Annotated in this window: 431 protein-coding genes, 6 tRNA genes and 3 pseudogenes (2 of these 440 running past the window's edge); 216 read left to right on the plus strand and 224 right to left on the minus strand. The window is 61.7% G+C overall.

Going from position 1 to position 459,078, the window contains the following annotated elements:
- A protein-coding gene (locus BLW50_RS08290; RefSeq protein ID WP_090700192.1) for an NAD(P)-dependent oxidoreductase crosses the window boundary here: on the plus strand, nt 1–913 show its 3' portion. 23 nt of this gene lie to the left of the window's left edge; 913 of the gene's 936 nt are visible here — the last part of the coding sequence; the start codon falls outside the window, past its left edge; its stop codon occupies nt 911–913.
- Nucleotides 914–921: 8 nt separating this feature from the next.
- Here the strand turns inward: BLW50_RS08290 and BLW50_RS08295 are convergent, their stop codons facing one another.
- Nucleotides 922–1,224 (minus strand): hypothetical protein, encoded by a 303-nt coding sequence (locus BLW50_RS08295; protein WP_090700194.1) that lies wholly within the window; start codon nt 1,222–1,224, stop codon nt 922–924.
- 1,121 nt (nt 1,225–2,345) lie between these two features.
- Between BLW50_RS08295 and BLW50_RS08305 the strand changes: the two genes are divergently transcribed.
- Complete coding sequence (locus BLW50_RS08305; protein WP_244544451.1) at nt 2,346–3,326, plus strand: MBL fold metallo-hydrolase; 981 nt, start codon at nt 2,346–2,348, stop codon at nt 3,324–3,326.
- Here BLW50_RS08305 and BLW50_RS08310 read toward each other — a convergent pair.
- Entirely contained in the window at nt 3,323–4,237 is a 915-nt protein-coding gene (locus BLW50_RS08310) for a LysR family transcriptional regulator (RefSeq protein WP_090700202.1), read from the minus strand. The genes BLW50_RS08305 and BLW50_RS08310 overlap by 4 nt on opposite strands.
- Before the next feature lie 136 nt (nt 4,238–4,373).
- Between BLW50_RS08310 and BLW50_RS08315 the strand changes: the two genes are divergently transcribed.
- Both BLW50_RS08315 and BLW50_RS08320 read left to right on the plus strand, forming a co-directional pair.
- A complete protein-coding gene (locus BLW50_RS08315; RefSeq protein ID WP_090700205.1) occupies nt 4,374–5,819 on the plus strand; it encodes an MFS transporter in 1,446 nt (481 codons plus the stop codon).
- A 124-nt stretch (nt 5,820–5,943) separates the two neighbouring features.
- Nucleotides 5,944–6,372 (plus strand): hypothetical protein, encoded by a 429-nt coding sequence (locus BLW50_RS08320; protein WP_090700208.1) that lies wholly within the window; start codon nt 5,944–5,946, stop codon nt 6,370–6,372.
- A 116-nt stretch (nt 6,373–6,488) separates the two neighbouring features.
- On the opposite strand, the gene BLW50_RS08325 is transcribed toward BLW50_RS08320, so the two are convergent.
- A tRNA-Cys gene (locus tag BLW50_RS08325) sits at nt 6,489–6,562 on the minus strand.
- Nucleotides 6,563–6,760: 198 nt separating this feature from the next.
- On the opposite strand from BLW50_RS08325, the gene BLW50_RS08330 reads away from it, so the two are divergent.
- Nucleotides 6,761–6,836, plus strand: a tRNA-Asn gene (locus BLW50_RS08330).
- Between the two features lie 283 nt (nt 6,837–7,119).
- On the opposite strand, the gene BLW50_RS08335 is transcribed toward BLW50_RS08330, so the two are convergent.
- Both BLW50_RS08335 and BLW50_RS08340 read right to left on the minus strand, forming a co-directional pair.
- Entirely contained in the window at nt 7,120–7,476 is a 357-nt protein-coding gene (locus BLW50_RS08335) for a GCG_CRPN prefix-to-repeats domain-containing protein (protein WP_210186056.1), read from the minus strand.
- Between the two features lie 491 nt (nt 7,477–7,967).
- Nucleotides 7,968–8,429 carry an IclR family transcriptional regulator gene (locus BLW50_RS08340; protein WP_244544175.1) on the minus strand — a complete coding sequence of 154 codons (462 nt, stop codon included), beginning with the start codon at nt 8,427–8,429 and terminating at the stop codon, nt 7,968–7,970.
- A 282-nt stretch (nt 8,430–8,711) separates the two neighbouring features.
- Between BLW50_RS08340 and BLW50_RS08345 the strand changes: the two genes are divergently transcribed.
- Complete coding sequence (locus BLW50_RS08345; RefSeq protein WP_090700213.1) at nt 8,712–10,148, plus strand: sulfatase family protein; 1,437 nt, start codon at nt 8,712–8,714, stop codon at nt 10,146–10,148.
- Between the two features lie 11 nt (nt 10,149–10,159).
- On the opposite strand, the gene BLW50_RS08350 is transcribed toward BLW50_RS08345, so the two are convergent.
- The 4 genes from BLW50_RS08350 to BLW50_RS08365 form a co-directional block, all read right to left on the minus strand.
- Nucleotides 10,160–11,755 carry an EAL domain-containing protein gene (locus BLW50_RS08350; RefSeq protein ID WP_090700216.1) on the minus strand — a complete coding sequence of 532 codons (1,596 nt, stop codon included), beginning with the start codon at nt 11,753–11,755 and terminating at the stop codon, nt 10,160–10,162.
- A gap of 118 nt (nt 11,756–11,873) precedes the next feature.
- Nucleotides 11,874–12,638 (minus strand): SAM-dependent methyltransferase, encoded by a 765-nt coding sequence (locus BLW50_RS08355; RefSeq protein ID WP_348272792.1) that lies wholly within the window; start codon nt 12,636–12,638, stop codon nt 11,874–11,876.
- A 65-nt stretch (nt 12,639–12,703) separates the two neighbouring features.
- On the minus strand, nt 12,704–12,970 hold the full coding sequence (locus BLW50_RS08360; protein WP_090700220.1) for a hypothetical protein: 267 nt from the start codon (nt 12,968–12,970) through the stop codon (nt 12,704–12,706).
- A gap of 79 nt (nt 12,971–13,049) precedes the next feature.
- Entirely contained in the window at nt 13,050–13,931 is an 882-nt protein-coding gene (locus tag BLW50_RS08365; RefSeq protein ID WP_090700224.1) for a polysaccharide deacetylase family protein, read from the minus strand.
- Nucleotides 13,932–14,063: 132 nt separating this feature from the next.
- On the opposite strand from BLW50_RS08365, the gene BLW50_RS08370 reads away from it, so the two are divergent.
- Both BLW50_RS08370 and BLW50_RS08375 read left to right on the plus strand, forming a co-directional pair.
- A complete protein-coding gene (locus tag BLW50_RS08370; RefSeq protein WP_090700228.1) occupies nt 14,064–14,954 on the plus strand; it encodes a LysR family transcriptional regulator in 891 nt (296 codons plus the stop codon).
- 215 nt (nt 14,955–15,169) lie between these two features.
- The gene (locus BLW50_RS08375) at nt 15,170–16,450 is read left to right on the plus strand and encodes a multidrug effflux MFS transporter (RefSeq protein ID WP_090700231.1); all 1,281 of its coding nucleotides are present in this window, start codon (nt 15,170–15,172) and stop codon (nt 16,448–16,450) included.
- Between the two features lie 4 nt (nt 16,451–16,454).
- On the opposite strand, the gene BLW50_RS08380 is transcribed toward BLW50_RS08375, so the two are convergent.
- From BLW50_RS08380 to BLW50_RS08395, 4 genes are all read right to left on the minus strand, one after another.
- Nucleotides 16,455–17,996, minus strand: a complete 1,542-nt coding sequence (locus BLW50_RS08380) for a sensor domain-containing diguanylate cyclase (RefSeq protein WP_170850058.1) — start codon at nt 17,994–17,996, stop codon at nt 16,455–16,457.
- A gap of 197 nt (nt 17,997–18,193) precedes the next feature.
- Entirely contained in the window at nt 18,194–19,819 is a 1,626-nt protein-coding gene (locus BLW50_RS08385; protein WP_090708881.1) for an acyl-CoA dehydrogenase family protein, read from the minus strand.
- A 77-nt stretch (nt 19,820–19,896) separates the two neighbouring features.
- Nucleotides 19,897–20,286: a nuclear transport factor 2 family protein gene (locus tag BLW50_RS08390; RefSeq protein WP_090700238.1), complete on the minus strand. Its 390-nt coding sequence runs from the start codon at nt 20,284–20,286 to the stop codon at nt 19,897–19,899.
- Nucleotides 20,287–20,306: 20 nt separating this feature from the next.
- Nucleotides 20,307–20,696: a DoxX family protein gene (locus tag BLW50_RS08395; RefSeq protein WP_090700241.1), complete on the minus strand. Its 390-nt coding sequence runs from the start codon at nt 20,694–20,696 to the stop codon at nt 20,307–20,309.
- A gap of 244 nt (nt 20,697–20,940) precedes the next feature.
- Here BLW50_RS08395 and BLW50_RS08400 point away from each other — a divergent pair, with 244 nt between their 5' ends.
- The 7 genes from BLW50_RS08400 to BLW50_RS30645 all read left to right on the plus strand — a co-directional run bounded on the left by BLW50_RS08400 (nt 20,941) and on the right by BLW50_RS30645 (nt 30,052).
- Nucleotides 20,941–22,407 (plus strand): alginate export family protein, encoded by a 1,467-nt coding sequence (locus BLW50_RS08400; RefSeq protein ID WP_244544176.1) that lies wholly within the window; start codon nt 20,941–20,943, stop codon nt 22,405–22,407.
- On the plus strand, nt 22,388–23,716 hold the full coding sequence (locus tag BLW50_RS08405; RefSeq protein WP_170850059.1) for a serine hydrolase domain-containing protein: 1,329 nt from the start codon (nt 22,388–22,390) through the stop codon (nt 23,714–23,716). The genes BLW50_RS08400 and BLW50_RS08405 overlap by 20 nt, the downstream gene beginning before the upstream one ends.
- Nucleotides 23,717–23,897: 181 nt before the next feature.
- Nucleotides 23,898–24,437 carry an NADPH-dependent FMN reductase gene (locus BLW50_RS08410; protein ID WP_090700247.1) on the plus strand — a complete coding sequence of 180 codons (540 nt, stop codon included), beginning with the start codon at nt 23,898–23,900 and terminating at the stop codon, nt 24,435–24,437.
- Between the two features lie 151 nt (nt 24,438–24,588).
- Nucleotides 24,589–27,411, plus strand: coding sequence for a xanthine dehydrogenase family protein molybdopterin-binding subunit (locus BLW50_RS08415; protein ID WP_090700249.1), 2,823 nt, complete (start codon nt 24,589–24,591; stop codon nt 27,409–27,411).
- 8 nt (nt 27,412–27,419) lie between these two features.
- Nucleotides 27,420–27,953, plus strand: a complete 534-nt coding sequence (locus BLW50_RS08420) for a (2Fe-2S)-binding protein (RefSeq protein WP_210186154.1) — start codon at nt 27,420–27,422, stop codon at nt 27,951–27,953.
- Between the two features lie 4 nt (nt 27,954–27,957).
- Complete coding sequence (locus BLW50_RS08425) at nt 27,958–29,250, plus strand: cytochrome c (protein WP_090700256.1); 1,293 nt, start codon at nt 27,958–27,960, stop codon at nt 29,248–29,250.
- Nucleotides 29,251–29,473: 223 nt separating this feature from the next.
- A complete protein-coding gene (locus BLW50_RS30645; RefSeq protein ID WP_170850060.1) occupies nt 29,474–30,052 on the plus strand; it encodes an EF-hand domain-containing protein in 579 nt (192 codons plus the stop codon).
- Nucleotides 30,053–30,068: 16 nt separating this feature from the next.
- Here BLW50_RS30645 and BLW50_RS08435 read toward each other — a convergent pair whose 3' ends face one another.
- Nucleotides 30,069–30,290 (minus strand): helix-turn-helix domain-containing protein, encoded by a 222-nt coding sequence (locus BLW50_RS08435; protein ID WP_090700259.1) that lies wholly within the window; start codon nt 30,288–30,290, stop codon nt 30,069–30,071.
- A 7-nt stretch (nt 30,291–30,297) separates the two neighbouring features.
- On the minus strand, nt 30,298–30,867 hold the full coding sequence (locus BLW50_RS08440) for a DUF2975 domain-containing protein (protein ID WP_090700262.1): 570 nt from the start codon (nt 30,865–30,867) through the stop codon (nt 30,298–30,300).
- A gap of 100 nt (nt 30,868–30,967) precedes the next feature.
- On the opposite strand from BLW50_RS08440, the gene BLW50_RS08445 reads away from it, so the two are divergent.
- Nucleotides 30,968–31,348 (plus strand): hypothetical protein, encoded by a 381-nt coding sequence (locus BLW50_RS08445; protein ID WP_090700265.1) that lies wholly within the window; start codon nt 30,968–30,970, stop codon nt 31,346–31,348.
- A gap of 7 nt (nt 31,349–31,355) precedes the next feature.
- Here BLW50_RS08445 and BLW50_RS08450 read toward each other — a convergent pair whose 3' ends face one another.
- Nucleotides 31,356–32,564 carry an MCT family MFS transporter gene (locus BLW50_RS08450; RefSeq protein WP_090700267.1) on the minus strand — a complete coding sequence of 403 codons (1,209 nt, stop codon included), beginning with the start codon at nt 32,562–32,564 and terminating at the stop codon, nt 31,356–31,358.
- A 163-nt stretch (nt 32,565–32,727) separates the two neighbouring features.
- Nucleotides 32,728–33,663, minus strand: a complete 936-nt coding sequence (locus tag BLW50_RS08455; RefSeq protein ID WP_090700271.1) for a MerR family transcriptional regulator — start codon at nt 33,661–33,663, stop codon at nt 32,728–32,730.
- Nucleotides 33,664–33,800: 137 nt separating this feature from the next.
- Between BLW50_RS08455 and BLW50_RS08460 the strand changes: the two genes are divergently transcribed.
- A complete protein-coding gene (locus BLW50_RS08460; protein WP_090700274.1) occupies nt 33,801–34,415 on the plus strand; it encodes a glutathione S-transferase family protein in 615 nt (204 codons plus the stop codon).
- Here BLW50_RS08460 and BLW50_RS08465 read toward each other — a convergent pair whose 3' ends face one another.
- The 3 genes from BLW50_RS08465 to gstA are packed head-to-tail and all read right to left on the minus strand — an operon-like array spanning nt 34,416 to nt 36,057.
- Complete coding sequence (locus tag BLW50_RS08465) at nt 34,416–34,745, minus strand: DMT family transporter (RefSeq protein WP_090700276.1); 330 nt, start codon at nt 34,743–34,745, stop codon at nt 34,416–34,418.
- A complete protein-coding gene (locus BLW50_RS08470) occupies nt 34,745–35,434 on the minus strand; it encodes a glutathione S-transferase family protein (protein ID WP_090700279.1) in 690 nt (229 codons plus the stop codon). The genes BLW50_RS08465 and BLW50_RS08470 overlap by 1 nt, the downstream gene beginning before the upstream one ends.
- Entirely contained in the window at nt 35,431–36,057 is a 627-nt protein-coding gene (gstA, locus tag BLW50_RS08475) for a glutathione transferase GstA (RefSeq protein WP_090708887.1), read from the minus strand. Before gstA ends, BLW50_RS08470 begins: the two co-directional genes overlap by 4 nt.
- A 149-nt stretch (nt 36,058–36,206) precedes the next feature.
- Here gstA and BLW50_RS08480 point away from each other — a divergent pair, with 149 nt between their 5' ends.
- Complete coding sequence (locus tag BLW50_RS08480) at nt 36,207–37,112, plus strand: LysR family transcriptional regulator (protein WP_090700282.1); 906 nt, start codon at nt 36,207–36,209, stop codon at nt 37,110–37,112.
- Here BLW50_RS08480 and BLW50_RS08485 read toward each other — a convergent pair.
- From BLW50_RS08485 to BLW50_RS08495, 3 genes are all read right to left on the minus strand, one after another.
- Nucleotides 37,107–37,490 carry a type II toxin-antitoxin system VapC family toxin gene (locus tag BLW50_RS08485; RefSeq protein ID WP_090700283.1) on the minus strand — a complete coding sequence of 128 codons (384 nt, stop codon included), beginning with the start codon at nt 37,488–37,490 and terminating at the stop codon, nt 37,107–37,109. The genes BLW50_RS08480 and BLW50_RS08485 overlap by 6 nt on opposite strands.
- On the minus strand, nt 37,487–37,738 hold the full coding sequence (locus BLW50_RS08490) for a type II toxin-antitoxin system Phd/YefM family antitoxin (protein ID WP_090708888.1): 252 nt from the start codon (nt 37,736–37,738) through the stop codon (nt 37,487–37,489). Before BLW50_RS08490 ends, BLW50_RS08485 begins: the two co-directional genes overlap by 4 nt.
- A 93-nt stretch (nt 37,739–37,831) precedes the next feature.
- Nucleotides 37,832–39,127, minus strand: coding sequence for an NAD(P)/FAD-dependent oxidoreductase (locus BLW50_RS08495; RefSeq protein WP_090700285.1), 1,296 nt, complete (start codon nt 39,125–39,127; stop codon nt 37,832–37,834).
- A gap of 112 nt (nt 39,128–39,239) precedes the next feature.
- On the opposite strand from BLW50_RS08495, the gene BLW50_RS08500 reads away from it, so the two are divergent.
- On the plus strand, nt 39,240–39,956 hold the full coding sequence (locus BLW50_RS08500; protein ID WP_090700287.1) for a riboflavin synthase subunit alpha: 717 nt from the start codon (nt 39,240–39,242) through the stop codon (nt 39,954–39,956).
- Here the strand turns inward: BLW50_RS08500 and BLW50_RS08505 are convergent.
- Nucleotides 39,949–40,647, minus strand: coding sequence for a glutamine amidotransferase (locus tag BLW50_RS08505; RefSeq protein WP_090700289.1), 699 nt, complete (start codon nt 40,645–40,647; stop codon nt 39,949–39,951). The genes BLW50_RS08500 and BLW50_RS08505 overlap by 8 nt on opposite strands.
- Nucleotides 40,648–40,729: 82 nt before the next feature.
- Nucleotides 40,730–40,885 (minus strand): hypothetical protein, encoded by a 156-nt coding sequence (locus tag BLW50_RS30650; protein ID WP_170850061.1) that lies wholly within the window; start codon nt 40,883–40,885, stop codon nt 40,730–40,732.
- 236 nt (nt 40,886–41,121) lie between these two features.
- Between BLW50_RS30650 and BLW50_RS08510 the strand changes: the two genes are divergently transcribed.
- Nucleotides 41,122–41,787 (plus strand): dihydrofolate reductase family protein, encoded by a 666-nt coding sequence (locus BLW50_RS08510; protein ID WP_090708889.1) that lies wholly within the window; start codon nt 41,122–41,124, stop codon nt 41,785–41,787.
- Here the strand turns inward: BLW50_RS08510 and BLW50_RS08515 are convergent.
- Complete coding sequence (locus BLW50_RS08515) at nt 41,784–42,614, minus strand: aminoglycoside phosphotransferase family protein (RefSeq protein WP_090708890.1); 831 nt, start codon at nt 42,612–42,614, stop codon at nt 41,784–41,786. The two genes, BLW50_RS08510 and BLW50_RS08515, sit on opposite strands and share 4 nt — an antisense overlap.
- 177 nt (nt 42,615–42,791) lie before the next feature.
- On the opposite strand from BLW50_RS08515, the gene BLW50_RS08520 reads away from it, so the two are divergent.
- The gene (locus BLW50_RS08520; RefSeq protein WP_170850062.1) at nt 42,792–44,495 is read left to right on the plus strand and encodes a vWA domain-containing protein; all 1,704 of its coding nucleotides are present in this window, start codon (nt 42,792–42,794) and stop codon (nt 44,493–44,495) included.
- Here BLW50_RS08520 and cueR read toward each other — a convergent pair.
- Nucleotides 44,488–44,898, minus strand: coding sequence for a Cu(I)-responsive transcriptional regulator (gene cueR, locus BLW50_RS08525; protein ID WP_170850063.1), 411 nt, complete (start codon nt 44,896–44,898; stop codon nt 44,488–44,490). The genes BLW50_RS08520 and cueR overlap by 8 nt on opposite strands.
- An 82-nt stretch (nt 44,899–44,980) precedes the next feature.
- Between cueR and BLW50_RS08530 the strand changes: the two genes are divergently transcribed.
- Complete coding sequence (locus BLW50_RS08530; RefSeq protein WP_090700298.1) at nt 44,981–47,389, plus strand: heavy metal translocating P-type ATPase; 2,409 nt, start codon at nt 44,981–44,983, stop codon at nt 47,387–47,389.
- 47 nt (nt 47,390–47,436) lie between these two features.
- On the opposite strand, the gene BLW50_RS08535 is transcribed toward BLW50_RS08530, so the two are convergent.
- Nucleotides 47,437–48,204, minus strand: coding sequence for a molybdate ABC transporter substrate-binding protein (locus tag BLW50_RS08535; protein WP_170850064.1), 768 nt, complete (start codon nt 48,202–48,204; stop codon nt 47,437–47,439).
- 214 nt (nt 48,205–48,418) lie between these two features.
- On the opposite strand from BLW50_RS08535, the pseudogene BLW50_RS08540 reads away from it, so the two are divergent.
- A pseudogene (locus BLW50_RS08540) lies at nt 48,419–48,544 on the plus strand (IS5/IS1182 family transposase); the annotation flags it as partial.
- A 1-nt stretch (nt 48,545) separates the two neighbouring features.
- On the opposite strand, the gene BLW50_RS08545 reads toward BLW50_RS08540, so the two are convergent.
- Entirely contained in the window at nt 48,546–49,787 is a 1,242-nt protein-coding gene (locus BLW50_RS08545) for a porin family protein (RefSeq protein ID WP_090700306.1), read from the minus strand.
- 157 nt (nt 49,788–49,944) lie between these two features.
- Between BLW50_RS08545 and BLW50_RS08550 the strand changes: the two genes are divergently transcribed.
- Nucleotides 49,945–50,265, plus strand: a complete 321-nt coding sequence (locus BLW50_RS08550; RefSeq protein ID WP_139267528.1) for a hypothetical protein — start codon at nt 49,945–49,947, stop codon at nt 50,263–50,265.
- 245 nt (nt 50,266–50,510) lie between these two features.
- Here BLW50_RS08550 and BLW50_RS08555 read toward each other — a convergent pair whose 3' ends face one another.
- Nucleotides 50,511–50,981: a PaaI family thioesterase gene (locus BLW50_RS08555; protein ID WP_244544177.1), complete on the minus strand. Its 471-nt coding sequence runs from the start codon at nt 50,979–50,981 to the stop codon at nt 50,511–50,513.
- A 152-nt stretch (nt 50,982–51,133) separates the two neighbouring features.
- On the opposite strand from BLW50_RS08555, the gene BLW50_RS08560 reads away from it, so the two are divergent.
- From BLW50_RS08560 to BLW50_RS08605, 10 genes are all read left to right on the plus strand, one after another.
- Complete coding sequence (locus BLW50_RS08560) at nt 51,134–51,967, plus strand: enoyl-CoA hydratase (RefSeq protein WP_090700312.1); 834 nt, start codon at nt 51,134–51,136, stop codon at nt 51,965–51,967.
- A gap of 11 nt (nt 51,968–51,978) precedes the next feature.
- The gene (locus BLW50_RS08565) at nt 51,979–52,788 is read left to right on the plus strand and encodes a hypothetical protein (RefSeq protein WP_139267531.1); all 810 of its coding nucleotides are present in this window, start codon (nt 51,979–51,981) and stop codon (nt 52,786–52,788) included.
- 102 nt (nt 52,789–52,890) lie between these two features.
- Complete coding sequence (locus tag BLW50_RS08570) at nt 52,891–53,412, plus strand: CoA-binding protein (protein WP_090700319.1); 522 nt, start codon at nt 52,891–52,893, stop codon at nt 53,410–53,412.
- Nucleotides 53,413–53,459: 47 nt separating this feature from the next.
- Nucleotides 53,460–54,710 carry an MFS transporter gene (locus BLW50_RS08575; RefSeq protein WP_090700323.1) on the plus strand — a complete coding sequence of 417 codons (1,251 nt, stop codon included), beginning with the start codon at nt 53,460–53,462 and terminating at the stop codon, nt 54,708–54,710.
- 126 nt (nt 54,711–54,836) lie between these two features.
- Nucleotides 54,837–56,384, plus strand: a complete 1,548-nt coding sequence (locus BLW50_RS08580; RefSeq protein ID WP_244544178.1) for an FAD-dependent oxidoreductase — start codon at nt 54,837–54,839, stop codon at nt 56,382–56,384.
- Nucleotides 56,381–56,719: a 4Fe-4S dicluster domain-containing protein gene (locus BLW50_RS08585; RefSeq protein ID WP_090700327.1), complete on the plus strand. Its 339-nt coding sequence runs from the start codon at nt 56,381–56,383 to the stop codon at nt 56,717–56,719. The genes BLW50_RS08580 and BLW50_RS08585 overlap by 4 nt, the downstream gene beginning before the upstream one ends.
- Nucleotides 56,720–56,737: 18 nt before the next feature.
- A complete protein-coding gene (locus BLW50_RS08590) occupies nt 56,738–57,799 on the plus strand; it encodes an ABC transporter substrate-binding protein (RefSeq protein WP_090700330.1) in 1,062 nt (353 codons plus the stop codon).
- A 22-nt stretch (nt 57,800–57,821) separates the two neighbouring features.
- Complete coding sequence (locus BLW50_RS08595; RefSeq protein WP_090700334.1) at nt 57,822–58,655, plus strand: ABC transporter permease; 834 nt, start codon at nt 57,822–57,824, stop codon at nt 58,653–58,655.
- Nucleotides 58,648–59,433 (plus strand): ABC transporter permease, encoded by a 786-nt coding sequence (locus tag BLW50_RS08600; protein WP_090700337.1) that lies wholly within the window; start codon nt 58,648–58,650, stop codon nt 59,431–59,433. Before BLW50_RS08595 ends, BLW50_RS08600 begins: the two co-directional genes overlap by 8 nt.
- Nucleotides 59,433–60,236: an ABC transporter ATP-binding protein gene (locus BLW50_RS08605; RefSeq protein ID WP_244544179.1), complete on the plus strand. Its 804-nt coding sequence runs from the start codon at nt 59,433–59,435 to the stop codon at nt 60,234–60,236. The genes BLW50_RS08600 and BLW50_RS08605 overlap by 1 nt, the downstream gene beginning before the upstream one ends.
- 4 nt (nt 60,237–60,240) lie before the next feature.
- On the opposite strand, the gene BLW50_RS08610 is transcribed toward BLW50_RS08605, so the two are convergent.
- The 9 genes from BLW50_RS08610 to eno form a co-directional block, all read right to left on the minus strand.
- Nucleotides 60,241–60,741 (minus strand): GNAT family N-acetyltransferase, encoded by a 501-nt coding sequence (locus BLW50_RS08610; RefSeq protein WP_090700341.1) that lies wholly within the window; start codon nt 60,739–60,741, stop codon nt 60,241–60,243.
- Between the two features lie 9 nt (nt 60,742–60,750).
- On the minus strand, nt 60,751–61,332 hold the full coding sequence (locus BLW50_RS08615; protein ID WP_090700345.1) for a TIGR00645 family protein: 582 nt from the start codon (nt 61,330–61,332) through the stop codon (nt 60,751–60,753).
- Between the two features lie 76 nt (nt 61,333–61,408).
- Nucleotides 61,409–62,290 (minus strand): AEC family transporter, encoded by an 882-nt coding sequence (locus tag BLW50_RS08620; protein ID WP_090700348.1) that lies wholly within the window; start codon nt 62,288–62,290, stop codon nt 61,409–61,411.
- An 81-nt stretch (nt 62,291–62,371) separates the two neighbouring features.
- A complete protein-coding gene (locus tag BLW50_RS08625; RefSeq protein ID WP_090700351.1) occupies nt 62,372–62,869 on the minus strand; it encodes a GFA family protein in 498 nt (165 codons plus the stop codon).
- Nucleotides 62,870–63,077: 208 nt separating this feature from the next.
- Nucleotides 63,078–63,437, minus strand: a complete 360-nt coding sequence (locus tag BLW50_RS08630) for a hypothetical protein (RefSeq protein WP_139267533.1) — start codon at nt 63,435–63,437, stop codon at nt 63,078–63,080.
- Between the two features lie 49 nt (nt 63,438–63,486).
- Nucleotides 63,487–63,780: a hypothetical protein gene (locus BLW50_RS08635; RefSeq protein ID WP_090700357.1), complete on the minus strand. Its 294-nt coding sequence runs from the start codon at nt 63,778–63,780 to the stop codon at nt 63,487–63,489.
- A 23-nt stretch (nt 63,781–63,803) separates the two neighbouring features.
- Complete coding sequence (locus BLW50_RS08640) at nt 63,804–64,118, minus strand: hypothetical protein (RefSeq protein WP_244544180.1); 315 nt, start codon at nt 64,116–64,118, stop codon at nt 63,804–63,806.
- Between the two features lie 99 nt (nt 64,119–64,217).
- A complete protein-coding gene (locus BLW50_RS08645; RefSeq protein WP_090700364.1) occupies nt 64,218–65,267 on the minus strand; it encodes an alkene reductase in 1,050 nt (349 codons plus the stop codon).
- A gap of 136 nt (nt 65,268–65,403) precedes the next feature.
- Nucleotides 65,404–66,687, minus strand: coding sequence for a phosphopyruvate hydratase (eno, locus tag BLW50_RS08650; protein WP_090700368.1), 1,284 nt, complete (start codon nt 66,685–66,687; stop codon nt 65,404–65,406).
- Nucleotides 66,688–66,915: 228 nt separating this feature from the next.
- Between eno and BLW50_RS08655 the strand changes: the two genes are divergently transcribed.
- The 3 genes from BLW50_RS08655 to BLW50_RS08665 all read left to right on the plus strand — a co-directional run bounded on the left by BLW50_RS08655 (nt 66,916) and on the right by BLW50_RS08665 (nt 71,872).
- Entirely contained in the window at nt 66,916–67,257 is a 342-nt protein-coding gene (locus BLW50_RS08655) for an ArsR/SmtB family transcription factor (protein ID WP_090700372.1), read from the plus strand.
- Entirely contained in the window at nt 67,254–67,730 is a 477-nt protein-coding gene (locus BLW50_RS08660; protein WP_090700375.1) for an SRPBCC family protein, read from the plus strand. The genes BLW50_RS08655 and BLW50_RS08660 overlap by 4 nt, the downstream gene beginning before the upstream one ends.
- A 236-nt stretch (nt 67,731–67,966) precedes the next feature.
- Nucleotides 67,967–71,872, plus strand: coding sequence for an autotransporter domain-containing protein (locus BLW50_RS08665; RefSeq protein WP_090700378.1), 3,906 nt, complete (start codon nt 67,967–67,969; stop codon nt 71,870–71,872).
- A gap of 183 nt (nt 71,873–72,055) precedes the next feature.
- Here BLW50_RS08665 and BLW50_RS08670 read toward each other — a convergent pair whose 3' ends face one another.
- From BLW50_RS08670 to BLW50_RS08685, 4 genes are all read right to left on the minus strand, one after another.
- A complete protein-coding gene (locus tag BLW50_RS08670) occupies nt 72,056–72,520 on the minus strand; it encodes an SRPBCC domain-containing protein (RefSeq protein WP_090700382.1) in 465 nt (154 codons plus the stop codon).
- A gap of 10 nt (nt 72,521–72,530) precedes the next feature.
- Nucleotides 72,531–72,854 (minus strand): ArsR/SmtB family transcription factor, encoded by a 324-nt coding sequence (locus BLW50_RS08675; protein ID WP_090700385.1) that lies wholly within the window; start codon nt 72,852–72,854, stop codon nt 72,531–72,533.
- Between the two features lie 238 nt (nt 72,855–73,092).
- Nucleotides 73,093–74,025, minus strand: coding sequence for a fumarylacetoacetate hydrolase family protein (locus BLW50_RS08680; protein ID WP_090700388.1), 933 nt, complete (start codon nt 74,023–74,025; stop codon nt 73,093–73,095).
- A gap of 95 nt (nt 74,026–74,120) precedes the next feature.
- On the minus strand, nt 74,121–75,131 hold the full coding sequence (locus BLW50_RS08685; RefSeq protein WP_090700391.1) for a zinc-dependent alcohol dehydrogenase family protein: 1,011 nt from the start codon (nt 75,129–75,131) through the stop codon (nt 74,121–74,123).
- A gap of 134 nt (nt 75,132–75,265) precedes the next feature.
- Here BLW50_RS08685 and BLW50_RS08690 point away from each other — a divergent pair, with 134 nt between their 5' ends.
- Together BLW50_RS08690 and BLW50_RS08695 are read left to right on the plus strand one after the other, a co-directional pair.
- Nucleotides 75,266–76,147, plus strand: coding sequence for an alpha/beta fold hydrolase (locus tag BLW50_RS08690; protein ID WP_170850065.1), 882 nt, complete (start codon nt 75,266–75,268; stop codon nt 76,145–76,147).
- A gap of 93 nt (nt 76,148–76,240) precedes the next feature.
- Nucleotides 76,241–76,945 (plus strand): alpha/beta fold hydrolase, encoded by a 705-nt coding sequence (locus BLW50_RS08695; protein ID WP_090700396.1) that lies wholly within the window; start codon nt 76,241–76,243, stop codon nt 76,943–76,945.
- 639 nt (nt 76,946–77,584) lie between these two features.
- Here the strand turns inward: BLW50_RS08695 and BLW50_RS08700 are convergent.
- Nucleotides 77,585–79,138: a hypothetical protein gene (locus BLW50_RS08700; RefSeq protein ID WP_139267535.1), complete on the minus strand. Its 1,554-nt coding sequence runs from the start codon at nt 79,136–79,138 to the stop codon at nt 77,585–77,587.
- A gap of 221 nt (nt 79,139–79,359) precedes the next feature.
- On the opposite strand from BLW50_RS08700, the gene BLW50_RS08705 reads away from it, so the two are divergent.
- The 8 genes from BLW50_RS08705 (at nt 79,360) to BLW50_RS08740 (ending at nt 87,629) form a co-directional block, all read left to right on the plus strand.
- Nucleotides 79,360–80,307: a VOC family protein gene (locus BLW50_RS08705; protein ID WP_090700403.1), complete on the plus strand. Its 948-nt coding sequence runs from the start codon at nt 79,360–79,362 to the stop codon at nt 80,305–80,307.
- 258 nt (nt 80,308–80,565) lie between these two features.
- Complete coding sequence (locus tag BLW50_RS08710) at nt 80,566–81,438, plus strand: outer membrane protein (protein WP_090700405.1); 873 nt, start codon at nt 80,566–80,568, stop codon at nt 81,436–81,438.
- Nucleotides 81,439–81,718: 280 nt separating this feature from the next.
- A complete protein-coding gene (locus BLW50_RS08715; RefSeq protein WP_090700409.1) occupies nt 81,719–82,405 on the plus strand; it encodes an outer membrane protein in 687 nt (228 codons plus the stop codon).
- Between the two features lie 309 nt (nt 82,406–82,714).
- Entirely contained in the window at nt 82,715–83,404 is a 690-nt protein-coding gene (locus tag BLW50_RS08720; protein WP_090700412.1) for an outer membrane protein, read from the plus strand.
- 306 nt (nt 83,405–83,710) lie between these two features.
- On the plus strand, nt 83,711–84,529 hold the full coding sequence (locus BLW50_RS08725) for an outer membrane protein (RefSeq protein WP_090700416.1): 819 nt from the start codon (nt 83,711–83,713) through the stop codon (nt 84,527–84,529).
- Nucleotides 84,530–84,786: 257 nt separating this feature from the next.
- Nucleotides 84,787–85,617: an outer membrane protein gene (locus tag BLW50_RS08730; protein WP_090700418.1), complete on the plus strand. Its 831-nt coding sequence runs from the start codon at nt 84,787–84,789 to the stop codon at nt 85,615–85,617.
- A 140-nt stretch (nt 85,618–85,757) separates the two neighbouring features.
- Nucleotides 85,758–87,089 carry a 30S ribosomal protein S12 methylthiotransferase RimO gene (gene rimO / locus BLW50_RS08735; protein WP_090700421.1) on the plus strand — a complete coding sequence of 444 codons (1,332 nt, stop codon included), beginning with the start codon at nt 85,758–85,760 and terminating at the stop codon, nt 87,087–87,089.
- A gap of 30 nt (nt 87,090–87,119) precedes the next feature.
- Complete coding sequence (locus BLW50_RS08740; RefSeq protein WP_090700423.1) at nt 87,120–87,629, plus strand: DUF1993 domain-containing protein; 510 nt, start codon at nt 87,120–87,122, stop codon at nt 87,627–87,629.
- A 61-nt stretch (nt 87,630–87,690) separates the two neighbouring features.
- On the opposite strand, the gene BLW50_RS08745 is transcribed toward BLW50_RS08740, so the two are convergent.
- Nucleotides 87,691–88,419, minus strand: a complete 729-nt coding sequence (locus tag BLW50_RS08745) for a substrate-binding periplasmic protein (protein ID WP_090700426.1) — start codon at nt 88,417–88,419, stop codon at nt 87,691–87,693.
- 74 nt (nt 88,420–88,493) lie between these two features.
- Nucleotides 88,494–89,468, minus strand: coding sequence for a quinone oxidoreductase family protein (locus BLW50_RS08750; RefSeq protein ID WP_090708894.1), 975 nt, complete (start codon nt 89,466–89,468; stop codon nt 88,494–88,496).
- A gap of 140 nt (nt 89,469–89,608) precedes the next feature.
- Here BLW50_RS08750 and BLW50_RS08755 point away from each other — a divergent pair, with 140 nt between their 5' ends.
- The gene (locus tag BLW50_RS08755; RefSeq protein ID WP_090700428.1) at nt 89,609–91,306 is read left to right on the plus strand and encodes a SulP family inorganic anion transporter; all 1,698 of its coding nucleotides are present in this window, start codon (nt 89,609–89,611) and stop codon (nt 91,304–91,306) included.
- Between the two features lie 8 nt (nt 91,307–91,314).
- Here BLW50_RS08755 and BLW50_RS08760 read toward each other — a convergent pair whose 3' ends face one another.
- Together BLW50_RS08760 and BLW50_RS08765 are read right to left on the minus strand one after the other, a co-directional pair.
- Nucleotides 91,315–93,006, minus strand: coding sequence for an FAD-dependent oxidoreductase (locus BLW50_RS08760; protein WP_090700431.1), 1,692 nt, complete (start codon nt 93,004–93,006; stop codon nt 91,315–91,317).
- 19 nt (nt 93,007–93,025) lie between these two features.
- Complete coding sequence (locus BLW50_RS08765; protein WP_090700433.1) at nt 93,026–93,739, minus strand: CDP-alcohol phosphatidyltransferase family protein; 714 nt, start codon at nt 93,737–93,739, stop codon at nt 93,026–93,028.
- A 92-nt stretch (nt 93,740–93,831) separates the two neighbouring features.
- Here BLW50_RS08765 and cynS point away from each other — a divergent pair, with 92 nt between their 5' ends.
- The 3 genes from cynS (at nt 93,832) to BLW50_RS08780 (ending at nt 96,220) form a co-directional block, all read left to right on the plus strand.
- On the plus strand, nt 93,832–94,320 hold the full coding sequence (cynS, locus tag BLW50_RS08770) for a cyanase (protein ID WP_090700435.1): 489 nt from the start codon (nt 93,832–93,834) through the stop codon (nt 94,318–94,320).
- A gap of 205 nt (nt 94,321–94,525) precedes the next feature.
- Nucleotides 94,526–94,873, plus strand: coding sequence for a PilZ domain-containing protein (locus BLW50_RS08775; RefSeq protein ID WP_170850066.1), 348 nt, complete (start codon nt 94,526–94,528; stop codon nt 94,871–94,873).
- 126 nt (nt 94,874–94,999) lie between these two features.
- A complete protein-coding gene (locus BLW50_RS08780) occupies nt 95,000–96,220 on the plus strand; it encodes a UbiH/UbiF family hydroxylase (protein ID WP_090700443.1) in 1,221 nt (406 codons plus the stop codon).
- Between the two features lie 238 nt (nt 96,221–96,458).
- On the opposite strand, the gene BLW50_RS08785 is transcribed toward BLW50_RS08780, so the two are convergent.
- Nucleotides 96,459–97,664 (minus strand): GGDEF domain-containing protein, encoded by a 1,206-nt coding sequence (locus BLW50_RS08785; RefSeq protein WP_244544181.1) that lies wholly within the window; start codon nt 97,662–97,664, stop codon nt 96,459–96,461.
- Between the two features lie 134 nt (nt 97,665–97,798).
- Between BLW50_RS08785 and BLW50_RS08790 the strand changes: the two genes are divergently transcribed.
- Nucleotides 97,799–98,152, plus strand: coding sequence for a GatB/YqeY domain-containing protein (locus BLW50_RS08790; RefSeq protein ID WP_090700448.1), 354 nt, complete (start codon nt 97,799–97,801; stop codon nt 98,150–98,152).
- A 36-nt stretch (nt 98,153–98,188) separates the two neighbouring features.
- On the opposite strand, the gene BLW50_RS08795 is transcribed toward BLW50_RS08790, so the two are convergent.
- On the minus strand, nt 98,189–99,235 hold the full coding sequence (locus BLW50_RS08795; protein ID WP_348272795.1) for an AEC family transporter: 1,047 nt from the start codon (nt 99,233–99,235) through the stop codon (nt 98,189–98,191).
- A 173-nt stretch (nt 99,236–99,408) separates the two neighbouring features.
- Between BLW50_RS08795 and BLW50_RS08800 the strand changes: the two genes are divergently transcribed.
- The 4 genes from BLW50_RS08800 (at nt 99,409) to chrA (ending at nt 104,666) form a co-directional block, all read left to right on the plus strand.
- The gene (locus BLW50_RS08800) at nt 99,409–100,242 is read left to right on the plus strand and encodes an LpxL/LpxP family acyltransferase (protein WP_139267537.1); all 834 of its coding nucleotides are present in this window, start codon (nt 99,409–99,411) and stop codon (nt 100,240–100,242) included.
- A 70-nt stretch (nt 100,243–100,312) separates the two neighbouring features.
- Nucleotides 100,313–101,089, plus strand: a complete 777-nt coding sequence (gene xth / locus BLW50_RS08805) for an exodeoxyribonuclease III (protein WP_090700453.1) — start codon at nt 100,313–100,315, stop codon at nt 101,087–101,089.
- Between the two features lie 8 nt (nt 101,090–101,097).
- Nucleotides 101,098–103,356: a CHASE2 domain-containing protein gene (locus BLW50_RS08810; RefSeq protein ID WP_090700455.1), complete on the plus strand. Its 2,259-nt coding sequence runs from the start codon at nt 101,098–101,100 to the stop codon at nt 103,354–103,356.
- 86 nt (nt 103,357–103,442) lie between these two features.
- Nucleotides 103,443–104,666, plus strand: coding sequence for a chromate efflux transporter (gene chrA / locus BLW50_RS08815; protein WP_090700458.1), 1,224 nt, complete (start codon nt 103,443–103,445; stop codon nt 104,664–104,666).
- Nucleotides 104,667–104,675: 9 nt separating this feature from the next.
- Here chrA and BLW50_RS08820 read toward each other — a convergent pair whose 3' ends face one another.
- Together BLW50_RS08820 and BLW50_RS08825 are read right to left on the minus strand one after the other, a co-directional pair.
- Entirely contained in the window at nt 104,676–105,521 is an 846-nt protein-coding gene (locus tag BLW50_RS08820; RefSeq protein ID WP_244544182.1) for a tetratricopeptide repeat protein, read from the minus strand.
- Between the two features lie 473 nt (nt 105,522–105,994).
- Nucleotides 105,995–106,921, minus strand: coding sequence for a LysR substrate-binding domain-containing protein (locus tag BLW50_RS08825; protein ID WP_090700460.1), 927 nt, complete (start codon nt 106,919–106,921; stop codon nt 105,995–105,997).
- A gap of 92 nt (nt 106,922–107,013) precedes the next feature.
- On the opposite strand from BLW50_RS08825, the gene BLW50_RS08830 reads away from it, so the two are divergent.
- The 3 genes from BLW50_RS08830 to BLW50_RS08840 all read left to right on the plus strand — a co-directional run bounded on the left by BLW50_RS08830 (nt 107,014) and on the right by BLW50_RS08840 (nt 110,984).
- A complete protein-coding gene (locus BLW50_RS08830) occupies nt 107,014–108,519 on the plus strand; it encodes an MFS transporter (protein WP_090700463.1) in 1,506 nt (501 codons plus the stop codon).
- Nucleotides 108,520–108,706: 187 nt separating this feature from the next.
- Nucleotides 108,707–110,047, plus strand: a complete 1,341-nt coding sequence (locus tag BLW50_RS08835) for an Nramp family divalent metal transporter (RefSeq protein WP_244544183.1) — start codon at nt 108,707–108,709, stop codon at nt 110,045–110,047.
- Nucleotides 110,048–110,129: 82 nt separating this feature from the next.
- Complete coding sequence (locus BLW50_RS08840; RefSeq protein ID WP_090700467.1) at nt 110,130–110,984, plus strand: hypothetical protein; 855 nt, start codon at nt 110,130–110,132, stop codon at nt 110,982–110,984.
- 246 nt (nt 110,985–111,230) lie between these two features.
- On the opposite strand, the gene pgeF is transcribed toward BLW50_RS08840, so the two are convergent.
- The 4 genes from pgeF to BLW50_RS08860 form a co-directional block, all read right to left on the minus strand.
- Nucleotides 111,231–112,004, minus strand: coding sequence for a peptidoglycan editing factor PgeF (pgeF, locus tag BLW50_RS08845; protein ID WP_090700471.1), 774 nt, complete (start codon nt 112,002–112,004; stop codon nt 111,231–111,233).
- The gene (locus BLW50_RS08850) at nt 112,001–113,113 is read right to left on the minus strand and encodes a class I SAM-dependent methyltransferase (RefSeq protein WP_090700475.1); all 1,113 of its coding nucleotides are present in this window, start codon (nt 113,111–113,113) and stop codon (nt 112,001–112,003) included. Before BLW50_RS08850 ends, pgeF begins: the two co-directional genes overlap by 4 nt.
- A complete protein-coding gene (gene lgt / locus BLW50_RS08855; protein ID WP_090700478.1) occupies nt 113,110–113,955 on the minus strand; it encodes a prolipoprotein diacylglyceryl transferase in 846 nt (281 codons plus the stop codon). Before lgt ends, BLW50_RS08850 begins: the two co-directional genes overlap by 4 nt.
- A 67-nt stretch (nt 113,956–114,022) precedes the next feature.
- Nucleotides 114,023–114,715 carry a class I SAM-dependent methyltransferase gene (locus tag BLW50_RS08860; protein ID WP_090700482.1) on the minus strand — a complete coding sequence of 231 codons (693 nt, stop codon included), beginning with the start codon at nt 114,713–114,715 and terminating at the stop codon, nt 114,023–114,025.
- Between the two features lie 335 nt (nt 114,716–115,050).
- Here BLW50_RS08860 and BLW50_RS08865 point away from each other — a divergent pair, with 335 nt between their 5' ends.
- Entirely contained in the window at nt 115,051–115,332 is a 282-nt protein-coding gene (locus BLW50_RS08865; protein ID WP_139267539.1) for a hypothetical protein, read from the plus strand.
- 246 nt (nt 115,333–115,578) lie between these two features.
- Here the strand turns inward: BLW50_RS08865 and BLW50_RS08870 are convergent, their stop codons facing one another.
- The 4 genes from BLW50_RS08870 to BLW50_RS08885 form a co-directional block, all read right to left on the minus strand.
- On the minus strand, nt 115,579–116,352 hold the full coding sequence (locus tag BLW50_RS08870) for an ABC transporter permease (RefSeq protein WP_090700490.1): 774 nt from the start codon (nt 116,350–116,352) through the stop codon (nt 115,579–115,581).
- Complete coding sequence (locus BLW50_RS08875; protein WP_090700494.1) at nt 116,349–117,128, minus strand: ABC transporter ATP-binding protein; 780 nt, start codon at nt 117,126–117,128, stop codon at nt 116,349–116,351. The genes BLW50_RS08870 and BLW50_RS08875 overlap by 4 nt, the downstream gene beginning before the upstream one ends.
- Before the next feature lie 39 nt (nt 117,129–117,167).
- Complete coding sequence (locus BLW50_RS08880) at nt 117,168–118,184, minus strand: ABC transporter substrate-binding protein (protein WP_090700498.1); 1,017 nt, start codon at nt 118,182–118,184, stop codon at nt 117,168–117,170.
- A gap of 223 nt (nt 118,185–118,407) precedes the next feature.
- On the minus strand, nt 118,408–118,908 hold the full coding sequence (locus BLW50_RS08885; RefSeq protein WP_244544184.1) for a CinA family protein: 501 nt from the start codon (nt 118,906–118,908) through the stop codon (nt 118,408–118,410).
- A 208-nt stretch (nt 118,909–119,116) separates the two neighbouring features.
- Here BLW50_RS08885 and BLW50_RS08890 point away from each other — a divergent pair, with 208 nt between their 5' ends.
- From BLW50_RS08890 to BLW50_RS31230, 3 genes are all read left to right on the plus strand, one after another.
- On the plus strand, nt 119,117–122,440 hold the full coding sequence (locus BLW50_RS08890) for an autotransporter outer membrane beta-barrel domain-containing protein (RefSeq protein WP_090700501.1): 3,324 nt from the start codon (nt 119,117–119,119) through the stop codon (nt 122,438–122,440).
- 57 nt (nt 122,441–122,497) lie between these two features.
- Nucleotides 122,498–127,081, plus strand: coding sequence for an autotransporter-associated beta strand repeat-containing protein (locus BLW50_RS30655; RefSeq protein ID WP_170850068.1), 4,584 nt, complete (start codon nt 122,498–122,500; stop codon nt 127,079–127,081).
- A 144-nt stretch (nt 127,082–127,225) separates the two neighbouring features.
- The gene (locus BLW50_RS31230) at nt 127,226–130,003 is read left to right on the plus strand and encodes an autotransporter outer membrane beta-barrel domain-containing protein (protein ID WP_280141455.1); all 2,778 of its coding nucleotides are present in this window, start codon (nt 127,226–127,228) and stop codon (nt 130,001–130,003) included.
- A 54-nt stretch (nt 130,004–130,057) separates the two neighbouring features.
- Here BLW50_RS31230 and BLW50_RS08920 read toward each other — a convergent pair whose 3' ends face one another.
- A complete protein-coding gene (locus tag BLW50_RS08920; RefSeq protein ID WP_090700515.1) occupies nt 130,058–130,471 on the minus strand; it encodes a hypothetical protein in 414 nt (137 codons plus the stop codon).
- Nucleotides 130,472–130,513: 42 nt separating this feature from the next.
- Nucleotides 130,514–130,873, minus strand: coding sequence for a nuclear transport factor 2 family protein (locus tag BLW50_RS08925; protein ID WP_090700519.1), 360 nt, complete (start codon nt 130,871–130,873; stop codon nt 130,514–130,516).
- A gap of 133 nt (nt 130,874–131,006) precedes the next feature.
- Here BLW50_RS08925 and BLW50_RS08930 point away from each other — a divergent pair, with 133 nt between their 5' ends.
- The 6 genes from BLW50_RS08930 (at nt 131,007) to BLW50_RS08955 (ending at nt 143,231) form a co-directional block, all read left to right on the plus strand.
- Nucleotides 131,007–131,834 (plus strand): helix-turn-helix domain-containing protein, encoded by an 828-nt coding sequence (locus BLW50_RS08930; RefSeq protein WP_090700523.1) that lies wholly within the window; start codon nt 131,007–131,009, stop codon nt 131,832–131,834.
- A gap of 315 nt (nt 131,835–132,149) precedes the next feature.
- A complete protein-coding gene (locus tag BLW50_RS08935; protein WP_090700525.1) occupies nt 132,150–133,121 on the plus strand; it encodes an AraC family transcriptional regulator in 972 nt (323 codons plus the stop codon).
- A gap of 162 nt (nt 133,122–133,283) precedes the next feature.
- Complete coding sequence (locus tag BLW50_RS08940; protein WP_090700530.1) at nt 133,284–136,343, plus strand: autotransporter outer membrane beta-barrel domain-containing protein; 3,060 nt, start codon at nt 133,284–133,286, stop codon at nt 136,341–136,343.
- Nucleotides 136,344–136,563: 220 nt separating this feature from the next.
- Entirely contained in the window at nt 136,564–139,563 is a 3,000-nt protein-coding gene (locus BLW50_RS08945) for an autotransporter outer membrane beta-barrel domain-containing protein (RefSeq protein WP_090700533.1), read from the plus strand.
- Nucleotides 139,564–139,710: 147 nt separating this feature from the next.
- Nucleotides 139,711–140,415 carry a LuxR family transcriptional regulator gene (locus BLW50_RS08950; protein WP_170850070.1) on the plus strand — a complete coding sequence of 235 codons (705 nt, stop codon included), beginning with the start codon at nt 139,711–139,713 and terminating at the stop codon, nt 140,413–140,415.
- Nucleotides 140,416–140,534: 119 nt separating this feature from the next.
- Nucleotides 140,535–143,231, plus strand: coding sequence for an autotransporter outer membrane beta-barrel domain-containing protein (locus tag BLW50_RS08955; protein ID WP_090700539.1), 2,697 nt, complete (start codon nt 140,535–140,537; stop codon nt 143,229–143,231).
- A 61-nt stretch (nt 143,232–143,292) separates the two neighbouring features.
- Here the strand turns inward: BLW50_RS08955 and BLW50_RS08960 are convergent, their stop codons facing one another.
- The 4 genes from BLW50_RS08960 to BLW50_RS08975 form a co-directional block, all read right to left on the minus strand.
- The gene (locus tag BLW50_RS08960; RefSeq protein ID WP_090700541.1) at nt 143,293–144,279 is read right to left on the minus strand and encodes a Bug family tripartite tricarboxylate transporter substrate binding protein; all 987 of its coding nucleotides are present in this window, start codon (nt 144,277–144,279) and stop codon (nt 143,293–143,295) included.
- A 191-nt stretch (nt 144,280–144,470) separates the two neighbouring features.
- Nucleotides 144,471–145,523 (minus strand): alpha/beta hydrolase, encoded by a 1,053-nt coding sequence (locus BLW50_RS08965; RefSeq protein ID WP_090700544.1) that lies wholly within the window; start codon nt 145,521–145,523, stop codon nt 144,471–144,473.
- A gap of 144 nt (nt 145,524–145,667) precedes the next feature.
- Nucleotides 145,668–146,882 carry an NAD(P)/FAD-dependent oxidoreductase gene (locus tag BLW50_RS08970; RefSeq protein WP_090700546.1) on the minus strand — a complete coding sequence of 405 codons (1,215 nt, stop codon included), beginning with the start codon at nt 146,880–146,882 and terminating at the stop codon, nt 145,668–145,670.
- Between the two features lie 71 nt (nt 146,883–146,953).
- Nucleotides 146,954–148,111: a Gfo/Idh/MocA family protein gene (locus BLW50_RS08975; RefSeq protein ID WP_090700549.1), complete on the minus strand. Its 1,158-nt coding sequence runs from the start codon at nt 148,109–148,111 to the stop codon at nt 146,954–146,956.
- A gap of 135 nt (nt 148,112–148,246) precedes the next feature.
- Here BLW50_RS08975 and BLW50_RS08980 point away from each other — a divergent pair, with 135 nt between their 5' ends.
- The 11 genes from BLW50_RS08980 (at nt 148,247) to BLW50_RS09030 (ending at nt 156,855) form a co-directional block, all read left to right on the plus strand.
- On the plus strand, nt 148,247–149,512 hold the full coding sequence (locus BLW50_RS08980; protein ID WP_090700552.1) for an aromatic ring-hydroxylating dioxygenase subunit alpha: 1,266 nt from the start codon (nt 148,247–148,249) through the stop codon (nt 149,510–149,512).
- A gap of 115 nt (nt 149,513–149,627) precedes the next feature.
- Nucleotides 149,628–150,068: a MarR family winged helix-turn-helix transcriptional regulator gene (locus tag BLW50_RS08985; protein WP_210186058.1), complete on the plus strand. Its 441-nt coding sequence runs from the start codon at nt 149,628–149,630 to the stop codon at nt 150,066–150,068.
- A 103-nt stretch (nt 150,069–150,171) separates the two neighbouring features.
- The gene (locus BLW50_RS08990) at nt 150,172–151,194 is read left to right on the plus strand and encodes a Bug family tripartite tricarboxylate transporter substrate binding protein (RefSeq protein ID WP_170850071.1); all 1,023 of its coding nucleotides are present in this window, start codon (nt 150,172–150,174) and stop codon (nt 151,192–151,194) included.
- Between the two features lie 223 nt (nt 151,195–151,417).
- Nucleotides 151,418–151,494: transfer RNA gene (locus BLW50_RS08995), tRNA-Pro, on the plus strand.
- A gap of 48 nt (nt 151,495–151,542) precedes the next feature.
- Nucleotides 151,543–151,848: an ETC complex I subunit gene (locus BLW50_RS09000; RefSeq protein WP_090708902.1), complete on the plus strand. Its 306-nt coding sequence runs from the start codon at nt 151,543–151,545 to the stop codon at nt 151,846–151,848.
- 61 nt (nt 151,849–151,909) lie between these two features.
- Nucleotides 151,910–151,986, plus strand: a tRNA-Arg gene (locus tag BLW50_RS09005).
- A gap of 483 nt (nt 151,987–152,469) precedes the next feature.
- A complete protein-coding gene (locus BLW50_RS09010) occupies nt 152,470–154,380 on the plus strand; it encodes a glycosyltransferase family 9 protein (protein WP_090700559.1) in 1,911 nt (636 codons plus the stop codon).
- Nucleotides 154,362–155,456: a hypothetical protein gene (locus BLW50_RS09015; protein ID WP_139267541.1), complete on the plus strand. Its 1,095-nt coding sequence runs from the start codon at nt 154,362–154,364 to the stop codon at nt 155,454–155,456. Before BLW50_RS09010 ends, BLW50_RS09015 begins: the two co-directional genes overlap by 19 nt.
- Before the next feature lie 261 nt (nt 155,457–155,717).
- Nucleotides 155,718–156,038 (plus strand): ArsR/SmtB family transcription factor, encoded by a 321-nt coding sequence (locus tag BLW50_RS09020; RefSeq protein WP_090700564.1) that lies wholly within the window; start codon nt 155,718–155,720, stop codon nt 156,036–156,038.
- Nucleotides 156,035–156,505 carry an SRPBCC family protein gene (locus BLW50_RS09025; protein ID WP_090700566.1) on the plus strand — a complete coding sequence of 157 codons (471 nt, stop codon included), beginning with the start codon at nt 156,035–156,037 and terminating at the stop codon, nt 156,503–156,505. Before BLW50_RS09020 ends, BLW50_RS09025 begins: the two co-directional genes overlap by 4 nt.
- The gene (locus BLW50_RS09030; RefSeq protein WP_090700569.1) at nt 156,502–156,855 is read left to right on the plus strand and encodes a TfoX/Sxy family protein; all 354 of its coding nucleotides are present in this window, start codon (nt 156,502–156,504) and stop codon (nt 156,853–156,855) included. Before BLW50_RS09025 ends, BLW50_RS09030 begins: the two co-directional genes overlap by 4 nt.
- Here BLW50_RS09030 and BLW50_RS09035 read toward each other — a convergent pair.
- From BLW50_RS09035 to BLW50_RS09045, 3 genes are all read right to left on the minus strand, one after another.
- Nucleotides 156,852–157,256: a DUF192 domain-containing protein gene (locus BLW50_RS09035; protein ID WP_090708904.1), complete on the minus strand. Its 405-nt coding sequence runs from the start codon at nt 157,254–157,256 to the stop codon at nt 156,852–156,854. The genes BLW50_RS09030 and BLW50_RS09035 overlap by 4 nt on opposite strands.
- Before the next feature lie 219 nt (nt 157,257–157,475).
- Nucleotides 157,476–157,976 carry a cold-shock protein gene (locus BLW50_RS09040; protein ID WP_090708907.1) on the minus strand — a complete coding sequence of 167 codons (501 nt, stop codon included), beginning with the start codon at nt 157,974–157,976 and terminating at the stop codon, nt 157,476–157,478.
- A gap of 295 nt (nt 157,977–158,271) precedes the next feature.
- Nucleotides 158,272–159,042: an SIR2 family NAD-dependent protein deacylase gene (locus tag BLW50_RS09045; RefSeq protein ID WP_090700571.1), complete on the minus strand. Its 771-nt coding sequence runs from the start codon at nt 159,040–159,042 to the stop codon at nt 158,272–158,274.
- Nucleotides 159,043–159,194: 152 nt separating this feature from the next.
- Between BLW50_RS09045 and BLW50_RS09050 the strand changes: the two genes are divergently transcribed.
- On the plus strand, nt 159,195–160,133 hold the full coding sequence (locus BLW50_RS09050; protein ID WP_090700573.1) for an aldo/keto reductase: 939 nt from the start codon (nt 159,195–159,197) through the stop codon (nt 160,131–160,133).
- 143 nt (nt 160,134–160,276) lie between these two features.
- On the opposite strand, the gene BLW50_RS09055 is transcribed toward BLW50_RS09050, so the two are convergent.
- From BLW50_RS09055 to BLW50_RS09075, 5 genes are all read right to left on the minus strand, one after another.
- A complete protein-coding gene (locus tag BLW50_RS09055) occupies nt 160,277–160,645 on the minus strand; it encodes a Rieske (2Fe-2S) protein (protein WP_090700575.1) in 369 nt (122 codons plus the stop codon).
- A 20-nt stretch (nt 160,646–160,665) separates the two neighbouring features.
- On the minus strand, nt 160,666–160,959 hold the full coding sequence (locus BLW50_RS09060) for a hypothetical protein (RefSeq protein ID WP_090700577.1): 294 nt from the start codon (nt 160,957–160,959) through the stop codon (nt 160,666–160,668).
- Between the two features lie 2 nt (nt 160,960–160,961).
- Nucleotides 160,962–162,245, minus strand: coding sequence for an amidohydrolase family protein (locus BLW50_RS09065; RefSeq protein ID WP_090700580.1), 1,284 nt, complete (start codon nt 162,243–162,245; stop codon nt 160,962–160,964).
- Between the two features lie 248 nt (nt 162,246–162,493).
- The gene (locus BLW50_RS09070; RefSeq protein ID WP_170850072.1) at nt 162,494–164,215 is read right to left on the minus strand and encodes a thiamine pyrophosphate-requiring protein; all 1,722 of its coding nucleotides are present in this window, start codon (nt 164,213–164,215) and stop codon (nt 162,494–162,496) included.
- Between the two features lie 254 nt (nt 164,216–164,469).
- Complete coding sequence (locus BLW50_RS09075) at nt 164,470–165,699, minus strand: alpha-hydroxy acid oxidase (RefSeq protein ID WP_210186059.1); 1,230 nt, start codon at nt 165,697–165,699, stop codon at nt 164,470–164,472.
- Nucleotides 165,700–165,920: 221 nt separating this feature from the next.
- Here BLW50_RS09075 and BLW50_RS09080 point away from each other — a divergent pair, with 221 nt between their 5' ends.
- Nucleotides 165,921–166,895 (plus strand): Bug family tripartite tricarboxylate transporter substrate binding protein, encoded by a 975-nt coding sequence (locus tag BLW50_RS09080; protein ID WP_170850073.1) that lies wholly within the window; start codon nt 165,921–165,923, stop codon nt 166,893–166,895.
- 57 nt (nt 166,896–166,952) lie between these two features.
- Nucleotides 166,953–168,503, plus strand: a complete 1,551-nt coding sequence (locus BLW50_RS09085; RefSeq protein ID WP_090700586.1) for an FAD-dependent monooxygenase — start codon at nt 166,953–166,955, stop codon at nt 168,501–168,503.
- Between the two features lie 105 nt (nt 168,504–168,608).
- Here the strand turns inward: BLW50_RS09085 and BLW50_RS09090 are convergent, their stop codons facing one another.
- From BLW50_RS09090 to BLW50_RS09100, 3 genes are all read right to left on the minus strand, one after another.
- The gene (locus BLW50_RS09090) at nt 168,609–169,460 is read right to left on the minus strand and encodes a fumarylacetoacetate hydrolase family protein (RefSeq protein ID WP_090700589.1); all 852 of its coding nucleotides are present in this window, start codon (nt 169,458–169,460) and stop codon (nt 168,609–168,611) included.
- A gap of 75 nt (nt 169,461–169,535) precedes the next feature.
- Entirely contained in the window at nt 169,536–170,666 is a 1,131-nt protein-coding gene (locus BLW50_RS09095) for a cupin domain-containing protein (RefSeq protein ID WP_090700592.1), read from the minus strand.
- A gap of 178 nt (nt 170,667–170,844) precedes the next feature.
- A complete protein-coding gene (locus BLW50_RS09100; RefSeq protein ID WP_090708911.1) occupies nt 170,845–172,266 on the minus strand; it encodes an MmgE/PrpD family protein in 1,422 nt (473 codons plus the stop codon).
- A 145-nt stretch (nt 172,267–172,411) separates the two neighbouring features.
- On the opposite strand from BLW50_RS09100, the gene BLW50_RS09105 reads away from it, so the two are divergent.
- The gene (locus BLW50_RS09105) at nt 172,412–173,389 is read left to right on the plus strand and encodes a Bug family tripartite tricarboxylate transporter substrate binding protein (RefSeq protein WP_090700593.1); all 978 of its coding nucleotides are present in this window, start codon (nt 172,412–172,414) and stop codon (nt 173,387–173,389) included.
- 177 nt (nt 173,390–173,566) lie between these two features.
- Here the strand turns inward: BLW50_RS09105 and BLW50_RS09110 are convergent, their stop codons facing one another.
- Complete coding sequence (locus BLW50_RS09110; protein WP_090700595.1) at nt 173,567–175,204, minus strand: acyl-CoA synthetase; 1,638 nt, start codon at nt 175,202–175,204, stop codon at nt 173,567–173,569.
- Nucleotides 175,205–175,402: 198 nt separating this feature from the next.
- Here BLW50_RS09110 and BLW50_RS09115 point away from each other — a divergent pair, with 198 nt between their 5' ends.
- The 4 genes from BLW50_RS09115 to BLW50_RS09130 all read left to right on the plus strand — a co-directional run bounded on the left by BLW50_RS09115 (nt 175,403) and on the right by BLW50_RS09130 (nt 179,104).
- Nucleotides 175,403–175,684, plus strand: a complete 282-nt coding sequence (locus tag BLW50_RS09115; protein WP_090700598.1) for a hypothetical protein — start codon at nt 175,403–175,405, stop codon at nt 175,682–175,684.
- A 348-nt stretch (nt 175,685–176,032) separates the two neighbouring features.
- Entirely contained in the window at nt 176,033–176,188 is a 156-nt protein-coding gene (locus BLW50_RS09120; protein WP_090708915.1) for a DUF1127 domain-containing protein, read from the plus strand.
- Nucleotides 176,189–176,343: 155 nt separating this feature from the next.
- Nucleotides 176,344–177,750 carry a methylenetetrahydrofolate--tRNA-(uracil(54)-C(5))-methyltransferase (FADH(2)-oxidizing) TrmFO gene (gene trmFO / locus BLW50_RS09125; RefSeq protein WP_090700600.1) on the plus strand — a complete coding sequence of 469 codons (1,407 nt, stop codon included), beginning with the start codon at nt 176,344–176,346 and terminating at the stop codon, nt 177,748–177,750.
- Between the two features lie 310 nt (nt 177,751–178,060).
- A complete protein-coding gene (locus BLW50_RS09130; RefSeq protein WP_090700602.1) occupies nt 178,061–179,104 on the plus strand; it encodes a class I SAM-dependent methyltransferase in 1,044 nt (347 codons plus the stop codon).
- On the opposite strand, the gene BLW50_RS09135 is transcribed toward BLW50_RS09130, so the two are convergent.
- From BLW50_RS09135 to yajC, 6 genes are all read right to left on the minus strand, one after another.
- Nucleotides 179,037–179,906, minus strand: coding sequence for a phytoene/squalene synthase family protein (locus BLW50_RS09135; RefSeq protein WP_090700605.1), 870 nt, complete (start codon nt 179,904–179,906; stop codon nt 179,037–179,039). The two genes, BLW50_RS09130 and BLW50_RS09135, sit on opposite strands and share 68 nt — an antisense overlap.
- Before the next feature lie 7 nt (nt 179,907–179,913).
- Nucleotides 179,914–180,300, minus strand: a complete 387-nt coding sequence (locus tag BLW50_RS09140; protein ID WP_090700607.1) for an Mth938-like domain-containing protein — start codon at nt 180,298–180,300, stop codon at nt 179,914–179,916.
- Nucleotides 180,301–180,364: 64 nt separating this feature from the next.
- Nucleotides 180,365–181,294: a protein translocase subunit SecF gene (secF, locus tag BLW50_RS09145; protein WP_090700611.1), complete on the minus strand. Its 930-nt coding sequence runs from the start codon at nt 181,292–181,294 to the stop codon at nt 180,365–180,367.
- Between the two features lie 17 nt (nt 181,295–181,311).
- Entirely contained in the window at nt 181,312–182,937 is a 1,626-nt protein-coding gene (gene secD, locus BLW50_RS09150) for a protein translocase subunit SecD (protein WP_090700614.1), read from the minus strand.
- A gap of 38 nt (nt 182,938–182,975) precedes the next feature.
- Nucleotides 182,976–183,947, minus strand: coding sequence for a SecDF P1 head subdomain-containing protein (locus BLW50_RS09155; RefSeq protein WP_139267544.1), 972 nt, complete (start codon nt 183,945–183,947; stop codon nt 182,976–182,978).
- A gap of 86 nt (nt 183,948–184,033) precedes the next feature.
- Nucleotides 184,034–184,366: a preprotein translocase subunit YajC gene (gene yajC, locus BLW50_RS09160; RefSeq protein ID WP_090700620.1), complete on the minus strand. Its 333-nt coding sequence runs from the start codon at nt 184,364–184,366 to the stop codon at nt 184,034–184,036.
- A 215-nt stretch (nt 184,367–184,581) separates the two neighbouring features.
- Here yajC and BLW50_RS09165 point away from each other — a divergent pair, with 215 nt between their 5' ends.
- Nucleotides 184,582–185,460, plus strand: coding sequence for an ATP-binding protein (locus BLW50_RS09165; RefSeq protein WP_090700623.1), 879 nt, complete (start codon nt 184,582–184,584; stop codon nt 185,458–185,460).
- On the opposite strand, the gene BLW50_RS09170 is transcribed toward BLW50_RS09165, so the two are convergent.
- Nucleotides 185,457–186,095 (minus strand): TetR/AcrR family transcriptional regulator, encoded by a 639-nt coding sequence (locus BLW50_RS09170; RefSeq protein ID WP_090700625.1) that lies wholly within the window; start codon nt 186,093–186,095, stop codon nt 185,457–185,459. The genes BLW50_RS09165 and BLW50_RS09170 overlap by 4 nt on opposite strands.
- Nucleotides 186,096–186,191: 96 nt before the next feature.
- Between BLW50_RS09170 and BLW50_RS09175 the strand changes: the two genes are divergently transcribed.
- From BLW50_RS09175 to BLW50_RS09185, 3 genes are all read left to right on the plus strand, one after another.
- A complete protein-coding gene (locus tag BLW50_RS09175) occupies nt 186,192–186,743 on the plus strand; it encodes a GFA family protein (protein ID WP_090700628.1) in 552 nt (183 codons plus the stop codon).
- 136 nt (nt 186,744–186,879) lie between these two features.
- Complete coding sequence (locus BLW50_RS09180) at nt 186,880–187,788, plus strand: helix-turn-helix domain-containing GNAT family N-acetyltransferase (protein WP_090708917.1); 909 nt, start codon at nt 186,880–186,882, stop codon at nt 187,786–187,788.
- Between the two features lie 32 nt (nt 187,789–187,820).
- Entirely contained in the window at nt 187,821–188,612 is a 792-nt protein-coding gene (locus BLW50_RS09185) for an SDR family NAD(P)-dependent oxidoreductase (RefSeq protein WP_090708919.1), read from the plus strand.
- Between the two features lies 1 nt (nt 188,613).
- Here BLW50_RS09185 and BLW50_RS09190 read toward each other — a convergent pair whose 3' ends face one another.
- From BLW50_RS09190 to BLW50_RS09230, 9 genes are all read right to left on the minus strand, one after another.
- Nucleotides 188,614–189,522 (minus strand): DMT family transporter, encoded by a 909-nt coding sequence (locus BLW50_RS09190; protein ID WP_090700630.1) that lies wholly within the window; start codon nt 189,520–189,522, stop codon nt 188,614–188,616.
- 168 nt (nt 189,523–189,690) lie between these two features.
- The gene (locus tag BLW50_RS31235) at nt 189,691–190,923 is read right to left on the minus strand and encodes a M23 family metallopeptidase (RefSeq protein WP_210186060.1); all 1,233 of its coding nucleotides are present in this window, start codon (nt 190,921–190,923) and stop codon (nt 189,691–189,693) included.
- A 192-nt stretch (nt 190,924–191,115) separates the two neighbouring features.
- Nucleotides 191,116–191,799, minus strand: a complete 684-nt coding sequence (locus BLW50_RS09200) for a protein-L-isoaspartate O-methyltransferase family protein (protein WP_090700633.1) — start codon at nt 191,797–191,799, stop codon at nt 191,116–191,118.
- 78 nt (nt 191,800–191,877) lie between these two features.
- Entirely contained in the window at nt 191,878–192,642 is a 765-nt protein-coding gene (gene surE, locus BLW50_RS09205; protein ID WP_090700636.1) for a 5'/3'-nucleotidase SurE, read from the minus strand.
- Nucleotides 192,643–192,881: 239 nt separating this feature from the next.
- Entirely contained in the window at nt 192,882–193,580 is a 699-nt protein-coding gene (locus BLW50_RS09210; protein ID WP_090708923.1) for an outer membrane protein, read from the minus strand.
- Nucleotides 193,581–194,011: 431 nt separating this feature from the next.
- Nucleotides 194,012–195,292, minus strand: coding sequence for a serine--tRNA ligase (gene serS, locus BLW50_RS09215; protein ID WP_090700639.1), 1,281 nt, complete (start codon nt 195,290–195,292; stop codon nt 194,012–194,014).
- 148 nt (nt 195,293–195,440) lie between these two features.
- Nucleotides 195,441–197,069: a CTP synthase gene (locus tag BLW50_RS09220; RefSeq protein ID WP_090700642.1), complete on the minus strand. Its 1,629-nt coding sequence runs from the start codon at nt 197,067–197,069 to the stop codon at nt 195,441–195,443.
- Between the two features lie 139 nt (nt 197,070–197,208).
- Nucleotides 197,209–197,604, minus strand: coding sequence for a preprotein translocase subunit SecG (gene secG, locus BLW50_RS09225; RefSeq protein ID WP_090700650.1), 396 nt, complete (start codon nt 197,602–197,604; stop codon nt 197,209–197,211).
- A 101-nt stretch (nt 197,605–197,705) separates the two neighbouring features.
- Entirely contained in the window at nt 197,706–198,695 is a 990-nt protein-coding gene (locus tag BLW50_RS09230; RefSeq protein WP_090700654.1) for a Bug family tripartite tricarboxylate transporter substrate binding protein, read from the minus strand.
- A 91-nt stretch (nt 198,696–198,786) separates the two neighbouring features.
- Here BLW50_RS09230 and BLW50_RS09235 point away from each other — a divergent pair, with 91 nt between their 5' ends.
- The gene (locus BLW50_RS09235; RefSeq protein ID WP_090700657.1) at nt 198,787–199,602 is read left to right on the plus strand and encodes a glutathione S-transferase family protein; all 816 of its coding nucleotides are present in this window, start codon (nt 198,787–198,789) and stop codon (nt 199,600–199,602) included.
- 46 nt (nt 199,603–199,648) lie between these two features.
- Here the strand turns inward: BLW50_RS09235 and BLW50_RS09240 are convergent, their stop codons facing one another.
- Together BLW50_RS09240 and BLW50_RS09245 are read right to left on the minus strand one after the other, a co-directional pair.
- A complete protein-coding gene (locus BLW50_RS09240; protein ID WP_139267545.1) occupies nt 199,649–200,506 on the minus strand; it encodes a glycosyltransferase family A protein in 858 nt (285 codons plus the stop codon).
- 138 nt (nt 200,507–200,644) lie between these two features.
- Nucleotides 200,645–201,610 (minus strand): LysR family transcriptional regulator, encoded by a 966-nt coding sequence (locus tag BLW50_RS09245; protein WP_090700665.1) that lies wholly within the window; start codon nt 201,608–201,610, stop codon nt 200,645–200,647.
- A 117-nt stretch (nt 201,611–201,727) separates the two neighbouring features.
- Between BLW50_RS09245 and BLW50_RS09250 the strand changes: the two genes are divergently transcribed.
- From BLW50_RS09250 to BLW50_RS09265, 4 genes are all read left to right on the plus strand, one after another.
- Nucleotides 201,728–203,068, plus strand: coding sequence for an MFS transporter (locus tag BLW50_RS09250; RefSeq protein WP_090700668.1), 1,341 nt, complete (start codon nt 201,728–201,730; stop codon nt 203,066–203,068).
- Nucleotides 203,069–203,108: 40 nt separating this feature from the next.
- Nucleotides 203,109–204,602: an FAD-dependent monooxygenase gene (locus BLW50_RS09255; protein WP_090700671.1), complete on the plus strand. Its 1,494-nt coding sequence runs from the start codon at nt 203,109–203,111 to the stop codon at nt 204,600–204,602.
- A 5-nt stretch (nt 204,603–204,607) separates the two neighbouring features.
- A complete protein-coding gene (locus tag BLW50_RS09260) occupies nt 204,608–205,972 on the plus strand; it encodes an amidohydrolase family protein (protein WP_090708925.1) in 1,365 nt (454 codons plus the stop codon).
- A gap of 121 nt (nt 205,973–206,093) precedes the next feature.
- Nucleotides 206,094–207,680 carry an FAD-dependent monooxygenase gene (locus tag BLW50_RS09265; RefSeq protein ID WP_210186061.1) on the plus strand — a complete coding sequence of 529 codons (1,587 nt, stop codon included), beginning with the start codon at nt 206,094–206,096 and terminating at the stop codon, nt 207,678–207,680.
- A 19-nt stretch (nt 207,681–207,699) separates the two neighbouring features.
- On the opposite strand, the gene BLW50_RS09270 is transcribed toward BLW50_RS09265, so the two are convergent.
- From BLW50_RS09270 to BLW50_RS09295, 6 genes are all read right to left on the minus strand, one after another.
- Nucleotides 207,700–208,698: a tripartite tricarboxylate transporter substrate-binding protein gene (locus BLW50_RS09270; RefSeq protein ID WP_170850074.1), complete on the minus strand. Its 999-nt coding sequence runs from the start codon at nt 208,696–208,698 to the stop codon at nt 207,700–207,702.
- 89 nt (nt 208,699–208,787) lie between these two features.
- Nucleotides 208,788–209,540: a 2-amino-5-chloromuconate deaminase CnbZ gene (locus BLW50_RS09275; RefSeq protein WP_090700678.1), complete on the minus strand. Its 753-nt coding sequence runs from the start codon at nt 209,538–209,540 to the stop codon at nt 208,788–208,790.
- Between the two features lie 116 nt (nt 209,541–209,656).
- Entirely contained in the window at nt 209,657–210,139 is a 483-nt protein-coding gene (locus BLW50_RS09280; protein WP_090700683.1) for a MarR family winged helix-turn-helix transcriptional regulator, read from the minus strand.
- 65 nt (nt 210,140–210,204) lie between these two features.
- Entirely contained in the window at nt 210,205–210,582 is a 378-nt protein-coding gene (locus tag BLW50_RS09285; RefSeq protein ID WP_090700685.1) for an SET domain-containing protein, read from the minus strand.
- 120 nt (nt 210,583–210,702) lie between these two features.
- Nucleotides 210,703–211,053 carry a VOC family protein gene (locus BLW50_RS09290; RefSeq protein ID WP_090700688.1) on the minus strand — a complete coding sequence of 117 codons (351 nt, stop codon included), beginning with the start codon at nt 211,051–211,053 and terminating at the stop codon, nt 210,703–210,705.
- A gap of 10 nt (nt 211,054–211,063) precedes the next feature.
- Nucleotides 211,064–213,421, minus strand: coding sequence for a xanthine dehydrogenase family protein molybdopterin-binding subunit (locus BLW50_RS09295; RefSeq protein ID WP_090700692.1), 2,358 nt, complete (start codon nt 213,419–213,421; stop codon nt 211,064–211,066).
- 286 nt (nt 213,422–213,707) lie between these two features.
- Between BLW50_RS09295 and xdhA the strand changes: the two genes are divergently transcribed.
- From xdhA to xdhC, 3 genes are read left to right on the plus strand one after another with little or no spacing between them, the layout of a single operon-like run.
- A complete protein-coding gene (gene xdhA / locus BLW50_RS09300) occupies nt 213,708–215,207 on the plus strand; it encodes a xanthine dehydrogenase small subunit (protein ID WP_244544185.1) in 1,500 nt (499 codons plus the stop codon).
- Complete coding sequence (gene xdhB, locus BLW50_RS09305) at nt 215,194–217,524, plus strand: xanthine dehydrogenase molybdopterin binding subunit (RefSeq protein ID WP_090700696.1); 2,331 nt, start codon at nt 215,194–215,196, stop codon at nt 217,522–217,524. Before xdhA ends, xdhB begins: the two co-directional genes overlap by 14 nt.
- Nucleotides 217,521–218,450: a xanthine dehydrogenase accessory protein XdhC gene (xdhC, locus tag BLW50_RS09310; protein ID WP_090700699.1), complete on the plus strand. Its 930-nt coding sequence runs from the start codon at nt 217,521–217,523 to the stop codon at nt 218,448–218,450. Before xdhB ends, xdhC begins: the two co-directional genes overlap by 4 nt.
- 44 nt (nt 218,451–218,494) lie before the next feature.
- Here the strand turns inward: xdhC and BLW50_RS09315 are convergent, their stop codons facing one another.
- Genes BLW50_RS09315 through BLW50_RS09330 form a run of 4 tightly spaced genes read right to left on the minus strand, consistent with a single transcriptional unit; the run spans nt 218,495 to nt 221,124 of the window.
- Nucleotides 218,495–219,136, minus strand: coding sequence for a CDP-alcohol phosphatidyltransferase family protein (locus tag BLW50_RS09315; protein WP_090700702.1), 642 nt, complete (start codon nt 219,134–219,136; stop codon nt 218,495–218,497).
- Nucleotides 219,120–219,524 (minus strand): hypothetical protein, encoded by a 405-nt coding sequence (locus BLW50_RS09320; protein ID WP_090700705.1) that lies wholly within the window; start codon nt 219,522–219,524, stop codon nt 219,120–219,122. Before BLW50_RS09320 ends, BLW50_RS09315 begins: the two co-directional genes overlap by 17 nt.
- Nucleotides 219,521–220,471, minus strand: a complete 951-nt coding sequence (locus BLW50_RS09325; protein WP_090700709.1) for a phosphatidate cytidylyltransferase — start codon at nt 220,469–220,471, stop codon at nt 219,521–219,523. Before BLW50_RS09325 ends, BLW50_RS09320 begins: the two co-directional genes overlap by 4 nt.
- Complete coding sequence (locus tag BLW50_RS09330) at nt 220,468–221,124, minus strand: lysophospholipid acyltransferase family protein (protein WP_090700713.1); 657 nt, start codon at nt 221,122–221,124, stop codon at nt 220,468–220,470. Before BLW50_RS09330 ends, BLW50_RS09325 begins: the two co-directional genes overlap by 4 nt.
- A 596-nt stretch (nt 221,125–221,720) precedes the next feature.
- Here BLW50_RS09330 and BLW50_RS09335 point away from each other — a divergent pair.
- Nucleotides 221,721–222,329: a superoxide dismutase gene (locus tag BLW50_RS09335; protein ID WP_090700719.1), complete on the plus strand. Its 609-nt coding sequence runs from the start codon at nt 221,721–221,723 to the stop codon at nt 222,327–222,329.
- 52 nt (nt 222,330–222,381) lie between these two features.
- Here BLW50_RS09335 and BLW50_RS09340 read toward each other — a convergent pair whose 3' ends face one another.
- Nucleotides 222,382–223,068 (minus strand): SDR family NAD(P)-dependent oxidoreductase, encoded by a 687-nt coding sequence (locus tag BLW50_RS09340; RefSeq protein ID WP_090700723.1) that lies wholly within the window; start codon nt 223,066–223,068, stop codon nt 222,382–222,384.
- Between the two features lie 131 nt (nt 223,069–223,199).
- Here BLW50_RS09340 and BLW50_RS09345 point away from each other — a divergent pair, with 131 nt between their 5' ends.
- Nucleotides 223,200–224,162, plus strand: a complete 963-nt coding sequence (locus BLW50_RS09345; protein WP_090700726.1) for a cupin domain-containing protein — start codon at nt 223,200–223,202, stop codon at nt 224,160–224,162.
- A 181-nt stretch (nt 224,163–224,343) separates the two neighbouring features.
- Here BLW50_RS09345 and BLW50_RS09350 read toward each other — a convergent pair whose 3' ends face one another.
- On the minus strand, nt 224,344–225,396 hold the full coding sequence (locus BLW50_RS09350) for an LLM class flavin-dependent oxidoreductase (RefSeq protein ID WP_090700729.1): 1,053 nt from the start codon (nt 225,394–225,396) through the stop codon (nt 224,344–224,346).
- Nucleotides 225,397–225,799: 403 nt separating this feature from the next.
- Between BLW50_RS09350 and ligA the strand changes: the two genes are divergently transcribed.
- From ligA to BLW50_RS09370, 3 genes are all read left to right on the plus strand, one after another.
- Nucleotides 225,800–226,228 (plus strand): protocatechuate 4,5-dioxygenase subunit alpha, encoded by a 429-nt coding sequence (ligA, locus tag BLW50_RS09360; protein WP_090700736.1) that lies wholly within the window; start codon nt 225,800–225,802, stop codon nt 226,226–226,228.
- On the plus strand, nt 226,221–227,321 hold the full coding sequence (locus tag BLW50_RS09365) for a class III extradiol dioxygenase subunit beta (RefSeq protein WP_090700739.1): 1,101 nt from the start codon (nt 226,221–226,223) through the stop codon (nt 227,319–227,321). Before ligA ends, BLW50_RS09365 begins: the two co-directional genes overlap by 8 nt.
- A gap of 107 nt (nt 227,322–227,428) precedes the next feature.
- On the plus strand, nt 227,429–228,397 hold the full coding sequence (locus BLW50_RS09370) for a Bug family tripartite tricarboxylate transporter substrate binding protein (RefSeq protein ID WP_090700742.1): 969 nt from the start codon (nt 227,429–227,431) through the stop codon (nt 228,395–228,397).
- Between the two features lie 63 nt (nt 228,398–228,460).
- On the opposite strand, the gene BLW50_RS09375 is transcribed toward BLW50_RS09370, so the two are convergent.
- Entirely contained in the window at nt 228,461–230,542 is a 2,082-nt protein-coding gene (locus BLW50_RS09375; protein ID WP_090708929.1) for an acetate--CoA ligase family protein, read from the minus strand.
- Nucleotides 230,543–230,837: 295 nt separating this feature from the next.
- Here BLW50_RS09375 and BLW50_RS09380 point away from each other — a divergent pair, with 295 nt between their 5' ends.
- The 3 genes from BLW50_RS09380 to BLW50_RS09390 are packed head-to-tail and all read left to right on the plus strand — an operon-like array spanning nt 230,838 to nt 233,319.
- Nucleotides 230,838–231,638, plus strand: a complete 801-nt coding sequence (locus BLW50_RS09380; protein ID WP_090708931.1) for a crotonase/enoyl-CoA hydratase family protein — start codon at nt 230,838–230,840, stop codon at nt 231,636–231,638.
- A gap of 60 nt (nt 231,639–231,698) precedes the next feature.
- Nucleotides 231,699–232,871, plus strand: coding sequence for a thiolase family protein (locus tag BLW50_RS09385; protein ID WP_090700745.1), 1,173 nt, complete (start codon nt 231,699–231,701; stop codon nt 232,869–232,871).
- Nucleotides 232,872–232,881: 10 nt separating this feature from the next.
- Entirely contained in the window at nt 232,882–233,319 is a 438-nt protein-coding gene (locus BLW50_RS09390; RefSeq protein ID WP_090700748.1) for a Zn-ribbon domain-containing OB-fold protein, read from the plus strand.
- Nucleotides 233,320–233,386: 67 nt separating this feature from the next.
- Here the strand turns inward: BLW50_RS09390 and BLW50_RS09395 are convergent, their stop codons facing one another.
- Both BLW50_RS09395 and BLW50_RS09400 read right to left on the minus strand, forming a co-directional pair.
- Nucleotides 233,387–234,514, minus strand: a complete 1,128-nt coding sequence (locus BLW50_RS09395) for an acyl-CoA dehydrogenase family protein (protein WP_090700750.1) — start codon at nt 234,512–234,514, stop codon at nt 233,387–233,389.
- A gap of 5 nt (nt 234,515–234,519) precedes the next feature.
- A complete protein-coding gene (locus BLW50_RS09400) occupies nt 234,520–235,704 on the minus strand; it encodes an acyl-CoA dehydrogenase family protein (RefSeq protein ID WP_090700754.1) in 1,185 nt (394 codons plus the stop codon).
- A gap of 237 nt (nt 235,705–235,941) precedes the next feature.
- Here BLW50_RS09400 and BLW50_RS09405 point away from each other — a divergent pair, with 237 nt between their 5' ends.
- Entirely contained in the window at nt 235,942–236,967 is a 1,026-nt protein-coding gene (locus tag BLW50_RS09405) for a Bug family tripartite tricarboxylate transporter substrate binding protein (protein ID WP_090700757.1), read from the plus strand.
- Nucleotides 236,968–237,050: 83 nt separating this feature from the next.
- On the opposite strand, the gene glpX is transcribed toward BLW50_RS09405, so the two are convergent.
- From glpX to BLW50_RS09425, 4 genes are all read right to left on the minus strand, one after another.
- Entirely contained in the window at nt 237,051–238,046 is a 996-nt protein-coding gene (gene glpX, locus BLW50_RS09410; protein WP_090700761.1) for a class II fructose-bisphosphatase, read from the minus strand.
- 41 nt (nt 238,047–238,087) lie between these two features.
- The gene (locus BLW50_RS09415) at nt 238,088–239,398 is read right to left on the minus strand and encodes a homoserine dehydrogenase (RefSeq protein WP_090708933.1); all 1,311 of its coding nucleotides are present in this window, start codon (nt 239,396–239,398) and stop codon (nt 238,088–238,090) included.
- 299 nt (nt 239,399–239,697) lie between these two features.
- Complete coding sequence (locus tag BLW50_RS09420; RefSeq protein WP_090700765.1) at nt 239,698–240,918, minus strand: LL-diaminopimelate aminotransferase; 1,221 nt, start codon at nt 240,916–240,918, stop codon at nt 239,698–239,700.
- 63 nt (nt 240,919–240,981) lie between these two features.
- Nucleotides 240,982–241,467 (minus strand): hypothetical protein, encoded by a 486-nt coding sequence (locus BLW50_RS09425; protein WP_139267546.1) that lies wholly within the window; start codon nt 241,465–241,467, stop codon nt 240,982–240,984.
- 309 nt (nt 241,468–241,776) lie between these two features.
- Between BLW50_RS09425 and phaC the strand changes: the two genes are divergently transcribed.
- Together phaC and BLW50_RS09435 are read left to right on the plus strand one after the other, a co-directional pair.
- Nucleotides 241,777–243,588 (plus strand): PHA/PHB synthase family protein, encoded by a 1,812-nt coding sequence (gene phaC / locus BLW50_RS09430; RefSeq protein WP_244544186.1) that lies wholly within the window; start codon nt 241,777–241,779, stop codon nt 243,586–243,588.
- Nucleotides 243,589–243,680: 92 nt separating this feature from the next.
- Nucleotides 243,681–244,226 (plus strand): sugar O-acetyltransferase, encoded by a 546-nt coding sequence (locus BLW50_RS09435; RefSeq protein WP_139267547.1) that lies wholly within the window; start codon nt 243,681–243,683, stop codon nt 244,224–244,226.
- Nucleotides 244,227–244,284: 58 nt separating this feature from the next.
- On the opposite strand, the gene BLW50_RS09440 is transcribed toward BLW50_RS09435, so the two are convergent.
- Nucleotides 244,285–245,559: an OmpP1/FadL family transporter gene (locus BLW50_RS09440; RefSeq protein ID WP_090700775.1), complete on the minus strand. Its 1,275-nt coding sequence runs from the start codon at nt 245,557–245,559 to the stop codon at nt 244,285–244,287.
- Nucleotides 245,560–245,834: 275 nt separating this feature from the next.
- Here BLW50_RS09440 and BLW50_RS09445 point away from each other — a divergent pair, with 275 nt between their 5' ends.
- Complete coding sequence (locus tag BLW50_RS09445; protein WP_090700778.1) at nt 245,835–246,683, plus strand: fumarylacetoacetate hydrolase family protein; 849 nt, start codon at nt 245,835–245,837, stop codon at nt 246,681–246,683.
- An 84-nt stretch (nt 246,684–246,767) separates the two neighbouring features.
- Here the strand turns inward: BLW50_RS09445 and argC are convergent, their stop codons facing one another.
- The 4 genes from argC to BLW50_RS09465 all read right to left on the minus strand — a co-directional run bounded on the left by argC (nt 246,768) and on the right by BLW50_RS09465 (nt 252,262).
- Entirely contained in the window at nt 246,768–247,694 is a 927-nt protein-coding gene (gene argC, locus BLW50_RS09450; protein WP_090700782.1) for an N-acetyl-gamma-glutamyl-phosphate reductase, read from the minus strand.
- Nucleotides 247,695–247,808: 114 nt separating this feature from the next.
- Complete coding sequence (locus tag BLW50_RS09455; RefSeq protein WP_139267548.1) at nt 247,809–249,047, minus strand: hypothetical protein; 1,239 nt, start codon at nt 249,045–249,047, stop codon at nt 247,809–247,811.
- A gap of 335 nt (nt 249,048–249,382) precedes the next feature.
- Nucleotides 249,383–250,606: an NAD(P)/FAD-dependent oxidoreductase gene (locus BLW50_RS09460; protein ID WP_090700790.1), complete on the minus strand. Its 1,224-nt coding sequence runs from the start codon at nt 250,604–250,606 to the stop codon at nt 249,383–249,385.
- A gap of 39 nt (nt 250,607–250,645) precedes the next feature.
- Nucleotides 250,646–252,262: an MFS transporter gene (locus BLW50_RS09465; protein ID WP_090700794.1), complete on the minus strand. Its 1,617-nt coding sequence runs from the start codon at nt 252,260–252,262 to the stop codon at nt 250,646–250,648.
- A 168-nt stretch (nt 252,263–252,430) separates the two neighbouring features.
- On the opposite strand from BLW50_RS09465, the gene sigJ reads away from it, so the two are divergent.
- Complete coding sequence (gene sigJ, locus BLW50_RS09470; protein ID WP_090700798.1) at nt 252,431–253,339, plus strand: RNA polymerase sigma factor SigJ; 909 nt, start codon at nt 252,431–252,433, stop codon at nt 253,337–253,339.
- An 83-nt stretch (nt 253,340–253,422) separates the two neighbouring features.
- Here sigJ and rpsI read toward each other — a convergent pair whose 3' ends face one another.
- A complete protein-coding gene (rpsI, locus tag BLW50_RS09475) occupies nt 253,423–253,899 on the minus strand; it encodes a 30S ribosomal protein S9 (RefSeq protein ID WP_090700802.1) in 477 nt (158 codons plus the stop codon).
- 2 nt (nt 253,900–253,901) lie between these two features.
- A complete protein-coding gene (rplM, locus tag BLW50_RS09480; protein WP_090700806.1) occupies nt 253,902–254,372 on the minus strand; it encodes a 50S ribosomal protein L13 in 471 nt (156 codons plus the stop codon).
- 254 nt (nt 254,373–254,626) lie between these two features.
- On the opposite strand from rplM, the gene BLW50_RS09485 reads away from it, so the two are divergent.
- A complete protein-coding gene (locus tag BLW50_RS09485) occupies nt 254,627–256,102 on the plus strand; it encodes an undecaprenyl-phosphate glucose phosphotransferase (RefSeq protein WP_090700810.1) in 1,476 nt (491 codons plus the stop codon).
- Between the two features lie 27 nt (nt 256,103–256,129).
- Here BLW50_RS09485 and tatC read toward each other — a convergent pair whose 3' ends face one another.
- From tatC to argS, 8 genes are all read right to left on the minus strand, one after another.
- On the minus strand, nt 256,130–256,882 hold the full coding sequence (tatC, locus tag BLW50_RS09490; RefSeq protein WP_244544456.1) for a twin-arginine translocase subunit TatC: 753 nt from the start codon (nt 256,880–256,882) through the stop codon (nt 256,130–256,132).
- Between the two features lie 242 nt (nt 256,883–257,124).
- Complete coding sequence (gene tatB / locus BLW50_RS09495) at nt 257,125–257,598, minus strand: Sec-independent protein translocase protein TatB (protein WP_090700813.1); 474 nt, start codon at nt 257,596–257,598, stop codon at nt 257,125–257,127.
- A 120-nt stretch (nt 257,599–257,718) separates the two neighbouring features.
- Nucleotides 257,719–258,006, minus strand: a complete 288-nt coding sequence (locus BLW50_RS09500) for a twin-arginine translocase TatA/TatE family subunit (protein WP_090700817.1) — start codon at nt 258,004–258,006, stop codon at nt 257,719–257,721.
- Between the two features lie 164 nt (nt 258,007–258,170).
- Nucleotides 258,171–259,301: an SMC-Scp complex subunit ScpB gene (gene scpB, locus BLW50_RS09505; protein WP_244544187.1), complete on the minus strand. Its 1,131-nt coding sequence runs from the start codon at nt 259,299–259,301 to the stop codon at nt 258,171–258,173.
- Nucleotides 259,302–259,351: 50 nt separating this feature from the next.
- Nucleotides 259,352–260,167, minus strand: a complete 816-nt coding sequence (locus tag BLW50_RS09510) for a segregation and condensation protein A (RefSeq protein ID WP_090700821.1) — start codon at nt 260,165–260,167, stop codon at nt 259,352–259,354.
- Between the two features lie 56 nt (nt 260,168–260,223).
- Complete coding sequence (nagZ, locus tag BLW50_RS09515; protein ID WP_090700825.1) at nt 260,224–261,246, minus strand: beta-N-acetylhexosaminidase; 1,023 nt, start codon at nt 261,244–261,246, stop codon at nt 260,224–260,226.
- Between the two features lie 110 nt (nt 261,247–261,356).
- Nucleotides 261,357–262,769: an SPOR domain-containing protein gene (locus tag BLW50_RS09520; protein WP_090700829.1), complete on the minus strand. Its 1,413-nt coding sequence runs from the start codon at nt 262,767–262,769 to the stop codon at nt 261,357–261,359.
- An 89-nt stretch (nt 262,770–262,858) separates the two neighbouring features.
- Entirely contained in the window at nt 262,859–264,619 is a 1,761-nt protein-coding gene (argS, locus tag BLW50_RS09525) for an arginine--tRNA ligase (RefSeq protein ID WP_090700833.1), read from the minus strand.
- A 184-nt stretch (nt 264,620–264,803) separates the two neighbouring features.
- On the opposite strand from argS, the gene BLW50_RS31240 reads away from it, so the two are divergent.
- Nucleotides 264,804–264,938, plus strand: coding sequence for a hypothetical protein (locus BLW50_RS31240; protein ID WP_280141456.1), 135 nt, complete (start codon nt 264,804–264,806; stop codon nt 264,936–264,938).
- Nucleotides 264,939–264,960: 22 nt separating this feature from the next.
- On the opposite strand, the gene BLW50_RS09530 is transcribed toward BLW50_RS31240, so the two are convergent.
- Nucleotides 264,961–266,085 (minus strand): YihY/virulence factor BrkB family protein, encoded by a 1,125-nt coding sequence (locus tag BLW50_RS09530; RefSeq protein ID WP_170850075.1) that lies wholly within the window; start codon nt 266,083–266,085, stop codon nt 264,961–264,963.
- Nucleotides 266,086–266,138: 53 nt separating this feature from the next.
- Entirely contained in the window at nt 266,139–267,371 is a 1,233-nt protein-coding gene (locus BLW50_RS09535; RefSeq protein ID WP_090700839.1) for a deoxyguanosinetriphosphate triphosphohydrolase, read from the minus strand.
- A 75-nt stretch (nt 267,372–267,446) separates the two neighbouring features.
- Between BLW50_RS09535 and erpA the strand changes: the two genes are divergently transcribed.
- Nucleotides 267,447–267,806: an iron-sulfur cluster insertion protein ErpA gene (gene erpA / locus BLW50_RS09540; protein WP_090700842.1), complete on the plus strand. Its 360-nt coding sequence runs from the start codon at nt 267,447–267,449 to the stop codon at nt 267,804–267,806.
- Nucleotides 267,807–267,828: 22 nt separating this feature from the next.
- On the opposite strand, the gene BLW50_RS09545 is transcribed toward erpA, so the two are convergent.
- The 7 genes from BLW50_RS09545 to BLW50_RS09575 form a co-directional block, all read right to left on the minus strand.
- Nucleotides 267,829–268,785, minus strand: coding sequence for an amidohydrolase family protein (locus BLW50_RS09545; protein WP_090700845.1), 957 nt, complete (start codon nt 268,783–268,785; stop codon nt 267,829–267,831).
- Nucleotides 268,786–269,045: 260 nt separating this feature from the next.
- A complete protein-coding gene (locus BLW50_RS09550; RefSeq protein WP_090700848.1) occupies nt 269,046–269,747 on the minus strand; it encodes a cysteine hydrolase family protein in 702 nt (233 codons plus the stop codon).
- 127 nt (nt 269,748–269,874) lie between these two features.
- Complete coding sequence (locus BLW50_RS09555) at nt 269,875–270,519, minus strand: glutathione S-transferase family protein (protein WP_090700851.1); 645 nt, start codon at nt 270,517–270,519, stop codon at nt 269,875–269,877.
- A gap of 74 nt (nt 270,520–270,593) precedes the next feature.
- Nucleotides 270,594–271,379, minus strand: a complete 786-nt coding sequence (locus BLW50_RS09560) for a glycosyltransferase family 2 protein (protein ID WP_090700853.1) — start codon at nt 271,377–271,379, stop codon at nt 270,594–270,596.
- A 3-nt stretch (nt 271,380–271,382) separates the two neighbouring features.
- Nucleotides 271,383–272,114 carry a class I SAM-dependent methyltransferase gene (locus BLW50_RS09565; protein ID WP_170850077.1) on the minus strand — a complete coding sequence of 244 codons (732 nt, stop codon included), beginning with the start codon at nt 272,112–272,114 and terminating at the stop codon, nt 271,383–271,385.
- 22 nt (nt 272,115–272,136) lie between these two features.
- The gene (gene aspS / locus BLW50_RS09570) at nt 272,137–273,924 is read right to left on the minus strand and encodes an aspartate--tRNA ligase (RefSeq protein ID WP_090700859.1); all 1,788 of its coding nucleotides are present in this window, start codon (nt 273,922–273,924) and stop codon (nt 272,137–272,139) included.
- Nucleotides 273,925–274,047: 123 nt separating this feature from the next.
- Nucleotides 274,048–275,076, minus strand: a complete 1,029-nt coding sequence (locus BLW50_RS09575) for an LLM class flavin-dependent oxidoreductase (protein ID WP_170850078.1) — start codon at nt 275,074–275,076, stop codon at nt 274,048–274,050.
- Between the two features lie 160 nt (nt 275,077–275,236).
- Here BLW50_RS09575 and dctA point away from each other — a divergent pair, with 160 nt between their 5' ends.
- Nucleotides 275,237–276,547, plus strand: coding sequence for a C4-dicarboxylate transporter DctA (gene dctA / locus BLW50_RS09580; RefSeq protein WP_090700862.1), 1,311 nt, complete (start codon nt 275,237–275,239; stop codon nt 276,545–276,547).
- A 72-nt stretch (nt 276,548–276,619) separates the two neighbouring features.
- Nucleotides 276,620–277,246: an outer membrane protein gene (locus BLW50_RS09585; protein ID WP_090708943.1), complete on the plus strand. Its 627-nt coding sequence runs from the start codon at nt 276,620–276,622 to the stop codon at nt 277,244–277,246.
- Here BLW50_RS09585 and BLW50_RS09590 read toward each other — a convergent pair.
- The gene (locus tag BLW50_RS09590) at nt 277,243–277,917 is read right to left on the minus strand and encodes a LysR substrate-binding domain-containing protein (RefSeq protein ID WP_244544457.1); all 675 of its coding nucleotides are present in this window, start codon (nt 277,915–277,917) and stop codon (nt 277,243–277,245) included. The genes BLW50_RS09585 and BLW50_RS09590 overlap by 4 nt on opposite strands.
- Between BLW50_RS09590 and BLW50_RS31030 the strand changes: the two genes are divergently transcribed.
- Genes BLW50_RS31030 through BLW50_RS09600 form a run of 3 tightly spaced genes read left to right on the plus strand, consistent with a single transcriptional unit; the run spans nt 277,804 to nt 281,007 of the window.
- Nucleotides 277,804–278,268 carry a hypothetical protein gene (locus BLW50_RS31030; protein WP_244544501.1) on the plus strand — a complete coding sequence of 155 codons (465 nt, stop codon included), beginning with the start codon at nt 277,804–277,806 and terminating at the stop codon, nt 278,266–278,268. The two genes, BLW50_RS09590 and BLW50_RS31030, sit on opposite strands and share 114 nt — an antisense overlap.
- Nucleotides 278,269–278,288: 20 nt before the next feature.
- Entirely contained in the window at nt 278,289–279,248 is a 960-nt protein-coding gene (locus BLW50_RS09595; RefSeq protein WP_090700866.1) for a Bug family tripartite tricarboxylate transporter substrate binding protein, read from the plus strand.
- 55 nt (nt 279,249–279,303) lie between these two features.
- The gene (locus BLW50_RS09600; protein ID WP_090700868.1) at nt 279,304–281,007 is read left to right on the plus strand and encodes a CocE/NonD family hydrolase; all 1,704 of its coding nucleotides are present in this window, start codon (nt 279,304–279,306) and stop codon (nt 281,005–281,007) included.
- A 53-nt stretch (nt 281,008–281,060) separates the two neighbouring features.
- On the opposite strand, the gene BLW50_RS09605 is transcribed toward BLW50_RS09600, so the two are convergent.
- Nucleotides 281,061–281,516, minus strand: a complete 456-nt coding sequence (locus BLW50_RS09605) for a hypothetical protein (RefSeq protein ID WP_090700869.1) — start codon at nt 281,514–281,516, stop codon at nt 281,061–281,063.
- Between the two features lie 261 nt (nt 281,517–281,777).
- Between BLW50_RS09605 and BLW50_RS09610 the strand changes: the two genes are divergently transcribed.
- Together BLW50_RS09610 and dps are read left to right on the plus strand one after the other, a co-directional pair.
- The gene (locus BLW50_RS09610) at nt 281,778–282,665 is read left to right on the plus strand and encodes a TauD/TfdA dioxygenase family protein (protein ID WP_170850079.1); all 888 of its coding nucleotides are present in this window, start codon (nt 281,778–281,780) and stop codon (nt 282,663–282,665) included.
- 125 nt (nt 282,666–282,790) lie between these two features.
- Nucleotides 282,791–283,270 carry a DNA starvation/stationary phase protection protein Dps gene (gene dps / locus BLW50_RS09615; RefSeq protein WP_090700874.1) on the plus strand — a complete coding sequence of 160 codons (480 nt, stop codon included), beginning with the start codon at nt 282,791–282,793 and terminating at the stop codon, nt 283,268–283,270.
- 74 nt (nt 283,271–283,344) lie between these two features.
- On the opposite strand, the gene BLW50_RS09620 is transcribed toward dps, so the two are convergent.
- Both BLW50_RS09620 and BLW50_RS09625 read right to left on the minus strand, forming a co-directional pair.
- Nucleotides 283,345–284,244 (minus strand): hypothetical protein, encoded by a 900-nt coding sequence (locus tag BLW50_RS09620; protein ID WP_090700876.1) that lies wholly within the window; start codon nt 284,242–284,244, stop codon nt 283,345–283,347.
- A 590-nt stretch (nt 284,245–284,834) separates the two neighbouring features.
- Nucleotides 284,835–285,128, minus strand: a complete 294-nt coding sequence (locus BLW50_RS09625) for a hypothetical protein (protein WP_090700878.1) — start codon at nt 285,126–285,128, stop codon at nt 284,835–284,837.
- A 248-nt stretch (nt 285,129–285,376) separates the two neighbouring features.
- Here BLW50_RS09625 and BLW50_RS09630 point away from each other — a divergent pair, with 248 nt between their 5' ends.
- The gene (locus tag BLW50_RS09630; protein WP_090700880.1) at nt 285,377–286,522 is read left to right on the plus strand and encodes an MFS transporter; all 1,146 of its coding nucleotides are present in this window, start codon (nt 285,377–285,379) and stop codon (nt 286,520–286,522) included.
- Between the two features lie 24 nt (nt 286,523–286,546).
- Nucleotides 286,547–286,849 carry a hypothetical protein gene (locus BLW50_RS09635; protein WP_090700882.1) on the plus strand — a complete coding sequence of 101 codons (303 nt, stop codon included), beginning with the start codon at nt 286,547–286,549 and terminating at the stop codon, nt 286,847–286,849.
- Nucleotides 286,850–286,859: 10 nt separating this feature from the next.
- Here the strand turns inward: BLW50_RS09635 and BLW50_RS09640 are convergent, their stop codons facing one another.
- Nucleotides 286,860–287,297, minus strand: a complete 438-nt coding sequence (locus BLW50_RS09640; protein WP_090700884.1) for an EVE domain-containing protein — start codon at nt 287,295–287,297, stop codon at nt 286,860–286,862.
- Between the two features lie 26 nt (nt 287,298–287,323).
- Nucleotides 287,324–288,073, minus strand: coding sequence for a DUF1194 domain-containing protein (locus tag BLW50_RS09645; protein WP_170850080.1), 750 nt, complete (start codon nt 288,071–288,073; stop codon nt 287,324–287,326).
- A gap of 151 nt (nt 288,074–288,224) precedes the next feature.
- On the opposite strand from BLW50_RS09645, the gene rnd reads away from it, so the two are divergent.
- Together rnd and aqpZ are read left to right on the plus strand one after the other, a co-directional pair.
- On the plus strand, nt 288,225–289,403 hold the full coding sequence (gene rnd, locus BLW50_RS09650) for a ribonuclease D (RefSeq protein WP_090700887.1): 1,179 nt from the start codon (nt 288,225–288,227) through the stop codon (nt 289,401–289,403).
- A gap of 193 nt (nt 289,404–289,596) precedes the next feature.
- Entirely contained in the window at nt 289,597–290,289 is a 693-nt protein-coding gene (aqpZ, locus tag BLW50_RS09655; protein ID WP_090700891.1) for an aquaporin Z, read from the plus strand.
- Between the two features lie 51 nt (nt 290,290–290,340).
- Here aqpZ and ppx read toward each other — a convergent pair whose 3' ends face one another.
- The 6 genes from ppx to BLW50_RS09685 form a co-directional block, all read right to left on the minus strand.
- Nucleotides 290,341–291,867 (minus strand): exopolyphosphatase, encoded by a 1,527-nt coding sequence (gene ppx / locus BLW50_RS09660; protein WP_090700894.1) that lies wholly within the window; start codon nt 291,865–291,867, stop codon nt 290,341–290,343.
- Nucleotides 291,851–294,043, minus strand: coding sequence for an RNA degradosome polyphosphate kinase (locus tag BLW50_RS09665; RefSeq protein WP_244544458.1), 2,193 nt, complete (start codon nt 294,041–294,043; stop codon nt 291,851–291,853). The genes ppx and BLW50_RS09665 overlap by 17 nt, the downstream gene beginning before the upstream one ends.
- A 123-nt stretch (nt 294,044–294,166) precedes the next feature.
- Nucleotides 294,167–294,850 (minus strand): P-loop NTPase family protein, encoded by a 684-nt coding sequence (locus tag BLW50_RS09670; protein WP_090700899.1) that lies wholly within the window; start codon nt 294,848–294,850, stop codon nt 294,167–294,169.
- On the minus strand, nt 294,847–295,953 hold the full coding sequence (locus tag BLW50_RS09675) for an AI-2E family transporter (protein ID WP_090700902.1): 1,107 nt from the start codon (nt 295,951–295,953) through the stop codon (nt 294,847–294,849). The genes BLW50_RS09670 and BLW50_RS09675 overlap by 4 nt, the downstream gene beginning before the upstream one ends.
- A gap of 18 nt (nt 295,954–295,971) precedes the next feature.
- Entirely contained in the window at nt 295,972–296,523 is a 552-nt protein-coding gene (locus BLW50_RS09680) for a CDP-alcohol phosphatidyltransferase family protein (RefSeq protein ID WP_090700907.1), read from the minus strand.
- A gap of 123 nt (nt 296,524–296,646) precedes the next feature.
- Nucleotides 296,647–297,648 carry a Bug family tripartite tricarboxylate transporter substrate binding protein gene (locus BLW50_RS09685; protein ID WP_090700911.1) on the minus strand — a complete coding sequence of 334 codons (1,002 nt, stop codon included), beginning with the start codon at nt 297,646–297,648 and terminating at the stop codon, nt 296,647–296,649.
- A gap of 176 nt (nt 297,649–297,824) precedes the next feature.
- On the opposite strand from BLW50_RS09685, the gene purM reads away from it, so the two are divergent.
- From purM to BLW50_RS09705, 4 genes are all read left to right on the plus strand, one after another.
- Nucleotides 297,825–298,895, plus strand: coding sequence for a phosphoribosylformylglycinamidine cyclo-ligase (gene purM, locus BLW50_RS09690; RefSeq protein WP_090700914.1), 1,071 nt, complete (start codon nt 297,825–297,827; stop codon nt 298,893–298,895).
- Nucleotides 298,892–299,560 (plus strand): phosphoribosylglycinamide formyltransferase, encoded by a 669-nt coding sequence (purN, locus tag BLW50_RS09695; protein ID WP_090700917.1) that lies wholly within the window; start codon nt 298,892–298,894, stop codon nt 299,558–299,560. The genes purM and purN overlap by 4 nt, the downstream gene beginning before the upstream one ends.
- Before the next feature lie 38 nt (nt 299,561–299,598).
- Nucleotides 299,599–300,465, plus strand: coding sequence for an AraC family transcriptional regulator (locus BLW50_RS09700; RefSeq protein ID WP_090700921.1), 867 nt, complete (start codon nt 299,599–299,601; stop codon nt 300,463–300,465).
- Between the two features lie 67 nt (nt 300,466–300,532).
- Nucleotides 300,533–300,961, plus strand: coding sequence for a VOC family protein (locus tag BLW50_RS09705; protein WP_090700925.1), 429 nt, complete (start codon nt 300,533–300,535; stop codon nt 300,959–300,961).
- 2 nt (nt 300,962–300,963) lie between these two features.
- On the opposite strand, the gene BLW50_RS09710 is transcribed toward BLW50_RS09705, so the two are convergent.
- On the minus strand, nt 300,964–301,656 hold the full coding sequence (locus BLW50_RS09710; RefSeq protein ID WP_090700927.1) for a helix-turn-helix transcriptional regulator: 693 nt from the start codon (nt 301,654–301,656) through the stop codon (nt 300,964–300,966).
- Between the two features lie 92 nt (nt 301,657–301,748).
- On the opposite strand from BLW50_RS09710, the gene BLW50_RS09715 reads away from it, so the two are divergent.
- The 4 genes from BLW50_RS09715 to BLW50_RS09730 all read left to right on the plus strand — a co-directional run bounded on the left by BLW50_RS09715 (nt 301,749) and on the right by BLW50_RS09730 (nt 305,136).
- A complete protein-coding gene (locus BLW50_RS09715; protein WP_090700930.1) occupies nt 301,749–302,465 on the plus strand; it encodes a glutathione S-transferase family protein in 717 nt (238 codons plus the stop codon).
- A gap of 239 nt (nt 302,466–302,704) precedes the next feature.
- Nucleotides 302,705–303,844: a DMP19 family protein gene (locus tag BLW50_RS09720; protein ID WP_170850082.1), complete on the plus strand. Its 1,140-nt coding sequence runs from the start codon at nt 302,705–302,707 to the stop codon at nt 303,842–303,844.
- Nucleotides 303,845–303,932: 88 nt separating this feature from the next.
- Nucleotides 303,933–304,583 (plus strand): glutathione S-transferase family protein, encoded by a 651-nt coding sequence (locus tag BLW50_RS09725; protein WP_090700936.1) that lies wholly within the window; start codon nt 303,933–303,935, stop codon nt 304,581–304,583.
- Between the two features lie 148 nt (nt 304,584–304,731).
- Nucleotides 304,732–305,136 carry a GFA family protein gene (locus BLW50_RS09730; protein WP_090700939.1) on the plus strand — a complete coding sequence of 135 codons (405 nt, stop codon included), beginning with the start codon at nt 304,732–304,734 and terminating at the stop codon, nt 305,134–305,136.
- 202 nt (nt 305,137–305,338) lie between these two features.
- Here the strand turns inward: BLW50_RS09730 and BLW50_RS09735 are convergent, their stop codons facing one another.
- The 3 genes from BLW50_RS09735 to ndk all read right to left on the minus strand — a co-directional run bounded on the left by BLW50_RS09735 (nt 305,339) and on the right by ndk (nt 309,509).
- Nucleotides 305,339–307,423, minus strand: coding sequence for a molybdopterin-dependent oxidoreductase (locus tag BLW50_RS09735; protein WP_090700943.1), 2,085 nt, complete (start codon nt 307,421–307,423; stop codon nt 305,339–305,341).
- Nucleotides 307,424–307,476: 53 nt separating this feature from the next.
- Entirely contained in the window at nt 307,477–308,832 is a 1,356-nt protein-coding gene (locus BLW50_RS09740) for a dicarboxylate/amino acid:cation symporter (RefSeq protein ID WP_090700947.1), read from the minus strand.
- A gap of 254 nt (nt 308,833–309,086) precedes the next feature.
- Complete coding sequence (gene ndk, locus BLW50_RS09745; RefSeq protein ID WP_090700949.1) at nt 309,087–309,509, minus strand: nucleoside-diphosphate kinase; 423 nt, start codon at nt 309,507–309,509, stop codon at nt 309,087–309,089.
- 162 nt (nt 309,510–309,671) lie between these two features.
- Between ndk and BLW50_RS09750 the strand changes: the two genes are divergently transcribed.
- The 5 genes from BLW50_RS09750 to BLW50_RS09770 all read left to right on the plus strand — a co-directional run bounded on the left by BLW50_RS09750 (nt 309,672) and on the right by BLW50_RS09770 (nt 315,417).
- Nucleotides 309,672–310,586, plus strand: coding sequence for a LysR substrate-binding domain-containing protein (locus tag BLW50_RS09750; RefSeq protein ID WP_090700953.1), 915 nt, complete (start codon nt 309,672–309,674; stop codon nt 310,584–310,586).
- Nucleotides 310,587–310,804: 218 nt separating this feature from the next.
- Entirely contained in the window at nt 310,805–311,221 is a 417-nt protein-coding gene (locus tag BLW50_RS09755) for a rubrerythrin family protein (protein ID WP_090700955.1), read from the plus strand.
- A gap of 141 nt (nt 311,222–311,362) precedes the next feature.
- Nucleotides 311,363–312,706: a heterodisulfide reductase-related iron-sulfur binding cluster gene (locus BLW50_RS09760; RefSeq protein WP_090700958.1), complete on the plus strand. Its 1,344-nt coding sequence runs from the start codon at nt 311,363–311,365 to the stop codon at nt 312,704–312,706.
- 110 nt (nt 312,707–312,816) lie between these two features.
- The gene (locus tag BLW50_RS09765) at nt 312,817–313,407 is read left to right on the plus strand and encodes a DUF3501 family protein (protein ID WP_090700961.1); all 591 of its coding nucleotides are present in this window, start codon (nt 312,817–312,819) and stop codon (nt 313,405–313,407) included.
- A gap of 138 nt (nt 313,408–313,545) precedes the next feature.
- Entirely contained in the window at nt 313,546–315,417 is a 1,872-nt protein-coding gene (locus BLW50_RS09770; RefSeq protein WP_090700966.1) for an ABC-F family ATP-binding cassette domain-containing protein, read from the plus strand.
- Nucleotides 315,418–315,425: 8 nt separating this feature from the next.
- On the opposite strand, the gene BLW50_RS09775 is transcribed toward BLW50_RS09770, so the two are convergent.
- The 4 genes from BLW50_RS09775 to BLW50_RS09790 form a co-directional block, all read right to left on the minus strand.
- Nucleotides 315,426–316,610, minus strand: a complete 1,185-nt coding sequence (locus BLW50_RS09775) for an MFS transporter (protein ID WP_090700970.1) — start codon at nt 316,608–316,610, stop codon at nt 315,426–315,428.
- 123 nt (nt 316,611–316,733) lie between these two features.
- Complete coding sequence (locus BLW50_RS09780; protein ID WP_090700973.1) at nt 316,734–317,192, minus strand: DNA polymerase III subunit chi; 459 nt, start codon at nt 317,190–317,192, stop codon at nt 316,734–316,736.
- Between the two features lie 8 nt (nt 317,193–317,200).
- Nucleotides 317,201–317,752: a hypothetical protein gene (locus BLW50_RS09785; protein WP_139267550.1), complete on the minus strand. Its 552-nt coding sequence runs from the start codon at nt 317,750–317,752 to the stop codon at nt 317,201–317,203.
- A gap of 4 nt (nt 317,753–317,756) precedes the next feature.
- A complete protein-coding gene (locus BLW50_RS09790; RefSeq protein WP_348272805.1) occupies nt 317,757–319,427 on the minus strand; it encodes a leucyl aminopeptidase in 1,671 nt (556 codons plus the stop codon).
- A 180-nt stretch (nt 319,428–319,607) separates the two neighbouring features.
- Between BLW50_RS09790 and BLW50_RS09795 the strand changes: the two genes are divergently transcribed.
- The 8 genes from BLW50_RS09795 to BLW50_RS09830 all read left to right on the plus strand — a co-directional run bounded on the left by BLW50_RS09795 (nt 319,608) and on the right by BLW50_RS09830 (nt 329,225).
- Entirely contained in the window at nt 319,608–320,507 is a 900-nt protein-coding gene (locus BLW50_RS09795; RefSeq protein ID WP_244544188.1) for an alpha/beta fold hydrolase, read from the plus strand.
- 302 nt (nt 320,508–320,809) lie between these two features.
- Entirely contained in the window at nt 320,810–321,958 is a 1,149-nt protein-coding gene (gene lptF / locus BLW50_RS09800; RefSeq protein WP_090700986.1) for an LPS export ABC transporter permease LptF, read from the plus strand.
- Nucleotides 321,955–323,040, plus strand: a complete 1,086-nt coding sequence (gene lptG, locus BLW50_RS09805) for an LPS export ABC transporter permease LptG (RefSeq protein ID WP_090700990.1) — start codon at nt 321,955–321,957, stop codon at nt 323,038–323,040. Before lptF ends, lptG begins: the two co-directional genes overlap by 4 nt.
- Nucleotides 323,040–325,673 (plus strand): LPS-assembly protein LptD, encoded by a 2,634-nt coding sequence (locus BLW50_RS09810; RefSeq protein WP_090700993.1) that lies wholly within the window; start codon nt 323,040–323,042, stop codon nt 325,671–325,673. The genes lptG and BLW50_RS09810 overlap by 1 nt, the downstream gene beginning before the upstream one ends.
- A 25-nt stretch (nt 325,674–325,698) precedes the next feature.
- Complete coding sequence (locus BLW50_RS09815) at nt 325,699–326,640, plus strand: hypothetical protein (protein ID WP_090700996.1); 942 nt, start codon at nt 325,699–325,701, stop codon at nt 326,638–326,640.
- Between the two features lie 53 nt (nt 326,641–326,693).
- Nucleotides 326,694–327,698, plus strand: a complete 1,005-nt coding sequence (gene pdxA, locus BLW50_RS09820; protein WP_090700998.1) for a 4-hydroxythreonine-4-phosphate dehydrogenase PdxA — start codon at nt 326,694–326,696, stop codon at nt 327,696–327,698.
- Entirely contained in the window at nt 327,695–328,567 is an 873-nt protein-coding gene (rsmA, locus tag BLW50_RS09825) for a 16S rRNA (adenine(1518)-N(6)/adenine(1519)-N(6))-dimethyltransferase RsmA (protein WP_090701001.1), read from the plus strand. The genes pdxA and rsmA overlap by 4 nt, the downstream gene beginning before the upstream one ends.
- A gap of 31 nt (nt 328,568–328,598) precedes the next feature.
- Entirely contained in the window at nt 328,599–329,225 is a 627-nt protein-coding gene (locus BLW50_RS09830; RefSeq protein WP_090708946.1) for a sterol desaturase family protein, read from the plus strand.
- Between the two features lie 63 nt (nt 329,226–329,288).
- On the opposite strand, the gene gmk is transcribed toward BLW50_RS09830, so the two are convergent.
- The 7 genes from gmk to fabD all read right to left on the minus strand — a co-directional run bounded on the left by gmk (nt 329,289) and on the right by fabD (nt 336,728).
- The gene (gmk, locus tag BLW50_RS09835; protein WP_244544190.1) at nt 329,289–329,960 is read right to left on the minus strand and encodes a guanylate kinase; all 672 of its coding nucleotides are present in this window, start codon (nt 329,958–329,960) and stop codon (nt 329,289–329,291) included.
- Between the two features lie 22 nt (nt 329,961–329,982).
- The gene (locus BLW50_RS09840; RefSeq protein ID WP_348272806.1) at nt 329,983–330,855 is read right to left on the minus strand and encodes a YicC/YloC family endoribonuclease; all 873 of its coding nucleotides are present in this window, start codon (nt 330,853–330,855) and stop codon (nt 329,983–329,985) included.
- Between the two features lie 183 nt (nt 330,856–331,038).
- Nucleotides 331,039–332,901: an endolytic transglycosylase MltG gene (gene mltG / locus BLW50_RS09845; RefSeq protein WP_090701007.1), complete on the minus strand. Its 1,863-nt coding sequence runs from the start codon at nt 332,899–332,901 to the stop codon at nt 331,039–331,041.
- Between the two features lie 148 nt (nt 332,902–333,049).
- Nucleotides 333,050–334,312: a beta-ketoacyl-ACP synthase II gene (fabF, locus tag BLW50_RS09850; RefSeq protein ID WP_090701010.1), complete on the minus strand. Its 1,263-nt coding sequence runs from the start codon at nt 334,310–334,312 to the stop codon at nt 333,050–333,052.
- A 153-nt stretch (nt 334,313–334,465) separates the two neighbouring features.
- Nucleotides 334,466–334,705 carry an acyl carrier protein gene (locus BLW50_RS09855; protein WP_090701016.1) on the minus strand — a complete coding sequence of 80 codons (240 nt, stop codon included), beginning with the start codon at nt 334,703–334,705 and terminating at the stop codon, nt 334,466–334,468.
- A 282-nt stretch (nt 334,706–334,987) separates the two neighbouring features.
- On the minus strand, nt 334,988–335,725 hold the full coding sequence (gene fabG, locus BLW50_RS09860) for a 3-oxoacyl-[acyl-carrier-protein] reductase (RefSeq protein ID WP_090701020.1): 738 nt from the start codon (nt 335,723–335,725) through the stop codon (nt 334,988–334,990).
- A gap of 55 nt (nt 335,726–335,780) precedes the next feature.
- Nucleotides 335,781–336,728: an ACP S-malonyltransferase gene (gene fabD, locus BLW50_RS09865; RefSeq protein ID WP_090701023.1), complete on the minus strand. Its 948-nt coding sequence runs from the start codon at nt 336,726–336,728 to the stop codon at nt 335,781–335,783.
- Nucleotides 336,729–336,893: 165 nt separating this feature from the next.
- On the opposite strand from fabD, the gene BLW50_RS09870 reads away from it, so the two are divergent.
- From BLW50_RS09870 to BLW50_RS09885, 4 genes are all read left to right on the plus strand, one after another.
- Nucleotides 336,894–337,877 carry a PDR/VanB family oxidoreductase gene (locus BLW50_RS09870; RefSeq protein ID WP_090701027.1) on the plus strand — a complete coding sequence of 328 codons (984 nt, stop codon included), beginning with the start codon at nt 336,894–336,896 and terminating at the stop codon, nt 337,875–337,877.
- Nucleotides 337,878–337,922: 45 nt separating this feature from the next.
- Complete coding sequence (locus tag BLW50_RS09875) at nt 337,923–338,426, plus strand: VOC family protein (RefSeq protein WP_090701033.1); 504 nt, start codon at nt 337,923–337,925, stop codon at nt 338,424–338,426.
- 38 nt (nt 338,427–338,464) lie between these two features.
- Nucleotides 338,465–338,908 (plus strand): VOC family protein, encoded by a 444-nt coding sequence (locus tag BLW50_RS09880; RefSeq protein WP_090701036.1) that lies wholly within the window; start codon nt 338,465–338,467, stop codon nt 338,906–338,908.
- Nucleotides 338,909–339,090: 182 nt separating this feature from the next.
- Nucleotides 339,091–339,510 (plus strand): hypothetical protein, encoded by a 420-nt coding sequence (locus BLW50_RS09885; protein WP_090701039.1) that lies wholly within the window; start codon nt 339,091–339,093, stop codon nt 339,508–339,510.
- Between the two features lie 122 nt (nt 339,511–339,632).
- Here BLW50_RS09885 and BLW50_RS09890 read toward each other — a convergent pair whose 3' ends face one another.
- Nucleotides 339,633–340,598, minus strand: coding sequence for a Bug family tripartite tricarboxylate transporter substrate binding protein (locus BLW50_RS09890; RefSeq protein ID WP_090701042.1), 966 nt, complete (start codon nt 340,596–340,598; stop codon nt 339,633–339,635).
- Between the two features lie 172 nt (nt 340,599–340,770).
- Entirely contained in the window at nt 340,771–341,145 is a 375-nt protein-coding gene (locus BLW50_RS09895; RefSeq protein ID WP_090701044.1) for a cupin domain-containing protein, read from the minus strand.
- A 116-nt stretch (nt 341,146–341,261) separates the two neighbouring features.
- Here BLW50_RS09895 and BLW50_RS09900 point away from each other — a divergent pair, with 116 nt between their 5' ends.
- The 8 genes from BLW50_RS09900 to BLW50_RS09935 all read left to right on the plus strand — a co-directional run bounded on the left by BLW50_RS09900 (nt 341,262) and on the right by BLW50_RS09935 (nt 349,401).
- A complete protein-coding gene (locus tag BLW50_RS09900; protein ID WP_090701047.1) occupies nt 341,262–341,717 on the plus strand; it encodes a MarR family winged helix-turn-helix transcriptional regulator in 456 nt (151 codons plus the stop codon).
- A 224-nt stretch (nt 341,718–341,941) separates the two neighbouring features.
- Complete coding sequence (gene rpsF / locus BLW50_RS09905; protein ID WP_090701050.1) at nt 341,942–342,370, plus strand: 30S ribosomal protein S6; 429 nt, start codon at nt 341,942–341,944, stop codon at nt 342,368–342,370.
- Complete coding sequence (gene rpsR / locus BLW50_RS09910) at nt 342,370–342,606, plus strand: 30S ribosomal protein S18 (protein WP_090701054.1); 237 nt, start codon at nt 342,370–342,372, stop codon at nt 342,604–342,606. The genes rpsF and rpsR overlap by 1 nt, the downstream gene beginning before the upstream one ends.
- 92 nt (nt 342,607–342,698) lie before the next feature.
- The gene (locus BLW50_RS09915; RefSeq protein ID WP_090701058.1) at nt 342,699–343,688 is read left to right on the plus strand and encodes a YybS family protein; all 990 of its coding nucleotides are present in this window, start codon (nt 342,699–342,701) and stop codon (nt 343,686–343,688) included.
- Nucleotides 343,689–343,700: 12 nt separating this feature from the next.
- Nucleotides 343,701–344,264: a 50S ribosomal protein L9 gene (gene rplI / locus BLW50_RS09920; protein WP_090701061.1), complete on the plus strand. Its 564-nt coding sequence runs from the start codon at nt 343,701–343,703 to the stop codon at nt 344,262–344,264.
- Nucleotides 344,265–344,526: 262 nt separating this feature from the next.
- Nucleotides 344,527–346,029, plus strand: coding sequence for a replicative DNA helicase (locus BLW50_RS09925; RefSeq protein WP_090701064.1), 1,503 nt, complete (start codon nt 344,527–344,529; stop codon nt 346,027–346,029).
- 1 nt (nt 346,030) lies between these two features.
- Nucleotides 346,031–347,200 carry an alanine racemase gene (gene alr / locus BLW50_RS09930; protein WP_090701067.1) on the plus strand — a complete coding sequence of 390 codons (1,170 nt, stop codon included), beginning with the start codon at nt 346,031–346,033 and terminating at the stop codon, nt 347,198–347,200.
- 86 nt (nt 347,201–347,286) lie between these two features.
- Entirely contained in the window at nt 347,287–349,401 is a 2,115-nt protein-coding gene (locus BLW50_RS09935; RefSeq protein WP_090701072.1) for a carboxypeptidase-like regulatory domain-containing protein, read from the plus strand.
- 216 nt (nt 349,402–349,617) lie between these two features.
- Here the strand turns inward: BLW50_RS09935 and BLW50_RS09940 are convergent, their stop codons facing one another.
- Together BLW50_RS09940 and BLW50_RS09945 are read right to left on the minus strand one after the other, a co-directional pair.
- Entirely contained in the window at nt 349,618–349,998 is a 381-nt protein-coding gene (locus BLW50_RS09940) for a RidA family protein (RefSeq protein WP_090701076.1), read from the minus strand.
- Nucleotides 349,998–350,687 (minus strand): GntR family transcriptional regulator, encoded by a 690-nt coding sequence (locus tag BLW50_RS09945; protein ID WP_090701079.1) that lies wholly within the window; start codon nt 350,685–350,687, stop codon nt 349,998–350,000. The genes BLW50_RS09940 and BLW50_RS09945 overlap by 1 nt, the downstream gene beginning before the upstream one ends.
- Nucleotides 350,688–350,769: 82 nt before the next feature.
- Between BLW50_RS09945 and dctP the strand changes: the two genes are divergently transcribed.
- The 9 genes from dctP to BLW50_RS09990 all read left to right on the plus strand — a co-directional run bounded on the left by dctP (nt 350,770) and on the right by BLW50_RS09990 (nt 358,258).
- The gene (gene dctP, locus BLW50_RS09950) at nt 350,770–351,765 is read left to right on the plus strand and encodes a TRAP transporter substrate-binding protein DctP (protein ID WP_170850084.1); all 996 of its coding nucleotides are present in this window, start codon (nt 350,770–350,772) and stop codon (nt 351,763–351,765) included.
- A gap of 107 nt (nt 351,766–351,872) precedes the next feature.
- Nucleotides 351,873–352,298 carry a TRAP transporter small permease gene (locus BLW50_RS09955; RefSeq protein ID WP_090701085.1) on the plus strand — a complete coding sequence of 142 codons (426 nt, stop codon included), beginning with the start codon at nt 351,873–351,875 and terminating at the stop codon, nt 352,296–352,298.
- A 9-nt stretch (nt 352,299–352,307) separates the two neighbouring features.
- On the plus strand, nt 352,308–353,606 hold the full coding sequence (locus tag BLW50_RS09960; RefSeq protein WP_090701089.1) for a TRAP transporter large permease: 1,299 nt from the start codon (nt 352,308–352,310) through the stop codon (nt 353,604–353,606).
- 8 nt (nt 353,607–353,614) lie between these two features.
- Nucleotides 353,615–354,490 (plus strand): alpha/beta hydrolase, encoded by an 876-nt coding sequence (locus BLW50_RS09965; RefSeq protein WP_170850085.1) that lies wholly within the window; start codon nt 353,615–353,617, stop codon nt 354,488–354,490.
- Nucleotides 354,491–354,582: 92 nt separating this feature from the next.
- Nucleotides 354,583–354,804, plus strand: coding sequence for a ParD-like family protein (locus BLW50_RS09970; RefSeq protein ID WP_090701096.1), 222 nt, complete (start codon nt 354,583–354,585; stop codon nt 354,802–354,804).
- A 1-nt stretch (nt 354,805) separates the two neighbouring features.
- Nucleotides 354,806–355,564, plus strand: a complete 759-nt coding sequence (map, locus tag BLW50_RS09975) for a type I methionyl aminopeptidase (RefSeq protein WP_090701104.1) — start codon at nt 354,806–354,808, stop codon at nt 355,562–355,564.
- Nucleotides 355,565–355,640: 76 nt separating this feature from the next.
- Complete coding sequence (locus BLW50_RS09980) at nt 355,641–356,405, plus strand: class I SAM-dependent methyltransferase (RefSeq protein WP_090701107.1); 765 nt, start codon at nt 355,641–355,643, stop codon at nt 356,403–356,405.
- A gap of 84 nt (nt 356,406–356,489) precedes the next feature.
- Complete coding sequence (locus tag BLW50_RS09985) at nt 356,490–357,311, plus strand: HD domain-containing protein (protein WP_210186063.1); 822 nt, start codon at nt 356,490–356,492, stop codon at nt 357,309–357,311.
- A 125-nt stretch (nt 357,312–357,436) separates the two neighbouring features.
- Nucleotides 357,437–358,258 carry a hypothetical protein gene (locus BLW50_RS09990; protein WP_090701110.1) on the plus strand — a complete coding sequence of 274 codons (822 nt, stop codon included), beginning with the start codon at nt 357,437–357,439 and terminating at the stop codon, nt 358,256–358,258.
- Between the two features lie 3 nt (nt 358,259–358,261).
- On the opposite strand, the gene BLW50_RS09995 is transcribed toward BLW50_RS09990, so the two are convergent.
- The gene (locus BLW50_RS09995; protein WP_170850086.1) at nt 358,262–358,795 is read right to left on the minus strand and encodes an AAA family ATPase; all 534 of its coding nucleotides are present in this window, start codon (nt 358,793–358,795) and stop codon (nt 358,262–358,264) included.
- A gap of 111 nt (nt 358,796–358,906) precedes the next feature.
- Between BLW50_RS09995 and BLW50_RS10000 the strand changes: the two genes are divergently transcribed.
- The 7 genes from BLW50_RS10000 to BLW50_RS10030 all read left to right on the plus strand — a co-directional run bounded on the left by BLW50_RS10000 (nt 358,907) and on the right by BLW50_RS10030 (nt 366,503).
- Nucleotides 358,907–359,101 (plus strand): hypothetical protein, encoded by a 195-nt coding sequence (locus tag BLW50_RS10000; RefSeq protein WP_090701118.1) that lies wholly within the window; start codon nt 358,907–358,909, stop codon nt 359,099–359,101.
- Between the two features lie 25 nt (nt 359,102–359,126).
- Nucleotides 359,127–360,536 carry a DNA repair protein RadA gene (gene radA, locus BLW50_RS10005; RefSeq protein ID WP_090701121.1) on the plus strand — a complete coding sequence of 470 codons (1,410 nt, stop codon included), beginning with the start codon at nt 359,127–359,129 and terminating at the stop codon, nt 360,534–360,536.
- 148 nt (nt 360,537–360,684) lie between these two features.
- A complete protein-coding gene (locus BLW50_RS10010) occupies nt 360,685–361,371 on the plus strand; it encodes a CvpA family protein (RefSeq protein ID WP_090701123.1) in 687 nt (228 codons plus the stop codon).
- A gap of 102 nt (nt 361,372–361,473) precedes the next feature.
- Nucleotides 361,474–363,024 (plus strand): amidophosphoribosyltransferase, encoded by a 1,551-nt coding sequence (gene purF, locus BLW50_RS10015; RefSeq protein WP_090701124.1) that lies wholly within the window; start codon nt 361,474–361,476, stop codon nt 363,022–363,024.
- A 31-nt stretch (nt 363,025–363,055) separates the two neighbouring features.
- Nucleotides 363,056–363,802: an SDR family NAD(P)-dependent oxidoreductase gene (locus BLW50_RS10020; RefSeq protein ID WP_090701128.1), complete on the plus strand. Its 747-nt coding sequence runs from the start codon at nt 363,056–363,058 to the stop codon at nt 363,800–363,802.
- 209 nt (nt 363,803–364,011) lie between these two features.
- Nucleotides 364,012–365,265: an SAM-dependent methyltransferase gene (locus BLW50_RS10025; RefSeq protein ID WP_090701131.1), complete on the plus strand. Its 1,254-nt coding sequence runs from the start codon at nt 364,012–364,014 to the stop codon at nt 365,263–365,265.
- Nucleotides 365,266–365,471: 206 nt separating this feature from the next.
- Nucleotides 365,472–366,503 (plus strand): cysteine synthase A, encoded by a 1,032-nt coding sequence (locus BLW50_RS10030; RefSeq protein ID WP_090701132.1) that lies wholly within the window; start codon nt 365,472–365,474, stop codon nt 366,501–366,503.
- A gap of 66 nt (nt 366,504–366,569) precedes the next feature.
- Here the strand turns inward: BLW50_RS10030 and BLW50_RS10035 are convergent, their stop codons facing one another.
- Entirely contained in the window at nt 366,570–367,337 is a 768-nt protein-coding gene (locus BLW50_RS10035; RefSeq protein WP_170850087.1) for an SDR family oxidoreductase, read from the minus strand.
- Between the two features lie 84 nt (nt 367,338–367,421).
- Nucleotides 367,422–367,805 (minus strand): PaaI family thioesterase, encoded by a 384-nt coding sequence (locus BLW50_RS10040; RefSeq protein WP_090701134.1) that lies wholly within the window; start codon nt 367,803–367,805, stop codon nt 367,422–367,424.
- A 351-nt stretch (nt 367,806–368,156) separates the two neighbouring features.
- Here BLW50_RS10040 and sseA point away from each other — a divergent pair, with 351 nt between their 5' ends.
- From sseA to glnA, 3 genes are all read left to right on the plus strand, one after another.
- A complete protein-coding gene (gene sseA / locus BLW50_RS10045; protein ID WP_090701139.1) occupies nt 368,157–369,017 on the plus strand; it encodes a 3-mercaptopyruvate sulfurtransferase in 861 nt (286 codons plus the stop codon).
- Nucleotides 369,018–369,255: 238 nt separating this feature from the next.
- Nucleotides 369,256–369,594, plus strand: a complete 339-nt coding sequence (locus BLW50_RS10050; protein ID WP_090701143.1) for a P-II family nitrogen regulator — start codon at nt 369,256–369,258, stop codon at nt 369,592–369,594.
- A gap of 63 nt (nt 369,595–369,657) precedes the next feature.
- The gene (gene glnA / locus BLW50_RS10055) at nt 369,658–371,067 is read left to right on the plus strand and encodes a type I glutamate--ammonia ligase (RefSeq protein WP_090701148.1); all 1,410 of its coding nucleotides are present in this window, start codon (nt 369,658–369,660) and stop codon (nt 371,065–371,067) included.
- Between the two features lie 129 nt (nt 371,068–371,196).
- Here glnA and BLW50_RS10060 read toward each other — a convergent pair whose 3' ends face one another.
- Entirely contained in the window at nt 371,197–371,886 is a 690-nt protein-coding gene (locus BLW50_RS10060; protein ID WP_090701151.1) for an alpha/beta hydrolase, read from the minus strand.
- A 317-nt stretch (nt 371,887–372,203) separates the two neighbouring features.
- Nucleotides 372,204–372,407, minus strand: a complete 204-nt coding sequence (locus tag BLW50_RS10065; RefSeq protein WP_090701155.1) for a hypothetical protein — start codon at nt 372,405–372,407, stop codon at nt 372,204–372,206.
- Nucleotides 372,408–372,614: 207 nt separating this feature from the next.
- On the opposite strand from BLW50_RS10065, the gene BLW50_RS10070 reads away from it, so the two are divergent.
- A complete protein-coding gene (locus tag BLW50_RS10070) occupies nt 372,615–374,594 on the plus strand; it encodes a PhoX family protein (protein WP_244544191.1) in 1,980 nt (659 codons plus the stop codon).
- Nucleotides 374,595–374,794: 200 nt separating this feature from the next.
- A complete protein-coding gene (gene parE, locus BLW50_RS10075; RefSeq protein ID WP_090701163.1) occupies nt 374,795–376,855 on the plus strand; it encodes a DNA topoisomerase IV subunit B in 2,061 nt (686 codons plus the stop codon).
- Nucleotides 376,856–376,940: 85 nt separating this feature from the next.
- On the opposite strand, the gene BLW50_RS10080 is transcribed toward parE, so the two are convergent.
- Both BLW50_RS10080 and BLW50_RS10085 read right to left on the minus strand, forming a co-directional pair.
- A complete protein-coding gene (locus tag BLW50_RS10080; RefSeq protein ID WP_090701167.1) occupies nt 376,941–377,453 on the minus strand; it encodes an SCO family protein in 513 nt (170 codons plus the stop codon).
- Nucleotides 377,441–379,012, minus strand: coding sequence for a linalool dehydratase/isomerase domain-containing protein (locus tag BLW50_RS10085; protein ID WP_139267552.1), 1,572 nt, complete (start codon nt 379,010–379,012; stop codon nt 377,441–377,443). Before BLW50_RS10085 ends, BLW50_RS10080 begins: the two co-directional genes overlap by 13 nt.
- A gap of 183 nt (nt 379,013–379,195) precedes the next feature.
- On the opposite strand from BLW50_RS10085, the gene BLW50_RS10090 reads away from it, so the two are divergent.
- A complete protein-coding gene (locus BLW50_RS10090) occupies nt 379,196–379,831 on the plus strand; it encodes a TetR/AcrR family transcriptional regulator (protein ID WP_244544192.1) in 636 nt (211 codons plus the stop codon).
- Nucleotides 379,832–380,080: 249 nt separating this feature from the next.
- Here BLW50_RS10090 and BLW50_RS10095 read toward each other — a convergent pair whose 3' ends face one another.
- Entirely contained in the window at nt 380,081–382,066 is a 1,986-nt protein-coding gene (locus tag BLW50_RS10095) for a TonB-dependent receptor (protein ID WP_244544459.1), read from the minus strand.
- 279 nt (nt 382,067–382,345) lie between these two features.
- On the opposite strand from BLW50_RS10095, the gene BLW50_RS10100 reads away from it, so the two are divergent.
- From BLW50_RS10100 to BLW50_RS10110, 3 genes are all read left to right on the plus strand, one after another.
- Complete coding sequence (locus BLW50_RS10100; RefSeq protein WP_090701183.1) at nt 382,346–382,642, plus strand: hypothetical protein; 297 nt, start codon at nt 382,346–382,348, stop codon at nt 382,640–382,642.
- Nucleotides 382,643–382,920: 278 nt separating this feature from the next.
- Nucleotides 382,921–384,564 carry a DEAD/DEAH box helicase gene (locus BLW50_RS10105; RefSeq protein ID WP_090701187.1) on the plus strand — a complete coding sequence of 548 codons (1,644 nt, stop codon included), beginning with the start codon at nt 382,921–382,923 and terminating at the stop codon, nt 384,562–384,564.
- Nucleotides 384,565–384,711: 147 nt separating this feature from the next.
- Nucleotides 384,712–385,116 (plus strand): hypothetical protein, encoded by a 405-nt coding sequence (locus tag BLW50_RS10110; protein ID WP_090701190.1) that lies wholly within the window; start codon nt 384,712–384,714, stop codon nt 385,114–385,116.
- A 90-nt stretch (nt 385,117–385,206) separates the two neighbouring features.
- Here the strand turns inward: BLW50_RS10110 and BLW50_RS10115 are convergent, their stop codons facing one another.
- Genes BLW50_RS10115 through BLW50_RS10125 form a run of 3 tightly spaced genes read right to left on the minus strand, consistent with a single transcriptional unit; the run spans nt 385,207 to nt 387,728 of the window.
- Nucleotides 385,207–386,265, minus strand: a complete 1,059-nt coding sequence (locus tag BLW50_RS10115) for a Bug family tripartite tricarboxylate transporter substrate binding protein (RefSeq protein WP_139267553.1) — start codon at nt 386,263–386,265, stop codon at nt 385,207–385,209.
- Nucleotides 386,266–386,286: 21 nt separating this feature from the next.
- On the minus strand, nt 386,287–387,213 hold the full coding sequence (locus tag BLW50_RS10120; protein ID WP_170850088.1) for an ABC transporter substrate-binding protein: 927 nt from the start codon (nt 387,211–387,213) through the stop codon (nt 386,287–386,289).
- A gap of 14 nt (nt 387,214–387,227) precedes the next feature.
- The gene (locus BLW50_RS10125; RefSeq protein WP_090701202.1) at nt 387,228–387,728 is read right to left on the minus strand and encodes a GlcG/HbpS family heme-binding protein; all 501 of its coding nucleotides are present in this window, start codon (nt 387,726–387,728) and stop codon (nt 387,228–387,230) included.
- Nucleotides 387,729–387,871: 143 nt separating this feature from the next.
- On the opposite strand from BLW50_RS10125, the gene BLW50_RS10130 reads away from it, so the two are divergent.
- A complete protein-coding gene (locus BLW50_RS10130) occupies nt 387,872–388,759 on the plus strand; it encodes a LysR family transcriptional regulator (RefSeq protein ID WP_170850089.1) in 888 nt (295 codons plus the stop codon).
- A 9-nt stretch (nt 388,760–388,768) separates the two neighbouring features.
- Here the strand turns inward: BLW50_RS10130 and BLW50_RS10135 are convergent, their stop codons facing one another.
- The 10 genes from BLW50_RS10135 to BLW50_RS10180 form a co-directional block, all read right to left on the minus strand.
- Entirely contained in the window at nt 388,769–390,826 is a 2,058-nt protein-coding gene (locus BLW50_RS10135; RefSeq protein WP_244544193.1) for a TonB-dependent receptor, read from the minus strand.
- 394 nt (nt 390,827–391,220) lie between these two features.
- Nucleotides 391,221–391,640, minus strand: a complete 420-nt coding sequence (locus BLW50_RS10140) for a TfoX/Sxy family protein (RefSeq protein ID WP_090701210.1) — start codon at nt 391,638–391,640, stop codon at nt 391,221–391,223.
- Nucleotides 391,641–391,642: 2 nt separating this feature from the next.
- Nucleotides 391,643–392,026 carry a HesB/IscA family protein gene (locus tag BLW50_RS10145; protein WP_244544194.1) on the minus strand — a complete coding sequence of 128 codons (384 nt, stop codon included), beginning with the start codon at nt 392,024–392,026 and terminating at the stop codon, nt 391,643–391,645.
- 115 nt (nt 392,027–392,141) lie between these two features.
- Complete coding sequence (locus BLW50_RS10150; protein WP_090701215.1) at nt 392,142–392,540, minus strand: SUF system Fe-S cluster assembly protein; 399 nt, start codon at nt 392,538–392,540, stop codon at nt 392,142–392,144.
- 50 nt (nt 392,541–392,590) lie between these two features.
- Nucleotides 392,591–393,826: a cysteine desulfurase gene (locus BLW50_RS10155; RefSeq protein ID WP_090701218.1), complete on the minus strand. Its 1,236-nt coding sequence runs from the start codon at nt 393,824–393,826 to the stop codon at nt 392,591–392,593.
- Nucleotides 393,823–395,094 (minus strand): Fe-S cluster assembly protein SufD, encoded by a 1,272-nt coding sequence (gene sufD, locus BLW50_RS10160; RefSeq protein WP_090701220.1) that lies wholly within the window; start codon nt 395,092–395,094, stop codon nt 393,823–393,825. The genes BLW50_RS10155 and sufD overlap by 4 nt, the downstream gene beginning before the upstream one ends.
- Before the next feature lie 7 nt (nt 395,095–395,101).
- Nucleotides 395,102–395,851 (minus strand): Fe-S cluster assembly ATPase SufC, encoded by a 750-nt coding sequence (sufC, locus tag BLW50_RS10165; protein ID WP_090701223.1) that lies wholly within the window; start codon nt 395,849–395,851, stop codon nt 395,102–395,104.
- A gap of 56 nt (nt 395,852–395,907) precedes the next feature.
- A complete protein-coding gene (locus BLW50_RS10170; RefSeq protein ID WP_139267555.1) occupies nt 395,908–396,351 on the minus strand; it encodes a hypothetical protein in 444 nt (147 codons plus the stop codon).
- A complete protein-coding gene (gene sufB / locus BLW50_RS10175; protein ID WP_090701227.1) occupies nt 396,351–397,820 on the minus strand; it encodes a Fe-S cluster assembly protein SufB in 1,470 nt (489 codons plus the stop codon). Before sufB ends, BLW50_RS10170 begins: the two co-directional genes overlap by 1 nt.
- 70 nt (nt 397,821–397,890) lie before the next feature.
- The gene (locus BLW50_RS10180; protein ID WP_090701230.1) at nt 397,891–399,063 is read right to left on the minus strand and encodes a cysteine desulfurase family protein; all 1,173 of its coding nucleotides are present in this window, start codon (nt 399,061–399,063) and stop codon (nt 397,891–397,893) included.
- Nucleotides 399,064–399,364: 301 nt separating this feature from the next.
- On the opposite strand from BLW50_RS10180, the gene BLW50_RS10185 reads away from it, so the two are divergent.
- The gene (locus tag BLW50_RS10185; RefSeq protein WP_090701233.1) at nt 399,365–400,060 is read left to right on the plus strand and encodes an alpha/beta hydrolase; all 696 of its coding nucleotides are present in this window, start codon (nt 399,365–399,367) and stop codon (nt 400,058–400,060) included.
- A gap of 80 nt (nt 400,061–400,140) precedes the next feature.
- Here BLW50_RS10185 and BLW50_RS10190 read toward each other — a convergent pair whose 3' ends face one another.
- The 5 genes from BLW50_RS10190 to BLW50_RS10210 all read right to left on the minus strand — a co-directional run bounded on the left by BLW50_RS10190 (nt 400,141) and on the right by BLW50_RS10210 (nt 405,865).
- The gene (locus BLW50_RS10190; RefSeq protein WP_090701236.1) at nt 400,141–401,247 is read right to left on the minus strand and encodes an anhydro-N-acetylmuramic acid kinase; all 1,107 of its coding nucleotides are present in this window, start codon (nt 401,245–401,247) and stop codon (nt 400,141–400,143) included.
- 181 nt (nt 401,248–401,428) lie between these two features.
- Complete coding sequence (locus BLW50_RS10195) at nt 401,429–403,222, minus strand: ABC transporter ATP-binding protein (RefSeq protein ID WP_090701239.1); 1,794 nt, start codon at nt 403,220–403,222, stop codon at nt 401,429–401,431.
- A gap of 283 nt (nt 403,223–403,505) precedes the next feature.
- Complete coding sequence (locus tag BLW50_RS10200; RefSeq protein WP_090701243.1) at nt 403,506–404,270, minus strand: RlmE family RNA methyltransferase; 765 nt, start codon at nt 404,268–404,270, stop codon at nt 403,506–403,508.
- Nucleotides 404,267–405,307: a Ppx/GppA phosphatase family protein gene (locus tag BLW50_RS10205; RefSeq protein WP_244544460.1), complete on the minus strand. Its 1,041-nt coding sequence runs from the start codon at nt 405,305–405,307 to the stop codon at nt 404,267–404,269. Before BLW50_RS10205 ends, BLW50_RS10200 begins: the two co-directional genes overlap by 4 nt.
- 183 nt (nt 405,308–405,490) lie before the next feature.
- A complete protein-coding gene (locus BLW50_RS10210; protein WP_090701250.1) occupies nt 405,491–405,865 on the minus strand; it encodes a hypothetical protein in 375 nt (124 codons plus the stop codon).
- A gap of 236 nt (nt 405,866–406,101) precedes the next feature.
- On the opposite strand from BLW50_RS10210, the gene BLW50_RS10215 reads away from it, so the two are divergent.
- From BLW50_RS10215 to BLW50_RS30315, 16 genes are all read left to right on the plus strand, one after another.
- A tRNA-Gln gene (locus tag BLW50_RS10215) sits at nt 406,102–406,175 on the plus strand.
- A gap of 159 nt (nt 406,176–406,334) precedes the next feature.
- Complete coding sequence (locus BLW50_RS10220; protein WP_090701254.1) at nt 406,335–407,573, plus strand: phage portal protein; 1,239 nt, start codon at nt 406,335–406,337, stop codon at nt 407,571–407,573.
- Entirely contained in the window at nt 407,566–407,982 is a 417-nt protein-coding gene (locus BLW50_RS10225; RefSeq protein ID WP_090701257.1) for a gene transfer agent family protein, read from the plus strand. Before BLW50_RS10220 ends, BLW50_RS10225 begins: the two co-directional genes overlap by 8 nt.
- A complete protein-coding gene (locus BLW50_RS10230) occupies nt 407,969–408,460 on the plus strand; it encodes an HK97 family phage prohead protease (RefSeq protein ID WP_090701261.1) in 492 nt (163 codons plus the stop codon). Before BLW50_RS10225 ends, BLW50_RS10230 begins: the two co-directional genes overlap by 14 nt.
- Before the next feature lie 14 nt (nt 408,461–408,474).
- Nucleotides 408,475–409,629 carry a phage major capsid protein gene (locus BLW50_RS10235; RefSeq protein WP_090701265.1) on the plus strand — a complete coding sequence of 385 codons (1,155 nt, stop codon included), beginning with the start codon at nt 408,475–408,477 and terminating at the stop codon, nt 409,627–409,629.
- A gap of 22 nt (nt 409,630–409,651) precedes the next feature.
- Nucleotides 409,652–410,221, plus strand: coding sequence for a hypothetical protein (locus BLW50_RS10240; protein WP_090701269.1), 570 nt, complete (start codon nt 409,652–409,654; stop codon nt 410,219–410,221).
- A gap of 355 nt (nt 410,222–410,576) precedes the next feature.
- The gene (locus tag BLW50_RS10250; protein WP_139267558.1) at nt 410,577–410,942 is read left to right on the plus strand and encodes a hypothetical protein; all 366 of its coding nucleotides are present in this window, start codon (nt 410,577–410,579) and stop codon (nt 410,940–410,942) included.
- Between the two features lie 45 nt (nt 410,943–410,987).
- Entirely contained in the window at nt 410,988–411,350 is a 363-nt protein-coding gene (locus BLW50_RS10255) for a head-tail connector protein (RefSeq protein WP_139267559.1), read from the plus strand.
- Complete coding sequence (locus tag BLW50_RS10260) at nt 411,350–411,658, plus strand: HK97-gp10 family putative phage morphogenesis protein (protein ID WP_170850090.1); 309 nt, start codon at nt 411,350–411,352, stop codon at nt 411,656–411,658. Before BLW50_RS10255 ends, BLW50_RS10260 begins: the two co-directional genes overlap by 1 nt.
- Nucleotides 411,655–412,056 (plus strand): DUF3168 domain-containing protein, encoded by a 402-nt coding sequence (locus tag BLW50_RS10265; RefSeq protein ID WP_090701286.1) that lies wholly within the window; start codon nt 411,655–411,657, stop codon nt 412,054–412,056. The genes BLW50_RS10260 and BLW50_RS10265 overlap by 4 nt, the downstream gene beginning before the upstream one ends.
- A complete protein-coding gene (locus BLW50_RS10270) occupies nt 412,053–412,379 on the plus strand; it encodes a phage head completion protein (RefSeq protein WP_090701289.1) in 327 nt (108 codons plus the stop codon). Before BLW50_RS10265 ends, BLW50_RS10270 begins: the two co-directional genes overlap by 4 nt.
- Nucleotides 412,379–412,774, plus strand: coding sequence for a phage terminase small subunit P27 family (locus tag BLW50_RS10275; RefSeq protein WP_090701293.1), 396 nt, complete (start codon nt 412,379–412,381; stop codon nt 412,772–412,774). The genes BLW50_RS10270 and BLW50_RS10275 overlap by 1 nt, the downstream gene beginning before the upstream one ends.
- Nucleotides 412,771–414,354 (plus strand): terminase large subunit, encoded by a 1,584-nt coding sequence (locus tag BLW50_RS10280; RefSeq protein WP_090701296.1) that lies wholly within the window; start codon nt 412,771–412,773, stop codon nt 414,352–414,354. The genes BLW50_RS10275 and BLW50_RS10280 overlap by 4 nt, the downstream gene beginning before the upstream one ends.
- A 1-nt stretch (nt 414,355) precedes the next feature.
- The gene (locus BLW50_RS10285; protein ID WP_090701302.1) at nt 414,356–416,620 is read left to right on the plus strand and encodes a hypothetical protein; all 2,265 of its coding nucleotides are present in this window, start codon (nt 414,356–414,358) and stop codon (nt 416,618–416,620) included.
- A gap of 156 nt (nt 416,621–416,776) precedes the next feature.
- Nucleotides 416,777–417,211, plus strand: a complete 435-nt coding sequence (locus BLW50_RS10290) for a hypothetical protein (RefSeq protein ID WP_090701306.1) — start codon at nt 416,777–416,779, stop codon at nt 417,209–417,211.
- A 19-nt stretch (nt 417,212–417,230) separates the two neighbouring features.
- Nucleotides 417,231–418,286 carry a hypothetical protein gene (locus tag BLW50_RS30315; protein ID WP_139267560.1) on the plus strand — a complete coding sequence of 352 codons (1,056 nt, stop codon included), beginning with the start codon at nt 417,231–417,233 and terminating at the stop codon, nt 418,284–418,286.
- Here BLW50_RS30315 and BLW50_RS10300 read toward each other — a convergent pair.
- The gene (locus BLW50_RS10300; RefSeq protein WP_139267561.1) at nt 418,202–418,846 is read right to left on the minus strand and encodes a hypothetical protein; all 645 of its coding nucleotides are present in this window, start codon (nt 418,844–418,846) and stop codon (nt 418,202–418,204) included. The two genes, BLW50_RS30315 and BLW50_RS10300, sit on opposite strands and share 85 nt — an antisense overlap.
- A gap of 151 nt (nt 418,847–418,997) precedes the next feature.
- Here BLW50_RS10300 and BLW50_RS10305 point away from each other — a divergent pair, with 151 nt between their 5' ends.
- From BLW50_RS10305 to BLW50_RS30320, 5 genes are all read left to right on the plus strand, one after another.
- A complete protein-coding gene (locus BLW50_RS10305; RefSeq protein WP_090701316.1) occupies nt 418,998–419,222 on the plus strand; it encodes a hypothetical protein in 225 nt (74 codons plus the stop codon).
- An 82-nt stretch (nt 419,223–419,304) separates the two neighbouring features.
- Nucleotides 419,305–419,475, plus strand: a complete 171-nt coding sequence (locus BLW50_RS30660) for a hypothetical protein (protein ID WP_170850091.1) — start codon at nt 419,305–419,307, stop codon at nt 419,473–419,475.
- Between the two features lie 307 nt (nt 419,476–419,782).
- Nucleotides 419,783–420,049: a hypothetical protein gene (locus BLW50_RS10310; protein WP_139267562.1), complete on the plus strand. Its 267-nt coding sequence runs from the start codon at nt 419,783–419,785 to the stop codon at nt 420,047–420,049.
- A 65-nt stretch (nt 420,050–420,114) separates the two neighbouring features.
- Nucleotides 420,115–420,912 (plus strand): hypothetical protein, encoded by a 798-nt coding sequence (locus BLW50_RS10315; RefSeq protein WP_090701322.1) that lies wholly within the window; start codon nt 420,115–420,117, stop codon nt 420,910–420,912.
- A gap of 30 nt (nt 420,913–420,942) precedes the next feature.
- Entirely contained in the window at nt 420,943–421,989 is a 1,047-nt protein-coding gene (locus BLW50_RS30320; RefSeq protein ID WP_139267563.1) for an SIR2 family protein, read from the plus strand.
- Between the two features lie 31 nt (nt 421,990–422,020).
- Here BLW50_RS30320 and BLW50_RS10325 read toward each other — a convergent pair whose 3' ends face one another.
- Entirely contained in the window at nt 422,021–423,742 is a 1,722-nt protein-coding gene (locus BLW50_RS10325; protein ID WP_090701329.1) for a site-specific integrase, read from the minus strand.
- A 513-nt stretch (nt 423,743–424,255) separates the two neighbouring features.
- Between BLW50_RS10325 and BLW50_RS10330 the strand changes: the two genes are divergently transcribed.
- The 3 genes and pseudogenes from BLW50_RS10330 to BLW50_RS10340 all read left to right on the plus strand — a co-directional run bounded on the left by BLW50_RS10330 (nt 424,256) and on the right by BLW50_RS10340 (nt 427,345).
- Nucleotides 424,256–424,402 carry a hypothetical protein gene (locus BLW50_RS10330; RefSeq protein WP_210186064.1) on the plus strand — a complete coding sequence of 49 codons (147 nt, stop codon included), beginning with the start codon at nt 424,256–424,258 and terminating at the stop codon, nt 424,400–424,402.
- Nucleotides 424,403–424,694: 292 nt separating this feature from the next.
- Nucleotides 424,695–426,236, plus strand: a pseudogene (tcuA, locus tag BLW50_RS10335) (FAD-dependent tricarballylate dehydrogenase TcuA); the annotation flags it as partial.
- 110 nt (nt 426,237–426,346) lie between these two features.
- Nucleotides 426,347–427,345: a Bug family tripartite tricarboxylate transporter substrate binding protein gene (locus BLW50_RS10340; RefSeq protein WP_170850092.1), complete on the plus strand. Its 999-nt coding sequence runs from the start codon at nt 426,347–426,349 to the stop codon at nt 427,343–427,345.
- On the opposite strand, the gene leuD is transcribed toward BLW50_RS10340, so the two are convergent.
- Complete coding sequence (gene leuD, locus BLW50_RS10345) at nt 427,338–427,943, minus strand: 3-isopropylmalate dehydratase small subunit (RefSeq protein WP_090701341.1); 606 nt, start codon at nt 427,941–427,943, stop codon at nt 427,338–427,340. The two genes, BLW50_RS10340 and leuD, sit on opposite strands and share 8 nt — an antisense overlap.
- Nucleotides 427,944–427,950: 7 nt before the next feature.
- A complete protein-coding gene (locus BLW50_RS10350) occupies nt 427,951–429,345 on the minus strand; it encodes a 3-isopropylmalate dehydratase large subunit (RefSeq protein WP_090701345.1) in 1,395 nt (464 codons plus the stop codon).
- Between the two features lie 113 nt (nt 429,346–429,458).
- Between BLW50_RS10350 and BLW50_RS10355 the strand changes: the two genes are divergently transcribed.
- Nucleotides 429,459–429,680 (plus strand): alkylphosphonate utilization protein, encoded by a 222-nt coding sequence (locus BLW50_RS10355; RefSeq protein WP_170850093.1) that lies wholly within the window; start codon nt 429,459–429,461, stop codon nt 429,678–429,680.
- 84 nt (nt 429,681–429,764) lie between these two features.
- On the opposite strand, the gene BLW50_RS10360 is transcribed toward BLW50_RS10355, so the two are convergent.
- Together BLW50_RS10360 and BLW50_RS10365 are read right to left on the minus strand one after the other, a co-directional pair.
- Nucleotides 429,765–430,811, minus strand: a complete 1,047-nt coding sequence (locus tag BLW50_RS10360) for a hypothetical protein (RefSeq protein ID WP_090701353.1) — start codon at nt 430,809–430,811, stop codon at nt 429,765–429,767.
- A 141-nt stretch (nt 430,812–430,952) separates the two neighbouring features.
- The gene (locus BLW50_RS10365) at nt 430,953–431,888 is read right to left on the minus strand and encodes a LysR family transcriptional regulator (protein ID WP_090701358.1); all 936 of its coding nucleotides are present in this window, start codon (nt 431,886–431,888) and stop codon (nt 430,953–430,955) included.
- A gap of 187 nt (nt 431,889–432,075) precedes the next feature.
- On the opposite strand from BLW50_RS10365, the gene BLW50_RS10370 reads away from it, so the two are divergent.
- Nucleotides 432,076–433,065, plus strand: coding sequence for a Bug family tripartite tricarboxylate transporter substrate binding protein (locus BLW50_RS10370; protein WP_090701361.1), 990 nt, complete (start codon nt 432,076–432,078; stop codon nt 433,063–433,065).
- A gap of 287 nt (nt 433,066–433,352) precedes the next feature.
- Here the strand turns inward: BLW50_RS10370 and BLW50_RS10375 are convergent, their stop codons facing one another.
- Nucleotides 433,353–433,979, minus strand: coding sequence for a ParB-like protein (locus BLW50_RS10375; RefSeq protein ID WP_090701364.1), 627 nt, complete (start codon nt 433,977–433,979; stop codon nt 433,353–433,355).
- Nucleotides 433,980–434,378: 399 nt separating this feature from the next.
- Between BLW50_RS10375 and BLW50_RS30665 the strand changes: the two genes are divergently transcribed.
- On the plus strand, nt 434,379–434,516 hold the full coding sequence (locus BLW50_RS30665) for a hypothetical protein (RefSeq protein ID WP_210186065.1): 138 nt from the start codon (nt 434,379–434,381) through the stop codon (nt 434,514–434,516).
- A gap of 217 nt (nt 434,517–434,733) precedes the next feature.
- On the opposite strand, the gene paoC is transcribed toward BLW50_RS30665, so the two are convergent.
- The 6 genes from paoC to BLW50_RS10405 all read right to left on the minus strand — a co-directional run bounded on the left by paoC (nt 434,734) and on the right by BLW50_RS10405 (nt 442,644).
- On the minus strand, nt 434,734–436,926 hold the full coding sequence (paoC, locus tag BLW50_RS10380) for an aldehyde oxidoreductase molybdenum-binding subunit PaoC (RefSeq protein ID WP_090701366.1): 2,193 nt from the start codon (nt 436,924–436,926) through the stop codon (nt 434,734–434,736).
- Between the two features lies 1 nt (nt 436,927).
- Nucleotides 436,928–437,878: an FAD binding domain-containing protein gene (locus BLW50_RS10385; protein WP_090701369.1), complete on the minus strand. Its 951-nt coding sequence runs from the start codon at nt 437,876–437,878 to the stop codon at nt 436,928–436,930.
- The gene (gene paoA / locus BLW50_RS10390; RefSeq protein WP_090701372.1) at nt 437,875–438,534 is read right to left on the minus strand and encodes an aldehyde dehydrogenase iron-sulfur subunit PaoA; all 660 of its coding nucleotides are present in this window, start codon (nt 438,532–438,534) and stop codon (nt 437,875–437,877) included. The genes BLW50_RS10385 and paoA overlap by 4 nt, the downstream gene beginning before the upstream one ends.
- A 108-nt stretch (nt 438,535–438,642) precedes the next feature.
- Nucleotides 438,643–439,869, minus strand: coding sequence for a (R)-mandelonitrile lyase (locus BLW50_RS10395; protein ID WP_090701374.1), 1,227 nt, complete (start codon nt 439,867–439,869; stop codon nt 438,643–438,645).
- A 218-nt stretch (nt 439,870–440,087) separates the two neighbouring features.
- Entirely contained in the window at nt 440,088–441,665 is a 1,578-nt protein-coding gene (locus BLW50_RS10400) for a sulfatase family protein (RefSeq protein ID WP_090701377.1), read from the minus strand.
- A gap of 4 nt (nt 441,666–441,669) precedes the next feature.
- Nucleotides 441,670–442,644 (minus strand): Bug family tripartite tricarboxylate transporter substrate binding protein, encoded by a 975-nt coding sequence (locus BLW50_RS10405; protein WP_090701380.1) that lies wholly within the window; start codon nt 442,642–442,644, stop codon nt 441,670–441,672.
- A gap of 99 nt (nt 442,645–442,743) precedes the next feature.
- Between BLW50_RS10405 and BLW50_RS10410 the strand changes: the two genes are divergently transcribed.
- Nucleotides 442,744–443,664, plus strand: coding sequence for a LysR family transcriptional regulator (locus BLW50_RS10410; protein ID WP_090701383.1), 921 nt, complete (start codon nt 442,744–442,746; stop codon nt 443,662–443,664).
- Between the two features lie 11 nt (nt 443,665–443,675).
- On the opposite strand, the gene BLW50_RS10415 is transcribed toward BLW50_RS10410, so the two are convergent.
- The 15 genes and pseudogenes from BLW50_RS10415 to fdnG all read right to left on the minus strand — a co-directional run bounded on the left by BLW50_RS10415 (nt 443,676) and on the right by fdnG (nt 458,123).
- Complete coding sequence (locus BLW50_RS10415) at nt 443,676–444,641, minus strand: Bug family tripartite tricarboxylate transporter substrate binding protein (protein WP_090701387.1); 966 nt, start codon at nt 444,639–444,641, stop codon at nt 443,676–443,678.
- A gap of 26 nt (nt 444,642–444,667) precedes the next feature.
- Entirely contained in the window at nt 444,668–445,441 is a 774-nt protein-coding gene (locus tag BLW50_RS10420) for an SDR family NAD(P)-dependent oxidoreductase (RefSeq protein WP_244544196.1), read from the minus strand.
- A gap of 110 nt (nt 445,442–445,551) precedes the next feature.
- Complete coding sequence (locus tag BLW50_RS10425) at nt 445,552–446,343, minus strand: helix-turn-helix transcriptional regulator (protein ID WP_090701390.1); 792 nt, start codon at nt 446,341–446,343, stop codon at nt 445,552–445,554.
- Nucleotides 446,344–446,457: 114 nt separating this feature from the next.
- Nucleotides 446,458–446,898, minus strand: a complete 441-nt coding sequence (locus BLW50_RS10430) for a biotin/lipoyl attachment domain-containing protein (RefSeq protein WP_170850095.1) — start codon at nt 446,896–446,898, stop codon at nt 446,458–446,460.
- A gap of 8 nt (nt 446,899–446,906) precedes the next feature.
- Entirely contained in the window at nt 446,907–447,284 is a 378-nt protein-coding gene (locus BLW50_RS10435; protein ID WP_090701398.1) for a DsrE family protein, read from the minus strand.
- A 22-nt stretch (nt 447,285–447,306) separates the two neighbouring features.
- Nucleotides 447,307–447,708 (minus strand): hypothetical protein, encoded by a 402-nt coding sequence (locus BLW50_RS10440; RefSeq protein WP_090701401.1) that lies wholly within the window; start codon nt 447,706–447,708, stop codon nt 447,307–447,309.
- The gene (locus BLW50_RS10445; RefSeq protein WP_139267565.1) at nt 447,695–448,150 is read right to left on the minus strand and encodes a hypothetical protein; all 456 of its coding nucleotides are present in this window, start codon (nt 448,148–448,150) and stop codon (nt 447,695–447,697) included. The genes BLW50_RS10440 and BLW50_RS10445 overlap by 14 nt, the downstream gene beginning before the upstream one ends.
- A gap of 17 nt (nt 448,151–448,167) precedes the next feature.
- Nucleotides 448,168–448,263: transfer RNA gene (locus tag BLW50_RS30670), tRNA-Sec, on the minus strand.
- 123 nt (nt 448,264–448,386) lie between these two features.
- Nucleotides 448,387–450,219 (minus strand): annotated as a pseudogene (gene selB, locus BLW50_RS10450) (selenocysteine-specific translation elongation factor); the annotation flags it as partial.
- Entirely contained in the window at nt 450,216–451,025 is an 810-nt protein-coding gene (locus tag BLW50_RS10455) for a tetratricopeptide repeat protein (protein WP_090701410.1), read from the minus strand. The pseudogene selB and the gene BLW50_RS10455, both read right to left, overlap by 4 nt.
- A complete protein-coding gene (gene selA / locus BLW50_RS10460; protein WP_090701414.1) occupies nt 451,012–452,424 on the minus strand; it encodes an L-seryl-tRNA(Sec) selenium transferase in 1,413 nt (470 codons plus the stop codon). Before selA ends, BLW50_RS10455 begins: the two co-directional genes overlap by 14 nt.
- Nucleotides 452,425–452,434: 10 nt before the next feature.
- Nucleotides 452,435–453,352, minus strand: a complete 918-nt coding sequence (gene fdhE / locus BLW50_RS10465; RefSeq protein WP_090701417.1) for a formate dehydrogenase accessory protein FdhE — start codon at nt 453,350–453,352, stop codon at nt 452,435–452,437.
- A 75-nt stretch (nt 453,353–453,427) separates the two neighbouring features.
- Nucleotides 453,428–454,093: a formate dehydrogenase subunit gamma gene (locus BLW50_RS10470; RefSeq protein WP_090701419.1), complete on the minus strand. Its 666-nt coding sequence runs from the start codon at nt 454,091–454,093 to the stop codon at nt 453,428–453,430.
- A complete protein-coding gene (gene fdxH / locus BLW50_RS10475) occupies nt 454,090–455,028 on the minus strand; it encodes a formate dehydrogenase subunit beta (protein WP_090701423.1) in 939 nt (312 codons plus the stop codon). The genes BLW50_RS10470 and fdxH overlap by 4 nt, the downstream gene beginning before the upstream one ends.
- A 14-nt stretch (nt 455,029–455,042) precedes the next feature.
- Nucleotides 455,043–458,123, minus strand: coding sequence for a formate dehydrogenase-N subunit alpha (gene fdnG, locus BLW50_RS10480; protein ID WP_090708954.1), 3,081 nt, complete (start codon nt 458,121–458,123; stop codon nt 455,043–455,045).
- 170 nt (nt 458,124–458,293) lie between these two features.
- On the opposite strand from fdnG, the gene BLW50_RS10485 reads away from it, so the two are divergent.
- Nucleotides 458,294–459,078, plus strand: partial view of a TlpA family protein disulfide reductase gene (locus tag BLW50_RS10485; RefSeq protein ID WP_139267566.1) — the 5' portion only. The gene runs 58 nt beyond the window's last position; the window shows 785 of its 843 coding nt (coding positions 1–785); it begins with the start codon at nt 458,294–458,296; its stop codon lies beyond the right edge, outside the window.

The raw sequence follows: 459,078 nt of genomic DNA on the forward strand, positions 1-459,078 counted from the left end.
TCTCGGCCCCGCCTCCGAGGCGATTTTCGCCAAGGCGCAGTTTCCTCGGATCGTCTCCGTCGGCGAAAACGACTGGGACCGGTTCTATCGCGAATTATCCGACACCGAGGTGCTCCTGCACAGCCTGGTGCCGGTGACTAAGGAAATCATCGCGGCGGCGCCGCGCTTGCGGCTGATCCAGAAGATCGGCATCGGCGTCAACACGATCGATCTCAATGCGGCGCGCGAGGCCGGCATCGCCGTCGCCAATATGCCGGGCACCAATACGCAGGCCGTGGCCGAACATGCGCTCGGCCTGATGCTGGCGGTGCTGCGCAAAGTTGGCGATCTCGACCGGGCGTTGCGCGCCGATGATTGGGTGTCATCGACGGCTGCAAAGGAAGGTGTCGGCGAAATTTCGGGCAGCACCGTCGGCCTTGTCGGCTATGGCGCGGTCGGACAGCGTCTCGCGCCGGTGCTCGCGGCCCTCGGCGCCAAGGTGCAGGTGTGGTCACGCTCGATGCAGGGTGATGGCCATGTGGAGGCTGTGGCGCTCGATCAACTGTTGGCGACGAGCCACATCATCTCGCTGCATGTGCCCTTCACGCCGCAGACCGATAAGTTCATCGGTCGCGATGCCTTCGCCGCCATGCGGCCCGATGCGATCCTTGTCAACACGGCGCGCGGCGAACTGGTGGATGAAGCCGCTTTAGTCGAGGCGCTGATGGAGAAGCGGATCGCTGGCGCCGGCCTAGACGTCTTCCACAACGAGCCGCGCCCGGCCTTGGCGGCGCTGCGCGCCTGCCCGAATGTGATCCTCACCCCGCATATGGCGTGGCTGACGCCGCAAACCTTGGCGCGCAGTTTCGATGTGATCGCCGAGAACTGCCGCCGGCTTAGCGCCGGCGAGCCGCTGTTGCATCGGGTGGTTTAGAAGGTGGGTTAGTCCCAAGCCGAGACGGAGGAGATCGTGTCCGCACGCGCTGTCACCTGATAGCGCAGATCTCCATCGCAGCGCGCGACCAACTCATTGCTGTCGCCGCTGGATTTGAGCATCCGGGTTTCGACCAGGCTGTCGCAGCGATATCCGTTCTGGCGAATGGCGCTGACGATCTCGCCCTGGCGGGCCGAAGTGACCGTGACTTTGACGCCATCGGACACGGGCGGCTGGATAACATTCGCGGTCAGAATGACCGCCGCCGTCGCCGCGAGGCCGACGATGCCGAAAATGGCCGTAAAACGCATGGAGCAACCTCCGCAAAAAGGCGCGCGGGTGCGCCGGACTCAGACCATGCCAACGGCAAGGGGCGAGACTGCGGCAAAAACGGGACGAAATGCGGCACGGGCATTAACCGCGCAAGATAAAAGTGTTGCTGGCTTTTCCTCGATTGCGAAAACGATCGAGCGGTTGGAAATCAGCCGCCGACTCGTTTTGTACAGATCGGACCGCCTTTGATCTGCGGAATACACGTCCACTCGGGACCAAACCCTGCGTTTGATCCTGGGTACGGAAAAAAGAAAAGATAGGCGCATACGATAGCCACTATTGCCAAGACCGCCACGGCGGAGGCCAGTGCCTTTAATCGGAGCATCGTCATCCGATCTTCCCTCGCCGCATTTCTTTCACAAGCTGTTCCCGGCAACGAAGCGTAACATAGGATTCTCTGATCGTAAGATCAGGATCCAAGGCACTTCCCGCCGAACACCAGAGGCAACGCCTCGCCAGTCATTTAGCGTTCAGGTTGGCAGGCGCTGGATGGTCCGCCAGCATGTTGCTGGGAGTGAGGTTCTTCCATGAAAAAGATTCTTCTCACCGCTTCCGCTCTCGCGGTCCTTTTCACCGCCCCCGTCTTTGCCCAGACAACCCCGATGACACCGACCCCGCCGGCCGGAACAGCCCCACCGCCTATGGCAGCGCCTTCTATGGCACCTGCGGCTCAGCCCGCCGCACCTGCATCTAATATGCGCGCCAAGCCGACGACGGCGGATAAGAGAGCAAGATCGGCAGCCTGTTCCAAACAAGCCGATGACCAGGGGCTACGCGGCAAGAAGCGCCATAAGTTCCGGGAAGCCTGCAAGAAAAACACAACCTAGAGCGAATGAATTAGATCGTTTCTCGATAAGATCATACGCGCATGGGGGGAGCCTTCGGGCTCCCTTCTGTTTTCAGGGCACACCACAAACATGAATCGAATCCACCGCTTGGCTGGCAAGTTTCATGTAAAGAATCTGGTTGAAGACGACGGGCGATATTCCGCCCTGTCATGTCCAGCGGACGAATTTTCCATTTCGGCGCGCCAGCGCGTGCGCCACCTTCCCCCGACATAATGACGATCCAAAAATGATCTTGGAGGGGCATGGTGAGCATGACATTCACGCGACGTGACGGACTGAAATTTCTTGTCGCTTCGGCCGTGGCGGCAAGTAGCGGCCCGGCGCTGGCGCAAAGCAAGACCACCCGCCTCATTCTGCTTGGCACCGGTGGCGGCCCCACCCCACTGCCAACACGCAACCAGCCAGCAAGCGTGCTGCTCGTCAATAACGAGCCCTATGTGATCGACGCCGGCAATGCTGTGGGACGGCAGTTGGAACTGGCTGGCGTCGGCCTGCAGCGAGTGGCCAAAATTTTCATCACCCATCATCACGACGATCACAACGCCGACCTCGGCACGCTGATGGGCCTCGCCTGGTCGAACGGCCGGTCGCAACCGATCGACGCCTATGGGCCGCCCGGCACCAAGGACATGATCGAAGCCTACAAGGTCTATTTCTCGCCCAATGCGACCGTGCGCATGAAATATGACGGGCGCAACGCCGACCCAGCCAAGCTCTTCACCGGCCATGACGTAACACCCGGCGCCATCTATGCCGACAAGAACGTGAAAGTGACCGCCGCCGAGAACACCCACTATCCCGACCACGGCCATGATGGCGCGCAACATCATTTCTCGCTGAGCTATCGCTTCGAGACGCCCGACAAAGTGGTGGTGTTCAGCGGCGATACAGCTATGAGCGACGAACTCGTGGCCCTGGCCAAGGGCGCCGACATCCTCGTCCATGAAATCATTCACGAAGAACGCACGCGCGAACTGTTCACGAAGAAATTCGCCGAACAGGGGCGCTCGCCTGAAGAAGCGCAACGGGTGCTGAAGGCGGTACTCGCCATCCATACGTCGGTGGAACAGGTCGGCAAGATTGCCGCGGCAGCCGGCGTGAAGACGGTCGTCCTCAATCATTTCGTGCCGGGCTTCGACCCGACGATGACCGACGAGATGTGGGCCGACGGCGTGCGCAAGAACTTTCCCGGCAAGGTGATCGTCGGCCGCGATCTGATGGAAGTGGATTAGCGCGGCGCGGCCTTCGCCACGGGTTCCACGCACACCTCCCGCACACAGCCGCGCAGCCAGCGATGGGCGGGATCGGCATCAAGCCGGGGGTGCCAGAGCAAGGAAATGGCCATCTCCGGCAGGTCGATCGGCAGCGCGAAATCAACCATGCCGGCCCGCAGGCTTTCCGTCTGCCGCTCGGGCACGGTGGCGACAAGATCGGTCGCCCGCGCCAATGCCAAGGCGGTGGGAAAGCCGCCGACGAACGTGGCAATCCGCCGTTCGAGCCCGACCTGTTGCAGCGCCTCGTCGATCGGCCCCTTGTCGAGCCGGCGTCGCGAGACAGCGATATGTCCGGCGGCGGCGTAGCGCGCCGGCGTCATCTTGCCTTTGCTCAAGGGATGGCCCGCCCGCACGACACCGATGAACCGATCCCGGAGCAAGGCCTGGGCGCGCACTTCGGGCCCGATTGAATCGCCGACAACGCCGGTTTCCAGATCAACCGTTCCCTCGCGCAGAGGTGTGCTGTCCTTGTCCGGCTTCGGCAGGAAATAGATCCGCACACCGGGGGCTTCCCGCGCGATGCGGGCGAGGAGCGCCGCCCCAAAGGTTTCGACAAAGCCTTCCCGGCTACGCAAGGTGAACGTGCGCACCAGGCTTCCAAGGTCGAGCTGTTCGGCCGGGCGTAGAACGGTCTCCCCATCCTGAACGAGTTGATGAACCTGTCCGCGTAATTCCAGCGCCCGTGGCGTCGGCACGAGGCCCCGCCCGGCCCGTACCAGAAGCGGATCGCCGGTGGTTTCGCGCAGCCGCGCCAGCGCCCGGCTCATGGCCGACGGGCTCAGCCGCAGACGGCGGGCGGCGCGCGCCACGCTGCCTTCCGCCAGCAGGACATCCAGGGTGACAAGCAGGTTGAGATCGGGCCTCGACATGGGCTGAGCGTAGCACGGGTTCACCCATATGTGGCGTCTGACGCACGAATAAAATGCAAATGATGCGCCTTCCGCCATATCTGGGCTGAGATTAGGTCCGTAACGGCGCCCTCGAGTGGTGCTGGAAAGGCCTCCCATGAACGCCCGCTTGAACGCCCGCTTGCAAGCTCCCTCGCATTCCCCCTCGGCCCGCTGGGCGCTCGTTGCCTTGTCGCTGTCCATGCTGCTGTCGTCGCTGGGCACCAGCATCGCCAATGTCGGCCTGCCGACCCTGTCGCAGGCTTTCGGCGCCAGCTTTCAGGAGGTGCAGTGGATCGTCCTGGCCTACCTCCTCACCATCACCAGTTTGATCGTCAGCGCCGGCCGGCTCGGCGACGTCATCGGCCGCCGTCGCTTGTTGCTGGGCGGGCTTTTCCTGTTCACGCTGGCATCGCTCCTTTGTGGTGTCGCGCCGACGCTGGGATGGCTGATCGGCGCACGGGCAGCACAAGGTCTCGGCGCGGCGGTCATGATGGCACTCACCATGGCGCTTGTCGGCGACGCCATGCCTAAAGACCGCACCGGCAGCGCCATGGGCCTGCTCGGCACCACCTCGGCGGTTGGCACGGCGCTCGGCCCCTCGCTTGGCGGCGTGTTGACCGCCACCTTCGGTTGGCCAGCCCTCTTTCTCGTCAATCTGCCCCTAGGCGCGGCCGCGTTCGTTCTCGCCTATCGCCACCTGCCCGCCGATCGCGCCGCTCCGAAGACAAGCCGCGCCGGCTTCGACGTGGCAGGCACCACCCTTTTGGCGCTGACGCTGGCGGCCTATGCGCTGGCGATGACACGGCACGGTCCTTTCGGCTTCATCACTGTCATCTTGCTGCTGGTCGCCGCGATCGGCACAGCCCTCTTCATCCGCGTCGAAGCGTCCGCGCCCGCACCCCTTGTCCGCTTGGCCTTCTTCCGAGATCCGGCTTTGCGCGCAGGCCTGATGATGAGCGGCCTCGTCGCGACCGTGATCATGGCGACGTTCGTGGTCGGGCCGTTCTACCTCGCCCAAGGACTGGGGCTGGATGCTGTCCATGTCGGACTGGTCATGTCGGTTGGTCCCTTCGTCGCCGCGCTGACGGGCGTGCCGGCGGGACGCATCGTCGATCGTTTCGGCGCGGGGCGCGTAACCATGATCGGTCTAAGCAGCTTGGCGGCTGGTTGCCTGCTTCTCTACCTGTTGCCAGCGCGCCTGGGCATTCCCGGCTATCTCGGCTCTCTCATCGTCTGCACCCTCGGCTATGCGCTGTTTCAGACCGCCAACAACACGGCCGTCATGACCGATCTCGCTCCAGATCGGCGCGGCGTCATCTCCGGTCTGCTCAGCCTGTCGCGCAATCTCGGTCTCGTCACCGGCGCGTCGGTCATGGGCGCGGTGTTCGCCTTCACATCAGCGACGGTTGACGTCACGACCGCCCGCCCCGAGACTGTCGCCACCGGCCTGCATGCCACCTTCGCGGTGGCCACGGTGCTGATCCTCATCGCCCTCGCCCTTGCGGGCGTGAGCCGTGCGCGCGCACCACGCCCGATGCCTGAAGCGGAGCCGGGAGAATAAGAATCGACACAGGCGGTTAGCGAAACATCCGGCTGCCGCATTTGATTCGCATTTCGATGGTAGCTTTAGGCCTTCGCCTAAGTGCGCTTGAGTACTGGGGGGCTGCACGGAAGGAGAAGATCCTATGTGCGATTACAGCCTTCATTCTGTAGACTCTCGTCCGGCCCAGGTTGGCGAGCGGCTGACCTCGACACGCTTCCCGAACACCACAACCCGCGGCTTTGCCGCCATCGGTGCTCCCGACACAGCTGTATGTCTGCTGCCGGGGACGGAACTGGCATTTGATAAGAATGTCGAATTCGAACGCGGGCTCTTCTCGACCAAAAAAACAGGCAGCGCCTCGGCCCGCTTCCGGACCATCAACCTCGAACAGCCGAACTGCCACCACGACGCGCTCGAACTGTCGGATGGGCAGATCGTCCTGGTGACGGAACTGCGCTGCGGACAATATGCGACCGTTTTGCAACTGCCTGTCGCGGCGGAAACCGACTCAGGCCAAGCGAAACAGCCGGAGATCGTGCGCGAGCGCGAGATTTTGGACGGTTTGCTTTAGCCATTCCGGCCAGAATCACCGACCACCTGCCCGTCCGATGCTTCGGCACCGGGCGGCAGCGGCTTTTGGCCGGATGAAAAGACCAAAAACCCATTAAAATCAATGATTGGAAGATTTGGAGGCCTCGGAGGGAATCGAACCCCCGTACAAGGATTTGCAGTCCTCTGCGTAGCCACTCCGCCACGAGGCCTCACCCGGGAGCCTTGAAAGCCGCGCCGGAGCCGCGCTCTTAGCAAAGGATTCGGTGTCACGGCAAGGCTTTATGGCGCTTTGCTCCGCGCGACGCGAAAATGACATCTGAATTTGGATAATCCCCACCTTACGAGCCAATTTGCGTTTGCATTTCGCGCGAGCCTTGCTATACGCAGCGGCGTCCGCAGGGACCTGTTCCCCGATAGCTCAGTTGGTAGAGCATTCGACTGTTAATCGAATTGTCGCTGGTTCGAGTCCAGCTCGGGGAGCCACTCGTCTTTTGTACGCAAGAGCGTAGAAAAACAGACGATTGGCAGCGGATTTAGACCTGCCTCAAGCGGTCATCGGTTTATCCCGCGCCATATCTTCCAGAGTGTCACACTCACATTTACCGCCGTCTCCGTCGGACCTTTCATGCGCCTGAGCGATGGCTCGGCCAGTATTGCCTGCTAAGCGGCGGGCGCTTGCCGATTCTTCTCGCAACGCTCAAGAGGCCGAACAAAAACCCCGCCTCCAGAGACCTGGAGACGGGGCTTTATCGTGCGTTGAAAACGCTTAGCGAAACTGGCGCGTGGTCGGACCACCAACGTTGGGACGCGTCACCGGGCCGCCGAAGCCCGGGCGAACCGGACGCGGACCGTATCCCGGCCGCGGGCCATATCCCGGGCGCGGGCCGTAGCCGTAACCCGGACGGGGGCCATATCCAGGGCCAAAGCCGGGGCGCACGACGGGCGGTCCGTAGCGGCGGAACGGCACACAACGGCCAAACCCGTCGCGCGCCCAGCCAGGGCCACAACCCATAGCGACGTTGGTGATCAGGGACGAGTCGGTCAACGGCGTCCCATTCGGCATCGCCTGGGCGGCCGAGGCCATGCCGAGACAAAGAATCGCAGCGCTAATAACAAACTTCATTTCGCAAGCTCCATAAAAAACAGCCCTTACAAGCCCTAGTAGACATGAACAGAGTCTGAAGCACCCAATACCCCGTGCTTCGCACAAGATATCATGGCTAACGCTATTCACGTGAGCAGCCGATCGGCCGAATGGGTCGCGCCGATGAGATTGCCGCCACGGTACTTGACTGTGCAGCCCTGGGGCCAGTCCGGTGCCCGGCGTCGCCCTGCCCGTCGGCGGCAGCTTCGTCGCGTCTGGATGGGGCGAGGCGCGCGCGAGCAATCTTAGTCAGAACCTTCGTCGGAGGTCTAAACGGCAATGCCTCGTACCGCGCTACCGGCCGTAGGCCTGGGTGCTTGCAACCGCGCCGAAATCGCAGCCGCGGCCTGCTGAAGCGTCTCCAGGTGCAGCTCGGAAAAGTGATCTTCGTCCATCAGCTGCTTGGACCACGCAACAGCGATCGCGCCGATGGGCCGCCCTTCACTGTGAACGGCGACGGCAATGGCCCGTCAATCAAATTTTCGCAATTGCGGGGCCATGCGCGTCGCGTAGCCGGTCTTGCGCACCAGATCCAACGTTGCGCCCAGACTTTTCAGCGTCACACCAAACCGTTCGGCACAGGCAAACTCGTCGTGGCGAACCGCGCTGACAATGTCGAGGACTTCGTCTTTCCCTAAACAGGCGAGATAAGCCAATCCGCTGGCGGCCACGAACATATTCAGTTCGACATCGACATCAGCTCCGTTCGGACGACCAAATGGGCTGCGCCCATGGGTCGACTCAATGACCCGCATGCGGCCATTGACGAAGAAATGTAGATTGACCGGCCACTGCACGTTTTGTGTGAGCTCCAATAGATGCGGGCGTGCCACCTCCACCAGCCGGCCGATGAGAACACTATCGCGCGGATTTACCGCCTGCAGCGTGGCGATATTGCTGCGATACATGCCGTCGGTGAGGCCGACACGCACGAACCGCCGCTCCACCAAAGTCGCCAGCAAGCGCCGCAGGGAACTTTTCGGCAGCCGCGTACCCAGATGAATCTGATGCAGACCGGAAGGCCCCGCCCCGCCCAGGAATTCCAGGATATCAAGCCCACGGGATAGAGCCCGAACCTGATCCGCCTCTGGCATGCGCATCCCTCCTCACGCCGTAGCTGCGTGCCGCCTGGCGGTACGCGACTGTATTATGTCTTGCGGAGTACGGCTTGTCGAAGCGAGCAATGTGACATCGATATTTCGAGGGAGGATGCCATGAGCCTGACCAAGCGGAAGATTTCACGTCGCGATGTCTTGAAAAGCGGCGCGGCTGGCTCGCTGGCCCTGGCGGTCGAAGGCGGACGCGCCGCGGCGCAAGACAGCCGCCCGCCCAACATCATCTTCATCATGGCCGATGACATGGGCTATGCAGATCTCTCCTGCTATGGCCGCACGGACTATCAGACACCGAATATCGATAGATTGGCGACAGGCGGCATGCGCTTCCTGCAAGCCTATGCCAATTCGGCGGTCTGTTCGGCGACGCGCACCGCTTTGATCACCGGCCGCTATCAATATCGTCTGCCGATCGGCCTTGAAGAGCCGCTGTCGAGCCTGGGCGACCGCCAGGTCGGCTTGCCGCCGCAACACCCCACCCTGCCCTCGCTGCTGCGCAAGGCGGGCTATGGCACGACGCTGATCGGCAAATGGCATCTCGGCAGGTTGCCCGACTTCGGCCCGCTGCAAAGCGGCTATGATCATTTCTATGGTTTCCGCAGTGGTGCGGTCGATTATTTCACCCATAAGAGCGGTGGCCCGGCCACCGACACGCACGATCTCTGGGAGAATGATGTCAAGGCGCAGGACGTCGGCTATCTGACCTCTTTGCTCGGCAAGCGCGCCGCATCCGTCATCGATGCTTATGCGAAGGTGCAGAAGCCGTTCTTCATCAGCCTGCATTTCAACGCACCGCATTGGCCATGGGAAGGCCCCGGCGACGAGGCGGAATCGCAACGCCTCCGCGGGCTCGCCCAATATGACGCGGGATCGCAGAAGACCTATGCCGAAATGGTGGTGGCGCTCGATGCGGAGGTCGGCCGTGTGCTGGCCGCGCTCGATGCCAACGGCATTGCCGACAATACGCTTGTTGTCTTCACCAGCGACAATGGCGGCGAACGTTTCGCCAAAACCTGGCCTTTCTCGGGCCGCAAGACCGAACTGCTGGAAGGCGGCTTGCGTATTCCAGCCGTCGTGCGCTGGCCACGCGGCATTCCCGCCGGCCAGACCAGCGAGCAGACCATCATCAGCATGGACTGGATGCCGACCTTCCTCGAACTGGCCAAGACCGCGCCCGATCCGCAATATCCGATGGACGGCATGAGCCTTGTGCGCACGCTGGCGGGAACGGCGCCGGTCACGGCGCGCAAGTTTTTCTGGCGTTACAAGAACCTGGAGCAGCAGGCGATGCGCGATGGCGACTGGAAATATCTCAAGATCAAGAACAACACATTTCTGTTCAATGTTGTTGACGATCCGATGGAGCGCGCCAACCACAAGACACGCAATCCGGCGCTGTTCGAGCGGATGGTCGCCGACTATGCGGCCTGGAATGCCACCATGCTGCCGGTCGATCCGAAATCCTTCACGGCCGGGTTCAGTGGCGCTGACATGGCCGATCACTTCGGCGTCGAGCCGCCGCCCCGGCCGCGCTAGGCAGCTCGCCTCTACACGGCCCCAACATGAATGACTTCCGGGGCGGCGCCGTATTTTTGTTTCCGGCTCCGATGATAGGCGATGAATTCGGCTGGTGACAGCGGCTTGGAGAACAACCAGCCCTGCCCGAAGTCGACGCCATGGGCTCTGAGATAATCCGCCTGATCCTCGCTCTCGATGCCTTCCGCCACGGTGAAGAGGCCGAGCGCCTTGGCCATGTCGATGATATGCGACGTGACCGAACTCGTCGCCGTGTTGCGGCCCACCGTATCGATGAAGGACTTGTCGATTTTCAACGCATCGAGCGGCAGGCCTTGCAGATGTTGCAGGTTCGAATAACCCGTACCGAAATCGTCGATCGCCACCGAATGGCCCAGCGCCCGCGCCTTGGCGAGCGTTACTTTCGCCGCCTCGATGTCGATGAAACCGCGCTCTGTCGCTTCCAGCCAGATTTGCGCGGTGCGAATGCCGGTCTGCGGTAGTTTCTCCGCCAGAGCATCAAGGACGCGCCCGGTCGTGATGTCGGCGGCGCAGAGGTTGACGGCGATATGCAGGGTCCGATCCTCGATCAGTATCCGGTTGAGATCGAAGATCACAGCGTCGAGCACCTGATCGGTAATCGGCAAGATCAATCCGCTCTCTTCCGCCAGGGGAATGAACAGGTCCGGCCGCACGAGCGTGCCGTCGGGCCGTCTCCACCGCACCAGGGCCTCCGCGCCCATGCAAATGCCGGTCTTCAATTCGATGATCGGCTGGTAATGGACGATGAACTCGCGCTTGCGCACCGCGATCTCAAGCTCGGCGAGCGGCGAGAGACGTTTCCGCGACAGCCAGATCACGGTGCCGACGATGAAGGCGGCGATGAACGCACCCATCGGCAGAAGGAGCAACCGCTCCCCACGCAAGCGATCGGCAAGCTGCGCGCGTGGCTCCATGGCGATGGCCATCAGCCCGTCGTGACGGGCAACGGCATAGATGGCCGTGTCCGTCATACCCTTCTTTGACGTGCCCACGAAGTCTTTCACAAGCGTGAGATCGGGCGCGTTGAGCGTGTTGATGACCATCCCTTGTTCGTTGGTGAGGGCGAGAGACACGCCATCCTCGACCATGATGTCGAGAAAGCGCGACGGCGCGACGAGCGCGTTGTATGACCCATAATTCAGCGCGGTCATCTGTTTGGCGCGGGTCACGCCCGGCTGTATCCGGATGTTGACCCCAATTCCATCGGGCGTCGTGTAATCAACCCGCGACTTAGGGATCATGCCCTCCGTCATGCCCCACGACGTGCATTTCAACAGACCGTTTTCGAAATAGCCGATCTCCTCCACCGGCTCGGTATTGAGGGTGATCATGCGCATGCGCATGATATGCGCGTCCGAACAGGGCGGCAGAGCAGCGGCCTCGATCGACTCCAGCGCCAGTTTGGCGTCTTTGAACGTTTCGGCCGCGCGCTGAATGGCGCGGTCGGCGAGCAGGTTTAACGCGTCCTGTTCTTTGCCGAGGGCAATCGCCCATGACGTATAGGCCATGGTGGCGATCGGAATAATCGCGCCAAGCAAGCCAAGAAGAATAGCCGCCGCGATGATGCGGAAGCGCCGCGCGTCCATGTCCAGCACCCTGCCCAGCGTGCATCAGAGGGGCTATGGTCTATGACTTATATTAAGAATTTCCGGCGCGCCTGTCTCGGACTATGGGTGATTAATCCAAATGATTGGGCTCGCAAACTCAGCGCCGGCGCGTCATCCAGGCACCCCAGAACAAGCTCGAGAAAAAGCGCAGCGGCTTTTCAAAGCCCGCCTCCGTCAGCAAGGTGGCGACGGCTTCTTCCGACTCCGGCGGATCGGCGCCTTGCAGGATTTTGCCCAGCTTGCTCTGGATCTCGTCGGCGCTTGCCCCATGCATGCGCCAGCGCTGCGCCCAAGCGGCCATCATCAAAGGCTGCGAGGCATAGGCATAATGATTGCCGGCCATGATGAAAGGCGCGCCCGGCTTCAGGCGCAAGGCGACGTCGCGCAGGATCGCCTGTTTGGCCTCGCCGCCGGGAAGATGATGCAGCACGCCGATCAATGTCGCCGCATCGAACAACCGATCCTGCGGCAGATCGGCGACGGTGCCGACAAAAACCTCGGTGCGCTCCGACAGTCCGGCGGCCTCGATACGCGCCACGGCCAGATCGAGCATCGGATGCGACGGATCGACGGCGACAAAACTCCAGCCTGGTTCGAGCCGAGCGGCCGTGACAATCTCATTGGCCGTGCCTCCGGCCCCGGCGACCAGCACGGTGGCGGTGGAGCCAGCACCCAGGGCGGCCGTGAGCATGCAAGCCGCCAGATCGTGACAGGCCTCATAGCCCGCCAGCGCGATGCGGCTTTGCTTTTCATATTCAGCGGCCCGGGCCGGATCGAATTTCGCTGCGGCATCGGCGGTCATGGTGCCTGTTCCTAAAATCGGCGGTGTGCCGATGGCCATACGGTTGATCAGGATGGCCAACAAACGATCTTCACGCCGTCACAGGTGCATTGTACGCCACGCATAGGTGCGCGTCAGGCCAAACGTTACCGCACCAGGCGCCATATGGCAGCGGCGGCGATCGCGGCCGGAATGACGAAGACAATCGCCAGGATCGGCAGTTCGTCGCGCACGGAATAACCCGCCTTGGTCACGCCGACCCACATGTTGACCAGCGACACGACGAGCCAGACGGGAATAAACACCTTGGCAGCGAAGGCGATGTTCACGCCGGTTTCGCCCCAAAGCTTTCCGAACAAAAGAAACAGGCCGAGCAGCACAATGCCGCCGCCGATCACCATCGCCATATGCATAAGTCAGCCCCCTACCGTACTGCTCATGATTGATAGCACCGTCCGGCCACTTCTGTCCCAGAGCAAAATGCGACAGCGATCAGGCCTTGGCCAGCGCAGGTCGTTGCGCCGTTGCCGCCGCATGGGCAGCGATCTCGTCGCTGGTGGTGAGCCAGACCCCGTCGTGCGAAGCGATATAGGCGAGCGCCTTGTCGAGATATTTGGCGCGGAAGGCCTGGCCCGTCACGAAGGGATGCAGCGCCAGCGCCATGACGCGGCCGGTCAATGCGCCATCGGCATAGAGCTGGTCGAACTGGTCGACGACGGTGCGATAAAAATCCTCGCCGGTCATGCCGCTACCGGTGAACAGCATCAGATCGTTCAGTTCCACCGAATAAGGCACCGACATCATGCCCGGCACATTGAGGGCAAAGGGCTGATCGTCGGCCGTCCAATCGAGCACATAGGAATAGCCGAGTTCCTTGAGAAGCTTCGGGGTCGCCAGGGTTTCGGTGAGCCCCGGCCCCATCCAGCCTTTCGGGTGTTGGCTGGTGGCCTGGGCGATCGTCTCCGTCACCGCTTTGAGAAAACGGCGCTCCTCGTCAGATTCCATGTTGGCGTGGAGCATGGAATTGGTTTTGCCATGGGCAAGCCAGGCCCAGCCGCGCTTGCGGCCGGCTTCGATGATCTGCGGATAGTGCGCGGCGACATCGGAATTCAGCAACACCGAGGGGCGGATGCCGTAGCGGTCAAAACTCTCGATCATCCGCCAGATGCCAACACGCGCGCCATAGTCGCGCCAACCGTGGTTCAGCGGATCGGGCACGAGATTGGCAGTGCCCTGCCAGATGCTGGTGGACGGTTTGCCGAGTTCGAAATGCTCGACATTGAGGCCGACATAGAAGGCCACACGAGCGCCGTTTGGCCAGACGAGCTTCGGCCGGTCGGTGATGGGCGAGTAGTCATAGAGAGCGTTTTCCATTCTGAACTCCGTCACGAATGCCCGAGTTGGGGGCCTGGCGTCGGAGTTCAAAATGCGGGTTTGCGCCCCTTATAACCATATGGATATAATTCCGATCATTTCGGACCTTTCTGTCCAATATCGAGATTGACCATGGATCATGTCGGCGCGCTCGGCGTCTTCGTTCAAGCAGCGGATGCCCGCAGTTTCACGACCGCTGGCCACCAGCTCGGCATTTCCTCATCGGCGGTCGGCAAAGCGATCACGCGGCTCGAGGAACGGCTCGGCACGCGCCTGTTCCACCGCTCGACCCGGACGATCACGCTGACGCCGGAAGGCGCCATGTTCCTTGAACGCTGCCGGCGCATCCTCGGCGAGATCGAGGCGGCCGAGATGGAACTGGCCCAGGCTCAGGGCGCGCCGCGCGGCACGCTACGCGTCAGCCTGCCGATCGTGAACGCGCTGATGATGCCGGCCTTCAACGCTTTCATGCGCGCTTACCCGGAGGTGCAGCTCGATCTCGATTTCAGCGATCAGCTGGTCGACGTGATCGACGGCGGTTTCGACGCCGTCATCCGCGCCGGCGAGGTTTCGGACTCGCGTCTGATGAGCCGCGTCCTGGGGGAGTTTCATCTCAAGCTCGTCGCTTCCCCGGCCTATCTGGCGCGCAAGGGCACGCCGCATCGTCCGGAAGACCTCCTGGCGCACGCCTGCCTGCTGCATAAATTCGCGACCAGCCGCAAGTTCGAGCGCTGGCCGCTGCGGCGCGCCGGCAGGGATCTGGACCTGGCGCTGCCGCCAGCCGCCATCGCCAACACGATCGAGCCGCTGCTGCAGATGGCCGAGGACGGGCTCGGCATCGCCTGCCTGCCCGACATGATGCTGCACCAACAGCTCAAACACGGGCGCCTGAAAACTGTGCTCGATGATTATGTTTCTCATGCCGGCACGATGCGGATCCTGTGGCCCTCCAGCCGCTATCTGGCGCCGAAGCTGCGGGTGTTCATCGATTTCATGAGCGAAACCCTGTTCCAGGAAACGTGAGCGGGCTTGCGACCTGAAGCAGCGTGATTTTGGCGGCGCCGCCCATCATGGCTGTTCCGCACTCACTCATGAGTGACGGTCATAGCCGCATGGCGATTTATGCGGCTAATACTCTCAAACGATAAGTCGTATCTCTCCGCCATTGCCAGGGGCGAAAGCCCATCAGGCAGGAGAGTTGAGATGTTGCAGGCATTTGAAAAGACTGGGCTTAAGCCATGAAACCCGTGCTCGCCCAAATTGGTCGCGATCTCACCGACAGCGACATTCCGACGGTCGCCGCTGTCGTCCCCCGCGCGGCGATCCCCAGCGGACCCATTGCCAACCGTGGCTGGCGCGTCCTCGCCGTCCTCAGCGCCCTGATGGGCTTCGCCTCGATCTCAACCGATCTCTACCTGCCAGCGATGCCGGCCATGGGCCAGGCGCTGGGCGCCACCACCGGCCTGATGGAACTGACGGTCTCGGGATATCTCGTCGGCTTCAGCCTCGGCCAACTGCTGTGGGGGCCGATCGGCGACCGCTATGGCCGCCGCGTGCCCGTGGCGATCGGGCTCGTCTTGTTCGTCATCGGCTCGGCCGGCTGCGCGCTGTCGGACAGCGCCTCGGCGATGATCTTCTGGCGCGTCGTGCAGGCGGTCGGCGCCTGCGCCGGCGTGGCGCTGGCCCGCGCCATGGTGCGTGACCTCTATGAAGGCCACCGCGCGGCGCAGATGCTGTCGACGTTGATGACCGTCATGGCCATCGCGCCCCTGCTCGGCCCTGTCATCGGTGGACAGATTTTGAGCCTCGCCGGCTGGCGCGCCATCTTCTGGACCTTGGTCGGCGTTGGCGTGTTGACGCTTGCTGCCCTGTTCACCATCCCCGAGACGCTGCCGGCCAAGCGGCGCAACCGCGAGCCGCTGCGCGGATCGCTGCTGCGTTACGGCCAATTGTTGAAGCAGCGCCAGCTGCTCGGCTATGCAGGCACCGGCGGTTTCTTCTATGGCGGCATCTATGCCTATGTCGCCGGTACGCCCTTCGCTTACATCTCCTATCACCACGTGCCACCGCAGTTTTACGGACTGCTGTTTGGTGTCGGCATCATCGGCATCATGGCGACGAACCTGATCAACTCGTGGATCGTGGCGCGTTTCGGCAGTGCCCGTCTCCTGGTTCACGGCACGAAGCTGGCAGCCGTTTCCGGCGTCGTGCTCGCGGCGACGGCCTGGACCGGATGGGGTGGGCTCTGGGACTTGGTGCTGCCGCTGTTCGTCTTCGTCTCGGCGACCGGGTTCATTGTCGCCAATTCGATCGCCGGCGCCCTCTCCGACTTTCCCGAACGTGCCGGCGCTGTCTCGGCCCTGGTCGGCGCCATCCATTACGGCAGCGGCATCATCGGCTCGGCGCTGGTCGGTGCTTTCGCCGACGGCACCCCCTGGCCGATGGCTTGGGTGATCGCGCTCGCCGGCCTTGGCAGCGTCTCATGCGCCTGGCTTATCAAGCCAACCGCGCGGGCCTAACCGCTTAGCCCGGCGATCCGACGGATCGGCCGGGCTGATCCGTAGAGGTCTCCGCCCGGCTTGCGTCTCCAGCCGCGACAATGACCACTTTGTTTCGTCCAGCAGCCTTGGCCTGGTAGAGCGCGTCGTCAGCCACCTTGAATGCCTCTTGGAAGGAGCTCGCGTGGGTTGGCATAACCATCGTGACACCAATGCTCACCGAGATGGGCTCGCTCACCTGATTTGAAAGATGCGCGAGGAGGACAGACTTGCGAATGTCCTCGGCGACCTTTTCCGCCCCTTCAAGCGCCGTTGAAGGCAGCAGCACCGCAAATTCTTCGCCACCATATCTGGTTGCGAAATCCGCCGGCCGTTTGATGTGTTTTTTGATGCACTGCGCCACGGCAGCCAAGGCCGCATCGCCGGACTGATGTCCATTCTGATCGTTGTAATGTTTGAAATGATCGACATCGATGACGAGTATGGAGAGAGACGTCCTCTCGCGTGCGCCACGCCGCCATTCGAGCGTGCTGCGCTCGTCGAAGGCTCGTCTGTTGGGAAGTTTTGTCAGCTGATCGATCCGCGACAGGGCCTTGAGGCGCACGGCCGCCGCGGCGATCTTGATTTCGAATCTGCGACGCAGCCTAAATTCCCGAATGAGAATAATGCCCAAGGCCGCAAGGGACCCACACAGGGTCAGCATCATGGCGCTCAAAGTCAGGGCTTTCTGCTTCCACGCCGTATAGATCCTTGCCTCTGGCAGAGCATAGGTCACGATCAGCGGAATGTTCGGCACTCGCGCCGCCGCGTATAACCGTTCAACGCCATCGATCGGAGACACCGCGGTAAACATGCCCAATTGCTTGTTGGCAACGGCATCCAACAGACCATTCTGACCAAAATTCTTTCCTATATCCATCAGACTGAACGGATATCGGTTGATCAGGATGCCATCGGAATTAAGGACAGCGAAAACATCATCCTTGTTGGCATTCAAGTTCATGAAAAGGGACTGAAAATAGGCCAGGCTGATACTGCCCGCGACAACGCCGTTGAACGAACCATCTTCTTTCAAGATGCGTCGGCTAATGACGATGATCCAGTCCTCATCTATCCGAGATTGAATCGGCTGGCTGACGTAGAGATTGTCATCCTTCGCTCGCTGCTGGAACTTGAAATAGTCCCGATCGGCAAAGCTTTCTTTCGACAGGGTCTCGCCTTGCGATTGCGCCGTCATCCGGCCGTTCGCATCGAGAATGACAATCCGATTTAGGTATCTTGCCTTGGATGCATAATCGAAAAGAGCCAGTTGCCGCAGTTCCGGAGACGCTTCTGCGATCGCCGGATTTTCGAGAGCGTGAATGACACCCTGTAGCGACAGACCATAGAGCTCGAAGTTTCTCGAGACATCCTGGGCAATGGCCGTTGTCAGGCTCGCCGCCGCATTCTGCGCGGCATGCTCCGCATCGCGCCTGGCGTCAAAGATCACATACGCAAAGGAGGAGATCAGCCCTGTCATCGCGATGACAGCCAAGAGCTTGATCGCCCTGATTTTACGCGGCAGCATTGGGTCGCCTAATAGGGACCGGGCATCATTCGACATTGTCATCAATCAAAACATTAAGAATGTCTCAGTTGACACCGAGTGTCTTAATTTAGCTATCTTGCTCACGATTTCATCAGCACGAACGCCGCGTCGAGGTTAACGTATCGTTGCCAAGCCGCATCGGTACACCGGGAAATTAACAGATCGCGACTTTGTATTCACACGACAGGGAATGCCCGATCGAGAATGGGGCGTGTGTCGATGCTGGCAGCGGATGCGCCGTAGGCCAATGACGGGTTCCCGAGCCGCAGTTGGCAGAAGGCATCCGCATTGGGATTATGGCTTACGAGCAGAACTGCGGCCTGCGCCAGAAGAGCAATGCGTTCAACACGATGACGGGCGGTGGCTTCGTCAAATCGGGTCTGATCCAGAGCCGGCAACGCAGCATCGTAAAGAGAGTTACGCCCGCGCGCCGATGTCAGCAGGGCCATCAGAGCAGCGACAGCTTCAGGCTCGCGTTCCATCGCGCGCCCGACATCGAGCGCTATGACATTGCCCGATCCCTCCCAGATCGCGTTCAACGGCGACTGACGGAACAATCGGGCCATGGGGCCGCTTTCGACATAACCAGCGCCGCCCAGGCACTCCATCGCCTCATAGACGAAGCCCGGCGTGCGTTTGCAGATCCAGTATTTGGCGATCGGCGTCAGCAAGCGAGCGAGCGGCTCGCGCGCATCGAAGGCCGCCGCTAAGCGAAAACCCAGGGCTGTCGCGGCTTCGCTTTCGACCGCGAGATCGGCGAGAACGCTCATCATCGCCGGCTGGTCGATCAACCGTTTCTGGAAGGCCGAACGATGAGCCGCGTGCCAGAGCGCTTGCGCCAGGGCCGCCCGCATGGTCGAGGCGGAACCGATGACGCAGTCGAGCCGCGTGTGTTGCACCATCTGCATGATCGCTGGAATGCCACGCCCCTCCTCGCCGATGCGCCAGGCGAAAGCGTGATGATATTCAACCTCGGAGGAGGCGTTGGAACGGTCGCCGAGCTTGTCCTTCAGCCGCATAAGGCGGAAGCCGGCATTGCGCTCCCCGTCCGGGCGCCAGCGCGGCACCAGGAAGCAGGTCAGGCCGCGCTCGCTATAGGCCAGCGTCAGAAAAGCGTCGGACATGGGCGCCGAGCAAAACCATTTATGCCCGGTCAGCCGAAAGGTGTCACGGTTGCCATCCATGGGTTCGGCGCGGGTCGTGTTGGCGCGCACGTCCGATCCGCCCTGCTTCTCAGTCATCGCCATGCCGATGGTGACGCCGGCCTTTTCCGAGGCCGGCCGGACGGACGGGTCATAATGGCCGGCGAGGACGCGCCGCGCCCATTCGTTGCCGATCGGAGCATCCGCCTGCAATGCTGCGACGGAAGCGCAGGTCATCGTCATCGGACAGATGACCCCGGCATCGGTTTGGCCGAGCATGAAGCTGAGCGCCGCATGCACCACATGGCCGGCCGGCGTGCCATCCCAGGCCGACGCGGCAATGCCATTGTCGAGCCCCAGCGCCATCAGCTGGTGATAGGCGGGATGAAATCTGACCTCGTCGATGCGCCGGCCATAATGATCGAAATTCTCCAGCACCGGGGCTGAGCGTTCCGCGTCGCGGGCCCAGGCGATCGCCTCAGCCGATCCGGCGCGGCCCCCGAACTCCGACAGCCGCGCGGCATGCTGCACGCCATCGGCCTTGGCCACCGCATCCACCAGCGCATAATCGCTGGTGAACAGGTCGATGCCTTCCAGCGGCGGCGGCTGGTTGGTCACCTCATGGGTATCGAGAACGGTGATCGGCTTGCGTGTCGCCACTTTCACGTCCCCCGCGATTGCGCCTCTCAGATGGGCGCCAGCATCAAGCTAAACCCATCGAGAAGCCCTGCCCTGCATCAATCGCCGGAAATTTCGGTCGATTGATAAGCGACATTCTGCCATCGACCATTTTGCTTCACCCAGACGGAGAGAAAGCGCGCCTGGTAATCAAAGTGCTCCGCACCGTTTTGTCCGGAGGCTTGCCATCGCCCGATGACGACGACCGTGCCATCGTACAGCCGAACATCGAGCTGATCCACACCTGCCTTGTCCCAGCGGCGCGTCCCCGTCCGGTAGGACGCCAGAACTTCGGCTTTGGCTTCGACACTTCCGCCAGGCTGAACGATCACATAATCGGGGTGAAGCAAGTCATCGATCACACCCAGGGCGAGGCTGAGATGAGCCTCGGCCAGCGCGCGCTCGGCCCGGACCACGGCCTCGCGGTCACCTGCTTCAACCACCGACATCAGCGCAGCCTCAAGCTGGGTTACTCTCTCCGTGTCGCCGCATCGACACTCCACGGGCCTGGACCGGCGGCGGTGATGTAGAGGAAGATGAAGCAGAAGAGCATCGCCGCTTCGCCCCCGTTGAGCACGGGGAAAAAGTTGCGCGAAAAGTGATAGACGAAGAAGGCGACGGCCATTTGGGCGGCGAGGATGAAAGCCACCGGTCGCGAGAACAGGCCGATGAGCAACAAGATGCCGCCGACGATTTCCAACACGCCAGCAATGTAGAAAGGCGCGGTCAGCTGCCCTGGAAAGGGTCCCGGCCAGCTGAAGTATTTCATCAGGCCATGGGTCAGGAAGGACGCGGCGGCGAAAATGCGCAGCAGGCTCAGGAGCTGCGGCGCCCAGGGGCGCAAAAAGGTGAATTCCATGTCATACCCTCTTCTTCAGATAGCCTTCGTCCGAAATAGCCCTCGCCTGCCAGTCTGCGCGACTTGCCAGCCCTCGACAATGGCCGGAAACACGACAATCCCCTATCATCCGCTCAAAATCGGGCGCTTCAACGGTCAAGCGTGAGGAATTCGCCGTTCGGACGTTCTCAGAAGGTCGCATACGCGACAGAATCGGTGCAGCTTGCCGGGAGCTCCAATCGCCAGGACCGCGAACAGACGATTAATGACGGAAGCGTCGCATGATACGGTTACGCGCCAGATGCGCTGTGGTCCCCTGGGCCGCTCCGTTGCATGGCTGACGGCCGCCTTGCTCGCTCCCGATCTGGCGCGCGCTGACGACCCCTTGCTTCTATACAACCAAGACGGCTTCCGCCTACAGGCGCATATCGAGGCTGGCCTGAACGGAGTGGTCGAACGCAATCTCTTTTGGGATCTCGCCAGGGTCACGGCGCCAGCGGCAAACATCAATCCCAAGAAGCAATGGTTCGAGAGCTATGTGAAGCCCGGGCTCAGCTTCTCCAAGGCTCTGGACAGCAATATCAGCATCTACGGCAAGCTCTCGGGCGTCGCCTCGAACACGCGCGGGATCGACGCCTTCATCACCGGCAACACCGGCCGCGTGACCTTGGAGGAAGGCTATCTGGGTCTGCGCGTCAATCCCGTCGCCGGCCCGAGCTTGGACATATCGGTTGGCCCGCGCGAATTCAAAGCCGGCACAGGCATGCTGCTCGCCAATGGCGGCACGAGCGGCTTCGAACGCGGCGCACTCAAACTCGGACCGCGCAAGGCATGGGAATTCGCCGCGCTGGGACGGCTCAGTTATGCTGGCTGGACAGGAACCGCATTTTATCTCAACCCCAATGAACTGCCGAGCAGCAACAGCTTCACCAAGATCATCGGCGCCGATCTGCGTTACGATGGTGACGCGGGCACTTATGCTGGCTTGACCTATGGCCACGTTCTGCATTCGCAATCGCCGTATCCGCAAGCAGCGCTTGGCGGCATCGGACCACCGAACATTATCAACAACGCACGCGATGGTCTAAACTTCGCCAATCTCTACTGGCGCGCCAACCCGCTTTCCACCGTGCCAAATCTGTTTGTCACCTTCGACGGCGCCTATGAATGGAACCGCGCCATCAACCTGCAGGCCTGGGCTGGCCGCGTGCAGATCGGCTACACCTTCGCAAGCCTGTCCTGGATGCCGGTTCTGACCTATTCGTATCAGACATTCTCAGGCGATAATCCTTCGACCACGAAGCTCGAACGGTTCGATCCGCTCTATTTTGAAGGCTCGCCGAGTGCTTGGTCGACAGGCTCGAAATCGTCGATGGTTTTCATCAATTCGAACGCCAATGCCCATCAAATCGCCTTGCGCGTCACGCCGACCGAGCGCGACACGTTGACGTTGCGCTACTCTTATATCGATGCGAACCAGCTCCACAGCCCCATCCAATTCGGGCAGGCCACACGTGTATACCCCACCGGCTCTTCAGAGAGTTTGGTCGCCGGCGTCACCAGCCGGCACCTCGCGGACGATTTCTTTCTTGAGTACACGCGCAAGCTGAGCTCCAATATCTATCTGACGGCCGGGTACAGCATTTCCTTTCCGGGAAAAGGGATCAGCTCGATCATCGGCTCCAAGGCACCGTGGACGGGAGGCTTCGTCAATGTCGTTGTCAGTTACTGACGTGAAGTCCTCAGGCCTTGCCATGAGCCTCGGTTTGGTTCTCGGTTTAGTGACGAGCGCCCATGCCCAACAGACGGCCCCGCTCTCCGCCAGCGAGTCCGACCCCAGCAGGCTTGGATGGATGGTCGGTTCGCCACCGCCCGAGGACAAGATCATCCGTGTTGACGGCGACTATTTCAGCTTCCCAAAATTGCGTTGGACGGTCTGCCATTTCCGCCAACTCATGCCGACGATAGGAGTCAGCCGCGGCCTTGGCGATCCCGTGCCCCTGGCGCGCAAGATCGACGGAGCGATCGATGCACTGACGTTCACGCCGCTTGGCGGCGACAAGCCGATGACGTGGGCGCAATCGCTCGCGGCCAATTATACCGATGGCATCGTCATCTTGCACAACGGCACCGTCGTTTACGAACGCTATTCCGGTTGCCTCGACCAAGCCGGCCAGCATGGCGCCATGTCGGTGACGAAATCCCTCACCGGGCTTTTGGGCGAGATGCTGGTGGCGGAAGGTAGGCTCGATGAAAAAGCGAAGGTTGGCACGATCGTGCCCGAACTCGCCGCCAGCGCTTTCGGCGACGCCACTGTGAGACAAGTCCTCAACATGACGACCGGCTTGCACTACAGCGAAGACTATGCCGATCCGAAAGCCGACGTCTGGATCTATTCGGCAGCAGGCAATCCCCTGCCCAAGCCAGCCGGCTATTCCGGCCCGCGCAGCTACTACGAATATCTCCAGACGGTGCGCAAGGAAGGCGAACACGGCGTTGCCTTCGGCTATAAAACCATCAACACCGACGCGCTGGGTTGGGTCATCGCGCGGGTGAGCGGAAAGTCTGTCGCCAATTTGCTGTCGGAACGTATCTGGAGCAAAATGGGCGCGGAACAGGACGCTTATTACACCGTCGATTCCATCGGCACGCCGTTTGCCGGCGGCGGTCTGAATGCTGGCCTGCGCGACATGGCGCGGATCGGCCAACTCCTCCTCAATGGCGGCGTCCTCAATGGCCAACGCCTGGTGCCGGAAGCCGCCATCGCGCGCATTCGCGCCGGGGGCGACAAGGCGGCCTTCGAAAAGGCGGGCTATTCACTTCTCAAGGGCTGGAGCTACGCCGGCATGTGGTGGGTGAGCCATAACAAGAACGGTGCCTTCATGGCACGCGGCGTCCATGGACAAGCCATTTATGTCGACCCGACCGCACATATGGTCATCGCGCGCTTTTCCTCGCATCCACAGGCAGGCAATGCCGCCAACGATCCCACCTCCCTGCCCGCCTATGAAGCCGTCGCCCAACATCTGATGCAGCGGTGACAGTGCTTTTTTGGCCTGGATCGCATCCCGACCAACCCGTGAAGCCATTCGCCTATAGTCGACCATGGATGGATCGCGGCGAGCTTCGACAAGGGACACGAGCGCTGTAAGATCGAAGCGCTGCACGATCATTGATGATCGCTTCTGCTCGCCGTCGCTTGGTTAATACCGGAGGGGTGTCATGAAAAAGATAGCCGTTCTTGTCGGCAGCTTTCGTCATGCATCGATTAATCAGCGCTTCGCCCACGCTCTGGAGCGGCTCGCCACCGGGCGACTCCAGTTCGAATATATAGATATCGGCGCCCTTCCCCACTATAATGAGGACCTGCTGGCGCAAAAGCCGATGCCGGCTGCGGCCTTCCGACAAGCGATCGCCGCGAGCGATGGCGTGTTGATCGTGACGCCGGAATATAACCGCTCGTTTCCCGGTGTGCTGAAGAATGCGCTCGACTGGGGCACGCGCCCCTATCCGGAGAATGTCTGGAAAGGCAAGCCCGCCGCCCTGACGGGCGCATCCGGTGGCGCTGCCGGAACGGCCGTCGCGCAATCGCAATTGCGCAGCCTTCTGCCGGTACTCGATCTGCACGTCATGCCGCAGCCGGAAGTCTATCTGCAATACAAGCCCGATCTGATCAGCGACGACTTTCATATCACCAACGATTCGACGCGCGCCTTTCTGCAGGGGTTCATCGACAAATTCGTCACCTGGATCGGTGCGTGAGCCCAAAACGCAATCATTCCTGCGTTTCTTGCCGACGTTTCTTGCCGACGTTTCTTCGATCCTTCATTGTACCTTTTCAAAAGACTGTCCTAAACTACAGCTCGGTCATATGGACCCATAGACAGCGGTAATCTTTCCAGGGGTGGAAACGATGAAGACGCATGTATCGCGCCGGGACGTTCTCAAAGCCGGCGTGGCGGCCGGTGTGGCGATCGAGGTGTCGTTCCTCTCCTCGGCGCAGGCGCAGCTCATCGAGACGCCGCCGCTTCCCGGACCCGATTGGCTCAAAGCTGACGGCCGACCGAAATACCGACTTGACGCGATCGCCAAAGTCACCGGCGAAAAGACCTTTTCCCGAGACTACCGCGCGCGCGATCTCGAAGGATGGCCGAAGGAGCAATCGCATGCCTTTCTGCTGCACGCGACCAAAGCCGATCGGATCTTCGAAGGTGTCGATCTCTCGCTGCTCGGCGACGATCTGAAACCTGACAAACTGATCCTGCATGAAGACCTTGCAGCCGACGGGATCGTCACGCCCGTGCCCGGTGGTTTTTATGGCGATGTCTTTCTCGTGCCCAAGGGGCAGACGGCGCGCCTGCTGGGACAGCCTGTAGCGCTGCTGATCTATCGCGATTTCGCCCGCTATGACGCTGCCAAGCGCCTGCTGCGCTTCAACGACAAAGTGGTCCGCTATGGGGCGCAGGCGCCCTATTCCCACCCCGCGCATTATGGCGCGGCGCGCTATGTGCGTATCGATGGCGGTAATCCGGATGCGGAAGATCGTTACTCCCCGTTCAAGGACACGGTGATCTTCGCCGGCTTCAATGGCGATGCGCCGGCCTGGCCAAAACCAGGCGATGGCGATGCCATGGCGCGCGGCATGGCGGCGGCCGACGAAATCAAGAAGGATATTGACAGCGCCGGCCCCGACACGCTGGTGCTGAAGCACGAATATTTCTCGCAGTCAGTCGATGCCTCGGCGATGGAGCCGGACAATGGCAATGTCTGGTACGAGGCTTCGACCGGCACCCTGCATGCCATGATCGCCACGCAATCGCCCTATGAAGTGGCGGAGGTGGCGGCGACCCTGGTGTCGAAATCGAAATTTCCGCTGAAGAAGGTCGATCTCAAGGTCGGCTATACGGTGGGCTACGGCACCAAGGATCATTCGATCTTTCCGTTCTTCTGCGTCGTCGCCGCGCTTTACGGCGACGGCCGGCCGGTGCGGCTTGCCAACGACCGTTACGAACAGTTCCAGATGGCGCTGAAGCGCCACGCCTTCTGGATGGACAATGCCTTGGTCATCGACCGCAAGACCGGCAAGTTCCGCGCCATGACTGGTCATTTCAAGATCGATGGCGGTGGTCGGATGAATTTCTCCCCTTCGGTTGCCTTCGTCGGCGCGACGGCGGCGCAGTCGATCTATTATCTGCCGAAGAGTGATTTCTCCGCCGCGGCGCTGGCCTCGCGTGCTGTCGATGCCGGATCGACGCGCGGCTATGGCACGCTGCAATCGATGTCAGCGACCGAAATGATGATTGATGAGGCGGCCGAACTGCTCGGCATCGACGCCATCGAGCTGCGTCTGCGCAATGTGTTCAAATCGGGCATGAAGAACACGCAAGGCGCCATCCCCGCGGGCGCGCTGCGTAATGAAGAGATTCTGGCCAAAGCGCGCCAGCACCCGCTGTGGACGGAAAAGGCGAAGAAGAAAGCCGCCTATGAAGCCGCCAACCCCGGCAAGAAATATGGCGTCGGCTACGGCCATGTGCAGAAGGACTATGGCACCGGCGCGGAAGCCGCACTTGCCACCGTGGAATTCGACGCCAAGGGCAAGCTGACCTTCGCCCATGTGGCGCACGAAATCGGCACCGGCACCACGACCTCGCAGGCAATCATGGTGCGCGACATTCTCGGCAAAGTTCCCGACAAGACCGAATACGGCAAGGTCGAATGGCCACAGATGCCGCTCGAAACCACCGACGAACCCTATACGATGTCGCAGGCGGACGAAGACAAGCGCAAGCAGAACCCGCGCTGGACGCCGACCTTCACCTCGCCGATGAGCGCCACCAACAGCGTCTATTATCTCGGCCATGCGACGCGCGAGGCGGCGCGCGCTTTGCTCGATCTCGCCATCTGGCCGGCGGCGCGATCGTTGTGGTCGCGCGGCATCGGCGGCGGCGTGATCGCGCCCTTCTCGGTGCGACGCGAGGAGCTGCGGCTCGATCGTGGTGTGATCAATGCCGGCGGCATGCCGCCGCTCACCTTCGAGCAGGTGGCGGCGGAAGCGCATCGCCTCGGCCTCGTCACCGGTGTCACCGTGCATACGTTCAACCGCTGGCAATGGGCGGAAGCGGAATTCGATATTGCCGGAAATCGTCACAAAATGCCGATCGACGCCCTGGCGTTGAAATATGGCGATGGCGCCAGCGCCGACAACAAAGCGCTGATGACGCTCTCCGGCTGGCAGTTCGTCGAACGCGCCTCGATCGATTATCCGCCAACGCAGCGCAATAACGCTGGCGTCACCTATTACGCGCCGATGGCGACATTGGCCGAGCTGGTGATCGACACCGGCACGGGCGATGTCACCCTGCTCTCGCATCACTCGATCATGGAATGCGGCACGCAGGTGGTGCCGGAACTGGTGTCGGGCCAGATCCAGGGCGGCATCGCCATGGGTATCGGCCACGCGCTGAAGGAATATCTGCCGCTCTACGAAGATGGGCCCGGCAACGGCACCTGGAACTGGAATCGCTATGAACTGCCGCACTCGGCCGACGTGGCGGTGTGGTCGCAGACATCGGAAATCCTGGCCCCACTGTCGTCAAGTGATCCGCCCAAGGGCATAGCGGAAGTGGTGATGATCGCCATCGTGCCGGCCATCGCCAACGGCATCGCCCATGCCATCGGCAAGCGCTTCTACGACCTGCCGATCACGTCCGACAAAATCAGGGGGGCGCTGTCATGACGCTCGCGATGCGCAAATTGTCTCTGACCGTCAACGGTAAGGCCATCGATCCCGTCGATGTGCCTGAAACGATGATGATGCAGGACTTCCTCTACGAATATCTCAACCTCACCGGCTCGCGCATGGGCTGCGGCCAAGGCATCTGCCATGCCTGCACGGTGATCGTCGATGGCGACGACGGGTCTTTAAGGGAAGTGCGGACCTGCATCACCGGCGCCCATTGGTTCGCCGGCAAAAAGGTGCGCACAGTTGAGGGACATGCGACGCGCGATGCTTCCGGCGCCATCACCGCTTTGTCGCCGGTGCAGCAGGCCTTCATCGAACATTTCTCGTTCCAATGCGGTTACTGTACGCCAGGCTTCGTCACAGGCGCCACGGTGCTGATGGACGAATTGAAGCGCAAGCCCGTGCGGCGCGCCGATCTCGAACGCACGATCAGCGACGCGCTCGACAAGCACATCTGCCGCTGCACCGGTTATGTCCGTTATTTCGACGCGGTGCGTGACGTCATCCTGAAAACTCCCGGCCTCGTGAAAGCTTAATGCCATGAGCGCAAGAAAACTGCTGTGGGCCGTGGTCCTGCTGGTCGTCTGTGGCGCTCTCGTCGCCGGCAGCATCTTTTTCGGTCTGTTTGGAAAAAGCGTGGTGGCCAAGGACATCGATCAGCCCTTGTCGCCCGAGCAGATGAAAACCTTGGCGCAACGCGGCGCCTATGTCGCCGTGGCGGCAGATTGCTATGCCTGCCACACCACGACGGGCGGCGCGCCCTGGGCCGGTGGCCTGCCGTTCAAGACGCCGTTCGGTACGATCTATTCGACCAATATTTCGTCGGATCCGGACCATGGCATCGGCAATTGGACCCGGGCGGAGTTCCATCGCGCCGTGCGCGACGGCGTCGGCAAGGGTGGCCGCCATCTCTATCCGGCCATGCCCTATGCCTCCTATCGCAAGATGACGCCCGACGATGTCGACGCGGTCTACGCCTATCTGATGAGCCGGCCGCCGATGAAGGTGGCCAATCCGGCCAATGAGCTCACCTTCCCCTTCAATATTCGCCAGGGCCTCACCTTCTGGAACCTTGTCAATCTGTCTGGCGACACCCAGACGAAGGATGCGGCCCGTTCGGACCTGTGGAATCGCGGCCGCTATCTCGTCGATGCGCTGGCCCATTGCGGCGAATGCCACACGCCGCGCAACATCACCCAGGGTGTGAGCCAGAGCCGCTACTTGCAAGGCGCCTTGCTCGAAGGCCTGGTCGCGCCCGATGTCACCAAGGACGGGCTGACGCGCATGGGGTTCACGCCACAGCTGCTGGCAAGCTTCATGAAGTCCGGCCTGTCGGCGCAGGGCGCGATGACCAACCAGATGTATGAGGTCGTCCATTTCTCGACCCAATACATGACCAAGGACGATCTCGACGCCATGTCGGCCTATCTGTTTGGCCTCGACGCCCTGCCGCAAGAAACGACGCCGCCCGCGCTACCGAAACCGATCGCGGTGGCCGCCGATGTGGCGACTTCGGCGCGCGGTACCTATCTCGGCCTTTGCGCCAGCTGCCATGGCGCTGAGGGCCAGGGCATTCCCCACGTGGTGGTGCCGCTCGCCACCAATGCCTCGCTGCGCCTGGCCAGCGCGCGCAACCTGATCCACACGACGCTGAACGGCATCCCGGCCCGCCGCTTCCCCGGCCTCGAGCGCATGCAGCCCATGCCCGCCTTCAAGGACGACCTCGACGACCGCCAGATGGCCGATCTCGCCAATTGGATGCGCGCCACCTGGGGCGGCGAGCCGCCAAATGTGAAGACGGAGGATGTGGCGGCGATCCGCAAGGGCGACTAGAGCAAATCACGTTTCGGTAGAAACGTGATTTGCTTAGATCTTCTCATTTGGACGCGTCTTCACGGCGCTCGACGATTCCGTCGAGCTGTGAAACGCTATAGTCGCCCCCCGCCTTAACGATCTGTCATGTGTTTCCTCGATCTTTTCGGGATAATGCCACAAGGCTGACGCGATTTTCGTCAAGCTCCGCGTTATGGGCCCGAAGTCGATCTGGAGACTGCAGATGAAAACGTTTCAAAAGGTGGCGATGCTTGCCGCGGCTGTGTCCACGCTCGTGCTGCCCGCCTTGGCAACAAGCGCCAGCGCGCAAGACCGGCGCGGCGGCAGCAGCTCCAGCGGGCTCGGCAGCGGTCCAAGCGACGTGGTCTTGACCACGGCCTCCGACTGGGGCGGACAAGGCGGCGTCTACACCTGCGATCAGTGGAAAGCCTATCTGACCCGCCTGTTCAACCAGGCCGATGTCAAACGTCACGGTTTCATCGAAGCGCGGGAGTTCGAGACCATCAAACGGTCGAGCCCCCTGTTTGAACGGGCCGAGTTCGGTTTTTTCGGTGCTGATGCGAAGGGCCGGCTCAATCGCCAGGCTTTCGTCAATCAACGCAGCCTGTTCTTTGCCCGCTACGATAAGAAAGGCAGCTGCAGCGTCAGCAGCGCCGAGCTGGCCACCGCCACGGCGGCGGAGCAGAAGAGCGCGCCTTCGGGCTTTAGCGGCGGTCGTGGCGGCCGAGGCGGTGGCGGCTCCGGTGGCGGCGGAGGCGGTTTCGGCGGCATGTCGCTGGGCGGCGTCGGCGGCCGGTTTTAACCTGGCCGAGACGACGTCAGGGCGCGCCCTCGCCGTCGTCTTCGTAGCGCAGGAGATCGCCTGGCTGGCAGTCGAGAAACTGACAGATGCGCTCCAGCGTCTCGAAGCGCACGCCTTTCACCTTGCCCTGTTTGAGCAATGACAGATTGGCCTCGGTGATGCCGACATATTCGGCGAGGTCCTTCGACTTGGCGTTGCGCTCCGCCAGCATGACATTGAGCCTGACCTTGATGGACATGACGGCCTCAGATGAACTGCGCGTTTTCGTCGGCGATGGTCATGGCCTCGCGCATCACCCAGGCGATCAGAGCCACGGTGCCGCCGAAAATCATGCCAAGCAACGTATCCGACCCGACGTTGAACACGAGCGACTTCGTGCCGGGCGAACCGTGCCAGCTCAGCAGGACTGAAAGCGCCGCTCCGGCAAAGGGCTTCAAGACCGCCGAGGCGATAATGGCGACAGCGAAGTTCCGCAGCCGGCCAGCCGTCTCGGCCGAAAAGATATGGCCGGCGGCGAAAGCGGCAAAGCACTGCCGCGCATTCATCAGCCCGTAGATCAGAGCAGAGAGCGGCACCATGGAAATGAGGAAAGCCAGCGCGCGGATGACAAAGCCAAGTTCAATCGTATCCGCACCGTTCACGCCTGCCTGAGCCCGCAGCAAGGCTGGCGTCGGCGTGGTGGCCCAATAGAACAGGAGCGCCAGAGTGAGCAGGACCGACGTGGCGGTACAGGCGGTGACGAGAAGGCGGCTCAAGCGGCGAATACGCGCCAGGCGTTGAGAACGGACAGTGTCGGAAACAGCTTCGGCAGACATGGCAACTCCGATCAGATTATTTCTGATTTATAACTAAAAATTATCGTTTGACAATAAAATTTTTTCGCCATACGTCTTCGCCGCCAATCGGAGACGACCAATGCCTTCTCGTATTTTCGCGACCGCCCTCCTCGCAGCCAGCGCCCTCACCTGCCTTGCCATCTTGCCGGCCAAAGCGGCGCCATCGACCTCGCGCGGCGAGATTTCCGTCGCGCAAGTAATGGAAATGCTCGACAAGGCGCCGCACGAAGCGACCGCCCGGCAAGTGCTTGTCGCCTATCTCGCCGGCGTCGGCGAAACCACCGGGGTTTTGATCAGAGCCGCCCGCACCACCTGCCAAGGACCGCTCGCGCTCACGGACCGGGCTGCCCATCAGGCGCTGAAGGCTGCGGCGCGCCAAGGCAATTCCGCCGAGACGGCTGCAACGCCCCTGCTCGTCGACGACATGATCAAACGCGCCGGCTGCTCCTTGAGCCGCTAAACGCCTGTCACGCTCGCCGCGACACCGACCAAGCGACCAATGCCGCGATCACATTGGCGGCGACGCTGGCGAGGATCGGCAACAGGTAGCTGTGGTTGATATCGAAGATGAAGCCAGCGGCACTGGGGCCGATCAAGGTACCGAAGGCAACGCTGGTGTAGAGAATGCCGATCAGGCCGCTGACATTGCGGCCGCCAAAATGATCCATCACCACCGCCGGCAGGATGGCGACCCAGCCGCCATAGGCCGCGCCGAACAAAAGCGCGAAGATCGCCAGGCCCCAGAAATCCGTCGCGAAGACCCAGATCGCCAGCGTCGCCGCCATGCCGATGAAGGTGGCCAGCAGAAAGGACTGACGGCCCATCCGATCGGCCAGGCCGCCGAGCAGAAAGCGCCCCGCCGTGCTACCGACGCCGATGGCGCCGATGAGCAACACCGCCGAAGACTGGCTGATGCCGTGATCGAGCGCATAGGGCACGAGATGGACGAAGGGCACGAAGACGCCGAAGGCGCAGATGAGACAGGCAGCGTAAAGACCGAGGAATTGCGGTGTGCGCACCGCATCCGCCACGGCGAAACCTTCAATGGTCTTGGCTGATCCGTTGCGCGGCGCGGCATCGCCATCGGGCGCCAAGCCGCGATCACTGGGATTATCGACAATGAACAGCGCCATGCCGACGCCGACAATCAGCGCGATGATGCCGAGAATAAGATAAGCCTCGCGCCAACCGAGCGAGCCGATCAGCCAAGCCGCGAGCGGCGGCATGACCAACGTGCCGACACCGATGCCGCTGACGGCCAGGCCCGAGGCAAAGCCGCGCCGGCGCACGAACCAGCGCTGCACCACGCCGACGGCCGGCACATAGGCCGCGCCGACGCCGACACCGACGCCAAGACTGTAAGCGGCGTAGACCTCGACAATGGTGCGCGCGAAGCTTGCCAGTATAAGCCCCAGACCAACCAGGACCATGCCAAAGACCGCCAGCCGGCGCGCGCCCCAGCGATCCGCCAATGGGCCACTGACGATGCCGAGCGCGAAATAGAGAAACCCCGCCAGAGAGAAGACGAGCGCGACCGATCCGCGCGAGGCGCCGAAATCTCGCTGCAGGGATTCCATGAAGGCGCTGAACGCATAGGCGCTGCCGAAACCGACGAAGGTGACGGCAAAGGCCGCCGCGACGACGAACCAGCCGTAGAAGACACGGGATGAGGTCATGAAAGAAAACGGGGTTCGCTGCGACTGAGGAAGGATAGCGCACCGTAAACCAGAAATCCGTCAGCAGGTGAGCGGCCGGCGCAGGGCAGCCCTGTGCAAGCCAGATTACCCTGCTCGATCAACCCGTCGCTGGATATGCCGTGACAACCTTCGCAGCCTGCCCTTAAGCGGAACGCTGCAACAACACGCCCATGGCGGAGTGAAGCCACATCCACTCGCTGCTGAAAGCGTCGGACGGATCGTCACCGCGCAGGATGGCCATCAGTTGCTGATAGCGCGTCGAGCGGCCGTAGTTCTTGCGATAATGATCCAGGTGCCATTGCATGAAGGCTTGATCGGGCGCGCGCCGCATTGCCTGCGCTGATCCAGAGAGCCAGTCGCGCGCGATCTTGAGGCCTACCTCGCCCTCAGGCCGATCGCCCCGCGCCATCGCGGCTTGCACGTCAGCGATCGTCGTGTCGGCCGCTTTGGCATAAGCGCCAGGGTCGAACCCTTTGGTCCACATCGCGGCTGTATCGCTCTTCATTTCGGCGATGAAGGCTTCATCCGAGAACATCGCTGTGATCTCGTTCCAGGCGTCGATCTGCGCGGTCGTCGGCTCGTCGGGCAACGCCGGCGTGGCCGCGTCGATCATCTGCCGTTTCCAGGCATCGTCCATATGAGCGCCAGCGGCGATCTTGTCGTAAAACTGCTCGATCGAGGCACGGAATTGTGCTTGCGAAAGATGGGTCATGGTCCAGAGTCTCCTGAGATCAGCTTCGGTGGGATCCGGCGTGCGCAAGGCGGCTCTCAAGGTAGCGGCAATGCGGCGCTGGGCGATGATTTCCGCTTCCAGCGTTTGCAGACGCATCTCGAGAACCTGCCGCAGCGGCAGCCGCCGGGCGAGCAGCTTGCGGATGACATCAAGACCGATGCCCGCCTGCCGCAGCGCCCGGATGAGATCGAGACGAGCCACATCGTCATCGGAATAGATCCGGTAATTATTCGGGGTCCGCAGACGCGGCGGCAGCAGGTCCCGGTCGGAATAGAACCGGATCTTGCGCACCGACACGCCGCTGAGCCTGGCCAACTCGCCGATGGTGTAGTTGTTCTCACTCATGGCGCTGTTCTAGGGTCTCCACCAGGTGGAGGGTCAAGCGCCTTTCGCGGCGCGCTCGACACAGTTCCCCAAGGCTGCTGACAAATCCTGACGTCAGCAGACTGCTAGGACCATCGCGGATCACGCAGGAGGGAGCCATGCTCAAATTCTATTTCATGCCATTCACACGATCGACTGGCGTCCACTGGCTGCTTGAGGAGATCGGCGCACCTTATGAGCCCGTGCTGATGGACATTCATCAAGCCGGCGGTATCCCCGAAAGCTATCGGGCGATCCAGCCCAACAAGAAAGTGCCGGCGATCGACCACAATGGCACCATCGTCACCGAACGCGCCGCGATCTGCCTGCATCTCACCGAGGCTTTTCCGCAAGCCGCGCTTGCGCCCAAGCCCGGCGATCCTCTGCGCAGCGCCTTCCTGACCTGGATCGTCTATTGCGATTCCGTTTTCGATCCCTGCATTGCCATGCACGCCCTGAACATCGCCTACCAGCCGGGCAGCTTCTCCTTCGGCTCGTTCGACGATATGACGGCCAATCTCGACAAACAGCTCTCGCGCCATCCCTTCGCGATCGGCGACACGTTCACCGCCGTCGACACACAATTGGCGAGCGGCATCTACTACGGCATCAACATCCTGAAGGCTCTGCCGTCAACGCCCGTGCTCGCCGACTATCTCGGTCGCTGCATCACCCGGCCGGCATTTCAGCGCGTGATGGAGAAGGAAAGCGCGTTGCTGCAGAAGCAGGAATGATCAGGCGGGCGACATTTTCAACGCGACGATTCCGGCGATGACCAGCGCGACACCGCCGAGGCGCAGCGGATGCAGCGCCTCGCCGAACAGCCAGACGCCCATCAGCACGGTGCCGACGGCGCCGATGCCGGTCCACACCGCATAGGCGGTGCCCACCGGCAACACGTCGAGCGTGCGGCCGAGGAGATAGACGAAAGCGGCGAGTAGCAGGAGCGAAACCACAGTCCAGCCCGGTCGCGTATAGCCCTGCGTATATTTTATTGAGATCGCCCAGGCGACATCACACAGACCCGCAACGACAAGCCAGAACCAGGCGGCATTCTGTGTCATCACGCCACCCGCGCCAGTTTGAGAAGATGGGCGTCATGATCGACGAGGAAGGCGCGCAGGTGCTGGGGATACTCGCTCGTCACCGCATCTTGAACACTCGCGCGCGCAGCCAGTGCAGCACGCCATTGTCCAGCACGCGGCAAGTCATCAAAAAGCTCGGTGCTGGCGATCTCGTCGAAGACATCGAAATAGCGGAAGATCGGCGCGAAGACCGCGTCGACCATGCTGAAAGCCGTGCCGGCGAAATAAGGACCGTTACCGAGCGCATTTTCGACGCTGGCGAATTTGTCCCGCAGCGCCTGCCGCTTCGCTTCATAGGTCGCCGCATCCTGCGCCGTCTCGAAGCCCCACAAGTCGGACAGAACGGACGAGCCGAATTCCATCCAGCCGCGATGGCGGGCGCGCTCCAGCGGGTCGACGGGATGCAAAACCCTGCCCGGCTGGGTCTCTTCGAGATATTCGCAGATGACCGTGCTTTCGAAGAGCACGGCCTGGCTGCCATCCGCCTGTTCGACGATCAGCAATGGCACTTTGCCAAGGGGCGAGAGCGCCAGGAACCACGCCGGCTTAGCGGCAAGATCGACCATGCGCCGTTCGAAAGGCACACCCTTCTCCGCCAGGACGATGGCGGCACGCTGCACGTAGGGGCACAGGTGATGGCTGACAAGGATGAGTTTCGCCCCGCTCATGCCGCCACCTTAAAACCCTGCGCCAGCATCGCGTCGCGCACCGATGGCCGCGCGGCGACGCGATCCATCAGGGCGCGCAGGTAGGGAAAGGCCGTGAGATCGACCTTGGTGAATTGCGACCAGCCAACGATGGTGAAGAGATAGGCGTCGGCCGGCGAGAAATTCAGGCCGAGCAAAAACGGCCCGTTCGTCGCCAGTTGTCCATCCACATAAGCGAGACGCTGGGCGATCTTGTCGCGCGCCACGGCCTGCGCCTGTGCACCATGTTCGGGATGGAAAAGCCACGGGCTGTACATCTTGTGCAGCTCAGTGCTGATGAAAACCAGCCATTGCTCCAGCCGAACGCGGGCCAGCGTGCCGGAGGGAGGCACGATTTTGCTCTCCGGCTCGTAGTCGGCCAGATATTGCATGATAGCGACGCCCTCGGTGATGATGGCGCCATCGTCGAGCCGCAACGCCGGGACGTAGAGGTTGGGATTGACCGTCGCGTAGTCGACGCCACCGTCGGTAAGGCGCGGCATCTTGCCGAGATCGACACGTTCGAGATCAAGCGTGATGTCCGCCTCATTAGCGACGATATGCGGGGCGAGCGAACAGGTTCCGGCGGCGTAGTAGAGCTTCATATTGGTGGTCCTTTTCCCGGTCCTTGCGATGGCGGCGCTGAGCAGCGCGGTTCGGAGGGAATATGGAACCGGCATTATCGCAATGCTTGTTGGTATTTTGCCAATCCTGCTTGCGTGACTGCAAACGACAGCTCTGCTAAAATTGGCGCATGGAGGACTGGAACGACCTTAAATTGGTGCTCGCGGTGCATCGCGCCGGCAGCCTCATAGCAGCGGCCCGGACGCTGGCTATCGACCATTCGACAGCTTTCCGGCGACTCAAGGCGCTGGAAGGCGGCCTTGATGTGCGCCTGTTCGAGCGCCTGCCTGGCGGGGTCTATCAGGCGACGCCGGCTGGCGCGCGCATGGCGGCGGGCGCCGAGCGGATGGAGGACGAGGCGCTGACGCTCGATCGCGACATCGTCGGCGGCGACCATCGCCTCTCCGGGCAATTGCGCATCACCTCGTCGGAAACGCTCGCCTATAGCCGGCTCACCGGCCATCTCGCCGCCTTCCGGCAGGCCCATCCGGGCATCGTCGTAGAGCTGCTGATCGAGAACCGGGTGCTCAGCCTGTCACGGCGCGAGGCCGACATCGCGCTGCGGCCGGTGCGACCGAAGGAAGGCGACCTCTGGGGCCGCAAGCTGGCCGATATGGCTTGGGCGCTCTACGCTGCGCCGGACTATCTCGAAACGCGAGGGCTGCTGCGCGACGCCGAGGATTTTGGCCACCATGCGGTCATCGGCTGGGAAACCGGCATGGTCGGGATCGCGGCGGCCGACTGGCTGGCCGCCAACGTGCCATCGGCCTCCGTCGTCTACCGCACCAACAGCCTGGTCAATCAATCGATTGCCGCCAAGGCCGGCATCGGTCTCGTCTTGCTGCCTTGCTATCTCGGCGACAGCCAGGACGGTCTTGCCCGGGCGATGGCGACACCGATCTCAGAGATCACCGGCGAGCTCTGGATCGTCACCCATGCCGACCTGAAGCAAACGGCACGGGTGCGGGCCTTTTTCGATCTTGTCGGCGAAGGCTTGGCGCGCGAGCGCGATCTCTTCGAGGGCCGGCGGTTATAAGACAGCATCGATATCTGTACGCGTGAAATCGTCACTGACGTACAGCAGTTTACAGTCGTGTTCCTTCGCAACTTCATAAGCGAAACAGTCGCCGAAGTTGAGCGATGCCTCGTGCACGCCTTTTCCCCACTTCTCATAAGCCTGGGCGATGCGTCGAGCAGAAGCAGGTGTTATGGAAACAACTTCAAAGCCGAGCCCATCTATCAAACGATCCATAGCATCGCCGACATCGCGTCTCGCTGCTACGATGAGCGTTTCCGCGACCGTGCCAGCAGAAATCAGCAAACGATCTTCGGTCGTTAATGCTGCGATACAAGCGTCTGCTTTCGACTCATTCAAAACGATCGCCATTAATGCGGATGTATCGACAGCGATCATTTTGGCAGACCACCATCGCCATAGAGGAAGTCTTGGCTGCGCGCAGCGCTCGGGCCGGCAATTGCCTTTGCAGAAGCACGCACAGCTTCAAGCAGTGCTCGCCGCGACTCTTTGTTCGGCACCGTCGTTACGGGAACGAGGCGCACCGCAGCATGGCCGTGCCGGGTCAAAATCACCTCGTCACCAGCCTCAGCTCGACGAACCAGTTCGGTCAACTGTCCCTTGGCGTCGCTTACGGATATCTGCATTGCCTGCTCCAGCGAAAACTCCAACGCCTCATAATTTAGACCATTAATTGGTCAATTTTAACAAGAGCGTAGGTGCGATGCGCGCCTGCCCCCTCAAGCTCCTGCGTCGGGCTGAGCCGGCGGTTTCGGCGCGGGCGCGCTCGCCCCTGAGGTAATCAGGCGGACGTTGCGGCCGAAGCTGAAATAGGACCAGGTCCAGTCGAACATCACCGACAACCGGTTGCGGAAGTCGATGAGAAAGAAAATGTGGACGAGGCCCCAGAAGAGCCACGCGAAGAAGCCCTTGAAGCGGAACCAGCCGAGATCGACCACAGCCTCGCCCCGCCCAATGGTGGCGAGGTTGCCGCGATCGACGTAGCGAAAGGCCGGCAATGTGCGTCCGTCCAGCCGCGCCGCAATCACGCTGGCAACATAGCCGCCCTGCTGTTTTGCGCCCGGCGCGATACCTGGCACCTGCTTGCCGTCGGGCCCCAGCACCCTGGCAGCATCGCCAATGACGAAGATGTCGGGATGGCCCGGCACCGACAAGTCGGCTGCGACCTCGACCCGACCGGCGCGATCGAGCGGCACGTCGCCCCCAAGCCAGACGCCGACTGGCGAAGCCCGGACGCCAGCGGCCCACACAATGGTGCGGCAAGGAATGGTTGTTTCACCCGCCTCGACCCGATCGGGGAAACAGCCCGTCACCGGCAGGTTCACCCGAACATCGACGCCGAGCCGTTCGAGCCCGGCTTGAGCCGCCTTAGCAAGATCCGGCGTCATGGCCGGCAGCACGCCCGCCCCGGCCTCGATCAGCACCACCCGCGCCGATTTCGGATCGATATTGCGGAAATCGTCGGCCAGAGTATGGCGCGCCAGTTCGGCGATCGCGCCGGCCATTTCGACGCCGGTTGGACCCGCGCCGATGACCACGAAGGTCAGGAAGGCCTCGCGGATCGCGGCATCGGTTGCCAGTTCCGCGTATTCAAAGGCCTCCAGAATGCGGCGGCGGATGGCGGTGGCATCATCGAGGGTTTTCAGGCCCGGCGCGACGTCGGCCCATTCGTCATGGCCGAAATAGGCATGGGTGGCGCCCGTCGCCAGGATCAGCGTGTCATAGGCGATCTCGCCAGCCTGGCGGCCCTGCACCACCTTGCGGGCCTTATCGATACCGGTGATCTCGTCGAGCAGCACGGTGGCATTGGCCTGGTGCCGGAGGATCGCCCGGATCGGCTGAGCGATCTGTCCGGGCGACAATGCCGCCGTCGCCACCTGATAGAGCAAGGGTTGGAACAGGTGATAGTTGCGCCGATCGATCAGAATGACGTCGACAGGCAGCTTGCGCAGCGCCTTGGCGGCCGCCAGACCGCCAAAACCACCGCCTGCGATGACGACACGTGGCCGCGTCATGAAGATCCTTCCACGATTGTCCCTCGGCCGTCATGCTAGCACGACCGGGTGCGTCGCGCGCCGGTTTGTGCTTTAAGGCGGCCCAGAGAGACTGAAACCGACAGGACACAGCGTGTTTACAGGCATTATTCAGGGCATGGCGACCATCGACGCCATCGACGATCACGACGGCATTCGGACCTTCAAGCTGCAATTCCCCGAGGGTTTTAGCGAGGGACTGGCCATCGGCGCGAGCGTGTCGGTGGACGGCGTCTGCCTGACGGTGACCAAGCTGCTCTCGGCCGATAGCGCCAGTTTCGACGTCATCCTGCAAAGCCTCAATGTCACCACCCTGGACGAGGTGGCGGCCGGCGCCCGCGTCAATATCGAGCGAGCCGCCAAGGACGGGGCCGAGATCGGTGGCCATCCGATGTCGGGCCATATCGATTTCTCGACGCCGATCGAGAGCGTCGCCACGGCCGAAGGCAACAAGCTGTTGCGCATCGCCATCCCACAGGCGTTCCGCCGCTACATTTTCCCGAAAGGCTATATCGCCATCAATGGCGCGAGCCTCACCGTGTCGGAAGTCAACAAGAACGAAGGCTGGTTCGAGGTCTGGCTCATTCCCGAAACGCGGCGCATGACCGTCTTCGAGGAAAAGAAGGCGGGCGATCACGTCAATATCGAGATCGAACGCAACACCCAGGTGGTCGTCGACACCATGCGCGATGCGGTGCAGGAAAGCCTTGGCAAACTGCAGCCGGTGCTCGAAGCGCTGCTCGCCGAAAAGGGCCTGAAGCTCGAAGACTTCATCCAGGCCCCGCCGCAGATCGAAGCGAAACCTAAGTAGCGGCCGCGAGCCATTCGGCGAACATGGCGCGCGCCGCATTGGCGAGCGCTGGTCCATAACGACGCGCATCCTCGCGGATTGCACGCGGATCGATCTTCGCGCCGGCGAGTTCGGCGGCGTGGCCAATGAGCCAAGGTTCGAGATCGTGCGTCGTGTCGGCTTCCGGATGGAATTGCAGGCCGAGCACGCTTGGTCCCAGCGCGAAGGCTTGCGTAGCGCACAGTGATGTCGAGGCGAAATGCACCGCGCCTGCGGGGATGGCGAATGCATCGCCATGCCAGTGCAGTACAGGCACGCCCTCTAGATGGCGCAGCGGGCTCAGCGCGCCCTGCTCCGTCAAAGTGAGCGGCGAAAAGCCGATCTCCTTGATGCCGGTCGCCGCCACCTTGGCGCCAAGCGCCGAGGCGATGAGCTGCGCGCCGAGGCAGATGCCGAGCAGTGGCTTGCCGCTGGCGAGACGGGCGCGGATCAACGCCAATTCGTCGAGCAGTACCGGATAAGTGTCGGTCTCGTAGACGCCAATCGGACCGCCGAGCATGACGAGAAGATCGGGGGCGGCCGCATCGATGGTCAGCGCATCCTTTCCTGCGTCCAGATAACTGACCTCATAGCCCGCTTCCGTCAGCACCGATTCAAAGGTGCCGAGCGTTTCGAAATGCACATGCCTGATTGCAACCGCCGTTTTACTCATCACATCCTCTTAAGCGCGACATGAGCAAAAATCATGACCGCAAAACAGCGCAGCCGGCCAGAATGGTAAATGGGCCGGCACGCTAGGCATTGAACCAAGTGTTTCTACGCGGCGCATTTACGCGGCGCGCAAAAACCGCTGGCGCACAGGCCGTCAGGATCGCTGATATACCTGTTGCAGCGATCACACAGCTTTCGGAATTATCGAGATAAAGCGCGATGTAAGCGGAATATTTCATGACGCCCTCCCCTTGTTTGAGGCGTCCTAGGAACACATGTGTCGATGATGTCCGGGGGCGTTGCCGGGGCTGACGGCTACTGCTGTCAGCTATTGGCAGGAGGTCGGGGTAGTCTGACAGGGATCGCAGAGAGCGAAAATTTTTCGCCCTGCGGTGGATTCGCCTGTCGGATCGCGGCGGTTTCGCGCGTCCTTGAAGCAGGCGTCTGCCTCCTCGGATTGGAAAGCGCGGAAACCATGAGAAAGATCATTGCCTGCACGTTGATCAGCCTGGATGGCGTGATGCAGGGTCCCGGCTGCCCGCATGAGGACCCGATCGGCGGGTTCGTTCATGGCGGCTGGTGTGCACCGCTTTATGACACCGATGTCGGGAACTTCATGGGCGAGATCTACGCCCGGCCCTTCGATCTGCTGCTCGGGCGTAAGACCTATGACATCTTCGCCGCCCATTGGCCCTATGTCGGCGCCGACAACGAGATCGGCGCCCTATTCACCCGCGTCACGAAGTATGTCGCGTCACGGTCGGAGCCACAAATGGCGTGGGCGAACAGCCGTTCGATCGGCTGCGACGTGGTCGCCAGCGTGCGGCAGCTGAAGAAGCAGGATGGCCCCGACCTTCTCGTGCAAGGATCGAGCGAATTGCTGCAGGCCCTGTTCGCTCATGGCTTCGTCGACGAGCTCGCCCTGCTGGTCTTCCCGATCGTGCTTGGCGACGGCAAGCGACTGTTTGGCGCGGGAACGACGCCGACGGGATTGCGGCTGGCATCGTCGCGCATCTCGTCCAACGGCGTGGTGATGATGACCTATCTGCCCGATGGCGCTGTTGAGACCGGCTCCTTCTCGCTCGAACGTCCCAGCGAAGCGGAATTGGCGCGGCGGCGCGGCCTGCGCGAGTTTGCTTAGTTCAGCTCGGCCAGCGCCAGTTGCATCACGCCCATGTCGATGTCGTCGGACTGGTGGTCCTCAAGAAACCAGACCGCCGACAGGCCAGTCCAGGCGATGAGCCAACGTAACATGCGTTGCCGCTCAATGCCTGATTGCGCGCAGACGCGGGCGAGGCGCGCTTTGAAGAGCTGCGGATCGGTCGCTGTCTCCAGATTGGGGTTGCAGAACAGATTGGCGTAATCGAAGGCGCTATCACCGATCAGCGGTTTGGGGTCAATCACCAACCAGCCGCGCGCGCCGAAATCGATGATGTTGTCGTGATGGATGTCGCCATGTAGCGGCACGATTTCCGTCTGCGTCGCAAGCAGCTCCTGGGCGATGGCCAACGAGCGGCCAAACGGCTCGCCATATTTTTCCGGCGCGGGCACGAGGTCCTTAAACCAGGGCTCGAGAGCCACCAATTGCGGGCGCAGCTGCTCCAGCCGCGCGGCGGGGCGCGGGCGATGCAGGACGGCGATGGCCTCGCAGATGATCTGCGTCGCCTCGTCGTCGCGCCCCTCTTGCACCAGTTGCGACAGCGGCCGCAACACGCCTTCGGGACGTTCGAGCAAGAGCGCGCCATCGTGAAAGCCGAGAACACGCGCCGTGCCCTCCCCATCCCAAAACTGCATCAGGATGCTGCCAGCCTTCTCGTATTTCTCGATCGGTAGTTTCAACATGGCGGGCCGGCCCTCGCTGTCGCGCACCGGCATCAGATCGCTGCTATGGGTCGAGAAGGCTTCGCCATCGGCGCGCAAGCGCCACAGGTCGAGATAGAAATCGTAATCAGCTTTCGGACGAATCATGTGGTCCTCAAGCCAATTGCCGGAGAAGAAGCGGCCGGCTGTGCGATGGCGCACATCGCGGGATCGAGGCGGCGTTCACGGGTGGATGGGTCATATGTGTCGGTCGCGCCTGTTCGTCAGCGGAGAAGTCCGGCTCGTCGATATAGGACAGCGCGCGACATTTCGCGAGGGGGCAACGTGCAGCGCATCATCCTGATACTGGCCATGATTGCCTTAGCCTTTTGCACGCCGGCCCAGGCACAACAGCAAGCACAACCAAAAGCCCCGCCCAAACCAGCTGGTGTCGGCGATACAGTCCTCATTCTCGACGCTTCGGGATCGATGTGGGGGATTGTCGAGGGGCAGTCGAAGATCGCGGCGGCGCGCCAAGCGGTCGGCTCGATCCTGTCGAAATGGAATCCGGCCGACCGGCTCGGCGTCATGGCCTATGGCCATCGCTCGAAAGGCGATTGTAACGATATCGAGATGATCCGCCCGGTTGAGGCGATCGATGCTGGCGAGATCAACGCCACCGTGGCGCGCCTCAATCCGAAGGGCAAGACGCCGCTTACGCAGGCGTTGCGACAAGCGGCGCAGACGCTGAAGTCGAGCGAGAACAAATCCACCGTCATCCTCGTCTCCGACGGCATCGAAACCTGCAATGCCGATCCGTGCGCGGCGGCGGCTGAATTGAAGAAAGCCGGCGTCGGCTTCGTTGCCCATGTCATCGGCCTGGACGTTGCTGATCCCCTTGCCAAGGCGCAACTGCAATGCATCGCCCGCAACACCGGTGGCGTGTATCTCGATGCCGCCAATGCCAGCGGCCTGCAACAGGCGCTCGGCCGCGCCATCGACGTGGCGCAAGGCAAGAAAGTGGTGAGCGAGGCCCCTGCCCGCGCCCCAACCGTCGACCCGTTTCGCGGCAAGCCGCTACGCGCCACAGCGCGCCTCGCCGAAGGTCTCGACCCGATCACCGATGGTGGACTTGTCTGGGCGCTCTACAAGCCCGGCGCCGACGGCGAGGAGAAAGGCGAATATCTCGCCACCGAATATGGCCCGCGTCTCGCCATGGCGGCGGAGCCCGGCGCCTATATGCTCGAAGTCACGCTCGAAGAGACGAAACGGCTGTTCCCGGTCGAAGTGAAGAAAGGCGCTCTTGCCACTTACGATTTCGTTCTCGATGCCGGCTATGTGACGAGCGAAGGCAATATCTCGGGCTCGGGCGCCAAGGCGCAGGATGTGACGTGGCAACTGCGCCAAAACGACGAGGCCGTGACCACCAAATATGACGCGGTGCCGAAATTCATCGTGCCCGCCGGCGCCTATGCGATGGTGCTCAGCAAGGGGTCGGCCAAGGCCGAGAAAGCCTTCACCGTCGCGCCGGGCGATGTCATCAATCTCGCCATGTCGCTTGATGCCGGACGACTACTCGCCGACGCGCTCTATGCACCTGGCGGCCCCAAGGTCGAGACGGGATTGACGGTCGAAGTGCGCCGGCCGCAGCAAGTCGAGAACGAGCCCGGCGAATGGGTGGCTGTGAGCTACGATCCGCTGGCGGTGTTCGATCTGCCCGCCGGCGCCTACGACCTCAAACTGTCGGTCGGCAAGGCCGAGAAGGTGCAGCGCATCGAGATGAAATCCGGCCAGCCGACGCGGCTCACTCTGTCGCTCGATGCAGGCGTGCTCGCCATCGACGCGACGGGCGCCGATAAGATCGAGATCGTCGCCCCCAAGAAAGACATCAACGGCGAACGCAAGGTGTTCGAAACATTCTACGACGCCAAGATCAACTTCGCCTTCAACGCGGGCGACTATGTCGTCATCGTCACGCGCGGCGACACCAGTAACGAACAGCCGGTGAAAGTGACGGCGGGCGAACGGACGGAAATCGCGATCAACTGAGCGCCTGCCGCGCGGGCGTGCCAGCGAGATCCTCGAGGATCGGACAATCGGGCCGCGCGTCACCGTGGCAGGCGTGGATGAGTTTGCGCAGGGTCGTCACCATGGCCTGCATTTCGGCGAGCTTGCCTTCGAGGTCGGAGAGATGGCGCGCCGCCACCTGGCGGACGTCGCCGCTCGGGCGCTCGCGATCGCGCCACAGGGACAGCAATTCGCCGATCTCCTTCATGGAAAAGCCGAGCGAACGGGCGCGGCCGATGAAGCGCAGCTCGTGGACCTCGGGCTCACCATATTGGCGGTAGGCGTTGTCCGAGCGGACGGCCGGTCGCAACAAACCGATCGACTCGTAATGGCGGATCATCTTGGCGCTGACGCCGGACTGTTCCGCGGCCTGGCCGATATTCACACGCATCTCCGCTATATAGCTGTTGACCTTCCTACGATGGGAAGGTGTAGCTTGGTTGGGACTCGTAATCAAGGATTCCCTGATGGCCACGGATAATCATCAAGAACATCAACATCATAACCATGACCACCACGGCCATTCGCACGCTGCGACCGCGCCCGCCTGTTCCCATTGTGGCCCGGCTCCGGCCAAGGTCGCGGACGGCCAGGTGAAAGATCCGGTCTGCGGCATGACCGTCGATCCCGCCACGGCCAAGCATCAGACGACCCATGCCGGCCAGCCGTATTTCTTCTGCTCAGCCGGCTGCAAGACCAAGTTCGAAGCCGACCCGCAGCACTATCTCGACCCCAAGCCTGCGAAGCCCGCAGGCAACGACACCGACATCTATACCTGCCCGATGCATCCCGAAGTGCGCCAGGTCGGCCCAGGCTCCTGCCCGATCTGCGGCATGGCGCTGGAACCGCTGATGGTCTCGTCGGAACCGGTCGAGAACCACGAATTGAAGGACATGACCCGCCGGTTCTGGATCGCCCTGGCGCTGACCCTGCCGGTATTCTTGCTGGAAATGGGCGGCCATCTGTTCGGCTGGACCCACGACATCGGCATGCAGCGATCGAACTGGTTTCAGCTGGCGCTCGCGACACCCGTGGTGCTGTGGGCCGGCTGGCCGTTCTTCGTGCGCGGCTGGCAGTCGGTGCGATCAGGCAATCTCAACATGTTCACCTTGATCGCCATGGGCACCGGCGTCGCCTGGGCCTACAGCATCGTCGCCACCGTGGCCCCGCAGATTTTCCCGCCGGCCTTCCGCGGCCACGACGGCGCGGTGGCGGTCTATTTCGAGGCGGCGGCTGTCATCACCGTGCTGGTGCTGCTCGGCCAGATCTTGGAACTGCGGGCCCGCGACGCGACGGGCGGCGCTATCCGTGCGCTGCTCGATCTGGCGCCGCGCACCGCGCGCCGCATCAAGGCCGATGGCAGCGACGAGGAAGTGACGCTTGACGCCATCGCCGTTGGCGATGTGCTGCTCGTGCGGCCGGGCGAGAAAGTGCCGGTTGACGGCGCGGTGCGCGAAGGCCGCAGCGCTGTCGATGAATCCATGGTCACGGGCGAATCCATGCCGGTGACGAAGGCCACAGGCGACAACGTCATCGGCGGCACGCTCAACCAGAGCGGCGCGCTGCATGTCGAGGCCCGCAAGGTCGGGCGCGACACCATGCTGTCGCAGATCGTGCAACTGGTGTCGGAAGCACAGCGCAGCCGCGCGCCGATCCAGCGTCTCGCCGATCAGGTGTCAGGCTGGTTCGTCCCGGCCGTCATCCTCTGCGCCGCCATTGCCTTCGCCGCCTGGTCGATCTGGGGGCCGGAGCCGCGCTTCTCCTACGGCCTGGTCGCCGCCGTCGCCGTGCTGATCATCGCCTGCCCCTGTGCGCTGGGTCTTGCCACGCCGATGTCGATCATGGTCGGGGTTGGTCGCGGTGCGCAGTCCGGCGTGCTGATCAAGAACGCCGAAGCGCTGGAACGGCTGCAGAAGGTCGACACGCTGGTCATCGACAAGACCGGCACGTTGACCGAGGGCAAGCCCGCCGTCACCGCCATCGTAACAGCGCAAGGTTTCGAGGAAAGCGAACTGCTGCGGCTTGCCGCCAGCGTCGAACGCTCCAGCGAACATCCCCTCGCCCTTGCCATCGTCAAGGCAGCGCAGGACCGTGGCATTACGCCTGCGAAGGTGACCGACTTCGACTCGCCCAATGGCAAGGGCGCCATCGGCACGGTCGAGGGCCATCGCATCGCGCTCGGCAATGCGCTTTTCTTTAAAGAACTGCGCGTCGGTATTGAGGGGCTGGCGGCTGAAGCTGAAAGGCTGCGCGGTGACGGCGCGACGGCGATCTTCGCCGCTGTCGACGACAAGCTCGCCGGCATTTTCGCCATCGCCGATCCGGTGAAAGCGTCGACGCCAGCGGCTCTCAAGGCGCTGCGTGACGCTGGCCTGAAGATCGTCATGCTCACCGGTGACAACCGCACCACCGCCAAGGCGGTCGCGGCGAAACTCGGCCTGACCGACGTGGAAGCGGAAGTGCTGCCGCAGGACAAGAGCCGTATCGTCGAACGCTATCGCAGCCAGGGCCGCATCGTCGCCATGGCCGGCGACGGCATCAACGACGCCCCTGCTCTCGCGGCGGCCGATGTTGGCGTCGCCATGGGCACCGGCACCGATGCCGCCATCCAGAGCGCCAGCGTGACCCTGCTCAACGGCGATCTCACTGGCCTGGTGCGCGCCCGCGCGCTGTCGCAGGCGACGATGAGCAACATCAAGCAGAACCTGTTCTTCGCCTTCGTCTACAATGCGTTCGGCGTGCCGATCGCGGCCGGCATTCTCTATCCGGCCTTCGGCATTCTGATCTCGCCAGTGATCGCGGCAGCCGCGATGGCGCTGTCGTCGGTCAGCGTGATCGTGAACGCGACACGGCTGCGGGCGACGAAGCTGCCGTAACGACAACCCTGCCCCGACGCCTGCACAGCGGGCGTCGGGCGAACTTATCAGCCCGGCTCCATACCCATTTTCTTGATAGCCGACGCGGCTGCTGGCGCTCTGAGGTGTTCGACCAGCGTCTTCGCAGCGTCGGCAGAAGTCGCAGCCGTGTGCAGTCCAACGGCGTATATCGTATAGTTTTGGATGCTGGCCGGGAGCGGCCCAAGTGCAACGAGACCCGAGACGTTCAGGAACTCACTGACCTGAGCAAAACCAAGATCCGCTTCGCCACGCGAAAGGATTGCCGCCACTTCGGCACCCGACGATGGTTGTTTGACCTTGGGCGCGACCTGCTCCGCGATGCCCAACTTATTGATGAGTTCGCCGACGTAGGCCCCACTCGGTCCAGCAGAGTAGATGACCGACTTGGCCGCGAGCACAGCGGACTTGACAGCCTCGCTCGTCGAAACATCTGGTTTCGCTAGGCCAGCCCGAACCGCAACGCCAATCCCAGTTTTTGCGAAATCGGCCCGACTGCCAGCCGCCAACTTCCCGCCCTTGATCAACTGGTCGATGTTGTCCGAGCCGACAATGACAAGGTCATACATCTCACCGTCATTGACTTTTTTCGTCGCATTCACCGTGCCTGCCCAAGTCGTGACGACCTTGTGCCCGCTCGACTTCTCGAAGGCTGAAACAAGTTCAGTATAGCCTTCCTTGACAGCGTTCGCTGCAATGACCGTGATCTCTGCCGATTGAGCGGTCTGCGAGCACAGCGAGGCGACGGGTGGAATCATCACCGCGCAAAGAGCGAATGAAAAAAGGTAAGATTTCATCTGAACTCTCCCCATTTTTACGCTTGTTAGGTGGCGCTCAACTCGTTTGCGTCATGCGCTCGAGCCCTGCTCTCGTTGAATGTGTGGCCCTTCGGCGTACGCGCCAAGTTGACCCCAATGGGCCTTTAATTGAACCATCAATGGACGCCTCAAGACAAGCAAAAGTCCATTGGGCTTATTGTGAAGGTTTGCATGGCAACCGGCGATGTCCGGTTTTCGTGCGCGCAACCCGATCGAACGGTTCTTCAACAAGATCAAGCGATGTCGGCGTGTAGAGACCCGATACGACGAACTCGCATCAATCCGAATTGGCTACGGGGCCAATGAGTCCACGCCCTAGGTCAAGAAGACGACGTGCTTGGCGGGCGCGTGTTGGTGAGCGCCGGCAGAGTGACCGAGGGCAGAATGGGCGACGTCGAAGTCGACGCTTGCTCCGGGGCGCCGATCATATCGAAGCGGCGTTGCAGACCAACCTGGACCTGGCCAGACCAGAAGCTCGGCTGGCCTTGATATTCGGTGTGGCGGGCGGCGACCGTCAGACTACCAACGATCCCCATCGGCAGGCGGTAGCCATATTCCACGCCGAAAAGATAAGCGGTCGTGGTCGCGAACAGTCCCAGATACTCATCCTTTTTCCAGCGCGCGAAAGCACCGACCGCGGTGGTGGGCGAGAACTTGTAGGTGCCGCGCAGGTCATAGGACGTGCTCAGCACAAGCGCCGAAAAGGGCAGCGTGGTGTCAGATATACTGCGGTAGGTGTTCGCTTCCAGCGAGAACGAGTCGCCGATCGGCAGTTTGGCGCGGCCCGTATAAAGCACCTTCTGGACGTTGTTAAAGTCGAGCTGATTTGAAAACCGCGCCGTGAAGTAAGACAGCGACCCATCCAGGCTGACCGGCCCCAACTGGTTGGAGAAGAAGAAATTCGGTTGGATGCGATTGTGCGTGCGCTGAAGGCCGATGTAATCGAGCTCGCCATAGCGAACGTGCGACAGCAGCAGCGACAAGCCGAACTCGCCATATTTGGTTTTGATCGCGCCGCCGGTCAGCGAGGTGAATGTGCCAAACACTTCCGCTTCAGGCAGAAAACCGCCCATCGCGAAGATGTTTCTCTCGTTCAACGAAGTGATCTTGGCTTCAAGGCTGGAGAAAGCGCGGAAATCTTTCGTGTCATAGTCCGCCCTGCCCCGCGTAAGCACATTGATGGCCTTGCGTGAATAGCTCGTCTCGGTGTTGGCGGACATCGTGCCGCGCAGCGCGAGATCATCCCTGAGCGCAACACGCCCTTCGACCGTCAAACTTTGCGCGGCTTGCGGTGGAGACACCGACGGCATGAAAACATTGGCGCCGGAATCCGCTTTGACCGTCAGCGTTGAATCGGAAGTGGCGCGCAGCATTTCAAAGGAAAACGTCTGGCCGCCGAAAGGGCTGCTACGTCCGTCCTGAATGTCGATGGGGTTTGTATCGAAGCCGCCGCGCAGCCCGACGGTTACGGCCGCAGCGATATCGGCATCGGCAGCGTTCTTCTTTTCCTCGGCGACGGCAGGAACGACAGCGATGAGGGGTAGGACCATCAGCCAGCGCATGCTTTCCCCAAGCAATTTATTCAACTATTCGCAGACTCAACAGTAGTCGTTTAAGGTTAATAATTTATTATTAAGAAGTGTTCCGTTTGAAATTAAAATATAGATCGTATTTAAAATAAAACGCCTCACGAGATGAGGTTTTGTGTGGGAGAATGTTATGAAAGCTATAGCATTGGTAACTGCCACGGCTCTTCTCGCAGCGTCTGCTGCTTCTCCGGCTTTTGCCGGCGGCCGGAGTGGTGGCGGTTTGCTCACCGGCGTCCTCGGTGGCGTCACTGGTGTCGTCGGCGGCGTCACATCCGTCGTGTCGGTGGGTAACCTGTCCAACACGCTTAACGGTGTTAAGGTGCTGAACAACTCCTCCGTCCTCAGCGGCACGACTGTTGCCATTCCGGTTTCGGTCAATCTGTCGAGGAACAGCATCTTGTCCCGAGGCCTTTTGGGTGGCGGCGGCGGGCATGGTTGCGGCTGCAACTAAATAATGCTCATCGATGCAAACTAGAAGGTGTGGGGGGACGACGGGGACACGCTGCCCCCCTACATAAGGCGCAAGCCGTCTATTTGACCGACCGACGATCGAAATGCCGCAGGAGTATTTCTCTCCGCCTATACTTTCCTTTACTTCAGATATTCAGGCAGCATGGAGCGAACGCGCGCTCTGCTGACCACGAGCGCCGCTCAGGCGGACCGACATCTCAAAAATCTTGAATGCGAAGTCAGCCTTTACCTCGGTGGCACCGAATAGGTCGCCGTCGCGTGGGCCACGGGCTCGCTTTCGCCCTCGCTCGTCATCCAGACCTCGCCAACGGCCAGGCGCTGGCCGAGCTTCATCAGACGGGCGGTGCCGATCAGGTCGCGCTGGGCCGGCTTGCGCAGGAAATTGATGTTGAGATTGGTGGTGACGGAGAGTGCGCCGGCGCTGAGGCCGGCCCGGGTCGGATCGTCGCCGACGCCGATTTCGCCCAAAATCGCGACATACATGGCCAAATCGGCCAAAGTGAACATGGCTGGGCCGGAAATCGTGCCGCCGGGGCGCAAATGCTGGTCGGAATAGAGCAGCCGCAGGGTGGCCGACATGGGCACCACCGCCTCGATGCGGAACCCGGTTCCCATTCCCGCCTGGGGAAAATGCTGCCGAATGAAGGCGTCGATCTGTTCTGCCGTCATTTTGCGCCGCGAGGCGACTTGATCCATGGCCGTATCCGCTACCTTGCTTAGACCGAGGCTCCGATTACATCGAAACTTCGGTCTAAATTTTTGGTTTGACGCATTTTCTTCACGCGAACCGGCATCCACTTCGCTTGAAAATGCTTTAGATTATGTCCCAACCAAACCTGGAATCGGCCATGGTCACAACCCTGACGAAGGATCAAGCCAACGCGCCAGCCGCCCCAGCGCCCTTGCGCCGGGAGGATGACGGCTCGGTCGCCCTCCTGACGTTGAATGATCCGCAGCGGCGCAATGCGCTGTCGCTGGCCACCATAGCAGCGCTCCAGCAGGCGTTTGATGCGATCGCTGCCGACGACAAGGTGCGGGTCGTCATCCTCGCCGCCGAAGGCCCCGCCTTCAGCGCCGGCCACGACCTGAAGGAGCTGACCGCCCATCGCGACGATGCCGATGGCGGGCGCGCCTTCTTCGAGCAGACGTTTGGCACCTGCGCGACGATGATGCAGGCGATCGTGGCGCTGCCGCAGCCGGTGATCGCCGCCATCGAAGGGGTCGCCACGGCCGCCGGCTGCCAGATGGTCGCCGCCTGCGATCTCGCCATCGCCAGCGACGACGCCCAGTTCGCCACGCCCGGCGTCAACATTGGCTTGTTCTGTTCGACGCCGATGGTGGCGTTGTCGCGCAACGTCTCGCGCAAACATGCGATGGAAATGCTGCTCACCGGCGAGCTGATCGACGCGAGTGAGGCAGCACGCATCGGCCTCGTCAACCGCATGGTGCCCAAGGGCGCGGCGCTGACCGAGGCGCTCGCATTGGCACATAAGATCGCCGAGAAGCCGCGCTCCACCATCACGCTTGGCAAGCGCGCCTTCGCCCGACAATTGGAAATGCCGCTGGCGGAAGCCTATGCCCACACCAGCCGTGTCATCGTCGAGAACATGCTGCATGCGGATGCGGCCGAAGGCGTCTGCGCCTTCATCGAAAAACGTGCGCCGAGATGGGGCAAAAGGTGAGGCAGCACGCGATGAGACGGTTCGCCCGACTGCTCGGCTTGGCCAAGATCGGCCTGGCATTGGCGCTACCTGGCGCGGCCTCTGCCCAAGCGCCCCGCGCCTATCCTCCAGTGCCGGTGACGTTCGATCATTCCGCCGCCACCGATCCGGATCTCACCGCGCTGATCGTCAACTTGAAACAGAGTGTCGGCAACAGCGATCTTACGCCACTGTTCGCGGCGCTCTCGACCAATGTCGCTGTGATTACCTGCCCCGTGGATCCGCTCGCGCCCTGCGCGCCGGGCAAGCGTGGTGTTCGGCAAACGCCGCAGTCTCTCAGCCCCATCGAGCGCCTCCGCCAAGGCCTGTGCTGCGCCGGCATGGCGAAGAACGAAATCACCGAAGATCTTCGCAAGGAGACAGTGACCGGCCTGCTCGCTGCGGCGCTGGAAGCAGAAAGTATCGGTGCTCAGCCGGACGTGCCCGGCCTCGCCTGCCTACCCGCCTGGCCGATCTTCGATCGCACCAAGGCGGAAGCCGCCGTGCGGGCGACGCGCATCGACAAGGAAAACCTGCGCGTCACCACCGAGGAAATCGTGCTGCGCGCCAAGCCCGCCGCCGATGCGCCGGAAGCAGCGCGGCTGTCCGCCGGGCAAATCGCCCCCTTTATGACCGATCTCGACCAGCCACCGCCGGACGGCTGGTACGCCATCGCCCTGCCCCAGGGCGGCATCGGCTATTCCGACCAGGTTGGCCTCAACGAATTGACGCCATCGGGCCTGTGTTTCGCCAAGGAAACAGGCGGTTGGAAGATCGCGCTTTTCGTCATGCGTGATCAGTGACAAGCATAGCGTTTTGCGGTTTGACGATCTTCGTCAAGCCAGTAAAGACGCGTTGAAAGAAAGGAAAAGGAGCGCGATAGCAACGCATCGTGCTCCAAGACTATGAACCACGACCGTTACGACGACGACTACATCCGCACCATTCTGAAAACCGTGAAAACGATCGCCATGGTCGGCGCCTCGGCCAATGACGCGCGCCCGTCCTATTTCGTTTTCAAATATCTGCTCGGGCGCGGCTACCGCATGATCGGCATCAATCCGGGCCTCGCCGGCAAAGAGCTTTTGGGCGCGCCCTGCTACGCCAGCCTGAAGGACGTGTCTGAACCCATCGACATGGTCGACATCTTCCGCAATTCGGAAACGGCGGGCGCGGTCGTCGATGAAGCGCTGCTGCTCGATCCCCTGCCCAAGGTGATCTGGATGCAGCTCACCGTGCGCAATGATGAAGCGGCGGCGCGCGCCGAAGCCAAGGGCATTCAAGTGGTGATGAACCGCTGTCCAAAGATCGAATACGGCCGGCTCTCCGGCGAAATCGGCTGGACCGGCGTCAACTCGCGCATTCTCTCCTCCAAGAAACCGGCGCTGGCGCGCGGCTTCCAGAAATTCACCATCGACCGACGATGACGGCACTCAATCAATAAAGAAAAACATCGAGGAAACGCGGGGGCACTATGTATCATCAGATTCCACCACTCATCCGCCGTAACACGGCTCTGTTCGCGCTGACGCAATCCTTCACCGGCGCGGGCATGCAGTTTGCTTACGGTTTCGGGCCGCTGATGGTGATGGAACTGACGGGATCGGCAAGCCTCGCCGGTCTTTCAGTGAGCCTCATCGGCCTCAGCCGCTTTCTCGTCGCCTATCCCGCCGGCAAGGTGACGGATGCTTACGGGCGCAAGCCCGGCATTCAGCTGGGTCTCATCCTGGCGCTCGTTGGTTGCCTGATCCTGTTCCTCGCCATGAGCAAGCAGAGCATCATCATCTTCACCGTCGGCCTGTTGATCTTCGGCATGGGGATGAACGCCTCGCAGCAATTGCGCGTCGCCGCCGCCGACATGTATCCGCCGCGCATGCGCGCACAGGCGCTCGGCTTCGTCGCGCTCGGCTCCCTCGTCGGCCTCGTCTTCGCGCCGATCCTGATCTCGATTTCCGACGCGGTGGCGCCGCGCGTGGGACAGGATCCGCTCGGCCTGCCCTGGCTGATGCTGCCGGTGATCATCATCGCCGGCATGATCATCGCCAATCTGGTGCGGCCCGATCCGAAAGAGATCGGCATGAACCTGCAACGCTATTATCCCGACTATGTGCCGCCGCCGCAGCTGGAGCGCGCCGCTTCACAGCCGTTCAACTCGCGCTTTCTGTTCACCAACCGGCGTCTGCTCATCGCCACGGTCGCCAACAGCGCCGCCAACGGCAATATGTCGATCGTCATGGTGCTGACGTCGCTGGTGCTGCACCACCATGGCCACTCGCTGCTCGCCATCGCCATTTCGCACATGTTTCATTCGGCCGGCATGTTCGGCTTCACCATTCCGCTCGGCCGCCTGGCCGATCGGTTCGGCCGCGAGCGCGTGATGTTTCCTGGTGTCGCGACCACCATTGTCGGCGCCTTGATGCTGGCGCTGACCTCGGCGTGGTGGAGCGTGACGGTCGGCACCTTCCTGGTCGGCATCGGCTGGGCGGCGGCCAATGTGGCGGCGACGGCTTTGATCGCCGACCATGCCCCGGCCGAACATCGCGGCCGCGCCATCGGCGTCAATGACAGCTGCGCCGGTGCGACCAGCGTGTTCGCGGCTCTGGTCACCGGCCCGCTGATCGACTGGAGCGGCCTGCCGGCCACGGGCTTTACCGCCGTGTTGCTGGCGGCGGTGCCGTTCCTGCTGTTGATGATGCCAAAACCAGCCGAGCAATCAAAAGCTTAGTTACAAGCCCCCGTTCCAGACCTGATTTCCGGCCGTTAAGCCCGCCCGCTTAAGGGCGCGATGGCGCTTGCCTTCTTTGGCTTTCTATATAGAATACTAATTCTGTATTCTTTATGGACAATTACCGTGGACCTGAATTTAAACGCCGACGTTCTCGTTATCGGCGGCGGACCAGCCGGCTGCTGGGCGGCGCTGACCGCCGCTGAAAACGGCGCCCGCGTGGTCCTCGCCGAAAAGGGCTATGTCGGCACCGCCGGCGCCACCGCCGCCGGCAATACGACGATCATTCACACCCCACCCGACAGCGTCCTGCGCCAGGAGGCCATCGGGCGGCGCGTCGCGCGCGGCCTTGGCCTGGTCGAGCCGGAACGGGTCGATGCGGTGCTGCAGGAAACCTATACCGGGCTGAACCAGCTGTCGGCCTGGGGCTACCGCTTTCCCAACGACGATCATGGCACGCCCTTCTTCGGCTCCATGCGCGGCGTCGATTATCTGCGCTTCATGCGCCAGCGCCTGATCAAGATGGGCGTTCAAATCCTCGATCAGAGCCCAGCGCTGGGCCTGCTGCAAAACGACGGCGTCGTCGCTGGCGCCCATGGCGAAAGCCGCCTTTCCGGCGAGGCCTGGCTGGTACAGGCCAAGGCCGTCGTCATCTCCACCGGCGGCTGCGCCTTTCTCAGCGGCGCGCTCGGCACCAACAATCTCACCGGCGACGGCTATCTTATGGCGGCTGAGGCCGGCGCCGCGCTCTCCAGCATGGAATTCACCGGCCAGTATGGCATCTCGCCGGCCCATTCCAGCGTCACCAAGGGCATCATCTATTTCTGGTCGTCCTTCTACGATGCCGATCATCGCCTGATCGAAACCAAGGGCGACCGCCAGGACATTGTCGCGCGCCATCTCGTCAAAGGCCCTGTCTATGCGGTGATCGACAAGGCCGATCCGCATCTGCGTGAAGGCATGCGGCGCGGACAGCCGAATATTTTCGTGCCGTTCGATCGCGCCGGCATCGATCCGTTCACGCAAAAATTCGAAGTAACTTTGCGGCATGAAGGCACCGTGCGCGGCACCGGCGGCCTTTCCATCGACGCACTGGGCGCCACCACAGTTCCCGGCCTCTATGCGGCCGGCGATGCGGCGGCGCGCGACCAGATGACGGGCGCAACAAGCGGTGGCGGCGGTCCCAATGCGTCTTGGGCACTGGCAACGGGTGTGTGGTCGGGCAAGTCCGCAGCCGCCTTCGCCAAGAGCATCGGCCTGCGTGGTTCCGCGCGCGCCCTCAAGGCGCCGCGCGAAGCCGTCTTCCGCCAACCGGGTAAGGCTGATGCGCCCGATGTTATCGCGCGCATTCAGGAACATATCCTGCCGCTCGATCGCGGCTTCTATCGCAGCGCCAGCCGTCTGATCGAAAGCGCCACGGCGCTTGATGGCTTGTGGTGCGATGCATCGCGCGCTGTCTCCGCCGGCGTTCGCGCCCGAGAAGCGACCGCCATGCTCGCCACCGCGCGCTGGATCACCGCCAGTGCGCGCGTGCGTTACGAAAGTCGCGGCATTCATCGCCGCATCGATGTTGCGGCCTCCCATCCCGCCTGGACTGTTCCCGTCACCTCCGGTGGCCTTGAGCGCGTCTGGGCCGGCCCGGATGCAACCTTCAAGGAAGCGGTCGGACAATGATCGAGCTTGTCAGCGAAAGCCGCTGCATCAATTGCGACCTGTGCGTCGCCGCCTGTCCCGACAATGTCTTCGACGCAGTGGCGGACGCGCCGCCTGTGATCGCGCGCCAGCAAGACTGCCAGACGTGCTTTCTCTGCGAATTGTATTGCCCGGCCGATGCGCTCTACGTCTCGCCCCTGTTGGTGCCGGACGCACAGGTGAACGAGGCCGAGCTCGTGGCCTCGGGCCTGCTGGGCAGCTTTCGCCGCGAAATGGGTTGGCGCAGCGCCAAGCCGCGCGGCACCCATCTCGATCTCACCCACCGCATGTTCGCCGACAACCGCGTTGCTCCCTGATCTTACGGACTCCACACCATGCTCATCAATCGTCGCCATTTCACCGCCGCCCTCGCCTCGCTATCGTCCTTGGCACTCGCCCGCCCCTCATCGGCGCAGGCCTTGCCGTCGCTCATCCGCTTCGGCGATGTCGGCTTTGGCCTCGGCACGCCGTTTGGCCAGGGCATTCTCTCGGTCGCTGACGCCAAGGGTTTCATCGCCAAGGAATTCGACGGCACGCCGGTGAAGGTGCAGTTCACCTATTTCACCGGTACCGGACCCGCGATCAACGAAGCGCTCGCCAACAGCCAGCTTGATTTCGCCTCCTATGGATCGGTGCCCAACGCCATCGGCAAAGCCAATGGCCTGCCGACCAAGCTGCTGTTGTCTTATGGCGGCACCAATATGTTCGCCGGCACGCGGCCCGACCTACCGATCCGCAGCATCGCCGATCTGAAGGGCAAACGCGTGACCTTGCAGAAGGCCACGATCCTGCATTGGGGCCTCATCCGCGCCTTGCAAGAAGCCGGCCTGTCGGAAAAGGATGTGACCATCGTCGATCTGAAGAACGCCGATCAGTTCGCCGCCATCGCGGCCAAAAGCGTCGACGCAATTTTCGGCGCCAGCTACATCCTGCCGCTGCGCGAGAAGGGCATCATCAATCTCTTCTACAACTCCCGCGATTTGGGACCGCGCGGCTCGGGCTTTGGCGCCATCCTGTCGACCGATGATTTCGCCAAGCAATATCCGGAAGCGACCACCGCCGTGTTGCGCGGCATTCTGCGCGCCGATGCCTATATCGCCGACGAGGCGAACCGCGACGAAGTGTTCAAGATCTGGAGCCGCACCGGCACGCCGTTTGAACTGTTCAAGACGGAATATGAAGGCCTGTCGCTCAAGGAGGCGTATAATCCGTTGATCGACGAGTTCTTCTACAACCGCTATCGCAGCGTTCTCACTTTCAACAAAGAGCAGAAGCTGATCCGCAACGATATCGACCTCAACGCCTGGGTCGATGACAGCTTCCTCACCAAAGCGCTGGAACAGACTGGCCTGCAAAATTTCTGGCCACAGCGACGCGACAACGGCTCAGTCATTTAAGAACGGCGAGGCGTAGAGCGCCGTGACCCTCAATCTGCAAACATCGACGGTGAGACCACGGCGCATCGAAGTGCCGCGACCTCTCCCCGTCGGCCTCAGGCAGATCGCCAGACCCTTTGCCGCTCTCCTCCTTCCAGCGGCAATCCTGGCGATATGGCAGACTGTGGCGGCATCGGGCTGGATGCCGCCACAGATTCTGCCAGCCCCGAGTGTTGTCGGCGCGACCTTGATCGACCTAATCCGCACCGGCGACATCGCCACCAATCTCGCCATCAGCGCGCGCCGCCTGCTCTGGGGCTTCGCTTTCGGTGCGGCCATCGGTCTGGCGCTCGGCATTCTGCTGGGCGTGTCGGAACGGGCTCGCGCCTATCTGGAACCAACGACACGGGCGCTCTTCGCCATTCCGACTCTCGGCTGGCTGCCGATCATGATCCTGATCTTCGGCATCGAGGAACCGCTGAAAATCCTGCTCATCAGCAAAGCGGTGCTGGTGCCGATCGTCGTCAACACCTCGCAGGGCATTCGCAACATTTCCGCCGAATACACCGAGGTCGCCCGCGTGCTGCGCCTGCGGCCGGCCACGCGTTTCTGGAAGCTGACCTTACCGGCGGCGCTGCCGACCATTTTCAGCGGCGTCCGGCTCGGACTAAGCCACGCCTTCATCGCTTTGGTCGTGGTCGAAATGCTCGCCGCCACGGAAGGTATCGGTTACATGATGGTGTGGGGGCGCACGCTGTTTCAGACCGACATCGTACTCGCCGGCATGATCGTCGTCGGCGTCATCGGCTTTGCTCTCGACACCGGCCTGCGCGCCATCGAGCGGCGGCTGAGCACCGGGAAGACAGCCGATGACTGACATCCTGCTGCCGCGCGACGCTCGCCCCAAGCTTCCTGATCTGCGCGGCCTCGTCGTTCCCGTGCTGTTTCTGGGTGCGTGGCTGGCGCTGGTCGATACCGGCCTCGTCGAACATCCGCTGCTCGTGCCGCTGACCAAGGTTCTCTCCGCGCCTTTCGTAGATCCCGATGGCCAGCAGATCTGGGTGGCGCTCGGCATCAGCCTTCTGCGCGGCACTATCGGTTTCGTTCTCGGTGCCAGCCTAGGCGTTACGCTTGGCATTCTGCTCGGTCTTTCACGCACCGCGACAACGACAGTGTCGCCGACCATTCATACCTTGCGACAGATCACGCTCTTTGCCTGGATTCCTTTGCTGACCGCCTGGTTCGGCACCGGCGAAGGCTCAAAGCTCGTCTTCATCGCGCTGTCGGCCTTCTTCCCCACATTCCTGAACACGGAGCTGGGCCTGCGCACGGTGCCGCTCAGCTATCGCGAGGTGGCGATCGTAACGCGCATGCCGGTACGCCGGCGCATTATCAGGCTGATGTTGCCCGGTGCCCTGCCCTCCATTCTCATCGGCCTGGAGATCGCGCTGCTGACCGCCTGGATCGGCACGATCGGCGCCGAATATGCCGTGGGTTCCGGGCGTGGCATCGGCGCTTATCTGGCTGCCGCGCGCGAACTGTTCCGCATGGACCTTGTTCTGATCGGCGTGCTCGTCCTCGCCATCGTCGGCTATGGGCTTAGCCTGGCCAGCCGCCAGCTCTTTCGATTTTGCGTGAAGTGGAAAACTCGCTGATGTCTCTCGCCAGCCCCCTTGCCAGCCCCGACGCCATCGTCTTTCAACCCATGGCTTTGCCGCCGACCTTGAGCCTACGCGGTGTCGGCAAGCAGTATCAGGTCGACGGCCGCGACCTGCCGGTGTTGCGGCAGATCGATATCGACCTGCGGCGCGGCGAATTTCTCAGCATCGTCGGCGCGTCCGGTTGCGGCAAATCCACGTTGCTGCGGCTCATCGTCGGGCTCGACGATCAGTTCGACGGCGATATTCTGATCGACGGCCAGGCGATTCAGGGACCGGGCGGCGAGCGCAGCATCGTCTTTCAGGATCATCGGCTGTTTCCCTGGCTGACGATTGCCGACAATGTCGCCCTCGGCTTGGACAGTTTCGACATCGCGGCCAAGGAGCGCGACCAGCGTGTCGCCGAACTCCTGGAACTCGTCGGCTTGTCTAACTTTGCTGGCGCCTATCCGCACCAGCTCTCCGGCGGCATGGCGCAGCGCGCGGCGATCGCCCGCGCTCTCGTGTCCGATCCCGAGATCCTGCTGATGGACGAACCTTTCGGCGCCTTGGATTCGCTCACCCGTTCCTATCTGCAAGAGGAACTGCTGCGCATCTGGGCCGCCCGCAAGGTCACCGCCATCGTCGTCACCCACGATGTTGAGGAAGCCTTGTTTCTGAGCGACACCGTCATTGTCATGGAACCCCGGCCGGGACGCATCCAGAACCTCATCCACGTCGATCTGCCGCGCCCCCGCGACCGAGCCTCGCCGGCATTCTCGGCTCTGAAAACGAAAATTCTGAGCACACTGCGGCGATAGCGCCTCAGACGTCGGCGACCATATATTTGGCGCTCTCGCCATAGCCCGCGAGTTTGCCGGCCAGCGCTTCCACCTTGCGCGTGCGAAAGCCGTAACGCGCCCACATCACGTGGGTGCCGTAGACTGAGACGCAGGCGAGCTTGCCCAGCGTGCGTTTCGCGGCAAGCGCGCGGAGATCGGCGATCAACAGGCCCGCCGCGCCCTGCCCGCGCGCCGCAGGGTCGATGGCGACGTCGTGCACGTAGAGACAATCGGCGGTCTGCGGCAGCGCGTCGAGAAACGTATCGAGCGCTGGAATGTCGTCCAGGCGCCAGGGATGGGCAATGCCATAGCCGACGAGGCGGTCGTGCTTGATCAGCTTGCGGCAGCCGTCCGGGAACAGGCCGATTTTCTCGGCGAAGACCGACTGGCGTTCCGGCAGCCCCGGATGCAGGGCCGCGGCGAGCCGGCCGACCTCATCGAGATCGGCCACCGTCAACGCCGCCCATTGCAGCTTGCCCACCATCCGCTCGGCTCAGTGCGGCTCGTGGTTCTTGGCGTAGGCATCCGCCGACAGGCGCTCCACATAGGCAATGCCAATGGCCGAGAGGATGAAGAGCGCGTGGATGATCGTCTGCCACATGATGCCGGCCTCGGTGTAATTCGTCGTCCGGCCAGCGGTGCCGAGATTGCCCGCCTCGATAAAGGTGCGCAGCAGGTGGATCGAGGAGATGCCGATGATCGCCATGGCCAGCTTGATCTTGAGCACGCCTGCATTGACGTGGCTGAGCCATTCCGGCTCATCGGGATGGCCGCTGAGGTTGAGACGCGAGACAAAGGTCTCGTAGCCGCCGACGATGACCATCACCAATAGGTTCGAGATCATCACCACATCGATCAGCGCCAGCACCACGAGCATGATCTCCTGCTCGCTGAAAGATGTAGCATGTGTAATGAGATGCCAGAGCTCCTTCATAAACAGAATCACGTAGACGACCTGGGCGGCGATCAGGCCGAGATACAGCGGCAGCTGCAACCAGCGAGAGCCGAAGATCATCCAGGGCAAGGGCGGGAGCGACTTTCGTACAACGGAAGGTGTCGGCGTGGGCGTGGCCATAGGGTCCTCTGGCTGATAGGCGGCGGAGCGATGGTGACGACGAGGCGTGTCATGCACACCTCGTAAAACTACTGAACTACATGACGGTCCACAGAAACACCGGTAGGAAAGCCACCGAGATCATGGTCGACAGAACGACAATGCCCGCCACCTCCTCCGGTTCATTGTCGTAGGTGGCCGCCCATAGGTAATTCAGCACCGCCGGCGGCATGGCCGACTGAATAACGACGACGCCGCGCGCCACGCCCTCGAGACCGAGCAGCGTCGCCACGCCCCAGCCGATGGCAAAGCCGCCGAGCAGGCGCGCCAAAGCGAAGATCGTGCTGCGCCGCCAGGAAGCGATGCGCAGGCTGGCCAGGGAATAGCCAAGCGACATCAGCATCAAGGGCACGGTGAGGCCGCCGAGCAGATTGAGCGAGCGCGCTACGATGGGCGGCAGCGACAGGCCGGTCCAGATCAGCACCAAGGCCACGATGATGGCCCAGATGATCGGCATGCGCACCAGATCGGCAAATTTCAGCCCGCCGGCGGCGATGGCGCGGCCAAAGGTGTAGTTGGTCATGCTCGACAGAGCGAAAAAGCCGATGGCGAGCGCCAGCCCCATGTCGCCGAAGGCGAACAGACTCATGGGCAGGCCCATGTTGCCGCCGTTCGACCAGATCATCGACGGCAGGAAGGCTTGGACCGAGGCGCCCATGGCGCGCACCAGCAGATAGCCAAGCGCCGCGGAGGTGAGCAGCGTCAATGTCGCCGCCAGCCCCACCGTGCCGAGGATGGAGAAGGTCAGCCCGGAACGGGTGAGCGTGTCGACGACCAGACAAGGGGTCGAGACGGTGTTGACCAGGACAGCCACGAAGGTGCCGTCGAGCGGCTTGCCGGCCCGTGCCCATAAATAACCGACGAAGGCGATCAGAAAGACCGGCCCGACGACGTCAAGGAGAATGGAGAATATCTGCATGCGAGGCCCTGCCCTAACGGGCGCCGGGCCTCTCGGCAAGGGGAGCTGGCCTCATGCCTGCCCTGTCTAGTCGACTACTTGCTAATCCACCCACATGCCAGTTCGCCGATGCCAATCGGCGATCGACTCTTCAGGATAGACATCGAACACTTTGTCAGCCGGACCGATGTCCGGCTCAACCCAGCTTGCCTTGTACTTCAGCATGATATGGACCCTTTCGGGCGGCTGAGGCAGCTCGCTGTCGATCGCCGAGGCGAACGGGTGGATGAGTTCCGGCCAGGTCGGGTCATAGAGCCAAAGGGCCGCGCCGCACTTCTTACAAAAATTGCGCTGCCCGGAAGAAACTTCGCAACCCTCGTGCTCGTCGTCCTCAATTTCGGCTTGGTACACGCCGAGATGTTTCTTGCCCGACACGCTCATCTTGCGAGAATCCGCGCCGAGATTGATGGCAAAACCGCCGCCACCCTGCTGCTTGCGACAGATCGAGCAATAGCAGAGCATGAAGGGCGCAGGCGTGTGGCTTTCAACTTCGAACGTAACGGCGCGACAGTGGCAGGCGCCTTTGAGCCGGACAGTCATCTCGAAATCTCCTTGGACACCTCGGTGTCATTCCCGACGCAGCGAAGGCGGAATCCAGGGGGCAAGCGCTTCCATGTCGGCAATGGGGATATTGATCAGACGCGGTTCGTTGACTGTACCGCTCGCGCTGGATCCCCGCTCAGCCGCTGTGCGGCTGACGGGGATGCCACTCAGGTGTCGCGACCGGCCAGAAATCCAACCAAGAAATCTACCACTCGTCGAAGCGCCAGTTGAAGCCACCGCCCGACGGCGGATCGGGATAGCGGCTGTCGGCGCAGCGGTAGCCTACAAAGCACTGGGCGTTGTCACGGGTGGAGATCCAGTCCGGCATCGTCACCTCTTCCTTGGTGCAATAGGCGCGGCTCGACACGAAACGGTCGGTCCGGCGCGAACGGGCGCTGGAGATGATGACCGAGCCATATTGCTGGACGGCGCCGGCCGCCTGAGCGCAGTTCATCGCGCCACCGTTGAGACGGGGCTGTTTGGCGTAGTCGAACTGCCAGCCCTGCGCCGATGCTGAAGCCAAAGGAGCCGATGCCAGAAGAAGAGCCGCAACTAACCTTTTCATTTTATTTGCTCCTTGGGCACCTGTTGGCCCCCGGCGGATTACTGTTCGTCTAACGGTTGAACTCGAGCGTCTGTTCCTTGCAGAGGTAACCGATATTGCAAGCCTGCACATCGCGAGTCGCCACCCAGGCTGGATCAATATACTGCATCGGCGTGCAATACGCCTTGGTGCTGACATAGCGGTCATACAGCCGTGGCCCCGTACCAACGACGGCAGCGCCGCTGCTGCGCACCAGACCTGCAGCCTGCGCGCAGGTCATCATCAGCGAATCCGGCCGTCCCTGCGCCATGAGCGTGGTTGAAGTCGCCAAAACTATGGCGGCGGTGAGCACGAGCTGTTTCATCCATCTCTCCTCTCGGGCATGCCTTAGAATCGGCGACCGCCGCGCGTGATCTCGACACATCTATAGCCGATGAAACAAGTTGGACTATCGCGGGTCGGTATGAAGTCCGGTTTGATGGTCTCGGTCGTCGTGCAGAAGCCGCGATGCTGGACGTAACGGTCGTAGGTGTAAGGCCCGGTGCTCATAACGACCGCGCCACGGGCATTCACCAGTCCCGCGGCCTGAGCGCAGGTCATGGCGGTCGATAGTGGGCGCCCCTGCGGGCGGCCTTGCGCCAAAGCCATGCCAGTGGGAACAGCTAGCAACCCGAGCACCAAGGCACATAAATATGTCTTCATGCCGTCCTCCTCGCGCCCCCGCTTATCTTACGCCATTCGCGGCCGGCTGGATCACCCGTCCCATCACAAGCACGCGATGGTTAAAGCTTAGCGCATCCATCAGATATGGGCGGGATAGTCGACATAGCCCTTGGCGCCGCCCCAATAGATGGTGCCCTGATCCGGCTGGGCCAGATCAAGCCCCTCGCGGTAGCGGCGCGGCAGATCGGGATTGGCGAGAAACGGCTTGCCGAACACCACCGCATCGGCGGCGCCCGAGACAATCGCGGCATTGGCCTTGTCCAGATCGAAACCGGAGCCGGCGAGATAGGCGCCCTTGAATAGATCGCGCAGGCCATGCACCTCATAGGCGCCCTGGCGCGCGCCATGCAGATAAGCGATGCCGCAGTCGGACAATTCGCGCGCGACGATTGGATAGACCTCTTCGGCATCCGGTTCGACAACGTCATTGAACTTGATGCGCGGCGAGATTTTCACCCCGACGCGATCCTTGCCGACGACACCGATGACGCTCTCCACCGCTTCGCGCAGGAAGCGCACGCGATTGGCGGCGCTGCCGCCGTAGCGGTCGGTGCGGGTGTTGATGGTCGCATCGAGGAATTGATGAATCAGATAGCCAGAGGCCGCATGGACCTCGATGCCGTCGAAGCCGGCTTCCATGGCGCGTTGCGCCGCCTGGCCGAATTCAGCGGCGACACTGGCGACCTCATCGGTCTCCAAAGCGCGCGGCAAGACGAACGGCTTCTTGCCGTCGTCGGTCTGGTTGGTGCCATTGATGGCAATGGCGGAAGGCGCGACAGGCGCAACACCGCCTGGCAGCCAATCCGGCAAGGCGACGCGGCCGGTATGATAGAGCTGCGCGAAAATGCGCCCGCCCTTGCCGTGCACCGCCTGCGTCACCTTCTTCCAGGCGGCGATCTGCTCAGGCGTGACGAGGCCCGGCGTGCGCACATAGCCCTTGGCCATGGCCGACACATAGATCGCCTCGCTGAGGATCAAACCGGCGGAGGCGCGCTGCGCATAATAATCCGCGACGATATCGAGCGGCACGCCATCGCTATCAGCGCGCGAGCGCGTCATCGGCGCCATGACAATGCGATTGGGGAGATCGAGCGCGCCAAGGCGCAGGGGATCAAACAGGTCGGCCATCAGTACTCCGCTGGATCACGGTGATCCTGGGCAAGGATCTTGAGCAAGCGCCCGGGATCGTTCGGCGTCAATGTTCGTCTTGTAACGCATGTCTTCACGCGAAGCGGTCACACTTCGCGTGAAGCTGTCTTTGCGCTCAGGCCAGGGCCTTCAACGCGGCGCGGCCAGCGTAGCGCGCCTGGTCGTCGAGCTCTTCCTCGATGCGGATGAGCTGGTTGTACTTCGCCGTGCGGTCGGAACGGGCGAGCGAGCCGGTCTTGATCTGTCCGCAATTGGTGGCGACGGCGAGATCGGCGATGGTCGAATCCTCGGTCTCGCCGGAGCGGTGCGACATCACCGCCGTATAGCCAGCGCGATGGGCCATATCGACCGCCGCCAGCGTCTCGGTGAGCGTGCCGATCTGGTTGACCTTGACGAGGATCGAATTGCCGACGCCCTGCTTGATGCCACGCGACAGGCGCGTGACATTGGTGACGAAGAGATCGTCGCCAACGAGCTGGCACTTCTTGCCGATGGCATCGGTGAGCTGCTTCCAGCCATCCCAATCGTCCTCGGACATGCCGTCTTCGATGCTGACGATCGGATAGTCGCCGACGAGCTTGGCGAGATAGGCCACCTGTTCGGCGATCGAGCGGGTCTTGCCCTCGCCTTCATAGTGATACCTGCCGTCCTTGAAGAACTCGGTCGAGGCGCAGTCGAGGCCGAGATAGATATCCTGGCCCGGCTTGAAACCGGCATCGGCGATGGCCTTCATGCAGAAGTCGAGCGCGGCTTCAGCGCTCGGCAGGTTCGGCGCGAAGCCGCCTTCGTCGCCGACATTGGTGTTGTGGCCGGCTTTCTTCAGGCCGCTTTTCAGCACCTGGAACACTTCCGCGCCCCAGCGCACCGCATCCTTGAAGGTCGGCGCGCCCACCGGCAGGATCATGAATTCCTGGAAGTCGATGGGGTTATCGGCATGGGCGCCGCCGTTGACGATGTTCATCATCGGCACAGGCAGGACGCGGGCCGACGGGCCACCGACGTAACGGTAGAGCGGCAGGCCAGCGGATTCCGCCGCCGCCTTGGCCACCGCAAGCGACACGCCGAGAATGGCATTGGCGCCGAGGTTCGCCTTGTTGGGCGTGCCGTCGAGGGCGATCATGGCCTCGTCGATCAGCACCTGGTCCTGGCCGTCGAGGCCCGAGATCGCCTGGTAGATCGTGTCGTTGACGTTTTCGACGGCCTTCAGCACGCCCTTGCCACTGTAACGGGCCTTGTCGCCATCGCGCAGTTCCACCGCCTCATGGGCGCCGGTGGAGGCACCCGACGGCACGGCGGCGCGGCCGAACGAGCCGTCTTCGAGGATCACATCGACTTCGATCGTCGGATTGCCACGGCTGTCGAGGATTTCACGGGCGGTCACATCAAGGATGGCGGTCATAGAGTCCTCTTGGGAGAATGGGTTCGGGCGGGACGTAGCGCGCTTCGCCCCCCGTGGGCAAGGGTGGTTAAGCCGAAGGGCATAACTGTTTGAAATCGGAGGGCTCCGGCATCGCACAGGAGCTTGCGAGCCCAGTAGCCTGCTGAATCGTCCAACTGATGACAAAGCAGTCGGAAAAAGCCGTTGGAAAAGACTTGCCAGCCGGCCGCTGGCTTGATACTTAAGTGAATGCTTCAGTATCAGGAAAAACTCGACGCTGTCTTCCACGCCCTCGCCGACCCGGCGCGGCGCGCGATGATCGAGCAGCTCAGTCGCGGCCCGGCCTCGGTCAGCCAATTGGCAGAACCACTCGCCATGACTTTGTCCGGCGTCGTGCAGCATCTGGCGGTGCTTGAAACCAGCGGGCTGGTGCGTTCGCAAAAGGTCGGGCGCACCCGCACCTGCACGCTCGACAGCGCCGCCATCCATCCTGCCGAACAATGGCTCACCCAGCGCCGCACCAGCTGGGAGCAACGCCTCGACAGGCTCGGTGCTTATCTCGACGCGACCAAAGAGGACGACCAACCATGACCACAGCAACGACCGGCATCTATCATTCGACCTTTGTCATCGAACGCATCTATGACGCCACGCCCGCGCGGGTGTTCCGAGCCTTTGCCGACGAGAAAGCCAAGGCTCTCTGGTTCGGCGGCCCGGACGATGTCATCCACTCCGGCAAATCCTTCGATTTTCGCCCCGGCGGCCACGAAACCCAGACCGGTCTGTGGCCAGATGGCCGCAAGACGGAATTCGACTGTCGCTATTATGACATCGAGCCGAACCAGCGCATCGTCTACACCTACGACATGAAGATCAACGGCGAGCGCATGTCCGTGTCGCTCGCGGCGATCGAAATCTCCGTTGAAGGCGGCAAGACCAAACTGAAGCTGACCGAACAAGGCGCCTATTTCGATGGGCCGGATGGAGCCAAGGGGCGCGAACACGGGACCAATTGGCTGATGGACAAACTCGGTGCTTCGCTGACCGAACGCCTGCCAGCGTAACAGTTATGGTCTTGGTTTCGACCGGAGCGAATTTTCCGCCAAGGACGCTCTCGCCCGGTCAGATCATGTAAGAACATACCTGTTAACGATGTATGTGCCTGAAAAAGCACAGGTTGCGGCAATTTCCAAACATGGGGGCCGCAGTGCTGGCGAAATCCCCTCGTGCTCCATAGTCTCCTGATAAGTCACGGTTTCAAGTGACGGAACCGCCGGGGCGGCGGACAGGGGCTATCAAAATGGTTGGGAATCGGACATGGGGCGCCTCGCTTGCGAGGCGCAGCGGTGACGTTCTTGGCTGCCTGTTGCAAAGCGGGCGTATCCAAAACGCTAAAGCGTCGAGTTCAGCCTTCACGTTGCTGTTGAGCACGCTCACCTTGGTCTTCGCGCTCATCGCCAACCCGGCATCGGCGCAATCGATCGTCAGCGTCACCGCCAACCCGACATCATTCAGCGGCGCGGGCCAAACGATCAACTTCACTTACGTGTTCGACTCCGGCGGCTACGTCATTACGGGCCTGACCGTCTCCGATCAATCGCTTACGCTTACTGGCGCCTCGTGCCCTGGTCCATTCGGCAGCCCCGGCCAAGTGACCTGTACTGCCTCTTACATTACCAAACCAACAGATATCGGCGTCCCTCTCATATCGGTCCCTCAGTTTAATCTGAATGCGCTCGGCACCCCGGTCCAGGTCACATACAACGGCTCCATCTCGATCCCTTATTCCGCTGGCCCGACGGCGACCACAACATCGCTCGTAGCCAACCCCACGCCATCGTCTTCTGGCCAGAACGTTACGTTCACCGCAACGGTTACCGGCAATGCCCCGACAGGCAGTGTCACCTTTAGCGATGGCGCGACCCCGCTTGGCACCGTCGCTCTCGCGGGCGGTTCCGCCGCGCTGACCACCAATACACTCTCGGTTGGTGGACATTCCATCAGCGCAGCCTACAGCGGCAATGCGCAAAACCTCGTCAGCAGCGCGACGATCTCGCATACTGTCTCGCAGGCTTCGCAGACAATCACCTTCACGACGCCGGCCAACACACCCTTTACCAGCGCACCGCCAGGACTGGGCGCCACGGCGAGTTCCGGACTTGGCGTCACCTACACCGCCTCCGGGGCCTGTACGGTCTCGGGCAGCACCATCGCCTTTTCATCGGCGGGCTCCTGCTCGATCACCGCATCGCAGGCTGGCAACGCCAATTTCGCCGCAGCTACCCCGGTGACGCGGACCTTCACCATCACGCCGGGCCTCAACACCATCACCTTCCCGGCGCTGACCAACACGCCCTACACCAGCGCACCGCCAACGCTCGCCGCGACGGCGAGCTCCACCCTTGCCGTCACTTACACCGCCTCCGGCACCTGCACGGTCTCGGGCAGCACCATCGCCTTTTCATCGGCGGGCGCCTGTTCGATCACCGCAGCACAAGCCGGCAACGCCAACTTTGCCGCCGCAACTCCGGTGACGCAGAGCTTCACGATCACCGCCGGCGCCAACAACATCACCTTCCCGGTGCTCGCCAACACGCCGTTCACCAGTCCGCCGCCGGCGCTTGCCGCGACGGCGAGCTCCGCCCTTGCCGTCACCTACACCGCCTCCGGCACCTGCACGGTCTCGGGCAGCACCATCGCCTTTTCAGCAGCGGGCTCCTGCTCGATCACCGCAGCACAAGCCGGCAACGCCAACTTTGCCGCCGCGACTCCAGTGACGCAGAGCTTCACCATCACCGCCGGCGCCAACACCATCACCTTCCCGGTGCTCGCCAACACGCCCTTTACCAGTCCGCCGCCGGCGCTGACCGCGACGGCCAGCTCCACTCTTGCCGTCACCTACACCGCCTCCGGCACCTGCACGGTCTCGGGCAGCACCATCGCCTTTTCAGCAGCGGGCTCCTGCTCGATCACCGCAACACAAGCCGGCAACGCCAACTTTGCCGCCGCGACTCCAGTGACGCAGACCTTCACGATCACCGCCGGCGTCAACACCATCACCTTCCCGGCGCTCACCAACACGCCCTTTACCAGTTCGCCGCCGGCGCTGACCGCAACTGCCAGCTCCACTCTTGCCGTCACCTACACGTCGATCACCACCGCAACGTGTACCGTTGCCGGCAGCGCGATTACTTTCGTCGCCGCAGGCTCCTGTTCGATCACCGCAGCACAAGCCGGCAACGGCAACTTTGCCGCCGCAACTCCGGTGACGCAGAGCTTCACGATCACCGCCGGCGTCAACACCATCACCTTCCCGGCGCTCGCCAACACGCCCTTCACCAGCCCGCCGCCGGCGCTGACCGCCTCCGCCAGCTCCGCACTTGCCATCATCTATTCGTCGACCACCTCGGCCGTCTGCACGGTATCAGGCAGCGCCATCGCCTTCGTGGCGGCCGGCTCCTGCTCAATCACAGCCTCACAGCCCGGCAACGGCAATTTCGCTGCAGCCACGCCGGTGACGCAGAGCTTCAGCGTCACGCCGGGCGTCAATACCATCACCTTCAACGCCCTGACCGATCGCGCCATCGGTTCCGGCGCCTTCACGGTGACGGCGACGGCCAGTTCCAGCCTCGTGGTCGCCTTCGCCTCGTCGACGCCGGCCATCTGTAGCGTCGCAGGATCAAGCGTATCCCTGCTTGCCGTGGGCGCCTGCACGATCGTCGCAACGCAGCCGGGCAACACCAGTTTCGCCGCCGCCAGTCCGGTCATGCAAAGCTTTACGATCACCAAGGCATCGACGACGGTGATGCTGAGCGCCTCGGCGACGAACATCATGTACGGCCTGCCCGTCACGCTGACGGCGACCGTCACCGGCGTCACGCCCACCGGCACCGTGGTGTTCCGCGATGGCGGCGCGGCGCTGGCCACCGTCGCCGTGGCGGGCGGCGTCGCTAGCTTCTCGACCAAGTCGCTAGCCAACGGCGCGCATACGTTCACCGCCGCCTACAGCGGTGACGTCAACAATGCGGCCACCACATCGGCTGGCGTGGTGATCACCGTCAACGCGCGGCCCGATCCGTCGCTCGATCCAAACGTGCGCGGTATCGTCAACGCGCAGGTGACATCGTCGCAGCGCTTCGCCGAAGCCCAGATCGACAACATCACCCAGCGCCTCGAACGGCTGCACGACGACGATGATCCGGAGCCTGTGAGCATGGGCGTCGGCTTCAGCGGCCCCGGCAACAACATGCCGCCCGGCACTTCGGCCTTCGCCGATACGGCGCGCGGCAACGGCGGCTATCTCGCCTATGCGGACGGCCAGCGCGGCATCAAATCCGCCTTCCCGACACCGCCCCCGGCCAAGCGCAAGGGATCTGACGTGCCCTTCCACATCTGGATGGGCGGCGCCGTCAGCTTCGGCACGCAGCTGCAGATGGGCGTCTACGAGAACAAGTTCACCACCGCCGGCGTGACGATGGGTATCGACACCAAACTGTTCGATGGACTGAAGGCCGGTATCGCCGTCGGCTTCGGCACCGATCAGACTCGCATCGGCACAGATGGCACGCGCACCGACGCGCGCAATGCCAACATCGCCTTCTACGCCAGCTACAAGCTGATGTCGGCGACCTTCATCGACATGATCGCCGGCTATGGTCGCGGCTCCATCGACTCGCAGCGCTTCGTGACACTCCCCGCCCTCTTCGTGAACGGCACCCGCAATTCGAAGCAATTGTTCGGCTCGATCGCCTTGGTGCGCGAGGAACGCTGGGGCGCCCTCAAGCTGGCCCCCTATCTGCGGCTCGACGCAACCCGCCTCGAACTCGATCCCTATACCGAAACCGGCTCGCCGATCTGGGCGCTGTCGTTCCAGCAATTGTCGACACAAACCCTGCGCGGCGTCGTCGGCCTGCGCACCAGCTACGATATCCCGATGACGTGGGGCATGCTGACCCTGCTCGGGCGCGTGGAATACCGCGCCCGCATGGGCGGCGCCTACACCCAGAACCTGACCTATGCCGATCTGCTGGCCGGCCCGGTCTATACGATCACCGAGCAAACCTTGGCCAACAGCCAGATGATGATGGCCGTCGGGCTCAGGGCGAAAACGGAAACGCTCGGCTTCGACCTCGAATATCAGCTCAGCGCCGCGAACAGCCGCATTCAATCCCATACGGTGCGCGGCGGCATACGGCTGGGTTTCTGACACCTGCCGTTGCTGCTGGACGCCCGACGCGCGAAGCCTCGCGCGCCGATCAGGCGCCCATGATCGAAGTCGAACTTGCGGTTGATCTCGACAAAGCGGTTTCAACCTTCTTTGCCAATTGCATTTCTGACGAAACGCAATTTGCCTGCCTCGATGGCGGCTTGGCGCACTTCACCTTTGCGATCAGATCAAGCTCTCGAGGCGGACGTAGCTGACCTCCATGCCGTGCTCCATGCCTGAAGCGAGCATCGCCGCGCGCGTCGCGGCATCGGGCAATGTCATCCGCATGGTCATCAGCGTGCCAGCGCCGTCCTTCTCGAAGGTCGTCTCCACATGATTGTCGGGCGTGGGATCCGGCAGGTGCATGCGCTCGACGTGAACAATGCGGCTGAACGGCACCAGTTCGAGAAATTCGCCGGTCAGATAGAAACCATTGCCCTTACCGTCGGACCATTCGTAACGGATTTTGCCGCCTGGCTTGGCCTCGTTGAGACAAACGGGCATCGACCATCCGTCCGGTCCCAGCATCCACTTCTGGACGAGATCGGCCTCGGTGTGGGCGCGATAGACCGCTTCGGGCGATGCCGCGAAACGTCGCGTGACGACAACATGATGCTCGCCTTCGGTCTTCAACGACAACTTGCTCATATTCTGCTCCCTATTTTTTGGGTTCCATCGCGGCGAGAACGCCATCCAGCCTGTCGTAGTTCGCGGCGAGCGCCTGCCGCAGCATGTCCAACCATTGATCGATCTCGGTAATGCCCGTCGAAACGAGACGGCACGGGCGCTTGGTGCCGTCGATCCGGCGGGCGATCAGCCCCGCCCCCTCCAGCACCTTGAGATGGCGGGAGATGGCGGGCTGGCTCATTTCAAACGGCTCGGCGAGATCCATGACCGTTGCCTCGCCGAGGGCCAGGCGCGCCAGAAGCGCCCGGCGCGTCGGGTCAGCCAGAGCTGAAAATGCGGCATCAAGGTTCATTATCGCGCCTCGTCATTATATAACTTAATTGCTATATAACTGAATGGTTGTCAAGAGGCCGCATGGGCTCACGCCCCGCCGACGATCATCGCAGCCATGAATGCGAGAATGCCTTGGCGACGCGCCGGGTGATGGCGCAGCGCGGAGCAGAATGCCGTGGGGTGTCGCCCAAACGATCAGCGCGCGGCTTGAGACCGCGCGCTGCACATCTTGTCAGTAAATCAATCGAAGGCGATCCGTATTAGCCGGTGATGCTTTTCACCCGGTTGGTCAGCGAACCGATGCCTTCGATCTCGACGCGCATCACATCGCCCGCCTTGAGGAACTTGTTTTCCTCGGCGCCGGTGCCGCTGGGCGTACCGGTCAACACGACGTCGCCAGGATAGAGCGTCATGCGCGAGGAAATCTGCGCCACCTGATCGGCGATGTTGAAGATCATTTCCTTGGTATTGGAATTCTGCTGCAGCTTGTCGTTGATATAGGTCTTGATGGCGAGGTTCATCGGATCCTTGATCTGCGATGCCGGCACGATCCAGGGACCGAGCGGGCAAGATCCGTCGAAACATTTCTGGCCGATCCAATCGAAGCTGAACGGCGTGCCCGCCGCCACTTTCTGACGCCGTGACAGATCGCGCGCCGACACATCGTTGGCGCAGGTATAGCCGGCGATGTGATCATAGACCTTGTCGAGCGGAATGTTCTTGCCACCCTTGCCGATGACGACGGCGAGTTCCGCTTCCCAGTCGAGCGACTTCGAAACCGTCGAAATCTCTTCGTTGTGACCGACGGCGGTGCGCGCCGGCTTGAGGAAATGCCAGGCGGTGGAACCGGCTTCCTTCGGATTGGGCTCCTGCGGCAGGCCGGAGCGCTCGGCCATGCGGCGCACGTGATCGGCATAGTTGGCGCCGGCGCAATAGATCGCGACCGGCCAATGCACGGCGGCGAGATAATGGACAGATGCGAGCGGCATGGTCTTGGCGCCACCACTGGCGACCTTGTCGGCCAGCGTCGCGAGACGGCCCTGCGCCGCCGTCCAATCCTCGAGAATACCGAGCATGCTGGCATCGGCCGCACGGCCTGTGCCCTCGGCCACATCGGCATAGACATCGCCAACGGTGATGCCGGCACGGGGCCCCTGGGCCGATTTGAATGTCAGCAGGCGGTAGTCAGTCATCGTATCCTCCCTAGTTTACATTGGCGGCGATAGTCCATGCGGCCCGCCGCGAGTCAAGCACCGCCGCCATGTGATACATATCCCGTTACATTTTTCTAACCGACGCGGATGACCACTTTGCCGAAATGCGCCGCTGACTGGAGATAGGTGAAGGCAGCTTTCGCCTCCTCGAAGCCGAAGACCTTGTCGATCACCGGCTTGAGACCGTTGACGGCGATGGCGGCGTTCATCGCCTCGAACATTTGCGTCGAGCCGACGCTGATGCCCTGAACGTTGGCGCGCTTGGCGAGGATCGCCATGGGATTGATTTCGGCCTTGCGCGTGAGGACGCCGATCAGGGAAATAGAACCGCCGGAGCGGATCGCCTTGAGCGAGCGGCTGAACGTATCCGCACCGCCAACTTCGACGACCTGATCGACGCCACGTCCGTCGGTACAGGCGAGCGCGGCTTCATCCCAAGCCTCATGGGTGCGGTAATTAATGCCGTCGCTGGCGCCAAGCGCCTTGGCGCGCGCCAGCTTGTCGTTGCTCGACGACGTGGCGATCACCCGCACGCCCATCATGCGGGCGAATTGCAAGGCGAAGATCGACACGCCGCCGGTGCCTTGCACCAAAATGCATTGGCCGGCTTTGAGGCGCGCATGTTCCACCATCGCATGCCAGGCCGTGACCGCCGCGCACGGCAAGGTCGCCGCTTCTTCATAAGACAGATGCGCTGGCATCAAGACCGCGCCTTCTTCTTCCAGCACCGCATATTCACGCAGCATGCCGTCGATGGGTCCGCCCAGAGCACTGCCCGCGCTGTTTGCATCGATACCGCCGCCGAACCAGCGCTGGAAGAAACATCCCGCCACCCGATCACCGACCTTGAAGCGTTGCACGCCGGGACCGACTTCGACCACTTCGCCGGCGCCATCGGACAGCGGCACCACATTCGGCGCGATGGCGCCGCGATAGCTGCCGGCGATGAGCGCCAGATCGCGAAAGTTCAGCGAGGTCGCGACCACTTTCACCAGAATTTGGCGATGGGCCGGCTTCGGCACCGCCTCCTCAACCAATGTGAGTGCGTCGATACCCTCAGTCTTTGGAAGGCGATAGGCACGCATGGACTGTTTGCTCCCTTGAAAAGCGACGATCTCTGCTTTTACGCGTCTTTGCACGCGTCTTTACTCTGTGCGAAACGCTATAGCAGAGGCCTATGGCCTCTGCCATGGTGGCTGAAGCAATTCCGGATCGGGATATGACGAACGAAACCTATGTACCGCGCCGGATCTCACGAACGCGGCATCTCGATGTGCGCGGCTTGCCGATCCAGTTGCGCGAATGGGATGGCGATGGGCCGCCGCTGCTCCTGCTGCACGGCTTTCTCGACGCATCCATCACATTCCAATTTCTTGTCGATGCGATGACGCAAAATCGGCGCGTCGTCGCGCCGGATTGGCGCGGTCATGGCGGCAGCGCCTGGCCACCACAGGGCTATTGGCTGCACGACTATCTCGCCGATCTCGACACGATCGTCGACGCGCTCTCGCCCGATCGCCCTGTCGACATCGTCGGCCACAGTCTCGGCGGCAATCTGGTGACGATCTTTGCCGGCATTCGGCCGCAGCGGGTGCGCCGCCTTGCTTCCATCGATGGCTTCGCCATGCGCGATACGCCGGCGCAGAGCGCGCCGGAGCGCATTGGCAAATGGCTCGACAGTTTGAAAGACACGCCGAAAGAACGTGTCTATGCCAGCGTCAACGAAATGGCCGACCGACTCCTGGCTGCCAACCGGCGCCTGATCCGCGACAAGGCACATTTTCTGGCGCAAAATCTGGCCCGACCTGTCGGCAGCGGCGTGGCTTTCGCCTTCGATCCCAAGCACCGTCGCCCCTTCCCGACCTTGCATCGGCTCGATGAATGGGCGGCGTGCTGGGAGAAGGTGGAGGCGCAAACGTTGTGGATCGCCGCCAGCGACCGTTTCGAAAAAACACCGCAGGAGAGCCGCGACAATTTTGATGGACGGCTGAAACACCTGCGCCATGGCCGCGGCACCGAAATCCCCAACACCGGCCACAATATCCATCACGATGCGCCGCAGGCGCTGGCACGCCTGCTGGAAGAGTTCCTCGACGGGTGAAGATGGGGCCATTGCCCATCATGTTGCGGGGATTGCCGCGGCGCTCGCGCATGCTAAAAGCCCCCAACCCATTCAGCGCCCTTCGAGAGTATTATGAGCAAACCCGTTCTCTATCTCCTGCCCGGCCTGCTGTGCGACGCCAGCATTTTCGCCCCGCAGATTGCCGATCTCGCCGACACCTGTGAAGTGAGATCGCTCGACTTCTTCGGTTTCGATTCCATTCCGGCGATGGCGAAACATGTGCTCGATCAAGCGCCGGAGCGTTTCTCCGTTGCCGGTTTCTCGATGGGCGGACGTGTTGCCTTCGAAGTGTTCCGGCAAACGCCGGAACAGATCGAACGCTTCTGCGCCTTCGACACCGCTCTGCCGCCGCTGGCACCGGGCGAATTGGAGAAGCGTGAAGCGATCATCAAACTCGCCTATGACAAGGGCATGGAAGGGCTCGCCGACTCCTGGCTGCCGCCGATGATCCATCCGTCGCGTCATGGCGATGCCGCCTTCATGCAGCCGCTGCGCGACATGGTGCTGAGCGTGACGCCGGAAATTCACGAAAAGCAGATCCGCGCGCTCATCAATAGGCCCGATGCCCGCCCGGTGCTGCAACAGATCCACTGCCCGGCCCTGTTCATGGCCGGACGCCAGGATGTCTGGAGCCCGCCGGAGCTGCATGAAGAGATGGCGGAAGCCGTCCCCGGATCACGCTTCGTGGTCATCGAGGACAGCGGCCATTTCGTCTCGGTCGAACAACCGGCGGCCTTCACCAAGGCGCTGCGCGACTGGATGGAGATCAAGGTTTAAGCGCGAGACGCAATCCCGGCTGGTTGCGAACACCGCTTCACCACTGGGATTGCAGGCTCTACCGGCTGCTCCTGGTTCTCGGATCGCGCCTTCGCGCATCCGAGATGACACCAAGGTCTTGGACTCTTCCCCGACGTCCGCCATTTTCTCGGAGCCTCAGTGTCATCCCTGACGCACGCAGCGTGATCTGGGATCCAGGAGCCAAGGGTGTGACGAAGGCAAGACCATAAATCCGCCGTCCTCCCTGCCTATTTTAAGCCGGATTGACCGCGGCGAGTTCCGCGGCGCAACGGGGGGAACGGCTCTTGGACCGGGGAACAGAAGATCATCCTCGCACATGTCCATTCGCAACCGGACGCGCCCGCGCGTGTGTCGTCTCTCTAGGGGGGGGGGCTCAGCGAAATTCTGAGGAACAACCCCATGCAGGTTCCTTGTCAAGGGTACGCCTGAGATCACTTCCCTTCGCGACAGGAAGGCGATCCAAGGCCCAGGGATGCCCGACAGGATTATGAAAAGTGATTGTGGCACAGGCCTGATTTATAACACACGGCATTCATGACACGCCCTTGGCTCTTGGATTACGTGCACTGCGAGTGTCCGAAATGACACGAAGGCGTCGGCCCTTGAAGCACAGAGCCATCACAGCCGCTTCGGATTACCCGGCAGGATCTCGTAGCGACGACCGGAGCCCTCGTCATCGGTGAACGTGGCGATCGTGCCATCCACCGTCACGTTGTAACAGGCTTCCTCATCCTCTTCGTCATCGGGAAACGTGAAACAGACCTTGTCGCCCTTGATGACCCATTTACCGGTGGCGGTCGCATCATCGACGAGCTGTTTCACAGTGCCGTCAGCCAGGTAATATTCGGTCAGCGGATTGCCGTCTTCATCCTTGCCGCTGATCGAATTGCCGATCAGTTTCTGCCAGGCGGTCGGGCCGCTCAGCGGCTGATCTGGCGCGGCAGCCGCGCCGGGTGATGCGGCTGGCGGCGTGGCATTATCCGCCACTTGATTAGCCGCCACTTGCACATCGGCCACGGCGAACAACGACGCGGGATCGCGGATGCTCAGCAGGTCAATGAAACCGAGCGAGCCGCTCTTGGCTGTCATAGAAACCGCAAGCTGCTTGGGATCGTCGACGAAACGCGCCAGCGCATCGGCGATCTTCAACCCATTGGCATTACCGCCCAACAACAAAGGAAGAACCGACGCGGCTTTGGCCAGATCGCCTTTTAAAGCGGCGACACTTTGGTTCTGTTGCCGCGCCGCCTCCTGCAAAACTTTTTCAGCGATGCCGCCGTTGGTGAAACGCATGTCGATGGCAGCGACACCGGCGCCCAGCAAGGCCAGAATGCGATCGCTCTGCAGACTGGAGAAAGCGCCCGGCTCGACGCCGGTGAAACGGCCCTTCATCGTCACGGCGCCAAGGCCAGCGCCGGCAACCGTGAGGTCGTCGAGCCCATAGGTCTGCTTCGTTGGATCATAGATACCGGCAAAGCCGAAGGACAGGTCGAGGCGATCGATGCCCATCTCCTTCAGCTTAATCGCCCCATCGGAAGACGGTGGCACTTCGACCACCACGTTGTCGGCTTTGGCGGCCAGGCGCAGAGGCAATCCGCCATTGAAGGTTGCGTCGGCGCTCACCACAGCGATTTTGACCTTGGTCAAATTACCGCCGATCGCATCGGCGGGCGTGTCCTTGTCCGGCCCTTCCCCTTCGACGTCGCGCACGGAGAAATGCGTGAATTGCGCCATGCCCTTCTGCAGATCCTTATCGCGGATCGCCTGCAACAGCCCGACGATATTGGCGCCGTCGAGCTGCAGCGGCCCGGATTTGAAGCGCAACGCGCCAGTAGGCTTGTCGAGAAAAGAAACGTCGAACGTGCCGATGGCCAGCTGTTTGACCTTGCCGGCATCCGCATCGACGTCGGTGGCAACGAAATCGGCCAACGTCATACGCGCCTCCGGACCGGTCAGCACCACGGAGGGAATGGCGATACGCGCGGCCTTAAGCCGGCGGGCGATCGCCGCCATGTCCTCACGCGACGTGGTGGCGCTGAACAGTTTCGCCACGTCGTCGCGGCTAAGATTGGTGTCGGTGAATTCGATCCGGCGGAAGGCGATGCTGCCTTTGCTGCCGTCGTCATAGGTGTGGTTTTCCAAGACCACATTCTGTTGCGCGAGAGCCGGCACGGAGAATCCGGCTACGGAAACGGAGGCGATCAACAGACCGGCGGATATGAGGCTGCGCCGCCCCCTCCAAACCCTGTACCACATCCTGCGCCTCTATCGTTTTCCGCCGGTTTCCGGCTACAAGACTACCGGCAATTGCGAACCGCCGATAGCGCGGCCAGGCGATTGGCGCTAACTTACACAGAGCTGGCGGGAAGCTGGGCACGACGAGGGAGAGATTGATGGCACAGCCAAGAGTGATGGGAATGCGCGGGCTCGAGATTGCCGTCTACGATCTCGAGGAAAGCGCCAAATATTATCGCGACGTCTGGGCCCTCGACGAAGTTTGTCGCGACGGCGGCAAGATGCATCTGCGCGCCACCGGCCCCGATCATCATGTCCTCACCCTGCACGAGCGCCCGAAAGCCGGCCTCGTCGCCTTGAATTTTGCCGCCGACAGCAAAGCCTCGGTGGACGACCTGCATGCGCGGGCGATCGCCAATGGCGTGACAATTCTGGCGGCGCCGCAGACGCTGGCGGCGCTGGATGGCGGCGGCTATGGTTTTGAGATGCGCTCGCGGGATGGCCACACCATTCGCGTTTCCAGCAATGTCGACAGCCATGCGGTGACAACGGTCGACCCTTCACGCCCCTGGCGCATCAATCACGTCGTCCTCAATTCGGAAGATATCCCGACCGAGATGGCCTTTTATCTCGACACGCTCGGCTTCCGTCACTCCGACACCACCGACATGATGAGCTTCATCCGCTGTTCGCGAAACCATCATTCGATCGCGCTTGCCAAGCACGGCGGCCCCTCGCTCAATCATATGGCTTATGAAATGTATGATTTCGATGGCCTGATGCGCGGCACCGGGCGGGTGCGGCTCGCCGGCCATGAACTGGGCTGGGGCGTTGGCCGCCATGCCGGACCGGGGCAAAACATCTTCGCCTATTTCGTCGACCCGAATGGCTTCGTCACCGAATATACGGCCGACGTCGATCAGGTGGATGAGGACTACGAGGAGCACTTCGCCGACTTCTGGCGCGCCAAGCCGCTGCGCCCCTGTGCCTGGCAGGGCAATAAAGTGGTGCCGACGCCTGCGGCGAACCACGCCATGTCCGGGAAGACGATCGCCGAACGCAATGCGCGTTGCGAGGATGTGATCGCCGAAAAACTGGCCAGCTGACCGCAAGCTGACGTGATGCGGGGATATTAACCCCGCATCAACGATAACGATTCAACACCCGCTAAAGTCGTTCACCGCTCGTTGAAACGATGAAAGACTTCAGGCTCTTGTTTTGACGCGTTTTCTTTACGCGTACCGCTGTCCGCTTCGCTTGAAAACGCTCTAACGCGGCAAGTATTCAGTAACCTTTACGATCCTAACTGACCCCGTAAACGAGTTGCGCCGGCAGCGTTTGGTCCGGCTTATGGGGTTAGTGTCATGCGTCATGCGTTCTTGGGTAGCGTTGCCCTTTCCATTCTCGGTCTTGCCGGCGCGAACGCCGCCGACTTGCCGCCGCGCGGTTCGCCTTATTCGCCCACCCCCATGTATGCGCCGGCCTCCGCCTTTAATTGGTCTGGCTTCTATGCGGGCGCGAATGCCGGCATCGCCTTCACCGGCGCCAACGGCAACGGCATTCTGCCTGCCGGCTCGTTCCTGACGCCTGGCGCCTATCCGCAAGCCGCGCTGCCGGCCGTTGGCAATTCAAACGGCGTTAAAGGCAGCAGCGGAACCCTGGGCCTTCAGGCCGGTTACAACTGGCAGCTGAACAATGGCGTGGTGATCGGCACGGAAGCCGACATCAATTGGCGCGGCCGCAACCGCAGCGGCAGTTTTGGCACTGGCTTCCTGCCGCTTGCCGGCGCCGGTCCGTTCACGGGGGCCAACAGCTTCGGCTATTTCGGCCAAAATCGCAGCGAGTGGTTCGCCACTCTGCGCCCGCGCGTCGGCATCGCACTCGACCGCGCCCTGCCCTATGTGACCGCAGGTCTGGCCTACAGCGGCACCGGCACGTCGAATTCGGCGATGTTCTCGACTGGCGGCGCCATGACGGGCGGCCCGTTCGTGACACAGAACGGCGGCAGCAATTTCGGCTGGGCCGCGGGCGCAGGCATCGAATACGCCTTCACCAACAACATCAGCATGAAAGCCGAATATCTCTACGTGAACGTCGATCACGGCACGCGCATGCTGGTGAACCCGACCAACCCTGGCTACTTGCTGGTCAACCGCAATGAAGACCGCATGCATATCCTGCGTGCCGGCCTGAATTATCGCTTCGGCGGAACCGGCACCGGCATCTTCACGCAATAACGGACGATCGGCCCGCCTTCCTTTCCGACGGTTTCGTGACAGTTCCAACACCGCGCTTTTAGCGCGGTGTTTTTACTATGCCGGCTTCCTCGCAATATACTGTTTTTTAAGGATTACTGGCATCTGTGACTTTACCGCAACACAGCCCTAAAAAGGACACTTCAGCGCCAAGTTTTGGTTTACGACACAACCGACTCTCACTAGGTTCCGGCCAGGTTTCGGGGTTTCGTTTTTGGGGCCACTTTTCCGATTCTCTTTGAACTCAGAGGTTATAATTACAATGCGTCATCTTCTTCTCGCTTCGGTTGCCGCGCTGGTTCTCGCTGGTGGCGCCCAGGCTGCTGACCTTCCGCGCCGCGCTGCTCCGCCGGCTCCGATCTATGTTGCTCCGATCTTCACCTGGACCGGCTTCTACGTCGGCGCGCAGCTCGGCGGCGGCTGGGGCCGTAGCGAACTCGGCGGCATCTCCTACAACGCCAACGGCGTCGTCGGCGGCCTGCATGCTGGCTACAACATGCAGTTCGGTTCGATCGTTGCCGGTCTCGAAGGCGACATCGAAGCCACCTCGCTCAAGGGCTCGACCGCTCTCGGCGGCGTTCTCCTGAAGACCCGCGCTCCGTGGCAGGGTTCGGTTCGCGCCCGCGTCGGCGTCGCGTTCGACCGCGCCTTGATCTACGCCACCGGCGGTGTCGCCGTCGCTCAGCTGAAGCACGACATCATCGTGCCGCCGTTCGCCTTCGGCACCAACACCACCCGCGCGGGCTGGACGGTTGGCGCTGGCGTCGAATACGCCATCAACAACAACTGGTCGGTTCGCGCTGAATATCGCTACACCGATTACGGCCGTTACAACACGACCTTCTTCCCGCTCGGCACCGCCCAGACGCGCTTCAAGGAAAACGCCGTGCGCGTTGGCGTGAGCTACCGCTTCGGCGGCGTCGCCGGCCCGGTCGTTGCCAAGTACTAATATCAAGTACTGATTTTATCAGTCAGGGCGCCTCTGGCGCCTGGATAGAGAAACCCGGCCTCGCGGCCGGGTTTCTTTTTGTCTCGATGCCGCCTATTCGTGTGGCATTTTGATCATATAAGCGGCACCCGGAACCCCTTGAGAGATCAATCAGATTGCACCTTGTGTCACATTGGCAACACAGCCTCGGAAATGACGCAGAGGCACCATGTAACGATTTACGCCCTGCCCGACTCTGTCTACCGTCGGCATTGAGTTTCAGGGCTGGTGGGGCCTTCTTCCGTTTCTCTATTTGGAGCGAGCAATACAATGCGTCATCTGCTTCTAGGTTCGGTTGCACTTATGGTTCTCGCCGTCAGCGGCGCTCAGGCTGCTGACCTTCCGCGCCGCGCTGCGCCGCCGGCTCCGATTTATGCAGCCCCTATCTTCACCTGGACCGGCTTCTACGTCGGTGCGCAGGTTGGTGGTGGCTGGGGCCGCAATGAATTCGCTGGCCTGACCTATAATCCCAACGGCGTCGTTGGCGGTCTCCATGCCGGTTACAACATGCAGTTCGGCTCGATCGTCGCCGGTGTCGAAGGCGACATCGAAGCCACTTCGCTGAAGGGCTCGACCACCCTCCTCTTCACGTCGCTCAAGACGACCGCTCCGTGGCAAGGTTCGTTGCGCGCCCGTCTCGGCGTCGCCTTCGACCGCGCTCTCATCTACGCCACTGGTGGTGTCGCCTTCGCTCAGCTGAAGCACGAGGTGTTCATCCCACCGTTCGCACTGTCGAACCAGACCACTCGCACGGGTTGGACGCTCGGCGCCGGCGTCGAATACGCCCTCTCGCCGAACTGGTCGATCCGCGCCGAATATCGCTACACCGATTACGGCCGCTATACCGCCAACTTCTTCCCCTTCGGCGCGGCGAGTACCCGCTTCAAGGAGAACGCAGCGCGCGTGGGCCTGAGCTATCGTTTCGGCGGCTACGCTGCCCCGGTCGTCGCCAAGTACTGAGACCTATTCGGCCGAATCGGCATTTGGACAGTTTGAAACCCGGCCTTCTGGCCGGGTTTCTTTTGTTGTGACGCCTTGCTTCCGTATTCACTAACGTAATTACATCGCACTTTAGTTTGTCTTCTTCTTGCAATCCATTGAGATGAAATAACAATTACTCGATGTTCTACATTGGCAACACTGTCATCAGAACGACATAGAGCCACCACAATCCAATTTACGGCGGACTCCGCTATGTCTAGACTTCCATAGAGCCTTGGAGGATTGAGAGGCTCAATTTTATTTCCCAGAGGGAGCGAGGGATACATGCGTCATCTGCTTCTCGGTTCGATTGCCCTACTCGGGCTTGTTGCCAGCGGTGCCCAAGCGGCGGACTTGCCGCGACGTGCTGCACCACCAGCTCCCGTTTACATGGCGCCTATTTTTACCTGGACCGGCTTCTATGTCGGCCTCAATGCCGGTTACGGCTTCAGCGGCGATCGCGGCGTCAGCATCTCCGGCAGCCCACTCATTACCGCGGCCCAGGCCGTCGGCACCGTGCCCTACTCCCTGACGCCGAAGCGCGATGGCTTCATCGGTGGCGCCCAAATCGGCTACAATGTCCAATCTGGCAATTTGGTCTACGGCGTCGAAGTCGACTTCCAGGGCGCCGATATCAAGGGCTCAGCCAGTGTCTGCGCTATCGCGGGCGGCTGCGGATCCGTCATCACAACAGCGACCAACAAGCTCGAATGGCTGGGCACCTTGCGTGGCCGCGTCGGTTTCGCGTTTGACCGCGCTTTGATCTACGCCACCGGCGGTCTCGCGGTCGGCGGCGTGCGCAATTCCGCTCATTCGAGCGAATTCGCCGGTCTCGGCCGTCAGTTCGATGTTCGCAACAACAACACCCGCGCCGGTTGGACCCTCGGTGCTGGCGTCGAATACGCCATCAGCGGCAACTGGTCAGCCAAGCTTGAATATCTCTACTACGATCTCGGACGGACCAGCGGCGTTGGGATTCAAACCAACCCGGTCTTCCCGGCTGAGTTCATGACCGCACGGTTCCGCAACAACGGCCATATCGTGCGCGCCGGCATCAACTATCGCTTCGGCGGCGCGGCTGGCCCGGTTGTGGCCAGCTACTAAGATTAATCCAAGATTAATTCGGCCGCTTCAGCGCCTGGATCGTTAAGAAACCCGGCCGAGCGGCCGGGTTTTTTGCCAATTTGGCAAGCATTTCATCGTATCTGGACCAAAAAGTGCGCTAAAAGAGGCACACTGCCTCGAAAACAACGCTGGTCTGCCAAGTTTCCATTTACGGCCTCCCTTCCTCCGTCTAGTTTAGCCGAGAGCTTCTGAGTGTTTTGGTGAATTCCCTATCTGTCCTTGAACGGAGGAATATCATGCGTCATTTGCTTCTTGGTTCGGTTGCGCTTCTGGGTCTTATTGCCGGCAGCGCCCAGGCTGCGGATCTCCCGCGCCGCGCTGCACCCGCAGCTCCCGTCTATTATGCCCCGATTTTCACGTGGACAGGCTTCTACGTCGGTCTCAACGCCGGCGGCGGCTTCTCGACGAATAACAATGGCGGCAACACATATGCTCTGCCGGCAGGCTCGGTGGTCGGTTCGCCCGGCACCAGCGGCGTCCTGACCGTCCCCAACGGCGGCAATAACCAGGGCAGCTTCATCGGCGGCGCCCAGATCGGTTATAACTACCAGTTCAACAGCAGCTTTGTTGGCGGTCTTGAAGCCGACATCCAGTACGCCAACCTGACCCGTCGCAATGGTCAAGTGACGCCCTTCCCGGGCTACCTGTTTACCGGCGCTCCGGGTCTCGCGTTTGCCGCTCCGCCGGCCACCGTTGTGTCCGGCAATGGTGCAAATCAAAACTACTTCGGTACGGTTCGTGCTCGCCTCGGCGTCGCCTTCGACCGGACCCTCGTGTACGCCACCGGCGGTCTCGCCTATGGTGGTGGCCAGTCGCGCGTCGGCTATGCCCTCGGCGGCGGTGTCGAATACGCGTTCTCGAACAACTGGAGCGCCAAGCTCGAAGCGCTCTATATCGGCATCAACCGGAACAACAACAACAACTTCGGCGCAGTGTTCAATCTGCCGACCAACACGCTGTTCCTGCCGAACAGCTCTGGCAGCCGCAACAACGGTTTCGTTGTCGTGCGCGCCGGTATCAACTACCGCTTCGGCGGCGCGGCCGGCCCGGTCGTCGCCAGCTACTAAGCCAATCCAGCGCTTCAGCGTCTGAACAATCTAGAAACCCGGCCTTTTGACCGGGTTTTTCTTTGTCAAAGCTTCGACAGCCCAGTTAAGCTGCTCAGCCGGCTTGTTTTGGCCATCAGGCCGTGGCAAGCGATGCCTCCATGACCGACGTCGCCCAACGCCCTGCCCCCAAAATCTCCTTCGTCTCGCTTGGCTGCCCCAAGGCCCTTGTCGATTCCGAGCGCATCATCACGCGCCTGCGCGCCGAAGGCTATGAACTGACCAAGTCCCACGCCGGGGCGGACGCGGTGATCGTCAACACCTGCGGCTTTCTTGATTCCGCCAAGGCGGAATCGCTGGAAGCCATTGGCCTGGCGCTCGCCGACAACGGCAAAGTCATCGTCACCGGCTGCATGGGCGCCGAGCCGGAGGCGATCTCCAGCCGCTTCCCCAATGTGCTGGCGATCACCGGACCGCAGGCTTATGAGAGCGTCGTCGAAGCCGTGCATACGGCCGCCCCGCCCGCCCATGATCCGTTCACCGATCTGGTGCCGCCGCAAGGCATCAAGCTGACGCCGCGCCACTATGCCTATCTGAAGATTTCCGAGGGCTGCAACAACACCTGCAGCTTCTGCATCATCCCGAAGTTGCGCGGCAAACTGGTGTCACGCTCGGCCGCCGACGTGCTGCGCGAAGCAGAGAAACTGGTCGCCGCCGGCGTCAAGGAACTGCTTGTCATCTCGCAGGACACGTCCGCTTACGGCGTCGACGTGAAATATGCCGAGAGCCGCTGGCGCGACCGCGACGTGCGCGCTCGCTTCCTCGATCTGTCACGCGAGCTCGGTAGCCTGGGCGCCTGGGTGCGCCTGCATTACGTCTATCCCTATCCGCATGTCGACGATGTCATCGAGCTGATGGCGGAAGGCTTGGTGCTGCCCTATCTCGACATCCCTTTCCAACATGCCTCGCCGCGTGTGCTGAAAGCGATGAAGCGGCCGGGCAATCAGGAACGCACCTTGGAGCGTATCCACAAGTGGCGCGAGATCTGCCCGGATCTCGCCATCCGCTCGACCTTCATCGTCGGCTTTCCCGGCGAGACGGAAGACGATTTCGAGATGATGCTCGACTGGCTCGGCGAAGCGAAACTTGATCGCGTCGGCGCCTTCAAATACGAGCCCGTCGCCGGCGCTCCTTCGAACGATCTCGGCCTGGCCGAAGTGCCCGACGAGGTGAAGGAACAGCGCTATCGTCGCTTCATGGAAAAGCAGCAGACGATCAGTGCCCGCATTCTGCGCAACAAGGTCGGCAAGCGCTTGCAGGTGATCATCGATCAAGCGGGGCCCAGCGTCGCCGTAGGCCGCTCGAAGTCCGACGCGCCGGAGATTGACGGCAAGGTCTATGTTGCCTCGCGCCGGCCGCTGCGTGTCGGCGACATCGTCAGCGTCAAGATTGAGCGCGCCGATGCCTACGATCTGCACGGCACCGCGAGTTAGCCAATCGCGAACACGTCTTCAGGGGGATAGATGCCAACCGACCTCTTCACCTTTGTCGACCTTTACACACGGGCTCTTGGAACCGCCGATCATCTCCTGTCCAAGGGTGTCGAGCGCGCCAACAGCCTCGGCATCAGCGAACAAGAGATGCTCGATTGGCGGCTTATCGGCGATATGCGGCCGTTACGATTTCAGATCATGGTGGTTTGCAACTTTGCGCAGCAATGGCCGGCCCGTGTCGCCGGCCTTCCGGTGCCGCAAGCCATCGATGATCAACACGACATTGAAGGCTTCAGGGCCGCCATCGCAACGTCACGGGCTTTTCTGGCAGGCCTGCGCGCCGAGCAGATTAACGGCCGTGGCGATGTTCCGATTACGTTTGCGATCGGACCAAACATGGAGCCGACCTTGCCGGCGGCGCGCTGGTTGACCGTCTTCGCGACCACCAACCTGTATTTCCATCTGTCGACGGCCTATGGAATTCTCCGCGCCAATGGCACACAGATTGGCAAAGTGGATCTGTTCGCAACAGGTCTTTAGCTTTGTAGCGAGGCCCGTCACAGAGCGAGGCGATCTCGACGGAATGCCATCGTCCTGGCCCTTACTCCACCCACTTCTTGTTCACGCGATCCCACGTTCCATCGGCGCGGATTGCTTCAAGACCCTTGTTCAATCTCGATAGAAAATCGCCGTTACGCCCTTTTAAAACAGCGGCAGCAAAAGGCAGTTCGAGGAACATCGAGCGCGGCTCGGTGATTTGAGCGGGATACAATCGGCGCGCCAGAATGGCGCCAGTCTGATAATTCAGCGCCGCTGCGGCAGCCTTACCGGCCACGAGTTGCGCCAGGCTCGTCTCGTAATCCTCCGTCACAACAAGCTGCACGCGTGGCGCGGCCTTCTGAATGTAGGCAGCCAGAGGTCCGGTGCGCGGTGTAACCACCGTTTGGTCTGCGAGAGCTTGCAAATCCTTCGGCGTTGTTTCAGGCGCGCGGACAAAGAGCGCGCCGCCGGTGTCGAGGAGCGAATGACTGAAATCAAGCCGCTCGCGGCGATCCGCACTCATCGCCAATGGAATTGCAGCTACGACGCGACCATCTTTGATCGCCTCTTCCATTTGGTCCAGCGGCACAGGCATGAATTGTACGTCATAGCCCGCGCGTTGTGCCGCCGCGCGAAAGATATCGACAACCAATCCGGTCGCCTGCCCGTTCTTCGTTTCAGAGAACGGTGGCAAGAGGTTGTTATAGGCAATCCGAATAGGTTCTTCGGACCGCCCCGGCGCTGCCATAGCAAGCGCGAAAAGAGCCATTGCGATCGATTGTTTGAACAACTCGCTCTCCCCGCCGTGCCATCAAACAGTCTCAGCGCAGCCGGGCCCAAAGGCCCGGCCGCGTCTTCGTTCGCTCACGGAATGAGAATCGTCGAGCCGGTGGTCTTGCGGCCTTGCAGCGCCTTATGCGCCTCGACCACATCCTGCATCTTGTAGCGCTTGTTGACCGGGATTTTTACCTTGCCACGGGCGACGACGCTGAACAGGTCGCGCGCCATGGCAGCGAGCCGGACCGGCGTGTCGGCATAATCATACAGTGTCGGGCGCGTCGCAAAGAGCGAGCCCTTTTGCACGAGCAGGCCAATGTTGAAGGCTTCGATCGGGCCCGAGGCCGAGCCGAAGGAGGCGAACATGCCGCGCTTCTTCAAGCAGTCGAGCGAAGCGGGAAACGTATCCTTGCCGACACCGTCATAGACCACGTCGCACAGCTTGCCCTTGGTGATCTCGCGCACGCGATCGACGAAGTTTTCCTGCTTGTAGTAGATAATGTGCTTGGCGCCAGCCTTCTTGGCGAGAGCACCCTTTTCTTTTGAGCCGACCGTGCCAATGACGGTGGCGCCCAAAGCCTTGCCCCATTGGCAGAGCAGAAGCCCAACGCCGCCAGCCGCCGCATGGACCAGGATGACGTGACCGCGTTTGACGCGGAATGTCTGGCGCAGCAGATATTGCGCGGTGAGGCCTTTCAGCATCATGCCCGCGGCCGTTTCATAGGAAATCTTTTTCGGCAGTTTGACAAGGATGCGCGCCTCGATCAGCCGCTCCTGAGCATAGCTGCCCAGTGATGAGACATAGCCGACACGATCGCCGACCTTGAAGCCGCGCACGCCCTTGCCGATTTCGGTGATCTCGCCGGCTGCTTCGTTACCGGCGATGAAAGGCAGCGTCGGTGCCTTGTAGAGGCCGCTGCGGAAATAGGTGTCGATGAAGTTGAGGCCGACCGCGCGATTGCGCACCTTCACCTGGCCGGGACCAGGCTTGCCGACTTCGACATCCTCGATCTTCATCACTTCCGGTCCACCATATTCGCGGACCACGACTGCCTTGACCATCCTGCTGCTCCCGCACCGCGCGACGCTCTGCCGCTTGCCGCCCATCTTAAACAATGGCGCGACCAATCCTACAATGGCATCCTTCTGGCTTCTCGATGGAATCAACCAGCCCAGGATTTTTACACCGGAACGACGCACCGATGACATTCGCCACCTTTTCTCCGCCCCGGGCCCCGATCGACAGTGCTGACTCGTTCACACCGAAACTGATCACGGTTTGGCGCGAGGGCTACGGGTTGGCCGGGCTGCGGGCCGATGCTATCGCCGGCCTGACGGTGGCGATCGTCGCCCTGCCCCTGTCGATGGCCATCGCCATCGGCTCGGGGGCCAAGCCGGAGCACGGTCTTTATGCTTCGATCGTCGCCGGTTTCATCATTTCGGCGCTGGGTGGCAGCCGTTTCCAGATCGGCGGGCCAGCCGGCGCCTTTATCGTGCTCGTCGCCACCACGATCGAGCGCTTTGGCTATCAGGGCCTGCTGGCCGCCACCATCATGGCCGGGGTGCTGCTGCTGGCGATCGGCTATCTGCGGCTCGGCTCCTATATCAAGTTCATTCCCCATCCCGTCACGGTCGGCTTCACCGCCGGTATCGCCATCATCATTGGCGCGGGGCAGCTCAAGGATTTTCTCGGCCTGTCGCTGGCACATGAACCGGCGGCGCTCGTTGCCAAAATACCGGCGTTGTTTTCAGCGTTGCCGACGATCAGCTGGCAGACCTTGTTGCTCGGCCTTGGCAGCTTCGGCGTGATCATAGGCCTCCGACGGCTGACGCCGCGCCTGCCCGGCCTGCTCGTTGCCGTCTTCCTGGCCTCGCTCATCACCTGGGCCTTCGGTCTGCCGGTCGAGACCATAGGCACCAAATTCGGCGGCGTGCCATCGAGCCTGCCGGCCCCTGCGCTGCCAGACGTCAGTCCCGGCCTGCTGCTAGAGCTTATGCCCTCGGCCATTGCCATTGCTATTCTCGGCGGCTTTGAATCGCTGCTCTCGGCGGTTGTCGCCGACGGCATGAGCGGCCGCCGGCACCGCTCCAATTGCGAATTGGTGGCGCAAGGCTGGGCCAATATCGCCAGCGCGCTGTTTGGCGGCTTGTGCGCCACCGGCACGATCGCCCGCACCGCCACCAATATCCGCGCCCATGCGCACGGGCCGGTCGCTGGCATTCTCCACGCCTTGTTCCTGCTGCTGTTCATCCTGTTCGCAGCACCGCTGGCCTATTACATTCCGCTGGCGGTGCTCGCCGCCGTGCTCCTCACCGTCGCCTGGAACATGATCGAATTCGATCAGTTCCGCGCCATCCTGCGCACCAGCCGGGGCGAGTCCGCTGTCCTGCTGGCGACCTTCCTGTTCACCTGCTTGCGCGACCTGACCGAGGGACTCGCCGTTGGCATCGTGCTTGGCGCCATTCTGTTCATGCATCGCATGGCGCAATTCGTCGAAGTGACGACCGAGGTGAAACTGCTCGGCGACGCCACGGCGGACGGTGAAGGCGCCAGCGCCGCGCATGAGGCTTTCCCCGCCGATGGAGTGCTGACCTTTCAGATCGCCGGGCCGTTCTTCTTCGGCGCCACCGGCACGGTGTCGGCCGTGTTGTCGCGATTGGGCGAGACACCGCGCGCGATCGTGCTCGACCTGTCGGCCGTGCCTTTCGCCGACAATTCCGGCGCGCATATCCTCGTTGCTTTCGCCGAGAAGAGCCACCGACGCGGCGCCCCTGTCTTCATCGCCGGCGCTTCACGGGCGGTGCGGCGTTCGCTACTCTCAGCCGGCCTGTCGCGACATCTGGTGCGCTATGCACCCGATGTCGCTACGGCCCACGCGCGGGCACTCAAACTCATCTAGGTCGAAACTCAGCGCACCGCGACAGCAACCGCGACATCGGCGACAGCCGGCTCGGGCTGCGCCAAATAGGCATGCAGCGCCGCCACCACTTGGGCGCCCTCACCCACGGCCGCCGCCACGCGCTTGACCGATCCCGATCGGACATCGCCGATGGCGAAGACACCGGCCTGGCTTGTCTCCAGAGGATGAAAGCCTTCAGCGCCCGTGAGGATGAAGCCCTTGTCATCGCGTTCGATGCCCGCATCGGCCAGCCAATCGGTGTTGGGTTGGGCACCGATGAACAGAAACAGGTGACGCAACGGGCATGTCTCCGTCTCGCCTGTCCGTCGATTGCGCCAGGTGATCGTCTCAAGATCGCCATTCTGCCCGGCGAGGCCGACCACCTCGGTCTGAACGTGAACCTCGATATTGGGCTGGGCCACGATGCGGTCGATGAGATAGCGCGACATGGTCGCTTCAAGCCCGTTGCCGCGCACCAAGAGCGAGACCTTTTTGACCTGACTGGCGAGGTAGACCGCCGCCTGCCCGGCGGAATTACCGGCGCCGACCAGCGCCACCTCCTGGTTGGCGCACAGCTTCGCCTCGATCGGCGAAGCCCAGTAATGCACGGACGATCCTTCGAACTCGGCGAGATTGGCGACATTGAGCCGACGATAGCTGGCGCCGCTCGCCACCACGACGGAGCGGGCGCGCACCATCTGGTCTTCGTCAACACCAAGAAGGAAATGTTGCTCGGCATCGCGCGCCAGGCTGAGCCTACAGGCTTCATCCGGGATCGCCATTTCGACACCGAATTTTTGGGCCTGATTGTAGGCGCGCGCCATCAGCGCCAAGCCCGAGATGCCGGTCGGAAAACCGAGATAGTTCTCGATCCGCGCCGAAGCACCGGCCTGACCGCCGAAGGCGCGGCAATCGAGCACGATCGACGACAGGCCTTCGGAGCCGGCATAAACAGCAGCGGCGAGGCCCGCTGGCCCAGCACCGACGATCGCCACGTCATAAAGCTTGGTCGCATCGATCGGGCGCACCAGGCCCAGGCAACGCGCCAGATCATTGTCGGCTGGATTACGCAGCAGGCGGCCGTCGGGACAGAGCACGATCGGCAGATGATGCTCGTCGACCTTGAAGCGATCGATCAACGTCGCGGCGCAGGAATCCTCCTCCGGATCGAAGACGCTATGGGGCTGGCCGCTGCGGGTCAAAAAGCCTTGCAGGCGCAACACGTCGCCGCTCTGGCGCCGGCCGACGATGATCGGACCGCTGCCGCCGCTTTCGAGCAGATTGACCCGACGCAGGATCAGCGCCCGCATGACGCGCTCGCCGAGATTGGCCTCCTGCACCATCAGATCGCGCAGCCGCCCCGAGACGATCAGGAGCGCATCGACATCGCTCTCCGCCGTCGCATTGACGAGCGAGGGCCGATCGGAGAGCTGGGCCAGTTCGCCCATGAATTCACCGGCGCCATGGGTGGTGATATGCGCGCCAGTCGCGCCAAACCGTGCCTGGCTGACAGCCAGCTCGCCGGAGAGAACGACGATCATGCCGGGCGACACCTGCCCGGCTTCGACCACGCGCTGGCCCGCCGTGTAGGAGACGGCCTCGCCGAAACGACGCAAACGTTCGATGTCCGCCGATGGCAGGACCGGAAACATTTGCGCGGAGCGTGGATGCGATGTCGTCACGGTGGTCGCTTGCGCCATCCCAAACCCCAATCCTGTTTTAAGATTTGCTCTGCGCCCAGACCGAACCCCGGGTCAGAGGCAGGAGGACGATATAGGCAGCCCCGGCCAGCAGTACCACCCGGCTCCACCAGGGACCTTCGAAGTTGGTCGCCAGCTCGACACCCGTGGCGACTGTCCCAGCCAGCAGCACCACGCCGGTCAGCCATTGCAGCCGTTTCACCCGCATCGGGTGAATGAAGACGACAGGCGCGAACATCAGGGCCACTGCCACAAGCACGATCACCACCGTCCACGGCGCGGCGGGTTGAAAGACCAGCAGGTAGAACACCAGCACGTTCCAGATGGCCGGAAAGCCGCGGAACCAATTATCCGGCGTCTTCATCCGTCCGTCGGCGAAATACAGCGCCGAGGCGGTGATGACGATGACGGCCAGCGTCAGCGCCCAGGGACGCGGCAAAAGCGGGCTGTGGACCAGAACCACCACTGGTACGACCACATAGGTCAGAAAGTCGACGACCAGATCGAGCGTATCGCCGTCGATGATCGGCAGGGTTTCGCGCACGCGGGCGGCGCGGGCGAAAGTGCCGTCGACCCCGTCGATGACGAGCGCCAGCGCCAGCCAGAGAAAGGTGCCGACGAAATCCTGCGCCACCGCGCGCTCCAGCGCCAGGAAACCGCAAGCAGCGCCCGAGGCTGTGAACAGATGGACAAGCCAGGCGGCGGCGCGGCGAGAGGGCGATGGATCAGGCATAAGTATCCGGCACGGCATTTGCTTTCTGGAAACGAGCGCAAAGTGAGGCGATTTCCGCATTTGCGCAAGCATCGGGACGGACGGGAGCAAAGATGAAGCGTGAAGATTTGACCGAGAAGATTCTCGACATCAAACGCGAAAAAGGCTGGACGTGGAAGTACATCACCACGGAAATCGGTGGCATGTCCGAAGTGCTGATCGTTGGCGCCCTGCTCGGCCAGATGAAACTGGTAAAGCCCCTGGCCGAGAAGGCCGCCGTCCTATTCGGCCTGAGCGAAAACGAAAAGCGCATGCTCAATGAGGTGCCCTATCGCGGCACCGGCACGCCGATGCCGCCAACCGACCCGCTGATCTACCGCTTCTACGAAATGGTGATGGTCAACGGGCCGGCCTGGAAAGCCTTGATCGAGGAAGAATTCGGCGACGGCATCATGTCGGCCATCGATTTCAACATCGAATTCGAACGTGAGCCCAATCCGAAGGGCGATCGGGTGAAAATCGGCATGTCCGGCAAGTTCCTGCCTTACAAATATTACGGCAACGAACAGGGCATTCCCGATTACGGGTTTAAGGAAGGCTGAGGCCAAGCCACCCCCTCGTCACATGCCCTGCGTGGGCGTTGAATAATTGGCGGCGTGATTATAGTTCTCGCCGCCCTTGCCGCTCCGGCATCCCATGCGTTCGCCCGAGCCAGGCCAACATCCTTAATAAATCGTGGCGCGATTGTTGCTCCCATCGCTTCGCAAGAACTAATCGCAACACGACCGTAACGAAATGGATCATGGGATGGGGGACAGAAGACAACGCCAACGCAGACGCACCTACCTTCGTGGCCTGATCGCATTCAACGATCGAAATTCCACCCTGGAATGCCTGGTGCGCAATTTGTCTCAGAATGGTGCATTGATCTCGATACCGAATACGTCGGATATTCCGGGTGCCTTCGAAATCGCAATTCACAAGCAGGGCGAAAGTCGTCCGGCACAAATGGTTTGGCTAACGGAAACCCATGCAGGCATTCGATTTGTCCCGCGCCCGTCGAATGTTGTCTCATTCGAGACCGCCCGCCACATCCAGACGCTGGATGACGAGCGACGGATGCTCAGAAGGAAGTTGGAAGATTGGTTTCTGTAGTCGCCGACGCGCCCTGGGCATGACGAGATCCTTCGGTCTCCATTAGCCGCAGGGCGCCGTCTCCAGCGGACATCCGCGACCTGATGCCGGCTCGCCAAAGCCTGCCCTAGGCTCTAAGTCTGGGGCATGGATGCGGATATTCTCATCGCCGGCGCGGGACCGGCCGGCCTCGTCGCTGGCCTGGCCTTGGCGCGGATCGGCAAACGGGTTGTGGTCGCCGGACCGGCCGACGACAGGCCGAGCGCGCGCACGGTGGCGCTGTTTGATGGCTCGGTGCGTTTTCTCGAGGCGCTTGGCGTCTGGGCAGCTCTTGCACCCCACGCGGCCGCGCTCGCCACCATGCGCATTGTCGACGACACGGGCTCGCTGTTCGCCCATCGCCCGGCGGAGTTCAAAGCCAGTGAAGCCAGCCTCGACCAGTTCGGCTTCAACATCGAGAATGCCGATCTGACCCGGGCGCTTGAAGCCGCGCTGGCGCAAGAGACCAACGCGCGGCGTGTGCATGATCTCGTCACCGATTACGAGTTCAACGCCGACAGCTGCCGCGCCCGTCTCGCCACTGGCGAGACGATCGAGGTGCAGCTTGTCGTTGCTGCCGACGGCCGCCATTCGCCAGCACGCGTGGCGGCGGGCATCGCTGTGCGCGAATGGGCCTATCCGCAGGTGGCGTTCACCGCCCTGCTCGATCACACCGTCGCTCACGGCGAGGCTTCGACGGAGTTTCACACCCGCGAAGGCCCCTGCACCTTCGTGCCCCTGCCCGCCAGCGCCACCGCGTCGCACCGCTCAAGCCTGGTCTGGATGATGCGGCCACCCCATGCCGAACAGCTGCGCGACCTCAGCGACAGCGAGCTGACGCGGGCGATCGAGAAGCAAAGCCATTATCTGCTCGGGCAGATCACGATCGCGCGGCGCGGCGCCTTCATTCCGATCCAAGGGCTGACGGCCCGCGCGATGACCGCACCACGCCTGGCGCTCGTCGGCGAAGCCGCGCATGTGTTTCCGCCGATCGGCGCGCAGGGCCTCAATCTCGGCCTGCGCGATGTCGCCCATCTCGCCGAATACATCGAACGCTTGCACCCCGAAGACGCCGGCGCACCGCATGTTCTCGATGCCTATGAACGCGCGCGCCACGGCGACGTGCTGTCACGCCAGATCGCCGTCGATCTGCTCGACCGCACTTTGCTGGCGGGCTTCCTGCCGGCGGATGTGATGCGCGCCGCCGGCATGGCAGCGCTCTCAGCCCTGGCACCACTGCGTCGTTTCGCCATGCGCGAAGGTGTGATGCCGGGTGTGGGGGCGCCGAGCGTGATGCGGAGGATTAGCCGGCGTGCGGAACGCTCGTAGGGAGGAGTTCGAATCTCTCTCGGCCCGCCACATTCACCGAAGATGCGATGCATGCGAACAAATTGTCGCCGACAACCGGCGATAACCGCATGACTTCTGCCTGAAGCAGCATCTCCGGCTAGTCGGCAAAGACATGCACGCGGCGGGAGTGGAGAGATGTTGGCGGCCGGATAGGAAATCGTCGCCATCTGCGGAACGTCATTTAAAATGCTGGAAACGCTCGACCGGCGGACCGAGCTTATCCGGCCTGTCGGATACAATCGCGCCCTTCTTCCTTTGCGCGGTAAAGTGCGCGGTCAGCCCGATCAATCAACGCCAGAAGGCCCTCGTCCTTGCGTGCAACTGCGATCCCGAAGCTCGCCGTTGGGGTGACCTCGTCCGAAACAACACTGGATGCCACGTCCTTGAATACGGACCGGGCAACCTCGGCAAAGTGGTGCGCAGCGGCAACCTGTCCCTGCGGAAGCAGTACCGCAAATTCCTCTCCGCCAAGGCGGGCGATGATCGCATCACGCGGAGCCTTGTCCTTGAGAATGTCGGAGAAGGTTCGAATGATCCTGTCACCGCTGCTATGTCCGAACCGATCGTTGATCGATTTGAAGTGGTCGAGGTCGCTCAGGATCATCATGACCTGTGCATCCGCCGTCTGTCGTGCCAGCGCATCGAGAGCGCGTGTTTCAAAACCGCGGCGATTGAGCAATCCCGACAATACATCGGTCTGCGCTTCCGACTTGATACCATCCGTGACGTCAACGGCGATGATCGCGAAAATCGCTACCGCCAGCGTCGAGCAGATGAGAGCATCCGAGATCGAGACAATCAGCCAGTAAGCTCCTTCGACCTGGTCGGTCACGATACCTGGAACCTGGAAAATCAGAGGGCGAAGAAGGAAACCGAGACATGTGATAGCGACAAGCCCGAAAAGCAGTTGTTCTACTGGGGAACGGCGAGGGAGTTTCGCAACGTCGACCAGCATCACAAGGCAAACTGCGGCGAGCCCCAGATTGAGGATAACAGCCCGCGCCATCAGGCTTGGTTCCACGAACTGATAGAAATAGAGAGCCACCAACGTTATCACGCCAATGGTCACCAAGATGCCATGTTGAGGCCGGGATCCAAGCCTGCTGGACAGCGCAATCGACAGCAAGGCCGTAGCCAACAGAACGAGCCCATTGGCCAGCAACCGTAGCGACGAATACTCCTGAGCAATGGCAATAGTGAGGATGCCAAAGCACAGAGTTCTTATCGCATATGAAAGCGCGAAAATCGCAACGTAGGTAAGATGACGTTGATGGCGCCAAAGCGTAAGCAACGACACGCAGAATATTGCTGACATCGCAGGGTTCAGCAACGCGACCACGCCCTCATGGCTCATACCTGAAAAATCAGAATTTTCTGCCTCCCCGACAAAAAATCGATGGTACAGGAGGGCGGTAAATCCCAAGTAAACTATCGCCTCTGGTGCCAGCCAAGGACATGACCACAGAGCCATGGCTGGAAAGGATTAGAGGGCTATAGCGTAGACGTAGTTCTCCGTTTCCTCGTTCTCTGCCCGCCACCGGGAAAGGATGTAATGTGATGCAAAGCGCCGGACACGATATGAAAATCCGCCTGCGCGCTGATCTGCGCGCCGCCATGAAGGATAGGCGCGCCGATGAAGCCAAGCTAATTCGAACGCTTGTTGCGGCGATCGATAACGCAGAAGCACCCCCACTTCGAGCCGATGAGAGGGCTGCGGATCAGCATCGCTTCAACGATGGAACAGCGGAAGTAGAACGGCTTTCTCTTGGACGTGCTCAGGTGCAAGCGATCCTGATGACGGAGATTCAGGAACGTGAGCGTGCGGCAGCCGAAATGGATCATCTCGAAAGAACGGATCGCGCCGATGCGTTGCGTGCCGAGGTGATGATCGCAAAGCGCTACGTCGAATGACGAAACTTGCGCCTTTCCGAAAACATTCCCGCCCGCTCACCGCGCGAACAGATTATACGGCACCCCGCCCACCGCGATCAGATAGAGCAGCCCCGTCACCGTCACCACCGAGACCATCGTGCCGGCCATGATCAGGCTTGAGGCGCGCTCGACGTAGACGTTGTATTGGCTCGCCATCACGAAGACGTTCAGCGCTGGCGGCAGCGCCGCCATCATCACAGCCGTAAACGTCCAGACGCGGCCGAAGTCGCCGAGTAGCGACAGCGCTACCCACACCAAAAGTGGATGTAGCAACAGTTTGCAGATGAGCAGCAGCGGCATTTCGCCGGAGATGCGATTGATTGGCCGCTGCGCCACCGTCACGCCCATGACGAAGAGCGCGCAGGGCGCGGCGGCGTTTTGCAAGAAGGTGAGCAGTTTCTCCACCGGCACCGGCGGATGGATTTGCGTTGCCGCCGAGAAGATGGCCAGTGCTGTCGCCACGTTGAACGGATGGGTGAGGACGCGCCGCGCGATGAGCCGCGCCGTCTCGCCCTTCGTCGCGTGACTGCCTGCCGACAGGCTCATCAGCAGCGGCACGATGGTGAAGAAGAACGTCGAGTCGAAGACGAAGATCAAAGCCGTCGGCACCACCGAGGCCGGTCCGAAGGCGGCGAGCGTCAGCCCCGGCCCCATGTAACCGACGTTGGAATAGCCCGACGCGACGCCCTGGATCGTCGCCTGTTCCAGGCGCCGGCCGCTGCCGAACCAGCCAACGCTAAAGCCAAAGGCATAGGCCAGCGCCGTGCAGGAGGTGGTGATGAGAATGAAGCGCCAATTGGCCAGTTCGGCGATCGGCGTGGCGGCAATCAGATTGTAGAACAGCGCCGGCAGCGCGACATAGACGATGAACGTGTTCATCCAGGCGAGGCCGGCTTCGGGAATATCCCACAATTTGCCGCAGACGTAGCCGATAACGATCAAACCGAAGAACGGCAGCGCCAAATTCAGCACGTCGGCAAGCTTGGGTGCGAAAAGCCCCACGCCCACCAAAGCCGCGAACCCGGCCAGCGGGACAAAAACGTGGATCAGGCGATCGCGCACGCGCTTGTTTCCAGTGTATTTACCCAGGCCGACACAAAAAGCGCAGGCAGCGCATTGTGCGCGATTCCGCTCACCGTTATGGATTTGACTAAATCGAGTCAACGCGGCACGCCGCGAAACTGGTGCCGCACTCTTTGTCCACGCCTTCGCCTCGCCCCCGCTTCAAGCATTATGTGGAATACGCCTGTTTCCGGGCGATGGGGGCGCTCGTGCGGGCGCTGCCGCTGGAAACGGCCTCCTGTGCCATGGGGCGCGGCTGGCGGCTGTTCGCGCCCTTTTCGAGCCGTCACGCACGCGCCCTCGCCAACCTCCAGGCCGCGATGCCGGAGAAAACAGCTGCCGAACGCCAGGCCATCGTGTTGGCGATGTGGGAGAATCTCGGACGGGTCTTCGCCGAGGAGTTCCATCTCAAGACCATCGTCGAGACAGGCCGACTTGAACTTGGCAGGGAATTCGCGGAACTGCTGCCCGCCGACGGGCGGTTTTTCGCCGGAGCGCCCCATCTGGGCAATTGGGAGCTGGCGTCGGCCACCCTCGCCCTGGTCGGCGTCAATACGGCAGGCATCTACCAGCGAATCAAGAATCCGCTCATCGACGCCTATGTTTTCAGCCTGCGCGCGCCGCTCTATCCCGGCGGCCTGATCGCCAAACACGACAATGCGGCGCGGCGCCTGCTTCAGCATCTGCGCCGGGACGGCGCGGTCGCCAGCATGGTCGATCTGCGGGACAATACCGGCCTGCCCGTCCCATTTTTCGGGCGGCCGGCGCCAAGTTCGCCGTTTCCGGCCATGGCCGCGCGCCGCTTTGGCGTGCCGCTGTTTGCTGGATGGGTCGTGCGGTTGGACGGCGTGCGGTTCCGCGGCAGCCTGACCGCGATCGAGGTGCCGCACACCGACGACATCGATGCCGACATCGCCGTGGCGACCGCCAATCTGCAACACGCCATCGAAGCGGCCGTCCGGGCCCATCCCGAACAATGGATGTGGGCGCACCGACGCTGGGGCTGAAAGCCGCCGCGCAACCAGCTACACTCGCTGGGATTAGAGAATCTCGACCTTAGAAATCGGAAACCCGCCTGTGCGCATAGCCACCTGGAACGTCAATTCGGTGCGTCAGCGCCTCGAACATCTTCTGCGTTATCTGAAAGAAGTCGAACCCGACGTCCTGTGCCTGCAGGAAATCAAATGCACCGACGACGCCTTCCCCAGGGCTGAGATCGAGAGTGCCGGCTATAATGCCGCCGTGCATGGCCAGAAGACGTTCAACGGCGTCGCCATCCTGTCGAAGGCGCCTGTCGAGGTAACGCGTGGCCTGCCCGGCGACGACGCTGACGAGCAGTCGCGCTATATCGAAGCGATCGTGCCGCATGGCACGGGCATCGTGCGCGTTGCCTCCATCTATCTGCCCAACGGCAATCCAGTCGGCACCGAAAAATACGCCTACAAGCTCGCCTGGATGGAGCGCCTCGCCCGCCACGCGCAAAACCTGATGGCCTATGAGGAGCCGCTGGTGCTTGCCGGCGACTACAATGTCATTCCCGAAGCCAAGGACGCCAAGACGCCGGAGGCCTGGGTTAATGATGCTCTGTTCCTGCCGCAGACCCATGCCGCCTTCCGCCGGCTGATCAACCTCGGCCTGACCGAAGCGGTGCGCGCGACCACCGACGAGGCCGGGCTCTATTCGTTCTGGGATTATCAGGCCGGCGCCTGGCAGCGGAACAATGGCATCCGCATCGACCATCTCTTGCTCTCGCCGCAGGCCGCCGACCGGCTCACCTCCGCCACCATCGACAAGGATGTGCGCAGCTGGGAGAAACCGTCCGACCACGTGCCGGTCCGCATCGAACTCGACTGAGGTTCTGATTGGCAAAGCCACAGCAAGCGCGCGCGACAGGGGCCATCGGCCGCAACACGGCGCGTCGCGGATTGCTGTGGTTCGCGGGGCTCGCGCCCGTCATCATCGGCCTCATCATCGGCGTGCTGCTCAACGGCACGCGCCCGGTCGAGCGCCTGCGCAACATCGTCTTCGATGAATTCCAGCAACTCGCGCCGCGCCCCTGGACACCAGATCTGCCGGTGCGCATCGTCGATATCGACGACGACTCCCTCGCCCGCCTGGGCCAATGGCCCTGGCCACGCCAACGCCTCGCCGAACTGACCAACAAGCTCATCGAGCAAGGTGCGGCTGTCGTTGCTTACGACAGCCTGTTCGCCGAGCCCGACCGGCTCGCCTCGCGCGAGGTGCTGTCGTTGCTGCCCGCCTCGCCCGAACGTGACGCCCTGGAGAAGACGCTGACCGACGGTGGCGCGCTGGACGCGGACCCCTTGGAAAAGGCGTTCCGCGACAATCCAGTGGTGATCGGCATGGCGTTGTCCAACCGCCCAACCGACACCAGCACGCCGATGAAGTCGCAATTCGTCCGGCTGGGGGATGATCCCACGGCGGCTTTGCCGTTCTTTCGCGGCATGATCCTGCCACTGCCGCATCTGCGCGAGGCCGCGGCCGGCATGGGGGCGATCAACTACATTCCCGATGTCGACTTGATCCTGCGCCGCGTGCCGCTGGTCTTTGCCGTTGGCGACGGGCCGACCAAAACCCTGGTGCCGGGCCTGGCGGGCGAAGCGCTGCGCGTCGCCTTCCGCACCGACACGCCGATCATCAAGGCGAGCAATGCGTCGGGCGAAACCAATTTCGGCAGCCGCACCTCCATTGTCGCCGTGAAAATCGGCGACGCCGAAATCCCGACCGAACGGGACGGTGAAGTGCGCATCCGCTTCGCCGGATCGCAGCCGGGCCGCATCCTACCGGTATGGAAGATTCTCGACGGCAGCGTCGATCGCAACGAAATCGACGGGCGCATCATGCTCGTTGGCTCGAGCGCCGCCGGCCTCTCCGATCTCAGGTCGACGCCGATCGACAGCGCCGTGCCTGGCGTCGAGGTGCATGCGGAACTGATCGAACATGCGCTGACCGGCTCGCGTCTGGCGCGGCCCGACTGGATGCTCGGCGCAGAAGCCGTGGCGCTGCTCATCGGCGGCCTGGCCGTCGCCTTTCTGGCGCGCCGCCTGCCCCCGACCTTGGCGGCGCTCGCCGCCTTCATTCTGGTCTGCGTCTGCGTCCTCGGCAGCTGGTATCTATTCCGCTATCAGGACCTGCTGTTTGATCCGGTCATTCCCAGCGCCTCCTGGCTCGCCACCTATCTCGGCGTCACCTTCGTCGTCTATCGCCAGAGCGAGCAGGAAAAGCGGTTCGTGCGCGGCGCCTTCCAACGCTACCTCAGCCCCAGCGTGGTCGAGCAACTGGCCGCCGACCCTTCCCGCCTGAAACTCGGTGGCGAGACGCGGGACGTGTCGATCCTGTTTTCCGACGCCCGCGATTTCACCACCCGGGCCGAGACCCTCGATGCCGAGGGCGTGGTCCGCTTCCTCAACGCCCTGCACACGCCGCTGACCGGCGCCGTGCTCGCCGAGGGCGGCACGATCGACAAGTATATCGGCGATGGACTGATGGCGTTTTGGAACGCGCCGCTGGTCATCGCCGGCCATGCCAACCACGCCTGCGCGGCGGCGCTGGCCATGCAGGCGGCCATCCCCGGCATCGACGCGGCCTTGCGAACGGCGGCCGAGGCCGACGGCCGGCCGCATACGCCGCTGGCCGTCGGCATCGGGCTCAATGCCGGATCGGTGTTCGTCGGCAATATGGGATCGAACCAGCGCTTCGACTATTCGATCGTCGGCGACCCGGTGAATATCGCCGCCCGCCTCGAAACGGCGACCAAGGAACTGGGCGTGCCGATCGTCGCTTCGGCGGCGATCCGGGCGGCGGCGCCGGCCTATGGCTTCGTCGAACTGGGCGCCTTTCCGCTCAAGGGCAAGAGTGAACCGCAGCCGCTCTACGCTCTGCACGGCCGGCGCGATCGGCTGGGGGCAGACTTCGCGCGGTTCGAGAAGCTTCACAAAGCGGTGCTAGAGGGTGTCTCCAACAGCGCGTCCAATGTCGCCGAGCGCATCGCCGCCGCCGCCGGCACGGCAGACGGCGCGCCTTACTTAACGTTCTACGAGAGGATCAGCGGCGCAAAAAAGATTGAGATCGAAGGTGAGAAGTCCCCTGGAGGCTCTTGATCAATATTCTCTTTTTACCCCTTAATCGAGCGCTCGACGATGCGCTGCGAGCCTAAAAACCCATTCAAGGAAATGACGAAGCACCCATGAGCGCCCCTGATCCCGCGCCACCGGCCCCTGCGGCCGCAGGCTCGCCTCTCGAAGTGTTTCGCGTCTTCCTCAAGCTCGGCCTGACCTCCTTCGGCGGACCGATCGCTCATCTCGGCTATTTCCGGGACGAGCTGGTGGTTCGGCGCAAATGGATCGACGAGGCTGGCTACGCCGACCTCGTGGCGCTGTGCCAGTTCTTACCGGGGCCGGCGTCCAGCCAGGTCGGCTTTTCGCTCGGCGTCCTGCGCGGAAACGGCCTTCTTGGCGGGCTCGCCGCCTGGTTTGCCTTCACCATGCCCTCGGCCGTGATCCTGCTCGCCTTCGCACTCGGCGCCGCCGCTTTTACGGGACCAGCTGCGGAGGGGTTCCTACACGGCCTGAAACTGGTCGCTGTCGCGGTCGTCGCGCAGGCGCTCTGGGGGATGGCGAAAAGCCTGACACCCGACCGGGCGCGGGCCGGTCTCGCGCTGGCGGCTGTCGCCATCGTGACCTTCATTGGTGGCTCGTTCGGGCAGATCGGCGCCATTGCGCTGGGCGCCCTCGCCGGGCTCTGGCTGTGCCAGGCAGACGGACCCGCCCCGACCGGCCATCTCAGCTTTCCGATCTCGCGCCAGGCTGGCGTGGTCGCGCTCATCCTCTTTGCCGCCTTATTTCTGATCCCGCCCCTGGTGGCGAGCGCGACCGGCCACCAGGCGATCACCCTGTTCGACGCTTTTTACCGTTCCGGCGCCCTGGTGTTCGGTGGCGGTCACGTCGTGCTGCCATTGCTCCAGGCCGAAGTGGTGACGCCCGGATGGGTGACGAACGAAGCTTTCCTCGCCGGCTACGGTCTGGCCCAAGCGGTGCCTGGACCGCTCTTCACGTTCGCCGCCTATCTGGGCGCGGCCATGGGGCCAGCCCCCAGTGGCCCCGTGGGCGCGATCATAGCGCTCGTCGCCGTCTTCCTGCCGGGCTTGCTGCTGGTCTACGGCATGCTGCCGTTCTGGGATGCGTTGCGGCTGCGATCGACTGCGCAGGCCGCTATGCGGGGCGCGAATGCGGCTGTCGTCGGCATCCTGGGTGCAGCGCTTTACAGTCCGGTCTGGACAAGCGCTGTCCTCTCACCAGCGGATTTCGCGCTGGCGCTTGCTGGCTTCCTGCTGCTTACGGTCTGGAAGGCGCCGCCATGGATCGTTGTCGTGCTGCTGGCGGTGGGCGGCACGCTTCTGCGTTTGGCGTGAGCCAATCAATCAGCGGGAGCGCTTGTTGAGCTGCCGGCTGAGTTCGATATGGGCGGCCTGCTTGTCGAAGTCGTCGGCAGTGCGAATCGCCGTGTCATAGAGATCGACGATCCAGCGGTTTTCCGGGCGGTCACCCGCCGCTTCGCGCGCCAAGGTCAGATACATGAGGCCGCGATGGCGCTGGCGCGGCAGGCCGTTGAGGCCTTGGAAGAGCATGTTGCCGAGCAGCGCCTGCGCTTCCATGTGGTTCTTTTCGGCGGCATTGCTGAGCCAGCGTGTCGCCTGACGCGGATCGGCGGGCACGCCCTCGCCGTCCAGATACATGCGCGCCAGGTTGTATTGAGCGTTGGCGTCGCTGAAATTGGTGGCGGCATAATGGAAGAGCTGGAAGGCGCGGCGCGGATTGCGCTTCAGCGATTGCAGGCCGTGCAGATTGTAATTGCCGACCGAGACAAAGGCGCTGGAGATGAAGGGGATTTCGCGCGGATCGGATGCGTCTTCATCATAGGAGGCGACGATCTGCGAGAAATACTGGAAGGCCTTGATGTCGTCGTGAGGTACGCCGTCGCCGGCGGCATACATTTGGCCGAGCTTCCATTGCGCCACCGACTGGCCGCCTTCGGCGGCATAGCGCAGGGCCTTGACCGAGGCGTCGAAATTGCCGGCCCGATAACCGGCCAGACCTTCGCGCAAGGCTGCGGTCGGGTCCTTGAACACCGGCAGGGCGGCAGTCGCCGTGCCCGGCGGGGTCGGCTCAGAGTCGAGCGCACGCGCCGGGGTCAACATGACCGAGGCACCGAAAATAGCTACGCCACAATAGAGGCGGATGGAGTGGTGAGTCGGAAAAGCCATCATGGCAGATCCCCGCATAGACAAGCGTTTTGGTCTTGCCCCAAGCCTGTTTGCCCCAAGCCTGTTTGCCCCAAGCTCGTCTGCCCCAAGCCCACCAGATTAGAATGAGAACGGCACGGCGCGGTGGCCGATCCTTCGACTCCCCGCCGGAAAGGAAGCTTCGTCTTGCTGAACCCAAACGCGTCCATCAACGCTGTCCCAATCTCAATAGATACACATCGCCGCGCAATTACGCGCTGAATGACACTTTCGTGGCCTCGACGATGCGTTCAACACCGCTCTCACTGCACCCTACTGATTAGCGAGCGGTTTATGGCACAAACGGGGCATAGATCAGGGCGTTTAGCGTCGTAATCTGAATCATTTTCAGGCTGTTGCATGGACGCAACAGGAATCCTGGCACCGTCAACGGTTCCTTCACCTCGTTTCGCATTGCCGCGACATTATCGTGGCTGCTGGGCGGTCCGCACCCGAAGCTAGGAATTATGCCGCTTCGCCAATAGGGGCGTCAGCCGTTCGGCCAAAAAGTCGGACAAAGCCCTGACGGCAGGGAGCTGGCCGCGCCGATGCGGGGTGAGCAAGGTCAACGTCGGACCACCCGGCTGCCACCCATCCAACAGCCGCGTGAGCTGACCGGCGGCAAGCGCCGGCGCACATAAACGGGCCGGTAAGGATGCTATGCCGAGCCCGGCGATGGCGGCGTTCAGGAGCGTCGTCGGATCATTAGAGACAAAGCGCCAGCACGGCATGGTCGCTTCCCCTTCAAAGACTCGGCCTTTGTCGTCGTAGAATCGCCAGGGCAAAGCCGTGCTTTTCACCGCGAACCAGATGCCCAGGTGTCCGGTAAGTTCCGCCGGCGAACGCGGGCGCGACCGCCCTTCGAGATAGGCCGGGGAGCAGACGAGATGATTGAACGAAACACCGAGGCGGCGCTGCACTAGACTTGAACTTGGCAGAGGCCCGTAATGAGTGCGCAGGGCGAGATCGACGCCGTCCTCGATGAGATCGACAAGACGGTCGGTAGCGTCGAGCTGGAGGAAGACCTTGGGATAGGCCTGGGCGAAATCCGGCAAGATGTCGGCCAGGAGGGTCTGGGCCTCGAGGGTCGATGCGGTGAGCCGCACCAACCCAGCCGGCTCGACGAGACGCCCCTGAATAAGAGACTCCGCCGCTTCGGCCTCAACCAGCATGGCCTGAGCCCGGTCATACAGCTCGCGGCCAATCTCGGTGAGCGCGAACAAACGGGCATGGCGCTGGAACAGGCGCAGGCCAAGCTGCGCCTCGAAGTCACCGATGCGCTTAGCCAGCGTCGAGCGCGGCATATCCAGGACGCGCCCCGCCGCCGCGAATCCACCGTGATCGGCCACTTGCACGAATAATCTCAAGTCGTTGAGGTCAAGCATGGCTTCGTCCAGATTTTAGGACATAAGGTTCTATTACTGCCAGTTCCTGTCCTTCCGTCCAAGTTTTACATCGACCGACGAAAGGACCACCCATGTCACACAGTTTTTCCGGCAGAAGCCTCACGGCCCTCCTCGCGGTCTGTCTCGGCGCCTTCATGTTCGGGCTTGAAATCTCCGCCGTGCCCGCCGCCCTGCCCGGCATCGAACACGCCCTGCAGACGTCCTTCACGGACATGCAGTGGATCATGAACGCCTACACCATCGCCGTGAACACCATGCTGATGGCCGCCGGCACGCTGGCCGACCGCTTCGGCCGTCGGCGGCTGTTTGTCATCGGCGCCGCCTTGTTTGGGCTGACCTCGCTGATATGCGGCCTCGCGCCCCAGACAGGCACGCTCATCGCAGCGCGCGCCCTTCAGGGTATCAGCGGCAGCACCATGCTCATTGCCACGCTGGCTGTGATCTCGCATCAATTCGAGAGCGCGCGCGAACGCGGCATCGCCTTCAGCGTCTGGGGCGTTGTCGCCGGCGCGGGGATCGGCTTTGGCCCGATGGTCGGATCGCTTCTGGTGGAGCTCACCAATTGGCGTTGGGTCTTTCTTGTGAATGTCCCGTTCGCGATCATTGCCATCGGTTTGGCTCTTGCAACCGTCCGCGAGTCCCGCGACCCCCATGCGGGCCGGCTTGATCTCGCCGGCATCGTGACCTTGTCGCTGGCTGTCCTTGGCCTTGCGTTCTACATCACCCAAGGTCCCAGCCTCGGCTTCGCCAGCGCCACGGCGCTCGCTATTCTCGCCGGTGCGGCCGTGGCTTTCGCGCTCTTCCTGTTCGTTGAAACGACGGTCGAGCGGCCAATGGTGGATTTTTCCGTGTTCCGGATTCGCGCCTTTTCCGGCGCGCTCTTTGGCTGCATGGGCATGAACTTCGCCTTCTGGCCGTTCATGATCTATCTGCCGCTCTATTTTAACTACGGCCTCGGCTATAGCGCGGTCACCTCGGGTCTGGCGCTCTTGGCCTATACGTTGCCGACGCTGATCTTTCCGCCGGTCGGTGAATGGCTGGCGCTGCGTTACCAGGCAGCGCGCGTCATTCCGGCAGGGCTTGCCATCATCGGCTTCGGCTTCCTCATCATGTTCTTCGGCCTCAACAGCAACGCTGTCCTTCTCCTTTGCGGCGCAGCACTCGCTGGTGCCGGGCTTGGCATCATCAATACGCCGGTGACGAACACCACCACCGGATCGGTGACGCGCGAACGTGCCGGCATGGCTTCAAGCATAGATCTGTCAGCGCGAATGATTACGCTTGCCATCAATATCGCCGTGATGGGCTTCATCCTGACGGAGGGCACGCTGGCCGCGCTGCGCGATAAGCTTGGCGGCACATTGACGGGGGCGCCCTTACGGGCGCTCGCCGAGCAAGTGGCGGCAGGCAAGCTGAACGGCGGCGCCCTGCCCGCGGCCAGCTTGCAAGCTGCACTCATCGACGGCTTTGCCTGGGTGATGCTCTATGGCGTTTTCGGCGCCTTCGCGATGGCAAGCCTGAGCCTGCTGGCCTTCGGCACAGGACCAAAGACGCAAAGCGCGCGAGCGGAGGCCTGACTTTCCGAAAACGGCGATCCGAGGACAGACGCCGCCCGCAGCGCGTCTGTCCTCATCCCGTGAGGGCCCCAAAACGCCCCGCAGCCCCGGGTGAATCTTTTGCCGTACCCTAGACTTTCAAGCCTTGCGCCCTATTTGTAGCCTATGCTACACCTTCGGTGAAGCTAGATTGAGGGTTTCTGGGCTTATGTCTTCGGCAGAAAGTTTTGGACCGGGTGCCGGTCAGCAGCGTCTCGGCATGCGGCCGTCCCTTTCCGAGTCCCACGGCAGCGTTGCGGTATCGGGCTCCGCTGTCCGGCGGTTCATGGCTTTCCTCGGCCCGGGCTATCTGGTCGCCACCGGCTATATGGACCCCGGCAATTGGGCGACAGCACTGGCTGGTGGCTCGAAATTCGGCACAGCCCTGCTCTTCATCGCCGTCTTGTCGAGCTTGATGGCCATCGTCCTGCAAGCCCTATCGGCCCGGCTCGCCATCGGCACCGGCATGGACCTTGCCCAGGCCTGCCGCCAGCGCTTTCCCCGCACCGCCTCCTTCGCACTCTGGCTGATCGCCGAGGCCGCCATTGTCGCGACCGACCTGGCCGAGGTGATCGGCACGGCCATCGGCCTGCAACTGCTGTTCGACATTCCCCTCGCCATCGGCGTCTTCCTGACGGCGCTCGACGTTTTCCTGGTGCTGGCGCTGCAACGGTTCGGCTTCCGCAAGCTTGAAGCCTTCGTCATCGCTCTCTTGATCATCATCGCGCTCGCCTTCGGCGGCCAGCTCGTGCTGGCGCAGCCGTCGATCGCCGCCATCGCGCATGGCCTGATCCCGACCGTCGACCTCGTCACCAATCCCGAGATGCTCTACATCGCGCTCGGCATCCTCGGCGCGACGGTAATGCCGCATAATCTCTATCTGCATTCCGGCGTGGTGCTGACCCGCAAGATCGGCCCGACCCTTCCCGAAAAACGTGAGGCAATTAAGTTCGCGGTCTGGGATTCGACCATCGCGCTTGGCTTCGCCCTGCTGATCAATGGCTCGATCCTGATCCTCGCCGCCGCCGCCTTCTACGCCAAGGGCCATCACGAGGTCGCTGAACTGCAGGATGCGCATCGGCTGATCGCCCCCTTGCTGGGCACGGCGCTCGCTGCTCATCTCTTCGGCATCGCCCTGCTCGCCTGCGGCCTCAACTCGACGGTGACGGCCACGCTTGCCGGCCAGATCGTCATGGAAGGCTTCATCGACTTCAAAGTGAGCCCGGTGACGCGGCGGTTGATCACGCGCGGCATCGCGCTGATCCCCGCCGCCGTTGTCACCGTCTGGGCGGGCGAAGCCTGGACCGGCAAACTGCTCGTGGCGAGCCAGGTCGTGCTTAGTCTGGCGCTACCATTCGCCGTCGTGCCACTGGTCTGGTTCACCGCGTCCCGGCGCATGCTCGGCGATCTCATCGCGCCGCGCCTGCTCTCCGGCATCGCCGCGCTGATCACGGTGCTCATCATCGCCCTCAATCTGAAACTTCTGCTCGATATTATGACGGGCAACTAATCCGCCACGACTTCTTCCTCTTCGTTTCAACTGTTCGCTCCGCTGGCTTGCGCCGGCGGGACGGGAAAGACGTGCCTAAACCATGCGTTCTCTGCGCGCCGCCTTCATCTCCACGCTCTGCCTGGGTGGCCTTCCCGCCCTCGCTTCCGATATCGACAGCGAACATATGTTCGGCTTCACAGAAGGCAGCGATTTCGGTGGCAAGGGCGAATTGGAGATCGAATATTCCGCCTTCGGCCGCATTGGCCGAGCGCGCGGCCGCTATTCCGCAATCTCGGGCGGCCTCTCGGCCAAATATTCTGTGACGGACGATTTTCGTATCGCGCCAGGCTTCTTCCTTGCTCGCCACGACATCTCCGGCGTTGCCGGCCTGCCCAACAGAGGCGCCTTTGCGCCGGAAGGCGTCGAACTCGAATTCAAATACCGGCTGTGGCGACGCGATCGGGATGGCTTCGGTCTCACCATCGGCGCCAAGCCGACCTTCGCGCGGATGGACGGCGTGACCGGGCTACGGGCGAGCGAATTCGCCACGTCTTTCTTCGCCCGTCTCGACAAGGAGATCGTGCCGAACACGGTTCTGGCGGCCATCAATATCGATTTCGAGACAGCCGTTGGCCGCACGCCCGGCATGAGGTCCTGGGATCGTGCGTCAGCACTCAGCCTTTCGGCCGGTGCGACCACGCGGATTATCGGGCGATTGTTCCTCGGCGGTGAAGCACGTTACGTGCGCGCCACCGATGGCGGTTTCCTCAATCGCTTCGCGGGCCATGCGCTCTTCATCGGCCCTAACCTGTTCTACAAGCCGACCGACCATTCCTTCATCTCGGCGGTGTGGAACCGGCAAGTGTCTGGCCGTGCCCATGGGCAACCCGGACGCTTCGATCTCGATAATTTCGAACGCAATGAAATGCGCATCGTCTATGGCGTGGCGTTTTGACTATGCGTTTTGCAATTGGATGGACCCATCGGTCCTAGGCAAAACCTCTCCGTTGGCATTCCCGACGCGCCGCAGCCTTCGTGTCTTCCCGGGCGCCGCAGGCGACCCGGGATCCAGGGGCCACGCAGTAGAATGTTGCGTTGCTGATCGCCGCAGCCAAACCACAAGCAACATCGCGCCCTTGGCCCCTGGATCCCGGATCACGCTGCGCGTGTCCGGGATGACACCGAGGTGTTCGCTACCCAGTTAAACGAGCGCGATCGCTGCGATCAGGCGGCCATAGTCGTTCTCGCCGCGATGGGTGGTGCGGCGATAGGAGAAGAAGCGCGCTTCGTCCGCATAGGTGTCGAGGCCGAGATTCTCGAAGGCACCAACGCCGGACTTTTCGAGCTGCGCGCCGATGAAGGCCGGCAGATCGAACATGGCGTGGTCCTCGCGCGACGACGACACAAAGAAGCGTTCGTTGCCTGCATCGGCGACGCGAAAGCGTGCGACGAATTCCGGCCCGACTTCATAGGAGGCCTGCGCGATCGTCGGCCCAAGCACGACGTTGATATGGGCGCGCTTCGCGCCAAGTTCCTCCATGCGCGTCAAGGTCGATTCGATCACGCCATCGAAAGCGCCCTTCCAGCCGGCGTGGGCGGCGGCGACCACCCCTGCCCGCGCATCAGCAAACAGCAAGATGCCACAGTCGGCACCGGTAACGCCAAGCCCGAGACCTTTCGCCGCCGTCGCGATGCCGTCGCAACGCGGCCGCTCGGTCTCGTTCCAGGGCGCGGCGATCGCCACCGCTTCGGCTGAATGAATCTGATACGGCACCATGAAGCGATCGGGCGCCACGCCCAGCGCGTCGGCCATGCGGCGCTTGTTCTCGGCCACCGCTGCAGCATCATCGCGCGAACCGGCGCCGCCGTTCAGCGAGGCATAGACGCCGGTGCTGACGCCACCCTGGCGGGTGAAGAACGCATGCGACACACCGGCTGTTTCCAGAAGGCGCGAGCGGATGACGAGCGTGCTCATTTCGGCGGGCTCTGCAAGCCCGGCGGTTGCGGCATGTCGGGATGCGTGACCGCCATCACTTTGAACAACGCCCCCATGCCGGGCACCATGGTGCCGGCGGCGCCGCGCTCTGGCGCGGTCGAGACAAGGCGTAGCAGTGCCCGGTCGACCTCGATCGCCTGACGCGCCGTCGCTTGGCGCTTGAGGCCATTGGCCCGTTCAAAAATGCCGAGCTTCGAGAGAAAGTCCGCCTGCCGCTGCGGTCCATAAACAGCCGCGCCCATGGCGCGCGCCGTGCGCGCCAAAGCGGCGAAATCGACATGGGCGGTGAGATCAGCCTCACCCGGTTCATCAAGCGGCGATACCGGCTGATGGCTTTTCAGCGCCTGCAAGGTTTCGCCGTATTGGGTTTCCACATGGCCGTAGTCGATAATCAGCGCCGCACCCTTGTCGGTGGCGACGCGCTTGGCCAGTTCAGCCATGACCCGATGCCCCAATCCTGAGACCTCGAACACGGCGTTTTCCTCGGCCCGGGCGCGGATCGAGGTCTCGGGATCATCCGCAAGGCCGAAATAGAGCGCGTCATCCTCGTCAAGGCCGATCACCTTCTCGTACCAGGCGCCATCCTGAAAGACGTAATGGCGCACAGGCAGAGCGTCGAAGAACTCATTGGCGAGGAAGATCGAGGGTCCATAGGGCACGGTGTCGAGAGATTGATGCCATTCGATCTTGAAATCGGAGCCAGCGAGGATCTCGCGCTGCTGCGCTTCCAGCACCGGGCTGGTCTCGACAAGATGCACGGTGAGCGCCTTGGCGAAATTGCCGGCGACCTGCAAGGCGCGCAGCGCGTCCGACATCAGGGTGCCACGACCGGGGCCAAGCTCAACCAGCTGGATTTTCTTCGGCGACCCCATCAGCGCCCAGACCTCGGCCGCCCATAAGCCGAGCAGTTCGCCGAACATCTGCGAAATTTCCGGCGCGGTGGTGAAGTCACCATCAGCGCCGAAGGGATCGCGCGTCATGTAATAACCGCGCTCGGGATCGCCGAGCGCCAGCGCCATGAACCGTTCGAGGGAGATGGTCTCGCCGTTGCGGATCAACTGACGGATATGCGCGCCGAGCGGCGTCATTCCTTGTCCCCCGCCTTGTTTCCTGTCCCCGCCGCTGTCACCGGGCGAGAGCGTGCGACCAGCCAGACGCCGAGCAGCACCAGAGGCACCGACAGGAGCATGCCCATTGTCGCATTTCCAAACAGAAATCCCAATTGCGGATCGGGCTCGCGGAAGAATTCACAGAAAATACGCGCCAGACCGTAGCCGATGCCGAAAACGCCGGTCAAAAAGCCCGGTCGGCGGAAGCCGCCACGGCGGACGAAGACATAGAGAATCAGCAGCAGCACCAGGCCTTCGAGCCCAGCCTCATAAAGCTGGCTCGGATGGCGCGGCAGTGGCCCGGCATCGGGAAAGACCATGGCCCAGGGCACATCGGTCGGTCGGCCCCACAATTCCGGCTTGATGAAATTGGCGATGCGGCCAAACAGCAGGCCGATCGGCACCACGGTCGAGCAGAGATCGGTGACGGTCAGCACCCCAAGCTTATAGCGCCGGGCAAACAGCCAGATCGCCAAAGCGGCGCCTGCAAGCCCACCGTGAAACGACATGCCGCCCTTCCACAGCGCAAATATCTCTTGCGGCTGCGCCATGTAATGCTCGGCATTGTAGAAGAGCACATAGCCCAGACGGCCGCCGAGAATGACGCCGAAGGCGCAATAGACCAACAGGTCGTCGAGGGACGCGACCGTGGGGCGCGGCACCACGCCCCAATGGGCGGGCTGCGCGACGAGGCGGCGGGCATAATACCAACCGCCGATCAGGCCGAAGATATAAGCCAGCGCATACCAGCGGATCGCGAACGGGCCGATCTCGAAGAGGATCGGATCGATGACGGGAAAGGCGATGACGGGCGCAAACATGCCTTCCTGCCTAACCGCTGCCTGCGCAAGGGGCAAGCCACCCCGCGAATGGCCGCTTAAACCGCTGTCAGACGGGCCTCGCCAGGAACAACATTCGGCCCTGATTGTGCCCGATGTTGCGCGCCGCCCGCTCGGCCGCGAATCCATGGCCACGCAGCAGTTCGATCATGGCGGTCTCGCTGTAGCGCGTCAGGCCGAGCTGTTCACGCAGCTTACGATAGTCGGAAAACACCGTCTTGACGATGCCCTTCAGGGCCGCCGTCAGAAAGCCGCCATGGGCGGCGAAGCCGAGCAGCGCCCCAGTATCGGACAGCGCATTGGCGTTTTCGGGGATAACATCGCCCAGCGCCAGCACGCCACCCGGCTTTAATTTCGTGCGCGCCAGATCAAGCAACGCGATGAGTTCGTCGCGCGACAGATATTGCAGCACCGAATTGACGACGATGAGATCGAGCGTGCCGGGCTCGAGGCCGGCCAGCGCCGTCTCGTCGAGCACGGTGATATTGGCTTCGTTGCGAACGCGCTGGGCGACCGCTCCCCGCACGGTCGGCGCGGTGTCGAAGAGATAGAGCCTGGCGCAGGCACGGGCGAGATCAACAGCCGTCCACGCCTCGCCGCAGCCATAGTCGAGCACGACGGCCGTGGGCGACGGAAACAGTTTGACGATGTCGCGGGCGATCAGGTCGAAATGCAGCTGACGGTGCCGCTTGCTGACATAGATCGGGTGCGGCCCATCCCAATATTCGCGCCAAGAGGTCATTGCTGCCTTTCCGTTGCCTGCGTGAGCCCCAGTCCTACAGGGGCGCGATGGCGAGGGAAAGGCATCCCTGTATCATCCCTGACGCTGAAGCCGACGCCCCCCATTCGTGATAAGCTCGCCCATCGGGACGGCGCAGCTCTCTAGCTGACGGATGATAGATGAAGTGGCAAGACCCTCAAGTAGTCAAATGTCCGATCTGTTCGCATTCGGCCCAGCAGTCCGTCTCTGTTCTCCTCTCGCGGTCCGCGACATGTCCCTCGTGCGGAGCTTCGCTCGACGCCGTATCAAATGACATGCATCGACTGCAGGAGGGCTGGGAGGAGTTTGGGATTATTATGAGCATCGCCGTCCAGATCGAATCTGCTGTTCCGCAAATCAAATTTGCCGACGATGACGTGGCATCAATCAAATCCCTCGCTGATTTTACCAAAGTGACGGAGCGATTGGTGGAAAGCGCGTCCCTCAAGCAGAATCAATTTGAGGCGAAGAAGATTGTGGCGTCAGCCGCCAAAGCCATATTTCCTACACTGGATTATCCGCAATTTGACATGCGGTTGATCGAGCTGTGCCGGCCTCACCGGAGTACATTCGATCCCTTCGCCCCACGGGGAGAATGACACGGCAGGGCGTTGGCCGAGATCGCGCCTGCGGCGTGCCGAGTACGACAAGCCGCAGCCTTGGTGTCATCCTGGACGCCTGCGCAGCAGGCGATCCGGGATCCAGAGCAAGCGGTAGAAAGCCGCATCAGCTCGCGACGGCACCATGTTCAGCATTCGTGCGGCTGCTCTGGATCCCCGCTCAGCCGCTGCGCGGCTGTCGGGGATGACACCGGGGTTTAGATCCGATGCCCTCCTCTGCTCCCCTTACGCCGCCGCACTGCCCTGAGAGCGGAAGGCCCAGCCGGTCATGCGCTGTTCGAGCCAGGCGGTGGCTGCGTACATCAAGATGCCCTCGACGGCGAGCGCGATCAGGCCAGCGAAGACCAGCGGCATCTGGAAGTTCGAGCCCGCCTGCGCCATCAGAAAGCCGATGCCGGCATTGGCGGCGATGGTCTCCGACACCACGGTGCCGACGAAGGCCAAGGTGATCGCCACTTTCAGCGAGCCGAAGAAATACGGCATGGCTCTGGGAATACCGACCTTGCGCATGACATCGAGCTTCGATGCGCCAAGCGCGCGCAGCACGTCCTCAAGCTCGGGCTCGATGGTGGCGAGCCCGGTGGCGACGTTGACGACGACAGGGAAGAACGAGATCAGAAAGGCCGTGAGGATCGCCGGCACTTCGCCGATGCCAAACCACAACACGAGGATCGGCACGACAGCGACTTTCGGAATCGAGTTGAAGCCGATCATCACCGGATAAAGGCCGCGATAGATGGTGCGCGACCAGCCAACGACGAGGCCAAGGAACAGCCCAAAGCCCACCGCCAGCGCGAAGCCGGCCAAGGTCGTCCACAAGGTGACGAAGGAGTTGCGCAACAGCGGCGACCAATAGCGCAGGATCGCCGCCCAGATGTCGGTGGGCGCCGGCAGGATGATGGTCGAGACACCGAACAGTTTGCAGACGAGTTCCCAGATGGCAAACAGGGCGACGACGAAAATCCACGGCGCGAGGGTTTCTATTTTGGAGGAGTTCATGATTTGCGCACCTGTGCAATCTTGTTGCGCAGATCGTGGACGAGATCGGTGAACGGCTTTTCGTAGCAGACGTCGAGATCGCGCGGCCGCGAGAACGAGACGTCGCGGGTTTCGATGATGCGGCCGGGCCGCGCGCTCATCACATGCACGGTGTCGGCTAAGAAAGCCGCCTCACGCAGATCGTGCGTCACCAGCACCACGGTGAATTTCAGCCGCTGCCAGACATCGCGCAGCACGCACCATAATTCCTCGCGGGTGAACGCATCGAGCGCGGCGAAGGGTTCGTCGAGCATCAATAGCGCCGGCTCGTGAATGAGCGAGCGGCACAGCGAGGCGCGTTGTTGCATGCCGCCCGACAATTCCCACGGGAAGCGATTGCCGAAGCCGGCGAGACCGACGGTTGCGAGCAAGTCCTCGACCTTGGCGACATATTCGGCACGGTGCGAACGGAACTTGCCGCGATAGGGCTCGACGATTTCGAGCGGCAGCAGAATGTTGTCGGTGACCGTGCGCCAGGGCAGCAGGTTGGCGTTTTGAAACGCCATACCCGCCATTTTCACCGGGCCGCGCACCGGGCTGCCAGCAACCGCGACCGAGCCCGCCGTCGGCTTCACCAAGCCGGTGACGAGTTTCATCAGGGTCGACTTGCCGCAACCGGAGGGGCCGACGACCGCGGCGAATTCGCCGCGAGCGACGTTGAGCGTCGTGCCTTCGAGGGCAAGCACAGGACCCGTGCGTCCCGCATAGGCGAGCGACACATTATCAAGAGCGATCAAGTCTTCTCTCCGCTCGGAGGTTGGATCAGACGTTGCCGCTCAAAGTTTGCGCTCGCTGGCCGCTGGCAGGTACTCGCTGGTGAAAATATCAGCGGCTGTCGGCCGGTTCTTGAACTCATAGGTATCAGCGATCTGGTCGATCGACTTGGCCATGCGTTCCATGTCGACACCGCCCACACCATTCGCCTTGACCCAGGGCGTGACCATGTTGTCGCGCAGCGCCATCTTCAGGCGCGCCAGCTCGATCGCGAGATCGCCGGTCTCATTGCGCTTCATCACCGACTTGATCGCCTCGTCGGGATTCTTCGCGGTCTCGATGACGCCCTTGATCGTCGCACGGACGAAGCCCGCGACCACTTTCGGATTGGCCTTGGCGAATTCCGGATTGACCATGATGGCGTTGCCGTAGAGCACCAAGCCATGGTCGGACATCAGCATGACGGAGATGTCTTCGGGTTTAATGTTGTTCTGCTGCAGATTGAAGAAGGACGAAAACGAGAAGCCGGCTATCACGTCGACTTTGCCCTGGGCCAGCATCGGCTCGCGCACCGGGAAGCCGACATTCTCGATCTTCACTTTCGAATCGTCGAACTTGTTCTCCTTGACGAAGGCTTTCCACTGGGCGAAGGCGCCGTCAGCCGCCGGCGCACCGAAAACTTTGCCTTCGAGATCCTTGGGCGTCTTGATGCCGGTCTTCGTCAGGCTGACGAGGGAAAACGGCGGGCGGTCATAGACCATCATCACCGACGTCACCTTCTGATCCGGATTCTGGTCGCGGAATTTCACCAGCGAGTTGATGTCGAAGAAGCCGAGCGGATAAGTGCCGGCGGCGACGCGGGCTATGCCCTGCACGGAGCCTGGACCGGTGTCGACAGTGACGTCGAGCCCTTCGGCCTTATAGAACCCCTTGTCGATCGCCACGAAGTAAGGCGCCGACGGCCCCTCGAACTTCCAGTCGAGCGCGAATTTGACCGCCGTCTGGGCAGCCGCCCCGTAGGCGCTGCACGAAATGACAGCAATCGCCGCAAAAGCCGCCTTGAAATTAAGCTTCGTCATTCCCCGTTCCCCTTCCTGCTGCCTCCCGAATGAGCGGAGGCTGAAACATCGTGAGGAATTACGCAAGCGATGTGCCAATTGGATCGATTTTTTTCGTCCAACGACAGATCCATTCGACGCAGCCGAACGTAAGAGAACTCGCAGGTACCGGGCTGGGTATTTTTAAGCACCTGTTTGTACTGTATTTGTAATACGCCCCGTCCAGTTGCTGGACGGGGCATTTTCATGCGCTCACCAGCGCCATCTCCAAAAGGTCGAGCGCCGCCACGCCGAAGGCGAACATATTGGCTTGACGATCCTCGCTCCCGGTTTCGACGGTCGTGGTCATGCTCATCTTGCCGGAGATGGCGAGGCAGCAATGGCCCGAAGCATCGCCATAGCGATTGCCCCCCGGCCCTGTCGCGCCACTTTCAGCCAGGCTCCAATCGGCGGCGAAGCGCTCGCGCACGGTTTGCGCCAACAGCGCCGCATAGGGCTCGGTGGAGGCGCGCATGCCCCGCGGCAGATCGCCGATGCCAAGCTGCAGCAACCGCGCCTTCTGGGTGTAGACGACGAGGCCGCCAAGAAAATAGGCCGAGGCGCCGGGCACCGACAGCAAAGCGGCGGCGATCAAGCCGCCGGCCGAGGATTCGGCGATGACGATGCTCTCGCCGCGTGTCTTCAAAAGCGCGGCGACCCGTTCCGCCCGCGCCGTCATATCGGAAAAATCCATCGCGTCCGCCATACTGCTCCCCGCTTTGCCCAAAACGACCTCGGCTCTTTATGGCAGAAGCTCGACCGTTGAGGAAACGGCATCCAAGTCAAAAATGAGCGCACGGGTAAACAGATAAGCTTCTGATTCATCTTGGCCCGGTGAAGCGATCAAGATACGGTTGCTAAAATTTAAGAGATCGCGGCCAGGGGCTGGCCATTACATCCGGGACTGGGGCTCAATGTTCGGATCACGGAAAGCAACGCATCGCGCCGCGCCGGTGCGGCATTGCTTTTGGCGCAACAGCGTGTCGCTGGGGGCGCTGATCGTTGCGACGGGACTTGGCATCACCCTGACGCCTGCCTCGGCGCAGCAGCAGGGCGGTGCCGGCGGAGCCGGCGACTTCGACAGCGGCGCCGCCGGAGGTACCGCAGACCAGCCCGGCCTGTCGACGTCCTATGTGGCGGGTGGCGCCGCCGGAGCTTCCCCCGGTGCAAATGGAGGCGATGGCCCGTCCAGTGCATTTGTAAGCGGGGGTGGCGGCGGGGGTGGTGCCTCGGGTACTGCGTTAGCTCCGGTCGGTGGTAATGGCGGTAATGGTGGCCCCACCGTGTATGGCGGGTCTGCGAGTTATGGTGGTGGCGGCGGCGGTGCCGGTGGGCATGGCTATGTCGCGTCAGGCCCTACAGTGAACTCTGCCGCGGCCCAGGGCGGCAACGGCGGCAACGGAAGCAATGGCCAGATCGGAGCCACCTTCGGTGGTGCAGGCGATGGCGGTGGCGGCGGTGACGGTGGTTATGGCCTGTTCGTCAATGCCACAGGTGTCATCGTCGAAAACACCTCGGCGGGTAGTTTGACGGGTGGCGATGGCGGCAATGGCGGTGTGGGACAAGGTGTGGCACTGCCCGGGGGCGCCCAGGGTAATGGCGGCAATGGTGGTAACGGCGGCGCTGGGTTTTCAGGCACCAATCTAACGGTCGTCAACGCAGGCATCATCGCCGGCGGCAACGGAGGCCTCGGCGGCGGTTCCACGGATGCGGTCGCCGGCCTTGCGGGTCTGGGCGGCTCAGGCATCACCGGCAGCAATCTGACCATCGTCAACAACGGCCTGATCGTGGGCGGCGTGAGCGGCGACGGGCTCACACAGGCCGATGGGATCACCTTCACCAGCGGCGCCAACCGGCTGACTATGGGCGCGGCGGGCGACATCTTTGGCAATATCGCCATCAATGGCGGCGGGTCGCTGACCTTGGACCAATCTGCCAACGACACGGCGATCTATAGCGATATCACCGGCAACGGCTCGGTGGAAAAGGTTGGCACGGCCACCGTTTTGCTGGCTGGCTTCAACACGTATTCGGGTGGCACGACTGTCACCGAAGGCACACTGGAACTCGATGGCCCGCAGCCCCTGGGTGTCGGCGTCGTGACGATGAACGGCGGCACGTTGCGCGTATCGAGTTGCGGATGCGGCGGCGGTGGCGTTGTCCTCTACAACGACATCGCCATCACCGCGCGCGGCGGCACGCTCGATGCGGCCTCGGGCATACTCGCCATCGGCGGCAATATCACCGGCGGCACCGACAACAGCGTGCTGACCATCACTGGCGACGGTGGCCCGTTCGGTGGCTTCGTGGTCTTCGGTGGCTACAACACCTATCGCGGCTGGACCCACATCACCGCAGACGGCATTTTGTGGGGCATCTCGCCCGACGGCCTGTCGCCGAACTCCCATTATATCGTCGACGGCATTCTCGACATGGGCGGTTACGACCGGACATTTCTCTCGCTTTCGGGCGCGAGTACCGGCCAGGTCGGCAGCACCGGCTTCGGGCCTGTGACGCTGACCATTGGAACTCCGAGTGGCACGAGCGTTTACGACGGCATCATTCTCGATGGCGGCCCCGATCCCGTTTCGGTGGTCAAGACCGGCGCCGGCAAACAGGTGCTCAACGGCATCAACTCCTATACGGGCAGCACGACCGTCAACGAAGGCGTTCTCTCCATCAACGGCTCCATCGCCTCGTCGTCGGAAGTGATCGTGAATTCCGGCGGCACGCTTTCCGGCAACGGCATCGTCAGCACGACGACAATCAATGCGGGTGGCACGCTCGCACCGGGCAATTCCATCGGCACGCTCACCGTGCAAGGTGATCTCACCTTCAAGCCCGGCTCGACCTATCAGGTCGAGGTCTCGCCCTCGAATGCCGATCGCGTCAATGTCACCGGCATCGCCGCTCTGAATGGCGCGACCTTGTCGGCTCTCTATGCGCCGGGTGCCTATGTCACCAAGCGCTATACGGTGCTGAATGCCGCTGGCGGCGTGAACGGCACGTTCTCCGGGCCGGTCAACACCAACCTGCCGACGAATTTCTCGGCGGCGCTGAACTATGACCCGAACAACGCTTATCTCGACCTCACCTTGAACTACATGCCGCCGAACTTCGGTGGCGGCCTGACGGTGAACCAGACCAATGTTGCCAATGCGCTGGTCAACTCGTTCAACACCGCCGGCGGAATTCCCTTGGTGTTTGGCGCCCTCGGGCCGAGCGGCCTGACGCAGGCCTCGGGCGAATCCGCCACGGGCGTGCAACAGAGCACGATCAACGTCATGGATCGCTTCCTCAACCTGATGACCGATCCTTATGCCAGCGGCCGCACCACGGACATGGTGCCGATGTCCTATGCGCCGCTGCCCAAGGGCACCCTGCCCTTGATGGTCACGCAACAGACGCGCTGGAGCGTCTGGGCGGCTGGCTATGGCGGCACGCAAACGACGCGCGGCAATAGCTTCGTCGGATCCAACACCTACACCGGCGGCATCTACGGTTTTGCGGCGGGTGCCGATTATCGCGTCTCGCCCGATACGATCATCGGCTTCGCGCTCGGCGGCGCCGGCACCAGCTATCACCTCGCCAATGGACTGGGCAGCGGTTCGTCCAATGTCTTCCAGGCTGGCCTTTATGGCCGCCAGAATTTTGGCGCGGCCTATCTGGCGGGTTCGCTCGCTTACGGTTGGCAGGACGTGACCACCGACCGACGCGTCATGTTCGATCAACTGCGTGCCCGCTTCACCGCCAACGCTTTCGCGGGTCGTCTCGAGGCTGGTTATCGCCTTGGCACTCCGTTTGGCGGCGTGACGCCTTATGCGGCCGGCCAGTTCACCAATATCGCTTTGCCGAATTACAGCGAGCAGGCGATCACCGGCCCTGGCCTCTTCGCTTTGAACTATGCGTCGAAGAACGTCACCGCCTGGCGCACGGAACTGGGTCTGCGCGGCGACACCTCTGTCGACATGGGCGACGCCACGCTGTGGCTGCGCGGTCGCCTCGCCTGGGCGCATAATTACAACCCGAACAGCTCGCTCTCGGCCTCCTTCCTCAACCTCCCCGCCTCCAGTTTCGTGGTGAATGGCGCCGCGCAGGCGCGTAACGCGGCGTTGGTTTCGGCCGGCGCGGAGATGAAGTGGCGGAGCGGCTGGTCGATCGCAGCGACGTTCGAAGGCGAATTCTCCGGCCGCAGCAACAGCTACGCCGGCAAGGGATCGCTGCGCTATCAGTGGTGAAAAGGCTGCATCACGGTAGTGGGGCAGACAGTTTAGGGACTTTGGGGGACGACGGGCATGACATCTCATCGCGGTACAAAAGCGCTCGCCAGTCTGGCGTTTGGCATCTGTTCGCTATTCGCAGTTTCTGCCCGGGCTGCAGGCGGGGCTGGCGGCTCGGGCGTTTTCTCTAACGGCGGCAACGGCGGCGACATCGGCCAAGCAGGCAGCGCCTCGTCTGCGGGGATACCAGCTGGCGGTTCCGCGGGTGTGGCGCCAGGCGGAGCTGGATCGCCAGGGGATGGGAACGGCCTCGGCAATGCCGGCGGCGGCGGCGGCGCGGACGGAACCATCGCAGCACCGACCGGCGGGGCCGGCGGCAATGGCGGAAGTCTCTCACCCTCATTTCATATTGGAGGCAGCATCGGCGGTGGCGGCGGCGGCGCTGGTGGCAATGGTATTTACGGACTGACGATCGATTTTAGCAATCCGGGAACGGTTCAAGGCGGTGCTGGCGGTGCGGGCGGCGCAGGGCACATCGGCAATGGCAACGGCGATGGAGCTAATGGTGGTGGCGGTGGCGACGGCGGCAACGGCATTGTCGTGACGGGCGGCGGCATCACCATAACTAACAGCGGCACGATCGCAGGGGGCAACGGTGGTGCAGGAGGTGCCGGGACGAGTGCGCCCGTCGGTTTGGCAGGGGCTGCAGGCGTCGGTGGCAGCGGCATTATCGGGCCGGCGGCCGGCAACCTGACGGTTATCAATTCTGGGACGATTAGTGGTGGACTGGCCGGCGACGGAACGACACAGGCCAACGCCATTTCGTTTTTTGGCAACGGCAATCGTTTGGAATTGCAGGCGGGCTCGACGATCGTCGGCAATGTGGTGGCAACGGCCGGCGGCAATGATGTGTTCGCCCTGGGCGGAACGACCAACGCGAGTTTCAATGTCGGCCAAATCGGCGCGAGCCAGCAATATCAAAACTTCGCTTCGTTCCAAAAGACCGGCGATAGCACTTGGACCCTGACCGGCACACCGGCCCAGGCGACAACATCCTGGACTATCGGCTCGGGCACACTGGCGATTTCGTCTGATGCGAGCCTTGGCACGGCCGGGGCGCTGACGTTCGACAACACGATCCCGAATGCTGGCGGGACAGGCCCAACCTTGATGACCACCGGCAGTTTCAGCACCAGCCGCGACATCGTCCTCAACACCAGTGGCACGTTCACGCAGGACGCCGCCGGCTCGGTCTTCACGGTGAACGGCGTCGTTTCAGGCAATGGCGGGCTGACGCAAGTCGGGCCAGGCAAACTGGTCCTAACCGGCAATAACACCTATATAGGCGGCACATCCATTTACGGCGGTGCGACTGTCGTCGCGGGCAGCGACACCGCTTTGGGCACTGGTCTGGTCACCGGATGGAACAATGCCACGCTGCAGATCATGGACGGCGTGACCATCAAGAATCAGTTCGATCTGGAAGGGCCTGCCACAAACTTCAGCGTTACATCGGGCACGGGCACCTATGCAGGCCAAATCACTGAGTTTGGCGACCCCGCGACGCTGGTGAAGATGGGCGCGGGAACTCTGGTCATCACTAATAATACGAACAACTTCTCAGCCGGCGCGCGGATCAATGAAGGCACGCTTCAGGTAACGGCCGATCACGCGCTCGGACTGGGAACGATCACCCTCAACGGCGGGACATTGCAGGCCGGCGCGAATGTCGACGTGAGCAATTTGACCATCGATCTAGCCGCACCGGTCAGCACGATCGACACCAATGGTTTCACTCTGACCTATGGCGGTATCATCCAGGACGCCGCGCCGGGCTCGGTTTTGGTAAAGACCGGCGCGGGTACGTTGTTGCTCACCGGTACTCAAAACACCTTTGCCAACGCGATAGTCAATCAAGGTGTGCTTCGTGGCGGCGCGACCAACGCCTTCAGCCCCAACAGCGCGATTTCCCTTGTGACCACCGGCACGCTCGATGTCGGCGGCTTCAACCAGAAGATTGGATCCCTTACGGGCGATAGTACGGGTGTGGTTACCAATTCCGGCCCCACGAATGCGACGCTGACAACGGGAAATGCAACATCGACGACCTTCGCCGGTATTCTGCAAGATGGCGCCGCGACGCTGGCACTGACCAAGACCGGCACGGGCGTCTTCACATTAACCGGCGCCAACACCTATACCGGCGGCACGACGATCGCGCTGGGCACGTTGCAGATCGGCGACGGGGGCACCAGCGGCTCGATCACTGGCGATGTCACCAATAACGGCACGCTGGCCTTCAACCGCTCGGACGTGGTCACCTTCGCGGGCGTCGTGTCGGGCAGCGGCAATCTACAGCAGGTCGGATCGGGCACCACGATTCTCACCGGGGCGAACACCTATGCCGGCGGCACGGTGATCACAGCCGGCACGCTGTCGGTCTCAACTGACGGTAATCTTGGCAACGCCAGCGGCGGCCTCACCTTTGGTGGTGGCACCTTGCGGACCACGGCCGATATCACAATGTCCCGCGCGACGACATTGAACGCGGGCGGTGGCACGTTCGAGGTCGCGACCGGCACGACTCTGAAGCAGAACGGTGTCATCGGTGGCGCTGGCGGCCTGATCAAGACCGATGCGGGCACGCTGACTCTCACCGGCGCCAACACCTATACCGGCGGCACGACGATCACGCAGGGCACGTTGCAGATCGGCGACGGGGGCACCAGCGGCTCGATCATCGGCAATGTCGCCAATAACGGCACGCTGGCCTTCAACCGCTCGGACGCTGTCACCTTCGCGGGCGTCGTGTCGGGTGGCGGCAATCTGCAGCAGATCGGATCGGGCACCACGATCCTCACCGGCGCCAACACCTATACCGGCGGCACAACGATCACGCAGGGCACGTTGCAGATCGGCAACGGGGGCACCAGCGGCTCGATCACCGGCAATGTCACCAATAACGGCACGCTGGCCTTCAATCGCGCCGACAGCTGGACTTTTGATGGGGTGATCTCCGGCGGCGGCGGTGTCAGGCAGATCGGCACAGGCCGTACGAACCTGACGGGCATCAGCACTTACACGGGCGCGACCATCATCGATGCCGGCACCTTGTCGGTGAACGGCTCCATCGCTTCGTCCTCGCTGACCACCGTCAACAGCGGCGGCACGCTCGGCGGCAATGGCATCGTTGGCAATACGATCATCAATGCCGGCGGCACATTGGCGCCCGGCAATTCTATCGGCCTGCTCACCGTGCAGGGCAATCTCACCTTCATGAGTGGAGCGACCTATCAAGTCGAGGTGTCGGCGACGAGTGCCGATCGTGTCAATGTGTCAGGCATCGCCACGCTTAACGGCGCAACCCTCTCGGCGATCTACGAACCGAGCGCCTATGTCACCAAGCGTCATACGGTGCTCAACGCGGCCGGCGGCGTGAACGGCACCTTCGCGGGAGCGGTGAACACCAATCTGCCCAATTTTGTGGCCACGGCAGCTTATGACGCCAACAATGTTTATCTCGATCTGGCGATGCAGTTCGGCAACGGCCTGACAGTGAACCAGACCAACGTCGCCAATGCGCTGACCAACTCGTTCAACACCGCCGACGGCATTCCGCTGGTGTTCGGTGCACTGGGTCCATCAGGCCTGACGCAGGCTTCGGGCGAATCCGCCACGGGCGTGCAGCAGAGCACGTTCAACGTCATGGATCGCTTCCTCAACCTGATGACCGATCCTTATGCCAACGGCCGCACCACGGCCATGGTGCCGATGTCCTATGCGCCGCTGCCCAAGGGCACGCCGCCTTTGATGGTCACGCAACAATCGCGCTGGAGCGTCTGGGCCGCCGGCTATGGTGGCACGCAAACGACACGAGGTATCGCCGCGATCGGCAGCAATACCTATTCTGGCGGCATCTACGGTTTCGCAGCCGGCGCCGATTATCGCGCCACGCCCGACACGATCATCGGCTTCGCGCTCGGCGGTGCCGGCACCAGCTATCACCTGGCCACCGGCATGGGTAGCGGTTCGTCCAACGTCTTCCAGGCCGGTCTCTATGGCCGCCAGAATTTTGGAGCGGCCTATGTGACGGGCTCGCTGGCCTATGGCTGGCAGGACGTGACCACCGATCGACGCGTCATGTTCGATCAACTGCGTGCCCGCTTCACGGCCAATGCCTTCTCGGGCCGGCTCGAAGGTGGCTATCGCTTTGGCACACCCTTCGGCGGCGTGACGCCCTATGCGGCCGGTCAGTTCACCAATATCGCGTTGCCAAACTACAGCGAGCAGGCGATCACCGGCCCCGGCCTCTTCGCGCTGAACTATAGCTCGAAGAGCGTCACCGCCTGGCGCTCGGAACTGGGCCTGCGCTCTGACACCGCCTTCGAGATGGGTGACGCCACACTCACCCTACGCGGCCGTCTCGCCTGGGCGCATAACTACAACCCGAACAGCTCAATCTCGGCTTCCTTCCTCAACCTCCCCGCCTCCGGCTTCACCGTCAATGGCGCGGCGCTGGCGCGCAATGCGGCGCTGGTCTCGGCCGGCGCGGAGATGAAATGGCAGGGCGGCCTGTCCATCGCCGCCACCTTCGAGGGCGAGTTCTCCGGCCGGAGCAACAGCTACGCCGGCAAGGGCGCCATCCGCTACCAATGGTGAGACAAAGCGGAGCTAAAAAAGCTCTGTTATGCAAGTAGATAAGCCTCAGCTTCGTCTTGGCGTGGCAGTATCGTCGGGCTACGATGGTCGAATCTCGATAGACGGCGACCAGCGGGCTGGCCGTCACATCCAAGCTGGGGCTCAATGTTCGGATCAGGGAAATCGACGCTCGGCGGCGCGCCGGCGCAGCATCGTTATTGGCTCAATGGCGTGTCGCTGGCCGCGCTGGTCGTGGCGGCGAGCCTAAGCGCGGCGGTAACCGCCTCGGCGCAACAGGGCGGCGCCGGCGGCAGCACCTTTCAACGGGTTGGCGGCCTGGCCGGCGCGCTGGGCCAGTCGGGCGGCAACGGCAGATACGAGGACATTTACACGGGCGGCGGCGGGGCCGGCGGCGGCGGCGGCGGCAGTAGCTTGACGAATACAACGGGCACATTTGGTGGGACCGGAGGCAACGGCTTTATCGGCGCTGCGGGCGGCGGCACCGGACAGAATGGCCAGGATGCTTCCGGATTTCTGAGCGGCGCTGGTGGTGGTGGCGGCGGCAGTGGTGGTCGTGCCAGCTTGGTCTTGTCATCCACTACGGGCTTAGGAGGCTCGTTTTCCGGCAGCGGAGGTGGTGACGGCGGGAACGGCGGTAGCGCCACTGATAGGGCCTATAGCGGCGGCGGTGGCGGTGGCGGCGGCGCCGGCGGCATTGGGGCGATTTTCACCGGTACGGGCATCTCAATCAACGTATACAGCACAAGCAACGTTGGGGGTGGCGCCGGTGGCAATGGTGGCAACGGCGGTAACGCCAACCCGGCGTCGGATAGTCCGAGTCTCAGTTATGGCGGCAATGGCGGCAGCGGCGGCGATGGCGGCAGCGGCGTTCTGCTCACCTCGCCCGGAATCACGCTCACCAACAACGGAACCATCATCGGCGGCAATGGCGGCGTTGGCGGAACTGGCGGCAGCACCCTCGCCAGTCCCGCCACGACCGGCCTGAACGGCCAGGCCGGCGCCGGTGGCGCGGGCGTTGTCGGCGGCGATCTGATCGTCATCAACAACGGCAGCATCACCGGCGGCATGGGCGGCGACGGCCTGACGCAAGCCAACGCCATCACCTTCACCGGTGGCGCCAATCAGCTGACAGTTGGCACAGCGGGCACGATCAGCGGCAATATCGCCCTCAATGGCGGCGGCTCCCTGGCTCTCGACCAATCGGCCAACAACGCGACGATCAGCAACATCATCACCGGCGACGGCGCGCTCATCAAGGACGGCAGCGCCACGGTCACTCTAACCGGCGTCAACACCTACACGGGCAAGACCACGGTCGATGCCGGCATCCTCTCGGTCAACGGCTCCATCGCCTCGTCATCGCTGGTGACGGTCAACGGCGGCGGCACGCTCGCCGGCACCGGCATCGTCGGCAATACGCTGATCAACGCCGGCGGCACCTTGGCGCCGGGCAATTCGATCGGCACGCTCGCCGTGCAAGGCGATCTGACCTTCATGGCGGGCTCGGCCTATCAGGTCGAGGTCTCGCCCTCGAACGCCGATCGCGTCAATGTTTCAGGGATCGCCACGCTGAACGGCGCGACGCTCTCGGCGTTCTATGGACCCGGTGCCTATGTCACCAAACGCTATACCGTGCTGAATGCCGCCGGAGGTGTGAACGGGACGTTCTCGGGGCCGGTCAACACCAACCTGCCGACGAATTTCTCGACGGCTTTGAATTACGATCAGAACAACGCCTATCTCGACCTTTCTTTGAATTATACGCCGCCGGATCCTGGTCCTGGCCCGACCCCACCGAACTTCGGCGGTGGCCTGACGGTAAACCAGTTGAGCGTCGCCAATGCCCTGGTCAATTCCTTCAACACCGCCGGTGGCATTCCGCTCGTCTTCGGCGCACTGGGGCCGTCCGGCCTGTCGCAGGCGTCGGGTGAAGCCGGCACCGGCGTCCAGCAGGCGACGCTGAGCATCATGGATCGCTTCCTCAATCTGATGAGCGATCCATATGCCAGCGGCCGCACCACGACCATGATGCCGATGTCCTACGCGCCATTGCCGCGTGGCACGGCTCCCCTCATGGTCACGCAACAATCACGCTGGAGTGTGTGGGGCGCGAGCTACGGCGGCACGCAGACGACGCGCGGCCAAGCCCTCACCGGCACCAGCACGGCGATCAACGGCATCTTCGGCGTCGTCGCCGGCGCCGACTATCGCGCCACGCCCGACACGGTGATTGGCTTCGCGCTCGGCGGTGGCGGCACCAGCTATCGCCTCGCCAGCGGCGCCGGCAGCGGTTCGGCCAATATGTTCCAGGCGGGTCTCTACGGCCGGCAGACGTTTGGTTCGGCCTATGTCGCCGGTTCGCTCGCCTACGGCTGGCAGGACGTCACCACCGACCGGCGCGTCATGTTCGACCAACTGCGCGCCCGCTTCAACGCGAGCGCCTTCTCGGGGCGACTTGAGGGCGGCTACCGCTTCGGCACGCCCTTCGGTGGCGTCACGCCTTATGCTGCCGGCCAATTCACCAACATCTCGCTGCCCAACTACAGCGAGCAGGCGATCACCGGCCCCGGCCTGTTCGCCCTCAACTATGGCTCGAAGAGCGTTACCGCCTGGCGCTCGGAACTGGGCCTGCGCTCCGACACGGCCTTCGAGATGGGCGATGCGACGCTCACTCTGCGCGGCCGCCTCGCCTGGGCGCATAACTACAACCCGAACAGCTCGATCTCGGCCTCCTTCCTCAACCTCCCCGCCTCCGGCTTCACCGTCACTGGCGCAGCGCTGGCGCGCAATGCGGCTCTGGTCTCGGCCGGGGCGGAGATGAAATGGCAGGGCGGCCTGTCCATCGCAGCTACCTTCGAAGGTGAGTTCTCCGGCCGCGGCAACAGCTACGCCGGCAAGGGCGCGATCCGCTATCAGTGGTAAACGACCAAGAGCCGGGCCAAGGCCCGGCTCTTTCAGGATCGCCAACAGTGAGGCTCAGGCGGTGCGCTGGGCCGGGCGACGGATAGCCATCATTTCCAATTCGGCGATGACGGCAACCGCGACGGCCTGAGCAACAACGAAGGTCACACCGAGCGCATTGGGCGCCAACCAGCCGACCGCCAGCGAGGCCACGCTTTCGACCGCCCACAGCAGGTTGAGGCCAACGATCGTCCACACCGCCCAGGCCGGTACCGCGCTGCGGCTCGCCGTCCAGAACACGAAGGCGGCGAAGGGCTGCAACACGGCGCCAGCGCCGCGCAGCACCAAACCATCAATGGCGAGCAGTTCGCTGAGCGCCTCGGCGCCGAGCAGCAGGGCTGCGCCCATGACGACACAGGTGGCGCCATCAAGCACCAGGATGCGGCGCAGGAAGGTTTCGGAGCGGATCATGGAGATGAGATTCGACATGATGAATTTCCTTTTCGATTGAATCGGTTGCGAAACGAACTTTTACTGACGGACGAAGTCGAAGAAGCCGATGACGGCGTTGACCTTGCCGGCCGCATCGAGGGTGGCGACATCGGTGCCCTTGACGACGGCGCCATCTCCGGCCGCCAGTTCCCAAGTGAAGCGCACACGGTCGTTGTAGCCGTCCGCCTCGCCCAGGCGCTTGAAGCTGTGGCCGGGGAAGCGCTCCTGCACCTGGCCGATCATCGCCGAAATGCCCGGCAGCCCCTCGCTCTGCATCACCGGATCGACGAAGCTGGCGTTGGCGGTGAACACGCCGGCGAGAGCTGTGTCGCGCTTGGCCGCATCGCGCTCGTTCCAGCTGGCGAGATAGCGGTCGGCGATCTGGTTGAAATCGGTCATCTGAGGTCTCCTGAGTTCGGACCGGCCGGGATGGCTTCGTCCGTGGTGACCCCACAATCGGCGCGGAACGGCGGCGGGTCGATTACCTGCCAGGTAATGGGATTACGATTTGCCTCGGGCTAGAGTGCTGGGCATGAACACGACATCCCTCTCTTCCCCCTCGCCCGCCCCGGTCAGCTTCGGCGACCATCTGCGCGTCTGGCGCCAACGCCGCCGCCTGAGCCAGCTCGACCTCGCCACCGAGGCCGAGATCTCGACGCGGCATCTGAGCTTCGTCGAGACCGGCCGCGCCAAGCCATCGCGCGAGATGGTGCTGGCCCTAGCGCACCAGCTCGAGGTGCCGCTGCGCGAGACCAATGTGATGCTGGCGGCGGCCGGCTTCGCGCCATCGTTCAGCGAGCGCGCCCTCGACGACCCGCAGCTCACCGCCGCCCGGCAAGCGGTCGATCTGGTGCTGAAAGGCCACGAGCCCTATCCGGCGCTGGCGGTCGACCGGCGCTGGAACCTGGTCGCCATGAATGCCGCCGTCGCGCCCCTCCTCGACGGGATCGCGCCGGCGCTACTGACGCCGCCCGTCAACGTGTTGCGGCTGAGCCTGCACCCCGAGGGACTGGCGCCGCGCATCCTCAACCTGCAGGAATGGCGGGCCCATATTTTCATGCGCCTGTCGCAACAGATCGACGCCACGGCCGATGCCGGGCTGGTCGATCTGTTGGAGGAGTTGCGCAACTATCCGGCGCCGCGCCGGCAGCCGCCGCGCATCGCGGACGGGCCCGTGATCGCGACGCCCTTGCGGCTCTCGTCGCCAGCGGGCGAATTGTCGTTCATCAGCACGACGACCGTGTTTGGTACGCCGCTGGAAGTGACCCTGTCGGAACTCGCTATCGAGGCGTTCTTTCCCGCTGATGCGCAGACAGCGCAAGCGCTGGCCAACGTCGCGCAGTCCGCCACTCAACCCTAGGGCAGGCGCCGCGCAGCCCAAGGAAAATGACATGTATCGGTGTAAGATACCGGCTTCCTGATCAGAGACGGATATCGAGGCCAGGTGGCAGAACGTTCTGACATCCACGTGTTTCCGCCCATCGGCCGCCTCGATCCAAATAAGTCGCAATCCGATAATTCAGACCCTCGCCGCAGCGCCCGCTTCCTGCGACGTTCCTTGCCATGTTCCTTGCAACGCCCGTTGCAAACTGCAGGCGCTTGTACCGTCATCACCGTTGGGCACGTCCCATGAAGGAACAACGAACCGATATCGCTTCGGGCGCAGGAGGCGTAAGTGACGATCGCTGATGCCGTGGGCCAACTCGCCATCACCAGTGCGCATTTTCCAGGCTCCGACTATATCGAAGCATTCCGAGAAACCTATGGCCGCACCGTCATGCAACTCGACATCGAACCGCTTCCCGGCCATCCGCTCGACCTGAATTTCAACATCACGGGCTTTGCCGACTTCGGCCTAGCCGTCGGACATATTTCGCCGACACGCAACCGCCACACCACGGCGATGATCGACAATGACGACATCGTCCTTGTCTTTTCTCCGCAAGGGCATGGCTCTTTGCATCAGATAGGGCGAGACGTCACCCTGCGCGACGGCGAAGCGGCCTTCGTCTCGAACGGCATCCCCGGCACATTCTATGGGCATGCTCATTCACGCATGTACAACCTGCGCTTCAACCGAAAGCGGCTCGACGTGCTGACTGGCGATGTCGAAGCGGCCTTGGTCAAATTGATCCAGCCCGACAATCCGACGCTCAAACTGCTCACGCGTTACACGCGGGTCGTCACCGAAGCCGAGACCCTGACTTCGCCAGACCTGCGCCGCGCCGTCTCCACCCACATGCATGACCTCGCCGCCTTGCTGCTGGGCGCCACGCGCGATGGCGCCATGGAGGCCAAACAACGCGGTGTGCGCGCAGCGCGCATGCGCGCCATCAAAGACGATATCGCCAGCCATCTTCTGGCGCGCGACCTGAGCGTCGATGCCCTGACGCGACGCCACGGCATTTCGCCGCGCAGCATTCGCGCTCTGTTCAACGAGGAGGGAACGACATTCACCGATTACGTTCTCAGCCAGCGCCTGGCGCGCGTGCATCGCCTGCTCTGCGATCCCGGGTGCACCGTGTGGACGATCAGCGCCATCGCCTATGACACAGGCTTCGGCGACCTCTCCTATTTCAATCATGCGTTCCGGCGTCGCTATGGCGCGACCCCGTCGGACATTCGCGCTGCGGCCCTGAAGCGCTGACCGCTCTGTGGCTCATCCGCAACAGACTGCGTCGCCCTGCCCGTTCTGCCGTCTAGCCCAAATCGCGGCAGCGCCGAGCCCAAGCAACATCACCGCCCCCTCCGGTAGCAGTCACAAGGGCTGCGCGTTTCGCAGTGACGCGCGCGATTCCTTGGGGGACAAATGGTTGCGATCAAACAGCGTGGCATCGTCGATAGGGCTCAGCGTGGCGCAGGCCAAAGTCGGCGACTGGCCCTGCTCGCCACGACCGCCCTGCTGTCGCTGGCGCCCTCGATCACCTTTGCGCAAGTAGTCATCGACGGCGGCGCGACCGAGACCGTGCCCGGCACACAAGCCTCGCCTTGGACCATCGGCAATACGTTGACCGTCGGCGCTTTCAGCAATGGCACGTTGAACATCGGTCCTGGCGGCGTCGTCAGCAACACCGACGCAATCGTCGGTGATCAGATCGGTTCGAGTGGAACAGTCGATGTGTCCGGCGCGGGGGCGATCTGGAACAGCTCCGGCGCCCTCATCATCGGATCGACCGGCAGCGGCTCTCTCACCGTCCGTAATGATGCAACCGCCACCGCCAATAACGTCACCGCCGGCGTCTATCCCGGCAGCAGCGGCGGCATCGTCGTCGACGGTGCGTCGTCAGTTCTGAGCGTCGCCAACCAGCTCATCGTCGGCGACCTCGGCTATGGCGCGCTTGAGGTGCGCAACGGCGGTTGGGTCGTCAACACCGAAGGATATATCGGTTACATGCCGAGCGGCTACGCCAACCAGGTCAGCGTGACCGGCGCGAATTCCCGATGGGACAATCTTGGACCGCTCTACGTCGGGTACAATGGCGATGGATCCCTCGCCATTTCTGGCGGTGGAACGGTGAATGCGATCGCCGTCGGCATCGGCAGCAATACGCCCGCCGCGACAGGCGCCGTGAACGTCGACGGCCCCGGCTCTTCTCTCAATGTCCTGTTCAATCTCTATGTCGGCTTTCAGGGCTCAGGCCAGCTCACATTGACCAACGGTGCGCAAGCAACGGCCTATGGCATCTTTGTCGGCGACCAAACGGATGCCATCGGCTCGATTCGCGTTTCGGGCGTCAACTCGATTCTGACCAGCGCCGTCGATACGATCATCGGCAACCTCGGCCGAGGCTCCCTGACGATCGAGAACGGCGGCGCGGTGATGACTGGCGGCAATGCCGCGGTGGGTGCGGAGACCGGTTCTTCGGGCGGCGTGCTGGTCACAGGCGCGGGTTCGCTCTGGGATATCGCGGGCAGCACGCTCTCTGTCGGTGGCGCTTCGGGCGCCGGCTATGGCCAGTTGACCGTCAATGACGGCGCCACCGTCACCGTCGGCAATGGCAACGGCCTGATCGAAGCGGGCTTGAGCTCCAATGGCTTTGGACGAATTGTCATCGGAGGCGCCATTACCTCGCCTGGAAACAACCCGCCCGCGGCTCCTGGCACGATCAATGCCGCCGAAGTGCAAGTTGGCGACCACGGAACAGGCAGCCTCGTTTTCAATCACACGAGCTCGAATTACACATTCACGCCAATCATCAGCGGCAATGGAAATGTCGATAACGTAGCCGGCACGACGATATTGACCGCCGATAGCAACGGCTTTGCGGGAATCACCACGGTTAGCGGCGGACATTTAGTCGTCAACGGCAAACTTGGAAGCACTGTCTACGTGCAAGCGGATCCGAGCCAAGAGCGTGCGATGCTCAGCGGCACCGGAACGATCGGTGCCCTTTACATGGGCACCAACAGCATCGTGGCGCCAGGCAATTTGATCGGCACGTTGAATGTCGTTGGCAATGTCATATTCAACGGCGGCTCAATCTATCAGGTCGAGCTCAATGCCGCCGGTCAATCCGACCGGATCGCCGCCGGCGGGACAGCAACGATCAGCGGTGGCAGCGTGCAAGTGCTGGCGGGTGCGGGCAATTACGCGCTATCGACCCAATACACCGTTCTCACCGCCACAGGCGGGCGTAGCGGCACCTTTGACTCGGTTTCCTCCAACCTCGCCTTTCTCGCGCCATCGCTCAGCTATGACGCCAACACCGTCTATCTGACGATGACCCGCAACAGCATCGACTTCGCGGCTGTTGGCGACACGCGCAACGAGCGCGCCGCAGGCGCCGGTGTCGAGAGCGCTGGCTGGAGCAGCCCGATCTACACTGCGGTTCTCAATCTCTCGGGACCTCAGGCCCGCGCTGCCTTCGATCAACTTTCCGGCGAGGTACATGCCTCGGTTCAGAACGTGATCATCCAGGACAGCCACTTCCTGCGCGACGCCAGCCTGGATCGTCTGCGGTCCGCCTTCGATGGTGTCGGCGCTGTGCAAACGCCGGTCATGTCCTATGCCTCCGGTGGCCCGGTGCTGGTGCCGGGTAAGACCGAACGCTTCGCCATCTGGGGCCGCGCCTTCGGTGCATGGGGCACGACCAATAGCGACGGCAATGCTGCTCGCCTGCGCCATGATGTGGGCGGCGCCTTCATCGGCGCCGACGGATTGGTCGGCGACAACTGGCGCTTCGGTCTCCTCGCCGGCTACAGCCGCTCCACCTTTCGTGTCAGCGATCGTTCCTCGTCAGGCGCCAGCGACACCTACCACCTGGGCGTCTATGGCGGTTCGCAGTTTGGCGCCCTCGCCTTCCGCTCGGGCGCCAGCCTCTCCTGGCATGACATCACCACCAACCGCGCCGTCAATTTCCCTGGCTTCACCAACAGTCTGCACGGTCGCCAGACGGCGCGCACCGCGCAGGTGTTCGGCGAACTGGGTTATGGCATCCGGGCCGGCAGTTTCGGCTTCGAGCCCTTCGCCAATCTCGCTTATGTCAATCTGACCACCGATGGCTTCAGCGAAACCGGTGGCCCGGCGGCGTTGGCCGTGCGTGGCAACAGCACTGGCATCACCTACTCCACGCTGGGCCTGCGGGCATCGCAGCAGATCACGTTCGGCTCTGTCAGCGTGACGGCGCGTGGCACCATCGGCTGGCGCCACGCCTTCGGCGATGTGACACCGATCTCGGCAGCCGCCTTCGCCGGCGGCACGCCCTTCACTGTCGCCGGCCTGCCGATCGCCAAGAACGCCGCTCTCATCGAAGCTGGTCTCGATTTCAACCTGACACCACAGGCGACGCTCGGTCTCTCCTACGGCGGCCAGTTTGGCTCGCGCTTTACCGATCAGAGCGTCAGAGGCAACTTTATATGGAAGTTTTGATACACGGCGTAGCAGCGGCCTGCATCAAAAACAGGCAATGAGCACGCCGATAGTGCTGCAGCACGCCTGCTCGCGCACTCTCCTTCATTAGACTGTCGTATTTAATCCACACGTGCCATCAAAGCCGTGAGAAAGGAAAGAAATATCCGCAGCTTGTCGCGATAATGTCATAGCACGATAGATACACCGCCCCTGCAGTGTGCAGTGGGGTTAAAAAAACATGCCATCCTTGTATAGCCGTGTCAGTCCGCTCTCTCTCATCATTCTCTCTTGTAGTTTTGGCATCACAAGCGCGATCGCCGCCGACATCACAATCCCGGCAGGCACCACATCCACGGGCGCGCGGAACTTTGGCGGTACGGATCAAATCACCATTGGCGCCGGCGCGACGCTGACGTCAGCGGCCAATCCGACCCTGAATCAAAACTCCGCCGCCACGGGCGTGGTGATCGACAACGCCGGGACGATCGAATCGACGGGCACCGGCACCCGCGCCATCCGTTTCAACAATGGCACGGCGATGACCTTCACGTTGACCAATCGCGCCGGCGCGACAATCCAGTCGCAGAACGACGCCGTGCAGGTGGGGCAGAACGTCAGCAGTGGCACGATCATCGTCAATAACTACGGCACGATCCAGGCCACCGGCGTCAACGGTAACAACGGTCAGTCGATCGATTTCGGCAATATCACCGCCGGCACCGCCAGCATCACCATTAACAACTACGCCGGCGGCCTGCTGCAGACCGCTGACGCGGACGGCATTCGTCCCGGCAATAATGCGACGGTGAACAATGCCGGCTCGATCATCGCCCATGATTATCTGAACAACACCGGCGCCGATGGTGTCGATTTCCAGAACAGCACCGGCGGCACGGTGGTCAACAGCGGCCTCATCTCCGGTGGCCGGCACGGCATCAATCACGGTTACGACGCCGCCTCGAACAGCCCTAGTTCCTACATCACCGTCATCAACGAAGCCGGCGGCGAGATCATCGGCCGTAACGGTTCGGGCTTTGGCTCGGATGTCGGCGGCAAAGTCATCAACTATGGCCTGATCTCCGGCCGGATCGATGACCGCGCTGGCGTTCCCAACGGCGATGGCGACGGCGTCGACATCGACTATATCGGCGACATCACCAATTATGGCATCATCGAAGGTATCGGCGCCAAGGGTGTCGGTTCCGATGGCCTGACCAATACCGCCCAGGGCATCGCCATCGGCGGCGGCGTCATCCGGAATATGGCTGGCGGCATCATCCGCAGCACCGGCGACGGCATCCTGGTCGACAACAGCTCGCAAGGGCCGGCCTTCGGGGCGATCGAGATCACCAATGCCGGCACGATCACCGGAGATCGCTACGGCATCTATATCAACAGCACGCTCGACAATGTGATCACCAACTCCGGCACGATCACCGGCGGCAACGGCCAGGCGATCGTTTTCGGCTCGGGCAATGACACTCTGAATATCCGCACGGGTTCGGTGATCAACGGCGCTGTCGACGGTGGCGGTGGCTATAATCGGATTTCGCTTGATGGCACCGGAACCTTCGCCGGCGCCATCAACTTCCAGACGATGAGCGTCGACAGCGGTTCCTGGACGCTGACCGGCACGCAATCCTATGCGGACGGCATTTCGATCGCTGGCGGAGCCGCGCTCAATGCAGCCGGCACGATCGGCGGCTTGATCACGGTGTCGAGCGGCGGTCTGATCTCGGGCACGGGCACAATCGGCGCCCTCCTCGTCTCGTCCGGCGCCACGGTGGCGCCGGGCAATTCGATCGGCACGCTAAACGTCGCCGGCAATATCACCTTCGCCAGCGGCTCGATCTATCAGGTCGAAGTCAACGCGACCGGACAGGCCGACAAGATCGCCGCCGGCACAGCCAACATCAACGGTGGCAACGTGCAGGTGCTGGCGGCTGCGGGCACCTATGCGCCCTTGACCCAGTATTCGATCCTCACCACCACCGGTGGCCGCACCGGCACGTTCAGCGGCGTTTCTTCCAACCTCGCCTTCCTGACGCCGTCGCTCAGCTATGACGCCAACAGCGTCTATCTGACGATGACCCGCAACAACATCAACTTCGCCGCGATCGGCGTCACCTCGAACCAGAGCAGCACGGGCGCTGGCGTCGAGAGCAGCGGCTGGGGCAATCCGGTTTATAACGCCGTTCTCAACCTCTCGGCGCCGCAGGCCCGCGCCGCCTTCGATCAGCTCTCGGGCGAAGTGAATGCCTCCTCCAAGACTGTCATCCTCCAGGACAGCCACTTCCTGCGTGACGCCAGCGTCGATCGGCTGCGCTCGGCCTTCGACGGTGTTGGCGCAACGCCGACACCGGTCATGTCCTATGCGCCAGGTGGTCCCGTGCTTTTGCCAGGTAAGACCGAACGCTTCGCGGTCTGGGGCCGCGCCTTTGGCGGCTGGGGTACGACCGCCAGCAACGGCACTGCCGCACGGATGAGGAATGATGTGGGCGGCGCCTTCATCGGTGCCGACGGCTTGGTCGGTGACAATTGGCGCGTCGGTCTGCTCGCCGGCTACAGCCGTTCAAGCTTCCGCGTCAACGACCGCTCCTCGTCAGGCGCCAGCGATAATTATCACCTGGGCATCTATGGCGGCTCGCAATTCGGTGCCTTCGTCTTCCGTTCCGGCGCCAGCATCTCTTGGCATGATCTGACGACCAATCGCGCCGTCAGCTTCGCGGGCTTGGCCACCAATAGCCTGCACGGCCGCCAGACGGCGCGCACCGCACAGGTGTTCGGTGAAGTCGGCTATGGCATCCGAGCTGGCAGCTTCGGCCTCGAGCCCTTCGCCAATCTCGCCTATGTCAATCTGACCACCGATGGCTTCAGCGAGACCGGCGGACCGGCGGCACTCAACGTGCGTGGCAACAGCACCGGCATCACCTTCACGACGCTGGGCCTGCGCGCCTCGCAGCAGTTCAACCTCGGTTCGGTCAGCTTGACGGCCCGTGGCACGCTCGGCTGGCGCTATGCCTTCGGCGATGTGACGCCGATCTCGGCAGCCGCCTTCGCCGGTGGCACGCCGTTCTCGGTCGCCGGTCTGCCGATTGCCAAGAACGCCGCGATCGTCGAAGCCGGTCTCGACTTCAACCTGACTTCGCAGGCGACGCTCGGCATCTCCTACGGCGGCCAGTTCGGCTCGCGTCTCACCGATCAGACCATCAAGGGCAACTTCGCTTGGAAGTTCTGATCTGGAAATTCTGATCAGCGTTATAAGCAAATGATCCGGCGCCGTCTCCCGATGACGGCGCCGTTTCTCATTCCAGTTGAAGCGGCTTCTGACGATCCCTACGATGCGCGCCATCTGTCGATGGCTTCAACGAGGATTTGTTTCGCAATGATCGGAGAATTCGCCGCAGCGCTCGAAAAGTGTGCAACGATCGATGAGGTCAAGGTTCTGTTCAGGGATCGCATCGCGGCCTATGGCTATAACGCGAGCGCCTGCGGCGCCTTCCTGTCGACCGACCGAGGGCCGGAAACGCATTTCTTCTTTCAGGATTGGCCGCCAGCCTGGATCGAGCTCTATATCAGCCGCAATTTTGTCGCCGCCGATTATAGCGTGGCGGAAGCGCGTCGGCGCATCGCGCCCTTCACTTGGTTGGAAGCGAAAGCGCAGCGAACCCTCTCACGCGCCGAGCAGGACATTTGGGACACCGCCGTCGCCTGGGGGTGGACGGACGGGCTTTCAGTGCCGATCCATGGGCCAGGTGGTTACTTCGGCCTCGTCGCCTTGGCGGGCAAGGAGCAGCCCATGCCGCCGCCCTTGCGCACCCTGTTGCATCAGATCTCGTTCCTGACTCATGAGCGTTGCCGCGCGCTGATGGGCCTCGCTCCGGTTGCCGATCCGCAAGCTGTTCTCACCCATCGCGAATTGGAATGCATTCGCTGGGTAGCCGCCGGCAAAACCGATTTGGAAATCGCCGCCATCATGGACCTGTCCCAGACGACGGTGAAGACTCACCTCGACCAGGTCCGGCGCAAGCTGGGCGCCAAGACGCGCTCGCAAGCGGTCGCGCGCCTGGTACTGAGTGGCCTGTCGTAACCTGTGGCAAAATAGTAACGGCGCCTGCTCTTCCCTTCGTCCCTCCTCTTTTTAGAGGAGAGACGCCGCGTCCCAAACCCGCGACTTTCGCAGCGGGTTGATTCTTGGCGGGGGCACGGATGCTGGCGAAGGCTGGGCGGGATGTCTATTGGCGTGCGGCGGAAACAGACAAGCGCGCTCACAACACGATGCGCATTGCACTGCTGATGAGTTCAGCCCTGCTGGCGGTGGTTCCCGTTCAGGCTGCCGACGTGGAAATCACCACCAATACACCGAGCGTCAATCTCGATAGTTTTTCCGGAACCACTGCGCATATCGCCAGCGGCGTCACCGTGGGATCGGCCAGTCCCGCCCTCCGCGCCTCCCTGCAAGCCTGGTCCGTGACCAACAATGGCAACATAACCGGCGGCAATACGGTTCAGCTTGACCAAGGTGGCACGTTTCTTAATGCGAATGGCGCCACCATCACCGGGACCTTGACCGCACTGACATTCGGCTACAAGCCATTTGGGCTGCCGCCCGCCGGCGGTCCTGGCACTTTGGACAATTACGGCACGATCACCGGCGGTGTCGAAGGCGTGACGATGTGGCTGGGCGGAACCGTCAACAACCACTTTGGCGGGACGATCGAGACACTGAACGGCACGAACGCTGTTTCCATCGGGCAAGGGACATCACGCACGCTTTTCAACAGTGGTACAATTCGCGCCACGAAGACCACCGGCTTCAGCACCGGCGTCCTGATGCAAGGCGGTCCCTCGACATTCACGAATACCAGCACGGGCGTGATCTTTGGCGACTATAACGGCGTCTACACCAGCGCCACGACGCCTTTCACCTCCTTCACCAACGCTGGCTCGATTACCTCCAGGCGCGGCCCGGCCGTCGAAGCGACCGGCGGCGGGACATTCGTCAACAGCGGCATGATCGGCTCGACGAACACCGATGGCATCCTGATCCGCAATAATGCGAATGCCGACATCACCAATAGCGGCACCATTAGCGGCGCGGTCAACGCCATCAATTTTGCCGCCGCCGGCGGCGTGGCAACGCCGACCATTCATACCCTGCGCCTGCAGACCGGTTCGGTGCTCAACGGCAATGTGCTGGGCGGCGCCAACACCGACAACCTCATTCTGGAAGGCACCGGCAGCGAAAGCATCGCGAAATTTCTGAACTTCGAGAATTTGACGATGAACGGCGGCGACTGGACGGTGACCGGCGCCGGGACTTTCTCCTCCGGCACGAACGTACAAGCTGGTACATTGCGGGTCGCGGGAGGCCTGACCACACCAGCACTCATGGTGCAGCCGGGCGGTACGCTCTCCGGCACTGGCACCGTCATCAGCAACGTCAATAACGGCGGCAGTGTCCGCGTCGATAGCGGCACCATGCTGACGATCAACGGCAACTACCTCCAACAATCGAGTGCCTTCCTGGTCATCGGCGCTACACCCTCCGCCGCTGGCCTTTTATCGATTTCCGGCACGGCAACACTCAGTGGCGGTGTTCAGGTTCTGGCCGGGTCCGGCACCTATGCCCTGTCGACGCAGTACACGATCCTCACGGCCACGGGCGGTCGCACGGGCACGTTCGGCTCGGTCTCGTCGGACCTCGCCTTCGTGGCCCCCTCGCTCAGCTATGACGCCAATAACGTTTATTTGACGCTCGTCCGCAACAGCATCGACTTCGCCGCTATCGGCAGCACGTTCAACCAGCGGGCGGCAGGCGCCGGGGTGGAAAGTCTTGGCTGGGGTGGCCCGATCTACAACGCCATTCTCAATCTGTCGGCGCCGCAAGCGCGCTTCGCCTTCGATCAGCTCTCGGGCGAAGTGCATGCTTCGGCCAAGACCGTCATCGTCGAGGACAGCCGTTTCCTGCGCGACGCCAGTATTGACCGGCTGCGCTCGGCTTTCGACGGTGTCGGCGCGACGCCGATGCCAGTCATGTCCTATGCACCGGGTGGTCCGGTGCTGGTGACCGGCAATACCGAGCGCTTCGCTGTCTGGGGCCGCGCCTTCGGCGGATGGGGCACCAGCGCCAGCAACGGCAACGCCGCGCGGATGCGTCACGATGCCGGCGGTGCCTTCGTCGGCGCCGATGGTCTTCTTGCCGATACATGGCGTGTCGGTCTGCTCGCCGGCTACAGCCGCTCGAGCTTCCGCGTCAGCGACCGCTCCTCCTCGGGTGCCAGCGACAATTATCATCTCGGCATCTATGGCGGCACACAGTTTGGCGCCCTCGCCTTCCGCTCCGGCGCTAGTCTCTCTTGGCATGACATCACCACCAACCGCTCAGTTACCTTCCCCGGCTTCACCAATAGCCTGCACGGCCGCCAGACGGCGCGCACCGCACAGGTGTTCGGTGAAGTTGGATATGGCATCCGAGCTGGTAGCTTCGGCCTCGAGCCCTTCGCCAATCTCGCCTATGTCAATCTGACCACCGATGGGTTCAGCGAGACCGGCGGACCAGCGGCGCTCAACGTGCGTGGCAACAGCACCGGCGTCACCTTCACGACGCTGGGCCTGCGCGCCTCGCAGCAGTTCAACCTCGGTTCGGTGAGCTTGACCGCGCGCGGCACGCTCGGCTGGCGCTATGCCTTCGGCGACGTGACGCCGATCTCAGCAGCCGCCTTCGCCGGTGGCACGCCATTCTCGGTCGCCGGTCTGCCGATCGCCAAGAACGCCGCGCTCGTCGAAGCCGGTCTCGACTTCAATCTGACTTCGCAGGCGACGTTGGGCCTCTCCTACGGCGGCCAGTTCGGCTCGCGCCTCACCGATCAGACCATCAAGGGCAACTTCGCTTGGAAGTTCTGATCTGGAAGTTCTGATCACAAAACAGCCCGGCCTCGTCACAACGATGCCGGGCTGTCGCGTCTTATTCTATCTTCACGGCAGCCGCTTCGACCATGCGCTTCCAATTGGGTGTTTCGCTGGCCAGGAAGCGCGCCAGATCATCCGGTGTTTTGATATCAGGATCGACATCGGCGCCCAGATTAGACAGCTTTTGGCGAACGTCCGTCTCCGCCAGAGCCGCATTGACCGCGTTGTTGATCTGGCTGGCCGTATCCTTCGTAATGCCGGCTGGCGCCAGAAAACAGAGCCACGTCGAAACCCTGACATCGCCAAAGCCCGCCTCAAGCGAGGTCGGCACATTGGGAAGTTGCGCCGCCCTGCGCCCGCCAGTCACGGCGAGCGCCCGCACGGTGCCAGCTTCAATAAAGCTGATGATGCCTGGCAGACTGTCGATCGTGAACTGAATGTTGCCGCCGATGAGATCCTGCAACATCGGCGCGCTGCCACGATAAGGCACGTGGCGTGCCTCCATCCCCGCGACCGTATTGAGCAAGGCGCCACCGAGATGGCCGGTCGATCCGTTGCCGGCACTGCCATAGTTGAACTGCTGCGGCCGCGCCTTGGCCTGGGTGACGAGTTCTACGACGGTCTTATAGTCCGCGCTGGCATTGACGATCAGAACGCTGGGGATTGAGGCGACGAAGGCGATCGGTGTGAATGCCGATGCCGTGTCATAGGGCATGCGCGCGTACATAAATTGGTTCATCGCGGCTGGGCCGGGCGTCGACATCAGCAGAACATGGGCGTCACCCGTGGCCTTGGCGACGGCTGCCGCGCCCAAATTTCCACCGGCTCCCGGAAGGTTTTCAACCAAAACGGTGGTCTTGAGCTGTGCCCCCAAGCGCTCACCCATGATGCGGGCAATCACGTCGGTCGTGCCGCCCGCCGCGAAGGGAACAATGATCTTGATGGGTTTATCCGGCCAGGCAAAGGCAGGTGTGATCACCGCGCTGGTTGAAGCCACAGTGGCCGCCAAGCCAAGCCGCGCTAAGATACGAGCGATATTCATATTTCCCCCCAACGCTCACCCAAAAATTCAATGAACTATATATATAATTTTTAAGAGTCAAAAGCGTCACGAAACGCTGATCCCAAAACAAACAGCCCGGCACCGTCGCCCCCTCCAGGGACGGTGCCGGGCTGTCACGCATTTTCAAGCGAAATGGTTCCAGTTCGCGTCGAGAAAATGCGGTAGGCGGCCTACTTGGTCAGCTTCTTCTTCTCCAGCCAATCCTGGATGAGCTGCGACACCTGCAGGTTGTTCTTGTCCATCATCATCATGTGCGAATTGCCCTTGATGCCGACGGCGGGAAGATTGACCACGTCGACCGAGCCGCCAGCAGCGGTGATCTTGTCGCCAAAGTCGGTGGCGTTCTTGCGGATCGTCGGCCAGCGCGAATCCTGCTCAATGAAATCACCAAAGACCATCAGCACGGGAATGCCCTTCAGCGCCGCCGCCTGGGCCGGATCGCCGATGCCGGCGGGCTCCACCGCGACGAGCGCCTTCACCTTGTCGGGGCGCGCCTGAGCCACCTTGAAACCGAACTGACCGGCCTGGCTGTGAAAGACGATGACACAGGGACAGATCTTGTCGACCTCGGCCAGATAGGCATCGATGATCATCTGGTCGGTCGAGGTCCAGCGCGGCACGATCTGCTTGACGAAATTGTCGTAGCCGTCGGGCGGGAACTGGTTGCCGGGCAGATATTTCCGTTTCGCCGGATCGCTGTTGTAGCTGTTGGCGCCATCGCCAATGCGGAAACGCTCAAAGGGATTGGCGGTGGTGAGGAACACCGGGCTGCCCGGAATGACATCTGGATACATCGCCCAGCTGGAACGACCGCGCTCGACCGCATCGGAATTGTAGACCGACCAGCCCTTGCGCAAGAAGAACTCAAGCCAACCCTGGCGTCCATCCGGCGTCGATTCATAGTTCACGCCGGTCATGCCGCCGCCATGCCAGAACAACACTGGGACCGTGCCCTTCTCGTTCTGCGGCAGGAAGTACTGCACATACATCTGGCCGGTCTGATAGGTGCCGTTGGGATCGACCTTGGCCGGCACGCCGCCTGGCGAGAAAACCGCTTCCGTCACCGGCCGCCCCGACAGCTCCACCTGCTTGCCGCCAATATGAAACGAGCCCATGCCGCGCAGACTGATCGGCTCCTGTGCCTGTTGTGCTTGCGCAGCGCCGAATCCACACGTCAGGCCAAAAGCCGCTGCCAGAATATGAAGCCTCAGAGTCCCGCTCATAATCCCTCCTGCCGTTTCCATTGATATTGATCAGCGGCCTGCGCGGGCCGAAGTCGGCCGTCCGGTAGAGCCCAAAGATTGGGCATTGTGAAATGCAAACGCCAGAGTCATTAATGCGTCACGCGCATCAAACTCTGATGCTGCTCAATCAGAGAATGCGTAAAGGTCGGCGTCAGGATCAGCGCGACCGGTCAGATGCGCACGCATGATCTCGCTCGCGATGCGGCTATATGTGATGCCGTTGCCGCCAAAGCCGAGGATGGCCCAACAATTTTTCAGGCCCGGGATGGCGCCGATCGAGGGAAGCCCCGTCGCGGTTGTCCCAAAAGATCCAGTCCAGGCATAGGCAGGCTGCATATCCAAGTCCGGAAACAAGCGGCCGACGCCTCGCGCGATGCGCGCCACTTTGGTCTGAAGAAGCGCGTCGCGCTTGGCCTCGTCGGCGAACTCTTCATCCTCGCCGCCGGCAATCACGCGCCCGTCCGGCGTCGTGCGCATATACAAATAGGGATCGCTCGCTTCCCAGATCAGACAGCGCTCAGGCCATAGCCGTCTTGTCTGCGGTTCGGTGGCCAGCGCAAAGGTCGAAATGATCTTGTGCCCCGCTGCGGGAACGACATAGGGAATTTCATAGCCGGTGGCATAGACGAGATGCCGGCAGCGAATGACAGGCCCCTGCTTCGTCTTCACAAGCACCAGACGCGCACTGGCCTCGATCTTCGTCACTTCTACCGGTGCATGGAGCGTGGCACCTGCCGCGATCGCAGCGCGTAGATAACCCAGCGTCAAGCGCCTTGGATCCACCGTCATATTGCCGAAGCTCAGCAAGCCCGCATCACGGCGAAGCGAAAAACGATCAAGCAAGGCGCGACGGCCGAGAAAAACACTCTCCAGGCCTGCCGCGCGACGGGCTTCTCCCTCAAGCCGCAGCGCCTCGCGCCCGAGGCGATCACCGGAAAGATAGAGACTGCTGCGGTCATCAAGCCCGCAATCGAAACCGAGTTCACGGGTGCGAGCGCGCAGATTGCCAAGCGCGAGCGCAGAGCGACGCCAGGCGCGAATGGCATTGTCGGGACCGATCTTCTTCGAGAGAAGCGTCAGAGGTTCGTCGATTTCATATTGAACCAGGGCCGTGCTGGCGGCCGTCGAACCTTTCGCCGCGCCCCGTCTATCGACAATCGCGACCCGCATGCCGGCATCGACAAGCGCTTCCGCCGTTAAAGCGCCGGATATGCCCGCCCCGACCACGAGGACGTCGACGCGCACATCGTGTTGTAGTCGATCGCCCTGGATGCCCCTGGCCGCTGTTCCCAGCCAGATTGGCGTTCCTGTTCGCAGATCGAGTTTCGATGTCGCCATAGCAGCGTCGCCTCTTTGGGGCATGACGCCGATTTAACCAAAACCGGAGCACGCCGTGCTAGAGGTCCAACTTATCGCGACGGCAGAGGTTCCTGAAAATGCAGTGCAAGCTCGCGGCCGAGTTTTGAGGACTCCATGGCCGCGAGGCAGATTTCAAGATTGGCGACGCCCCATTTCCCCGTATGCACCGGCGCTTTGCGCCCCTGAATGGCGTCGGCAAATTCCGCCAACACCAGATCGCGCGGTGTCTTGTCGGTGGCGACAATAATCTCTTCGCAGCCATTCTCATCATAAACGAGAATGCCGCCTGGTGATTGTCTGAGATCGCCGCGCTCGCAACTCACCACGGTCAAACCAAACGTCGGCTGATAAGGCGCGGCCGCTGGAATAGCCGTCTTGGCTCGCTTTTGTTTGGCCGCCAGTTCGGCGGCATTGACCGGCTCCCGCTTCAGTTTCGGTCTTTGATCCGGCGTTTCGACAAATCCCCATTCGGTGATGTCGCCGGTGAGCTCCATGGTCGAGAAATAGCCATAGCCATTGTAGACGGCCGTAGCCGAGGCGCCATCCTCAAACACCATGAAGACCGTGTGGGCGCCAATCGAAGGCCGGCGCGGATCCCAATCAAAGGTCTGAGCCCTGACGCTGCGGACGGCACCACCGCCGAGCAAGCGAATGATATCGAACTGGTGCGAGCCCTGGCGAAAGGTGACGCCGCCGCCCAGATTGACGTCGAACTCCTCGGCGCGCCGAGGGCGAAACATCCAATCGGTGAAGTCGCAAGTGTTGATCATGCGGACACGGCCGAGGCGACCGCTTTCAATAATGTCGCGCATCGCCTGAATGGGCGCGTCATAACTGTGGGAATGCCCGACCAAAAGCAGACGCCCCGCACGATCCGCCGCCACCACCATGGCCTGCGCATCCTCAAGCGACACCGCCATCGGCTTCTCGGTCAAAACATGCTTGCCAGCCTCAAAGGCAATCTGCGCATGGGCGCGATGCAGTTCCGTTGGGGTGGCGATATAAATCGCGTCGATGTCCGGATGAGCGACCAGAGCCTGCACGTCCGGATAGCCTTTAGCCCCCGTCTCCCGCTCGGCTTCCTGGCGCAGCGCGGCATTCGCCTCGACGAAGGCCGCGAGCTGAAAATCGTCGCTCTTTTCAATCGCCGGCAGAAAGGCGCGACCGGCGGCGCCCATGCCGACGATACCGATTTTCAGGGATGCCATCCTCCCTCCCCGTTTGTGTCTTTGTTGGCTGCACGTCGGCAGCTTGCCAAATTCCCAACTTAATGTTAGGTAACTAACATTATAACAAGACCCATTCAAGCCTGGGCTATTACGGAAAGCGTCTGGGAGAGAAACATGCTCACTGCCGAACAGAATGATTTGATCACCCGTATCGGGCCTGGAACACCGGCCGGCGATCTATTGCGGCGCTATTGGCAGCCGATCGCAGCGGTTTCAGAGTTGAGCGGGCGCTGGACGATGCGCGTGCGCCTCTTGGGCGAAGACCTGGTTCTCTATCGCAATCGCGAAGGCGGCTATGGCCTGGTGGCGGAGAAATGCCCGCACCGAGGCGCTTCGCTGGCCTATGGCATCCCGACCGAGAACGGCTTGCGCTGCCCCTATCATGGCTGGGAGTTTGGTGCGACGGGCCAATGCCTCAGCCAGCCCAATGAGCCCGAGCGCATGGGCTTCAAGGATAAAATCAAAACCGCTGGCTATCCGGTCGAAGAGCTGAACGGCATGCTGTTCGCCTATCTCGGACCAGCCCCCCGCCCGCTGCTGCCGCGCTGGGACGGCTTTGTCGTCGAAGGCGCCATCCGAATGCTGGGGCGCGCCCTCATTCCGGTGAACTGGCTGCAGGTGATGGAAAATTCGCTCGATCCCATTCACACTGAATGGCTGCACGGCCACACCTATGAATTCGTCAAGCAACAGGAAGGCGTGAAGGTCGCGATCTCGGCACGCCACGAAAAGATCGCCTTCAAGGAATTCGAATATGGCATGACCAAGCATCGCTTGCTTGAGGGCCATTCCGAAGACTCCGACGACTGGCGCGTCGGCCATCCGGTGGTGTTCCCGAACATGCTCTCGGTGGGCAATGGCGATGAAACCTCACGCTATTATGCCTTCCAGATCCGCGTGCCGGTGGACGACCAGCATACGATGCACATGTGGTACACGGCCTATATGCCGCCGAAGGATCGGCCGGTGCCATCGCATCTGCTTGAGAAGATCCACACCTATACGGTTCCCTGCAAGGACGAGAACGGCGAGTTCACTCTCGACAACGTCGACACCCAGGACATGATGGCCTGGATCACCCAAGGAGCAATCGCCGACCGGACGCAGGAAAATCTCGGTGTCTCCGACCAGGGCATCGCGCAATACCGCCGGATGGTCATGCGCGAGATCGAGAAGGTGCAAGCGGGCCAGGACCCGATCGCGCTTTTCCGCGATCCGGCCAAGAATGTGCGGCTCGATCTTCCCAACGAACGCAAGAAACATCACAACAGCGATGGCTTCGGCAGCTGGATCATGCGCACCCACGCCGCCTACTCGCCTATCGCCCGCGACGTGATCGAGGTTTTCGAACCAAAAAAACATTTGCAGCCCGCGGAATGATCATTTGTCTGGATGGCCTGGGCATGCCATCCAGACAAATCGTTGCAAATTGCGAGATCCTATGGCGCGCCAGCCAAGCAAACCCCAGGCAAGCAAATCCCAAGCAAGCAAATCTATGACGGTCGATCCTTCCGACCGCATGGCTCACCTGGTGAAGCTGGCCGGCAAAGCCCTGGTGCGCGCCTTGCAGATGCGCTTGGCGCAGATATCGGTTGCCCACGGCCACTGGACCTTTCTGCGCGTTCTCTGGCAGCAGGACGGGCTCAGCCAGGTCGAGCTCGGTGCGGTGGCTGGCGTCACGCGCCCTTCTACATCCGCCGCCGTCAAGGCCATGGAAGAATTGGGATATGTTGAGCTGCGTCAGCAAAAGGGCAATCGCAAGAACGTCTATGTTTTCCTGACAGCTGCCGGGCGTGCGCTTGAGCGCAAGCTTGTCCCGCTGGCTGTCGACGTCAACAAGATCGCCTTGGAGGGGTTTTCCGCGGCCGACGAAAAGCGGCTCCGGTCCATGCTCCTCAAGATCACCGAAAATTTGGCGGAAGATGAAGTTGTCTAGAGCCTGTTCGAAAATGCTTTAGAATAAATTGGGAGATCAGAGAGCTCAGCTCTTATGATGATAAGCCCTTGCTGAAAGCGAGGCAGTAATGGGAGGAACGATCATGGCGGGGACCAAGGTCCGTTGCATGCTGGGTGCTGTCGCGCTGTTGGCGGCAATGGGGACATCGCAAGCCCAAGATGCCGAGGTGCAATTCTACAAAGGCAAGACAGTGCGGATGATCGTCGGCTTCGGACCCGGCGGCGGATACGATGCTTATGCGCGCATGATCTCGCCCTATCTGTCCCAAGAGCTCGGCGCCAATGTGGTGGTCGAGAACCAACCCGGCGCCGGCAGCATCAGCGCAATGAATAATCTGAGCATTGCCCCGCCCGACGGGCTGCAACTGATGCTGGCCAATGGCACCGCAGCGGGCCTGGCGCAGATCATGGGCATGTCCGGCGTGCGCTACGATCTCGCCAAGCTGACGCAGCTCGGCACGGTCAGCGCTTCACCCTGGGTCTGGTTGGTGCCCGTGCAGTCGCCGCTGCGCAGCATCGACGATGTGCGCAAGATGGACCGGCCGCTGAACTGGTCGTCCAGCGGCCCGATCGACGGCCTGTCGGATGGCGCCCAGATCACCTGCGAAGCACTGAAGCTCAATTGCAAGATCGTGATGGGCTACAAAGGCAGCAGCGAGGCGGCCCTGGCGGTGGCACGCAATGAGATGGACGCCATCTATGTCTCCGACACCTCCGCCAACAATTATGTGAAGGCGGGCGATCTGCGGGCGCTGGTCAATATGGCGCGACGCAAATCGCGCTTCTTCCCCGATCTGCCGACGGTCTATGAGGCGGAGAAGCTGTCGCCGGAGGCGCAATGGCTGTTCGACTTTCACGGCACCGTGGAAGATCTCGGCCGCATCCTGATCATGCCCGCCAACATCCCGCCGGCGCGGCTGGCCTTCATCAACGCGGCGATCGCCCGTACCCTGAAGAACCCGACCCTGATCGCCGAGGGCGAGAGAACGCAGCGCTATGTCGACTTCATCGGCCCGGAGGAGACCCGCAAAGCAGTCAATTCCGCGATCGGCCAGCTGACGCCCGAACAGCGCAAGAGGGTGCAGGATGTGCTCACGGTAAAGTAGAGGGCTATTTTACCGCCGGCGGTCAGACAACTGTTCGTTCATTCAACGGGCTAGCTTGAACTGATTGCGGGCGGTGACAGGTCCGTGCTATCTCGCCGCAAGTTCCGCGGGACTTTCCGTGGGACTTTTCGCTCCAATCGGCTCCGTCCTAGTCCAATTTCGGTCTTTAGCCGGGGTTGAAGGCGCGAAAATAGATGTTTAGAAACAGATGCTTGGTTAAAATCGGGGTATAGCGCAGTCTGGTAGCGCGGAAGTTTTGGGTACTTCAGGTCGTAGGTTCGAATCCTGCTACCCCGACCATTCCCAGCATTTGAGTCTCGTCGTTCGAACAGCGAAATGGATCAGCCCATGACCGCCCGGATCTCCTGCCCCGCCAAGACCGCGACCCAGTCGGGTTTTGCCAAGTCGAGACGCTGGCTGCTGGAATTCGACCGGACCTCGGCGCGCGAGATCGATCCGCTGATGGGCTGGACGTCATCGAGTGACATGAATGCCCAGGTTAAGCTGTGGTTTCCGACCAAGGAAGAGGCCATCGCCTATGCCGAGCGTGAAGGCATTGCCTATGTGGTCGTCGAGCCTAATCCGGTGACGCGCAAGATCGTCTCCTATTCGGATAACTTCAAGACCAGCCGCATCGGTCAGTGGACCCACTGATTTTTTGACGCGTTTTGTAACGTTTTGCGCGTCCTTCAAGCTACACAACACGACAGTTTCAGGCTCCGTAGCTCAGCTGGATAGAGCAGCCGCCTTCTAAGCGGCAGGTCGTTGGTTCGAGCCCAACCGGAGTCGCCACTTTTCGATGATATCAATGACTTAGTCGGCAGGCCGAAAATGGTCATGCGACTGCTTTTCCGAACGCTCGGAATCCTGTTCACTTTTTCGACTTTACCGGATCGCCTACTGGCCCCTAACGCGGGCCTGATCGCCTGTCAGCGGATCCACGGGGAGATGCGTTTGGTCTGCCGGACCACTCATCAATGCAGATTTTGCAGATTTGCCACTTTTCAAATATCCACATCCGCGAAAGCTTAAGTATATTTCGCCGGCCTTTTTAGCGACTGAGAATAGGCATTCTCATCGCAGAAATCAGAGAACTGATATCAAATTTAACTTGGTGCCGTATCCCGTGATGTTTGCGAGACCACATGTCACGCAGTATACGAATAAGTTACTGAGAACCAATATTGTACGCTGCGAACCTATCTAGATCGAACGGTCAAAATCGAGATAGAAAAGGGTCCGAAAGCGCCTTGAAATTCAGGTAAGGTCAAGTTCATGCAACTTAACGAAACTGACCCTGCGGATTTAAATGAAATAACCACATCAAAACTGACATCTAAGATGGCGGAAGCAAATCTTCAGATCTTAAAGCTTCGAAAAGACCTTGAGTCAGTAATATATAATAGAGACTACTTACTCGGCAAATTAAAATTCTTACTTACCAGTTTAGACTCAAGAGATAGCGTCGGCTTCTCTGGATTTCATCCAGCGGAATCGGCTTCCAGCTTATTATTGAGTGCGACACAGCGCTTAGATATCTGGAATCAAATGTGCGAGGCGTTCGATCTCGATGCGCCTTGGCGCGCACTTGGCCCGCATGATGGTTATCCGGGCGCACGAAACATTCTCATCTGCGCGTCTGGGGGAATCGGAGACATCATCCTCGTCACCCCCTTGGCCGAAGCGCTACATGAACAATTTGGAGCGCGTATATTCGTTGTACATACCCATAAAGCAACAAAAGATATTTTGGATGACAATGTATACATAGCTGGGCATGCGGTATTAACCAACACTGAATCCGAAAGATTTACAGATCATCTTTCCAGATTGGATATATTTGATCTTTTAGTACTTCATAGATACGCAACATTATATCTTCCTCCGCCAAAATCCAGAATTCCCGCCGACTTTCTTCGTATAGCGCATATGCGAGGAGTGGAATGGAACCATTATGCTTTAACTGATTGGCCTCACGACAATAATACATTTGCGAAGAAGGCAACCGCAGGAGGATTTGGACTTTTAGATTTGACCGGATTCACCGGCAATCTCCCCGTCTCCCAGACCAGCAGCTTGTATATTATGCCGTCTCCCCCTGCCGAAACGGTCCTCGGCGACCTTCGAGGCCGCTACGTCACGGTCCATCATGGCGCGGACCCGCATGGGACCGAGAACGGACTGCAGACGAAAAATATGTCGATGAAGCAATGGGAGGAGATTGTTTCGCTACTCAAGCAGCAAGGGCAGAAAACGGTACAGATAGGAGCTAACACAGAGGACTTGATCAAAGGCGTTTCCATCGATCTTCGCGGCAAGCTCTCGCTGAGGGAAAGCGCATACGTCATAAAACATGCGGCCTGCCACATCGATACCGAAGGCGGATTGGTTCACATCGCCAGAGCTGTTCATCGCACCGCGATGGTCATTTTTGGCCCGACATCTGCGCCCTTCTTCGGATATCCGCAAAACGAGAACATCGCCCCGGCGAAATGCGGCGATTGCTGGTCGGTCACGCGTGACTGGATGAGCAACTGCCCGAGGTCGATGAGGCATCCTGAATGCATGGTTCACCATCAACCGGCGACCATCGTTGAAAAAGTGAGCCGGCTCGCTAGGCCTGTGGCGCCAGCCTATCTCGACACCATCACGAGAGCCGTTGATTGGACGTCAACCATCGACCGGTCGATCAAGCACAACCGCATCCTGCTGTTATCCACCGACTGGCACAAATCGGCAAACGCATCGCGGCTCTCGCCGGATGTGTACGATCGAGGCATTCATCTGAATGACTGGCCATCGGTGCCGGCATTCGACAACAAGCCCGCGATACCATTCTCCAACGCGCAAATTCATGCGGCGTCCGGCATCTATCCGATGGTCATCATCGAGTTCGTCAGAGCCATCGATATTTCCGCCGCCGACCTTCTACTCGATGCCCTTCGTGTCGTTTCCGATAAGGGGCGCGTTATCGCAGCCCTCGATGCTTCTCAGCGGGATGCGCTTTTTGACGTTCTCAAGGCTCTTGAAAACGCGGATAGACCGCTAGCCTGCCAACTTTACAAGCGAGCCTATGACGATCTCGCATCGATCCAAACGGATCAAATCATAATAACAATTTCGAAATCAGCACCAGAATTGGAACCGGAATCTAAGCGAGGGCTTCCGTGGTTCAAAAAACAATAGGATACCCTGCCTATGTCATAACCGGCGATCCGGGATGGATTGATCATTCTGTCGCCAAGAAGGCAATCGCGGATGAATGCGCCTCGCCTGCATTGCTGCATCAAATAGGCGCCGACTTCATTTATGCGCATAAGGACGATTTGCCAGCCGTCAAACTGCAAGGTGACTCGACGTTCTGGCGCATGCTTTCGAAGCGATCGCAGGCCTCCGCCTATGCGGGAACGGTCGAAGTCCCAACCAGTTTAGCGGCGGCTGCCTTCGGCAGAAAAGATCTCTTACCTCGTTTCGTTCGCAACGGTCGCGTGTTGTGGGAAAGCATATTGACGTGGTTGGTGCTCCACGGCATCGACGAGCACAAGCTCTGGAAATTGATCGATCCAGCTTTTCCCGAACAGTTACGCAGAAGATCAGTGGGCTCAGAACCTGGCTTAAGTGTGCTGGACGAAATTCTTTTAAAAGCTGAACCGCACCTTTGGGGGGCGGCGGACAATTATCAAACGCTATGCCAGGCGCTCGACAATTGGTTGATCAACCATGGAGTGCATCAACGTAAGCTATTCTGGGCCATGCGTTCTTCGGACGTCTCGCGACAAGGTCTCACACGCGGCAAATTCGATGTCGCCGCTCTGCGAGCCGCTCATCAAACCCCTCACTTGATCCGAGAAAAGTGGGGGCTGGATTTCATCATCGATACAACGCCCCCACGAAGACGGCGCGCGCCCGGTTACGGTCAATACGTTAGCGGCACGACATCGATTTGGAGCGGAAAACACACCGTCTTCACGCCCACGCCCGACACAGCGTTCGGCGGTGATGTGACGGTTCAATTCGATGGGCCGGCATCGGCGCTTTTCTTTTTCATCATAGAAATGACGCTGGAAGAGAAATCGATCGTATCGGCCCAGGTTGGAGATGATGGCTCCATCGACGCCATTCGTGCGGAGCGCTCGGGCAATGTCACTATGCGAATCCTGGTTCGTCGCGCGACGAGCAATATCTACCGCCTGAAGCTGCAAAATAGCGCGTCGGCTCATTCCGACTGGCTCAAGTCGGTTTCAGTTCATCCACTCGATTAAGGCATGGCTCTTAGCGGCGGATCGTTGGTTCCGGCCTGGCCCGCGTTTTTTTTCGGCCTTCCGTCTGAACGACGGAACTCTCGCGCCCGGACGCGATTGACAAACTGGGAACCTTTTTAAGCCCCCCAGCCCAGGTTCCCCATTTCGCCGCCGACAAGCGCCCGCTTGTCGGCGGTTTTATTTGATCCCGACTCCCCTGCGGCGCGACAAACTTGACACGTCGGCCACGCGCTCTAATATGTAACTTAAAGGTTACGGATTATGCAGCAGCCAGCCACGACCAATGCCGTCTTCCGCGCCATCGCCGACCCCACCCGGCGGGTGCTCCTCGACCGGTTGCGCGCCGGCCCGGCCAATGCCGGAGCCTTGGCTGCCGATTTCCGCACCAGCCGGCCGGCAATTTCCAAGCATCTGCGCGTACTCCGAGAGGCCAAGCTCGTTATCGACACTCAGGTCGGCCGCGAGCGGGTCTACACGGTCAATCCCATTCCCCTGCAAAGCGTCGCCGGCTGGTTGGAAGGCTATCGCGCCTTCTGGCAGACCAGTCTCGACCAGTTGAAGCGTAACCTGGAGGGAACATGAGCAGTGTCACAAGCCACCACGCCCGCGCTGTCGCCGACATCAGCGAAGGGCTCATCGTCGCCAGCGTCGAAATCGCGGCGCCGCCGGAACGGGTTTTCCAGGCTCTGACCACAAGCGAAGTCTGCCAATGGTGGGTCCGCCCCGGCGTCATGGACACCCGCGAATGGAGCGGCGACGTGCGCGTCGGCGGCCGCTGGCAGGCCTCGGGCATCGGCAATGGACGACCCTATGTGATCGAGGGCGAATATCTGGAAATCGGCCCGCCGCGCAAACTCGTCCACACTTGGCAGCCGGTGGGCGCACCGGGCCAGCCCTCGACGGTCACCTATCTGCTTGAACCGACGAGCCAGGGCACCAAGATCACCCTGCGCCATGCCGGCATCGCTGTTCCGGCGATCTGCACCAACACGGGCATCGCCTGGGAGACGAGCTTCGCCCGTCTCGCCGAAATCCTGGCCGCGAATTGAGTTACGACGAAGCTGCCGCCGCGCGAATCCGGCAAGCCCTACCGGCGGGGCGGCCGATCGCCGAGCGCAAGATGATGGGCACGCTTTGCTTCATGGTCGACGGCCATATGTGCTGCGGCGTCACCGGCGCGGCGCTGATGATCCGTGTCGGCCAAGAGGGCTACCAACAAACGCTCGCCCGGCCGCACGTGCGGCCGATGGATATCGGCGGACGGCAGCCTAAGGGCTTCGTGCTGGTGGATCCGGAGGGCTATCGCACCAAGGCAGCGCTGGAGAAATGGCTGGCCCAGGCGCTGGCTTTCACAGCGGCGCTTGAGCCGAAAAAGCTGGCGCGACGACGAAAGGCCTAGCGGAACAGCGAATTGGCGATCTTATCGCCAGCTTTCAGGCCGATCTTGCTGGCGACGCCAGCGTTTAGCTCCAGCACGGCGAAGGCCGGACGGGCCGAGGGAATGGTGCGTTCCGACAGCGGTTCGGTGTTTTCAGCGACATTGATGACCGTGCCGTTGCGGGCGATGAACACCATGTCGAGCGGCAGATAGGTATTCTTCATCCACATCATCACCGGCTGTTCGGATTTGAAATCAAACAGCATGCCCCGGTCGGCTGGCATGTAGCGGCGAAACATTAGGCCACGGGCCCGCTGCTCGTCCGAGCGCATCACCTCGACCGAGAACTTGTGGGCGCCGCTGGCGGTGGTGATGGTCAGCAGCTCAAGCGTCGCCTCATCCTGCGCCGCCGCCTGTGCCATGGCCGGCGCCGAGGGAACGACCAGAGGGGCCACAAGGACCGAAACGCCAATCACAGCCGCCAAAAGTGCGCGACGCGGGAGAAATGAGAAGGATTTGACCATCGAATATGTACTCCGCGCGAGTCTGTCGTCCGCGCCCAGCCAGATGCCCTGGCCCGATAGCACAGTTTGGCGGCAGCCGGAATCGGCGCCGCCATCAACCAGACGTGAACGTGAGATTTAGTGGGAACTCGGCAGCCGGGTGTCGAGCGGACGCACTTCGGCGGCCATCAGCCCCTTGTCGCCATTGCCGAACCGCACCAGCAGACCGTCGCCGGGCTTGAGATCGGCGATGCCGAAACGGCGCAGGGTCTCCATATGGATGAAAATGTCCTCGGTGCCCTCGCCGCGTGTGACGAAGCCGAAGCCGCGCACACGGTTGAACCACTTCACCACGACGATCTCGAAACCGCCGGCAGCGGCCACCTGCACATGGGTGCGCGGCGCTTGCAATTGGGCTGGATGCGTGGCGGTCGATTCATCGAGCGACAGCACTTTGAAAACCTGCAGGCCCTTGGCGCGCTTCTGCACTTCGCAGACGATGCGCGCACCTTCCGGCGCTGTCGAGAAACCATCGCGCTTGAGAACAGTAACGTGCAGCAGCACGTCGGAACCGCCATCATCTGGAAGGATGAAACCATAGCCTTTGGCGACATCGAACCATTTGATGTGGCCGGCCATCTCAACGAGATCGAGCGGACGTTCTTCGGACACAGCCTCTTGGCTGCTAACGCCGCTTCTGCCTTCAAGCTGATCCTTGCTGGTCAATGGACCCGCCCCCGCCTGATACTTTTATTGCCGCACCATGCACCCTGAATGAGGCCGAACTCGTTTCAACATCACCCAGAATCACCAACTCAGGATAGCATCGAGCAAATCCGCTCCAACTGATATTTGTGAAAACTCCTGTGGATGACTGAGCCCTCGCCTGTTGCCGCCTCAATCCAGTTAAAACGGCTGCCAGTTAAAACGGTTGCTAGCCAAAACGGTTGGCGCGCTCGAAGGGTTCCAGAATGGCGCCAATATCGCCGTGCAGGACCAGATCAGCGATCTCGTCGAAGGGCGTCGGGTCACGATTGATGATCACCAGAGCGGCGCCGTTCTCCTTGGCCAGCAAGGGAAAACTGGCCGCCGGATAGACCACGAGCGACGAACCGATCACCAGCATCAAATCGCAGTTTTCAGCCACGCGCTGGGCGCGCCGCATCGGTTCGACGGGCATCGCCTGCCCGAAAGCAATGGTCGCGCTCTTCACCGCACCCCCGCACAGGCATTTCGGCGCGCGGCCGTCCGCCTCGAATTTGCGCCTTATGGCCTCGAGTTCATAGCGCACGCCGCAGGCAAGACAGGTGGCGTAAGTGCCGTTGCCGTGCAGTTCGATGACCTGATCGGCGGCGAGGCCGGAAGCCTGGTGCAGACCGTCGATATTCTGCGTGATCACGGCACTCATCAGCCCATCGGCGATCAAGCGCGACAAGGCGCGATGCCCCCTGCTCGGCTGGGCGCCTGCATAGGAATCGTCCATGGCGAATTTGCGCTCCCAGGCGAGAATACGATTGTCCTCGCTCGCCAGAAAGGACTCGAACGGCATCGGCGGATGGCGATGCCAGGCGCTGTCCTTGGAACGGAAATCGGGAATGCCGGATTCGGTCGAAATGCCGGCCCCGGTGAAAGCGGCGGCGCTGCTGCTCTCAGCCAGAAAGGCCGCGAGGCGCTTGCGCCCGTCGTCCAGTTCATCCTGCGTCATGGCCGCATCCCGCCTCCATAAACCACATGGCTATCATGAGCGCCGCACGCACTCTTGGCCATTGCAAAATGCGGCCCGAACCGCTCCTATCGCCGGGACAAATCGTGAGAATAAACCGCGAGAACAATTCACGAATAAGTAGTGAGTGAAACATGCAAGACAAGAATCTGGGCACATCAGGATTACGGGTGTCGGTCGTCGGCCTCGGCTGCAACAATTTCGGCGCGCGGCTCGACCTCGCCGGGGCGAAAACAGTGGTCCACAAAGCGCTCGACGAAGGCGTGACCCTGTTCGACACCGCCGACATGTATGGCAATCGCGGCGGCTCCGAACTGGCGCTCGGCGAAATTCTCGGGAACCGGCGCAAGGACATCGTGCTGGCGACGAAATTCGGCTTTCCGATGGACGAGGCTGGCAAGCTCAAGGGCGGCTCGCGCCGCTACATCATGTCGGCCGTCGAGGCGAGCCTGCAGCGGCTCAAGACCGACTGGATCGATCTTTATCAATATCATCGCCCCGATCCGCTGACGCCGATCGAGGAGACCTTGCGCGCGCTCGACGATCTCGTGCACCAGGGCAAGGTGCGCTACGTCGGCTGCTCCAACCTCGCTGCCTGGGGCGTGGTGGAAGCGGCCTGGACGGCGAAGAGCGCCGGCCTCAACAGCTTCGCCTCGTGCCAGGACGAGTACAGCCTGCTCTATCGCAAGCCGGAAGCCGATCTCGTGCCCGTGACCCAGAAATACGGCCTCGGCATCCTGCCCTATTATCCCCTGGCCGCTGGCATGCTGACCGGAAAATACAAGCGTGGGGAGCACGGCGCCGCCGGCACGCGCTTCGCGCCCGGCTCGATGTATGTGAACCGCTACATGAACGATAAGAACTGGGATCGGGTCGAGCAGCTCGAAGCCTTCGTTGCGGCACGCGGGCGCACGTTGGTCGAGCTCGCCTTCTCCTGGCTCGCCAGCCGGCCGACGGTTTCAAGCGTCATCGCTGGCGCCATGACACCGGAACAGGTGGCGACAAATGTGAAGGCGGCGGCCTGGGTGTTGAGCGCGGAAGAGCTGGCCGAGATCGATAAGATCACGGCGTAGGACGAACGATCAAAGTACGAAGCGGTTGCCCCTGGATACCGGATCACGCTTCGCGTGTCCGGTATGACACCAAGATCGAGCCTGTCATGCCGGACACCTGCGCAGCAAGTGATCCGGGATCCAGGAGCGAGTGGTAGAACCCCTTAGCCCGGCAGCTTGAGCCAGATATCGCCGTCGCGCACATCGGCAGGAAAGCCCTTCAGGCGCGTGCTCTCATCGCCAGGATGGCGGCCGGTCTCGACGTCGAACTCAAAGCCGTGCCACGGACAGACGATGTGTTTCTGCCCGGTGTAGAACAGCCCGAGGCTGCGCTTGTCGTCGGTCAGTTCCTCGCCGATGCGCCCGAAGACGCGGCCCTGGCACACGGGACCGCCGGCATGCGGGCAATGGTTTTCCCAGGCATAGACCTTGGCGCCGACGCGAAACACACCGATCTCGCGGCCGGAGGTGGCGTAAACCCGGTGAGCGCCATCGGCGATGTCGTCGAACCTTCCCACTTTGACGTCAGCCATGTGTCTGCCCCGATGATCTGTTAGCGGTTGTGCGTTGGCCGGTTGAACCACAGCGCCACGTCGAACATGTTGAGATCGACGGCGCGGATCAGCGCGCAGGCAGTGACAACGGCCTCCGTTGCATTGACCAGGCGATTGTCGATGGGCGTAAACTCCTGCTCGGTCTTCTCCACCTTTGCCGCATAGGCTTTCACCACGGCGGTCATGGCGTTCTGCAAGACCTCATCGGGAATATTCGCCGCCTCGCCGCGCTTCAACGCATCGTTGAGCGCGTCGCTGAAAGCCGCACCCGCATCCTTTACCGATTGATCCATTATCAACGTCCTTTGGACAGGGCGACGCCCTGCGATGCCGCCGCCTGGCCCACCGGGCCGAGGCCTGGCTTTCCGAGCTTGTGGGGCGGCACTTCGAGATTGAACAATTTCGCGGCGTTAAGGCCGAGAATATTACGTTTCTGCTGTTCGTTGAGGAACGGCAATTGCGTGATCGAATTGGGCAGATCGAAATCCCAATGCGGCCAATCGGTGGCGAACAGAAGCTGCGTCTCGGCGTTGATCGCCTTGAACGTCGCTTCGAGCAGTTCGAGATTGTCGCGCTCCATCGGCTGCGTCGTGTAGTACATCTCGCGCATATATTCCGACGGCTTGCGCTTCAGCAGCGGCGCTTCCGACGTGCGCATCATATATTCGGAATCGAGCCGTTGCATGACGAAAGGCACCCAGGCAAGGCCGCTCTCCACCCACATGCTTTTCAGCTTGGGGAAGCGTTCGGGGATGCCGTTGATGACCCAATTGGTCATGTGGATGATGTTGTAATAGACGAAGGAGATGGCGTGCATCGATAGGAAGCGATTGCACTGCTTCATCGATTCATCGCCCCAGTGGAAACCGGAGTGGAAGCTGATCGGCTTGCCGCTCGCTTCGATCGCCGCATAGAGCTTCATATAGCAATCGTGATGCACCGGCCGATACCGCGTCGACGTCACCATATAGCCGACGACCTGCGGATTGGCGGCATGCTTCTCGACTTCGCGCAGCGCCGCTTCCGGATCGTTGAACGGCAGATAGATCATATTGATCATCCGCTTTTCCTGCGGCAGCATGTCTTCGCACATCCAGGCATTGAACGCCTGGCCGATGGCCGCTTCGATCTCCGGCTGCGGATGCATGCCGAGCACCAGCATCGGCGTCGGCAGTGTGACCATATAATCGAGGCCCATCGTGTCCATGGCGCGCTGCGTCAGTGTCACCATTTTGTGCGGCGTTTCGGGCGTCTTCTCGCCGAGGCGCTGCTGATGCGGAATGCGACCGAACATGTCCTGGTACAACATGCCGGGCGTCGCATTGCTGAGGCCGGGCGGTGAACCGGGGCGATCCTTGAAAGATTCCGCCATGTCCCGGTAAACCTTGTTGTCCATCCGGGCGATGATTTCCTGCCAGAACGGGAACTCGCTGAGATGGCCATCGGAGTCGACGACGAAATAATCCTGCAGCTTTTCGGCTTCCTTGGTCGCATGGGCCAGGAGGTCGCGCGTGTCGCTCAGCGTGTCGATGGTCGGGAGTTCGAAGACACCGGTGGGAACCGACGTGCGATCGTCCATGTGTTGTCCTCCGCACTGTCACGGCGATCCGCATCAGGAACGAAACGGACCGCGCCGCGATCGTTTTATTGAGAGCAGGTGCGCCCCGCTCCAAGCATACTGCAGTTTAGAATGCTTCTGTCGTGCGCATCGTTGGAGGGCGATCGTCGTCCTGTCAAGCACGACATCGCCCTCTCCCACTTGCTTCTAAGACAACGAAACGAAAGGTTTTTTGATCGTTTTATTGCCTCATACCGTCGTGGCCCCTCTCACGGGCCACGGCAGACAATGTTCAACAAGGCCTGGCGCTTCTCGGTGTCCATCACCTTGAACGTCCGTTCGATCGCCTTCGGCACCGCAGCAGGATCAACGACCTTCTCGCCATAGCCACCAGCGGTTTCAACCGTCTTTTCAAAGGCCAGCTCCTGATCGAAATAGGTCAAGGGCTCGCGATTGCTCTTGGCCGCATAGCCGCTGGGATAAACTTCGTGGGTGTTGCGCTTCACCGCGCCCCACATGGCATTGTTGAACACCATGGTCAGGGTCGGCCAGTTTTCCGCCGCCGAGACATAGTGGGCTGGGACCGGATTGCCGAACATATAAGCGCCATCGCCAACCGTGCAGATCACCCGCTTGTGCGGCGCCGCCGCCTTCATGCCAAGCGCCATGCCGAGGCCCCAGCCGAGCGCACCGGCCGCACCGGTGAAGAACAGCGTGCCCGGCTTCTTCAAGGTCAGATGTTCATAGGTGATCGGCCCTTCCTTGATGACAATGTCATCTTCGCCGCGCACCTGGTCGAGGCAATGGGTGACCCAGGCCGGATTGATCGGCGTTTCGTGCTTGGCCTTCTCCAGTGCCGCCTGCCAGCGTTGACGCTGGGCGGCGCGGCGCTCGGCGATACGCTTGCGTCGCGCTTCGATCCGATCTTTCGCGCCGGCGCGTCGCGTCTCCAGGGCCGCGGCCAGCGCGATCATCGAGGGGCCGGCTGCGCCCGTGATGGCGATGTCGCTGGCAAAGCTGCGCATCGGATAGGACGAGAACAGCGGATCGACGCCGATGTGAACGATCTTGGTGTCGCCGGCCGGCGACTTCTTGTTGGGGATCCACGGCACGTCGCATTCGATGACGATGACTGCATCGGCCTCGGTGATGAAGGCATCGGGTTCGTAACCCAGATGCATTGGGTGGTTGCTGTCCAGCGCGACATAACGCGGCTTGCGCTGGGTGACGGGGATGGCGAAGACATCGGCCAGAGCGGCAAGTGCTGCCGGCTCGCTCCAATCTCGGCCAACACTGGCGCAGACGATGACCGGATTTTCCGCCTTGGCGATGATATCGGCGGCGCGATCGATGGCATCGAGATCGGGGAACGGCGCGCTCGCCGGCTGGCGGCGCGACGGCGAGGCATAAGAGAAATTCTCGACCGGCGCGGCCAGAACCTCACGCGGCAGGGTCAGATAGACCGGCCCCTTCGGCTCGCTCATGGTGACGCTCAACGCGCGATCGACGGTCTGCTCCAGCACGTGGGCGTTGGGCAGCTCATAATCCCATTTAACGATCTCGCGGACGAGCGCGCCCTGGTCCCGCATTTCCTGCGGCCAATGGATTTCGCCGGTACGCGCACCGAGCACGCCGCCCTCTTCGCTATAGGGCGTGCGGCCCGAGGTGAACAGAACCGGCAGGTTGCCGCGCCAGGCGTTCATCAGACCGCAAATCGAATTGGCGGTGCCGACATTGACATGGACCATGACGAGCTGCGGCTTGCCGCTCTGCAAATAATGGCCAAGCGCCATGTGAATGGCGACATTTTCGTGCGGAACGATGACGGGCTTGGGCATTTTGCGCCCTTCCCCCTCGAATTTCGCCAGGGCTTCGATCAGCGGCGCGAAATCGGTGCCGGCGTTGGCAAAGAGGAAGTCGATGCCGCGATCGGCTAATAGTTCGATATAGGCTTCGGCGACGGTGCCGGAGGCGATTGTTTTGACAGACACGTTTCCACCCAGGGTTTTCGCGCGGCCTGTTCAGCTGGCCGCTTCACCCCTGCTTTAAAGCAGGATCGTGGAAGAAGAAACCCGGTAAGACACCTCTATCTCCCTGTCATCCCGTGCGCCGAAAGGCGGCCCCGGGAACCAGGGGCCAGTGCTAAAACGCTGGATCAACTCTGGTTGTTAACATCACTACCACGCGCCCCTCGGCCCCGGATCGCCTGCTACGCAGTCGTCCGGGGTGACACGCAGAGCCCGAACTACCTCTTCGGCTGCCACAGCACGTGCGAACCGATATCCTCATTGGTGCAGCAGCCGGTGAAACCCATGTCGGTTTCCAGTTCGTGGCGCAGCAGATGCAGGGCGTGATAGGCGCCCTCCTCGCCGCCGACGCAGGTACCGTAGAGCGTCGCCCGGCCGGTAAGCACCAGATCGGCGCCGAGCGCCCGCGCCTTGAGGATGTCGCCGCCCCGGCGGATGCCGCTGTCGATCATCACTTTGAGCTTGTCGCCGACCTCAGCCTTGATCTCCGGCAGCACGTCGAGCGAATTGACGGCAGTATCGAGATTGCGGCCGCCATGGTTGGAGATGATCACCGCATCGAGCCCTTCGGCTGCAGCGCGTGCGGCATCTTCCGCGCGGTGCAGCCCCTTGAGGATCATCGGGCCCTTCCACATGTCGCGCAGGCGCTTAATATCTTCCCAGGTGACATCGCTGCCGGAGAGCGAGGGCCGTTCGCCGCCCTTGCCGGGCTTTGGCCGATGCGCCAGGGCCGGCATGCCATATTTAAAGTAGTGCGGCGCGAAGGTGCCGACCGCCCAGCGCGGATGCAGCATCACATCCCACACCGCCCGGCCGTTGATGAAGAACGGCATGGTGAAGCCGTTGCGGCGGTTATATTCGCGCACCGGTGAGACCTGGGTGTCGACGGTAACGACCAGGGCTTCGAAGCCGGCATCCTTGGCGCGGCGCACCAATGCATAGGATTGCTCACGCTCCGGCCAGACATAGAGCTGGAACCATTGCCGCGCGCCCTGCCCGGCGGCGGCCACGGCCTCGATCGTGCTGAGCGACAGCACCGCCAAGGTGAACGGCACGCCAAAGCGCGCCGCCGCGCGGGCCAGCGCTAGTTCGCCCTCGAACCAGCAGACCCCAGCTGCACCCGTCGGCCCGACCGCTAAGGGCATGGACAAAGGCTTGCCGAATAAAGTGGTGGCGGTGCTACGCTTGGTGACGTCGATGCAGACTTTGTTGCGCAGTTTGACCGACTGAAACGCCGTGCGGTTGTAGCGCAGCGACAGCTCGTCCATCGTGCCGCGGTCGAAATATTCGAACACGCCCTTGGGCAGGCGGCGGCGCGCGGCCTGACGCAGCTCCTCGATGTTCTGATAGCGCTGCATGTGGTCGGCGGATGGCGGCGGACGCGTGATCGGCGCCGCGCCGGAAGCCGGCATGGCGGCGGAGGAATCGATCACGACAGGCTTATTCATGGACGTTTCGCCCCTTCAGGACTGTTTTGTTGCCGCATCATAGGAGCTTTGTCGCCCAAGGCCAAGGCGGCGGCACGTAGAGTGACATTCCGCGGCACGATATTCAAACCCAAGGCGATGACCTCTCCTTGGCATCGGCGGTTGTCAACGAAGGAGCGACGTGCCAGCTTGCGTCGGCGTGGATGGCGTTCGAAAATGCCCGCGCATCGAGGGAGAAGAGTATGAGGAGGATATCGCTTGCCGGTGTTTGCGCCGGATCGATGCTCATAGCCGCCGCAGCCGTCGCGCCCCTGTCGGCTCAGGATTTCCCCACACAAAGCATCAAGGTCGTCGTCGGCTTCGCCGCCGGCAGCGGTGCCGACGTCTATGTCCGCTATTTCGCAAACAAGCTGACACAGGTGTCCAAACGCACGGTGATTGTCGAGAACAGACCCGGCGCGGCAGCAAGCATCGCCGTCGAGTACGTGGCGCGATCGAAACCGGATGGCTACACCCTGCTGGCCGCTGGCGGCGCCACTTTGGCCTCCCAGCTCTATCTGTTCAAGAAACCGACCACCGATCCGCGCAAAGACTTCGTCTATATCTCGCCACTGCTCGGCCAGGGCTTCATCCTGATGGTAGACGAGCAGGCACCCTTCAAGACGATTTCTGACCTCACCGCCCATCTGAAAGCCCAAAAAGACAAGGGCTCATACGCCACCTCCAATAACCCGTCGACCATTCTCTCGGAAATCTACAAGGCCGCGGCAGGGCTCGAGACCTTGCAGGTGCAGTATCGCAACAGCGCCGACTACATCAACGACATGCTTGGCGGGCGGATTGATTTCGCCATGGCCGACCCGGTGTTCGCGCTGGCACAAATTAACCAAGGCAAATTCCGACCGCTCGGCATCAGCACTGGCCAAAGGATCAAATCGCTGCCAGATATTCCCACCTTGCAGGAGGCCGGCATTCCCAATGTCGACATGAATTTCTGGTGGACGGCGGCGGCGCCTGCGGGCACGCCGCAACCGATCGTCGACCAGCTCAACGACTGGTTCACCGAAATCGGCAAGATGGAGGAGACACGCGAATTCCTTGCCCGTTTCGGCTCCGAACCCTTTATCGCGACGCCGGCGCAGACGAAGGCGCTCATCGATAAGGACGTCGCCAACTGGGCCGAATATGTGAGATTGGCAAAGCTGGAGCCGCAATAGGGCGAAGCTTTTATCTGACTATCTTCATCCACGTGATCATCGAAATGGCAGTTTGAAATGACGATAACGCATTCCGCAACATCCGTGATCATCGCTGGCGCCGGCCCGGTGGGACTGGCTCTTGCCTGCGAGCTGGGGATGCGCGGCATCGCCTGCACGGTCGTAGAAAAGCGCGATGGCTCCATCAGCTTGCCAAGGATGAGCGCGGTCAGCGCGCGCAACATGGAGTTCTGCCGACGTTGGGGGATTGCGGAAGAGGTTCGCACGGCCGTGTGGCCCGAAAGCCATGCCATGGACTTCGTCTATCTGGATAACCTGCGTGGTCGCGAATTCGCACGCAACAAGCTGCCCCCCTCGGCGGCGCGCGGTTTGCTCGGCTTCACGCCCGAAGGCGGCTGTCATTGCCCTCAGATCTACTTCGATCCGATCCTCGCCAAGCAAGCCGCGAGCTATGACACGGTGACACTTCGCTACGGGGTGCGGTTGGATGACTTCGAGGAGACCGATGACGGCGTTTCAGCCTCTCTCACCGATCTTGCCACGGATCGCACGGAGACACTTGCCGGCCAATATCTGGTCGGATGCGATGGTCCCGGCGGGGTTGTACGCGAGAAACTCGCCATCAGCCTCGGCGAACTGCGTGTCGTCGCCCACAGCGTCAACATCTTCTTTCGCTCTCAAGCCCTCGCTTCCTTCCATGACAAGGGCTGGGCCAGGTTCTATCGCCTCATCGACGCGAACGGTTGCTGGGCCGAGCTGATCTCGATCGACGGGCGCGAGCTCTGGCGCCTGACGGTCTTCGACGACGAAACCTTCGTTCGCGATCCCGAGGCCGCGTTGGTGAAGATGGCGGGTGCACCCTTCCCCCACGAGATGCTGTCGGTGATGCCGTGGGAACGCCGCGACGTCGTCGCCGACACCTATGGGCAAGGCCGCGTCCTGATCGCCGGCGATGCCGCGCACCAATGTTCGCCAACCGGCGGGCTTGGCATGCATACAGGCCTTGAAGAGGCCGTCAATCTTGGTTGGAAACTCGCCGCGCTGATTGAAGGATGGGGTGGACCGCACCTGCTCCACTCTTACGAAGTCGAACGTCGGCCGATCGCGCTGCGCAATGTGGCTGTCGCAACGCGCATCTATGGCCATATTCGCAATATTCCTGGCCAGTCGACCGGCAATGAATCAAGCACCGCGCCGATCGACTGGCATAAAAATCTGGGCGCCTTCTCGATCAGCGAAGAAGAGAAGATGACCTATACCTACGAGAACTCTCCCATCGTGCAACGAGACGACAACAACGCGAGCGGCCGGGCGCGGGCGGGCATGCGGGCGCCTCACGCCTGGCTTGCCGATGGACGTTCAACTCTCGATCTGTTCGACACCGATCTGACCCTGCTTTACTTCGAGGCGACCCCCGAGACCGAAAGCCTGATCCGCGTGGCGGAGGAAGACGAGGTCCCGCTGAAAGCGATCATGATCGACGATCGCAATGTGGCGGAACTCTATGGGGAAGCCTGGGCTCTCGTTCGCCCCGATGGACATGTTGCCTGGCGCGGGGGCGCCGCCTTTGACGCCAAAGCGATCCTGTCACGGTGTCGAGGCTTGTAGCGCTCAACCTGGGGCCTTCACCGTTTTAATGAAACGGTGAAGGATCTCTGGCTTTTGTTTTGACGCGCTTTCTTACACGAACCGATATCCACTGCGCTCGAAACGCTATAGCACCCGAATTTCCATCGCGCCGATCCCCTCGATTTCAGCGCGCATGTGCTCTCCGGACTTGACTGGGCCCACGCCTTCAGGCGTTCCAGTCATGATGATGTCGCCAGGCAACAACGTGTAGAACGTCGAAGCGATCGCGATTTGTTGCGCCACATTATAGATCATGTGTTGGGTGTTCGAGGATTGTCGTTTCTCGCCATCGATCCACAATGTCATGTCGAGACAATCCGGATTGGCAATCTCGTCGCGGGTCACAAGCCAAGGTCCGACGGTGGCGTAGGTGTCGATCGATTTGCGTAGGCTGCGGTCTTCAGCGCCACGCAGCGTCATGTCGAGACCGATGGCATATCCGGCCACGTGATCGAGGGCTTCGGCTTCCGTGATGTTCTTCGCCTTCCGGCCGATCACCGCGACAAGCTCCAGCTCGTGATCGGTGCGGCGATCCGGGAAGTGAAGAACAAGTGGGTCGCCGCTGCCACACAGCGCCGTATTCGCCTTCAGAAACAGCCCCGCTTCCTTAAGCGTCTGCCGCGGTCGTCCCTGCCCGATCATGGGATCGCGCCCCGCTTCCTCAATGTGTTTTTTGTAGTTAGAGGGGACGCCGATCACCTTGCTGGGATTGGCAACAGGGTTCTCCAGTTTCACCTTGCTCAGTTCGATGCCAGGAGTGGTTGATGCCTTGGCGCCAAACGCCGGCAGCAGCTCATCGAGATGAGCGACAAGCTGATCCTCCTGTGGGAAGGGATAGCGCAACGCCGGAAGCCGATCGAGGCAGTCCGTCACATCGTGAATCTTATCGCCTTTGACCACGCCGATTCGGTTGGCATCAAACCTACAGATTCGCATCGTTTCCCCTCTGCTGACGTTTTGTGGTGCTGTAATTCTGGGCAAAATCGCATTTCGACCGAAACGCCGATGGCTTTAGGCCTCGGCGATCTGGTCCCGGTACATAGAGAGCGCGCGAATGGCGGGCTCGTCATGAACGCCGAACAGAATGGTCGGCTCGCTCTTCGACGTGTTGGCGAACGTGTGCCAAACCCAGTTCGGCAACGCGAAAGTATCGTGCTGTCCCCAGGATAGGCTCTTGCCATCCACGGTCAGGGTGCCCTGCCCCTGAATCGCGAAGTAGATGCTGCTGGTGGTACGGCGATAGCGGCGGGTCGTCTGCCCAGGATGCAGCCATTGCAGGGTACAGCTCATCGTCGGGAACAGCGATCCTCCGGTCACGGGATTGGTGTATTCGAGCATCACCCCGTTGGTCGGCGATCCCGGCCCCTGGCTCGCCAGTCGTTTCAACAGCGGATACGTCTCGGCCCAAGGAAAGCGGTACTGGCTCCAGTCCTGCGGCTCGCCCCATCGCGGGCGCAACCAGGCTGGTCCCTCGCCGAGCGTGACATTGCGATGAGCCTGACGAGGCTCATCGTGTGGGCTGAAGAACATCTGATTGAGCCGTCCATAGAGGGTGACGTCCAGGACATCGAGCCAGGAGACGTTGCCGTCTGATCCGTTGTAGTGGTCGTGCAGGCTGTATGACGGCGTCAGAATGAGATCATAGTTTTCCATGGGGCATGGAATGCCGTTGACCACTGTTTCCAGCTTTGAGGACCCTTCGATGACGAAACGGAGCGCGTTCATCGAATGATTGTGGGCCGGCGCGACTTCGCCGGGGCCGATCAGCTGGATGCCCGAGGACAGGGTATGGGTCGTGCCGCGGGGGAGCGCAGGGTTGAGAAACGTCAGCACCCGCCGCGCCCCTTCCGCATCGGGAAGAACGGTGAATGTTTGCAGCAGGTGGTCGCGAACGGTCTTCCAGTTCCAAAGATAAGGTGCGCATGCCGGCTTTGGACCATCGCCGAGCGACGCCAGGTGCGGCTCGACGATCCAGTTGCCGACCAAATGATCTTCCGCGACACGGGCATTGAACGCGGCAAGGGCAGTGTTTTCCTCTGTCACGATTGGCTTTCCTTGTCGTTTCGGAATTTTGGTGCGCGGCCGCTCTGCGTCAGTGTTCTGATGGCGCGGCCTGTGCTCGGCAGAAGGAGGCAGACGCATGATCGACGCTCAGCCGAAAGCCGGCCCGGTGCCCAGGCAGCAGTGGAATCGATCGCGGCAGGTCTATCCATAGACGTTTCGCCCCCCAGATTGCTTTGTTGCCCATCATAGGGGCTTTGGCAACTCAAGGCCAAGATGATTGGGACGGACCGGCGGCATTCCCACGCAAAATTCACGCTCAGTGCGGCTGGCGTCCGTCGAAAACCATCAACTCCGCCAGACGCGCGGCACTGGTGAGGTTTTCGACGCCATGGACGGCCTCAAGCAGTTTCGCCTGCGCGCCGGCGTCGAGCGCGCCTTCGGCGCACATGCGGAACTTGCCTTCCAGGTCGGCATCGGACAGCGGATTGAGAGGGCCGCCGCGATAGCGCTCGTCCGCCCATTGCACCAGCGTTCGACCATCCCTGGTGTCGACCTCGATCCGCGAGCGGATCAGGTCATATCCCAGCGCGTCGATCTGCGGATCGCCGAGCACTTGTGTGCGCTTTTGCAAATCCTGCATAGCTGGCGACGCCACGAACGAGTCCATGAATTCATGATGACTGGCGCGACGCTTGAGCAGGATCATGCACAACAGCGCCGGCATGGAGAATTTCGCCTGCAGGTGATTGGCTGCGACCGGATAGCGGATCGGCTCCAAAATATTCTTGCCGGCATAGAAGCGGATGCGCTCGACCTCGTCGGCTTTCAAATCATGATCGAGCACCAGTTTCAGCATGGCATCCATCGATTGATGGGTGAGAATGCCGGAGGGATAGGGTTTGATGCTGACGCCTGGATCGGTGATCGTCAGTTGCCGGCCGAAACCTTGAGCGATCTTCGTCGGATCAAAGCCCTCGCCCATCACCGAGAAGAAGCCCCAGGGGCCGTCGAGCACAGCGGGATCGGCGGTGAAGCCACGGGCGGCGAGCAACGCCGCGGTGACGCCATTCTCGGCGGCGCGACCAACATGCAGCGGCTTGGTCATGGTGCCGAAAGAGGCGCGGATACCGGCGGCGAAAGAGGCGGCAATGCCAAGTGCATGGGCGAGCTGTTCGCCCTTCAGGCCAAGCAGTTTGGCGGTCGCGGCCGCCGCGCCGAAGGTGCCCACCGTGCCCGATGAATGGTGGCCGCGCCGGTAGTGACGCGGCAACATCCATTCGGAAATCTTGCACTCGACCTCGAAGCCGGTCTGGAAGGCGAGCATGAAACGGCGGCCATCAACACCGCCGAGGCGCTGCGCCATGACCAGGGCGGCCGTTAGCGGCGGCACGGAGGGATGGGTCAAGAGACCATAGACGTGGGCTGGATCGTGGGAGACCTGCGTATCGTCCCAATCGTGGGCATGGCCTGCGGTGGCCAGAACGCGCGCCGCTATGGCCGCTGGCACGCGTTGCCAGCCAGCGGCCAGCAAAAACGCATCGGGCCGGCCGCCCTGCTCGGCCGCGTCGTCCATCAAGATATGCACCGCATGTTCAGACGTGCCCGCCAGCATCACACCGAATGTATCGACCATGCAGCGCCGGCCAATCCGTAGGGCTTCCGTGGGCAAATCGTCGAAACGAAGATTTTCGATAAAGGAAACGGCCTGTTCGGTGATGGCGGAGGACGGAATGGACATGAACAAGCGGGCCTTTCTGCGCGGCGCATAATGTGGCGGCACATTCACCGGGCTATCAGCCGATTGTCAATGAACGGCCGGCGTGCCAGCCTGCGGGCTTGCGGCTGCGCTGGAGGGTGCGTCCGCGCTTCGAGGGAGAAGAAGCATGAGGAGGATACCGCTTGCCGGCGCCTGCGCTGGATTGCTGACACTCATGGCCGCCACGGCCGCAGCGCCCGCCTGGGCGCAGGATTATCCCACGCAAGACATGAAGGTTGTCGTCGGCTTCCCAGCCGGGAGTGGCGCCGACGTCTATGCGCGCTATTTCGCCAATAAACTGTCGCAGCAAGCCAAGCGTACCGTGGTTGTGGAAAACCGTCCGGGCGCCGCCGCCAGTATCGCGACCGAATATGTCGCGCGTTCCAAGCCAGATGGCTACACACTGTTCATCGGCGGCTCGGATTCCTTCGCCTCGCCACTCTATCTGTTCAAGAAACCGACCACCGATCCGCGCAAGGATTTCATCTATATCTCGCCGCTGGTGAGCCAAGGCTTCATCTTGCTGGTCGATGAGCAGAAACCCTTCAAGACGGTGGCTGAGCTCACCGCCTATCTCAAGGAGAAGAAGGACCAAGCGTCCTACGCCACGGCGAACAACCCAGCGACCATTCTTGCCGAACTCTACAAGAACTACGCCGGTCTCGAGACCTTGCAGGTGCAGTACCGCACCAGCGTCGATTTCATCAACGACATGCTCGGCGGGCGGATCGATTTCGTCATGGGCGACCCGGTATTCGCGCTCGCACGCATCCGCGAAGGCAAGATGCGGCCGCTCGGCGTCAGCACGGGCAAGCGGATCAAGTCCCTGCCGGATATCCCGACCTTGCAGGAAGCGGGCATTCCCAAGGTCGATATGAATCTGTGGTGGGTCACCGCCGCGCCCGCCGGAACGCCAGCGCCCGTCATCGCCAAACTCAGCGGCTGGTTTACCGAGATCGGCAAGCAAGACGAGACGCGCGACTTCCTCGGCAAGTTCGGCGCCGAACCGTTCGTCGCTACGCCAGCGGAGACGAAGGCTCATATCGATAAGGAGATCGCCGATTGGGCTGAGTATGTGAGGCTGGCCAAGTTGGAGCCGCAATAGGAGGCTGCTGTGTCATGCCGGACACGCCGCTGGCGTGATCCGGTATCCAGGGGCAACCCCTTCAGCCTTTCAGCGTAGCGTCTTCACAAGTGCCCAATACAGAACATTTTACCGCGCGCCCCTGGTTCCCGGATCGCCTGCTGTGCAGGCGTCCGGGATGATACCAAGGTTATAGAGTTAGCTGGCGAAAGCCTTGACGCTGCCGACCTGGCTGCGCAGTTGAAACTTCTGGATCTTGCCGGTCGATGTCTTCGGGATGATGCCGAAGACAACCGCCTTGGGCACTTTGAAGCTGGCGAGCTGCGTCTTGCAGAAGGCGATGATCTCCGCCTCAGTGACTGTAGCGCCCTCCTTCACCTCGATAAAGGCGCAGGGCGTCTCGCCCCATTTCGGATCAGGCTTCGCCACGACGGCGGCGACCAAAACGGCGGGATGTTTATAGAGCACATCTTCCACTTCGACCGAAGAGATGTTCTCGCCACCGGAAATGATGATGTCCTTGGAACGGTCGCGGATCAGCACATAGCCGTCGGGGTCGATCACCGCGAGATCGCCGGTGTGGAACCAGCCGCCGGCGAAAGCCTCCTGCGTGGCCTTCTCGTTCTTCAGATAACCGCGCATGACGATATTGCCGCGAAACATGATCTCGCCCATGGTCTCGCCATCGTGCGGAACTTCTTCCATGGTCTGCGGATCGAGCACGGTCATCGCTTGTTGCAAATGATAGGGCACGCCCTGGCGCCGGGCGAGCTTGGCGCGTTCTTCCAGCGGCTGCGCCGCCCAGTCTGGCTGCGGCGAGCAGACGCCGGCCGGACCATAGACTTCGGTGAGACCATAGACATGGGTGAGCTTGATGCCGATGTTCTCGGCGCCAGCGATCACCGCCATCGGCGGCGACGCGCCAGCAACGCTGCCCTTCACCGCACGTGCCTCGCCCTTGCGCGCATCGCTGGCGTTGACCAGCGTGTTGTAGACGATCGGCGCGCCGCACATGTGGGTGACGCCATGGCGGGCCATCAGTTCGAAGATTTTCGCCGCTTCAACCTTGCGCAGGCAGACATTGACGCCAGCCACCGCCGCGATGGTCCAGGGATAGCACCAGCCGTTGCAGTGAAACATCGGCAAGGTCCACAGATAGACCGGATGCGCACCGAGATCCCAAGCGAGCACATTGGACACCGCGTTCAGATAAGCGCCGCGATGGTGATAGACGACGCCTTTCGGATTGCCCGTCGTGCCTGACGTATAGTTCAGCGCCAGCGCGTTCCATTCGTCATCTGGCAGATGCCAACCGAAAGCGGGATCGCCTGTGGCGATGAAATCCTCATAGTCCATTTCGCCAATGGTCTTGCCACCGGAGAAAGCCGGGTCGGCGACATCGATGACGAACGGCTTCACCTTGCTCAGCGCCAGCGCCTGTTCGATCACGGTTGCCAGTTCCGGATCGACGAACACCGCTTTGGCCTCGCCGTGATCGAGCATGAAGGCGATGGCCTCGGGATCAAGACGGGTGATGAGCGTATTGAGTACCGCGCCAATCATGGGCACGCCGAAATGCGCTTCATACATGGCCGGCACATTGGGCAGCATGGCCGCCACCGTATCGCCAGCACCAATGCCGCGCGCCGCCAGCGCCGAAGCGAGACGGCGACAGCGGGCATAGGTGTCACCCCAGGTGAAGGCGCGCGTCTCGTGGACGACGCTTGGTAAATGCGGATGCACCAACGCGGCGCGTTCGAGAAAGCTCAAGGGCGATAGGGGCACATAATTGGCCGGGTTACGATCCAACCCCTTGGAATAGACATGACCAACCATCGTACCGCTCCGCCCTCGATCCTTGCCTCACCAGTCACCAAGACAATGCGAAGTTGCGCGGCAAGTAGCAACAAGAGAGGGCGATGGGGAAAACGCGACGCGTGCTGGCGCGCACATTCTTCCGACCAGACTGTCCTTAAGGTCATTTCATCGCCGGTCGGGAATGTCCGCCGGCCCGGAACAGATCGGGAGAGCGTCATGATCACCAAGAAAACCTTCGCCGCCACCGTCGGCGCCCTGGCCCTGGCCGCGACCTTCGCGGTTTCCTCGACCCCGGCTTCGGCCGGCTGGAAACATCACGGTTATGGCGGCGGTCTCGCCGTCGGCCTGCTCGGCGCGGCTATCGTTGGTGGCGCCATCGCCGCCGCCCAGCCCGCCTATGCCGCTCCGGCCTATGATTGCGAGCTGCGCCAGCGCCCAATCTACAATTCCTGGGGCGAGGTCATCGGTTATCGCCGCCCGGTTCGGGTCTGCTACTGAAAAGACGGCTTAATTTCGACAAGAGCGGGCAACAGATACTTCTTTTGCCCGCTTCTTTTGCTTTCCGATGCCATTTTGACCAGTTTTGTCCCCTTTACGGGCATTTTGCGTCGCGGCAATGCATATAATGCATCTCTTGTTACTAAGTTTGGCCCATTTTAGGCCTGAAAAAAGCAATATGACGGGGTCATGTCACTATTTTTATATATGACAAAATCTAAATTCTGTAACATCATGCGTTAAACGCATATCAGGTAATCAATCTTAGCTATGGCATTGTGCACCGCATCATTCTACATAGAGCTCATGAACGACGGGCTGCAAGCCAGTCCGTCAAGTGAGGATAAGATGACTATCAAGAGCATTGTAGCCTGGGTTGACTCCTGGCGTCGGTATCGGGTCGCGGTGGCCGAGCTTTCGCAGCTCTCGGACCGTGAATTGCATGATCTGGGCATTACCCGCTCCGAAATCCACGCCGTTGCGCGTCAAAGCTCGGGCATCTGATTAGAATTTTGGAATAGCGTGGACGGGCTTCCCCTCCCTCAGCCCCCCACGTTTAAGCGCCCGCCGGACCCTCCCCCGGCGGGCGCATTATTTTTGCACTGCGCAAATCGCTGCAGCCATTGCCCCAGCCTGCCCTCGGCGGCATAACCCGCCCCATGCAAGCACCCCGGCACCCCATTCACATTATCGGCGGCGGTCTCGCCGGATCTGAAGCTGCCTGGCAGGTCGCCCGCCTGGGCGTACCGGTCGTCCTGCACGAAATGCGGCCCGTCCGCCCGACGGATGCCCATGCGACGGACGCTTTGGCGGAACTCGTCTGCTCCAATTCCTTTCGCTCGGACGATGCGGAAATGAACGCCGTCGGCCAGCTGCATTGGGAAATGCGCCAGATGGACTCGCTCGTCATGCGCGCCGCCGACGCCCATCAGGTGCCGGCAGGTGGCGCGCTTGCTGTCGACCGCGATGGCTTCGCCCAAGCGGTGACGCAAGCGATCGCCGCGCAGCCGTTGATTCAGCTGGTGCGCGAGGAAGTGCAGGACATTGCGGCCCAGGACTGGCCTTCGATCCTCATCTGCACCGGCCCGCTCACCTCCCAGGCGTTGGCGCGCAGCATCGGCAAATTGACTGGCGAAACCGAACTCGCCTTTTTCGATGCCATCGCGCCGATCGTGCACCGCGATTCGATCGACATGGGTAAAGCCTGGTTCCAGTCCCGCTACGACAAGGTCGGCCCGGGCGGCACGGGCGCCGACTACATCAACTGCCCGTTGTCGCGCGACGAATACGAAGCCTTCCTTGATGCGGTGATCGCCGGCGACAAAACCAGCTTCAAGGAATGGGAAGGCACGCCCTATTTCGACGGCTGCCTGCCGATCGAAGTGATGGCGGAGCGCGGCCGCGAGACCTTGCGCCATGGCCCGCTCAAGCCCGTCGGCCTGACCAATCCGCACAACCCGACCGTCAAAGCCTATGCCATCGTGCAGCTGCGCCAGGACAATGCGCTGGGTACGCTCTACAACATGGTCGGCTTCCAGACGAAGCTGAAGCATGGCGAGCAGACGCGCATCTTCCGCATGATTCCCGGCCTCGAACAGGCGGAGTTCGCCCGCCTCGGCGGCCTGCACCGCAATACTTTCCTCAATTCACCGAAAGTGCTCGACCCTCTGCTGCGGCTGCAAGCTGATCCCCGCATCCGTTTCGCCGGCCAGATCACCGGCTGCGAAGGTTATGTGGAAAGCGCGGCCATCGGCTTGATCGCTGGTCGCATGGCAGCCGCCGAAGCCCTTGGCCAGATGGCCAAGCTGCCGCCCCCCACCACAGCTATCGGCGCCCTGATCAACCACATCACTGGCGGCCATATCGAGACCATCGACGCGGGCCCGCCCTCCTTCCAGCCGATGAACGTTAATTTCGGACTGTTTCCGCCGATCGAAGCGGCGGTCAAAAGCGCTGATGGCAAGCGATTGCGGGGACCGGAGAAGTCACAGGCGCGCAAGCGCCTGTTGACCGAACGGGCCAAGCGCGATTTGGGAGCTTGGCTGGCGGAACCCGCCACCGTCTGAGGTCTTTCGGCTGTGACAAAGGTCATGTGAAGCGCCGCGGAGCGCCTGGCGTTCACATTAAGGTTAATTGTTTACTACATTTTTAGCGTTATGATTGCGCGCATTAAGACTAACGCCTATGGTTACCAAATAGCGAATTTACCTACTCAAACTTACTGACCATCACCTTGATCAATTGCGAGGCCAGCAATTCAGGTGATCGAAGCCGACGATAGCGGCGATCGTTATCAATCTTTACCCCTCCCCTCATGGGATGGGCCGACCATGTCACTGGACGAGCAGCGGCGCCCGGTACACGAGGAGAAGTTGCATGCCCGTTGCCCAGGCCAAAGACATTTATGCGCTTTTGCGCTGCCCAGGCTGCCATGGTGCCCTGATCACCACTGGCTCCAAATTGCGTTGCGCCGACACCCGTTGCCGGGCCGGCGGTGCCGGCTTCGTCAATGCTGCCCGCCAGCCAGTTCTGGTCGACTTCTCGCGCAGCCTATTCGACGAGCCCGAATTCACTGACGGCCACATACCCGACATCGGCAGCCACACCACGTCGACCTTCGGCATGCTGCGGATGAAACTGCGCGAAGGTCTGTTCGGCACCAATGAGGCCGCGAAGGCCAAGTGCAACGACCTGGTGGCGCGCCTGCGCGGCCGCAAGGATCCGGTGGTGCTCGTGGTTGGTGGCGGCACGGTCGGTTCGGGCATCCAAGCGCTTTATGAGCAGACCGATGTGCGCATCGTTTCAACCGACGTGTTTCCCTCGGCGGTGACGACTTTGATCGCCGATGCTCACCACCTGCCCTTCAAAGATGGCAGTTTCGACGCCATCTGGATTCAGGCCGTGCTCGAACACGTGCTTGAGCCGGAACTCGTCGTCGATGAACTGCATCGCGTGCTCAAGGCCGACGGCTTGGTTTACGCCGACACGCCGTTCATGCAGCAGGTGCATGCTGGCGCCTATGACTTCCAACGCTTCAGCCCGAGCGCGCATCGCTGGCTGTTTCGCCGCTTCAGCGAGATCGATGCCGGCGCTGTCGGCGGTGCTGGTGTATCGCTGCTGTGGTCCTATCGCTATTTCCTGCGCGCTCTCGGGCTCGGCAATAAGTTCGCGACGGCGCTGTCGCTGCCATTCTTCTGGCTGCGCTTCCTCGATCGCTTCACCCGGCGCCGGGAAAATCTCGATGCGGCGAACGGCGTTTATTTCTTCGGCATGAAATCGCAGGTGACCCTGCACCCGAAGGATATCATCGCCTATTATCGGACATCCGGAGAAGCGCCCCGCGCCCGCGCCGTCAACGCGGCAGCCGGCCCGGCCACCGTGCCAGCGCCCATTGCAACCGCCATTGCGGCGGATCAATAAGCGTGCGGAAGGGTTCGTAGCCGCGCTTCTCCATCGCCTTCAGCCAAGGCGAGACGAAAGCAAGCGGCGCGAACACCGGCCGAACTTCATCCGGCACCTGCACCAAACCGGCCCGCGCGGCGGCGAGATGAACGCGAATACGATCGCGCAAATCCGCCAGCGCCAGCCGTAGCGCCGGCGAATCGAGCCCCGCCGTCGCCGCTTCAACCAGCGCGCCATGGCGGCTCAACACGTCGCCTGGCAGATAGCACTGGCCACGAGAAACGTGCCACGGCAGCGCCCGCAACAAACCAGCCATCGCATAGGCGCAACCGGCATGGCCGGCGACTTCGCCGCCACCGGGGTCATGGCCCCCGGCACAGATGATCATGTTCAAGCGAAACAGCGCCGAACAGGTTTCGCCGCAATAGCCTTCCAGATCGTTCAGGCTCGGCATCGGGTCGTCATAGAGATCGAAACGCCGCGCCTCGATCAGATTGAGCAGCGCAGCTCTCGGCAAATTGAACTTCGTGATCGTATCGAGCAGCGCCCGCGACAGCGGATTGGCTTGCGCTTCCCCGTCACGCACACCTTCGATCACCTCGCGCCACCATTGCAGGCGGATTTCACCGAGACGCGGATCGGAGACCGCTTCGCGCGCCCGCGCCACTTCATGGGAGAAGGCATAAAGCGCGTGGATATGCGGCCGATGCTGCGCTGTCACGAAGAGCGACGCCAGCCAGCGGTCGCGATCGCCTGCGCGCAGAGCCTGTTCGCAGGTCGTATAGGCTTCCGCTAGCCCGCTCTCCGATAGTTCGCTCATGACGCACTCATGGCGCAGCGATAAGGGCGGCTGCCACTTTGCGGCGCTCGCCGAGCAAGATGTTGTAGGTCGAAACCGCATGGCCCGTCGCCATCGGATCGAAGCGCAGGCCGCGAGCGCGCAGCGCTTGGCGGATCGCCGGCGGCAGCGGCACCAGCGAACGGCCGGTGCCGATCAGCAGCAGTTCGACTGTCTCCTTCGGCGCGTCAAACACAGGCCGTAAACTGGCGATATCAAGCTCTGAGATGTCATTCACCGTCCAGGCGTGAATGCCTACAGGCGTCGCGATGATGGAGCCGCGATGCGACATGCCGGCGAACTGAAAGCCGCCGGCGCCATAGCCATCTATGATGGCCTCACCCGGGAAGAATCCTTCGTATCGCTGCGTATTCATGCAGACCTCCCGCAGCCGAACGCGCTCAAGCGCGCTCCGGACAAATCGCGTTCCGCAATTTGCCCTAGGGTGTGGTCGCCGGCTGCTTGATGTCGGCCGCGTGGCCCGGCGCGCCAAGATAGATCAGGATCGGCGAGCAGATGAAGATCGACGAATAGGTTGCCACCAGCACGCCCCACATCATGGCGAGCGAGAAGGACTGGATGACGTGACCGCCGAAGAACACCAGGGCGAGCAGCGCCAGCAAAGTGGTCGTCGCCGTCATGATCGTGCGCGACAGAACCGCGTTGATCGACATATCGATGATCTCGGCCATGGTGGAGCGGCGATATTTCTTCATTATCTCACGAATACGGTCGAGCACGACGACGGTTTCGTTGAGAGATAGACCGACCACCGTCAGAATCGCGGCGATAGAAGTGATGTTGAATTCAAGCCGCGTGACGGCGAAGAAGCCGACCGTCAGCAACAAATCGTGCATGGTCGCGATCACGGCCGCGACCGCGAGCTGCCATTCATAGCGGAACCAGAGATAGATCAGAACAGCAACGACGGACAGCACAACGCCAAGCGTTCCCGACTGAACGAGTTCACCGGACACGCGCGGGCCTACCACTTCCGTGCGGCGGAACTCATAAGCATCGCCAAGCGAGGCACGGACCTTGTCGACAGCGTCGCGCTGGCCCTGATCGCCGCCGGGCTGCAGGCGCAGACGCAAGGTCGCATCCTGGCCATCACCGAAGGCCTGAACCTCGACTTCGCCGAGGTTCAGCTTGTCGCCAAGCTGGCGCAACTGCGACAGGTCCATCTGCCCCGACTTGGCGCGCAGCTCCAGCATGGTGCCACCGGAGAAGTCGATGCCGAAGTTAAGGCCGACCGTGAGAAAGGCGACGACCGACAGGATCGACATCAGCGCGGAGAATGGATAGCTCAGGCGCCGCAGGCGCATGAAGCCAAAATGCATGTTGTCGGGGGCGAGACGGAATCGGAACATGTGCGCCTTCTAAAAAACTAGATCGGAATACTGGTCGGCCGTTTCCAGCGGTACCACAGCGCGATCATCATGCGGGTCATCGTCACGGCGGTGACGACGGACGTAATAATGCCGAGGCCGAGCGACACGGCGAAGCCGCGCACGGGTCCCGACCCCAGGAAGTACAGGATCACGGCGGCCACCATCATCGTCGAGTTGGAGTCGATGATCGTGGCGAAAGCGCGATTAAAGCCAGCATCAAGAGCCGAAATGATGGAACGGCCGGATCGCGATTCTTCGCGAATGCGCTCGTAGATGAGCACGTTGGCATCCACCGCCATGCCGATGGTGAGCACGATGCCGGCGATGCCGGGCAGCGTGAGCGTTGCCTGCAACAGGATCAGGCCGGCGAAAATCATGCCTATATGGATGGTCAGCGCCAGATCGGCGAAGATCCCGAACAGGCCATAGGTCATCAACATATAAACAATGACGAGGGCGGCGGCGACATAGGCGGCGCGCTTGCCGGCGTCGATCGAATCCTGACCGAGGCCCGGACCGACGGTGCGTTCTTCGACCACGGTGAGCTTGGCCGGCAGAGCGCCGGCCCGCAGCAGGATCGCCAGGTCGTTGGCCTGCTGCACGGTGAAGCGGCCGGAGATCTGGCCGGAACCACCGGTGATGGCGGTAAGAATGCGCGGCGCCGAGATCACCTTATTGTCGAGGACGATGGCGAACGGCTTGCCGACATTCTGGCTCGTCACCTCGCCGAAGCGCTGGCCGCCACGAATGTTGAAACGGAAGTTCACCACCGGCTCGCCATTGCGCGAGTCGAAGCCAGGCTGCGCGTCGGTGAGGTCTTCACCCTGCACCATGATGCGCTTTTCGACCGGATAGGTGGCGACAACCCGCTCGCTCTTACCGTCAGGCGTGCGCTCATATTCATTGAGCATGTCGACGTCGCCTGGATTGTAGCCAGGGTCGGCAACGAGACGGAATTCCAGCTTCGCCTGCGCCCCGAGCAAGCCGATCAGTCGGCTCGTATCCTGCAAGCCCGGCACCTGCACGAGCACACGGTCAGCGCCTTGACGCTGGATGTTCGGTTCGGTGGTGCCACCGAAGTCGACGCGGCGACGGATGACTTCGATCGTCTGGTCGACAGCGCGGCGAATGCGCTCCTGCGTGCCCGCTTCCGTCATCGACAGAACGATCTGGCCATCGGAATTATCGCGAACGTCGAAAGCCGGCGGCGTAGCCAGGCCCAGCGCGTTGACACCCGCCGGCTGCGCCTGCTGGCGCAGCTTCGTCAGAACGCGAGCGCGTTCGGCCGGGTCGTTGACGCGCAATTGAACCGTACGACCGGAAACGGCGACTGATCCGGCCAGGCTGCGCACGCGCTCCTCGCGGAGGATGCGGCGCACGTCATCGCGCAGATTTTCAAGCTGCGTCTTCAGGATGTCGTTCGAATCAACCTCGAATACGACATGCGCCCCGCCCTGCAGATCGAGGCCGAGCACGATGCCCTGGAACGGCACCCATTTGGGGAGGTGCTTGGCGTATTCGTCACGCGTCTCCTTGCTGAGGAAGCTCGGCGCGATGATGAGGAACGTCAGCACGGTCAACAGAATGACCGAAGCAACTTTCCAGCGGGAGAAGCGAAGCATATTTTCCTGTTCCGGTTAGATACGGGCCTGCGCCCCGGTCATTCCTCGACCACGGTAAGTTTAGCCGGCAAAGCTCCAGCACGCAGCAAGATCGCCAGATCGTTGGCCTGCTGCACGGTGAAGCGGCCGGAAATCTGGCCAGAGCCGCTTGTGATGGCAGTGAGAATGCGTGGGGCCGAAATTACCTTGTTGTCGAGCACCATAACAAAGGGCCTCCCGACATTCTGACTCGTCACTTCACTCAAGCGCTGACCGCCACGAGTGTTGAAACGAAAGTTCACCACCGGCTCGCCATTGCCTGAGTCGAAGCCCTGCTGCGCATCGACAAGGTCTTCGCCCTGCACCATCACAAGCTTCTCGACTGGATAGGTGGTGACGATACGCTCGCCCTTGCCGTCCGGCGTTCGCTCATACTCATTGAGCATGTCAACGTCGGCAGGCTTGTAACCGGGAGTGGCGACAAGGCGGAATTCGAGCTTCGCCTGCATGCCGAGCAGATCAATCAGACGCTTGGTGTCCGGCACGCCAGGCACCTGCACCAGGATGCGGTTAACGCCCTGACGTTCGATGTTCGGCTTCCGCATTTCGCCGGTGCCGGCACGAAGGTAGATGACTTCAATGCTCCGCTCGGCAGCGCGACGGATAAGTTCCTGAGTGCTCGCTTCGGTCACTGCCACAACGACCTGACCGTCGGCATCCTCTCGAACGTCAGGCGTCGGCAGCGCTTCAGCCTTCGCTTTGTCACCGTCGGTCGGCAATGGCTGCTGACTCAGCTTCGTCCGGACACGGGCCCGCTCACTTGGATCGTTGATGCGAAACTGAACCGTGCGGCCAGAAACCGTGAGCGGTCCGGCGAGACTGCGCACACGCTGCTCACGCAAAATCCGGCCTATGTCGCTTTTCAATTGCTCAAGTTGGCCGCGCAGCACATCGTTGGAATCAACTTCGAATACCACCCGTGCCCCCGCCTTCGGGTCGAGCCCGAGAGCGATTTGAGGAAGCGTCAGCACGGTCAGTAGAATGACCGAGGCGACCTTCCGGCGGGAGAAGCGAAGCATATTTTCCTGTTCCGGTTAGATACGGGCCTGCGCCTCGGTTATTCCTTAACCGGCTCGCCCTTGGCGCGCACTTCGGCAATCATCGAACGGACCATGCGGACGCGGGTGTCGGGCGCCAATTCGACTTCGATTTCACTGTCATCGATCACTTTCGTAACCTTGGTGATGAAACCGGCCGAGGTGATGACCGTGTCGCCGCGGCGCACATTCTTGATCATCTCCTGATGGGCCTTCTGGCGCTTCTGCTGCGGGCGCAGGATCAGGAAATACATGATGACCAGGATGATGGCGAAGGGCGCCAACTGGGCGATCATGTCGAACTGGCCGGAGCCGCCGAGAGCCTGGGCATAGGCCGGAGTGATAAAAGACATCGGAAACAAGGCTCCATCGAGCTAGGCGGGCACCGGCGCGAAGCGGCCGGTCATTCGGCGCGGAATATAGCGGCCATCGCCCGTAAAGCAATGCCGGCTCTGCGCTTTCCGAACCCCTCAAATGCCTGTTTCGGCATGGACCTGCCTCATTTCGCAAGCTAAACCGCGCCATCGCCAAAGAAGCTGACTTGCAGGCGCACCACCGGACGGGGCCAATGAGCAATTCTACTGATCGGGAAACACTGTTACCGCTATTGGAGCGGATCGCCGGGGCGCTGGAGCGCCTCGCCCCCAAATCGCAGGATCGGCCCGATCTCGACGCCGCCGACGCCTTTGTCTGGCATGCCTCCGGCCATGTGTTGCAGCCGGTTAAGAAGGTCAATCGGGTCGAAATGGCCCTGCTCAAGGGCGTCGATCGGGTTCGCGATCAGCTTTTCGAGAATACGCTACGTTTCGCCCAGGGCCTGCCGGCCAACAACGCCCTACTCTGGGGCGCTCGCGGCATGGGCAAATCGTCGCTGGTGAAAGCCATCCATGCGCAGATCAATCGCGAACGGCCCGCCGGCACCCACGCACTCAAGCTGGTGGAAATCCATCGCGAGGATATCGAGAGCCTGCCGGCGCTGATGAACATCGTGCGCCAGTCGCCGCAGCAGTTCATCGTCTTCTGCGACGACCTGTCGTTCGACACCGACGACACCTCTTACAAATCGCTGAAAGCGGTGCTCGAAGGCGGCATCGAAGGACGGCCGGACAATGTGGTGTTTTACGCCACCTCCAACCGCCGGCACCTTTTACCCCGCGACATGATGGAGAACGAGCGCTCGACCGCGATCAATCCGCATGAAGCGGTGGAAGAGAAAGTCTCGCTGTCGGATCGTTTCGGCCTGTGGCTCGGCTTTCACAAGTGCAGCCAAGACGACTATCTCGACATGGTGTTCGGCTATGCCAAATACTTCGAGCTTGATTATCCGGCCGAAACCATGCGCGCCGAGGCGCTGGAATGGGCGACGACGCGCGGCGCCCGCTCCGGCCGCACGGCCTGGCAATATATTCAGGATCTCGCTGGCCGCATGGGCAAGAAGACCAACTAAGACGGTTTGCGGGCGCCATAGGCGGACAGAAAAATGCGGACGGCTTCCTTCGCGTGGCCTTCCATCGCGTCCGCCTGTGGTATCGCATCGTCGCCCAGCAGCATGGCATCGTTGGTCATCGCTGCCATGACCAGCCAGTTGAAGAACGAAGCCGCCGCAGGGGCATCATCGATTTTGAGATCGCCGCTCGCCTGATAACGGGTGAAGGACTGTACGAGCCGATTGATGGAGCGCATCGGTCCGCGTTCGTGCAGTGCCCGGCCAAGCTCGGGAAAACGCCCCGCCTCCGCGATCACCAATCGTCGCAGTTGCAGCAGCCGGGGCGTTACGACGATCGAAAGCTGTCGGGTGGCGAAATCGAGAAGGAATTGCTCGATCGGGACGTCGGCGGCCGGATCAGAGACCTGTTCCTGTAATTCGTCGCCGGCCCGGCCGGTCATGCCGCGAACGATATCGAGAAACAGCGCCTCCTTGCTCTGGAAATGCGCATAGACGGTCTGTTTCGACACGTTCGCTGCCGCTGCGATCTCGTCCATGCTGGTGCCGAGGAAGCCTTGCCGGAGAAACAACTCAGCCGCTGCTGCGATGATCGCGCGATGCGTCCGCTCGATGCGTGAAATCGCAACTTTGTTCATGCTCGCCCTACTCTGTGGGCCTTGAGACTACACGCTGCCGATTGACTTATCAAACTGGACGGTCCAGTCTAATTCAAGAGCACCTCAGAGGACGAGATGGCTACTTATCAAACACGGCTTCGCACAGCGGCTTGCACCTGCGGTCAGGTCGCCTTTGAAACCAGCGGCGAGCCGATCGTCACCGCGACCTGCTATTGCACGAGCTGCCAGACCGCCGGCCAGCGTCTGGAAGCTCGTCCCAGCGCGCCTCCGCTTCTCGATGCTGATGGGGGCACCCCTTTCGTGTTGTTCCGCAAGGATCGGATCCGCTGTCTGCGCGGCCAAGCCCATTTGCGGGAACATCGGTTGGCCCCGACGTCCAAGACACGGCGCGTAATCGCCAGTTGCTGCAACACGCCGATGTTCCTGGAATTCAGCGGCGGCCATTGGCTGTCGATTTACAAAGACCGCTTTCCAAAGGCCGAACAGCCGGCGCTTGAAATGCGGACCATGACGCGGGATCGCCGGCCCGCCGTCGCGTTCACCGATGGGCTGCCCAGCTACAAAACCCATTCCGGCCGGTTCATGTGGAAGCTGCTTACGGCCTGGGCGGCCATGGGCTTCCGGGCGCCGAAGATCAACTATGTGAACGGCACGATCGATCCCTGATCCGCGGTGACGGCCTATAGATATAGTTGCGCAGCACAACCATATTGTTGTACAACACAACTATATTGAACAAGAGCCTCCGAACGTGAACACCGATCCATCCTTGGTTGAAGAAATCCGCGCCGTGTCCCGCGCGATGGTGCGCGAGCTGGGCTTCATGGGCGGCGGCAACTTCGCCGGCACAGATCTGTCGCCCTCCGCCGTGCATGCGCTGATCGAGATTGAGAAGGGCGGTGTCACCGCGCGAGATCTCGGCACCCGCCTTCGCCTGGAAAAATCGAGCGTCAGCCGCATGCTGCGCAAACTGGTCGAGTCCCGCGACGTGAAGGAGACGGCCGGAGAAGACGATGGCCGCGTCAAAATCCTGTCCCTGACTCCATCAGGCAAAAAGCAGGTCGCAGCGATTCATGCGTTCGCCCGCGCACAGGTCGCCGATGCGCTTGCGCGGCTCAAACCCGGCCAGGACCGTACCGTTCTGGAAGGACTGCGCCTTTATACCGATGCACTTGATACGCAAGCGAACGGTGGCACTGCCGCTGCGCCCATCGAAATCATAGCGGGTTATCGGCCGGGCCTCATCGCGCGCATCACGCAAATGCACGCGCTCTACTATGCGCGGGAAGTCGGTTTTGGGCAGCGTTTTGAATCGGTTGTGGCGAGTGGTTTAGCTGATTTCTGCAATCGCTCGGAGAGCCCCCGCAACGCGATCTGGACCGCCGTAAAAGAGGGCCAGATCATCGGCTCGATAGCGATCGATGGCGAAGACTTAAATAAAGAAGATCCGGATGCCAACATCGCGCATCTACGCTGGTTCATCGTCGACGACGCAGTGCGCGGCGGTGGCGGCGGCAGAAAGCTGCTCGCAGCCGCCTTGGCTTTCGTGGATGAAAAGGCTTTCGCCGAAACGCATTTATGGACCTTCAGCGGTCTTTCTGCCGCCCGGCGTCTCTACGAAGCGCATGGCTTTGTCTGCGCGGAAGAATGGACCGGCGAGCAATGGGGTAAGGCTGTCCAGGAGCAGCGCTTTGTCAGGCCCCGCCCATGACGAACGCTGCCTCGCCGAACGCCCCTTCCCTTATGGAGCTTGCCGGCCCCACTCCCGTCCGCGCGCCGGCCAGGCGGCTGAAAGGCCGCGTCTGCCTCGTCACCGGCGCCACCCGCGGCATCGGCCGCGCCACGGCCTTGTTGATGGCATCGGAAGGTGCGGCGGCCATCGTCGTCACCGGGCGACGGCGCGAGCTGGGCCAGGCTCTCGCCGAAGATATCCAACGATTGGGCGCGGACAGCCTCTTCGTCACCACGGACGTAAGGCGGGAATCAGACAGTGCCGACATGATCGCGCAGACGATGGCGCGGTTCGGCCGGCTCGATGCCGTATTCAACAACGCGGGTTTTCAGGAGCGGCGCGCGCCGCTCGTTGAGCAAACCGACGACGTCTACGCTGAGGTCTTCGATACGAACGTGCGCGCGGTCTTCCACGCCATGCGCCATGAGATCCCAGCACTGCTCGCCTCGGGCGGCGGCACGATCGTCAACAATACGAGCGTCAGCGGCATGAGGAACCCCAATCCAGGGCTGGCGCTCTACGGGGCGTCCAAGGCGGCGATCATATCCCTGACCCGTGCGGCCGCGATGGAATATGCGCCCTCACGCATTCGCATCAACGCGGTCGCGCCAGGTCGCGTCGTCACCGACATGATGCTGCGTTCAGGCATCGCCGACATGCGAACGGTTGCGGCTGGCCTGCCGCTGCGGCGGATGGGGCATCCGGAGGAAGTTGCCGCCGCCGCCGTCTGGCTGATGTCCGACGAGGCCAGCTACGTGGTCGGACATGTTCTGGCCACCGATGGCGGCTTTCTCGCCGGGTAGCCTATTTCACCACCGGCTTTGCCGCCTTGCGCGGCCAGCTCACCAGGAGCAGACCGGCGATCAGCAAAGCCACCGCCAGCGCGAATTGCGGTGGCAGCGGATCGCCCATGATGGCCCAGCCAGCGACAACGCCCAGCACCGGCGTCAAGAAGGTGAGCGCCGACAGCTCGGCGGCACGATAGTGCGAGACCAGCCACATCCAGCCCATGAAGGTGATCGCGGCGACCCAGATCGTCTGATAGGCCAGCGACGCATAGGCCAGAGCCGAGATGGAAAAGCTCGGCGTTTCACCTTTCAGTAAAGCTGCAAGAACCAGAAAAAATGACGACACTGCAAGCTGATAGAGCAAAATCTTCGAAGCTGGCGCGAATCTCAGTTTGGTCCCTTTGATGATCAGCGTGGTGATCGCCCAGCCAATTCCCGCCAGCAGACACAGCACATCGCCGATCAGCATTTCCTTTGAGACGCTGAACGAGACGCTCAGCGCCAAGGCGACACCGATGAAAGCCAGAGCCAGACCGACCCATTGCGACGGGCGCAGGCGCTCGTCGGGTGCGACCCAGATGATGCCAAGAGAGACGAAGAGCGGCGCCGTATAGATGAACAGGATGGCGTGGCTCGCCGTTGTCCATTGCAGGCCGAGAAACAGCAACAGGAATTCCAGGGCGAAGAACGCGCCAGCCACCAGGCCGCTGACAAGCGTGCCGTCACGGCGAAACACGTCCGGCTGCCGCAGCCACATCCAGGTGGCGACAACGATACAGGCGCCGACTGAGCGAACCGAGGCTTGCGTCAACGCCGGCACTTCCGGCATGGCCAGTTTGGCCGCCACCTGTTGCACCGACCAGGACAAACAAAAACCAAGGGTCAGCAACAGACCGAGGCGGTCGAGAGAGCGGGACGCGGACATGATTCTGATTCACCTCTGTCACCGGACGCTGCACGGCGACTAGAAATTAGGCAACATCAGATTCCGCAGGTCGCGAATGCAAAAAGGCGGCGAGGCCTTTCCTTGGACCCCGCCGCCCTTTTTGGCCCGGTGCACGTGTCTCGCGGCAGCCGGAACAAACGTTTTGCTTTACAGGCCCGCCAGATAACCCGACGGATCAACTGGCGTGGAGCCCTTACGCAATTCAAAGTGCAGTTGCGGCGACGAGACGTTGCCCGACTGGCCGGACGTGGCGATGGTCTGCCCACGCTTGACCGCTTCGCCGCGCTTCACGCTCAGCTGGCCATTGTGCGCATAGGCCGAGACGAAGCCGTTGGGATGGCGGATCAGAACCAGGTTGCCATAGCCCTTCAGCTCGCTGCCGGCATAGGCGACCACGCCGCCTTCCGCCGCTTTCACAGCGGTGCCTTCCGGCACGGCGATGTTAATGCCGTCGTTGCCACCAGCCTTGAAGCCCTGGATGACGCGGCCACGGGCCGGCCACCGGAATTCCGGCTTGCCGTCGTCGCTGCTGACGCTGGCGGTCGTTGTCGGCTTGGCCTCCTGGGCAGGCGGCACGCTGGCGGTCGGCGTCGCGTCAACCTTCGTCGGGCGCGCGGCCTCCAGCTTGGCGGCTTTCACCGCTTCAGCCGGCTTTTCGGCCACCTTCTCGGGCTTGCGGGCCGGCTCCGGCTTTTTCACTTCAGCCAGCTTCGGCTTTGCTGTCGGAGCCGGCTTGGCGGCTTCGGCAACCTTCGCCGGTGTGTGCTCGGGCTTGGCGGCCATGACCGGCTTATGCTCGGGCTTGGCTGCAGCAGCGGCCGGTGCCGAAGAGGACTGAGCCGACAGATTGTAGATCGGGATGACGACGCGCGTGCCCGGCTGGATCTGCGAGGCCGACGACAAACCGTTGACCTTCAGCAAGGCCTCCTGCGGCACGCCGTAGCGATTGGAGAGCGCGCTCGCCGTATCGCCCTGCCCGGCCGTGATGGCTGTGCCACCGGAAGCGGTCCACGGGCCAGACGAACGAACCCCTGCGGTCGCGGTCGTCGCGACATGCGCAGCGGGCGCGGCCGACAGTTGCGGGCTCGGGGTGGCTGGCGCGGTGTAGTTCGGCCGCGAAGGGATCGTCGGCGGCGGCAGTGGCGAGGACTGGATCGAAGCCGACCGCACCGGAGCGGAGGCTGCCTGGGCAACCGGATAACCGCCGTTCACCGGATCGGGCGGACGTGGCACCGAGCCCGTCGCGCTGCGATCAACGCCGCCCGTGAGATCGGCCAGCCTGGAGGAGTCGGAGCACCCAGCGATCAACAACGCGGTAGCGCTCATCAAGGCAAAGCGCATTGGCATGCGCATCGAGGAGAAATTGAACCTTGCACTCATTTGCTTACCCGCACACCACGCATCACTTATGCAAATTCAGTAATGACGCAGGCCGGTTAAGACGGGGTTTATGATGAATCTATTTGTCAGAATTTTCGAGAATTCTGCGCGCGGATTATAATATCCGACTGAAATAACTATGTTTTATAATGTAATAATGCGTGCATCAAAGTGGTCGAAAGCCGCTCTACCTTAAAGCCGGAGCGATTTTCCCGGCACCAGCGACGCCAAGCGGCAGGGTGCGATGATCGTCACTTCGTAACCATCCGGTGCGTCGGCGGCGCGTCGCAAACTGACCAGATTGACGTTCCCTTCCGCATCGGAACGTGCACAGACGATGAGGCCGGCCTGGTGAATGAGCCCGCCCACCTGCCGGGGAATCTCGTTCATCACCCCATGGACGAGAATGCGATCAAACTGCCCTGCCCCCTCGGGCGGGGCCAGACCATCGCGCCATTCGATCTGGGCATTCTCCAGCCCCAGCTGGCGCAGCCGCTCGGCCGACTGGCTCGCCAGGGTGCGATAGCGCTCACAGGACAGGACCTCGCTGGCGACATTGGCCAGGATCGCGGTGGTGTAACCGGAGCCGGTGCCGATCTCGTAGACGCGCATCGAAGGCTGCACCTTCAACGCCTCGAGCATACGGGCGACAAGGAAGGGCTCCGGCATGGTCTGACCGCAGGCGATCGGCAGGGCGATGTCGCGCCAGGCCAGGTCGACATGCCGGTGCGGCACGAACAGTTCACGCGGAATAGTTTCGAGCGCCCGCAATATCCTGAGGTCGGAAATGCCTCGCCCGCGCAGCCGCAGTACAAAGGCCATGCGGGCCTGATCGGTGGCCGATAGCGGCGTGGTCGCTGGAACGCCGCCGTTCACGGCGTCATTCCCGAATCTTTATTTTCACGCGTCTTTGTAGCGTTTGACGATTCCGTCAAAGCACAAAACGCTATGACATCAGGCAAAGGCACCGGCATATTTCTGCATAGCCTCCCGGTCGGTGAGATCGATGCGCAATGGCGTAATGGAAATACGATTGTCGGCAAGAGCTGCGAGATCCGAGCCCGCTGCCGGCGCTGATGTCTGGCGCTGAAAGCCAATCCAATAATAAGGACGGTGGCGGCCATCGAGCCGCTCCTCGACGCGCAGCAACGCCGCGTCGCGTTTGCCCTGGCTGCAAACCGAGATGCCGCGCACTTCGCTCGCCGAACAGCGCGGAAAGTTGACGTTGATCAACGTGCCCAGGGGGATACCGAGCTCGATCAGGCGGCGCAGCACGTCCGGGGCGTGGGTTTCGACATTGTCCCAGGGAATCATGTCGCGCGCGCCGGCCGGAAAGCTCTGCGACAAGGCGATGGCCGGAATGCCGAGAATGGCGGCTTCCATGGCGCCCGCGACCGTGCCGGAATAAGTGACGTCCTCGGCGACATTGTGCCCGGCATTGACGCCAGACAGGACCAGATCCGGCCGGGCGCCCTCCAATATCTTATGGATGGCCATAATGACGCAATCGGTCGGCGTGCCCTGGACGGCGAAATGACTGGGGGTGACCTCGCGCAGGCGCAGGGGATCGTTGAGTGACAGCGAATGGGCAACGCCGGACTGATCGGCCTCCGGGGCGACGACGGTGATCCGGCTGGCGCCGAGCTGGCCGGCAATGCCCTCGAGGACTTTGAGGCCCGGCGCATGGATGCCATCGTCATTGGTGATCAGAATATGCATGCGCGCGGCTGGCCTTCTCGGTTCTGGCCATCCCCAGTTTTGGCCTTTGTTCAGCGCTGTATCTATAGGGCATGGACGATTCTAGCCAAGACTAATTCCCCGAGCCCTATTCGCGCGCCCAGCCCCCGATCAGCCCCTTCCCGCTTGTCCATAAAAAAGCCGGCGGCCCGAAGGCCACCGGCTGAAGATCGTTCAGGTCGCCCTGCACAATCGCGTTTCTTACGAAACGCGATTTGCCTTTAGTAGCGGGCGAGGACCGGACCGGCGGCGCTGCCGAAGCGGTAAGACACGCCAACGCGAACGGTGTTTTCCTTGAACCGGGTGTTAGCCGAACCCAGCGGGAAGAAGCCGACGTTAAACCGGCCGAAGTCGGTGTAACGGTATTCGGCGCGAACCGACCAGTTGTTGTCGATGGCGTATTCGACGCCAGCGCCAACCGTCCAACCCGCGCGGGTCGTCGAGGTCGAGGAAGCGAACGGCGGCACGAAGACTTCGTTGCGGATGCTGGCGAAGGCGACACCACCGGTGGCGTAGATCAGGGCGCGGTCGAACGCGGCGACGCCGACGCGAGCGCGCAACGAACCCTGCCACGGAGCGCGTGTCTTGAACGTGCTGCCAAAGAAGTTCGAACCCGAGCCCTTCAGCGACGTGGCTTCGATGTCACCTTCGACACCGGCGACGATCATGCCGAACTGCTGGTTGTAACCGGCATGGAGACCACCGACGACGCCATTGGCGTTGTAGCCGAAGCCAGCGAGTTCGCTACGGCCCCAGCCGCCACCGATCTGACCACCGACGTAGAAACCGGTCCAGGTGAAGATCGGAGCAACGTAGATCGGAGCCGGAGCCGGCGCCGGGGCGCGGCGCGGAAGGTCGGCCGCCATGGCCGTGGAAGCCATCGCCGAAAGCGCGGCGGCGGTCAGGAGGATCTTGCGCATATTCATTTCCTTTTCACTCATCTCAAAACCAAGCGCCCCATGCAGTGTGTGCTGACACCAAATCGCCGCACATTGGCTTTGGTTCCCGCCGAAATGCGCTTTCCAGGTCTTCCAGAAGGCAAAGCACGGTAGGTGTCGCAGCCGAGGCACAGGTCCGTTTAACAAGACCAATGTGGCTGAGATGTGCCTTAAAAATGGCCTCCGTTTCGTTGTGATAAGCTGTTGCATCGAAGTAACATAACCATTGGCTAACCACTGATTTAGCTGAAACTATTAGATGTTTTAAAACGGGTTCCAAGAGGCTCACAACGAGCCACGGGACGAAGCGCCATGAAAGGCGACCAAACTCGTCGCATTATGGCGCGAATGTGGTCACGTTCATGACGCTGGATCGAAATGAGCCAATTATGGCAAGCGAATCTTCACCATGTTCACCGAACGGTGATGGTCGAAAGGCCGTTCATGTAGGGCCGCAGCGCCTCCGGCACCGTCACGGAACCATCCTCGTTCTGATAGTTCTCGAGAATCGCTACGAGCGCACGACCAACAGCAACGCCTGAACCGTTCAGCGTGTGGACGAATCGCGTTTGCTTGCCTTCGGCCTCACGGAACCGCGCATTCATGCGCCGGGCCTGGAAATCACCGCAGATCGAGCAGGATGAAATCTCGCGGAAGCGATCCTGTCCCGGCAGCCAGACTTCGATGTCGTAAGTCTTCTGCGACGCGAAACCCATATCCCCCGTGCAGAGCAGGACGACGCGGTAGTGCAGCCCCAGGCGCTTCAACACGGCTTCGGCGGATGCGGTCATGCGCTCATGTTCGTCGCGCGATTGTTCTGGTGTGGCGATCGACACCAGTTCGACTTTGCTGAACTGGTGCTGGCGAATCATGCCGCGCGTGTCGCGCCCCGCCGCCCCTGCTTCAGCGCGGAAGCAATAGGTGCCGGCGGTCATGCGCATCGGTAGTTGCTTGCCATCGACGATGCTCTCGCGCACCAGATTGGTGAGAGGAACTTCGGCGGTGGGAATGAGCCAAAAGCCATCGCCAGCAGCGAACTGATCGTCACGAAATTTCGGCAACTGCGCCGTGCCGAACATGGCGTCGTCGCGCACCAGCAGCGGCGGGTTCACTTCCTCGTAGCCATGCTCCTGCGTGTGCAGGTCGAGCATGAATTGCATCAAGGCGCGTTCGAGCCGCGCCAGCGCGCCCTTCAACACGACGAAGCGAGCGCCCGACAATTTGCCGGCCGTCTCGAAGTCCATCAGCCCAAGCTTTTCGCCGATGTCGAAATGTTCTTTCGGCACGAAGTTGAAGCGCGGCTTCTCGCCGACAACGCGCTGTTCGACGTTGTCGTGCTCGTCCTTGCCTTCAGGCACTTCGTCGAGCGGCGTGTTCGGGATGGCGCCGAGTTCGACGTTCAGCGCTTCGATGGCGCGCTTTTCCTCAGCCTCATAGCCGGCCATGCTGTCCTTCAGCGTGGCGACCTCGGCCTTCAGCGCGTCGGCGCGCGCCATGTCCTTGTCCTTCATCGCCGCGCCGATTTCCTTGGAGGCGGCGTTGCGACGTTCCTGCGCCTTCTGTGCCTGGGCGATGGCGGCGCGACGGGCATCGTCGAGCGTCAGCAGCGTCTGCCCTAGCGGCTCCAGGCCACGGCGACGGCGGCCGGCATCGAAAGCCTCGGTGTTCTCGCGGATCCAGCGAATGTCGTACATGGGATGTCCAATTGGCGTGCTTTGCCCCGCAACGTCGGGCGGTCGGCTGCTACATGCAACAAAAGCGGCGAGAGGCCAAGACGCGGGGGGAAGATGCGCGAGCGGACAGGGAGGAAAGACGGGCGCAAGGAGCGCCCGCCTGGATGTCTCAGACCAGCCGGCTCTGTTCCTTCGCCGCGGCAATGAAGCTGGCGAACAGTGGATGCGGCTCGAAGGGGCGCGATTTCAGTTCCGGATGGTACTGCACGCCGATGAACCAGGGATGGTCCTCGAACTCCACCGTCTCCGGCAGCAGGCCATCGGGCGACAGGCCGGCAAAGGTCAGGCCCTTGTCTTCCAGCCGCTGGCGATAGGCCGTGTTGACCTCATAGCGGTGCCGATGGCGCTCGGAGATATCCGTGGTGCCATAGATGCCGGCGATCTTCGAACCGGGCTTCAGGCTCGCCTTGAAAGCACCGAGGCGCATGGTGCCGCCCAGGTCGCCTTCCGCGTGGCGCTGCTCGAGCTCGTTGCCGCGCATCCATTCGGTCATCAGCCCAACCACCGGCTCGGATGACGGGCCGAATTCGGTCGAACTCGCCTTGTCGATACCAGCCAAGGCGCGCGCCGCCTCGATCACCGCCATCTGCATGCCAAAGCAAATGCCGAAATACGGCACCTTGCGTTCTCTGGCGAAACGCGCCGCCAGGATTTTGCCTTCGGAGCCACGCTCGCCAAAGCCGCCCGGCACGAGAATGCCATGGACGCCTTCGAGATAGGGCGCCGGATCTTCCTTCTCGAACACTTCCGATTCGATCCAGTCGAGTTTGACCTTGACGCGATTGGCCATGCCGCCATGGGCCAGCGCCTCGATCAGTGACTTATAGGCATCCTTGAGGCCGGTATATTTGCCGACGATGGCGATGGTGACTTCGCCCTCGGGATTGTGGATGCGCTCTTCTACCCCAGCCCAGCGACGCATGTCGGGCTTGGGCGCCGGCTCGATGCCAAAAGCAGCGAGCACTTCGCGGTCGAGCCCGGCTTCGTGATAGGCGCGCGGCACGTCGTAGATATTGCCGACATCGCGCGCCTCGATCACGGCGCTCTCGCGCACGTTGCAGAACAGGCCGAGCTTGCGGCGTTCCTCGCGCGGGATCTCGCGATCGGTGCGGCACAGAAGAATGTCGGGCTGAATGCCGATCGAGCGCAGCTCCTTCACCGAATGCTGAGTCGGCTTGGTCTTCAACTCGCCCGCCGAAGGGATGAAGGGCAGCAAGGTCAGATGGACATAGATGCAGTGATTACGCGGCAGATCGTTGCCGAGCTGGCGAATCGCCTCGAAGAACGGCAGGCCCTCGATGTCGCCGACGGTGCCGCCGATTTCGACCAGAACGAAATCGACGCCGTCATTCCCTTCCAGGACGAATTCCTTGATGTGATTGGTGACGTGCGGAATCACCTGGACGGTGCCGCCGAGATAGTCGCCGCGCCGCTCCTTGGCGATGATCTCCTGATAGATCCGGCCCGTCGTGATGTTGTCGGACTTGCGCGCCGGCGTGCCGGTGAAACGCTCGTAGTGACCGAGATCGAGATCGGTCTCAGCGCCGTCATCGGTGACGAAAACCTCGCCGTGCTGATACGGACTCATCGTGCCCGGATCGACGTTGAGATAGGGATCGAGCTTGCGCAGGCGGACCGTGTAGCCCCGCGCCTGCAGCAGCGACCCCAGGGCCGCCGATGCCAAACCTTTGCCGAGCGAGGAGACCACGCCGCCGGTGATGAAAACGTACCGCGCCATGGGAACCGAGACCTATCCTTTCGTGATCGATTCGGGGAGGACTTTCGTACCACCCCACGGGATATACACAGCCGTGTTCAGACGACCGTCCAAAAGCAAGGGGCCGGCGAACCGGCCCCTTCTTGAAATCTCGAACCGCTTACCGTCCCGGCTGGGGCGGCTGCGGCGCGGCCGGAGCAGCTGGCGGTGCCGCCGGCGTCTCCATCCGCTGCAACTGATCAAACAACGAGCCGCCGGGCGCCGGCGCCTGGCCGGGCTGGGCCGGAGCAGTTTGGCTGGCCGGCTGGGCGCCATCCAGAACAGAGCCCGGCGCGCGATGGATATTCGCCAGAATTGTCAAAGCCAAGCTAGTCAGAAAGAAAATCGTACCAAGAATGGCCGTCGCCTTGGTCAGCGCATTGGCCTGGCCGCGGCCCGTCATAAAGCCCGAGCCACCACCAAGCCCGAGCGCGCCGCCCTCGGAGCGCTGCAGCAGCACCACCACGACAAGCGCGATCACAACCATAAGGTGAATGACGATAAGTACCGTATCCATGAAAATTCCGGGGTCTGGCGGCAAAACACCGCCTGCAAGCCTGTCACTTGGTGCCGGCTCTTACACGATGCAAGGGCCAAGGGAAACCCTGTTGCGAAACCCTATTGCGGCTCGATCCCCGCTGCCTTGGCCGATTCAATGGCGTTGCGCGCCTCCCGGGCCATCAGAGCGGTAAAATCAGCTGTTGATGTGGGTGCCGGAACAAAACCGAACGGCTCCAGCCTGGCAGGTAATTCCGGCCGGCTGGTGAAGGCGAAAATTTCGTCGGACAGGGTTTTGACGATCTCCTTGGGCGTCGCCACCGGCGCCAGGAGGCCAAACCAGATCGATCCTGGCTGAAACCCCGTGGCGCCCGATTCGGCCACTGTCGGGGCATCTGACAGGGTTGGCGCGCGCTTCTGGCCCGTCACCGCGAGAATTCTCAGTTTCCCCTCCTTGGCGGGCGCGACGGTCGTCACCGCCGTGGCAATGCCAAGACCGACCTCCCCCGCCATCAAGGCCGCGGCCACCGCCGCCTCGCCCTTGTAGGACACCGTGACCATGTCGAGGCCGTAGCCACGCTTGAAGCTTTCGACCGTGAGGCGGTTGCCGGCGGCGAAGACCCCGGCGTTGAACTTGCCCGGATTGGCGCGCACCTGCGCCAGAAGCTCCGGCAGGGTCTTGACCGGGCTACTGGCCGGCACGGCGATGAAATACGGGCTCTCCACCACCTGCCCGATGGCCACGAGGTCCTTTTCCGGATCGGTCGCCGGATTTTTGAACAAGGCGCGGAAGGTCGGCAACGAGGGCGTCGTGAACAGCAACGTCAAACCGTCGGGCTTGGAGCGCGCCACATAGGTCGGCCCGATCAACGCATCCGCACCGGGCCGGTTCTCGACGATGACGGTCTGCTTGAAGCGCTGGTTCAGATGTTCGGCGAAATAGCGCGCGATCGTGTCGGCGCTGCCCCCTGGCGGGAGAGCGATGATGATCCGGATGGGACCGGCCGGATAATCCGCCGCCGAGACGGCGGACGAGGCGATCGCCGCACTCAGAAAGGCGATCGCGCGAAATGCAGACGCTAAAAAGCCTGTTTTTTTGACCTTGCTCATATTTCCCCCTGCCGGTCATTGCCGAGCAACTTTTGTTTGTTGAGACTGTCGTAGCGCCCCCGAAGGGCCGCAGCAAGTTGGCGAGGAAACGATGCTTAAACTCTACACGGCTCGCAATTCCATCTGCACCCAGAAGGTGTTCATCACTCTCGACGAGAAGGCGATCCCCTATGAGATGCAGAACGTCAATCTGTTCACCAACGAGCAGTACAGCCCGGAATATCTGAAGCTCAATCCCAAGGGCGTGGTCCCAACCCTGGTCGATGGCGGCAATGCGGTCGTCGAGTCGACGCTCATTTGCGAATATCTCGACGAGACCCATCCGCAAAAGCCGCTGATCCCCGCCGATGCCTTTTCACGCACGCGCATGCGACTGTGGTCGAAACTGATCGACGAGCAGATTTTCGAAGCGACGCGCGAGATCAGCTTCTCAGCGCATTTCCGTTACAAAATGCAGAACATGACCGAGGAACAACGGCAGGTGCGCTTCACCAATGTCGGTGATCCGGAGCGGCGCGCCAGATTTCTATCGACCTACGAACATGGCGTCGAAAGCCCCTATGTGTTTCAGGCCATCGGCCACTTCGAGAAAGCCTTCAAGGCGATGGACGTAGCGCTGGCGGAAGGCGGTCCATGGCTGGTCGGATCATCCTATACCCTGGGCGACATCAACATGGTGCCCTATGTCGCCCGCCTCGCCTATCTCGACCTACTCGACATCTGGATCGCCGAGCGACCGCGCGTACAGGATTGGTGGCAACGCGCCAAGACGCGGCCGAGCACCATCGAGGCGATCAACAATCGCCTGACGAAGGATGAGACTGAAGAGATGCAGGCCTATGGCCACAAACTGCGCGATGCGATCGCGCGGCGGCGTGCCGAATATCTGTCGACGGCGAAACTTTAAGTTATGGATTTGCCCGATAGAGCGGCCCGTCCATGTTCCTTTTGTCTCATCGATGTATCGACCAGGGAAATCGCCATGGCGATTTCTTGGCCGGCATGAGCTCGATAGGCAGATTGCCTTTACTGATATACGCCAATGCGCGCTCGTACCGCGACTTTGTCATCAACTTCTGGTCCTCAAGCACGGCGATAATTTCAAACACTTGTTCGTGACTGGCTGGTACGTCGTCAGTATTCCAAGTACTATCAAACAATCCGAGATGAACCGAACTATCAATACAAAGAAGTCTGCGGCCAGTTTTCGCTAAAGACCGTTCGTGCAAGATCGTCATCTGCCAATCGATATCGTATGGCGTGTGATGAGGGAGTGGTAAAAACTCCAGCAGCGTTTCCGTTCTCATCAGATAGAAGCAACCACGCTCAGCTTTCTTTGTCTTGCCGATAACCTTCTGGCTGCCGATATGGAAAACATGTCTTTCGGAAGCCGCGTGCTCCACGGAGTCATGCCCACTCAGAATAGCTACGCTTGGGTCCCCTGCAAGAATGTCTATCAATGACCTGAGCGAATGCTTGAAAAACATATCGCCATCGAAGATCGCGACATAATCCGGAGCGTTATGACAGGCGAAGGTAGAGGCTTGCGTGACCGCTGAACCGAATACGTTCAGCGCATACGGAATACCCATGTTTCTTGGAAATGCGATCTTGAAAATACTGTGGCGGTCCCACGAAACGTTCTCGATCACGCGCTTGGTTTCACGGTCGCTCCCGTTGTCAAAGATCCATATACCTGCTTCGACGCCCTCAAGGCGAGGCAACAACGAAGCTAGGCTTACAGAGAACAAATCGCCACGATTCCAGACGGTATAGAATACGGCCAGCGAAGGAAGAGATGTGTCCGGCATTGACCTATCAGCGATTGACGACACGTACCTCCATATATTCATGGCTTCATCACAGTAGCAACTCCGATCAGACCCACGGCAGCAAGCTGCGCGACGCGATCGTACGGCGTCGTGCCGAATATCTATCGATGGCGAACTTTAGGCCGCGACCTTCCGGCGACGCGTGCTGGTGGCAGGAGGCTTCGGCGCTTCCATCGGCGGCATGGCGTCGGCCACTTCGCGAAACAGTGAGCGCAGCCAGGCGATAGCCGGATCGCGCTCCTGATATTTGTGCCATTGCAGCTTTTCGGCGAAGGGCGGAATCTCGACCGGGCATGGCAGCACGCGTACCGGCACGCGTTGCGCCAATTGCCGCGCCAGCCGCGTTGGCAGGGTCGCGATCCGCGATGTGCCAATGACGAACTCCGGCACCAGCGTGAAGCTTGGCGCGATGATATCCTGGCGGCGCGTCCGCTTGCCAATGGACAGCAGTTGCGCATCGATGGTGACACGGCGTCCCCCGCCCCACTCGACCGCGACGTGAGAAGCCTCGAAATAGTGATCGGCGGTGAGCGCGCCACCGGCGGGCTTATAATCGGCACAGACCACGCAGGAGAATGAATCCTCGAACAGTGTTTCGGTTGGATGGCCTGGCACGGTTGAGAACTCCGGCGTGATCAGCAATTCCACCTCGCCGCTCTCCAGCCGCTCCGGCGACTGCGCCGACTTCACACGCAGATCGAACTGCACCAGTGGCGCGATCCGCGCCGCGCGGCGCGTCACTTCAGAGAGAAACACGCCCATGACGTAGTCCGACGACTCGATGACGAAGCGCCGCTCCGATGTCGCTGGATCGAAAGAAGGCCGCACCTGCGTGATCGTCTGGATTTGCATCAGCACGTCACGTACCGGCTTGGTCAATTCCAAAGCCAGGGGCGTTAGTACCTGCGTCTTGCCGACAGGCACCAACAGCTGGTCTTCGAAATAATCGCGCAGGCGGGCGAGCGCGCAACTCGTCGCCGGCTGGCTCAAGAACAGCTGTTCGGCGGCACGGCCGACACTGCGCGTGGCCAGCAAGGTGTCGAGTACGACGAGCTGGTTGAGGTCGAGCTTGTTGAAACGCACGAGGCAGCTCCATTTATTTGTTAAATGTAGAATATTGAAACAATTAATTTTGTAAATACTGAGCTGTCGCCAATAGTCCGCCGCATAACGGCCGGGAGGCCTATCGGAGGGGCGGCTATGAGGGATACCGGCAGCGCTTACTCGCCTTGGTCACAATGGGGCCTCGTCGCCACATTGACCGTGGTGACCATGCTGGCGCAGATCGACAAGAACATTCTGGTGCTGATGGTCGGGCCGATCCGCGCCGATCTGGGCATCAGCGACGTGCAGATCAGCTTTCTGATCGGCGCCGCTTTCGCCATCGCCAACATCCTGGTGGGGCTGCCAGCCGGCTGGCTGGCCGATCGCTTCGATCGCCGCCTCATCATCGTGGTGGGCGTCCTGATCTGGTCGTTGGCGCTCGCCGCCAATGCGGCAGCCTCCGTCTTCCTCGCACTCGTCGTCGCACGCATCGTCGTCGGTGCCGCCGAAGCGCTGATCCCACCCGCCTCCTATTCGCTGATCCGCGATGGCGTCGAGGAAAGCCGCCGGGCACGCGCCCTCTCCGTCTATACGATGGCGATCATGCTCGGCACCGGCCTGTCGCTGGTTCTCGGCGGGCCATTGATGAGCGCCATCGAAGCGGCCGGCATCAATTCCTTGCCGATCATCGGCAAGGTTTCGCACTGGCAGGCGACGCTCTTCATCATCGGTCTCGCCGGCCTGCCGATTGCTCTGCTGATATTCCTCAACAAGGACCCGGGCCGCCCGAGCAACACCGGCAAGAGCGACAAGCCCGCCGTCTCGGCCGTCGCCAACTATCTCATGGCGCGCAAGGGCATTTTCATTCCGTTGCTCGTCTTTTCGGTCATGAACGCCATGATCAATTTTGCCCTGGCGACATGGATCCCCACGGTGGTCACCCGCCAGTTTCATCTCGGCATAAAAGAGATCGGCCTCATCCAAGGCGGCATGCTGTTGACCATCGGCCCGCTCGGTCTGTGGTTGGCGGGACTGGCCATGGATCGTAAGGCGACCGGCAGGCGCGCCTCGTCGGCCGCTCTCGTCGGCATCATCGTCACCATCACTTTGACCGCCTTCACCATCTCCCTGTGTCTTTCCAACACGATCAGCTGGTTCTGGTTCTTCGATGCTTTGGTGGTGCTGTGCTCGACGACCTATCTCGCCGTCGGCTCGACCATCGTTGCCCGGACAGTGCCGGCGCATTCGGTGGGGCTCGTGATGGCGCTAGTGCTCGTGCTCAATGGTTTGATGGGTCAGGGTCTTGGCCCCACCCTCATCGCCTTCGTTGCGCAGCAGCTCTACGGCACCGGTCCCAACGCCTTGGCGAGCGCCATGGTGCTGGTCTTCGCCTGCGCCGGGGCGATCGCTTTGATCGCAGCCATCTGGCTCTACACCGCGCTGCTGCGGCAGGAGCAAGCCTCGGCCCCTGCGCTCGCGCAGACACCGGCGGCCTGAGCGAAGACCAAGGAGCAAGGCCAAGGCCAAGGAGATGCAGATGGAGTGGGATGTGATCGTCGTCGGCGGCGGGCCTTCGGGCCTGACCATGGCGGCGGAACTGGCGGCATCGGGCGTCAAAACCCTTGTTCTCGAGCGACGGGTGGAAGGCGTGCAATCACGCGCCGGCACGATCCTGCCCCGCATGTTGGAACTGTTCGATGCGCGCGGCATCGCCGAGCGCTTCATCGAACGAGCCCGCCAGATCACCGACTTCCCCTTCCGCAAGTCGCACATCTGGGCCGGCTTCGATCCAATCGAATGGAAATATCTGGAAACACGGTTCGGCTTCGGGCTCGGCCTGCCGCAGAATATCACCGAGGAGATATTGCAAGGCTGGGCGCTTGAAAGCGGCGCGGAGCTACGCTGGGGCGCTGAAGTGCGCACGCTTCGGCAGCAAAGCGACAGCGTCGAAGTGGATGTCGCGGATACGTCCGGCGCGATCTCCACCTTGAAGGCGCGTTATCTGATTGGTGCCGATGGCGGCCGCAGCGTGGTGCGCGCGCAGCTGGGCCTTCCCTTCGAAGGCACATCGGGCACGTTTCGCGGCATTGTCATTGATGCGGAACTGCAAGCGCCATGGCCAGGGCCGATCGGCAACGACAACGAAATGGGTTGGGCGCGCGGCTATGCCTTTGGCGATGGCATCACCCGCTTCAACATCGTCCATCGCGACCGCCGCCACGCGGCAAAAGACGAGCCGGTGACGCTGGAAGAAGCCCTGCAATGCCTGCGCGACGTGCTTGGCAGCGACTTTGGTATCAAGGGCTTTCGCTGGGCGTCGCGCTTCGACGATCAGTTGCGGGCCGTACCGCGCCTACGCGAGGGCCGCGTCTTCCTGGTCGGTGAATCCGCCCGCATCCACTATCCCGCCAGCGGCGTTGGCATGAATTTCTGCCTGCAGGATGCCTTCAATCTCGGCTGGAAGCTCGCCCATGTGGTCAAGGGCCTCGCTGATGAAAGCACGCTCGACAGCTACGATACCGAGCGCCTGCCGGTCATGCACGCCTTGCTCGAAAGCGTGAAGACGCAATGCGTGCTACAATTCAATTTCGGGCCGGAGGGCGTGGCGATGAAGCGACGCTTCAGCGAACATCTGCTGCCGCTGCCTGACGTACAGCGCAAGCTGGTGCTGGAACTCTCCGGGCTCGAAGCGCCCTATCCGAGCGCCTCCGGCAGCCATCCGCTAACCGGCGCGCGCTGCCCCGACGTAGATGTGATGACGCGCGATGGCCGCTCGACGCGCATCACCGAAATGCTGCGCGATCGCCAGTTCGTGCTGCTCGATCTCGAAGGCTACGGCCGACAGTTCGACGCCCTGCCCGTCGCCGGGCGGCCGATCGCCGTTCATCGCGTCTGCCTTGGACGCGTACCCCAGGCCCTGGATGAGGTCAAAGGCCTGTTGGTGCGGCCCGACGGCTATGTGGCCTGGGCCAGTACACAGGCCAACCAGCTCGCTGCTGTTGAAGCGCAGCTCAATACATGGCTGAGGTAATGAGCATGGAGAAACAACCCACTCTGTTGAGCGGCGGCTGGATCCTGAGCATGGATCCTTCGATCGGTGATCTGCGCAAAGGCGACATCCTGATCGAGGGCGAACGCATCACAGCCGTCGCGCCGCAGATCGACGCGCCGCAGGCTGAGCGTATTGACGCCAGCGGCATGATCATAGTGCCCGGCTTCGTCGATACCCATCGCCACACCTGGCAGACCTGCGTCCGCCATCGCTATGCGGAGATCGATCCGCAGATCTATTTCCGCGAAATGCTCGGCGCCAAGGGCGCTGCCTATCGGCCGGAAGACGTCTATGTCGGCACGCTGCTCGGCGCCGTCGCGGCATTGGAGAGCGGCATCACCACCATGCTCGACTGGTCGCATGTGCAAAACAGCCCGGAGCATTCCGACGCCGCCATCTTCGGCCTGCGCGACGCCGGCATTCGCGGCGTCTTTGGCCATGGCTGGCCGCTGGTAGAGGGCGACTCATGGATGTTCAGCAGCCAGCGGACGCACCCCTCGGACATCCGCCGGCTGCGGCAGCAATATTTCTCGTCCGACGATCAGCTGCTGACGCTCGCCATGGCGGGGCGCGGGCCGGAAATGGCGCAGCGCGAGGTCTGGCTCGATGACCTCCGTGTCGCGCGTGACCTCGCCATTCGCTCGACCATCCACATGGGCGCCTATGCGCGCAATGGCGGCGTGCGTGCCATCGCGCAGATGCACGAAGCCGGCGTGCTCGGCGACGATATGACCTTCGTGCATTGCTGTTTTTGCGGCGACGACGAAATCAAAATGATGGCCGACGCCGGCGTCAGCGCTTCGCTCGGTGTCCATTGCGAGATGAATTCGCAGGGCATCGGCGACATTCCCTTCGACCGCTTGCTCGCTGCCGGCATCAAGCCCAGCCTCAGCGGCGACACGGAAACGAAATGCGCCGGCGACATGTTTACCCAGATGCGCCACACCTTCGCCTACTACCGATCCTGGGTCGGCGGCCAGCACTCGCGCGTTGCCCAAGTCCCGGCCCTGTCGCTGCGCGATGTGCTCAGTTTTGCCACCATGGCGGGGGCACAAGCCAATGGGCTGGCGCACAAGGTCGGTTCGCTGACCCCGGGCAAACAGGCCGATATCGTCATGATCCGCGCCGACGACCTCAATCTCGCGCCGGTCTCCGATGCCATCGCCGCCGTGGTCCTGGCTGCCCATCCGGGCAATGTCGACACGGTCTTCGTTGCCGGACAGGCGGTGAAGCGCGGCGGAAGCATGCTGAATATCGATCTGGACGCACTGCGGCAGCGGGCGCTGGCCTCGCAAATCTATGTGCTGGGCGACGCCGGGGCGCAGCATGCGCACGGACACCAACACTGAGGCACCCGCACTGAAGGGTTAAACCCGTTCCCATAAAAGCAATGGCAAAGCTCTCGCTCTGCGCGCCTTGAACCGCTAAAACCATCCTCGCCGATAAATAAAACAAGGCTCGGGGATGGAAATGAACAAGCGGTTTCAAGTGGCTATCGTTGGCGGTGGCCCAGTTGGCCTGGGTCTCGCGCTCGATCTGGGCGCCCGGGGGATCACCTGCGTCCTGATTGAACGGCGCACCCGCCACCATCGCATTCCGCGTGGGCAGAACCTGACCCAGCGGACGCTCGAGCATTTCTACTTCTGGGGCATTGTCGATCAATTGCGCGCCGCGCGCGTCATGCCGCCGGGCTATCCCATCGGTAACGTCAATGCCTATCGCAGCCTGACGAGCGAATACTGGCACGCCCACGAAGGTCGCGAGACCGTGCGGCGCTATTTCTTCCAGGACAACGAGCGGCTGCCGCAATATCAGACCGAAGACGTGCTGCGCAGCAAGCTCGCCACCATTCCTGCCGCCGAACAACGGTTCGGTTGGACCGCCGGCAAGCTCGAACAGGACGACAAAAGCGTCCGCCTCGAGATCGCCGACGAAAACGGCGCCACGGAAACCATCGAGGCCGACTATCTCGTCGGCTGCGATGGCGCCCATTCGACGATCCGCGCCCAGGTTGGCATCGAGCGCGGCGGCACCGATTTCGACCAGGTGATGATGCTCGCCGTGTTCCGTTCGCCGGAACTACATGAAAGACTGAAGCGTTTTCCGGAACGCTCGACCTATCGCGTCATGGATCCGGCGCTGAATGGCTATTGGCAGTTCTTCGGTCGTATCGATGTCGGCAATGGCTTCTTCTTCCACTCGCCGGTGCCGGCCGAAGCCGCCCAGAAGAAAGATTTCGACTTCCAGGGCGTGTTGGAGAAGGCGACCGGCTTCAAGTTCAAGGCCGAGTTCGATCATATGGGCTTCTGGGACCTGCGTGTCGCCGTCGCCGACAAGTATCAGGTCGGGCGCGTGCTCATTGCCGGCGATGCGGCCCATAGCCATCCGCCTTATGGCGGCTTCGGCCTCAACAACGGGCTGGAGGATGCGCGCAATCTCGGCTGGAAGCTGTGGGGCGCTTTGCAAGGGTGGGGCGGCGCTGGTCTTGTCCCCTCCTACAGCGAGGAACGGCGGCCGGTGTTCAAGGAAACCGGCGAGGATTTCATCGCTTCTCGCATCGAGGCGGAAGGCAAGTTCCTGCACACCTATGATCCGGCCGTCGATCGCGAGGCGTTCGAAGCCGCCTGGAAGCAGAAGGAACGGGAAGACGGCCTGATGGCCTCCCGCTACGAACCGAACTTCGAGGGGTCGTCGATCATCTTCGGGCCGCCAGGCGGCAAGTGCAGCGCCCATGGCGCACATATGCTGAAAGCCCGCCCCGGCCATCATCTGACACCGCAACCGCTCTCCAATGGCCGCGATGTCTATGAGGAACTCTGCGACGGCTTCACCTTGCTCGCCTTCGACGTGGACGACAAAACCGTCGCTGATTTCGAGACGGCGGCCAAGACACTCGGCATTCCCTTCAAAGCCATTCGCGACACCTATGCGAACGGCCGACAGGAATATGAGAGCAAGCTCGTGCTGGTGCGGCCTGATCAATATGTGGTCTGGACGGCGGACGCAGCACCAGCCAACGCTGAAGCGGTGCTGCGCAAGGTGGTCGGCAAGAGCTGAATGCTCTTGCCTGTCCTCTTTACTGCTTGACCCAGCCGGAGGCCTCGACCAGAGGCCCCCAATATTTCATGTCGGCGCTGATTTCTTCGGTCATGCCGGCCGGTGGCTTGGGACGCGGTTCGAAGGCCAGCGCCTTCATCCGCTCGATCACCATCGGCTGCGCCAGGGCCTTCATCATCGCCGCCGACAGAGCCGACATGACCGCGTCAGGAGTCTTTGCCGGCGCGAACATGCCGAGCCAGAAATTCAGCTTCATCGGATAGCCCTGCTCCAAGGCGGTCGGCACGGTGGGCAGCTGCGGCACACGCTTCTCATCGGTGATCGCGATGATGCGCAGCTGGCCACCCGCATGCTGTTCGAGGAAATCGCCCAGTGCCGTGATTCCCGCCGGCAGATGGCCGCCGACGAGATCCTGCACCATCGGCACCGAGCCGCGATACGGCACCGGATTGAGCGACACTTTCTTTTCGCGCGAAATCGCCAGCAGCGCGAACTGCGGCTTGCTGCCGGCTGCGGCGATGCCGACGCTGCCCAGTTTCGGATCGCCCTGGACCTTCTTGATGAAGCCGTCGAGATCTTTGACGTCGCTGCCGGCGCCCACCGCCATCGCGCCGGAATAATCGGCGATCTGGCCAACGGCGGCGAAATCAACGAGCGGATCAAAGCCGGGATTGGCCATGGTCAGGGGGACCACGACCATGGTGTGATCGGGCGCCACCATCAGCGTGTGACCGTCGGGCGTCGCGCGCTTCAGCGCCTGCGCCGCGATCTGACCGCCGGCGCCCGTGGTGTTTTCAACCAGGATCTGCGTGCCGAGATCGCCGCGCATCTGCTCGGCCAGCAGCCGCGCCACCACGTCGATCGTGCCGCCAGCCGGAAAGCCGACCAGCAGGCGAATGGGGTTGCCGGAGAAGGACGGCGTCTGCGCCGCGACCGGACTTACGGTCGGACTTGCAGCGAGCAACAGACCAGCGATCAAGCCGGCCATGCGCATGGGCATTTTGATCAGACTCGGCATGCGTATTCCCTTTCGTCGTTCGGGCGAAAAACAGAATGAACCGAGGGGACCCGCGCAACGCCCTGCGTCGCCTATGCGGGCGCCCGATGTCATGGAACCAGCACGATGTCGCGGCGCACGGCGCGCGCGTCGACTTCGATCTCGAGGTCCTGCACGGGCGGCCGGACGAAATGCCAGTTAAGCCCGCCAGCCAAGGCACCGCGCTGGCCGAATTCGTCGGCCAAAGCGTGATGCAAGTCGTGAACGGTATAGAGACGCGTATCGAGCACATCGGCCCAAGAGACGCCCATCGGATCGAAACGCGCTTCGAGATCGCCTAAGGCGAAGCGCAGCTTGTCGCGCAATGCATCGGGCGATGTTTCGCCGAGGCGGACAATGCTGTCGCGATAGTTCGGCCGGTCCGGACATTCGGCAGCGCCCGAGGTGACGAAACTGACGGCGCTGGATGACGACGGCACCGTGTAGCTGAACGCATAGAAGCTCGGCCCCGAGACGCCACCCAGTTCCGGACAGAGATTACAGCGCGCCACCGGGTTGGCATCGTTGCGGAACAAGCCCCAGCGCTCCAACGGCTGCACATAGCTGCGATTAAAGGCGATGAAATCCGCTTCGCTCAACGGTTTGGGCGAGCGTAGCTCGCAAGCGCAGAGCGCCACCGGCGGCCGGCCGATCGACGCCAGATGCGCCTCGATGCGGGCGAAACCTTCGACCAACGACACCGGCTTGGCAAAGCGCGCCCGCTCGATCTCCCAGCCGGGATTGGCGATGACGGCGGCGGAATATTGGAACCCACCGGGCAAATAACGATAGCTGCCGGGATCAAAAGCTATCAAACCACTCATCGCTCGCCTGCCCTTCCGATCGTCATCCGATTAATTACTACGTATTCGTAGTTAATCTGACAAAAGCCCCGGAGGCTGTCAATCGACGCGCTGCTGGAATTGGCGGCAAACGCTGCCTAAAGTTTCGAGCTTTCCAGCCCAAGAAGGCGGCGCAACAGCGCCACGAGCCGTTCGTGTTCAGCCGGCGAGAGCCGCCGCGCCACCGATTGGCGATAGTCCGGGGCGCGCTGCACGCCCTCTTCGAACACAGGCAGGCCCTTCGGGGCCAGATAGAGCGCGTAGGTGCGCCCATCGACCTGCGAGCGCTCGCGACGCAGCAGCTTTTTGGCGACGAGACGGGCGACGAGATCGCTGCAGGTGTTGAGATCGATGCCGATCTGCTGGGCGACGGCGCTTTGCGACAGGCCGGGGCGCTGACCAACGACGGTCAGCAGGGCCAGCTGGCGGGACGTGACCTGATCGCCATAAACCAGCGGGAAAAGCGCTTCGGCTTCGAAATGGGCGCGCCGCAGCAGATGCGGCAAGTGGCGGAACAGTTCGAAGTCGCCAGGCGCAAGCTCGCCGACGCGATCAGATTCAGGGTCCTCGCGTCGCGCCATGGCTCAATCTCATTCGCCGCTTCCGCCCAATCCATAGGCAGGATCGCGGCGATGCTCAATATAGATTAAGTAAATTTCTTCGGACGTTCGGGCTTGAAGCCGTAGTCGAAGAGCAGCTCCTCATCCGGCTTGATGTCCCGCAAGGTTTCGAAAGAGATCGTCGACCGGAGGGCATAGGCAGCCATGTTGGGGCGTTTCGAGTGGTTGATATAGATCGACTCGTTACCACCGACCAAGGCGTCGATGTCGTACTTCTCATTGAAGTTGAAAAGCGGACAATAGCCGATCGAGTCATAGAAGCGGGCGCGGCGGGCGCCTTCCTTCTTGGAAATCTTCTGACCAGCGTAATGAATGACGGCGGTGCCCTTTGGGATATGTTCGTCCGCGAAAAGTCCTCTGCCGTGCTTCTTCGACTTACGTACACTCACCTTTGCCCGAGACATCTGCCCCTCAAATATAAGAATCAATCGAGGGGTCTTACGCTGATGCTCGTCAAGGTTCAATGTCGCAATCAGCGCTCTACACGTTGAAAACCATCGTATCGAGAGGCTCTGGCGTGCCGGTTATCGATGGGCAAGGATGTTGATCAGCGTTCCCACGGGGTCACGTACATAGAAGCGGCGCACGCCCCAGGGCTCGTCAACAGGGCCATATTCGATCGCGATCCCCGCCTCGCCCATGCGCCGATGCGCCTCTTCGAGATCATCGACTTCGATCGATAAAGCCGGCACTTGTGTGCCGGAACCACCCTGGGTCGCCAGGCTGATCTGTGTCTGCATGGCCTCGCCCGAGGCAAGCGTCACGATCCAGCCGTGATCCATTGCGACGGTCAGGCCAAGCAGCGTCTCATAGAAATGCCGGACGGCGGCCACGTCGGGCACCGCGACATTGCTGATGATCCGCTTGACCCGCATATGAAACCCTTCAGCTCGCCAGCCGCTGTTTGGCCGCCTGAATCGCCTGCCAGATGCGCTGTGGCGTCGCCGGCATTTCGATATGGGTGACGCCGAAATCGGCCAGCGCATCGACAATGGCGTTGATCGTCAACCCGAGCGCCGGCGTCGTGCCCCCTTCCCCGCCCGGGCGCATGCCGTGGGGATGGCTGGTCGCCGCCACCTCGCTCAGATCAGTGATGAAGCTCGGCAGGTCGCTGGCGCGCAGCATGGCGTAGTCCATGAAGGAAGCAGAGAGGTTTTGGCCATCCTGGGCATCATACCAGCATTGTTCCATCAGCGCCTGCCCGACGCCCTGGGCGATGCCGCCATGGGTCTGGCCGTGCAGGATCATCGGATTGACCGCGACGCCGACATCATCGACCGAGGTATAGCGCGCGAAGCTCAACGAGCCCGTCTCCGGATCGACATCGAGTTCGCAGACCGCCGTGCCATAGGGAAAGGCCAACCCTGGCGTCACCCGGTCGCAGGCGCCTTTCAGGGGCCCGCGCAAATCCTCGGGCAGCGCGGCGGTGTGGATAGCGAAACTCGTCATTTCTACAAGGGTGACAGTACGATCCGTGCCTTTCACCCGGCAGGCGCCCTCGGCGAACTCGATGTCCTCGACCTGGCCCTGGAACATGATCGCAGCGAGACGGCGTGCCTTCTCAGCAATCTGTTTCACCGACTCGCCGATGACGATGCTGGCATGGCGCATGGAGCGGCCGGAATGGGAGCCCCCGCCGGCCAACACGAAATCCGTATCGCCGGAGCGCACGCGCACCTTCTCAAACGGGACACCAAGCCATTCAGCGGCAACCTGGCTGAAACTGGTCTCGTGGCCCTGTCCTGAAGCCTGGGTGCCGATGATCACATCGACCGTGCCATCCTCCAAGATCGTCACCTCGGCGCGTTCGCGCGGCGCGCCACTGGTCGTCTCGATGTAATTGGCGATGGCGATACCGCGATAGAGACCGCGCTTGCGCGCCTCGCGCCGGCGCTTCTCAAACCCCTTCCAGTCGGCCAGTTCAAGGGCGCGGCGCATGACGCCGAGATAGTCGCCATTGTCGTAGACCACGCCAAAGGGATTGCGATAGGGCTGCTGGCTCGGCGGAATGAGATTGCGCCGGCGCAGTTCCACCCGGTCGAAGCCACATTGGCGCGCCGCAAGATCGATGATGCGCTCAACCGCATACATGGCCTCCGGCCGGCCGGCGCTGCGATAGGGGATCGTCGAGGGCGTATTGCTGATGGCAGCGCGGGCGCGGACATAGGCGGCCGGCACCCGATACAGGCTCGTCATCAGTTGCGAGCCCTTGTTGAGCGGCACGAAAGAAGCGGTGTGCGCGCCAAGGTTGCTCGTATTGACCGAACGGACCGCCAGGAAGTTGCCCTTCGCGTCGAGCGCCAGCTCCATGTCGATATCGAGATCGCGCCCTTGAAAATCCGACAGCAGCGCATCCTGCCGCTCGGCCACATATTTGACCGGACGGCCAATGAGGCGCGCCGCCCAGGCGACCAGCACGAATTCCGGATAAGTCGCGTTGCGCGTGCCGAAATTGCCGCCGACGTCGCCGGGCGCGATCACCCGGATCTGCTCAAGCGCGACATCCAAAGCATGGGCGATATCGGCGCGCATCTGGACGACGCCAATGCCATGGGAGGCATGGACCGTATATTTCTTGGCCTTCGGATCCCATTCGCCAATACAAGCACGCGGCTCCATATGGACGCCGGTGACGCGCTGGATCGCCGATTTGAACGACACCCGATGCGCCGCCTTGGCGAAGGCGGCGTCGGTCGCCGCCTTGTCGCCGATCTCGGCGTCGAGCGGCAGATTGGAGGGCACATCGTCCCACAGGCGTGGCGCATCGGCGCCGACCGCCTGGGTGCCACGCACCACGGCCGGCAGCACCTCCCAGTCGATCTCGATCGCCTCGGCAGCGTCGCGGGCGGCCAGCAGGGTTTCTGCGACCACGATCGCCACCGCCTCGCCGGCATAGCGGGCGCGGTCGGCCGGCAGCGGCATCTGCCGGGTGATCAGCCTTTCGGAGCCATCGAGATTGCGCAGCGGTACGTCAAAACCAACCCGCGATCCGCCGGTGCCGTGGGGGATGAATTTCAACCCCTGTTCGAGCACGTCGGCGCCGGTGAGCACGGCAAGGACGCCGGGCATGGCGCGCGCCGTGGTGGTGTCGATCCTGCGGATCGCGGCATGAGCGTGGGGCGACCGCAAGACATGGGCGTGCGCCAGCTTGGGGAATGTAATGTCGTCGGCAAACTGCCCTCGGCCGGTGATCAGCCGTTCGTCTTCCTTGCGGAGCGCCGGCTCACCGATGTGCTTCACCATGGCGTATTCCTCGACCTTTTCCGCGCGACCTTCGATCCGCTTTCCACGTCGCGGCGGGTCGCGTCTGCCTCAATTCGGTTGCGTTGTTTCAGGGAGCCAGACAAATTTCAATAGAGGATTGTGGTTTGGGACGCCGCGACCCCAGGCCGCAACCAGGTCTGGGCCTCTGCGTTTCAACTGGAATCCAATTTGCTCCGCTCTTACAGTGGGCAGGTTTGGGCAGCAGTCCGCAGCCGTGGCCTATGCCGACCGTTCGTGAGACAGTTCCAGAGAACAGGATGAGGCGGTGAACGTGCTGAGTAGTCCGAGTGAAAGCCAGAGCCAGCTCCGCCAAGCGATCCGCTTCGTGTTTCGCGGCGCGCCGGTGGAGATTTCCGACTTCGCGCCACATACGACCCTGCTCGACTGGTTGCGGCTCGAAGCCTTGGCCACGGGCACCAAGGAAGGCTGCGGCGAAGGCGATTGCGGCGCCTGCACCGTCGCCCTGGCGCGACAGCACAACGGCAAGACCGAGTATCTGCCGGTCAACGCCTGCATTTTCCTGCTCGGACAGGCTGATGGTGCGGAGATCGTCACCATCGAGGATCTTGCGGTCGATGGCGCGCTGCATCCCGTGCAGCAGGCGATGGTAACGCATCATGGCTCGCAATGCGGCTTCTGCACGCCCGGCATCGTCATGAGCCTGTTCACGCTCTATCGTCAGAGTGAACAGCCGGTGACACGCGACAGCATCTGTGATGCGCTGGCCGGCAATCTCTGCCGCTGCACCGGCTATCGGCCGATCATCGACGCGATGCTCGACGCTTGTGCCACGACTGAGCGTTCCGCCCTGCCCGCCGCATCGGGCCATCTCACGGCCACCGGCGACGAGGATATTTTCATCGGCGACGAGAGCAGCTTTTTTGCCGCGCCGGCAACAGAGACTACTCTGGCGAAACTCTATGCCAAACACCCCGACGCCCATCTCGTCGGCGGCGCCACCGATTTTGGCCTGACCATCACCAAGGGCCTGGCGGCGCCCAAGAAGGTGATCTGGCTCGGCCGCGTGCGCGGCTTCGACGACGTGCGAAGCTCGGCAACCGAAGTGTCGCTCGGCGCTGGCGCGCGTCTCGCCGACGCCGCGCCTTTGCTGCGGGAGCTGCATCCCGATCTCGGCGAGGTCATGCGCCGCTTCGGCTCGGCGCAGGTGCGCGCCTCCGGCACGGTCGGCGGCAATATCGCCAATGGCTCGCCGATCGGCGATCTGGCGCCGAGCCTCATCGCGCTCGGCGCGACCATCGAGCTGCAACGCCGCGACATTCGACGTACCTTGCCACTGGAAGACTTTTTCCTGGCCTATAAGAAGCAAGACCGGCAGGTCGGCGAATTTGTCCGCCGGATCATCGTCAAGCGGCCGGCCGCCACCGACAGCGTGCACATCTACAAGGTCAGCAAGCGCTTCGACGAAGATATTTCCGCCGTGCTCGCCGCGTTCAAATTCACGCTCGAGGGCCGTCGCATCGTCGCCGCGCGCACGGGCTTTGGTGGCATGGCCGCCATTCCGTCGCGCGCCCGCAAGACCGAAGCCGCGTGCCTGCGCGTCACGCTCGACGACGAACGGACCTGGACAGCGGCGCTCAACGCGCTGGCCGATGATCTACAACCGATCGACGACATGCGCGCCAGCGCCGCCTATCGCCAACGCGTCGCGCGCAACCTGTTGCGCAAAGCCTTCATCGAAGCCGGCGGCGGCAGCGCCACACGGCTCACCGCGCATTCTCTGGAGTTGACCGATGCCGCCGAATGAACAATTCGCCTCAGAGGCTTCCGGCGAGCGCCTGTCCGTCGTGCGCAAATCCTCGCCGCACGATTCCGCGCGCCTGCATGTGCGCGGCGTGGCGCCCTATATCGACGACATTCTCGAGCCGAACGGCACCCTGCATGTGGCGCCGGGCCTGGCAAGCGTCGCTTGTGGCACGATCACCAAGCTCGATCTCGACGCGGTGCGGACCGCGCCTGGCGTCGTCGCCGTGCTCACCACCGCCGACATTCCCGGCAAGAACGATGTCGCGCCGGCCTTTGGCGACGATCCTCTGTTCGCCGAGACGGAGATCATCTTCGCCGGCCAGGTGATGTTCGCGGTGGTCGCCAAGACCCGCGACGAAGCGCGCCGCGCCGTGAAGCTGGCGCGTATCGAGATCACGCCTGGCAAACCACTGCTGACCATCGAGGATGCACTTGCGGCCGATGCGAAAGTGCTGCCTGACTACGATTTCACCCGGGGCGATCCGGCGGCAGTAATCAAGGCCACGCCGCACAAGCTCGAAGGCCGGTTGCAGATCGGCGGACAGGAACATTTCTATCTGGAGGGACAAGCCGCCTTCGCCATTCCCGGCGAGGCCGGCGACATGCTCGTCCATTCCTCGACGCAGGACCCGACTGAGGTGCAGCATGTGGTCGGGCGCGTGCTTGCCATGCCCGATGCCTTCATCACCATCGAAACACGCCGCATGGGCGGCGGTTTCGGCGGCAAGGAAAGCCAGGCAGCGCAGACAGCTGTGCTCGCGGCGCTGGCGGCGCGCGTCACCGGAAAGCCCTGCAAACTACGGCTCGATCGCGACGATGATTTCGCCATGACCGGCAAGCGGCACGATTTTCGCGCCGATTGGGCGGTGGGGTTCGATGCGCAGGGTCGCGTCAGCGCCTATGACGTGACCTTGCATGCGCGTTGCGGCTGTTCGGTCGATCTGTCGCCAGGTGTCTGCGACCGCGCCATGTTCCATGCTGGCAATTGCTATTGGCTGCCGCAGGTCAAAATCCTGTCGACGCGGCTGCGCACCAACACCGTGTCGAACACCGCCTTTCGCGGCTTCGGCGGCCCGCAGGGCATGCTGGCGATCGAGCGGGTGATGGATGGCATAGCGCACGCGACGGGCCTCGATCCGCTCAACGTGCGCAAGGCCAATCTCCTGGGGCCTGGCGGCGACCAGACACCCTATGGCCAGAAGGCCGAGGATGCCGCCGTTCTCGTCGCGCTCATCGAGAAACTCGAAGTCTCAAGCGGCTATCGCCAGCGCAAAGCCGATATCAGCGCCTTCAATGCGAAATCGCGGATCATCAAGAAGGGCATCGCGCTGACGCCGGTGCAGTTCGGCATTTCCTTCACCTTGATCGCCATGAACCAGGCAGGCGCGCTGGTGCATGTCTATCAAGATGGTTCGGTGCATCTGAACCACGGCGGCACGGAAATGGGCCAAGGCCTGTTCACCAAAGTGGCGCAGGTGGTGGCGGAGGAATTCGGCATTCCGCTCGACTGGGTCCGCGTTACCGCGACCAATACGGCGAAAGTACCCAATACCTCGCCAACGGCCGCAAGCTCTGGCTCCGATCTCAATGGCATGGCGGCGCAGGTCGCCGCCGGCGCGATCAAGGCGCGGATGATCGCCCATGCGGTTGAGGCCTATGGCGTGCCTGAGAATAGCGTCACCTTCCGCGACGGCATTGTCTACATCGGCAATGCAACGATCCCCTTCCCTGATTACGCCAAGCAATGCCGGCAGGCGCGCGTACAGCTGTCCCATGCCGGTTTCTACAAGACGCCGAAGATCGAGTGGGATCGCGAGGCCCGCAAAGGCCGACCGTTTCTCTATTACGCCTATGGCGCTGCCTGTTCCGAGGTCGCCATCGACACGCTCACCGGCGAGATGAAGGTGACGCGCGTTGATGTGTTGCACGATGTCGGCAATTCGCTGAATCCGGCACTGGATAAGGGCCAGATCGAAGGCGGTTTCGTGCAGGGCATGGGCTGGCTGACGACGGAAGAACTGGTCTTCAACGACAAGGGCATTCTGACAACCCACGCGCCTTCGACCTATAAAATCCCGGTGGCCTCCGATGTGCCGAAGGATTTCCGCGTCGACCTGCTCGACCATCCCAATCGCGAGGCGACGATCTATCGTTCGAAAGCGGTCGGCGAACCGCCGCTGATGCTGGCGATCTCGGTGTTTTCGGCCATCCTCGACGCTCTGCACAGCACTGCGCCGGGGCGGCAAGTGCCGCTCGATGCGCCGGCGACGCCCGAACGCATCCTGATGGCGGCCGACGCGCTCGCCAAACGATCATGACGCCGTTCAGGCTGCTGCTTGACGCGATCGCCAGCGAAGGCAGCGCGGCGCTTGTCAGCCTGCCCCGCACCGCCGGTTCAAGCCCGCGCGACACAGGCGCCTGGATGGTGGTGCGCCCGTCCGGTGGCTTCAATGGCACGATCGGCGGCGGCGCGCTGGAATATGAAGCGATCGCCCATGCGCGGGAGGCGCTGGCACGCGCCAAAGAGCCGGTCATCGAACGCTCGCAAGCCTTGGGGCCGGATCTCGGCCAATGCTGCGGCGGTCGCGTCTGGGTGCGGATCGAGACATTCGATCGACACCATGCCGAAGAAATCCGCGCGCTCGCTGAGGTAACGCCCCGGCACTATATCGTGGCGAGCCCCGGCGCCGACGGCCGCATGGCACGGCGCATCGCGCCGATCGGCGAAGACAGCGCCATGGGCGTCGGCGAATATGTCGAGACCTTCGACGAGGTGCCAACGAGCCTGCTGCTGTTTGGCGCCGGTCATGTCGGCCGCGCGCTGGTGCTGGCGCTGGCGCCCCTGCCCTTCGTCGTGCGCTGGATAGACCCCCGCCGAGACATGTTTCCCGCCATGCCAGCCAATGTCACGCCGGTCGCCAGCCTCAATCCGGTGGAGGAGATCGATGCCGCTGACAAGGATGCGTTCATTCTTGTCATGACCCATTCGCATGCGCTCGATTTCGACATCGTCGCGCGGGCGCTGGCGGCACGGCGCTTCCCATACGTGGGGCTGATCGGATCGGCGACGAAGCGCGCGCGCTTCGAGCATCGCCTTGCCGATCTCGGCCTCGGTCCGCAGGCGATCGCCGCACTCGTCTGCCCAATCGGCATCGAGGCGATCGAAGGCAAGCTACCCGCCGTCATTGCGGCATCGACAGTGGCACAACTGCTGATCGTTCGCGAGCATGCCCGCAGCGCTTGACGACCCGTCATTGCAATGACGGTGAGATGTTCGCGCGGCGACGATCAGGCCGCCCGCAACGCACGCACAATACGGATCGCGCGGCGAAGCGTTGTCACGATGGCACCGATGACGATGATCCAGAGCGCCACGGTGAGGACTTGGTTGTGTCCGCCCCAGAACGGTTCGAACAGAGACAGAAGCGCCGCCGCACTGATCGTTGCCATGCGATGCTGTTTGGCCATCGGGCCGGAGAAGTCGGGCGGCAAGCCGGAGGCGCGGCCCAGTTCGCGCGTGTAAGCCGTCAGGATCGCAAAGCTGGCCGCGGCCCAACCAAGGGCCGGCTCGCCAATGCCGTAACCTACGCCAACGAAGATCAGCAGATCCGCGACACGATCGGGAAATTCGTTCCAGAAAGCGCCATCGGTGCTGCGTTTGCCGCCCTCTATGGCCACCATGCCATCGAAAAGATTGCAGAGCAGCCGCAGCTGACAGAACAACACCGCCACGATGAGAAGAACCACGCGCGGATCAGAGTCCGCCACGCCAGCGCGCCAGAACGCGATGCCAGCCAGTGCCGCCATCGCCATGCTAGCCATCGAGATTTGATTGGGCGAGATGCCCGTCTTCGTCAGGAAGCGGGCGATCGCATGCGCCCATCCGGTATCGCGGCTCGAGAGCGGGCGACGGTTAGGATCGTTTGTCATCGGATTTTCTGGCCCGCCAAAGAGAGAGATTGTAGAAAGCCGCATAGCTGGTCGCGACGGTTAATGGCACGGCGATCGTCCTGGCGATCTCAGGTGTGTCGGCAACCATATGGATAGCGGTCAGTAGGCTTGCCGAAATCAATCCAGCGATCACGGGCGGAAGGATAAGTCCTGCCAATCCTTCGAAACGCGTGGCGAGATATTCTATGCCGCGTTTCAGAACCAAGGTGATGCAGGCGGAGATCGCCCCCTGGATCAGCCCGGCGTAAAGCGGCGCCGGCATCGGGTGCGTATGGTTGGCGAAGGCGGCCCAGCTCCCCATGGCCAGGAACGCGACGGCGACATGCGTAACGCTGCTGCGCGCCAGGCGCGTGAACAGCGCGCTCACGTGGCCGACCAGCCATAGCGCACCAGATGGAAGAAGATCGGCGCCGAAAAGATCACTGAATCGAGGCGGTCGATAAAGCCACCATGGCCAGCGATCAAATGGCCCCAGTCCTTGACGCCCCGATCGCGCTTGATCGCCGACATGACCAGGCCGCCAAAGAAACCCATTACGACAATCACGAATGACAGGAATGCGGCCTGAAGCGGCGTGAAGGGCGTGATCCAGGACAGGCCGGCGCCGACAGCCATGGCGGAGAGCGCGCCGCCAACAAAGCCTTCGACCGTCTTGGAGGGCGACAATCTCGGCGCGATCTTGGTGCGGCCGATGAGCTTGCCCCAAACATATTGCAGGACGTCGCTTGCCTGCACGACGATGACGAGAAAGGCGATCAGCAGAACGTTACGTCCTTGATAGTCCGCGATATCGAGACTGAGCAAAGCCGGCACATAAGAGACGCAAAAGACGCAGATCATCAGTGCCCACTGCACCTCGGCGATACGGACCAGGAAATGATCCGTGTCGCCGCGCAAGGCTGCGATGATCGGCATCAGCAGGAAGGCGTAGACGGGAATGAAGATCGAATAGAGCCCGTACCAGTCAATCCAGATGAGATAGTACTGCACCGGCAGGACGACGAAAAACGCAGCCGCCAGCGCCCAATGATCGGCCCGCCGCGTATTGATGAGCGTGATGAATTCACGCAAGGCAGCGAAGGAGCAGAAGGCAAAGAGGAGCGTCACGCCCGTTTTGCCGCCGATCAGCGCGAGCCCCATCAACACGACCATCACCCACCAGGCGCGGATCCGATCGTTCAGATTCTCGATCACCGGATTCGACCCGTCGGGTGAGAGCTTAAGTTGCAGCCCGTAGCCTATTCCGGAGGCGATGATCAGGATCACGAGCAGGCCGCTCAGAACGATCACCAGGTTGGGCGGCGGAAGGGTCATGACGTCGCAGCCTTCGGAGAGAGAACCAGCAGGGCCGCTTCGGCCCTGGCTAGAAAGTCAAATTTTGTCTCGGTATCGTTCAGACGGAGGGCCGCGCCAAAGGTGACGGTGCAGATCAGCGGGATCGGCACGAATTCGCCCTTCGGCATGACGCGGTTGAGATTGTCGATCCACACCGGGACCAAGGCGACGTTCGGCCGGGCCTTGGCCAGATGATAGAGCCCGCTCTTGAACGGCAAGAGCCGCGACTCAGTCATGTTGCGCGTGCCTTCAGGAAACACGATCAGAGAGTCACCCGCATCGAGCGCGTCGCGCATCTGAATAATCGGATCCTGCGTCCGGGCATCCTTGTTGCGATCTATGAGAACGGCGTTGAAGACATCGCGGCCGATGAAACGCCGAATGCCACTCGTCAACCAATAGTCGGCCCCGGCAACAGGGCGTGTTTGGTGTCTCAGACGCCGTGGCAGGGTCGTCCAGATCAGAACGAAATCACCGTGGCTGACATGATTGGCGAAATAGATGCGCTGCTCGTCAATGGGCGCAACCCCCTCCCATCGCCCGCGCGCGGCGGTGATGAAGCGGGCGAAGACAATGACGATTGTCCCGACTATTCGCCCCGCGAAATGCCTGGAGGTTCGTGGTTCACTCATTTGGCCACCGTTTGTATCTCTCGACGATATTTCATTTCGCCGCTTTGAGTGATCCGCTTTACGTTCGTCCGTCGTCGACGCCGAAACAAGCTCTCTTTCGAGAGACGAGCTGCCGATGCGACGGTGGGGCCATAACATGCACCACCTTGGGTCACACCATTGTGCGTAAGCGCACATTGAGGGCCAAGTGCTTCACGGAGGGCCAAGTATTTCACGGAGAGCAAGTGTTTCACGGCGACGGAACGTGAAACTTTTACGACGTTTTGAGCTGAATACTCGTCCCGACGTTTTCCGCGCCGCTCGGGCAGCAGGCGATCCGGGAACCGAAGGAAACGATCGGCGTTGTTTGGAAAGTGCTCGCCCTTGGATATCCGATGGCGTCCCGGCCCGATCATCTTAATAGGCTCCGCCGATGGCCTTCCGGGAAATAGCAACGCTTTGCACCACCTCCCCATGGAGGCTCACGAGCATTCCTTGACGGGAACTTGCTTCCTTTCTAACTAGTAGGCCTCGCTTACCCGCCTCGGCCTTCGCGAGGATCTGTCGCAATCGCCTGAATTGGCAGGAAAACCGATTTAACGCTGGAGAAAACGACAATGGCATTCGAACTTCCCTCCCTGCCCTATTCCCAGAGCGCCCTCGCCGACAAGGGCATGTGCCAGGAAACTCTCGAACTCCACCACGGCAAGCATCACCAGGCTTACGTGACCGCCCTCAACGGTTTCGTCGAAAAGAACGACGCGCTGAAGGGCAAGTCGCTCGAAGAGATCGTCAAGCTGTCATTCGGCAAGGACGACATGGCCCCGGTGTTTAACAATGCCGGCCAGCATTGGAACCACATCCTGTTCTGGAAGGCGCTTTCGCCGAAGGGCGGCGCCATCCCGACAGCACTCGAAGCGAAGATCAAGGCGGATCTCGGCAGCGTCGAAGCGTTCAAGGAAGCTTTCAAGGCCGCCGCCACCAGCCAGTTCGGCTCGGGCTGGGCTTGGCTCGTCCTCGGCAAGGACGGCAAGCTGAAGGTCACCAAGACGCCGAACGGCTCCAACCCGCTCGCCACCGGCGAAGGCAAGGCCATTCTCGGCCTCGACGTGTGGGAACACAGCTACTATCTCGACTTCCGCAATCGTCGCCCCGACTATGTGACGAACTTCCTCGACAAGCTCGCCAACTACGAGTTCGCCGAAGCGGAACTGAAGTCCGCCTAAGTCGGATTTCGCAGACAGGTTTCGAGCCCCGGACGAAAGTCCGGGGTTTCTTTTATGTGAGACCGCGCACAGGAATAGCGGCGCCGTGCAGGGCGCGGGCCCGATCGGAAACCAGGAAGGCGCAGACATCGGCGACATCTTCCAGCGGCACCATCGACGCCTGCCCCATGGTGGCGCGGTTCTGCGGTGTCGCCATGGCCGAGGGCATGATGCAATTGACGTTGACGCCCTGGTGGCGCACCTCGTCCGACATCGCCTCCGTCAGCCGCGCCACCGCGCTCTTGGCCGCCACATAGGCGCCCATGCGGGCGACACCATGACCGGCGGCAAGCGCGGATACGAAGACGATCTTGCCTCGTCCCGCCGCGATCATCGGTGGCGTCAGGGCATGAGCTGTCGCCAACACTGACTTCACATTCATGCCGATCATCTTGTCGAGATCCACATCGGTCGTCTCATAGACCGTCGGCCCCATGGCGAAGCCGCCGACCGTGTGCACCAAAGCGTCGATGCGACCGAAGCGCTGCATGACCGTGTCGGCCACCTGGGCCATCGACGCGGCATCCGTCGCATCGCCCTGGATGTAGGAATAAGAGGTCGGTGACACCGGCTTGGCCGGCGGTGCCGATCCGCCGATGCCGATGATTTCGAAACCATCCTCGATCAGCCGCAGCGACACGGCGCGGCCCAGATTGCCGGTGGCTCCAGTGACTATGGCGACGGGCTTTGTTTCAGGCATGCGAAAACTCCTGACCAGGGATAGCAATTGATGTGTTGCCACAGACTGCCGGTGCGCTCACAATCGCGCGGATCGGACAATTGATAAAGCCTATTGGTCATATTCTTGGGCCACATTCCTGGGAGGGGATCATGCCGCTCGATACCTTAGACAAAGTGCAGACCCTCGACGATCTGACGAGCGCTGCCGCCGAACGTAATTTGACACCTGGCTGGATCAAGCGGTCGACCCCTATTCTGTGGCGCGAGCCGCGATCGGCCTTCGTGCCGTATCAATGGACCTGGCATGACGCCAAGGCCGGGCTCGACAGCGCCGCGCGCCTGATCGGCACGGATTTGGCCGAGCGCCGCAATCTGGTGATGCGCAATCCGATCGACAGCAATGATTTCGCCACCCTGCGCACGCTGGTCTGCGCCTATCAGACCATTCTGCCTGGCGAAGTCGCCAGTTCGCATCGTCATGCACCGCATGCCTTCCGGGTCATCCTCGATTCCCACGGCGCCTGGTCGATCGTCGATGGCGAGAAACATCCGATGGAAACCGGCGATGTGGTGTTGACGCCGGGCTGGAGCTGGCACGGCCATGGCCACGACGGCAGCGCCCAGGCCTATTGGTTCGACGGGCTCGACGTGCCGCTGGTCCATCTGCTCGAACCGATGTTCTTCGAGGAACATCCCGAAGGTCTCGAACCGGTGAAGGCGGTGACACCGGACTCGCCGTTCCGCTTCACTTGGGCCGCCACGCAAAAGGCGCTTGATGCGACGCGGCCCGACAATGAAGGCCATTTCGGCCGCCGCATCGTGCTCGATACGCAGACGATGCCGACCATCACCATCCATATGCAACGCTGGGACAGCGGTTTTCACAGCAAGCCCTATCGCTGCACGGCCAATCAGATCTTCATCGTCATGCAGGGCAAGGGCTCGTCGAAGATCGGCGGCAAGACATTCAACTGGAGTTTTGGCGATACGATCGCCGCGCCGTGCTGGTCAACGATCGAGCATCAGGTGAGCGAGGATGCGGTACTCGTCAGCATGAGCGACGAAGCGTTGCAACGCTGGAGCCGTATGTGGCGCTTCGAGGAGCTCTCATAGGTGTTGAGAAGCTCTCGGTTGTCATTCCCGACGCGCGAAGCGCGAGCGGGAATCCAGAGCGAGTGGTAAAGCGCAGCGCTATTGCCGCGAACGACATTCTACAACTTGCTCTGGATCCCCGCTCAGCCGCTGCGCGGCTGTCGGGGATGACACCAAGAGCCAAGCCTTTCAAACCCTCGCCTCACTTCACGAAGGGCATCACTTCCTTGCTGAACAGACGCGCCGAGGCGATGGCCTGCTCGTAAGGCAGGTTGTGGAAATTCACCTGCAGTGAAGCGATCTCGAAACCGCCGACTTCCTCGTTGTAATTGGCGATCATCTCGCGCAGGGTCTTGGGGTCGCCGACCCAGATGGCGCTCTTCTCCACCTGTGTCTCGAAGGTTTCCGCACGCAGGCTGGCGATGATCTTGCCGTAGTTGGGATAGTCCTTGGAATCGAGTTCGCCATCCCACTCGCTGGCGGAATCGACCACCGCCTTGAGATATTTATTGATCGGGTCGCGGGCGATCTCATAGGCTGCCGCTTTCGATTCATGGCAGTACATGTGGAAGGCCAGCATCACCTTGCCTTTGCCCGGATGCCCGGCGGCTTTCCAGGCGGCGCGATAGCGCGCCAGCAACGGGCGCAACGTCTCGCCGACCAGCGGGATCGCCATGATGCTGTAGCCCATGCGGCCGGCAAAATCGAAACTCTCAGGCGTCGCCAGCGCGGCAATCCAGAACGGCGGACGCGGCGTCTGGGTCGGACGCGGCAGCGAGCTCACGCGATCGAGCTTGTGGAACTTGCCGTCGTGGCTGACGGTCTCCTGCTCCAAGAGCAGGCGGATCTGTTCGATGCCCTCATCGAAGCGACCACGGCTCTCGTTGACCGAGATGCCGAAGCGGGCGAACTCATGCGGCAGAAAGGCGCGGGCAAAGCCGACTTCCATGCGGCCGCCCGAAATGGCGTCGAGCATGCCGATCTCGCCGGCGAGCTTCATCGGATTGTTGAATACCGGCAGCACGGCGCCGGTGAGCAGCCGCGCCTTTTTGCTGCGCATCGCCGCCGCCGACAGGAAGACGATCGGATTGGGGCTGTAGCCGCCGTAGGGGCGGAAATAATGCTCGACGATGCGGATCGAGGTGAAATTCAGCGCATCGGCCTCGTCAACGATGCGCAGGCTTTCGCCGAAATAGTCAGCAGCACTTTTTTCATCCGGCCCAATGCTCGGAAAAAACTGCAATCCAAATTCCATGGCGCTCTCCCTCCCCCAGTCGCCTCCCCCGAGCCGACAATTAATCCGTGTACGGATGAATGAGCTTCCTCCCCGCCCACACGTTTGTCAAGCGACTGGATTGGGCAAGCGACTGGATCAGGAAAATCCCACCCAGGAGCTTTTCCGGTTCCGATCACAGCGGAGGCGAGCCTCGTTTTGCTCTGTCGCTTTTTCTTCACACGAAGCGCTATTCTTCACGACAATCGCGCCCCGCACGAAAAAGCGCCAATTCGCGAAATCGGTTTGAGCGGTTTTGATGTGGGTCAAAACCGCCATAAAGTTAGTGTGTCTAGGTCGGAATCTGTTATCTGCGTCAGCAGACATTCCAGTCCGCTCGCCGGCATGAGCTTTTCAGGCGACCGGACAGCACGGGAGAGCTGTCATGAAGGGTGCGGCGAAAGCCAGCAAGGCCAAGAAGGAAAAGGAATACGCTGACATTCCTGGCACGATCGTTTTCGATGCCGATCAGTCACGCATGGGCTACAGCATCAACATGTTCTGCATGTCCTTGCTGAAAGCCGAGAACCGCGAAGCGTTCAAGGCGGACGAGAACAAATATCTCGACGGCTACAAGCTGACCGCCGACCAGCGTGAGGCGATCCTCAACCGGCAGTGGAACCGCATGCTGGAACTTGGTGGCAACATCTATTTCACCTCCAAGCTGGGCGCGACCGATGGGCTGTCGTTCCAGCAGGTGGCGGCGAAAATGACCGGCTCCACCCAGCAGGAATATGCCGACATGATGCTCGCCGGCGGCCGCTCGGTGAAGGGCAATCGCAGGAAATCGGAGTGGGAAAAGAAAAATGGCTAAGATTGTAGCAGGCGTCTGCACATCGCACGTGCCGGCCATTGGCGCGGCGCTCGATCTCGGCAAGACCGAGGAAACCTATTGGAAGCGCGTCTTCTCAGGCTACGAGCACTCCAAGCGCTGGATCGAAGAGGTCAAGCCGGACGTCTGCATCGTCGTCTTCAACGACCATGCGACGGCGTTCTCGGTCGATGTCGTCCCGACCTTCGCGCTCGGCTGCGCCGAAGAATTCATCCCCGCCGATGAAGGCTGGGGTCCGCGCCCGGTGCCAGTGGTCAAGGGCCATCCGGAGCTCGCCGCCCATATCGCCCAGTCGGTCATCCTCGACGAATTCGACCTCACCGTCGTCAACAAGATGGATGTCGATCACGGCCTGACCGTGCCGCTGAGCCTGATGTTCGGCCAGCCGGAAGAATGGCCGTGCAAGATCATTCCGCTGGCGGTCAATGTCGTGCTGTTCCCGCCGCCGACCGGCAATCGCTGCTTCCACCTGGGTGAAGCGATCCGCAAGGCCGTCGAATCCTACCCTGAAGACCTCAAGGTCGTGGTGTTTGGCACCGGCGGCATGTCGCATCAGATCTCCGGCCCGCGCGCCGGCCTGATCAACAGCAAGTTCGACAAGAACTTCATGGACAACTTCTCCGATCATCCGGAAAAGCTGACGGCGCTGCGCCACGTTGAATATATGCGCGAGGCCGGTGCCGAAGGCATCGAAATGGTGATGTGGCTCGTCGCCCGCGGCGCGCTCAACAAGAACGTCGAGGAAGTCTACCGTTTCTACACGGTGCCGGCCTCCAACACCGCTGTCGGCCATCTCATCCTTGAGAACCGGCCCGAAAAGCGCAAGACCGCAGCCAAGGCCAAAACGGCAAAGACCAAGTCCGCCAAGGCGAAGTCGGCCAAGGCCAAGTCTGCAACGAAGTCTTCGGCGCGGGCCAAGCCAGCCAAAGCCAGCCGCACCAAGAAGGTGCTGGCGGTGCGCGCCAAGGCCGTAGCTCCGGCCAAGAAGGTCAAGAAGGCTGCAGTCAAGAAGCCCGCGGTAAAGAAGGCCGCGAAAAAGGTAGCGAAGAAGGCGGCGAAAAAAGCCCGTCGCTAAGCTGAATCTTTAAACGACATTCTGCGCCGGCCGCCCCTCGCGGCCGGCGCATTGCTTTGAGGCGCTTGAAACGACATGCTGCCCCTTTGGCACTGGGGGGGAGCGCCATGAAACAGTGGATTACCAGCATTGCTGTGGCCATCGGCGCAGTGGTTTCGACCACGGGCTTCGGCCAAGCTCAGGATTTTCCAACCCGCGAGATCCGTGTCGTTTGCGGCTTTCCAGCTGGCGGCGGCGCGGACATCATGTGCCGCTTCATTGCCAAACAGCTTCAGGCCATCTCCGGCAAGACCTTCATCGTCGAAAATCAGCCAGGCGCCGCCGGCAATCTGGCCCATGGCTATGTGGCGCGGCAGAGGCCGGATGGCCATGTGATTTATCCCGTTGGCGGCAGCACGCTGGCCGCCAGCCTATCCTTGTTCAAACAGCCACAGGCCGATCCGCTAAAGGATTTCGACTATCTCGGCTCGCTGTTCAAACAGGCCTGGTTCGTCACGGTCGATGCCAAGAGCCCCTACAAGACGCTGCCGGAGCTGACCGCCGCCCTCAAGCAGAAAGGCAGCAAGGCCTCGTTCGCGACATCGACCACCATCGGCAATGTGATGGGCGAAATGTACAAGCAGATCGCCGGCCTCGATGCGGTTCAGGTGCAGTACAAGACCATGGGCGACAGCCTGAACGACCTGCTCGGCGGCAATATCGATTACATGGTCGCCGATGCGCCCTATCTGATCGGACAGATGAAGGCCGGGCGGCTACGGGCGCTGGCCATCGGCAGCGGCGAACGCATGAAGTCCGTCCCTGATGTGCCGACGATGACCGAAGGCGGCGTGCCCGGCATCGACCTTTTGACCTGGTGGGTCGTGGCGGTGCCAGCCGGGACACCCCAGCCGGTCAAAGACAAGCTCTCCGGCTGGGTCAATGAAATGGTGCGGATGAAGGAGACGGAGGATTTTTTCGCCGCGACCGGCTCCGACACCTTCGTGCTGACACCGAAGGAGATCGACGCTTTTCTGCGCATCGAGATCAAGAACTGGGCCGATTACATCAAACGCGCCCGTATCGAACCCATGTAGCGGATGTAGCGAAGGGAGCGCCGTTGCCAGCGCTCCCTCTTCTTCTTCTTATTCCTTAGCCTATTAGTCCTTGGTGACGATCAGCGCGTCGAGCGCGGTGACGCCCTGCCCGCGCGGATGCGCGAACACCGGGTTGATGTCGATCTCCATGATCTCGGGCACGGTGCGCATCAGATTGCCCACCTTGACCGCGACTTCCGCCACAGCCTCGACATCGACGGCCGGCGCGCCACGGAAACCGTCGAGTAGCTTGGCGGTCTTGAGCTTGTAGAGCTCCTGGACGATCGCTTCCTTGGAGAGATCGGGCGGCAGCAGGCGCACGTCGCCGATGGCCTCGATCAGGATGCCACCGATACCGACGACGACCACCGGGCCCCAGACCGGGTCCCGGCGTGAGCCGACGATGAACTCGAGCCCCTTGGACGACATTTTCTCGACCAGCACGCCATCGAGCTTCAGGCCGGGCTGATAGCGCTCGACATTCTCGTGCAGGGTCTGCCAGGCTTTGCGCACGCCCGCCTCGTCGGCGATGTTGAGGAGCACGCCACCGGCTTCGGTCTTGTGCGCCAGCTTCGCCGCCTGGGCCTTCATCACCACCGGATAGCCGATGCGCGCGGCAACCTTCACCGCGTCATCGGCGGTGCGCGCCAGATCGCCGTCGGGAATACGGATCCCGGCAGCTTTCAGCGCCAGCTTGCCGACCCACTCGGCCTGCGTGCCCTTATCGAAGGTCGGCAGACCGCTGACCGGCTTGGCTTCAACGGTCATCTTGGAGCGAGCGACCGCGCGACCGTGGAAGGTCACCTGCGCCATGGCGCGCATGGAACGCTCCGCCGAGCGGGAGATGATGATCTTCTTCTGCTTGGCCTTTTCGATGAACTCCGGCGGCAAGGGCGAACGCTCGCCAAGGATGGAGAACACCACCGGCTTGCTGCTGCTCTCAACCGCGGTAACGATGCCGTTGAGATATTTTTCCGCCAGCACCGGCGGGCCGATCGGGATCGAAATGACCATGCTGCCCATGGCTGGATCGTCGAGCAGCGCCTGGGCGCCCTGGCCGACCAGCTCCGGCTGCCACACTGGCTGGGTCGTCAGATCGAGCGGATTGCGCGGCGTGGCGAAGGACGGCATCACCTTGCGCAACTCCGCTTCCTGCGGCGCCGACAGCGGCGGAATGTCGAGGTCGAGCTTCTCCAGGAAGTCGTGCGCAAGGGCGCAGAAGGCGCCGGAGAAGGTGAGGAAGCCAGGCCCCTTGACCGGCGACGTCGGATAGCGCGTGGCGATCTCGGCCGCGTCAATCAGCTCGTCGATCGTATCGACGAACATGATACCGGCATGGGTGACGAGCGTGCGCATGACCGCATGGTTGCCTGCCAGAGCGCCGGTGTGGGAATTGACGGCGTCACGACCTTTGTCGCTTGAGCCCGGATGCACCATCAGCACCGGCTTGCCGGCCGCCATGGCGCGGCGCGCGGCGGCCAGAAAGGCTTCCGGCTGACGCACTTCCTCGACATAGATGATGATCGAAGCGGTGGTTTCGTCCTCGACGAAGAAGTCGACGAAATCGGCCAGGCCAACGCCGGCCTCATTGCCCGACGACAGATTGTAGCTGACCGGAATATCGCGCTGATCCAGTGCCTGCCGGATATGCGCCATCAATCCGCCGCTCTGCGATATGACGGCGGCGGCGGAGCGCGGCTTGGCTTCGATCTTCTGAACGAGCGTCGCCGAGACGAAGAAGGCGTTGAAACCGGTGATGAAGTTGGAATAGCCAAGGCAGTTCGGGCCGAGCAGTGCGACATTGCCGTCACGCGCGATCTTGGCCAGCTCGTCCTGCTTCTCGCGCTCGCCGACTTCGGCGAAGCCGGAGGCGAAGATCACCGTGGCCTTGACCTTGCGGCGGACGCAGCCTTCCATGGCCTCCTTCACGCCAACGGCCGGCAAGGTGAAGATCGCCAGGTCGACGCCTTCGGGCAATTCGTCGATTTCCGTGAAGACCTTGCGGCCATCGATCTCGCCGCCGCTGCGGCCGACCAGATAGATATCCCCCGCAAAATTGTTGGTCGTCAGATTGGTCAGGGCATTCATGCCTGCTGAGCCTGGTTTCGACGAAACACCGATGATCACCACCGATTTCGGGCGCATGAAATATTCCATGACCGCGGCGCCGCTTACTGCTGTCCCGTTACCCAAAGCCGTTTCTCCCATCTGAGGTCGACCACCGGTTCATCGGCGGCCAGATGCCTGAAATTATTGGCGAAGCTCGCACCCCGAGGTGAGACAGACGGTCCGTAATCGGCCGGCTTTCGCCCCTCGCAGCCTGAAACTCGTCGAAACCGGTTTCCATTTGCCGGGCCTCGGGCTCCGAGTCAACTATATCAGCCTCCTTGCGATTGTCTTCGACTTGCGCAATTGTGCCGCCCACGGCCAAGGAGGAAATATGACCGACCAACTCGTCACCTATGAACTCGAAGACGATATCGCGCTGATTGGTTTGAACCGTCCCGACAAGCGCAATGCGATCAACGACGAGACAAACCGCCAGCTGCGCGCGGCCCTGACCCAGGCGAATGAAGAGGCCAAGGCTGGCGTCATTTTCGGTCATGGCGACAATTTTTCCGCCGGCCTCGACCTGGCCGAAGCACTCTCATGGATCAACGCCGATCCGTCGGCCAAGCGGCGGCGCCGTGGCCATTGGCACCCCACGCTCGACATCATGGCGCGCGGCGGCGTGCCGTTCGTGGCGGCGCTCAAGGGCGCCTGCATCGGCGGCGGCTTGGAAGTGGCTTCGGCCGCGCATATCCGCGTGGCCGACGAGACGACCTTTTTCGCTCTGCCTGAGGGACAGCGCGGCATTTTCGTCGGCGGCGGTGGCTCCGTGCGCATTCAGCGCCTGATGGGCTATGCGCGCATGGCCGACCTGATGCTGACCGGCCGCGTGCTGACCGCCGAGGAAGGCGAGAAGTACAACCTCTGCCAGTACGTGACGCCCAAGGGTGAATCGCTGGAGCGCGCCAAGTCGCTCGCCAAGCGCATCGCCAAGAACGCGCCGCTGACCAATTGGGCGATCTGCGCCTGCCTGCCGCGCGTCAACGACGCCGCGCATGAAGACGGCCTGTTCATGGAAACCCTCATCAGCCAGGCGGTGAGCAGCACGCGCAGCGAGGAAGGCCTGAAGGCTTTCGTCGAAAAGCGCGCGGCGCGCCTTGTCGAGCCGGGCAAGTCCGGCGACGAAGGCTAAACCGACCATTGGCGACGGGCCGGCATAGGTCCGTCGCAAAAGTGTTTGAGGGAGTGAACCATGGGAATGCAGGACACTGCGATCGTCGGCTTTGCCGAAACCAAGATCGTCGAAAAGTCCGATCGCGACGTCTGGGAGCTGGGCGCCGAAATCCTCGAAGAGCTACTGAACCGCACGGGTTTTGAAAAACAGGAAATCGACGGGCTGATCCTGTCGTCTTCGATCACCGGCTCGGGCAATTGCTTCTGGTCGCAGACCACCGCCGACCAACTCGCGCTGGAAGTGGACTTCTGCCAGACCGTCGACATCGGCGGCTGTTCGCCGACAGCGGCCCTCGCCCGCGCCGCCATCGCCATCGATGCCGGCCTTTGCACCACGGTGCTCTGCCTTTACGCCGATACGCAAGCGGCGGAAAACAACGCGCGTCCACGCGGCTTCCAGCAGGAATGGCAGGTGCCGCAAGGGCTGCTCGGGCCGCCGACCTCCTTCGGTTTCATCAGCAACCGCTATGATCACCAGTTCGGCCTCGACCTCAGCGCGCTCGGCAAGCTCGCCGTGGCGCAGCGTGACGGCGCCCTGCTCAACGATCTCGCCTGCGAGAAGCTGCGCAAGCCGATCACCGTCGACGACTACATCAATTCGCGGTTGATCGCCGATCCGGTGCGTCTGCTCGACAGCGTCATGGTTTGCGATGGGGCGAGCGGCCTGCTCGTCACCAGCAAGAAGAATGCGGCGCGCAAGGGGCTGACCAAGATCGTCACGCCGATCGGCTATGGCGAGCGCAGCACCTATCGCGCCAGCGAAAGCATTGTCGATGTCACCGACACCGGCCATCGCGTTGCCGGCGCGCGGGCGTTCAAACAGGCAGGCCTGGCGGCGAAGGACATCGCCTCGATCCATCCCTATGACGACTTCATCATCGCCATCATGCTGCAGTTCGAAATGCTCGGCTTCTGCAAACAGGGCGAAGGCGCGGCGTTCATTCGCGAACATGAGTTCAACCACCTCGGCGATCTACCGCTAAACACCGGCGGCGGCCAGATTTCCGCCGGCCAGTGCGGCCTTGCCGGCGGCGGCACCAATCTCATCGAGGCGGTACGTCAGCTCTTCGGCGAAGGCGACAAGCGCCAGGTGAAAAATACCAAGAACGCGCTCGTCACTGGAATTGGCGGCATTCCCTATGCCCGCAACTGGAGTTCCAGCGTCGTCATGATCTTGACGCCCAACGGTTGAGGAAAGCCTGATGAACACAATCAACCAGACGATCAACGACACCCTCCACATCGTGCGCGATCCGCCCAAGTGGCGCTCGTTCTCGAAGCCGTTCTGGGACGCGACGCGCGAGAAGAAGCTCGTCATCCAATACGATAAGGAAGTCGGCAAATATCAGTTCTTCCCGCGCCCGACCTCGATCTACACGGGCAAGAAGAGCAATCTCGAATGGCACGAGGTCAAGGGCCATGGCGAGGTCTATTCCTATACGATCGCGCGACGCGCTCGCCCGCCCTTCCAGGGCCATGAACCGTTCTTCATCGCAGTGGTGAGCCTGCCCGAGAACGTCAATGTCATGGGCAATATGGTCAATTGCTCGATCGGGCAGATGAAGATCGGCCTGAAGGTGAAACCCTATTGGGCGCCGCTTTCCAACGGCACGCATCTTCTGATGTTCGAGCCGGAATGAACTCAATAAAACCAAAAAATAAAGCGGGCCAATGGCCCGCTTTTTTATTCTCGGCGTATGTCGCCGGCTAGATCGCGAACCGCTGCAGATGATAGTCCCGGTCGCCCATCATCTTTTCAAGAGCGGTCAGTCGGCGAAAGAAATGGCCGGCGATATATTCCATCGTCATGGCGATGCCGCCATGGAGCTGGATCGCGCCGCGACCGACCACCTGACCACAAGCATCGATCTGCGCCTTGGCGGCTGAAATCGCCTGGGCTCGCGCCGCCGGATCTTTCGCATCGGCCTGTTCAATGGCGAGGAACAGCATGGATCTGGCCTGCTGTTCAGCCATCACCATGTCGGCCATGCGGTGTTGCAACACCTGGAACTTGCCGATCGGCCGACCAAACTGCATGCGCGTCTTAAGATAATCCAGCGTCAAAGCATTGAGCGCGCCCATGGCGCCGAGCGCCTCGCAACCGACAGCGGCGGCGCCCCGATCGATGGCGGCTTCCAGCGGCGCAAGACCATCGTCTTCAGCACCGACAAGCGCGCTGGCTTCAACCTTCACACCATCGAAGGTCACTTCCGCCGCGCGCCGGTCATCGACATTGCGATAGGAACGAATGCTGACGCCTTCAGCCTTGGGATCGACCAAAAATAGGGAAATACCTGTCTTGTCGGCAGTCTCACCGGATGTGCGGGCGCTGACGATCAGCTTGTCGGCGGTATCGGCACCGAGCACCACCGCCTTGTGACCATCGATCACATAACCGGCGCCATCCTTACGGGCTTTCGTCGCCACATAGTTCAGCGCGTAACGGGACTGCGACTCGGTGTAAGCCAGCGTCAGCAGCATGTCGCCACTCGCCACCTTCGGCAGGATGTCGTGCTTCTGCACTTCCCAGCCCACCGCCGCGATCAGGCCGGCGCCGAGAACCACCGTCGAGAGATAGGGTTCGACGACGAGGCCTTTGCCAAAGCTTTCAAGGACGACAGCGACATCGGCGAACGTACCGCCGCTGCCGCCCTGCTCTTCGGGAATCTCGACACCGAGCAGGCCGAGATCGGCCAGCTCTTTCCACATCTTACGCGAGAAGCCATCTTCCGAAGCGACGATCTTCTGCCGCTCTTCGAAGCCATAGCGGTCGCGCACCAGCCGGTCGGCCATGTCACGCAACATCGTTTGCGTTTCTGTCGCAACAAAGTCCATGCCGCTCAAAGCCCCAATGATTTTGCGATGATGTTGCGCTGGATTTCGTTCGATCCGCCATAGATCGTCACGACGCGCGTCGAAAGATAGGTCGGCACCAAAGCCGCCGCTTCATCCGGCCCGATGTAATCCATATTGCCGAGGCCAACGCCGCGGTTGGGATCAAACGGCAGGGCATAGGGACCAACGGCATCGATCAGCAGTTCCGTCAGGGTCTGCTGAATTTCCGAGCCCTTGATCTTGAGCAGATTGGCTTCGACGCCGGGCGAACCCTGCTGCGCCAGAACGCGCAGAGCCGTGATTTCCAGCGCCAGCAGGTCCATTTCGACCTCCGCCACCTTGGTGCGGAACGCCGCATTGTCGAGCAGCGAGCCACCGCCTGTCGCCTGTTCAACCGCCAGCGTCTTCAGCATGCGCAATTCGCGCTTTGACTGACCGATGCGGGCAATGCTGGTACGCTCGTGGCCGAGCAGCAGTTTGGCATAGGTCCAGCCCTTGTTGACCTCGCCAACAAGGCTTGAAGCCGGCACGCGGACATTGTCGAAGAAGGTCTCGTTGACCGAGTGGCCGCCATCCATGGTGATGATCGGACGCACGGTGATGCCGGGCAGCGACATCGGGAAGACCATCATGCTGATGCCTTCCTGCGCCTTGGCCTCTGGATCGGTGCGCACCAGGCAGAACATCATGTTGGCGAACTGGGCATAGCTGGTCCAGGTCTTCTGGCCGTTGATGACCCATTCGTCGCCGTCGCGCATCGCCCGCGTCTTCAGCGAGGCGAGATCGGAACCGGCGCCGGGCTCGGAAAAGCCCTGGCAGAACCAATATTCGAGGGTGCGAATGCGCGGCAGGATTTCCGCCTTCTGCGCATCGGAGCCGACATGAAAGAGAACCGGCGCGATCATGCTCTCGCCAAACGGCACCGCGGGCGGCGCGCCCTCTTCCGACATCACGTTATCGAAGACATGCCGTTGCAAGGGCGTGAAGCCCGGGCCGCCATATTGCTTCGGCCATGCCGGACAGGCCCAGCCGCGCTCGCACAATTTACGCTGCCAATAGATCTGGGCGTCAGGAGACATCTTGGCGTGGCGGACAACCTTGTCCTTGATCTCCGGTGGCAATTCGGCGCGGGCGAACTCCCGTACCTCCTCCGCAAACTTCTGCGCTTCGTCCGGATATTTCAGGTCCATCCTCGTCCCCGTTCCCGTGAATGTTTTTCAAATAGACGCTGCCGAAGTTTTGCCTTCAATGCAAGTGTCCCTGACATATGTTTTCGCGTCTTTTTGCAAGGCCGCTATGCAAGCCCGATAGACCGCCCACAGCGACTGGTCTTATCGCCATGATCTTGCGTCTTGCCCCGCTCTGTTGCACCTTCGCCGCACAATGACCGACCGACCCCACGGTTCGGCAAGGGAAGGAAACGTACAATGCGCACAGCCGCCATCGGCTTAATCGTCGTTGCTCTCGCAGCTGGCACAGCCAAAGCTCAGTCACCAGAAGACTTCTACCGTAACAAGACGATCGACTTCATCGTTCCCACATCGCCTGGCGGCGATTACGATCTGCGCTCGCGTCTGGTCGCGCGTCATTATCCGCGTCTCATGCCCGGCAATCCGAATGTGGTCGTGCGCAACATGCCCGGCGGCCTTGGCGTCGCAGCGGCGAACTGGGTGGCGAAAGTGGCGCCGCGCGACGGCACCGTCCTGCACATGATCTTCCAGAACATGCCGACCCTTCAGGCCATCGGCGCCAAGGAAGTTCAATTCGACGTGCGCCAGTTCGGCTGGATCGGCAATACGACGAACACACCCAATGTCATCAACTCCTGGCATTCGACCGGCATCAACAAGATCGAAGATGTTTATAACAAGGAACTCGTCGTCGGCGCGCCGGGCGCGGCTTCAAGCTCCTATGTTTATCCCGCAGCTATGAACGCGCTGCTCGGCACGAAGTTCCGTATCGTCACCGGTTATCCCGGCGGCAATGACGTGAACCTCGCTATGGAAAAAGGCGAGGTCGGTGGGCGCGGTTCCAACTCCTGGGCGTCGTGGAAGAGCGGCCATCCGCATTGGCTGGCGGAGAGGAAGATTAATATCCTTGTGCAGATCGGTCTCGAACGCGCGCCTGACCTGCCCAACGTGCCGCTGATCTGGGAACTGGCGAAGAACGATGAAGATCGCGCCGTGCTGAAATTCATCTCCTCCGACATCGGCATGTCACGCTCGGTCATCACCACGCCGGGCGTACCGGCGGAACGGCTGGCGGCATTGCGCGCCACCTTCGACAAGATGATGAAAGATCCGGAATTCCTGGCCGAGGCCGCGAAGACCAAGATGGACATCAGTCCGTCAACAGCGGCACAGACCCAGGCCGCGGCGGAATCCATGCTCGACGCGCCGCCGCAAGTGATCGCGCGCGCCAAGGCGTTGATCGAGGGGCCGGCGACGAGATAAAGCGCTCCGGTGTCATTCCCGACGCGGCGAAGGCGCGAGCGGGGATGACACCGAGATTTTCAATAGCCTGCAACGCTCTGCCATCAAACCCGCGCGAACTTACCCATCGCGCGATGCTCGGAGGTGATCTTGCGCACCGTGCCAGTGGCAGAGCGATAGATCACCGTCTCCGTCTCGACGATGTCGCCGGTCCATTTGACGCCGCGCAGCAAAGCACCGTCGGTGACACCCGTGGCGCAAACGATGACATTGCCTGATGCAAGCTCGGTCATGTCGTATTTCTTCTTCGGATCCTTGACGCCCATCTTGTAGGCGCGCTGGCGCTTCTCTTCGGTGTCGATGACGAGACGGCCCTGCATCTGGCCGCCGACACAACGCAAGGCGCCCGCCGCCAGCACGCCTTCGGGCGCGCCGCCGGTGCCGATATACATATCGATACCCGTGCTCGCCGCCTGAGCGGTGAAGATGACGCCCGCCACATCACCATCGGTGATCATGCGGATGCTCGCGCCAGCCTTACGGCAGGCGGCGATAAGGGCGGCGTGGCGCGGACGATCGAGGATGAGCACGGTGATGTCGCCTGGCTTCACGCCCTTGGCTTTGGCGAGTGCCCGTACATTCTCTTCCGGCGTCTTGTCGAGATCGACGACGCCCGTGGGATAGCCAGGCCCGATGGCGATCTTTTCCATATAGACGTCGGGTGCGTTGAGCAGCGAGCCGGCATTGGCGATGGCCATCACGGCGATGGAGCCTGGCATGTCCTTGGCGCACAGGGTCGTGCCCTCAAGCGGATCGACGGCAATGTCGACGGCCGGACCTGTACCGGTGCCGACCTTCTCGCCGATGAACAGCATCGGCGCTTCATCGCGCTCGCCTTCGCCGATGACGATGGTGCCGTTGATCGGCAGGCGATTGAGTTCGCGGCGCATGGCGTCGACCGCCGCCTGGTCCGCCGCCTTCTCGTCGCCGCGACCGCGCCATTCCGCCGCCGCGACAGCCGCTCGTTCAGTCACCCGGACAAACTCGAACGCCAGCATGCGATCGATAATGTCCTGCTCCTTGATGACCAATTCCACCATTGAACGCTCCTTGTGAACGCTCCGTGCTGGATCAGACAGAGCTATTTACGCTCGATGCGAATGACTTGCGGATGGCCGACAATGTAACCGTCGCTCAATGCCGCATCCAGAGCCGCGCGGATATTCGCTTCGGTAGTGGCATAGGTCAGCAGTACCACCGTGACAGGATCGCCGCTTGACGCGCCGTCCCTGCCACCGCGCGGCTTCTGCATGATGCTTTCGAGCGAAATCTTGCGTTCGGCCATGCGCGTGGCAATCGCCGCCGCCGCGCCGGTGAGGTCGGCGACCGACAGGCGGATGTAATAACCGCCCTCGTGACGCTGCATCTCGCGCCGCGGCGCTTTCTGCAATTGCGCCACCGGCAGGCCGAACGGCGCCGAGCGAATGCCGCGCGCCACATCGGCGATATCGGCAACAACCGCCGAAGCCGTGGCATCGCCGCCAGCACCAGGACCAACCAGCGTAAGTTCCTTCACCGCGTCGGCGTCGATCGTCACCGCATTGGTGACGCCCATCACCTGGGCAATCGCCGAGGTCTTCGGCACCATGGTCGGATGAACGCGCTGCTCGATACCTTCGGCTGTGCGCTGCGCCACGCCGAGCAATTTGATGCGATAACCGAGATCATCGGCGGCGGTCAGATCCTCGAGCGTGATCTGCTCGATGCCCTCGACATGGATCGCTTCGGAATCGACAGCGACGCCGAAGGCCAGCGAGGTGAGAATGGCGAGCTTATGCGCGGTGTCGAAGCCGCCGATGTCGAAGGTCGGATCGGCTTCGGCATAACCGAGGCGTTGCGCGTCCTTCAGGCAGGCGTCGAAGGAGAGCTTCTCGAGCTCCATCCGCGACAGGATGTAATTGCAGGTGCCATTGAGAATGCCATAGACGCGGCTGATCTCGTTGCCGGCCAGGCCCTCGCGCAAGGTCTTGACGATGGGGATGCCACCCGCGACGGAAGCCTCGAAGGCGAGCGCCACTTTCTTGGCTTCCGCCAACTGCGCCAATGCCACGCCGTGCTTAGCAAGCAGCGCCTTGTTGGCGGTAACGACAGGCTTGCCGGCCCGAAGCGCCGCTTCGACTGCCAGGCGCGCCGGGCCCTCATCGCCACCGATCAGTTCGACGAACAGATCGATGTCCGGCGATGTGGCGAGCGCCACCGGATCATCAAACCATTTGGCGCCGTTGAGATGGATGCCGCGATCGCGCGTCCGGTCCCGGGCCGCGACGGCCACCGGCGTGATCGTGCGTCCCGTGCTGGCGGCCAGAGAATTCGCCTGCCGTTCCAGCAGTCGGACGACGGAAGCGCCCACGGTACCCAGGCCAGCAATGCCAACACGCAAGGGAGTGCTCATGAAACTATGATCCAGACAGACAGCAGGCCAAACAGCCAGGAAAAGCGAAAGCCAAGAAGCGAACAGCCAAGCGGCGCTTGTGCCCCATTTCCCCCCGCCGATCAAGGAAGCGGCGTAGCCGTGGAACGGACAAATCCCAGACTAGGCCGAGCCCCTGGCCCAGCTTTTCCACCCGCGCCTATCCGACTGATATTGAAACCATTTCAAAACACAGCGGCCGGAAACGAAAAAAGCGCAGACGTCGGATCGACGCCTGCGCTTTGAATGTCATCGGAGCGCCCCGAGGAGGCGCTGACCAATCAGGCGGGTTTGCGCAACTGCACGACGTTGTGCAGCGTCTGGTCGGCAGAGTCGAAGAAACGGCGAATGCCGCGCGCCGCCTGGCGGATGCGCTGCTCGTTCTCAACCACGGCAAGGCGCAGATACTTGTCGCCATGCTCGCCGAAGCCAATGCCCGGCGCGACGGCCACGTCGGCCTTTTCGATGAGCAGTTTCGAGAATTCGAGCGAGCCGAGATGGGCGAAGCGTTCCGGGATCGGCACCCAGGCGAACATCGATGCGGTCGGCGGCTCGAAGTGCCAGCCGGCCTGGCCGAAGCTCTCCACCATCACGTCGCGGCGGCGCTTATAGGTCTGGCGCATTTCCTCGATGCAATCGTCGGGGCCATTGAGGGCCGCAGCCGCCGCCACCTGGATCGGCGTATAAGCGCCGTAATCGAGATAGGACTTCACGCGCGCCAAGGCGGCGAGCAGACGCTCGTTGCCAACGGCGAAGCCCATGCGCCAGCCGGCCATGGAATAGGTCTTCGACATCGAGGTGAACTCGACCGTCACATCATTGGCGCCCGGCACCTGCAGCACGGACGGCGGCGGATTGCCGTCGAAATAGACTTCCGCATAGGCGAGATCGGACAGAATGAAGATCTCGTGCTTCTTGGCGAAGGCGACGAGGTCTTTGTAAAAATCCAGGCTTGCGACCATCGCCGTCGGGTTGGACGGGTAGCAAACGACCACCGCGATCGGCTTCGGCGTCGAATGCTGGATCGCCTTTTCGAGCGCCACGAAATAATCCGGCGTCGGCTCGGCAGGAACCGAGCGGACGACACCGCCCGCGATCAGGAAGCCGAAGGCGTGGATCGGATAAGACGGGTTCGGGCACAAAACCACATCGCCCGGAGCGGTGATCGCTTGGGCCATGTTGGCGAAGCCTTCCTTGGACCCCAGAGTCGCGATGATCTGGGTGTCGGGGTTCAGCTTCACGCCGAAACGGCGCTCGTAGTAACCGGCCTGGGCCCGGCGCAAGCCGGGTATGCCCTTGGATGCGGAATAACGGTCGGTCCGCGGCTTACCCGCGGTTTCGACCAGTTTTTCGATGACATGCTTGGGAGCCGGCAAGTCCGGGTTGCCCATGCCGAGGTCGATGATATCGGCGCCGGCGTTGCGGGCCTGTGCCTTCAGGCGATTCACCTGTTCGAAGACATAGGGCGGCAGCCGGCGTACGCGATAAAAATCCTCAGACATCAGAGTGTTCCCGATTGGTGTGAACCCGACGACGAGCAAATCATCGCCGGATCGTCTTAAATATCACTTTCTTGTAGGCGTGCCGAGACCCGTATCGCAGGTCAGCACACAGGGCATCTTTTTCGGCTGGGCCTTCTTGATCGGCGGCGCCGAAGCCGTGCCGATCTGGCCCTGGAAGCCCTTGCGGCGCGCGATCTGGTCATGGCGGCGGCGGATGGAATCGAGGTCCGCTTCCTTGGCCCTGATCTGCTCGGGGGTCAGCACCGTGCGCTTGGGCTGGTCCGGCGGGGGGCCGACCGGCACGAAATACTGCTCCCGGCCGGTCCGGCGCTCCTTCATCCAGTCCGGCGCCTCAAGCGGGGTGGTGGTCAGGCGTGGCCCTTCCATCAGCGAGTCCAGCAGGCTGGTGCTTTTTTGCGGATGGGCGGGCGCCGGTTGGCCAGCGGCTTGCTGCGCATAAGCGCCGACGCTCGCGCCGGCCAGCAGCGCCAGCGCCAGAAGGATCGATTGCGGTCTACGGTGGTTGTTCATGTCGCGAAGCTGTAGCACTGTATCTATCCATTGGGGCTTGTATGCGTACCCAACCTATTGAGAATTGACTAAAGCATTCAATATTTCCGTATTGTGGTACAATGACGGCCTCGCCCGTCGCCTTTTTCCGGTCATGACATGACGACGCGGTCCAAAAATAAGCATTCAGGGAAGAAAAATACCGAATCCCCTCTTTTGGCGGTGACGCCGGAACCGGCGAGCCTGCCCTCAGCGGCTTCCCCGGCAACGTCGCTCGTCATCGAGGCGCAGCCCCAGCCTCCTACGGTCAAGCCCGAGGCGAATCAAGCCTTACCGGTGAAGCAAGCCTTGCAGAAGCAGGACTCGAAAGCCGGCGACGCGAACGATTTTCCGGTTCCGGACTTCGAGGCCCTGTCGCTCAACCTGGCGCGCGCCACTGAACAGACCGGCAAGGCCCTGGCCGCCTGGCTGAAGCCGTTCGAACAGGGCGAGACCGCCCCTGACACGTCCGGACAGGTGGCCGAGGCCGTGCGCACCTTTGGCGCCATCGCCGATTACTGGATGGCCGATCCGCAGAAGGCGATGAATGCACAGCAGGCACTCACCGGCTCGCTGTTCGAATTGTGGGGCTCGACCTGGAAGCGCATGTCCGGGGAACAATCCGTGCCCGTCGCGACACCCGACCCGGGCGACAAACGTTTCGCCGATCCGTCCTGGCAGGCCATGCCGGTGTTCGATTTCCTGCGGCAAGCCTATCTGATCTCGACCCGCTGGGCGAACGACATGATCGACCAGGCAGACACCATTGATCCGGCGACCAAGGAAAAAGCCGCCTTCTATCTCCGGCAGATCTCGGGCGCCTTGTCGCCTTCGAACTTTTTGGCCACCAATCCCGAGTTGATGCGCAAGACGTTGGCGGAGAATGGCGCCAATCTGGTGCGTGGCCTGCAGATGTTCGCCGAGGACATCGAGGCTGGCAAAGGCAATCTGCGCATCCGCCAGGCCGATGCCTCGAAGTTCGAACTCGGTCGCGACATGGCGACGACACCGGGCAAGGTGGTCTTTCAGAACGAGCTGATCGAGCTGATCCAGTACGCGCCGGTGACGCCGACCGTGTACAAGCGGCCACTGCTCATCGTGCCACCGTGGATCAACAAGTTCTACGTGCTCGACCTCAACCCCGAGAAGAGCTTCGTGCGCTATTGCGTTCAACAGGGGCTGACGGTGTTCGTCATCTCCTGGGTCAATCCGGACGAGCGGCACGCCAGCAAAGGCTTCTCGGCCTATATCCACGAAGGCATATTCGCCGCGCTCGACGCGGTGGAGAAAGCCACCGGCGAACGTCAGGTGACGACGATCGGCTATTGCGTCGGCGGCACGCTGCTCGCCATTGCGCTCGCCCTGATGGCGCAGCTGCGCGACAACCGCGTCAGCAGCACCACGTTCTTCACGACGCAGGTGGACTTCACCGATGCCGGCGATCTCAAATGGTTCGCCGGCGCCGAGAATATCGCCGCCATCGAAAAGAAGATGATGGAACGCGGCTATCTCGACAGCGCGCAGATGGCGACCGCGTTCAACATGCTGCGGCCGAACGAATTGATCTGGCAATATGTGGTCAACAACTACATCAAGGGCGTCGATCCGGCGGCCTTCGATCTGCTCGCGTGGAATGCCGATTCCACGCGCATGCCGGCGGCCAATCATTCCTACTATCTGCGCAATTGCTATCTCGAAAACAATCTGACGCGCGGCAAGCTGGAGCTCGATGGGCGTCATCTCGATCTCAAGGACGTGAAGATCCCCGTCTACAATCTGGCGGCGAAGGAAGATCACATCGCACCGGCACGATCGGTGTTCACCGGCGCCAAATTCTTCGGCGGCCCGATGCGCTATGTGATGGCGGGCTCCGGCCATATCGCCGGCGTGGTCAATCCGCCCAACAAGCCGAAATATCAGTTCTGGACCGGTGGCCCCGTGCAGGGCGCCTTCGAGGATTGGATCGCCCAGGCGACCGAAACCGCCGGTTCCTGGTGGCCCGACTGGATCAACTGGATCACCACCCAAGCGCCGGAAAAAGTCGAAGCGCGCGAACCAGGACAAGGCGCCCTGCCCGCGCTGCGCGAAGCGCCGGGCGAATATGTGCGGGTGAAATCCTAGGCGATCGCGTTCCCGCGATTTCGCCTGGGGTCTTTATTTCGACGCGTCTTTGTGGCGTTTGACGATTCCATCAAACTGCACGGCGCTGGGAAATGAACGAAAAAGATAAGATGCTGGCGGGCGCGCTTTACGATGCGTCCGCACCCGAGATTCAAGCCGATCAAGCAGCGACGCGCGCCTGGCTCGCGCGCTACAATGCGGCTGCGGCGCTCACCTCGGCCGAACGCCGACCGTTGTTGCGCGAGCGCTTCGGACAGGTTGGCAACAACGTCAACATTCGCCCGCCCTTCCATTGCGACTATGGCTACAACATCACCGTCGCCGATGATGTCTTCCTCAATTTCAATTGCATCATCCTCGATGTCGTCGCGGTGACGATTGGTCAGGGCACGCAGATCGGCCCTTCGGTGCAAATCCTCACCGCCGATCATCCGCGCGACCCTGCACTACGTCAGCAAGGATTGGAATTCGGACGGCCGATTCATATCGGCGCCAATGTGTGGATCGGCGGCGGCGCGATCATTCTGCCCGGCGTCACCATTGGCGACGATGCGATCATCGGCGCCGGCAGCATCGTTACACGCGATGTTCCCGCCGGCGCGACAGTCATCGGCAATCCAGCGCGGATCAAAGCCTGATCAAACAAAAGAGCCGGGCAATGCCCGGCTCTTGAGTTCGTCAGTCGCTTCGTCGCTATCAGTATTTGGCGACGACCGCTGCAGCCGGCGTATCCCAGCGATACTTCACGCCGACCGAGAGAATGTCGACATGGGCGCGCGTGTTCGCGGTGAACAGCAGCGGCGCGATGAAGCTCGGATTGCCCGGCCCGAGGAAGATATTGTCCGGCGTGCCGAAGATGTGGGTGTAGCCAACATCGAAGCTGATCCGCTCGTTCCACTTATAGCTGAAGCCGAGCGAAGCCCAGATGCGGTTGGTGTCAGGCAGGCGCACGGAGCGAACGGCCGTTGTGACCGGCGACCATTCGTAAGCGACGCCACCGCGGAACGTCCATTGCGGGCTGTAGTGATATTCGAGGCCGCCCGAAAGGAACCAGCCGTCGCGCCACATGTAGTTCTGCTTGGCGGCCGGAATGATGGTGCCGTTGAGGGCAAACACATCCGACGTCTTGAGACGCGACCAGTTGGTCCATTCGAGGCCGAGGTTGGCCGTCCACGGACCGTAGTCCTGCGAGACACCAAGGGTGACGGTTTCAGGCAGAGTCACCTTGGTGCGGATGGGGATGACGGCGGGGCCGCCCGCTTGCAAGCCACCTTCCAGCGCATGCGAAATCGCCGAGCGGAAGCCCAGACCGATCCGGGTGCCCTGCCACGGCGTCAGCATGATACCGGCGGTGACGCCAGCGCCGATGTTGTTGCCGGCGAGAATGTTCGAGCCACCCGGGCCGAAAGCAGCGGTGGAGCCACGCAGGCGCACTTCGAAATATTGAATCTGCGGACCGACGGCAATCGCCAGCCAATCATTGACCTTCCAGCCGACGACCGGATTGACGTTGAAGCTGACCACTTTCGACGTGGTGCCGTAAGCCTGGGCGCCCCAGATTTCCGAGGAACGGGTGGCGAGCCCGAACGGCGCGCTCGTGCTCAAGCCGAGATACCAGCGATCGTTGATCTGGTAGTTGGTGTAGCCCGACGCCAGGAAAGCAGGCTCGCCCACTTGGGCTCCGACCAGCGGCGTGACGTTCGGCAAGGTCGGGCTGATCGAGGCATAAGGCAGAATGCCGGTCGCGACCCACTCGCTGTTCCAGCCCGGTGTCTGCGTGACGGCAGCCGGGTTCCAGAACATGGACGACAGGCCGCCCGCGCCCGCACCAACACCCGCGAAAGACATGCCCTGCCCAGCGGCGCTCTGCTCGCGCAAGGCGAAACCGCCAGCCTGCGCAACCGACGCGGCCCCCAAAAGCGCGCCCGCTGCAACCGAAATCTGTAGAGCCTTCCGGTACCAATTGATCATCAACGTCCCTCCAAGGTCCGCAGCCGCCGCCGCAAAAACCTGACCGTCACACATATGGCAGAAATCACAATTATGACGCATTTTAGCGCCGGCTTTTGAGGGGAGGCAATGCAAACGGCTCGGGATTGGGCAAAGCGCTCGTTAGAACGGCGCTAATTCGATCCGCAGTTGCTTTTCGGCAACATTTCCGTATCCCAAAGGCAGGCGATAGACGCCGCTTATTGCCATGATCATGGCTGAGGAAACCGCCCCTACGAATCAACCAAGGAGAGGCTATGAAACTCGTTCGCTACGGCCAGCCCGGCAAGGAAAAGCCCGGCCTGATCGACGCCGCCGGCAAGATCCGCGACCTCAGCGGCATTGTCCCCGATCTGAGCGGAGCCCATCTCGGCCCGGACTCCCTGGCCAAGATCGCCGCCGCCAAAGCTGATCAGCTGCCGCTGGTGGAAGGCAATCCGCGTCTTGGCCCCTGCGTCGCCAAGCCTGGCAATTTCATCGCCATCGGCCTGAACTATTCCGACCATGCGGCCGAGGCCGGCGCGAAGGTTCCTCCCGAGCCAGTCCTTTTCAACAAGGCGCCGAACTGCATCGTCGGCGCCAACGACGACATCATGTTCCCGCGCGATTCCGTGAAGCTCGACTGGGAAGCGGAGATCGCTTTCGTCATCGGCAAGACGGCCTCCTACGTGAACGAAGCCGACGCCGGCAAACACATCGCCGGCTATTTCATCTGCAATGACGTGTCGGAGCGCGAATTCCAGATCGAGCGTTCGGGCCAGTGGACCAAGGGCAAGAGCGCGCCGACCTTCGGCCCGATCGGCCCGTGGCTGGTGACGGCGGACGAGATCAAGGATGTCGGCAATCTGGCGATCTGGCTCGACGTCAACGGCCAACGGCAGCAATCCAGCAACACCAAGAATCTCGTGTTCAACGTCAACTCAATCGTCAGCTGGGTCAGCCGTTACATGACACTCGATCCCGGCGACATCATCACCACCGGCACGCCGGCGGGCGTCGCGCTCGGCCGCAAGCCGCCGAACTGGCTGAAGGCTGGCGACGTGGTCACCCTCGGCATCGAAGGCCTTGGCGAACAGAAGAGCAAAGTGGTGGCGTTCAAGGGCTGAGGCCCTACCCCACAAACAAGACGGCCGGGCAATGCCCGGCCGTTTTAGATTCAAGAAACGACTGTGCAGCTGCCGTAAACAGGATCAAAGCCCCAGCATCAAGTCCATATTCTGGACCGCGGCACGCGAGGCGCCCTTGCCGAGATTGTCGAGCTTGGCCACCAGCACCACTTGGCCATGCTGTTCATTGGCGATGACGCGCAATTCCATATTGTTGGTGTCATTGAGCGACTCCGCCTCAAGCTTGCCGCCCTCTTTGGCGATCGCCGTCCCCGGCACCACTTTGACGAACTGCGCGCTGGCGTAATGCTTGGCCAAAGCCGCTTCGAGATCGGCCGCCTTCGGCTTGCCCGGCAGGGTGTCGAGATGCAGCGGGACCGACACCAGCATGCCCTGGCGGAAGTCCGCCACCGACGGCACGAAGATGGCGCGCCGCGACAGGCGGCTATAGGCCTGAATCTCGGGTATGTGCTTGTGCTGCAGGCCAAGGCCATACAGTTCGAAATCCGGTGCGGTGCGCGCCTCATAGTCGGCGATCATCGACTTGCCGCCGCCGCTGTAGCCGGAGACCGCATTGATGGTGATCGGATAGTCAGCCGGCACCAGTTGCGCATCGACCAGCGGCCGCAGCAGCGCGATGGCGCCGGTGGCGTAGCAGCCGGGATTGGCGACGAGGCGGCCATTGGCGATCGCCGCCTCCTGCCCTTCTGCCAATTCGGCAAAGCCATAGACCCAATTGGGCGCCACCCGATGCGCCGTCGAGGCGTCGAGAACCTTGGGGCCGTTGCCGCCGAGCGAAGTGGCGAGCGCTACCGACTCCTTGGCTGCGTCATCGGGCAGGCACAGGATGGTCAGGTCAACGCCTTCGAGCAGCTTGCGCTTGGCGTCCGCGTCCTTGCGCTTGGCTGGATCAATGGAGACGATTTCCACGTCACGGCGCGCGCCGAGCAGGTCCCGGATCAGGAGCCCCGTCGTTCCAGCTTCGCCGTCGATGAAAACCTTCGCCGCCATGGCGCTCAATCCTTTTGCCTTTACACGCCCAGATAGGCGCGGCGCAGCCATCAGCCAAGAGGACCGGCGTGTCAAGAAAATCGACACGCCGGTCCTCGTTGGATTGGCAACAGCCTATTGATTGGCCGTCGCGGTCACGCCCACCTTCTGCATGAAGGTGGCGGGATCCTTGATCTGCGTCGCTTCCATGAAGCTCACCGGGCCATTCTTGCCCTTTAATGTGACAGTCAGACTTTTCGGATCGCGCAGGAAGACATTGACCGCTTCGGCCAGCTTGAGCGCCGAGGGGTCGCCCCCGAGCAGCATCGGCAGCATGCCGGTCGCCGCCGACGCCCATTCAGCCTTGATGTCGGCCGGCGCCCGGTTCACCGTGGTGGCATAATAGCTCAGCGCCTTATCGAAGAGGCCCTGATTGGCGAAGCGAACGGTGAATTCGCTGACGTTACCCTGCATGAGGCCGCTGAGGCGCGCCATGCGATCACCGACCAAAGCGGTGCGGTCGATATTGCCGAACAGCCCGGTCAAGGTCAGCTGGCCGGCATTGACACCCGACAGCGTATAATCGCTCAACGTAAAGGCCTTCTTGGCCAAATCGTAAGCGCCAGCGACCGTCATGCCCATGTCGATCTTATCGTAGCCGAATTGAGCGAAGCTCTGCGCCATCTCGCTGCCTTTGGCCGGCTCGAAAGTGGCATTCTTGATTTCAGCCTTCATGGTCACGGGCAGGCCGTCGTCATAGGTGTTGCCGCCGACCATCGAGGCCATGCCAAACTTCATCTGCGCGCCCGGCACTTTCGTATCCGGCACGACGAGTTCGAAGCCGGTCCAGGAGAATTTGCCGAGCTGAGCAACACCATTGGTGAAGTCGCCGTCCTTGACCGCGGTGATGATGCGGCCGAAGTCGCCCTGCTCCAAGACGATCGGCCCCGATTTGATCGTGCCCGCGCCGGCCTTGTCGGTTGCCGAGCCATCGATGGAGGCAAGCGACACTTTGGCGAAGCGACCGCGATCGAGATCGTTCACCTCATAGGTGCGCAAGGTGATCAGGCCGGTGCGTTCGCCCTTCGGCTCGACGACGATTTCCGGCGCGAAGATGCGCTTGGCCTGCGCCTTCGTCACAATCGCCGTCTGCTCACCCCGGTCGGCGTCAAGGCTGAACAGTTTCTGCGCCTCCTCGCGCGTCAGATTCGTATCGACGAATTCGACACGCTTGAGCAGGATTGAGGTCTTGTTCGTCGGCGTCTCGAGACGGACGTTTTCCAGCACGAAGCTTTCGAGGGCAAAGGCGCTGAGGGGCGCGGCCAGCACGATCGCGAAAGACAAGACGACGGGCCGCAAGTTGGGTCGGATCACGATCAGCTCCTTTGAAAAATGACAGCATGTCGATGGCACGACCAACCGGCCAAAATTGTGGTGCTCAAGCCATCATCCAGAAGATTTGTCAGATATGGACAGCCAACCGTGTGCGACAGCGCACAAGCGTCAGCCCCCAGCGGGGGAGGATTAGCATATCCGATATGACAGACGCGAGAACCCGTTCGTGGCCAGTTCGCCACCCGCGCGCGCTTTGAGAATCACTCCAAGCACCTCTGCCGGGAGGGGGCTCCCGGCAGACGTGCTCAATATACAGCTTTCGCCCGCCTCGCCTATTGCGGCTCCGCAACCAAGGATTCGGCTTTTGCGAACCCCTAACGGCTCGCGCCAGCGAATTTTGGCGGATCGTCCACGGTAGGCTTCGCCGCGTTGAAGATGTCCGCCTTCCGGCCGGTGCGGGGCGGATAAATCCGCTCGCCGTTAATGCGCTGTTTGACGCGCTTCGCGGTCATGCCCTCGGCCGCCAGCCGCCGATCCCAGCCGTGGGTGTAGACAGCACCCCAGGGACCGAGATCGAGAACGGTTGTGTACCAATCGATCTGCAATGGCAGCATCTCCAATCCCAGGAGATCACAAACGACATTGTGGCCGGCGAAACGCCCCATCGGCCTGCCGTGCTGGCAGGACATCATCGTGTCATGGCGGCCATCGATCAACAGACTGGCAGCATCGCCGGCCGCGAAGACGTTGGCTGCGCCTTTGACGCGCAGCAGGGAATCGACCGGAAGACGCCCCAGCTTATCGTGCGCGACGGAAAAGAGATCGGTCATCGGATGCGCCTGCATGCCGCCGCACCAGATCACGGTAGAAGCGAAGATGCGCTCTCCAGACGTGAGCATCGCGCCCTGCTCATCAATCTCTCGCACAAAGAACGACGGCCTGAGCTCAACCCCAAGCGCCGCCATTGCGTGCTCAATAACCGGCTGCGCCTCCCCCATCTCCTGACCGATGCGTGGCGCTCTGTCGGCGAGAATCACTTTGACGTCAGCCGCGTCGGATCGGGCGCGCTTACGCAGCCGCCCGGGCAGTTCCGCCGCAATCTCGATCCCCGTCAGTCCAGCGCCGACGACAAGAGCTGTAGAGCGGCCCGGAGCATGGTTTGACCTGAGCCCGGCCAGATGCGCTTCCAGCCGTTTGGCGCCGTGATAGGTGTCGACATCAAAAGCGTAGCTGCCCAATCCCTTGATGGCCGGGCGAACCAGCTTGCTCCCCAAGGCAAATACCAGACGGTCGAAGGACAGCCACGTCGACCCGCCGTGCGTCTCGACCGTGACCACTTTGGCATCGACGTCGATGTTGGAGACCTCGCCTTCGATCCAACGCACGCCGATCGGATCGAGCACTTCGGACAGAGGCACGATCGTCTCTTCCAACTGCGCCTCGTAGTTGCGAACGCGGATGCTGTGAAACGCCGTCTTGTTGATGACGACGACTTCCACCTCGTCGCGCGCGATACCAAGCTCATCGAGCTTGCGCGCCGCACCGACCGCACTCCATAGACCGGCAAATCCGGCGCCCAGGACAACAATTCGCTTCATGGATCTCTCTCCATTTCTTGGTTCGATGTGATCTGCGGATTAGTCGATGGAGTTCTGCCTGGTTTCGCGGATGAACAACGCCCCGACGATGAAAGAGACCAGCAGGATGATCACCGGATACCAGAGACCCGCATAGATGCTGCCGTAAGAGGCGTTGATACTGGTCAGCACAAAGGGCAGCATGCCGCCGAACCAGCCCGAACCGATGTGAAACGGTAGCGACAGTGACGTGTACCGCAGATGAGCTGGAAACAGCTCGACCATGAAGGAGACGATCGGGCCATAGACCATGGTCAGCAGAACGACGAGATACCAAAGCAGCAGAACCACAACTGGTCTATTAACCTGCGACAGGTCGGCGGCCTCTGGCCAGCCGGCTTGTTTCATCGCGCCTTTGATCGCAGCCGGATCAAAACCGTTGATCCGCGATCCCGCTACCTCGACGCTGACCGGACTGCCCGCCGGCGTTTCTTTGAAGGCATAAGTGACGCCGAGGCCGTTGAGGAAGTTTCTGGCCTTGTCGCAAGGCGTCAGTGCCGGAGAGAACAAACGAAAGCTGCAGTCGCTGCCCTCGACAACGATAGCATTCTCGCTCTGAAACCGCTCCAAGACCGGATTGGCGAAATGCGTGAGTGCCTTGAAGACGGGCTGCGTGGTCACAGCGGCCAGAAGACAAGCCGACACCATGATCCATTTGCGGCCGATCTTGTCCGACAGCCAACCAAAGAGCACATAGAACGGCGTGGCCAGGATCAGCGCGCACGACATCAAAATGTTGGCCGTCGTCGGTTCAACCTTCAGCGTGTTGGCGAGGAAATAAGCCGAATAGAAATGGCCAACGCCGTAGAGAACGCCAACGCCTGAGGCGACGCTGAACAGGAGGATAAACATGTTCCTGACGTTGCGGCCGTTCGACAAGCTTGCAGTAATAGGATTATCGGACACCTGTCCCTTCGACTTCATGCGCGCGAAGACCGGGGACTCCGACAATCCGCGTCGCAGATAGACCGACACCGCCAGAAGGATCACGGACAGAACGAACGGAATGCGCCAGCCCCAGGCGCTGAAGGACGCGCTGTCCATGGACAGGCGGACCACTGTGACGACTACGATGGACAGCAGCAGGCCGATCGTTGCCGTCGTCTGCAACCAGCTTGTCGCCAAGCCGCGCCGCCCCGGCGCGGCATTCTCAGTGAGATAGGTGGCCGCTCCGCCGACTTCACCGCCCAGCGCCAGCCCTTGCGCGAGACGCAGCGTCACCAGAAGCACGGGCGCCAGCAGGCCGATCTGCGAATAGGTCGGCAGCAAGCCGATGCCGACGGTGGCGACGCCCATGAGCCAGATGGTGGCGAGGAAGGTGCGTTTGCGACCATAACGATCGCCGAAATAGCCGAACACCAAAGCACCGATGGGCCGCAGAATGAAAGCTGCGCCGAAGATGGCGAGGCTGGCAAGAGTGGCCGCGACTTCATTGCCCGGCGGAAAGAACAGTTCAGCGAAGGTCGCGGTCAGAGCGGCGTAGATATAGAGATCATACCATTCCAGCAGCGCACCGAACGAGGACGCGATAATCGTCCGCTTCTCGTAGGACCTGCTTGGCGTGATCGGCGTGACGTCCAGACCAGCGTTCTCGCCGGTTTCGACCAGGTTTGACATAGCCCCCTCCTTGTATCGAGCTGACCGGCATCAAAACCAGTCGCTCTATAGACGGGCGGCTCCGCGCTTCGTGACAGAACCGGGCTATTCAAGGCCAGAAAAATAAAGTGACATGGGCGTGTCACAAAGGGCTGGCCCGGCCGTCTTAGATGGGAGGGAGAAACCGAGATGCCGGATCTGGTGGCGATTTTCGCGCAATACCGCAGCCATGTGAGAGGCCTGGCTTATCGCATGCTCGGCACACTCACAGAGGCCGAAGATGTCGTGCAGGATGTGTTTCTGCGCTGGCTGCAATCTGATGTAGCCGAAATCAGGTCACCCAAGGCGTGGCTGACCTCGGTGACCACCCGGATCTGTATCGACCGGTTGCGGCATCTGGAAGTCGAGCGCGCCGCCTATCCTGGCGTCTGGCTGCCGGAGCCCATCGTTGAGCCCGCCGATCGCGATGTCGAGCGCCGTATGGATCTTTCTTCGGATCTGTCGCTCGCCTTCATGATCGTCCTGGAACGGCTCTCACCCGACGAACGGACGGTGTTCGTGCTGCGCGATGTTTTCGATGCCGGCTTTCCCGAGATCGCCGCGATCCTCAACAAGAGCGAGGTCGCCTGCCGGCAGATCGCCAGCCGTGCCCGCACGAAAGTTCGGGAGGGGCGACCGAAGTTTCAGGTCACGGCCCATATGCAGCAGAGCCTTGTGCGTCGCTTTCTGCTGGCCATCGAGGCCGGCGACAAGACCGCGTTGCTGTCGCTTCTGGCTGACGATGCGGTGTTGAAATCCGATGGCGGCGGAAAGGTCAGGGTCTCAACCGCGGGCATTTTCGGCGCCGACAAGATCGTCCGGTTGATCCTGTCGCGCGGGCTCATTCCACGCGGGTCGGTTACCGAAGAGACCATCGTCAAACGTCGTCTCGGCGTGATCAACGGCGAGTCCGGCATCCTCACCTTTCTCGACGATGCCTTGATCGCGACGCTGTCGTTCGAGACACGTGGGGAGCGGATCAAGGCCATCTATCAGGTCTACAATCCCGACAAACTCAGCCACGTCACGCTGCTCGATCCACCCGCTCCCATCGCCTAGCCCGTCGGAAACTAGCGAGCGGGCAAAGAAAAACCCGACCGGCGGAGCCGGTCGGGCTGAAAGCTTGTCGCTTGAAGGCTGGATTAGCGCTTCGAGAACTGGAAGCTCTTACGCGCTTTCTTATGGCCGTATTTCTTACGTTCGACCGTGCGCGAGTCGCGGGTCAGGAAGCCGGCCTTCTTGAGCGCGGGACGCAGTTCCGGCTCGTAATAGGTCAGCGCCTTCGACACGCCGTTACGCACGGCACCCGCCTGGCCCGACAGACCGCCACCCGCACAGGTGATGACCATGTCGTACTGGTCGACGCGGTTGGCGACGCCCATCGGCTGGTTGACGATCATGCGCAGCACGGGACGCGCGAAGTAAACTTCGAACTCGCGACCGTTGACGGTGATCTTGCCGGAGCCCGGCTTGATCCAGACGCGGGCGACCGCGTCCTTACGCTTGCCGGTGGCATAGGCGCGGCCATACTTGTCGAGCTTCTGGACATGCACGGGCGCATCGGACGGAACGCCAGTGGCGCTCTTGAGGTCCTGGAGCGATGAAAGGGTCTCGGCCATGTTCAGGCGCTCCTTGCGTTCTTGCGGTTCAGGCTGGCGATGTCGAGGGTCGCCGGGGTCTGGGCGGCATGCGGATGCTCTTCGCCCTTATAGACACGCAGGTTGCTGAGCTGCTGACGCGCGAGCGGGCCGCGCGGAAGCATGCGCTCCACGGCCTTCTCGACGATGCGCTCCGGGAAGCGGCCTTCGAGGATGAAGCGCGCCGAGCGCTCCTTGATGCCACCGATGTAACCGGTGTGATGGTAGTACATCTTCTGGTCGCGCTTGCGGCCGGTCAGCACCACCTTGTCGGCGTTGATGACGATGACATTGTCGCCATCATCGACGTGAGGCGTGAAAGATGGCTTGTGCTTACCGCGGAGACGCATGGCGATCAGCGACGCAAGACGGCCCACAACGAGGCCCTTGGCGTCGATCAACACCCATTTCTTCTCGACTTCGGCCACCTTGGTCGTGGTCGTTTTTGCGAACATGTGACTTGATCCGTAAATTGGCGGCACAACGGCATAAACCGATGCATCTGCGCCGGATGGATGCGGGCTTATAAGAAAGCGGCGACGCCCCGTCAATCGTTAATCACCAAAAAACCTTATGCAGCAATGGCTTTTATGATCTGGTATTATGATACCTGATTACCGCCCATTAACGGATTTTGTCGGCTTTTCCGGCCGCCTTTATTTACCCCTGCAACGCCAGTGTCCGCCTTAGTGCAGAACTGGACCCCTTGATGAGCTCCCCTCTTCGTAATCTGGCCGAAACGCAAACGCGCCTGCGGGCCGCGCCGGTGGTCTCCCCGGACCAAATCATCTCCCAACCGACGGTTATCGCCACCGTTCTGGCGCTTGACGCCGCCGTCATCATTGGCACCGGCCTTGCCGCCTCCGAGGTCGCGGTTGAACCGCTGCACTCGCCCCTGCAGCTGGCCTTGGTCCTGAGCGCCGTGGCTCTCCTGGCCATTCTCATCATCCGCAAACGCTGGGGCTACACGATTCCGGCGCTCCTGCGGCCTCTGAGACAGACGGCGAACTGCGCTCTCGCCCTCTTTCTCGCCCTTGCCGCCCTCCTGGTCGCCTGCGTCATCGTCGACACGCCGATCGCACCGGTGCGCGACTTCGCCGGATACTGGCTGCTGTCGAGCTGGCTCGGCTGTACCCTGGTGCGCGTCGGCGCCAGCCTGGTCCTTTCGACCTGGCGCAAGGCCGGCCGGCTGGCGCGCCGCACCGTCATTGTCGGTGGCGGCGACGCGGCCGAAACCCTCATCGCCCGGCTCGACCGGTCGGCTGGCGACGCCGTCCAGATCCTCGGCCTGTTCGACGATCGCGACAAAGAGCGCTCGCCCGAGCGCATTGGCGCTTACGTTAAGCTTGGCCGTTTTGACGATCTCGTCAGCTTCTGCCGTGAACAGCGGGTCGACCTGCTGATCATCGCGCTGCCGCTGACCGCTGAAGCCCGCATTCTGCAATTGCTGAAGATGCTTTGGGTGCTGCCCGTCGACGTGCGCATCAGCGCACTGAGCAGCCAGCTGAAGCTGCGCGGCCGTGCCTATAACTATGTCGGCGACGTGCCGCTCCTGCCGCTGTTCGACAAACCGATGTCGGATGTGGCGGTGGCCATGAAAGTGATCGAAGACCGGGTGATCTCGGCCCTGGCGCTAATCGTTCTGTCGCCGCTGCTGGCGCTGATCGCGCTGGCGGTGAAACTCGATTCACGCGGGCCGGTGTTCTTTCGCCAGGTGCGCTACGGGTTCAACAACGAGCGGATCGACGTTTATAAGTTCCGTTCGATGTATGTCGACATGGGCGATGCGTCAGGCGTGAAACAGGCGACGCGCGACGATCCGCGCGTCACCCGCGTCGGTCGTTTTCTGCGCCGCTCGTCGCTCGACGAGCTGCCGCAATTGCTCAATGTCCTGTGTGGCGAACTGTCCCTCGTCGGCCCACGCCCGCATGCGTTGCAGGCCGCGGCCAATGGACAGATCTACGATCAGGTGGTCGAAGGCTATTTCGCCCGCCACAAGGTCAAGCCCGGCATCACCGGCTGGGCGCAGATCAGCGGCTGGCGCGGCGAGACCGATACGGTGGAAAAGATCGAACAGCGCGTCGCGCACGATCTGTTCTACATCGAGAACTGGTCGTTGATGTTCGACCTGCGCATTCTGCTGCAGACGCCGCTGTCGTTGGTCACGACCAAGAACGCATACTGAGAGCGGCCGGTTAGAAGAGCGTCCGCCTCAGGCGGCGCTCTTCTCGTCGGCCTCCGCATCTTCCGTGCGCCGCTTCTCGATCATCTGCACCGAATAGATCGACAGCTCGTAGAGCAAGCAGCCCGGGATCGCCAAAGCCAGCATGCTGAACACGTCCGGCGGGGTGAGCACCGCGGCGAGAACGAAGACCAGGAACCAGGCGATGCGGCGCTTGTCGCGCAGGAAGCCTGAGGTGACGATGCCGATGCGCCCGAGCAAGGTGAGGACCACCGGCATCTGGAAGGTGATGCCGAAGGCGAAGATCAGCGTCATGATCAGCGACAGATATTCGCTGACGCGCGGCAGCAATTCGATCTGCGCCCTGCCCGGTTCCTTCGCCTGCTGCATGGCCAGGAAGAAATGCAGCAAGTTCGGCATGACGAGGAAATAGACGAGGAGCGTGCCGAGCAGAAAGAAGATCGGCGTGGCGACGAGATAAGGCGCGAAGGCCATGCGCTCGTGGCGATAGAGTCCTGGCGCGACGAAGGCGTAGATCTGGGCGAAGATCACCGGACAGGCGGCGAAGGCGGCGGCGAACATCGCCACTTTGATCTGGGTGAAGAAGAATTCCTGCGGCGCCGTGTAGATCAGCTTGACGCCCTCGGGCCCGGCCGCGTGTTCGAACGGGATGACGAGCAGGTTGTAGATGTCCTTGGCGAAATAGAAGAACACCACGAACATCACGAGAAAGGCGAGCAACGCCTTGATGATGCGCGAACGCAACTCGATGAGATGATCCATCAACGGCGCTTTGGTCGCCTCGATGGCAGCCTCGTCCGGCGTGAGCGCTGTCTTGTCTTCGTGCGCGACGACTTGCGTATCCGTCATAGTTCCTGCGCTACCTTCTGCGGCGGCCGCTTCATTCGAGCTCCGCGCTTCGTTCTCGTGCGCGTTGACCTGCGCGTCAGGCGTGATCTCTGGGCCACCCTCTGCGGCGGCGGCTTTGTCCGGGCGCCGCGCCTCGTCCTCCGGGCGCGGGTCGGTCATGAACCTTGCGCCACCTTCTGCGGCTGAACTTCAACGGCGGCCTTATCGGCGACTTGATCGGTCCCTTCGGCCGTCGCCACCGATTTGGCGACATCGGGCGTCTCCGGCGGCGGAGGGATATCGACATGGAAGGCGGGGCTGTCGGGATCGATCGGAGCCTGAATCGCCGGCTGCGGCCCCTCCGGCTTCTTCTCCAGCGCCTCGCGCAATTCGCGCTCGGTGTCGCGGGGATCGAAGGAGATGTCAGCTTTCGCCTGCTGGGCGATTTTCTGCATGTCCTTCTTCAATTCGTCCATCTCGGACTCTTTCATCGCGTCCATGAACTGGCCCTGAAACTCAGAGGCCATCCGGCGCATTTTCGCGACGAAGCCGCCGACCTGGCGCAGAACGCGCGGCAGGTCCTTCGGGCCGATGAAGATCAGCGCGGCTATACCGATGATGATAAGCTTAGTGGCGTCGAAGTCGAGCATGGCGTCCGCCGGGGAGTTGCTGGAGCGGCCTTACGATCACGCGTTGGCAAACGCAAGATCGCATCAGACGATTGCCGCCCCGGGACACGATCGCCCGGGGTGAGTCATTCAGCGAATGGCTCAGCCCACCTTGGCGGGCTCGTTATTGGCCGAGGTCGAACTCGGCTGAGCGGTGGCGGCGGGCTGCGCCGTCGTCGCACTCGGCGCCGGCTGAGCCGGAGCGTGGTCGATGGTGCGTGACTGTTCCGTCGCCGGTTTCTCAGCGTCTTCCTCAGCCATGCCCTTCTTGAAGGACTTAATGCCCTTAGCGACATCACCCATCAGGTCGGAAATCTTGCCCTTACCGCCGAACAGCAGCAGAGCGAGAGCACCGACGACAAGCCAATGCCAGAGAGACATGCTTCCCATAATTGCCTCCAGTTGACGACGAACCGTATGGTCCGCCGCCGGATTGGCCGAAGTTAGGCAAGGCGGCCTCCAAATACAAGGATTTAGCCCCACCCATCTTCAATATGGTGAGTGGAACCGGCCTGCACAGCACTATTTCCGGCCGTGATGCGATTAATTTTCGGTTATATTTTGTCGGACGACGGATTTTCCTCGTCCTTGTCCGAATCCGAGGCGGTATCCTGCGGCTCATCCGCCTCTTCGTCGGTGGACTCTTCAGCCGCTGGCTCTTCGGAAACGGACTCTTCGAGCAGCGCTTCGCTGGAAGATTCTTCCTCCACCTCGGCAATCGGCTCTTCAAGCTCAGCCTCGGCAGCTGGCTCCTCGAGCACGGCCTCAGCTTCGGCAGCCTCTTCCTCAGTCTCGGCTTCCTCGACCTCGACCACTTCGCCAGTCTCCGCCACTTCGGCGATAGCACCAGCTTCGATCGTGGTTTCGGTTTCGGTTTCAGCTTCAACTTCGGCGAGGGGGTCGGACTGGATTTCAGCCTGAGTTTCAGCACGGGCTTCGACTTCAGCTTGCGCCTCTGCTTCGGTCCCGGCTTCCGCTTCAGCTTCCCCGTTAGCGGGCTCGGTGAAGAGGTCGGTAGTTTCACCACCTTCCAGCGGATCTTCGTCCTCGGTGAGCGCGCTATCGTCGCTCGGCTTCGGTATGCCAAAGCCCTGCGGCAGGCGACCATCGAACAGACCAGCCGAACGCAGATCCTCAAGGCCCGGCAGATCGGTGATCTGTTCGAGACCGAATTGGAGCAGGAACGCCTCGGTCGTACCGTAGGTCACAGGCCGGCCTGGCGCCTTACGGCGGCCGCGCAAGCGCACCCAACCGGTCTCCAGCAGCACGTCGAGCGTACCCTTGGAAATGGCGACGCCGCGAATGTCTTCCACCTCGGCGCGTGTCACCGGCTGGTGATAGGCAACGATCGCAAGGGTTTCGAGCGCGGCCTTCGAAAGTTTCTTCTGCTCGCTGACGTCGCGCGACAACAGCCAGCCCAGATCGGTGGCGGTGCGGAACAGCCATTTGCGCGCGACACGCACGAGATTGACGCCCCGATGGGCGTATTCCTCGCGCAATTGCAGCATCACTTCGCCAACGTCGGTGCCCTCAGGCAGGCGACGGCCAATCTCCGCCTCCTCCATCGGCTCGGTGGCGGCGAACAGTATCGCCTCCGCGATACGCATGGCTTCCCGGTGCGCTTCCGCAGCGGCGTTCATGGCGTCCTCGCCTTCAAAAGGCAGTTGTTCGGCAGCTTCTCCCACGACAATCCTCTTGAATGCTTCAACTCGGCTACGAATTCAATTTTCCGAACTTAATTTTCAACCACGCTCAGGGCCGGAGCGAGCGGATCATTGGAGCAGGATCTGACCCAGATCGGGGCAAAAGCGCGATCCTGGCGCAACTCAAGCTTTCCCTCGCGCACCAGTTCCAGCGACGCTGAAAACGTCGACGCCCGAACGGTGCGCCGGGTTTCGGGCGTGGTGAAATATTCGCCCAAATAGGTGTCCATGGCGGTCCAATCGATGGCCCGCCCAGCCAGCCGCTGCAGCGCCTCGCGCGCTTCCGCCAGCGACCAGACGACTCGCTGTTTCAGGGTCACGCGCGACAGAACGTGTTTTTGGCGCTGGCGGGCGTAAGCCGACAGCAGATCGAAGAGATTGGCGTGGAATTCTGACGTTTTGAGGATCGTCACCCCTTCCGGGGCGCCACGCAGGAACAGGTCGCGCCCGACGCGCGGGCGATTCACCAGCTTTTCGGCCGCATCGCGGATCGCTTCGAGGCGCTTCAGGCGATAGGCCAGCGCGGCGGCGAGATCGGCGGCGGCCGGCTCCTCGCCCTTCGGCTGTTCAGGCAGCAACAGGCGCGATTTGAGGTAGGCGAGCCAGGCGGCCATGACCAAATAATCGGCCGCAAGCTCGAGCCTGACTTTGCGCGCTTCGTCAATGAATTCAAGATATTGCTCGGCCAGGGCCAGGACCGAAATTTTGGCAAGGTCGACCTTCTGGCGGCGCGCCAGTTCAAGCAACAGATCGAGCGGTCCCTCGAACCCGTCCACGTCGACGAGGAACGATGGTTCTGTAACGCCCTTATCCAGCTCTACGCCGTCTTCGAATGGCAGGTCGGCCACTGCGAATCACTCCATTTCGGCCGCAAAACAACCGGCCGGCGCGGAATTTGATCGCTCTAGGCAGTCATCGCAAGCCCGGATTGGACCCGCGCCCATGCGTCCACAGGATCAAACGGCCTGGGAGGCCCTGCGATCGCCGCCAGGGCCTTTTCCGCCCGCTCCAGCCTAACACCATCGAGGATCGGCGAGGCATTAGCCACCGCGTAGCCATCGGCGATCTCGCCCTGGCAATGCAGCGCCAGATCGAGCCCAGCGGCGAAAAGGGCCTCGGTTTTCTCGGTAAACGAGCCTTTCAGCGCCTTCATCGACAGATCATCGCTCATGATCAGCCCCTGAAAGCCGATGTGACCGCGCATGACCTGCGACACGACCTTGGCCGAGACAGTGGCCGGCCACTCCGAATCAATGGCGGTGTAGACGACATGGGCTGACATCGCCAACGGCATGTCGGCCAGGGCGCGGAACGGGACGAAGTCGGATCCTTCCAAGTCGGCCAGGGAGGCCTCGACCACCGGCAGCTCCAAGTGGCTATCGGCCCGGGCGCGGCCATGCCCCGGCATATGCTTGATGACCGGCAGGACGCCGGCGGCGAGCACACCCTCGCAGGCGGCACGGCCATAGGCGGCCACGGTGTCGGGATCGGCCGCATAGGCGCGGTCGCCGATGATGTTATGCGCGCCCTGCCCCGGTACATCGACGACAGGCAGGCAATCGACCGTAATGCCGACATCCTTGAGATCGGCGGCCAGCACCTGCGCGCTGGTGCGGATCAGATCAGCGGTGGCGGCGGCATCATGGCCGGCCGCGGCGAAGGCGCCAGCCGGCGGATATTTGCGCCACAGCGGCGGCCCCATGCGCTGGACCCGGCCGCCTTCCTGGTCGATCAACACGGGCGCATCGGCGCGGCCAACGATTTCGCGGAATTGCTGAGTCAGTCGAATCAGTTGCGCGCGGTCTTCAACGTTGCGCTTGAACAGAATGAGACCCCAGGGCCGCGTCTTCGCGAACAAGGCCCGCTCGTCCACCGTCAATTCCGTGCCGGCGCAACCGCAAATGAAGGCGCGTGCCTCGTTGCTCATTCGATCCTCTTCATCCAACGCTTGAGCTTGATCAAACGAAAGCGCGCGGAAAACGAATCCCGCGCGCTTGAGAGTTTACCTGAAATTCTTGGTCGTCAGTTTTTAGCCAATCAGTTTTTAGCAACGAAGCAGTTGCCGCCCTTGGCCTGCAGCTTGGTGCACAAGCTGGTGGCGTTCTCACGCGACAGGCCGGAGATGCGGACGCGGTAGACCGACTTGTCCCCCACCGCGGCCTTCTTGAACGTCAGCTTGCGACCGCCGAGTTCGCTGCCGAAGCGCTGCGCCAGCCGGGTCATCACCTGGCGGGCCTCGGCTTCCGAACCGGGCGCGGCAAGCTGAACGGCAAAGTCGCCACTGGCATTGGTCGAAGCAGTACGGTCCACCGGCGGCTTCGCGGCCTCAGCCTGCGGCTGCGCGGCCGGAGCCGCAGTAGCAGTAGCAGGTGTCGCGGCTGCGACGGATGCTGCTGCCGTGGCGCGTGCCGTTGTCTTCGGCGCAGCCGGCGTTGGAGCCGGCGCGGCGGTCGGGCGTGCGACGGGAACCGGCGGCGGATTGGTGGTCATCGACGGCGTCAAAGATGCGACAGGCGCGACCGGGGTTCTGGGAGCCGACAGATCACCGCCAGTGATGACGCTGCCGTCGGGACGGACGGACACGGTCTTGACCGGGCGCGGATCGGGGAACAGGCCATTGCCATTGGTCGCGCCCGACGAAGGCGCGGCCGGCATGGCGATCACGCCCGACGCAGTGCCGTTGACGCGCGCCTGGGCGCGGATGTCGACGGGCTGTTCTTCGCGCGTGACGACGCGGCTGGCGGCGAGCCGTTCGGTATTCGCCTTGTCGAGCACCGAGACCTGCTGCGCCTGGTCGGGCGTATCGGATGCGGCGGGAGCAACTTTGACAGGCGTGTTGGACGCCTGAATGGTCGGCGTGCCGCTCGGCCCATGGCTGCGGTTGACGACGACGGCGCCGATGCCACCGATCAGAACAACCAAAGCGGCGCCCATCAACAGCAGCGGACGGCGCGACTTCCGCGGTTCGTCATAGCCGGAACGATAGCCCGGCTCACCGACGGACGGCTCGTCATAGCCTTCAGCGAAAGGCGGCATAGGCTCGTTGTAATGATCCTGCGCGGCTGGCGCGGCCAACGGTGCTGCAGCGGCAAAGCGCGCGGCGGCATCGGGAAACTGATTGAGCAGCGCCGAAATATCGGCGGGGTCTTCAAACGGAGCCTTGGGCTGTGACACGGGCTGACCGGCGGGACGGAACAGGCGCTCGTCGATATGCGCGACGTCGATACGCGGGGCCACGCCAGACATGGCGACAGAATTAGAGGCAGACGCAGCGGGCGCCTTCGCCTCAGCGAAGAGTTGGTCAAGCGGATCCTTCTGGACCCCGATGAGGCGAGACAGCTCCTGCAGCGGATCGCCGCCCTGCTTGGGATCGGGCGCCGCGCTTCTGAGCTTGCGCTCAAACTCTTCGAGATCGACAGGGTCGCGAAGTCGGACAGCAGCTTGACTCATAGGCACACCTCACACGTCAACACGGACGGACGCCTCGACGATTCAACACTCGCCGAAAAGCGTTCGCCGCATCGAACGGACGGTGCCTTTCAGCGCATCTCCTGCGGAGCACTCACGCCGAGAAGAGCGAGCCCCGCTGCGATGACACCGGTTAACGACGCAACCAGCGCAACGCGTGCATGGGACAAATCTCGCGTTTCTTCATTAACAAAGCGTAATTGCGGCTTATCTTTGCCGCTGTTCCAGTGCGAATGGAACGCTGACGCTAAGTCATGGAGATAAAAAGCGATGCGGTGCGGCTCATGCGCCACCGCCGCCGCCTCGACCTGACGCGGGAACTGGGCGATCAGGCGCATCAGCCCCTGCTCGCCCTCATCCTGCAGCAAAGCCAAAGGCGCCTGCGCCAGAGATGCCCCATCAAACGCCATGTCCGGGAAAGTGGCCTTGGCCTGGCGCAGCACCGACGATCCGCGCGCATGGGCATATTGGACGTAGAAGACCGGGTTGTCCTTCGACTGTTCCAGCACTTTGGCCAGATCGAATTCGAGCGGCGCGTCGTTCTTGCGGAACAGCATCATGAAGCGCACCGCATCGACGCCAACTTCGTCGACCACCTCGCGCAGGGTGACGAATGTCCCTGCCCGCTTCGACATAGTCACCGGCTGGCCGTCGCGCATCAGCTTGACGAGCTGGCACAGGCGCACGTCGAGCACGGCCTTGCCCTGCGAGACCGCTTTCACGGCCGCCTGCATGCGTTTGACGTAGCCGCCATGATCGGCGCCCCAGACGTCGATCATATCGAGGAAGCCGCGATCGAACTTCGACTTGTGATAGGCGATGTCGGCGGCGAAATAGGTATAGGATCCGTCCGACTTGACCAGCGGACGATCGACATCGTCGCCAAACTCGGTGGCGCGGAACAAGGTCTGTTCGCGATCCTCCCAATCCTCTGGCAACTGCCCCTTCGGCGGCGGCAGGCGTCCTTCATAAATCAGGCCGCGCGCGCGCAGATCGGCCACCGCCTTAGCGATGGGGGAATCCGCACCGCCATGCAGCGTGCGCTCCGAGAAGAAGACATCATGGCTGATGTTCATCGCGGCGAGATCGGTGCGGATCATCTCCATCATGCCGTCGATCGCCGCCTGACGCACCTGCGGCAGCCACTCGCTCTCGGCCTTGCCCAGGAGCGTGTTGCCGAACTGCTGCTTCAGCTTCTCGCCGACAGGCTTGAGATAATCGCCGGGATAGAGACCTTCGGGAATTTCGCCGATCGTCTCGCCCAGCGCTTCGCGGTAGCGCAGATGGGCCGAGCGCGCGAGCACATCGACCTGAGCGCCGGCATCGTTGATGTAATATTCGCGGGCAACGTCACGGCCGGAGAAGGCCAGCAGGTTGGCAAGCGCGTCGCCAAACACGGCGCCACGGCCATGACCGACATGCATCGGCCCGGTCGGATTGGCCGAGACATATTCGACATTGACCTTACCAGAGGCATTGCCACGACCGTAATTCTTGTCGGTGAGGGCGACGCGCAGCACGTCGGCGAAGATCGCCGGATCGAGGCGGATGTTGATGAAACCGGGCCCGGCAATCTCGACCGCCGCCACGCCCGGCATGGCGCCGATGGCCTCGGCCAAGGCCGTCGCCAGGGCACGTGGATTGCCGAAATGCTCCTTGGCCTCGCGGGCGTAGACCATGGCGGCATTGGTCGCCAGATCGCCGTGGGAGGCATCGCGCGGCGGCTCGACCACGAAACGGGTGAGGTCAAGGTCCTGGGGCAACCGCCCCTGTCCGACCAGCGTCCGCAACGCATCGGCGACCCGCGCCTGGAATTCAGCAAAAATGTTCATCAATTCAATCCGGATATATCTCTGGCCGCGCGGCCTATCGCAAATCACAGGCAGGGTCAAAAAAGGCAGGATCTAGAAGCCCATCGCAACCACTGCGCTGGTGGCCCCTACTTGTGGTCCCTACTTGCGCTCCGGCAATGGATTAGTCTAACAGGGGACAAACACATATAGGGAGGTCCCGTTCATGCCGCAGTTTGATCTTTATCGTGAAATGACGTTCGTCGGCTTCGCCATTGTCGCCACGCTGGGCTTTGCGGGCATCTATGCCGTCCTCGAGAACGTCGTTCCGTTCCTGCGCGGCGGCCTCGGCCGGGTCTAGTCCCCGGAGTCAGATCCCCGGCTCATTTTTCTTTTTTGGTCTCTTTTCTCGACCGCATCAGTTCTTGACGCCGCCGCATGGCCTCCTGGGTCGCGGCGGCGTATTCGCGTTCGCTTTCCCAGCGCGAGGTGCGTTTCTCCAGCTCGGCATTCAATTCGATGCCGATGAGCACCACCAGGGCCGACAGCCACAGCCACATCATCAGGCCGGCGATGGTCGCCAGCGACCCATAGGTCGCGGCGTAATTGCCGAAATGGCCAAGGTAGTAGGAAAACAGGATCGACATGGCGATCCAGGCGGCGGCGCCGAACACACTGCCCCAGATCGCCCAGCGGGCCGCCTCGGGCACCCGGCTCGGGCCATAGCGGTTGAGCAGGGTCAGGAAGACCGCCGTCACCACGAAGAGCGCCGGCCAGCGCAGAATCCGAAAGCCCGATGGGAACTTGTCCTGCAACTCGACAAAGCTGAGCAGGAACGGCACCACCAGCAGAATAGCAATGGTGGCGACGAAGATGCCAAGGCCGCCGAGCGTAAAGAAAAAGGATTGCAGGTTGAGCTGCAGGAAGCTGCGCTTCTCGTCTTCGCCATAGATCAGGTTCATGGCGTCGAACATCGACTTCATGCCGGCGTTGGCGCTCCACAGCGCAATCAGCAGGGAGACGATGGCCAACACGCTGAGGCTGCTGCTTGAGCCGCTGGCGATGGCTTCGGCCTGGCCCCGGATGATGTCGACCGCGCCCGGCGGCAGGATGAAGGCCAGTTCACCCATCTGGTCGACAATGGTCTTGGCATCGGCGAACAAGCCGTAGATCGACACGAGCGCCGAGACCGCCGGAAAGATCGACAACAGCGCATAGAAGGCGACGCCCGCCGCGATCAGGAACAGCCGGTCGCGGCCGATGTCGGCATAGATGACCTGGACCACTTCGAACCAGCCGCGCCGGGTCAAAAGCTGCGGCCGTTCGGCCACGTACAAGCGCTCCGGATCGGGCGGAAGCGGCGCCGGCAGCGGTATGGTGTCGGGATCAGGCGTGTCGTCGCTGCGCCAGCGAGAGGTGATCGCCCGGCCACCAGCCAAGGCGACCACGCCGACCGCGGCCGCCGCCCCCGCTACACCTGCCAGCGCCCTCTTCAGACCCAGCGCCAAATCCGCTCTCCGTCGTCGCCCGGACGGCGACTCGTCGCAATCTAGCGCCAAATCTAGCGCAATGTCGGCGCGTGTCCGAACAATCGCATATGTTCGGACACGGCGTAGCGGTCCGTCATGCCCGCGATATAGTCACAGACCAGCCGCGCCCGCCGCTCCTCGCTGACACCCTGCGCCGCCTGCGCCCATTCCGGCGGCATGTCGGCTGGCGCGGTGAAGAAGCGCAGGAACAGCGCCAGCACGACCGAGGTCGCCTCGTCACGCACCTTCATCACCTTGGGGTGGCGATACATATGCGCGAACAGAAACTTCTTCAGCGCCCGCTCGGTTTCAGCCATGGCGGCGGAGAAGCGCACCAGGGTGCGGCCCTGCCGGCGCACGTCCGCGCTGCTCGCGGCATGGGACGCTTCGAGCAGGCTGGCGCTTTCGGTGATCACGTCTTCGATGAAACGGGTGATCACGCGGCGCACCAACTCATGCACGACCCGCGTCTGTTCGAGACCCGGATAGAGCGCGTTGATCTCGGCCAGCAGTTCGCCGATGAACGGCACCTGCGCCAAGGCCGCCAGATCGAACAGACCGGCGCGCAGGCCATCATCGATATCATGGGCGTTGTAGGCGATGTCGTCGGCAACCGCCGCCGCCTGCGCTTCGGCGGAGGCATATTGCGACAGGTCGAGCGGGAACTGTCGATCGAATTCCAAAATCGCCAGGGGCACACCACGCTTGGCATAGCGCGCCAGCGGAGCGCCGCTGCCATCGAGCAGCGGGCCATTGTGCTTGACCAGCCCCTCCAGCGTTTCCCACGTGAGATTGAGACCGTCGTGAGCGGCGTAGCGATGCTCCAGGCGCGTCACCAGGCGCAACGCCTGGGCGTTGTGGTCGAAGCCACCGTAATCAGCCATCGCCGCTTCCAGCGCATCCTCGCCGGTGTGGCCAAAGGGCGTGTGGCCGAGATCGTGCGCCAGGGCCAGCGCCTCGGCGAGATCGTCATCGAGACCAAGGGCTCGCGCCAAAGCGCGGGCGATCTGCGCCACCTCGATCGTATGGGTCAGCCGGGTGCGATAGTGATCGCCTTCGTGCGGCACGAAGACTTGCGTCTTATGCGCCAGACGGCGGAAGCCCGTCGAGTGAATGATCCGGTCCCGGTCGCGCTGGAACTCGCTGCGCGTCGGAGAGGATTTTTCGGGGAAAAGCCGGCCACGGCTGCGGCTGGACAGAGCCGCCCAGGGCGCCCGATCCCGCTCCACATCCGCTATCCGGTCCGCTGTCCATTGAATCGCCATCAGTCTGGACCTATATCTTGTGTCCGATCAAGCGCAAGGGGCGGTAAGACCGCCTAACGTGCTGAAAGCAGGACCATGTCTGAAAACGCCGAATCAACCCTAGCCGACGCCGCACTCCCGATTGTGACGGACCGCGCGGCCAAACGCGTCTCGCAGATCCTGAGCAAGGAACCCGACGGCGCCATGCTGCGGGTGGCGGTCAAGGGTGGCGGCTGCTCGGGCTTTCAATATGCCTTCGAGATCGAGACGGCCAAAGCCGACGACGACCTGGTCATCGAGAAGAATGGCGTGCGCGTGCTGGTCGACCCGGTGTCGGTCGATTTCCTGAAAGGCGCGCGGATCGATTTCGTCGACGATCTGATCGGCCAGTCTTTCAAGATCGACAACCCCAACGTCAGCGCCAGCTGCGGCTGCGGCGTCAGCTTCTCGGTCTAGAGCAAATACGGACGCCGCCCGATCAGCGGGAGGCGTCCAAGCCCAGCAACGTTTTCGCTGTTCCTCCGAGGACCGCCGGCACGAGGGCATTATCCAAGGCCTTGCAATCGCGCACGACCGCTACGGGATCCTCATCGCCCACCGGATAGTCCGAACCCATCACCAGGCGATCTGCGCCAACAATCTCAACAAGGTGCTCCAACGTCGCCTTGTCGTAGACGCACGTGTCGTAATAGAGCATGCGGAGATAATCGATCGGCGGCTTGGACATGTTGATGCGCGTCGCCGGCTTCTCCAGATAATTCCTTGCAATGCGGCCGATATAATACGGCATGTATCCGCCGCCATGGGAGACAACGATTTTCAGTTTCGGATAAGCGTCAAGAATCCCCTCGTAAAACAACGAGCCGATGGCCATTGCTTCCTCAAAGGACTGGCCGATTGAATTCCAGAGCGCGTATTTGCGGAATCGTTGATCATGATTTCCGGCGGGATGGATGTAGATGACCGCGCCCAGCGCCTCCGCCGCCTCCCAAAACGGGCGTAACGAAACATCGCCAATCTCAAGAGCTCCGACGGACGTCGAAATCGTAACGCCTTTCAGTCCGAGCTCCTCCATGCAGCGCCGCAACTCTTGAACGGCAAGATCGGGCGCTTGCAACGGGACACTTCCAACGCCACAAAATCGTTCAGGCCTCGACGCAATGGCTTCAGCAATGCGATCGTTCATGCGGCGGTCGAGCCGAAGGCCGTCAGCGGGAGGCGCGTTGTACGTACCTTGATGAACAAGGCTCGAGGAAAGAACCTGCATGTCCACGCCCATACGATCCATCGCCGCGACGCGGTCGTCGATGTCGGCGAGGCGCTTGTTTACCGATGCCTCGCGGGCAGGATCCTGCGTCATCGCAAAGATGCTCCAAGCCCGAGTCTCCGCATAGACCGCTGGATCGATCAAGTGTGCGTGGAAATCTATCACCATGCCTGCGGCCCTCCCCGACCATGTTCGCTCGCTCTGAGCTTTTTTACTTCCGGCGATCGCCAAGAGAACAACAACTAAGATGAATGTCAAAAACTTAGGGCCGCTCTCAAATTGTAGGTTTGGGTCCTTTCGATAAATCGGCCCGCGCTCTGCCAGATCGCGTCTTGACGAAATTTGGCGACGCAGCCGAAATCCGGCCGGTCCGCTTTGTGCACGCGGACTAGCCTTTCACTGCCTCATCAGGTCAGGTCCACTGCCCGCTATTCAGCGGCAAGCCTGTGCGAGCTGGCGACGAGATCGACGGTTGCCTTGGTGTCGATCACTTCCGCAAACAGCATCGCCATGTTCGACAGGGTGCCGTTGTGCGCCGCGTCGGTGAGCGCGGCATTGCCGTCAGCCACGAAAACCAATTTGTAATTCATCTGCATGGCGTCGCGCGCGGTCGACTCGCAACAGCAATTGGTCAGCGTGCCAGTGATGATCAGAGTGTCGACGCCCTGCTTCTGCAACACCTCGTGCAGATCCGACGCGCCGGGCACAAAGGCACCGAAGCGCGTCTTGTTGACCTTGAGATCTTGCGGCACCACGTCGAGCTTTGGCCACAACTCCCAAAAATGCGCGCCCGGCGCGAAGGCCTGCCCCATTCCTGGCCCGCTAGCCTTGCTATTCAAATAAGACCAGTTCGACCACGATTGCCGCGACTCGGGCGTCATGGTCATCTGCAGGAACACATTGATGCCACCACCGGCGCGCACGGCACGGCTGATGGCATTGATGTTGTCGACGATCTCGCGTGCGGTCGGCACTTCCACCGGCGCGCCGGGCTCGACGAAGCCGTTCTGCATGTCGACGATGATATGGGCGGTGCGCTGCAGGTCGAGGCTGTCGAACACCCGTTCGCGACCATCACGCAGCGTCCTCCCATAGGCCAATGCGTCGGCATCGATAGCAATTTTATGCATTCGACTGGCTCCCTGTTGCTCGGGCTCTACACGTGCGAGCACGAGCATAGGCGTGAGAAACAGCGGAAGCCAAGGGCGTAATCAAAAGATTTGGCGGACGGGCCAAGGCCCATCCGCCACTTAGATCCTACGAGGCGGATTTCGCAGCAGCTTCCTGCTGGGCCGCGAGTTCATTGTCGGCGGCGGTGGCACGCTGCACCGCGGGCCGGGAAGCGATGCGCTCGATATAAGACATGACGACGGGAGTCTCAGGTATGAGTTTGAAGGACGTCGTCCATTGCAGCGCCGTGCCCCACAACAGATCGGCCGCCGTGATCTTTTCGCCTAGCAGATAAGACCCCTTGGCCAATTGGTCGGTCACGGTCTTTATCGTCGTGTCATAGTCGCCATAGGGGCACATGGAGGGCCGTGCCGGCTCACGCTGCATGGCGCGGTCGACCAACGCCGGCTCAAAACAGGAACCGTAAAAGAAGAGCCAGCGCAGATAAGGCCCGCGCAACGGGTCGCCCATAGCCGGCGCAAGGCCCGCTTCCGGATAGAGATCAGCGAGATAGAGGTAGACGGCGCCCTGCTCCGTCACCAGCGCGCCATTGTGCGCGATGGCCGGCACCTTCCCCATCGGATTGATCGAGAGATAATCGGCCTGCCGCTGTTCGCCGGCGCGCAGGCTCAACACATGCATGTCGTAGTCCGCGCCGAGTTCCTCGAGGAGGACCCGCGTGCCGCCTGAGCGGGTATGCGGCGAATGATAGAAGATTATCTTGCGATCCATGGCGTACTCCTCCGGGGGCTGCGGAACACCCTGCTTCTAGCCCATGGCAATTGCCAATTTATGGCAGCAGAGGATCAATAGCCCAGCAAAACCAGGATGCGTGTCCAGCGCATGAAGGCAACGGCCACCGACAGGATGAAGCCGTAGAAGCCGCCGAAGATGTGGCCACGGATGAAATAGAATTTGCAGAACTGCCAGGGAATCTCGGTGAAGACCCGCAGAACCAGGAGCGCCTTGTTCTTGGTCTTCTCGCGTTTCTGCAATTCGTAATAACCGATCTCCTTGCGCACCAGATGGGCGATGGAGCGGAACGACTGGTGGTAGGCCGGCGCCTTGAGCTGGATGACATCAGCTGTCGGCTCGACCGTGTCATGCACCATGGACGCCGCAAAACGTGTCTTGGTGCGATCATATAGGCGGATGTAGTTATGGCTGTCGGCCATGATGTGCGGCCGCTCGTGATGCGGATAGACCATGGTCATGCGCATGCGAAACGACGCGGCCGGCATGCGCTCCTGCACGAGGATGGCGCGCAGCTCGGCGCGCAGCTCTTCCGACAGCCATTCGTCGGCATCAAGATTCAAAACGAAATCGTTGCGCGCCTGCTCTTCGGCAAAACGCTTCTGCGGCCCGTAGCCTTCCCAATCGCGATGCACCACGCGCGCGCCAAAACCTTCGGCCAGCGCCTGCGTGCCATCGGTCGAGCCGGAGTCGACGACAATGACTTCATCGACGAGGCCACGCACGGACTCGATGGTGCGCGCGATGCGATCAGCCTCGTTGAACGCGATGATGCAGCAGGACACCCGCGTCCGAATTGAAGCATCGGGCGGGGACCAAGATGGAGGCGATCCCGCCATGGGTCAGGCCGGCTTGGTGGCGATGTGGATGGCGTCGTCAAAGCCGAGCGACATCCGCATCTCATCCAGCGGTTCGGGTCGATAGGTCTCAACCGCAAAACCAGCGAGACGCAGCTTGTCGGCGAAGTCGCGGCCGTAATAGCGCAGATGATCGATCGCGCCATAGGCGGCGGCGCGTTCGCGACGGCCGGTGATCGAGGGCTCCTGCACCGTCGTCTCACGGGCCCAGTTCTGCGGCACCGACAGGATAGCGCGCCCGCCCGGCTTCAGCACGCGGCGGATTTCCGAAAACGCTTTGGCATCATCGGGCACGTGTTCGAGCACGTGATGGGCGATGACGAGATCGAAAGCCTCATCGCCGAAGGAAATCGCCTGGATGTCCTCGTTCAGCTTGGCATAGGCCATTTTCGGATCGCTGGTCACATAGCCCGGATCATTCTTCATGCGTTCGATCATGAAGACTTCCGGCGCGAAATGCAGGACAGCGAGATTCTGGCCGGGTCCGATGCCGAGCTTCTGATAAAGCAGATGCGCCAGGCGATGGCGCTCGCGGCTATCGCAAGACGGGCAGCGGCTGTTCCAGCGCGGCGGCCGCGCGGCGGCGACGAAGATGCCGTGGAAGCCGCAGATCGGGCAATCGCGTTCCAGCTGGCGCGAGCCAAACTGGCGGTAGTCGCGCAAGGCCGCGATCGCATAACGCGTCGCGACCTTCATCGACATTGGCTTCGCGCTCATGCGCCTACTCCGGGCTTCGCGCTCACGCGCCCTTCTCCGGCAGGTTGAGGCGGACATGCAGCTCGCGCAATTGCTTGGTCGTTGCTTCCGACGGCGCGCCCATGAGGATGTCCTCGGCACGCTGGTTCATCGGGAACAGCGCCACTTCGCGCAGGTTCTGTTCGCCAGCCAGCAGCATGATGATGCGGTCGACACCAGCGGCCATGCCACCATGCGGCGGCGCGCCATATTGGAAGGCGCGATACATGCCGCCGAAGCGGTCGATCACCGTCTGCTCGCTGTAGCCGGCGATCTCGAACGCCTTCACCATCGCTTCGGGGCGATGGTTGCGGATGCCGCCTGAGGCCAGCTCATAGCCGTTGCAGGCGATGTCGTACTGGAACGCCTTGATGGTCAGCGGGTCCTGGCTTTGCAGCGTCTCGAGACCGCCCTGCGGCATGGAGAACGGATTGTGCGAGAAGTCGACCTTCTTGTCGTCCTCGTTCCACTCATACATCGGGAAGTCGACGATCCATGCCAGCTCGAAGCGGTTCTCATCGATCAGGTTGAGGTCCTTGCCGACGCGCGTGCGCGCATTGCCTGAAAAGGTCGCGAACTTCTGGGGGTCACCGGCGACGAAGAAGGCCGCGTCGCCCGCCTTCAGGTTCAGCTGCTGGCGGATCGCTTCGGTACGCTCGGGGCCGATGTTGTTGGCGATCGGGCCGGCCGCTTCGGTCTTGCCCTCGTTGTCGCGCCAGAAGATGTAGCCCAAGCCCGGTTGGCCTTCGCTCTGCGCCCAGGAGTTCATGCGATCGCAGAAGGTGCGCTGACCACCGCCAGGCGCGGGAATGGCGCGCACTTCGTTCTTCGCGTCTTCGAGCATGCGCGCGAACACTTTGAAGTTCGAGCCGCGGAAATGCTCGCTGACGCTCTGCATGATGATCGGGTTGCGCAGATCCGGCTTGTCGGAGCCGTATTTCTGCATCGCCTCGGCGAAGGGAATGCGCGGGAATTTCTGCGTGACAGCCTTGCCCTCGCCGAACTGCTCGAACACGCCCCGGATCACCGGCTCCATCGCCTCGAACACGTCTTCCTGGGTGACGAAGCTCATTTCGATATCGAGCTGATAGAACTCACCCGGCAGCCGATCGGCGCGCGGATCCTCGTCGCGGAAGCAGGGCGCGATCTGGAAGTAGCGGTCGAAGCCGGCCATCATCAGCAATTGCTTGTACTGCTGCGGCGCCTGCGGCAGCGCGTAGAACTTGCCGGGATGAATGCGCGACGGCACGAGGAAGTCGCGCGCGCCTTCCGGCGAGGACGCGGTCAGGATCGGCGTCTGGAATTCGTTGAAGCCCTGCCCCTTCATGCGCTGGCGGATGCTGTCGACCACCTGACCGCGCAGCATGATGTTGCGATGCAGGCGCTCGCGGCGCAGATCGAGGAAGCGGTATTTCAGCCGCGTCTCTTCCGGATAATCGACATCGCCGAACACCGGCAGCGGCAGTTCCGCCGCCGTGCCCAAAACCTCGGCATCGGTCACGTAAAGCTCGACCAGACCCGTCGGCATGTCGTTGTTTTCGGTGCCGGCGGGGCGCTTGCGCACCTTGCCATCGAGACGCACGACCCATTCCGCGCGGAAGGTTTCGACCTGCTTGAAAACTGGCGAATCCGGGTCAACCACGCATTGGGTGATGCCGTAATGGTCGCGCAGATCGACAAACAGCACGCCGCCATGGTCGCGGATGCGGTGGCACCAGCCAGAAACGCGGGCCTCGGCACCGTCGTCGGTAACGCGGAGTTGGCCGCAGGTATGCGTGCGATAACGATGCATTTTCAAGGATCTCGAACGTAAAGGAGCACCCGGCGGCTGCCGGGCGGCAAATCAGCGGGCTGTTTAGGGGAAAAAGCCTGCCGGGGAAAGGGCATCGGCGGAAACCGGGGCCCGCCCCCACAGCTAGGCGGAGGCCGGCACGGTGGCCAGAGTGCGCAAATGCGGCATGATTTCGGCCCGGAACAGCTCGATCGTCGCCGCCACCTCGGTAAATGTCTGGTCCCCGAAGGCCGGCTGGAGCACGCAGTAATTGCTGCCCGTCGCCTGTAATTCCTCACTCAGATAGGCCCGCACCGTCTCCGGCGCGCCGGCCATGCCCCGGCCCTGCTCGACTAGCCCATCCCAAGTCGGCGGGCGGGCGTGGGTCATGCTGCGGCCGAGCTTGCGGAACAGGAAGGTGAAACCGTCATGCCAGCGCAGGTAGGCGCGCCGGGCGATGGCGAGCGCCTGATCGTCGGTCTCAGCGACGACGACGAAACGGCCGAGCCCCATCAGCGGCAGCGGCTTGCCGGCCTGTTCGCGGGCCCAGACTTCACGGAAGATGCGGTTGCAGGTCTGGATATCGGCCTTCACGTCGAGATTGAGGATGGTCCAGCCATTGCGGGCGGCGCGCTCGGCGCTGGCCTCGGTGTGGACGCCGTACCAGACGGGCGGATGCGGCTTCTGCAGCGACAACACCCTTAGATCGATGTCACGGTATTCCGGATCAAGCTCGGGCACATGCATGCGGCCGGTGGCGAGCGCTTCCAGCACGCGCGGCAGGTTGCGCCGATAAATAGCTTCCGTCTCCTGCGCCGGCACGCCGAAATATTCGATCTCGACCGGCGACGAGCCGCGCCCAAACCCCATGTCGAGACGGCCACCCGACAATTGGTCGAGCATGGCGATCTCCTCGGCCAGGCGCAGCGGATGATAAAGCGGCAGCGCATAGACCATGGGCCCAAAGCGCAAACGCTTCGTGCGCTGCGAGGCCGCGGCCAAAAACAGATTTGGCGAGGGCGCCATGCCGAGCGCCGTGGCGTGATGTTCGGCCACATGCCAGCAATAGAAGCCGGCACGGTCATAAAGTTCGAGCAGGCGCAGGCGCTCCTCGTAAAAGGCGCCGACCGGCAGATGGTCGTTGTCGAGATGATCGAATATGCCGAACTGCATGATGGTTCGTTTCCTCTCGTTTGGAGCCATCATGCCACAGCCGGCAAGGGCTAGGCGAGCCCCCGATTTGCCCTTGCCGTGCCCTTCGGCAGCGTAGAGATTGCTGTAGAAGCAACGGCGCATCATCTTGCGGAGCGCCGATGAAGATGGGTGTCGGAAGATGGATGCTGGATCGACACACGAGGTTCCTTCTGTCCGTCGCGTGCGCCCCTGGTACGCCCAGCTTTGGGTTCAGGTGCTCTTGGCCACGATCGCCGGCGTGGCGCTCGGCTACTGGCAGCCGGAGCTGGGCGCCAAAATGGAACCGCTGGGCGACGCTTTCATCAAGGCGATCCGCGTCATCATCGCCCCGGTGATTTTCTGCACCGTCGTGCATGGGATCGCGCGCATGTCGGACATGGCGCGGGTCGGGCGCGTTGCCATCAAGGCCCTGCTCTATTTCGAGGTGATGACGACGGTGGCGCTCATCATCGCGCTCGTCACCGTCAACCTGCTCAAACCCGGCGTTGGCATGAATGTCGATCTGTCGAAGATCGACACATCAACGGTCGATCACTACATCGTGCAAACGCACAATACGGACATTACCAGCTTCCTTCTCAACATTATCCCGAACTCGTTTGTCAGCGCTTTCGTGGAGGGACAAGTCCTTCAAGTGCTTTACATCGCGGTTCTGTGTGGCTTTGCCCTGGCCTGGATGGGGCAGCGCGCACAACCGATTATCGATCTGATCGATACGGCGTCGCAGATGTTTTTCGGCATCGTCAAAATCGTCATGTGGGCGGCACCCTTGGGCGCGTTCGGCGCCATCGCCTTCACGGTCGGGCGCTTTGGTCTCGGGTCGCTGCAATCACTCGGCTGGCTGCTCGGCAGTTTTTATCTCACCTGCCTGATCTTCATATTCGGCGCACTCGGGCCGATCGCCTATTTCTGCGGCTTCAGCCTGCTCAAACTGCTTCGCTACATCTGGGAAGAAATATTGATCGTCCTGGCGACCACGTCATCGGAAGTGGTGCTGCCGCGCCTCATCAAGAAGATGGAAGCGGCGGGCTGCGAGAAAAGCGTCGTCGGCCTCGTGGTGCCAACCGGTTATTCCTTCAATCTCGACGGCACCTGTCTCTATCTCGCCATGACGACCGTGTTCCTGGCGCAGGCGACGAATACGTCCCTCGATCTTTCGCAGCAGATCGGATTGCTGCTGATCCTGCTTCTTACCTCCAAAGGCGCGGCCGGCGTTGCCGGCGCGGCCTTTGTCGTGTTGGCGGCGACGCTGGCCTCGTCCAGCACCATTCCTGTCACGAGCGTCGCGCTGGTCCTGGGCATTCATCGTTTCATGTCCGAAGGGCTCACCCCGACGAATCTCATTGGCAATGCGGTCGCCACAATTGTCGTGGCGAAATGGGAAAACGCTCTCGACACGAAGCAACTGGAGAACGCGCTGTCCGGTCACGCATTGCTCGACGACATTTGAGCCGTGCTGCGACCTTTTGGCATCAAAACGGCCGCGCTTTCCCCGTTTCCTTCGGTGCGCTATAATGGGCCTATGAGCGCACTCGCAAATTCGCGTCTATCCGCCGCTGTGCTGAGTCCGGCAGCGTTTCTCATCCTTTTCAGCCTCTTGGCGGCTCCGCCCGCCCATGCGCAGACCTTCACAGGTTTCAACGCCCTGCCCGTCTTCGCCTGGCCGAGATACGACCCAGCCGAAGTCAGCCCCTTCGAGGGCTCCTATGGGCGCATGTCGATGGGCTATCAGGTGTCTTCCTCAAAGCGCTTCGGCACCTACTCGGGACCGACAATCGGCCTTGAGGGCGGCAAGATGTGGCGCGATGGTCAGTTCGTTTACGGGGTGGTCGGAGCCGTCGACTATATGCCGCCGGTGGGTGGCTATGGCACGCCCAGCTTCGGCATGGCGGCCTACACGCGCGACTTCGCCGGCGCGGTGCAGTTCAAGGCCGGCTTCCTGGCGGCGAACAATGTCCTCGTCTACACCAAGATCGGCGCAGCCGCGATCAACGAGACGCTGCATTTCGGCGCCACCAATTTCTCGTCGCCCTTTAACCGCAACACATTCACGGTGCGACCTGATGCGCGCGTCGGTGTCGAATGGGCGGTCACCGACAAGCTGACCATTGGGGTCGAAGCAGGCGTCACCGGCTCCCCGCTCCGCTAGCTAGCGCGGAAACGGCGGAAGACATCTGGCTGGGAAGAGATCAGGCGTGAAACCTCGTCGTGAATCAGGCCGGTCAAAGCCGTGCTGGCTCGGGTTGGCGGCCGATCACGGTGGCGGAATAGACTTCGCGTGATCGCAAAGCCGTCGATGGGAGCGCCAACAAGTTCCTTCTTCTGCAGTTCGCGATCAACCGAAGAAAAGGGAACGACGAGGAATCCTGCGCCGGCGCGCAGGGCGCCGATCGCCGTCGTGAGGGAATCAACCTCCGCGACGACGCGGAGTTGAAAGTTCGAACGCGCCTGAAGCCGTTCCAACAGCAACCGCGTAAAACTGCCAATCACGATCGGCAAGCGATCGAGCTTGTCGAGGCCGAGCCGCCGCCCCTTAATGGGCCAATCCTCGGGCCGACCGATGAGCCACATGGATTCGGTGAAAAGCGGTTCGCCGACGAGATCGGGATGTTGAGCCTCGGAACTCATGATGCCGATGTCAATGCGGCCAGACAGTAACGCATCGCGAACAGCGGGAGAAAAATCTTCCTGAAGGAAGAGCTTGAGATGCGGATAACGCGCAATGCAATCGGACAAAATCTTGCCGACGAAAAGAATGCCTATCGATGGCGGAAAGCCAAGTCCTACCTGCCCAATCAGTTCCGCGGCTTGCGATCGCACTTCGGCTTCAAGCTGCTCGGATATGCGCAGCATGAGCTCCGCCCGCTCGAGAACCAGAAGACCGGTTTCCGTCGGCTCGACGCCGCGTCGATGCCGCATCAAAAGTTCCGCGCCGAGTTGCTCCTCCAGAAGCTTGATCCGCCGCGTGAGGGCTGGCTGAACGAGGCCGAGCGATATGGCGGCTTTCGAAAGGCTGCGTTGCCGAACGATTTCGACAAAATAACGAAGAGAGAGGAGGTCCATGCCACCCAGCTATCATTTTCTGCTATATCATATATCAAAAATGAACATTTTCAATATATTAGAAATGGTGATCATGTCCCCCGGCTTGCGGGTTCCCGCTTCGCATAGAACCGATTGGGAGGGATGTGATGTTTCACCGGATTGCCACCGCGGCCTTTCTCTGGGCGATCGCCGCCTCCTGCTCGGCGCAGGACTATCCGACGCGAACGATCACCATCGTGGCGCCCAGCGCCCCCGGCGCTCTCTCCGACGTTCTCGCGCGCCTCATCGGCAAGAAGGTGGCCGATACGCTTAGCGGCACGGTCATCGTCGAAGACAAGCCGGGCGCCAGCGGTGCGATCGGTAGCACCTATGTCATGCGCGCTCAGCCGGACGGCTACACCATTCTCCTAGCGAACGGCGCGTCTCACGGCGCGCTGACGGCTCTGAGCAAAACGCCGGCCTACGATCCGATCAAAGACTTTGTTCCGATCGCGCGCGTAGGAGAAACACAACTCGCTCTCGTCGTATCCGACAAATTGCCCGTCAAGAACGCACAAGATTTCCTGACTTATGCGCGCGCCCATCCCGGTAAATTAAGCTACGGATCATTCGGTCACGGATCGGCCGGGCATTTGTTCGGCGAGATCATGAAGAAGCGCAATGGCATCGACATGGTCCACGTCCCCTTTAAAAGCGAGGCCGATGCCGTCCAGGCCATTCTGGCCGGACAGATCGAGTTGGCGATGCTCGTATCGGCCAAGCCTTATGTCGACCAAGGCCAGGTGAAGCTCATCGGAACAACCAGCCCTGGCGCGAATGAAGCTTATCCCGGCTGGCCGACGCTAACATCCCAAGGCGTGGAGGGCTTTTCCCAAGCCCGCGGCTTCCAGGCTTTCTTGGCGCCGGCCGGCACGCCCCAAATCGTGGTCAACAAACTCGCCGATGCCATTTCCGGGGCTGTCGCCGATCCCGAGATTCGCCGTCAACTCCTGAATCTCGGCGTCACGCCGGCGAATGAGACGCCAAAGGATTTTCCGGCGCTGTATCGCGCCCTTGTCGAGCAATGGCGGTCGATCGTTCGAGAATCTGGCATCTCGACGGACTGAAATGGCGGCCCTCACGGCCCGACACGCACCTGCCCCCTGAATTGGAAGCAAAGCCATGATCATCGAACGCGACGTCGCCATTGCGATGGACGACGGCTTGGAACTGCGCGCCGACATTTATCGTCCAGACAATCCAGCCCGCGTGCCTGCCGTCATGACCGTGGGTCCCTACGGCAAAGGCGTCAGATATCAGGATCACTACAAGCACAGTTGGGACTGGATGATTCAGGCCCACCCAGGCTTGCTGACTGGCTCAAATCATCAATGGCTGACATGGGAAACAGTCGACCCGGAGATTTGGGTCGCGTGGGGCTACGCGGTCGTGCGCGTCGATTCACGAGGTACAGGCCGTTCCCCCGGTTTTCTCGATATTCTGTCGAAGCGTGAAACGCTCGATTATTACCATGCGATCGAGTGGGCTGGGACGCGCGACTGGTGCAACGGCAAGGTCGGCCTCAACGGCATCTCCTATTATGCGATCAATCAATGGCATGTTGCGGCTCTGCAACCGCCGCATCTTGCCGCCATGATTCCATGGGAAGGCGCGGCGGATTGCTATCGCGACTTCTTTCGGCACGGCGGCATTCTCTCCAACAAATTCCTGGAGACGTGGTATCCGCGCCAAATTCTCTCCGTACAGCACGGCAATGGCGCCGGACCGCACGATCCGTGGTTGGATGAATCCGCCACAGGCCCGGAAAACCTCTCGGAAAAGGAGCGCGAAGCCAATCGCCTGGCCACGCTCGCCAACGTCAGCGCGCGCGAGATGGACGATCGCTGGTATCAAGAGCGGTCGCCTGACTGGTCAAAGGTGATCACGCCTTTCCTCAGCGCCGCCAACTGGGCCGGCTATGGTCTCCATCCGCGCGGTAATTTTTCGGCATTCACGCTCGCCGCCTCGAAGCAGAAATGGCTTGAAGGACACCCTGGCCGTCATGAGGAATGGTTCTATCTCGACTATGGGCTGCAATTGCAAAAGCGGTTCTTCGATTATTTCCTCAAGGGTGAAGAAAACGGCTGGAATAGTGAGCCGCGCGTATGGCTCAATCTGCGCCGGCCGCTCACGGATGACGTGGAGCTGCGCAAGGAGAACGAATGGCCGCTGTCGGGAACACAATGGACGAGGCTTTTCCTCGACGCCAACAGTGGCTCGCTGAGCTGGAATGCCTCATCCCGAGACGGAACGAAGAAATTCATCGCGGCCCATGAAAGCACACTCTGGCTGTCGCCGCCGTTGGACCAGGAGACAGAGATAACTGGGCCGTTGTCTCTGAAACTGTTCATCTCCTCATCGACATCGGATGCCGACTTTTTCGTCACGCTTCAAGCTTTCTCCGCTGATGGACGCGAGGTCGAATTTCAAGGGACCGTCGATCCACACACACCATTGGCGCAAGGCTGGTTGCGTGCCTCCCATCGAAAACTCTGTGCCGAGCGCTCCCTGCCCTATCAGCCCTATCATACGCATGATGAAAAGCAGCCTCTGGTTCCCGGTGACCTCTACGAGATCAACGTCGAAATCTGGCCAACTTGTATCGTGTTACCGGCTGGATATCGCCTTGCCCTCGACATCCGCGGCAAAGATTTCATGCGCCCTTCGCCTAGCGGAGATCCGCTGCGCAGCGGCTCGGGCCCCTGGCTTCACGACGATGCGCTTGATCGGCCGATCAGCATTTTCGGCGGAGATGTGACTATCCATACGGGACCGGACAGGCCGTCCCATCTGCTCCTGCCGATCATTCCCAAGCGCGAGACCTGATGAGAGGATACGCCAACGCCAGGGCTTAGCCTGGCGTTGGATCGATCACAGCCTCAATATTCAGAAATATCCGGATTGCTGTCGAAGAAGCTGCGCTTCATCTTTTCCATCCGCTTCTGCTGCATGGCGCGTTCGACCAGCAGTTCGTAATTGCGCTCCCATTGCAGGCGCAGTTTAGCTTGCAGCGAAAAGCTCTTCATCGCCGCGATGTCGGGATCAAGTGTGCGGCTGCGCTTGGCATCGATGCGCATATCCTGCTCTTTCCAGTCCGGCACGCCCATGTCCATGATCGCATCCCAAAGGCTGCGCTGGGGCGCCGACACATGGGACGAAGCGATGCCGGTATAGATCGTGTCGGAATAGGTAGACATGCCGGCAGCCTGCATCGCGGCCGCCTGCATTTTGGCGGCTTCCTCGATGACGCTCTTGGCGGCTTCCTTGGCAGCGAACGGCGACGCGGCGGCGGCGGCAAAGAAGCCACGCCGATTCAGATTGATTTTCATGGTCATCAACAAATCCCCACGGTCACGAGCATCCAGCCGCAATGGCGGCGGACGGTTTCGCACCCCGGGGGACGGTTCGCCTCGAAGGCTGTCGATTCCCGCCCCGGAACGACTGGGCTATATTTAGGTCTGCGCCGCTGAATGGCAAGTGAATGGCAAGTGAATGGCAAGTGAATGTGGCTGATGCTTTTAGGGCGCGCTTGAGGGAATGCCTGGGAGCGCTATATTCGCGCCCTAAGAAAAGACAGGAAACGCCAGGAGCCCGCCGTGACTCTCTCCGTTCACCGCCTCTCAGCCCATATCGGCGCTGAAATCCGTGGCCTCGACCTCTCCGCTCCGCTCGCTCCCGAGACAGTGGCGCAACTGCGCCGGGCCTGGTTCGACCACATCGTCCTCCACTATCGCGGCCAAACCCTCGACCCGGAGCAGCAACGCACCTTTGTCTCCCTGTGGGGTGAAATCGGCGGTCGCGCCAACCGCCTGCCCGCCAAGAACCCACGGCAGCAGAATGGCCCCGACTACAACGCGGCGGCGATGCTGGTGTCCAACATTCGCGAGAACGGCAAACCGATCGGCGTCCTGCCCGATGGCGAACTGTGGTTTCACCACGACATGTGCTACGCGGCCGAGCCGAACCGGGCGAGCTTTCTCTATGCGATCAAAGTGCCAAGCGAAGGCGGCAACACCAAGTTCGCCAATATGTATCAGGCTTATGACAACCTGCCGCAACGCTTGAAGGACAGGATCGAAGGCCGCACCGTTCTCCAAGCCTTCGATGAAGTCCAGGACTCCCGCCTCGATCTGAGTTCGATAGATATCGCCGATATAAAACACTGGCATCAGCCTATGGTTCTGCGACATCCGGAGACCGGTCGCCGCGCGCTTTATGTCAATCGCTTGATGAGCCATCGGGTGCAGGGACTGACCGATGCCGAAAGCGATGCGCTGCTGGAAGAGCTCTACAGCTTCACCGAAGATCCGTCGCTGATCTACGAACACGTCTGGAAACAAGGCGATCTTTTAATGTGGGACAATCTCTGCTCGATCCATGCGCGCACGGATTTCCCCAAAGATCAGCATCGCCTGATGCGCCGCATGACCATCGCCGGCAGCACCGTCATCCCCGCCTGGCAGGATCGATCCGCGGCCGAATAGCGCGCATGGGTTGCATGCGCCGCAGCCCGCTCTAATATCTTTGCACGCAGCTGGCCGAGAACCCTGCAAGGAACCCGGCGCCTGCCAAGGCATTAACCACATGTTTCACAAGACGGGGTGAGCTCATGAGTACCAACAACATCGTTACGGACATCAAGAGTAACGTTCGCAATCAGATGATCGAGCTCCTCAACGCCAGGCTCGCCGACGCGATCGATCTCAAGCTTGCGGTCAAGCAGGCGCATTGGAACGTCAAGGGCGAGAATTTCATCGGCCTGCACGAACTGTTCGACCAGATCGCCACTCGCGTCGACGACCATGTCGACACGATCGCCGAACGCGCCGTACAGCTCGGCGGCATGGCGCTCGGCACGACGCAGGTGGTGGCCGAAGCAACCAACCTCGCGGCCTATCCGGTCAAGGCTGTCGCCTCGGCCGACCATGTCAAAGCTTTGAGCGAGCGGCTCTCGGCCTTTGGCGCTTCGGTCCGCAAGGCCATCGACGATGCGGACGAGGCGGGCGATGCCGACACAGCCGATATTTTCACGGGCATTTCACGCGCGGTCGATAAAGACCTTTGGTTCGTCGCCGCCCATAAGGGGTGAGTGACTGCCTGAGATAAAATAAGGGCGGCCCGCAAGGAGCCGCCCTTATTTTGTGCCCGTGAAGTGGCGCCGCTTTAACGCTGCACGTTGGCCAACAGCGATGGCAATGGCGCATAGGCCGACAGACCCGTCGGCAGGATCGGCGCGGCGCCGATGATGACGGCCGGCAGTTCGATCGGCCGCGTATAGGTGCCGAGCGCCACGTGCATCGGGCGGCGTGGCGGTGTCGGAACATCGGCCACTTGCACACTGGCCATCTGCACGTTTTGCAGTTCGCCGGCGGCGTCAGGCGCAGCAGCATCTGCAAGCATTTCGTCCGGCACCTGCAGGCCCGTCGGGCGACGCGGCGGCAGCGGCACGTCATCCACCGGCTTGACCGAAGCCACCTGCACCTGCGGCCATTGCTGCTGCTGCTGCGCAGCTGTCGCCGAAGGCTGCTGCTCGGAACCAAAGAGCGACGCGACGCTCTGCACCAGACCCGACAATGGATTGACGCCCTGCCCCGCCGCAGCGCTCTGTTGCGGGGCTGGCTGTACGTTCGACGCGACGGCCACGGGCTGGACTTGCGGCTGCGTCCGGCGGGCGATCTGCACGTCCGGACCCTTGCGGCAATCGCGAACGCCGAGGTCGATCAATTCGCCGCCGCTCAGATTGCGATAGTTGCGGGTGAGATAGCCCAGACGCTCACGCACCGGCTGCGGATAGGCATTGAACAGTTCGGCGGTGATGCCCTGGTCGATTTCCTTGGTGTTCTGATTATAGGCGGTGTGGAACTTGAGAACGCTCCACGGATAGACGCAGACATTCGGCAGGCTCAACGCCAATGTGCACGCAGACCTGCATTCGAGCAGCCGCACTTCACGACCCTCGGCCCGATAGACGGCCGTCTGCGCACGATAGTCCGACACCAATCCGCCGACGTCTTTGACGACGACGACCGGTGCTGGCGCCGGAGGCGGAAGCAAGTAACCCAAACGCAACCCTCGTAAACGATCGGAATATCTAGGCGGATCGGAGCGCCACCCCATCATTTCAGCCGCTTATGGTTAAGCAACCCCTAACACCGGTCGCCTGTAAAAGCGGCGATTTTGCGCCTGACGGGCATGGCGGCTTGTTGAGCCCCTCGCCCTTTCCGGCCTGAAACCCTTCAAAACAAGGCGCTTGGCAAAGTCGCGTTTCAGTTGAGGCGCGATGGAAAAGCACCCTTGCATGGGGTTGTTCCTCAGAATCTCGTGGCACCCCCTCCCCGACGCGCTCCTGCGGGCGCAGAAGTCGTAGCTTCGCGGCCGCTGCCGCGCCGCCTGCTGCAATGTTCCTGTCCCTCGATCCAAGGGCCGTTCTCCTCTCTCAGGACCGCGGCACCCGCCGCGTTCAAATCGGGCCCAAAATACGAAGGGAGGGCGGCGGAATTTTGTTCTCTGTTTGTTCGATTTTAATTTCCGCTCGGCAAGCTTCCGCTGAGTTCGAATTTCCAGCCCTGGAACCGACCTTCGAAATCGCGATCTCCGGCCGTGCGCGCGCTTCTCTCATTTCTCAAAAACTTCGAGCGCCCGTTGCTTGCCAATCACGCGTTCTTTTCGAGATAGCTGGCGATCTTGTTTTTGATATCGGCGATCGGCCCATGGAGGTGGCCATTGCGTTCCAGGACATCGATCATCTGAAAGCGCGTAAATGGATTCTGTGAGTTGATGGCTTCACCCAAGCGACTGTAGTGGGAGCGAATGAGTTTTTCGCGCGTTTCAGAGAGAATAGCCCAATCAGCCTCATTCCACTGATCACGCTTGTATCTGCGCATGTTTTGCGAGGCGGCATTTTGCGCGGTTCGGCGGATGTAGGATGGCAAAGGATTGTCGTGCATCGTCAGCCCTCACCCTATCGACGACGTGTCACATATCGAGCTTGCCCGCTCTGGTGAGGCTATCTCCGCAAATTTGCGAAGATAAATCCAGATCATCTGCGAAGATTTGAAGGGCTGCGCGCATGAATTTCCGCAAGAATTTCGTTTTTCTCGTCTTATCAATGGATTGATTGACAAATCGGGATTAAGCGCTTGCGCAGCCCGATAGGCCTGCCCACGTCGCGAGATTGAGAAGCATTCCTTACGCCATGGCCACCTTCGCCAACCGCAATATCAACCGGCTCAACCTGCATAGCGGGCTGGTACAGCTTTCGTTCCAGATCGGCGGCGCCTTCACCGGGGCCTTCTTCCTGAAGAACGGCCTCGGCCTGCCGCATGTATTCCTGGTGCTCGGCGCCGTGCTCGCCCTGCGCTTCGTGCTACGGCCGATCCTGCTGGCGGTCAGCCCGGCGATCGGGCTGAAATTCACGCTGGTGATCGGCACGGCTCTGGTCGCCATGCAATATCTGGCCTTGGCTGAGGTGCGCGGGCTCGATGTGGCGCTGGCGCTCTACATCCTGATTTCGGGCATCGGCAATGTGTTCTACTGGACCGCCTATCACGCGGTCTTTGCGACCCTGGGCGATGCCCATGCACGCGGACGGCAAGTTGCCTTTCGGCAAATTCTGAGTGCCGTCGCCAGCATCGTTGGTCCGCTGGCTGGCGGCTTGATGCTGACCTTGATCGGCCCGTGGGCGGCCTTCGGCACGGCGGCCTTGGCGGCCACTGTTTCCATCCTGCCGCTGCTCTCCATCAGCAACGATCCCGTGGCGCGCATCGCGCCGCCTGGTGCTTATGCCGCCGCGCGCAAGGGCACCGTGATCTTTCTCGTCGACGGCTGGATCATCTCCGCCGCCAATACGGCCTGGGCCCTGGTGATCTTCCTGGCGCTTGGCCAAGTCTACGATGTCTATGGCTCCGTGCTCGCCTTCGCCGCGCTCGCAGGGGCTGCCGGCGGCTTCGTGCTCGGCCGTTTCATCGACGCCGGCAATGGCCGTAAGGCGGCGGCCCTCTTTGGCATCGTCACCAGCATCGTGTTCTTGGCGCAGGCGCTGGCCGGTTTCGATCCGCTGCGCGTGGTCATCGTCGCCGTTCTGGGCGCGGCCTTGGGAGGCCTCTACATTCCCGCGATGATGACGGCGATCTATAACGACGCCAAACAGGCGCCCTGCCCGCTGCGCTATCAGATCGCCGCTGAAGGCGGCTGGGATGTCGGCGGCATTTCCGCGAATGTCGCTGCGGCAGCCTTGCTCTGGTCAGGCCTGCCGCTGCAAGCGGTGCTGCTGATCGCCATTCCCGCCGTCATCGTGCAGGCGTTGCTGCTGCGGGCTCGTTACGCGCGTGTCGCCTCTTGACGTTCGGTTGACGAACCAGATTGAATGACGATGGGGCAAATTAAGGTAGAAACAGTGACCGCTCGTAACATCAAGGAAACGCGCCGTCGCGGGCTCTTCGGCGAACTGATCAAAGCACTTTTCATAACTTTCAACATCATCATGCTTATGTGGCTCATCGCCTACTGGATCAAGGTCGGCCCCATGATGTTTAATGGCGAATTTTCTACGGTTATCGTCACAGCAATTATGTTCACGTTTTGGGTCATAGGAGCCGGCATTCTTGGAGCACTTACTCTAGCAACGCGTGGTAAGAAAATCCCTATTGAGAATATCAGCGAAAGCTAAGGCAGAACGATCAAGCCGCCACGCGATCCGTCTCGATAACGCCCATCGCCGCTGCGATCGCCACATAGTCGTCAGCGGTGATCTGGAAATAACCGCGCCGAAACGCATAGCCCCAATTGCGTTGGCCGCGTGTGAACGACAGCGTGTTCAACAGCGGCGCGATCGGTGCGATGCCGCTTGGCAGAAAGCGCGTGTTGCGCCGATACGGCGTGAAGCCGCCGCCCATGTCGTAGAGATAAGCCAGCTCCGGCAGCATCTCGCACAGCGCCGTGAAAGCCTGCAGCGATGCGCCGGCGTTCATGCTCTGGCGCGGGGAGTAAAAGATGATCCGATCACCAGCGGCGATCCGGCGCAACGGCGCTTCCTTGCCGTGACAGAGCTGAATGAAACCGCCGGCACGGCCGGTCTCGATATGGTCGCGCGATACGACGCCAATCCAATATTTCATGCTCGCCTCCTGTGAACGACAGAAGACTAACCGCGTCGATTGTCAGCTTGTGGCAGGAGGCCCGCGATCTCGGCGACCAGTTTGCGCACGATGGCTTCGGCGAACTGGTCATAGTCGCTGATGGCGATCAGGAAGGCGCCGGGGCCGCCGATCACCTCGTCGCGATAATGCTGGTCGAGCAGCGGCTCGACGGACAGGATCGGCAGGCCGTTGATGGTGATGCCCTGCGCCAGGGCCTGGTCGCGCGCCTGGGTGACCGGGCGGCCGCTGGTGTTGGCCCCGTCACCAGAAATATCGATGACCCGCCGGGGCCCCTTATAGGCCCCCCGTCCGAACCGGCCGGCGGCATAGTCGATGGCGCCGCTGATCGAGGTGCCACCGCCATAAAGCTTGCGCGGCACGGCGGCGATGGCGTCGGCGAAAGCGGCCGCGGAGGCCTCGTCGGAGACCGCCGTCCAGGGCGTGACCTCGGCCTGCATGTGCGGTCCGGTCCATTGAAACATCGACACGGCTATCCGCGCGCTGACGCCGGAGCGCACCGCCCGGAGCACGCGCGGATCGCGAAACGCCTGCTCATACCCTTGTTTTTGCAACATAAATCTTTGCTGACTGACCGAACCGGAGGCATCCACCGCCAGCAGAAGTTCCAGATCGACATCGACCACGTCGGCCGAAGCGGACGGCCCCATCGCGGCCCACGCAAGGCCCGCGATGCCAGCGAACAGCGTACCACGCCTCGATACAGCCGCAGCAAGCGGCTCCCCTTTTGGCGACATTTCCCCTCCTTGGCTTTTTATTTTTAGCCGTTGCGCCATTGTGCGCCGGCGGGGGCTTCCGGCACAAGCTGAACCAAAGCAGGAAATTTCCGTCATAATTCCGGCCAACACCCGCTCGCCTCCTGACACTGTTTCGGCTATAGCGCGCCTAATGACCCTTATCACGACGTCCAACGAACTCGCCCAAACCTGTGCCCGCCTTGCCACGCATCCGTTCGTGACGGTCGACACTGAATTCCTGCGAGAGACGACATTCTGGCCGAAAGTCTGCGTCATCCAGCTTGCGAGCGATGACGAGGCGGTGGCTGTCGACGCCCTCGCCGAGGGGCTCGACCTCACGCCCTTCCTCGACCTGATGGCCAACCCGAACGTCGTGAAGGTTTTCCACGCCGCCCGGCAGGATCTCGAAATCGTCTGGAATCTCGGCAAGATGGTGCCCGCGCCGCTGTTCGACACCCAGGTCGCCGCCATGGTCTGCGGCTTCGGCGATCAGGTCGCCTATGGCGAGCTGGCGCAGGCCATCTGCAAGGTCTCGATCGACAAGTCATCGCGCTTCACCGATTGGTCGCGCCGCCCGCTCACCGATGCGCAGGTCCAATATGCCCTCGCCGACGTGACCCATCTGCGCGACATCTATCGCGCGCTCTGCGACAAGCTTGAGCGCTCCGGCCGCATGGCCTGGCTCGCCGACGAAATGCAGTCCCTGACCAATCCAGCCACCTATGCGCAGGATCCGGCCAATGCCTGGGAACGCTTCCGCCACCGTGCCCGCAAGCCTCGCGACATCGGCGTGCTGATGGATGTCGCCGCCTGGCGCGAACGCGAAGCGCAGACGCGCGACGTGCCGCGCTCACGGGTTCTCAAGGACGACGCCATGGTCGAAGTGGCGCTGGCGGCGCCGCGCACGGCGGAAGCCCTGGGCAATCTGCGAGCCTTTCCACGCGGCATGGAACGTTCGCGCGGCGGCGTCGAATTGCTGGCGGCCATCGAGCGCGGCCTGGCGCGTGACGCGAAGTCCTTGCCCAAGGTCGAGCGCGAACGGCGTAGCGGCGGCAACGGTGCGACCGTCGAGCTGCTGAAAGTGCTGCTGCGCCAGGTCAGCGAACGCCATGGCGTGGCGCCCAAGATGATCGCCACCGTCGACGACCTGGAAGCGATTTCCGCCGACGACAATGCAGAAGTCGCCGCCCTCACCGGCTGGCGCCTCGAATTGTTCGGCGCGCGCGCCCTGGAGCTCAAGCACGGCAAACTGGCCCTGACCATCGAACGTGGCCGGGTGATCACGCTGGCCTGGCAGGAAGCTCCGTCCGCCGAAGTGGCGGTTGCCTGATTCCTAGGCAAAAACTTGAAAGTGACGAAGGTCACTTTGACGAATCGTGCCGAATAAATAAGCTTGGCAGATCGTCCAGTGTACTTTCGAGCGAAACCGACATCGGGTCGCGTGAAGAAAGTGCGTCTGGACCTAAACTAGAGTTCGATTCTGAATCGATCAGAACCGAAAAACCTAGAGCCTGGGGGCACTGATGCAGAAGAAACTCGCAGCTGAATTTTTTGGAACCTTTTGGCTAGTGCTCGGCGGCTGCGGCAGCGCCGTGCTGGCCGCAGCCTTTCCGCAACTCGGCATCGCTTTTGCCGGCGTCGCACTCGCCTTCGGCCTCACGGTTCTGACCATGGCTTATGCCGTCGGTCCGATCTCCGGCGGCCATTTCAATCCGGCGGTCTCCGTCGGCCTCGCCGTGGCGGGACGTTTCTCCTGGGGTGAACTGATCCCCTACATCGTCGCCCAGGTGCTCGGCGCCACCGCCGCTGCCGCTGTGCTCTATCTCATCGCTTCCGGCAAATCCGACTTCTCGCTCGCTGGTGGCTTCGCCGCCAACGGCTATGACGATCATTCGCCGGGCAAATATACGATGGTCTCGGCGCTCATCTGCGAAGTCGTGATGACCGCCATGTTCCTGCTCGTCATCCTCGGCGCCACCGGCAAGAAAGCCCCTCCGGGTTTCGCGCCGATCGCCATCGGCCTCTGCCTGACCTTGATCCACCTGATCTCGATCCCGGTCACCAACACCTCGGTCAACCCGGCCCGCTCGACCGGCCAGGCGCTGTTCGTCGGTGGCTGGGCGCTGCAGCAGCTCTGGCTGTTCTGGCTCGCACCGATCGTCGGCGCCGCCATCGGTGGCATCATCCACACGACGCTGCTGTCGCACGACGACTGATAGCAACGTAGAAGAAATCAGACGCCGTCGCTTCCCTGAAGCGGCGGCGTTTTATTTTGCGCTTTCTTCGAAGATGATTTCGGGCTCGCGGCCAATCAGGCGGCCGAGCTGACGTAAACGGTTCCAAAGCCGCTCGCTGGCGAGCGGCGCGAACTCCTGCGGCAGCTTCAAGATCACCTTACCACGCCGACAGACCAGCGGCGTCTTTATCAGAACGTCGGGCATGGCGGCGGAGATCGCATAGCCGACGCGCATGGCGGCGCCGAGAAGCTGCGCCCTGTCGAGCAAGCGCGGTGACGCGAGCATGCGCAGTTGCGGGCTGACATCGTGTTCGAAGCCCATATGCCGAAAGGAGGTCGCAAGCGCCAGATAGGCGCGACCGCTATGATCGATGGAGACGAAGGCCGCATTGGCGATGATGTTGAACGCCTGCTCGCCACGGTAGTCGGGATGCGCGCGCCAGCCGATATCGGCGAGCAAGCAAGCCGCGTGGCGCAAGCGTTTCTCGTTCTTGGTCTCGTCGAAATGGGTCGACCGCATGAACACGTCGGTCCAGGCACACAAATCCCAACCGTGACGTGGCGCGCGCGAGCGCAGCATGTTGAGATCGCTCGCCGCCTGGATCAGCGGATCGGTCTTGCGTTCCTCGGCATCGAGCCGCTCGTAGAGCAAGCCCTCGCGCAGCCCGAGCGCCGAGACGATGATCTGGTTCGGTCGCGCCCGGCGGATAATCTCCTCCAGCACGACGGCGCCATAGGCGAGCAACGGACGACGGGCGGCGGCGACGCTTTCGATCGCCACCAGGGCCTCGGCATTGACCCGCTCGACCAGCGCCACGAAATCCTCAGCGTCACGGCGCGGAATGACATAGCCATGCATGACGTTGAGCGGATAGTTGCGCTGATGCATGTGCAGACGCGCCAAGGCGCGCCAGGTGCCGCCGACGGCGTAGAAGGTGCGGCCTTTCAGATAGTCGAGGGCTTTGACTTGGGCGATCGCATCGCGCACGAGCTTGCTCGCCTTTTTCGGCGAGCGGCCGGTCATGTCCATCAGTGACAGGCCGCCGAGGGGCAGCGAAATGCCCTTGCCCAGGCGTCCGCCGCGAATCTCGTTCAATTCAAGCGAACCGCCGCCGAGATCGCCCACGACGCCGTCGGGTTCATAGAAACCGGAAACGACGCCCAAAGCGGCGAGCCGCGATTCGCGCGCGCCCGACAGCAATTCCACAGGCGCGCCAAGGGTCTTCTCGGCCGCGGCGAGGAATTCCCCGCCGTTCTTGGCGTCCCGCGCCGCGGCGGTCGCCAGCACGTGGACATCTTTGATCTTGAGCAGGTCGCACAAGACGCGAAAGCGTGACAAGGCCGACAGCGCCCGCTCGACGCCCTCCTCGTTAAGCTTACCCGTGGTGGCTACACCGCGTCCGATGCCGCACAGCACTTTGTCGTTGTAGATCGGCGTCAGCGCGCGCGTCAGCCCTTCGTAGGCGACAAGCCTGACCGAGTTAGAACCGATATCAACGACCGCGAGGGGCTTAAGCGCTTCAAGCCGGCCGGGAGCCTTATTACCGGGTGGAACCATTCGACTTGCGCGTGTCCTTGCGACGGGAAAGCGAACGCGGGCTGGACTCCCTCAACGACTTTCCACGACCCGACAGTGATGGGTTGGTCATGAAATAATTGTGAGCGTTGAATGGCTCCTCGCCAGCGCGCGGGACTATGCGCTCGCTCGATCCATCGGGCAAGACCCGGTAGCTCTGCTGATTGTCGATAAGGTTAGCCACGAGAATTTGGTCGAGAACCTGCTCGTGCACCGTCGGATTGGTCATCGGCGTCATAACCTCGACGCGGCGGTCCAGATTGCGCGGCATCAGGTCGGCCGAGGAAATATAGACATGGGCGTTCTTGTGCGGCAGGCCGTGGCCATTGCCGAAGGCATAGATGCGCGCATGTTCGAGAAAACGCCCGATGATCGACTTGACGCGGATATTGTCGGACAGCCCAGGCACGCCCGGCCGCAGGCAGCAGATGCCGCGCACGACCAGATCGATCGAAACACCGGCCTGACTGGCGCGATAGAAAGCGTCGATGATGATCGGATCGACGAGCGCGTTGCACTTGGCCCAGATCGCCGCCGGGCGACCATTCTTGGCGTGTTCGATCTCTTCGTCGATATGCGTGAGCAGCCGCCGCTTCAAGCTGATCGGCGACACCGCCATGCGCTCCAGATCGTCGGGCTCGGCGTAGCCGGTGATGAAATTGAAGATACGCCCGACATCGCGGCCAATCACCGGATCGGCGGTGAAATAGGAGACGTCGGTATAGATGCGCGCGGTCTGCGGATGATAGTTGCCCGTGCCGACATGGCAATAGGTGGTCAGGCCCGCGCCTTCGCGGCGAACGACCATCGACAGCTTGCCGTGTGTCTTCAACTCGATGAAGCCGAACACGACCTGCGCGCCGGCACGCTCGAGATCGCGCGCCCAGCGGATATTGGCCTCTTCGTCGAAGCGCGCCTTCAGTTCGACCAGCGCGGTCACCGATTTGCCAGCCTCGGCCGCTTCGACCAGGGCCCGCACGATCGGGCTGTCAGCCGACGTGCGATAGAGCGTCTGCTTGATGGCGATGACATTGGGGTCGCGCGCCGCCTGCGAGACGAACTGCACCACCACGTCGAAGGATTCATAGGGGTGGTGAACGACAAGGTCTTTCTGCTTGATCGCAGCGAAACAATCGCCGCCGTTCTCGCGCACGCGCTCGGGGAAGCGCGGATTATAAGGCGAGAATTTCAGCTCTGGCCGATCCAGCGAGACGACTTCGCTGAGTTCGTTCAAGGCCAGCAAGCCTGAATTGGTGAAGACCTCATCTGCCGCCGCATCCAGTTCGTCGACGACGAATTGCCTGAGATCGTCGGGCATCATCGCATCGAATTCGATCCTGATGACACGGCCACGACGGCGGCGTTTCAGCGCCGTCTCGAAGAAGCGCACGAGATCCTCGGCCTCTTCCTCGATTTCGATATCGCTGTCGCGGATGACCCGGAAATAGCCGCGTCCGATGACCTTATAACCGGGGAACAGCCGCCCCGACTGGGCCGCAATGACGCTTTCAAGCGGCACGAACTTCGTCTCGCTGCCGCCAAGCGCGGCTGGAATGCGGACAAAGCGTTCGACTTTGTTGGGCAGGCGCACCAGCGCATTGAGGCGATTGCCTTCGCGCACGCCCGTGAGTTGCAGCGCGACGCTGAAACCAAAGTTGGGAATGAACGGAAACGGATGCGCCGGATCGACCGCCAGCGGCGTCAGCACGGGAAAGATATGCAGCTTGAAATGATCGTCGAGCCATTGCGCCTCGGCCGTGTCGAGCTCGCCTGGCTCGACGATGCGGATGCCAACGCCCGCCAGCTCGGCGCGCAATTCGATCCACCGCCCCTGCTGCGCCTCGGTGAGTTTTTTCACCCGCTCGAACAGTTTCACCAGTTGTTCTGCCGGCTGCATGCCGTCGTCGGAACGGGTGGTGACGCCGGAGCGCACCTGGCCGTGCAGGCCCGCCACGCGGACCATGAAAAACTCGTCGAGATTATTGGCCGAGATCGACAGGAAGCGGAGCTGTTCAAGCAGCGGATGGTTGTGGTTCGACGCTTCCGCCAGGACCCGGTTGTTGAATTCGAGCCAGGATAGTTCGCGGTTAATGAACCGGCTCTCGCCTTCGGGGAACTCGACCGGCAGCGGGCTGAGGTGCTGGGTTTCCGCGGCAATCTGCTCTTGAATGGCGTTTGTCAGGCTCGCGGTGATTTCACTCGGCACTGGAAAGGCCCTTTCTGGCGTGATGGAAATGTTGGTCCTCAGCGAAACAGACGACAGTACGATGACAGAATTGAGTCAATGGTCGTCTTCCAGCCGTTTCAACACCTCGCTGGCCATCGGGCGGGTCACCGCCCTGCCCCGCGCCAGGGCCTCCCGGTCGAGAAGGGTAACGACGGAACGGGCGGCGGCCAGCGAGCGCTCGATCCGGGCGGCGAGAAATTCGATCACCGTCGCCTCGACCTGCAATTGCCGATCCATGAACAGTTTGACCAGAACCGCCCGCACCAGGCCATCGTCCGGCTCGCCGATTTCGACCGCCGGGGCGCGGCGCAGGCGCGACAGCAAGTCCTTGGTCTGCAATCCCCAGGAATCTGGCCAAAGGCGAGCGGTCACCGCCAGGTAAGCGCCGCTTTCGGTCACCAGATTGATCAGGTGGAAAAGCTCTTTTTCGACCCCGCCGCGGTCCGCATCCTCGACCAGGATGGCAGGGCTCTGGGCCAACTCCTGCAAGTCGGCCGTCACCAGCGCCGCCGCGGGCACGATCTTGGCGCGCGCGGTCTCGGCCCAGATGGCACCGAGATGGCTTTTGCCAGCCCCAGTCGGCCCCAGCAGCAAGAGCGTCCGCCCCGGCCAGTTCGGCCAGGCGTCGAACTGGGCCCAGGCCGCCTCGTTGGACGGAGACACCAGGAAATTCTCGCGGCTGAAGCTGGGCGCGAGCGGCAGGTCAAAGGCCAGTTGGCCGGCGGCACGCGCACTCATGCGCCGGTGCCGCGATAGAGCGCGCTCTCACGATAGCGCTCGATGCCGAAGCGGATCAGCACGCCGATGGCCGCCGCCAGGGGCACCGCGACGAGTAGGCCGGTGAAACCGAACAGCGAGCCGAAGGCGAGCAGCGCGAACATCAACCAGACCGGATGGACGCCGACCGAGGCGCCGACGAGGCGCGGCGTCAGCACATTGCCTTCCAGGAACTGGCCCGTGCCGACAACGGCCAGGACCATGACCAGAAGCCACAGGCTCGGCCAGCCCTGGACGATCGCCAGAATGGACGAGATCACCAGCACCGCGAGCGAGCCGACAAACGGGATGAAGCTCAAGAGGCCGCCGGTCAGGCCGATGACGAAGCCGAAATTGAGGCCGATCAGCAGCAGGCCGAAACCATACCAGGCACCAAGGAACAGGCAGACCAGCGACTGGCCGCGCAGAAATCCGCCAATGGCCCGATCGATCTCGTGCGCCAGCCGGCGCACGGTCTCGCGATGTTCGACCGGCACCAGGCCGTCAAGGGTGCGCATCATCCGCTCCCAGTCGACCAGCATGTAGAAGGCGACCACCGGAGTGATGACCAGAAGCGAGGCGAGGCCGATCAAGGTCGAGCCGCCGGAAATGATCGAACCGACCAATCCGCTGAGCCAGCTCATGCCCTTGCCGACGAGATTGCCCAACGGGCCAGCCACATCGGTCGGCTTGCCTTCGCCCAGGCCGAGTTTCTCGAAAATGTCGATGCCGAGCCATTTCGACAGCGTATCGCCCTGTTCGGCGGCAAGGGTGCGGGCGAGTTCCTGGAAGCGGGTGATATAGCCCGGCACGTTGTCGGCCAGGTGCGACAATTGCGTGACCAGCAGCGGCACCACCGCCACGAGCAATACGAAGAAGAGAACGACGGCGACGCCGAGAATGACGATGCAGGCGACCAGGCGGTTGATGCCCATGCGCTGCAGGCGGTTGGCCACCGGATTAAGAAGATAGGCGAGCGCCATGCCGGCGACGAAAGGCATCAGCACGCTGCTCAGCAGCCACAGCAGCAACACTGTGACGAGGAGCGCCGCCAGCCAGAAGGCCACTTGCCGTTCGATACGCATGCCGGTAACCCGCACCCTTCACACTTCCATATGCCGCAGCCATTGCCGGACATAGGCGCCAGCGGAAAGGACCGTCAGCGCCGCCACGATCCAAACCGACCCTTCAAACCACAGACTGAGCGGCAGGTCGAAGGCTTTCGCCGCCAGCACGGCGCTGGCGAAGGAGATCTGCACCGTCGTGTTGATCTTGGAGACCAGCAACGGCTTGATCGGGAACGGCTGGTCGAGCAGCAAAGCGACAAGGACGCCAGCGATGATCATGATATCGCGTGAGACCACCAGGATGGCGATAAAGGCCGGGATAACGCCGGTAATCGCCAGTGCGATATAGATCGACACCAGCAACGCCTTGTCGGCGAGCGGATCGAGCCAGGCCCCCAGCTCCGTGCGCAGATCGAGGCGCTTGGCGAGCCAGCCGTCGACGGCGTCAGAAACGCCGGCGATGACGAACAACACGAAGGCCAGCCCCCATTTCGGCTGCACGATCAGGCTGATCACCACGGGAACAAGCGCCAGGCGCATCAGGGTTATGAGATTTGGCAGATTCGCCAGAAGTGTTTGGGCGCTCATTGAGTGAAGATTAGCACGCTGAAACGAGGTCCGGACAGGCCGGGTGTGGAAAATCGGGCCCTTTTAGCATGGTACACCCCACCTTTTCGAGAGCCGGCGCCGGGTTTGGCGCCGTTCCCGGAACTACTGTGTTCCCGCGAGACCCAGATGACGCACCAGCGCACCCCACTTTTCGCGCTCGCTGCGCATATAGGCGCGCATGCCCGCCTCGTCGGGCGTGTCGAAGGGAATGAGACCCAGGGCGGCGATGCGGCTCTTGACCTCGGGATCGGCCATGATCGTCTTCATCGTGCCGTGCAGGCGCGTCGTGATCTCCTTTGGCGTTGCCGCCGGCGCCAACAGCATGTGCCAGGAGACGGCCTCGAAATCCTTGACGCCGGACGCTTCGGCAAAGGTCGGGGTGTCGCTGAGCGCATCAAGCCGCTGCGCCGAGGACACGGCGAGCGCCCGAAGCTTGCCGTCCTTGACCAAAGGCACCGAGGCGCCGGCTTCGGCGAAGCCGAGATTCACATGGCCCGAAACAATGTCCATGATCGATTGCGGCGTGTTGCGATAAGGCACGTGGGTGCCCACCAGGCCGAAACGTTGTTTCAGATATTCCATCGCCAGATGCTGTGATGTGCCGATGCCGGGCGAGGAATAGTTCAACGGCGGCTCGGTCTTCTTCATGAAGGCGATGAGATCCGGCGTTGTCTTGGGCGCAAGCGACGGGTCGATCACCAATACGAAGGGTGATTTCGCGTAGAGCGCCAGCGGCACGAAATCCTTTTCCGGGTCGTAGGGCATCTGCTTGAACAGCATCGGATTGACCGCGATCGGCGTCGCCGTCACCACGCCCAATGTGTGGCCGTCGGGCACAGCCGAGGCGACGGCGCCTGCCGCCAGCATGAAGGAGGCGCCCGGCCGATTGTCGACGACGACGGGGCGGCCCAGCGCCTGCTGCAGCTTTTCGCCATAGAGACGCACGATCGTGTCCATGCCGGTGCCGGCCGCCAGGGGCAGGACGATGGTGATCGTTTTGGAGGGCCAGTTTGGCGTCGGCGTCGTCTGAGCTTTGGCCGTGGTGGCCGCCGCCAGGCTAGCCAATGTCGCGCACGCGACCGCGAATGCCCGCAATGCTTGCATCGTCCCCTCCCCCCGATAGGCTCGTGCTGCCGAAAGTCTAACGGGGGGCTTCCTGAACGCAAGATGGGCCAAAGTAGCGCTCCCTGGCCAAGCTTTCCCCAGATCTGCCCCCTGTTCTGCCCCTGGTGTGCCGGCAAAGCCTTGCCTCCGGCGGCGGCTGGCGCTAACCCCCGTATATGAGCCAGCCCCCCCAAAACGGCCTGACCTATGCGCAGGCAGGCGTCGACATCGACGCCGGCAATTCGATGGTAGACAAGATCAAGCCGCTGGTGCGCGCCACGCGCCGCCGCGGCGCCGACGCCGAAATCGGCGGCTTTGGCGGCCTTTTCGATCTGAAAGCGGCCGGTTTCACCGATCCGATCCTGGTCGCCGCCAATGACGGCGTCGGCACCAAGGTGAAAATCGCCATCGAGAGCGGCATTCACGACACGGTCGGCATCGATCTCGTCGCCATGTGCGTCAACGATCTGATTGTTCAGGGCGCCGAACCGCTGTTCTTCCTCGATTATTACGCCACCGGGAAACTCGACCCCGAAGCGGGCGCGGCCGTGGTCAAAGGCATTGCCGAGGGCTGTATCGAAGCCGGCTGCGCGCTGATCGGCGGCGAGACCGCCGAAATGCCCGGCCTCTATGCCAAGGGCGATTATGATCTCGCCGGCTTTTCCGTCGGCGCGGCCGAGCGCGGCGCGCTGCTGCCGAAAGCCGGCGTCACCGCCGGCGACGTGCTGTTTGGCCTGCCCTCCTCGGGCGTCCATTCCAACGGCTTCTCGCTGGTGCGCCGCATCGTCGAGCACGCCGGCCTGAGCTGGACCGACGACGCACCGTTCAAGCCCGGCACGCAACTGGCGCAGGCGCTGCTGACGCCGACACGCATCTATGTGAAACCGTTGCTCAAGGCGCTGAAGGCGACCGACGGCATCAAGGCCTTGGCCCATATCACCGGCGGCGGCTTCCCCGACAATATTCCCCGCGTGCTGCCTGATGGCACCGGCGTGATGCTCGACCTCGATGCCATTCCCGTCCTGCCGGTCTTCCAATGGCTGGCGCGGGCCGGCAGCGTCGCCGAAGCGGAAATGCTACGCACGTTCAACTGCGGCATCGGCATGATCGTCGTGGCCGAAGCAGCGAAGGCCGCCGAGGTTCACAGCGCCTTGCGCGCAGCCGGCGAAGCGCCGGTACGCATCGGCGAAATCACCACGCAGGGTGACGGCGAACGGGTCGCGACACGCGGACGGCTGACGCTATGACCATGCGCCGGCGCACCGCGATCCTCATTTCGGGCCGCGGCTCCAACATGGTGTCGCTGATCGAGGCGGCTCGTGCGCCGGAATATCCTGCCGACATTTCGCTTGTGCTGTCGAACCGGCCGGATGCGCCGGGCCTTGCCACCGCCAAGGCGCGCGGCATCGCCACCGCCGCCGTCGATCACAAGATTTATGCTGGCCGCGAAGCTTTCGAAGCCTCGCTACAGCAGGTGCTCGATATCAATCGCATCGAGTTCATCTGCCTCGCCGGCTTCATGCGGCTGCTGACGCCCTCTTTCACGGCGCATTGGACCGGACGGATGCTGAACATCCACCCGGCCCTGCTGCCGTCCTACAAAGGCCTGCACACGCACGAGCGGGCGCTGGCGGATGGCGTGAAGATCCACGGCTGCACGGTGCATTTCGTCGTGCCGGAAATGGATGCCGGGCCGATCGTCGCGCAAGCGGCTGTGCCGGTTCTCGACACGGACACGCCCGAGACGCTTGGCGCCCGCGTGCTGGCGCAGGAACATGTGATCTATCCACGCGCGCTGGAACTGGCGGCCTCCGACCGGCTGCGGATCGAGAACAATCGCGTGCTCGGCGCCTGCTGGAACGTCAATCACACGGCCCTGGTCGTGCCCGAGCATGAAGACGAAGACGGCTGAGGCCTGACGTATTGGCCTGACTGCGCTATCATGGCGCCATGAGCGCGCTGCGACCGAGCACAGTTCGACAGTTCGATGACGGTGTCGACCGCTGGTCCATCGTCTCCGCACCCGCCGCGAAACCGCTCTCCAGCCTCGTCAATGGCTACGGCAGCTATACGGAAAAAACCCAATCCTTCGCGGCGCGACGGGAACTCGCCTCCACCTGCGGCGTGCTGATCTTCGCACTGGATGAACCTCTGTCGATCGTCGGGGCCGACGGCGTCGAGATCGTGCTGAAGGCAGGGGAAGCTTTCGTCGGCGGCGCGGCCGATGCCACCTCGATTTCACGCGCGCTGGGACCGCAACGCGGCCTGCATGTGTTTCTTTCAGCCGCAGGACTGGCGGGTATTTGCAACGCGCCGCTGGCCGAGATCGCCAACCGTGTGGCGCCCTTGAGCGCTTTCCGGGGCGCCGATGCCCGGGAGCTGGGCGCGCGGCTCGGCGAGGCGCGCACGGCCGAGGAACAGTTCGATCTGGCCGATCAGGCTTTCACGCGCTGGTTCGCCGATAGCAGGTCGTTCGACAAGACAGTGCAATGGGCGATGGCGCAATTCTGCGACGCCGAGCCGGCCGCTGTCGCGGATGTCGCGCGGGAGATCGGCTGGAGCCGCAAACATCTGACGCAGCGTTTCACCACACTCACCGGCCATTCACCGCAAACCTATCGCCGCCTCGCCCGGTTCGCGCGCTTCACCGCACGGCTGATGAGAAGGCCCGGCGACAGCCTGGCCGAACTCGCCGCCGAGACCGGCTATTACGATCAATCACATCTGTCGCGCGACGTGCAGGCGCTGAGCGCCATGACGCCCGGTGAATTGCGCGCCAGCCTGCTGCCAGGACTGGGCGGCTTTCGCGAGGATTAGGTTACATCCGTACAAGACGCCGCGCTGACGGCGCGCCACACTGAGGATGAAACAGCAAGGAGCCCCCATGGTCCGCCCCGCTCTCATCCCCTGCCTACGCTATAAGGACGCCCCGGCCGCCATCGATTTCCTTTGCCGCGCCTTCGGCTTCCAGGAACATGCGGTCTATCGTGACGAGGCCGATCCGAAGATCGTGGTCCACGCGCAGCTGACGCTCGATGGCAATATGATCATGCTCGGCAGCGATCGCCCCGGCGAGACCACGGATCTCTACCGTTGGAAAACCGCCCAGGACGCCGGCTGCATCACCATGTGCATTTGTGCAGTGGTCAACGATCCCGATGCCCACGCGGCAAACGCCAAGGCGCAGGGCGCCCGTATTCTCAGAGGGCCTTTTGACAATCCCGGCTATCCCGGTCGCGCCTATGACGTCGCCGACACGGAAGGCAATGTGTGGAATTTCGGTAGCTACGATCCGTTCGCCGCGCACACGTGAGCTTACACTTGCAGGGTATGACCGCTGAGCACCTTCCAGCGCTTCAACAGATCGGCGCGGCGTGCCGGATATTTTTGGCCGATCACATAAGCGCCAATGCGATCGGTCCGGAAAGACCGAAAATCCTGCCGCCATTCGCACCAGGCCAATACGACGCGTACGGAATCAAAATAAGCCAAGCCGAACGGCCAGATCGTGCGGCTCGTCTTCGCACCTACCGCATCGGCATAATCGATGGTGACGCGCAGACCTTTGCGGATCGCCTCGCGCACCGGCGCGACATCGATATGCTCAGCGACAATGCGCTCCTCCATCGCCGGCGCGAACAGGGAGGACTCCATCAGCACGGGCTTCAGCGCATCGGGCAGAATGGTGGCGATCTTGGCTTCGACATCGTCGGCGGCGCGCGCCAGCGAGGCATCCGCCCGCGCCCGCAGCCAGCGTAGGCCAACGAGGATCGCTTCAACCTCGTCGGCGGTGAACATCACCGGCGGCAGGTCATAGCCCGGCTCCAGTACATAGCCGACGCCCGCCTCGCCCCGGATCGGCACCCGGTTGGCCTGGAGCGTGGCGATGTCGCGGTAAACGGTGCGCAGCGAGACTTCGAGCTCCTGCGCCACCGATTCAGCCGTCACCGGCCGGCGGTGCCGCCGAAGCAGCTGGACGATATCGAGAAGGCGAGACGATCTGGTCATGGGACGAGAATGCCAGCGCACTGCTGACAGGGTTTGTCAGGAGCGTGTCAGTAGCCCTGGCGGCGTCGGAACGCAAATCGAGGGGAACAGCAATGGTCAAACTTCACGTCTTCGGGCCGGGTTTCGGGTTGGTCGACCCAAGCCCATTTGTCATGAAAGCCCATATGTTACTGCGGCTTGCGGGTATCCCCTATGAGCCCGTGCGGGGCGATGTGCGCAAGGCACCGAAGGGCAAATTTCCGGTGCTGAACGACGATGACGAGACGATCGCCGACTCCACCTTCATCCGCCAGCATATCGAGAAGAAATACGGTTTTGACTTCGACGCCGGCCTGACACCGGAGCAGCGCGGCTGCGCCTGGGCCATCGAAAAGATGCTTGAGGATCACGTCTACTGGACAGTGCTGCACGAACGCTGGCTGGAGCCGCAAAACTTCGCGCGCGGCCCGGCGCATTTCTTCGACGGCATGCCGGCGCCGCTCCGCCCCGTCATCCGCCATATGGTGGTGAAAGAAGTGCGCAAGAATGCCCATGGCCATGGCATGGGGCGCCACAGCAAGGACGAGCGCACTTATCTCGCTAGCCGGGCGATGACGGCGGTGGCGCAAGTGCTCGGCGACAAGCCTTATCTGATGGGCGATAAGCCGTGCGGCGCCGACGCGACGGTCTATGCTTTTATCACTGCATCGCTGTGCGACCTCTTCGACAGCGACATTCGCGGCGAGGTGCAGAAACACGCCAATCTCATCGCTTATGTGCAGCGGCTGAAAGCGCAGTATTTTCCGGAAAGCGAGAAGCGCGCCGCCTGACGCGCTATCGCGGATTCAAGGCGTTTTCACGATCAACACAAGTGCGTCGCTTGAAACACAAGAACATCACCCCGCGCAAATTGCGTTTCGACAGAAACGCAATTTTGCCGGGGCGCTTTGTTTTGATGTGTCTTTATGGCGTTTGACTGAACCACACCGCAAAACGTTCCAGCATTGATTGTCGGCCGTCGGAGTGATCAAATAAAGGCGTTGTGGGGTCACGCGCGGGAACGATGTCCTTGAGGATCGCGACGTTCTTTCATTCATCGTTGTTGCGGGCTTGCGTCTTTGTCTCTGCATTTTTGAACGCGGGCATGCTTGCCCCGGGTCTCGTTCCCAGTCTGGCCCAGGACGCGTCCCCATCCCGTCACGCGCCCTATCAATTTCGAGAAACCGCCCTGCGCCAAATTCCCGACTACGACGTGCTGTCGCTCGCCTTCCCGCCCAATCTATGGCTTCTCAGCATCGAGCCGCGCAACGCGTACCTTGCCAAGATCAGTCAGGATCCTCTGCCGCTTCAACATCTCCGACTGCTGCTTGGTCTCGGCGAATACATACACGAGACCTCGACGGAGAATCTCCATGCCTATTTTGACAGCCCGCCCGGCGCCTTGGCGCCTGACGTGCTGATTGCCCTCAACGCAGCGGGATTTTCGAACCGTGCGCGCGTGATGACCGCGGCGATCGCCGCATTCGGTCCGGACTATCCCGTCGAGAACAGGAAGCGCGCCGACTTCTTCTCCAAGAGCTTCCTGCGTATTCAGGAAGGCATTGTGCCTGATCTATCCAAGCCACCAACCGCCCTTGAGATCGAACTGCAGGAGCTGGGAAAACAGTTTCTCGGCAAAGTGCAGTTTCGGGCGGATGTGGAAGCTTATGCCGCGCGCGATCCCGTGATCGCGGCGGCTCTTCAGCAAGCGCGAGAACAACTGCCCGACGATCAGCGCCTCTCCTTTCTGCAAGACAGACTGCTGCCTGGACCTTCCGGCTTTGGCGCCGCAGCCGTCATCCAGCAGCAGATCGAACAGATGCCGCCGAGCTATCGCACCGTATATGTCCTGACGCTGCTGGTGGGCGAATTGTTCAACGGCGGCATGCACCAGTTCTTTTCCAATTCCAGCGGCGCCTTCGCCCCCTATGCCGCCAAGGCTTTGCGCGACGTGGGCAAGGACGACGCCGCCACGACGGTCGACCAGGCCATAGGCCTGTTCCCCACCCCCTATCCAATCTCCACGGAAGAACGCCGGCGCGTTGCCTTCGCGCATGACTGGAATGCGTGGGACGATAAACTCGATGCACTGACCAATGCTATCGACGGCGAGGATATTCAAAAAGCACTCACCGTCTATGCGCGGCAGCAGGATATTCTGCCACGTTAGCGGAACCGCTGGGATTATTTTGAGCGTGGGATGTAGGAATCTCGTTTAGCCAGTCGTCTTCAAGGCAGACCAGCTATGGAGGCCCTCCATGACTATTACCATTACCGCCTTTGAACGGTCGCCTGATCGCGGCAGGGGTCTGGCGCGTGACATGCGTATTCGCTGGGCGCTCGAAGAAGTTGGCCAGCCTTACGACGTTCGTCTGCTTTCGTTCGAAGCGATGAAAAAGCCGGCGCATCTGGCGCTTCACCCTTTCGGGCAGATTCCAACCTATGAAGAAGGCGACCTCGCACTGTTCGAGTCCGGGGCCATCGTGTTCCATATCGCCGAGCGTCATGGGGGCTTACTACCAGACGATGCCAATGCCCGGGCGCGCGCGATCACATGGATGTTTGCCGCGCTCAATACGGTGGAGCCGCCGATCTTCGACCGCACCCTCGCCCATATCCTCGAGCGCGAAGAGCCCTGGTACGCGCAGCGCCTGCGTGTTCTCGATGACAGCATCCGAAATCGGCTGCACGCCCTTTCCCGTCGTCTTGGCGGCGCCGATTGGCTCGATGGTGCATTCAGCGCCGGAGACCTGCTGATGGTGACGGTGCTGCGTAGGTTACATGGATCAGGCATTTTGGAGGAATATCCGAACCTGTCCGCCTATGTCGCCCGCGGTGAAACGCGACCCGCTTACAAACGTGCGTTCGACGCCCAACGAGCGGTTTTCACCGCCGCATCGACCGACTGACAGCGGCCTGCTCCGGGTCTTTGTTGTGATGCGCCTTCATCGCGTTTGATGCGTCCATCAACTGCAAAATACGATCGTCCTTTCTGTTGGCGCGCACCGGGCGCGCTGTTAAACTGCCGCTCGATCCTGATCAAGAGGTTGCTGTTCGATGAAACTCGAAGGTGGTTGTTATTGCGGCAAGGTCCGCTATGTCGCCGAAGGCACGCCGCGGCTGCAAGCCGAATGCTATTGCCGTGCCTGCCAGCATATCAGCGGCGGCGCGCCCCACATGTTCATGCTCATGCCGCCCGATGGCTTCCGCTATGTCAGCGGCCACCCCAAAAGCTTCGCGCGAAGCGACTTGGAAAAGCCGGTGACGCGCGAATTCTGCGAAGAATGCGGAACGCATATGGTCACGCGGCGTCCGGATCTGCCCTTCGTCATCTTGAAGATCGGCACCCTGGACGACCCAACGGCGTTCGCACCACAGATGGCTATTCACACGGCGGAGAAGCAGTCGTTCCATTGCCTTGCGGAGGGCCTACCAGCTTTTCCGGGTATGCCGCCGCGTTGACATCAATTCTGGCGAGCGCTCGCAGCTGTGTCATCCCGGACGCCGCAGGCGATCCGGGAACCAGGGGCATGTGATAGAGCGCCAGACATTGCGTCCATCGAACATGGCACGCATAGCGCCCATGATGCCGGCCCTTGACTCCTGGATCCCGGATCACCTGCTGCGCAGGTGTCCGGGATGACACCGCTGGTCTTACAGGACATCAGGCCCGCTTGATCCAAACGTGATTGTCGTGGAAAGCAGCGCCGCCAAAAGGCGCCGGCGCTTCGGCGCGGGTCAGCGTGTTGATGCCCCTGCCATCCTCGAACGCGTGGTTCGGCCAGATGCCTTCAGAAATCAGCACGCCGCGCTGCACGCCGGCAAAGAGCTTCGCGTGCAGCCGCACCTCGCCGCGCTCGTTGCCGAGCACGACCTTGTCGCCATCGGCGATGGCAAGCGCCGCCGCGTCGTCTGGATGAACCAGCACGCTCGGCCTCCCCTCTCGCGCCAGCGAAGATGGCGTCTCGTTGAAGGACGAATTGAGGAAGGAGCGTGACGGGCTGGTCGCCAGTTTGAACGGGCGCGCCGCATCGACCTTTTCGTTCACATCCCAATGATCGGGCAGCACCGGCATCTGCCGCCAGCCCTCCGACAATTCGCCGCCGAAAGGTACGCGCGCCCAGTCGGCCTTGAAGCGATATTTGCCGTCGGGCCAAGCAAAGCCTTTGAGGAAATGCGCGGTGTCGAAATCCGGCTGCACGTCGCGCCAATTGGTCTTTTCGAGATCTTCGATCGAGCCCCAGCCGGACGTGCGCAAGCCGGCATCGATATGTTGGCGCGGCGTCATCGCAAAGCCCGGATGCTCGGCACCGACGCGCGCGGCAATGGCGCAGACCACATCGTGATTGTTGCGGCATTCACCAGGGGGATCGACGAGCTTCTTGGCCAGTTCGATATATTGATGGCCGCCACCGGTATAGATGTCGTCATGTTCAAGAAACATGGTCGCCGGCAGAACGATGTCGGCCATCAAAGCCGTCTCGGTCATGAACTGCTCATGCACCACCAGAAACAGATCCTCGCGCGCGAAGCCTTGTTTGACGCGCGTCTGGTCTGGCGCGACAGACACCGGGTTGGTGTTCTGGATCAACATGGCTTTGACGGAAGGGCCGCCTTTCAGCGCGTCTTCGTCGCCGCACAGAATGGCGCCGACGCGTGACTGGTCGAGCCAACGGGTCGCGGGGTCCATCACGTCGGCGCCAGTGACCAGCGGCAGCTTCAGCCGGAAAATGCCGCCGTTGTTGTGAAAGGCGCCGCCCCCCTCATATTGCCATGAGCCGGCCACGGCCGCGATGCTTGCCGCCGCATGCATATTGGACGCACCATTGCGCTGGCGCGAGAAGCCGTAGCCCAGACGAAAGTAGGTTTTCTTGGTCGTGCCAATGAGCCGGGCAAAAGCCTCGATCTCCGCCACCGACAGGCCGGTGATGGCCGACGCCCATTCAGGCCCGCGCGTCGCCAGATGCGCCTCAAGTTCGTCCGGTACATCGGTGTATTTTTCCAGATAGGCACGATCGGCGAGCCCATCGCGAAACAGAACGTGCATGACGGCGCAGGCGAGCGCGCCGTCGCTGCCTGGCCGCAGGCAGAGCGCCATGTCGGCCTGTTTCATCGTGTCGTTGTGATAGATATCGATGACGACGATCTTCGCCTGGCGCTCCTTGCGGGCGCGCAAGGCATGGGTCATCACATTGACCTGCGTCGCCACCGCATTGGTGCCCCAGATGACGATGCAGTCGGACTTCGCCATCTCGCGCGGATCAGGCCCCGCCATGAAGCCGGTGCCGGCAAGATATCCGGGCCAAGCCAGGTTGACGCAGATGGTGCCATTGTGGCGCGAATATTTCTTGGCATGGGCAAGACGGTTGATGCCGTCCTTCATCACCTTGCCCATGGTGCCGGCGTAATAATTGAGCCAGATGCTTTCCGCGCCGAACGCATGCTCGGCCTGGTTGAAGCGGCTGCCTATTTCATCCAGCGCCTCGTCCCAGGAGATGCGCTCAAAACGCCCCTCGCCTTTCGCGCCGATGCGCCTCAGCGGATGAAGCAGCCGCTCGGCATGATGGATGCGCTCGGCATAGCGCGCCACCTTGGCGCAGATGACGCCGGCCGTATAACTTTGATCCTTGGCGCCATGAATGCGACCGATGCGCTGGCCGTCAATCACTTCCACATCGAGCGCGCAGGCCGACGGGCAATCGTGCGGACAGACCGACGGGCGACGTTCGATTTTGGCGGGCGCGTTCATGCGGAAGTTTTAGACGCAGCCGGGTTGATTGGCCAGTAGCCCCTTGGGAACCTTCACGCCACCATGGACTCCGGATTGTCGGCCTCCGCCTCCGTCTCGAACGACAGGACGCGGTTCATCCGCTCGACATCAAGCGCGCCCTCCAATTTCGACACGACGATGGTGGCAACGCCATTACCGACCAGATTGGTCAGCGCCCGGCATTCGGACATGAACTTGTCGATGCCTTGAATGGTGGTGATGCCAACCACGGGGATCGTCGGGATCACCGACAAGGTGGCGACAAGCGTGGTGAAACCAGCGCCCGTCACACCCGCCGCGCCCTTCGAAGTGAGGATCAGCACGGCCATGATGGCAAGCTGATCGCCGATCGTCAGCGAGGTATTGGTCGCCTGGGCAACGAAGATGGCGGAGAGCGCCAGATAAAGCGTCGTGCCATCGAGATTGAAGGAATAGCCGGTGGGAACGACGAGGCCGACAACGGACTTCTCACAACCGAGATTCTCCAGCTTCGCCATCAAGCGCGGCAACGCCGATTCAGAAGAGGATGTGCCGAGCACCAGCAGCAACTCTTCCTTGATGTAGCGCACGAAGGCGATGATGCTGAAGCCGGCCCAGCGTGCAACCAGGCCGAAGATCACGAGCACGAAGAGGATCGAGGTGACATAGAAGATGATGAGCAGATAGATCGGATACCATAGGCTGCCGATGCCGAATTTGGAGACCACATAGGCCATCGCGCCGAATGCGCCGATCGGTGCTGCCCGCATGATTACGCCGACAATGCCAAACATCACTTTGCCGGTCCGGTCGATCAGATCGAGCACGGGCTTGCCCGTTTCGCCGAGGCGGAACAAGGCGAAGCCAAACAGCACGGCCAGAAACAGCACGGGCAGAATATCGCCTTTGGCAAAAGCGCCGACGAAACTCTCGGGGATGATGTCGAGGAGAAATTGAGTTGTCGTGCTGTGTGCAGCAGCGGCCGTGAAGGTCGCGATCTGGTGCGGATCGATCGTCTTCGGATCGATATTGGCGCCTATGCCCGGATGCAGCACGTTGATGACCACGAGGCCGACGATCAGCGCGATCGTCGTCATGACCTCGAAATAGATGATGGCGGTGAGACCGACGCGCCCCACCTTCTTCATGCTCTCCATCCCGGCGATGCCAACGACGACGGTGCAGAAGATGATCGGGGCGATGATCATGCGGATCAGTTTGACGAAGCCGTCGCCGAGCGCTTTGACGGCGTCAGAGCTTGCGATGTCTGGCCTGAAATAGCCAAGGGCGACACCCAGCGCGATGGCGATCAACACCTGCACATAAAGATGCGACCACCAGGCCTTGCGTGGTGATGCCGATCCGCTCGTTGCTGGAATGGCTGGAGATGACAAGACCGGAGATGACATGGCTCTCGCCTCACTCGTTCGCGAGACAGTTCGTCTTCGCAATCGCCGAGGCGGACCGTCACCTGATCTTTATCTGGCGTTGCCGGTGGCGAGGCAAATCACGAGATGTTGCTCTGAAGCTTGATTTTGGCGTGTCTGGGTGACGTTTGATTCAGTCAAACCGCAGCACGATAGAACCGGCCATTGACAGTGCGCTGCAACAAGTCCGGCTGGGATCCAGGTCACGGCGAACCGTGACCTGGTTATTCAAAACGTCAGCCGACGATTTCGTTGCCGGCGAAGAACTGGGCGATTTCGATCGCCGCCGTCTCCGGGGCGTCGGAACCATGCGCGGTGTTCTCGCCGACGGACTCAGCGAATTCCTTGCGGATCGTGCCCGGCGCGGCGTTGGCCGGGTTGGTCGCGCCCATCACTTCGCGATACTTGGCGATGGCGTTCTCGGCTTCGAGCACCTGCACGACGACCGGGCCGGATGTCATGAACTCAACCAGCTCGCCGAAGAAGGGGCGTTCCTTGTGAACGGCGTAGAAGGTTTCAGCCTGCGCGCGGGTCATCTGAATGCGCTTCTGAGCGACGATGCGCAGTCCCGCCTTTTCGACCAAAGCGTTCACGGCGCCCGTCAGATTGCGGCGCGTCGCATCGGGCTTGAGGATCGAAAAAGTACGTTCGAGGGCCATCTGGCTGGGCTTTCCTGAAAATCAGTGGAAGGAGCGGCGCTTATAGACGGTGGAGTTGTCAGGTACAAGAAACGCCGGACGGTGGTTTCGCCTCAGGATTGATATTGATATCTCCGATCAAATGCCGTAGACGCATCGGCAATATCAATTAAAGACGAGATCATGAATCTTCGCGACCTGCAATACATCATCGCCCTGTCCGAGCACGGCCATTTCGGCAAGGCGGCCGCCGCCTGCAACGTCAGCCAGCCGACCTTGAGCGGCCAGATCGCCAAGCTCGAAGAGGAGCTGGGCATTACGGTGTTCCACCGCGTCGGGCGATCGGTGCGGCCAACCGAGGCCGGCGAGGAAATCATCGAACATGCGCGGCGCGCCGTCTCAGCCTCCCAGGACATTGTCGATATCGCCCGCGCCAATCGTGATCCCCTGTCGGGCCGTCTGCGGCTGGGCGTCATTCCGACGCTCGGGCCCTATCTGATGCCCTATGTGCTGCCGGCGGCCGCCGAGAAACTGCCGAACGCGCCGCTCGTCATCGTCGAGGATCTCACCGGCAATCTCGTGCCGCTTGTCGCCCAGGGCAAACTCGACGCGGCGATCATCGCCACGCCGCCCGAGCCGCCGGAAATCACCTCGATGGATCTGTTCGAGGAGCCGTTCTCGGTGGCGACACCGGCCAACCATCCCCTGCTCGCCCTCAAGGTCGTCAAGCCGAGCGATATCGATCCAAAGTCGCTGCTGCTGCTCTCCGACGGACATTGCCTGCGCGACCAGGTGGTCGATCTGTGCCGCCAGCAGGAAGCCAACATCGCCGGCCATGCCGACATTCGCGCCACATCGCTGGAAACCCTCCTGCATCTGGTCGGCGCCGGTTTCGGCGTGACCTTGGTGCCGCAAATGGCGATCGAAAGCGGCCGCGCCGCCGGCGTTCAGATCGCCATCCGGCCCCTGGCTGGCGACGCCAATCGGCATATTCGCCTGATTTACCGCCGCAACAGCCCCCGCCTGAAGGCGCTCGTCGAGCTGGCGCGGCTGATCCGGGCTTCCCTGCCCGAGCCCCTGCGCAAGCTGCAAAAATAACGACATATGATTGGCTAAGCCGATGGCATTAATCGGCACCGCCGATCTGACAAGGTCAGGCTGCCACAATTCATGCGGCTCTTCGTCCCATACCGACGGCCCGCGTTGACACTTAAGCTAGAATAATTCCAAGAATAATTCCAATCCGGAACGGCAGGCTGTTCGCGCCTCCGAGACCCTCCGGATAATCCCGGCAACCGATTTGCGTTGGAGAAAAAATGTCTCTCAAGGGCAGCAAAACCGAAAATAATCTCAAGGAAGCGTTCTCTGGCGAGTCCCAAGCTAATCGCCGCTATCTGTATTTCGCTCAAAAGGCTGACGTTGAAGGCTACAACGATGTCGCCGCCGTGTTCCGCTCGACCGCGGAAGGCGAAACCGGCCACGCCCATGGCCATCTCGAATTCCTGGAAGCCTGCGGCGACCCGGCCACCGGCCTGCCGATCGGCGCGACCAACCTGAACCTCGCCGCCGCCGTCGCTGGCGAAACGCACGAATACACCGACATGTATCCGGGCATGGCGCGCACGGCGCGCGAAGAAGGCCACGAGGAAATCGCCGACTGGTTCGAAACGCTGGCCAAGGCCGAGCGTTCGCATGCCGGCCGCTTCCAGCGCGCCCTCGACGAACTCAAGTAAACCGCCGCAAAATTGAATTGATCCGCGCCCGTCACAGCGGGCCTTTCCAGATCGAATTCAGCGACAGTTGCATTGTGGCGGCCGGAGTCATCACTCCGGCCGTTTTCGTCTCACATCTTCAAAAACACAGAGAAAGTTGCCATGAGCGAGGGAAGTCTCGAAGCGCCGACCCGACACCCAATCGACTGGCAAAATCCCGAGTTCTATGACGAAGCGAAGCTCGACGCCGAACTGCGGCGCGTCTTCGACATCTGTCACGGCTGCCGGCGCTGCTTCAATCTTTGTGATTCTTTCCCACGCCTGTTCGATCTGGTCGATGCGGCTCCCTCGGAAGAGCTGGACACCGTCGCCAGCAGCGATTTCAAATCGGTCGTCGATGCCTGCACGCTCTGCGACATGTGCTTCATGTCGAAGTGCCCCTATGTGCCGCCGCACTCTTTCGATCTCGATTTCCCGCATCTGATGCTGCGCTATCGCGCCGTCGAAGCCAAGAAGGGCAACGCCTCCTTCATCGACAAGCAGCTCGCTGAGACCGATCGCAACGGCAAGCTCATCGGCATCGTGGCGCCGATCGCCAATGCCGTGACCGCGACCAACAGCAAGTTCTCGCGCGCCGTTCTGGAGAAGGTCACCGGCATCGACGCCCGCGCCGAACTGCCGACCTATACCACCTCGCCGCTGACCAGCCAGGCGCGTGCGACGACGCCCGAAATCAACCGCGAAGCGCCGGGCTTTGGCCGCAAGGCCGTGCTCTACGCCACCTGCTTCAACAATTACAACGACCCTTCAGTCGGCCTTGCCGCGCGTGGCGTGCTGGCGCGCAACGGTGTCGAGACCGAAGTGGTGCATCCCCATTGCTGCGGCATGCCGATGCTCGAACAGGGCCACATCGCCGAAGTGGCGAAGGCGGCTGAGATCGTCGCTAAAGCCCTGAATGAGTGGATCGACAAGGGCTATGACGTGATCGCGCTGGTGCCCTCCTGCGCGCTGATGCTGAAATTCGAATGGCCCCTGATCCTGCCCGACAACGCAGCGGTGAAGAAGCTTTCGCAAGCGACCTTCGATCTCAGCGAATATGTCGTCGACATCGCTAAGAAGAACGGCATGGCGCCCGGTATGGAGCCGATCGCTGGTGGCGTGTCGCTGCACATCTCCTGCCATTCGCGCGCCCAGAACATGGGCCAGAAGGCCAATGAGATGCTGAAACTGCTGCCGCAGGCCGACGTTCAGGTGATCGAGCGCTGCTCGGGCCATGGCGGCGCCTGGGGCTTCAAGAAGGGTAATTTCGACACCGCGAAAAAGGTCGGCCGGCCGGTGGCGCGCACGACGCGCGACGGCGGCAAGGCGTTCGTGACCTCGGAATGCCCGCTGGCTGGCGTGCACATCACCCAGGGCATCGATGCGCTGGGCACCGACAAGCCAAAGCCGCAACTGGTGAAACATCCGATCCAGCTGCTCGCCCGCAGCTATGGACTCGATTTCTGAAGCCAAGCGGGTACAACCCGCTTGGTTTTTAATTCCTCGCATTTTCTCCGCGCGAGCCGGTATCCACCTCGCTTGAAAATGCTACCTATTAAACGGAAACGAGCAGAGCCATGGCCGCCAAACACCAGATCACCGCCGCCGATATCGTGCCCTGGGCTGACTATGCCAAGGGCCGGATAGAAACCCGCAAGCGCATCACGCAGACCAAGCGCAATCGCCGTGTCGACGTCGGCCCCAACATCACCTTCTATTTCGAAAATTTCGAGACCATGTGGCTGCAGGTGCAGGAGATGCTGCACATCGAACGCGGCGGCGAGGAACAGCTCAAGGACGAACTGGCGGCCTATAACCCGCTGATCCCGCAAGGCCAGGAACTGGTCGCGACGTTCATGATCGAGATCGACGAACCGGAGCGGCGCAAGCGCATCCTCGGCCGCCTCGGCGGCATCGAGGAAACCGCCTTCGTGATGATCAACGGCGAAAAGATCACCGGCAAGCCGGAGGAAGACCAGGACCGTACCACCGAAGCCGGCAAGGCCTCGTCGGTGCAGTTTGTCCACTTCCCGTTCAGCGCGGCGCAGATCGAGGCGTTCAAGAAGCCCGGCGCGCAGGTGATCCTCGGCCTCGGCCACGAGAACTACAACCATATGGCGGTGCTGACCGAAGTAACCCGCGCCGAATTGGCCAAGGATTTCGACTAAGCGCTCTCTCTGTCATCCCCGGCGCCGACGGCGCGCCGGGAATGACATCAGGGATCAGCGACAACCTGCCCCAGGGCTTGAGCCCTCAGGACTTGGCCAGGACTTGCATCCCCGCCCAAGTCTGCGCATGACAGCGCCATGTTGCAGATCAACGATCTCACCTACCGTCTCGGGCCGCGGCTTTTGTTCGACGGCGCCAGCGCGTTCCTGCCGGAACGGGCGCGGATCGGCTTTGTCGGCCGCAATGGCGCCGGCAAGACGACGCTGTTCCGGCTGATCGCCGACGAGATCGCCCCCGAAAGCGGCACGATCAGCCTGCCCAGCCGGGCGCGCCTCGGCCGTGTCGAGCAGGAAGCCCCCGGCGGCCCGCAAAGCCTGATCTCCTTCGTGCTCGATGCCGACAAGGAGCGCGCCGCGCTGCTCGTGGAAGCCGAGACCGCCACCGACGCCCATCGCATCGCCGACATCCACACGCGGCTCGTCGATATCGAGGCCCATGCGGCCCCGGCGCGGGCGGCGGAAATCCTCTCCGGCCTCGGCTTCGACCACGACGCGCAGCAGCGGCCGCTGTCGGAATTTTCCGGCGGCTGGCGCATGCGCGTGGCCTTGGCGGCCGTCCTGTTCTCGCGGCCCGACCTGTTGCTGCTCGATGAGCCGACAAACTATCTCGATCTCGAAGGCACGCTCTGGCTGGTCGATTATCTCGGCCGCTATCCAGCGACCATCATCGTCATCAGCCATGATCGCGACCTGCTCGATGCGGTGGCCGATCACATTCTGCATCTCGAGCGCGCCAAGCTCACGATCTGGCGTGGCAATTACAGCAGCTTCGAGCGGCAGCGCCGCGAACAGATGGCGATCCAGGCCAAGCACATCAAGAAGCAGGACGACAAGCGCAAACATCTGCAATCCTTCGTCGACCGCTTCCGCGCCAAGGCCACCAAGGCGCGACAGGCCCAATCGCGCCTGAAGATGCTGGAAAAGATGGAGCCGATGTCGGCCATCGTCGATGACGACGTGCTGCCCTTCAACTTTCCCTCGCCGGAAAAGCCGCTGTCGCCGCCTATCGTCGCCATGGACAATGTCAGCGCCGGCTATGACGAACGCGTCGTGCTGTCGCGCCTGAGCCTGTCGATCTCCAACGACGATCGCATTGGCCTGCTCGGCGCCAACGGCAACGGCAAATCGACCTTCGCCAAACTGGTGGCCGGACGGCTCGACGCGATGAAGGGCGAGATCAGGCGGTCTTCACGGCTCGATGTTGGTTTCTTCGCCCAACATCAGATCGACGATCTCGATTCCACCGGCACGCCCTACTCCCACCTCGCCCAGCTGATGCCCGGCGCGACGCAGGCCCAGATCCGGGCGCGCTGCGCCCGTGCCGGCTTCTCCGGCGGCAAGGCCGATACGCGCATCACCGAACTTTCGGGTGGCGAGAAGGCGCGTCTCCTGATGGCGCTCGCCACCTTCGGTGGTCCGCATCTGATCATCATGGACGAGCCGACCAACCATCTCGACATCGACAGCCGCGCGGCGCTGATCGAAGCGATCAACGAATACGAGGGTACGATCATTCTCGTCTCGCATGATCGTTATCTGCTCGAAGCCTGCGCCGACCGGCTGTGGCTGGTCGACGGCGGCACCGTCAGGCCCTTCGACGGCGATATGGACGACTATGTCCGCTATGTCCTTGGCAAGGCCGGTGCGGAAACGTCGAGCCGCGAGACACCTAAGTCGGATACGCTGGCGGAAAAGCGCGAAGCGCCGCTCAGCCGCAAGGATGCGTCGCAATTGCGCAAGCGCATCGATGCGGCCGAGCAGAAGATGCGCAAGTTCGAGGATTTGTTGCAGCGGATCGATGCCCTGCTGGCCCATCCGGAAACCTTTGCCCGCGACCCGGCCAAGGCCGGCGAGCTGGCACGCCAGCGCAGCGAACTCGAAGGCGCGCTCATGGGCGCTGAAGAGGAATGGCTTGTCCTGTCGGGTGAACTTGAATCAGCGCAGGGCTGACGATTGCTTCAAGCCCCAGCGCGCGCTGGGCGCATGACAAAGGCCAGCACGACCGCCATCATCGCGACGGCGATGGCCGCGATCACCCATTCGGTTGTGACATAGCCGACGGCGCCGATGAGATGGGCGATCGGCCAAGGCGTCGCGTAAAGGCCGAAATAGAAGAATGAAATATTGACCGCCTGCGGGCCTGAACGGTCCTGCGGCTCGAGTCCTTCGACCACCCAGGCGGCAACGACCGGCAGCATGATGCTGTTGCCGATGCCATAAGCCAGCGCACCTGCGATCATGACCAGCGGTCCACTCGCCAGCGCTATCAAGGCGAAGCCCAACGCGTAAGTGCCGAGGCTCGCCGCCACCAGGATCGGCAGCGCCACAGCCGCCAGCACGCGCATGGCGGCGAAACGCATCGCCACGAGCGAGATGGATGACGGCACGAAGAAAGCCGCCAGCGCGATCGTCCGCTCATGCAGATCGGCGGCCAGATAGCTGGTCGAATAGCCATAGAGCAGGCCACCGATCATCACCGTCGCATAAGGCAATAGAAGGCGTCGCTGCAGGCCAGCGCCAAGATTGAGACCGCCGGTGTTGTTTGGCCGTTGCGCCATCCGCAGCGCATAGGTGAGCGCGATGGCCAGGGCCGAGGGCAGCGCCGCTTCCGCAAACAGGGACGCAAAGCCATAACGTTCCAACGTCCAGGCGCCGATCGGCGGCGCGATGGCGGCCAAGGGCACGACCGCCGAGAAGACCGTGATGAAATAGACAAAGCGTTTGCGGTTGATCCGGCTCTGCGAATAGACCATGGCGGCTGGCAGAAACAGGCCGACGCCGGCGCCCTGCACCAGGCGCGACAGCAGCGACAGCCAGAAGCTTTCGCGCGTGAAGGCGAAACTGCCCATGCCGATCATGGTCAGGAAGATCGCCACGCGTATGGTCGGCAACACGCCGATGCGCGCGCAGGCGGCGCTCGACAGAAGCGCGGCCAGGATCGCGGGGATCGCGAACAGGCTCAGCAGCAGACCCGCATCCGGCAGCGAATGGCCGGAGCGTTCGAAGACAATCGCCAAGAGCGACGAGTAATTGTTGGTGAAGGAGAAGAAGAAGCCAACGAGGCAGATCGCGATGAATTCTACACGGGCGCGCGCATCGATAAAGCCAGCCGCCACCGCGGCCTCGTCCTTTTGACCTCCCACTCTGCTTCGCTCCGCTTACGTCTGGAGTTCAGTTCCGATCGAATCAGAAACGAACTCTCGCTTTTCTGTTTTGACGCATTTTCTTCAGCGAACCGCCATCGCGATTCGCCGCAAATGCTTTCGTTAGGCCTTCTTATCCCAGCCGCCGGTATCGGTCTGCTGCCAATAGGAAATCGCCAGGCCTGCATCCTTCAGCCGCTTCCAATTGGCGCGCGCCGCCGTCAATTGCTCGTCGTCGTTACCGTCGAACAGGATCAGCACGCGCTCATACGTGCTGTCGGCACCGATCGCCGAAACATCGGCGCCGTCTACCATGAAGCGCGCCTGGGCGCCGTTGGGATTGCTGGCCTCGGTGGTGAGGAACACCGGCATCATCTCGACGTCGCCATCGCGCGCCGTGCCATGGGCGAGAAAGCTCGCGTCCGAATAAGTCCACAAAAGATCGTCGAGGGCGCCAATCCGCTCTTCGCTGCCCGTTTGCACCACGGCCCGCCAACCCCGCTGCAAGGTCTTTTCCAGCAATGCCGGCAAGACCCGCTCCAGCGGCTGGCGGGTGAGATGGTAGAACCAGACCTCGGTCATGGCGATGACTAGTCGTACGCGAGAACGATGAAGGTGCGATCCGTCTTCGTCCACATCGCAGCCAGATCCCCTGCCGCTCCGGCGTGCCGCTCGACCCTGCCGGAGATGGCGACATCGCCCCGCTCCTCGGAGGCGCGCAGATAGTCCGCCGCCTCGCTACTCATGCCGATGATGTTCTGCGTGGCGCGATTGCGGTTCCATTTCAGCCCGGCAATCGCGCCCGCCAGCTGAACGCGGAAGAAAGCGTCGCGGCCGGCCGGATTCGACGGCATCTGCAACTGCGCTTCGAAACGCACGAAGCGCGTCCCGTCGCAGGTCAACCGACCTTCCACCGGCGATGATGTGGAGAGCTCGCGGGTGTCGCCGCGCGTGCCGCGCGAGATCACCACCGAGCGGCCGAACTGCGGCGCCAGTTCCGGCACCGCATGCACGAACGCATCCTGAAATTCAGCACAGGTCAGCGCAGCGGCGGAAGCCGGCGCGACGGCGGCGAGGCTCGTTGTGAGACTTGCCGCCAACATCGCTAGACCAGCAAACTGCACTCTCATCGTCCCAGACATGATGTCATGCCTCGTAATGACTGGCGACGAGATGATTGAGCAGGCGCACGCCCCAGCCCGATCCCCAGCTCTGGTTGATGTCATTGGCCGGCGAAGCCATGCCGGTTCCCGCTATATCAAGATGCGCCCATGGCACTTTGTTGACAAAGCGCTGCAGAAACTGCGCCGCCGTGATAGAACCGGCGTAACGGCCGCCGACATTCTTCATATCGGCGAATTTCGAATCGATCAGCTTGTCATAGGCCGGGCCAATCGGCATGCGCCAGACGCGCTCGCCGGTCTCGGTGCCGGAGGCCGTAAGGCGCGTGCTCAACTCATCGTTGTTGCTGAACAGGCCGGCATATTCGCTGCCGAGCGCCACCAGGATGGCGCCCGTCAGGGTCGCCAGATTGACCATGAACTGCGGCTTGTACTTGTCCTGGATGTACCAGAGCACATCAGCCAGCACGAGGCGGCCTTCTGCGTCGGTGTTGATGACCTCGATCGTCTGGCCCGACATCGAGGTAACGATGTCGCCGGGGCGCTGAGCGTTGCCATCGGGCATGTTCTCGACCAGGCCAATGGCGCCGATGGCGTTGACCTTCGCCTTGCGGGCGGCCAGCGCATGCATCAGACCGACGACGCAGGCCGCACCCGCCATGTCGCCCTTCATATCTTCCATGCCGCCGGCCGGCTTGATGGAAATACCGCCGGTGTCGAAGGTCACGCCCTTGCCGATGAAAGCGACGGGCTTGCTCTTGGCGTTGCGCGCGCCGTTCCAGCGCATCACCACCATGCGGCTCTCGCGCACCGAGCCCTGGCCGACGCCGAGCAGCGCGCCCATGCCGAGCTTCTTCATCTGCTTGATATCGAGCACTTCGACCTGAACGCCGAGTTTCTTCAACTGCTGGGCGCGACGGGCGAACTCCTCCGGATAGAGAATGTTGGCCGGCTCATTGACGAGCGTGCGCGCGATATAGGTGCCATCGGCGATGGCGTCGCGGGCGACGGCCTCACGCTTGGCATCGGCCACGCTGGCGACGGCGACGCTGATCGACAGGTCTTCGTCCTTGGCGCCGTTGTCATTCTTCTTGGTCTTGTAGGTGTCGAACTTATAGGCGCGAAGGCGCAGGCCGAGCACGAAGTCGGCCGCCGCCGCGCCATCGGCGCCATTCGGCGGATCGAGCAGGATTTTCACCGCGCCCTTGCCGAGCTTGCCCATGGTGAAACCACCGAGGGTGACGAAGTCGAGCTTCTGCGTCTCTTCGGTGTCGGATTTCGCAGGATCGGATTTCGCTGGCGCGGTACCGATCACGAGCAGCCGCTCGGCATCGACGCCCTCGGGCGCCAGAATCTCCACGGAAGATCCCTTACGTCCGGAAAAGCCGGCGGTCTTGGCCGCGCGTTTCACCAGCTCGCCGGCCGGACCCAGCAGTTTCGCCGTGATGGCCGCCAACGCCACCTCGTCGCCAGCGAAGACGACCAGGCTATGGGCGCTGGCGCGGCCCTTGGCCGCCTGGCTCTTGGCTCCCTGACTCTTGGCCGCTTTCTTGGCGGTGGCGGGCGAGAGGGGCGCAAATTCGATGGTCACATTCCGCGGCATGAAATCCTCGCGTTTCGTCGCGCTGGGCGTGTCGCACTGAGTGTGCCGCTTTTGAGCGCAATTTTGGTTGCAAGCAATATATGTTTGCAACATGGGCTTGCGAGCGGCACGACGCAACCGGCATCGTTGGGTCCCTCTAGCCCAGTCGCGGCGGGAAGAAAAACGCCAGCGGCGCGATAGCGACAGCTTTCGCGCCAGGAGCTAGAACGGAAGCTCTGATTAGTCGCAGGTGTGGCCCGCAGGCCACGCCGTTTCCAGAACGAGGGTGCGAACGTGTTGAAAGAGGGCGAGGTCGCCGACGATTTCTTCCCAGGGTTTCGTTTATTCGACACCGAGACATCGGGGGCGACCATCCACGGGCGCATCGGCGGCTCCGGCCCGCCCCTGCTGCTGCTGCACGGCTATCCGCAAACCCACGTCATGTGGCACAAGGTGGCGCCGATCCTGGCGCAGCGCTTCACCGTGGTGGTCGCGGATCTGCGCGGCTATGGCGACAGCTCCAAGCCGGAAAGTGCTGAAGATCACGGGCCCTACACCAAGCGCGCCATGGCCCGGGACATGGCGGAGGTGATGACCTCGCTCGGCTTCGACAGCTTCATGGTCGCCGGCCATGATCGCGGCGGCCGGGTGGCGCACCGGCTGGCGCTCGACCATGCAACCCGGGTCAAGAAAATCGCCGTCCTCGACATCGCCCCGACCCGGGAAATGTATGCCGGGACGACCGACACCTTCGCACGCGGCTATTGGCACTGGTTTTTCCTGATCCAGCCGGCGCCGTTCCCTGAGAATCTGATCGGCGCCGACCCGGACGGCTATTTCCTGCGCCGTCGCAGCGCCCAGCCGGCGTCCAACCCGTTCGATCCCGCCGCGCTGGCCGAATACCTGCGCTGTTTCCGTAATCCACAGACAATTCACGCGTCCTGCGAGGACTATCGCGCCGCCGCCACCACCGACATCGCCCATGACAATGCGGATGGCGGCAAGCTGGTGGAAGCTCCACTTCTGGTGATCTGGGCCAAACAGGGCGTCATGGAGAGCTGTTTCGACACCTTGGCCCTGTGGCGGCAGCGGGCCCGACATGTGGAGGGCTATGCCCTGCCCGGCGGCCATTATCTCGCCGAACAATTGCCCAAGGAAACGGCCGAGGGGCTGATGCGATTCTTTGCGGCCTAGCGCCGCGCCTCACTGCCGCCGCAGACCGGTTATAGTGGGCGAAGGTGCCGGCCCAGTTGAAGTTCAGAACCGAACGATTTAGGCCTGCGCTCCCTGAAACAAATCGCGTTTCGCTGGAAACGTGATTTGCTCCGGGTCTTTGTTTGGATGCGTCTTTGCAGGTGATGATTTCATCGATCGGCAAAACGCTGTAGATCGGGATGCGGAAAAGTGGATGCCGGTTTTTCGCGAAAATCCCGCGAAGCAAAGGATCGAGGGCAGAAAGGCGTTTCGAGCAAAACGCGCTTGGCTCTAGGGGCGGCATGAACATCGTCGAACGCTATATCCTGCGCAATTGCGCGCTCGCTTTCGTGGCCTGCCTGGGCCTGCTGACGCTTGTCGTGTGGATTTCCCAGGCCCTGCGCGAAGTCGATCTGGTGGCCTCCAAGGGGCAGACCCTGGCGGTGTTCTTCCTCATCACCGGCCTGACCATCCCGTCCCTAATCGCCATTATCGCGCCGCTGGCGCTGTTCGGGGCGGTTCTCTACACGCTGAACAAGCTGAACGCCGACAGCGAACTGATCGTCATGAGCGCTTCCGGCCTGTCGCAATGGCGCCTGCTGCGGCCCTTCGCCGTCGTCTCCCTGGTGGTTCTGCTGCTGGTCGGCACCATGTCGGTCTGGGCGATGCCCGCCAGTTTCCGCGACATTCGCGATATCCTCAGCAAGGTGCGCGCCGACTTCGTCACCTTTCTGGTGCGCGAAGGCCAGTTCGTGCCCCTCACCAACGGCATCGTTTTCCACTATCGGGAACGGGGCCCAGGCGGCACGCTGCTCGGCATTTTCATCCAGGACCGTAGCGATCCGGAGATCGTCAACACCTATATCGCCGAGAGCGGCGGCACCGTCGAAGTCGACGGCCGCAATTTCCTGACCCTCAATAAGGCCTTCGTGCAGCGCCAGACGAGCAAGGACAGCGAGCCGGCGCTCGTCTCGTTCGAAAGCTATGCCCTTGATCTGGCTCAATTCAGCGCCAAGGACGATGGCGTCATCCTGAAGCCGCGCGAACGCTCGACCTGGGACCTCCTGACTTTCGACGTGAGCAAGGCCGACGTCTACACCCAGACCTTCTACGGCCGATACCGGGCCGAATTGCATGACCGCTTCGCGGGGCCGCTCTATGTCCTGAGTTTCGCCATGATCGCCTTCCTGGCGCTCGGCCAGGCGCGCACGACCCGGCAAGGGCGCGGCACGGCCATCGCCGCCGCGGTCGTCGCTGTTTTGGCGATCCGCCTGGCAGGTTTCGGGGCCTCGGCCCTGTATCAGCGCTCGGCCTGGGCCATCGTGCTCGTCTATGGCATCCCGCTCGGCGCCTTCGTCATCGCCACCTGGCTGATGATGCGCCAGACCGGCGCCCGCGTCGGCGGCCCCAAACTGATCCGCCAAGCTGGCCTCCGGGGCTATGCGCGATGATCCTGTTTTCGACGTTAGGGCTCTATCTGTCGCGGCGGTTCATCAAGACCATCGCCTTGGTTTTTCTTGCTCTTTTCGTCATCATCTACATCGCTGACTTCGTTGAGATGATGCGTCGCGGCAGCGACGCGCCGGGCGTCTCCTCGACCTTTCTGGCCTTCCTGACCCTGCTGCGGGTGCCGACCATCGCCGAGCAGATCCTGCCCTTCGCGGTGCTCGGCGGCACGATGATCGCCTTCGTCGCCCTCTCGCGACGGCTCGAACTGGTCATCATCCGGGCCGCCGGCGTATCGGTCTGGCAATTCCTGGCCCCGCCGACCCTGATCGTCTTCGCCCTCGGCATCCTGTCGGTCACGCTCTACAACCCGCTGGCCGCCGACTTGAAACAGCGCGCCGACGCCATCGAAACCCGGATTTTCGGCAAGACCGCCCAGGGTTCCGAGACAAGCCTGTGGATCCGCCAACGCAGCATCGACGGTCAGTCGATCATCCGCGCCGAGCGCTCCAGCGATGGCGGCCGGACACTGGGCGGCGTTTCGGCCTTCGTCTATGAGCCCGACGGCAGTTTCATGGAGCGGGTCGAGGCCGCCAACGCCACCCTGCTCCCCGGCTTCTGGACCATGACCGACGCACGGATCACGGCGCCGGGCGAGGAGCCGCAGACGGTCGGCACCTATATCCTGGCAACGAATCTGTCCGCCGAACAGGTGACCCAATCCTTCGTCGCGCCCGCCGCCGTCCCGTTCTGGGATCTGGCCGACGTCAGCGCCCGAACCGAAGCCGCGGGTCTCGACGCCAGCGGCTATCGACTACATTTTCAGTCGCTGTTGGCACGCCCTCTGCTGCTCGTCGCGATGGTTTTTATAGCGGCTTCCTTTTCCTTAAGATTTTTCAGGTTTGGTGGTGTTTCCCGAATGGTTTCAGGTGGCGTCGTCTCAGGCTTCGTGCTTTATGTGGCGACAAAACTAGCAACAGATTTGGGTGGTGCGGGCGTTCTCAGTGCGCCTGTTGCTGCCTGGTTGCCAGCGGTAGTCGGGAGCATGTTGGGTATACTTGTACTTTTGTACCAGGAGGATGGTTAATGGGGCGGCGTAACAGCCCCGAGCAGGCCCAGCCCCGCCGTCCGTCCACCGGATTGGCGGCTATTGGTTATGGTCTCCTGGTCGCGCTCTCACTGCTAACGATTCCCGCTGCCCAGCCCTCGCTGGCGCAGACCCTAAACGATCGCCTGACGCAACGCGCTCAGACGCCGAACCCGGACGGCAAAAAGGATCGGCTCCTCGTCGACGCCAACGAGCTGACCTACAACCGGGACAACGACACAATCGGTGCGCGCGGCAACGTGCAGCTGTATTATCAGGGCCGCATCCTTGAGGCCGATCGGGTCACCTACGACCGCAAGACCAGCCGCGTGTTCGCCGAGGGCCACGCCAAGCTGACAGAACGCGACGGCACCATCTCCTACGCCGACCGGTTCGAGCTGACGGACGATTTCAAGAACGGCTTCATCGACAGCCTGCGGATGGATACCTCCGACCACATCCATATCAGCGCGGCGCGGGCCGAGCGGATCGAGGGCGAACAAACACGCTTCGAGTCCGGCACGTACAACGCCTGTGAGCGTTGCGAGACAGACAACAGCAAGCCGCCGTTCTGGCAGATTCGCGCCAAAAAGATCATTCACAACAACTCCGAACAGACGCTCTACTACGAGGACGCGACGTTCGAATTCTATAATCAGCCAATCGCCTGGCTGCCGTTCTTCTCGATGCCCGATCCGACGGTCTCGCGCAAAAGCGGCATTCTGACACCGACCTACGTCTATCGCTCCTATACCGGCGTCGGCGTCGGCATTCCGATCTATTGGGCGATTTCACCGACCTACGACCTCACCGTCACGCCGACCTTTCTGACCAAGCAAGGCCTGCTCGGTGAAGCCGTCTGGCGGCAGCAATTCGTCAACGGTTCCTATCAGATCCGTGGCGTCGGCATTTTCCAGAACGATCCGAGCGCCTTCCTGCCCGCCCCCTACGGGCCGGGCAAACGCGACTTCCGCGGCTCGCTGGAATCGCGCGGCGAGTTTTACATCAACGACAAATGGAAGTTCGGCTGGGACGGCACGCTGTTGAGCGATCGCTGGTTTATCCAGCAGTACGCCATGCCGCAGGCGTCCTTGTCGGCGAACTACTTCCAGGAAACGGTGTCGACCGTCTATTTGAACGGCAAGGGTGATCGCGGCTATTTCGACCTGCGCGGATATTATTTCCAAGGTCTCGGCCGCTCCGACATCCAGGCGCAGCAGCCTGTCGTCGCGCCGGTCCTCGATTACAACAAGACCATCGATATCGACCCGAAGAAGACCGCCGGCATCGGCGGCCAGCTTGAGATCGATTTCAACTTCACGCGCCTCTCGCGCGAGCTTGCGTCATTCCAAGCCATCGGCGGCCAGCCTCTCGATCGGGCTTATGGTCTCTACAATGTCTGCGAGACGCTGACCGGCACGCGCACCTATGTCCCGGGCTCCTGCCTATTGAACGGCATGGGCGGCGACTACACGCGCGCCACGTTGAACCTGTCGTGGAAGCGCAAATTCATCGACCCGCTCGGCCAAGTCTGGACGCCGTTCGTCTTCGCCCATGTCAATGCCGCCTGGGCCAATGTTAATCTGTCGAACACGACCGGCTGGTCCAATCCGAGCTGCGCCGCTCCGCCCTGCGTCTCCTACATCACCAACGCAAGCCAGGTGGGCTTCCTCGGTGGTTCGAAGGAGCAGAGTGCCGCCAATGTGACGCCGGGCGCGGGCCTCGAATATCGCTATCCCTTCCTCTACAGCGGCAGCATTGTCGACCAGGTGTTCGAGCCGATCGCGCAGATCATCGTGCGCCCGAACACTGGCACGAGCACCCTGCGCATCAACGAAGATTCGCAAAGCCTGGTTTTCGACACGTCGAACCTGTTCGACTGGTCGAAATATTCCGGCTACGACCGCTTCGAGACCGGCACCCGCGCCAACTACGGCTTCCAATATACGGCGAGCTTCCACAAAGGCGGCTACGTCAATTTCATCTTCGGCCAGTCACGGCAGATCGCCGGCGTCAATTCCTACGCCACGCCTGACGCCGCCAACATCGGCCTGAGTTCGGGCCTCGACACACGCGCGTCCGACTACGTCGCCAGCACGACGATCGCGCCGAGCTCGATGTTCAACTTCGTCGCCAAGGCCCGCTTCGACGAGCGCAGCTTCGCTCTGCGCCGCCTCGACCTGATGGCCAATTTCAATTACGGCCCACTGGAAGCGAGCATGCAATATGCGCGCTACAGCGCCCAGCCGCTGATCGGTTACAACGTGCCGCGCGAAGGCTTGTCGGGCAACGCCAAGTACAAGCTGAACGACAATTTCTTCGCCAGCGGCAGCGTGATCTTCGACCTGTCGCGGCACTACTATAACAACACGCCGACCGCTACCGGCTACGTCGGTAAGGCGCCGTTGTTCTCCGTGGCTGGTCTTGGCGCCGGCATCGGCTATACGGACGACGGCAACACGATCATGCTCAATTATACCTCGCTCTATCAGGACAACGGGGTTCTGACGCCGACCCGCAACCAGACCGTCATGCTGCGGATCGAGTTGCGCTCCCTCGGCGAGACGAGCCTGAGATCATCTCTCGGCAGCGTTCGCGTTCAAGACGGACTGAGCAGCGCCACGGTGCGCTGAAGCCGGATCAAAGATTGGAGCTATTATGCTGTCAGCACTTCTTCCGGGCCGGAATGCTATTCATCTGAGCTTTGCCGCTCTCCTGCTCGCCGCTGGAACAACTGCTCTGCCGCTTCCGGGCCTTGTCCCTGCCGCCCATGCGCAGGCCCTTGTCGCGACCGTCAACGACAGCCCGATCACCAACCAGGACGTCGAGCAGCGCATGCGCCTCCTGCGTGTCATGCGTAAGCCAGCGACCAATGCGGCGGCGTTGGAAAGCATTTACGAGACCCGACTGAAGCTCGCCGAAACGGGCAAATACAGCCTGAAGCCAAGCGAACAGGACGCCATCAATGAATTGTCGCGCGTGGCGACAGAGATGAAGATCCGTCCGCAGGCGCTGCTCAGCAGCATCCAGGGCGCCCGCGTCGACAAACAGGCGATCCAGGAATATTTCGGCGCGATCATGGCCTGGCGCAGTCTCGTGGGCGCCCTGAACAAGAATGTCAGCGTTCCCGAAAGCGAAGTTCGCGCCGAATTGGCGAAACAGGGCTCCAAGGCCGTCGGCGACTATCGCCTGCGGCAGGTGATCTTCGTTATCCCGTCCAATGCCTCGGGCGAAGTCATTCAGAGCCGCGCCCAGGTGGCGCAGCAGCTGCGCGCCCGCTTCAACGATTGCCAGTCCGGCATCCAACTCGCCCGCAGCATGAGCGAAGTGGTGGTGCGCGAACAGATGACTCGCGGTCCCAGCGCCCTGTCGCCGGAACTCCTGGAGGTGCTGGAGAAAACCCCGGTCGGCCATCTGACACCGCCGCAGCGCGGCGCGGATGGCATCGAAATGATTGCCGTTTGCGGCAAGTCCGATGCGGGCAGCGATTCCGGCGCGGCCGAGAACATTCGCCAGACCATGTTGTCGAAACGGCTCGAGGAAGTGGCGGCGCGCCTGTACAAGCCGCTGCGCGATCGCGCCATCATCGTACAACGGTAACGAAAGTGACCCAGTCCCCGCCCTCGCCGCGATCGACATCCTCGCGTCCGGCGATGGCGATGACGATGGGCGACCCCTCCGGCATCGGTCCGGAGATCGCCCTGAAGACCTGGGCTGAAAGCCGCACGCGCGATCTTGCGCCTTTCTTTCTGCTGGCCGATCCCGCGCATCTGAAGCGTGTCGGCCAGCGCATCGGCCTCGACATTCCCCTCGTCATCACCGATCCGCAGACTGCCGGAGATGTCTTCGGCAAGGCCCTGCCGGTCGTGCCGCTGTCGGGCGCCATCATCGGCGAACCCGGTCGCCCGGCCGCCTCCGACGCGGCGCTCACCATCGAGTCGATCGAACGCGCCGTCGAGCTTGTGCGGGCCGGTGCGGCCGATGCCGTCGTGACCAATCCGATCTCGAAGGACAATCTCTACAAGGCCGGCTTCAAACATCCTGGCCATACGGAATTCCTCGGCGAACTGGCGGAACGGCTGTTTGGCGAACCAGCGCAGCCCGTGATGATGCTGTGGTCGCCAGAACTCGCCGTGGTGCCCGTCACCATCCACATGGCGCTGGCGCGCGTGCTCGACACATTGACGACGGATCTGATCGTTTCAACGGCGCGCATCACCGCGCACGATCTACAAAAACGCTTCGGCATCGCGCGGCCCCGTCTCGCCGTCTCCGGCCTCAATCCGCATGCGGGTGAAAACGGCAGCATGGGCCGCGAGGATATCGACATCATCAAGCCCGCCATTGCGACGCTTGCCGCCGAAGGCATCACTGTCAGCGGACCGCATCCAGCCGACACCTTGTTTCATGCGGAAGCGCGCGCCCGTTATGACGTGGCGATCTGCATGTATCACGATCAGGCGCTGATCCCGATCAAGACCCTGGCTTTCGACAGCGCCGTCAACGTCACCCTCGGCCTGCCCTTCGTTCGCACCTCGCCCGATCACGGCACCGCCTATGATATCGCGGGAACCGGCAAGGCCAGCGCCGCGAGCCTGATTGCCGCGCTCGATCTTGCCGCGCGCATGGCCCACACACCGATAGGCGCAGCCGCGTGAGCACGATCGACGATCTCCCGCCCCTGCGCGATGTGGTACGTGCCCACGATCTCATCGCGCGCAAATCGCTCGGCCAGAATTTCCTCTTCGACCTCAACCTCACCTCGCGCATCGCGCGGGCGGCCGGCGCGTTGGACAACACCACGGTCATCGAGGTTGGCCCGGGGCCCGGCGGCCTGACGCGCGCTTTGCTCGCCCACGGCGCCGCCAAAGTCGTCGCCATCGAACGCGACGACCGTTGCCTCGCCGCCCTGGCGGAGATCGCGGCGCATTATCCCGGCCGTCTTGAGGTGATCGCCGATGATGCGCTGGCCGTCGATTATCGGGCTCTGGCCGCCAAATACAGCGAGGGCCGCGATGTGCGCGTCGTCGCCAACCTGCCCTACAATATCGCCACGCCGCTGCTCACCGGCTGGATCGAAGGCAAAAGCTGGCCACCGTTCTGGACGCGGCTGGTGCTGATGTTCCAACGGGAAGTCGCCGAGCGGATCGTCGCCACGCCGCGTGAGCGCGCCGACTATGGCCGCCTCGGGATCTTATGTGGCTGGCGCACGCAGGCGAAAATCCTGTTCGACGTTCCGCCCTCGGCCTTCACGCCACCGCCGAAGGTCACATCGTCGATCGTCGAATTGACCCCTCGGCAAAATCCGGCGGCTTGCAGCGGCAATGCCCTGGCGGATGTGACGCGGGCTGCTTTCGGCCAACGGCGCAAGATGTTGCGGCAATCCTTGAAACCGCTGGGTGACGCGGAGGCCTTGATCAGCGCTGCGGGCCTTGTGCCAACGGCACGGGCCGAAGAGGTCGATATCGAAGGTTTCGCGGCCCTGGCGCGGGCTTATGAAGCGCAACGGCGGCCATCCGCCGCGTGATCGGCGCGCCCCAATCTGGTATAAACGGACCATGACCGAGAGCACCGCCAACAATCTGACCGCCTCGCCGCGGCTGTTCAAGAACGACCTGCTCGACAAGCTGTCGCGGGTCGACCCACGGCTGCCGCTGATCGTCTATGGCCCGATTGTCGTCGCCCTCATCGCCTGGGCGGCTTGGAACGGCACGCCGGCCTGGATCATCGTCGGCAGCGTCCTGCTCGGCTATGCGATCTGGACGCTCACCGAATATCTCGGCCATCGCTTTCTGTTTCACACGGAGTTTCCCGGCAAGATCGGCGCGCGGTTTCATTTTCTGCTGCATGGCGTGCATCACCACCACCCCAACGACCCGCTGCGCCTGGTCATGCCGCTGTTGATGAGCGGCCCGATCATCGCCATCGCGGTGCTGGTGACCTGGACGATTTTCCCCGTGATCATGCAGGTGCCGGCGCTGGCGGGTTTCATCGCCGGCTATGTCGCCTATGACACGATGCACTACCTGCTGCACCACAGCCGCTCGCAGAATGCGATCTTCCTACGCCTGAAGCGGCTGCACATGCTGCATCACTTCACCGATCATTCGCGCTGCTTCGGTGTTGCCGCGCCGTGGTGGGATTATGTGTTCCGCACCGAATGGCGCAAGCCCACGCGGTCATAGACCCTGGGTGTCATCCCCGACAGCCGCGTAGCGGCTGAGCGGCAATGACAACAGCGAGTGTGCTCAGCTTTCGCCCAACAACGTCGTCACGAAGCGTTCGATGTTCTCGTGCTGACGCGCGCGGCGCAGACGCTCGGCGAGCAGGATGGCTCTGACTTCGGCCAGGGCCTGCTGAATGTCGTGATTGACGATGACATAGTCATACATCGGCCAGCGTTCGATCTCGTGGCGCGCATTGTCGAGGCGGCTGGCGATGACATCGGCCGGATCTTCGGCGCGGCGCTCAAGGCGCGCGCGCAATTCCTTCATGGACGGCGGCAGGATGAAAATGGTGACCACATCGCGTGGCGCGGTCTTCTGCACCTGCTTGGTGCCCTGCCAGTCGATGTCGAACAGCATGTCGCGGCCTTCCGACAAACGTTCTTCGACTGGCCCTCTAGGCGTGCCGTAGAAATTGCCGTGCACCTGCGCCCATTCCAAAAGGTCCTTGTCCGCCAGCATCTTTTCGAACTCGGGCTTGCTGACGAAATAATAATGCACGCCTTCGAGCTCGCTGGTACGGCGGGCGCGGGTTGTCACCGAGATCGAGAGCTTGAGATTGAGTGCCGCATCCTGCAGCAAAAGCCGCGTCAGCGTGGTTTTGCCGGCGCCGGAAGGCGACGACAAAATCAACATCAAGCCGCGTTGCTTCGTTGCGCCCGTCATCGCGGTCTCGTCTTTGGGTTGCGCGCGCATAAATTCTCTCACTCGGCTTCTCTCATTCGATGTTCTGAACCTGCTCGCGCATCTGCTCGATTTCGACGCGAAGGTCCATACCGATCGTCGTGAGCGTGCTGTCGTTCGATTTGGCGCACAGGGTATTGGCTTCGCGCGCGAATTCCTGGGCCAGGAAATCGAGCTTGCGGCCAACGGGCTGATCGGACCGCAGCAGCTCGTGCGCCGCGGCGACATGGGCGTTCAGACGATCGAGTTCCTCGCGCACATCGGCCTTGGCGGCCAGAAGAATGGCTTCCTGATGCAGCCGCGCCGGATCAAGCGCCGGTGAAGCGCCGGCGAGTTCGGCGATCGAACGCGCCAACCGCTCGCGCACCGCCTGCGGCGCGCGGCCGGGACATGTTTCGGCGGCCTGCACGAGGCCCGCGATCGTATCAACACGGCGCGTCAGCACGTCCTGAAGGGCAGCACCTTCGCGCGCGCGCATGTCGACCAGCGACGCCAGCGCCGTCGCCAGCGTCGCCAGAGCTTCCGCATGGGCGAGCTTCATGGTCGCTTCATCGTCTCCGGCCTCGACCACATCGACGATGCCGCGCAGGGCGAGCAAGCCGTCGAGGGACGCGGGACGCAGGGTTGAGGTGGTGGGCAGTTCGGCGAGCGCCGCCTGCAGGGCGCCTAACGCCGCGTGATTGATTCTGATTTCCGGCTGCGCCGCATCGCGCTGCGCCGACAACGTGGCGTAGCAGGTGCCGCGCGCCAACTTGTCGGCAACGGCGGCACGCGCTTGCTGCTCGATTGCATCGAAAGCCTGTGGCACGCGCACGCGCACGTCGAGCCCCTTGGCGTTGACCGCTTTGATCTCCCAAACGAAACGCCAGGCGCCGCTGGCTCCGGCGGCTCTGGAAAATCCAGTCATGCTTTTAAGCGTCATTGAAGCCCGTTCGCGATCACGAAATGCCGGACGAATGCTCCGACGATGGCGCGACCATACAGATCACGGTGGCCAGCCTCAATGCCAGAGCTTGGAGCGCCTTGCAGTTTGATGGGTTCATCAAACGCCCAAAAGACGCATCAAAACAAACATCACAGGCAATTTGCTCTAGGGCACCGTCTTCATGGCAGGAACGGTTTTCGCCGAATTCAGATCCCAGCTGGTGTTGCGCAGCGGATCGAGCTTGGTGCCTTCCGACGCATCGAAGGCGCGGGCGCGCATTGGCGCGGTGCGCAGCGGCGGCGTTTCCTGCACGTCTTCGGGATTGTTTACGAGCGTCGGCGCGTCGGTCGGCTGGCCGAAGCGGGCCATACGCGCTTCCTGATCGGCACGGCGCGCGGCCGACAACGGAACCACGGTCATATCAGCGCTACCGGCACCGGCGGGCTCATCGACAGGTCCATCGAGAAGCGACGCGGAGGGAGCATCGTTGACGCCACGGATGACGAGCTGATCAAGGCCCTGGCCCATGGCGAAGCCGGAGAAAGCGGACGTGCCGGCGGGCAGAGCCGCGGCCTGCTGCGGCGCGGGTTGCTCGACCACTGGCGGCGGCGCCGGCTGGCGCGCGGCCTGCTGCCGCTGATTGCGCGCGCCCCGCGCATCGGACGGCGGCATCAGCGAGACCACGGGGCCCGCTTCCATGGATGACTTCGGCGCCGGTATGGCGGCAACGGAAAGACCGCCGAAAATCGGATCCTGCGGCAGATCACTGCGCCGCGCCGGCACGGGCCGCACTGGGGTCAGCGGCATTTCCGTCGTCGTGGTCGAATCATCAGGATCGACGCGATCGACATCGGCCGGCGGCGTCGCCCCCGGAGCGACCTTGGTCTTCATGTCGCGTTCGATCTCGCGCCAGCGCGCGACATTGCGATTATGCTGATCGAGCGTTTCCGCAAAGGCGTGGCCGCCGCTGCCATTGGCAACGAAGAACAGATCACGGGTCTTCGACGGATTGGCCACCGCCTCCATCGCGGCGCGGCCCGGATTGGCGATCGGCCCCGGCGGCAGGCCATCGATGACATAGGTGTTGAACGGTGTCGGCCGCGTAATTTCGTTGCGTTGGATCGGCCGGCCGAGCGTGCCCTTGCCGCCAACGATGCCGTACACGATCGTCGGATCGGACTGCAGCTTCATGCGGCGCTGCAAGCGATTGTGGAACACGGCGGCGACGCGCGTGCGCTCGTCGGCCCGGCCCGTCTCCTTCTCGACGATAGAGGCGAGCGTCACCAGTTCATATTTCGATTTCAAGGGCAGATCGGTGGCGCGACGGTCCCAGATCTGGTCGAGCAGTCGATTTTGATCGGACTGCATCTTCGCCAGCAGCACGCTGCGCAGCATGCCGCGCGTCACCCGATAGGTGTCGGGCATGATCGTGCCTTCGCGCGGAATGTCACGAATGTCGCCGGCAAGGACGTCGTTGTCGCGCAGACGCTGGACGATCTGCTCGCTGGTCAGCCCTTCGGGGACGGTGATGGAGTGGAGGATCTGTTTGCCCGACACCAGAATGTCGATGACCTGCTGCAGGCTGACACGCTGGGGAAAGAGATATTCGCCGGCTTTGACGTCACGCCACTTGCGTTCGACCAGAAGCGCCGCCTGCATCAGCGTCGGCTGCTCGATGACATTGGCTTTCTCAAGCTGGTCGATGATTTCGCGGACTTCGCTACGCGGCGGAATATAGACCGCGCGATCGACCTCCAACGGGCCAGGCGTCTCCAAACGTTTGCTGATCGAAGCCATGCCGCCGATGCCGATCAACGAGACCAGCAGCAGGAACGACAGGAAACCACTCATGCGTGACAGGATCGGGCGGCGCTGGCTTTGCGGCTTGCCTTCCGGCGGCGGTGGAGCCGCTTCCGGCTGCAGCGCTTCGCTGGGCGTCTGCAAGCCACGACGGCGCCCGAAGAATCGGGCGCGCTCGCGCTCCGGTTGCTCGCCGGCACCGTTTTCGGTCGGTTGCCCTTCCGACATATCTACTCCGATCCACGCTGCGACCTGCGATCAGGGACGAATGTCCGCATGATCGACAGGGCTAGCCTACCTTAGAACCGATTATGGCGAAATAAGGTATCCACAGGTCAAAGGCCGGAAATTAAACATGACATTCCCGGCCGATAGCTTAATGCACCCGGCGGAAAATCACCGACGCATTGGTTCCACCAAAACCAAACGAATTCGACAGGGCGATGTTGATCTCCCGCGGCCGCGGCTTGTGCGGCACGAGGTCGATGGGCGTCTCGACCGAGGGATTATCCAGATTCAGGGTCGGCGGCGCGATATTGTCGCGGATCGCCAGCAGGCTGAAAATGGCCTCGATCGCGCCGGCGGCGCCCAGAAGATGGCCGGTCGCCGATTTGGTCGACGACATCGACACCTTGCTGGCGGAATTGCCGACGAGCCGCTGCACCGCGCCCAGCTCGATTTCGTCGCCTAATGGCGTCGAGGTGCCGTGGGCGTTGATGTAATCGAGATCGGAGGCGGCAATGCCGGCCCGCTTGATCGCCATCGACATGCAGCGGAAGGCGCCGTCGCCATCCTCGGCCGGAGCGGTAATATGGTATGCATCGCCCGACAGGCCGTAACCGATCAGCTCGCCATAGATTTTCGCGCCGCGCGCCTTGGCGTGCTCGTATTCCTCGAGCACGACGCAACCGGCGCCCTCGCCCATCACGAAGCCATCGCGATCCTTGTCGTAAGGCCGCGACCCCTTCTCAGGCTGATCGTTAAAACCGGTGGATAAAGCGCGGCAGGCGGCAAAACCAGCCATGCCGATGCGGCAAACGGCCGATTCAGCCCCGCCAGCCACCATCACGTCGGCATCGCCGAGCGCGATCAGACGACCGGCATCGCCAATAGCATGGGCGCCAGTGGAACAGGCGGTGACGACCGAATGGTTCGGCCCCTTGAGCCCGTGCTGGATCGAGACATAGCCCGAGACCAGGTTGATCAGCCGGCCGGGAATGAAGAACGGCGACACGCGACGCGGGCCGCGCTCCTTGAGGATCAGCGACGTTTCGTAAATGCCATTGAGGCCGCCGATGCCGGAACCGATCAGCACGCCCGTCGCGATCTGATCTTCATAGGCTTTCGGCGCCCAATCGGCGTCCGCCAGAGCCTGGGTCGCAGCAGCGACGCCATACAGGATGTAATCGTCGACCTTGCGCTGTTCCTTGGGTTCCATCCACTCGTCAGGATTGAACGTATGCTCGGAACCATCGCCACGCGGGACCTCGCAAGCGATCTGGCACGGCAGATCGGACACCTCGAATCTCTCGATTCGGCCAGCGCCGCTCTTCGAAGCCAAAATACGCTTCCAGGTCTCTTCCGCACCGTTGGCCAACGGCGAAACCATACCAATTCCGGTTACGACGACGCGCCTCAAGCCTCATCTCCCCAATACTTCAATGCGTTCCACAGAACATCATGCCCGAACACGGGCGGAACGAACAGCACAAGACAAAAGGGCCGGAAAGCCCGGCCCTTTCATGAATCGCCGAGACGGCAGCCACGTGCCCGATTGCTCAGGCCACGAGACTTAGGCCGACTGGGCCTTATCCAAGAACTTGATGGCGTCGCCGACCGTCACGATCGTCTCAGCGGCATCGTCGGGAATCTCAACGCCAAACTCTTCCTCGAAAGCCATCACGAGTTCGACAGTGTCGAGTGAGTCCGCGCCGAGGTCATCGATGAAATTGGCATTGTCGACTACCTTATCGGCATCAACACCAAGATGTTCCACAACAATCTTCTTCACGCGCTCGGCGACATCGCTCATTTTCAAACTTCCCCGTTAATTTCAGAAACTGTCTGGCGACCTGCCCATCAACCGACCCGCGAAACCAAACGCGTCGTCAGCCAATCCGATCCGCCATTACCTTAACCGGCCTCATCTGTCCCGCGGGACGATCCTTCTAACAAAAGTTGTGGCGCCTGTCTTGAGAGGACAATGCACCGCCAACCAGACCGGCGGAATTGCGCGCTCGTAGCATACTTCGTTTTCCAAGGCGAGAGGCGGCGCAAATTAGAGGGCAGCTCGGCAATATCGAGTATTACCGAGTTAAATCATAGCCATACCACCATTTACGTGCAGGGTTTGGCCCGTCACATAGGACGCTTCGCGGCTTGCTAGATAGATAACAGCGGCGCCAATGTCGTCTCCTTCGCCGAGTCGGCCGGCCGGAATGCTGGCCATGATCGCCTCTTTCTGCTTGTCGTTGAGCACCTCGGTCATCGGGCTGCGGATGAAGCCCGGGGCGACGCAATTGACCGTCACGGTGCGGCTGGCGACCTCGGCGGCGAGCGATTTGGTCATGCCGATCATGCCAGCCTTCGAGGCGGCGTAGTTGCCCTGGCCGGCATTGCCGGTGACGCCGACGATCGAGGTGATGGAGATGATGCGGCCAAAACGGCGCTTCATCATGCCACGCAGCACGGCGCGCGAGAGCCGGAAAGCCGAGGTCAGATTGACGGCGAGCACCGTGTCCCAGTCCTCGTCCTTCATGCGCATGAACAGGCCGTCGCGGGTGATGCCGGCATTGTTGATGAGGATATCGACCTGCCCCATCGCTTTTTCGGCCGCCGGCACCAGCGCCTCGACCTGCTCCTTATCGCCAAGGTTGCACGGCAGGACATGGGTGCGCTCGCCAAGCTCGCCGGCCAGCGCCTCAAGCGCCTCCGTGCGGGTGCCCGACAGGCCGACCACCGCGCCTTGGGCGTGGAGCGAGCGAGCAATGGCGCCGCCGAGACCTCCGGTGGCGCCGGTCACCAGCGCGTTCATGCCGGTCAGGTCGAACATGGGATACTCCTTAAATGGATACAGGAATCGAAATGGGTCCCGAGATCGTTGATGATCAAGGACGGCGCGACTTGAAGGTCTCGATATCGACCGGCTGGCCAATGGCAATGCCCGACGCGCCTTCGGCGATGCGCTTGACCAGGCCCGACAGCACTTTGCCGGCGCCCAGTTCGTAGAAGGTGGTGATGCCTTCGCTGGCCATATAGGCCACCGATTCACGCCATCTGACGGTGCCGGTCACCTGCTCGACCAACCGGGCGCGGATTTCATTGGGATCGCTGATCGGCGCTGCCAGCACGTTGGCGACAAGCGGCACTTTCGGCGGACGGACGGTGACAGAGCCCAGAGCCTCGCGCATCGCCTCAGCAGCGGGCTGCATCAACGCGCAATGGAAGGGGGCCGACACCGGCAGGATCAAGGCGCGGCGCGCGCCCTTGGCCTTGGCGATTTCGACGGCGCGCTCGACAGCGGCCTTGTGGCCGGAGGCCACCACTTGTCCACCGCCATTGTCATTGGCGATCTGGCAGACTTCGTTCGGGCCGGCCGCTTCCGCAGCCACGGCCACGCCGGTTTCGTAATCGAGGCCGAGCAGCGCCGCCATGGCGCCCTGCCCGACCGGCACGGCCTTCTGCATGGCATCGCCGCGCTGGCGCAGCAGGCGCGCCGCGTCAGCCAGGGTGAATGTGCCAGCGGCGGCGAGCGCCGAATATTCCCCCAGGGAGTGGCCAGCAACGAATTGGGCGTCACGCGCCAGATCGAGCCCGGCTTCGGCCTCCAGCACCCGCACCACGGCGAGGCTGACGGCCATCAGCGCCGGCTGGGCGTTGGCGGTCAGGGTCAGTTCCCCTTCCGGCCCCTCGAACATCAATGTCGACAATTTCTGCGACAGCGCCTCGTCGACCTCGGCGAAAACGTCTGCGGCCTGCGGAAATGCGTCGGCGAGCGCTTTGCCCATGCCGACGGCCTGCGAGCCCTGGCCCGGGAATGTAAATGCGATGCTCATGCTTTGTCCCCAAAAGTCCGCTGCGAGTGGCATCGCAGGCCGGGTCAAGTCAAGGCGGCGAGCCGGGCGACGTCAATGCGCCGGGCCGCTTAAAATAATTCTGCCCTCTATAGTTTACTTTTAGAAATACACCCTCTAGTCTCCTATCGTCGGCGCTGGGAGGACATGGCGGCGGCGGAGGGACGGCTCAACATGCAATTGAAAGTCGCAAGCATCGCGGAGGCGACGGCGCGGATAAAGGCCATCGAACTGGTCGATCCATCAGGCGCATCCCTACCCGCATTCGCCGCTGGCGCTCATCTCGACATCGACATTCCCCAGATCGGCGATGGCGAGGCGCGCTCTTATTCGCTCATCAACGATCCACGCGAAACGCACCGCTATGTCATTGCCGTGCAGCGCGAGGAAAACAGCCGCGGCGGCTCGGAATGGATCCATGCCCATCTGCAAACGGGCGACATTCTCGAATCATCGCCGCCGCTCAACAATTTCGCGCTCAATGAAGCGGGCGAGCATCATCTGCTCATCGCCGGCGGCATCGGCGTGACGCCAATTCTCGCTATGGCGCGGCGGCTGGCGGCGCTCCAGGCGCCGTTTCACATCCATTATTGCGCGCGCAGCCGCGACATGGCCGCCTTCGTCGAAACATTCGAAGCGGAATTCCCCGATCGCTTCACCCTGCATCTCGATGGCGGCGATCCGGCGCGCGGGCTCGACGTGGCAACCCTGCTGCAAGACCGCACCTCCGGTGGACATGCCTATGTCTGCGGGCCAGCCGGGCTGATCCGCGCGGTGCGGGAGACGACAAGCCATTGGCCGAAAGGCAGCGTGCATTACGAATTGTTCCGGGGCGCGGAGGATGACACGGCGCCGCGCAGCTCCGATGCGCCTTTCGAGATCGTCCTGCAGCGCAGCGGCAAACATTTCACCGTGCCGGCCGACAAATCGATCCTCGATGTGCTGAAGGCTGAAGGCTTCCGCATCAAGACCCTGTGCCGCGAAGGCGTATGCGGCACCTGCCGCACCAGTGTCATCAGCGGTGGCGTCGATCATCGCGACGACGTGCTGACCGACGAGGAACGCGAAACCGAGATGCAGGTCTGCGTGTCCCGCGCCCTGCCCGGCCAGACGCTGGTGCTCGACCTTTAGCCGACCACTGCATTCATTTGTACCAAGCATTCAAGGAGGGAACCCATGACAGCCGTACAGCAAGTCGCCGATATTGTTGCCGAACCGATCATCCAGCCGACATCCATCGTCTGCGGCACATTCGTCACCAAGGATCTCTCGCGTGCGCGACGCATGTGCGAGAACGTCCTCGGGCTTGAATGCGTCAGCCCCGAGCCTGGCGTGCTGCTGGCGCGCGAACGCGGCCACAAGCCGGGCGAGGCCCTGCATGGCAAGCCTTATTGGGTGCTGGAAGCCCGGCAAGCCGACACGATCGACGTGCCGCAAGAGATGCTCAACCACTGGGGTGTGCTGGTCGAGAGCCAGGCGGCAGTGGACGAGGCGCACAAGCGGGTCGATGCGGCCAAAGCCGAATATGGTCTGGGCCGGGTGCAGAAGCCGCGCTTCCGCCATGGCTCCTATGCCTTCTACTTCGTCGATGCCGACAGCAATTGGTGGGAGGTCGAGTATCGCACACACGAGCTGCTCTACACCTCGATCCGCGATCGCGGCGACCAAGTCAAAGATTGAACCGAGCAAGACTGAACAGAGCCTCAGGAGAGAACCCCATGACCGCGACACAGCCGCTTATCGCTACGCAATCCTTCTCCCACGGCACGGTCGAATGCGCCGATATGGCCAAGACACGCCGGTTCCTTGGCCAGTTCCTTGGCATCGACGTGGTGCGCCCCCTGCCGGAAGCACAATATCTGTGGAAGGGCGGCCCCTGGTCCGTCGTCTGCGTCTGTGTCGAGGGCGATGCCAAGATCCAGGGCCAGCAGAACCACTTCAAGCTGTCGGTGCGCACCACCGCCGAGGTCGATGATGCCTATGAAGCGGCCCAGGTTCACCGCGAAGAGTTCGGCATCCGCGAGATCACCCCGGTCAGTAACGACGGGCCTATCCGGGCCTTTCGCCTGCTCGATCAGGACGGCTCATGGTGGGAGATCACCACGCTGAACCAGGCCCATTACGACGCGCTGTTCGAGAAGGGCGACCATCTACCGGCTTGATCGTCTTCATCAATCACGCGCTCTGATTGCCTTCACTGATCGCTTTTGGCCCGATATATGCCTTGAATCACCATAGATGGCATTGCATGGCCTGGCATCCGCACGGCACAATGGCCATCTTGCGCGAAGAGATTCGCGCAAGCGATTCGCGCCCGCGGGCGCATGGCGATCAGGACTGAACGATGGGCGACATACCCGGAAAAGGCTGCGGCGCCTGCAATTTATGCTGCAAGATCTTGGTGATTGATCACTTCCAGAAGGATGCCGGCATCCTGTGCAGCAATTGCGTGCTCGGGGTCGGCTGCAAGATCTATCTGAAGCGCCCCGAGGTCTGCCAGGACTTCGAATGCGATTGGAAGATGGAGCGCTCGATCGGCGCCAACCTGCGGCCCGATAAGGTCGGCACCATCTTGATGGAAGACGACGAGTCCGGTGAATACCAGGCCGTGGTCGATCCCTCGACGCCGTTCGCCTGGCGCAACCCGCAGATGTTCAAGTTCCTGGTCATGAAGGCCAAGGAAGGCCGCACGGTGGTGGCCAAGTCCGGTCTGAAGTCCTGGCGCATCTATCCCTCTGGCGAGATTGGCGTCTGGGCCGGCTGATCAGCGAGTTCTCAAGCGCTGTAGCGCTTTGCCATTTGCCTTAAGGCAAATGCCGCAATGACGTGCACCCAGGCAAAATTGCGTTTCTCTCGAAACGCAATTTGCTCCAGCCAGCTTCGCGCCTATTTTATCTTGAGCGCCTGCCGGATGGCGGGGACCCATTTTTCATAGTCCGATTTCATCAGCTGCGTCACTTGCGCAGGGGTCATCAGCTGGATGTCGAAGGCATCGCGCTTGAGATGCTCCTCCAGCGGCGACTGTTGGATGATCCGGTTCAGTTCCGCGTTCAGCTTTTTGGTGATGTCGTCGGGAAGACCGCGCGGGCCGGACAGCGACAGCCAGACCGTGGTGACGACGTCGGGATAGCCCTTTTCCTTGAAGGTCGGGATCGCAGGGAAGTCGGAAATCCGCTCGCCTGAGGAGACCGCGATGGGAATGAGCGTCTTCGCGTTGATATGCTCGCGCACGGTCGACCAGGTCAGACTGCCCATCTTGACGTGACCGGCCACGAGATCCGCGACGGCGCTGCTACCGCCCCGGTGTGGAATGTGAACGAGCTGGATTCCGCTCCTGGCGGCAAAGAACTCGGCCACGGAACCGCTGCCGGAGCCGACGCCCGGCGAGACATATTGAATGCCGTCCGGCACGGTTTTGGCCCAGGCCATGAAGTCTTCGAAGGTCTTCACCCCCGTCGAGGGATGAACGACGAAGGCACTGGGTGAACCGCCGATATAGGCGATATGGGTAAAGTCGCCGATCGGGTCGAAGCCGATATCCTTTTGCAAAGCCGGCGCCAGAATATTGGTCGCCATGCCGGTGATCATCAGGGTGTGGCCATCGGGCTCGGCTCGCACCAGGGCTTTCGAGGCGATGACACCGCCGCCGCCACCTTGGTTCTCGACGAAGAACTGTTGCTTGAACGTATCGCTGAACGATTGCGCGATGATGCGCGCGACAATGTCCGACTGCCCCCCCGCGCCGAACGGCACAATGATCTTGACCGGGCGTGAGGGCCAATCAGCGGCCGTCGTGCTGACCGCGACCATCGTCGTGAATGCTGCAACGAGCAGCGCCCTTACCCCCACCATCGCTTCCCCTCCAATTGCCGGCTGCCCTATCGACGAGGGCGCTCGGGACAGTGTTGAGCGGCGCGAATCCGATCAACGCCGCCGCTGTGTCTTTCAGCAAAATTGGCGATAAGGGTTTGAAATGTAAAATATTCTTTTCATTCCAGTCTGGAATATAAAAAGTTTCTTGGGCTCACACTGCCCAGGGCGGCGTGAACGGCGCGGCGTCGCCCACGCGCGCCAAGCCACCGACCGGCAGAATGGCCACGGCCTCGAAGGGCTCGGCGCTTTCATTCGCCAAGGCAAAATCCGTATCCGGCGGCACGATGACCGCGGCACCCGCCGAAAAATCGAACTGCTCGCCGCCGAGCGTCACCCGCGCCCGCCCTGCCAGAGCCACCAGAACCTCCTCGCGCGTCAGCCGATGGGTCACCGCCTTGGTGCCGGCGGCAATGCGGACCCGCCAGACGCTGGTCTCGCGGGCACCCCGACTCGGTGCGGCAAGACCGGTGAATTCGGCGCCGTGCATTTCAAAACGCGGGGCGGCTTCGGCGGTGATGAGACTCATGATCGTCGCTCCTGTATTTGCGCACTTGTCCATTTGCGCGCTTGGCCCTGGCGGGTTAAGCAGGCAAGATAGTCTAGTTCATTGACCAATTATGACCCGCAGCGACATTAGTCAAGATGGTTGACGAAAAACTTCCTGAGCTGATCGATCACCTGGGCTGGCGCCTCTGGCGGGCGGCACGCCTGTGGAAGGCGGAATTCGATAGCCGGATGAATGCGCGCGGTCTCTCCTGGTACACGGAGGGGCGCGCTTCGATGATCGCCCAGATCGGCGACAACGGCATTCGACAGAGTGGCCTGGTGCGCCGTTTAGGCCTGACAAAACAGGCAGTTCAACAGATCATCGATGAATTGGCGACCGAAGAGATCGTGTCGCGCCGGCCCGATCCCAGCGACAATCGCGGCCGGATCATCGCCCTTACGCCCAAGGGCATCGCCGCCGCCCATGCGGCGAACGAAGTGAAGCGCGAGATCGAGGCGGCCCAGCGCCAGCAGCTTGGCACCGCCCGTTTCGATGCGCTGATGGATACGCTGCGCGACCTGGCGCCGGATGCGGGCGAAGATTCGGCCTGATCGCGCCGTTTTCGCCCCTCCGTTGCTTGCATCGACAGGGAATCCGTGTAGAAAGCGCGCTTCGCAAAGCTTCCGGCCGGGGGCTGAACGGAAGGCTGCACCCGCAGCAGGAGGTCTCCCTCCGTCTTCCCGTGTCTCCGCCTTCGATTGCGTTCCGTCGGGCCTCTCTCCGGGCTCGAAGGGCTCCGCGCCGGAAATTGCGAGTAAAAGAGAAAGGCAATCAGATGGCTCTGTACGAGCACATTTTTCTTGCCCGGCAGGACGTGACGGCCCAACAGGTCGAAGGGTTCACCGAGGCATTCAAGACGATTATCACCACTGCCGGCGGCACCGTCGGCAAGGTCGAATATTGGGGTGTCAAATCCCTGACCTACCGTATCAAGAAGAACCGCAAGGCCCACTTCACCCTGCTCAACCTCGACGCGCCCCCGGCCGCCATCACCGAGATGGAACGCCAGATGGCGATCAATGAAGACATCCTGCGCTTCATGACCATCCGCGTCGAAGAGCTCGAGGAAGGTCCGTCGGCGATGATGCGCAAGCGCGAAGACAGCGATCGTGACGATCGCGGCGATCGCCGTGGCCCGCGCCCCGACCGTCCGCCCCGTCGTCCGCGTGATGACGCCCCTGCCGCTGAAGGAGGCGCTTTCTAATGGCTACCGCACCGCGCCGTCCGTTCTTCCGTCGCCGCAAGACCTGCCCGTTCTCGGGCCCGAATGCGCCGAAGATCGACTACAAGGACACCCGTCTGCTGTCGCGCTACATCTCCGAGCGTGGCAAGATCGTCCCGTCGCGTATCACGGCCGTTTCGGCCAAGAAGCAACGTGAGCTGGCCCAGGCCATCAAGCGCGCTCGCTTCCTGGGTCTGCTGCCCTACGTGATCAAGTAAAACCCAGCGGCCGCCCTTAAGCGGCCGCCAGTTGGGCGCGACGGCTAAGCCGATCGCGCCCTAACCGCCAAGGATGCGGGACAGCGCGCTTCATGATTTCTCGTATTGCCATAGCCATCGGCGCCGGCCTCGCAGCCGCCCTGCTCTTTTACATTCCTGTAAAAGGCTCGGCCCTGGCGATGATCCTGGCGATCTTCGCGGCTCTGCCGATCATGATCGCCGGACTGGCCTTCAGCCCATCCGTGGCCTTTGGCGCCGCTTTCGCTGGCACCGCCGCGCTGCTTCTGGCGCTTGACGAAATTTTCGCCGCCACTTTCGCCCTCACCGCTGCCTTTCCCGCCTGGTGGCTGACCCGCCTCGCCTGGCTGGCTCGCCCCGCCGCGAACGGCGAATCTGGCGCCACCCCAGATGGTCTCGTCTGGTATCCGCTCGGCCAGCTCCTGGCCTGGATCACGGCACTGGCCGCCGCCATGTCGATCGCCGGCATTTTGATGGCCTGGTACCGTTTTGGCTCCTATGACGCCTTTCTCGAGGAAGCGTCGCGGCGCATGCAGCCCCTCATCGAGGCGATCTTCAGCCGCGGCGGCAGCAGCCTGCCCGCCGGGCTCGACGCCGAAGGCTTGGCCCGCGTGTTCGTGCTGGCGATGACACCGATCTTCGCCGCCTGGACGGTGGCGACGACAGCGCTCAATCTGTGGCTGGCCGGACGGGTCGCCCGGATGTCGGAGCGTGGACGCCCCTGGGTCAATGTGCCGGAAAACCTGGTGCTGCCCCGCACGACGCTTTACGCGCTCGGCGCCGGCGTCATCCTGCTGCTGCCGGAAGGATTTTTGCGTATCGGCGGCTATGTCATCCTGGCGTCCATCAGCATCGCGCTGGTGCTCCAGGGCCTCGCCTCGCTGCACTATGCCTCGCGGCCATCGCGGGTGCGCTCGACCATGCTCACCCTGCTCTATGTTTCAATGTTCATCCTCTTCCCGCTGCCGCTCCCGCTTCTCGCGGTCGTCGGGCTTGTCGACATGCTCATGAGCATCAGAAAACGAAGCAACATCCCGCCGGCCTCCGGCGCACAGACCACCTAAGGAGTATTCAACATGGACGTCATTCTGCTTGAACGTATCGCGAAGCTCGGCCAGATGGGCGAGCAGGTTCGCGTCAAGAACGGCTATGCCCGCAACTTCCTGCTGCCGCAAGGCAAGGCCCTGCGCGCCACCGAAGCCAACAAGAAGCGCTTTGAATCGCAGCGCGCCCAGCTTGAGGCCCGCAGCCTCGAACAGAAGAGCGAAGCCGAGAAGGTCAAGGAAAACCTCGACGGCAAGACCTTCATCGTCATCCGCCAGGCGGGTGAAACCGGCCAGCTCTACGGCTCGGTCGCGACGCGCGACATCGCCGATGCGATCACCGCCGGTGGCATCAGCGTCCACCGCAACCAGGTTGTCATGCTCACCCCGATCAAGAGCATCGGCCTGCATCAGGTGCCGGTGCACCTGCATCCGGAAGTCGAAGCTTCGATCACCCTCAACATCGCCCGTTCGCCGGAAGAAGCCGAGCGTCAGGCCCGTGGCGAAGAGCTCGTCACCCGCGAAGAGACGAGCATGGAATCGCTCGGCCTCGAAGTCGGCGCGGCGCTGGCCGAAGCTGGCGGCGACGACGCCTAATTTTTCGACTCACGTCGAACACAACGCCCGCGCCACAAGCGCGGGCGTTTTTCGTTGCGAAACCTTGGTCCCGGGAGTCAAGAACACGGCGGGCTTATATTTTTACCCTGTGAGAATCGGGCACGGCTGCCAGACCGTAGGGAATCATTTATGCTTAGCCTCGCGCCCCTGCCGTATTTGTGTCACTCCTAATGCTACCGGCAGAACGGCGCTTTAGATCGTCGCGCCGGTGCGTGGCGTCTCTTTCACATTGCAGGAATGAATGGCTGCCGTCGGTCAATTGGCGGTCCGTTTCGATGCGTCGACGGACCAAGCAGATTCAATAAACTTCCGTACCGCCCCGCATAATGTGGAGGCCGAACAGGCACTTCTGGGTGCTATTCTCGTCAACAACGACGCCTTCGATCGCGTCTCGGATTTCCTGCGCGCCGAGCATTTCTCGGAAGAGCTGCATCGCCGTGTCTTCGAGGTTTCGGCGCAACTGATTCGCGCTGGCAAGCTCGCCTCGCCCGTCACACTGAAGACCTTCCTCGGTGATCACGATCTCGGCGGCGTCACCGTGCCGCAATATCTGGCCCGTCTCGCGGCCGAAGCCACGACCATCATCAACGCCGAGGATTACGGCCGCACGATCTACGATCTGGCGATCCGCCGGAACCTGATCAACATTGGTGAGGAGATCGTCAACGTCGCCTATGACTCGCCGGTCGATGCATCGCCACGCGTGCAGATCGAAGAGGCCGAACGGCGGCTCTACGAAATCGCCGAACAAGGCCGCTATGACGGCGGCTTCCAGAAATTCTCCGACGCGCTCACCCATGCCATAGACCTGGCCGCCAAGGCCTATGAGCGCGACGGCAAATTATCGGGTATCTCCACCGGCCTCACCGAACTCGATCACAAGATGGGCGGTCTGCAATCGTCCGACTTGATCGTGCTCGCCGGCCGTCCTGGCATGGGCAAGACGGCACTGGCCACCAATATCGCCTTCAACGTCGCGAAGGCTTACGAATATGACGTCAAGCCCGATGGCTCGCATGTGGCGCGCAACGGCGGCATCGTCGGCTTCTTCTCTCTCGAAATGTCGTCGGACCAGCTCGCCACTCGTATCATTGCCGAGCAGTCGGGCGTGCCCTCCTACAAGATCCGCCGTGGCGACATTCAGGATCAGGAATTCCATCGCATCTCGGAAGCCGCGCGCGCGATGCAAGCGGTGCCGTTCTACATCGATCACACCGGCGGCATTTCCATCGCCCAGCTCACCGCGCGCGCCCGCCGCCTGAAGCGCCAGAAGGGCCTCGATCTTCTCGTCATCGACTACCTGCAACTGCTGTCGGGCTCGAAGTCGAGCAACAGCAACCGCGTGCAGGAATTGACCGAGATCACCACCGGCCTAAAGGCCCTGGCGAAGGAATTGGCCGTTCCGGTCATCGCGCTCTCGCAGCTCTCGCGCCAAGTGGAAAACCGCGACGACAAGCGGCCGCAACTGTCCGACTTGCGCGAATCCGGCTCGATCGAACAGGACGCCGACGTCGTGGTCTTCGTTTATCGCGAGGAATATTATCTCAAGAACCGCGAACCGCGCGCCGGGACCGAGGAACATATCAACTGGATGGCCGAGATGGAGCGAGCCCATGGCCGCGCCGAAGTGATCATCGGCAAGCAGCGCCATGGTCCAACGGGCACGGTCGACCTCGCCTTCGAGGGCGAGCTGACACGCTTCGGCAATCTGGCCCGCGAGGATTCTCTCCCCGAACGGATGTGATATGGCTGCGGCGATGACCCGCTCGCCCCTCACCCCATCCATCCCCGCCGCAGAAGCGCTGGCGACCCTGCATGTCGATCTCGACGCGCTGGTCGCCAACTGGCGCCTGCTCGCCGCCCGTGCCGCGTCGGCGGAATGTGCCGCTGTCATCAAGGCCGACGCCTATGGCATCGGGATCGCGCCAGCAGCCCGCGCGCTTGCAGCCGCCGGCTGCTGCACCTTCTTCGTTGCCCATCTCAGCGAAGCGCTGCGCGTGCGCGAGACCGTTGGTCCTGGTTTGACGATCTATGTTCTCAACGGGATCCTAGACGACACCGAAACCCTAGCCGCGCTGGCGCATGACGACATCCGGCCGGTGATCGCCTCGCCAGAGCAATTGCGCCTCTGGACCGGCTATCATCCCCGACATGGCGCGCGGCCCGCCTGCGCCGTGCAGATCGATACGGGCATGAACCGTTTCGGCCTGAGCGTGATCCAGGCCGAAACCCTGGCTGAGAAAATCCGCGATCTATCGCCGGCCCTGGTCATGACCCATTTCGTCTCCTCGGAATATCTCGACGATCCGTTGAACGAGCGGCAGATCGAGCGGTTTGAACGGGCGACAGCGCGCCTGCCGGGCATTGCCCGCAGCATGGCCAATTCGTCGGCGATCTTTCTGCCGCAACGGCCGTTCTTCGATCTGGTGCGGCCGGGCTATGCGCTCTATGGCGGCAATCCCTTTCCCGATCAGCCCAATCCGATGCGGCCTGTCGTGCGCCTGAGCGCGCCGATCCTGCAAATTCGCGACATCGAGGCCGGCGAGACCGTTGGCTATAATGCGCAATGGACGGCGAAGCGCCGCTCGCGCCTGGCCGTGATCGGCGTCGGCTATGCCGATGGCATTCCGCGCAACGCGATGGCGACCGAAGCGCAAGCCGGCGGCGAAGCCCTGGTGCTTGGCACGCGCTGTCCTTTCGCCGGCCGTGTCTCGATGGATATTATCGTTCTCGATGTCACCGACGTGACGGACCCGGCGCTGGCGCCGGGCATCGAGGCTGAACTATTGAACGACGTCATCACCGTCGATGATCTGGCGTCGCGATCAAAGACGATCGGCTACGAAATCCTGACATCGCTTGGGCGGCGCTATCACCGGGTCTATGCGCAGAACGATCTAGATCACCGCCCTTGACGAGCGCCCCTCCCCGCCATCAGACTTGAGCCCAAGGCCGGCGCAGAACCGGCAAGGCCATTTTGGTCAGATGCGGGAGGGTTGATATGCGGTCCCTGCGCTCGATGATGATCTACGCCGTTGCTGCGGTTCTATGTTCAGCGTCCCTGGCTTTTTCCCAAGTTCAGACCGGCCCGACCGATATCGGCGGCACCGTCACCGGGCCCAAAGGTCCGGAAGCCGGCGTCTGGGTGATCGCCGAAACGCGCGATCTGCCGATCCGTTTCATCCGCATCGTCGTCACCGACGATCAAGGCCGCTATCTCGTGCCTGATCTGCCGAAGGCCACCTATGACGTGTGGGTGCGCGGCTATGGTCTGATCGATTCCAACAAGATCAAATCGGACCCAGGCCAGATCGTGAATCATACGGCAGTGATCGCGCCGACGCCGCAAGCAGCGGCGCACTATTATCCGGCGATCTATTGGTACTCGATGCTGAGGCTGCCGCCGGCGGATGCTTTCAACGGCAAGTCAGATGACATCCCCGCAAAAGTGTCCCTGGGCTATTGGCTCAACGACATCAAAAACAACGGCTGCATCGGCTGCCATCAGATCGGGCAGCTCTCGACGCGGACGATCCCACAGGAATTCGGCACGGGCGCCGACGGTTGGATGCGCCGCATCCAATCGGGCCAGGCTGGCGAATTGATGGTCAACATCATGGCCGGCGAACTGGGCGGCGCGCCGTTCAAATACTTCGGCGACTGGACCGACCGCGTGGCGAAGGGCGAATTGCCGGCGACACAACCGCCACGCCCGCAAGGCGTCGAGCGCAACATTGTCGTCACTTTGCGCGACTGGATGAACGAGAAACAATATCTGCACGATCTGATTTCGAGCGACCGGCGCAATCCGACCGTCAATGCCAATGGGCTGCTCTACGGCTCGCCGGAATATAGTTCCGACGACATGCCGATCATGGATCCGGTGCGCAACACGGCAACATCCTTCCATCTGCCAACAACACCCGGCACGCCGGAGGCGCTCGGCCCCGGCCATGCGGCGATGAAGGAACCGCTGCAAGCCTCGCACTATTGGGGCATGGAGAAGATCTGGGACACCAAGGCCAACAACCACAACAGCATGTTCGATGAGAAAGGCCGCTTGTGGCTGTCGGCAACGGGACAAGGGCCCGACAATCCCGACTTCTGCAAGAAGGGCTCCGATCATCCGTCGGCGAAAGTGTTTCCGCTCGAACGCAGCAACCGCCGCGTCACCGTGTTCGATCCGAAGACGCAGAAATACACAGCCATCGCCACCTGCTTCGGCACCCATCATCTGCAATTCGGCTATGACGCCAACAACACCTTATGGACGTCGGGCGGTGGCCCCGTGGTTGGCTGGATCAATACCAAGATGCTGGATGAGACCGGCGACCAGGTGAAGTCGCAAGGCTGGACGCCGCTGATCCTCGACACCAACGGCAATGGCAAACGCGACGATTATGTCGAACCGAACCAGCCCATCGATCCGACCAAGGACAAGCGCATCGTCGCTGGCTTGTATGCGGTGATGCCCAATGTCACCGACGGTTCGGTGTGGGGCACCTATCGCTCTTATCCCGGTGCGATCGTGCGCCTCAACCCGGGCTCCGATCCCAACACGACGCTGGCTGAAATCTACAATGTGCCGGCGCCGGGCTTCGGCGCACGCGGCGGCGACATCGACAAGAAAGGCGTTGTCTGGGTGTCATTGGCGAGCGGCCATCTCGGCGCCTTCGATCGCAGCAAATGCAAAGGGCCGCTGAACGGACCGAAGGCAACAGGCGATCATTGCCCCGAAGGCTGGACCCTCTATCAATATCCTGGTCCAGGCTTTGACGGCATCGGCCGCAACAGCGCCGAGGCGAGCTATTACTCCTGGGTCGATCAGCACAATACCTTTGGCCTGGGCGAGGACGTACCGATGTCGACGGGCAATCTCAACGACGGCATTCTCGCCTTGAAGGACGGCACATGGGTGGTGCTGCGCGTACCCTATCCGCTCGGCTTCTATGCGAAGGGTTTCGATGGACGGATCGATGATGCCAACGCCGGCTGGAAAGGCCGTGGCCTATGGGCTGCTAACGGCGACCGCACGCCCTGGCTGATCGAAGGCGGCAAAGGCTCACGCCCCTTGGCCGCGCATTTCCAGCTGCGCCCCGATCCACTGGCGCGGTGACAGGATGTGTAAAAACCTTGGTGTCATCCCCGACAGCCGCGCAGCGGCTGAGCGGGGATCCAGAGCAAGCGGTAGAATCTCCGGAACAAACACAAGTTCGACACGCGGCACCGCTTTACCGCTCGCTCTGGATTCCCGCTCGCGCCTCCGGCGCGTCGGGAATGACACTGAGAGCTTTTCAACAGCCTGCTCAAACTGCAAAACGCTATAAGAGTTTCAGGCCTTCGATTTAGCCGCTACGGCGTTCAACTCGATGCGCATGCCTGGTGCGACGAGCCCGGCAACGATGAGGCTGGCGCGCACCGGATAAGGCGCGGAGAAATAGTCGCTGTAAATCTTGTCGACCTTGGCCATGTCGGCGACATCGATGAGATAAATGGTGACCTGCAAAACATCGGCGAAAGAGCAGCCGCCGGCGGACAGCGCGCGACCGAGATTATCCAAGGTCAGCCGCGTCTGCGCTTCGATCCCGTCTTGCAGGATCTTCCCCGTGGGATCGACCGGGCCGTGGGTCGTGAACAAAAACCCGCCATGCTGCATCGCCCAGGAGAAGGGCTGAGGCGGCGTCGGCAATCCGGTTTCGACATGCTGGCCCATCAAGCGTTCTCCACAGCCATCATCAGATTCTTGACGGCGGTCGTTGTCGATTGAAGATGCTCGCGCATCAGTTCGATCGCACGCTCCGGATCGCGCGCCAGCACGGCCTCCATGATCGCCCGATGCTCGCCGTTGATGTCGCGCACAGCGGCCTCGCTTTTCGCGTGGCGGAAGAGACGTATCGAGCGATAGCGCTCGGAATGATCGGTCAGGACATTCCAGAAACGCAGCAGCCATTGCGAACCGCAGGCGGCAACCAACGCGAAGTGAAAGCGGCGATGGCACGTCTCCCATTCGATGACGACGTCGCGATCGTGCAGCCCGGTGGGCAGCGGCGCCTTCGAGAGAAGATGCATCGCGGCGATGATCTCGGCCTCCCAGGCCGCGTCACCGCGCGCGATCGAACGGCGCAGGCACGACGCCTCCACGTCCATGCGCACTTCGAGCAGATCGTCCAGTTCCTCCACTGAGACGCCTGAGACGCGCGAGCCGCGATGGGATTCGGCTTCGACCAATCCTTCGCCCGACAGGCGCGTCAACGCCTCCCGAATCGGGGTGAGGCCTAGCCCGAAGCGTTCCTGGAGATCGGCGGCCCGAAGTCGGTCGCCTGGCTGCAGGTCTCCCCGCAGAATGCCAAGTCTGAGCTGCTTATAGGCAGCGTCGGTCTGCGATTCAGGCACTGTGCTCACAGAATCACCCTTTACATATGAAAGTTTTCATATTTTATATAATCCTGTTCATTTCATGACAAGACACTATCGGGAGTGGTCAATGAGGCAGACACGCAGAACTTTCGCCGCCGGGCTGGCATCGGCCGCATGCGCCATTCCTCTTATGACAAACGCCAAAGCTCAGTCGGCGACGACCATCCGCGTGTCGACCGCTGCCCCGCCGAGCGACTTCCTCAATCGGGCGCTGGAGCGGATGAAGGGCGATCTCGAAGCCGCCAATGCCGGGATCCAGTTCAGCGTCCATCCCGCCTCGACCCTCTTCCGCCAGGGCACGGAAGTTCCGGCGCTCCAGCGCGGCAATCTCGAAATGTGCAGCATGACCACGTTCGAGGTCGCGCAGCAGGTCCCGGAACTCGGCTATTTCAACCGCGGCTATCTCTTCAACGATCACGCGCATCTGCGCCGCGCCTTCGACGGCCCCATCGGCGACGACTATCGCAAGACCGTGGCGGCCCGCATGGGCATCGAAATTCTCGCCACGCATTATTTGGGCACGCGGCAGGTCAGCCTGCGGCAAAAGCGCGGCGTCAAAGGCCCGACCGACCTCTCGGGAACCAAGCTGCGCATGCCGGCCGGGCCGGAATGGCTGCTGCTCGGGCGCACCTTGGGTGTCGCACCCATCCCGCTCGGCATGCCCGAAGTCTATCTCGCCTTGAAGACGGGCACGATCGACGGCCAGGAAAACCCACTGTCGATCTTCAGCGCCGCCAAGCTGTTTGAAGTCTCCGAACAGGTGGTGCTGACCTCCCATGTCGTCCAGCCGGTGTTCTTCGCGATGGCCAAGCCGGTCTGGGACAAGCTCAATCCCGATCAGAAGAAGGTCGTGGAAGCCGCAGCGAAGGCGGCCGCGACCTGGGGCGACACGGCGCGGCTCGACGACGAGAAGACCATCGTCGAAACGATCAAGGGGCGTGGGCTCGTGGTCGAGACACCCGATCTCAAACTGTTCCGCGAGGCCGCCGACCGCGCCTATGCCGGCGCTGAAGCGACCAAAGCCTGGGATCTCCAGGGCCTGAAGCGCGTGCAGTCCGCCTGAACACCGCCGTGACTCCGTCCAGCGCACCAGCCGCGTTCCCACTCCCGCCGACCGTAGCCACGATCCTCTCGTGGCTACGCACGATCGCCAGCTGGATCGCGAACATCATGTTCGCGCTCGTTTTCCTGATATTCAACTACAAGATCATCACCCGCTACATCGGCCACGAAGAGGCGGTGTGGGCGGATGAGGTGTCGGTGATCCTGTTCATCTGGATCATCTTCTGGGTGAGCGCCTTCCTCATTCGCGAGCAGGAGCAGATCAACTTCGATCTGTTCTACCGATGGTTCGACGATCGCGGCAAGCGTGTCATCGCCATCGTCCGGCATCTCTTGGTCGGCGGTCTCGTCATCTGGTCCCTGCCCGGCTCGCTCGACTACATCCTGTTCCTGTGGCGCGAACGCACGCCCGTCCTCGATCTGCGGCTCGACTATATCTACGCCTGCTTCGGCATCTTCCTGATTGCCGTTGCGATCCGCTCGATCACCAGCCTCTTCATCTTGTGCACGCCTTACTGGCGCAGCCGCATCTGATCGCATCCCATGTCGCACGGTCTTTGGATTCTCATCGGCGTCTTCACGCTCGCGGCCGCGCTCGGCGCGCCGCTCGGCTTATCGATGCTCGTCTCCGGCTTCGCCTATCTGATCGTCACCCATCAGGACGTCGGTCTCGTCGTCGACCAAACGATGAACGGGCTCTATAACAGCTATCTGCTCATCGCCGTGCCGCTGTTCCTATTCGTCGCCAATGTGATGAACGCCAGCGGCGTGATCGAGCGCCTTCTGCGGTTCGGCGCCGCGATGGTGGGCCACCTGCCCGGCGGTCTGGGCCAGGTCAACGTCATCTCCAATCTGATCTTCTCAGGCATGAGCGGCAGCGCCGTCGCCGATGCTTCGGGGCCTGGCCTTGTCATCGCGCGCATGATGTCCAAGGACGGCCGCTATCCGAGGGGCTTCGCGGCGGCCACCTCCGTCGTCTCGGCGACGCTCGGCCCGCTGATGCCGACCTCGATCCCGATGATCTTCTACGCCCTGATCGCCAACGCCTCCGTCGGCGCGATGTTCCTGGGCGGCCTCATCCCGGCCATCCTGCTGGCGGGATCGTTGATGATCGTCATCGCCATCATCTCGCGGATCAGGAATTTTCCGCGCGAGGAGCGTGTGAGCTGGTCGGCGATGCCGCGCATCTTCGGCGACGCCGCAGCCCCCCTGGCTTTGCCCGGCATCCTGCTCGGCCTGATCTATTCAGGCATCACGACGCCGACGGAAGCAGCCGCCATCGCTGCCACCTACGCCCTGCTTCTTGCCCTGGTCGTCTATCGCACCCTGCGCCTGCGCCTGCTCTTCACAGTGATCTCCGACACGATCCGCGCGACATCGATGATCGCGCTCATCATGGCCGGCGCCTTTGTGTTCAACTATGCGGTCGCCAACGAAGGCGTGCCGCAGCTCATCCAAGCGACCCTGATCAAGTGGAACTTCTCGCCGACAGTATTCCTGCTGTGCGTCGACGTTCTCTTGTTCATGCTTTGCGTCGTGCTCGACGAGGTGACTATTCTTCTGGTGATCGTGCCGCTGTTGGTGCCGATCGCCCAGAGCCTGGGCATCGATCTTGTTCACTTCGGCATCGTCGTGGTGCTCAACATGATGGTCGGCCTGACCTTGCCGCCGCACGGGCTGCTGCTCTTCGTCATGAGCGGACTGACGGGCACGCCGCTATCGGAAATCTTCCGTGAAGTACCGCCGTTCATCATGGCGACGCTCGGCGTCGTGTTGCTCGTGACCCTCGTCCCTGAAGTGGCGCTGTGGCTGCCGCGTATGGCCGGCTTGATCCACAATTGAGGATGGTTTTGGACACGATCTCGCTGCATGGCTTCACGCTCGAGCGTCAACCTGCACCACCTGTTAAAGCAGCGGAAGCTTATTCGGACACGGCGCTGCGCCTTTCAGCCCAACCGATGCCGGGCATCGTCTCCCATCGCGATATCGCCTGGGGACCGGAGCCCTGGCAGCGCTTCGATGTCTTCGCGCCCGAGGGCGTGACACAGGCTTTGCCGGTCCTGGTCTTCCTGCACGGCGGTGGTTGGGTCGTCGGCTGGAAGGAATGGGGAGGCTTCATGGCGCCCGCCGTCGCGGCCGCCGGCGCCATTCTTGTGTGCCCCACCTATCGCCTGGCGCCAGCCCATCGCTTCCCCGTCAATCTCGAGGATTGTCTCGATGCATTGGCGGCGGTGAAGGAACGGATCGGTGACTTCGGCGGCGATGCCCATCACATCTATGTCGGGGGCCATTCGGCCGGCGGACATCTCGCGGCCATGGTCGGTCTGCGCCGTGACCTTTGGCGCGGCCGCATCGGCAAGGAGCTGCGCGGCATCCTGCCCGTGAGCGGCATCCTCGATCTCGTGCAGGCCAATCCCGCGCCTGAGAGCCTGGAAGCTGCCGTCTACAGCACGGTCCTCGCCAACCCGGCCGATGACGTCGCTGCCAGCCCTGTGACCTATGCGGCGGACCTGCGCATGAAGCTGCTGCTCGCCTGGGGCGAGCACGATTCACAGCGCGTCAAAGCCTCGAACGCAAAGATGGCGGCTGCCCTGAGCAGCATGGGCATATCCTTCGACAGCATGAGGCTCGCCGGGCTCGACCACTTTGATACGCATCTGGTGCTGCAGAATGCCGGCCATCCCTGGTACAGCGTTCTCTCGCGCTGGATCGCCGGGCAGACCTGATCGCGTCGCGCCAATTTTTGCTGCCGCCTCATTGAATACGAAGATACGAACCATATATGGTTCGTATCTTGCAACCTTACGCTGAGGATTCGATGGGTATTGTGAAAATTGACGACGCGCTTCACGAAGAGGTCCGTCGCGCCAGCACGGTCATGTGCCGGTCGATCAATGCCCAGGCCGAATTCTGGATGAAGATCGGCATGCTTGCCGAGGCAAATCCGACACTGTCCTTCAATGACATCGTGAAGATGCAGTTCGAGGGCGCGCAAGTTCAGGTCGCGCAAGTCCGCGTGGCTGGCGCGCTGGTCGCCTGAAATGGTCAAGACCGCCGACGAGCTGACGCTCATGCGAACGTCCGGCAAGTTGCTGGCCTCTGTCTTCGAGATGCTGGATGGGCAAAATCTTGCCGGCATGTCGACGATGCAGGTCAACGACCTGGTTGACCAATTCATCACGGTGGATCTTGCCGCGCGGCCGGCGAGCAAGGGGCAATACGGCTATAAATATGTCCTGAACTGCTCGATCAACCATGTCGTGTGCCACGGCGTGCCCGATCCGAACGAGATCATCCGGGACGGCGACATCATCAATCTCGACATCACGCTGGAGAAGAACGGTTTCATTGCGGACTCGAGCAAGACCTATCTCGTGGGCAATGCGCCGCCGGCGGCGCGGAAGTTGGTGCGCGTGGCGCAAGAGGCGATGTGGCAAGGCATCAAGCAGGTGCGTCCGGGCGCGCATCTGGGGGATATCGGTTTTGCGATCGAGCGCCACGCCAAGAAGAACGGCTATTCAGTCGTGCGGGACTATTGTGGGCATGGGATCGGCCGGGAGATGCACGAGGAGCCCCAGGTGCTCAATTTCGGCCAGCCAAGGACCGGCCTGACGTTAAGGGAGGGCATGGTGTTCACCATCGAGCCGATGGTGAACCAGGGCACCCGCACGGTTGTGACCGAACAAGACGGATGGACGGTGGTGACAAAGGACCGGAAACTGTCCGCTCAATTCGAGCACACCGTCGCGGTGACGGCGAACGGCGTCGAGGTGCTCACCTTGCGCGGCGATGGGACCTGATCCCGATTGCGGCGTTTGACGATTACGTCAAACGGCAAAACGCGCTAGGGTCCTGATCACAAAAGTGAGGGGGACCATGAAATACGGATCAGGGATTGCCGCTGTCGATCGTTACGTGAACCATGACTACGACAGCGTGTTTGGCATGTCGTCGCAGTTCGCGGCCATCATCGCCGCCCATGTGATGAACCGGCAGAGCCAACTCGGCATCGCTGGCCACATGGCCGAGATCGGCACCTTCGAAGGCCGGTTCTTCATCGCCATGGCGCTGGCGCTACAGCCGGGCGAACGGGGTGTCGGTATCGATACGTTCGAATGGCCGAGCCCGAAGGTGCGCGACAAGCTGATGAGCCATATGCAACGGCTCGGCGTGCGCACCGCCGACATGAGCGTTCTCACAGCCAACAGCGCTGACCTGACGAGCGCCGACATCTCTGGCCCGCTCGGTGGTCAATTTGGCGGTCAGGTGCGTTTCTTCCACGTCGATGGCGACCACACGCCGAAGGCCCTGACCCACGATCTCGACCTCGCCTATGCGGTGATGCACCCCAAGGGGGTGATCTGCCTCGACGACATGCTGCATCCGGGATTTCCCCTGCTCACAGTCGCCGTCTACGAATGGCTGCAAAAGCATCCCGACATGCGCGTCTTCTGCGTGATCGACCGGGAAGACATTGTTGCAGCGCCGAAATTCATGCTGTGCCGCCACGAGGCTGCCGCGCTTTACGAGCAGGATCTGCTGGCGAGTTTCCCGGAATGGCATTTCGAGGCGGCCTCGCAATGGGAGCAATGGGTGGCGATTGTGCTGACGCCGCACCCCCGTTTTGCCGTTGTCGAATAGGCAACGGTGCAGCTTCGGAAGCGGCTGGCCGGCCATCTGGAATTGGGCTAAAAATGGACAATAACATCTTGAACGGGTGGAACCATGCAAAACGCCGCTAAACTTGAATCGCAGGATGAGGTTGTCGACGAAGCCGGCAAGATCGCCTCCGCCAAAGTGACGCCGGGCATGAGCCACGACGCCAAGGACGAACTGCTTGAGAACGCCATGATGGGCGTGCTCGATCGCAATGTCGCCATTCCTTGGTTCGGCAATGTGGAAGAATTCGCCAAGGGCGGCCCGGCGCCGGCCGGCGGCAAGTTCCTGATGCATTACGAGCCGCGGCTGCCGCAGATGCCGGAAAAGCCGACCTTGATGGATTATCTGAAAAAGCGCCTGCTCCTGAGCAAGCGCGGCGGCAACCATCTGCTGCAGAGCGCCAATCTGGCGCGCAAGAACGGCCTGCCGGACAAGCTCGTTCTCGCCTGCCTGCTGCACGACATCGCCGTCGTCGCCCACATCCGTACCGATCACGGCTATTATGGCGCGCAGATGATCGAGCCCTATGTGGACGAGGAGACCTCCTGGTCCATCCGCTATCATCAGGCGCTGCGCTTCTTCCCCGATCCGAGCGTCGGCTATGAATATCCCGAACTCTACACGCGCGTGTTCGGCGAGGATTACGTGCCGCCGGCCTATGTGAAGCAGGCCTATGACGAAGCGCGCAATCACAAGTGGTACATGTCGGCGCGCCTCGTCACGATGAACGACCTCTATTCGTTCGATCCTAACGTCAAAGTCGATGTCGACGATTTCACCGACATCATCGGCCGCACGTTCCGCCAGCCGGAAGAAGGTCTCGGCTTCGACAACAGCCCATCGTCGCATATGTGGCGCAGCCTGATCTGGCCGAACAACTTCCTTTAGCGATCAGCCGCGCAGCGGCGACGACCAGGTTCACGGCAGGCGCGGCATCCCTCAGGTGTCGCGCCTTGTCATAAGGAAGAAGACCAAGAGCAAAATCCAAGAGCAAGAACCAAAGGGAGTGAGACATGCAGAACGTCACACCGATCATCTCGCAAGACGATCTCGTCACCGAGGCCGGCAAGATCGCCACCGCCAAAGTCACGCCAGACATGGATCACGAGGCCAAGGACGAACTGCTCGAACACGCCATGATGGGCGTGCTCGATCGTCATGTGGCCATTCCCTGGTTCGGCAATATTGATGCCTTCGGCAAAGGCGGCCTGCCGCGCTCCCAAGGCTTGCACTTGATGCATGACGAGCCGCGCCTGCCGCCGATGCCCGAGAAGCCGACGCTGATGGACTATCTGAAAAAGCGCGTCATGCTGAACAATCCACACAACAACCATCTGCTGCAAAGCGCCAATCTGGCGCGCAAGAACGGGCTGCCGGAAAAGCTCGTTCTCGCCTGCCTGCTGCATGACATCGCCGTCACCTGCTACATCCGCACCGATCACGGCTATCATGGCGCGCAGATGATCGAGCCCTATGTGGACGAAGAGACCTCCTGGTCCATCCGCTATCACCAGGCGCTGCGCTTCTTCCCCGACCCGAGCGTCGGTTATGAATATCCCGAACTCTACACGCGCACCTTCGGCGAGGATTACGTACCGCCGCCCTATGTGAAACGGGCGGCGGAACAGGCGCGCAATCACAAGTGGTATATGTCGGCGCGGCTGGTGACCTTGAACGATCTTTATTCGTTCGATCCCAACGCCAAGGTTGATCTCGACGATTTCACCGACATCATCGGCCGCCATTTCCGCCAACCAGAAGAAGGCCTGGGCTACGACGACAGCCCATCATCGCATATGTGGCGCAGCCTGATCTGGCCGAACAATTTCCTCTGACGGCTACGCCGACAGACGAAAGGCGTTATCGCGAACAGCGTCGATCACGGCGCGCAACGTGCGCTGTGGCGTGTGGCCTTGGGTTTTAAGCACATGCCGTTCGAGCTCGCCCAGTGCGGCGAACTGTTCGTAGAGCGCCGTGATCGGCTCGGGATCAGACAGCGTATCGCCGCCGCGCGCGCGGCAGCGCGCGATCGCGTCCTCAAGCGCCGGGCGCAGCACAATGTAATGCAACGGCACGCTCAGTTCCCTGAACGACGGCAGGAACCAGGGGCCGATGATGCCATCGACCACGACGAAGTAGCCGCCTTTGGCATAGGCTTCCGCCGCCCGCGCCAGAACGCCGATGACCACTTCGTTCTGCGCATGGGCTTCTGGCAGATAGGGCGCCACCGCGCCGTTCTTGATGAAGCGCCAGAAATCATCCGCATGAAGATGCACTTTCGGCGTCCCCGGCTCTCCAGCCAGGGCTTGTGCCGTCGTCGTCTTTCCCGATCCTGGCGGGCCGGTGAGGATGAGAATTTCGCCTGCATGCATTGCCATGCCCCGATGTAGCGCAGCTTTCAGCGCGGCGAAATTCGGCCGTAGCCGAATCGTTTTTGTTCCTGTATTGTTCTCATCAAGCTTGAGAGAGCCTGAGGAGAACCCATGACCCATCCCGAGACCCGCCCCGCTGAGCAACGTTTCACCCAACGGCTTGCGCCGGCTGGTTCGTTCGAGGACGCGACCGCCTCCATCCAGGCGGCTCTGGCCCAGTTGGAAAACGCTGAAAATGCCCTCGAACGGCAATTGCGTGATCTCAGGAGCTATATGCGCAAGGACAGCCCCCGCGCCGCCTCGTAACGCCCTCTCCTGAAATTTAGAGTCCATGGCCAAACCCCACAGCACTTTCGTCTGCCAGAACTGCGGCGCGGTCAGCCAACGCTGGCAGGGCCGCTGCGAAGCTTGCGAGGAATGGAACACGATCGTCGAGGAGACGCCTGCCTCCGGCATCGGCGCCCGCGCCGCAGCCGGCAAGGGCCGCGTGTTCGCCCTTGAGGGGCTCGACGGCCAGAGCCGGGAAGCGCCACGCATCGTCTCCGGCATTACCGAATTCGACCGGGTCGCCGGCGGCGGCCTGGTGCCAGGCTCGGTGATCCTGATCGGCGGCGAGCCAGGCATCGGCAAGTCGACCCTGTTGATCCAGGCTTGCGCAACCTTGGCGCTGAAGAAACATCGGGTCGTCTATATTTCGGGTGAAGAGGCTGTCGCCCAGGTGCGGCTGCGCGCCTCCCGCCTTGGCCTGGCCTCCGCCCCCGTGGAGCTGGCCGCGGAAACCAGTGTCGAGGACATTCTGGCGACCTTGAAACAGGGCGCCTGCCCGGCCCTGGTCATCATCGATTCCATTCAGACCATGTGGACCAGCACCGTCGAGGCGGCGCCCGGGACGGTGACGCAGGTGCGCAGCTCCGCCCAGGCGCTGATCCGCTTTGCCAAGACCACCGGCGCCTGCGTCATTCTGGTCGGCCATGTCACCAAGGACGGCCAGATCGCCGGGCCGCGCGTGGTCGAGCATATGGTCGATGCCGTGGTCTCATTCGAGGGCGATAGCGGCCACCAGTTCCGTATTCTGCGCGCGGTGAAGAACCGTTTCGGCGCCACCGACGAGATCGGCGTGTTCGAAATGACCGGCGCCGGTCTGAGCGAGGTCGCCAATCCCTCTGCCCTGTTCCTCTCTGGCCGCGACGCGTCCGCGCCGGGCGCGGCTGTGTTCGCCGGCATGGAAGGCACCCGGCCGGTGCTGGTCGAGATCCAGGCCCTGGTGGCGCCCACCTCGCTTGGCACACCCCGCCGGGCGGTGGTCGGCTGGGATCCGTCCCGGCTTTCGATGGTTCTGGCGGTTCTGGAAGCCCATGGCGGACTCAGGCTTGGCCAATACGACGTCTATCTCAATGTCGCCGGCGGATTGCGGGTGAACGAGCCGGCGGCCGACCTTGCAGCGGCGGCCGCCCTGATCTCCTCGCTGACCGGCGCCCCTCTGCCAGCGGAAACCGTCTATTTCGGCGAACTGGGCCTGTCAGGCGCCGTGCGGCCCGTGACCCATGCCGGACAGCGAATCAAGGAGGCTGCCAAACTCGGTTTCAAAGCCGCCGTCGGGCCGGACCAGGCCAGCGACAACAGCCCTCTGAGTTTGCGGGCCTGCGGCCATGTCGCCGCACTTGTTGCTGATATTGCTGCCTCTGGCGCCGGTCGCCGCGCTCCGGCCCCACAACGGCCACGGGCTGTGGGCTCCTCCTAACCGTTATTAACAAGAGGTGACGGACCGATGCTTCTTCGCTATAAGCGGGGCGCGCGGCGGAGACCGTTCCCCACAGGGACGAGTGGTGTCCTGGCATGCGCATCGATGATGCCTTGGCGTGCCAGGCGCCTGTAACGAGACGGTTTCGATGCCCTCCTATTTAGATCTTGGAATTATTGCGGTCGTTCTCTTGTCAGCGTTTCTGGCGATGTTGCGAGGCTTCACACGTGAAGTGCTGGCTATTGCCTCCTGGGCGGCGGCGGCCGTGGCGGCCTACTATTTTTACCCCATGGGCCTGCCCTATCTAAAACCCTATATCACCAAGGAAAACATCGCGATCGGCGTCTCGGCCGCGGCGATTTTCTTTGCGACCCTGGTGATCGTGTCGATCTTCACCGTCAAGATTTCCGACATGATCCTGGATTCCAAGATCGGCGCTCTCGACCGCTCGCTGGGCTTCGTTTACGGCGCCGCACGCGGGCTGCTACTCTGCGTTGTCGCCTTCCTGTTCTTCAACTGGCTGGTGCCGGAAAAGACTCAGCCGGAATGGGTCCGCACAGCGCGCACCAAGCCGCTGTTGCAGGCAACCGGCGATCAATTGATGGCGATTCTGCCCGCCGACCCGGAAAGCGCCATCCTCAAGGGCCTCCGCCGCCCAGGTAGCGACGAGCCGGCCCCCGAGGGCGACACGGACAGCACGAAGCCGCCGGCCGCCACTCCGGCCCCGCCGGCCCCGGGCCAGCGCACCGACAGCGCCCCGTCGCAATCGGATCGTAACAGGATCCAATCGCTGATTACCCAGGGAAACCCGCAAGTTTCTGGCCAGCGCCCCTGACAAACGGTCTCGATGTGATTATGTAGGCTTCGTGACGACGCCCGCGAGTCGCATTCTGCCGCGGCCGGACCGTTCCAACCGAGCCGAATCGGGGAATTTGCCATGACGCACGCCGCGCAAACCGGGCTGAGCGAGAGCTTTGGCGTTGACGCCGCCTCTCGAGACTCGGGAGATTTTGATTTCGATGGCGATCGCCTGCGCGAGGAATGTGGCGTCTTCGGCATTTTTGGCCATCCGGATGCGGCGGCCATCACGGCGCTCGGCCTGCATGCTCTCCAGCATCGCGGCCAGGAAGCCGCCGGCATCGTCTCTTTCGACGGCAAGCGCTTCTCCTCTGAACGCCGCCTCGGTCTTGTCGGCGAGCATTTCTCCAAACAATCGACCATCGACCGCCTGCCCGGCAACTCCGCCGTCGGCCATGTTCGTTATTCCACCACCGGCGAAACCATCCTACGCAACGTCCAACCGCTGTTCGCAGAACTGGACTCCGGCGGCTTCGCTGTCGGCCACAACGGCAATCTGACCAATGCGCTGACACTGCGCCGCGAACTCATCCGCTCAGGCGCCATCTATCAGTCGACCTCCGACACCGAAGTCATCCTGCATCTGGTCGCCCGCAGCCGGAACGCCCGCATTCTCGAACGGTTCATCGAGGCGCTGCGCCAGATCGAGGGCGCCTATTCCCTGGTCGCGCTCACCAACAAGAAGCTGATCGGCGCTCGCGATCCCCTCGGCATCCGGCCGCTGGTGCTGGGCGAACTCGACGGCCGCTATATTCTGGCCTCCGAGAGCTGCGCGCTCGACATCATCGGTGCGAAATTCATCCGCGACGTGGAGAACGGCGAGGTCGTCGTCATCACCGAGCAGGACGATGGCCAGATCACCCTTGAGAGCCACAAGCCTTTCCCGGCGCAGCAGGCCCGCCCCTGCATCTTCGAATATATCTATTTCGCCCGGCCGGACTCCATCGTCCACGGCCGCTCGGTTTATGACGTGCGCAAGAACATGGGCGCGCAACTGGCGATCGAAGCGCCGGTGAACGCGGATGTCGTTGTGCCCGTCCCTGATTCCGGCGTGCCGGCGGCGATCGGCTTTGCCCGACAATCGGGCCTGCCGTTCGAACTCGGCATCATCCGCAACCATTATGTCGGACGCACCTTCATTCAGCCGACGCAGTCGGTGCGTGAGCTGGGCGTGCGGCTGAAGCACAGCGCCAATCGCGGCGTGGTGAAAGGCAAGAGCATCGTCCTCATCGACGATTCCATCGTGCGTGGCACCACCTCGGTAAAGATCGTGCAGATGATGCGCGATGCCGGCGCGCGCGAAGTGCATATGCGCATTTCCTCGCCGCCGATCACCCATCCCGACTATTACGGCATCGATACGCCACAGCAGGATAAGCTGCTGGCGGCGCGCATGAGCCACCACGACGGCACGATCGATCTCGAGGGCATCTGCAAATATATCGGCGCGGACTCCCTGGCCTTCCTGTCGGTCGATGGCACCTATCGCGCCACCGGCTATCCCGGCCGCGACAATGCCCGGCCGCAATTCACCGACCATTGCTTCACAGGCGACTACCCGACATCGCTCACCGATCTCGGCGCCGAGAAGCAGCGGACGCAATTGTCGCTTCTCGCCGAAGTCGACTGAAACCCGCCTTTCATGTTTGGAGTCCTGGCGCATGTCGGCGCTTGAAAATCGTGTTGCCCTCGTTACTGGCGCGTCGCGCGGCATCGGCCGCGCCGTGGCGCTTGAGCTTGCCAAGCGCGGCGCCCATGTCATCGCCGTGGCCCGCACCCAGGGCGCGCTCGAGGAACTCGACGACGCCATTCGCGGACTTGGCGGCAGCGCCACTCTCGTGCCGTGCGATCTCAAGGATTTCGATGCGATCGACCGGCTCGGTCTCGCCGTCTTCGAACGTTGGAAGAAGCTCGACATCCTCGTCGGCAATGCCGGCCTGCTCGGACCGACGACGCCGCTGCCCCATCTCGACCCGCCGCAGTGGAACGATGTCATGGCGGTGAATGTCACCGCGAACTACCGCCTGATCCGTTCCTTCGACGCGCTGCTGCGCCAGTCGGACGCCGGCCGCGCCGTGTTCATTTCCTCGGGCGCCGGCAACAAGGCTGACCTGTCGCCCTATCGCGGCCCCTACGCCATCTCGAAGGCGGCGCTCGACGCGATGGCGCGCACTTGGGCGGCGGAGACCCAAAACACCTCCAAGGTCAAAGTGATGCTGGTCAATCCCGGCTATGTGCGCACGAAAATGCGCGCGCAGCTGATGCCTGGCGAAGACCCGATGAGTATTGCAGCGCCAGAAGACATCGCACCAAAGATCGTCGATCTGTGCATGCCGGCGTGGACCGAGACTGGCCGCATCCTCGACATTCCGATGGGCACGGTCCACCGCTTCCGCGAACCCGCCTAAAGGCGGATCGAAGCCATCTTCGCAACCATCTTGCACCCTCGGCATTTTTCCGTTCAAATCGGCTGTCGCGACCTTCGGCAGTGATCTGGACGGGAGTGCCGGACGTTGACTCTGAGGGCGTGGCGGGAAGCAACGGCAGATTTGGCGCTGCCGTGAATTCCTGGGGCTGACGACCGCCAGAGGAACGCGCCAGGCGCGTCAAAGAGGGCATGAGCAAAACGAACTCTGTACCGGCCCGCCGGGACGCGATCGCTGTCTCACCGGCCACTGCAACCGAGCTCGGTAAGAACTATCCTTTCGCCGTGCGGCAAGCGATTAAGCTTTGTTCCCAACTCGTCTACGGCACGCTCGACATTGAGATGCCCGACGGCAAAACGTTCCGTTTCGGCGGTGTCGAAGACGGGCCGTATGCGTGCATGATCGTGCACGATGTCGCCTTCGCCGAGAAGGTGGCGCGCGGCGGCGAGGTCGGCGTAGCTGATGCCTATCTGTCTGGCATGTGGTCGGCCGAAGACCTCGAGAAGTTCCTGGAACTGTTTTGCTACAATCAGCAGGTCATCGAGAAACTGCTGGCGGACAAGCCAATCATTCGTTTCGTGCAGATGATCCGTCATTGGATGAACCGCAACACCAAATGGGGCTCGAAGCGCAACATTCACGCGCATTACGACCTCGGCAATAAATTCTATTCGCAATGGCTCGATCGCACGATGACCTATTCATCGGCGCTCTATGCGGAAGGCGACAATGACCTCGCCTCGGCGCAAACGCGCAAATATCGCGAGCTGGCGCGGCAGATGAATATTCAGCGCGAGCATCACGTGCTGGAAATCGGCTGCGGCTGGGGCGGCTTCGCCGAATTCGTGGCGCGCGAGATCGGTTGCAAAGTCACGGGCCTGACGATTTCTCAGGAACAGTTCGACTTCGCCACCAAGCGCATGGCCGATGCCGGCCTCTCCGACAAGGTCGAAATCAAGTACCTCGACTATCGCGACGAAAAAGGCGTCTACGATCGCATCGCCTCCATCGAAATGTTCGAAGCGGTCGGCGAGGAATATTGGTCGACCTATTTCGGTCAGCTGCATGACCGGCTGAAGCCCAACGGCATTGCCGGCCTGCAAGTGATCACCATCCAGGAAACGCTGTTTCCAAAATACAGACGCGAACTGGATTTCATTCGCCGCTATATTTTCCCCGGCGGCATGCTGCCGACGGCGACGATCATGCGCGAACTGGGCGACCGCTACGGCCTGAAACTGGCGGCCGATCGGATGTTTGGCATCGACTATGCGCGCACTCTGGCGCAATGGCGGGACACCTTCCTCGACAAGTGGCCGGCCCTGACGACGCTCGGCTTCGACGAACGCTTCCGTCGCATGTGGGAATTCTACCTGTCCTACTGCGAAGCGGGCTTCCGCGCCGGCACGATCGATGTTCGCCAGATGGTTTACCGCAAGTCGTAACGGCACGGATTGCACAGCCCGCCGGCAAAGCCATAGCGTTTTGCCGTTTGATGAAATCAAACGGCACAAAGACGCGTTAAAATAAAGATCTAGGCAAAATCGCGTTTCTATCGAAACGCGATTTGCTTTAGACAAGAAGGCTAGCGCACAATGAACAAGGCGGGTCCCCCCGCCGGAAGCCCGGCGCGGATGAAGGAGCCGTTTCTATGAGTTTTGTTCCGGATGTGATTGGCGCGATCGGAAACACGCCGCTGATCAAGCTGAAACGCGCGTCCGAGCTGACTGGCTGCACCATTCTGGGCAAGGCTGAATTCGTCAATCCGGGCGGCTCGGTAAAAGACCGGGCCGGACTGGCCATCATCAAGGACGCGGTGGCCAAGGGCCAGCTGCGGCCGGGTGGCATCATCGTCGAGGGCACCGCCGGCAATACCGGCATTGGCATCGCGCTGGTCGCCAATGCCATGGGCTTCCGCACGGTCATCATCATTCCCGAGACTCAGTCGCAGGAAAAGAAGGACATGTTGCGGTTGCAGGGCGCCGAACTGATCGAGGTTCCGGCCGTGCCCTACTCCAATCCCAACAACTACGTGAAGGTGTCCGGCCGCGTCGCCGAGAAGCTGGCCAAGGAACATCCGCAGGGCGCGATCTGGGCCAACCAGTTCGACAATGTCGCCAACCGGCAAGGCCATATCGAGACGACCGGCCCGGAGATTTTCGCGCAGACCGACGGCAAGGTCGACGGCTTCACCTGCGCGGTCGGCACCGGCGGTTCGCTGGCTGGCGTCGGCATCGCCCTGAAAGAGCGCAACAAGGCCATCAAGATCGCCATCACCGATCCGATGGGCGCGGCGCTCTATTCCTATTACACCACCGGCACGCTGAAGTCGGAAGGGTCATCGATCACCGAGGGCATCGGCCAAGGCCGCATCACCGCCAATCTCGTCGACGCGCCTATCGACATGGCCTTCCAGGTTCCCGATGACGAAGCGCTGCCGATCGTCTTCGATCTCGCCGAACACGAAGGCCTGCTGCTGGGCGGCTCGTCGGGCATCAATGTCGCCGGCGCCATCCGCATGGCCAAGGAAATGGGCCCGGGCCACACGATCGTGACGCTGCTGGCCGATTCCGGCGTGCGCTATGCGTCGAAACTGTTCAACCCGACGTTCCTGCGCGAGAAGAATCTGCCGGTGCCGGCTTGGATGGAACGCACCAGCGCCGTCGACAAGTGCCTGGTGTAGGCAAGGCTCACAAACGGTTCGGCCCTGCCCGCATGTCATGATCCTCGTCATGAACTGCGGCCACGCTCAGCGCCGCGGCTTTGGCCGCTTGACGTTTTCCACCAGCCATAACGCGAAGTCCGGGCCCGCCTTGTCGGCCTCACCAAGGGTGAGTTCGCGGAAGGCCTTGAAGCCCGGTGAATTCGAAGGCAGCGAAAAGACGATCTTCCATTGGCCACGGGCCCGCAGCCATTGCCGCGCCAGGCTTTCGATCGGGCGCTGTTCCGGGCCGACGAGATCGCGGCAACGCTTGCGCGGCGGCCCCTGTGCGATATCGGCCAAACGATCGGCGACGGTGCGGATATCGACCGGCCGCAACACGACACCACGTGGCACATACATCACCATGGGCGCTGTGTTCAGCCGCATCAGAATGGCGTGGACGAGGTTGTGAAACTGCGCCGCGCGCAGGATCGAATAGGGTAGCCCGCTGGCTATGATCCGCCGCTCCTCTTCGAGCTTGACGGCGTAGTAGGCAAAATCGGCGGCCGTATCGATGCCGGCGATGCTGATGTAGACGAAGTGCCGGACACCCGCCGCCTGACAGGCTTCGATCAGATTGGTGGTGCCGGCGATGCTATTGTCGGGGGTGGAGGAATCGTGGGCGCAGTGCACCACGGTTTTGATGCCGACGAGGGCCGCCGCCAGATCCTCTTTTGACAGAAGGTCGGCCTGAACGCCGATGTGTTCGGGAATCGGCTCACGTTCGCCGCGGCTGAGAGAACGAACCTCCACGCCCGCGCGTTCGAGCGCGTCAACGACACGCCGTCCGAGGGCTCCGGTTCCACCTGTCACGAGAATGGTCATAACGGGAGGGTATTGGACATTCGGGCGCGTAGCGCAACCTCGAGACGCGTCAAAACAAAGATCCTAGACGCGTTAATCGGCTACGCCGTCCCGGCCTTCAATCGCCATCAGGGTTGCGGTGAGCAGCGCGACCAGCTTTTCTTTGCCCGCCGCCTCGGCGAAGACCTCCGTTTGCGCCAGGGTCAACGTCCGCCCGGCTTTGATGACGCGCCCGCGCGCCACGATGCGATCACCAGCAGCCGGCGCCACCAGATTGATTTTGAACTCGGTGGTCAAAACCCCGACGCCCACAGGCATCAGGCTGAGCGCGGCATAGCCCGCGGCGGAATCCGCGATCGCGGCGACGGCGCCCGCGTGAACAAAACCGTGCTGTTGCGAGATGGAGGGGTTGGGCAAAAGCGCGATGTCGACAGCGCCCGGCGCGATACTGAAGATCGACGCGCCCAAGGTGCTCATCAGCCCCTGTTTATCAAAACTTGCCTGGACGCGGGCGCGGAAGGCCGGGTCTTTCGGAGAGAGAGCGTTCACCCGTTTGCCTCGACGAAAAAGCCACAGCAGAGACGGGATAAGCTAAATTTGGGGAACGGCCAAGATCAGGGAAGACGATCAGCCGACGACGGCGATGAACCAGATGAAGGCGCCGGCCCACAGGCCGAAGGCGAACAAACCACCGATATTGCTCTGGCTATGCGTGCGTCCCATGTGAGCCTCCTCAAGTCCGATGAGGTCACCCTAGCTGGCCGATGGATTGCCGATGTGCGAGGATGCACATGGCAAATATTTCGTTAAATTTGACGAGGACTGTTCATGAATGATTCAGCATCCCAGGCCAGCGCTCCGATCGTCTCGACCGCCTGGCTGGCGGACCGGCTGGGAACGGCAGGCCTGAGCATTGTCGATGCCTCCTGGTACCTGCCGGCGGCGAACCGCGACGGCAAAGCCGAATATGCGGCGGGTCATATCCCCGGGGCGGTGTTCTTCGACATCGACGAGGTCTCGGACAAATCGAGCGACCTGCCGCACATGCTGCCGGACCCGACCGGCTTCGCGCAGGCGGCGGCGGGCCTGGGGGTCAATACCGATGACGACATCGTCGTCTATGACGGCGGCGGCCTGTTCTCGGCGCCGCGCGTCTGGTGGATGTTCCGCCTGTTTGGCGCGCGCAAGGTGCATGTGCTCGACGGCGGCCTGCCGCGTTGGAAAACCGAGGGACGGCCGGTTGAACAGGGCGTGGCCCAACGTCACACCGGCGCCTTCACGGCAACCCTGAATAAAGACGGGGTGGCGCACATGGCGGACGTGGCGGCGGCGCTGCAGGACAACTCGGCCCAGGTGCTCGACGTGCGCGCCGCCGGGCGCTTCACCGGCGAAACGCCGGAACCCCGCCCTGGCCTGCCCTCCGGCCATATGCCCGGCGCCCGCAACCTGCCGACCACCGAACTGGTCGCCAATGGTGCGCTTAAATCCAAGGAAGAGCTGCTGAAAGCCTTCCACGACGCCGGGATCAATCCGGACGAGGCCCTGATCACCAGCTGCGGCTCCGGCGTCTCGGCCGCCATCGCCAATCTGGCGCTCGCGGTCGCCGGCAAACCGCAGCCGAAGCTTTACGACGGTTCGTGGACCGAATGGGCATCGCGCGGGCAGCCGGTCGCCAAAGGCAAACCGTGATCAACAGCCGCACTGACCAAATCCTCGGCAGTGATATGATCAATAATTAGGCAGCAAATGCGCAACCTTTGTGCAACACTTGTGCGGAGGAGCGGAACCCGAATAAATCCAGCCATTATCCCCTTAATTGCTGGGGGTGGCTGGATAGAATCTTGGCACAGCAGGTGCTAATAGCCCGTCGGAATGCGGTCATACGGCCGACCCACGCACGGGCCACCACCGGGAGCAGCGGGAGCGCATGAAAAAGATCGAGGCGATTATCAAGCCGTTCAAACTGGACGAGGTGAAAGAAGCCCTCCAGGAAGCTGGCTTGCAAGGCATTACCGTCACCGAAGCCAAGGGTTTTGGCCGACAGAAGGGCCACACCGAGCTCTATCGCGGTGCCGAATATGTCGTCGACTTCCTGCCCAAAGTGAAAATCGAGATCGTCCTGGCTGACGAAATGCTCGATCGTGCCGTAGAAGCTATCCGCAAGGCCGCCCAGACCGGCCGGATTGGCGATGGCAAGATTTTTGTATCCAATATCGAGGGGGCTGTCCGCATCCGCACCGGTGAAACCGGCACGGATGCAATTTGACATCTTCCTAGATTCCTCCAGCACCCCACCGAACGACCCTAGCAAGTGTAGAAAGGCCCAGACATGAAGACCGCCAAGGACGTCCTTAAGGCGATCAAAGATAACGACGTGAAATTCGTCGATCTGCGTTTTACCGACCCGCGTGGCAAGTGGCAGCACGTCACTTTCGACCCAGGTCTCGTCGACGAGGAAATGTTCTCGGAAGGCACGATGTTCGACGGTTCGTCGATCGCCGGCTGGAAGGCGATCAATGAATCCGACATGACCCTGATGCCGGATCCGACCAGTGCGACGATGGACCCGTTCTTCGCCGCGCCGACCATGGTCATCACCTGCGACGTGCTTGAGCCGTCGACGGGCGAACCCTACAACCGCGACCCGCGCGGCATCGCCAAGAAGGCGATGGCCCACATGAAGTCGCAAGGCGTCGGTGACACCTGCTATTTCGGCCCGGAAGCCGAATTCTTCGTGTTCGACGACGTGCGCTTCGCGTCCGAGCCCTACAACACGGGCTTCAAGCTCGACTCGTCGGAACTGCCCTCCAACGGCGACACCGACTACGAAGGCGGCAACCTCGGCCACCGCATCCGCACCAAGGGCGGCTACTTCCCGGTTCCGCCGCAGGATTCGGCGCAGGACATGCGCGGCGAAATGCTCTCCGCCATGGCCCAAATGGGCGTCAAGGTTGAGAAGCATCACCACGAAGTGGCGTCCGCTCAGCACGAACTCGGTATGAAGTTCGACACGCTGATCACCATGGCCGACCACATGCAGATCTATAAGTACTGCATCCATCAGGTGGCGCAGAGCTACGGCAAGACGGCGACGTTCATGCCGAAGCCGATCTTCGGCGACAACGGCTCGGGCATGCATGTGCATCAGTCGATCTGGAAGGCCGGCAAGCCGGTGTTCGCGGGCGACAAATATGCCGGCCTGTCGCAGGATTGCCTCTACTACATCGGTGGCATCATCAAGCACGCCAAGGCGCTGAACGCCTTCACCAACCCGTCGACCAACTCCTACAAGCGTCTGGTCCCCGGCTATGAAGCCCCCGTGCTGCTCGCCTACTCGGCGCGCAACCGCTCCGCTTCGTGCCGTATTCCGTGGACGACAAACCCGAAGGCCAAGCGCGTTGAAGTGCGCTTCCCCGATCCGATGGCGAACCCCTACCTCGCCTTCGCGGCTCTGCTGATGGCCGGTCTCGATGGCATCGCCAACAAGATCGATCCGGGCGCGGCCATGGACAAGGATCTCTACGACCTGCCGCCGAAGGAACTGAAGAAGATCCCGACGGTGTGCGGCTCGCTGCGCGAAGCGCTTGAGAACCTCAACAAGGATCGCACCTTCCTGAAGAGCGGCGGCGTGTTCAACGACGACTTCATCGACAGCTACATCGAGCTGAAGATGCAGGACGTGATGCGCTTCGAAATGACGCCGCATCCGGTCGAGTTCGACATGTACTATTCCTACTGATCGCTTCGATCAGAGCGCATAAAGTTCGGGGCCGGTTCGCAAGAACCGGCCCCTTTCTTATTGAACCTATTGGGCACGTTCAGCCGTCGGCATGACGACCACCTACGGGGACATCCCCCGGTCGCCTCTTTATGTCGCCCGTGCTGCAGCATCGATGAAAGCGGCGATCTCCCTCGGCTGCGAAGCAAGCGACGCATGACTGGCCTTGAGTTCAATGATTTTCTTCGCTGCCATTCTCTTGGCCATCGACCGTTGGTTGTCAGGATGGATCATGTGATCCTCGGTGGAGACCTGATACCAACATGGCTTCTTTTTCCATGCGGGCGCCGTAATGGCGTTGCCGAAGGTCGAACCTAAAGGCGCCTTCTGGGTAACGGCCATGACGAGTGCCTCGTCAGCCGTCATGTCCTGGCAAAAACTTTCGCGGAACTTGTCCGGTTTAATCCAAAGATAGCCATCGCTATCAGGCGTGATGTTGGGGAAGGCAGCCGGCGGCTTGGCCTGGCTAATACCACCGGGACTTTCGCCCGCATCCGGCGCGAAAGCGGCGACGTAGACGAGGCCAACGACATTCGGCAAGTCGCCCGCTTCGGTCAGAACCGCACCGCCATATGAATGGCCCGCAAGAAGCACAGGTCCTTCGACCTGCTTGATCATCTTGCGCGTGCGCTCCGCATCTTCGGCCAGCGATGTCAGCGGCAGCTCCACCGCATGGATATTTTTATGACCTAGATGGGCAAGTTCAAGAATGGCTTTGCTCCAATGAGCCGCACCGCCCCAAAAGCCATGAACCAATACAATCGTTGGAAGCTCAGCCATGACGTCTCTCCTTGCTAACGTTTAGAGAAGGCCGTTCGCGCTCTCCAAGCCTCAAGTAGAAATCAGTGCTCGCATTCAATTCGAAGAGGCAAACTTCGCTGTCGTTGAACGGCGCTCATGGACGCGCCTTCTGCTTACATATGCAAGCGCGTTGAAGAGCCTGTAACAGTTTCGTGAAAACACAATCGACGTACAAGACGAGGGCCCTGCCCCGTTCTTGTTGATCTTAAATGCAAAACGTCAGGCGCGCAGCGCCTTGGCGGCGCCGTTCGATGCGAAGCGATGGAAATGCGAGCCTTGGAAAAGGCGCGCGTCGATCAGGCGACGAACAGGGACGCCGCGGCCGCGCCAGCCATGACAACGACGGCGACGATCGCCAAGCCGCGCCACCAGACGGCGCGCTGAAGGCGCTGTGCCGACGGGTTGAAGTCGGGGCCGCAAACGAGCGCGTAGCCAGCCGCCTCCTCCGCTCTCTGCATGGAGCCGATCGTGACGCGGGGTGAGGAGCGCTTTGTCATCATGCAGCCAATCTTGCGCCGCGTCGCTTAACGCCACCTGAACGGCATCGATCCGGCGAGGGTTATTCCTCCTCATCCCCAACGAACCCTTGATCGCGTCTGCGACTGACGAAACGCGCCAGCCAGCTTGGCCAAACGCCGGCCAATTCATCCCGCTGTCACACGCGAAAACTAGAAGCGCTCCAAAGTATCCGTCTGATGGAGCCCCCTGTGTCCCAATCGAAACCTCTCTTCTCCTCAACCGCCCGCCTGCGCGAAAGCGAGGACATCGGCTCCAACACCTCGGAAAATCCGACCATCGGCGACATGATCGCCGCGCGGCTCAACCGCCGCGATCTGATGCGCGGCGCGCTGGCCGTTGGCGCCGTCAGCGCCACCCTGCCGATGCAGGTTCTGGCCCAGGCTCCGGCGGCGCCCAAAACCTCGTTCAACTTCACCGAGGTCGAAGCTGGCTCGGACGAAAAGCACCATGTCGCCGAAGGCTATGACGCCGACGTCCTGATCCGCTGGGGCGACCCGGTGCTGCCGGGTGCGCCGGCTTTCGACCCGGCCAAGCAGACCGCCGCCGGCCAGAAACTGCAGTTTGGCTACAACAACGATTATGTCGGCTATCTGCCCCTGCCCGGCGCCGATCCGTCCCAGCGCGGCCTGCTGGTGGTCAATCACGAATATACCAATGAAGAGCTGATGTTCCCCGGCCTCGGCGGCCGCCAGGAAATTAAGGCGGTGAACTTCGCCAATATCACCAAGGACCTCGCCGACATCGAAATGGCCGCCCACGGCGGCTCCGTGCTTGAGATCCAGCGCGTCAATGGCAAGTGGCAGGTCGTGCCCGGCTCGAAATATGCGCGCCGCATCACCGCCGACACGCCGATCGCCATCACCGGCCCCGCCGCCGGCGATGCCCGTATGAAGACGTCGGCTGATCCCGACGGCAAGACCGTGCTCGGCACGATCAACAATTGCTCGGGCGGCGTGACGCCGTGGGGCACGTGGCTGACCTGCGAGGAAAACTTCAACGGCTATTTCTGGGGCACCGCCGATGGCCACCCGGATGAGAAAGCGCTGAAGCGCTATGGCGCGCCGGGCAGCCAATATGCCTGGGGCAAATATTACGACCGTTTCGACATCGCCAAGGAGCGCAACGAGATCAACCGTTTCGGCTGGGTCGTCGAAATCGATCCGTTCGACCCGACCTCGACGCCGAAGAAGCGCACGGCGCTTGGCCGCGTCAAGCATGAAGCCGCCGCCGGCATCATGGCGCGCGATGGCCGCTATGTGGTCTACACCGGCGACGACGAACGCTTCGACTATGTCTACAAGTTCGTCACCGAAGGCCGTGTCGATCCGCAGAACCGCGCCGCCAACATGGACCTGCTCGATCGCGGCACGCTCTATGTCGCCAAATACAATGCGGACGGCAGCGGCGAATGGCTGCCGCTCATCCACGGCCAGGGCAAGCTGACCGCCGAGAACGGTTTTGCCAGCCAGGCCGATCTGCTGATCAACCTGCGCTTCGCCGGTGACGCCGTCGGCGCCACCAAGATGGACCGGCCGGAAGACGTGGAAGCCAATCCGACAACCGGCAAGGTCTATGTGATGTTGACCAACAACACGCGCCGCACCGAGGCCCAGATCGACGCCGCCAATCCACGGCCTAACAACCGCTTCGGCCATATCGTCGAAATGACGCCGGCCGATGGCGACCATGCCGCCACCGCTTTCCGCTGGGACATTCTGGTGAAGGCGGGCGACCACACCGTTGCCTCGACAGGCGCCAGCTTCAACCCGGCGACCACCAAGAACGGCTGGTTCGGCATGCCCGACAACCTTGCCGTCGATGGCCAGGGCCGGGTGTGGATCGCCACCGACGGCAATTCGCCGGCCAAGACCGGCCGCGCCGATGGCCTGTGGGCGATCGAAACCGAAGGTCCGCTGCGCGGCACGTCGAAGCACTTCTTCCGCGTGCCGGCGGGCGCCGAAATGTGCGGCCCGTTCTTCACGCCGAACGACGAAACCCTGTTCCTTGCCGTACAACACCCGGGCGAGGCGGACGAGGATGATCCGAAGGCGCCGCCAGCGACCTTCGAGCAGCCCGCCACCCGTTGGCCCGACTTCGCCGATGGGGTGCCGCCTCGCCCAGCCGTGGTCGTGGTGACCAAGAAAGGCGGCGGCAAAATCGCCGTCTGACCGACCCCGGCAGGGATCCGGCGCATTTTCTCCACGCCAACCGACATTGGCTCTACCGGAAAATGCTCCAACTTTTGAAGATGATAGCGGATGGCGGCCGACTGGCAGCCATCCGTTTTCGTTTTGTTCACTCCCGCTGGCGATTGGTGGCTTATATTGACGGCAATCGAATCAGGCATTGAGAAGCTCAGGCACATCACATGGCAGGCGGCGATCTGTTCGGAAACGCGGCACGTAAGATCAAGGTAGAAAAACCCGTGGCGAAGACGCCGAAGACACCCCCACCCGAAAAACCCCGTGGCAACGGCACGCCCGGCGAAGCGGATTACAACGCCTCCTCGATCGAAGTTCTCGAGGGGCTTGAGCCTGTCCGTCGCCGGCCCGGCATGTATATCGGCGGCACCGACGAAGCCGCCCTGCATCATCTCTTCGCCGAGGTGATCGACAACTCCATGGACGAGGCCGTCGCTGGCCACGCCACCTGGATCGACGTCGTCGTCGAAGAGGACGACTGGATCACCGTGACCGACAACGGCCGTGGCATCCCGGTCGATCCGCATCCGAAATTCCCGAAGAAGTCGGCGCTGGAAGTCATCATGACGACCCTGCATGCCGGCGGTAAGTTCGACAGCGGCGCCTACCAGACCTCGGGCGGTCTGCATGGCGTCGGCGTCTCGGTCGTCAACGCTCTCTCCGAGCGGCTTGAAGTCGAGGTGGCGAAGAACAAGCAGCTCTATACCCAGGCGTTCGAGCGCGGCCATGCGGTGACAAAGCTGGAAAATGTTGGCCCGACCGCCAATCGCCGCGGCACGAGAATCAGATTCAAGCCCGACCCGCAGATCTTTGGAAAGGCGATACATTTCCGCCCTGCCCGGCTGTTCCGGATGACGCGCTCGAAGGCCTATCTGTACGGCGGCGTCGAGATCCGCTGGCATTGCGCGCCATCGCTCTTGAAGGACGACTCCACCGTTCCCGCCGAGGCGACCTTCCACTTCCCCGGCGGTCTGCGCGACTATCTGGCGTCCGACATCGAAGGCAAGGAACTGGTCTCCGAACAGGGCTTCAACGGCAAGGTCGAGAAGCCGGGTGGCCATGGTTCGGTCGAATGGGCGGTGGCCTGGATGGCGGCCGAGGACGGCTTCGTCCATTCCTATTGCAACACCATCCCGACGCCAGACGGTGGCACTCACGAAGCGGGCCTGCGCACCGCCCTGTTGCGCGCGCTGAAGGATCATGCCGAGCGTATCGGCCAGTCGAAGCGCGCCGCGAATGTCACCGCCGACGACGTGATGAACACGGCGGCGGCGCTGATCTCGGTCTTTATCCGCGAGCCGGAATTCCAAGGCCAGAACAAGAGCCGGTTGATGACGACCGAAGCCTCGCGCCTGGTCGAGGGCGTGGTGCGCGACGCGTTCGACCATTGGCTGGCGGGAGCGCCGACCCAGGCGTTGAAACTGCTCGACTGGGCGGTGGAGCGCTCCGAGGAACGGTTGCGCCGGCGCGCCGAAAAGGACGTCGCCCGCAAGACCGCCGTGCGCAAACTGCGCCTGCCGGGCAAGCTCGCCGACTGCTCGAACACCTCGCTGGAAAACACCGAACTCTTCATCGTCGAAGGTGACTCGGCCGGTGGTTCAGCCAAACAGGCGCGCGACCGCGCCAGCCAGGCGATCCTGCCGCTGCGCGGCAAGATCCTCAACGTCGCCTCGGCGACGAAGGACAAGCTGTCGGCAAACCAGCAGCTCGCCGACCTCTCCCAGGCGCTCGGCTGCGGCACCGGCACCCATTACAAGCACACCGACCTGCGCTACGGCAAAGTGATCGTGATGACCGACGCCGACGTCGACGGCGCCCATATCGCTTCGCTGCTGATCACCTTCTTCTGGCGGCAGATGCCGAAACTGATCGAGAGCGGCCATCTCTTCCTCGCCGTGCCGCCGCTCTACAAACTGACCCAGGGCGCCAAGACGGCCTATGCCCGCAACGACAAGCACCGCGAGGAGCTGACCAAGAGCTTCTTCACCGGCAAGGGCAAGATCGAGGTCAGCCGCTTTAAAGGTCTGGGTGAGATGCTGCCGGCGCAGCTCAAGGAAACCACCATGGACCCGAAGAAGCGCATGCTGCTGAAGGTGATGGTGCAGCCCGAAGACAAGGAAGCCACGGCGGACTCGGTCGAGCGGCTGATGGGCAACAAGCCGGAAGCGCGCTTCACCTTCATCACGGAACGGGCAGAATTCGCTTCGACCGAAGGGCTCGATATCTAGAGCTGAGAAAGCGATTCAAGAGGCTGAGAATTTGATTCCGCTTATGGGTCGAAGCGACTGAAGCGGAATCGAATTTTCACAGCGGTCAGAGGTGCGCGTCATCTCCGGCAGGATGCATCAGCTGCCCAGTCCGTGTGGCGATCGCGGCTTCGTCTGTGCCATCGAGGAAGTGGCTGCGGTACGTGCCATCGGGTCCGATCAGATAGCTGATCGCGGTATGCGGCACCGCATAGCCATCGGGATCCTCGGCATCAGGCTTACGCTCGGCAAAGACGCGGAAGGCACGTTTGGCGGCATCGATATGTTCCGCCGTGCCGGTCAGTCCGGTGAAGCGCGGATGATTGCTGGCCAGATAGGCCTTCATCACAGCGGGCGTGTCGCGCGCCGGGTCGACGGTGATGTAGAGCGGCGCGAGCCGATCGCCCACATCAAGCCGATCGAGGGCGCCCGACAGCACGCCGAGGGCGCGCGGACAGACTACCCGGCAATGGGTGAAGCCGAAATAGACCAGCAGATAGCGACCACGATAGTCCGCCTCGCTCACGGCGCGACCATTATGGTCGACGAGAGAAAAGCGGGCGGTGATCATCGCTGCCATTCCATTTCGATCCGGAAGGCTTTGTCGGGATCGAAGCTGACCAGCAGGTCATCGCCTTCGCGACGGCCGTGCGAGGCGTCGCCTCCGATAACCTGCGCGGCATCGCCTCGGCTGAAGAGCGCGCCATCGATATGCAGCGTCCAATCGCCCCTGCCCCAGACATTGGCGAACGCCAGCGCGATCGGCCCCGACCGGGATCGGCCGCGCCGCCCGACGATCAACAATTTGGCCGCGGTTGAATCGTAGCGCGCGGCGCGCAAATCGAGCCCTTCCGGCATGTCGGTCAGCGCCGGCTCGGCGAAATGGGCGTCGCCCCAGGGGTTGTCGTAAAGCTGGCGCAGACCATCGGGCACGTTCAGCCGGGCATAGCCGAGCAAAACGTTGCCGGTGTGCGGGTCCATCGCGGCCAAGCGGCCTTGCGCGTCGAACCAACCGTCGCGACGGCGATAGTAGAAAGCGCCATCGTCCCATTCAGGCGTGAGGCACTGATCGGCATAGCCCAGCAGGCTATCGAGCGTGTCGCGATCGCCAACCTCGGACGCACACACCGCGCCCCAGCCATGATCATAGGCGGCCGTAAGCTCACGGCCATAGCCGGCGGGCGGAATGGACGGTTGGATCCAAAGCGTTCCGTCGGGACCGGGGCGCGTCCAATGCGCCATCTGCGCCGGATAATGCGTCTTCACGAATGCCGGATTCCAGGCATGCATCAATGAGGACGCCCAGAAATCCGCCCAAGCGAGCGGCGGTCGGCGCACCAGCGCGTGCTCCTTTTCCTGTACCAGGATGTTGTAATGGCCGGCTGGATCGACGATGCCGAAATCGGCCCAGGCGCGCTTGTAGCCCTCGGTCACCTCGGTCGCGGTATGGCCGCCATGAATGAGATCGTGCAGGCGGAAGCCCAGGATCGCGGGCTGGTTGCACACCTGGAACACGCAATTAGGCTCGCAGGCGATGCCGAGATAGCCCTTCTCGACCATCGTCCAATAAATATGCTCGTTGAGTGAGCGCTCATCATAGGCGAAAGCCTCGCCGCCATCGCCCCAGAAAAGCGGCTTGATCGCAAACGTCAGAGCGCCCGGCGTGGCATAGCGATCATCACGGAAAAGATAATGATAGAGCAAGGTCATCGACTGGATGTACGCGCTGTACATGATGTTGTCGGAGCCGACCGGATTCCATTGGTTCGGCAGCTTGCCGAGCGCTTTGTTGAGCGGGCCGTTCCCGGTGCTGACATAGTGCCAGTAGGTCCAGACATCCGGCGACAGCATCTTTTCGATCAGCTGCTGAAACGTGCGCCGAAACATCGCCGGCGCGGCCGGCAGCCGGTGGATGTGCGTAAGCGCCAGCGCATAGCTCATATAAGCGAGCTGGAAACGCAGCGCCCCGAAATCCTCCTGCATGGAACTGCGGCCCTGCATGCCTGACCAGTCATCGGGCAGGCGCGCGGCGAGATCGCGCATCCGGCGCAAATGCCCCGCCTCCTTGTCGCCAAGGGCGGGAGATGGCGATCCAGAAAGGTCGCGAGAGCCGTGCGGCGGGGTGTCCGTATTTCGCATACGTTGCGCCTCAAGCATCGCCCACCCTCCATAGTCGGACTTATTGGCGACACCCGTCAGAGCGATTGGATGCCTTGCCGGCCTTGGACATAAACTTATCCAAGTGTATGATAATCGTCAATATGGACATAAATAGTATAATTAGAAAGCGCCATGGAGCAGTTATCGAACCGAAAGGCTCCCATGAGCCGCGCCGAAATCGGCGAGCAACGCCGTTCCCGCATGCGGGAACGGCTGCTCGCCGCCAGCGCGAGGGTGATCGCCGAGCGTGGTCCCGAAAAGGTTACGATCGACGACTTCATCGCCGCGGCCGAGGTTTCGCGCGGCACCTTCTACAATCATTTTTCGACGCGCGAGGCATTACTGGAGGCCCTGTGGACCACCATCGGGCACGATCCGTTCGCTGAGATTCTGATCGCCTGCAAGACCATCTCCGACCCTGTCGAACACCTGTCCGCGGTGACGCGCCTGGTCTTGCGGCAAGCGGCCTCAAACCCGACCTGGGGTTGGCTCGTTGTCGCTCTTTCGGCCGAACGCGCGACCGTCAACGACGATCTTCGCGCTTACCCGGTGCCGGATCTGCGGGCGGGCGGAGCGGCGGGATTGTTTCATTACGACGATCTTGCCTGCGCCGCCGATCTTGTCGTGGGCACCGCCCGCTCCGGCCTTCAAGCCATACTGAAAGAGGGCCGCTCCCCGCATTATGCCGAAGCGATGAGTAAGATGCTGCTGTTGGCTCTTGGCGTCCCACAACCGGAAGCGCACCGCATCAGCCGCTTGACCATCCTGGCATCATCAACGGAAACGCACGGCCGTTGAGGCTGAGAATTTGATTCCGCTTATGGGTCGAAGCGACTGAAGCGGAATCGAATTTCGAAAGTCGGGTGGTCCCTCGGTGTCATCCCGGACAGCCGCGCAGCAGGTGATCCGGGACCCAGGGGCGACAAGCTCAATGGCCGCTATCGCGCGCCTGCTAGCACGACGCTCTCTTCATCCTACCACTCGCTCCTGGATCCCGGATCGCCTGCGGCGTCCGGGAAGACACTGAGGCTTCCGCGTCAGAGGTTGCTAAAACTGCCCCGCGATCGTCAGGCGCACCGCCAGCGGTTCAACCGGGTGGAAGTGGCGATCGGCGATACCGCCCGCCGGCTCGCCGGGCAGACGCGACGCGTAATAATAGTCGATCTGACTGGCCTTGGCGTTGAACAGGTTGAAGGCGTCGAGCTGCACGGAAATACCGTTGTCGAAACGATAGCCGACGCGCGCGTTGACCAGAGTGGTGGGGCGCGAGGCGACCGAATTGTCCTCGATCAACGGGCGCGGGCCGAAATAGCGCAGACGCAGTCCGCCGAACCAGCCGCGCGCCTCACCAAAATTCACACCCGCCGCCGCGATCACCGTCGGCGCGCCGGGGATATAGGGACCGACCGGATCGAAGTTGCGGAACCGGGCGTGCGACCAGGTGAAGTCCACATCGAAGGACAGCCAGGAACTGAACTTATAGTGGTTGGTGAATTCGACACCGTAGCGCCGGCTCGGCCGGCTGGCCTCCGTCGTACCGGCATCGCCGACGAAGAGATTTTCCGAAGCATAGTCGAGACCGAACAGACTGACCGAGGAATCGAGCCCTTCGATCAGCCGGGTGCGGACACCGACCTCGACACCGTTGGCGCGGACCAACAGCGGCGTGCGGGCCACCGGCGTCACCTTGTCGGAGGGATCGACGGTGATGGTGGAACCGCGCGCGTCATTGCTGTGGAAGCCGCGTCCGGCATTGAAGAAGAATTCCGTCTTGGCCCAGGGGCCGAGCACCAGGCCGAACTTCGGACTGACGATACCGTCGCGGACATAGCCGGAATTGACGAGCGTGTCGGAGCGGACGCGGGCGTCATAAAGGTCGCCACGCAGGCCGATGGAGGTGCGCAGCCAATCGGTCCACCGCACACGGTTCTCGCCATAAAAGGCCAGGCTGCCCTCGCGGACGCTGTCGTGACGCACGACATTGGTGGTGATGCGCTGAATGGTGTTTTCCAGGCCGACATTGATCTGGTCGAGGCGACCCTGGACGCCGAATTCGTTCTCCATCGGCAGACCGGCGATGACTGACTTGAACGTGTGGCTGGCGTTGAAACCGGTCACCGTGCGGCGGTCGAACTGGCGAAATTGATCGCCGTTTACAGGATCATCGAGATAGTAGGTGAAGTTATTGTAGAGATTCAGATTTGAGCGGATGACATAGGCGTTGACCCGGGTGTCGCTGTTGGCGTCCGAGCGGCTCCAGCGGCCCGATAGAGAGAGACGGCTGGCGTTGCCGCCATCGGTTGGGTCGAGCGTGCCGAAGCGGCCGATCAGCCCTTCAGCCACCGCGCGCTCGGGGATCTGATCGGTTGAGTTCCAGCGGTTGGAATAGGCCATGCCGGTGAGGGAGAAACCGTTGCTCTCGTCGCCCTGGCTGTAGCGGATGACGCCGTTGAACTTGCGCACCCGATCAGGCACCACCCACGGCCCGTTGTAGACATTGGCGTCGGCGGCGACGAGCAGATTGCCCTGCCCGACCTGGGTCGAGGTGATCCCCAAAGCACGGAAGTAGCCAAAACTTCCGATCGTTTTCTGGATGAGAGTCTTGTCGACCTTATCGATATAGGTGAGGTGCACCGCGCCAGCGGAGGCGAAGTCGCCTTCCTGGGCGAAGTAAGGCCCCTTACGCACATGCATCAGCCCGACCAGTTCGGGGATGATGAAATTGATATCGGCATAGCCCTGGCCATGGCCGTGGGTGCGCATATTGGCAGGCATGCCATCGACCGTGATGGCGATATCGGTGCCGTGGTCGAGATTGAAGCCGCGCAGGAAATATTGGTTGGCTTTGCCCTCCCCCGAATGCTGGGTGACGATCAGCCCCGGCGCCGCCTCCAAAATTTCGCCCGGCCGGGACAATGGCCGCGCCGCGAGGCGTTCCGCCGTAAACGTGCGTTCGCTGGAAGCCGTCGGCTGTTCGAAAGAACCGCCGCCGGCAACACCCGCGCCGGCGCGTCCGCCCGCTTGTTCGGCGATCACCTCGATTGTTGGGAGGGGGACTTCCTGAACCTGTTGAGCCTGTGCGGATACAATCGAAGCGGTGGCCCCCGCCACCAAGCAAATAATGCGCGCCCCCAAAACGTAAATCCTCCAGATATTCTCTATTGTTAATTTGTTCATACAAGCGATCAGTATGAAGTCAATCCGATAAGTTCATACATATTGATTGAGCTGTGCGGACGGGCGGCTTCAGCGTGAACCGGGCGTTTACCTTAACGGTCCACAAGAGCTCTGTTGTCTTGAGCCGGATTCGCCATGTCTGAGGAAATGTCTGAGGAAGCGCGTCTTAGATCATTCCGCCGCACGCTGCTTGCGATGGCCGCGGCTGTCGCCGTGGTCGCCACGGGCTTAGCCACCTATCTGGACCGCATATCCAGCGGCAACGATCATATCGCCGTGGCCACCCCCTCGCCCCGCCTGTCCCCGTCCGAGCGAGCCCGGGCCTCGCCCCGGGCGCTGCGAATCGACATGACCCCGACCGGATCGATCCCCACGGACACCCCGCGTTTCAAGAATGTAATCAGCAACCCGTCGGCGGGAATGCCGCAATAACAGGCAAGTCAAGCGCTTGCCTTAATTGCAGATTGACATTCGGCCAAAAATCCCTATGTGAAGGGTCGAGCGTAGAGAAGCCCGCGCGTGCCCTCCGCCGGTTCCGCCGCAACGAGTGTGGCGAAATAAATCCTATCAGAACGCGCCTTTTGCCGGCCTCCGGGATCGAATTGCGCTCGAATGCGCCCCGGTCTCCATATGGACACAGTCCGTTCGAAGGACACACTACGTGACCCTAAAAGTTTCGGCCGCCAAACACCAATAGGCCCTTATTACCAATGACATTCAAAGATACCGGACTTACCGAAAAGGTCCTCGCAGCGGTTGAAGCCGCCGGTTACACAGAACCCACGCCGATCCAGGCCAAAGCCATCCCGCAAGCCCTCGCCGGCCGTGACATTCTGGGCATCGCCCAGACGGGCACCGGCAAAACCGCCGCCTTCACCCTGCCGATGCTCAGCCGGCTGGAATCGGGCCGCGCCAGAGCGCGCATGCCGCGCACGCTCATCCTCGAACCGACCCGTGAATTGGCCGCCCAAGTTGAAGAAAGCTTCATCAAATACGGCGTCAATCACAAGCTGAACGTGGCGCTGCTCATCGGCGGCGTCTCCTTCGGCGACCAAGAAACCAAGATCATGCGCGGCGCTGACGTGCTGATCGCCACGCCGGGCCGGCTCCTCGATTTCCATGAACGCGGCAAGCTGCTGCTGACCGGCATCGAGATCCTCGTCATCGACGAAGCCGACCGCATGCTCGACATGGGGTTCATTCCCGACATCGAGAAGATCTGCAAGCTGGTGCCCTTCACCCGGCAGACACTGTTCTTCTCCGCCACCATGCCGCCGGAAATCACCCGGCTCACCGAACAATTCCTGCAAAATCCCGTGCGCATCGAAGTGGCGCGCGTCGGCACCACCGCCGAGAACATCACCCAGGGGCTCGTCGCCTCGCATGGTGGTGGCGCCAAGCGCGAAACGCTGCGCCAGTTGCTGCGCAACGCCGACAACTTCAAGAACGCCATCATCTTCGCCAACCGCAAGCGCGACGTGGCGATCCTGCATAAATCGCTCACCAAGCACGGCTTCTCCACCGGCGCCCTGCATGGCGACATGGATCAGCCGGCGCGCATGGCCTCGCTCGACGCTTTCAAGCGCGGCGATGTCAGCCTGCTCGTCTGCTCGGACGTCGCGGCCCGCGGTCTCGACATTCCCGATGTGAGCCATGTGTTCAACTTCGACGTGCCGATGCATGCCGATGATTACGTCCACCGCATCGGCCGCACCGGCCGCGCCGGTAAGTCGGGCACGGCGATCTCGATCGTCACCAACGCCGACGAAAAGTATATCGACGACATTCGCAAGCTCATCAAAATCGACCTGAACTGGATGGGCCCGAAGCTCAACGAACTCGGCGACGCGCCGATCGATGAGGAGCGTCCGCGTCGTGGACGTGAACGCAGCGGCAGCCGCAGCCGTGGTGAGGGTGGCCGTGGCGAGGGGCGCGACCGTCGTCGTGGTGGCGAACGCAGCGAGCGTCCCGCCCGCGCCCATGCCCCGACCGAACCGATCGCGCAGACCGATGCCGTTGAGGCCGTTGGTGGCGCCCCCGCCGAGGCGGCACCGCGCCGCCAGCGCGAAGATGGCCGCCGCAACAGCCGTGGTGGCGAGCGTGGTCCGCGCCGCGAACAGCCGGCGCGCGAAGAACGCGCTGCCCCGCAAGAGAAGCGCGCCCAAGAGCGTCACACTCAAGAACGTCACGAACGTCCCGCCCAGGACCGTTCCGAGCGACGCCCGCGTCGCGACGATGATCTTGGCCCGTCTTTCGTTGGCCTTGGCGATCACGTGCCGTCGTTCCTGCTGCGCCCCGTGCGCCGTCCGGCCCGGCCGCAAGCACAGGCTCAGGCCGCCACCGCCGAGGAATAAGCGGCTCATCTTGCAGAATGAACGAAGGGGCCTTAGCGGGCCCCTTTTTTAATTGTGCCGTTTCGCACAGATCGGCCCGTATCGACATGCGTCTATGGCATGCGGCAATGCCTCGTGGATTAGGGTATGGCCAGAGGAGAGTTAGCGATGAAGCTGTTGTCAGGACTTTTGCTCGCCGCTGCCCTTACGCAGCTTGCTCCCGCTTTCGCCCAGGCGCCGAAGAAAGCCGTCGCCTCCCCTGCTTTGCAACAAGAGTTCGATGGCTTCATTGCAAAATTTCGTGCAGCGTTGAAAGCTAATGACTCCACCGCTGTCGCCGGCATGACGCGCCTGCCGTTCGAGGAAAGCCGCGACATCGCGCAGTTCCGCGCCAAAGCCTACCCGGCCAATTTCACGAGCAAAAATCGCACGTGCCTGCAGCGCGGCAAGACTGTCTATGATCGCGACCAGCTCAACAACGACAATTACTTCATCTTCTGCGGCAACAGCATCTTCGTCTTCACCAAGACGCCGTCAGGTTTCCTGTTCACGGACGTCGGCGCCAACGATTAGGCAAATCGCGTTTCAATAGAACGCAATTTGCCCAGATCCTTTGACGCGTCTTTGTGGCGTCGGCTCAGTCAAACGCTCTGATCGGCGATCCTATTTCAACGCCGCTTTAGCCTTCTCGATATCCTCTTTCGGCGTCGCATAGATTTCTTCCACCAGCTTCTGCACGCGCTCGCCCGAGACCGCGTCGATATCGAGCTGCAGCTTCTTGGCTTCGGCCAACAGTTCCGGATCCTTCATCGAGGCATCGAAAGCGGCGCGATAGGCGGCGATAATATCGGCCGGCACGCCCGGCGGCAGCACATAGGGGCGGCCAAATTCGAGCTGGCTGAAGATGACCGACAACACACGCCGATCGGCATCGTTCTTGACCGAGGCCCACATATTCGGCACGCCGCGCCGGTTCAGCTCCGGATCGCCCTCGGGCGAAGAGAGCTGCGCCAGAATGCGAACCTGGTTGTTGTCGAGCCAGCGCGGATAATTGGTGATGAAGCTCGACCACTGAATGCCGCAGAGACCTTGGGTCTCGCCGCGTTCCATGGCCAGTGCCGCATCCTGCGAGCCGGGATAGCCGGTGATGAGTTTGAACTTGGTGCCCAGCACATTGTTCAGCACGGTCGGATACTGGCGGATGGACGAGGTGATGCCCGATGTGCCGATGATCAGCTCTTTACTGAACATATCCTCGAATGTCTTGATGTCCGACGTGTGCCAGGCGACGCAAATGCTCGTTTCTTTGTTGGCGCTGCCGACGAACGAGAATTTGCGCGGGTCGAACCGGGCCTGCGCTTCTTCGCCGATCAGCGGATCCATGATCGCGCCCATGAACAGCGCGCCAAAGGTCGAGCCGTCTTTCGGCGCCTTGCTGTAGAGATAGTTGGCGGCGATCAGGCTGCCGGCGCCGTCCATATTACGTGCGACCACATGGGGCTTGCCCGGCAAATGCTGGCCGAAGTAACGGCTGAGCAAAGTCGCGTAGATCGCATAGCCGCCACCGGCACGGGAGCCGACGATGAAATCGACCTGGCGGCCGGTGAAGAATTTTTCCGCCGTGGATTGCGCCGAGGCTGGTTGCGCCAGAGCGCCACCGGCAAAGACGGAAGCCAGCAGAATGGCGATCATGCCGGACAATCGTCGGTTCACAGACAACATGTGCGTTCTCCCCCGGGCGCGCTATGGCACGCTTGTTTCGTTGGTTATGCGCGCGATGGCGCGTTCGTAATAGGTCTCGTCGACATAGGCCTTGGTGTCTTCAAACTTGGCGTCGCGCCCTTCCGTTTCGGCGCGCACATCGAGCATGGCGCGAAAGCCGGCCCAGTTGAGGCGTGCCTGCGGCGCAAAGCCGGAGGCTGGATCGCACAGCCGCCGATAGGTCGCTTCCGCTACATCCCCGGCGATGGCGAGCCGCTCACGCAACAGGCGCTGTGCCGTTGCCGCATTGCCTGGCTCGCGCAACCAATCGAGCGCCGCGACATAGCCCTGAACGTAGCGCTCGATGAGCGATCCTGACTTCTGCGCGAAGGATCGCTGCGCAAAGGCGCCGCCGGCCTGATAGGGACCGACGAGATCATCGAGACGCCCGAGGCTGTGCATGCCGCCCAAAATCGCCTCCGCCGAGAAGGGCGGATTGAGAATGGCGCCGGCAAGCTGCCGATCCTTCGCCAGAGCGCGCAGGCGCTTGCCGCCATTGCCGACGGCGCGCAGTTCGTAATCGTGTCCGTAACGCAGACCATGCGCCGCCAGCACTTTGCGCAGCAAAAGCGCATAGGCCGTATCGGGGGAATCAACCGCCAGCACCCGCCCCCGCAGATCGCGCGGCGAACGGATGTCCTGGCGAACGATGAAATCGTTCATGCCACCTTCGCCACCCATCAGGATGACGACGTCATGGCCGGCCTTGATCATCGCCAGCGCATTGTCGATCGCGGCCTGCACGATATCGATGCTGCCTGAAGCCAGCCCTTCGCGCTGCTCGCGCGAACTGCCGGTCTCGTGCACGGCGAGATCGAGCGATCGGGCCGCGAAAATCCCCTGCTCGACGCCGGCCCAGAGCGGCAGCGCCTTGGCGTTGGGAAACGTGCTGACGACCAGACGGTCCACGGGCATCAATCTCCTCAACGCTGCCGTGGGTCGACGAGTGGCGGCGCGATCTTGATGTTGAGGCGCTTCGATTCCGCTTCCGAGAAATCCTCGTCCGACTTCAAGCCGGCGGCGCGAATGCCAGCGATGGCGCAGATATCGTCGACCTCGTTGACATCGCCGGTGACGCCGATGGCGCCGATGACCTCGCCGAACTCATCGCGGATGAGCTGTCCGCCCGCTTCCAGAAAAATCTGTCCGTCGCTGAGATCGCGCAGCGTGTCCATGAACGGCGGCTTCTCGCGCGACTTCTGCAGCACCATGCGCGACGAGCGGTTGAGCGCCAAAGCGCCGAAAGCCTTGCCGCGCGCGATCTCGAAACGCATCATGGAGGCGCCGTCCTGCTTCAGGAAAGCTTTTACACGGCCGCCCGCGTCCAGCACGATGGCCGCCAGCGCATAGGCCTCCATCTCCTCGGCCTTCTTGAAAGTATTCAGAATAATGGACAGCGACTGGTCCATGGTGATGCCGCGCATCCTGCTTCCCTCGACGTTCTGGCTGGGCTGAAACGAGGGCCACCATCGATGCCGCTACGACATGAATCAAATGGTTTATTTTTGAGCATGAATGAATTAAATTCATGACTGGAGCTTCCGCCAATCCGCTCCGGGAACCCGTCATGAAAATCGATCTGCTCGGCCTGGAAGCCTTTGTCGGCGTGGCCGAACTCGCCTCGTTCACGCGGGCAGCCGAACATCTCAACCTGTCGCAAACCGCGATCAGCCATCGCGTCAAAAAGCTCGAGGGCAGCCTGGGCGTGCAGCTGTTCCGGCGCTCGCACCGCGATGTCGTGCTGACCGATGAGGGCGCGACGCTGCTGCCCAAGATCAAAGGCATGCTCGCGGGCATGGACGCCGAACTGGAACGGGTTCGCACTCAGGCCGTGGTCAAGCGGCAGAAGCTATCGCTTGCCTGCCTGCCAACCATCGCCATGGATCTGCTGCCCCAAGCGCTGCGGATCTTCGATGCGCGCCATCCCGATGTCACCGTCAGCGTCGTCGATACCTCGGCCAACGAGATCGGCGCGCTGGTCGCCAATGGCACCGTCGAATTCGGCCTGACCATTATCGCCGCCGGCAATCATGATCTGGTGACCGAGACATTGTTCAGCGAAGATTATGTGGCGGTGTGCCCGGCGAGCCATGCTTTCGCCAAGCGCAAGCAGATTACTTGGGGCGACCTCGTCAAAGAGAAGCTCATTCGCGTCAATCCGCAGACGGCCAATCGCTTCATCGTCGATCAAGCCCTCGGCAATCGCAGCGAGACGCCGAACTGGGCTTATGAGGTGCAGCACACGATCACGGCCTTCCGGCTGGTGCGCGAAGGTCTTGGGCTGACGATCATGCCGCAAAGCGCGGTGGATGCGCTGAACGCCAAGGATGTCGCCATCCTGCCGCTCAGCCGCCCGCGCATCTCCCGCACCATCGGCATTCTGTCGCGCCGCAACGTCGCGCTCTCGCCGCTGGCGCGCGACCTTTGCGCCGTGTTCAAGGAACCGCGCCGTTAAGTCGATGCTCTAGAAGTTCGCGGTCAGGAATGCCCGCACGCTGCGCCCCGGCATCAATACCTCGTCCTTGCGGAACGACACGTGATTGCGCATTTGCACGTTCAGAAGATTGCTGCCGACGAGCCCGAACGTGATCTCGCGGAGCCAGGAAGACTCCGGCTTATAGCGATAGGTCAGTTCGGCATTGAGCAGATTATAGCCTGGCGTCGGCGTTTCATTGGCCGCGATCGTCCGCTGCGCGAAGGCGCGAATGTAGTTGGTGCGTGCAAACCAATTGTCCGAGCGCCAGAAAACACCGCCGCCGAGACGCTGCGGCGGAATGCGAGGCACCGCCATGCCATTGGCGAAACGGGCCCGCACCACATCATACTGGCCCTCGACACCCCACTGCCCTGCGCCAAGCTCTCCGACGTCATATTGCGCCTTCACTTCAAAGCCACGAAACGTCGCGTCCTGCTGGCCATAGACAATCTGTTTGAGATCGCCGGGAATGATGCCCGGCACGCAGGTGGCGAACGTATCGACGCAACTGTTGCCGGTGAGGCGCTTGTAGATGAAGCCGGTGAACGCGGTCTGGTAGAGCGATGCATCGAAGCGCAACGGACCGACCGCACGGCGCAAGCCAATCTCGATTGTCTTGCCGATTTCCTTGGTCAGGTTCGGATTGCCGATATCGAACGTGCCGGGCGCATCATGCGCGCCTTTCGAGGCAAGCTCGTTGATGCGCGGCGCGCGCTGCGCATAGGTCACGGTGGCGGACGCGACAAAGTCGAGTGGCAGGTCTTGCAGAATGCCAAAGCTGGCGCTCATCGGCGTGAACTGCTTGGAGATCCCAAATTCTGTCGGCATCCCTGAAGCGCCGAGGTAATCGCCGGGGAATGTCGCCGCCGTGCCTTTGATAGACGCATGTTCGACACGACCAGCCAGCTGCAGGCGGGTCGTCTCGGTGACGCTCAGCGTTCCAAACGCATAGGCAGCAAGCGATTTCGTGGTGGACGGCGCCAGAAGCGCCGCCTCGCCCGTGGCCGAAACCTCCTGCATGCCAGCCTGAACGCCGGTCGCGATCGAGAGTTCGCCCAGGCTCGTCGCCAGGGGCTGAAACAGCACTTCGGTGCGCGTTTCCAATTCCTTGTTGCGGAAGGTGAGATTGGTGCCAAAGCCGCCAAACGGCTGCAGGCCGTTCTCGTCATGGCTATAGAGCGAGCCACCGGCCCAAAACCGGATCGCTTCGATCACTGATGCCTCCGGCCGCAGCTCGCCGCGCAGCGAGAGTTTCGTCTGCTCCATATCGATGCGGGAGCGATCGACATAGGAAGACAAGCCGGGGATGCCATAGAGACTTTTCGTGCGGCTGACATTGGCGCCGACAAAGCCATTGTCGAAGAAATAAGAGCCGCCGAGCGAGAAGCCGTGAGTATTGGTGAAGCTGTTGAACTGTCGGCCGAGCGGCGTCTGATAGTCTTGCGTGCGTCGGGCAAAGCCATCGTAATGCACGGCGAACTGCCCTTGCCGCATAGTGACGCTCTGGCCTGCTTCAACACCGCGATCGACCGACGTGACCCCGAGGCGGGTTTGGCCGGTCACACCCTCGGGCGTCGAGGGCAAGGGAATGCGATTGTTGACGGCGCTGACGACACCGCCGATCGCGCCCGAACCAAAGCGCAGCGAGGCCGGCCCGCGAATGACTTCGATCTGCTGGATGGCCATCGGGTCCACCGGGACGGCATGGTCTTCGCCGAGATCCGAGGCGTCTTGGACGCCGACGCCATTTTCCTGGATGCGGACGCGATAGGTGTCGAGCCCGCGGATGATCGGCCGCGAGGCACTGCCCGGCGCGAAGCCTGATGTGGTGATCCCCGGCTGAAACTGCAGCTGGTCGCCGAGCGTCCGGCCGGCGTTGCGCTCGACTTCGTCCCGGCTCACCACGGTCACCGGAACGAAAGTGCCCTCGACGACCGTGAGCTTGCCTTGATCGTCCTTGCCATCGCCCTCGCGCGACGACAGCCGCCCGGCTTCGATGACGATTTCGGGGAGCTGCACGCTTTGCGCCCAGGCCGGCTCCATCATCGGGGTCATCAGCGTTGAAAGCAGCAGTGCTTTTTCAGGCCTGAAATGACGACAAAAACGCGAAAGCTTCTGCACATCCTCACAACGAAACGACACGCCCCTCACACAGACCTCCTTTGGCAAGCGCGGCGAATGTAGCCAAAGCTACATTTAAGCGTCAATGCATCAAATTAGAGTCTGAGCGTTATTTTGGAGCTTAGGCCAAAATGCCTCATCCGTGGGACTACGGAAAGAACTCAGGGGGCTAGAGTATTTCGCTGCGTCATTGCGAGGAGCGCAGCGACGAAGCAATCCAGGGGCATGTGCTGAAACGGCAAGAAATGCCTGTGGCCCTGGATTGCTTCGCTGCGCTCGCAATGACGGTCACCAATGTTCCGTCAAAGCATGAAGCGCTCTAGCGCGTGGTGCCCGAGGCGGCTTTCCGCTTTTTCGGAACGGCCTTCTTCGACGCGATCTTCTTCGCTACAGCCTTCTTCGGCGCGACTTTCTTGGCGCTACCGGCGCGACGCGCCGCGGCAAAGCCCAGCGCCGCCCAGTGCTTCAGCACTTCGTCATCGTCATAGGCCGTGGCCGGCAGCAGGTAATAAGACATCGAGTGTTGCCGACCGTGCTTGGTCTCATAGGTAAAGGCCGGCAGGCTCGCGGCCTCGAACTGCGGCAGGCTCTCCGCATCGACCTTGAGATAGACTTCGCCGCCGGCTTCCAGCGCGAACATCAGGCCATCGGCATAAATGCCGTGGCCGCCAAACATGCGCTTGATGGCGACGGGGCCAAAGGGACGGAACAGATCTTCGAGTTCCGTCTGCCCTGACATGGTCAGTCGTCGAGCTTGGCCGGCGTCAGCGCGACGCTCTCGCCACAGCCGCAGGCCGAGGTCTGGTTGGGATTGTTGAAGACGAAGCCTGACGACAGCTTGTCGATCTTGAAATCCATTTCAGTGCCGAGGAGGAACAGCACCGCTTTGGGATCGACGATGACCTTGACGCCCTTGGCCTCGACCACTTCGTCGAAACGGCCAATCTCGTTGGTCCAATCCATCGTGTAAGACATGCCGGCGCAACCGCCGTTCTTAACGCCGACGCGCAGAGCGGCCACCGGCGTTTCAGCTTGGATCATGATCTCGCGAACGCGCTCGGCAGCGGCGTCCGTCAATGTCATCACCTTGGGTCTCGGCCTCGCGGCCACTGTTGCATTCACCATTTCATCCTCCGGCCGGGTTCAAGGCCCGGGGAAAGAATCTCACGCTTAATATAGGGAGCCATTGAGCCGATGTCAGGGCCTATGATTTAGACCTTTCATCGTTCAAAACTGCCCCTCACCACATATCGAGGGCGACTTTGGCCTCGTCCGACATGCGGCTCTGATCCCAAGCCGGATCGAAAACCATCGAGACATTGACGCCGGACACGCCGTTCACGGTCGAGACCGCATCCTCGACCCATTTCGGCATTTCACCAGCCACCGGGCAGCCCGGCGCCGTCAGCGTCATGTCGATCTCGACCTGGCGGCTTTCACCCACCGCCACTTTATAGATCAGGCCAAGTTCGTAGATATCGACCGGGATTTCCGGGTCGAACACGGTTTTCAACGCCGCAATGATATCCTCGGTGAGCCGCTCCAGCTCTTCCGGCGGGATGCCCGGATCGAGCGTCAGATCCGGCCGGTTCGGCTGGTCTTCGCTGTCCTGCTTCTGGGCGGGCAAGGTATTGGTCATCGGACACCTTCTGCGAGCAGATCTACTATAAAAATAAGGCTTTCTAAGAGCTACGAAAACATGGACTGCGCTTTCAGCAGCGCTTCGGCCAAAGCATCGACCTCGTCCATCGTGTTGTACAGACCGAATGAGGCACGACACGTGGACGTGACGCCATAGCGGCTCAGGAGCGGCATGGCGCAATGGGTGCCGGCCCGCACGGCAACGCCGGCCCGGTCGATGACCGTGGCGACGTCATGGGCATGGGCGCCCTTCATCTCGAAGGAAATGATCGCGCCCCGCTCCCGCGCCCGGCCGAAAATGCGCAGGGAATTGATGCGCGACAGGCGCTCCAGCGCATAGTCGCACAGGGCGTCCTCATGGGCGCGGATAGCGTCGCGGCCGAGCCCATCCATATAGTCGAGCGCGGCGCCAAGCCCGATGGCCTGGACGATCGGCGGCGTGCCGGCCTCGAAGCGATGCGGCGGCTCGTTATAGGTGACGGTGTCCATGCTCACCGTCTCGATCATCTCGCCGCCGCCTTCGAACGGCGGCAGGGCTTCCAGCCACTTGCGCTTGCCGTAGAGCACGCCGATGCCCGTCGGGCCATAAAGCTTGTGGCCGGTGACGATGTAGAAATCGGCATCGAGGTCGCGCACGTCGACGTTCAGATGCACGGCGCCCTGCGAGCCATCGATCAGCACCGGAATGCCGCGCGCATGGGCGATCTCGATCACCTTCTTGATCGGCACGATGGTGCCGAGCACGTTCGACATATGGGTGATCGCGACAATCTTGGTGCGCGGCGTCAGCGCCTTCTCGAACTCATCGAGCAGGAAATTGCCGTCGTCGTCGATGCCCACCCATTTCAGCACGGCGCCATTGCGCTCGCGATGGAAATGCCAGGGCACGATGTTGGAGTGATGCTCCATGATCGACAGGACGATCTCATCGCCCGGGCCGATATGGGCCCGACCGAAGGAGCTGGCGACCAGGTTCAGCGCCTGGGTGGCGCTGCGGGTGAAGATGATCTCTTCGGTCGAGCCCGCATTGAGAAAAGCCCGCGTGCGCTCGCGCGCCGTCTCATAGGCTTCCGTCGCCGCATTGGCGAGGTAATGCAGGCCACGATGGACGTTGGCATATTCATGCTCATAGGCATGGCGCATGCGGTCGAGCACCTGACGCGGCTTCTGGGCCGAGGCGCCATTGTCGAGATAGACAAGCGGCTTGCCATAGGGACGCTCGTTCAGGATCGGAAAATCCTGACGCACTTTCATGACGTCGTAAGGCTGCACCCGCGTATTCATGATTTCACGCGCTGCGCGAGCCAGGCGCGCACCTTATCCATGAGCTGTTCACGCACCAGTTCATCGCCCACCCGGTCGATGGCTTCTCCAGCGAACGCTTCGAGCAGCAGCGCCTCGGCCTCGGCCGGCGGAATGCCACGCGCATGGGCATAGAAGAGATGATTTTCGTTCAAGGAGCCGCAGGTGGCGCCATGGCCGCAGATCACGTCGTCGGCGAAGATTTCCAACTCCGGCTTGTTGTTCATCGCCGCCGTGTCGGACAGCAGGATGGTCTGCGATTTCATGCCGCCGTCGGTCTTCTGCGCATTGGGCTGCACAACGATCTTGCCCTGAAAAACGCCCGTCGCCGCATCATCGACAATGTAGCGATAGAATTCGCGGCTCTCGCAGCGCGGCGCGGTGTGATCGACCACCAGGGTCGTGTCCGCGTGCTGGCGGTCGCGCAGCAGCGTGGCGCCATGGAGGCCAATCTTGGCGTGCTCGCCGAGGCTGCGCAGGAAAATCTGATGGCGCGAAACGCCAGCGCCCGACGACAGTGAGAACGACTGGAAAGTGGCGCGCGCGGCCAGCTCGACGCCTAATGTCGACAGGCTGAGCGCGCGGTTGCCCGCTTCATTGACCCGCACATGTTCGACGCGCGCCGACGGCGCGACATGGAATTCGATCAGCGCGTGGGTCTGATAGCTGAGCTCATCGGGACCGCGATGGGTTTCGAGGACGAGCACATCGGCGCCCTCGACCACTTCGATCACCAGATGGGGAAATGTCGAGAAAGCCTCTGCGCCGATCTCGCGGAAATCGAGATGGACGACGCTGCGATGGGCCGGCGGCACGCGCAAAGTCGTGGTGCGCCCGGCGAAGGCACGATGCAAGGCCACGGCCCCGTCATCGCCATAGGCATCGCCAGCAGCCGCGGGCTGATCGCCAGTGTCCGCATCGACCACTTCCAGCGCGCCGGCATGGCGAACGAAGCGGCCGTTGACGAACAGAACGTGCGCCGCATCCTTCAACGTCAAAGCCATCGGCATCCGCATCGCCTCAGCGACGAGATCGTCGGTGAAGGCTTCGAACGGCGGCGGCGCATCGCGCATCAGGGTGCGCAGATCGGTGTAGTGCCAGGATTCGACGCGCCGGTTCGGCAAGCCGCCGGCGCGCAGCCGCGCCACGGCCTTGTCGCGGGTCTGGGTGTTACGGCGGCCGCTCTCGGCGAGGCGCGCCAGAATGGCTTCCTCGGCCGGCGTCCTTACAGTCTGCAATTGCACGGCCATGATACCCTCACGCCGCGTCGGCGACGAAGTCGCGGTAGCCGTGCTTTTCGAGTTCGAGCGCCAGTTCGGGGCCGCCCGTCTTGATGATGCGGCCCTGGGCCATGATGTGCACGGTGTCCGGCTTGATGTGGTCGAGCAGCCGCTGATAGTGCGTGATGACGAGGAAGCCACGATCGGGCGCACGCAAGGCGTTGACGCCATCGGAGACGACGCGCAGCGCGTCGATGTCGAGGCCGGAGTCAGTTTCGTCGAGAATGCCGAACTTCGGCGCCAGCAAGGTCATCTGCAGGATTTCGAGACGCTTCTTTTCGCCGCCGGAGAAGCCGACGTTGAGCGGACGGCGCAGCATTTCCTGGGTCACCGACAGCTTGTCGGCGGCGGCGCGCATCAGCTTCATGAATTCGGCGGTCTTCAGCTCTTCCTCGCCGCGCGCCTTGCGCTGGGCGCTCAAGGCCGTGCGCAAGAAGACGTGGGTGGTGACGCCGGGAATTTCCACCGGATATTGGAACGCCAGGAACAGGCCGCGCGCGGCGCGCTCGTGGGGTGGCAGTTCGAGAATGTTCTCGCCGTTGAGGAAAACCTGGCCTTCGGTGACGGTGTAGTCGCTGCGGCCGGCGACGACGTAAGACAAGGTCGACTTGCCGGAACCGTTCGGTCCCATGATCGCCGCGACTTCGCCGCCCTTCACCGTGAGCGTCAGGCCATTCAATATCTTCTTGCCATCGATTTCGGCGTGAAGGTTTCTGATCTCTAACATTCCAATCTCCCGACGAACATCTCTCGTCGTTGACTAAGTGTGGTCGTGCGAATGGGCTAATTTGCGCTGTAGGCGCTTTCCCATTCTCCAACCTCGGCAATTTCACAGCCCGTCGTCAGCCAAGAGCTTCCCTTCGCGTCGACGGGACTAAGGCTTGCAGAAAGACGAGCGTCCTTTGACATTGCTTCGAACAAAAGACTTGCTCCGCCGCAATTGCCACCTTCATTGCCGCCCATCGATACAACCCTGAAGGTCTGAGGAAACCGTCCCTTGCTCGGCTGCTTGACCACTTTGACTAATGCGGTACCGAGCAAGCCGTACTTAGAATTCTGTTCAAGGCGGAAGTCCAAAACCTTAACGGCCACCAGTCGATCTCGTTGAGCAGCCTCTCGCTCCGCTTGCTTGACTGGGTCTTTGTATCGAGGGCAATCGCAGGCGAACGCCGCCGGTTGCAATAAAGCCGCAGCCACAAGACCCATAGGAATAGCGAGCCGTGACATTAGCCCACGCTCCCCTCAAGACTGACGGCGATAAGCTTCTGCGCCTCGACGGCGAATTCCATCGGCAATTGCTGCAACACGTCGCGGACGAAGCCGTTGACGATCAAGGCTGTCGCCTCCTCGGCGCTCAGCCCGCGCTGCATGCAGTAGAACAGTTGGTCCTCGGAAATCTTCGAGGTCGTCGCTTCATGTTCGAACACCGCGCCGGAGTTGCGCGATTCAAGATAAGGCACGGTGTGGGCGCCGCAGGCATTGCCGATGAGCAGCGAGTCGCAATTGGTGAAATTGCGGGCGCCGTCGGCTTTACGATGGGCGAAGATCTGGCCGCGATAGGTATTGCTGGAGCGGCCAGCGGAAATGCCCTTGGAAATGACACGGCTCGTCGTGTTGCGGCCGAGATGCAACATCTTGGTGCCGCTATCGACCTGCTGGCGGCCGTTGGAAATGGCGATCGAATAGAATTCGCCACGGGAATTGTCGCCGCGCAGGATGCAGGACGGATATTTCCAGGTGATGGCCGAGCCGGTCTCCACCTGCGTCCAGGAAATCTTGGAGCGGGCGCCACGGCAGTCGCCACGCTTGGTGACGAAATTGTAGATGCCGCCCTTGCCCTGGCTGTCGCCTGGATACCAGTTCTGCACCGTCGAATATTTGATCTCGGCATCGTCGTGCGTGACGAGTTCGACAACGGCCGCGTGCAGCTGGTTCTCGTCGCGCTTGGGCGCCGTGCAGCCTTCGAGATAGCTGACGTAAGCGCCCTTGTCCGCGATGATCAAGGTGCGCTCGAACTGCCCGGTGTTCTGCTCGTTGATGCGGAAGTAGGTCGACAGTTCCATCGGGCAGCGGACGCCCGGCGGAATGTAGACGAAGGAGCCATCGGAGAAGACGGCGCTGTTGAGCGTGGCGAAATAATTGTCGGTCACCGGAACGACGGAGCCGAGATATTTCTTCACCAGTTCCGGATGGCTGTGCACCGCTTCCGAGATCGGGCAGAAGATGACACCGGACTTGGCAAGCTCCTCGCGGAAGGTTGTGGCGACGGAAACGCTGTCGAACACGGCATCGACGGCAACCTTGGCGCCCTGGACGCCAGCCAGAATCTCGCGCTCACGCAGCGGAATGCCGAGCTTCTCATAGGTCCGCAACAGCTCGGGATCGACCTCGTCGAGCGACTTCGGACCGGCATGGGTCTTCGGCGCCGAGTAATAATAAAGATCCTGATAGTTGATCTTGGGATAATCGACGCGCGCCCACTTCGGCTCGGTCATGGTGAGCCAACGGCGATAGGCATCGAGCCGCCACTCGGTCAGCCAAGCGGGCTCGTTCTTTTTCGCCGAGATGAAGCGGACGATATCTTCATTCAGGCCTTTGGGGGCCTTGTCAGATTCGATGTCGGTGACGAAGCCGTACTTGTACGCATCAACATCGACAGACTTCACCGTTTCGAGAGTCTCGAGGACGGCTGCCATTTCACTTCTCCACCGTGGGCGGTTTCAAGGACCGCTGGTAGGACACGTCAACACCGGTTGCCCGGTGCACTTATGCCGCCCGCTTGCGGCGGGCGCGTATTCCGTTCGCGACTTTGCCGAACGCCTGCACGAAGCGATCGACATCGTCCAAATTGTTGCCCGACCCAAGGCTGACGCGCAGCGCGCCCTTGGCCAGATCCCCTGTGACACCCATCGCCGCGAGCACGTGCGAAGGTTGCACCTTGCCCGACGAACAGGCCGAACCCGACGACACCGCGAAACCTTCCAGATCCAAGGCGATCAGGAGTGTTTCGGCCGGCGCATCCGCCAAAGCGAATGCGCTGGTGTTCCCGAGGCGCGACGCGGCAGCGCCGAACACCACAAGATCCGGGAACATCGCGGTCAGCCCGGATTCGAGCCGCTCACGCCAGTGGCGAAACTCCGCCATACGCGCTTCGCGATCCGCCAGCGCTGATACAACAGCAGCGCCAAAGCCGGCAATCGCGGCAATGTTCTCGGTGCCGGCACGTAGGCCGCGCTCCTGACCGCCGCCTCGTACCAATGCAGGGCTGATATGGGTGGAAGCGGCGGCAAAGGCAAGCATTCCGATGCCCTTTGGGCCGCCAAGCTTATGGCCTGACACAAATATGATGTCGGCGCCGAGCGCGGCGGCCGAAATGTCGATGCGGCCGGCCGCCTGAACGGCATCGCAGACCAAAATACCGTTCCGGGCTTGTACCAGAGAGGCGGCTTCGCGCACTGGTTGTAGAACGCCGGTTTCATTGTTGGCGGCTTGCAACGCCAGCATGGCCCGGGCCTCGCCCAGACTATCGAGTTCCTGCTGCAGAGCGGCCAAATCGAGCACGCCATCGGCGGTCAGCGGCACGATCCGCACCCGATCTGCCGGGAAATGATGACCTTGCAGCACGCAAGGGTGCTCGCCAGCGGCCATGAGCAGCCAATCGAATGGCCGCGAATCGTTCCGGATCGTCACATGGGGCGTCAGAACCGTATTGGCGGCCTCGGTGCCGCCGGCCGTAAAGGTCACTTGGGCAGCGGGAACGCCGACCAGACCAGCGACCTCAGCCCGCGCCTTTTCGATCACAGCCCGCGCCGCCCGCCCCTCACTATGGATAGATGAGGCATTGCCCGGCAGGTCGAGTGCCGCCAACATGGCCTGCCGCGCCGGCGCGCCAAGCGGCGCGGTGGCGTTGTAGTCCATATAATGACGGGCCAGGGACATCAGATTCGGATCCTCAACAGGCGACCGCCGGCTTCAAAACGCCGCCAGACACCCCATATCTCGTATTAATCCTTGCATTCCGAACCACCGGGCATGCTAGAAGCGCGCAGGTTGAACCGGCCTACGTTCCAGACGCCTCGCCTAATACGTGTATCGCACGGATCGGGTTGTAGTTTAGAATTCTTCTAACACTATTTTGATGCGTTGCGGCGGCCAAGTCAAGGAAACGGCCCGGTTTCACAGATTTTCAGCCCGAGCGGCAGGGGCGGCCCTGCCATCGGGCACAGATTTTGGAGCGACGATGCCTGAAGTCATTTTCACCGGTCCGGCTGGACGGCTCGAGGGCCGGTTCCACCCGTCCAAGCAACGCGGCGCTCCGATCGCGGTGATTCTGCATCCGCACCCGCAGTTCGGCGGGACGATGAATAACCAGATCGTCTACAACCTCTATTACGCCTTCGCCGAGCGCGGCTTCTCGGTGCTGCGGTTCAATTTCCGCGGCGTGGGCCGCAGCCAGGGCAATTTCGACCATGGCCAGGGCGAACTGTCGGATGCGGCAGCGGCGCTGGACTGGGCGCAGTCGATCAATCCGGAAGCGCGCGCCTGCTGGATCGCCGGCGTTTCCTTCGGCTCGTGGATCGGCATGCAGTTGCTGATGCGCCGCCCGGAGATCGAAGGCTTCATCTCGATCGCACCGCCGGCGAACCGTTTCGATTATTCCTTCCTCGCGCCCTGCCCGTCTTCGGGCCTGTTCGTCCATGGCGACCAGGACCGGGTGGCGCCGCTGAAGGAAGTGATGGCGTTGATCGAGAAGCTGAAGACCCAGAAGGGTATACTGATCGAGCACGCGGTCATTCCGGGCGCCAACCACTTCTTCGAAAATTGCGTCGATCCGCTGATCGCGGAGATTGGCGTCTATCTCGACAAGCGCCTCGACAATCCGACGAAGCGACCGACACCAGCGCGTGCGCTGAAGGGCCCGACGCCGAGCGCCTAAAAACATCAAACCCGGTTCTCAGAACCGGGTTTTTTCTTGGTGTGTTACTTGGCGTGTTTCTAAGAGTGTCAGGCGCGCCTCTATGCAGGACGCGACAGCACGCCGCCGGTGAGTGGTGTCGCCACGCCGGTCGTGCCGGGGAATGTCAGCGGCAGGCCGTTGAGCGAGCGCACAGCCAGATAGGCGAAAGCCTGCGCCTCCATCGCATCGGCGCTCCAGCCCATATCGTCGGCCGTCGCCACATCGCAGCCGCAACGCTCGGCCAGCATCTTGAGCAGCACCGGATTGCGCGCCCCACCGCCACTGACGATGAGGCGGTGCGGACGCTGCGGCAGCAGCGTGAATGAATCCGCCACGGTCTGTGCGGTGAAAGCCACCAGTGTCGCCGCCGCATCCTGTGTCGACAGCGCGGAAACGGCTGCGCGGGAGAAGTCGTTGCGATCGACCGATTTCGGCAGCGGCGCTTTAAAATAAGGATTGTCGAGAAGCCGCGCGAGCGCCTGCGCATCGATCTTGCCAGTGCGCGCCGTCGCACCGTCACGATCCATCGCCTGGCCGGTGCGCTCCATCATCAGATCATCGAGAAGCGCATTGCCTGGCCCGGTGTCGAAGGCGATCGGATCGCTTTCGCCTGGCAGGAAAGTGATGTTGGCAACGCCGCCGACATTCAGGACCGCGACGGGAAATTCGAGATGCGCCGCGCCCGCGAGCGCGCGATGATAGGCCGGCACCAGCGGCGCGCCCTGCCCGCCTGCCGCCACATCGGCGGCGCGCATGTCCCAGACCACCGGAATGCCAAGCGAAGCGGCGAGCGCCGCGCCATCGCCGATCTGCACGGTGAGGTGACGTTCCGGCCGATGCAGCACGGTCTGCCCGTGAAAGCCCACGACATCGACGCCGGTGCTGTCGAGGCCGTTGTCGGTGAGAAAATCAGCCACGGCGGCGCGATGCCGATCGGTGACGATCGCGTGCGCCTGCGCCAGCACGCCGGGGCGCGCGTTGCGATCGGTCAAGGCCACCGCTTCATCGAGCGCGGCGCGCAACGTGCGCCGTTCCGCATCGCTATAAGCAAAAGACGCACGCGGCCCCTGGCGCACATCGCCCTTGCCGTCGGTTTCGATAAAGGCGACGTCGACACCGTCCATGGATGTGCCCGACATCAGGCCGATCGCTCTGAACCAGGTCATGAAATCCTCCACCAGATGGGCACGGAGTCTCGGACAGGCCGCTTAATAAATTGGCTACGCCCTTGAAAAAGTAGATGGGCTACGCCGCTGAAAAAGTAAGATGGGCTACGCCCTTGGGGAAGGTAACAGGAAACAGATGACAAAGCACCGCTTTGTCAACCGTTTCCTGAACCCCTCTCAATCACGCCACCGGGCCTTCTTCCAGGCCTGCGGCTTGGAGTTCGAACAGGCCGCGATAGACACCGTCTGGCTGGCGCAGGAGGGTTGCGTGATCGCCCTCCTCGATGATCCGCCCCCGTTCGAAGACCAGGATGCGGTCCATTGCCCGGACGGTGGAGAGACGGTGGGCGATGACGATGGTGGTGCGCCCCGCCATCAATCGCTCCATCGCCTCCTGGATCAGATATTCGGATTCTGAATCGAGGCTCGCCGTCGCCTCGTCCAAAATCAGAATCGGCGCATCGGCCAGGAAGGCGCGGGCCAAAGCCACACGCTGGCGCTCGCCACCCGACAGCTTGATGCCGCGCTCACCCACCATGGTGGCATAGCCTTTCGGCAACGACACGATGAAGTCGTGAGCATTGGCAAGCTGCGCCGCACGCTCGATTTCGGCCTGGCTTGCCTGGGGGCGGCCATAGCCGATGTTCTCGGCGAGCGAGCGGTGAAACAGGATCGGCTCCTGCTGCACGATGGCAATGCTGGCGCGCAAGCTCGTCTGCGTGACCGCAGCGATATCCTGCCCGTCGATCGTGATGCGCCCGTCGTTCAGATCGTAAAGCCGCTGGATGAGCTTCACGAACGTGGTCTTGCCCGAGCCGGAATGGCCAACCAGACCGACACGCTCACCAGCTTTGATCGTCATCGAAAAATCACGATAAAGCGGCGTGGCATGACCACGATAATGAAAGGTGACGTGCTCGAACGCGATGGCGCCATCGGCGACCACGATCTTGTCCGCACCGGGCTTGTCCTCGACACCGGGAGCCTCGTCGTAAAAGGCGACGAGTTCTTCCATGTCGTTGACGGAGCGTTGCAGGTTATGGATGTGCTGGCCGATATCTCTGAGATAGCCATGCACAATCGTGTAGCTCGTCAGCACCAAGGCGACATCGCCTGCGCCGGCTTCGCCACGCAGCCAAAGCCACAACACACCACCAAGCACAGCCGCCCGCAGCCCCAGCAGAAAGATCTGCTGGGCCGTGCCAGACCAAGTGCCGCGCAGCCAGGCTCGGCTGGTGCGCTTGCGCCACTTGCGCAAGACGCGTCCAAGCCGGCCATCCTCGCGCGCTTCCGCACCAAAAGCCTTGACGACGCTGTTGCAGGTGATGGCATCAGCCAGCGCGCCGCCCATGCTCGTATCCCAGCGATTGGCAAGACGCGCGGCGGGCGCGGCGTAATACACCGAGAGCACCACCGTCATCGTGACGAAACCGATCGAGCCCACGAACACGATCAGACCGAGCAAGGGCCAATGGTTTGCCAAGATGATCGTGGTGCCGATCAACACGAAGATGGCCGGCAAGATCGCCACCAATAGCGTATCGAACAACAGGTCGAGCGCCCACATGCCGCGCGTGATCTTGCGCACGGTGGAGCCGGCGAAGTTATTGGCGTGCCAATCGGTCGAGAAGCGCTGCAGCCGTGCGAAAGCATCCTGCGCCACCCTGCTCATGACCGCGGTGGTCAGATGGGTGATGCCGGTGAAGAACAGCTGACGGCAGACAACGCCCACTGCGGCAAGGCCGAGCATCACGGCAAGCGCCCACCAAGCCATGGCGGCTTGCTGCGGGCCCGCAGTGATGGCGTCGATCATTTGCCCGGCGAAAATCGGGATGGCGATTTCAGCCAGTGTTGCGAGGCCGACCTCGAAAACAATGAGGCCAACGAGAAAACGATGGTTCGCCCAATGGCGGAACGTGAAGGCCAGAACCGCCGCAATGGGGTTCCGACCCGCTTGGCGAGTTTGTTGAATCATGACGGCAATGCGGCGCGCGAAGCGCCGTCCTCATGGCAAAGCCGACACAAAGCTGTGCGGCGTAATATCAGAAACTTAGGAAAGCGGCCCGAAGGCCATACGGCGAAAAGCGGGACCTAGTTGGTCGAGGCTCCGAACGGAGAGCTCATTCCCGCGAGGAGATTCAGAAAATTTGTCATTCATCTCTCCTCTAGGCGCATATGCGCGGTTGCCGATGCGGTGCACAATAAAAGAGCAAGCGCGGAAAGGCAACCCCCTGCGCTTGCGTGTGTGGTCTGCTTGATCAGTTGTTGCCGCGAAAGCCCGTCGCCAGCACGTAGAGCTCGGCGGAATCAGCACGGCTCGCCTTCGGCTTGACGTGACGCACAACGGCGAAATCGCGTTTGAGCGCCGCAAGCACCGTGCTCTCCGTGCCACCCTGCAGCACTTTGGCGACGAAGAAGCCGCCCGGCTTCAACACCTCGCGGGCGAATTCGACGGCGAGCTCTGCCAGATGGACAATGCGCACGTGATCGGTCTGGCGATGGCCGGTGGCATTGGCCGCCATGTCCGACAGCACGCCATCGACAAGCCCGTCGCCACCATCAGCCGACATCATGGCCCGCAGGCGTTCCGGCGCATCGTTGTCGAGAAAATCCATCACCGCGAATTCAACGCCGGCCAAAGGTTCGATCTCAAGCAGATCGATGCCGATGACATGGCCGCGCCCGGCGCCCTTGCCCTCCAGCACGCGCACCTGCTTGGCCGCATATTGCGCCCAACCGCCTGGCGCCGCACCGAGATCGACGATCTTCTGGCCCGGCTTGAGCAGCTTATAGCGCTCGTCGATCTCGATCAGCTTGTAGACGGCGCGGGCGCGCCAGCCTTCCGCGCGGGCGCGCGCCACATAAGGATCGTTGAGCTGGCGCTCGAGCCAAAGCGTTGAAGAATGCGTGCGCTTATGCGCCGTCTTCACATGCACTTTGAGCGAGCTGTCACGGCCGGCGCTCTTGCCGCCCGAGCGTCCCGGCACTTTCGGGCCACCCGAACCTTTTTTAGGCGTGGTCATTCACTTTTCCCGTTCTGGTTCCCGCGCCACACGCCGTCAAAACTCATCATCTGCATCAGCAAGCCCTCGCGCAGGCCGCGATCGGCGATGCGAACACCGCCGCTGGGAAAGGCCTGCCGGATGGCATCGAAGATGGCGCAGCCGGCCAGTACCAGATCGGCGCGCTCAGTGCCAATGCAGCCATTGGCGGATCGCTGCCCAAAGGACATGTCACGCAATTGATGGATAGCCGTGTCAACCTCGGTGTTGCGCATCCACAAACCGTCGACGCGGCGACGGTCATAGCGGGCGAGACCCAGATGGACACCAGCGACCGTCGTCACCGTGCCCGACGTGCCGAGCAGATGGAAATGCTCGCAGCAGATTTCCGAGCGCGCCTCCTCGGCGAAATCAGCGAGCTCGGCGGCAACATGATCGACCATCGCCTGATAGGTCAGCGGCGTCACTTCATGGCCACCATATTGTTCAGCCAAGGAAACGACCCCAAGCGGCAGCGACGTCCACAGCCGCACCCGATCGTGCAGCTTCTTGCGCCCGGTCTCGGGGCAGCAATCGGCGAGCCAGACGATTTCGGTGGAACCACCGCCGATGTCGAAGAGCAGGATGGCGCGGGCGCGCGGGTCCGCCAGCGAGGCGCAGCCGGCGGCGGCGAGAAAAGCTTCGGTCTCGCGATCGACCACTTCAAGCTGCAGGCCGACCCGCTCATGCACCTGCGACAGGAAGTCTTGGCCATTCTCGGCCGCCCGGCAGGCTTCGGTGGCGATCAGACGGGTGCGGGCAACGCCGCGCGCCTCCATCTTCTCGCGACAAACGGCGAGCGCCGCCAAGGTGCGGGCGATGGCCGGCTCGCCGAGCCGCCCGGTGTGGCTAAGTCCCTCCCCCAGGCGGACGATGCGCGAGAAGGCGTCGAGAATCTTGAAACCGTCCGGCGACGGGCGGGCGATCAACAGCCGGCAATTGTTGGTGCCAAGGTCGAGCGCAGCGTACACGGGGGCCTGCGGACGCGCGGGCGCAGGCCCGGCAGGTCCGGCAAAAATTGTGTCGCGCCCAGCATCGTCCGGCCGCGGCAGCGGGTGGCCATCGTTCGTCAAAACCCTGCTCCAACACGCTTCCAAAGAAGCGGAGCGATTCAAACCAATGTAAAGCGCGTTGGATCAAACGCCAAGGCGCAGAGAAGCGGCTGACGAAACCGGCGAGCCGGCCCCCTTAAATCCGGAAACTCAGAAGAAATCCGGGGTATAGGGGCAGGTCACGTTGGGCACCCAGACCAGCCGGCCGCCCCGCAGCACCTGTTCCCGGCCGCCATAACAACCGTTGACCCGCTGAAACGAGTCGGGCCTGCCGTTCGGGACATTGCGGTAATTCCCGGGGTCGCCGCCATAGCTGCGCGGCGCCCGGGCATAGGTATTGGGCCCATAACCACCGCCGACACGCACCGAAGGCGGCACGTAAGGCCGATAAACCTGGCCATGATAGGCCTGATGCCGATGGACTTTACGCTTTGTCTTGGCTTCGGCAGGAACGGTGAGCGCCACCACGGCCAAGACGGCGGACACGATGGCCACGACCCGAAAGACCGACGCGAAATTAGACATGGAAGCCTCCTGTTCACGTGAACGTTCAACTGGGCGCCCGCGCCGCGATAATCTTTCGTCCCTAGAAAGATAGGTATCCAACGCCGGAACGTCGATATCCCACCAAACCGACAGCCAAACAGTTGACAGGTTCGCCGCGAACCCCCTAAGAACGCGCCATTGCAAAACTTGCCGCGTTTGACCGGCCGGTGTTGCGATCCTCCGAAGGAAGTGTTTGTTTTCACTTCGTTTCATGGTGGGGAATAGTTCAACGGTAGAACGGCGGACTCTGACTCCGTTAATCTTGGTTCGAATCCAGGTTCCCCAGCCAATTAATCTAAATTACTGATTTTATTACATGTTTTTGATCGTTACGGTGCCGTTTTTGTAGCGCGGTTTCGTAGCGATTTGGGCTGAAATGCCTCTGCTCTATTTGAGCTCGAATCCGACACGCGCAGAATATTGCCAAGTTTAATTTTGGAACTTGGTTGTGCGTCCTTTTGGTCTGAAGAATTTCCTGTCGCCACGTCCGGTGACAGTCCCTGATACGGTAGAGGTTAAGGCTTCTACGATCGCCGAACCTGACGCCGATCTGTTCGCCCTCTTCGGCGTTCAACCTACCCTTTCGAACATCGCCGTCACGCCATCGTCCGCCATGCGGTGCGCCCCTGTCGCCGCCGCGACGGCGCTGATCAAATCAACCTTAGCCACACTGCCGGCCAAAGTTTTCGTCCGCCTGGACGAAGGCGGCAAAGAGCCCGCCCTAGAGCATCCGGCCTATCGGCTAGTTCACGATGACGCCAATCCATGGACCTCAGCCGGCGATCTGCGCAGCGCCCTAGCTGGCGATGCCATGTTGCACGGCCACGGCTACGCTGAAGTAATCCGCGTCGGCGCTGGTAAAGCCCAAGAGCTTCATCAACTCGACCCAACGGCTATTACCCAACTCGTAGCTGACGACGGCTCACCGGTGTATCGCATCCGGACCAAGGGCAAAGGTCATCGCGATCTCTCCTATCGCGACGTTCTGCATATCCCCTCGCCCATCGGCATCAGCTACGTCACGGCGGCTCGCGAGGCGATCGGCCTTTCTCTGCTTCTCGAAAAACATGCTGCCAACCTATTCGCCAAGGGCGCGAGACCCAGCGGCGTTGTGACAATGCCAGGGCAAGCGCCCAGCGACGGTGACGATAAGAAAAAGCGCGATTTCATTCGACTCTTTAAACTGGCGTTCTCTGGTGACAACGTCGGTACGCCAGCGGTTCTATTTGGCGGCGCGACCTTCCAACCGCACGCTTTCTCCAGCGTTGACGCTCAATTCCAAGAAAGCCGTCTATTCCAATTGCGCGAGATTGCCCGCGTTTGGAATGTGCCGGTTTCGATGATTGGCGATCTAGAACGCGCCACCTACTCAAACACCGAACAACAGAACCTTCAATTTCTGACGCACACGATCTTGCCGTGGCTGCGAACCTTTCAGGAAGCTTATCGTCGCGTCCTCATATCTGAAGACGATCAGAGAACGCACGTCATCGATTTTGTCACCGATGATCTGCTTCGTGCTGACTCTGCGACCCGCGCTGAAGCAATCGCGAAACAACGCGCCGCCGGCACTCTGACGGCGAATGAAGCACGGGCTCTCGAAAACCGCCCGCCCCTGCCCGGCGGTGACAAACTCGAAAATCCCTACACGACTTCCAACACAAAGGATCAGGCCAACAATGGCTGACACTTCGATCACACGCTTCTTCGGCGATGGCGATAAGCGTTTTCACCTTACTTGGCGGCATATGCTCGAATTACAGGAGAAGTGCGGCGCAGGTATCGGCACCATTTCGCGCCGCCTGTTCGCAACCGAACCGACCCTTGCCGATCTAGCAGAAGTCATTCGTCTGGCGCTGATCGGCGGCGGTACGGAGCCGATCGACGCAAAGCGTCTGGTCGAAGCCTACGTCATGAACGCTCCACTCATGCCCAGCTACGAGCTCGCCACCGCAATCATGACCGCTCGCATGTTCGGCTCCGATCCGATCGCCAGCGAACCCGCTTCCGCCCAAGACGACAACGAAAATCTGCGCGAGGAAATCATTCGCGCTTACGCCGATACTCCTAGCGAGGAAACCGATGCAGCGGCTTGAATTCAAATCCACGATCTCGATCGATGAGACCGGCACTGTTTCCGGCATCGCATGGCCATTCAGTATTCCTGATCGTGCCGGCGACATGATCGAAAAAGGTGCTTTCGCGAACACCGTTGCACCGATCCCGATGCTCTTTGGTCATTCCGAACCGATCGGCGTTTGGGATGAGCTTACCGAGAAGCATGATGGCTTGCATGTGCGCGGCCGAATGTTGGTCGACGAAGTTGCACGCGCCAAGGAAGCGCGGGCGCTCGTTATGTCGGGCGCTGTCGGTGGTCTTAGCATCGGCTTTTCGACCCGCCGCGCCATCACGCGCAAGGGCGGCGGTCGCACCATCCAAGCCCTCGATCTAGTCGAAGTCTCCCTTGTCTCCGTGCCCTGTCATCCGGGCGCGCGCATCACTTCCGCCAAGTCAGCGGCGGAAACCATTTGGATTGCTGACGCCATCAACCGGGCCGCCGCCGCCCTTCGCTAAAGAAAGTACCGTATATGTCCAATAGTTATGCATACGCCCCGATCGAATTGAAGAGTGACGAAGATGATGAAAACGGCATCGTCACCAAAGCACTCGAAAATCTTACGACTTCAGTGAGCGAGAAGCTTTCCGCGTTCGAAAAGAAGTCGAATGAACGCCTCGACGCGTTCGAAGCTCGTTGGAACCGTCCGGCGAACGACAACAATCGCCACGCCAACGACAATGAAGCCGGCGCTTTGGAGCGCAAGGCTTACGAAACTTACTTGCGCCGTGGTGCGGAACGTCTCGGTGCGGAAGAAATCAAAGCGATGACCGTCGCCGTTGATGCGAACGGTGGCTACCTCGCGCCGGAAGAATTTGCCAAAGAGATTTTGAAGAAGCTGGTCGAATACTCTCCTATTCGCCAGTATGCGCGCGTAGTCCAGATCGCGACATCAGAAGTGAAGATTCCGCGCCGCTTGACTGGCACAGCCGCGACGTGGGTTGGCGAGGTTGACGACCGCACCACCAGCGCCCCGACCTTCGAACAGGTTCTGATCGCGCCGTTTGAGCTGGCGACTTACACCGACATTTCGACGCAACTGCTCGAAGACAATTCGTATGGCCTCGAAAGCGAACTCGCTCTCGATTTCGCGGAATCGTTCGGCAAGACCGAAGGCACCGCCTATGTGAAGGGAAGTGGTGTCGGCCAGCCGAAGGGTCTCATGACCGCAACCGGCATCACCGAAGTTAAGACGGGCGTTGCCGCCGACTTTCCCGCCAGCAATCCCGCCGACGTTCTAGTCGGCATGTATCACGTTCTGCCGACTCTTCATGCGCAGAATGGTGTTTGGTTGATGAACCGCACCACGCTCGGCAAGATGAGAACGTGGAAGGATACGACCGGCCGCTATCTGGTTATCGATCCGATCTCGGAAGGTGCTCCGGCGACATTGCTTGGCCGTCCGATTGTCGAAGCGATCGATATGGACGACATCGGTGCGAACAAATACCCGGTCGCTTTCGGTGACTTGCAGGGCTTCCGTATTGTCGATCGCGTCGGCCTGACGACTATGCGCGACCCGTTTACGCTGGCGACTAAGGGTCAGGTGCGGTTCCATGCTCGTCGCCGCACAGGCAGCGAAGTCACGAATCCCGATCGTTTCGTGAAACTCAAGTGCTCCGCTTAACGGTAGATTGAAAGCTCTTGCAATGCGGCTCGCAGCGGACCCTATTACGGTCAATATCGGCGGAAAGTCCCTCACTTTTCGTCCGACGTTGTATGCCGCATTGCGGCTTGAACGATATGGCTTCGAAAAACTCTTACAAGATATTGCCGAAGGGTCACTTACGGCCATCAACACCGTTGCGATGGAAACTTGCGCCGAGGAATTCGATCTCGGTTCCGCGCTTGAAACGGACCTAGTGCCTCTCGGTCTCAACCTCGCTTTGCTTAGCGAGGCTACGTCTGCCGTCATCGCTGAAATGCTCGACCTAGGCGGCGGCAAAGATCAGCCCGAACAACCAGCTAAAGACGCACCGCAAACCCTATCTGATCTCTATCAGGAGCTATTCGGCATTGCGACTGGCGTACTCGGTTGGTCAGCCGATCAGGCGTGGAACGCCACTCCGGCGGAAATCGCGGTTGCGGCTAAAGCGCGATACAAATTCGCCGCCCGGCTATTCGGTGCCGCGGAGAATAAAGAGGGCTACGACCCACGTAATACCAAGCGAGACTTAGACGCTACCGCAAAGCTAAAATCTCTAGCGAGAGTGATGTGATGCCCTCGCGTGGTCCTCGTATCTGCACCTGCGGTAAGATCGTTCAAGCCGGCGCTCTTTGTGTCTGCCAAGCCGCACGTCGGCGTATCAACGATCGTCGCCGTCCGTCCGCACATGAACGCGGTTACACCTCGAAATGGCAACGCGAACGCGCTGAATATCTGCGCCTGCATCCCCACTGCACATTCTGTGGACGCATCGCCAACGTGGTCGATCACCGTATTCCCCACAAGGGCGACATGCCCCTCTTCTGGGATCGTAGCAATTGGCAGCCGCTATGCGTGCCCTGCCACAACAGCCGTAAGCAGATCAGGGAAAGGAAATGTACGTCATGAGCCGATGGACTAGAGACGACATGGCACACTTCATGCGCTCCGACGTACAAATGCTGACGCACGACGGCGAAACCTTATCGATCAGAGCCTGGGCCAAACGCCTCGGTCTTAATCCGCAAACGCTGGCTAAGCGGCTTAAGAATGGATGGACCTTAGCCACTCTTATGACTGCGCCGAAAGACCTTCGCACTTATCGAAGGGAAGCTGAAATCGAATACCAAGGCAAGAGCCAAGTCCTCGACGCATGGGCGATCGAGCTCGGCATCAACATTGCGACGCTACGTAGTCGTCTAAGAAGCGGCAAGACCGTGCAACAGGCATTCACCGAACCTGTCCAAACCAAACGCAGGCCGCGCCGTCACGGCATCAATCGTTATTTCCCATAGGGGGGTGGGTCCATCTTCGCTCTAGGGGCTTCATGACCGCTCGGGGTGTCTCGCGCAACATTCACAGAAATTCAGGTAAAAACAATGACTATAACAACTCCTATCGTTTCCGTCGATGACATGCGGGCTTGGTTGAACCTAACCTCGCACGACGACGATGCCATTCTGGCATCGAACGTCGCGGCAGCAATCGCCGCAATCGAAAGTAAGATCGATAAAAAGCTCACCGAGTATTTCGACTCTGCTGAATACGCTAACAGCGTTCCGGCTGATCTGATCCTAGCGATTAAAATGCTGGCGGCGCACTTCTACAGCTTCAGAGAGCCGGTTATCTCCGGCGATCGTGTCGTCACGATCCCATGGAATGCGATCGACCTGATCGAGCCTTACCGGAGCGTCATCGTCTGATGTTCGACCGTGAGGCTCTTATAGCCGCCGTCACTGCCAGCCTTGAACGTTCCGGCGAGCAAATCGTCGATCGGATGCGCGAAGTTGCGCCGCAGGATTCCGGTGATCTTGTAGCCGGCATCTCGTCGGCGATTGATAGCGATCAGCTAACGCTAACAATTCGTTCTGACGCCCCGCATTCTCGCTATGTCGAAGATGGCACCGCGAACACTCCGGCGCAGCCGTTCTTTTATCCGACGATCCGGGAATTTGAGGATCGGGTTTACGACGACCTCGCCAAGGCCGCGAAAGAGGCGCTCGACCAATGATCGACGCCAGTACCGCCTTGCAAACCCTCATTCGCAGCCGCCTTAGCACTGATCCAGGCGTTACAGCGCTCGTTCCCGCCGATGATATCCGCGATTCTAACGGCCTCCCGGTGCAAATTCCGGCCGTTTTAATCGGTGGTGGACAGGTAACTTACGACGAACTGAAGCTTACGGCGCACGCTGATCTGCATATTTGGGTCGAAGAAGTCGGGACCACGGGCGCTAAAGCGATCGCTGGAGCGATCCGAAACGCCCTTCGTAGTGGTCCCTGGCCGATCGCCGATCATCATTGCAGCGTAGTTCGGGTTACGTCGGATCGTTTCATGCGCGATCCGAACAATCAGTATTCGCACGGCGTCGTGTCAATCGAGGCGCATATGGTGGAGCGCCATCCGTGATCAGGGCCGGCAAACTCGACCGCAAAATCATCATCTACCGTTCCGGCCCCGAAGTTCTGGACGCGCAGGGCGTTCCCTCTTTTACCGACACGACTATTGCGACCCTCCGGGCGCAGTTGCTCGAACAGAACTGGGCCGATCAGAACACGGACGCTGGCGTTTCCGGGCAATGGCGCGCGACCTTCCGTACCCGCTGGCACGCCGATATTGGGCTTTCCGATACAGTCGAATACGAAGGCGATCGGTTCGAAGTCATCGGCATCAATGAAATCGGCCGCCGCAATGGGCTCGATATTCAGGTTTCTGGCGAGAAATCGCCCTGATGCGCGGAAGAAAGCCCGCCGTCATTGTGACTGGCGATCTCGAAAACCTCCCTACTCCGCCGGCTTGGCTCTCAAAGGAAGCGAAAGCGGAATGGAGGCGCGTCGTGCCGATACTGATCGAGCGCCGCATTCTGACCGATGCCGATCTAGCGGTAATGGCCGGCTATTGCAGCGCCGTGGGTGAAATCGCTCAAGCCAGCAAGATCATTGCCGTCGAGGGGCTGACTTTTGAAGGCAAGACCGGCCCAAAACGCCATCCGGCCGTAGGTGTTCGCAACGAAGCGCTTGCGCACATGCGCCAGTACGCGGCCGAACTCGGGCTTACCCCGGTCTCACGCTCCCGCCCGTCTGTTCGCGATGACGATCCGGCCAATCCTGATTTGGGGCTGGAATGACTAGCCCCGATACTTATCCGCATTGGGTTTTCGATGGATCCCCGATTGATGACCCTTTCGGGTATGGCGATCGCGCGGTTCGGTTCATTCGCGCCCTACGCCACCCAAAGACGGGGAAGCCGTTCCAACTCGACCCATGGCAGGAACGCATTGTTCGGCGCATTTATGGGCCGCGCAATCCGGACGGCAGCCGGATCGTTCGGCAGGTCATAGCTCTGATTTCCCGTGGCGCTCGTAAGACGACGCTCGGTGCTGCCCTTGGACTGCTTCATACGATCGGCCCCGAACGTGTTCCCCACGGACAGGTAGTCCTAGCGGCTTACGACCGAGCGCAGGCGCGTATCGCCTTCGATGAGGCGACCGGCATTTGCCGCGCTGATCGCTTCGTTGTCGGCGCAACCCGTATTCGTGACGGCCGCCATGACATTCTTCACCGCAAAAGCGGCGCGACCATGAAAGCCGTTTCGAGCGATGCCGCCGCCCAGAACGGCAAAACACCCTCCTTCGTTCTGTTTGATGAGGTGCATGCGTGGAAGAAGCGCGAGCTCTACGACATTCTGCGTACTGGCTTGACCAAAACCGCCGGAACGCTCTCAGTCGTTATTTCGCAGGCCGGGCGCGGCACGGACAATCTCGCCACTGAGATTTTCGACTATGCCCGGAAGATCGCCCTTGGCGAGATTGAGAACGAAACTGTTCTGCCGATCCTATTTGAAACGCCGCAAGACGCTGATTGGCGCGATGAAAAGGTGTGGCATCGCGCCAATCCCGGCCTCGCCCAGGGCTATCCCGATCTATCGGCTATGCGTGAAATGGCGCGAGAGGCGGAAACCCGTCCGGCGATGCGCGTGAAGTTCTGCAACGATCATCTAGGTATGTGGTTTGATTACCATAGCGACCCATGGATTGAGATTGCCATCTGGGACGCTTGTGGAAACGAGCCGATCGACCTGTCAAAATATGAAGGCGAGAAGGCATGGATTGGCGTTGACCTAGGAGAGGTCGATGACCTTAGCGCCGTAGTGCTGGCTCTTCGCGGCCCCGACGATAGCTTCATAATCGTTCCGTACATCTTCTCGGATGAAGCCTCGATCCAGAAGAAGCAAATTCGTGGCGACGCACCATATAAAAAGTGGGCAGACCAGGGATATTTGATCGTCACGAAGGACAATGTCACTGATTACGACGCGATCGAAGCCAAGATCGTTGAACTATCAGAGCGTTTCAACGTTCAAGAAATCCCGATCGATACCTTTTCCGGTCGCCCCATGATCACCCGGCTTCTATCCCACGGGCTCCCGGTACTCGAACATCGCCAAGGATTCATATCCATGGCCGCGCCGACCCGTGCATTCGAGCGAGCGGCCTTAGCAGGCAAGATCAAACATGGCGGCCATCCCGTCTTACGCTGGTCAATCGGCAACATCCTGATCGATACCGATCCAGCTGGCAATCAGAAGCCGACGAAGAAACGCAGCCGCGACAAGATCGACCCCGTAGTTGCCGCCATCATGGCGCTTGGCCGCGCTGACCACAATGAATCGACGGAAGCCGGAGTTTTCGTTCTAGAGGAAGAGTAGAATGGCCCAAGATAATCGCGCGCTCGTTTTCGAACTCGACGCCCGTACCGAGAAGCTTGAACGTGCATTTGACCGTGCGAATAAGTCCGCCAACGATAATATGAAAGCTATCGAGCGACAGGGAGACGCGTCCGCACGGCGTATCGATGCCAGCTTTGCCCGAACCGCTACGAGTGTTGCCGCTTCGATGGCCTCAACCGCCGCCAGCGGATACATTATGTATCAGCGTTTCCAGCAGATCGAGCAAGGCGCGAATCTTGCCGGCACAGCAATGCGCAAGGTGTTGAACTTTGTCATTGGTTATCGAGTTGCTATCGCCACCTTCACGGCCCTAGGTTTGGCCGCCAATCAGGCTGCCGAAACGATTGAGCGGATGCAGCAGATTGCCGCCAAGGCCAATACTGCCGGCGTCGGCACGACCTTTCTTCAGTCATGGACTAACCAAGCCGAAAAGCTTGGCGTAACCGTAGAGAACGTTGAGAAGGCGCTAATCAGTGCTCGTGGCGCTTTGCGCGATCAGGCTGACGATCTCGGCAAACTGACGATTTCACCTGTTCAAAAGCTACTCGATGAGCTGTATCGCTCCGGGCAAGTCGTCGGACGTGGTCTCGATGACTTCCTTAAATCTGGCAACGTTGAACAACGCATTCAGGCGATTAAAATTGCCATTCAGGAACTGTTGAACGCTGGCCGCGATCTCCAGGCGAACAAGCTGGGGGAAATGGTCTTTGGTGCCGGCGTTGGCGAAAAGATCGTCTCCGGCATCCGAAGCGGCGCAGTCGCGGTTGAAGCCATGGGTACAGCGGCACAATCTGCCGGCAACACCTTTGACGCTGCCCTGATCCAGAAAGCAGACGAACTAGACCAGCGGTTGAAGGTTGCACGCGCGGAACTTTCGAATGCGTTCGTTCCGATCTTGAACGATATCGCGTCTATCGGCCTGACGATTAATAGTGGGTGGGTGACGATCAATGAAACGATTGCACGTGCTGCCCAAACGTTAGGCAACTTCTACACGGTCTCTAAAGCTGCATACGCCGCCGTGTCAGCTGCAAACGCCGAAGTTTATTCGAACCGTCGCGCACAGGCCCGTATTGGCATGACGCAACGCGGTCCTGACGCCATCATCAGCGATGAACAGATTTCCGACCAACGTGCCCGCGCCGAAATCGCGTACAAGCTTCGGGCTGGGCAACTCGATAAGCGTGGCGATATTTCCAACCTGCCCGACGGCAGTGCCGCTTTCCTGCCTAACACCGCCCTGCCACAAAACCCGCCGGTTCCTTCCGCACGTCCGACCTACACCGAACTTCAGCGCCAGCCGCGAGCCCCAGCCGCCGGTGGCAACGCTGGCGGTGCGCAAGGCTTCGATCAGGTGGAAGGATATCTCAACCGTTTGCAGCGCTCGACCGAACTTCTCCAGGTCGAAGCCGCCGCCATGGATAAGAGTAAAGTCGAGCGCGAAAAGATGGTTCGTATGGTCGAGGCCGAAGCCCAGGCCCGGTCGCGCGGAACACCTCTCAGCGAAAAGGAACGGGAACAGGTGGAAGCCACCGCAACCGCCTACGCGAACGCCAGCCAGAAGCTTGAGGCTCTACAGCAACGCCGTGAAAGCTTGAACCAGAGTGCCGACCTTCTCGGCAATCAGCTTATTGACGGTTTCGACGCCATTGCCCTACGCGGCGAATCTGCGGCAAGCGTGATTAAGAGCTTGATCAGCGTTTTGATCAAAGCCGTTGCCCAAGCGGCTCTGCTTGGAAGCGGACCATTCGCCGGCTTGTTCGGCACCGCTGGCGCAAGCGGTGCAACTGGCGGCATTTTCGGCGCGTTCATGAAGGGGTTCGGGCTCACCTTTGCTGAAGGCGGCTACGTTTCCGGCCCCGGAACCACTACTTCGGATTCGATCCCGGCTTGGCTCTCGGACAAGGAATTCGTCATCAACGCCAAAGCGACGCAGCAATATCGCCCGCTATTGGAAGCTATCAATTCCGGCCGTGTTCCCAAGTTCGCAGCCGGCGGTGCTGTGCGGGGCTTGTCGATGCCTACCCTGCCATCGCTCCCCGCCTCGGTTCAACCGCTTGGCGCCGGCTCGGCTCCGGTCATCAACATTTCCTCGCCAATCACCGTGAACGGTAGCTCCGGCACGCCGGCCCAGAACGCCGATCTGGCGAAGCAGATGGGCCGTCAGATGGAACAGGCGATGCGAACCGTAGTAGTCTCGGAACTACAAAAGCAGCTTCGCCCCGGCAACCTCTTAAACCGCTGAAAAAAGGCCAACCCCTCTTTATAGTCACCGACCTAATGGTTTGCGGACACTTTTTTGCTTCGACAAAAGATAATCCACTTTCCGAAAAAGCACTGATGCATCATAATTTAACTCGTGGGGACAACTGACTTAATCCAACTATGGAGTTGATCCCCCGTGTCCCGTAATCAGCATACCATCGCGGTATCGCGCGCAAGCGCGGTTCGTCTTCGCGCCTTAGCTAATCATCAAGACATTCCCATCACCCGGCTAATCGATCGCTGGATCGATCAGGCTTACGCCAGCCCGGATGCACCATCCCAGAACGATTTCGAAAGCCTGATCGATGAGACACCGGAAGGGCGCAGCGTCGTCTACAATTTCGCTTCCGGCACGATCTTTAAAATCCCGATGCAGAACGCGCTGTCGGTCGCTCAAGCTATTCGCGAAGTTGCCTACGGCCGGAAGTCAGTAGTTTTCGATATGGACGCGAATGTCCTGATCGCGCGTCGGGGAACGGGTCTCGCTCTCGAACAAGGCGATCAAAAGGAGCTTTGCTCGGCGCTACGCGCATGCCGGATCGCTACAGATATAGAGGAAGCCGCGACGTAGAACATAAAGAAACCCCGCCGTGGAGTCTGAAACACGGCGGGGCAGTCAGTCCTTAAATACCCAACGCCTTTGCGAGAACATTCGGTATAGCGTGATTATAGCAGCCCCAGATAAACATTGCAGCGATAACGTCGGAATAATTTCGGGTACGCCTGGCGCCTATCATTCGACCGGGACTGCTTCTAAGCGCACCGACCGGCGAAATGTTCCCAAAAAAGGAAATCGCCATCACCGGAAATCGCGCACTAAGGATGCACACTTTCTGTTAGGGCCGCAGCAACTTCAGATTAGCACCGAAGTTCCGGTTTCCGCCGACTCTTTAGTGGCAAACTCCCTTATCGATTCTCAATCCCTTCAATCTGAATCTCTACCCCCTACCCCATCCCCTTCTCTATCTCCCAAAACCCGCAAATCCTGGGAAGGCTCTTACGTTGAGAATCCCAAGGAACTGCCCCGTCATAGATTCCGGAAACCGGCACAGTGGCGCGATATCACCGATGAGCGCCGTATTCTCGAATATCACCGGGCAATGTATTCCCTTGGACCTGTCTGCGCCTTCACACTGAATCTCAATCCGGAAGTCGAAGCAAAAGCCAGATCCGAGACGAGCCCTGCTAATTGGCTTCTCCGGCGGATTAAGCGCGAGCTTTCTATCGCTTTTGAAAAAGACATTCCATTTTGGTTTGCTCTGGAAGAAACCGAAGACGATCGCCGGATGCACCTGCACGGCGAGATAGGAATACCGTTTGCTGGAATTAAATTAGCCCATGGGGCGCTTAAACGAGCCGGCGGCAGGTGGAGTAGCGGCAGCCAGTATCAAGCCCATATCAGAGCAAATCCGAATGATGGTTGGGCTGACTATTCCGCGAAGAATGCGACGTGGCACTCGCCCAAGCTTAAGAAGCGTTATCCGAAAATGCGCCAACTAAGCACCATCTCCGGCGGTTGGTATGGTTCGACGCAGACCGTGACGCGGGAAGCGACGAAGCACTACGAAGCTGATTTGGGAATCTCTCGATCCAGTAACTCTGTCACTTCCATTCCGGCAGCTTTGGCTTCGTCCACGACCTTTTGAAGGCGTTCGAAATGTTCCAGAAAGTGTTGGTATATTTGTTTTGCGAGCACCATTCTTTGATCGTGCGACATTTCTCGTAAGTCGTTTCGAATTTTATCGAAAGTCGCTACACGCTCCTTTCTCTTATCTATCTCTTCTATGCCGATTTTCTCGTAAGCAAGCTCCTCCCACCAGTGATCGAAGGCTTTCATTTTCAATGAATAGTCGCCGCTCAGCCGGCGATATAGAAGGGTTGCGAAACCGATGATCGACATTGTCTGATCTAAACTGTGAGAAGCGAGTACGGCGTAGGGGTCGCGATCCGCATGCTTTAAAAAATTCGCGACGCTACTGATCAAACGCCATCCTTCGGCTTTTAGTATGGCGTTCATCTGATCGGTAAACCCATCATCCTTATGATGAGGATAGATATCAAAGAGCACCTTTAAGCTGGCGAACGCCAAAGTGTGTATCGAGAGGCTATCGGCATTGTCGAAGTACAAATCGATCGCTGTATCGAGCTGCCGCCGGGCCGCTTCTAGCTTTGTAATAGAGACGCTTACGCCTTCGGTATCTGACATGCTGCTTTCCCAGCTCACTCCGACCAACCCATATTTGCGGCAGAGAAAAGATAAGTCAAAATTGACTTATCTTATTGATTTAATTGACATTTATCTCGAATCATGAGATCTCAGCGTCACCGTCACTTCAGGCGGTGATTTGGAGACGCCCATGCATCAAGCTGTAATCACGCTCGAACAGTTCGCCGACCTCTGGGAAGAACTCGAACAGGTAATGCAGGTAGACATTGCCGGCGTGAAGACGACATCGGCCCGACACCCTGCTTTAGGTGCTGTGGTCGCGATCCAAGATATCCAAGATGACATGATCCTCCTTAGCCAGAAGAATGTCGAAGCTCTGCAACGCTATCGCCGCCTCGACAATCGCATACTGTAACAATTCGTGACGTAAAACCCATATCGCGATCGCTATAGCCTTAAAGCCGGGCACTACTCCGGCCATTTAAGGAGCCTCAGCAATGCAGACTTTGCCCATGGAGAGCGGCTACGTCACGTTCAACATCGATCAACACAGGCTCGATGAAGCACGGCGGTTGATGAGAGTACCGGCCGATCCCCTCGAAGAAAGCGACCGTGAGCTTGAAGCAATCCTGATCGAGCTGGATCAGATGCCTGTTGAGCAAGCTTAGCCTCAAATCGCGCTCGACGCGGGGACGGCATTCGCGACTCTAAATACGGAGAAGTTTGAATGCCTGAAAAGGCACCAGTGTAATCGGCAGGCCAGAAGGCCGGCTGTTTTTCAACGCATCGCAACGGGTCGATTCTCGACCCCAAGCTAGAACCGATACCGGTTTTGGCATCGAATACTCATGCTCGAAAGGATCAACGAAATGAATCTTCTGGATATGACTTGGACCAGATTGCGGAGGTGTTCGTAAAATCTGAATACTGGATCAATCACTACACTGCGGGCCGCCTCTAATAGGGAGAAAACCGGTGAAGCGCGTTTACGTAACCGACATGTATGAATTCGAAATCGATAGTCAGCGCATCCAGTATTCAATCCATCCACGCGCCCTAAAAGCGTTCGGGGCCACTGATGATATCCCCGAAGATGATCTTTTTGATATGATCGATGAACGTCGCGATGAATTTAACGAGGCCGCTAAAGCCAAGTATCTCGCGATGGGAAGGCCGACAACGATGGTAATGCTCGACTTCGATGATTTCGATACCAAAACCGAGCTTGATGACCCTGTATAAAACTTTCGATGAGGTGTTCAGCGCCGGGCGCTTGTGTGCCCGGCGCTTGATTGTCAGGAGGTCTAATGAGTGCGCCCAGAGAAGAGCGTTTTTTCCTCTACATCGATATTCTTGGCTTCCGAGATTTGATTAAATCTGGCTACGACATCCAAAGCATCTACGACATTATCGACGAACTACCGGCCCATGGGACGACTGATTTTCGCTGCATGATATTTTCCGATACCGTAATAGTGTTCACTGATCATGATGAGTGGGCAAAGAGACCGATCGAAGCATTAATGTGGCTTACAGAATATGCTCAGTTTCTTTTTTATCGATTGATTAGCAGCGATGTTCACATACGCGCATTCATCACCAAGGGTTTCTTCCGGTACAAGAAGCTTCGGCATTTTGAATCATATTATGGAGACGCGCTTGTCGAATGTTATGAGCGAGAAAAATCCATTAAATGCACAGGTGTCTTTTTAGACGCAAAACTGGCGCCCTACTGCAAATTTTTTGATCTCACTCAATACGATGCGCGAACCTACTACGTGCATGTCATGCAGCACTTAAGAGACGCGCAAGCTCAATACCGCGACTATCCGCTTTCCGGTGTGCCGTTAGAATCGACCGGAATGTACTGGTGGACGGCTTATATGCTGCGCTATTTGGAAAATACATATCGCCACGCTGAGAATCTAAAGCTGTCCGGGGAGGTCAGACAGAAGCATCAAAATGCTTGGCGAGTTATTTCTAAGAAGTATCCGGGACTGACACGAAAATTGATCGACACAAATTTTGATTTCCACCAAATCATCAATTTAGATTGGACGGAACCCATGAGACGTATAGGAACTCCTGAAGGTGCTTGGGGGTAAAACCTTTAGGATCAAGGAAGGTGAGGCGCAATGTTAAAGGAAAAAACAGTTTTAATCCTCGGCGCCGGTGCCAGTAAAGAAGGAAATTTACCCACCGGCACAGAGCTTTCCGAACAAATAAAAGTTCTAACATCGAGACAAGGAGGGGAGCTCCCTTCTCTTTTATCATTTTTCGACGATCATCGAATTCGCGAAGTCCAAGATTCTCTACTTGAAGGCTGTCGCCGAATATCTCTCGGCCTCGATTGGAGCGTCTCTATCGATAATTTTTTATTCACCCACGCCCGCAATACGGACATCTTGAGGGCGGGCAAACTAGCTATCGCACATTCAATCATGGCGGCCGAAAGCAGTTCGTATTTGATGTATAGAACTGAGCCGCCCCGCTTCGATAATACTAAAGAGGTTTTAGCTAGTTGGTATCATTCCCTCGCTGTCGGCTTAATGTCTGGCATCTCGGCCTCAGACGGCGAAGCCTCAACGCTGTTCGACAATTTGACGATCATAGACTTCAACTATGACCGTTGCGTTGAACACTTTTTGTTCCATACTCTTCAATGGCATTTTGACTGGAGCGAAGAGATCGCCGCGTCGGTTATGAAAAAGCTTAGAATTTGCCATCCCTATGGAAGCCTGGGGCCCCTGCCATGGCGTGACGCTGATCAAGGCCAGCCATTCGGTGCGGCCAATGCTTTAGACGCATCGCAACGCATCCGAACTTTTATGGAGCGGATGGAAGAATTGCCTTCGGAACTGAGAAGCGCGCGTCAGTCTTTGTCAGAAGCAAGAAACATCATATTTTTAGGCTTCGGATTCCATGAACAAAATATTCGCCTGATAGCCCCAGACCCGCTTCTCTCTAATTTGGACCGCAGAATTTATTATTCAAATAAAGGGTTGTCTTCGACCGCCGCATTAGATGCAGAATCTTTAATTCTGAGAGAGTGGTTTACTGATCTCAATTTGGTAGTCTTCACGGGTGGCCAACATGCGGACGTTGTAAGGATGTTCCAAAAAGGCTTTGGTCAGCCCTGCTCAACACTTATGAGCGAGTATCGGACAAATTTTTTCTCTTAAACATCAAAATTTAAAATGCGTTTATTCACGATCAATAAGCAATCGCTTCGACCATCTTCCGGCGCGTGGTCAGATCTAGCTCTGAAACAATCCCGTACTTTTGTGTTGTCGTTGCCTTCGTATGTCCGAAGAGCGGCCCGAACTGTTCGTCCATAAACCCTGCATTGCGCAACGCGTCTGCAACCGTATGGCGCAATGAGTGAACGTTATGCGCCTTACTGCGCTTAATCCCAATCGCCCGTAGATACTTGTTCGTAAACTTCGACGGCACACCGCTCCAAAAGCCCCGCGCATCCGGCACAAGTTCGGGAAACAGCTTCTTCTGCCGTCTTGCTTTCAAAGCTTCCCGGTACTCAATAAGCCCGCGCGCAATCAATTCAGGGTGAACCGGCACGACGCGCTCCGAACCTTTCGTCTTAATGCGCTTCCCCCGTCCGCCTTCTGTCGTCAGGTGGAAGCACCAAATACCGTTGATCTGGCGCAGATCGTTGATGTCCATCTGCGCAAGCTCGCCTAGCCGCGCCCCAGAATACATAGCAATCAGCGGTAGCCAGAAACGCCAGTCGCGAATTTGAACATCGCCCGACTGATACTCTTTGCCGTCACCCGCACAGCTATTGAATAACGGCGACCGCAACATCGTCCTAATCTGTCGCGTCGTATACGGATGCACCATCTTCACGGTCTTATCGACCGAAAGGTACATCTTCGACATGATATCATTCTGAATGTAATCGTTCGCGAGAAGCCAGCCGGCGAAGCTCCCTACCGCCGCCAGGTTCCGATTGATCGTCTTTGCATTAAGAACGGGCTTCTTTGCCCGTTTATTCTTCTCGATGATCTCGGCAAAGCTCAGCCCGTTAAATACGGCAATCTGCTGCGCCCTTGCCGGGAACTCAGCCAGCCTCGCCTTCCAATCGCGGATAGTGGAGCGCGACATAATCGAGATATGCGCATCGTTACCGACGAAGCTAACGAAATGCTCCATGATCCGGCGGTTCTGCTTCCATGTGTCGTCGCTGGCGTTTGCTTTGCTCTCCCGGTGGAAGCGATCATATAATTCCATGATTGTTTCGCCGGGCTTCGCTTTCAGAGCCCTGCCCGCTGGCGGGACAATAATGGGATCGACTGGCGCACCAGTGAAATCGCCGGCATCGCGCTCGATGCTGCGCTTTAGGGCTTCGATTTCTGCCCGCTGCATATGCTGCGCAAACTGCCGATACCGTGGCCCCTCCGGTAGCTGAATGCGCTCCTGCCCTGCCGTCTCAGCCAAGACCGTCTCGACCGAGCGGGTTTCACCACGCGCAAGATCAACCTTGAGCCCCGCCAGCCTCGCAGCAACGCCATTCGCTCGCCCGGTGCGCTCGGCCTCGATCTCGTCGCGAACCATGCTGAAAATGCGCCATGCTTCGATCGAGTATTCCCCAAACTCGTTCTCAAGCTCGCGCCACATAGCATCAAACTCGGCCTCGGTCGGAAGCTCCAGCCGGAACTTCTCGTCCGCCGCCAAAAGCTCCGTATAGCGCTTGTAGATAAGCACCTCGGCCTCGGCGGGGGTTAGCTCGCGCTTCTTATAACTGTCGAGCTCACGCTGAATGCTGTCGCGCTCGATCGGGGCCAGCCGCCGCGCCTTTACCGCCTCTTTGGTTTTCAGGCTGCGCCAGATTTGGGTCTTTCCGACCACTTCCCGAAGATCCGGCGGCACAGTCACCCGCACGCTGTAGGTCCCATTTCGCCGAACCAGGTAATCCATCGAAAAGCCTCTAAATTTTCTTCCATTTTGTAGCAGACTTTTGTAGCATTTTCAATATCCAAGTATCTGATTTTACTATTTTCTATTTCATATCAATAAATTACGTTTATAGCACTATCAATCCAGGTTCCCCAGCCACTCCAATCAGCCGTAAAACCATCGCCTCTCATCGACGTGTCGTCAGACCTTCGGGCTGCGGCGTTGCCGGTTGGCGACTGTGCATCGGTTGCGCCAGCCATCTGCCCTTGAGAAACGGCGAAACCGCCCCGGCATCGGACATCACCCATTTGGGGTATGCGCCGACGCTCTTGAACGCCTAATCTCACCCCTCAGGACCATAAGTATAGAAATGTCGCACTTCGGGGCGGTCAGATCTGTGTGGCAGCGCACAGCCCGGCTAATCTGCAATCCGCCAGATATCGCCTCCAGAGACATTTCATCGAGCTGGGGAAGAATATGTCGTATAGAGACGAAGTCGCGCCGACAACGAGAGAAGAGATCGCGTTCAGGCTCATGAACACGCTTCTGAGAGCCGATGCTAAAGAGATCGACCGCGTGCTCAAGCTATATGCGTTATGCGCTCGCGTTGTGGAAAACCCCCACATTCTGGAAGAAGAAGAGCCGCAGGATCGCCGCGAACTGCTGGCTCAAAGCCACTAGAAGCCCGTTCATATCCGACGAATTCCGCCGCTGACGCTGTGCCTGGCGGCGGATCGTTTGCCCTGATCTTTGCCCCCACTCTTTTGTCCCAAACGGCACTCCCCGCTTCCGCGCGCCATTAAACAGTTGGCAGCGCGCCTATCCGCTCGCCCAAGCGCGGGGCTATAGCGTTTCACTGCTCGACGGAATCGTCGAGCGCCATGAAGACGCGTCCAAATAAGAGGATCTAAGCAAATCACGTTTCTACCGAAACGTGATTTGCTTTAGACGATAGGTTCGCGGAGCGCCTCAGGCGCCCAAACAAAAAAACATATCGGGAGTGAACATGGCGCCCTCATCCAAGGCTGAAGACACCGACGTGCTCATCGTCGGCGCCGGCATGGCCGGCCTGAGCGCGGCCATCGCGGCGCGCGACGTCGGCGCATCGGTCATCATCTTGGAAAAGGCGCCGGAGACCGAACGCGGTGGCAATACGCGCTTTTCCAACGGCGCCATCCGCGCGGTCTATCATGGCGTCGAGGATATCGATGCGCTCGTCGGTGGCCTGAGCAGGGCGGAGCGCGAACGCGCGGACTTCGGCGCCTATGCGCGCGAGCAATATTACGACGATCTCGCCCGCGTTACGCAATATCGCAGCGATCCCGACATGGCCGATATGTTGATCGAGAACAGCCGCGACACACTGTTCTGGCTGCAACAACAGGGCCTACGTTTTCTGCCGCTGTACGAATGGCAATTCAAACTGCCGGACGGACGCATCCGCTTCTCCGGCGGATCGGCGCTGGAAGTCTATGGCGCGGGCGAAGGGGCGTCGGAGGCCTTGTTTCGCACCGCCGAGCGGCGTGGCGCGCGTGTGTTCTATCGAACCAAAGCCCTGTCGCTCATCGATGAAGCGGGCCGCGTCAGCGGCGTCATCGCCCGTGGGGATGGCGAGGACATCACCATCCGCGCACGGCGCGTCATTCTCGCCTGCGGCGGCTTCGAGGCGAACACCGAATGGCGCACGCGCTATCTCGGCCCCTCATGGGATCTCGCCAAGGTGCGGGGATCGCGTTTCAACACGGGCGATGGCCTGCGCATGGCGCTTGAGCATGGCGCGATGCCATACGGCAATTGGTCGGGATGCCATTCGGCCAGCTGGGACCTCAACGCGCCCGACGTCAACGAACTCGAATATGGAACCATCTTCAAGCGCGACGACTATCTCGAAGGCATCGTCGTCAACGCCGACGGCGAACGCTTCTTCGACGAAGGCGCCGACATCCGCGCGCTCACCTATGCCAAGCTCGGACGCGCCATCTTGGCCCAGCCTGGCCAGGTCGCCTGGCAGATCTTCGACAAGCACGGCGCCGCACGGCTGCATGGCGAATATCGCGTCAAGCAATCGGCGCGCTTCAAGGCTGATAGTCTGGAAGCATTGATCGGCCAGTTCGACGGCATCAAGCGCGATACTTGTCTTGCCACCATCAAAGCCTTCAACGCGGCGGTGCGCACGGACATTCCTTACGATCCCGGCAAGAAAGATGGCCGCTGCACGGACGGCCTCGCCATCCCGAAATCCAACTGGGCGCTCGCCATTACCCAGCCGCCGTTCGAGGCCTATGCGGTGACCTGCGGCATCACGTTCACCTTCGGCGGCCTGCGGGTCGATGCGGACTGCTGCGTGCTCGATGAAGGTGGGCAGCGTGTCACAGGTCTGCACGCGGCGGGCGAAATGGTGGGCGGCCTGTTCTACTTCAATTATCCCGGCGGCTCAGGCCTGATGTCGGCTGCCGTATTCGGCCGGATCGCTGGCCGTGCGGCGGCGCAGGCGGTTGTCGGCGGCAACGCTTAGAGGTTCCGCAATCGCCAGTGTTGAAAGCCAGACCATAAGCTGATTTTCTACCACAACCGCGACTTCGATTTGAATCGATGACAACACAAGCGGCACGATGGGAGAGAACAATGAGGATAGGCGTATTGGCGCTGACGATGATGGTCGTCGCGGCGGGATCGGCGCAAGCGCAAAGCGATTTCTATCGCGGCAAGCAGCTTAAGATCGTCGTCGGGAGCGAAGTGGGCGGCGGCTTCAGTTCCTATGCGCAACTCCTTTCGACCCATTTCGGCAAATATATTCCAGGCAATCCCGCTGTTGTGATCGAACATCGGCCGGGCTCTGGGGGCGTCAATGCCATCGATTACGTCGCCAATGCCGGCGCGAAGGATGGAACCATCATCGCGGTCGCCATGCCGAACTTCTTCGTGACCCCTTTCGTGGAACCAAAAGCGGCGAAGTTCGATCCGGCGAAATTCCATTTCATCGGCCGGATGAGCGATTTCGGACGCGCCCTGGTCGCCTGGCACAGCAGCGGCGTGACGACGCTGGACGATCTGAAAGCCAAGGAAACCGTCCTGGCGACCTCGGCGCGCCGCTCCACCACAACGATCCAGCCTGTGCTGATCAATGAAATTCTTGGAACGAAGATGAAGATCGTTCCCGGCTTCATGGGTTCCGGCCCCACCGCCGTCGCGCTTGAGCAGGGCGAGGTGCAAGTCTCGACGATTGCCTATTCAACCCTGCAAAGCCTGCACCCGGATTGGCTGCGCGACAAGAAGATCAACATCATCGCCGGGCTCGACTTCTCCGACATTCCTGGCGTCGTCAAGATCCGCGATTTGATCGACGACCCACAGAAGAAGGCGATGTGGGATTTCGTTGCCCTCCCCTCCGAATTCGGCACCGCCTATGTCGTCTCTCCTGGTGTGCCGGATGAGCGCATAGCAATCCTGCGCCAGGCCTTCGATGCCACTATGAAGAGCGAAGAGATGATCGCCGACGCGCGCAAGCGCAATCTCGATCTCAATCCAAAATCAGGCGAAGCTCTCGATCAATTGTTCGCCAAGGCCGGCTCGCCGACGCCGGAGATCATCAAGCATGTCGGCACCATCATGGGCGTCAACTGATCCGTTGCAGCCAGGACCGGCGCGCACCCGCGTTCCTTTCCCAGGCTTCGATCAGCGCGCGATGTTGCAACGTGACGGCGACATCATCGAGGCCTTCGAGCAAGGTGGTGCGCTCGCCCGCATCGATCGCGAAGGGAAATTCCATTCCATCCGGGCTCGTGATCTTGCCGCGCGCAAGATCGACTTCGAACGACGCTTGACCATCCACCTCGGTCACGCAACGTTCGAACGCGGGAGAAAGCACGGCATCGAGCACGACCGGCAGCATGCCGTTCTTGATCAGGCTCTCACGATAAACCTCGGAGAAACTACGCGCGACGATGCAGCGCACGCCATGGGCGGCAAGCGCCCACACCGCCACCTCGCGCGCACTGCCGCAGCCGAAATTACGGCCGGTGACAAGGATCGGCGCGCGCTGGAAGCGGGGTTGATCGAGCACGAAGGGATTGTTCGGATCGGTGCGCCAGCGGGCGAAAAGCCCGGCCTGGTAGTCAGGCTCCAAGGAGCGCATGAACTGCACCGGCGTGATCTGATCGGTGTTGATATTGTCGATCAGGAGCGGCGCGGCAGCGCCACGAATGCGAATAAACTTCTCCATGGCGTTCCTATCGCCCCCGTAGCAGCGGTCGTGGATCGCTGATCTGTCCCATGACGGCTGCGGCCGCGGCGCTCGCGGGGCTTGCCAGATGGGTCCGCACACCAGCCCCTTGCCGGTTTTCAAAATTGCGATTGGTCGTGGACACGATTCTTTCTCCCGCCGCGACTTTCTCGCCACCGCCGCCGGCGCACATGGAACAACCGGGCTCCCCCCAGAGAAAGCCGGCTTGCCGAAAGACATCGCCCAAACCTTGTTGCTCCGCCTGTCGCGCCACGGCGCGCGAGCCTGGCACCACGACGGCCTTGACGTGATCGGCGACCTTTCGGCCGACGAGGACTTGCGCCGCGGTCTCAAGGTCGCTGAGACGCGCATTGGTACAGGAGCCGATGAAGACGCGGTCGATCTTCGCGCCCGCGAGCGGGGCACCGGGCGCCAGATCGATATAGCCGAGGGAGCGTTGCCAACTTGCCTCATCCAGTCCCGCTTGCGCCGCCGCCGTCGGCACACGGCCGGAGATAGCCGCGACCTGCGCCGGCGACGTGCCCCAGGTGATTTGCGGCTCAAGCGCCGTGCAGTCGAAGTTCAGATCGATGTCGAAGACGACGTCTGGATCGGACACCAGATGCCGCCAATCGTCCCGCGCCCTGGTCCAAAGATCACCGCGCGGGGCGAGGCGACGCTGCGCAAGCCATGAAAACGTTTTCTCGTCTGGTGCGATGAGACAGGTGCGCACCCCCAGCTCCACCGCCATGTTGCAGAGTGTGAGCCGCGCCTCGACGGGCATCGCCGCCACGACGCTGCCCGAAAACTCCAAGGCAACGCCGCGTGCCGTTTCGAGGCCCAACCTACCGATCAGGTGCAGGATGACGTCCTTCGCGAACACGCCTATGCCGAGGGTCCCCTCAAGACTGATCCGCATCTGACGCGGCTTGCGCATCCACATGGCCTGCGTCGCCAGCACATGTTCCAGCTCCGAACTGCCGCACGCCAGGCCCAAGGCGCCCATCCCGCCGACGGTGGGCGAATGACTGTCGACACACAGATACGTCGCGCCCGGCAGGACGAAACCGATTTCAGGCGCCACCACATGGGAAATCCCCTGCTCCGCATCGCCGACATCGAGAAGCCGCAACCCATGGCGCCGCGCTGCCTCGCGCGCGGCATCGATGAAGGCGCTGCTGCCCGCCGCAAGATGTGGAAAGGACGGCACCGAATGATCCATCACCACCACCGCCAAATCCGGACGGCGGATGGCCAAGCCGCGCCGCTCCAGATTTTTGAGGACCTGCGGCGCGCGCACGTCGTCGACGACAACCCGGTCGATATAGAGCAGCGTCTTGCCACCCTCGTCCTCGGCCAGGCGGTGCAGCGACCAGATCTTGTCAAACAGGCTCTCGCCCATCGCGCGTTTCCTCTCGCCGGCCTGAGGCGCTGGCTTGTTGATTATTGCTGACCGGTTCGGTCTTGTTGGGATATGATTCTATAGATGTTCAGAGAATGAAAGAAGAGACATCCGTGAGCGACAATATCGTGCGGGACTGCAACGGCAATCAACTCAACGACGGCAATTCCGTGATGGTGATCAAGGATCTCAAGGTCAAGGGCACCTCCGAGATACTCAAACGGGGAACCACGATAAAGGGCATCCGCCTAACGGGGAACCCTGGGGAAATCGAATGCAATACCAAACAGGTCAAAGGGTTGGTGTTGAAGACGGAGTTTCTCAAGAAGGCGTGACATGACCGCCCGGAATACGGCGCACCCACGCAAAAGCCCCGCTGCATCGGCAACGGGGCTCACGGTCCATTGCTGATCGCGCAGCTAGCCCCTGACGACCGCGTCGCTCACCGTGCGGTGAATGCGCATCAGCTCAACCAATGTGTCCGGCTTGCGCCGTCCGCAGCCGCATTCCGTCGCAACGCCAAATCGGGGCGCGAACTTCAGCGCCGCGGCGATACGCTTGCGTGTGCCTTCGACGCCATCCGTCATGTGAACCAGACCGAGGAACAATTCCGTTTCCGGATGTAGCTTCAGACCGCCCAACGCCTCGTAATATTTCGCGTCGGAGCGCTCCTTCGGCACCGGCAGGTGCAGCCAGTCGAGTTTGCGCGTCAAACCACGCACGACACCATTGGCGACGGAGACGAGTTTCGAAGTGTCTTCCGGCTCCTTGAAATGACGGCCGCCGCTGTCACCATAGCAAAGATGAAAGCCGAGCTCGACGTTGCCAGGCACGTGATTGCCGAGGCGCACCAGCCGCGAAATGATGTCGGCCTCGGGGTTCTTAAACGCATGCGGCATCACGCCTTCAAGAATGGCGAATTCAATGGCCGTGTCCCACTGGATTGCAAGATCGCTGGCGGGGATGGCCGCGACAATGGCGTCAAGCTCCGCCAGCATCGCAGCTTCATAGAGCGGCTCCAACTTGGGCTGATCTTCCGGGAAGACGAAAATAGTCGCGGGTGCGATCGGCGTCGGCAGGCAGACTTGGAACTTCGTATCGCGCCCGATCTTGCCAGCCTCCTTGAGCGCCTTGAACGACACATAGGACGCCTCGGCCGCGGCGGCGTAGCCCAAGGGTGGAAACTTCACGTCATCAACGGTAGCTCCAGGCTTAAGCCGGAATTTTGGGCGTTTGAGATATCCCATATCGAATATCTCCGACGTCAGCGCCGGAACGGCGTTAAACACGTCGTGCTGCCACTGCGTCCAATTGATCCGCGCGCCGGTTTCCCCGTCGGGAATGCGCTTGAGATGGCGGCCAAGGTTTTCGCTGGCAAATCTAAAGACCGTCTCGGAATCAGCGAGTGGAACGCTGCCAACCAGCAATGCGCCTTGGACGTTTGTTGCCTGCGTAACATCCGCCATGGCGGACCTCCCTGTCCATTTGCCAATGCTTCCTGCGCTTGATTTCAGTTTCCGCCAACTCCCGTCACATAAGCCAGTTCTATATCGGAATTATTGGCATGCCGAATTGGAATTCAGCCGAAATGGCGCACGGCGGGCGGCCTAGCCTTTGCCCTTGGAGCCGTCCGATGTACCAAACAAGGTGCGCAACGTCGAACGAAACCAACGATGGCCGGCGTCCTGCTGCACGCGCTCGTGCCAGAATTGGCTGATTTCAATGCGCGGCAATGGCAATGGCGTCGCAAACGGCATGAGTTTGAGATCATCCGCCAGATACATCGCCAGCCGCGCCGGGAGCGTCCCGACGGCATCGGTCTTGCTCACAACCATGGCGCTCGTCACGAAGCTCGGCACACGCACATGGACCCGATCGGGGTCCAGCTTGGCGGCGAAAACACGTTCCAGCGCCTGATGCGCGCCATGTCCGGTGGGAGACGACGTCACGATCACATGCCGTTCGCGCAAGAAGGCTTCCGGCCTGACCAGCTTTCCAACGCGGGGATGCGTCCTACGGACCACGCTCATGTAGGTGTCGGTGTAGAGCCGCTGGCGGCGCATGTTGGCCGTGGCACCGGGAAATACGCCCACCACAACATCCGCCTCGCCGGCTTCAAGGCGCGCCTCGATGGGCCGCGAGTCGAGCGGCATGGCCTTGAGCCGCAGGCCCAGTCCCTGCTTTTCCAGATAGGCGATGATCGGCGGCACCAGCTGCGCCATGCCAACTTCCGTAACGATCATGGAGAATTCGCGCGAGGATGCCTGCGGATCGAACGCGGCGGAAGAGGCGCGCATGACGTCCGAGGTCGTCAGCAAATCCTTCAATGGCTTTGCCAGATCGAGCGCGCGCGGCGTCGGATGCATCGCCAAGCCGACGCGAACGAACAAGGGATCGCCAAAATGGGCACGCAGCTTGGTCAGCGCCTTGCTGACGGTCGGCTGGGTCGTATCAAGGATCTGCGCGGCGCGCGTCAGGCTCCGAACTTCCAGCAGCAAGGCGAGGACGCGCAGATGCCGCAAGCTGATATTGCTTTCGTCCATGCGCTCCCGTCCTCACCCAGAGGCAAGGGCTCCCCTCAGCCCAAGCCTTCCGTTCCAATCTAGAATGCAGACAATTCCAGATTGCCGCTACGCAGTCCAGACGATCCGGTAGACGCTTGTCTCCAGTGACAGGTCAGACTTGAAAATCAAGTCCGCTGCATCAGCATGGCCTTCACCGGAGGGAGAAATGACCACACTCAAGGGCCTCTTACGTCCCCTGTCCGCCACCATCTTCGCGACACTGCTGTTGCTGCCGCCAAATGGCGCGAAGGCACAGGCTCCAGCCTACCCTTCCGACAATGTGCATTTCATCTGTGGCTTCGCCGCCGGCAGCGGCGCGGACATTATCGTCCGCTTCTTCGCCAACAAAATGCAGGCGATCCTTGGAAAGACCGTCATTGTCGAGAATAAACCAGGCGCCATCGGCAATATCGCGACCGAATATGTCGCGCGCGCCAAGCCAGACGGCTACACCGTCTATGTCACCAGCGGCGACGCATTGGCGACCAATATGCACATATTCAAGACTCCCACCGTCGATGTGATCAAGCAGCTGCAAATCGTCACGACCATCAACCGCATGCCGATGATGATCGCGGTCAGCATCTCCTCCCCTTACAAGACCGTCGATGAACTGACCAAGGCGATGAAGGAAAAGGGCGATAAAGCCAGTTACGCGACCACCAACCCACCGGCTCGTGTTGTTGGCGCCATGTACAAGACGACCGGCGGATTGTCGTCCGTCGAGATTCAATACAAGACGACCGCCGACACGCTCAACGATGTGACCAGTGGCGCAGTCGACTACGCCATCTACGATCCGGTGTTCGCCACGATCCAGGCCAGGCAGGGCAAGATTCGCATCCTCGCCGTTGCCACGGGCGAGCGCCTGAAATCCGCGCCGGAATATCCGACCATGACAGAGCTCGGCTACAAGATGAATCTCGTCAGCTGGTGGGGCGCCATGGTGCCCACGGGTACGCCCCAGCCAATCGTCGAGAAGCTTCGCGACGGCTTTGCGCAGATCATCGCCAGCGAGGACGGCAAGAAGTTCCTCGGCTCGATCGCAAGCGACCCCTGGATCATTGGCTCGGAGGAAGCGCAGCAGTATTGGCGCAAGGAAGTCGACGACTGGCGCGAGTACGTTCGTCTCGCCAAGATCGAGCCGCAGGGATAGCCGTTTTCACTATCCTTCCGCTGCGATGCTGGAGGCTTCGGCGGTTCCCACGCAAAAGCCCCGCTGCCTGGGGGGCAACGGGGCTCGTAGTCTGTTGGCGATAACATTAGGGACTGCTCCGCCACTGCCAAGGCTAGGCTGCTAGCCTGACACGAAGCTGACAGCCTGCAAAAAGCTCGTCTTGCGCGCTAATAGCGGTTTGCAGTTTGGCTCAGTCAAACGCCACAAAGACGCATCAGCGCAAGGATCCCGGGCAAAACTGCGTTTCGACCGAAATGCAATTTGTCTTAATCGTCGGAAGAAGGCCCGCACCAGCCTGGGAGATAGATGGCGTCGTGGCTCTTGGCCGCCGCCAGCGCCTTTTCCAGCGCCTTATCGAAGTTTTTATCGACCAGCTTGCCGGGCATCTGGCGGCGCAGGAAATCGGCCCAGAGGAACTCGCTAAACGGCGTCGTGTCCTTGGCGAAGCCGCCGGCACGGCGCAGTTCGCCAGCCAGGCTGCGGAACGGGTCGTCCTTCAGGTCGACCACGGATTTCGGCAGATCCTTGAATGGCCGCCGCTCACCCTTGGCATCATAAGGATAGGCCCAGCGCTTGTTGTCCATCACGCCCCAAAAAGCATCGCGGCTGACCATGGACAGATCGCCGATGATGGCCACGAGGATGTCTTTGACACCTTCGTCGTGGAGCGCCCGCGTCAGGTGATGATGGTCGACGACGTAATAGCGCCCGTCCGGGCCCAGGACGACCGGGATCATGTGCTTGCCGAGAAGTTCGGACTGCTTCTTCTTGGACTTGTGCTCGCGCCAGCGTTGGCGCTTCTCTTTGACCTCGCGCATGCCGACGGTCATTTGTGTCGGGCGTAGCGCCAAGATCGGGACCGGATGGATTTTCGGCTCACGCGTGTTGGCCATGATCGAACACCTCTTGTTTCATCGTGCGGAAACTGGAGCGGCCCCAAGGCCATTCAAATCATTCTTTATTCGATCAGGCAAATCGCCGGATCGATCGCACGCTGGTGTTTCGGTCGCGAGGAAAGCAGGCCCTGCCACCGCAGGGAGGATGGCAGGGCGAGGTGGCGCACCGTTGTGGAGCGGCGATGGCCACGGTTTGCCCCTGCTGAACGGAGCTTGGGCATCGGCATGTAAGCCCATGGATCTGACCGGCTGCTGACCTTTAGCGGGGGCAATCAGACCAAGCGTCTCCATCAAAGCCCCTGTGCATTCCAGACCCCGGCCAGATTCCTGCAAGCTTGTTGTCAGGAGAATCAAGAACACTTGGGCGAGGTGTCGAGAACGAGGTCAGCCGGATTTATGTCGGATCGCGCAATTTTGTTTCTGGCTATGGCCGTCGTGGCGGTGCTCGCCTTGTCCGCACTGGTGATTGTGATGGCGACAGAGGATCCCGCCGAGCCGCCAGAACAGAGCTATCTGGTGCCGACCATCCAATAAAATGCCCCGTGCATGACATGACATGGAAAAGCCCCGCTGCCTGGCGGCAACGGGGCCCAGTTGGTTGTGCAGTGTGCGGCGAACCACAATGGGGACTGCTTATCGCCACGTCTCAGGCTAGGGAGCCGGGCTTACAAGAAGCTGACCGTTTTCCGGAAACGACACCCTGCCGCCCTGCCTGCTGAACACATGTAAGATACTGTATCAAAAAGATTTATTAGGCCGGAAGCTTGGTAATTAACTTATCCAATGTCACCGGATAGTCCCGCACGCGCACGCCGGTGGCATTGTAGATCGCATTGGCGATCGCCGCGCTGACGCCGCACAGACCCAGCTCACCGACGCCCTTGGCCTTCATCGGCGAGGACATCGGATCGACCTCGTCGAGGAAGATCACTTCCTGGTCGTGGATGTCGGCGTGGACCGGCACTTCGTATCCAGCAAGATCGTGGTTGACGAAGAAGCCCCGGCCCTTGTCGACCGCCAGTTCCTCCATCAGCGCGGCGCCGACGCCCATGGTCATCGCCCCGATCACCTGGCTGCGGGCCGACTTCGGATTGAGAATACGGCCGGCGGCGCAGACGGCGAGCATCCGGCGAATGCGGACTTCGGCAGTTGCCGCATCCACCCCCACTTCGACGAAATGCGCCGCGAAGGTCGATTGCTGATAGCGCCGGCTGAGATCGCCGAATTCGATCTTATCTTCGGCCGACAAGCCCGCCGCGCCCGCCGCTTCCGCCAAAGAGACACGGCGATTGCCCTGCTGGACAAAGCCGTCGCTGAAGGCCGCATCGTCTGAATTGAAGCCGACTTTTTGGGCCACGGCTTCGCGCAGCTTGACGCAGGCGGCATAGACGCCCGACGTCGACATGTTGGCGCCCCACTGGCCACCGGAACCGGCCGAGAGGGGAAATTGCGAGTCTCCCAGGCGCACCACCACCTTGTCGATGGTCACGCCCATCATCTCGGCCGCCGTCTGCGCGATGATGGTGTAACTGCCGGTGCCGATGTCGGTCATGTCGGTTTCCACCGTCACCACGCCGCGCCCGTCGAGCCGGACCCGCGCGCCCGATGTGGTCACCAGATTGTTGCGGAAGCCGGCGGCGACGCCCATGCCCACAAGCCAGCGGCCGTCGCGCAGCTGCGCTGGCTGCGCCTTGCGTTCAGCCCAGCCGAAACGCTCCGCGCCCAGCCGCAGACATTCGACCAGTTGACGCTGGCTGAAGCGGCGCTCGGGATGTTCCGGATCGACCTGCGTGTCGTTGAGGATGCGAAACGCGACTGGATCCATGTTGAGCTTTTCCGCCGTCTCATCCATGGCCATTTCCAAGGCCATCAGGCCCGGCGCCTCGCCCGGCGCACGCATGGCGTGCCCCTCCGGCAGGTCGAGCACGGCGAGCCGTGTTGCCGTCAGCCGGTTGGCACCAGCATAGAGCAGCCGCGTCTGCTGGATCGCCGCCTCCGGCCGCCCTCCCCGCAGATTGCCAGACCAGCTTTCATGGCCGATGGCGGTGATCTTACCGTCTGCCGTCGCGCCAATGCGCAGGCGCTGGATGGTGGCGGGGCGATGGGTGGTGTTGTTGGTGATCAGCGGCTGCGTCAGCGCCACTTTCACCGGGCGCTTGGCGAGGCGCGCGCCCAGCGCCGCGAGAACCACGTCGCTGCGCACGAACAGCTTGCCGCCGAAACCACCGCCGATATAGGGCGAGATCAGACGAACCTTGTCGCGCGGCATGCCCAAAGTGATGGCCAGATCGCGCGCGCCCCAGCCGATCATCTGGTTCGACGTCCAGACCGTCAGCTTGTCGCCCTCCCAGGCGGCCAGCGACGCATGCGGCTCCATCATCGCATGGGACTGATCGGGCGTCGTATAGGTGGCGTCATGCTGCACGGGCGCTGCGGCAAAGGCGCCGGCGAAATCCCCCACCGAGCCGCCGTTATCGCCGCCTTGCAGCAGGGGCGCGGTGTCGCGCGCCGCAGCCAGATCGAAGGCACCCTCATCACGCGCGTAGGTGACGCGCACCAAGCTTGCCGCCGCGCGCGCTTGTTCGAAAGTTTCGGCAACCACCAGAGCGATGGCCTGATGATAATGTTGAACCTGCGGCCCACCGAGCAGTTCGGCGGTGTTCCAGCTGCCTTTGCTGACCTTGCCGGCATTGTCAGCCGTGACGATCGCCACCACGCCAGGCGCCGCCTTGGCGGCGGCGAGGTCCATGGCGGTGATACGCCCCTTGGCGATCGCCGCGCCGACGACGAAGCCATAGGCCTGATTGGCCACGACATCATGCTGTTCATAGGCATAGCGCGCCGTGCCCGTGGTCTTGAACGGGCCATCGATCCGGTCGAGCGGTTGGCCGATGACCTTCAGCTGATCGATGGGATTGGTTGTGGAAGGTGTGTCGAAGCGCATGTCATGACCTCGCTTGCGTCAACACCGCCTGGAGCGTGCGCTCGACCAGCGGCAGTTTGAACCCGTTCTCATGGGTCGGTTTGGCGCCGGCGAGCAGTTGCTCCACCACCGCCTTGGCGCCGCGCGGCAAGTCTTTCTCGGCCGCTTCGACGCGCCAGGGCTTGTGGGCGACGCCACCGAGCGCCAGCCGGCCGCTGCCATCGGCCTGGACGATCGCGCCCACCGAAATCAGCGCGAAGGCATAAGAAGCGCGGTCACGCACCTTGCGATAAATGTGCACGCCGCCGATTGGCTTGGGCAGGATGACGGCGGTGATGAGTTCGCCCGGCGTCAGCGTGGTTTCCAGATGCGGCGTGCGCGCCGGCCCGCGATAGAAATCGACGATCGGGATGCGGCGGACGGCGCCATCCGAGCGCACCGTTTCAACGGTCGCATCAAGCGCACGCATGGCCACCGCCATGTCGCTGGGATGAGTGGCGATGCAGGCGTCGCTCCCGCCGATGACAGCGTGCTGACGGCTGAAGCCTAGGAGCGCGCCGCAGCCGCTGCCGGGCTGGCGTTTGTTGCACGGCTGGTTGGTGTCATAAAAATACGGGCAGCGCGTGCGTTGAAGCAGGTTGCCCGCCGTCGTCGCTTTGTTGCGCAACTGGCCCGAGGCGCCGGCGAGCAAAGCCCGAGACAGCAGCCCATAGTCGCGCCGCACATTGGCATCAGCGGCGAGATCGGTGTTGCGGACCAGAGCGCCGATACGCAAGCCACCGTCCGGCGTCGCCTCGATCTTGTCGAGCGCCAGGCCGTTGACATCGATCAGATGGACTGGCGTTTCGATCTCCAGTTTCATCAGATCAAGCAGATTTGTGCCGCCGGCGATGAATTTGGCGCCCTGCATCCGTGCCGCCGCTGCCGCGGCATCCCGAGGGGAGCTCGCCCGTTCGTAAGTGAAGGATTTCATGCCTTTCTCCCCGCGACTTCGGTGATGGCGTCGATGATGTTCTGATAGGCACCGCAGCGGCAGATGTTGCCGCTCATGCGCTCGCGCAGTTCTTCGGGCGTGGCTTGCGATGCGGCGATCAGATCCGCTGTCACGTGGCTGGGGACGCCGGCCTGGATCTCGTTCAGCACGCTGATGGCCGAACAGATCTGGCCGGGGGTACAGTAGCCGCATTGATAGCCATCGTGTTTCACGAACGCCGCCTGCATCTCGTGCAGGTTGTCTGGCTGGCCCAGGCCTTCGATCGTCGTAATCGTGTCGGCCACATGCATGACGGCCAGCGACAGGCAGGAATTGATCCGGCGACCATCGATCAAAACCGTGCAAGCGCCACACTGGCCGTGGTCGCAGCCTTTCTTAGTGCCGGTGAAGTGCAGATGTTCGCGCAAGGCGTCGAGCAAGGTGGTGCGCGTGTCGAGTTCCAGCTCTTGCGGCTTGCCGTTGACCGTCAAGGAGACCTTCGCCAACACAACACCAGCGCCGGCCGCAGCAGTGCCACCGGTGGCGCGCGAACTCTGGGCCTGGGCCGCCGCCGGCGCCGCTGTGGCGACAACCGATGCGGCCCCCGCTTGCAGAACCTGTCGACGGGTTGCCTCGTAGTCACAGGGAGGTTGCATGTCGAACTCCGTATTGATGGGCTTCAGATGGTGACGTCGCGGCGATTGCCGCGGACGCTACTCCTGGATGAACCTGAGACATCCGCTGATGACGGGCGGGATCGGACGTCAGCATTTTCCCGGTGCTTTGATCACTGGGCCGTATTGCGCATCGCTGACCGGCTCCATCCAATCGGTGCTCTTGCCGTTCAACGCTTCAACGATGGCGATATGGGTCATCGCCGATGAATTGGTGGCGCCATGCCAATGCTTGACGTTCGGTGGAATCAACACGACGTCGCCCAAGCGAATGTCCTCGATCGGCCCGCCCTCTCGTTGCACCCAGCCGCAGCCTGATGTGACGATCAGCGTCTGGCCCAGCGGATGGCTGTGCCAGGCGGTGCGCGCGCCGGGCTCAAACGACACGGTCTCACCGCCGACCCGCGCCGGGTCGTTACGCTGAAAACGCGAGGCGACACGAACGGTTCCCGTGAAATTCGGCGTCGTTCCCATGCTCAGCGGCATTGAACCGCCACGCAGGATTTCCAGCGCCGCATCCTTTTCCGTTGCCGGGCGCGTCTCCGAGGCAGCCTGCGCTTCGAAGACGGCTTTGGCGACGGGAACGGCGGACATGGCGCGCGGCCAACCCGCATAAAAAGCCAGATGCGTGATCGTTTCGGAAATCTGTATCGACGACAGACCATTTTCCATGCCGCGACCGATATGAAACTTGAGTTGGTCAACTTGACCGCTGGCGATCAGGGCTGCGATCGTGACCAGGCTGCGGTCCCGCGGCGCCAAATCCGGCTGGCGCCAAAGATCGCCGAATAACGTGGCGTTCGTGTATTGCGCCAGGGCCGGCGCAACGGGCCCAACCGTACCCTGCACCGCCGCCGCGCGCTGCGCTTCGCTGGCCGCATCGAGCGCCAGCAAGCCGGTGGCGCTGGCGCTCAGCTGATCAACGCCTATGCCCCGTTGCGCGAACACATCCTTCGCCACGGAAACAGCCGACATGGCATTGGGCCAGCCGCTGTAAAAGGCCAAATGGGTGATGATGCCGATGAGTTCGCGCGGCTTGACGCCATTGTCGAGGGCGCGATTGAAATGGCCGGTCATCTGACGCACATGGGTTCCGGCCACCAATGCGGCTACAGTGACGATGCTGCGATCACGCGGGCTGAGTTCGGCGCGTTTCCACAAGTCGTCGAAAAGAACTTCGTCCGTATAAGCAGCGAGCGCCGGTGCCACCGCCCGCACTTCCGGCGGGGCGACCTGCGGGGCGCTCGGCCGACGCTCTTGCGCTTGCGCGGATGTGAAAGACAACGCCGCGAGGGTCGCTGCGAACAGGCTTATCATTGAAATCTCCGCATTCTGGCTGCGGTTCCACGCGCTCCGCCGGTGGTTGGCGAAATGGCGAAACCCAGAGGCGCGACCGATCGGCCGCGCGACCGCAGGCCGAACCCGGCAGCTAGCGAAGAAGATAGGGCTCAGACGCGCGAGCCATTAGGCGCGGAAATCCGCATGCGCTTATGCGCCAAATTCATGAATGGCGGCGGAACCCAGCCGCCACGACTTCACGCCAAATAAGTTGGCAGCGGCGAGCGGTCCTGCAACTGGATGAGGCGACGCGCCAGTTCCTCGAACAATTCAGCCTTGCGCGGCGCCGCGCTGGCGCTGTCCCATAGATTTTGCATCTCGTGAGGGTCGTTTTCGAGATCGTAGAGCTCGCCCCAATCCTCGCCGTCGCGCACGCTCATGCGCCATTTTTGCGTCACCAGCGTCCGCACGCGCTGCGGCCTGTCGAAGCCCAGCATCGGCCGCTGGCTGTCCTCCTCGATCACCAACGAATTCTGCGCGGGATCAGCCAGAAGATTTCGGCCTTGCACGCCGTTGTAAGGTTGGATTCCGGCCCGCCGCAAAATGGTCGGGGCGATGTCGATCGACTGGCCGAGGTCCTCACGGACGCTCGAGGACAGACCGGCTTCACTCCAGATGAATGGCACATGGATCAAGCCGCGATAGTGCAGCAGCAGTTTCAGCATGATGCCATGGTCGCCCATGAAGTCGCCATGGTCGGAGGTGAAGATGACGATCGTGTCCTGGTCCAGGCCCAGCTCGATGAGCTTGGCGCGCACGCGGGCGATGGCATCGTCGATCATCGAGATCGAACCATAGGTCAGCGCGAGAATGTCGCGGGTCTCGCTGGCTGTGACCGCGAACGGGCTTTGACGATTCCGTGGGTCCTCTCCCTTCGCCAAGGCTTCGCGCATGCGCGCGATCGGCGGCAGATCGCCATGTCCGAACGAAGCTGGAAGCGTCATATCGGCCGGATCGTACATATCCCAATATTTGCCTGGTGGCGTGAAGGGATGATGCGGATCAGGAAACGACATCTGGATAAAGAAAGGCTTTGACGGATCTTGGGCGCAACGTTCGATGGCGGCAGTGGTGCGTTCCTCGATGAAACGCGTCGAATAGAGCTCTTCTGGCACCGCTGTGCGCCACGCCTGTGGCGCGCTGATGCGCTGATCGGGCAGCGCATTCTTAGGGCCGACCAGATTGTCGAAGTTGGGCTCCCGTTCAAGCGCCCAAAGCCGATAGTCGCCCGTGGCGCGATCGCCATGGTCGGCAACAAGCTCGAAATGCTGAAAGCCGTAGAAATCTCCCTCTTGATGTCGCGACATCGCGGTCGCGGGCCAGTGCGCGATGTTCTCATATTCATAGGCCGGACCGGCGCGCTGATCCTTGCGTGCTTCGCGCAGATGTTCGGGCGGCGTGTTCAACCCGGCCTCCGTCTTGAACCGATTGACCGCCGGCTCGCCGGTGAACGATTGCAGATGCGACTTGCCGATCAACGCGGTGAAATAACCGCTGTCGCGCAAGAGTTCGACGAAATTGGCATGGTTCCGCGACAAGGCGATGCCGTTGTGGCGCACGCCCGTCAGCGAGGGCATGCGCCCGGTCATGATCGAGGCGCGATTGGGCATGCAGATCGGATTGGCGACAAAGAAATTGTCGAACCTCAAACCGCTCCGCGCGAGTGCATCGATGGCCGGTGTGCGGACGATGGGATTGCCATAACAACCGAGATGATCGGCCCGGTGCTGATCGGTCATGATCAGCAGGAAATTCGGCCGGCGCTTCGCCCCCATCGTTTCACTCCGAAAGTTTGATGCCCGCACCGGCGATCACTTCGCCCCAGCGCGCGGTTTCATCGCGGATCAATTGAACAAATTCACCGGAAGGCAGGAAATGCACGCGCAAGCCCTGAGCGGTCAGACTGTCGCCGAAGCCCGGCTGATCCATGACGCGCTGGACCGAAGCCGCGAGCTTATGCGCGATCTCGGGCGGCAAGTTCGCCGGCGCAATGATGCCGGACCAGAAATCCATTTCCAGGCCTTTGAAGCCAGCTTCCGCCGTCGTCGGCACGTCGGGAAGCGCCGGGCTGCGCACTTTGTCCATGGTGGCGAGAACGCGCAAGCTGCCGTCGTTATGATAGACCGCCGTCACATTCGGCATTTCAAACGTCGCATCGATCCGACCGGCGAGCAGATCCACCAGCGAGGCCGCGCCACCTCTATAGGGGACATGCCGGAGCTTGGTCCCCGTCTTCCTCTGAAACAGTTCGGCGGCCATATGCGGTAGCGATCCGATGCCAACCGACCCATAGGAAATTTCGTCGGGGCGCGATTTCGCCAGCGCAACGAACTCGCCCAAAGTTTGGGCAGGAACCGACTTATTGACCGTCACGGTCAATGTTCCCGACGTCACCAAGCCAATGTGCGTGAAGGATTTGATGGGATCATAAGGCGCGGTGTGCACAAGTTGCGGGCCGATGGCGAGCGAGGCCACGACACCAAGACCAATCGTGTAGCCGTCAGGCTCCGCCTTGGCGACCGCCGCCGTGCCGACACGTGCGCCCGCGCCCGCGATGTTCTCGACGACGACGGTTCCCTTCAAATCGCCGCTCATGCCATTGGCAAGAAGACGACCCAGCACATCGAGGGGACCACCGGGGACATAGGGTACGATCAATCTGATCGGCCGCGAGGGATAGTCCTGCGCCAGCGCGGCCGGGCCGGTGACGGTCGCGACGACGGCAAAAACGAAGGCATAAAAGCGCACGCGCATGATATCCCCTTCCCGTATTCTCCCAGTTCAAAATCACCTTTACAGGCGGAAATATTCGCCGAAAAATCAGATGATTGGAATCATTCATCAGGAAAAGTGATGAATCTCGACCCGCGCCATCTGGTTCAGCTCGCGACCGTTGTGGAACTGGGAACATTCCAGGCAGCGGCGGACGCGCTCGGGGTGACGCAGCCGGCGCTGACGCGCACCATCCAGATTCTGGAACAGCGCGTCGGCAGCGCCTTGTTCGACCGGACCGCCCGCCGCGCGGTGCCCACCACGGTCGGCCTCGAACTGGCAGCCATTGGCCAATCGATCCGCTCAGCCACTTTGCGGGCACGGGATATTTCACAAAGCTTCAGTCGCGGCCAGGCGGGGCGCCTGCGCATCGGCGCGACCCCTTTGGTTGCCGGAATTTTTCTGGCTCCCATCATCCGCAATTTTCTGACGGCCCATGACAGCGTCACGATCGCCCTGTCGATGGGACTCGTCGGTGAACTCAACGAGAGGCTTATCAACCGCGATATCGACCTGATCGTTGGCCCGATCGGATTGTTCGAGCGCGGCGACGATCTGGCTTACGAGACATTATTCGACGATGAGATCGGATTCTTTTGTTGCGCCGATCATCCGCTCCTTCGCTGCGCAACGATAGGCGCGGCCGAATTGAGCAAGGTGCGCTGGATCATGCCCCCATCCGGCAGTCTGTTTCGCTTTCAGACCGACAGCGCGCTGGAAGAACTGGGCGTGGAACAGGTGCGCGTCGCATTGGAAACACTGTCAGTGGAGGCCTCGGTTGAAATCGCCAGAAAGACCGACTTTTTGACGCCGCTTTCCGCGCTGACGATCTCGTCGAACGCCATCCCCGGCCTGGCGCGACTCCCCATTCATTCCGATCGCTTGCGGCGTCCCCTTGGTGTGGTGAGCCGCAAATCAGGCCTGCAGCCATTGGTGCGTATATTCATCAATGCGATTGTCGATTCCTTGCGCGAGCACGAGCCGAGCCCACAAGAACGATAAACGGCTTTCATTCAGATCTTTTGAATGCCGGCCTTGTCGACGACGCCCTTCCAACGCGCGATTTCGGACGCCACGAAGCTGCGCATGGCTTCCGGGGTTGAAGCTTCAGGCTGGACGCCCAGGAAGCCCAACTGCTCGCGGACTTTTGGCAATTGCAGCGATTTCTCGATCGCCGCGTTTAGGCGCGTCACCACGGCCGGTGGCGTAGCCGCCGGTGCCGCCATGCCGTTCCAGGACCGCACTTCAAATCCAGGCAGGGTGGCGGCAATGGGTGTGACCTCGGACAACCCAGGCCATGGCGTGCGACTGGTGATCCCCAAGCCGCGAATGGTTCCCGAGCGAATGGCCTCGCCGGTGACGGTGATGGTGTCGACCATGAGATCGATCCGGCCGCCCATCAGATCGGAGAGCGGCTCCATGCCGCCGCGATACGGCACATGGGTCAGCTTGATGCCCGCCATTTCGGCGAAGAGTTCTCCCGTCAAATGTTGGGTCGAGCCGACCCCCACCGACGAGAAGGTGAATTTGCCGGGGTCCTTTTTGGCAGCTGCGATCAGCTCGCCGATGGATTTAACGGGGCTTTGCAGATGGGTGGCGATGACGAAGGGAAAGGTCGCGACCAAAGACAGGAAGGCAAAGTCGTCGACCGGATTGAAGCGCAAATTCTTGTAGAGCGCGGCGGAAACCGCATGTCCGCCGGTCAACAGAATGATCCGATAGCCATCCGGCTCCGCCCGCGCCACTTGTTCGGACGCGATATTGCCCCCTGCTCCCGACTTGGCTTCGACCACGATCTGCTGGCCCAACTCCGTCGACAAGGCATTGGCCATCACCCGCGCGATCGAATCCGCATTGCCGCCGGCGCCGAAGCCATGGACGAGCGTGATCGGCTTGCCAGGCCACTCTTGAGCCCAGAGCGGAGCGGGAATTGTCGCGGATGCGACAAGACCTGCGACGGCGGAACGGCGCGTAAGCATGGAAAGCTCCCTCCAGATTTCCAGATTCAGAGATGTCTGCCGCTATCGACCACGATCGTGCTGCCGGTGGTCAGGCGCAGATGGGTCACCGCCGCCATGACGGCCATAGCGACATCGTCTGGCTCGGCGACGAGCTTGAGCGGCGTCGAAGCCGCCTGCTTTTCGACCCCCTCACGGCCGCGCCCAGGAACAAACTCAGTGGCGACCGCGGCCGGCGCGATCGAAATCACCCGGACTTCAGGCGCCAGAACACGCGCCAACGACAAACCCATCGTGTCCAGCGCCGCTTTCGAGGCGCAATAGGCGATGGAACTGCCCAGGCCTGTGGAGCCTGAAATCGACGAGATATTGATGACGATGCCGTCGCCGCTGGCGCGCAGCAGCGGCGCAAAGGCGCGCACGGTGGCGAAGGGGCCACGCACATTAGTGATCAGGATGCGATCGAACGTTGCATCGTCGAGCGCCTCGAGATCGGCGTGCGGCACAGCCCGCGTGACGCCGGCGGAATTGACGAGCACATCGATCTTGCCGAAGGTCTCTTTCACGGTTGCGGCCGCCGCGACAATGGCGGCGCTGTCTTCAACCGGGATCCGGAGCGCCATATGTTCGCCGCGCCCGAGGCTGGCCACGATTTCCTCGGCCCGGTCTCGCCCGGAATTATAGCCCACGATAACGGTCGCGCCGGCGCGCGCCAGACGCTGAACCGTTGCCGCGCCAATGCCGCCGCTTCCCCCTGTCACAACCGCAATGCGGCCCCGGAGATCATAGTCTCCACGCCCAGCTGGACGAATATCTGCCACGTAATAGCCTTTCCATCATTCTGCCTGGAGCGATTTCACGACGATAGCAGCCCTGCCCTCCGCTCTCTGTCACAAGATCAGGTGACAGGATGCCAAAGTTGCATTTTCGGCTACATCATGAGGCGACGCATCAGTTCATTCTGCGAACTGATGCCTAAGCGGGCATAGGCGCGCTTACGGTAAGTCAGCACGGAATTGAGCCCTATATTGAGACGCAGGCTGATCCCTTCGGAGGTCAGACCCAGAGCGATCAGCGCGCAGACTTGCTGCTCGCGGGCTGTGAGCGTTGGCGCGATAGCCACCAAGCGTTCACGAAACTGCAATTCGGGATCCGGCTCAGATCGCGGACAGCTTTCCGCATCATGCCGCTGAACTAAGGCCAGCAGCAGGTCCGCCATCTGCGCCAGGCAATCGATATCCTCGTCACGGAAATCGTGTCCACGGCGGCGATAGAAATTCAACCGCATGACATGGCCGTCGCGCGCCTCGACCACGGACAAGCGATGGTCCAGATTGACGGCCGCATAGCATTCATGGCGATAGGCCGTATCGGCGACATCTCTCGCATTGGTGTCGACGATGATATTGGCGGGCCGGGATCGATCTGGCGCTTCCGTCAACAGCCGTAGAACTGGATCGCTCATCCAATGCGTCCGCACGTAGCGTTCAGCGACTGTCCGCGCGATCGGGCGCGGCCCTTTGTTCTCCGCGATCACCGTGCGGATGATGCCCTGAGGCGTGGCGCAGAAAGCCGTCACATGATCGGCGGCGAGCAGTTCATGGGCCAAGCTAAACAATGTGCTGTCAAAATCAGGTTGACCGATTTGAGCCACCAAGGCGGCCATGGCGCGCAGGCCCTGCCGGCCGCCGCCGCCGAAATGCCCAAGGTCATGCACCTGCATAAAGCTCTCCCTCCGGACCACTTCCCCACCGATGGAGCCATCCTACGCCGGCGCGCGCGCATGATCCACCGACCCAGGACGGCACAGCGGCACCCAGGTGGCCTATCGACAGGTTTAGGCGGTGCGATCCCGATAAGCCCCTGTCTCGAACCAAGCTTCGAAGGTGGGAGCGATGGCGGCGCCGGTGACGAGCCCGCGCCGCCAATCCTCATGGGAAGGCCGCACGATCAGCATCCAGCCATCGCCATAGGCCTGCTGATTGAGCAATTCCGGCTTTTTCACCAAAAGCTCGTTGTGCGCCACGACGATGCCATCGAAAGCGGCACGGGCCGAGCCGACCCATTTGCCGCCTTCGACCACGGCGAAAGATCTGTCCTTCTCGAAATCGCGACCGAGGCGTTTGGGGGTGAACACCAGCACATCGCCCATCAGATTGGCCGCCCACATGGTGAAGCCGGTACGCACGGTTCCATCGGGGAGCGGCTCATACCAGATCTGGTTGTCGACATCGTAGTGGAGATGTTCGGGGAACTCGCAATCCTGCAGTCTGACCATGGCCGGGCTCAATAGGTGAGAACGCGACAGGACCCGTCCATCACGTCCTGAATCATGGCGGCGGCGCCCATCAAGCCACTGCATTCGGGAATGAGATCGTCCTCGGCAATGTCGAAGAGGTCGAGATTGGCCGGACAGGCCCAGAGTTTCGCGCCGTGATCATGCGCCTCCTTGATCCAGTCATAGACGGTTTTCGGATGACCCGGCTTGATGTGGATCTTTTCGGCGACGCCTTTGATCATCAGCTTGCCGGCGGCAGCGGTGCAAACGATATCGACTTGATAGTCCATCGCGGCGGCGATCGCCGCATGATAGAAAGGCGCACCGAGTTCTTCCGCATTGCGCGGATCGGTGTTGAGCAGGACGACGAGAAGTCGCGTGCTCATGGGGCCTCCAATCCTCGCGCTGTCATTGCGTCACCTCGTCGATGCGCATGCGACGGCCCCATTTGTCGAAAAAATGGCCTTCGTTCAAGACAAGCCTATCGTCGTCGACCCGGGCTTCGAGATCGCGCAGCTTCACCCGGGCGTTGGGATTGTCGAGCGGGCCGCCTTGGGTCGCCGTCACCGGAAAGAACGCAGCCCCATCCCATTCAGTGCCGGCGCCGGCAAACATCACGACGATATCGCCCCAAGACACTTCGTCGCCCATGACGTTGAAATAAGTCGAGCAGAGCGGTGTCACCTTCGACGTGCCGAGATCGACCAGAATGACGAAGGCGGTGAACTCGCCGGTCGTCGCGAATTCACGCGCGATCCAGGCTTCGAAATCGTTGGCAAAGTCGTTGGCATGAGTGTCAGAAGTCGACAACGGGCGTCTCCGGAATGTAGTGCTCGAACAGGATCCAGAAGGCCGAGCCATGTTTCTCGTGGTACCAGGTTTCGAACCGCGCCAGCGTGGCAATCACATCGGCTTCGGGTTCCCTCGTCCTATCCCGACAGGCGAAAATCGCTTGAGCGACTGACGCGAAGCGTTCGCAGATCGCCTGCCGTGCCTCGCTGTCATTCGACCAGCCGAGCTTGGTGCGGAGAACACCTAGGGCGCAGGCGACGGCGATTTCCTCACTGTCAGCACTTTGCATGCCTTCGACGACCGAACGCATGAAATTGAAGCGGCGATAAGCGAATTTGCGCTCTTCCTCGATCTTTCTGAGGCGCGTGACCATTTCCTCGCGCAAGGCCGTCTCGGCCTCGTCGCTGCGGCGCGTCGCCATTTGCAGATGATCGAGAAAGGAGGACGTTGCCACAGTCACAGCGCTCTCCTGGAGGATGGCGGAAGAGAGAGGGAGTCGAACCCACCAAGGACCGTCTCGCGGCCCCTCCCGGATTTGAAGTCCGGACGCCCCACCGGGAACGCTTCTCTTCCATTTTGTGTTGCATCTGTTTGCCTGTCGTCGGAGGACCGAAACAGGTCGATGCGATGACGATTCATACGGCGCAGATCGCCGCGCCGCAATGTCACGCCATGACGATCGAAGAATTCCAAAATCTGGATCGCCACCTTGCGGCCATTGTCGAGCCGGTCGCGCAATTGCGCGGCGGTGAATTCGCCCTTTGGTGCATGATCCGCCACATCGACGGCGATGGCGACCATTTCGGCGACGGTGTCGCGCAGGAAGAAATGGTCATGCGCCACCTCATCCACCTGCCCCATACGGCCCAGCAGTTTGAACAGGCGGCGGACGTCGGCTTCGTTCAGGCCGATGATCCCGGCGATATCGCGCACGCGCGGCGGGCGAAAACGCTCCGCACCCGAGATCAGCGGCCGCACTTTGCTCCAGACCTGTTCGTCCATTGGTGTCAGACGGACCTCGTGACCCGGCAGGCGAACCCAGGCGCCTTGCAAGCCAATCTCGGCGGCCTTAGCCAAGCCTTGCAGGAAAGACAGAAAGGCCGGTGCCGGCAGGCGCGGCAAGAGTTGCAGTCGCAGCCGCTCAAGCCCGATGCCCGGCAGATCAGGATTAGTCGCATGGAACACTTCGAGCGCCGACAACAGGTCGCGCTTCAACTTCAACCAGACGGCTGGCGACACACCCAGCTCCGCCATCTGCGAACGAATGCGCAGCACGCCCAGGCGCGCGATCAAGCCATCCATGGCGGAAACATTCAACGCATGATCGCGGGCGAAGGCTGTGAGGTCGACATGGAAAGGCGCATGGGTCAGCAAGGCGCTCAACGTCTTCTCAGGATCCGTCAGCGCCATGGCGTCGAGTTGCGCCAGCCGCTCGGGCGTGCGGCGCTTGCGCGCCGGCGCGCGCAGATCGAGGAAACCGCCACCACCAATGGTCCGTTGCGCCGTGGTGTCGCGCAGCACGAACCTGTCACCGGCCGCCGCCGCGATCGGATGTTCCAGAACGAGTTGGACAAAAGCCTCGGCGCCCGGCTCAACCGGCTGATCGTCCAGGAGCACGATGCGCGCGGCAACATCGGCGGCGGCATGATGCAGGCGCACCGGCGTCCATTGCGCCAGCGGCTTGCCCTCGGTCGCCAGCAGCCGGACCTTCGCGTCGATACGATCCGTCGGCGCATGCAGCTCTGGCGCTGACACCACGTCGCCACGTCGAATGGCATCTTTCGACACGCCATCGCCGGCAAGATTAAGCGCGCAGCGTTCACCGGCCAGGCCCCGCTCGCGCGGTTGGTTCTGGGCATGGATGGAGCGCACGCGCGCCGCCAGGCCCGTGGGACTGACGATGAGATGATCGCCGACCGACACCTGGCCCGACAGCACCGTGCCCGTCACCACCGTGCCAGCGCCGGGCAGAATGAAGCAGCGATCGACAGCGAGGCGGAAACGGCCATTGTCCGCCTGCCGTGTCAATTGCCGCTGCCAGGCGAACAGACGGTTGCGGAGATCGTAGATCCCTTCACCGGTGATGGCCGAGACGGGAACGATATCGGCGTCCGCCAGTCCCGTGCCACGCACCGCCTGTCGGATGTCGGCGATGATGCGGTCTCGTTCCTCCGGCGCGACGAGATCGGCTTTGGTCAGTGCGATCAATCCATGTCGAACTCCTAAGAGATCGACGATCATCAGATGTTCGCGCGTTTGCGGCATGATGCCGTCGTCAGCCGCGACGACAAGCAGAGCGAGATCGATGCCGGTGGCGCCCGCCAACATGTTGCGGACGAAGGCTTCGTGGCCCGGCACGTCGATGAAACCGACGATCGAACCATCGGGCGCCGGCAGATAGGCGAAGCCGAGATCGATCGAGATGCCGCGCGCCTTTTCCTCCTTCAACCGATCGGTATCGACGCCGGTCAAAGCCTGGACCAGCGAGGTCTTGCCGTGATCGATATGACCGGCGGTGCCGACGATCATGCGACCGCCTCCATATCAGGCGCGGCGGCGCGGCGCTCAGCTTCCTCAACTTCCGTCATGGTCAAAAACTGCCGCGCGGCGGGCAGAAACGGCTCGGCCAGCGCGCTGCCATTGGCTCTGGCGCGCAATAGCAATGTAAGGGCGTATATCGGATCACGCGGCACGCCGGCGCCGAGATGGAGCGCGGCGCCAAGCATCGCCTGACCGTCGGCATCGCCGGCGCTCGCCGCTTTGCGCCACCAATGGGCGGCCACAGCCGGATCGCGCTCCACGCCCAAAGCATTGTGATAGATCATGCCGAGCCGCGTCATCGACGCGGCAACGCCCTGCTCGGCCGCGGCCAAGGCCCAGCGCCGCGCCTCGGCATGATCAGGCGCGATGGTCTCGCCTTCGAGCAGCATCCAGCTCAACATATCTTGCGCCGGGGCATCGCCGGCTTCGGCCGCCAGGCGATAAAGCGCGGCGGCGCGATCGAAATCAGCCTCGATGCCTTGGCCCAGAGAATCCTGGCCCTTGAAATAAAGCGCCGCCAGATTGCGGCGGCCGACGGGATCGCCGGCATCGGCTGCGAGCGTCAGCCACTTCAGCGCCAGTGCATCGTCACGCTCAACGCCGAGCCCTTCGGCGAAACAGGCGCCGATGTTGTTTTGCGCGCGCGGCACGCCGGCATGAGCCAGCGGGCCCCAGAGATCGAGCGCCTTGGCATAGTCGCCGTGGCTCGATGCGTCATAGGCAGCCGCCATGGTTGCGGCCACGTCCCTTTCGGCCACATCGGACTTATTGAGCAGACGCTCAATCCACCGCATCGGACCGTTCTCCGAGATGGAGCGTCGACAGATTGCCGATGAAGCCCGCTTCATCCTCCAGGCAGCGCAGGTCGAGCACAAGGCGTTGCTCGGCGATATGGCCGATCACGGGGATCGGCAGACCGCGCAGCGCTGCCGCCAATTGATTGAGCGCACGGCCGCTGCCATCCATCGGACGCAAGGCGAGGCCGGCGCTGGCGATCGCTTCCAGCGGCAAAGCACCTGAGCCGATCTGACTTGAACAAGGCGCAATCTCGACAGCGAAAGTCTTACCGACGCTTTTGGTGACGACGGGCGCCAGCCGTTTCGCCTGCGCCTCGATCTCGGCCAACGGTCGCGCTAGAAGCCGCATGGTCGGCAGGCGCTGCGCCAACCGATCAGGATCGCGATAGAGTTTGAGCGTCGCCTCCAGCATCGCCAGCCGGACTTTATCGAGGCGCAAAGCGCGCTTCATCGGATTGCGATTCACCTGGGCCAGCAAATCCTTGCGACCAACGATAAAACCGGCTTGTGGACCACCGAGCAGTTTGTCGCCGGAGAACGTGACGAGGTCGGCGCCATCGGCCACGGCCTCGGCGACCGTGGGTTCGTGTTTCAGGCCAAAGCGGCGCAGATCAACCAAGGTGCCGGCACCAAGGTCATGAACCAGCGGCACCTTTTGCGCCTGCGCGATCTCGGCCAGCTCGCGGGCCCCCACCTCGGCGGTGAAGCCTTCGATGCGATAGTTTGAAGTGTGCACCTTCAACACCAGGCCAGTGTTGTACCCTATCGCGCCGACATAGTCCTTGCGATGGGTGCGGTTCGTCGTGCCGATTTCGACGAGCCTGGCGCCAGCGCGCGCCATAATGTCGGGCATGCGAAAGGCGCCGCCGATCTCGATCAACTCGCCGCGCGAGACAATGGCATCGCGGCCCTGGCCAAGCGTATTGAGAACCAGCAGCACGGCGGCGGCATTGTTGTTGACCACCGTCGCATCTTCCGCGCCGGTCAATTCGCACAGAAGCGCGCGCAGATGATCGTCGCGCTCGCCGCGCTTGCCATCATCAATGTCGAATTCAAGGGAGACGGCATTGCGCATTGCCTGCACCGCCGCCTCGACGGCCACATCGGCGATCAAGGCGCGGCCGAGATTGGTGTGCAGAACCGTGCCGGTGAGGTTGAAGACCGGCCGCAGGGTCGATCGATCCAACGCTTCCAGCCGCTGCAGCGCGAGGGCCATGACCTTCTGACTGTCGGCGGACATCTGCTTTTGGGCGCGCAGATCGGCAAGGGTCTCGCGCACCGCCTCGACGGCCGCCGGACGGCCGAAACGCACGATGGCCGCCAGCGCGCCATCCGTCTTTAAAACGTCATCGACTGAAGGGAGCCGACGCGGATTGTGGACTTCAGCCTGCGACATCGCCCCCTCCTCAATAACCAAGCAGGTAGGGATTGAAGGCGCCGCGCCGATAGCCGGCATCCCGCACCAGCATATCGAGCGCCAAGGTCGCCACATCGTCGGCAACGGGTTCGAGCGATGGCTCCTTGTGCTGATGCAGAATTTTCACATAGGCGTGGCATTCCTCGCAGGTCTCGGCCTGGACGTTGGACGGCACGCCCTCGATCTCCTTATAGCCGATGCCCTTGGTGGTGCCGCAGACCGTGCAGCGGATGCGGACATAGTGCCACCAGGTCTCGCACAGGGCGCAGACGCAGAAGCGCGTATTGGCGGCATCCTGCCAGCCGACAACGACGGAGGCGACCGGCGGACCGCCGCAAACAGGGCATAAAGCATCGCCCACCGGAACAAGCTGCTCGGCATCGAGCCGCGCGGCGACGCGGGCGAAGTGCACCTGCATGGCGGCGGCGACGAAAACATGGCTCGCCAGACTTTCCATCGGAATGGCATTGGCGAGCACGTTACGCACCATGTCGTCACGGGCCGACACACCGCCTTGTCGCACGGCTTCGAGCGCGGCACGGGCCGGTGGCGGCATCTCGACATGCGCCGCCTGATCGAACAGGCGATCGAGCGTGGTTTCCAGCGCGGGCTCGCTGACGAAGCGGCTGCGATCGATCGGCGGCATATCAAACTGCCGGGCGCGCTCGCGCGCATCGGGCGGCGGCACGTCTGGTTCCGGCAAGCCGTCCTGAATGCGATGCTGGATCTCGGCCAGGTCCGCCAGAAAGCGGAGATATGGCGCAAGCTGATGCGCCTGCGCCAGAGCGCGCAGACGCTCGGCGCGTATCGCGAAGAGGCTGGTCGGATCAGGAAGTTTCGCGAAGGGTGGCTTAGCAACCACCCCGATGGGAACTGGATCATGGCGCGGCGCGCCGACATTACTCATTCATCACCCTCACGAACCCTCCGGGCCACGTGTCGTGTGGCGCCCGCCGGCCGGAAAACCAGCGTGGCGCCTCTTTCAGTGCTTCGTCACCAAGTTCCGCAACCATTTGCGATGATGCCGCCAAGCCCAGCCGCCGGTCACCTGGCCGCTGGTCATGGCGCCGATGGTGCCACGCACCCAGATCGCCGCATAGACATGGACGATCCAGACGCTGATCGCGACAACCGCCGTGACCGCATGCACGAGAACAGCAACGCGCTTCTGCGTGATCGTGAAATAAGGACCAAAATACTGATCCCAGATCACGATGCCGCTGGTGATCAACACCAGGATCAGAAGCGACATCGACCAGAACACCAGTTTCTGGCCGGCGTTATACTTGCCAACCTCGGGCAGCCTCTCCTCGTGCCCGGCCACCACGTCGCGCACACGCGCCAGCCAGGTGCCATCCTCCCGCTTCCACAGATTGAGCTTCCAGAAGCGGAAGAACAGTCCGAGAAAACTGAAGAATAGAACCACGCCGATCCAGGGATGGATCGTGCGCGTCCATTCACCACCACCGAAAAGGGCCGTCAGAAAGAACAGGCTCGGATGGAACAGGGCCATACCGGACAGCGCCAGCAGCACGAGGCTGATCGCCGTGATCCAGTGATTGACCCGCGCAGCAGCCGTATAACGGTCAACGGTGACGGGATTGCCGCGATGGACTGCGTCGCCGGGGTCGATTTCCGAGTTGCTCATTGTCCTCCCCCATCGGCCAACCGCTTCGCCGCTTCCTCATCCTCTGGCGAGACCCGGTTGGGACCCGCCACGATATGATGCAGGAAGCCGGCTGCAACGACCGCACCCATCACCGCGAGACCGGCATATTTGGTCATGCCCTTCCAGATTTCGACGATCGGGCTGATCGTCGGATCCTTGGGGAGATTGGCATAGAGCTGCGGCTGATCGGCGTGATGCAAGACATACATCACATGCGTGCCGCCAACGCCGGGCGGATCGTAAAGCCCGGCATTCTTGAAGCCGCGCGATTTGAGATCCTTGATGCGCTCGTCGGCGTGTTTCTTCATGTCCTCCTTCGGACCGAAGACGATCGCCTGGGTGGGACAGGCCTTGGCGCAGGCCGGCCCCTGCCCGACCGCCACACGGTCGGAACAGAGCGTACACTTATAGGCCTTGCCCTCCGTCTTGGAGATGCGTGGAATGTTGAAGGGACAGCCCTTCACGCAATAGCCGCAGCCGATGCAATTTTCCTTCACGAAATCGACGATGCCGTTGGAATATTGCACGATGGCGCCCGGCGCCGGGCAGGCTTTGAGACATCCGGGGTCGGCGCAATGCATGCAGCCGTCCTTGCGGATCAGCCATTCAAGATTTTGCGTCTCTGGATTTACCCACTCGGTGAAGCGCATCAAAGTCCAAGTCGCCGTGGTCAGATCATGCGGATTGTCATAGACGCCGGTGTTGAAACCGACCTCCTCGCGCAGATTGTTCCACTCAAGACAGGCCGTCTGGCAGGCTTTGCAGCCGATGCATTTCGACACGTCGATGAGCTTGGCGACCTGGGTCATGGGCTCGGCGGCCGGCACGCTCGAGGCGGACCGCCGAACCCAGTTCTTGTCGCTCAACTTGGGAGCGGATGGGGTTGTCGAGGGATTTGGGAGAGGAGGATACATCTTCTTCGTCTCCCTTATGCCACCGGCCCGGTGATGGGCTCGATGTCGACCAGAAACGCCTTGTATTCCGGCGTCTCAATATTGGCGTCGCCCACGTAGGGCGTCAGGCTGTTGGGCCCAAAGCCTTTCCTGGTAGCGCCGGTGAAACCCCAGTGCAGCGGAATGCCGACGACATGCACGGTCTTGCCGTCGCAGATCAGCGGCGCGATGCGTTTTGTCACCACCGCCTTGGCCTTCACCGAGCCGCGCTTCGACCAGACGCGCACCCAGCCACCGGACGTAATGCCTTTCTCCTTCGCCAGCTGTTCCGAAATCTCGACAAAGAATTCGGGCTGAATGACCGCGTTAGGCCAGGAGTGCTTGGTCCAGAAGTGGAAATGCTCGGTCAGGCGATAAGACGTTGCCGCATAGGGAAACTCCTTCGCTTCGCCGAACTGCTCCATGTCGCCCCTGAACACACGCGCCGCCGGATTGCCACGTATCTTGGGAGCAACCACATTCTGGATCGGTGACTCAAACGGCTCGTAGTGCGTCGGGAACGGCCCGTCGCGCATCAGCCCACGGACGAACAGGCGCGCCGTGCCTTCCTGGTTCATGATGAACGGACCGACCTCGTCGGGCTTGGCGCCCGGCGCGATATCGGGAACATCATAGCCGGCCCATTTCGTGCCATCCCATTCGATGAGCTTGCGGGTCGGATCCCAGGCCTTGCCGGTGATGTCGGCGGAGGCGCGGTTGTAGAGGATGCGGCGATTGGCCGGCCAGGAGAACGCCCAGTTGGAATAGGCGCCTGTTTCGTCCGGATCCTTGTTGTCGCGCCGCGCCATCGTATTGCCGGCCTCGGTGAAGCAGCCGGAATAGATCCAGCAGCCGCAAGCGGTGGTGCCGTCGTCGCGCAGGACGCCGAAGGTCGCCACCTGCTTGCCCTTTTCCAGGAGCACCTTGGTCGGATCGCTGGGATCGGTCACCGTCTCGACGACATAGCCGTTCATTTCCTTCGCGAGTTCCTCGGGTTGAGGCTCGTTCGGGTCTTTGTAGGGCCAGTATAGATTGGTGATCGGATCGGCGTAGGCGCCACCCTCCTTCTGGTAGAGGGCTTTCAGACGTAGAAAGATCTGCGCCATGATCCAGACGTCGCTCTTGGCTTCGCCCGGCGGCGTGCCACCCGCCCAGTGCCATTGCAGCCAGCGGCCGGAATTGACCAACGCGCCCTCATCCTCGGCAAAACATGTCGAGGGCAGCTGGATCACTTCGGTCTGGATTTTCGACGAGTCGACGTCATTGTGCTCGCCGTGATTTTCCCAGAACCGCGATGTTTCCGTCTGCAGCGGATCCATGGTGACCAGGAACTTGAGCTTGGACAACGCCGCGGTGATCTTCTTCCTATTGGGGAAGGAAAGCAGCGGGTTGAAGCCCTGGCAGATATAGCCGTTCATCTTGCCTTGGTGCATCAGCTCGAAGGCACGCAGAACGTCATAGGCCGGCACATCGAGTTTCGGCAGATAATCATAAGCCCAGTTGTTCTCGGCGGTTGCCGCCGGGCCCCACATGGCCTTCTGGAAGCTGACGAAGAACTTCTTGTAGTTCTGCCAGTAGCTCATCTGATTTGGCCGTTGCGGCTTGAAGCCACGCGTCGACATATAGCTGTCGAGCGAGGTCTCGCGCTCCGTCGGTATGGTCAGATAGCCGGGGATCAGATTCGACATCAGGCCGATGTCGGTCAGACCTTGAATGTTGGAATGACCGCGCAAGGCATTCATGCCGCCGCCACGCACGCCGATATTGCCCAGGATGAGCTGCAGCATGGCCATGGTTCGAATGTTTTGCGAACCCTTGGAGTGCTGCGTCCAACCCAACGCATACATCGACGTCATGGTTTTGGTTTTCGTCGAGGTTTCGGCGATCATCTCGCACACCTTGACGAACTTGTCCTTGGGCGTGCCGCAGATGCGTGAGACCAAGTCCGGCGTGTATTGGGCGACATGCGCCTTCAGCACGTTCCAGACGCAGCGCGGGTGCTGCAATGTCTCGTCGACGACGACATAGCCGTCGGGGCCCATTTCCAGATCCCAGGTCGAACGGTTGTAGTCGCGCTTCTCCTCGTCATAGCCGCTGAACAGGCCGTCCTGATATTGGAAGCCCTCCTTGACCAGATAAGGCGCACTGGTGAACGCCTTGACGTAATCCCACTGCACCTTGTCGTTGGCCATGCAGTAGTTGATCACGCCGAGCAGGAAAGCGATGTCGGTGCCTTGCCGGATCGGGGCGTAATAGTCAGCGACCGAAGCCGAGCGCGTGAACCGCGGATCGACCACGATGAGCTTCGCACCGCGATTGGCCTTCGCTTCCGTCACCCATTTGAAACCGCATGGGTGCGCTTCAGCAGCATTGCCACCCATAATGATAACCAGATCCGTGTTGCGGATATCCGTCCACGAATTCGTCATCGCACCGCGACCAAACGTTGGGCCCAAACTGGACACCGTGGGGCCGTGTCAGACCCGCGCTTGATTGTCGAATACGAGCATCCCGGCGCTACGGACCACTTTATAGGTCGCGAACGCCGTTTCATTGGTTGTTGCCGAGGCCGCCAGGACGCCAGTGGTCACCCAGCGATTCACCGTCGTGCCGTCATTGTTCTTGGCGACGAAGTTCTGGTCGCGATCGTCTTTCATCAGCCGGGCGATGCGATCAAGCGCAGCGTCCCACGTCACCTGCTCGAACTTGTCCGAACCAGGCTTGCGAACCATCGGATATTTCAGGCGCGTCTCGGCATGGACGAAATCCAGCAGCGCCGAGCCTTTCGGGCAAAGGGTGCCGCGATTGGTCGGATGATCGGCATCGCCTTCGATATGGAGGATGTCGGCCTTTTCGCCCTTCTTCAGATCACCCTTCGAATACAGAATGATGCCGCATGCCACCGAGCAATACGGACAGGTGTTTCTGGTCTCAGTCAGGTTGGCGAGTCTGAAGGGTCGAATGGCCGCTGCGTAAGCAGCCTCTATATCCCCAAAACCGAATGCGCCGATTGTCGTACCTGCGAGACCCACACCGGCGCCTTGTAGAAAGCGGCGCCGCGAGAGCTCCATGTTCATCGCGGTATCCTCCTTCACCACATGCCCACACGAGCACGTCACGAATTCGGAAGCGCGGCCCCTCGGCAGCAACGACCGAATTGGATTGGTAAGAGCCTAGGAGCGAAGCATTTAGCTGTCAAACAGCTTAGAAAGAGAACAAACAAATACGGCTCGAACTTTCGTCGTATTTGCAGCGTAGAAATCGCGTTTGTCCCCGTAGACTTACGGCAATCAGCCTGCCGTTAAGCGATACCTCAACCATGCCTGCAACGCGTTGCAGTCCTCTTGGTGGTTCGCCTGGCAATTTGGTTGGCAGTCTCGAACACCTTGCCGCATCGCGCCCGACTCAACGCGCCCCAACATTTCCATTGACCGCCAGCCGCGTTGCCCGGCACACTATCAGTGTGGCGCTAGCGACAGCTCCCGAGTTTCGGGGCGCTCAACTCTGGACGCGTTTGGCTTTGCCGGTCGCAGCGGCAATTGCACTGGAAATCTATGGCGCGCGTGCATTCGCCCAAACAGAAGCACCTCCTCGCCTTCTGCCGACGCAGCAAGACCTCAAGCCCGCCTTTACGCTCGAAGATGCCGACCGCAGCGCCATCGCGCTGAACGACCTGCGTGGCCAGATCGTGGTCGTTCATTTTTTCGCGACCTGGTGCGAACCGTGCCGCGTCGAACTCCCGGCGCTCCGCCGTCTAGCTGAACGCGATGGCTCCCTGCGTGTTCTGGCCATTTCCGTCGCCGAGCCGGAAGCGCGTGTCCGCACTTTCCTCGAAAAGATGCCACTCAATTTCCCGGTCGTGATCGACCGCGATCGCAGCGTATCGAAGTCATGGGCGGTGTCGGCGCTGCCGACCACCTACATTCTCGATCGCGAATTAAGGCCGCGATTGTTTGTCGAGCAGGATTATCCCTGGGATCAGATCGATATCCCGGCGCTTGAGACATCTTTGTCGATCGCACCAGTGCAACC

The sequence above is a fragment of the Beijerinckia sp. 28-YEA-48 genome (assembly GCF_900104955.1).
In the GTDB taxonomy this organism is placed as follows: domain Bacteria; phylum Pseudomonadota; class Alphaproteobacteria; order Rhizobiales; family Beijerinckiaceae; genus Terripilifer.

Coding starts and splice junctions, on each gene's coding strand:
- BLW50_RS08295 (WP_090700194.1), bottom strand. CDS start 1,224: ATGCGTTTTACGGCCATTTTCGGCATCGTCGGCCTCGCGGCGACGGCG.
- BLW50_RS08305 (WP_244544451.1), top strand. CDS start 2,346: ATGACATTCACGCGACGTGACGGACTGAAATTTCTTGTCGCTTCGGCC.
- BLW50_RS08310 (WP_090700202.1), bottom strand. CDS start 4,237: ATGTCGAGGCCCGATCTCAACCTGCTTGTCACCCTGGATGTCCTGCTG.
- BLW50_RS08315 (WP_090700205.1), top strand. CDS start 4,374: ATGAACGCCCGCTTGAACGCCCGCTTGCAAGCTCCCTCGCATTCCCCC.
- BLW50_RS08320 (WP_090700208.1), top strand. CDS start 5,944: ATGTGCGATTACAGCCTTCATTCTGTAGACTCTCGTCCGGCCCAGGTT.
- BLW50_RS08335 (WP_210186056.1), bottom strand. CDS start 7,476: ATGAAGTTTGTTATTAGCGCTGCGATTCTTTGTCTCGGCATGGCCTCG.
- BLW50_RS08345 (WP_090700213.1), top strand. CDS start 8,712: ATGAGCCTGACCAAGCGGAAGATTTCACGTCGCGATGTCTTGAAAAGC.
- BLW50_RS08350 (WP_090700216.1), bottom strand. CDS start 11,755: ATGGACGCGCGGCGCTTCCGCATCATCGCGGCGGCTATTCTTCTTGGC.
- BLW50_RS08360 (WP_090700220.1), bottom strand. CDS start 12,970: ATGCATATGGCGATGGTGATCGGCGGCGGCATTGTGCTGCTCGGCCTG.
- BLW50_RS08365 (WP_090700224.1), bottom strand. CDS start 13,931: ATGGAAAACGCTCTCTATGACTACTCGCCCATCACCGACCGGCCGAAG.
- BLW50_RS08370 (WP_090700228.1), top strand. CDS start 14,064: ATGGATCATGTCGGCGCGCTCGGCGTCTTCGTTCAAGCAGCGGATGCC.
- BLW50_RS08375 (WP_090700231.1), top strand. CDS start 15,170: ATGAAACCCGTGCTCGCCCAAATTGGTCGCGATCTCACCGACAGCGAC.
- BLW50_RS08380 (WP_170850058.1), bottom strand. CDS start 17,996: ATGCTGCCGCGTAAAATCAGGGCGATCAAGCTCTTGGCTGTCATCGCG.
- BLW50_RS08390 (WP_090700238.1), bottom strand. CDS start 20,286: ATGTCGGTGGTTGAAGCAGGTGACCGCGAGGCCGTGGTCCGGGCCGAG.
- BLW50_RS08395 (WP_090700241.1), bottom strand. CDS start 20,696: ATGGAATTCACCTTTTTGCGCCCCTGGGCGCCGCAGCTCCTGAGCCTG.
- BLW50_RS08400 (WP_244544176.1), top strand. CDS start 20,941: ATGACGGAAGCGTCGCATGATACGGTTACGCGCCAGATGCGCTGTGGT.
- BLW50_RS08405 (WP_170850059.1), top strand. CDS start 22,388: ATGTCGTTGTCAGTTACTGACGTGAAGTCCTCAGGCCTTGCCATGAGC.
- BLW50_RS08410 (WP_090700247.1), top strand. CDS start 23,898: ATGAAAAAGATAGCCGTTCTTGTCGGCAGCTTTCGTCATGCATCGATT.
- BLW50_RS08415 (WP_090700249.1), top strand. CDS start 24,589: ATGAAGACGCATGTATCGCGCCGGGACGTTCTCAAAGCCGGCGTGGCG.
- BLW50_RS08420 (WP_210186154.1), top strand. CDS start 27,420: ATGCGCAAATTGTCTCTGACCGTCAACGGTAAGGCCATCGATCCCGTC.
- BLW50_RS08425 (WP_090700256.1), top strand. CDS start 27,958: ATGAGCGCAAGAAAACTGCTGTGGGCCGTGGTCCTGCTGGTCGTCTGT.
- BLW50_RS30645 (WP_170850060.1), top strand. CDS start 29,474: ATGAAAACGTTTCAAAAGGTGGCGATGCTTGCCGCGGCTGTGTCCACG.
- BLW50_RS08435 (WP_090700259.1), bottom strand. CDS start 30,290: ATGTCCATCAAGGTCAGGCTCAATGTCATGCTGGCGGAGCGCAACGCC.
- BLW50_RS08440 (WP_090700262.1), bottom strand. CDS start 30,867: ATGTCTGCCGAAGCTGTTTCCGACACTGTCCGTTCTCAACGCCTGGCG.
- BLW50_RS08445 (WP_090700265.1), top strand. CDS start 30,968: ATGCCTTCTCGTATTTTCGCGACCGCCCTCCTCGCAGCCAGCGCCCTC.
- BLW50_RS08450 (WP_090700267.1), bottom strand. CDS start 32,564: ATGACCTCATCCCGTGTCTTCTACGGCTGGTTCGTCGTCGCGGCGGCC.
- BLW50_RS08455 (WP_090700271.1), bottom strand. CDS start 33,663: ATGAGTGAGAACAACTACACCATCGGCGAGTTGGCCAGGCTCAGCGGC.
- BLW50_RS08460 (WP_090700274.1), top strand. CDS start 33,801: ATGCTCAAATTCTATTTCATGCCATTCACACGATCGACTGGCGTCCAC.
- BLW50_RS08465 (WP_090700276.1), bottom strand. CDS start 34,745: ATGACACAGAATGCCGCCTGGTTCTGGCTTGTCGTTGCGGGTCTGTGT.
- BLW50_RS08470 (WP_090700279.1), bottom strand. CDS start 35,434: ATGAGCGGGGCGAAACTCATCCTTGTCAGCCATCACCTGTGCCCCTAC.
- gstA (WP_090708887.1), bottom strand. CDS start 36,057: ATGAAGCTCTACTACGCCGCCGGAACCTGTTCGCTCGCCCCGCATATC.
- BLW50_RS08480 (WP_090700282.1), top strand. CDS start 36,207: ATGGAGGACTGGAACGACCTTAAATTGGTGCTCGCGGTGCATCGCGCC.
- BLW50_RS08485 (WP_090700283.1), bottom strand. CDS start 37,490: ATGATCGCTGTCGATACATCCGCATTAATGGCGATCGTTTTGAATGAG.
- BLW50_RS08490 (WP_090708888.1), bottom strand. CDS start 37,738: ATGCAGATATCCGTAAGCGACGCCAAGGGACAGTTGACCGAACTGGTT.
- BLW50_RS08495 (WP_090700285.1), bottom strand. CDS start 39,127: ATGACGCGGCCACGTGTCGTCATCGCAGGCGGTGGTTTTGGCGGTCTG.
- BLW50_RS08505 (WP_090700289.1), bottom strand. CDS start 40,647: ATGAGTAAAACGGCGGTTGCAATCAGGCATGTGCATTTCGAAACGCTC.
- BLW50_RS30650 (WP_170850061.1), bottom strand. CDS start 40,885: ATGAAATATTCCGCTTACATCGCGCTTTATCTCGATAATTCCGAAAGC.
- BLW50_RS08510 (WP_090708889.1), top strand. CDS start 41,122: ATGAGAAAGATCATTGCCTGCACGTTGATCAGCCTGGATGGCGTGATG.
- BLW50_RS08515 (WP_090708890.1), bottom strand. CDS start 42,614: ATGATTCGTCCGAAAGCTGATTACGATTTCTATCTCGACCTGTGGCGC.
- BLW50_RS08530 (WP_090700298.1), top strand. CDS start 44,981: ATGGCCACGGATAATCATCAAGAACATCAACATCATAACCATGACCAC.
- BLW50_RS08535 (WP_170850064.1), bottom strand. CDS start 48,204: ATGAAATCTTACCTTTTTTCATTCGCTCTTTGCGCGGTGATGATTCCA.
- BLW50_RS08545 (WP_090700306.1), bottom strand. CDS start 49,787: ATGCGCTGGCTGATGGTCCTACCCCTCATCGCTGTCGTTCCTGCCGTC.
- BLW50_RS08550 (WP_139267528.1), top strand. CDS start 49,945: ATGAAAGCTATAGCATTGGTAACTGCCACGGCTCTTCTCGCAGCGTCT.
- BLW50_RS08555 (WP_244544177.1), bottom strand. CDS start 50,981: ATGGATCAAGTCGCCTCGCGGCGCAAAATGACGGCAGAACAGATCGAC.
- BLW50_RS08560 (WP_090700312.1), top strand. CDS start 51,134: ATGGTCACAACCCTGACGAAGGATCAAGCCAACGCGCCAGCCGCCCCA.
- BLW50_RS08565 (WP_139267531.1), top strand. CDS start 51,979: ATGAGACGGTTCGCCCGACTGCTCGGCTTGGCCAAGATCGGCCTGGCA.
- BLW50_RS08570 (WP_090700319.1), top strand. CDS start 52,891: ATGAACCACGACCGTTACGACGACGACTACATCCGCACCATTCTGAAA.
- BLW50_RS08575 (WP_090700323.1), top strand. CDS start 53,460: ATGTATCATCAGATTCCACCACTCATCCGCCGTAACACGGCTCTGTTC.
- BLW50_RS08585 (WP_090700327.1), top strand. CDS start 56,381: ATGATCGAGCTTGTCAGCGAAAGCCGCTGCATCAATTGCGACCTGTGC.
- BLW50_RS08590 (WP_090700330.1), top strand. CDS start 56,738: ATGCTCATCAATCGTCGCCATTTCACCGCCGCCCTCGCCTCGCTATCG.
- BLW50_RS08600 (WP_090700337.1), top strand. CDS start 58,648: ATGACTGACATCCTGCTGCCGCGCGACGCTCGCCCCAAGCTTCCTGAT.
- BLW50_RS08605 (WP_244544179.1), top strand. CDS start 59,433: ATGTCTCTCGCCAGCCCCCTTGCCAGCCCCGACGCCATCGTCTTTCAA.
- BLW50_RS08610 (WP_090700341.1), bottom strand. CDS start 60,741: ATGGTGGGCAAGCTGCAATGGGCGGCGTTGACGGTGGCCGATCTCGAT.
- BLW50_RS08615 (WP_090700345.1), bottom strand. CDS start 61,332: ATGGCCACGCCCACGCCGACACCTTCCGTTGTACGAAAGTCGCTCCCG.
- BLW50_RS08620 (WP_090700348.1), bottom strand. CDS start 62,290: ATGCAGATATTCTCCATTCTCCTTGACGTCGTCGGGCCGGTCTTTCTG.
- BLW50_RS08625 (WP_090700351.1), bottom strand. CDS start 62,869: ATGACTGTCCGGCTCAAAGGCGCCTGCCACTGTCGCGCCGTTACGTTC.
- BLW50_RS08630 (WP_139267533.1), bottom strand. CDS start 63,437: ATGAAAAGGTTAGTTGCGGCTCTTCTTCTGGCATCGGCTCCTTTGGCT.
- BLW50_RS08635 (WP_090700357.1), bottom strand. CDS start 63,780: ATGAAACAGCTCGTGCTCACCGCCGCCATAGTTTTGGCGACTTCAACC.
- BLW50_RS08640 (WP_244544180.1), bottom strand. CDS start 64,118: ATGAAGACATATTTATGTGCCTTGGTGCTCGGGTTGCTAGCTGTTCCC.
- BLW50_RS08645 (WP_090700364.1), bottom strand. CDS start 65,267: ATGGCCGACCTGTTTGATCCCCTGCGCCTTGGCGCGCTCGATCTCCCC.
- eno (WP_090700368.1), bottom strand. CDS start 66,687: ATGACCGCCATCCTTGATGTGACCGCCCGTGAAATCCTCGACAGCCGT.
- BLW50_RS08655 (WP_090700372.1), top strand. CDS start 66,916: ATGCTTCAGTATCAGGAAAAACTCGACGCTGTCTTCCACGCCCTCGCC.
- BLW50_RS08660 (WP_090700375.1), top strand. CDS start 67,254: ATGACCACAGCAACGACCGGCATCTATCATTCGACCTTTGTCATCGAA.
- BLW50_RS08665 (WP_090700378.1), top strand. CDS start 67,967: ATGGTTGGGAATCGGACATGGGGCGCCTCGCTTGCGAGGCGCAGCGGT.
- BLW50_RS08670 (WP_090700382.1), bottom strand. CDS start 72,520: ATGAGCAAGTTGTCGTTGAAGACCGAAGGCGAGCATCATGTTGTCGTC.
- BLW50_RS08680 (WP_090700388.1), bottom strand. CDS start 74,025: ATGACTGACTACCGCCTGCTGACATTCAAATCGGCCCAGGGGCCCCGT.
- BLW50_RS08685 (WP_090700391.1), bottom strand. CDS start 75,131: ATGCGTGCCTATCGCCTTCCAAAGACTGAGGGTATCGACGCACTCACA.
- BLW50_RS08690 (WP_170850065.1), top strand. CDS start 75,266: ATGACGAACGAAACCTATGTACCGCGCCGGATCTCACGAACGCGGCAT.
- BLW50_RS08695 (WP_090700396.1), top strand. CDS start 76,241: ATGAGCAAACCCGTTCTCTATCTCCTGCCCGGCCTGCTGTGCGACGCC.
- BLW50_RS08705 (WP_090700403.1), top strand. CDS start 79,360: ATGGCACAGCCAAGAGTGATGGGAATGCGCGGGCTCGAGATTGCCGTC.
- BLW50_RS08710 (WP_090700405.1), top strand. CDS start 80,566: ATGCGTCATGCGTTCTTGGGTAGCGTTGCCCTTTCCATTCTCGGTCTT.
- BLW50_RS08715 (WP_090700409.1), top strand. CDS start 81,719: ATGCGTCATCTTCTTCTCGCTTCGGTTGCCGCGCTGGTTCTCGCTGGT.
- BLW50_RS08720 (WP_090700412.1), top strand. CDS start 82,715: ATGCGTCATCTGCTTCTAGGTTCGGTTGCACTTATGGTTCTCGCCGTC.
- BLW50_RS08725 (WP_090700416.1), top strand. CDS start 83,711: ATGCGTCATCTGCTTCTCGGTTCGATTGCCCTACTCGGGCTTGTTGCC.
- BLW50_RS08730 (WP_090700418.1), top strand. CDS start 84,787: ATGCGTCATTTGCTTCTTGGTTCGGTTGCGCTTCTGGGTCTTATTGCC.
- rimO (WP_090700421.1), top strand. CDS start 85,758: ATGACCGACGTCGCCCAACGCCCTGCCCCCAAAATCTCCTTCGTCTCG.
- BLW50_RS08740 (WP_090700423.1), top strand. CDS start 87,120: ATGCCAACCGACCTCTTCACCTTTGTCGACCTTTACACACGGGCTCTT.
- BLW50_RS08750 (WP_090708894.1), bottom strand. CDS start 89,468: ATGGTCAAGGCAGTCGTGGTCCGCGAATATGGTGGACCGGAAGTGATG.
- BLW50_RS08755 (WP_090700428.1), top strand. CDS start 89,609: ATGACATTCGCCACCTTTTCTCCGCCCCGGGCCCCGATCGACAGTGCT.
- BLW50_RS08760 (WP_090700431.1), bottom strand. CDS start 93,006: ATGGCGCAAGCGACCACCGTGACGACATCGCATCCACGCTCCGCGCAA.
- BLW50_RS08765 (WP_090700433.1), bottom strand. CDS start 93,739: ATGCCTGATCCATCGCCCTCTCGCCGCGCCGCCGCCTGGCTTGTCCAT.
- cynS (WP_090700435.1), top strand. CDS start 93,832: ATGAAGCGTGAAGATTTGACCGAGAAGATTCTCGACATCAAACGCGAA.
- BLW50_RS08775 (WP_170850066.1), top strand. CDS start 94,526: ATGGGGGACAGAAGACAACGCCAACGCAGACGCACCTACCTTCGTGGC.
- BLW50_RS08780 (WP_090700443.1), top strand. CDS start 95,000: ATGGATGCGGATATTCTCATCGCCGGCGCGGGACCGGCCGGCCTCGTC.
- BLW50_RS08790 (WP_090700448.1), top strand. CDS start 97,799: ATGCAAAGCGCCGGACACGATATGAAAATCCGCCTGCGCGCTGATCTG.
- chrA (WP_090700458.1), top strand. CDS start 103,443: ATGAGCGCCCCTGATCCCGCGCCACCGGCCCCTGCGGCCGCAGGCTCG.
- BLW50_RS08820 (WP_244544182.1), bottom strand. CDS start 105,521: ATGATGGCTTTTCCGACTCACCACTCCATCCGCCTCTATTGTGGCGTA.
- BLW50_RS08825 (WP_090700460.1), bottom strand. CDS start 106,921: ATGCTTGACCTCAACGACTTGAGATTATTCGTGCAAGTGGCCGATCAC.
- BLW50_RS08830 (WP_090700463.1), top strand. CDS start 107,014: ATGTCACACAGTTTTTCCGGCAGAAGCCTCACGGCCCTCCTCGCGGTC.
- BLW50_RS08835 (WP_244544183.1), top strand. CDS start 108,707: ATGTCTTCGGCAGAAAGTTTTGGACCGGGTGCCGGTCAGCAGCGTCTC.
- BLW50_RS08840 (WP_090700467.1), top strand. CDS start 110,130: ATGCGTTCTCTGCGCGCCGCCTTCATCTCCACGCTCTGCCTGGGTGGC.
- pgeF (WP_090700471.1), bottom strand. CDS start 112,004: ATGAGCACGCTCGTCATCCGCTCGCGCCTTCTGGAAACAGCCGGTGTG.
- BLW50_RS08850 (WP_090700475.1), bottom strand. CDS start 113,113: ATGACGCCGCTCGGCGCGCATATCCGTCAGTTGATCCGCAACGGCGAG.
- lgt (WP_090700478.1), bottom strand. CDS start 113,955: ATGTTTGCGCCCGTCATCGCCTTTCCCGTCATCGATCCGATCCTCTTC.
- BLW50_RS08860 (WP_090700482.1), bottom strand. CDS start 114,715: ATGACCTCTTGGCGCGAATATTGGGATGGGCCGCACCCGATCTATGTC.
- BLW50_RS08865 (WP_139267539.1), top strand. CDS start 115,051: ATGAGCATCGCCGTCCAGATCGAATCTGCTGTTCCGCAAATCAAATTT.
- BLW50_RS08870 (WP_090700490.1), bottom strand. CDS start 116,352: ATGAACTCCTCCAAAATAGAAACCCTCGCGCCGTGGATTTTCGTCGTC.
- BLW50_RS08880 (WP_090700498.1), bottom strand. CDS start 118,184: ATGACGAAGCTTAATTTCAAGGCGGCTTTTGCGGCGATTGCTGTCATT.
- BLW50_RS08885 (WP_244544184.1), bottom strand. CDS start 118,908: ATGGCGGACGCGATGGATTTTTCCGATATGACGGCGCGGGCGGAACGG.
- BLW50_RS08890 (WP_090700501.1), top strand. CDS start 119,117: ATGTTCGGATCACGGAAAGCAACGCATCGCGCCGCGCCGGTGCGGCAT.
- BLW50_RS30655 (WP_170850068.1), top strand. CDS start 122,498: ATGACATCTCATCGCGGTACAAAAGCGCTCGCCAGTCTGGCGTTTGGC.
- BLW50_RS31230 (WP_280141455.1), top strand. CDS start 127,226: ATGTTCGGATCAGGGAAATCGACGCTCGGCGGCGCGCCGGCGCAGCAT.
- BLW50_RS08920 (WP_090700515.1), bottom strand. CDS start 130,471: ATGTCGAATCTCATCTCCATGATCCGCTCCGAAACCTTCCTGCGCCGC.
- BLW50_RS08925 (WP_090700519.1), bottom strand. CDS start 130,873: ATGACCGATTTCAACCAGATCGCCGACCGCTATCTCGCCAGCTGGAAC.
- BLW50_RS08930 (WP_090700523.1), top strand. CDS start 131,007: ATGAACACGACATCCCTCTCTTCCCCCTCGCCCGCCCCGGTCAGCTTC.
- BLW50_RS08940 (WP_090700530.1), top strand. CDS start 133,284: ATGGTTGCGATCAAACAGCGTGGCATCGTCGATAGGGCTCAGCGTGGC.
- BLW50_RS08945 (WP_090700533.1), top strand. CDS start 136,564: ATGCCATCCTTGTATAGCCGTGTCAGTCCGCTCTCTCTCATCATTCTC.
- BLW50_RS08950 (WP_170850070.1), top strand. CDS start 139,711: ATGATCGGAGAATTCGCCGCAGCGCTCGAAAAGTGTGCAACGATCGAT.
- BLW50_RS08955 (WP_090700539.1), top strand. CDS start 140,535: ATGCTGGCGAAGGCTGGGCGGGATGTCTATTGGCGTGCGGCGGAAACA.
- BLW50_RS08960 (WP_090700541.1), bottom strand. CDS start 144,279: ATGAATATCGCTCGTATCTTAGCGCGGCTTGGCTTGGCGGCCACTGTG.
- BLW50_RS08965 (WP_090700544.1), bottom strand. CDS start 145,523: ATGAGCGGGACTCTGAGGCTTCATATTCTGGCAGCGGCTTTTGGCCTG.
- BLW50_RS08970 (WP_090700546.1), bottom strand. CDS start 146,882: ATGGCGACATCGAAACTCGATCTGCGAACAGGAACGCCAATCTGGCTG.
- BLW50_RS08975 (WP_090700549.1), bottom strand. CDS start 148,111: ATGGCATCCCTGAAAATCGGTATCGTCGGCATGGGCGCCGCCGGTCGC.
- BLW50_RS08980 (WP_090700552.1), top strand. CDS start 148,247: ATGCTCACTGCCGAACAGAATGATTTGATCACCCGTATCGGGCCTGGA.
- BLW50_RS08985 (WP_210186058.1), top strand. CDS start 149,628: ATGACGGTCGATCCTTCCGACCGCATGGCTCACCTGGTGAAGCTGGCC.
- BLW50_RS08990 (WP_170850071.1), top strand. CDS start 150,172: ATGGCGGGGACCAAGGTCCGTTGCATGCTGGGTGCTGTCGCGCTGTTG.
- BLW50_RS09000 (WP_090708902.1), top strand. CDS start 151,543: ATGACCGCCCGGATCTCCTGCCCCGCCAAGACCGCGACCCAGTCGGGT.
- BLW50_RS09010 (WP_090700559.1), top strand. CDS start 152,470: ATGCAACTTAACGAAACTGACCCTGCGGATTTAAATGAAATAACCACA.
- BLW50_RS09020 (WP_090700564.1), top strand. CDS start 155,718: ATGCAGCAGCCAGCCACGACCAATGCCGTCTTCCGCGCCATCGCCGAC.
- BLW50_RS09025 (WP_090700566.1), top strand. CDS start 156,035: ATGAGCAGTGTCACAAGCCACCACGCCCGCGCTGTCGCCGACATCAGC.
- BLW50_RS09035 (WP_090708904.1), bottom strand. CDS start 157,256: ATGGCACAGGCGGCGGCGCAGGATGAGGCGACGCTTGAGCTGCTGACC.
- BLW50_RS09040 (WP_090708907.1), bottom strand. CDS start 157,976: ATGGCCGGCCACATCAAATGGTTCGATGTCGCCAAAGGCTATGGTTTC.
- BLW50_RS09045 (WP_090700571.1), bottom strand. CDS start 159,042: ATGACGCAGGATGAACTGGACGACGGGCGCAAGCGCCTCGCGGCCTTT.
- BLW50_RS09050 (WP_090700573.1), top strand. CDS start 159,195: ATGCAAGACAAGAATCTGGGCACATCAGGATTACGGGTGTCGGTCGTC.
- BLW50_RS09055 (WP_090700575.1), bottom strand. CDS start 160,645: ATGGCTGACGTCAAAGTGGGAAGGTTCGACGACATCGCCGATGGCGCT.
- BLW50_RS09060 (WP_090700577.1), bottom strand. CDS start 160,959: ATGGATCAATCGGTAAAGGATGCGGGTGCGGCTTTCAGCGACGCGCTC.
- BLW50_RS09065 (WP_090700580.1), bottom strand. CDS start 162,245: ATGGACGATCGCACGTCGGTTCCCACCGGTGTCTTCGAACTCCCGACC.
- BLW50_RS09075 (WP_210186059.1), bottom strand. CDS start 165,699: ATGAATAAGCCTGTCGTGATCGATTCCTCCGCCGCCATGCCGGCTTCC.
- BLW50_RS09080 (WP_170850073.1), top strand. CDS start 165,921: ATGAGGAGGATATCGCTTGCCGGTGTTTGCGCCGGATCGATGCTCATA.
- BLW50_RS09085 (WP_090700586.1), top strand. CDS start 166,953: ATGACGATAACGCATTCCGCAACATCCGTGATCATCGCTGGCGCCGGC.
- BLW50_RS09090 (WP_090700589.1), bottom strand. CDS start 169,460: ATGCGAATCTGTAGGTTTGATGCCAACCGAATCGGCGTGGTCAAAGGC.
- BLW50_RS09095 (WP_090700592.1), bottom strand. CDS start 170,666: ATGCGTCTGCCTCCTTCTGCCGAGCACAGGCCGCGCCATCAGAACACT.
- BLW50_RS09100 (WP_090708911.1), bottom strand. CDS start 172,266: ATGTCCATTCCGTCCTCCGCCATCACCGAACAGGCCGTTTCCTTTATC.
- BLW50_RS09105 (WP_090700593.1), top strand. CDS start 172,412: ATGAGGAGGATACCGCTTGCCGGCGCCTGCGCTGGATTGCTGACACTC.
- BLW50_RS09110 (WP_090700595.1), bottom strand. CDS start 175,204: ATGGTTGGTCATGTCTATTCCAAGGGGTTGGATCGTAACCCGGCCAAT.
- BLW50_RS09115 (WP_090700598.1), top strand. CDS start 175,403: ATGATCACCAAGAAAACCTTCGCCGCCACCGTCGGCGCCCTGGCCCTG.
- BLW50_RS09120 (WP_090708915.1), top strand. CDS start 176,033: ATGACTATCAAGAGCATTGTAGCCTGGGTTGACTCCTGGCGTCGGTAT.
- trmFO (WP_090700600.1), top strand. CDS start 176,344: ATGCAAGCACCCCGGCACCCCATTCACATTATCGGCGGCGGTCTCGCC.
- BLW50_RS09130 (WP_090700602.1), top strand. CDS start 178,061: ATGCCCGTTGCCCAGGCCAAAGACATTTATGCGCTTTTGCGCTGCCCA.
- BLW50_RS09135 (WP_090700605.1), bottom strand. CDS start 179,906: ATGAGCGAACTATCGGAGAGCGGGCTAGCGGAAGCCTATACGACCTGC.
- BLW50_RS09140 (WP_090700607.1), bottom strand. CDS start 180,300: ATGAATACGCAGCGATACGAAGGATTCTTCCCGGGTGAGGCCATCATA.
- secF (WP_090700611.1), bottom strand. CDS start 181,294: ATGTTCCGATTCCGTCTCGCCCCCGACAACATGCATTTTGGCTTCATG.
- secD (WP_090700614.1), bottom strand. CDS start 182,937: ATGCTTCGCTTCTCCCGCTGGAAAGTTGCTTCGGTCATTCTGTTGACC.
- yajC (WP_090700620.1), bottom strand. CDS start 184,366: ATGTCTTTTATCACTCCGGCCTATGCCCAGGCTCTCGGCGGCTCCGGC.
- BLW50_RS09165 (WP_090700623.1), top strand. CDS start 184,582: ATGAGCAATTCTACTGATCGGGAAACACTGTTACCGCTATTGGAGCGG.
- BLW50_RS09170 (WP_090700625.1), bottom strand. CDS start 186,095: ATGAACAAAGTTGCGATTTCACGCATCGAGCGGACGCATCGCGCGATC.
- BLW50_RS09175 (WP_090700628.1), top strand. CDS start 186,192: ATGGCTACTTATCAAACACGGCTTCGCACAGCGGCTTGCACCTGCGGT.
- BLW50_RS09180 (WP_090708917.1), top strand. CDS start 186,880: ATGGTGCGCGAGCTGGGCTTCATGGGCGGCGGCAACTTCGCCGGCACA.
- BLW50_RS09185 (WP_090708919.1), top strand. CDS start 187,821: ATGGAGCTTGCCGGCCCCACTCCCGTCCGCGCGCCGGCCAGGCGGCTG.
- BLW50_RS09190 (WP_090700630.1), bottom strand. CDS start 189,522: ATGTCCGCGTCCCGCTCTCTCGACCGCCTCGGTCTGTTGCTGACCCTT.
- BLW50_RS31235 (WP_210186060.1), bottom strand. CDS start 190,923: ATGAGTGCAAGGTTCAATTTCTCCTCGATGCGCATGCCAATGCGCTTT.
- surE (WP_090700636.1), bottom strand. CDS start 192,642: ATGCATATTCTGATCACCAATGACGATGGCATCCATGCGCCGGGCCTC.
- BLW50_RS09210 (WP_090708923.1), bottom strand. CDS start 193,580: ATGCGCAAGATCCTCCTGACCGCCGCCGCGCTTTCGGCGATGGCTTCC.
- serS (WP_090700639.1), bottom strand. CDS start 195,292: ATGTACGACATTCGCTGGATCCGCGAGAACACCGAGGCTTTCGATGCC.
- BLW50_RS09220 (WP_090700642.1), bottom strand. CDS start 197,069: ATGGCGCGGTACGTTTTCATCACCGGCGGCGTGGTCTCCTCGCTCGGC.
- secG (WP_090700650.1), bottom strand. CDS start 197,604: ATGGATACGGTACTTATCGTCATTCACCTTATGGTTGTGATCGCGCTT.
- BLW50_RS09230 (WP_090700654.1), bottom strand. CDS start 198,695: ATGAGCAAGGTCAAAAAAACAGGCTTTTTAGCGTCTGCATTTCGCGCG.
- BLW50_RS09235 (WP_090700657.1), top strand. CDS start 198,787: ATGCTTAAACTCTACACGGCTCGCAATTCCATCTGCACCCAGAAGGTG.
- BLW50_RS09240 (WP_139267545.1), bottom strand. CDS start 200,506: ATGCCGGACACATCTCTTCCTTCGCTGGCCGTATTCTATACCGTCTGG.
- BLW50_RS09250 (WP_090700668.1), top strand. CDS start 201,728: ATGAGGGATACCGGCAGCGCTTACTCGCCTTGGTCACAATGGGGCCTC.
- BLW50_RS09255 (WP_090700671.1), top strand. CDS start 203,109: ATGGAGTGGGATGTGATCGTCGTCGGCGGCGGGCCTTCGGGCCTGACC.
- BLW50_RS09260 (WP_090708925.1), top strand. CDS start 204,608: ATGGAGAAACAACCCACTCTGTTGAGCGGCGGCTGGATCCTGAGCATG.
- BLW50_RS09265 (WP_210186061.1), top strand. CDS start 206,094: ATGAACAAGCGGTTTCAAGTGGCTATCGTTGGCGGTGGCCCAGTTGGC.
- BLW50_RS09270 (WP_170850074.1), bottom strand. CDS start 208,698: ATGCCGAGTCTGATCAAAATGCCCATGCGCATGGCCGGCTTGATCGCT.
- BLW50_RS09275 (WP_090700678.1), bottom strand. CDS start 209,540: ATGAGTGGTTTGATAGCTTTTGATCCCGGCAGCTATCGTTATTTGCCC.
- BLW50_RS09280 (WP_090700683.1), bottom strand. CDS start 210,139: ATGGCGCGACGCGAGGACCCTGAATCTGATCGCGTCGGCGAGCTTGCG.
- BLW50_RS09285 (WP_090700685.1), bottom strand. CDS start 210,582: ATGTCTCGGGCAAAGGTGAGTGTACGTAAGTCGAAGAAGCACGGCAGA.
- BLW50_RS09290 (WP_090700688.1), bottom strand. CDS start 211,053: ATGCGGGTCAAGCGGATCATCAGCAATGTCGCGGTGCCCGACGTGGCC.
- BLW50_RS09295 (WP_090700692.1), bottom strand. CDS start 213,421: ATGGTGAAGCACATCGGTGAGCCGGCGCTCCGCAAGGAAGACGAACGG.
- xdhB (WP_090700696.1), top strand. CDS start 215,194: ATGCCGCCGAATGAACAATTCGCCTCAGAGGCTTCCGGCGAGCGCCTG.
- xdhC (WP_090700699.1), top strand. CDS start 217,521: ATGACGCCGTTCAGGCTGCTGCTTGACGCGATCGCCAGCGAAGGCAGC.
- BLW50_RS09315 (WP_090700702.1), bottom strand. CDS start 219,136: ATGACAAACGATCCTAACCGTCGCCCGCTCTCGAGCCGCGATACCGGA.
- BLW50_RS09325 (WP_090700709.1), bottom strand. CDS start 220,471: ATGACCCTTCCGCCGCCCAACCTGGTGATCGTTCTGAGCGGCCTGCTC.
- BLW50_RS09330 (WP_090700713.1), bottom strand. CDS start 221,124: ATGAGTGAACCACGAACCTCCAGGCATTTCGCGGGGCGAATAGTCGGG.
- BLW50_RS09335 (WP_090700719.1), top strand. CDS start 221,721: ATGGCATTCGAACTTCCCTCCCTGCCCTATTCCCAGAGCGCCCTCGCC.
- BLW50_RS09340 (WP_090700723.1), bottom strand. CDS start 223,068: ATGCCTGAAACAAAGCCCGTCGCCATAGTCACTGGAGCCACCGGCAAT.
- BLW50_RS09345 (WP_090700726.1), top strand. CDS start 223,200: ATGCCGCTCGATACCTTAGACAAAGTGCAGACCCTCGACGATCTGACG.
- BLW50_RS09350 (WP_090700729.1), bottom strand. CDS start 225,396: ATGGAATTTGGATTGCAGTTTTTTCCGAGCATTGGGCCGGATGAAAAA.
- ligA (WP_090700736.1), top strand. CDS start 225,800: ATGAAGGGTGCGGCGAAAGCCAGCAAGGCCAAGAAGGAAAAGGAATAC.
- BLW50_RS09365 (WP_090700739.1), top strand. CDS start 226,221: ATGGCTAAGATTGTAGCAGGCGTCTGCACATCGCACGTGCCGGCCATT.
- BLW50_RS09370 (WP_090700742.1), top strand. CDS start 227,429: ATGAAACAGTGGATTACCAGCATTGCTGTGGCCATCGGCGCAGTGGTT.
- BLW50_RS09375 (WP_090708929.1), bottom strand. CDS start 230,542: ATGCGCCCGAAATCGGTGGTGATCATCGGTGTTTCGTCGAAACCAGGC.
- BLW50_RS09380 (WP_090708931.1), top strand. CDS start 230,838: ATGACCGACCAACTCGTCACCTATGAACTCGAAGACGATATCGCGCTG.
- BLW50_RS09385 (WP_090700745.1), top strand. CDS start 231,699: ATGGGAATGCAGGACACTGCGATCGTCGGCTTTGCCGAAACCAAGATC.
- BLW50_RS09390 (WP_090700748.1), top strand. CDS start 232,882: ATGAACACAATCAACCAGACGATCAACGACACCCTCCACATCGTGCGC.
- BLW50_RS09395 (WP_090700750.1), bottom strand. CDS start 234,514: ATGGACTTTGTTGCGACAGAAACGCAAACGATGTTGCGTGACATGGCC.
- BLW50_RS09400 (WP_090700754.1), bottom strand. CDS start 235,704: ATGGACCTGAAATATCCGGACGAAGCGCAGAAGTTTGCGGAGGAGGTA.
- BLW50_RS09405 (WP_090700757.1), top strand. CDS start 235,942: ATGCGCACAGCCGCCATCGGCTTAATCGTCGTTGCTCTCGCAGCTGGC.
- glpX (WP_090700761.1), bottom strand. CDS start 238,046: ATGGTGGAATTGGTCATCAAGGAGCAGGACATTATCGATCGCATGCTG.
- BLW50_RS09415 (WP_090708933.1), bottom strand. CDS start 239,398: ATGAGCACTCCCTTGCGTGTTGGCATTGCTGGCCTGGGTACCGTGGGC.
- BLW50_RS09420 (WP_090700765.1), bottom strand. CDS start 240,918: ATGTCTGAGGATTTTTATCGCGTACGCCGGCTGCCGCCCTATGTCTTC.
- BLW50_RS09435 (WP_139267547.1), top strand. CDS start 243,681: ATGAACGAAAAAGATAAGATGCTGGCGGGCGCGCTTTACGATGCGTCC.
- BLW50_RS09440 (WP_090700775.1), bottom strand. CDS start 245,559: ATGATCAATTGGTACCGGAAGGCTCTACAGATTTCGGTTGCAGCGGGC.
- BLW50_RS09445 (WP_090700778.1), top strand. CDS start 245,835: ATGAAACTCGTTCGCTACGGCCAGCCCGGCAAGGAAAAGCCCGGCCTG.
- argC (WP_090700782.1), bottom strand. CDS start 247,694: ATGGCGGCGAAGGTTTTCATCGACGGCGAAGCTGGAACGACGGGGCTC.
- BLW50_RS09460 (WP_090700790.1), bottom strand. CDS start 250,606: ATGAAGCGAATTGTTGTCCTGGGCGCCGGATTTGCCGGTCTATGGAGT.
- BLW50_RS09465 (WP_090700794.1), bottom strand. CDS start 252,262: ATGTCAAACCTGGTCGAAACCGGCGAGAACGCTGGTCTGGACGTCACG.
- sigJ (WP_090700798.1), top strand. CDS start 252,431: ATGCCGGATCTGGTGGCGATTTTCGCGCAATACCGCAGCCATGTGAGA.
- rpsI (WP_090700802.1), bottom strand. CDS start 253,899: ATGGCCGAGACCCTTTCATCGCTCCAGGACCTCAAGAGCGCCACTGGC.
- rplM (WP_090700806.1), bottom strand. CDS start 254,372: ATGTTCGCAAAAACGACCACGACCAAGGTGGCCGAAGTCGAGAAGAAA.
- BLW50_RS09485 (WP_090700810.1), top strand. CDS start 254,627: ATGAGCTCCCCTCTTCGTAATCTGGCCGAAACGCAAACGCGCCTGCGG.
- tatC (WP_244544456.1), bottom strand. CDS start 256,882: ATGGATCATCTCATCGAGTTGCGTTCGCGCATCATCAAGGCGTTGCTC.
- tatB (WP_090700813.1), bottom strand. CDS start 257,598: ATGCTCGACTTCGACGCCACTAAGCTTATCATCATCGGTATAGCCGCG.
- BLW50_RS09500 (WP_090700817.1), bottom strand. CDS start 258,006: ATGGGAAGCATGTCTCTCTGGCATTGGCTTGTCGTCGGTGCTCTCGCT.
- nagZ (WP_090700825.1), bottom strand. CDS start 261,246: ATGAGCAACGAGGCACGCGCCTTCATTTGCGGTTGCGCCGGCACGGAA.
- BLW50_RS09520 (WP_090700829.1), bottom strand. CDS start 262,769: ATGAGTCAAGCTGCTGTCCGACTTCGCGACCCTGTCGATCTCGAAGAG.
- argS (WP_090700833.1), bottom strand. CDS start 264,619: ATGAACATTTTTGCTGAATTCCAGGCGCGGGTCGCCGATGCGTTGCGG.
- BLW50_RS31240 (WP_280141456.1), top strand. CDS start 264,804: ATGCCGCAGTTTGATCTTTATCGTGAAATGACGTTCGTCGGCTTCGCC.
- BLW50_RS09535 (WP_090700839.1), bottom strand. CDS start 267,371: ATGGCGATTCAATGGACAGCGGACCGGATAGCGGATGTGGAGCGGGAT.
- erpA (WP_090700842.1), top strand. CDS start 267,447: ATGTCTGAAAACGCCGAATCAACCCTAGCCGACGCCGCACTCCCGATT.
- BLW50_RS09545 (WP_090700845.1), bottom strand. CDS start 268,785: ATGGTGATAGATTTCCACGCACACTTGATCGATCCAGCGGTCTATGCG.
- BLW50_RS09550 (WP_090700848.1), bottom strand. CDS start 269,747: ATGCATAAAATTGCTATCGATGCCGACGCATTGGCCTATGGGAGGACG.
- BLW50_RS09555 (WP_090700851.1), bottom strand. CDS start 270,519: ATGGATCGCAAGATAATCTTCTATCATTCGCCGCATACCCGCTCAGGC.
- BLW50_RS09560 (WP_090700853.1), bottom strand. CDS start 271,379: ATGGCGGGATCGCCTCCATCTTGGTCCCCGCCCGATGCTTCAATTCGG.
- BLW50_RS09565 (WP_170850077.1), bottom strand. CDS start 272,114: ATGAGCGCGAAGCCAATGTCGATGAAGGTCGCGACGCGTTATGCGATC.
- aspS (WP_090700859.1), bottom strand. CDS start 273,924: ATGCATCGTTATCGCACGCATACCTGCGGCCAACTCCGCGTTACCGAC.
- BLW50_RS09575 (WP_170850078.1), bottom strand. CDS start 275,076: ATGCAGTTCGGCATATTCGATCATCTCGACAACGACCATCTGCCGGTC.
- dctA (WP_090700862.1), top strand. CDS start 275,237: ATGGATGCTGGATCGACACACGAGGTTCCTTCTGTCCGTCGCGTGCGC.
- BLW50_RS09585 (WP_090708943.1), top strand. CDS start 276,620: ATGAGCGCACTCGCAAATTCGCGTCTATCCGCCGCTGTGCTGAGTCCG.
- BLW50_RS31030 (WP_244544501.1), top strand. CDS start 277,804: ATGCGGATAACGCGCAATGCAATCGGACAAAATCTTGCCGACGAAAAG.
- BLW50_RS09595 (WP_090700866.1), top strand. CDS start 278,289: ATGTTTCACCGGATTGCCACCGCGGCCTTTCTCTGGGCGATCGCCGCC.
- BLW50_RS09600 (WP_090700868.1), top strand. CDS start 279,304: ATGATCATCGAACGCGACGTCGCCATTGCGATGGACGACGGCTTGGAA.
- BLW50_RS09605 (WP_090700869.1), bottom strand. CDS start 281,516: ATGACCATGAAAATCAATCTGAATCGGCGTGGCTTCTTTGCCGCCGCC.
- dps (WP_090700874.1), top strand. CDS start 282,791: ATGAGTACCAACAACATCGTTACGGACATCAAGAGTAACGTTCGCAAT.
- BLW50_RS09625 (WP_090700878.1), bottom strand. CDS start 285,128: ATGCACGACAATCCTTTGCCATCCTACATCCGCCGAACCGCGCAAAAT.
- BLW50_RS09630 (WP_090700880.1), top strand. CDS start 285,377: ATGGCCACCTTCGCCAACCGCAATATCAACCGGCTCAACCTGCATAGC.
- BLW50_RS09635 (WP_090700882.1), top strand. CDS start 286,547: ATGACGATGGGGCAAATTAAGGTAGAAACAGTGACCGCTCGTAACATC.
- BLW50_RS09640 (WP_090700884.1), bottom strand. CDS start 287,297: ATGAAATATTGGATTGGCGTCGTATCGCGCGACCATATCGAGACCGGC.
- BLW50_RS09645 (WP_170850080.1), bottom strand. CDS start 288,073: ATGTCGCCAAAAGGGGAGCCGCTTGCTGCGGCTGTATCGAGGCGTGGT.
- rnd (WP_090700887.1), top strand. CDS start 288,225: ATGACCCTTATCACGACGTCCAACGAACTCGCCCAAACCTGTGCCCGC.
- aqpZ (WP_090700891.1), top strand. CDS start 289,597: ATGCAGAAGAAACTCGCAGCTGAATTTTTTGGAACCTTTTGGCTAGTG.
- ppx (WP_090700894.1), bottom strand. CDS start 291,867: ATGGTTCCACCCGGTAATAAGGCTCCCGGCCGGCTTGAAGCGCTTAAG.
- BLW50_RS09670 (WP_090700899.1), bottom strand. CDS start 294,850: ATGAGTGCGCGTGCCGCCGGCCAACTGGCCTTTGACCTGCCGCTCGCG.
- BLW50_RS09675 (WP_090700902.1), bottom strand. CDS start 295,953: ATGCGTATCGAACGGCAAGTGGCCTTCTGGCTGGCGGCGCTCCTCGTC.
- BLW50_RS09680 (WP_090700907.1), bottom strand. CDS start 296,523: ATGAGCGCCCAAACACTTCTGGCGAATCTGCCAAATCTCATAACCCTG.
- BLW50_RS09685 (WP_090700911.1), bottom strand. CDS start 297,648: ATGCAAGCATTGCGGGCATTCGCGGTCGCGTGCGCGACATTGGCTAGC.
- purM (WP_090700914.1), top strand. CDS start 297,825: ATGAGCCAGCCCCCCCAAAACGGCCTGACCTATGCGCAGGCAGGCGTC.
- purN (WP_090700917.1), top strand. CDS start 298,892: ATGACCATGCGCCGGCGCACCGCGATCCTCATTTCGGGCCGCGGCTCC.
- BLW50_RS09700 (WP_090700921.1), top strand. CDS start 299,599: ATGAGCGCGCTGCGACCGAGCACAGTTCGACAGTTCGATGACGGTGTC.
- BLW50_RS09705 (WP_090700925.1), top strand. CDS start 300,533: ATGGTCCGCCCCGCTCTCATCCCCTGCCTACGCTATAAGGACGCCCCG.
- BLW50_RS09710 (WP_090700927.1), bottom strand. CDS start 301,656: ATGACCAGATCGTCTCGCCTTCTCGATATCGTCCAGCTGCTTCGGCGG.
- BLW50_RS09715 (WP_090700930.1), top strand. CDS start 301,749: ATGGTCAAACTTCACGTCTTCGGGCCGGGTTTCGGGTTGGTCGACCCA.
- BLW50_RS09725 (WP_090700936.1), top strand. CDS start 303,933: ATGACTATTACCATTACCGCCTTTGAACGGTCGCCTGATCGCGGCAGG.
- BLW50_RS09730 (WP_090700939.1), top strand. CDS start 304,732: ATGAAACTCGAAGGTGGTTGTTATTGCGGCAAGGTCCGCTATGTCGCC.
- BLW50_RS09735 (WP_090700943.1), bottom strand. CDS start 307,423: ATGAACGCGCCCGCCAAAATCGAACGTCGCCCGTCGGTCTGTCCGCAC.
- BLW50_RS09740 (WP_090700947.1), bottom strand. CDS start 308,832: ATGTCATCTCCGGTCTTGTCATCTCCAGCCATTCCAGCAACGAGCGGA.
- ndk (WP_090700949.1), bottom strand. CDS start 309,509: ATGGCCCTCGAACGTACTTTTTCGATCCTCAAGCCCGATGCGACGCGC.
- BLW50_RS09750 (WP_090700953.1), top strand. CDS start 309,672: ATGAATCTTCGCGACCTGCAATACATCATCGCCCTGTCCGAGCACGGC.
- BLW50_RS09755 (WP_090700955.1), top strand. CDS start 310,805: ATGTCTCTCAAGGGCAGCAAAACCGAAAATAATCTCAAGGAAGCGTTC.
- BLW50_RS09760 (WP_090700958.1), top strand. CDS start 311,363: ATGAGCGAGGGAAGTCTCGAAGCGCCGACCCGACACCCAATCGACTGG.
- BLW50_RS09765 (WP_090700961.1), top strand. CDS start 312,817: ATGGCCGCCAAACACCAGATCACCGCCGCCGATATCGTGCCCTGGGCT.
- BLW50_RS09770 (WP_090700966.1), top strand. CDS start 313,546: ATGTTGCAGATCAACGATCTCACCTACCGTCTCGGGCCGCGGCTTTTG.
- BLW50_RS09780 (WP_090700973.1), bottom strand. CDS start 317,192: ATGACCGAGGTCTGGTTCTACCATCTCACCCGCCAGCCGCTGGAGCGG.
- BLW50_RS09785 (WP_139267550.1), bottom strand. CDS start 317,752: ATGTCTGGGACGATGAGAGTGCAGTTTGCTGGTCTAGCGATGTTGGCG.
- BLW50_RS09790 (WP_348272805.1), bottom strand. CDS start 319,427: ATGTTGCAAACATATATTGCTTGCAACCAAAATTGCGCTCAAAAGCGG.
- lptF (WP_090700986.1), top strand. CDS start 320,810: ATGAACATCGTCGAACGCTATATCCTGCGCAATTGCGCGCTCGCTTTC.
- lptG (WP_090700990.1), top strand. CDS start 321,955: ATGATCCTGTTTTCGACGTTAGGGCTCTATCTGTCGCGGCGGTTCATC.
- BLW50_RS09810 (WP_090700993.1), top strand. CDS start 323,040: ATGGGGCGGCGTAACAGCCCCGAGCAGGCCCAGCCCCGCCGTCCGTCC.
- BLW50_RS09815 (WP_090700996.1), top strand. CDS start 325,699: ATGCTGTCAGCACTTCTTCCGGGCCGGAATGCTATTCATCTGAGCTTT.
- pdxA (WP_090700998.1), top strand. CDS start 326,694: ATGGCGATGACGATGGGCGACCCCTCCGGCATCGGTCCGGAGATCGCC.
- BLW50_RS09830 (WP_090708946.1), top strand. CDS start 328,599: ATGACCGAGAGCACCGCCAACAATCTGACCGCCTCGCCGCGGCTGTTC.
- gmk (WP_244544190.1), bottom strand. CDS start 329,960: ATGCGCGCGCAACCCAAAGACGAGACCGCGATGACGGGCGCAACGAAG.
- BLW50_RS09840 (WP_348272806.1), bottom strand. CDS start 330,855: ATGACTGGATTTTCCAGAGCCGCCGGAGCCAGCGGCGCCTGGCGTTTC.
- mltG (WP_090701007.1), bottom strand. CDS start 332,901: ATGTCGGAAGGGCAACCGACCGAAAACGGTGCCGGCGAGCAACCGGAG.
- BLW50_RS09855 (WP_090701016.1), bottom strand. CDS start 334,705: ATGAGCGATGTCGCCGAGCGCGTGAAGAAGATTGTTGTGGAACATCTT.
- fabG (WP_090701020.1), bottom strand. CDS start 335,725: ATGTTCGACCTGACCGGCATGAACGCGCTGGTGACCGGCGCCACCGGA.
- fabD (WP_090701023.1), bottom strand. CDS start 336,728: ATGAGCATCGCATTTACATTCCCGGGCCAGGGCTCGCAGGCCGTCGGC.
- BLW50_RS09870 (WP_090701027.1), top strand. CDS start 336,894: ATGGCGGCGGCGGAGGGACGGCTCAACATGCAATTGAAAGTCGCAAGC.
- BLW50_RS09875 (WP_090701033.1), top strand. CDS start 337,923: ATGACAGCCGTACAGCAAGTCGCCGATATTGTTGCCGAACCGATCATC.
- BLW50_RS09880 (WP_090701036.1), top strand. CDS start 338,465: ATGACCGCGACACAGCCGCTTATCGCTACGCAATCCTTCTCCCACGGC.
- BLW50_RS09885 (WP_090701039.1), top strand. CDS start 339,091: ATGGGCGACATACCCGGAAAAGGCTGCGGCGCCTGCAATTTATGCTGC.
- BLW50_RS09890 (WP_090701042.1), bottom strand. CDS start 340,598: ATGGTGGGGGTAAGGGCGCTGCTCGTTGCAGCATTCACGACGATGGTC.
- BLW50_RS09895 (WP_090701044.1), bottom strand. CDS start 341,145: ATGAGTCTCATCACCGCCGAAGCCGCCCCGCGTTTTGAAATGCACGGC.
- BLW50_RS09900 (WP_090701047.1), top strand. CDS start 341,262: ATGGTTGACGAAAAACTTCCTGAGCTGATCGATCACCTGGGCTGGCGC.
- rpsF (WP_090701050.1), top strand. CDS start 341,942: ATGGCTCTGTACGAGCACATTTTTCTTGCCCGGCAGGACGTGACGGCC.
- rpsR (WP_090701054.1), top strand. CDS start 342,370: ATGGCTACCGCACCGCGCCGTCCGTTCTTCCGTCGCCGCAAGACCTGC.
- BLW50_RS09915 (WP_090701058.1), top strand. CDS start 342,699: ATGATTTCTCGTATTGCCATAGCCATCGGCGCCGGCCTCGCAGCCGCC.
- rplI (WP_090701061.1), top strand. CDS start 343,701: ATGGACGTCATTCTGCTTGAACGTATCGCGAAGCTCGGCCAGATGGGC.
- BLW50_RS09925 (WP_090701064.1), top strand. CDS start 344,527: ATGGCTGCCGTCGGTCAATTGGCGGTCCGTTTCGATGCGTCGACGGAC.
- alr (WP_090701067.1), top strand. CDS start 346,031: ATGGCTGCGGCGATGACCCGCTCGCCCCTCACCCCATCCATCCCCGCC.
- BLW50_RS09935 (WP_090701072.1), top strand. CDS start 347,287: ATGCGGTCCCTGCGCTCGATGATGATCTACGCCGTTGCTGCGGTTCTA.
- BLW50_RS09940 (WP_090701076.1), bottom strand. CDS start 349,998: ATGGGCCAGCATGTCGAAACCGGATTGCCGACGCCGCCTCAGCCCTTC.
- dctP (WP_170850084.1), top strand. CDS start 350,770: ATGAGGCAGACACGCAGAACTTTCGCCGCCGGGCTGGCATCGGCCGCA.
- BLW50_RS09955 (WP_090701085.1), top strand. CDS start 351,873: ATGTTCGCGCTCGTTTTCCTGATATTCAACTACAAGATCATCACCCGC.
- BLW50_RS09960 (WP_090701089.1), top strand. CDS start 352,308: ATGTCGCACGGTCTTTGGATTCTCATCGGCGTCTTCACGCTCGCGGCC.
- BLW50_RS09970 (WP_090701096.1), top strand. CDS start 354,583: ATGGGTATTGTGAAAATTGACGACGCGCTTCACGAAGAGGTCCGTCGC.
- map (WP_090701104.1), top strand. CDS start 354,806: ATGGTCAAGACCGCCGACGAGCTGACGCTCATGCGAACGTCCGGCAAG.
- BLW50_RS09980 (WP_090701107.1), top strand. CDS start 355,641: ATGAAATACGGATCAGGGATTGCCGCTGTCGATCGTTACGTGAACCAT.
- BLW50_RS09985 (WP_210186063.1), top strand. CDS start 356,490: ATGCAAAACGCCGCTAAACTTGAATCGCAGGATGAGGTTGTCGACGAA.
- BLW50_RS09990 (WP_090701110.1), top strand. CDS start 357,437: ATGCAGAACGTCACACCGATCATCTCGCAAGACGATCTCGTCACCGAG.
- BLW50_RS09995 (WP_170850086.1), bottom strand. CDS start 358,795: ATGCATGCAGGCGAAATTCTCATCCTCACCGGCCCGCCAGGATCGGGA.
- BLW50_RS10000 (WP_090701118.1), top strand. CDS start 358,907: ATGACCCATCCCGAGACCCGCCCCGCTGAGCAACGTTTCACCCAACGG.
- radA (WP_090701121.1), top strand. CDS start 359,127: ATGGCCAAACCCCACAGCACTTTCGTCTGCCAGAACTGCGGCGCGGTC.
- BLW50_RS10010 (WP_090701123.1), top strand. CDS start 360,685: ATGCCCTCCTATTTAGATCTTGGAATTATTGCGGTCGTTCTCTTGTCA.
- purF (WP_090701124.1), top strand. CDS start 361,474: ATGACGCACGCCGCGCAAACCGGGCTGAGCGAGAGCTTTGGCGTTGAC.
- BLW50_RS10020 (WP_090701128.1), top strand. CDS start 363,056: ATGTCGGCGCTTGAAAATCGTGTTGCCCTCGTTACTGGCGCGTCGCGC.
- BLW50_RS10025 (WP_090701131.1), top strand. CDS start 364,012: ATGAGCAAAACGAACTCTGTACCGGCCCGCCGGGACGCGATCGCTGTC.
- BLW50_RS10030 (WP_090701132.1), top strand. CDS start 365,472: ATGAGTTTTGTTCCGGATGTGATTGGCGCGATCGGAAACACGCCGCTG.
- BLW50_RS10040 (WP_090701134.1), bottom strand. CDS start 367,805: ATGAGCACCTTGGGCGCGTCGATCTTCAGTATCGCGCCGGGCGCTGTC.
- sseA (WP_090701139.1), top strand. CDS start 368,157: ATGAATGATTCAGCATCCCAGGCCAGCGCTCCGATCGTCTCGACCGCC.
- BLW50_RS10050 (WP_090701143.1), top strand. CDS start 369,256: ATGAAAAAGATCGAGGCGATTATCAAGCCGTTCAAACTGGACGAGGTG.
- glnA (WP_090701148.1), top strand. CDS start 369,658: ATGAAGACCGCCAAGGACGTCCTTAAGGCGATCAAAGATAACGACGTG.
- BLW50_RS10060 (WP_090701151.1), bottom strand. CDS start 371,886: ATGGCTGAGCTTCCAACGATTGTATTGGTTCATGGCTTTTGGGGCGGT.
- BLW50_RS10065 (WP_090701155.1), bottom strand. CDS start 372,407: ATGATGACAAAGCGCTCCTCACCCCGCGTCACGATCGGCTCCATGCAG.
- parE (WP_090701163.1), top strand. CDS start 374,795: ATGGCAGGCGGCGATCTGTTCGGAAACGCGGCACGTAAGATCAAGGTA.
- BLW50_RS10080 (WP_090701167.1), bottom strand. CDS start 377,453: ATGGCAGCGATGATCACCGCCCGCTTTTCTCTCGTCGACCATAATGGT.
- BLW50_RS10085 (WP_139267552.1), bottom strand. CDS start 379,012: ATGCGAAATACGGACACCCCGCCGCACGGCTCTCGCGACCTTTCTGGA.
- BLW50_RS10090 (WP_244544192.1), top strand. CDS start 379,196: ATGAGCCGCGCCGAAATCGGCGAGCAACGCCGTTCCCGCATGCGGGAA.
- BLW50_RS10100 (WP_090701183.1), top strand. CDS start 382,346: ATGTCTGAGGAAATGTCTGAGGAAGCGCGTCTTAGATCATTCCGCCGC.
- BLW50_RS10105 (WP_090701187.1), top strand. CDS start 382,921: ATGACATTCAAAGATACCGGACTTACCGAAAAGGTCCTCGCAGCGGTT.
- BLW50_RS10110 (WP_090701190.1), top strand. CDS start 384,712: ATGAAGCTGTTGTCAGGACTTTTGCTCGCCGCTGCCCTTACGCAGCTT.
- BLW50_RS10115 (WP_139267553.1), bottom strand. CDS start 386,265: ATGTTGTCTGTGAACCGACGATTGTCCGGCATGATCGCCATTCTGCTG.
- BLW50_RS10125 (WP_090701202.1), bottom strand. CDS start 387,728: ATGCGCGGCATCACCATGGACCAGTCGCTGTCCATTATTCTGAATACT.
- BLW50_RS10130 (WP_170850089.1), top strand. CDS start 387,872: ATGAAAATCGATCTGCTCGGCCTGGAAGCCTTTGTCGGCGTGGCCGAA.
- BLW50_RS10135 (WP_244544193.1), bottom strand. CDS start 390,826: ATGATGGAGCCGGCCTGGGCGCAAAGCGTGCAGCTCCCCGAAATCGTC.
- BLW50_RS10140 (WP_090701210.1), bottom strand. CDS start 391,640: ATGTCAGGGCAGACGGAACTCGAAGATCTGTTCCGTCCCTTTGGCCCC.
- BLW50_RS10145 (WP_244544194.1), bottom strand. CDS start 392,026: ATGGTGAATGCAACAGTGGCCGCGAGGCCGAGACCCAAGGTGATGACA.
- BLW50_RS10150 (WP_090701215.1), bottom strand. CDS start 392,540: ATGACCAATACCTTGCCCGCCCAGAAGCAGGACAGCGAAGACCAGCCG.
- BLW50_RS10155 (WP_090701218.1), bottom strand. CDS start 393,826: ATGAATACGCGGGTGCAGCCTTACGACGTCATGAAAGTGCGTCAGGAT.
- sufD (WP_090701220.1), bottom strand. CDS start 395,094: ATGGCCGTGCAATTGCAGACTGTAAGGACGCCGGCCGAGGAAGCCATT.
- sufC (WP_090701223.1), bottom strand. CDS start 395,851: ATGTTAGAGATCAGAAACCTTCACGCCGAAATCGATGGCAAGAAGATA.
- BLW50_RS10170 (WP_139267555.1), bottom strand. CDS start 396,351: ATGTCACGGCTCGCTATTCCTATGGGTCTTGTGGCTGCGGCTTTATTG.
- sufB (WP_090701227.1), bottom strand. CDS start 397,820: ATGGCAGCCGTCCTCGAGACTCTCGAAACGGTGAAGTCTGTCGATGTT.
- BLW50_RS10180 (WP_090701230.1), bottom strand. CDS start 399,063: ATGTCCCTGGCCCGTCATTATATGGACTACAACGCCACCGCGCCGCTT.
- BLW50_RS10185 (WP_090701233.1), top strand. CDS start 399,365: ATGCCTGAAGTCATTTTCACCGGTCCGGCTGGACGGCTCGAGGGCCGG.
- BLW50_RS10190 (WP_090701236.1), bottom strand. CDS start 401,247: ATGACCTGGTTCAGAGCGATCGGCCTGATGTCGGGCACATCCATGGAC.
- BLW50_RS10195 (WP_090701239.1), bottom strand. CDS start 403,222: ATGATTCAACAAACTCGCCAAGCGGGTCGGAACCCCATTGCGGCGGTT.
- BLW50_RS10200 (WP_090701243.1), bottom strand. CDS start 404,270: ATGACCACGCCTAAAAAAGGTTCGGGTGGCCCGAAAGTGCCGGGACGC.
- BLW50_RS10210 (WP_090701250.1), bottom strand. CDS start 405,865: ATGTCTAATTTCGCGTCGGTCTTTCGGGTCGTGGCCATCGTGTCCGCC.
- BLW50_RS10225 (WP_090701257.1), top strand. CDS start 407,566: ATGGCTGACACTTCGATCACACGCTTCTTCGGCGATGGCGATAAGCGT.
- BLW50_RS10230 (WP_090701261.1), top strand. CDS start 407,969: ATGCAGCGGCTTGAATTCAAATCCACGATCTCGATCGATGAGACCGGC.
- BLW50_RS10235 (WP_090701265.1), top strand. CDS start 408,475: ATGTCCAATAGTTATGCATACGCCCCGATCGAATTGAAGAGTGACGAA.
- BLW50_RS10240 (WP_090701269.1), top strand. CDS start 409,652: ATGCGGCTCGCAGCGGACCCTATTACGGTCAATATCGGCGGAAAGTCC.
- BLW50_RS10250 (WP_139267558.1), top strand. CDS start 410,577: ATGGCACACTTCATGCGCTCCGACGTACAAATGCTGACGCACGACGGC.
- BLW50_RS10260 (WP_170850090.1), top strand. CDS start 411,350: ATGTTCGACCGTGAGGCTCTTATAGCCGCCGTCACTGCCAGCCTTGAA.
- BLW50_RS10265 (WP_090701286.1), top strand. CDS start 411,655: ATGATCGACGCCAGTACCGCCTTGCAAACCCTCATTCGCAGCCGCCTT.
- BLW50_RS10275 (WP_090701293.1), top strand. CDS start 412,379: ATGCGCGGAAGAAAGCCCGCCGTCATTGTGACTGGCGATCTCGAAAAC.
- BLW50_RS10280 (WP_090701296.1), top strand. CDS start 412,771: ATGACTAGCCCCGATACTTATCCGCATTGGGTTTTCGATGGATCCCCG.
- BLW50_RS10285 (WP_090701302.1), top strand. CDS start 414,356: ATGGCCCAAGATAATCGCGCGCTCGTTTTCGAACTCGACGCCCGTACC.
- BLW50_RS10300 (WP_139267561.1), bottom strand. CDS start 418,846: ATGTCAGATACCGAAGGCGTAAGCGTCTCTATTACAAAGCTAGAAGCG.
- BLW50_RS10305 (WP_090701316.1), top strand. CDS start 418,998: ATGCATCAAGCTGTAATCACGCTCGAACAGTTCGCCGACCTCTGGGAA.
- BLW50_RS30660 (WP_170850091.1), top strand. CDS start 419,305: ATGCAGACTTTGCCCATGGAGAGCGGCTACGTCACGTTCAACATCGAT.
- BLW50_RS10315 (WP_090701322.1), top strand. CDS start 420,115: ATGAGTGCGCCCAGAGAAGAGCGTTTTTTCCTCTACATCGATATTCTT.
- BLW50_RS30320 (WP_139267563.1), top strand. CDS start 420,943: ATGTTAAAGGAAAAAACAGTTTTAATCCTCGGCGCCGGTGCCAGTAAA.
- BLW50_RS10325 (WP_090701329.1), bottom strand. CDS start 423,742: ATGGATTACCTGGTTCGGCGAAATGGGACCTACAGCGTGCGGGTGACT.
- BLW50_RS10330 (WP_210186064.1), top strand. CDS start 424,256: ATGAACACGCTTCTGAGAGCCGATGCTAAAGAGATCGACCGCGTGCTC.
- BLW50_RS10340 (WP_170850092.1), top strand. CDS start 426,347: ATGAGGATAGGCGTATTGGCGCTGACGATGATGGTCGTCGCGGCGGGA.
- leuD (WP_090701341.1), bottom strand. CDS start 427,943: ATGGAGAAGTTTATTCGCATTCGTGGCGCTGCCGCGCCGCTCCTGATC.
- BLW50_RS10350 (WP_090701345.1), bottom strand. CDS start 429,345: ATGGGCGAGAGCCTGTTTGACAAGATCTGGTCGCTGCACCGCCTGGCC.
- BLW50_RS10360 (WP_090701353.1), bottom strand. CDS start 430,811: ATGGCGGATGTTACGCAGGCAACAAACGTCCAAGGCGCATTGCTGGTT.
- BLW50_RS10365 (WP_090701358.1), bottom strand. CDS start 431,888: ATGGACGAAAGCAATATCAGCTTGCGGCATCTGCGCGTCCTCGCCTTG.
- BLW50_RS10370 (WP_090701361.1), top strand. CDS start 432,076: ATGACCACACTCAAGGGCCTCTTACGTCCCCTGTCCGCCACCATCTTC.
- BLW50_RS10375 (WP_090701364.1), bottom strand. CDS start 433,979: ATGGCCAACACGCGTGAGCCGAAAATCCATCCGGTCCCGATCTTGGCG.
- BLW50_RS30665 (WP_210186065.1), top strand. CDS start 434,379: ATGTCGGATCGCGCAATTTTGTTTCTGGCTATGGCCGTCGTGGCGGTG.
- paoC (WP_090701366.1), bottom strand. CDS start 436,926: ATGCGCTTCGACACACCTTCCACAACCAATCCCATCGATCAGCTGAAG.
- BLW50_RS10385 (WP_090701369.1), bottom strand. CDS start 437,878: ATGAAATCCTTCACTTACGAACGGGCGAGCTCCCCTCGGGATGCCGCG.
- paoA (WP_090701372.1), bottom strand. CDS start 438,534: ATGCAACCTCCCTGTGACTACGAGGCAACCCGTCGACAGGTTCTGCAA.
- BLW50_RS10395 (WP_090701374.1), bottom strand. CDS start 439,869: ATGATAAGCCTGTTCGCAGCGACCCTCGCGGCGTTGTCTTTCACATCC.
- BLW50_RS10400 (WP_090701377.1), bottom strand. CDS start 441,665: ATGGGGGCGAAGCGCCGGCCGAATTTCCTGCTGATCATGACCGATCAG.
- BLW50_RS10405 (WP_090701380.1), bottom strand. CDS start 442,644: ATGCGCGTGCGCTTTTATGCCTTCGTTTTTGCCGTCGTCGCGACCGTC.
- BLW50_RS10410 (WP_090701383.1), top strand. CDS start 442,744: ATGAATCTCGACCCGCGCCATCTGGTTCAGCTCGCGACCGTTGTGGAA.
- BLW50_RS10415 (WP_090701387.1), bottom strand. CDS start 444,641: ATGCTTACGCGCCGTTCCGCCGTCGCAGGTCTTGTCGCATCCGCGACA.
- BLW50_RS10425 (WP_090701390.1), bottom strand. CDS start 446,343: ATGCAGGTGCATGACCTTGGGCATTTCGGCGGCGGCGGCCGGCAGGGC.
- BLW50_RS10430 (WP_170850095.1), bottom strand. CDS start 446,898: ATGGTCAGACTGCAGGATTGCGAGTTCCCCGAACATCTCCACTACGAT.
- BLW50_RS10435 (WP_090701398.1), bottom strand. CDS start 447,284: ATGAGCACGCGACTTCTCGTCGTCCTGCTCAACACCGATCCGCGCAAT.
- BLW50_RS10455 (WP_090701410.1), bottom strand. CDS start 451,025: ATGCGGTGGATTGAGCGTCTGCTCAATAAGTCCGATGTGGCCGAAAGG.
- selA (WP_090701414.1), bottom strand. CDS start 452,424: ATGTCGCAGGCTGAAGTCCACAATCCGCGTCGGCTCCCTTCAGTCGAT.
- fdhE (WP_090701417.1), bottom strand. CDS start 453,352: ATGAGTAATGTCGGCGCGCCGCGCCATGATCCAGTTCCCATCGGGGTG.
- BLW50_RS10470 (WP_090701419.1), bottom strand. CDS start 454,093: ATGAGCAACTCGGAAATCGACCCCGGCGACGCAGTCCATCGCGGCAAT.
- fdxH (WP_090701423.1), bottom strand. CDS start 455,028: ATGTATCCTCCTCTCCCAAATCCCTCGACAACCCCATCCGCTCCCAAG.